366 protein-coding genes, 2 tRNA genes and 1 riboswitch (1 of these 369 running past the window's edge) are annotated in these 394,366 nt (G+C 58.1%); of the genes, 141 read left to right on the top strand and 227 right to left on the bottom strand.

The window, feature by feature from the left end; genetic code table 11:
* Window positions 1–174: 174 nt before the first annotated feature.
* The 6 genes from AAC599_RS06925 to AAC599_RS06900 form a co-directional block, all read right to left on the bottom strand.
* The gene (locus AAC599_RS06925; RefSeq protein ID WP_340149682.1) at window positions 175–1,329 is read right to left on the bottom strand and encodes an acyl-CoA dehydrogenase family protein; all 1,155 of its coding nucleotides are present in this window, start codon (window positions 1,327–1,329) and stop codon (window positions 175–177) included.
* A 13-nt stretch (window positions 1,330–1,342) separates the two neighbouring features.
* Window positions 1,343–2,011, bottom strand: coding sequence for a nitroreductase (locus AAC599_RS06920; RefSeq protein WP_340149681.1), 669 nt, complete (start codon window positions 2,009–2,011; stop codon window positions 1,343–1,345).
* Between the two features lie 77 nt (window positions 2,012–2,088).
* The gene (locus AAC599_RS06915; RefSeq protein ID WP_340149680.1) at window positions 2,089–2,763 is read right to left on the bottom strand and encodes a nitroreductase; all 675 of its coding nucleotides are present in this window, start codon (window positions 2,761–2,763) and stop codon (window positions 2,089–2,091) included.
* A 105-nt stretch (window positions 2,764–2,868) separates the two neighbouring features.
* Entirely contained in the window at window positions 2,869–3,726 is an 858-nt protein-coding gene (locus tag AAC599_RS06910; RefSeq protein ID WP_340149679.1) for a MaoC/PaaZ C-terminal domain-containing protein, read from the bottom strand.
* 11 nt (window positions 3,727–3,737) lie between these two features.
* Window positions 3,738–4,658: an SDR family oxidoreductase gene (locus AAC599_RS06905; protein WP_340149678.1), complete on the bottom strand. Its 921-nt coding sequence runs from the start codon at window positions 4,656–4,658 to the stop codon at window positions 3,738–3,740.
* A 150-nt stretch (window positions 4,659–4,808) separates the two neighbouring features.
* Window positions 4,809–6,119 (bottom strand): malonyl-CoA decarboxylase, encoded by a 1,311-nt coding sequence (locus tag AAC599_RS06900; RefSeq protein ID WP_340149677.1) that lies wholly within the window; start codon window positions 6,117–6,119, stop codon window positions 4,809–4,811.
* Between the two features lie 433 nt (window positions 6,120–6,552).
* Between AAC599_RS06900 and AAC599_RS06895 the strand changes: the two genes are divergently transcribed.
* A complete protein-coding gene (locus AAC599_RS06895; RefSeq protein WP_340149676.1) occupies window positions 6,553–8,070 on the top strand; it encodes a malonyl-CoA synthase in 1,518 nt (505 codons plus the stop codon).
* A gap of 3 nt (window positions 8,071–8,073) precedes the next feature.
* Here AAC599_RS06895 and AAC599_RS06890 read toward each other — a convergent pair whose 3' ends face one another.
* Together AAC599_RS06890 and AAC599_RS06885 are read right to left on the bottom strand one after the other, a co-directional pair.
* Window positions 8,074–8,709 carry a CGNR zinc finger domain-containing protein gene (locus AAC599_RS06890; RefSeq protein ID WP_340149675.1) on the bottom strand — a complete coding sequence of 212 codons (636 nt, stop codon included), beginning with the start codon at window positions 8,707–8,709 and terminating at the stop codon, window positions 8,074–8,076.
* 299 nt (window positions 8,710–9,008) lie between these two features.
* Window positions 9,009–10,016: a glutathione S-transferase gene (locus tag AAC599_RS06885; RefSeq protein ID WP_340149674.1), complete on the bottom strand. Its 1,008-nt coding sequence runs from the start codon at window positions 10,014–10,016 to the stop codon at window positions 9,009–9,011.
* A gap of 100 nt (window positions 10,017–10,116) precedes the next feature.
* On the opposite strand from AAC599_RS06885, the gene AAC599_RS06880 reads away from it, so the two are divergent.
* The gene (locus AAC599_RS06880) at window positions 10,117–11,202 is read left to right on the top strand and encodes a M14 family metallopeptidase (RefSeq protein ID WP_340149673.1); all 1,086 of its coding nucleotides are present in this window, start codon (window positions 10,117–10,119) and stop codon (window positions 11,200–11,202) included.
* Window positions 11,199–11,666, top strand: a complete 468-nt coding sequence (locus AAC599_RS06875; protein ID WP_340149672.1) for a GNAT family N-acetyltransferase — start codon at window positions 11,199–11,201, stop codon at window positions 11,664–11,666. The genes AAC599_RS06880 and AAC599_RS06875 overlap by 4 nt, the downstream gene beginning before the upstream one ends.
* Here AAC599_RS06875 and AAC599_RS06870 read toward each other — a convergent pair whose 3' ends face one another.
* The 10 genes from AAC599_RS06870 to tdh all read right to left on the bottom strand — a co-directional run bounded on the left by AAC599_RS06870 (window position 11,667) and on the right by tdh (window position 24,911).
* Complete coding sequence (locus AAC599_RS06870; protein WP_340149671.1) at window positions 11,667–13,394, bottom strand: ABC transporter ATP-binding protein; 1,728 nt, start codon at window positions 13,392–13,394, stop codon at window positions 11,667–11,669.
* 9 nt (window positions 13,395–13,403) lie between these two features.
* A complete protein-coding gene (locus AAC599_RS06865) occupies window positions 13,404–14,333 on the bottom strand; it encodes an ABC transporter permease (protein ID WP_340149670.1) in 930 nt (309 codons plus the stop codon).
* 12 nt (window positions 14,334–14,345) lie between these two features.
* Entirely contained in the window at window positions 14,346–15,317 is a 972-nt protein-coding gene (locus AAC599_RS06860) for an ABC transporter permease (protein WP_340149669.1), read from the bottom strand.
* Between the two features lie 68 nt (window positions 15,318–15,385).
* The gene (locus AAC599_RS06855; RefSeq protein ID WP_340149668.1) at window positions 15,386–16,978 is read right to left on the bottom strand and encodes an ABC transporter substrate-binding protein; all 1,593 of its coding nucleotides are present in this window, start codon (window positions 16,976–16,978) and stop codon (window positions 15,386–15,388) included.
* A gap of 142 nt (window positions 16,979–17,120) precedes the next feature.
* On the bottom strand, window positions 17,121–18,281 hold the full coding sequence (argE, locus tag AAC599_RS06850) for an acetylornithine deacetylase (RefSeq protein WP_340149667.1): 1,161 nt from the start codon (window positions 18,279–18,281) through the stop codon (window positions 17,121–17,123).
* Between the two features lie 118 nt (window positions 18,282–18,399).
* Complete coding sequence (locus AAC599_RS06845; protein ID WP_340149666.1) at window positions 18,400–19,302, bottom strand: EamA family transporter; 903 nt, start codon at window positions 19,300–19,302, stop codon at window positions 18,400–18,402.
* An 88-nt stretch (window positions 19,303–19,390) separates the two neighbouring features.
* Window positions 19,391–20,857, bottom strand: coding sequence for a betaine-aldehyde dehydrogenase (betB, locus tag AAC599_RS06840; protein ID WP_340149665.1), 1,467 nt, complete (start codon window positions 20,855–20,857; stop codon window positions 19,391–19,393).
* A 31-nt stretch (window positions 20,858–20,888) separates the two neighbouring features.
* On the bottom strand, window positions 20,889–22,556 hold the full coding sequence (betA, locus tag AAC599_RS06835) for a choline dehydrogenase (protein ID WP_340149664.1): 1,668 nt from the start codon (window positions 22,554–22,556) through the stop codon (window positions 20,889–20,891).
* Window positions 22,557–22,662: 106 nt separating this feature from the next.
* Window positions 22,663–23,856 carry a glycine C-acetyltransferase gene (locus tag AAC599_RS06830; RefSeq protein ID WP_340149663.1) on the bottom strand — a complete coding sequence of 398 codons (1,194 nt, stop codon included), beginning with the start codon at window positions 23,854–23,856 and terminating at the stop codon, window positions 22,663–22,665.
* A complete protein-coding gene (gene tdh, locus AAC599_RS06825) occupies window positions 23,853–24,911 on the bottom strand; it encodes an L-threonine 3-dehydrogenase (protein ID WP_340149662.1) in 1,059 nt (352 codons plus the stop codon). Before tdh ends, AAC599_RS06830 begins: the two co-directional genes overlap by 4 nt.
* An 88-nt stretch (window positions 24,912–24,999) precedes the next feature.
* Between tdh and AAC599_RS06820 the strand changes: the two genes are divergently transcribed.
* On the top strand, window positions 25,000–25,575 hold the full coding sequence (locus AAC599_RS06820) for an XRE family transcriptional regulator (RefSeq protein WP_340149661.1): 576 nt from the start codon (window positions 25,000–25,002) through the stop codon (window positions 25,573–25,575).
* Window positions 25,576–26,025: 450 nt separating this feature from the next.
* A complete protein-coding gene (locus AAC599_RS06815; protein WP_340149660.1) occupies window positions 26,026–26,454 on the top strand; it encodes a hypothetical protein in 429 nt (142 codons plus the stop codon).
* Between the two features lie 68 nt (window positions 26,455–26,522).
* Here the strand turns inward: AAC599_RS06815 and AAC599_RS06810 are convergent, their stop codons facing one another.
* The 3 genes from AAC599_RS06810 to AAC599_RS06800 all read right to left on the bottom strand — a co-directional run bounded on the left by AAC599_RS06810 (window position 26,523) and on the right by AAC599_RS06800 (window position 30,345).
* Complete coding sequence (locus AAC599_RS06810) at window positions 26,523–27,797, bottom strand: glycerate kinase (RefSeq protein WP_340149659.1); 1,275 nt, start codon at window positions 27,795–27,797, stop codon at window positions 26,523–26,525.
* Between the two features lie 65 nt (window positions 27,798–27,862).
* Window positions 27,863–28,303 carry a GFA family protein gene (locus tag AAC599_RS06805; protein WP_340149658.1) on the bottom strand — a complete coding sequence of 147 codons (441 nt, stop codon included), beginning with the start codon at window positions 28,301–28,303 and terminating at the stop codon, window positions 27,863–27,865.
* A gap of 14 nt (window positions 28,304–28,317) precedes the next feature.
* The gene (locus AAC599_RS06800) at window positions 28,318–30,345 is read right to left on the bottom strand and encodes a molybdopterin-dependent oxidoreductase (protein ID WP_340149657.1); all 2,028 of its coding nucleotides are present in this window, start codon (window positions 30,343–30,345) and stop codon (window positions 28,318–28,320) included.
* 181 nt (window positions 30,346–30,526) lie between these two features.
* Here AAC599_RS06800 and AAC599_RS06795 point away from each other — a divergent pair, with 181 nt between their 5' ends.
* Window positions 30,527–31,357, top strand: a complete 831-nt coding sequence (locus tag AAC599_RS06795) for an NAD(P)-dependent oxidoreductase (protein WP_340149656.1) — start codon at window positions 30,527–30,529, stop codon at window positions 31,355–31,357.
* Window positions 31,358–31,439: 82 nt separating this feature from the next.
* A complete protein-coding gene (locus tag AAC599_RS06790; protein WP_340149655.1) occupies window positions 31,440–31,880 on the top strand; it encodes an ion channel in 441 nt (146 codons plus the stop codon).
* Window positions 31,881–31,938: 58 nt separating this feature from the next.
* On the opposite strand, the gene AAC599_RS06785 is transcribed toward AAC599_RS06790, so the two are convergent.
* Window positions 31,939–32,754, bottom strand: coding sequence for a mechanosensitive ion channel domain-containing protein (locus AAC599_RS06785; protein ID WP_340149654.1), 816 nt, complete (start codon window positions 32,752–32,754; stop codon window positions 31,939–31,941).
* Window positions 32,755–33,169: 415 nt separating this feature from the next.
* On the opposite strand from AAC599_RS06785, the gene AAC599_RS06780 reads away from it, so the two are divergent.
* Window positions 33,170–34,549, top strand: a complete 1,380-nt coding sequence (locus AAC599_RS06780) for a DEAD/DEAH box helicase (RefSeq protein ID WP_340149653.1) — start codon at window positions 33,170–33,172, stop codon at window positions 34,547–34,549.
* Window positions 34,550–34,613: 64 nt separating this feature from the next.
* Here the strand turns inward: AAC599_RS06780 and AAC599_RS06775 are convergent, their stop codons facing one another.
* The 4 genes from AAC599_RS06775 to AAC599_RS06760 form a co-directional block, all read right to left on the bottom strand.
* A complete protein-coding gene (locus AAC599_RS06775; protein WP_340149652.1) occupies window positions 34,614–35,564 on the bottom strand; it encodes a DmsC/YnfH family molybdoenzyme membrane anchor subunit in 951 nt (316 codons plus the stop codon).
* A gap of 11 nt (window positions 35,565–35,575) precedes the next feature.
* A complete protein-coding gene (locus tag AAC599_RS06770) occupies window positions 35,576–36,322 on the bottom strand; it encodes a 4Fe-4S dicluster domain-containing protein (RefSeq protein WP_340149651.1) in 747 nt (248 codons plus the stop codon).
* Entirely contained in the window at window positions 36,319–39,315 is a 2,997-nt protein-coding gene (locus AAC599_RS06765; RefSeq protein ID WP_340149650.1) for a molybdopterin oxidoreductase family protein, read from the bottom strand. Before AAC599_RS06765 ends, AAC599_RS06770 begins: the two co-directional genes overlap by 4 nt.
* A 119-nt stretch (window positions 39,316–39,434) precedes the next feature.
* Window positions 39,435–39,995, bottom strand: a complete 561-nt coding sequence (locus tag AAC599_RS06760; RefSeq protein WP_340149649.1) for a sigma-70 family RNA polymerase sigma factor — start codon at window positions 39,993–39,995, stop codon at window positions 39,435–39,437.
* Window positions 39,996–40,444: 449 nt separating this feature from the next.
* Between AAC599_RS06760 and AAC599_RS06755 the strand changes: the two genes are divergently transcribed.
* The 14 genes from AAC599_RS06755 to AAC599_RS06690 all read left to right on the top strand — a co-directional run bounded on the left by AAC599_RS06755 (window position 40,445) and on the right by AAC599_RS06690 (window position 52,349).
* Window positions 40,445–40,918 (top strand): RebB family R body protein, encoded by a 474-nt coding sequence (locus tag AAC599_RS06755; protein WP_340149648.1) that lies wholly within the window; start codon window positions 40,445–40,447, stop codon window positions 40,916–40,918.
* A gap of 59 nt (window positions 40,919–40,977) precedes the next feature.
* Window positions 40,978–41,430, top strand: a complete 453-nt coding sequence (locus AAC599_RS06750) for a hypothetical protein (protein WP_340149647.1) — start codon at window positions 40,978–40,980, stop codon at window positions 41,428–41,430.
* 397 nt (window positions 41,431–41,827) lie between these two features.
* Complete coding sequence (locus AAC599_RS06745) at window positions 41,828–42,181, top strand: RebB family R body protein (protein ID WP_340149646.1); 354 nt, start codon at window positions 41,828–41,830, stop codon at window positions 42,179–42,181.
* A gap of 48 nt (window positions 42,182–42,229) precedes the next feature.
* Complete coding sequence (locus AAC599_RS06740) at window positions 42,230–42,550, top strand: RebB family R body protein (protein WP_340149645.1); 321 nt, start codon at window positions 42,230–42,232, stop codon at window positions 42,548–42,550.
* 41 nt (window positions 42,551–42,591) lie between these two features.
* Window positions 42,592–42,948 (top strand): RebB family R body protein, encoded by a 357-nt coding sequence (locus AAC599_RS06735; RefSeq protein WP_340149644.1) that lies wholly within the window; start codon window positions 42,592–42,594, stop codon window positions 42,946–42,948.
* 122 nt (window positions 42,949–43,070) lie between these two features.
* On the top strand, window positions 43,071–43,475 hold the full coding sequence (locus AAC599_RS06730; RefSeq protein WP_340149643.1) for a RebB family R body protein: 405 nt from the start codon (window positions 43,071–43,073) through the stop codon (window positions 43,473–43,475).
* A 56-nt stretch (window positions 43,476–43,531) separates the two neighbouring features.
* On the top strand, window positions 43,532–43,861 hold the full coding sequence (locus tag AAC599_RS06725) for a RebB family R body protein (protein WP_340149642.1): 330 nt from the start codon (window positions 43,532–43,534) through the stop codon (window positions 43,859–43,861).
* A gap of 100 nt (window positions 43,862–43,961) precedes the next feature.
* Window positions 43,962–44,228, top strand: coding sequence for a transposase (locus AAC599_RS06720; RefSeq protein ID WP_340149641.1), 267 nt, complete (start codon window positions 43,962–43,964; stop codon window positions 44,226–44,228).
* Between the two features lie 84 nt (window positions 44,229–44,312).
* The gene (gene recQ, locus AAC599_RS06715) at window positions 44,313–46,118 is read left to right on the top strand and encodes a DNA helicase RecQ (protein WP_340149640.1); all 1,806 of its coding nucleotides are present in this window, start codon (window positions 44,313–44,315) and stop codon (window positions 46,116–46,118) included.
* 24 nt (window positions 46,119–46,142) lie between these two features.
* On the top strand, window positions 46,143–46,691 hold the full coding sequence (locus AAC599_RS06710; protein ID WP_340149639.1) for a (2Fe-2S)-binding protein: 549 nt from the start codon (window positions 46,143–46,145) through the stop codon (window positions 46,689–46,691).
* Window positions 46,688–48,952, top strand: coding sequence for a xanthine dehydrogenase family protein molybdopterin-binding subunit (locus AAC599_RS06705; RefSeq protein ID WP_340149638.1), 2,265 nt, complete (start codon window positions 46,688–46,690; stop codon window positions 48,950–48,952). Before AAC599_RS06710 ends, AAC599_RS06705 begins: the two co-directional genes overlap by 4 nt.
* A gap of 51 nt (window positions 48,953–49,003) precedes the next feature.
* A complete protein-coding gene (locus AAC599_RS06700) occupies window positions 49,004–49,672 on the top strand; it encodes a DNA-3-methyladenine glycosylase I (RefSeq protein ID WP_340149637.1) in 669 nt (222 codons plus the stop codon).
* Between the two features lie 72 nt (window positions 49,673–49,744).
* Window positions 49,745–50,872 (top strand): CaiB/BaiF CoA-transferase family protein, encoded by a 1,128-nt coding sequence (locus AAC599_RS06695; RefSeq protein WP_340149636.1) that lies wholly within the window; start codon window positions 49,745–49,747, stop codon window positions 50,870–50,872.
* Window position 50,873: 1 nt separating this feature from the next.
* Window positions 50,874–52,349, top strand: coding sequence for a DHA2 family efflux MFS transporter permease subunit (locus AAC599_RS06690; RefSeq protein ID WP_340149635.1), 1,476 nt, complete (start codon window positions 50,874–50,876; stop codon window positions 52,347–52,349).
* 27 nt (window positions 52,350–52,376) lie between these two features.
* Here AAC599_RS06690 and AAC599_RS06685 read toward each other — a convergent pair whose 3' ends face one another.
* The 3 genes from AAC599_RS06685 to AAC599_RS06675 are packed head-to-tail and all read right to left on the bottom strand — an operon-like array spanning window position 52,377 to window position 57,412.
* Complete coding sequence (locus AAC599_RS06685; protein WP_340149634.1) at window positions 52,377–54,461, bottom strand: 3-hydroxyacyl-CoA dehydrogenase NAD-binding domain-containing protein; 2,085 nt, start codon at window positions 54,459–54,461, stop codon at window positions 52,377–52,379.
* Between the two features lie 43 nt (window positions 54,462–54,504).
* Window positions 54,505–55,536 (bottom strand): NADP-dependent oxidoreductase, encoded by a 1,032-nt coding sequence (locus AAC599_RS06680; RefSeq protein ID WP_340149633.1) that lies wholly within the window; start codon window positions 55,534–55,536, stop codon window positions 54,505–54,507.
* Window positions 55,505–57,412, bottom strand: a complete 1,908-nt coding sequence (locus tag AAC599_RS06675) for an AMP-binding protein (RefSeq protein ID WP_340149632.1) — start codon at window positions 57,410–57,412, stop codon at window positions 55,505–55,507. The genes AAC599_RS06680 and AAC599_RS06675 overlap by 32 nt, the downstream gene beginning before the upstream one ends.
* A gap of 136 nt (window positions 57,413–57,548) precedes the next feature.
* Between AAC599_RS06675 and AAC599_RS06670 the strand changes: the two genes are divergently transcribed.
* Complete coding sequence (locus tag AAC599_RS06670) at window positions 57,549–58,178, top strand: TetR/AcrR family transcriptional regulator (RefSeq protein WP_340149631.1); 630 nt, start codon at window positions 57,549–57,551, stop codon at window positions 58,176–58,178.
* Here AAC599_RS06670 and htpX read toward each other — a convergent pair whose 3' ends face one another.
* Together htpX and alaS are read right to left on the bottom strand one after the other, a co-directional pair.
* Entirely contained in the window at window positions 58,179–59,144 is a 966-nt protein-coding gene (gene htpX, locus AAC599_RS06665; protein ID WP_340149630.1) for a zinc metalloprotease HtpX, read from the bottom strand.
* Between the two features lie 245 nt (window positions 59,145–59,389).
* The gene (alaS, locus tag AAC599_RS06660; RefSeq protein WP_340149629.1) at window positions 59,390–62,062 is read right to left on the bottom strand and encodes an alanine--tRNA ligase; all 2,673 of its coding nucleotides are present in this window, start codon (window positions 62,060–62,062) and stop codon (window positions 59,390–59,392) included.
* Between the two features lie 183 nt (window positions 62,063–62,245).
* Here alaS and AAC599_RS06655 point away from each other — a divergent pair, with 183 nt between their 5' ends.
* From AAC599_RS06655 to AAC599_RS06640, 4 genes are read left to right on the top strand one after another with little or no spacing between them, the layout of a single operon-like run.
* Window positions 62,246–63,193, top strand: a complete 948-nt coding sequence (locus AAC599_RS06655) for a MoxR family ATPase (protein WP_340149628.1) — start codon at window positions 62,246–62,248, stop codon at window positions 63,191–63,193.
* Window positions 63,193–64,626: a VWA domain-containing protein gene (locus AAC599_RS06650; RefSeq protein WP_340149627.1), complete on the top strand. Its 1,434-nt coding sequence runs from the start codon at window positions 63,193–63,195 to the stop codon at window positions 64,624–64,626. Before AAC599_RS06655 ends, AAC599_RS06650 begins: the two co-directional genes overlap by 1 nt.
* Complete coding sequence (locus AAC599_RS06645; protein WP_340149626.1) at window positions 64,623–65,459, top strand: sulfite exporter TauE/SafE family protein; 837 nt, start codon at window positions 64,623–64,625, stop codon at window positions 65,457–65,459. Before AAC599_RS06650 ends, AAC599_RS06645 begins: the two co-directional genes overlap by 4 nt.
* Window positions 65,456–66,370 carry a DUF1853 family protein gene (locus AAC599_RS06640; RefSeq protein ID WP_340149625.1) on the top strand — a complete coding sequence of 305 codons (915 nt, stop codon included), beginning with the start codon at window positions 65,456–65,458 and terminating at the stop codon, window positions 66,368–66,370. Before AAC599_RS06645 ends, AAC599_RS06640 begins: the two co-directional genes overlap by 4 nt.
* On the opposite strand, the gene AAC599_RS06635 is transcribed toward AAC599_RS06640, so the two are convergent.
* From AAC599_RS06635 to AAC599_RS06575, 13 genes are all read right to left on the bottom strand, one after another.
* Window positions 66,329–67,648: a TadE/TadG family type IV pilus assembly protein gene (locus AAC599_RS06635; RefSeq protein WP_340149624.1), complete on the bottom strand. Its 1,320-nt coding sequence runs from the start codon at window positions 67,646–67,648 to the stop codon at window positions 66,329–66,331. The two genes, AAC599_RS06640 and AAC599_RS06635, sit on opposite strands and share 42 nt — an antisense overlap.
* Window positions 67,648–68,205 carry a hypothetical protein gene (locus AAC599_RS06630; RefSeq protein ID WP_340149623.1) on the bottom strand — a complete coding sequence of 186 codons (558 nt, stop codon included), beginning with the start codon at window positions 68,203–68,205 and terminating at the stop codon, window positions 67,648–67,650. The genes AAC599_RS06635 and AAC599_RS06630 overlap by 1 nt, the downstream gene beginning before the upstream one ends.
* The gene (locus AAC599_RS06625) at window positions 68,195–68,689 is read right to left on the bottom strand and encodes a TadE/TadG family type IV pilus assembly protein (protein WP_340149622.1); all 495 of its coding nucleotides are present in this window, start codon (window positions 68,687–68,689) and stop codon (window positions 68,195–68,197) included. The genes AAC599_RS06630 and AAC599_RS06625 overlap by 11 nt, the downstream gene beginning before the upstream one ends.
* Window positions 68,686–69,507, bottom strand: coding sequence for a tetratricopeptide repeat protein (locus AAC599_RS06620; RefSeq protein WP_340149621.1), 822 nt, complete (start codon window positions 69,505–69,507; stop codon window positions 68,686–68,688). The genes AAC599_RS06625 and AAC599_RS06620 overlap by 4 nt, the downstream gene beginning before the upstream one ends.
* 1 nt (window position 69,508) lies before the next feature.
* Complete coding sequence (locus tag AAC599_RS06615; protein ID WP_340149620.1) at window positions 69,509–70,477, bottom strand: type II secretion system F family protein; 969 nt, start codon at window positions 70,475–70,477, stop codon at window positions 69,509–69,511.
* Window positions 70,477–71,433, bottom strand: coding sequence for a type II secretion system F family protein (locus tag AAC599_RS06610; RefSeq protein ID WP_340149619.1), 957 nt, complete (start codon window positions 71,431–71,433; stop codon window positions 70,477–70,479). The genes AAC599_RS06615 and AAC599_RS06610 overlap by 1 nt, the downstream gene beginning before the upstream one ends.
* Window positions 71,430–72,785, bottom strand: coding sequence for a CpaF family protein (locus AAC599_RS06605; protein WP_340149618.1), 1,356 nt, complete (start codon window positions 72,783–72,785; stop codon window positions 71,430–71,432). Before AAC599_RS06605 ends, AAC599_RS06610 begins: the two co-directional genes overlap by 4 nt.
* Before the next feature lies 1 nt (window position 72,786).
* Window positions 72,787–74,007, bottom strand: coding sequence for an AAA family ATPase (locus AAC599_RS06600; protein ID WP_340149617.1), 1,221 nt, complete (start codon window positions 74,005–74,007; stop codon window positions 72,787–72,789).
* 12 nt (window positions 74,008–74,019) lie between these two features.
* Window positions 74,020–74,643, bottom strand: a complete 624-nt coding sequence (locus tag AAC599_RS06595; RefSeq protein WP_340149616.1) for a hypothetical protein — start codon at window positions 74,641–74,643, stop codon at window positions 74,020–74,022.
* A 17-nt stretch (window positions 74,644–74,660) separates the two neighbouring features.
* Window positions 74,661–76,064, bottom strand: coding sequence for a type II and III secretion system protein family protein (locus AAC599_RS06590; RefSeq protein WP_340149615.1), 1,404 nt, complete (start codon window positions 76,062–76,064; stop codon window positions 74,661–74,663).
* A gap of 8 nt (window positions 76,065–76,072) precedes the next feature.
* Window positions 76,073–76,897 (bottom strand): Flp pilus assembly protein CpaB, encoded by an 825-nt coding sequence (gene cpaB, locus AAC599_RS06585; RefSeq protein WP_340149614.1) that lies wholly within the window; start codon window positions 76,895–76,897, stop codon window positions 76,073–76,075.
* A 9-nt stretch (window positions 76,898–76,906) separates the two neighbouring features.
* On the bottom strand, window positions 76,907–77,404 hold the full coding sequence (locus AAC599_RS06580) for a prepilin peptidase (protein ID WP_340149613.1): 498 nt from the start codon (window positions 77,402–77,404) through the stop codon (window positions 76,907–76,909).
* Window positions 77,405–77,468: 64 nt separating this feature from the next.
* Window positions 77,469–77,654: a Flp family type IVb pilin gene (locus AAC599_RS06575; RefSeq protein ID WP_340149612.1), complete on the bottom strand. Its 186-nt coding sequence runs from the start codon at window positions 77,652–77,654 to the stop codon at window positions 77,469–77,471.
* Between the two features lie 668 nt (window positions 77,655–78,322).
* Here AAC599_RS06575 and AAC599_RS06570 point away from each other — a divergent pair.
* Window positions 78,323–79,555 carry a glycosyltransferase gene (locus tag AAC599_RS06570; RefSeq protein WP_340149611.1) on the top strand — a complete coding sequence of 411 codons (1,233 nt, stop codon included), beginning with the start codon at window positions 78,323–78,325 and terminating at the stop codon, window positions 79,553–79,555.
* Window positions 79,556–79,565: 10 nt separating this feature from the next.
* Here AAC599_RS06570 and AAC599_RS06565 read toward each other — a convergent pair whose 3' ends face one another.
* Window positions 79,566–80,471, bottom strand: a complete 906-nt coding sequence (locus AAC599_RS06565; RefSeq protein ID WP_340149610.1) for a glucosaminidase domain-containing protein — start codon at window positions 80,469–80,471, stop codon at window positions 79,566–79,568.
* Between the two features lie 325 nt (window positions 80,472–80,796).
* Here AAC599_RS06565 and AAC599_RS06560 point away from each other — a divergent pair, with 325 nt between their 5' ends.
* The 4 genes from AAC599_RS06560 (at window position 80,797) to AAC599_RS06545 (ending at window position 86,545) form a co-directional block, all read left to right on the top strand.
* Window positions 80,797–82,101: an FAD-dependent oxidoreductase gene (locus AAC599_RS06560; protein ID WP_340149609.1), complete on the top strand. Its 1,305-nt coding sequence runs from the start codon at window positions 80,797–80,799 to the stop codon at window positions 82,099–82,101.
* A gap of 30 nt (window positions 82,102–82,131) precedes the next feature.
* Complete coding sequence (locus tag AAC599_RS06555; protein WP_340149608.1) at window positions 82,132–84,549, top strand: FAD-dependent oxidoreductase; 2,418 nt, start codon at window positions 82,132–82,134, stop codon at window positions 84,547–84,549.
* 25 nt (window positions 84,550–84,574) lie between these two features.
* Window positions 84,575–86,122, top strand: coding sequence for a trimethylamine methyltransferase family protein (locus tag AAC599_RS06550; RefSeq protein ID WP_340149607.1), 1,548 nt, complete (start codon window positions 84,575–84,577; stop codon window positions 86,120–86,122).
* A gap of 87 nt (window positions 86,123–86,209) precedes the next feature.
* The gene (locus tag AAC599_RS06545) at window positions 86,210–86,545 is read left to right on the top strand and encodes a hypothetical protein (RefSeq protein WP_340149606.1); all 336 of its coding nucleotides are present in this window, start codon (window positions 86,210–86,212) and stop codon (window positions 86,543–86,545) included.
* A 3-nt stretch (window positions 86,546–86,548) separates the two neighbouring features.
* Here AAC599_RS06545 and paaE read toward each other — a convergent pair whose 3' ends face one another.
* From paaE to paaA, 5 genes are read right to left on the bottom strand one after another with little or no spacing between them, the layout of a single operon-like run.
* A complete protein-coding gene (gene paaE, locus AAC599_RS06540) occupies window positions 86,549–87,619 on the bottom strand; it encodes a 1,2-phenylacetyl-CoA epoxidase subunit PaaE (RefSeq protein ID WP_340149605.1) in 1,071 nt (356 codons plus the stop codon).
* A gap of 9 nt (window positions 87,620–87,628) precedes the next feature.
* Window positions 87,629–88,114 (bottom strand): 1,2-phenylacetyl-CoA epoxidase subunit PaaD, encoded by a 486-nt coding sequence (gene paaD / locus AAC599_RS06535; RefSeq protein ID WP_340149604.1) that lies wholly within the window; start codon window positions 88,112–88,114, stop codon window positions 87,629–87,631.
* A complete protein-coding gene (paaC, locus tag AAC599_RS06530) occupies window positions 88,108–88,866 on the bottom strand; it encodes a 1,2-phenylacetyl-CoA epoxidase subunit PaaC (RefSeq protein WP_340149603.1) in 759 nt (252 codons plus the stop codon). Before paaC ends, paaD begins: the two co-directional genes overlap by 7 nt.
* Window positions 88,867–88,872: 6 nt before the next feature.
* Window positions 88,873–89,169 (bottom strand): 1,2-phenylacetyl-CoA epoxidase subunit PaaB, encoded by a 297-nt coding sequence (gene paaB, locus AAC599_RS06525; protein ID WP_340149602.1) that lies wholly within the window; start codon window positions 89,167–89,169, stop codon window positions 88,873–88,875.
* A 13-nt stretch (window positions 89,170–89,182) separates the two neighbouring features.
* Entirely contained in the window at window positions 89,183–90,142 is a 960-nt protein-coding gene (gene paaA / locus AAC599_RS06520) for a 1,2-phenylacetyl-CoA epoxidase subunit PaaA (protein ID WP_340149601.1), read from the bottom strand.
* A gap of 177 nt (window positions 90,143–90,319) precedes the next feature.
* On the opposite strand from paaA, the gene AAC599_RS06515 reads away from it, so the two are divergent.
* Window positions 90,320–91,375, top strand: a complete 1,056-nt coding sequence (locus AAC599_RS06515; RefSeq protein ID WP_340149600.1) for a hypothetical protein — start codon at window positions 90,320–90,322, stop codon at window positions 91,373–91,375.
* On the top strand, window positions 91,372–92,373 hold the full coding sequence (gene denD, locus AAC599_RS06510) for a D-erythronate dehydrogenase (RefSeq protein ID WP_340149599.1): 1,002 nt from the start codon (window positions 91,372–91,374) through the stop codon (window positions 92,371–92,373). The genes AAC599_RS06515 and denD overlap by 4 nt, the downstream gene beginning before the upstream one ends.
* On the opposite strand, the gene mtnA is transcribed toward denD, so the two are convergent.
* Window positions 92,355–93,449 (bottom strand): S-methyl-5-thioribose-1-phosphate isomerase, encoded by a 1,095-nt coding sequence (gene mtnA, locus AAC599_RS06505; RefSeq protein ID WP_340149598.1) that lies wholly within the window; start codon window positions 93,447–93,449, stop codon window positions 92,355–92,357. The genes denD and mtnA overlap by 19 nt on opposite strands.
* A gap of 113 nt (window positions 93,450–93,562) precedes the next feature.
* Here mtnA and AAC599_RS06500 point away from each other — a divergent pair, with 113 nt between their 5' ends.
* Window positions 93,563–94,672, top strand: a complete 1,110-nt coding sequence (locus AAC599_RS06500; RefSeq protein ID WP_340149597.1) for an S-(hydroxymethyl)glutathione dehydrogenase/class III alcohol dehydrogenase — start codon at window positions 93,563–93,565, stop codon at window positions 94,670–94,672.
* Between the two features lie 8 nt (window positions 94,673–94,680).
* Window positions 94,681–95,520: an S-formylglutathione hydrolase gene (gene fghA / locus AAC599_RS06495; protein WP_340149596.1), complete on the top strand. Its 840-nt coding sequence runs from the start codon at window positions 94,681–94,683 to the stop codon at window positions 95,518–95,520.
* On the opposite strand, the gene AAC599_RS06490 is transcribed toward fghA, so the two are convergent.
* From AAC599_RS06490 to AAC599_RS06480, 3 genes are read right to left on the bottom strand one after another with little or no spacing between them, the layout of a single operon-like run.
* Window positions 95,517–96,308 (bottom strand): alpha/beta fold hydrolase, encoded by a 792-nt coding sequence (locus AAC599_RS06490; RefSeq protein WP_340149595.1) that lies wholly within the window; start codon window positions 96,306–96,308, stop codon window positions 95,517–95,519. The two genes, fghA and AAC599_RS06490, sit on opposite strands and share 4 nt — an antisense overlap.
* Window positions 96,309–96,343: 35 nt before the next feature.
* The gene (locus AAC599_RS06485) at window positions 96,344–97,081 is read right to left on the bottom strand and encodes an isochorismatase family protein (RefSeq protein ID WP_340149594.1); all 738 of its coding nucleotides are present in this window, start codon (window positions 97,079–97,081) and stop codon (window positions 96,344–96,346) included.
* Between the two features lie 13 nt (window positions 97,082–97,094).
* Window positions 97,095–98,264: a substrate-binding protein gene (locus AAC599_RS06480; protein WP_340149593.1), complete on the bottom strand. Its 1,170-nt coding sequence runs from the start codon at window positions 98,262–98,264 to the stop codon at window positions 97,095–97,097.
* A gap of 254 nt (window positions 98,265–98,518) precedes the next feature.
* On the opposite strand from AAC599_RS06480, the gene AAC599_RS06475 reads away from it, so the two are divergent.
* The 6 genes from AAC599_RS06475 (at window position 98,519) to AAC599_RS06450 (ending at window position 103,350) form a co-directional block, all read left to right on the top strand.
* Window positions 98,519–99,238, top strand: coding sequence for an ABC transporter ATP-binding protein (locus tag AAC599_RS06475; RefSeq protein WP_340149592.1), 720 nt, complete (start codon window positions 98,519–98,521; stop codon window positions 99,236–99,238).
* A complete protein-coding gene (locus AAC599_RS06470; protein WP_340149591.1) occupies window positions 99,231–99,932 on the top strand; it encodes an ABC transporter ATP-binding protein in 702 nt (233 codons plus the stop codon). Before AAC599_RS06475 ends, AAC599_RS06470 begins: the two co-directional genes overlap by 8 nt.
* An 11-nt stretch (window positions 99,933–99,943) precedes the next feature.
* Entirely contained in the window at window positions 99,944–100,804 is an 861-nt protein-coding gene (locus AAC599_RS06465; RefSeq protein ID WP_340149590.1) for a hypothetical protein, read from the top strand.
* Window positions 100,794–101,762: a hypothetical protein gene (locus AAC599_RS06460; RefSeq protein ID WP_340149589.1), complete on the top strand. Its 969-nt coding sequence runs from the start codon at window positions 100,794–100,796 to the stop codon at window positions 101,760–101,762. Before AAC599_RS06465 ends, AAC599_RS06460 begins: the two co-directional genes overlap by 11 nt.
* 134 nt (window positions 101,763–101,896) lie before the next feature.
* The gene (gene ung / locus AAC599_RS06455; RefSeq protein ID WP_340149588.1) at window positions 101,897–102,598 is read left to right on the top strand and encodes a uracil-DNA glycosylase; all 702 of its coding nucleotides are present in this window, start codon (window positions 101,897–101,899) and stop codon (window positions 102,596–102,598) included.
* Window positions 102,595–103,350 (top strand): glycerophosphoryl diester phosphodiesterase, encoded by a 756-nt coding sequence (locus tag AAC599_RS06450; RefSeq protein ID WP_340149587.1) that lies wholly within the window; start codon window positions 102,595–102,597, stop codon window positions 103,348–103,350. Before ung ends, AAC599_RS06450 begins: the two co-directional genes overlap by 4 nt.
* Before the next feature lie 4 nt (window positions 103,351–103,354).
* Here the strand turns inward: AAC599_RS06450 and AAC599_RS06445 are convergent, their stop codons facing one another.
* The 3 genes from AAC599_RS06445 to AAC599_RS06435 all read right to left on the bottom strand — a co-directional run bounded on the left by AAC599_RS06445 (window position 103,355) and on the right by AAC599_RS06435 (window position 107,697).
* Window positions 103,355–104,980: a Na/Pi cotransporter family protein gene (locus AAC599_RS06445; RefSeq protein WP_340149586.1), complete on the bottom strand. Its 1,626-nt coding sequence runs from the start codon at window positions 104,978–104,980 to the stop codon at window positions 103,355–103,357.
* A gap of 134 nt (window positions 104,981–105,114) precedes the next feature.
* Window positions 105,115–106,296: an iron-containing alcohol dehydrogenase gene (locus AAC599_RS06440; RefSeq protein WP_340149585.1), complete on the bottom strand. Its 1,182-nt coding sequence runs from the start codon at window positions 106,294–106,296 to the stop codon at window positions 105,115–105,117.
* A gap of 9 nt (window positions 106,297–106,305) precedes the next feature.
* Complete coding sequence (locus AAC599_RS06435; protein ID WP_340149584.1) at window positions 106,306–107,697, bottom strand: aldehyde dehydrogenase family protein; 1,392 nt, start codon at window positions 107,695–107,697, stop codon at window positions 106,306–106,308.
* A 211-nt stretch (window positions 107,698–107,908) separates the two neighbouring features.
* On the opposite strand from AAC599_RS06435, the gene AAC599_RS06430 reads away from it, so the two are divergent.
* Entirely contained in the window at window positions 107,909–108,661 is a 753-nt protein-coding gene (locus AAC599_RS06430; RefSeq protein ID WP_340149583.1) for a DeoR/GlpR family DNA-binding transcription regulator, read from the top strand.
* A gap of 19 nt (window positions 108,662–108,680) precedes the next feature.
* Here AAC599_RS06430 and AAC599_RS06425 read toward each other — a convergent pair whose 3' ends face one another.
* The 3 genes from AAC599_RS06425 to AAC599_RS06415 all read right to left on the bottom strand — a co-directional run bounded on the left by AAC599_RS06425 (window position 108,681) and on the right by AAC599_RS06415 (window position 111,976).
* On the bottom strand, window positions 108,681–109,541 hold the full coding sequence (locus tag AAC599_RS06425) for a type 1 glutamine amidotransferase (protein WP_340149582.1): 861 nt from the start codon (window positions 109,539–109,541) through the stop codon (window positions 108,681–108,683).
* A gap of 14 nt (window positions 109,542–109,555) precedes the next feature.
* Window positions 109,556–110,410, bottom strand: a complete 855-nt coding sequence (locus AAC599_RS06420) for a TauD/TfdA family dioxygenase (protein WP_340149581.1) — start codon at window positions 110,408–110,410, stop codon at window positions 109,556–109,558.
* A 111-nt stretch (window positions 110,411–110,521) separates the two neighbouring features.
* Window positions 110,522–111,976 carry a PLP-dependent aminotransferase family protein gene (locus AAC599_RS06415; RefSeq protein ID WP_340149580.1) on the bottom strand — a complete coding sequence of 485 codons (1,455 nt, stop codon included), beginning with the start codon at window positions 111,974–111,976 and terminating at the stop codon, window positions 110,522–110,524.
* Between the two features lie 63 nt (window positions 111,977–112,039).
* On the opposite strand from AAC599_RS06415, the gene AAC599_RS06410 reads away from it, so the two are divergent.
* The gene (locus AAC599_RS06410; protein ID WP_340149579.1) at window positions 112,040–112,519 is read left to right on the top strand and encodes a GNAT family N-acetyltransferase; all 480 of its coding nucleotides are present in this window, start codon (window positions 112,040–112,042) and stop codon (window positions 112,517–112,519) included.
* Here the strand turns inward: AAC599_RS06410 and AAC599_RS06405 are convergent.
* From AAC599_RS06405 to AAC599_RS06380, 6 genes are all read right to left on the bottom strand, one after another.
* On the bottom strand, window positions 112,512–113,879 hold the full coding sequence (locus tag AAC599_RS06405; RefSeq protein WP_340149578.1) for a hypothetical protein: 1,368 nt from the start codon (window positions 113,877–113,879) through the stop codon (window positions 112,512–112,514). The two genes, AAC599_RS06410 and AAC599_RS06405, sit on opposite strands and share 8 nt — an antisense overlap.
* Window positions 113,880–113,918: 39 nt before the next feature.
* Window positions 113,919–114,725, bottom strand: coding sequence for a histidinol-phosphatase (hisN, locus tag AAC599_RS06400; RefSeq protein WP_340149577.1), 807 nt, complete (start codon window positions 114,723–114,725; stop codon window positions 113,919–113,921).
* 108 nt (window positions 114,726–114,833) lie between these two features.
* Complete coding sequence (locus tag AAC599_RS06395; protein ID WP_340149576.1) at window positions 114,834–115,403, bottom strand: sarcosine oxidase subunit gamma family protein; 570 nt, start codon at window positions 115,401–115,403, stop codon at window positions 114,834–114,836.
* Window positions 115,396–118,413, bottom strand: a complete 3,018-nt coding sequence (locus AAC599_RS06390; protein WP_340149575.1) for a sarcosine oxidase subunit alpha — start codon at window positions 118,411–118,413, stop codon at window positions 115,396–115,398. The genes AAC599_RS06395 and AAC599_RS06390 overlap by 8 nt, the downstream gene beginning before the upstream one ends.
* Window positions 118,410–118,700 carry a sarcosine oxidase subunit delta gene (locus tag AAC599_RS06385; protein ID WP_340149574.1) on the bottom strand — a complete coding sequence of 97 codons (291 nt, stop codon included), beginning with the start codon at window positions 118,698–118,700 and terminating at the stop codon, window positions 118,410–118,412. Before AAC599_RS06385 ends, AAC599_RS06390 begins: the two co-directional genes overlap by 4 nt.
* 11 nt (window positions 118,701–118,711) lie before the next feature.
* Window positions 118,712–119,962, bottom strand: coding sequence for a sarcosine oxidase subunit beta family protein (locus AAC599_RS06380; RefSeq protein ID WP_340149573.1), 1,251 nt, complete (start codon window positions 119,960–119,962; stop codon window positions 118,712–118,714).
* A 236-nt stretch (window positions 119,963–120,198) separates the two neighbouring features.
* Here AAC599_RS06380 and AAC599_RS06375 point away from each other — a divergent pair, with 236 nt between their 5' ends.
* Both AAC599_RS06375 and AAC599_RS06370 read left to right on the top strand, forming a co-directional pair.
* Window positions 120,199–121,893: a formate--tetrahydrofolate ligase gene (locus AAC599_RS06375; protein WP_340149572.1), complete on the top strand. Its 1,695-nt coding sequence runs from the start codon at window positions 120,199–120,201 to the stop codon at window positions 121,891–121,893.
* A 118-nt stretch (window positions 121,894–122,011) separates the two neighbouring features.
* Entirely contained in the window at window positions 122,012–122,983 is a 972-nt protein-coding gene (locus tag AAC599_RS06370) for a GlxA family transcriptional regulator (protein WP_340149571.1), read from the top strand.
* Between the two features lie 2 nt (window positions 122,984–122,985).
* Here the strand turns inward: AAC599_RS06370 and AAC599_RS06365 are convergent, their stop codons facing one another.
* The 8 genes from AAC599_RS06365 to AAC599_RS06330 all read right to left on the bottom strand — a co-directional run bounded on the left by AAC599_RS06365 (window position 122,986) and on the right by AAC599_RS06330 (window position 131,825).
* A complete protein-coding gene (locus tag AAC599_RS06365; protein ID WP_340149570.1) occupies window positions 122,986–125,013 on the bottom strand; it encodes an ASKHA domain-containing protein in 2,028 nt (675 codons plus the stop codon).
* Window positions 125,006–125,908: a methyltetrahydrofolate cobalamin methyltransferase gene (locus tag AAC599_RS06360; RefSeq protein ID WP_340149569.1), complete on the bottom strand. Its 903-nt coding sequence runs from the start codon at window positions 125,906–125,908 to the stop codon at window positions 125,006–125,008. Before AAC599_RS06360 ends, AAC599_RS06365 begins: the two co-directional genes overlap by 8 nt.
* 90 nt (window positions 125,909–125,998) lie before the next feature.
* Window positions 125,999–127,090: a methylenetetrahydrofolate reductase gene (locus tag AAC599_RS06355; protein WP_340149568.1), complete on the bottom strand. Its 1,092-nt coding sequence runs from the start codon at window positions 127,088–127,090 to the stop codon at window positions 125,999–126,001.
* A complete protein-coding gene (locus AAC599_RS06350; RefSeq protein WP_340149567.1) occupies window positions 127,087–127,623 on the bottom strand; it encodes a methylenetetrahydrofolate reductase C-terminal domain-containing protein in 537 nt (178 codons plus the stop codon). The genes AAC599_RS06355 and AAC599_RS06350 overlap by 4 nt, the downstream gene beginning before the upstream one ends.
* Window positions 127,624–127,926 carry a virulence factor gene (locus AAC599_RS06345; RefSeq protein WP_340149566.1) on the bottom strand — a complete coding sequence of 101 codons (303 nt, stop codon included), beginning with the start codon at window positions 127,924–127,926 and terminating at the stop codon, window positions 127,624–127,626.
* Between the two features lie 8 nt (window positions 127,927–127,934).
* Window positions 127,935–128,534, bottom strand: coding sequence for a DUF1638 domain-containing protein (locus AAC599_RS06340; RefSeq protein ID WP_340149565.1), 600 nt, complete (start codon window positions 128,532–128,534; stop codon window positions 127,935–127,937).
* A gap of 23 nt (window positions 128,535–128,557) precedes the next feature.
* Window positions 128,558–129,244: a B12-binding domain-containing protein gene (locus AAC599_RS06335; RefSeq protein WP_340149564.1), complete on the bottom strand. Its 687-nt coding sequence runs from the start codon at window positions 129,242–129,244 to the stop codon at window positions 128,558–128,560.
* Window positions 129,245–129,386: 142 nt separating this feature from the next.
* Window positions 129,387–131,825, bottom strand: a complete 2,439-nt coding sequence (locus AAC599_RS06330; RefSeq protein ID WP_340149563.1) for an FAD-dependent oxidoreductase — start codon at window positions 131,823–131,825, stop codon at window positions 129,387–129,389.
* A 275-nt stretch (window positions 131,826–132,100) separates the two neighbouring features.
* Here AAC599_RS06330 and AAC599_RS06325 point away from each other — a divergent pair, with 275 nt between their 5' ends.
* Window positions 132,101–133,639 carry a trimethylamine methyltransferase family protein gene (locus AAC599_RS06325; RefSeq protein WP_340149562.1) on the top strand — a complete coding sequence of 513 codons (1,539 nt, stop codon included), beginning with the start codon at window positions 132,101–132,103 and terminating at the stop codon, window positions 133,637–133,639.
* Window positions 133,640–133,648: 9 nt separating this feature from the next.
* Here AAC599_RS06325 and hutC read toward each other — a convergent pair whose 3' ends face one another.
* Window positions 133,649–134,383 (bottom strand): histidine utilization repressor, encoded by a 735-nt coding sequence (gene hutC, locus AAC599_RS06320; protein WP_340149561.1) that lies wholly within the window; start codon window positions 134,381–134,383, stop codon window positions 133,649–133,651.
* Window positions 134,384–134,542: 159 nt separating this feature from the next.
* On the opposite strand from hutC, the gene hutI reads away from it, so the two are divergent.
* Genes hutI through hutU form a run of 4 tightly spaced genes read left to right on the top strand, consistent with a single transcriptional unit; the run spans window position 134,543 to window position 139,798 of the window.
* Entirely contained in the window at window positions 134,543–135,757 is a 1,215-nt protein-coding gene (hutI, locus tag AAC599_RS06315; protein WP_340149560.1) for an imidazolonepropionase, read from the top strand.
* Complete coding sequence (gene hutH / locus AAC599_RS06310) at window positions 135,754–137,301, top strand: histidine ammonia-lyase (protein ID WP_340149559.1); 1,548 nt, start codon at window positions 135,754–135,756, stop codon at window positions 137,299–137,301. The genes hutI and hutH overlap by 4 nt, the downstream gene beginning before the upstream one ends.
* Window position 137,302: 1 nt before the next feature.
* A complete protein-coding gene (hutG, locus tag AAC599_RS06305; protein ID WP_340149558.1) occupies window positions 137,303–138,112 on the top strand; it encodes an N-formylglutamate deformylase in 810 nt (269 codons plus the stop codon).
* A 12-nt stretch (window positions 138,113–138,124) separates the two neighbouring features.
* Window positions 138,125–139,798: a urocanate hydratase gene (hutU, locus tag AAC599_RS06300; RefSeq protein ID WP_340149557.1), complete on the top strand. Its 1,674-nt coding sequence runs from the start codon at window positions 138,125–138,127 to the stop codon at window positions 139,796–139,798.
* Window positions 139,799–139,809: 11 nt separating this feature from the next.
* On the opposite strand, the gene AAC599_RS06295 is transcribed toward hutU, so the two are convergent.
* From AAC599_RS06295 to AAC599_RS06260, 8 genes are all read right to left on the bottom strand, one after another.
* Window positions 139,810–140,727 carry an SDR family NAD(P)-dependent oxidoreductase gene (locus tag AAC599_RS06295; RefSeq protein ID WP_293960256.1) on the bottom strand — a complete coding sequence of 306 codons (918 nt, stop codon included), beginning with the start codon at window positions 140,725–140,727 and terminating at the stop codon, window positions 139,810–139,812.
* Window positions 140,728–140,759: 32 nt separating this feature from the next.
* Window positions 140,760–141,227: a MaoC family dehydratase gene (locus tag AAC599_RS06290; RefSeq protein WP_340149556.1), complete on the bottom strand. Its 468-nt coding sequence runs from the start codon at window positions 141,225–141,227 to the stop codon at window positions 140,760–140,762.
* A gap of 103 nt (window positions 141,228–141,330) precedes the next feature.
* Window positions 141,331–141,981: a class II aldolase/adducin family protein gene (locus AAC599_RS06285; protein WP_340149555.1), complete on the bottom strand. Its 651-nt coding sequence runs from the start codon at window positions 141,979–141,981 to the stop codon at window positions 141,331–141,333.
* Complete coding sequence (locus tag AAC599_RS06280; protein ID WP_340149554.1) at window positions 141,978–143,525, bottom strand: alkaline phosphatase family protein; 1,548 nt, start codon at window positions 143,523–143,525, stop codon at window positions 141,978–141,980. Before AAC599_RS06280 ends, AAC599_RS06285 begins: the two co-directional genes overlap by 4 nt.
* Window positions 143,522–144,160 carry a PqiC family protein gene (locus tag AAC599_RS06275; RefSeq protein ID WP_340149553.1) on the bottom strand — a complete coding sequence of 213 codons (639 nt, stop codon included), beginning with the start codon at window positions 144,158–144,160 and terminating at the stop codon, window positions 143,522–143,524. Before AAC599_RS06275 ends, AAC599_RS06280 begins: the two co-directional genes overlap by 4 nt.
* Before the next feature lie 4 nt (window positions 144,161–144,164).
* The gene (locus AAC599_RS06270) at window positions 144,165–145,880 is read right to left on the bottom strand and encodes an MlaD family protein (RefSeq protein WP_340149552.1); all 1,716 of its coding nucleotides are present in this window, start codon (window positions 145,878–145,880) and stop codon (window positions 144,165–144,167) included.
* Window positions 145,867–146,505, bottom strand: coding sequence for a paraquat-inducible protein A (locus AAC599_RS06265; RefSeq protein ID WP_340149551.1), 639 nt, complete (start codon window positions 146,503–146,505; stop codon window positions 145,867–145,869). The genes AAC599_RS06270 and AAC599_RS06265 overlap by 14 nt, the downstream gene beginning before the upstream one ends.
* The gene (locus AAC599_RS06260; RefSeq protein ID WP_340149550.1) at window positions 146,502–147,134 is read right to left on the bottom strand and encodes a paraquat-inducible protein A; all 633 of its coding nucleotides are present in this window, start codon (window positions 147,132–147,134) and stop codon (window positions 146,502–146,504) included. The genes AAC599_RS06265 and AAC599_RS06260 overlap by 4 nt, the downstream gene beginning before the upstream one ends.
* A 185-nt stretch (window positions 147,135–147,319) precedes the next feature.
* Here AAC599_RS06260 and cysD point away from each other — a divergent pair, with 185 nt between their 5' ends.
* Together cysD and cysN are read left to right on the top strand one after the other, a co-directional pair.
* Window positions 147,320–148,354 (top strand): sulfate adenylyltransferase subunit CysD, encoded by a 1,035-nt coding sequence (gene cysD / locus AAC599_RS06255; RefSeq protein WP_340149549.1) that lies wholly within the window; start codon window positions 147,320–147,322, stop codon window positions 148,352–148,354.
* Entirely contained in the window at window positions 148,354–150,252 is a 1,899-nt protein-coding gene (gene cysN / locus AAC599_RS06250) for a sulfate adenylyltransferase subunit CysN (RefSeq protein WP_340149548.1), read from the top strand. The genes cysD and cysN overlap by 1 nt, the downstream gene beginning before the upstream one ends.
* A 3-nt stretch (window positions 150,253–150,255) precedes the next feature.
* Here the strand turns inward: cysN and rfbA are convergent, their stop codons facing one another.
* Both rfbA and AAC599_RS06240 read right to left on the bottom strand, forming a co-directional pair.
* Complete coding sequence (rfbA, locus tag AAC599_RS06245; protein WP_340149547.1) at window positions 150,256–151,125, bottom strand: glucose-1-phosphate thymidylyltransferase RfbA; 870 nt, start codon at window positions 151,123–151,125, stop codon at window positions 150,256–150,258.
* Window positions 151,126–151,228: 103 nt separating this feature from the next.
* Window positions 151,229–152,809 carry an SAM-dependent methyltransferase gene (locus tag AAC599_RS06240; protein ID WP_340149546.1) on the bottom strand — a complete coding sequence of 527 codons (1,581 nt, stop codon included), beginning with the start codon at window positions 152,807–152,809 and terminating at the stop codon, window positions 151,229–151,231.
* A 164-nt stretch (window positions 152,810–152,973) separates the two neighbouring features.
* On the opposite strand from AAC599_RS06240, the gene AAC599_RS06235 reads away from it, so the two are divergent.
* Window positions 152,974–156,594 carry a hydantoinase B/oxoprolinase family protein gene (locus tag AAC599_RS06235; protein ID WP_340149545.1) on the top strand — a complete coding sequence of 1,207 codons (3,621 nt, stop codon included), beginning with the start codon at window positions 152,974–152,976 and terminating at the stop codon, window positions 156,592–156,594.
* Window positions 156,595–156,606: 12 nt separating this feature from the next.
* Here the strand turns inward: AAC599_RS06235 and AAC599_RS06230 are convergent, their stop codons facing one another.
* The 5 genes from AAC599_RS06230 to AAC599_RS06210 all read right to left on the bottom strand — a co-directional run bounded on the left by AAC599_RS06230 (window position 156,607) and on the right by AAC599_RS06210 (window position 164,264).
* A complete protein-coding gene (locus AAC599_RS06230) occupies window positions 156,607–158,013 on the bottom strand; it encodes a multicopper oxidase family protein (protein WP_340149544.1) in 1,407 nt (468 codons plus the stop codon).
* A gap of 99 nt (window positions 158,014–158,112) precedes the next feature.
* A complete protein-coding gene (locus tag AAC599_RS06225) occupies window positions 158,113–158,568 on the bottom strand; it encodes a YHS domain-containing (seleno)protein (RefSeq protein ID WP_340149543.1) in 456 nt (151 codons plus the stop codon).
* A 70-nt stretch (window positions 158,569–158,638) separates the two neighbouring features.
* A complete protein-coding gene (metH, locus tag AAC599_RS06220; protein WP_340149542.1) occupies window positions 158,639–162,346 on the bottom strand; it encodes a methionine synthase in 3,708 nt (1,235 codons plus the stop codon).
* A 32-nt stretch (window positions 162,347–162,378) separates the two neighbouring features.
* Window positions 162,379–163,308, bottom strand: coding sequence for a methylenetetrahydrofolate reductase [NAD(P)H] (gene metF, locus AAC599_RS06215; protein WP_340149541.1), 930 nt, complete (start codon window positions 163,306–163,308; stop codon window positions 162,379–162,381).
* Window positions 163,305–164,264 carry a metalloregulator ArsR/SmtB family transcription factor gene (locus tag AAC599_RS06210; protein WP_340149540.1) on the bottom strand — a complete coding sequence of 320 codons (960 nt, stop codon included), beginning with the start codon at window positions 164,262–164,264 and terminating at the stop codon, window positions 163,305–163,307. Before AAC599_RS06210 ends, metF begins: the two co-directional genes overlap by 4 nt.
* Window positions 164,265–164,578: 314 nt before the next feature.
* On the opposite strand from AAC599_RS06210, the gene AAC599_RS06205 reads away from it, so the two are divergent.
* Both AAC599_RS06205 and AAC599_RS06200 read left to right on the top strand, forming a co-directional pair.
* The gene (locus tag AAC599_RS06205; protein WP_340149539.1) at window positions 164,579–165,379 is read left to right on the top strand and encodes a VacJ family lipoprotein; all 801 of its coding nucleotides are present in this window, start codon (window positions 164,579–164,581) and stop codon (window positions 165,377–165,379) included.
* A 71-nt stretch (window positions 165,380–165,450) separates the two neighbouring features.
* Window positions 165,451–166,077 carry an ABC transporter substrate-binding protein gene (locus AAC599_RS06200; protein ID WP_340149538.1) on the top strand — a complete coding sequence of 209 codons (627 nt, stop codon included), beginning with the start codon at window positions 165,451–165,453 and terminating at the stop codon, window positions 166,075–166,077.
* A 58-nt stretch (window positions 166,078–166,135) separates the two neighbouring features.
* Here the strand turns inward: AAC599_RS06200 and phoB are convergent, their stop codons facing one another.
* From phoB to AAC599_RS06160, 8 genes are all read right to left on the bottom strand, one after another.
* Window positions 166,136–166,816, bottom strand: a complete 681-nt coding sequence (gene phoB / locus AAC599_RS06195) for a phosphate regulon transcriptional regulator PhoB (RefSeq protein ID WP_340149537.1) — start codon at window positions 166,814–166,816, stop codon at window positions 166,136–166,138.
* 8 nt (window positions 166,817–166,824) lie between these two features.
* Window positions 166,825–167,550, bottom strand: coding sequence for a phosphate signaling complex protein PhoU (phoU, locus tag AAC599_RS06190; RefSeq protein WP_340149536.1), 726 nt, complete (start codon window positions 167,548–167,550; stop codon window positions 166,825–166,827).
* A gap of 30 nt (window positions 167,551–167,580) precedes the next feature.
* Window positions 167,581–168,390, bottom strand: a complete 810-nt coding sequence (gene pstB / locus AAC599_RS06185; RefSeq protein ID WP_340149535.1) for a phosphate ABC transporter ATP-binding protein PstB — start codon at window positions 168,388–168,390, stop codon at window positions 167,581–167,583.
* A 12-nt stretch (window positions 168,391–168,402) separates the two neighbouring features.
* Window positions 168,403–169,710 (bottom strand): phosphate ABC transporter permease PstA, encoded by a 1,308-nt coding sequence (gene pstA / locus AAC599_RS06180; protein WP_340149534.1) that lies wholly within the window; start codon window positions 169,708–169,710, stop codon window positions 168,403–168,405.
* A complete protein-coding gene (pstC, locus tag AAC599_RS06175) occupies window positions 169,703–170,944 on the bottom strand; it encodes a phosphate ABC transporter permease subunit PstC (protein WP_340149533.1) in 1,242 nt (413 codons plus the stop codon). The genes pstA and pstC overlap by 8 nt, the downstream gene beginning before the upstream one ends.
* An 85-nt stretch (window positions 170,945–171,029) precedes the next feature.
* A complete protein-coding gene (locus AAC599_RS06170) occupies window positions 171,030–172,070 on the bottom strand; it encodes a PstS family phosphate ABC transporter substrate-binding protein (protein ID WP_340149532.1) in 1,041 nt (346 codons plus the stop codon).
* A 130-nt stretch (window positions 172,071–172,200) separates the two neighbouring features.
* The gene (locus tag AAC599_RS06165; RefSeq protein ID WP_340149531.1) at window positions 172,201–173,577 is read right to left on the bottom strand and encodes an ATP-binding protein; all 1,377 of its coding nucleotides are present in this window, start codon (window positions 173,575–173,577) and stop codon (window positions 172,201–172,203) included.
* 67 nt (window positions 173,578–173,644) lie between these two features.
* Entirely contained in the window at window positions 173,645–174,391 is a 747-nt protein-coding gene (locus tag AAC599_RS06160) for a Sir2 family NAD-dependent protein deacetylase (protein WP_340149530.1), read from the bottom strand.
* Between the two features lie 159 nt (window positions 174,392–174,550).
* Between AAC599_RS06160 and AAC599_RS06155 the strand changes: the two genes are divergently transcribed.
* Together AAC599_RS06155 and AAC599_RS06150 are read left to right on the top strand one after the other, a co-directional pair.
* Window positions 174,551–174,922 (top strand): hypothetical protein, encoded by a 372-nt coding sequence (locus AAC599_RS06155; protein WP_340149529.1) that lies wholly within the window; start codon window positions 174,551–174,553, stop codon window positions 174,920–174,922.
* A 144-nt stretch (window positions 174,923–175,066) separates the two neighbouring features.
* Window positions 175,067–176,971, top strand: coding sequence for a tetratricopeptide repeat protein (locus tag AAC599_RS06150; protein WP_340149528.1), 1,905 nt, complete (start codon window positions 175,067–175,069; stop codon window positions 176,969–176,971).
* Window positions 176,972–177,354: 383 nt separating this feature from the next.
* Here the strand turns inward: AAC599_RS06150 and AAC599_RS06145 are convergent, their stop codons facing one another.
* The 9 genes from AAC599_RS06145 to AAC599_RS06105 all read right to left on the bottom strand — a co-directional run bounded on the left by AAC599_RS06145 (window position 177,355) and on the right by AAC599_RS06105 (window position 186,354).
* Window positions 177,355–178,338 carry a type II secretion system F family protein gene (locus tag AAC599_RS06145; RefSeq protein ID WP_340149527.1) on the bottom strand — a complete coding sequence of 328 codons (984 nt, stop codon included), beginning with the start codon at window positions 178,336–178,338 and terminating at the stop codon, window positions 177,355–177,357.
* Window positions 178,339–178,347: 9 nt separating this feature from the next.
* A complete protein-coding gene (locus AAC599_RS06140; RefSeq protein WP_340149526.1) occupies window positions 178,348–179,358 on the bottom strand; it encodes a type II secretion system F family protein in 1,011 nt (336 codons plus the stop codon).
* On the bottom strand, window positions 179,355–181,262 hold the full coding sequence (locus AAC599_RS06135) for a CpaF family protein (RefSeq protein ID WP_340149525.1): 1,908 nt from the start codon (window positions 181,260–181,262) through the stop codon (window positions 179,355–179,357). Before AAC599_RS06135 ends, AAC599_RS06140 begins: the two co-directional genes overlap by 4 nt.
* The gene (locus tag AAC599_RS06130; protein ID WP_340149524.1) at window positions 181,259–182,500 is read right to left on the bottom strand and encodes an AAA family ATPase; all 1,242 of its coding nucleotides are present in this window, start codon (window positions 182,498–182,500) and stop codon (window positions 181,259–181,261) included. The genes AAC599_RS06135 and AAC599_RS06130 overlap by 4 nt, the downstream gene beginning before the upstream one ends.
* A 14-nt stretch (window positions 182,501–182,514) precedes the next feature.
* A complete protein-coding gene (locus AAC599_RS06125; RefSeq protein WP_340149523.1) occupies window positions 182,515–183,204 on the bottom strand; it encodes a CpaD family pilus assembly lipoprotein in 690 nt (229 codons plus the stop codon).
* A 5-nt stretch (window positions 183,205–183,209) separates the two neighbouring features.
* Entirely contained in the window at window positions 183,210–184,634 is a 1,425-nt protein-coding gene (locus AAC599_RS06120) for a type II and III secretion system protein family protein (protein ID WP_340149522.1), read from the bottom strand.
* 12 nt (window positions 184,635–184,646) lie between these two features.
* Window positions 184,647–185,546 carry a Flp pilus assembly protein CpaB gene (cpaB, locus tag AAC599_RS06115; protein WP_340149521.1) on the bottom strand — a complete coding sequence of 300 codons (900 nt, stop codon included), beginning with the start codon at window positions 185,544–185,546 and terminating at the stop codon, window positions 184,647–184,649.
* 248 nt (window positions 185,547–185,794) lie between these two features.
* Window positions 185,795–186,010 carry a Flp family type IVb pilin gene (locus AAC599_RS06110; protein ID WP_340149520.1) on the bottom strand — a complete coding sequence of 72 codons (216 nt, stop codon included), beginning with the start codon at window positions 186,008–186,010 and terminating at the stop codon, window positions 185,795–185,797.
* 113 nt (window positions 186,011–186,123) lie between these two features.
* The gene (locus AAC599_RS06105; protein ID WP_340149519.1) at window positions 186,124–186,354 is read right to left on the bottom strand and encodes a Flp family type IVb pilin; all 231 of its coding nucleotides are present in this window, start codon (window positions 186,352–186,354) and stop codon (window positions 186,124–186,126) included.
* A 500-nt stretch (window positions 186,355–186,854) separates the two neighbouring features.
* Here AAC599_RS06105 and AAC599_RS06100 point away from each other — a divergent pair, with 500 nt between their 5' ends.
* Window positions 186,855–188,519, top strand: a complete 1,665-nt coding sequence (locus AAC599_RS06100) for a TadE/TadG family type IV pilus assembly protein (RefSeq protein ID WP_340149518.1) — start codon at window positions 186,855–186,857, stop codon at window positions 188,517–188,519.
* Between the two features lie 443 nt (window positions 188,520–188,962).
* Here the strand turns inward: AAC599_RS06100 and AAC599_RS06095 are convergent, their stop codons facing one another.
* The 4 genes from AAC599_RS06095 to AAC599_RS06080 form a co-directional block, all read right to left on the bottom strand.
* Complete coding sequence (locus AAC599_RS06095; protein ID WP_340149517.1) at window positions 188,963–189,547, bottom strand: TadE/TadG family type IV pilus assembly protein; 585 nt, start codon at window positions 189,545–189,547, stop codon at window positions 188,963–188,965.
* Window positions 189,548–189,643: 96 nt separating this feature from the next.
* The gene (locus AAC599_RS06090; RefSeq protein ID WP_340149516.1) at window positions 189,644–190,261 is read right to left on the bottom strand and encodes a TadE/TadG family type IV pilus assembly protein; all 618 of its coding nucleotides are present in this window, start codon (window positions 190,259–190,261) and stop codon (window positions 189,644–189,646) included.
* Window positions 190,262–190,385: 124 nt separating this feature from the next.
* Window positions 190,386–192,077 (bottom strand): methionine--tRNA ligase, encoded by a 1,692-nt coding sequence (metG, locus tag AAC599_RS06085; protein WP_340149515.1) that lies wholly within the window; start codon window positions 192,075–192,077, stop codon window positions 190,386–190,388.
* A gap of 198 nt (window positions 192,078–192,275) precedes the next feature.
* A complete protein-coding gene (locus AAC599_RS06080; RefSeq protein ID WP_340149514.1) occupies window positions 192,276–192,617 on the bottom strand; it encodes a phasin family protein in 342 nt (113 codons plus the stop codon).
* Window positions 192,618–192,940: 323 nt separating this feature from the next.
* Here AAC599_RS06080 and AAC599_RS06075 point away from each other — a divergent pair, with 323 nt between their 5' ends.
* The 5 genes from AAC599_RS06075 to dusA all read left to right on the top strand — a co-directional run bounded on the left by AAC599_RS06075 (window position 192,941) and on the right by dusA (window position 198,962).
* A complete protein-coding gene (locus tag AAC599_RS06075) occupies window positions 192,941–195,010 on the top strand; it encodes a PAS domain-containing methyl-accepting chemotaxis protein (protein WP_340149513.1) in 2,070 nt (689 codons plus the stop codon).
* A gap of 416 nt (window positions 195,011–195,426) precedes the next feature.
* Window positions 195,427–196,446 carry a methyltransferase gene (locus AAC599_RS06070; protein WP_340149512.1) on the top strand — a complete coding sequence of 340 codons (1,020 nt, stop codon included), beginning with the start codon at window positions 195,427–195,429 and terminating at the stop codon, window positions 196,444–196,446.
* 210 nt (window positions 196,447–196,656) lie between these two features.
* Window positions 196,657–197,055 (top strand): hypothetical protein, encoded by a 399-nt coding sequence (locus AAC599_RS06065; protein ID WP_340149511.1) that lies wholly within the window; start codon window positions 196,657–196,659, stop codon window positions 197,053–197,055.
* Window positions 197,056–197,202: 147 nt separating this feature from the next.
* Window positions 197,203–197,892, top strand: a complete 690-nt coding sequence (locus AAC599_RS06060; protein ID WP_340149510.1) for a DUF6869 domain-containing protein — start codon at window positions 197,203–197,205, stop codon at window positions 197,890–197,892.
* A 101-nt stretch (window positions 197,893–197,993) separates the two neighbouring features.
* Complete coding sequence (gene dusA, locus AAC599_RS06055; protein WP_340149509.1) at window positions 197,994–198,962, top strand: tRNA dihydrouridine(20/20a) synthase DusA; 969 nt, start codon at window positions 197,994–197,996, stop codon at window positions 198,960–198,962.
* A 23-nt stretch (window positions 198,963–198,985) separates the two neighbouring features.
* On the opposite strand, the gene AAC599_RS06050 is transcribed toward dusA, so the two are convergent.
* Together AAC599_RS06050 and AAC599_RS06045 are read right to left on the bottom strand one after the other, a co-directional pair.
* Window positions 198,986–199,333 carry a hypothetical protein gene (locus tag AAC599_RS06050; RefSeq protein ID WP_340149508.1) on the bottom strand — a complete coding sequence of 116 codons (348 nt, stop codon included), beginning with the start codon at window positions 199,331–199,333 and terminating at the stop codon, window positions 198,986–198,988.
* 123 nt (window positions 199,334–199,456) lie between these two features.
* A complete protein-coding gene (locus AAC599_RS06045) occupies window positions 199,457–199,846 on the bottom strand; it encodes a DoxX family protein (RefSeq protein WP_340149507.1) in 390 nt (129 codons plus the stop codon).
* Between the two features lie 106 nt (window positions 199,847–199,952).
* Between AAC599_RS06045 and AAC599_RS06040 the strand changes: the two genes are divergently transcribed.
* The gene (locus AAC599_RS06040) at window positions 199,953–200,861 is read left to right on the top strand and encodes a LysR family transcriptional regulator (RefSeq protein ID WP_340149506.1); all 909 of its coding nucleotides are present in this window, start codon (window positions 199,953–199,955) and stop codon (window positions 200,859–200,861) included.
* On the opposite strand, the gene AAC599_RS06035 is transcribed toward AAC599_RS06040, so the two are convergent.
* The 6 genes from AAC599_RS06035 to AAC599_RS06010 all read right to left on the bottom strand — a co-directional run bounded on the left by AAC599_RS06035 (window position 200,843) and on the right by AAC599_RS06010 (window position 206,424).
* Window positions 200,843–201,421, bottom strand: coding sequence for a peroxidase-related enzyme (locus AAC599_RS06035; protein ID WP_340149505.1), 579 nt, complete (start codon window positions 201,419–201,421; stop codon window positions 200,843–200,845). The two genes, AAC599_RS06040 and AAC599_RS06035, sit on opposite strands and share 19 nt — an antisense overlap.
* A gap of 37 nt (window positions 201,422–201,458) precedes the next feature.
* Entirely contained in the window at window positions 201,459–202,532 is a 1,074-nt protein-coding gene (gene aroC / locus AAC599_RS06030) for a chorismate synthase (RefSeq protein ID WP_340149504.1), read from the bottom strand.
* A 40-nt stretch (window positions 202,533–202,572) separates the two neighbouring features.
* The gene (gene fabI / locus AAC599_RS06025; RefSeq protein WP_340149503.1) at window positions 202,573–203,382 is read right to left on the bottom strand and encodes an enoyl-ACP reductase FabI; all 810 of its coding nucleotides are present in this window, start codon (window positions 203,380–203,382) and stop codon (window positions 202,573–202,575) included.
* A 90-nt stretch (window positions 203,383–203,472) separates the two neighbouring features.
* Entirely contained in the window at window positions 203,473–204,363 is an 891-nt protein-coding gene (locus tag AAC599_RS06020) for a J domain-containing protein (RefSeq protein WP_340149502.1), read from the bottom strand.
* Window positions 204,364–204,449: 86 nt separating this feature from the next.
* On the bottom strand, window positions 204,450–205,877 hold the full coding sequence (locus AAC599_RS06015) for a hypothetical protein (RefSeq protein ID WP_340149501.1): 1,428 nt from the start codon (window positions 205,875–205,877) through the stop codon (window positions 204,450–204,452).
* Window positions 205,878–205,944: 67 nt separating this feature from the next.
* Entirely contained in the window at window positions 205,945–206,424 is a 480-nt protein-coding gene (locus AAC599_RS06010) for an RT0821/Lpp0805 family surface protein (RefSeq protein ID WP_340149500.1), read from the bottom strand.
* Between the two features lie 235 nt (window positions 206,425–206,659).
* On the opposite strand from AAC599_RS06010, the gene pdxH reads away from it, so the two are divergent.
* The 4 genes from pdxH to hemA all read left to right on the top strand — a co-directional run bounded on the left by pdxH (window position 206,660) and on the right by hemA (window position 210,530).
* Window positions 206,660–207,250: a pyridoxamine 5'-phosphate oxidase gene (gene pdxH / locus AAC599_RS06005; RefSeq protein ID WP_340149499.1), complete on the top strand. Its 591-nt coding sequence runs from the start codon at window positions 206,660–206,662 to the stop codon at window positions 207,248–207,250.
* A gap of 13 nt (window positions 207,251–207,263) precedes the next feature.
* On the top strand, window positions 207,264–208,205 hold the full coding sequence (locus AAC599_RS06000; RefSeq protein ID WP_340149498.1) for a cation diffusion facilitator family transporter: 942 nt from the start codon (window positions 207,264–207,266) through the stop codon (window positions 208,203–208,205).
* Between the two features lie 71 nt (window positions 208,206–208,276).
* Window positions 208,277–209,161: a universal stress protein gene (locus AAC599_RS05995; protein ID WP_340149497.1), complete on the top strand. Its 885-nt coding sequence runs from the start codon at window positions 208,277–208,279 to the stop codon at window positions 209,159–209,161.
* Between the two features lie 154 nt (window positions 209,162–209,315).
* Window positions 209,316–210,530 (top strand): 5-aminolevulinate synthase, encoded by a 1,215-nt coding sequence (gene hemA, locus AAC599_RS05990; RefSeq protein WP_340149496.1) that lies wholly within the window; start codon window positions 209,316–209,318, stop codon window positions 210,528–210,530.
* Here hemA and AAC599_RS05985 read toward each other — a convergent pair whose 3' ends face one another.
* The 4 genes from AAC599_RS05985 to AAC599_RS05970 form a co-directional block, all read right to left on the bottom strand.
* On the bottom strand, window positions 210,531–211,355 hold the full coding sequence (locus AAC599_RS05985; protein WP_340149495.1) for an NAD(P)-dependent oxidoreductase: 825 nt from the start codon (window positions 211,353–211,355) through the stop codon (window positions 210,531–210,533).
* Window positions 211,356–211,390: 35 nt separating this feature from the next.
* Window positions 211,391–212,188: an enoyl-CoA hydratase gene (locus tag AAC599_RS05980; protein WP_340149494.1), complete on the bottom strand. Its 798-nt coding sequence runs from the start codon at window positions 212,186–212,188 to the stop codon at window positions 211,391–211,393.
* A 47-nt stretch (window positions 212,189–212,235) separates the two neighbouring features.
* On the bottom strand, window positions 212,236–213,294 hold the full coding sequence (locus AAC599_RS05975; RefSeq protein WP_340149493.1) for an MBL fold metallo-hydrolase: 1,059 nt from the start codon (window positions 213,292–213,294) through the stop codon (window positions 212,236–212,238).
* A 94-nt stretch (window positions 213,295–213,388) separates the two neighbouring features.
* Complete coding sequence (locus AAC599_RS05970) at window positions 213,389–215,188, bottom strand: acyl-CoA dehydrogenase (RefSeq protein ID WP_340149492.1); 1,800 nt, start codon at window positions 215,186–215,188, stop codon at window positions 213,389–213,391.
* 153 nt (window positions 215,189–215,341) lie between these two features.
* On the opposite strand from AAC599_RS05970, the gene AAC599_RS05965 reads away from it, so the two are divergent.
* Together AAC599_RS05965 and AAC599_RS05960 are read left to right on the top strand one after the other, a co-directional pair.
* A complete protein-coding gene (locus tag AAC599_RS05965) occupies window positions 215,342–216,307 on the top strand; it encodes an L-threonylcarbamoyladenylate synthase (RefSeq protein WP_340149491.1) in 966 nt (321 codons plus the stop codon).
* Window positions 216,308–216,381: 74 nt separating this feature from the next.
* Entirely contained in the window at window positions 216,382–217,707 is a 1,326-nt protein-coding gene (locus tag AAC599_RS05960; protein WP_340149490.1) for an FAD-binding oxidoreductase, read from the top strand.
* On the opposite strand, the gene AAC599_RS05955 is transcribed toward AAC599_RS05960, so the two are convergent.
* On the bottom strand, window positions 217,699–219,960 hold the full coding sequence (locus AAC599_RS05955) for an EAL domain-containing protein (protein WP_340149489.1): 2,262 nt from the start codon (window positions 219,958–219,960) through the stop codon (window positions 217,699–217,701). The genes AAC599_RS05960 and AAC599_RS05955 overlap by 9 nt on opposite strands.
* A 275-nt stretch (window positions 219,961–220,235) precedes the next feature.
* Here AAC599_RS05955 and AAC599_RS05950 point away from each other — a divergent pair, with 275 nt between their 5' ends.
* On the top strand, window positions 220,236–221,543 hold the full coding sequence (locus AAC599_RS05950) for a DUF3422 domain-containing protein (RefSeq protein ID WP_340149488.1): 1,308 nt from the start codon (window positions 220,236–220,238) through the stop codon (window positions 221,541–221,543).
* On the opposite strand, the gene AAC599_RS05945 is transcribed toward AAC599_RS05950, so the two are convergent.
* The 4 genes from AAC599_RS05945 to AAC599_RS05930 all read right to left on the bottom strand — a co-directional run bounded on the left by AAC599_RS05945 (window position 221,536) and on the right by AAC599_RS05930 (window position 225,924).
* Window positions 221,536–222,909, bottom strand: a complete 1,374-nt coding sequence (locus tag AAC599_RS05945) for a TRAP transporter large permease (RefSeq protein WP_340149487.1) — start codon at window positions 222,907–222,909, stop codon at window positions 221,536–221,538. The genes AAC599_RS05950 and AAC599_RS05945 overlap by 8 nt on opposite strands.
* 3 nt (window positions 222,910–222,912) lie before the next feature.
* Complete coding sequence (locus tag AAC599_RS05940; RefSeq protein WP_340149486.1) at window positions 222,913–223,593, bottom strand: TRAP transporter small permease; 681 nt, start codon at window positions 223,591–223,593, stop codon at window positions 222,913–222,915.
* Window positions 223,594–223,662: 69 nt separating this feature from the next.
* Window positions 223,663–224,667 (bottom strand): TRAP transporter substrate-binding protein, encoded by a 1,005-nt coding sequence (locus AAC599_RS05935; RefSeq protein ID WP_340149485.1) that lies wholly within the window; start codon window positions 224,665–224,667, stop codon window positions 223,663–223,665.
* 189 nt (window positions 224,668–224,856) lie between these two features.
* Complete coding sequence (locus AAC599_RS05930) at window positions 224,857–225,924, bottom strand: FAD-dependent oxidoreductase (protein ID WP_340149484.1); 1,068 nt, start codon at window positions 225,922–225,924, stop codon at window positions 224,857–224,859.
* A gap of 174 nt (window positions 225,925–226,098) precedes the next feature.
* On the opposite strand from AAC599_RS05930, the gene AAC599_RS05925 reads away from it, so the two are divergent.
* The 6 genes from AAC599_RS05925 to AAC599_RS05900 all read left to right on the top strand — a co-directional run bounded on the left by AAC599_RS05925 (window position 226,099) and on the right by AAC599_RS05900 (window position 231,090).
* Window positions 226,099–227,253 carry an acyl-CoA dehydrogenase family protein gene (locus AAC599_RS05925; RefSeq protein ID WP_340149483.1) on the top strand — a complete coding sequence of 385 codons (1,155 nt, stop codon included), beginning with the start codon at window positions 226,099–226,101 and terminating at the stop codon, window positions 227,251–227,253.
* 3 nt (window positions 227,254–227,256) lie between these two features.
* Entirely contained in the window at window positions 227,257–227,730 is a 474-nt protein-coding gene (locus tag AAC599_RS05920; RefSeq protein ID WP_340149482.1) for a GNAT family N-acetyltransferase, read from the top strand.
* Between the two features lie 15 nt (window positions 227,731–227,745).
* Complete coding sequence (locus tag AAC599_RS05915; protein WP_340149481.1) at window positions 227,746–228,198, top strand: SRPBCC family protein; 453 nt, start codon at window positions 227,746–227,748, stop codon at window positions 228,196–228,198.
* 149 nt (window positions 228,199–228,347) lie between these two features.
* Window positions 228,348–229,166: a sulfurtransferase/chromate resistance protein gene (locus tag AAC599_RS05910; RefSeq protein WP_340149480.1), complete on the top strand. Its 819-nt coding sequence runs from the start codon at window positions 228,348–228,350 to the stop codon at window positions 229,164–229,166.
* Window positions 229,167–229,170: 4 nt separating this feature from the next.
* Entirely contained in the window at window positions 229,171–230,475 is a 1,305-nt protein-coding gene (chrA, locus tag AAC599_RS05905; protein WP_340149479.1) for a chromate efflux transporter, read from the top strand.
* An 18-nt stretch (window positions 230,476–230,493) separates the two neighbouring features.
* Window positions 230,494–231,090: a LysE family transporter gene (locus AAC599_RS05900; protein ID WP_340149478.1), complete on the top strand. Its 597-nt coding sequence runs from the start codon at window positions 230,494–230,496 to the stop codon at window positions 231,088–231,090.
* Here the strand turns inward: AAC599_RS05900 and AAC599_RS05895 are convergent.
* Both AAC599_RS05895 and AAC599_RS05890 read right to left on the bottom strand, forming a co-directional pair.
* Window positions 231,087–231,971 carry an ABC transporter substrate-binding protein gene (locus AAC599_RS05895; protein WP_340149477.1) on the bottom strand — a complete coding sequence of 295 codons (885 nt, stop codon included), beginning with the start codon at window positions 231,969–231,971 and terminating at the stop codon, window positions 231,087–231,089. The two genes, AAC599_RS05900 and AAC599_RS05895, sit on opposite strands and share 4 nt — an antisense overlap.
* 51 nt (window positions 231,972–232,022) lie before the next feature.
* Window positions 232,023–232,385 carry a helix-turn-helix domain-containing protein gene (locus AAC599_RS05890; RefSeq protein ID WP_340149476.1) on the bottom strand — a complete coding sequence of 121 codons (363 nt, stop codon included), beginning with the start codon at window positions 232,383–232,385 and terminating at the stop codon, window positions 232,023–232,025.
* A 137-nt stretch (window positions 232,386–232,522) separates the two neighbouring features.
* Between AAC599_RS05890 and AAC599_RS05885 the strand changes: the two genes are divergently transcribed.
* Entirely contained in the window at window positions 232,523–233,095 is a 573-nt protein-coding gene (locus AAC599_RS05885; RefSeq protein WP_340149475.1) for a flavodoxin family protein, read from the top strand.
* A gap of 111 nt (window positions 233,096–233,206) precedes the next feature.
* A complete protein-coding gene (locus AAC599_RS05880; RefSeq protein WP_340149474.1) occupies window positions 233,207–233,950 on the top strand; it encodes an NYN domain-containing protein in 744 nt (247 codons plus the stop codon).
* Between the two features lie 29 nt (window positions 233,951–233,979).
* On the opposite strand, the gene AAC599_RS05875 is transcribed toward AAC599_RS05880, so the two are convergent.
* Window positions 233,980–235,167, bottom strand: a complete 1,188-nt coding sequence (locus tag AAC599_RS05875) for a calcium-binding protein (protein WP_340149473.1) — start codon at window positions 235,165–235,167, stop codon at window positions 233,980–233,982.
* 229 nt (window positions 235,168–235,396) lie between these two features.
* Here AAC599_RS05875 and AAC599_RS05870 point away from each other — a divergent pair, with 229 nt between their 5' ends.
* The 3 genes from AAC599_RS05870 to AAC599_RS05860 are packed head-to-tail and all read left to right on the top strand — an operon-like array spanning window position 235,397 to window position 236,491.
* A complete protein-coding gene (locus AAC599_RS05870) occupies window positions 235,397–235,726 on the top strand; it encodes a metalloregulator ArsR/SmtB family transcription factor (protein WP_340149472.1) in 330 nt (109 codons plus the stop codon).
* Window positions 235,723–236,154, top strand: coding sequence for an SRPBCC domain-containing protein (locus tag AAC599_RS05865; protein WP_340149471.1), 432 nt, complete (start codon window positions 235,723–235,725; stop codon window positions 236,152–236,154). Before AAC599_RS05870 ends, AAC599_RS05865 begins: the two co-directional genes overlap by 4 nt.
* A gap of 25 nt (window positions 236,155–236,179) precedes the next feature.
* A complete protein-coding gene (locus tag AAC599_RS05860) occupies window positions 236,180–236,491 on the top strand; it encodes a YciI family protein (RefSeq protein ID WP_293962562.1) in 312 nt (103 codons plus the stop codon).
* Window positions 236,492–236,552: 61 nt separating this feature from the next.
* On the opposite strand, the gene AAC599_RS05855 is transcribed toward AAC599_RS05860, so the two are convergent.
* A complete protein-coding gene (locus AAC599_RS05855; RefSeq protein ID WP_340149470.1) occupies window positions 236,553–237,665 on the bottom strand; it encodes a VPLPA-CTERM sorting domain-containing protein in 1,113 nt (370 codons plus the stop codon).
* A gap of 121 nt (window positions 237,666–237,786) precedes the next feature.
* Window positions 237,787–238,119: a YegP family protein gene (locus AAC599_RS05850; RefSeq protein ID WP_340149469.1), complete on the bottom strand. Its 333-nt coding sequence runs from the start codon at window positions 238,117–238,119 to the stop codon at window positions 237,787–237,789.
* Between the two features lie 201 nt (window positions 238,120–238,320).
* Between AAC599_RS05850 and AAC599_RS05845 the strand changes: the two genes are divergently transcribed.
* The 3 genes from AAC599_RS05845 (at window position 238,321) to AAC599_RS05835 (ending at window position 240,838) form a co-directional block, all read left to right on the top strand.
* Window positions 238,321–239,823 carry an NAD(P)/FAD-dependent oxidoreductase gene (locus AAC599_RS05845; RefSeq protein ID WP_340149468.1) on the top strand — a complete coding sequence of 501 codons (1,503 nt, stop codon included), beginning with the start codon at window positions 238,321–238,323 and terminating at the stop codon, window positions 239,821–239,823.
* A gap of 125 nt (window positions 239,824–239,948) precedes the next feature.
* On the top strand, window positions 239,949–240,134 hold the full coding sequence (locus AAC599_RS05840; protein WP_340149467.1) for a hypothetical protein: 186 nt from the start codon (window positions 239,949–239,951) through the stop codon (window positions 240,132–240,134).
* A gap of 230 nt (window positions 240,135–240,364) precedes the next feature.
* Complete coding sequence (locus AAC599_RS05835; RefSeq protein ID WP_340149466.1) at window positions 240,365–240,838, top strand: helix-hairpin-helix domain-containing protein; 474 nt, start codon at window positions 240,365–240,367, stop codon at window positions 240,836–240,838.
* Between the two features lie 9 nt (window positions 240,839–240,847).
* On the opposite strand, the gene AAC599_RS05830 is transcribed toward AAC599_RS05835, so the two are convergent.
* Window positions 240,848–241,477: a LysE family translocator gene (locus AAC599_RS05830; protein ID WP_340149465.1), complete on the bottom strand. Its 630-nt coding sequence runs from the start codon at window positions 241,475–241,477 to the stop codon at window positions 240,848–240,850.
* A 324-nt stretch (window positions 241,478–241,801) separates the two neighbouring features.
* Here AAC599_RS05830 and AAC599_RS05825 point away from each other — a divergent pair, with 324 nt between their 5' ends.
* The 4 genes from AAC599_RS05825 to AAC599_RS05810 all read left to right on the top strand — a co-directional run bounded on the left by AAC599_RS05825 (window position 241,802) and on the right by AAC599_RS05810 (window position 246,596).
* Window positions 241,802–243,220, top strand: coding sequence for a hypothetical protein (locus AAC599_RS05825; RefSeq protein WP_340149464.1), 1,419 nt, complete (start codon window positions 241,802–241,804; stop codon window positions 243,218–243,220).
* Window positions 243,221–243,508: 288 nt separating this feature from the next.
* Entirely contained in the window at window positions 243,509–244,693 is a 1,185-nt protein-coding gene (locus AAC599_RS05820; protein ID WP_340149463.1) for a Bcr/CflA family efflux MFS transporter, read from the top strand.
* A 191-nt stretch (window positions 244,694–244,884) separates the two neighbouring features.
* Entirely contained in the window at window positions 244,885–246,186 is a 1,302-nt protein-coding gene (locus tag AAC599_RS05815; protein WP_340149462.1) for an adenylate/guanylate cyclase domain-containing protein, read from the top strand.
* Window positions 246,187–246,461: 275 nt separating this feature from the next.
* Window positions 246,462–246,596 (top strand): hypothetical protein, encoded by a 135-nt coding sequence (locus AAC599_RS05810; protein ID WP_340149461.1) that lies wholly within the window; start codon window positions 246,462–246,464, stop codon window positions 246,594–246,596.
* A gap of 36 nt (window positions 246,597–246,632) precedes the next feature.
* Here AAC599_RS05810 and ppk2 read toward each other — a convergent pair whose 3' ends face one another.
* Window positions 246,633–247,391, bottom strand: coding sequence for a polyphosphate kinase 2 (ppk2, locus tag AAC599_RS05805; RefSeq protein WP_340149460.1), 759 nt, complete (start codon window positions 247,389–247,391; stop codon window positions 246,633–246,635).
* A 157-nt stretch (window positions 247,392–247,548) separates the two neighbouring features.
* On the opposite strand from ppk2, the gene AAC599_RS05800 reads away from it, so the two are divergent.
* A complete protein-coding gene (locus AAC599_RS05800) occupies window positions 247,549–248,943 on the top strand; it encodes an alpha/beta fold hydrolase (protein WP_340149459.1) in 1,395 nt (464 codons plus the stop codon).
* A 13-nt stretch (window positions 248,944–248,956) separates the two neighbouring features.
* Window positions 248,957–249,322 (top strand): hypothetical protein, encoded by a 366-nt coding sequence (locus AAC599_RS05795; protein ID WP_340149458.1) that lies wholly within the window; start codon window positions 248,957–248,959, stop codon window positions 249,320–249,322.
* An 18-nt stretch (window positions 249,323–249,340) separates the two neighbouring features.
* On the opposite strand, the gene AAC599_RS05790 is transcribed toward AAC599_RS05795, so the two are convergent.
* Window positions 249,341–250,456: an MBL fold metallo-hydrolase gene (locus AAC599_RS05790; protein WP_340149457.1), complete on the bottom strand. Its 1,116-nt coding sequence runs from the start codon at window positions 250,454–250,456 to the stop codon at window positions 249,341–249,343.
* Between the two features lie 347 nt (window positions 250,457–250,803).
* Between AAC599_RS05790 and AAC599_RS05785 the strand changes: the two genes are divergently transcribed.
* The gene (locus AAC599_RS05785) at window positions 250,804–251,448 is read left to right on the top strand and encodes a DUF2971 domain-containing protein (RefSeq protein WP_340149456.1); all 645 of its coding nucleotides are present in this window, start codon (window positions 250,804–250,806) and stop codon (window positions 251,446–251,448) included.
* 18 nt (window positions 251,449–251,466) lie between these two features.
* On the opposite strand, the gene AAC599_RS05780 is transcribed toward AAC599_RS05785, so the two are convergent.
* Together AAC599_RS05780 and AAC599_RS05775 are read right to left on the bottom strand one after the other, a co-directional pair.
* Window positions 251,467–252,141, bottom strand: coding sequence for a hypothetical protein (locus tag AAC599_RS05780; RefSeq protein WP_340149455.1), 675 nt, complete (start codon window positions 252,139–252,141; stop codon window positions 251,467–251,469).
* Between the two features lie 9 nt (window positions 252,142–252,150).
* A complete protein-coding gene (locus tag AAC599_RS05775) occupies window positions 252,151–253,110 on the bottom strand; it encodes a ribonucleotide-diphosphate reductase subunit beta (protein WP_340149454.1) in 960 nt (319 codons plus the stop codon).
* On the opposite strand from AAC599_RS05775, the gene AAC599_RS05770 reads away from it, so the two are divergent.
* Entirely contained in the window at window positions 253,109–253,237 is a 129-nt protein-coding gene (locus AAC599_RS05770) for a hypothetical protein (RefSeq protein ID WP_340149453.1), read from the top strand. The genes AAC599_RS05775 and AAC599_RS05770 overlap by 2 nt on opposite strands.
* A gap of 123 nt (window positions 253,238–253,360) precedes the next feature.
* A complete protein-coding gene (locus AAC599_RS05765) occupies window positions 253,361–255,556 on the top strand; it encodes a hypothetical protein (RefSeq protein WP_340149452.1) in 2,196 nt (731 codons plus the stop codon).
* 39 nt (window positions 255,557–255,595) lie between these two features.
* On the opposite strand, the gene AAC599_RS05760 is transcribed toward AAC599_RS05765, so the two are convergent.
* Window positions 255,596–257,473: a ribonucleoside-diphosphate reductase subunit alpha gene (locus AAC599_RS05760; RefSeq protein ID WP_340149451.1), complete on the bottom strand. Its 1,878-nt coding sequence runs from the start codon at window positions 257,471–257,473 to the stop codon at window positions 255,596–255,598.
* Between the two features lie 511 nt (window positions 257,474–257,984).
* Complete coding sequence (locus AAC599_RS05755) at window positions 257,985–258,167, bottom strand: DUF465 domain-containing protein (protein ID WP_293961392.1); 183 nt, start codon at window positions 258,165–258,167, stop codon at window positions 257,985–257,987.
* 133 nt (window positions 258,168–258,300) lie between these two features.
* Between AAC599_RS05755 and AAC599_RS05750 the strand changes: the two genes are divergently transcribed.
* A complete protein-coding gene (locus AAC599_RS05750) occupies window positions 258,301–258,882 on the top strand; it encodes a UbiX family flavin prenyltransferase (RefSeq protein ID WP_340149450.1) in 582 nt (193 codons plus the stop codon).
* A gap of 9 nt (window positions 258,883–258,891) precedes the next feature.
* On the opposite strand, the gene AAC599_RS05745 is transcribed toward AAC599_RS05750, so the two are convergent.
* Both AAC599_RS05745 and AAC599_RS05740 read right to left on the bottom strand, forming a co-directional pair.
* A complete protein-coding gene (locus AAC599_RS05745) occupies window positions 258,892–259,401 on the bottom strand; it encodes a hypothetical protein (protein ID WP_340149449.1) in 510 nt (169 codons plus the stop codon).
* A gap of 30 nt (window positions 259,402–259,431) precedes the next feature.
* The gene (locus tag AAC599_RS05740) at window positions 259,432–260,004 is read right to left on the bottom strand and encodes a TIGR02444 family protein (protein WP_340149448.1); all 573 of its coding nucleotides are present in this window, start codon (window positions 260,002–260,004) and stop codon (window positions 259,432–259,434) included.
* A 150-nt stretch (window positions 260,005–260,154) separates the two neighbouring features.
* Between AAC599_RS05740 and AAC599_RS05735 the strand changes: the two genes are divergently transcribed.
* Window positions 260,155–260,364 carry a DUF465 domain-containing protein gene (locus tag AAC599_RS05735; protein WP_340149447.1) on the top strand — a complete coding sequence of 70 codons (210 nt, stop codon included), beginning with the start codon at window positions 260,155–260,157 and terminating at the stop codon, window positions 260,362–260,364.
* Window positions 260,365–260,402: 38 nt separating this feature from the next.
* On the opposite strand, the gene AAC599_RS05730 is transcribed toward AAC599_RS05735, so the two are convergent.
* Window positions 260,403–261,140: a GGDEF domain-containing protein gene (locus AAC599_RS05730; protein WP_340149446.1), complete on the bottom strand. Its 738-nt coding sequence runs from the start codon at window positions 261,138–261,140 to the stop codon at window positions 260,403–260,405.
* Window positions 261,141–261,335: 195 nt separating this feature from the next.
* Here AAC599_RS05730 and purE point away from each other — a divergent pair, with 195 nt between their 5' ends.
* Both purE and AAC599_RS05720 read left to right on the top strand, forming a co-directional pair.
* Window positions 261,336–261,824, top strand: a complete 489-nt coding sequence (purE, locus tag AAC599_RS05725) for a 5-(carboxyamino)imidazole ribonucleotide mutase (protein ID WP_340149445.1) — start codon at window positions 261,336–261,338, stop codon at window positions 261,822–261,824.
* Between the two features lie 11 nt (window positions 261,825–261,835).
* Window positions 261,836–262,924, top strand: coding sequence for a 5-(carboxyamino)imidazole ribonucleotide synthase (locus AAC599_RS05720; protein ID WP_340149444.1), 1,089 nt, complete (start codon window positions 261,836–261,838; stop codon window positions 262,922–262,924).
* A gap of 3 nt (window positions 262,925–262,927) precedes the next feature.
* On the opposite strand, the gene AAC599_RS05715 is transcribed toward AAC599_RS05720, so the two are convergent.
* The 4 genes from AAC599_RS05715 to AAC599_RS05700 form a co-directional block, all read right to left on the bottom strand.
* Window positions 262,928–263,662: an SDR family oxidoreductase gene (locus AAC599_RS05715; RefSeq protein WP_340149443.1), complete on the bottom strand. Its 735-nt coding sequence runs from the start codon at window positions 263,660–263,662 to the stop codon at window positions 262,928–262,930.
* A gap of 86 nt (window positions 263,663–263,748) precedes the next feature.
* Complete coding sequence (locus AAC599_RS05710) at window positions 263,749–265,371, bottom strand: SulP family inorganic anion transporter (RefSeq protein WP_340149442.1); 1,623 nt, start codon at window positions 265,369–265,371, stop codon at window positions 263,749–263,751.
* Window positions 265,372–265,479: 108 nt separating this feature from the next.
* Window positions 265,480–267,207: an adenylate/guanylate cyclase domain-containing protein gene (locus AAC599_RS05705; RefSeq protein WP_340149441.1), complete on the bottom strand. Its 1,728-nt coding sequence runs from the start codon at window positions 267,205–267,207 to the stop codon at window positions 265,480–265,482.
* An 80-nt stretch (window positions 267,208–267,287) separates the two neighbouring features.
* A complete protein-coding gene (locus AAC599_RS05700; RefSeq protein ID WP_340149440.1) occupies window positions 267,288–269,099 on the bottom strand; it encodes a methyltransferase domain-containing protein in 1,812 nt (603 codons plus the stop codon).
* A gap of 238 nt (window positions 269,100–269,337) precedes the next feature.
* On the opposite strand from AAC599_RS05700, the gene AAC599_RS05695 reads away from it, so the two are divergent.
* Both AAC599_RS05695 and AAC599_RS05690 read left to right on the top strand, forming a co-directional pair.
* Window positions 269,338–270,066: a TorF family putative porin gene (locus tag AAC599_RS05695; RefSeq protein WP_340149439.1), complete on the top strand. Its 729-nt coding sequence runs from the start codon at window positions 269,338–269,340 to the stop codon at window positions 270,064–270,066.
* Between the two features lie 205 nt (window positions 270,067–270,271).
* On the top strand, window positions 270,272–271,279 hold the full coding sequence (locus AAC599_RS05690; RefSeq protein WP_340149438.1) for a hypothetical protein: 1,008 nt from the start codon (window positions 270,272–270,274) through the stop codon (window positions 271,277–271,279).
* A 96-nt stretch (window positions 271,280–271,375) separates the two neighbouring features.
* On the opposite strand, the gene AAC599_RS05685 is transcribed toward AAC599_RS05690, so the two are convergent.
* Window positions 271,376–271,822 carry a MaoC/PaaZ C-terminal domain-containing protein gene (locus AAC599_RS05685; protein ID WP_340149437.1) on the bottom strand — a complete coding sequence of 149 codons (447 nt, stop codon included), beginning with the start codon at window positions 271,820–271,822 and terminating at the stop codon, window positions 271,376–271,378.
* Between the two features lie 149 nt (window positions 271,823–271,971).
* Between AAC599_RS05685 and AAC599_RS05680 the strand changes: the two genes are divergently transcribed.
* The 3 genes from AAC599_RS05680 (at window position 271,972) to AAC599_RS05670 (ending at window position 274,791) form a co-directional block, all read left to right on the top strand.
* Window positions 271,972–272,268, top strand: coding sequence for a hypothetical protein (locus AAC599_RS05680; protein WP_340149436.1), 297 nt, complete (start codon window positions 271,972–271,974; stop codon window positions 272,266–272,268).
* A gap of 70 nt (window positions 272,269–272,338) precedes the next feature.
* Window positions 272,339–273,034 carry a glutathione S-transferase family protein gene (locus tag AAC599_RS05675; protein ID WP_340149435.1) on the top strand — a complete coding sequence of 232 codons (696 nt, stop codon included), beginning with the start codon at window positions 272,339–272,341 and terminating at the stop codon, window positions 273,032–273,034.
* A gap of 170 nt (window positions 273,035–273,204) precedes the next feature.
* On the top strand, window positions 273,205–274,791 hold the full coding sequence (locus AAC599_RS05670) for a BCCT family transporter (RefSeq protein WP_340149434.1): 1,587 nt from the start codon (window positions 273,205–273,207) through the stop codon (window positions 274,789–274,791).
* 101 nt (window positions 274,792–274,892) lie between these two features.
* Here AAC599_RS05670 and AAC599_RS05665 read toward each other — a convergent pair whose 3' ends face one another.
* Window positions 274,893–275,783 (bottom strand): hypothetical protein, encoded by an 891-nt coding sequence (locus AAC599_RS05665; RefSeq protein WP_340149433.1) that lies wholly within the window; start codon window positions 275,781–275,783, stop codon window positions 274,893–274,895.
* 92 nt (window positions 275,784–275,875) lie between these two features.
* On the opposite strand from AAC599_RS05665, the gene AAC599_RS05660 reads away from it, so the two are divergent.
* A complete protein-coding gene (locus AAC599_RS05660; RefSeq protein WP_340149432.1) occupies window positions 275,876–276,289 on the top strand; it encodes a deaminase in 414 nt (137 codons plus the stop codon).
* Between the two features lie 12 nt (window positions 276,290–276,301).
* Here the strand turns inward: AAC599_RS05660 and AAC599_RS05655 are convergent, their stop codons facing one another.
* Window positions 276,302–276,979 (bottom strand): COQ9 family protein, encoded by a 678-nt coding sequence (locus tag AAC599_RS05655; RefSeq protein WP_340149431.1) that lies wholly within the window; start codon window positions 276,977–276,979, stop codon window positions 276,302–276,304.
* A 9-nt stretch (window positions 276,980–276,988) separates the two neighbouring features.
* Window positions 276,989–277,546, bottom strand: a complete 558-nt coding sequence (gene def, locus AAC599_RS05650; RefSeq protein WP_340149430.1) for a peptide deformylase — start codon at window positions 277,544–277,546, stop codon at window positions 276,989–276,991.
* Window positions 277,547–277,709: 163 nt separating this feature from the next.
* Between def and rpsU the strand changes: the two genes are divergently transcribed.
* A complete protein-coding gene (gene rpsU / locus AAC599_RS05645; RefSeq protein ID WP_161316574.1) occupies window positions 277,710–277,910 on the top strand; it encodes a 30S ribosomal protein S21 in 201 nt (66 codons plus the stop codon).
* A gap of 111 nt (window positions 277,911–278,021) precedes the next feature.
* On the opposite strand, the gene AAC599_RS05640 is transcribed toward rpsU, so the two are convergent.
* Window positions 278,022–278,843 carry a helix-turn-helix transcriptional regulator gene (locus tag AAC599_RS05640; RefSeq protein WP_340149429.1) on the bottom strand — a complete coding sequence of 274 codons (822 nt, stop codon included), beginning with the start codon at window positions 278,841–278,843 and terminating at the stop codon, window positions 278,022–278,024.
* Window positions 278,844–278,990: 147 nt separating this feature from the next.
* Here AAC599_RS05640 and AAC599_RS05635 point away from each other — a divergent pair, with 147 nt between their 5' ends.
* The 3 genes from AAC599_RS05635 to AAC599_RS05625 all read left to right on the top strand — a co-directional run bounded on the left by AAC599_RS05635 (window position 278,991) and on the right by AAC599_RS05625 (window position 281,198).
* Window positions 278,991–279,395 carry a hypothetical protein gene (locus tag AAC599_RS05635; RefSeq protein ID WP_340149428.1) on the top strand — a complete coding sequence of 135 codons (405 nt, stop codon included), beginning with the start codon at window positions 278,991–278,993 and terminating at the stop codon, window positions 279,393–279,395.
* Between the two features lie 331 nt (window positions 279,396–279,726).
* Window positions 279,727–280,179 carry a hypothetical protein gene (locus tag AAC599_RS05630; protein ID WP_340149427.1) on the top strand — a complete coding sequence of 151 codons (453 nt, stop codon included), beginning with the start codon at window positions 279,727–279,729 and terminating at the stop codon, window positions 280,177–280,179.
* Window positions 280,176–281,198 carry a serine/threonine-protein kinase gene (locus tag AAC599_RS05625; RefSeq protein ID WP_340149426.1) on the top strand — a complete coding sequence of 341 codons (1,023 nt, stop codon included), beginning with the start codon at window positions 280,176–280,178 and terminating at the stop codon, window positions 281,196–281,198. The genes AAC599_RS05630 and AAC599_RS05625 overlap by 4 nt, the downstream gene beginning before the upstream one ends.
* A 69-nt stretch (window positions 281,199–281,267) precedes the next feature.
* Here AAC599_RS05625 and AAC599_RS05620 read toward each other — a convergent pair whose 3' ends face one another.
* A complete protein-coding gene (locus tag AAC599_RS05620; protein ID WP_340149425.1) occupies window positions 281,268–281,915 on the bottom strand; it encodes a hypothetical protein in 648 nt (215 codons plus the stop codon).
* A gap of 205 nt (window positions 281,916–282,120) precedes the next feature.
* On the opposite strand from AAC599_RS05620, the gene AAC599_RS05615 reads away from it, so the two are divergent.
* On the top strand, window positions 282,121–284,115 hold the full coding sequence (locus AAC599_RS05615) for an ATP-binding protein (RefSeq protein WP_340149424.1): 1,995 nt from the start codon (window positions 282,121–282,123) through the stop codon (window positions 284,113–284,115).
* Between the two features lie 21 nt (window positions 284,116–284,136).
* Here the strand turns inward: AAC599_RS05615 and AAC599_RS05610 are convergent, their stop codons facing one another.
* Complete coding sequence (locus tag AAC599_RS05610; RefSeq protein ID WP_340149423.1) at window positions 284,137–284,727, bottom strand: cytochrome b/b6 domain-containing protein; 591 nt, start codon at window positions 284,725–284,727, stop codon at window positions 284,137–284,139.
* Window positions 284,728–284,870: 143 nt separating this feature from the next.
* Between AAC599_RS05610 and AAC599_RS05605 the strand changes: the two genes are divergently transcribed.
* A complete protein-coding gene (locus tag AAC599_RS05605; protein WP_340149422.1) occupies window positions 284,871–285,488 on the top strand; it encodes a pyridoxamine 5'-phosphate oxidase family protein in 618 nt (205 codons plus the stop codon).
* 259 nt (window positions 285,489–285,747) lie between these two features.
* Here the strand turns inward: AAC599_RS05605 and AAC599_RS05600 are convergent, their stop codons facing one another.
* The 8 genes from AAC599_RS05600 to AAC599_RS05565 form a co-directional block, all read right to left on the bottom strand.
* A complete protein-coding gene (locus AAC599_RS05600; protein ID WP_340149421.1) occupies window positions 285,748–287,136 on the bottom strand; it encodes an NAD(P)(+) transhydrogenase (Re/Si-specific) subunit beta in 1,389 nt (462 codons plus the stop codon).
* A 12-nt stretch (window positions 287,137–287,148) separates the two neighbouring features.
* Window positions 287,149–287,436, bottom strand: coding sequence for an NAD(P) transhydrogenase subunit alpha (locus AAC599_RS05595; RefSeq protein ID WP_340149685.1), 288 nt, complete (start codon window positions 287,434–287,436; stop codon window positions 287,149–287,151).
* 8 nt (window positions 287,437–287,444) lie between these two features.
* Window positions 287,445–288,596: a Re/Si-specific NAD(P)(+) transhydrogenase subunit alpha gene (locus AAC599_RS05590; protein WP_340149420.1), complete on the bottom strand. Its 1,152-nt coding sequence runs from the start codon at window positions 288,594–288,596 to the stop codon at window positions 287,445–287,447.
* Window positions 288,597–288,690: 94 nt separating this feature from the next.
* A complete protein-coding gene (locus AAC599_RS05585) occupies window positions 288,691–288,819 on the bottom strand; it encodes an aa3-type cytochrome c oxidase subunit IV (protein WP_340149419.1) in 129 nt (42 codons plus the stop codon).
* A gap of 107 nt (window positions 288,820–288,926) precedes the next feature.
* Entirely contained in the window at window positions 288,927–290,699 is a 1,773-nt protein-coding gene (locus AAC599_RS05580) for a M3 family oligoendopeptidase (protein WP_340149418.1), read from the bottom strand.
* Between the two features lie 54 nt (window positions 290,700–290,753).
* Window positions 290,754–291,203, bottom strand: a complete 450-nt coding sequence (locus tag AAC599_RS05575) for a PaaI family thioesterase (RefSeq protein WP_340149417.1) — start codon at window positions 291,201–291,203, stop codon at window positions 290,754–290,756.
* On the bottom strand, window positions 291,200–291,676 hold the full coding sequence (locus AAC599_RS05570; RefSeq protein WP_340149416.1) for a PaaI family thioesterase: 477 nt from the start codon (window positions 291,674–291,676) through the stop codon (window positions 291,200–291,202). Before AAC599_RS05570 ends, AAC599_RS05575 begins: the two co-directional genes overlap by 4 nt.
* 8 nt (window positions 291,677–291,684) lie before the next feature.
* On the bottom strand, window positions 291,685–292,665 hold the full coding sequence (locus tag AAC599_RS05565; RefSeq protein WP_340149415.1) for an NAD-dependent epimerase/dehydratase family protein: 981 nt from the start codon (window positions 292,663–292,665) through the stop codon (window positions 291,685–291,687).
* A gap of 197 nt (window positions 292,666–292,862) precedes the next feature.
* On the opposite strand from AAC599_RS05565, the gene AAC599_RS05560 reads away from it, so the two are divergent.
* Together AAC599_RS05560 and AAC599_RS05555 are read left to right on the top strand one after the other, a co-directional pair.
* Window positions 292,863–296,333, top strand: a complete 3,471-nt coding sequence (locus tag AAC599_RS05560; RefSeq protein ID WP_340149414.1) for an indolepyruvate ferredoxin oxidoreductase family protein — start codon at window positions 292,863–292,865, stop codon at window positions 296,331–296,333.
* Window positions 296,334–296,416: 83 nt separating this feature from the next.
* The gene (locus AAC599_RS05555; RefSeq protein ID WP_340149413.1) at window positions 296,417–296,647 is read left to right on the top strand and encodes a DUF1272 domain-containing protein; all 231 of its coding nucleotides are present in this window, start codon (window positions 296,417–296,419) and stop codon (window positions 296,645–296,647) included.
* Window positions 296,648–296,649: 2 nt separating this feature from the next.
* Here AAC599_RS05555 and AAC599_RS05550 read toward each other — a convergent pair whose 3' ends face one another.
* Entirely contained in the window at window positions 296,650–296,970 is a 321-nt protein-coding gene (locus tag AAC599_RS05550; RefSeq protein ID WP_340149412.1) for a hypothetical protein, read from the bottom strand.
* Window positions 296,971–297,139: 169 nt separating this feature from the next.
* On the opposite strand from AAC599_RS05550, the gene AAC599_RS05545 reads away from it, so the two are divergent.
* Window positions 297,140–297,769, top strand: a complete 630-nt coding sequence (locus AAC599_RS05545; protein WP_340149411.1) for a HupE/UreJ family protein — start codon at window positions 297,140–297,142, stop codon at window positions 297,767–297,769.
* 76 nt (window positions 297,770–297,845) lie between these two features.
* Here the strand turns inward: AAC599_RS05545 and AAC599_RS05540 are convergent, their stop codons facing one another.
* From AAC599_RS05540 to AAC599_RS05525, 4 genes are all read right to left on the bottom strand, one after another.
* Window positions 297,846–298,148 (bottom strand): DUF2312 domain-containing protein, encoded by a 303-nt coding sequence (locus tag AAC599_RS05540; protein WP_340149410.1) that lies wholly within the window; start codon window positions 298,146–298,148, stop codon window positions 297,846–297,848.
* A gap of 124 nt (window positions 298,149–298,272) precedes the next feature.
* Window positions 298,273–298,566, bottom strand: coding sequence for a DUF1244 domain-containing protein (locus AAC599_RS05535; protein ID WP_340149409.1), 294 nt, complete (start codon window positions 298,564–298,566; stop codon window positions 298,273–298,275).
* 29 nt (window positions 298,567–298,595) lie between these two features.
* Window positions 298,596–299,738 carry a carboxylate-amine ligase gene (locus tag AAC599_RS05530; protein ID WP_340149408.1) on the bottom strand — a complete coding sequence of 381 codons (1,143 nt, stop codon included), beginning with the start codon at window positions 299,736–299,738 and terminating at the stop codon, window positions 298,596–298,598.
* Window positions 299,735–300,511 carry an N-formylglutamate amidohydrolase gene (locus AAC599_RS05525; protein WP_340149407.1) on the bottom strand — a complete coding sequence of 259 codons (777 nt, stop codon included), beginning with the start codon at window positions 300,509–300,511 and terminating at the stop codon, window positions 299,735–299,737. The genes AAC599_RS05530 and AAC599_RS05525 overlap by 4 nt, the downstream gene beginning before the upstream one ends.
* Window positions 300,512–300,769: 258 nt before the next feature.
* On the opposite strand from AAC599_RS05525, the gene pyk reads away from it, so the two are divergent.
* Window positions 300,770–302,191: a pyruvate kinase gene (pyk, locus tag AAC599_RS05520; RefSeq protein ID WP_340149406.1), complete on the top strand. Its 1,422-nt coding sequence runs from the start codon at window positions 300,770–300,772 to the stop codon at window positions 302,189–302,191.
* A gap of 53 nt (window positions 302,192–302,244) precedes the next feature.
* Here the strand turns inward: pyk and AAC599_RS05515 are convergent, their stop codons facing one another.
* From AAC599_RS05515 to AAC599_RS05485, 7 genes are all read right to left on the bottom strand, one after another.
* Window positions 302,245–302,802, bottom strand: coding sequence for a tetratricopeptide repeat protein (locus tag AAC599_RS05515; protein ID WP_340149405.1), 558 nt, complete (start codon window positions 302,800–302,802; stop codon window positions 302,245–302,247).
* 80 nt (window positions 302,803–302,882) lie between these two features.
* A complete protein-coding gene (glcF, locus tag AAC599_RS05510) occupies window positions 302,883–304,175 on the bottom strand; it encodes a glycolate oxidase subunit GlcF (protein WP_340149404.1) in 1,293 nt (430 codons plus the stop codon).
* Between the two features lies 1 nt (window position 304,176).
* Window positions 304,177–305,415: an FAD-binding protein gene (locus AAC599_RS05505; protein ID WP_340149403.1), complete on the bottom strand. Its 1,239-nt coding sequence runs from the start codon at window positions 305,413–305,415 to the stop codon at window positions 304,177–304,179.
* A 6-nt stretch (window positions 305,416–305,421) separates the two neighbouring features.
* Window positions 305,422–306,912, bottom strand: coding sequence for an FAD-linked oxidase C-terminal domain-containing protein (locus tag AAC599_RS05500; RefSeq protein WP_340149402.1), 1,491 nt, complete (start codon window positions 306,910–306,912; stop codon window positions 305,422–305,424).
* A 136-nt stretch (window positions 306,913–307,048) separates the two neighbouring features.
* A complete protein-coding gene (gene ykgO / locus AAC599_RS05495; RefSeq protein ID WP_161316603.1) occupies window positions 307,049–307,174 on the bottom strand; it encodes a type B 50S ribosomal protein L36 in 126 nt (41 codons plus the stop codon).
* Window positions 307,175–307,297: 123 nt separating this feature from the next.
* Entirely contained in the window at window positions 307,298–308,242 is a 945-nt protein-coding gene (locus tag AAC599_RS05490; RefSeq protein WP_340149401.1) for a methyltransferase domain-containing protein, read from the bottom strand.
* Between the two features lie 123 nt (window positions 308,243–308,365).
* Window positions 308,366–309,946, bottom strand: a complete 1,581-nt coding sequence (locus tag AAC599_RS05485; RefSeq protein WP_340149400.1) for a class I adenylate-forming enzyme family protein — start codon at window positions 309,944–309,946, stop codon at window positions 308,366–308,368.
* 178 nt (window positions 309,947–310,124) lie between these two features.
* Here AAC599_RS05485 and AAC599_RS05480 point away from each other — a divergent pair, with 178 nt between their 5' ends.
* The gene (locus AAC599_RS05480; protein WP_340149399.1) at window positions 310,125–310,532 is read left to right on the top strand and encodes an HIT domain-containing protein; all 408 of its coding nucleotides are present in this window, start codon (window positions 310,125–310,127) and stop codon (window positions 310,530–310,532) included.
* On the opposite strand, the gene AAC599_RS05475 is transcribed toward AAC599_RS05480, so the two are convergent.
* Window positions 310,527–311,111 (bottom strand): hypothetical protein, encoded by a 585-nt coding sequence (locus tag AAC599_RS05475; protein WP_340149398.1) that lies wholly within the window; start codon window positions 311,109–311,111, stop codon window positions 310,527–310,529. The two genes, AAC599_RS05480 and AAC599_RS05475, sit on opposite strands and share 6 nt — an antisense overlap.
* A complete protein-coding gene (locus AAC599_RS05470; RefSeq protein ID WP_340149397.1) occupies window positions 311,104–313,533 on the bottom strand; it encodes a 2Fe-2S iron-sulfur cluster-binding protein in 2,430 nt (809 codons plus the stop codon). The genes AAC599_RS05475 and AAC599_RS05470 overlap by 8 nt, the downstream gene beginning before the upstream one ends.
* A gap of 165 nt (window positions 313,534–313,698) precedes the next feature.
* On the opposite strand from AAC599_RS05470, the gene AAC599_RS05465 reads away from it, so the two are divergent.
* Entirely contained in the window at window positions 313,699–314,433 is a 735-nt protein-coding gene (locus tag AAC599_RS05465) for an SDR family oxidoreductase (RefSeq protein ID WP_340149396.1), read from the top strand.
* Between the two features lie 17 nt (window positions 314,434–314,450).
* Here the strand turns inward: AAC599_RS05465 and AAC599_RS05460 are convergent, their stop codons facing one another.
* Complete coding sequence (locus AAC599_RS05460; protein WP_340149395.1) at window positions 314,451–315,515, bottom strand: DUF2332 family protein; 1,065 nt, start codon at window positions 315,513–315,515, stop codon at window positions 314,451–314,453.
* Window positions 315,515–316,717, bottom strand: coding sequence for an MFS transporter (locus AAC599_RS05455; RefSeq protein WP_340149394.1), 1,203 nt, complete (start codon window positions 316,715–316,717; stop codon window positions 315,515–315,517). The genes AAC599_RS05460 and AAC599_RS05455 overlap by 1 nt, the downstream gene beginning before the upstream one ends.
* A gap of 770 nt (window positions 316,718–317,487) precedes the next feature.
* On the opposite strand from AAC599_RS05455, the gene AAC599_RS05450 reads away from it, so the two are divergent.
* Window positions 317,488–318,054, top strand: coding sequence for a hypothetical protein (locus tag AAC599_RS05450; RefSeq protein WP_340149393.1), 567 nt, complete (start codon window positions 317,488–317,490; stop codon window positions 318,052–318,054).
* Here the strand turns inward: AAC599_RS05450 and AAC599_RS05445 are convergent.
* On the bottom strand, window positions 317,952–318,746 hold the full coding sequence (locus AAC599_RS05445) for an N-acyl homoserine lactonase family protein (protein WP_340149392.1): 795 nt from the start codon (window positions 318,744–318,746) through the stop codon (window positions 317,952–317,954). The two genes, AAC599_RS05450 and AAC599_RS05445, sit on opposite strands and share 103 nt — an antisense overlap.
* A gap of 193 nt (window positions 318,747–318,939) precedes the next feature.
* Between AAC599_RS05445 and AAC599_RS05440 the strand changes: the two genes are divergently transcribed.
* The 3 genes from AAC599_RS05440 to AAC599_RS05430 all read left to right on the top strand — a co-directional run bounded on the left by AAC599_RS05440 (window position 318,940) and on the right by AAC599_RS05430 (window position 320,847).
* Window positions 318,940–319,884 carry a cyclase family protein gene (locus AAC599_RS05440; protein WP_340149391.1) on the top strand — a complete coding sequence of 315 codons (945 nt, stop codon included), beginning with the start codon at window positions 318,940–318,942 and terminating at the stop codon, window positions 319,882–319,884.
* Between the two features lie 131 nt (window positions 319,885–320,015).
* The gene (locus AAC599_RS05435) at window positions 320,016–320,324 is read left to right on the top strand and encodes a metalloregulator ArsR/SmtB family transcription factor (protein ID WP_340149390.1); all 309 of its coding nucleotides are present in this window, start codon (window positions 320,016–320,018) and stop codon (window positions 320,322–320,324) included.
* Between the two features lies 1 nt (window position 320,325).
* On the top strand, window positions 320,326–320,847 hold the full coding sequence (locus AAC599_RS05430) for an SRPBCC domain-containing protein (protein ID WP_340149389.1): 522 nt from the start codon (window positions 320,326–320,328) through the stop codon (window positions 320,845–320,847).
* Window positions 320,848–320,850: 3 nt separating this feature from the next.
* On the opposite strand, the gene AAC599_RS05425 is transcribed toward AAC599_RS05430, so the two are convergent.
* The 3 genes from AAC599_RS05425 to AAC599_RS05415 form a co-directional block, all read right to left on the bottom strand.
* A complete protein-coding gene (locus AAC599_RS05425; protein ID WP_340149388.1) occupies window positions 320,851–321,765 on the bottom strand; it encodes a 2-dehydropantoate 2-reductase in 915 nt (304 codons plus the stop codon).
* Window positions 321,766–321,836: 71 nt separating this feature from the next.
* Window positions 321,837–322,859: a mechanosensitive ion channel family protein gene (locus AAC599_RS05420; protein ID WP_340149387.1), complete on the bottom strand. Its 1,023-nt coding sequence runs from the start codon at window positions 322,857–322,859 to the stop codon at window positions 321,837–321,839.
* On the bottom strand, window positions 322,852–324,156 hold the full coding sequence (locus AAC599_RS05415; protein WP_340149386.1) for a DUF2254 domain-containing protein: 1,305 nt from the start codon (window positions 324,154–324,156) through the stop codon (window positions 322,852–322,854). The genes AAC599_RS05420 and AAC599_RS05415 overlap by 8 nt, the downstream gene beginning before the upstream one ends.
* 285 nt (window positions 324,157–324,441) lie before the next feature.
* Here AAC599_RS05415 and AAC599_RS05410 point away from each other — a divergent pair, with 285 nt between their 5' ends.
* Window positions 324,442–324,840: a hypothetical protein gene (locus AAC599_RS05410; protein ID WP_340149385.1), complete on the top strand. Its 399-nt coding sequence runs from the start codon at window positions 324,442–324,444 to the stop codon at window positions 324,838–324,840.
* On the opposite strand, the gene AAC599_RS05405 is transcribed toward AAC599_RS05410, so the two are convergent.
* From AAC599_RS05405 to AAC599_RS05395, 3 genes are all read right to left on the bottom strand, one after another.
* Complete coding sequence (locus AAC599_RS05405; RefSeq protein ID WP_340149384.1) at window positions 324,837–325,730, bottom strand: ChaN family lipoprotein; 894 nt, start codon at window positions 325,728–325,730, stop codon at window positions 324,837–324,839. The genes AAC599_RS05410 and AAC599_RS05405 overlap by 4 nt on opposite strands.
* Window positions 325,731–325,735: 5 nt before the next feature.
* A complete protein-coding gene (locus tag AAC599_RS05400) occupies window positions 325,736–327,466 on the bottom strand; it encodes an ABC transporter ATP-binding protein/permease (RefSeq protein ID WP_340149383.1) in 1,731 nt (576 codons plus the stop codon).
* Window positions 327,467–327,548: 82 nt separating this feature from the next.
* On the bottom strand, window positions 327,549–329,909 hold the full coding sequence (locus AAC599_RS05395) for a TonB-dependent hemoglobin/transferrin/lactoferrin family receptor (RefSeq protein ID WP_340149382.1): 2,361 nt from the start codon (window positions 329,907–329,909) through the stop codon (window positions 327,549–327,551).
* 570 nt (window positions 329,910–330,479) lie between these two features.
* On the opposite strand from AAC599_RS05395, the gene AAC599_RS05390 reads away from it, so the two are divergent.
* Window positions 330,480–332,792, top strand: a complete 2,313-nt coding sequence (locus AAC599_RS05390) for a hypothetical protein (protein WP_340149381.1) — start codon at window positions 330,480–330,482, stop codon at window positions 332,790–332,792.
* A 169-nt stretch (window positions 332,793–332,961) separates the two neighbouring features.
* Here AAC599_RS05390 and AAC599_RS05385 read toward each other — a convergent pair whose 3' ends face one another.
* The 5 genes from AAC599_RS05385 to AAC599_RS05365 all read right to left on the bottom strand — a co-directional run bounded on the left by AAC599_RS05385 (window position 332,962) and on the right by AAC599_RS05365 (window position 338,782).
* The gene (locus AAC599_RS05385) at window positions 332,962–333,777 is read right to left on the bottom strand and encodes an ABC transporter ATP-binding protein (protein ID WP_340149380.1); all 816 of its coding nucleotides are present in this window, start codon (window positions 333,775–333,777) and stop codon (window positions 332,962–332,964) included.
* Entirely contained in the window at window positions 333,774–334,784 is a 1,011-nt protein-coding gene (locus AAC599_RS05380) for an iron ABC transporter permease (protein ID WP_340149379.1), read from the bottom strand. Before AAC599_RS05380 ends, AAC599_RS05385 begins: the two co-directional genes overlap by 4 nt.
* A gap of 10 nt (window positions 334,785–334,794) precedes the next feature.
* Window positions 334,795–335,661, bottom strand: a complete 867-nt coding sequence (locus AAC599_RS05375; protein ID WP_340149378.1) for an ABC transporter substrate-binding protein — start codon at window positions 335,659–335,661, stop codon at window positions 334,795–334,797.
* 2 nt (window positions 335,662–335,663) lie between these two features.
* Window positions 335,664–337,622 carry a TonB-dependent receptor gene (locus tag AAC599_RS05370; protein ID WP_340149377.1) on the bottom strand — a complete coding sequence of 653 codons (1,959 nt, stop codon included), beginning with the start codon at window positions 337,620–337,622 and terminating at the stop codon, window positions 335,664–335,666.
* A 231-nt stretch (window positions 337,623–337,853) separates the two neighbouring features.
* Window positions 337,854–338,058: riboswitch (cobalamin riboswitch) on the bottom strand.
* Between the two features lie 648 nt (window positions 338,059–338,706).
* Window positions 338,707–338,782 (bottom strand) — tRNA-Lys (locus tag AAC599_RS05365).
* A 236-nt stretch (window positions 338,783–339,018) separates the two neighbouring features.
* On the opposite strand from AAC599_RS05365, the gene AAC599_RS05360 reads away from it, so the two are divergent.
* Complete coding sequence (locus AAC599_RS05360) at window positions 339,019–339,390, top strand: group 1 truncated hemoglobin (RefSeq protein ID WP_340149376.1); 372 nt, start codon at window positions 339,019–339,021, stop codon at window positions 339,388–339,390.
* Window positions 339,368–340,423: an adenylate/guanylate cyclase domain-containing protein gene (locus AAC599_RS05355; protein WP_340149375.1), complete on the top strand. Its 1,056-nt coding sequence runs from the start codon at window positions 339,368–339,370 to the stop codon at window positions 340,421–340,423. The genes AAC599_RS05360 and AAC599_RS05355 overlap by 23 nt, the downstream gene beginning before the upstream one ends.
* On the opposite strand, the gene rodA is transcribed toward AAC599_RS05355, so the two are convergent.
* From rodA to miaA, 9 genes are all read right to left on the bottom strand, one after another.
* Entirely contained in the window at window positions 340,420–341,556 is a 1,137-nt protein-coding gene (rodA, locus tag AAC599_RS05350; RefSeq protein ID WP_340149374.1) for a rod shape-determining protein RodA, read from the bottom strand. The two genes, AAC599_RS05355 and rodA, sit on opposite strands and share 4 nt — an antisense overlap.
* The gene (gene mrdA, locus AAC599_RS05345; RefSeq protein ID WP_340149373.1) at window positions 341,549–343,462 is read right to left on the bottom strand and encodes a penicillin-binding protein 2; all 1,914 of its coding nucleotides are present in this window, start codon (window positions 343,460–343,462) and stop codon (window positions 341,549–341,551) included. The genes rodA and mrdA overlap by 8 nt, the downstream gene beginning before the upstream one ends.
* Window positions 343,462–343,977: a rod shape-determining protein MreD gene (mreD, locus tag AAC599_RS05340; protein ID WP_340149372.1), complete on the bottom strand. Its 516-nt coding sequence runs from the start codon at window positions 343,975–343,977 to the stop codon at window positions 343,462–343,464. The genes mrdA and mreD overlap by 1 nt, the downstream gene beginning before the upstream one ends.
* The gene (gene mreC, locus AAC599_RS05335; RefSeq protein WP_340149371.1) at window positions 343,974–344,867 is read right to left on the bottom strand and encodes a rod shape-determining protein MreC; all 894 of its coding nucleotides are present in this window, start codon (window positions 344,865–344,867) and stop codon (window positions 343,974–343,976) included. Before mreC ends, mreD begins: the two co-directional genes overlap by 4 nt.
* 40 nt (window positions 344,868–344,907) lie before the next feature.
* Complete coding sequence (locus AAC599_RS05330; RefSeq protein WP_340149370.1) at window positions 344,908–345,948, bottom strand: rod shape-determining protein; 1,041 nt, start codon at window positions 345,946–345,948, stop codon at window positions 344,908–344,910.
* 423 nt (window positions 345,949–346,371) lie between these two features.
* Window positions 346,372–347,391, bottom strand: a complete 1,020-nt coding sequence (gene ilvC, locus AAC599_RS05325; RefSeq protein WP_340149369.1) for a ketol-acid reductoisomerase — start codon at window positions 347,389–347,391, stop codon at window positions 346,372–346,374.
* Window positions 347,392–347,453: 62 nt separating this feature from the next.
* A complete protein-coding gene (gene ilvN, locus AAC599_RS05320) occupies window positions 347,454–347,966 on the bottom strand; it encodes an acetolactate synthase small subunit (protein ID WP_340149368.1) in 513 nt (170 codons plus the stop codon).
* Window positions 347,967–348,053: 87 nt separating this feature from the next.
* Entirely contained in the window at window positions 348,054–349,817 is a 1,764-nt protein-coding gene (locus AAC599_RS05315) for an acetolactate synthase 3 large subunit (RefSeq protein WP_340149367.1), read from the bottom strand.
* A gap of 150 nt (window positions 349,818–349,967) precedes the next feature.
* Window positions 349,968–350,942, bottom strand: a complete 975-nt coding sequence (gene miaA, locus AAC599_RS05310) for a tRNA (adenosine(37)-N6)-dimethylallyltransferase MiaA (RefSeq protein ID WP_340149366.1) — start codon at window positions 350,940–350,942, stop codon at window positions 349,968–349,970.
* 23 nt (window positions 350,943–350,965) lie between these two features.
* Between miaA and serB the strand changes: the two genes are divergently transcribed.
* Complete coding sequence (serB, locus tag AAC599_RS05305) at window positions 350,966–351,874, top strand: phosphoserine phosphatase SerB (RefSeq protein ID WP_340149365.1); 909 nt, start codon at window positions 350,966–350,968, stop codon at window positions 351,872–351,874.
* A gap of 53 nt (window positions 351,875–351,927) precedes the next feature.
* On the opposite strand, the gene AAC599_RS05300 is transcribed toward serB, so the two are convergent.
* The 4 genes from AAC599_RS05300 to hflK form a co-directional block, all read right to left on the bottom strand.
* The gene (locus tag AAC599_RS05300; protein ID WP_340149364.1) at window positions 351,928–353,454 is read right to left on the bottom strand and encodes a DegQ family serine endoprotease; all 1,527 of its coding nucleotides are present in this window, start codon (window positions 353,452–353,454) and stop codon (window positions 351,928–351,930) included.
* A 227-nt stretch (window positions 353,455–353,681) separates the two neighbouring features.
* Window positions 353,682–353,870, bottom strand: coding sequence for a DUF2065 domain-containing protein (locus tag AAC599_RS05295; protein ID WP_293963723.1), 189 nt, complete (start codon window positions 353,868–353,870; stop codon window positions 353,682–353,684).
* Between the two features lie 62 nt (window positions 353,871–353,932).
* On the bottom strand, window positions 353,933–354,817 hold the full coding sequence (locus AAC599_RS05290; protein ID WP_340149363.1) for a protease modulator HflC: 885 nt from the start codon (window positions 354,815–354,817) through the stop codon (window positions 353,933–353,935).
* The gene (gene hflK, locus AAC599_RS05285) at window positions 354,814–355,908 is read right to left on the bottom strand and encodes an FtsH protease activity modulator HflK (protein WP_340149362.1); all 1,095 of its coding nucleotides are present in this window, start codon (window positions 355,906–355,908) and stop codon (window positions 354,814–354,816) included. The genes AAC599_RS05290 and hflK overlap by 4 nt, the downstream gene beginning before the upstream one ends.
* A gap of 193 nt (window positions 355,909–356,101) precedes the next feature.
* Between hflK and apbC the strand changes: the two genes are divergently transcribed.
* Window positions 356,102–357,217 carry an iron-sulfur cluster carrier protein ApbC gene (gene apbC / locus AAC599_RS05280; RefSeq protein ID WP_340149361.1) on the top strand — a complete coding sequence of 372 codons (1,116 nt, stop codon included), beginning with the start codon at window positions 356,102–356,104 and terminating at the stop codon, window positions 357,215–357,217.
* Between the two features lie 53 nt (window positions 357,218–357,270).
* Here the strand turns inward: apbC and AAC599_RS05275 are convergent, their stop codons facing one another.
* The 8 genes from AAC599_RS05275 to AAC599_RS05240 all read right to left on the bottom strand — a co-directional run bounded on the left by AAC599_RS05275 (window position 357,271) and on the right by AAC599_RS05240 (window position 366,409).
* Window positions 357,271–358,317 carry a DUF4062 domain-containing protein gene (locus AAC599_RS05275; protein ID WP_340149360.1) on the bottom strand — a complete coding sequence of 349 codons (1,047 nt, stop codon included), beginning with the start codon at window positions 358,315–358,317 and terminating at the stop codon, window positions 357,271–357,273.
* A gap of 136 nt (window positions 358,318–358,453) precedes the next feature.
* The gene (gene ppdK, locus AAC599_RS05270) at window positions 358,454–361,132 is read right to left on the bottom strand and encodes a pyruvate, phosphate dikinase (RefSeq protein WP_340149359.1); all 2,679 of its coding nucleotides are present in this window, start codon (window positions 361,130–361,132) and stop codon (window positions 358,454–358,456) included.
* Window positions 361,133–361,190: 58 nt separating this feature from the next.
* The gene (glyS, locus tag AAC599_RS05265; RefSeq protein WP_340149358.1) at window positions 361,191–363,248 is read right to left on the bottom strand and encodes a glycine--tRNA ligase subunit beta; all 2,058 of its coding nucleotides are present in this window, start codon (window positions 363,246–363,248) and stop codon (window positions 361,191–361,193) included.
* A complete protein-coding gene (locus AAC599_RS05260) occupies window positions 363,249–364,142 on the bottom strand; it encodes a glycine--tRNA ligase subunit alpha (protein WP_340149357.1) in 894 nt (297 codons plus the stop codon). It lies immediately after the preceding gene.
* 84 nt (window positions 364,143–364,226) lie between these two features.
* The gene (locus AAC599_RS05255; RefSeq protein WP_340149356.1) at window positions 364,227–364,448 is read right to left on the bottom strand and encodes a hypothetical protein; all 222 of its coding nucleotides are present in this window, start codon (window positions 364,446–364,448) and stop codon (window positions 364,227–364,229) included.
* A gap of 32 nt (window positions 364,449–364,480) precedes the next feature.
* A complete protein-coding gene (locus AAC599_RS05250; protein WP_340149355.1) occupies window positions 364,481–365,338 on the bottom strand; it encodes a S49 family peptidase in 858 nt (285 codons plus the stop codon).
* A gap of 44 nt (window positions 365,339–365,382) precedes the next feature.
* Entirely contained in the window at window positions 365,383–366,192 is an 810-nt protein-coding gene (locus tag AAC599_RS05245) for a methyltransferase (RefSeq protein ID WP_340149354.1), read from the bottom strand.
* A gap of 1 nt (window position 366,193) precedes the next feature.
* Window positions 366,194–366,409 (bottom strand): DUF2007 domain-containing protein, encoded by a 216-nt coding sequence (locus AAC599_RS05240; RefSeq protein WP_340149353.1) that lies wholly within the window; start codon window positions 366,407–366,409, stop codon window positions 366,194–366,196.
* 124 nt (window positions 366,410–366,533) lie between these two features.
* Between AAC599_RS05240 and AAC599_RS05235 the strand changes: the two genes are divergently transcribed.
* The 5 genes from AAC599_RS05235 (at window position 366,534) to AAC599_RS05215 (ending at window position 370,683) form a co-directional block, all read left to right on the top strand.
* On the top strand, window positions 366,534–367,556 hold the full coding sequence (locus tag AAC599_RS05235) for a polyprenyl synthetase family protein (RefSeq protein WP_340149352.1): 1,023 nt from the start codon (window positions 366,534–366,536) through the stop codon (window positions 367,554–367,556).
* 113 nt (window positions 367,557–367,669) lie between these two features.
* Window positions 367,670–367,746: transfer RNA gene (locus AAC599_RS05230), tRNA-Pro, on the top strand.
* Window positions 367,747–367,869: 123 nt separating this feature from the next.
* A complete protein-coding gene (locus AAC599_RS05225; protein WP_340149351.1) occupies window positions 367,870–368,589 on the top strand; it encodes a phosphatase PAP2 family protein in 720 nt (239 codons plus the stop codon).
* A gap of 154 nt (window positions 368,590–368,743) precedes the next feature.
* Complete coding sequence (locus AAC599_RS05220; RefSeq protein WP_340149350.1) at window positions 368,744–370,219, top strand: alkaline phosphatase D family protein; 1,476 nt, start codon at window positions 368,744–368,746, stop codon at window positions 370,217–370,219.
* A 23-nt stretch (window positions 370,220–370,242) separates the two neighbouring features.
* Window positions 370,243–370,683 (top strand): VOC family protein, encoded by a 441-nt coding sequence (locus AAC599_RS05215; RefSeq protein ID WP_340149349.1) that lies wholly within the window; start codon window positions 370,243–370,245, stop codon window positions 370,681–370,683.
* 39 nt (window positions 370,684–370,722) lie between these two features.
* Here AAC599_RS05215 and AAC599_RS05210 read toward each other — a convergent pair whose 3' ends face one another.
* The 8 genes from AAC599_RS05210 to AAC599_RS05175 form a co-directional block, all read right to left on the bottom strand.
* The gene (locus AAC599_RS05210) at window positions 370,723–371,196 is read right to left on the bottom strand and encodes a hypothetical protein (protein WP_340149348.1); all 474 of its coding nucleotides are present in this window, start codon (window positions 371,194–371,196) and stop codon (window positions 370,723–370,725) included.
* Between the two features lie 310 nt (window positions 371,197–371,506).
* Complete coding sequence (locus tag AAC599_RS05205) at window positions 371,507–371,698, bottom strand: hypothetical protein (protein WP_340149347.1); 192 nt, start codon at window positions 371,696–371,698, stop codon at window positions 371,507–371,509.
* Between the two features lie 88 nt (window positions 371,699–371,786).
* Window positions 371,787–372,212 carry a hypothetical protein gene (locus AAC599_RS05200; RefSeq protein WP_340149346.1) on the bottom strand — a complete coding sequence of 142 codons (426 nt, stop codon included), beginning with the start codon at window positions 372,210–372,212 and terminating at the stop codon, window positions 371,787–371,789.
* A gap of 48 nt (window positions 372,213–372,260) precedes the next feature.
* The gene (locus tag AAC599_RS05195; protein ID WP_340149345.1) at window positions 372,261–372,680 is read right to left on the bottom strand and encodes an ester cyclase; all 420 of its coding nucleotides are present in this window, start codon (window positions 372,678–372,680) and stop codon (window positions 372,261–372,263) included.
* A 34-nt stretch (window positions 372,681–372,714) separates the two neighbouring features.
* A complete protein-coding gene (locus tag AAC599_RS05190; protein WP_340149684.1) occupies window positions 372,715–373,758 on the bottom strand; it encodes an adenylate/guanylate cyclase domain-containing protein in 1,044 nt (347 codons plus the stop codon).
* Window positions 373,758–374,135, bottom strand: coding sequence for a response regulator (locus AAC599_RS05185; RefSeq protein ID WP_340149344.1), 378 nt, complete (start codon window positions 374,133–374,135; stop codon window positions 373,758–373,760). The genes AAC599_RS05190 and AAC599_RS05185 overlap by 1 nt, the downstream gene beginning before the upstream one ends.
* Window positions 374,132–376,882 carry a response regulator gene (locus AAC599_RS05180; RefSeq protein ID WP_340149343.1) on the bottom strand — a complete coding sequence of 917 codons (2,751 nt, stop codon included), beginning with the start codon at window positions 376,880–376,882 and terminating at the stop codon, window positions 374,132–374,134. Before AAC599_RS05180 ends, AAC599_RS05185 begins: the two co-directional genes overlap by 4 nt.
* A gap of 27 nt (window positions 376,883–376,909) precedes the next feature.
* Window positions 376,910–377,671, bottom strand: coding sequence for a DUF3365 domain-containing protein (locus AAC599_RS05175; RefSeq protein WP_340149342.1), 762 nt, complete (start codon window positions 377,669–377,671; stop codon window positions 376,910–376,912).
* A 234-nt stretch (window positions 377,672–377,905) separates the two neighbouring features.
* On the opposite strand from AAC599_RS05175, the gene AAC599_RS05170 reads away from it, so the two are divergent.
* From AAC599_RS05170 to AAC599_RS05135, 8 genes are all read left to right on the top strand, one after another.
* The gene (locus AAC599_RS05170; protein WP_340149341.1) at window positions 377,906–378,343 is read left to right on the top strand and encodes a hypothetical protein; all 438 of its coding nucleotides are present in this window, start codon (window positions 377,906–377,908) and stop codon (window positions 378,341–378,343) included.
* 111 nt (window positions 378,344–378,454) lie between these two features.
* Window positions 378,455–378,904, top strand: coding sequence for a hypothetical protein (locus tag AAC599_RS05165; RefSeq protein ID WP_340149340.1), 450 nt, complete (start codon window positions 378,455–378,457; stop codon window positions 378,902–378,904).
* A gap of 123 nt (window positions 378,905–379,027) precedes the next feature.
* Window positions 379,028–379,579, top strand: a complete 552-nt coding sequence (locus AAC599_RS05160) for a hypothetical protein (protein WP_340149339.1) — start codon at window positions 379,028–379,030, stop codon at window positions 379,577–379,579.
* Between the two features lie 295 nt (window positions 379,580–379,874).
* On the top strand, window positions 379,875–381,257 hold the full coding sequence (locus tag AAC599_RS05155) for a hypothetical protein (protein WP_340149338.1): 1,383 nt from the start codon (window positions 379,875–379,877) through the stop codon (window positions 381,255–381,257).
* 207 nt (window positions 381,258–381,464) lie between these two features.
* Window positions 381,465–382,361 carry an MBL fold metallo-hydrolase gene (locus AAC599_RS05150; RefSeq protein WP_340149337.1) on the top strand — a complete coding sequence of 299 codons (897 nt, stop codon included), beginning with the start codon at window positions 381,465–381,467 and terminating at the stop codon, window positions 382,359–382,361.
* A gap of 139 nt (window positions 382,362–382,500) precedes the next feature.
* Window positions 382,501–383,607: a hypothetical protein gene (locus tag AAC599_RS05145; protein ID WP_340149336.1), complete on the top strand. Its 1,107-nt coding sequence runs from the start codon at window positions 382,501–382,503 to the stop codon at window positions 383,605–383,607.
* 108 nt (window positions 383,608–383,715) lie between these two features.
* The gene (locus AAC599_RS05140) at window positions 383,716–384,807 is read left to right on the top strand and encodes a hypothetical protein (RefSeq protein WP_340149335.1); all 1,092 of its coding nucleotides are present in this window, start codon (window positions 383,716–383,718) and stop codon (window positions 384,805–384,807) included.
* 68 nt (window positions 384,808–384,875) lie between these two features.
* On the top strand, window positions 384,876–385,382 hold the full coding sequence (locus tag AAC599_RS05135; RefSeq protein WP_340149334.1) for a histidine phosphatase family protein: 507 nt from the start codon (window positions 384,876–384,878) through the stop codon (window positions 385,380–385,382).
* A gap of 6 nt (window positions 385,383–385,388) precedes the next feature.
* Here the strand turns inward: AAC599_RS05135 and AAC599_RS05130 are convergent, their stop codons facing one another.
* The 4 genes from AAC599_RS05130 to AAC599_RS05115 form a co-directional block, all read right to left on the bottom strand.
* Window positions 385,389–385,874: a YajQ family cyclic di-GMP-binding protein gene (locus AAC599_RS05130; protein ID WP_340149333.1), complete on the bottom strand. Its 486-nt coding sequence runs from the start codon at window positions 385,872–385,874 to the stop codon at window positions 385,389–385,391.
* 16 nt (window positions 385,875–385,890) lie between these two features.
* A complete protein-coding gene (locus AAC599_RS05125; protein ID WP_340149332.1) occupies window positions 385,891–387,480 on the bottom strand; it encodes a peptide chain release factor 3 in 1,590 nt (529 codons plus the stop codon).
* Between the two features lie 115 nt (window positions 387,481–387,595).
* Window positions 387,596–388,831, bottom strand: coding sequence for a potassium/proton antiporter (locus AAC599_RS05120; protein WP_340149331.1), 1,236 nt, complete (start codon window positions 388,829–388,831; stop codon window positions 387,596–387,598).
* Between the two features lie 105 nt (window positions 388,832–388,936).
* Complete coding sequence (locus tag AAC599_RS05115; protein ID WP_340149330.1) at window positions 388,937–389,947, bottom strand: NADP-dependent oxidoreductase; 1,011 nt, start codon at window positions 389,945–389,947, stop codon at window positions 388,937–388,939.
* 185 nt (window positions 389,948–390,132) lie between these two features.
* Between AAC599_RS05115 and AAC599_RS05110 the strand changes: the two genes are divergently transcribed.
* The gene (locus AAC599_RS05110) at window positions 390,133–391,263 is read left to right on the top strand and encodes a hypothetical protein (RefSeq protein ID WP_340149329.1); all 1,131 of its coding nucleotides are present in this window, start codon (window positions 390,133–390,135) and stop codon (window positions 391,261–391,263) included.
* Between the two features lie 68 nt (window positions 391,264–391,331).
* Here AAC599_RS05110 and AAC599_RS05105 read toward each other — a convergent pair whose 3' ends face one another.
* The 4 genes from AAC599_RS05105 to AAC599_RS05090 all read right to left on the bottom strand — a co-directional run.
* Window positions 391,332–391,907 (bottom strand): hypothetical protein, encoded by a 576-nt coding sequence (locus tag AAC599_RS05105; RefSeq protein WP_340149328.1) that lies wholly within the window; start codon window positions 391,905–391,907, stop codon window positions 391,332–391,334.
* Window positions 391,904–393,070 carry a M48 family metalloprotease gene (locus AAC599_RS05100; protein WP_340149327.1) on the bottom strand — a complete coding sequence of 389 codons (1,167 nt, stop codon included), beginning with the start codon at window positions 393,068–393,070 and terminating at the stop codon, window positions 391,904–391,906. The genes AAC599_RS05105 and AAC599_RS05100 overlap by 4 nt, the downstream gene beginning before the upstream one ends.
* A complete protein-coding gene (locus tag AAC599_RS05095) occupies window positions 393,067–394,131 on the bottom strand; it encodes a hypothetical protein (RefSeq protein ID WP_340149326.1) in 1,065 nt (354 codons plus the stop codon). The genes AAC599_RS05100 and AAC599_RS05095 overlap by 4 nt, the downstream gene beginning before the upstream one ends.
* A 148-nt stretch (window positions 394,132–394,279) precedes the next feature.
* Window positions 394,280–394,366, bottom strand: the end of a protein-coding gene (locus tag AAC599_RS05090; RefSeq protein ID WP_340149325.1) for a 3-(methylthio)propionyl-CoA ligase. It continues 1,542 nt past the right edge of the window; the window shows 87 of its 1,629 coding nt (coding positions 1,543–1,629); its start codon lies off the right edge, out of view — the gene reads right to left on this strand; it ends in the stop codon at window positions 394,280–394,282.

Here is a 394,366-nt window from a genome sequence, read left to right as displayed (position 1 = left end):
ACGCGGGTTATAAATCCACCAACCATCAACGTCAACTACTTAATATAGGTTTTTTGACGATTTCTATATCTGGTATTTTTCTCCCTCCGCACCGCCAAAGAATGACGCAGGGTCAGCCTCGGTTTCCGACAAAATCCGGTGACATGATTTTTTTCGCCGCCCCGCCAGAATCAGTCAGTAGGAACGCGGCAGCTCCAGCTCATGCTCGGCGATGAAGGAGAGAATGAGGTTGGTCGAGATCGGCGCGATCTGATAGAGCCGGGTTTCGCGGAACTTGCGCTCGACATCATACTCCTCGGCAAAGCCGAAGCCGCCATGGGTCTGGATGCAGGCTTCCCCCGCCGCCCAGGAGGCTTCCGATGCCAGCATCTTCGACATATTCGCCTCCGCGCCGCAGGGCTCTCCCGCGTCATAAAGGCGGCAGGCTTCCTGCACCATCAGCTTCGCCGCCTTTGTCTCCGCATAGGCCCGGGCGATCGGGAACTGGACGCCCTGATTCTGCCCGATGGAGCGGCCGAAGACCTTGCGGTCGCGCGCATAGTCGGACGCGGTCCTGATGAACCAGTCGGCATCGCCCAGGCATTCGGAGGCAATCAGGATCCGCTCCGCATTCATGCCGGTCAGGATATAGCGAAACCCCTTCCCTTCTTCTCCAATCAGGGCGGAGGCCGGAATGCGCATGTTATCGAAGAAGACTTCCGTCGTTGCATGGTTGATCATGGTGCGGATCGGACGGATGGTCATGCCGTTGCCGACCACCTCGCGCATATCGACGACGAAGACGGAGAGGCCGTCGGCGCGCTTGGCGACCTTGTCCTTCGGCGTGGTCCGCGCGAGCAGGATCATGAGGTCGGAATGCTCGGCGCGGCTGGTCCAGACTTTCTGGCCATTGACCACATACTCATCGCCATCCCTGACCGCCGTCGTCGAAATGCTGGTGGTGTCCGTGCCCGCCGTCGGCTCGGTCACGCCGAAGGCCTGCAGGCGCAGCTCCCCGCTTGCGATACCGGGAAGATATGTCTGCCGCTGTTCCTCCGATCCGTGGCGGAGCAAGGTGCCCATGGTATACATCTGCGCATGGCAGGCCGCGCCGTTGCAACCGTTCGTATGAATTTCCTCGAGGATCGCGGAGGCGACGCTGAGCGGCAGACCGGCGCCGCCATATTCTTCGGGGATGAGGGAGGATAACAGCCCCGCCTCGGTCAGGGCTTTCACGAATTCCGTGGGGTACGCGCGGTCCCGATCCTTCTCTCGCCAGTATTTTCCGGGATATTCCGCGCAGAGCTGGCGGACGGTCTGGCGAATCTGTGTAATGATATCGGAATCCATGGTCTCTCTCGTTTCAGAACCCGTGCAGGGTGACAAAATTCTCGAAGCTTTCCCGCTCGGATACGAGCTCGTTGATCACGGCCTTCTCATCGCGGTAGCCAAGCGCCATGCCGCAGAAGAGAATCTCGTCATCGGACAGCGAGAGATGGCTCTTCAGGGTCTGCGGCCAGCGGGCCCAGGCTTCCTGCGGGCAGGTATCGAGGCCGTATTCACGGGCCAGCAGCATGATATTCTCCATGAACATACCGACATCCGCATACTGGCCGATCTCCATCTGCCGGTGCAGGACGAAGAACAGCCCGACCGGCGCATCGAAGAAACGGAAATTGCGAGCGAGCTGCCTGAGCTTGCCGGGCGTATCCGAGCGCGGCACGCCGATCAGGTCATAAAGCTGCTGCCCGACAATCCGACGACGGGTCCGGTAGGGTTCGATCAGATCCGGCGGATAGACATTATATTCAGGCTCCTCCGTGTGGCCGGATTTCATTTTCTCCTCGACATCCCGGATAAGGGATTTCAGCGCCTCGCCGGTGATCGCATGGACGGTCCAGGGTTGCAGGTTGCCGCCCGACGGCGCGCGTTTTGAAATTTCCAGTATCTCACGGAGGGTCTCCAGCGGGACCGGCTTGTCCAGAAACTGCCGCACGGTCATGCGTGACTTGATGGCGTCGGAAACGTTCACGGTATACTCCTGTTCTGATCCGGGGCCGAGGCTGCCCGCCCATTTAGCAGAGCAAGCCGCAGACCCGTTGTCAAATCCTAATCGAAACCGATGTAATGGGTCACATTGGCGACATCCTCACGATCGCTGACGAGCGTATTCTCGATCGCCGAGGTGTCTTCATAGCCCATGGCCATGCCGGAGACGAGCACCTGGTCATCCGGAATGCCGAGATGCCGGAAGATCGGGTCCTGGAAGGTGATCCAGGCGGCCTGCGGACAGGTATGCAACCCCTCCCCGCGGGCGGCCAGCATGACCGTCTGCATATAGAGACCGGCATCGAACCAGCTTCCCCGCATCAGGTAGGAATCGACGGTGAAGAACAGCCCGACCGGCGCATCGAAGAAGGTGAAGTTCCGCTTGGACTGCTTGGCGGTTCGCTCCCGGTCGCCCTTTTCAATGCCGAGCAGGCCGTAGAGGCTCCAGCCGACGCCGCGGCGGCGGTCACGATGGATATCCTTCCATTCCGCCGGGTAATAGTCATATTCCTCATATTTGCGGGCGGCATTCTGCTCCACCAGCTTCAGCACATCGCGGGAGATGGCGTCCTTGACCTCGCCGGTGCAGACGTAGGTATGCCAGGGCTGGGTGTTGGTGCCGCTCGGCGCGCGTTGGGAAAGCTCGAGGATTTTTTCGATTTTCTCGCGCGGGACCTCCTGGTCCGTGAAGGCCCGGATTGACCGGCGGGACCGGATTGCTTCTTCAACATGCATTCTTGCTTTTCCTTTTGTTGATTCGGTCGGTTGCGCCCCGACGGAAACAGGAAACGGCAGAATTCAGTTTAAATCCTGCCGTTCCTGATAATGTGCCGCGGGCGGTCAGCCGATTTCGGCATAGCCGTTATTGAGGACGACCAGGTCCCGCTCCTTCACCTTGCAGCGGAAGGAGGTGACATTGCCGTCATGCCACATCTCGGTGACAATCGTCTCCCCGGGATAGACCGGCGAGGTGAAGCGCAGGTTGAACGCCTTGAGCTTCGACGGATCATAACCGCAGGCCTGCTTCAGGAGCGCGTGACCGGCAACACCGAGTGTGCAGAGGCCATGCAGGATCGGCGCCTTGAACCCGGCCGCCGTTGCAACGCGCGGGTCCGCATGCAGCGGATTGAAATCCCCGCTCAGGCGATAGATAAGCGCCGCCTGATCGAGCGTGGCCAGTTCCACCACGCTGTCGGGATCGCGCTCCGGCAGGGTATGCGGTTTCGGCGCCTCGATCTTCGGGCCGCCAAATCCGCCGTCGCCCCGGCAGAAGGTCGTCGAACTCAGGGTCGCCAGAAGATCGCCGCTCGCCTTGTCGTGAATCTCCCGGGTTGAGTACATGAGCGCACCCTTGCCCTCGCCCTTGTCGATGATCTCGGTGATCTTCGTCGTGCCGATCACCGTGCCTTCGGCGGGCAGTGTCTTGTGGATCTTTATCCCCTGCTCGCCATGCAGGACCTTCACCCAGTCCACACCGAATTCCGGTTGTTTCAGGAAGAAGCCGGGATAAGCCAGCACCACGGACATAGTCGGCAGGGCCAGCAGATCCTCCTCATAGGTGAAGCGGAGCTGGTCCATGTCGAGGGGGTCCATGGAGACCCCGACGCCAAGCGCATAGAGAATGCTGTCCTTATAGGTATAGGTCTGTTCGATCTCGTCGAACTTCCAGTTGGTCAGCTTGTCATAATCGATCGCCATGCCGTCTCTCCCTAGACCGGATCCCAGGAGAAGACGTCACCGGAGCGTTCCAGCGGCACGAGGGAGGACTTCACCGCCGGGCCGACGCGGGCGGCAACGGTTTCCGGTGTCCAGCCTTCGGAGGTCTGCAGGTTGCGGATCGGGCGCGGCTGGCTCATCAGGCAGATTTCATTGTTGCGGACAACAAAGATCTGGCCGGTGATGTCCGATGCCTGATCGGAGAGAAGATAGACCGCGAGCGGGGCAATTTTCTCCGGCGTCATCTGCTGGATTTTTGCGACGCGTTCACGCTCCGCATCCGTGCCTTGCGGAATGGTGCCGATGAGGCGCGACCAGGCAAAGGGAGAGATACAGTTGGAGCGGACGCCAAAGCGGGACATATCGAGCGCGATGGAGCGCGACAGCCCGACGATCCCGAGCTTCGCGGCGGCGTAGTTCGCCTGCCCGAAGTTGCCGATCAGGCCGGAGGTCGAGGTCATATGCACGAAGGAGCCGCTCTGCTGTTCGCGGAAATACGGCGCCGCGGCGCGGCTGACGTTGAAGCTGCCTTTCAGATGCACGGCGATCACCGCATCCCATTCCGCTTCGCTCATCTTATGGAAGATCACGTCACGCAGGATACCGGCGTTGTTGACGATGCAGTCGATGCCGCCGAATTCCTTGCGGGCATCCTCGACCATCTTGCCGGCGTCATCGGACTTGGCGACATTGCCGAAGTTGGCGATGGCTTCGCCGCCGGCATCGGTGATGGTCTTGACGACTTCAAGCGCCGGAACCTGGTCCGCGCCTTCGCCCTGCTCGGTTCCGCCGAGGTCATTGACGACAACCTTGGCACCCTCAGCGGCGCACATGATGGCGATGCCCCGGCCGACACCGCGACCGGCGCCCGTGACGACTACGACTTTATCTTTAAGCATATTATGATCTGACATTTGCGTCCCTTTTCTTATTTTTATGGCTCTGCCTTTCGGGAAGGCAGGATGATGCGGCGAGTTTATAGGCTTTGGCCCCGCCCCGTCGACAAAAAATTGTAACCGGACGGTGGAAAATCCGGCAAGCCACAGGATGCGGGGCTTCCGACCCTATTTCGCGAGCGACTGGATCGCCGAGGAAGCGACGACTTTACGCTCATTCGCATAGGCCTCGTGATTCTTTTCGATATCCCGGAGGCTGTAGTAATAATTCACCAGCAACCCGGCGGACTGCTTCATGCCGTTCTCGGAGTCATCGCCGAGCCAGTTGAGCTGTTCCAGCCGCGCGCCGTTACCCAGATGGAACCGCGTCACCGGGTCGAGCGGCCGCTCGCCGCTCTTCTCATTAACGAGGTAATGGGCGCAGAGATGCTCGAGCGGGCCCTTGACCTTCTCGACAATCTCCGGGTTCTGCTGCCAGCCCTTCTCGCTGATCAGGTCGCGGATTTCGCGCAGCTCCTTGAAATGCATGCCCGCGACAGCGCCCTGGACCCCGTTCAGCCATCTCATGAAGCCGGGAATCGGCGACAGGGTCGCGAAATGCTTAAGGTTGGGAAGCTCCGCCGAGAGTTCCGCCACCACCTGCTTGATCAGGAAGTTGCCGAAACTGATTCCCTTGAGGCCATCCTGACAGTTGCTGATGGAATAGAAAATCGCCGTATCGGCCCTCGTGGGATCGCCTCGCTCCGCTTCCTGCGAAAGCAGCGGCGGAATGGCGGCGGCCAGCCCCTTCACGAGCGCCACCTCGACGAAGATCAGCGGCTCATCGGGGAGCGCCGGATGGAAGAAGGCGAAGCAGCGCCGGTCCTTATCCAGACGGCGGCGCAGATCGTCCCATCCATCGATCTCATGCACCGCCTCATATTCGATCAGCTTTTCCAGCACCACGGCGGGCGTGCGCCAGTCGATCCGCTCCAGCGTAAGGAAGCCCCGGTTGAACCAGGAACTCAACAGATGTTGCAGATCGCTGTCGACAGCCTTCAGTTCCGGATTGGTGCGCAAGTGACCGACAAGAAACTTGCGCATTGCGACAATGGCGGCGGTGCCGCCCGGCGCGAAATTCAGGCGCCGCATCAACTCCTGGCGCGGGGCCTCGATCGCAGTGGTCAGCGCCTTGTAGTTTTTCGCATCCGCCTGCTTGTGATAGGCGGCGACGGCCTTTTCAATCTCCACCTGATCGGGCGCCATCTCCTCATTCAGGAAATAGAGGAAATCGAGCTTTTCCTCCTCCGTGAGCGTGTTCCAGGCGGCCACCGCATCGCGGGCGAGCGCCATGCCCGACGCCTCGCCCTTCTGGGTCAGCAGGTCCCGGCACAGCCCCTTGATACTGTTGTTCCGTTTCTTGTCGCCCCTGAGATCGAGCAGTTCCCGTCCGGTGTCGGCGATGGAGTTAAACAGTTGAGTGACAAATGTCGGCGCCATATTTCTAATCTATCCCATTCATATTTTTTCCGGCGGCCTCTGGTGGGTTCCGGTAAAGAAGCACAGCGGAATTAAACCGGTTCATCTGCCCCGCAGAAACCGTGACATATCCCTTATTACCGACGGGAACGGTCCGGTGCAATTCCATTTCAAAAATACAGGGTCAAACCCGTCGGCTTTGTGATCCGCCTCACCTCATATGTATGATGCGGACCGTCCTCTACCAACGGGAAATCATCCCGTCTTTAAAATAGTAAGTGCCAATCTTGGCGCAGTCATGACAAGGACGGCAAAAGATATAAAAAATTCGGATCGGGCGACGGGCTCAGAGCAAGGAAGAACAATCTTGTCTTTAACAACAAGGTCCTGTTGCTTTATAGATGGGATACACCATTGACCAAAGGCTCCGGCCCATAAAAAAGAACGAAAAACGATGACAGACAATAATCTCTATACCCTGTTTGAAAGCCGGTTTCCGGCGGACCTCACCCAAACCGCCTTTGAGGGACCGGAGGTGCCGACAGTCAGCTTCGGCGATCTTCGGGAGAAATCCGCGCAAATGGCGAACCTGCTCACCGCGCTCGGTGCGGTCGCGGGAGACCGGGTCGCGGTGCAGACGGGCAAGTCGGTGGAGGCGGTCATTCTTTATCTCGCCTGCCTGCGCGCGGGCCTCGTCTATCTGCCGCTCAACACGGCCTACAAGGCGGCGGAGATCGAATATTTCCTGGGCGATGCAACCCCGGCCATCGTCGTCTGCGATCCGGCCTCACTAACGGAGATTGAGGCCATCGCCGGGAAATGCGGCGTCAAAGAAGTGCTCACCCTCGATGCGGCGGGCCGCGGCAGCCTGACAGAGCGCGCCGATCAGCAGGACAGCGATTTCAAGACCGTGGCACGCACTGGCGATGACCTCGCCGCCATTCTCTACACGTCGGGCACCACCGGGCGGTCCAAGGGCGCAATGCTGACCCATGACAACCTCGCCTCCAACGCCCGGACGCTCCATAAACACTGGGGCTTTACCGAGGGAGATGTACTGCTGCATGCCCTGCCGATTTTCCATGTGCATGGCCTGTTCGTTGCGCTGCATTGCGCGCTCCTGAACGGCAGCAAGGTGATTTTCCTGACGAAATTCGATCCGGCGGTGATCATTGCGAATCTGCCGAAAGCGACGGTTTTCATGGGTGTGCCGACCTTCTACGTCCGCCTGCTCGCCGAGACGGCCTTCACGAAGGATGTCTGCCGCAACATGCGACTCTTTACGGCGGGATCCGCGCCGTTGCTCGAAGAAACCTTCAATGCCTTCGAAGAGCGGACGGGCCATGTCATCCTGGAACGCTACGGCATGACGGAGGCGGGCATGATCACCTCCAATCCCTATGACGGGGAACGCAAGGCAGGCACTGTTGGCTTCCCGCTCGATAACGAGGTACGGATCGCCGATGAAGAGGGCAATGTGCTTGCCGACGGGGAGATCGGCATTCTCGAGATCAAGGGGCCGAATGTCTTCAAGGGATACTGGCAGATGCCGGAGAAAACCGCATCGGAGTTCCGTCCCGACGGCTTTTTCATTACCGGCGACATGACCCGCAAGGGCGAGGATGGCTATTACCGCATCGTCGGTCGTTCGAAAGACCTGATCATCTCCGGCGGCTATAATGTCTATCCGAAGGAGATCGAGAGTTTTATCGACGAAATGCCGGGGATTGAGGAAAGCGCCATTGTGGGCCGCCCGCATCCCGATTTTGGCGAGGCGGTCGTCGCCTTCGTCGTACCGGATGGCAGCGTGCCGGGCCTCAAAGAAGAAGACGTGATCGCCTTCATCAAGGAGAAGCTCGCGAATTTCAAGGTGCCGAAGCAGGTCTATATCGTCGGGGATCTGCCGCGCAATACCATGGGGAAAGTGCAGAAAAACCAGCTGCGCGACCGCGCCACCGCCGATCAGGGCTGAGGTTCAGGCTTCCTGACGCTTCAGATAGGCATTGACCTTGGCGCGGTTGCCGCAGGTCGACATGGAACACCAGCGGCGGCGGCCATTGCGGGACTGGTTGACGAAATAAAGGTCGCAGTCGTCATTGGCGCAGGGGCGGGTCTTCTCCACATGATCGGAGGTGAGAAACTCTGCAATATCACGGACAATCGGGAAGATCAGTTTTTCGGGCCCGTTCTCCTCGATGACGGTTTTGAGCTCCATCCCCTCTTCCGCCGGTTCGATCTTGTGGTAGCTCTTGAAGCTGGCGAGGCGGTCATTAATATGGCTGAAAAATTCCGGATTGACGGGCCAGCCTTGCGAAATGTCGGTGAGGACAGCGCGAAAGCTGTTACGCAGTTCAACAAGACTGTCGACCACCGCCTGGCAGCGGCCCGGATTCTGGAACAGGAACATATGCAAATCCGAGGCCTCATCTTCATGCAGCAGATGATGGGACTTCATGAAGGTCAGTAAATCCTCGAAATTACCGATGCCTTCCTTCTCGCGGCCGATGCGTTTGTAACTATTGGCAAAATCGATCGCCAGACGTCCGCCAAGCGTATAAAAACCTTCGGTATTCACAACCCCAGATTTTACAAGAGCGTCTATCCTCGCCACAAGATATTCCTCGTTTTTCCCACTACTCTGTCACAAAACCATAATATACCAATATTTTTTATTATACTAGTTTGTTTATGGTCAACAGTTATGTTTTTAAACATATGTCTTCATAAAGTGAATTAAAAAAACAATATATTTTATTATTTTTATTTATATTTTACGGAATTTAAAGAAAAGGCATACTATAATTTGCAATTATAAAATCACCGATTCTTCCCGAAAAACCTGAATATATCCACCGCCGGAAACCCTAAAGGGGAAATTCGGCGGAAATATGGTTTCTACTGTCAGCAGCTTCAGTTTTTGGATACCAAAGGTTGCAAACAGTCGCAATCGCGCAATATCCTCTCAAGCGACTGACGGTCCTTGACCTCCGCCAGCCGGGACCGCAGAACCTGCAATGATTTCGCGGCATATTTGACCGTCTGCTGGCTGAACGCCTGCCTCATCAGGGGAAGCGAGAAATCATCCTTGCGTTTCAGCACGGCAGCCTCATTGGCGAGGCTCCAGGGCAGATAGAGGGCGCCGATCTCGCTCTTCAGGATCGGCTCAAGGGTCGGGGCAAGGCTGCTCCAGTCTTCCCAGTCGCCATGGATTTCCGGATCGAGCATCTGGTCGATCCAGTGGGTGATCTCGGGGTGGTTCTGGCGGATGATCTTTTCCGTCGTCGGCTGCTGCAAACAGCAATAAATCTGCCCGAACAGTCCAAAATCGGCGAGCGCCGGGCGTCCGCCGAAGAGATAGTTCCGCCCCCTCAGATGCGTGTTCAGCAGCGTCAGCAGGTTATCGAGGGACGCTTCGATCACCGGCTTGGTCCCCTCGTTCGAGCCGACGAAGCTGAGGCGCGGCACCATGCGCTTGCGCACCGTCGCCGCCAGTTCCTCAATCGCCTCCCTATCGCCGTTCGGCATGTTCGCGCGGGCGAGCGCGACGCTCACCGCCTCCTGATCCTCGGCCCGCCACCAGTGATAGTGAAACATCGGCTTGTTGACCCATTCGTCGGCATAATCCTCGATCAGGCAGGAGAGATAGGCGAGCATTTCCGAGGGTGGCTGCAGGGCGGGATCGGGGAACGCCTCCTCGAATGTTTCGATAATCGGGGTCGAATCCTGCTGTACCGTGCCGTCCGGCGACAGCACCAGCGGAATCAGCGGCAGCTTGGCGAGCGCCTGAAATTCGGCCAGATTGTCGCGGTTGCGCGGCCGCCATTCATGAGGAATGTCCTTATAGCGGAAATAGGACCGGACCTTGACTGAAAATGGCGAATATTCCGATCCAAAAATGACATACTGCGGGTCTGGCATCTGCCCTCTCTCCAATCTCCTGCGAGGGTCTCAAAAAATGTCGCAGGTTTTCCGATCTCTGTTATAAACGCACAAAGGATATAAAGGAAAGTACACAGACATGGATATACCAGGATTTTTTTCCGCCACCTATGCGGAGGCCCGCACGAAATTTCTGAAGGCCTGCATGGACCGCGGCCTCACGGTCGAGAACCACCTGAATGACCGGGCCAAGGGCGCGGACGGCGAAGATCTCTATATGGATGTCGCGCGCATCGGCCCGGAGGAGGCGTCTAAGGTGCTGATTATTTCCTCCGCCACCCATGGCGGGGAAGGCTTTTGCGGTTCCGGCGTGCAGACCGGGATGCTGAAGAACGGCATGTTCAAGGAATTGCCGGCGGATACCGCCGTCGTCCTCATTCATGCGATCAACCCCTATGGTTTCTCCCATATCCGGCGGGTGAACGAGGACAATATCGACCTCAACCGCAACTTTCTCGACTTCTCGAAAGGACTTCCGGACAATCCGGACTATGCGGAGGTGCATGAGGATCTCGTGCCAGATGACTGGGACGGCCCGGCCCGCGCCGAGGCCGATGCCGCGATCCAGAAATATATCGAGGAAAAGACCATCGGCGCCTATCAGGCGGCGGTTACCGGTGGCCAGCATATCCATGCGGACGGGCTGTTCTTCGGCGGGTTCGAACCGTCCTGGACCAACAAGACGCTGCGCTCCGTGGTGAGCAAACATGCAGGCAAGGCCAAACATCTCGCCCTGCTCGACTTCCATACCGGCCTCGGCCCCTATGGCCATGGGGAACTGATCTATGTAGGCAATCCCGAGGGGCTGCCGCGGGCGAAACACTGGTATGGCGAGGATGTCACCTCACCGGAGGCCGGCACCTCCGCCTCCGCCGTGGTCCGGGGCACCATCGATGTTGGCGTGACGGAGAGCGCGCCGAACGCCAGCCATACCTGCGTCGCCATTGAGTATGGCACCATCCCGGTGCTGGAAGTGCTGAACGCGCTTCGGGCCGATAACTGGCTGTACCTTAAAGGCGATCTTGACTCCGAACAGGGCAAGGCGATCAAGAAGCAGGTCCGCGATGCCTTCTATTGCGACGCCGATGACTGGAAGGAAATGATCTGGGAGCGTGGCACCTCGGTCGTCAACATGGCCCTGAAAGGCCTCGATGGCGCCGCATGACGGCGGCATTGGATATCCGGCTTGATGATGCCCGGGGTGAGGATGTGATTGCACTGCTGGCGGCGCATCTCACTCTGATGCGCTCCCTCTCCCCGCCCGAAAGCACTCATGCACTCGATCTCGACGGGTTGCGGGCGGACAATATCACTTTCTGGCGGGCGGAACAGGATGGGGAGCTGGTCGGCTGCGCCGCGCTCAAGGAACTCGACAGCGTGACCGGCGAGATCAAATCCATGCATACGGCGGCGGCGCATCGCGGCAAGGGCATTGCGGCTTCGCTCCTGGAGCATCTGCTCAAGACGGCGCGGGAACGTGGCTATCGCGATCTCTATCTGGAGACAGGCTCACAGCCGGGATTTCAGCCCGCCCGCGCCCTCTACGCGGGATATGGCTTTACGGAGTGTCCGCCCTTCGGGGGCTATATCCTCGATCCGAACAGCGTCTTTATGACGCTGCGGCTCTGATCAGGTTTTTTCGACTTCCAGCCCTTCGAGCGACAGTTTGTCCAGGCGCGGCATCAAATCCAGAAGTTCCCGCGTATAGGCGGCCTGCGGGTTCTCAAACAGGTCCTCCGTCGCCGAAACCTCCACCAGCTTGCCCGTTTTCATCACTCCGACGCGGTCGCACATCTGGCGGATCACCGGCAGGTCATGGCTGATGAACAGCATGGTCAGGCCAAGTTCTTCCTGCAAATCCTTCAGAAGGTTGAGAATCTGCGCCTGGATCGACACATCGAGCGCCGAGGTCGGCTCATCGCAGATCAGGAAGCGCGGCCGGGTCGCAAGCGCCCGGGCGATCGAGATACGCTGACGCTGCCCGCCTGAAAACTCATGCGGGAAGCGGACGGCTGCCTGGGCGCCGAGGCCGACATGATCGAGAAGGTCGGTGACGATCTGCTCCACCTCCCGGTTGGACCCGGCGAGCTTGTGAAAGCGGATCGGCTCGGCGATGATGTCCATCACCCGCATCCGCCCGTTGAGCGAGGAGAACGGGTCCTGGAAAATCATCTGCATCTGGCGGCGGTAATAGTCGCGTTCCTTCTCTGACTTTATCTTTGTCAGGTCGGTACCAAGGAAATTGATCTCTCCGGCGGCAGGCCGGTAGAGACTGCAGATCATCCGGGCGACGGTCGACTTCCCGCTGCCGCTCTCGCCGACGAGGCCGAACACCTCTCCCTCATTGATATCGAAGGAGACGTCATCCACCGCATTGAAGGTGACCCGGTTATGCTTCAGCAGCGCGGGCTTGGTGACAAAGGTCATGACCATGTTCTTGAGGCTGATGAACGGTCCTTCGACCGCCGTATAGTCGCGCGCCTTGCCGAGCCAGTGGGTCGAGAGATCGAGCAGCTTTTTCCGCTCGCCTTCTGCCTCGATATAATTGACCATGGGGAAGCGTTTGAGCCGGACATCGGGGCGCGGCACGGCGCTGATCAGGCTCTGGGTATAGGGATGATCGGGATTGCCGAGAATTTTCGCCGTCGTCCCCTCTTCCACCAGCTTGCCGCGATACATCACGGCGACCCGGTCGGTAATGTCGGCAATGACGCCCATGTCATGGGTTATGATCAGCATGCCGACCTGCTTGTCCTTGCAGAGTCGGCGCATGAGTTCGAGGATCTGCGCCTGGATCGAGACATCGAGTGCGGTTGTCGGTTCGTCCGCAATGATCACTTCCGGCTCGGCGCAGAGCGCGAGCGCGATGACGACCCGCTGGCGCATGCCGCCCGAAAACTGGTGCGGATAGTTCTTGATGCGGGTTTCCGGATTCGGGATGCCGACCTGACGGAGCAAGTCTATGGCGCGGGCGCGGGATTTTTTCTCGCCGAGCTTCAGATGCAGATTGATGGTCTCGACAAGCTGCTGCTCGATCGTTTGCAGCGGATCAAGGGAGGTAAGCGGGTCCTGAAAGATCATGCCGATCTTGCGGCCACGGATTTTGCGTTTGGCTTCCGGCGACAGCGTGTCAATCCCCTGCTCTTTCAGGAAAACATGTCCGCCGGTCATTTCGCCGGGCGGCTCCAAAAGACCTATCACGGCGTTGCCGATGGTCGATTTCCCGGCGCCGGATTCCCCGACCACGCCCAGAACCTCTCCCGGCTGGACCGTCAGGGTGACATCATCGACGGCCACCACGGTGCCATGTCGGCTCGGGAATTCAATGCGCAGATTATTGATATTGAGCAAGTCCATAATCAGCCCCTAGCGCAGTTTCGGGTTGAGGGCGTCGCGCATCCAGTCGCCCAGCAGATTGACCGCCAGCACCAGCACGACAAGGGTGATGCCGGGGAAAATGGTGATCCACCAGTCGCCGGAGAAGAGATATTCGTTCCCGATCCGGATCAAGGTGCCGAGGGATGGCGTCGTCGGCGGCACACCCACGCCAAGGAAGGAGAGCGTCGCCTCGGTGATGATGGCGATGGCGAGATGAATGGTCGCGATGACCATTACCGGACCCATGACATTGGGCAGGATATGCCGACGCAGGATGGTAAAGGGGCGAATGCCGATGACGCGGGCGGCCTGCACATATTCCTTGTTCTTCTCGACCAGGGTGGAGCCGCGCACCGTCCGCGCATACTGCACCCAGCCGGAAATGCCGATGGCGAAGATGAGGACATAGATGGAGATATCCGTATGCATGTCCGACGGGATCACGCCGCGCGCCACACCATCGACCAGCAGGGCAATGAGGATGGCCGGAAAGGACAGCTGGATATCGGCAATGCGCATGATGATCGCATCGGTCCGTCCGCCGACATAGCCGCTGACGAGGCCGAGGGCAATGCCGACCACCATCGAGAAAATGACCGAGGAGAAGCCGACGAGCAACGAGATGCGGGCGCCATAGAGAATGGTCGAGAGCACACCCCGCCCCTGATCATCGGTGCCGAGCAGGAAGTTCGTATCGCCGCCCGCACTCCAGGCCGGCGGCAGGTTGCCGTCCATGATGCTGATGGAGGCAAGGTCGAACGGATTATGCGGGGCCAGCCAGGGCGCGAAAACCGCTGCGAAGATCAGCCCGAGCGTGACAAGGGCCGAGATAATGGCGGTCGGATTATGAGTGAAGCTATACCAGATATCGCTGCCGAAAATTCGCTGCAACCTGGTTTTTTCAAGCGACTGTTCCATTATTCAGCCCCTTCACGCGTTATCGACGCGCAGGCGCGGATCGACAGCATAATACAGGATATCAACAATCATATTGATAACGACAAAGAAGAAAGCGATGAGCACCAGATAGGCGGCCATGATCGGGATATCCACATCGGCAACCGCCTGAATGAAGAGAAGTCCCATCCCTGGCCACTGGAACACGCTTTCGGTAATAATGGCGAAGGCGATGAGCGAGCCGAGCTGCAGCCCGGTAATGGTGATCACCGGCACCAGTGTGTTTTTCAGTGCATGCCGGAAATGCACCGAGCGATCGGGCAGGCCGCGGGCGCGGGCGAACTTGATGAAGTCAGTCCGCATGACCTCCAGCATCTCGGCGCGGACCAGCCGCATGATCAGGGTCATCTGGAACAGCGCGAGAGTGATCGACGGCAGGATCAGGGATTTAAGGCCCGACGCCGTCAGGAAGCCGGTTGTCCACCAGCCAAGCGCGACCACATCGCCGCGACCAAAGGTCGGCAGCCATCGCAAAACCACCCCGAACAGCAGGATAAGCAATATACCGATCAGGAAGGTCGGCAGGGAGACCCCGACAAGGGACAGGGTCATGATCCCCTTGGAGAGCAACCCCTTGCTTTTAAGGGCCGTATAGACGCCCGCCGGTATGCCGATGGCCAGCGTCAGGACGGCGGCAACAAAGGAAAGCTCCAATGTTGCGGCCAATCGCTCCAATATCAGCCTGCTGACCGGCTGGCGGTATTTATAGGAGAAACCGAAATCCCCTTCCGCGGCATTCAGGGCGAACCGTCCGAACTGGACAATGAAAGGATCGTTCAGGCCCAGAGATTCGGCAAGGGCCTCGCGGTCGGCCTGACTCGTATCCTGACCCACCATGTTGTTGATCGGGTCACCGACGAAACGAAACATGGCGAAAGCAATCAGGGCAACGGTCAGCATGACGATCACCGATTGCACCAGCCGCTTAAAAATAAAAGAAATCATATGGTATCACATAAGGCGCATAAAAAAGCGGGGCCGCACTTTCGCAAGGCGGCCCCGTTCGGCGTTTATTACTTGACCGTCACGTAGCGGTAGTCGAGGCCGTTGTCGGCACGCTGGTTGACTTCGGCACCATCGCTCACGCCCCAGGAAAGAGGCTGCTGATGGATCGGCATGTAGCCGACTTCATCCTTCACGATCTTGAAGGCTTCCGCGATCATGGCGTTACGCTTTTCCTGATCGGTTTCGCTACCGATGGCGGCGGTCAGTTCATCGACCTTGGCGTTACAGTAGTTGCCGAGGTTGAACATACCCTTCTTGTTGTCCGGATCCTGACACACGATCAGGGAGGAGAGAACATTCTCCACGTCCATGGAACCCGGAGTCCAGCCCAGCAGGTAGAAGCTGGTGTCATAGCCGCTGGTGGCGAGAACCTTGCCGAAATATTTCGACTTCGGCTGTGCCAGCAGATCGACCTTCACACCGACTTTCGCGAGCATGGAGGTTACCGCCTGACAGATTTTCTCGTCATTGACATAGCGGTTGTTCGGGCAGTCGAGCGTGACTTCAAACCCGTCCGGATACCCGGCCTCGGCGAGCAGTGCCTTGGCTTTTTCCGGATCATACGCATAAGGCGAGTTCAGAGATTCAACAAAGCCGTTGATCTGCGGTGCGGCCAGCAGGCCGGTCGGTGTCGCGGCACCCCGCATGATCTTTTCCTTGATGGCTTCAAGGTCGACCGCATGCACGAAGGCGGCGCGGACGCGCTGATCCTTGAACGGGTTCTTGCCCTTGATGTTGGAATAGAGCAATTCATCCCGGCCCTGATCGAAGCCGATGAAGATTGTCCGGGCTTCCGGGCCGGTCAGGGCCTTTACACCCTCAGCCTTGTCCAGACGTTCCCAGTCCTGAACCGGAACCGGATACACCATATGCAGCTCGCCCGAGATCAGCGCGGCAACCCGTGTCGGGGCTTCCTTGATCGGGGTGAACTCGACTTCGGTGACGTTGCCATCGATGTCTTTCCAGTAGTCTTCGTTCTTCTTGAAGACGGTTTTCACGTCCGCCTTATGGCTTTCAACCATGAACGGGCCGGTGCCGTTGGCATTCAGGTTGGCATAGTTGCCGGTGTTATCGCCGGCGGCACTGGTGGCATTCGTCGCCCCGTTTTCTTCCGACCATTCCTTGTCCATGATCAGCAGATAGGGAAGATCCTGAACCAGAATGGGATTCGGAGCCGGTGTTTCAACGACGATGGTATGGTCATCGACCTTGGTGATGTTCTTGATCTGGCCGCCGCGGACCTTCTGGTCGGAACCTTCAGAGAGCGTGCGCTGCCAGGAGAAAATCACGTCATCCGCCGTGAAATCCTGACCGCCGTGGAATTTCACGCCCTGGCGGAGCTTGAACTCCCAGGTTGTCGGCGTCAGCAGTTTCCATTCTTCCGCCAGACCCGGCATGATTTCCAGGTTCGGGCCATAGAGAACGAGACCTTCATACACGTTGCCAAGTGTGGCGAGCAGGAAGGATTCATTCAGTGAATGCGGATCGAGGGAGCTCAGATCTCCCTGAAAGGCATATTTAAAGGTTTTAGCCTGTGCCGGCGCGGCCACTGCAATAGCGGCTGCCATGGTGGCGGCTAATAGTCCTGTCCTTAGTTTCATGATAACTCCCTTTATTTGTTACCTAGTTATTCGTTAGTGCCCATACGGGGCAAATTCGCCGTGTATTTATTGGTTTTATTCACGGATGCTGTGTTCGAGATTAACGAATAGTGCAATCTCTGTCCATTGCATTCGATTGTCGTCATTTTCGTAGCATATCAATGAGACCGGAGATAAATTTCTCCGCGGCTGCAACCTGTGCAATATCAATATATTCATTGGGCTGATGGGCGACCCCGATGGAGCCCGGCCCGCAGATTACCGTTGAAAATCCGGCCTGCTGGAACTGTCCCGCCTCGGCGGCGTAGGAAACTGCGCCGGTCGTGTTCTTGCCGGTGATGGCGCGGCAGATCCGCTCGGCCTCCCCGTCATCCTCCGGTCCGAGCGCGGGCACGTTGGAGGAAATCTCGGTCACGATGCTGGCCTCCTTCGCAACGGCCTGCATGCGCGGCAGCACTTCCGTCTCGCAATGCGCCTTGAATCTTTCCACGAAACTCAAGGGGTCGTCCCCGGGGATATGACGGATATCCCAGAGAAACTCACATTTGCGGGCGATGATATTGGGGGCCGTCCCGCCATGGACAACACCGCAGGTCAAGGTGGTATAGGGCGGGCTGAACCTGCTTTCGGCGGACGCGCGGGCCTTGTTTTCCGCCATCATGCCCGTAATAAAGCTGATCAGCTCCGCCCCAACCATTACCGCGCTTACACCGTCCTCAACGAGACTGGAATGCGCCTCCCGTCCGGTAATGGTCGTCTTTAATGTGACGATCCCCTTATGCGCGGAGACGATATCCATCATCGTCGGCTCCCCCACAATCACGGCGCGGGGCCTGGGTAGGGTATTGGCGATCTCCTCGATCATGGACGGCGCACCGATGCAGCCGATTTCCTCATCATAGGAGAGCGCAAAATGGATCGGGACCGATAGTCCCTTCTCGATCATTTCCGGCACCTTGGCGAGCGCAATAGCGGAAAAGCTTTTCATGTCGGAGGTGCCGCGCCCGTAGAGCCGCCCGTCCTTCTCGACTACCGTGAAGGGATCCGTATCCCAGGGTTGCCCCTCTACCGGGACGACATCCGTATGGCCGGAAAGGACAACACCGCCCTCCCGAGCCGGACCGACGGTGGCATAAAGATTTGCCTTGGTCTTGTCGTCATTGAAAACACGGACGGCCTCAACGCCATGGCCCGCGAGATAGTCGGCAACGAAATTGATCAGGTCGAGGTTGGAATTGCGGGAAACCGTATCGAAGCCGATAAGCCTGTCGATCATTTCACGGCTTGAATAATGCGTTCCCAACGATCACCTCATAATTGTTTGATATCCACGTATTTGCGAACCATAACGCAGGAGATTTCAAAACAAAAGGCCGGAAATGCGGTCAATTGTAAAAAAATCGTCATATTTTCGCAAAATTTCAGTCGAGAAGCAGTAGCAGGATACCAACGACGATAAGGAGAATGCCCGCCGCCTCGATCCTGTTGGTTCTCTCCTTGAAGAAGAAATAGGAGGCAATGAAGGTAAAAACGAGCTCGACCTGGCCAAGGGCGCGGACATAGGCGGCGTTCTGCAATGTCATCGCGGTGAACCAGCCGACGGAGCCCAGCATGCCGGTGAGGCCGACCCAGATGGCAACGCGCCAGTTGATGAGCACCTTGGTGATCTGGCCCGGTTCACGCAAGGGGAGATAGACACTCATCACCGCGGTCTGAAAGAAAAGGACGCAGACAAGGGTGAAGGCCGCCTGCATCAGCGCCCCCTCCCCGCCAAGCGACAGCGCCGCGCCGCGATACGCCACGGCGGAGACACCGAACAATGCGCCCGAGAGCAGGCCGAGGCCCGCCGCCTTGCTGGTCCAGCCCGAGAGGAAATCGCGCATCGTGAAGGCGCTTGACGACATGGAGATCAGCAGGATGCCGACAAAGCTGACGATAATGGCGAAAGTGGCGCCCATGCCCACATGCTCACCGAGGATGACAATCCCGAAAATGGCCGCCTGCACAGTCTCGGTTTTCGAATAGGTGGTGCCGACGGCAAAATTCTTCAGGCTGAACAGCGCAACCAACATGGCCGTCGCCAGTATCTGAGCAAGCCCGCCGATAACCGCGAAAGTCGCAAATTCCATATTCGGGTCCGGCACCACCAGATCGGTGAATTCCGCAATCCCGAGCACATAGAGCAGCGCAAACGGCGCGCCATAGAGGAAACGCACATAGGTCGCCCCGCCGGTGCTCAACCGGCTTTTCAGCGATTTTTGCAGGGCTGTGCGGACATTCTGAAAGAAGGCCGCGAAGATGGTGATCGGTATCCAGGCTTCCATTCGGGAACTACTCGACTAGCGGACGGGAGTTCCTTTTTTACCCGGAAGGCCCGGCCTGTCAATTCACCTTCGGCGAATGGCAGCCATGCTAATATCCGCAGTCGACGTCACCGAGTTCAACATAGACCGATTTCAGCTGCGTGAAATGATCAAGGGCGACGGCCGCGTTTTCTCGTCCGATGCCCGATTGCTTGTATCCGCCGAAAGGCACCCCGACCGGTGTCAGGTTATAGTTGTTGATCCAGCAGGTCCCGGCGCGGAGCTTTGCCACGACCCGGTGCGCGCGGGAAAGATTCTGGGTGAAAACCCCGGCGGCGAGGCCGAATTCCGTATCGTTGGCACGATTGATCACTTCCTCCTCATCACGGAAGGACATTACCGACATGACGGGACCGAAAATCTCCTCCCGGCAGATGCGCATGTCATCCTGGCAGGCCGTGAAAATCGCAGGCGAAATGAAGTTCCCTCTCTCGCATCCCTTGACGGTGACCTTCTCACCACCGCTCACCAGATAGGCCCCTTCCTCGATGCCGAGGCGGACATATTCCATCACCTTCTCGAAATGATCGGCGCTGATCAGGGAACCGACATGAGTGTCCGGATCCATCGGATCGCCGACGACCATGGCCTCGGTCCGGCTTTTCAGGATCGCGATAAAGGCATCATGGATATCCTCATGCACATAGACCCGCGTGCCGTTGGAACAGATTTCGCCCTGGGTGTAGAAATTGGCGTTCATCGCCGCCGACACCGCATTATGGATCTGGCTGTCGTCAAAGACGATCAGCGGCGACTTGCCGCCCAGCTCCATGGTGACATGCTTGACCGAGCCGGCCGCATCGGCCAGCACCTGGCGGCCCGTCGGCACGGACCCGGTGAAGGAAATCTTGTCGATCTCCGGATGGGAGGCGATGTAATGCCCCGTCTCCGCGCCGCCCTGAAGGACATTGAACACCCCTTTCGGCAATCCGGCTTCGGTCAGGATTTCCGCAAGCCGCACCGCATTCGTCGGGGTCAGTTCGGAGGGTTTGAAAATCATTGAATTTCCGGCCGCGAGCGCCGGGGCCGTCTTCCAGCAGGCAATCTGCAGCGGATAGTTCCACGCCCCGATCCCCGCACAGATACCGAGCGGTTCCCGGCGTGTGTAGGCAAAGGCTGTCTCGCCAAGATCATGATGGCCGCCCTTGATATCGGCGGCGAGCCCGCCAAAGAACTCAAACGCATCAGCGCCGCTGTCGACATCGGCCTCCGGCGCTTCCGCAATCGGTTTGCCGGTGTCCCTGACTTCAATCTCGGCGAGTGCCATCCGCCGCTCCCTGAGGATTGTGGCAGCCTTGCGGAGGATGCGCCCGCGTTCCTTGCCTGTCATCGCGGACCATTCGCGGAATCCGGCGCGGGCGGCAACAACGGTTTTCTCCACATCGCGCCGTCCGGCCTGCTCCACCTCGGACAGCTTCGCCCCCGTCGCCGGGTTGAAATTGGTGAAGCTTTTCCCGGAGATGGCCTTTGCGGCCTTGCCGTCGATATAAAGCGATACTTTTTTCGGTCTGCTCATTCTTGTTCCTCAAACTGGGCGAGTTTCGTTTTTACCGCTGGCTCGTCTGCCAATTCTCCGCCCGATATACAGGGGCGCTGCTTTTGGGAAGCGGCGCGACGCCCTTGATTAAATCCGCAATTTTCTCCGCCATCATGATGGTTGGCGCATTCAGGTTTCCGCTGACGATGTTCGGCATGATGGAACTGTCGACCACGCGGAGGTTTTCCACCCCGTGCACCCGGCCCGCATCATCCACCACCGCCAGGGCATCTGTGCCCATCTTGCAGGTGCAGCTCGGGTGATAGGCGGTCTCCACCGTCTCCCGCACGAAGGCGTCGATCTCGGCGTCGGTCTTCACCTCGGGTCCCGGCGCAAGTTCCACCCCGCGATAGGGATCGAACCCGCTTTGCGCAAAAATCTCCCGTGTGAGCTTCACCCCGTCGCGAAGCTCCCGCCGATCCTGCTCGGTTTCGCAATAGTTGGGTTGTAACATCGGCGCGTCGTCGATATTCCCGCTTTTCAGCGACATATACCCCCGACTGGTCGATCGCATCGGCCCGACATGCGCCTGATAGCCGTGGCGGTCCGTCGGGTTGCCGCCGTCATAGCGCACCGCCATGGGCAGGAAGTGATATTGCAGGTTCGGATGCTCGATGCCCGGCTCGCTCCGGATAAAGCCGCCAGCCTCGAAATGATTGCTGGCGCCGAGGCCTTTCTTGAACAGCATCCAGTCGAGCCCGACCTTCAGTTTCGCGAGCGGCGACATGACCTTATAGAGCGTGATCGGCTGCGTGCATTCCTGCTGCACATAAAGTTCCAGATGATCCTGAAGATTCTGCCCGACGCCCGGCAGGTCCGCCACGATCGGAATATCAAGCTGCCTCAAACTGTCCGCCGGGCCAATCCCGGAAATCATCAGTAGATGCGGGGAGTTGATGGCCCCGGCCGCCGAGATCACCTCCCGCGTGGCGAGAGCGGTCTGTTTCTGTCCATTGAGGACATATTCAACACCGGTGGCACGCGCCCCCTCGAAGGTGAGGCGCCGTGTCTTCGCGCCCGTCAGGATGGTGAGGTTGCCGCGCCCGCGCGCCGGATCGAGATAGGCAAGCGACGTGCTCCATCTGAGGCCCCGGTGCACGGTCATATCCATCCGGGCGACGCCTTCCTGCTGGTACCCGTTCATATCGTCCGACAAGGGATAGCCGGCCTGCTGCCCCGCCTCCATCCAGGCGTGATAAAGCGGATTATCGCACGGGCCGACGGAGACATGGAGCGGGCCGTTCCCGCCACGATAGTCATCGGTCCCGCGATCATATGTTTCCGCCTTTTTGAAATAGGGCAGGCAATCTGCGTAGGACCAGTTCTCCAGCCCCGGCAGCGCCGCCCAGCCGTCATAGTCGAACGCATGACCGCGCACATAGCACATCCCGTTGATCGCCGAGGAACCGCCAAGCGCCTTGCCCCGCGGCCAGTATATCTTGCGCCCGTTCAGATGTTCCTGCGGTTCGGTATAATACTGCCAGGCGAGGCTGGCCGAATGCATGGGGTAGCTCAAGGCCGAGGGCATGTGAATGCGCCAGTCCCACCACGGGGTCCGCGCCCCGGCTTCGAGCAGCAGGACGGACACCTCCCGCGCCTCGCTCAGGCGATTTGCCAGCACGGCCCCCGCCGATCCCGCGCCAATAATCACATAGTCATAGGCCTGTTTCGCCGTCATCCGTCTGTTCGGGTCCAGTCAGTGAATTAAAACGGGAGTATACAGCCTCCCCCTCGCCTTCCTGTTTAGAGGGCGACACCGACTAAAACAAGCTCGCCATCGGATTTTATGCGGAACCGGGGCTTTGCAGGCAATCTTTGAGGGCAACGACCGCCTCGTCCAGCTCGGCCTCCGTATGAGCAAAGGAGAGCTGAAAACGAAGCCGCGCCTCTCCCTCCGGCACAACGGGAAAGCCGAAACCCGTGACGAAGATGCCACGGTTGAGGAGTTCGCCTGCCAGCCGGATGGCAGTTGCGGTTTCCCCGACGATCACCGGCACAACGGCGCTGTCGCCGGGCAGCGGCTTGAGGTCGAGGTTATTGAGAAGAGCGCGGAATTTCACCGCCTTTTCCTGTAGCGCCGTGACGCGGTCCGGGTGTTTCTCCAGCAACTCAAGAGATTTCCGCCCCGCCGCCGCGACGCTGGCAGGCAGCGCATTGGAGAAGAGATGCGGCCGCGACTTCTGGATCAATGTTTCCGTGACTGCCTTTGGACCGGCAACGAAGCCGCCCGTGCCTGCGCCAAGCGCCTTGCCGAGGGTGCCGGTGAAAATATCAATCTTGTCCATAACGCCGAAATGTTCCGCCGTGCCATGGCCGGTCTTGCCCATGACGCCGAGACCGTGACTGTCATCCAGCACGATCAGCGCGTCGTATTTTTTTGCGAGCGCAACGATCTGATCGAGCGGGGCGATATCCCCTTCCATGGAGAAGACCCCATCCGTCACTATAAGACGGGACGGCGCGTCGGCATGGGCTTTCAGCTTCGCCTCCAGGTCGGACATATCGCTGTGTTTATAGACATCGCGGACGACATTTTTCGCCGTCGCGCGGATGCCGTCGATCAGGCTCGCATGATTAAGCTCGTCGGAGAGGATGACGTCACCGGCCCCGCATATTGCCGCAAACAACCCCGTATTCGCCGCCCAGCAGGAGGAATAGGTGAGCGCCGCCTCGGTTCCGTGAAAGCGCGCGAGATCGGCCTCCAGCGACTGATGCACATCCTGCGTCCCGCAGATAAAGCGCACCGACGCGGTGCTCGCCCCGTATTTGAGGAGAGCGTCCCGCGCCGCCTCGACGATCTCCGGGTGGTTGGCGAAACCGAGATAATCGTTGGAGGAAAGGAGAGTCACTTCCCCCTTCTCTGCCAGTTGGATGCGGTCGCCGATGGGCCCTTCGATGGTTTTCAGGCGCTTGTAGGTGCCCGCCTGATCGGCGGCGAAAAGCTCATCCGTCAGCCGTGAAAGAAGTGTATTGGTCATATGGGTAACCTTTGGTCTAACGTCTGAAAATCAAGGACAATCTTGCCGCAGGCGCCTTCATCCATCAACTCAAAGCCATGGGCGAAGTCCGTCGCCGGCAGGACATGGGTGATCACCTTGTCCATCAGGTCCGGGTTTTTCAGCATGAAGGCCTCGACCTGATACCAGGTCTCGTACATGCGCCGTCCGGTGATGCCGATCAGGCTGACCCCCTTCATCACCACCTTGGCGCCAAGGTCAAGCTCGACCAGTCCGGCGGGAATGCCAAGAAGCGCAACGACGGCCCCCGGCGCAGCGATATCGAGCGACGCATTGAGCGCCTTGCCGTTGCCGCTCACTTCCAGGATGACTTCCGGGCCATGGCCGCCGGTGAGCGCGAGAATCTCCTCGGACGCGCCGGGATCGCGCGGATTGATCACAAGATCAAGATCGAGGCTCCGGGCGATGGCGGCGCGGGCCTGGTTCGGCTCCTGCAGCGCCACGGTGCGGGCGCCATGGGCCTTGGCAATCGCCGCCGCGAAAAGCCCGATGGGGCCACCGCCGACAATCAGCACATTCTTCGCCGTTACTTTCGCGGTCGCGACCATATGCATGGCATTGCCAACCGGATCGAACACGGCGGCATGTTTGTCGGGGATAGCGTCCGGCACCCGCCAGAGATTGCTCGCCGGGACTTCCACCTGTTCGGCGAAGGCGCCGGGGCGGTCGACGCCGATAATGCTCGTCTTCTCGCAGATATGGGCGTTGCCCGTGCGGCAGAAATGGCATTCCCCGCAGGCGATATGACATTCGGCGGAGACCCGGTCGCCGATGCTATAGCCGGTGACGCCCTCGCCGATGGCGGAGATTCGCCCGACGAATTCATGTCCGATGGTCATCGGCGTCTTGATGCGCCCGGCGGACCAGGCATCCCAGCTATAGATATGATAGTCGGTCCCGCAGATCCCGGCAGCGATCACGTCCACCATGACCATGCCGCGCGCCGGTTCGCTTAAGGTTTCTTTGAACGCGGACCAGATGCCGCGGGCGGCTTCGGTTTTGGCTATTGTGAACATGGGACACCTATGTGTTGTGCGTTGGAATAAAATCCGTTATATTGTATTTCGTAAAATATATTGGATTTAATTCCTGTCAATCGGAAAAATGTCGGATCGCCTGAATAATCCCCCCGCCGTGGGGCAAACCATAAACCGCCTCCGCAAGGAGAAACATCTCACGCTCGATCAGCTGGCGGCTGTCTGTGGCGTGTCGAAGTCCATGCTGTCCCAGATAGAGCGTAATGAGACAAACCCAACCCTTGCCACTGTCTGGCGGCTGGCGGAGGCGCTGGGCGAGACCATCGATGATATCGTGCGCGGAGAGGAACCCGGCCACAGCCTGACCGTGGTCAGCGGTGCCTCCGTCCCGGTCCTGAATGACACCAAGGGGCAATACAGCCTCAAAGTCCTGGGGCCGGCCAGTCTCGTCAATGATATGGAATGGTATGAGCTGACCATGAAGCCCGGCGGCAAGATGACCTCAAATCCGCATACCTCCCGGACGACCGAGCATCTGACGGTTTTTGCCGGGGAACTGACGGTCCAGGCGGGAATCGAGACGGAAATGGTGCGGCCCGGCGAGACGGCCCGCTACGCCGCCGATCAACCGCATGAGATCAGGAACGCGACGGACGCCGAAGCCCGCGCCCTGCTCGTCGTGCTGATGGGCAAGCAGATCTAGACGGCGCCCGCGCCCTCATCTTCATGCTGGCCGACGTCGCGGTGGCGGGCACCATGCTGCATACCATTATTGTTGCAATTCTCTGTTTGCGGGCACCACCGTCATACAGGCAACCAAAATCCGGCCCCAACTCAAACGATGACGGCGCGACCGCTCTGCCAGCGACGCGGAAAACCGGCAGTGCCGGATCAGGATGGTTCAGATTTGAGCTCCAAACCGCCGGTATTTATGCGTTAAAGAGACCGCTGATGAAACCGGGAGAGCAAAATACTTGATCGGCTAATAAAATCCGTCTAGCTTGAGCTCGCTCTGCAGGCCACTTGTGGAATGCTGGTAGATTCCGACATTGTGAGCCTTTTGGGGCGTCATGAGGTTATCTCTAGCAGGAGGCTACCTCAACCGTAAGTTACTCCAATTCTGTTGTTCAATTTAGACGAGGAGACCTTGATCATGCGCCTGTACCCCCGCTTGGCCGCGCTCGCCATCACCGCCGCCCTGATCCTGCCGGTCCCACCGCTCGCGGCGCAGGAGGCGTTCCCCGATCTTCGCGGCGCCTGGTCGGGCACCGGCTGGGGTGCGGTGTCGGGCCAGCTCCAGCATGTCAACCCGACGGCCGGCCCGGAGATTCGGAATCCGACCGTTCTATGGACGCTGACCATCACGAAACAGGACGGCGGCGGGCTGATCGGCACATGGAGCTCGCCCTCACGCAGCGAGACCCTCATCGGCGCCGTCAGGGCCAACCGGGAAAGCGTCGTGTTCGTCGACGAGGACAGCTATTTCAGTGGGACGCTCCTGTCGGATACCGAGATGGAGCTCTGCCTGCAGGAGACCGGCAAATCGATGGTGGCCGTCTGTTTCGTCCTGCGCCGGCAGTAGAGCGCGGCGGGCTTCGGCGCGGGTTACTATTAAGCCCGGACAGAATCACTCGGCTGTTTCATGATATCTTACAGAATCAGGATGGCGCGGAAGTCATTGACATTGGTGCGGGTCGGTCCCGTCTTGATCAGATCACCAATGGCATCGAACAGGCTGTAGCTGTCATGCCGCACGAGATAGCCCTTGGCGTCCAGACCCGCCCCGGCGGCGCGTTTCAGCGTGTCCGGCGTGATAATCGCGCCCGCATTATCCTCGGTTCCGTCGATACCGTCGGTGTCGCAGGCAAGCGCATAGACATCCGCCAGGCCGTCCAGATGCACCGCGAGGGCGAGCAGGAATTCCGCATTGCGCCCGCCGCGCCCGGTTTCGCCGCCCCCGCTCCTGACCGTCACGGTCGTCTCTCCGCCCGAGATCAGGACACAGGGCTTCGCCGCAGGCTGATCATGGAATTTCACCTGCCGGGCAATGGCCGCCATGACAGCGGCGACATCCTTCGCCTCCCCTTCGATTGTGTCGCCGAGGATGACCGGCGTGATGCTGTTCGACGCGGCAATATCGGCGGCGGCGGCGAGCGACATCTGCGGCGTTGCGATCATCCTGCTGACGGCGGCGGCGAACACCGGATGCGACGGTGAGGGCGATTCCGAGGCGTCGCTGTCAAGATACGCGTCGATGGAGGGCGGGATTTCGATCCCATATTTCTCCAGCACCGCGCGGGCATCGCGGGAGGTTGTCGCATCGGGCACGGTCGGTCCCGACGCAATCACCGCCGGATCATCGCCCGGCACGTCGGAGATCATGAGGGTGACGACTCTTGCCGGATGGGCGGCAACGGCCAGCCGCCCGCCCTTGATGGCGGAGAGATGCTTTCTAAGAGTATTCATCTCGGTGATGTTGGCACCGGAGGCCAGCAGGGCCTTGGTGATCGCCTTTTTCTCATCCAGCGTAATGCCCTCTCCGGGCTTTGCGAGCAGCGAGGAGCCTCCGCCGGAAATCAGGCAGAGCACCAGATCATCCTCTGAGAGACCGTTCAGCAGCGCGAGGATATCATCGGCGGCCTTCGCGCCTTCCGCATCGGGCACCGGATGCCCCGCCTCGACCACTCTGATCTTATCCAGAGGCAGGCCATGTTCATAGCGGGTGATGACGAGCCCCTCAAGCGGTCCGTCCCAGTGATCCTCGACCGCCTTTGCCATGGCCGCCGCGGCCTTGCCTGCGCCGATGACGATGGTCCGGCCCTTGGGCGGGGGCGGCAGGAAACCCGCCAGCGTCGACAGCGGATCGGCGGCACCGACCGCCGCCTTGAACAGGTTGTCCAGAAAATCCTTGGGCTCTTGTCGCAACTCATTCTCCCCGAAAAAACAGCTTCCTGTTTAACGGAAAGTCGGCGCGGGCCCCAAGCAAAATCTCAGCCCGGCTCGAGAATGTCGTCGGGATGGCGCTGCCCAAGGCGCTGCGGCAATCCATCGGTAATCTCGTAATAATCACCGGCAAATTCCGTGAAAATATGCATGGCCGTCGTCAGCTTCGTCGGCTCGTCCAGCGATCCCGGCGCGATCCCCATATTGCCGCCGGACTTGTAGGTCCAGAAGATGCTGGAGCCGCATTTGTTGCAGAAGCCGCGCTTCGCCTCGTCCGAACTTTCATACCAGGTCAGCGTGTCATCCGCCGTAAACTCGAGATTCTCCGGCAGGCTCACGGTAAAGCCATTGAGATAACCCGCCGTCTGCCGGCATTGCTTGCAATGGCAGACGACCACAGGGCGCAACCGCTGATATATCTTGAACCTGATTCCGCCGCACAGACAGCCGCCCTCGGCTTCGGGCGTCTCATTCTCCCGGTTACTCATCTTTCCTCCTCGGATCAGGCGGCAACCACCTCGACCCGGCAATCATTGAAACAGGCGCCCTCGGACAGGTCCGCCTTGGTGGTGGGCGCAAGCGCCGAGACTGTCTGGTTGTTCGTTGTTGTCTTGAACCAGGAGCCCTTGGGCGAATATAGCACACCGGGGCGCACATTTTCAGTGATTTTAAGCGGCAGGAAAACCTCGCCGAGATCGTTATAGATGCGGACCCGTACCCCGTCCTCAAGGCCGCGCGCGGCGGCATCCACGGGGTGCATTTCAAGATCGGGCACATCGTCATTCGCCTTCACCCCGCCAAAGGTGGAGGTGATCATCTTGTTCGAGGACGGCGTGACGAGGGAAAGCGGCAGACTGTCCGCAACCGGATGATATGTTGGCACCTCCTGCCCGAACTTGTCCCGAAGATAGGCGGATTTAAGCTCGATCCTGCCCGACGGGGTTGCCGGTGTCGCGTTCAGGAACAGGATGGTATCCTCCCCGCCCCGCTCCATGGAGAGCGCCGTTCCGATCGGAATTTCGCTGGCCCGGTGGCCCTTGAGGCGCGGATCGCTGCCATCGATGGCATCGTCCATCAGATCCTTGTCACTGGCCTTGAAAATATCCTCGTTAAAGCCGAAACGGGCGGCAAGACGGCGGAAAATCTCCGTATTGGGCAGCGATTCGCCGACCGGCGCGATCACCGGCTCCGCCCGCTGCAGATAGGGCTGGCCATAGGCGCAGAAGATATCGTCATGCTCGAAATGGGTGGCGGCGGGCAGGATGATATCGCAATATTTCATGCTGTCCGTCATCGCGACATCGCAGCCGACGGTGAAGATATCCTTCCGCTCAAGCCCCTGGCGCGTCACATTCTGATCCGGCGAGACAACGATCGGGTTGTGGTTATAGATAAACAGGCCCTTCAGCGGGATATCGAGATCATCCTCTACCAGATGCCGCCCGATATCGACGATATTGAGGGTCCGGGTGCCCTCCGGCACGAGGTCCGGCCGCTGCAGCTTGGCCGGAGTTTTCGGGAACAGGTTCCCGGCGCCGCCGACGATGCCGCCGCCCGCCACGCCGAACTTCCCGGCTAGGGCGGGGAGAGCGAAAATGGCCCGGATACCGTTGCCGCCGTTCTGATTGCGTTCAAGCCCGTTGCCGACGGAAATCGCCGCCGGGCTGGTGTCCTTGTAAAGCCTTGCAAAGGCGCGAATATCCGCAACCGATACCCCGCAAAGATCGGAAGATTCCTCGATAGTGAACTTCCGGGCTTCCGCCAAGAATTCTTCCGCCCCCTCGACATGCGCATCGATGAAGGCCGGATCGAACCCGCCGATCTTCTCCAGCTCAACCGCGATGGCCCAGGCGAGGATCAGGTCCATGCCCGGCTTGACGGGAAGATACATATCCGCCTGCTCGGCTATCTTGATGCGTTTCGGATCGACAACGACGAGCTTTGCGCCCTCCGCCTTTGCCTTCTTGATGATCGGTGCGAGATGGAGGTTGCAATAGGTGACATTGTTGCCCCAGACGACGATCAGCTTGGAATTGGCGCATTGTTCGGGCTGCATTGCGCCCGCGGCGCCGAAGGTGCCCATAAAGGCCTCCGATTTCACGCCGCCGCACATCGCCCGCCGGAACAGGAGTGTTGCGCCCAGCCGGTGGAAGAACCTAAGGTCCATCGACCCCATCGCCAGCAGGCCATGCGGCCCGGCATAGTTATAGGGCATGATCGCCTGCGGCCCATGTTCCTCGATAATTGCCGAGAAGCGTTCATGGATGGTATCGAGCGCCTCGTCCCAGGAAATCCGCGCGAACTCCTCCCCGCCTTTCGGCCCGACGCGCTTCATCGGATGGCGCAGGCGGTTCTTGCCATGGACGAAGTCGGGGTAATACCGCGCGACCTTGTTGCAGACAACGCCATTGGTCAGCGGATTGGCCGTGGAGCCGCGCACTTTTGAAACCTGGCCATCCTCCACCGTAACGGTAAGGCTGCAGGTATCGGGGCAGTCGAGCGGGCAGACGCTGGCAAGTTCAACAGACATGACATTATCCTCTTATAAAAAGGGCGAAATAATCTGAGTATATATTCATGCAAAATTGGTTTGTTTAAAAGGGCCGGTTTTATCTAATTATAGGGTCCAATTAGCCCATTTCCCCGTCAAACTGAAAGATGACGCCGCGCGCGAAAATGAGGTATAGTTAATAAAACAGAGGGAGGGTGGCATGACATTACCGGCAATCGGTGTGGCAGGTTGCGGCTCAATGGGCCTGCCGATGGCGCAGCAGTTACAGGGCGCCGGATTTGAAGTATTCGGATATGACGTCCGGCCAGCGGAGGATTTCGGCTCTTTCGCAGGAAAAATGCAGGAGAGCGCCGCCGCCCTCGCCGCCCGCTGCCCCATCATTATTTCCGTGGTGCGAGACTGGCACCAGACGGAGGAACTCTGTCTCGGCGAGAATGGTCTTTTCACAGGCAAGGCAAATCCGGAAATTCTCATCATCTCCTCCACCCTGTCGCCGAAGCAGATTAACCGCCTGCGGGAAATGATCCCTGAGGAAACGATCCTGATCGATGCGCCCATGTCCGGCGCGCCCTATGGCGCCGAGACGGGCACCCTCACCTTCATGGTCGGCGGGGATGCTGAGGCGGTGCAGAAGCTGATGCCCGCCTTCAGGGTCATGGGCAATGAAATCAATCATCTCGGCGCTCTTGGCGCGGGCATGACCTGCAAGGTGCTCAACAACATGCTGGCCGCAACCTCCGTCATTGCCGTGCGGGAGGTGGTGAAGGCGGCCAAAGCCCTCGATTTCCCGCCCGACAAACTGCTGGAGGTTGCCAGCAGCAGCTCCGGCGCCACCTGGTTCGGCGATAATATGGAGAAAATCTCCTGGGCGAAGGAAGGCTACTCCATCATCAATACCATCGGCATTCTGGAAAAGGACGTGAATTCCCTGCTCGATGCGACGGGGGATTTCCCCGAACTCCGGGTCAATGAACTCGGCCGCGCGGTCATCGGGGAGCTTCGCAACCTGACACCGGTCACGGACGACTGAGCCCTTCATCCATCCCTTTTATTCGCCGTCTCCCGTGCTATTCTGGAGACCGCAAACGCATATCTGCCAGAGGAGAATACATATGCTCATCCAGCTGCTGGTTGGAACGGGACTCATCATCGCCTGCGTGATCAATCACGCGGTCTGCCTGGAGTTGCTGCTCCGTCGCCTGAAGGCGATCGGGCCACGGTGGGACCGGCGGCTGCCGACCTACGGGCATATCGTCATCATGATCATCGTCGTGCTCGGCCTGTTCGCAGCGCATACGATCGAGGCCTGGCTCTGGGCGCTGTTTTATTGGGGGAGCGGCGAGCTTTCGGGCCTGCCCCAAGCGCTCTATTTCTCCACCGTGACCTTCACGACGCTGGGCTACGGCGATGTCATCCTGTCGGAGAAATGGAGTCTTACGGCCTCGTTGCAGGCGGTGAGCGGCATTATCCTGTTCGGCTGGAGCACGGCATTCCTGATCAACATCCGCGCCTTCTTCTGGAATAAATACGGCATCGATCATTATCAGGGATAACGGAATGCGGGGAATCGGGATGCCGCGCCGACCATAAAGACCGGCGCGCGCGAATTTATCAGTCTTCGGTGAGCATATGCACCGTGCGCTGCGGATAGGGAATGGAGATTCCTTCCTTGTCGAACGTCTGCTTGATCGCCTTGGTCAGTGCGAATTTCAGCGGGAAGTAATTACCGTTGTCGCACCAGACGCGGACCGTGAAATTCACGGAACTGTCGGCAAGCTCGATCACCTCGATCACATGGGCCGGTTCCTTGTGGGACCGCTCGTCCGCCTTGATCAGGCGATCAATGATGTCACGCGCCTTGTCGATATCATCCTCATAGGCAATGCCGATCACCAGATCCATGCGCCGTGTCGGATGGAAGCTGTAATTGCGGATGGCGCTGCCCCAGACCTGACCATTGGGGATAAGCACCTGGATGTTATCGACCGTCGCCAACTCCGTGGTGAAGAGGGTGATATTCTTGACCGTGCCGCCATGGCCACCCGCCTCGACATAGTTGCCGACCCGCATCGGGCGGAAGATCAGCAGCATCACGCCGCCTGCGACATTGCTGAGCGTGCCCTGCAGGGCGAGACCGATGGCAAGGCCCGCGGCACCGAGAACGGCAATCAGGCTGGCGGTCTGTACGCCGAACTGCGCCAGCACCAGCAGCAGGGTGATCGCGAGAATGGCAAAACGGGCGAAGTTACTAAGAAACTGGCTGACCGTCGGATCAATGCCCCGCTTGTCCATGACTTTCTGAAGAACCTTCGGCACCTGCTTGGAGATGATGTTGCCGATGATCAGAATGATGATCGCGCCGATCACATCAAGACCATATTCGGTGGCGATCAGGACGATCTCGTCCGCGACTGTTTCTATATCCATATTACCCTCTTTGCCGCTGAAAACTCATCTGCGGCGTAAAAAAACTGGTTAACCGGCCCCTATACTAGGAAACCGGGGGCGGCTTGAAAAGGAGGAAAAGCAAAGACTTTTCCGGGCACGGCTTGTTAACCAATATTCGCATATTCCCTTGACATTGACGCCATTGGCGCGCATATGTGCGCTGCACAATACCTGTATGGTATTTGCATTCGGTGCCAGCGGCATGACGCTGCTGAAACCAACATCGGGTATATGAACAGTATTTCCACAGCGCTTCGGCGCTGCTGACAGCCGGTCCCTCGCAAGTGCCCCGGCGTTAAGGTCAAGGAGACGCGGTTCTCACCTTATTTGGCCTTAACTGTTGCCCCGCACCAGGCGGCGACATTGTATTTGTTTTGTGAGGACTATTAGAAGAATGACCGAATTTACAGAGCTCAACCTGGTTGGGCCGCTCCTGCGTGCGATCGAAAAACAGGGCTTTTCCGAGCCGACGCAAATCCAGTCCCGGGCGATCCCGGCGCTGATGGACGGTGCCGATCTGATGGGCGTAGCCGAAACCGGCGGCGGCAAGACCGCGGCCTTCGTGCTGCCGCTGCTGCAGCGGCTTCAGCATGAACGGCGCAAGCCGAAACCGAACAAGCCGACCGCCGTCATCCTCGCGCCAACGCGCGAGCTGGCGATGCAGATCGGCCTTTGTATCCGTGTATTCACGCGCGGCATGAAGCTGTTCCACACGGTTGTCTATGGCGGCGCGCCCTATGGCCCGCAGCTGCAGCAGCTCTCGCGCGGGGTCGATATTCTTGTGGCAACGCCCGGCCGCCTGCTCGATCATATGAAGCGGGGCACGGTCCAGCTCGACAATGTGGAAACCATCATTCTCGATGAGGCCGACCGCATGCTCGACATGGGCTTTATCGAGGATGTCACCTTTATTACCGACAAGCTCCCGGAAGAGCATCAGACCGTCATGTTCTCCGCGACCATGAGTCCGGCGATCCGTAAGTTGTCAGAGAAACTGCTGACAAACCCGGAATTTGTCGAGATCGCGCGCAAGACGGCCGTTGCCGAAGGCGTCGATCATTCCGTCCTGATGGTGCGCGGGCATGACAAGAAAGACCTGCTCATGCATCTGCTGGCGGATCAGGAGAAAGAGCGCGTCATCGTTTTCGTGCGCACGAAAGCCACCGCCGATACGCTTGCCAGCGAGATCGAAACGGCGGTCGAGGGCATCAAGGCCTCCGCCATTCATGGCGACCTCAACCAGCGGGCCCGGGAACGGACGCTCCGTTCTTTCAAGAATGGCCGCTTTTCCGTGCTGGTCGCCACCGACGTCGCCGCCCGCGGCATCGATGTGAACGGCATTACCCATGTCATCAACTACGACCTGCCGATGGAAGCAGAAAACTACATCCATCGCGTCGGCCGTACCGGGCGCGCCGGGGCCACCGGCATCGCCATCTCGATTTGTGAACCGCGCGAACGTAATTTGCTTCGGAACATAGAACAGATCATCAAGCAAAAGGTCCGTATAGATGAAGATCACCCCTTCCCCGCTCCTGCGTCCAAGCCAGAACAGAAGAAGCATCGTCCGGGACGAAAGGGACGTCCGGCTCGCACTCAGGATGACAAAAGACCAGCGGCTGATGTTAAACCATTTCGCAAACGTCCGAAGAATACCGTCAGTAAGAATAAAGGTAAGCCGGGATTTAAGTCTCGCAAGTCCGCGAACCCGGCTGCAAATGCGCAGAATAAACGTCCAGATGCTCGCAAGCAGAAATTTAAGCGGGCTGGCTGATTACCCCTTTCAGTAACGGGTATTAAGAACCAGAGGGAGGCCGACGCAAGTCCGCCTCCCTTTTTTATGCGTGGGAAGCGCCGTAATAGAGGCCGACCGTATGGCGGGCCTCCGCAAAGAAGAGCCAGCGCTCGGTCACGATCCCGATTGCCATTGCGATCACCGCAAGAAGCGAGGCGGCAATCAGACCGATGCCGCCGACATAAAGCCCGATGATAATCAGCACGATCGGCAGGATGAAGCCCGCGCCAAGCGCGATCTTCCGAAGCACCGACGCATGCTTGCGCGCGATCCGGAATCCCATTTCCTTCATCAGATAATTGGCCTCCGTATGCGGCGCCTCGAACAGCTTGACGCTGCCGAACTCGCCAAGGCCCGTCGCGCTTTCCGGCGTGGAAATACTTTTGGTGGTGTCGAGAAAACGCCAGTAGGCGATCTTCCAGATCAGGGCCGCCACAAGCGCCACGACCGCCAGCAGCACGATGAGGGTCGCCGCATAACCAAAGGCGGCGAGCAAACCGTTCAGCAGGACCGAGCCGGTCATCAGGGCGAGCAGAAGATAGCCCATCGGCACATAGCCGTTAGCCCAGGCGTGAACCGGTTTCAGGCTGGCATAGATCATGGCCGTGCAATAGACGGTGGCGATACAGGCAAGAATGCCGATCCCCCCGACAAGCGCCATCACCCCCGGCAGGAGATCCGGAAAGAACAAGTGATGCAGCCCGTAAAGCCCGGTCGGCAGGAAGGTGAAAATGGCCATCACCCCTTCGCGGCTGAGCCAGGACGAGCGCCACTGGGTGAGCGCGCGCCAAGCCCGCTCCGGATGACCAAGGTGAAAGGTCGAAGACAGCAGCCCGGCCGTGATCAGGACATAGCTGAGGGCATAACCGGCGAAGGCCAGCCAGAAATCCGCCGGGAACAGGCCGCCAATGGTCGCGGCGATAAGAAGGGCGAGCAGGCCGTATCCGGCGCCCGAGGCGGTGGTGAAAAATATAACGGATTTCGCTGGATGCATTGCTCTTTAACTCACGCGGAAAGAAATCTGTCGACCCAGCGGGCAATCACCCCGGCGGAGCTGTCGGAAACGGGTATCAGTTCCGGGGCCGCCTGTCCCTCCCCGCCCTGCTTTTTCGGACGCGGCGGCAGGTACTTGTTGGTCGGACGGCATTCCTGCTCCGGCATCAGGTCATAACCGCCCCGGCTTGCGACGAGGCGGCTGACGTCCGAGCCCGGATCGCCAAGATCGCCAAAGGAGCGCGCGCCGACCGGACAGGTGGAGACACAGGCCGGAACCCGGCTTTCCTCGGGCAGGTTCGGGTTATAGATCTTGTCCACGCAGAGGGTGCATTTTTTCATCACGCCCGCATCCTCGTCATATTCCCGCGCGCCATAGGGGCAGGCCCAGGAACAGAGCTTGCAGCCGATGCAGTGATCCGCATTGACGAGCACGATGCCGTCCTCCTCCCGCTTGTAGGAGGCGCCGGTCGGGCAGACAGTGACACAAGGCGCATCATCGCAATGCAGACAGCTTTTCGGGAAATTGACCATGCGGCCACCGGTCTCCTCATTCTCCACCTCGAAACTGTGGATGCGGTTGAACCACACGCCGGTTGGATCGGCGCCATAGGGGTCCGTATCGGTCATCGGAGCGGAATGACCGCCGCTGTTCCATTCCTTGCAGTTGACGGCGCAGGCGTGACAGCCGACACAGATATCGAGATCGATAACAAGGCCGAGCTTTTTCTTCGGGGGTTCCTTGGGGAGCGACGTCATTCTTTTTCCTTCTTGTGTCGTTCGGTGGTCTGGTTGCCATGGCCGGGCTTGATGCCGGTGGTCTGCGCCGCATTTTCCGCACGGTTGCCGATCCAGTCTTTCATGGCGACCGGCTCAAGAGAACTTTCCTTGCCCTTCAAGTCCGCTCCATAGCGCAGCATGTCCGGCGGAGCGTCAAGGTCGACGGGGCCTTGCGCATCGTACATCGGCTCCGTTTCGCCGAATTCGGCCACGGCGCATTTCTCGATATTGACGCGAAGGTCGTACCAGGCGGCCTGCCCCGTCACCGGATCGGAGTTGGAATAGCGATAGCCATCCTCACGCGGGGGCAGCAGTTCGGAAATGATATGGTTGAGGAGGAAGCCTTTTGTTGCTTCCGGCGCGTCTTCTTTCAGGTTCCAGGCCCCCTTGCGCTTTCCAATGGCGTTCCAGGTCCAGATGGTGTTGCGGTTGACCCCGCGCATCAGCTTCGCCTGCGCCTTCACCCGGCCATGGGGCGAGTTGATCCACACCCAGTCACCATCGGCGATGTCCTTTTCCCGCGCCATATCCGCATGCAGGAAGATCGGGTTGCGGGCCGTAATCTGGCGGAGCCAGGCGTTCTGACTGCCCCAGCTATGGTACATATGCATCGGCCGTTGCGTCACCGCATGCAGCGGATAACCCGGCCCCTTGTCGATATCCGCATCGGCAAAGGGCGCATACCAGAGCGGCAGCGGATCGAAGAAATCAGCGACGCGCCCGCGCAAGTGATCGGGCGGTTGCCGGCGGCCATGCCCTTCGGCGGCGAGACGGAATTTCTGCATCGTTTCGGAGTAAATTTCCATCACCACCGGTCCCGGCATGGCGAGCCAGCCCATATGGACGGCCTCCTCCAGATAGGATTTGTTGGCGAACTTGTAATAGGACTGCTCGGGCGTGAATTTCTTCTCCCAGAAACAGCCATTCGCGATATAGGCATCGAGCTGCGCCTCATTCGCCGCGCCGCGCCCCTGCCCCGATCCGTCCTCACCGCGCCAGCCGCCCAGCGGGCCGATGTCCGGCGTGCGTTCATGATGGACGATATAGTCGGAATAGCCGCCCGGATAGAGCGCCGATCCATCCTCCGTGACGAAGCCCGGTAGTGACAGCCGCACTCCGAGGTCGAGCATCACATCCTGGAACGGGCGGACATCGCGGCCCGGCGCCAGAATGGGCTGACGAATGGCATCCGCCGCGCCATGGGCGGAGGAAATCGGCCGGTCCAGCAACGAAATGCAATCCCAGCGTTCCAGATAGGTGGTGTCCGGCAGCACCAGATCGGCAAAGGCCACGGTCTCGGAATGATAGGCGTCGGAATAGATGAATTTCGGAATTTTATAGCTGCCGTCCGGCTTCCTGTCCGTCAGATAGCGGATGGTGTCCGGCACATTCATCGAGCTGTTCCAGCCCATATTCGCCATATACATGAACAGAACGTCGATTTCCTGCGGCTCCCCCGCCCAGGCGTTATGGATGACGCTGTGCATGAGCCCGTGGGCCGACAGCGGATATTCCCAGCTATAGGCCTTGTCGATGCGTTTCGGGTTTCCGGCCTCATCAACCAGCAGATCCTCCGGTCCCTTCGGAAAACCGAGCGGCATGCCATCCAAGGGCGTATTCGCCCGCGTCTCCTGCCCCGCAGGGAGCGGTCCGGGCGGACAGGGTTTCGGATAGGGCGGCTTGTGCCGGAACCCGCCCGGCACATCGATGCTGCCGATCAGCATCTGCAGAAGATGAATGGCGCGGCAGGTGTGAAAGCCGTTGGAATGAGCGGAAATGCCGCGCATGGCATGCATGGAGACCGGACGGCCGATCATTTTCTGCTGCGGCCGGCCGGCCCAGTCCGTCCAGGGAATATCGAGGGTGATTTCCTTCTCGAACGCGGCCTCGGCGATCTCGGCGGCGATCCGGCGGATCGTCTTCGCCTCGATCCCGACCCGCGCGGCCACTGTATCCGGATTATATTCCTCGGAAAGATATCGTTCGGCCATCAGTTGAAAGGCCGGAACCGCTCTCTGTCCCGACGGCAGGGTATAGCTGCCGACAAGCACAGGGTCCGCCTTGCGATCGCTGAGCGGCAGCAGTTTTCCATCCGGCGTCGCGACAAGAGAGATCCCCGTCGCGTTGCGGGCAAACAGCCCGTGCTCCGCCTCACCTTCCGCCTGAACCACCAGCCAGGAGGCGTTGGTATAGCGCTTCAAATACTCCCAGTCGATCTTCTCGGCACGCAGCAGCTCGTGAATGATCGCCATCACGAACAGGCCGTCCGTGCCCGGCGTAATGCCGAGCCATTCATCGGCAATGGAGGAATAGCCGCTGCGCACGGGATTGACGGAGACGAATTTGGCATCGCCCCGGGTTTTCAGCTTGCCAAGACCCATCTTGATGGGGTTGGAATCATGATCTTCCGCCACACCGAACATGAGGAAATATTTCGTCAGGTCCCAGTCCGGCTCGCCGAATTCCCAGAACGACCCGCCAATGCTGTAAAGGCCCGCCGCCGCCATATTGACCGAGCAGAAACCGCCATGGGCAGCGAAATTGCGGGTGCCGAACTGCTTGGCCCACCAGCCGGTGAAGCTCTGGGACTGATCGCGGCCGGTGAAAAAGGCAAGTTTGGCGGGATCGTCGCCCCGCACCTCCTGAAGCCAGCCGGTCGCCAGCTCAAGTGCCTCATCCCATTCTATTTCCCTGAATTTTCCCTCGCCCCGCTCACCAACGCGCAGGAGAGGTTTCTTGAGTTTTGCCGGAGAATTCTGCTGCATGATCCCGGCGGATCCCTTGGCGCAGAGGACGCCCCGGTTCACCGGATGATCGGGGTTCCCCTCGATATAACGGACCTTGTTATCTTTCAGATGAACCTTTATCCCGCATCGGCAGGCGCACATATAGCAGGTTGTGAATTTCACTTCGTCGGATACAACGGGCGAAGTGTCCGCGCGTGGATCACGCGCAGCAATGCCGTCTTTCATATGTAATAGCTCCCCAGCTACTTGATCCGGCTTTCACCGGAAGTACTAACGAATATCGTTACCCGATTTCGCGGGGGGATGTCGATAGGGAAATCAAAATATAGTGCAATCAGGAGGATTTAACCGCGAAATATCTCCAGATTCTCGCGGAGCAGTGCCCGACCCTGCTGCACCCTTTTGCGGACATTGTCATTGGAGATTCCGAGTTTGTGCGCGATTGTCTCATACTCTTCCCCCTGCACCAGCCGGAGGACGACCGGACCGCGCAACCGGTCGGGCAGTCCCTCTATCGCCTCGCGCAGACGCAGTCCGAGTTCGGAATTCAGCAGGTTGCCCTCCGGTGTCAGCTGTCGCGTCTCATAGGCGGAGAGATCGATGGTGCTGATTTCCTTGACCTTCTCATAGAGATTTTTCAGCCGCTTGTTGGCCCGGTGCTTGTCGATGCAGATGTTATGCAGCAATCGCGCGAACCAGGCCCGCTCGTTACTGATCTGGGCGGCATGATCTGCATATTTCTCATAGGCGCGGATGGTGGCATCGCTGAAGGCATCTTCGGCATCCGCCGCACTGATATTCATCCAGATCATGCTGAGACGAATTAAATACTCCTTATGGGAGTGCCATGCTTTCCAGAATTCATCGGCGCTTGGCGCCTCTTCCTCCGATGATACAGATTTCACGGGGACATCTTCAGACTCAAGGTCTGTGTCCATGATTTTAAAATTTAAAGGATATACCGGTGAAATTTCCGGAAAAGAAAGACGGCGCTCCGGGCCGAATTTATAGGTTTGAAAATCGGGTTTAGGTTGTGTTTCTTGCCTGAGCGGATTCACGTTATCCCCCTAGTAAATTTTAATTTCAGGAATACAAAACTGGCTAAAAGGGCCGTGCCGTTTGGTTGTGCTGCCCGTCGATGATTTCTATTTGGGCAGCTTTATGCACTTTTAAAGTGTCTTTTTCATTTTTTATATTTTTAATACGGGCGTATGTTTATGATAATACTGACTCAGAATTCCATTAATAAAACAAATATAATTAGTAAATATAAATTCGATATTGCAATATTTTTATAAATATATATTTATTGTTTTATTGTTATTTAAAATATTTAAAAAATGGAATTATAATAATGGCAAATTCACAATCAGATGATCAAATACAAAACTCCGTACTTGCTACAAGCGAGATACTTTTAGGAAGTTCTACTGCAAAATCCATGGCAACCATGTATCTTAATCTTGCCCAGGCGGCCGGCATGGCGTCCCAGAATGCGGTCACCAATCAGCAGCATCTCAATATTCTCGGAGCTGCCGCCGTCGCCGCGGGAACGAGCGGGCTGCTCCGGAACGGATTTGCCGACCAGATTGAAAAGCTGACCCCGACAGAGCGTCTCGACTATCTCCAGAAACTGATGACCCTTGCTACCAATCCGTCTGCTGCTCCGGCCGCAACCGACAGCTCGGACGGCTCAAGCACAGCGTCCACTACCGACAGCAAGACGACGTCGGATAGCACCGACAAACCGGCATCGGACACAAGTACGGAGACAAAATCTTCGGACGACAGCAAGTCCGAGACACCGTCGTCTTCCACAACCCCATAACTGACTTTGACAACTTTAAGTAATCATTCTTCTGGCATATTTTTTTATGGATCAATCTCATGGCAACAACTTCATCCGGGGGCGATGGCGCATCCTCCCCCGCTCCTGCTAAAATCGAGGACTCGGCGACCTTCGCAATGGGCCTCCTCTATCAGTTCGCCGCCCATTCCTCGGGCCTCGCGCTCGAAAATGCGACGGCAAATTCGAACATGATGAACAGCGTCACCAACGCCGGTGCCGCCGCCCTCACCGCCCTCAAGAACGCCGAGGCCGTCTCGATCAGCGCGCAGAAGGCAACGATCGGCGAATCCTACAATGCTCAGACGGCCGCCATTACCCAGGCCCTGAACGCACAGACCCAGGCGGCCACCACCAGCCTGAACGCGGTCACAAGCGCTGGCGGCACCGCGCTCGCCGCGCAGACAAGTCAGGAAATTGCGGGCATCACCGCCGATGCCGTTGCGGCCACCGCAGCCGCCATGAACAAGATCGTCCAGCAGATGGGCGGATAACGACGATCCGCAAGGAGGAGTTCGCTTCGCCTTGCGCCTCTCTCACGCCCTGCTTGCCGATACAGGTCTAGTCCGAGATTTCCCGGTTTTCGACCCCTTCAGCACCTTTAAACTCAAAAAAGATGACACTCTTTTTTCTGTAAATCCGGATATCCAACGCGATGAAGACTGTACGGCCTTATTCGCAGAATTCCGCCAGTTTCACCCCTGCCCCGGCAGGGAGTCGCATACGGGATCATTCCGCTCAGTCTCAAGACGGTTGAGAGTTTTCGCAACGGCCGCAAGAAAATCTCACCGTTGCGTCACATAATCTCACGCCCCGGCGTCTTCTGCATATTGAAAGAGGATTAATTGCCTCTCTCGATCAACGCTGACAGGAATGAAAGAGGATTAGTCCATGGCAAACGACACACCCGTCAATAGCCAAATAACCGATGCCGTTACCCAGTCCAACATGATAGTGATCGGTGGTGCGCCGGCGCAATCCATGGGGACGGTCTATCAGATGATGGCCCAGGCCGTCGGTGTGTCCATGCAGAATGCGGTCGCCAACCAGCACAGCATGAACACCATTGACAACGCCATCGTCAGCCAGGGGGTTGCCATGCTTTACAGCCTGGATACCTCGCTCGATGCGAAGGCATCACAGGAAATCCTGTCCGGAAATGTAAACGCAGAAATAGTCTCCGCGCTTCAGGCTATCATCGTTGAATTGAAGAAAGCGCAAACAGCACAGAAGTCACAAACCTAATTTCATTAACAGGAAAGAGTTCCTGAGACTATTAAAGGAGAATGACCCATGCCAGGGGATACACCAGTCAATGCCCAGATAACCGATTCCGTTACCCAAGCCAATGTCAGCATTCTGGGAGATGCGCCCGCCATTGCCATGGCCAATGCCTATCAGGTTTTTGCCCAGGTCGTCGGCGCGAGCATGCAGAATGCCATTTCGAACCAGCAGGGAGCCAACTCGGTTGACCTCGCGGTGACAACGCAGGGAACGAATGTTCTCTACGCCATGTCAACGGCCACCGATTCCAAGGCAACCTCCGAGATTCTCGGCGGCAACCCGGTTGCGGAAGCCCTCACCTCACTACAGGCCGCCGCGAGAGCATTCTAAGCGGCTTTTACCAAGGACATGAAAGATAAAGGAGTTAGATAATGGCGGATAATACTTGGATGAACAGCCAGATCACCGATTCAGTCACCCAGACAAACGTCAAGGTGCTGGGCGATGCCCCGGCGGAATCAATGGGCATGCTGTACCAGATGCTCGCACAGTCCACAGGTATGTCGATGCAGAATATGGTCGCCAACCAGCAGCATAAGAATTCCATCGATTCTGCTGTGGTTACCGGGGCGGTCAGCCTGCTGTATACCCTGGATGTCGCAGCGGAAGGCAAGTCTACTCAGGAAATCCTGAGCGGCAACCCGGTCGCCGAAACCATGGCGGCGTTGAAAGGCGTCCTGTCGAGCTTTCGCCAGGAGAACCCGAACGCCCCAAAATTCAACACATAACCCCGCTGCCTGAGAACAGCTTTATTCTCACCGGTATATCGAATATTGCGCCTTTGTCGCCCGGGGTGGCAGAAGCGTAGTATTCGACCCGGCGGCCGCATCGATCGCAACAGGATAAGCCCATGACCGCAACCAAGACATCGGAACAGACAAAGTCGGTGAACAGCCAGATCACCGATGCCATCACCCAGACGAATGTGATGAATATCGGCCTTGCGCCGGCCCAATCACTGGGCACCCTTTACCAGACCACGGCGCAGGCCGTGGGCACCTCCATGCAGAATGCAGTGGCAAACCAGCAGAACAACTACAGCCTCAGCCTGGCGTCAACGGCGCAGAACCTGCAATCGCTGCTGGCGCTCTCTTCGGCGACAGCCGGACGCAGCACGGCGGGCGTACTAAACCAATCGCGCTATCCGCTGGCCACCCACCATTTCCACCATAACAGCCATGCGCTGCAACCGGCCGCCCGCCCGACGGCGGCAACGCCGCCCCACGCCCCGCCGCAGACACCGCTGAAGCCTTAGCGTCCCGATAAAATCGTATCACCCGGACAACCCAGAAGGACAACAGGAGAGCGGCAATGCCATCAGAGTCATTTGTAAACAGCCAGATAACGGGCGCCATCGCGCAGACGAATTTAAGCGTCCTGGGGGATGCCCCATCCGAGGCAATGGCCATTCTGTATCAGCAGATGGCCCACTCAGTCGGGCTCGCGCTTCAGAACGTCATCGCGCAACAGCAACATAGCTATTCGATACATAACGCCATTACCATCGCAGCATCCAAGCAGTTGCTGAGTTCCGATCCGGCCGCGGCGGCGAAGGCCTCGCAGGATCTGATCGCCGGCAGCGCCATACCGGAAAATCTCGCCGCCCTCCAGGCGGTGGTCAATGAACTCGGGAAGAAGTAGGACAGCCCTCTCGCTGGCGACGGCAACGGATATGAAACGACAACGGAAAGCTGAGGCATGATGGCACGGTAAAAACATTCAATCGAGGACGTTCAGTCTCATGGAACGCAAAAGTTATACTCAGCAGGAGATCAACATGATCCTTCAGGAACTGGCCGGCGGCCGGACGATGGAAGAGACAGCAAAGGCCCATGATGTTTCCCGGGCGACACTCTACCGCTGGAAAAAACGGGCCGAGCAGAGCGGCGCCCAGGAAATAAGCCGCCTTAAAAAAGTTGACGAGGAAAACCAGCGTCTGAAATCACTCCTCGCCGAAGCCGCCCTCGAAATACAGGCGCTCAAGGAACAGCTGAAGCAGCGCGGCTGACCTCACCAACCGGCGAAGGCGAATAACCCGCCTCCGTCCGCCAATCCCCCATTGATCGGCGACAGGATGACTGTATAAAGGGGTATGTTGCGTAACCCTGTCCAGATTCTCACCTCCGTTTTCGGCTATCCCGCGTTCCGGGGGGACCAGGCCGACATTATCGATCATATCATTGCCAAGCGAGACGCCCTCGTCCTCATGCCGACGGGTGGCGGCAAGTCGCTCTGCTACCAGATCCCGGCGCTCTGCATGGAGGGAACGGCCATCGTCATTTCGCCGTTGATCGCCCTGATGCAGAACCAGGTGGAAGCCCTGCAACAGCTCGGCATCGCGGCGGCGGCGCTTAATTCCGCCCATAGCCTGGAGGAACAGGAAAGGGTCCGGACCGCCTTCCTGAACGGCGAGCTCAAACTCCTCTATATTGCGCCGGAACGGCTGTTTGCGGGCGGTTTTCTTGATCTTGTCTCACGCTCTGAGATTTCTCTCTTCGCGATTGACGAGGCGCATTGTGTCTCGCAATGGGGCCATGATTTCCGCCCCGAGTATCTCCGCCTTGCTGTCCTGCACGAGAAGTTCCCGAATGTGCCGCGCCTCGCCCTTACCGCCACGGCGGATGAGCCGACGGAGAAGGATATCGTCGAGCGGCTTGGCCTTTCTTATGGGGAAATTTATCGCGCCGGATTCGACCGGCCGAATATCTGTTACCGCCTGACAACCAAGACCAATGGCACGGCGCAGCTGCTCGATTTCATCAAGACCGAACATAACGAGGATGCGGGTATTGTCTATTGCATGTCCCGCAAGAAGGTGGAGCAGGTCGCCGCGAAGATTGCCGCGACGGGACGCATTGCGCTCCCTTATCACGCCGGGCTGGAAGCGGAGACACGGCAGGCGACGCAGGCACGCTTCCTGAAGGAGGATGCGGTGATCATCGTCGCGACCATCGCCTTCGGCATGGGGATCGACAAGCCGGATGTGCGCTTCGTCGCCCATCTGGACCTGCCGAAGAATATGGAGAGCTATTATCAGGAGACAGGCCGCGCCGGGCGCGACGGCTTGCCCGCCGATGCCTGGCTTGCCTATGGCCTTCAGGATGTGGCGAAACTCAAGTTCCTGATGCAGAACCCGGACAAGACGCTCGCCCAGCAGCAGCTGGACCGCACGAAGCTCGAATCGCTTTTGCAGTTCTGCGAAAGCGCGCTCTGCCGACGTTACCTGATCCTGAAATATTTCGGGGAGGATCCGCCCGAAACCTGCGGCAACTGCGACAACTGTCTGGAACCGGCCGATCTTTTCGATGCCACGGAAGCGGCGCAGATGGCCCTCTCCTGTATATACAGGAGCGGCGAGATGTTCGGCGCCGGTCATATCATCGATATCCTCTTTGGCGCGGAAACCGAGAAAATCCGCAAATTCGGCCATGACCGCCTCAGCACCTATGGCATGGGCAAGGGGATCAGCCGCCCGGACTGGCAATCGATCTTCCGCCAGCTGCTCGCCCATGGGCTGCTCAATGTCGATATGGAGGGGTATGGCGGCCTGTCGCTGGACGAGAGCTGCCGCCCGGTTCTCAAAGGGGACGTAACGCTGGAGCTGAAAAAGAGCCCGGCGCGGCCGAAGGGCGAGAAGTCGACGGCGAAACCATCCCGCAATTTTTCTAACGCCCATGAGGAGGCACTGTTCAACCTTCTGAAATCCGTCCGCCTTACCCTCGCAAAAGAACAGAATGTCCCGCCCTATGTTATTTTCCATGACCGGACATTGATCGAGATGGCGGCGCTCAAGCCCCAGTCGCTTACGGCCTTCGGGGAATTGCAGGGCGTCGGCCGCAGCAAGCTGGAGAAATACGGCTCGACCTTCCTGAAGGCGATCGAGGACGGCGCGGCCTAATCCCGCTGGTGGCCAGCCACAAATATGACACCTTCACGGGTTGTCATGGAGAATTCCGGCAACATATTCTATTATTCATGCCTGTTTTCCGGAAGTGACGGACGGAGCCCGATGATCAAGCTCGACATAAATGGGACGATGCACGAACTGGAGGTGGAGGAGGATACTCCGCTTCTCTGGGCCCTGCGCGATACCGCGAAGCTGACCGGCACCAAATATGGCTGCGGGATTTCCGCCTGCGGCGCCTGCACCGTTCATGTGGATGGCGAGGCGGTGCGCTCCTGCGGTTATCTCGCCGTGGATGCAGTGGGCGCAAAAATCACGACAATCGAGGGCATGGCAACCGACAAGCTTCATCCGGTGCAGCAGGCATGGATCGACGAGCAGGTGCCGCAATGCGGATATTGCCAGTCCGGCCTGATCATGGCGGTCTCCGCCTTTCTGCGCGATAACCCGAACCCCAGCGATGCCGAGATTGCGGAGAACATCACCAATATTTGCCGCTGCGGCACCTATCCGCGTATCCGAAAAGCCATCCGCCGCGCGATTGAACTGCAAGGCGGGACCCAATGAGCAATTTCACGCTTACGCGGCGCAATTTCATGGTGGCGGGCGCTCTCGTCGGCGGCGGCCTTGCCGTCGGTTGCAGCTTCGATGGCAATCATCGCGACAGCGCTGCCCTTCGCGCCACCACCGATGAAGGCGAAATCGCCCTCAATGCCTGGGTCAAGGTCGATCAGGACGGCAAGGTCACCGTCGCCATTCCCCGCTCGGAAATGGGACAGGGCGTCTATACCGCGCTTGCCATGCTGGTCGCCGAGGAAATGGATGTCTATTTCGCCGATGTCACCGCCGAGCAGTCGCCGGTCGATGATGTCTATGCGAATATCACCCTGATACAGGACTCGCTGCCCTTCAATGACGGCTATCACAAGGGCGAGGATACCGTCGGCGCCTGGGCCATGGAGAAAGTCGGTCGCCTGCTCGGGGTTCAGGTCACCGGCGGCAGCACCTCGGTCCGCGATGCCTGGGCGCCCATGCGGCAGGCCGGGGCGATGGCGAAGGCCATGCTGGTCAGCGCCGCCGCGAAAAGCTGGGGCGTGCCCGCCAGCGAATGCGAGGTCAGGAACGGCATTATCAGCCACCGCGAGGAAGGCCGCGAAGGCAGCTATGGCGAGTTCGTTGCTGCCGCCGCCGAAGAGGCCGTCTCCATCGAGCCGAAGCTGAAGGACGCCAGCGAGTTCAAGCTGATCGGCACGCCGCAAAAGCGCCTTGATATTCCCGCCAAGGTCGACGGCAGCGCCGTTTTCGGTACCGACATCATGCTTGATGGCATGGTCCATGCCGCTGTCCGCCTGGCCCCGACCCTGGATGGAACCCTTGAAAGCCATGATCCCGCCCCGGCGATGGAAATGCCCGGCGTGCTCAAAGTCGTCCCGCTCGAAAATGCCGTCGCTGTTGTCGCCGACAGCTTCTGGCGCGCGAAATCGGCGGTGGAGGCGCTTGATCCCGTCTTTACGGAAGGGCCAGCAAAAGAGTATTCATCTGCCAGCATCATGGCGCGGCTGGAAGAAAAACTGCAAGACGGCGATGCCCGCGACTATGCCGAAGCGGGCGATGTCAAAACCGCGTTTGAGGAATCGCCGCCGACGATCGAGGCGATTTACAAGGTTCCCTATCTCGCCCATGCCTGCATGGAACCGATGAACTGCACGGCCCTGCTGACCGACGAGACGCTGGATATCTGGATGCCCAATCAGGCGCCGACCCTGATGAAATGGTATGCTGGCGATCTCGTGGATATCGATTCCGAGAATATCAGGATCCACACGCCCTATCTCGGCGGGGGTTTCGGGCGGCGGGCCGAAATCGACCTCGCGGTCATGGCGGTCGCCATCGCCAGGGAAATGAAAGGCCGTCCGGTCAAGCTGCAATGGACGCGCGAGGATGACATGCAGCATGACATGTACCGCCCGGCCGCCCTCTCCCGCTTTCGCGGCAGTCTTGATAGCGGCGGCAAGATGGCGGGCTGGGACAACCGGATCGTCAGCCAATCGGTCGGCGGGTCCTTCACTGCCCGTCTCCTGCCCTGGATGACGATGGACAGATCGGACAACACCACCGCCGAGGGTGCGGCGGACCTGCCTTATGAATTTCCGAACCTGCGGGTCGATCATGTGCCGGTGGAACTACTGGTGCCGGTGGGCTTCTGGCGGAGCGTCGGCCATTCCTACAACGCCTTTTTCACCGAATCCTTCATGGATGAGATGGCCCATGCCGCCGGGCAGGACCCGGTCGCCTTCCGCTTTGCCCATCTGACGACACATCCGGATTTTTCCACGGTATTGAAGAAACTGGTGCAGGTGAGCGCCTGGGATGCTCCGCTCGCGGCGGGACGCGGACGCGGCGTGGCCCTGCATGAATCCTATGGCTCGATCGTCGGGCAGGTTGTCGAGGTGACGGTCGGCGCGGACAAGGCCCTCACCGTAGATAAGGTATTCTGCGTGGTGGATTGCGGCACGGTCGTCAATCCCGACACGGTAACGGCGCAGATGGAAGGCGGGATCATCTTCGGCCTGACGGCAGCGCTCTATGGCGAGATTGAGATCGAGAACGGCGTGGTCATTAATGGCAATTTCCCCGATTACGAGATGGTCCGCCTCGCGAACTGTCCGGACATCGAGGTGCATCTCGCGCCGAGCAGACGCCGCATGGGCGGGATCGGCGAGCCCGGTACTCCGCCCATCGCCCCGGCCCTTGCCAACGCCATCTTCGCCGCCACCGGGGAGCGCGTCCGGGAACTGCCCTTGTCCAAAGCCGGATTTACGGCGTAGCGGTGCGCACAAGTTCGGGCTATTCTGTCGCCATCGATCAAGGAGGGCCCGATGATATCATTTGACAAGATCCGTAAAGAAGCGGAACAGGCGGCCGGTGGCGCGGACGAGCTCGCCGCCCGGATGCCCGCGCTTAAAACAGAGGCCGAGCTGCGCGCCATTCCCGCCGCCGAGTATTTTTCCGCCATGAGCTTTCGCATCTTCTCGACCGGGCTGAACCAGACCATGGTCCGGAACAAATGGCCCGCGTTTGAGGAGGCATTTCACGGCTTCGAACCCTCCCGCGTTGCCTTCATGACCGAGGATGACATTGCGGGCCTTATGGAGAATACGGCGATTATCCGCCATCTCGGCAAGATCCACGCCACCCACCATAATGCCCTCGCCCTTGTCGAGATTGCGAAACAACACGGTTCCATCGGCGACTATATCGCCGACTGGCCGGTCGAGAATATCATTGCGCTCTGGGATGAACTCAAGATCCGGTTCAAGCAGCTCGGCGGTAATTCCGGTCCCTATTTCCTCCGGATGATGGGAAAGGACGGCTTTATCCTGACGGCGGATGTGGTCGAGGCACTCAACCGGCTGAAGGTTGCAAGCGGCAAGCTGACCTCAAAGACGGATCGCGCCACCGTGCAGGCGGCCTTCAATGACTGGCACGAAGAAACGGGCCTGCCGCACGCTCATCTCAGCCGCATTCTGTCCATATGGAAAGGGTAACGGCCTATTGATTCTTTTCCCGTCGCGGGGCATAGATAGGGTCCCTTAGAAAAATCAAAAAAGAAGCCGATCATGCCCGGACCCCTTGACGGAATCCTTGTCGTCTCCCTTGAACAGGCGGTTGCCGCCCCCTATCTTTCCTGCCGCCTCGCCGATGCCGGGGCGCGGGTGATCAAGGTCGAGCGGCCCGAAGGCGATTTCGCCCGAAACTATGATACGGTCGTTCATGGGATGAGCGCCTATTTCGTCTGGCTCAACCGGGGAAAGGAGTCAATCCAGCTTGACATAAAAGTCGCTGAAGACCTTGATTTTCTGAAGAAAATTATTTCCGGAGCCGATGTTTTTATCCAGAATCTCGCGCCCGGCACGGCGGCACGCTACGGCCTTGGGAGTGACGCGCTGCAGGCCGAAAATCCGCGCCTGATCACCGTCGATATCTCCGGTTATGGAGAAGAAGGGCCCTATTCGAAAATGAAGGCCTATGACATGCTGGTCCAGAGCGAGACGGGCCTTGCCATGGTCACCGGATCACCGGAAGGACCGGGCCGCGTCGGCGTGTCCGTCTGCGATATCGCCGCCGGGATGCATGGCCTTGTCGGCGTGCTGGAGGCCCTCTATGAACGGGAACGGACGGGCAAGGGGCGCGCCATCAAATCAACGCTCTTTGCCGGCATGGCGGACTGGATGACGGTCCCGCTGCTGCATCAGGAATATGGCGGCAAGGCTCCGGGGCGCGGCGGCCTTTCCCATCCGTCCATCGCACCTTACGAAGCCTATGAGACGAAGGAAGGCGGACCCGTCGTCATCTCGATCCAGAACCAGACCGAATGGCGCAATCTCTGTGAACATGCCCTCAAGAATGCCGCCCTTGCCGATGATCCGCGCTTTTGTACGAACGAACTCAGGGTCAGCAACCGCCCTGCCCTCAATGCGGAAATCGACAAGGTGTTCGGCAGTCTGCCGCGATCCGAGGTGATCGAGCGGCTGCAGGCAGGACGCATCGCCTTCGGCGCGCTCAACAGTGTCGCCGACCTGTCGAAGCATCCGCAGCTTGAACGCAACGTCGTCGACAGCCCTTCGGGCCCGGTCAATCTGCTCGCCTCCCCCATTCATCTGACGGGAGAGGACAAGAAGTACGGAGCCATCCCAGGTCTCGGAGAGCATAACAAGGCGGTCCGGGAGGAGTTTTCCGGCTCGTAAAATGACCACACCCCGAAACCGATATCTGGAGAGGAAATACGGCGCCAGCTATAAATGGATTGCCGTCCTCGCGGTTATTATCGGGCTGCTGTCCAGTATCTTTTCCTCGACCATGGTCAATGTCGCACTGACCAATATCATGGCGGACTACGATATCACGCAGGCGTCGGCACAGTGGATGTCGACGGCCTATTTGAGCGCCTCGACCATCTGCATGCTGTCCTCCGCCTGGCTGATGTATAACTTCGGGGTCCGGCCCGCCTTCATGCTGGCGACCGCCCTCTTCTTCAGCGGCAGCATGCTCGGTCAGTTCGCACCGGAATATGGCCTGCTGGTATTGGCGCGGGTGCTGCAGGGCTCCGGCGCGGGCATTCTGCAGCCGCTGACCATGGCACTTGTCTTTCTGCTGTTTCCGCATGAAAAGCGGGGCACGGCCCTTGGCACCTTCAGCATGGTGATCGTCCTCGGTCCGGCCATCGGCCCGACGCTTGGCGGCATTATCACCGACAGCCTGGACTGGCATTATACCTTTACGGCGGCGCTGCCCCTCTCCTTTATCGGGGGATTTCTGGGCTGGAAATTCCTCCCCGACACCCGCGATGAGAAGTCCTTCAGCCGCTTCAACTATATCAGCTTCCTGCTGATCGCCATTACGGTTGCCAGCTTCCTGAACGGCCTGTCGGAAAGCCAGTTTCACGGCTTCACCGATCCGAAGGTGATTGTCTTCCTCTCTATCGCCCTTACCGGCCTGACCCTCTTTATCCTGAGGGAGCGCAAGAGCCGGGCACCGCTGCTCCGTCTCGATATGTTCCGCAACCTCTATTTCACCTCGACCGTTTTGATTGCCGCGATCGTCAGCGCCGGTATGTTTTCCAGCATCTATATGCTGCCGCTCTATGCGCGAACGGTGTTGGAGGCAAACGCGACAAATGCCGGCCTTATGCTGCTGCCAGGCGGACTGACCCTCGCCCTCATCTCTCCGCTTGCCGGGCGGATGGTGGACAAGATGCCGCCGCACCGCCTGCTGCTGACCGGTGTGCTGCTGTTTATCGGATCCTCCTACGCGATCAGCTATGCGGACCAGTTTAGCAGTTTCTGGTTTGTCGCCGGCTGGCTGATGGTAAGCCGTGGTGCGCTCGGGCTGATCATGCCCTCCAACAACACCCTGTCGCTGTCCTGCATGCGCCCGGAACAGGTGCCACAGGCTTCCGGCGCGCTCAATTTCTGCCGGATGCTGGGCGGCAGTACGGGGGTCAATGTCATCGCCGTGCTGATCACCGCCCGCACGGCCCATTACCAGGCGGACATGATGACGGCGGCACATACGTCGCATTTGAGCAAGGCCGAGACACTGGACGCTCTCGCCCGCACCTTTCAGGACTGCTTCCTGATCGCCTGCCTGTTTTTCTCTCTCGCGCTAATTCCCGTCGGCTATGTGATCTACCGGGAGCATAAAGCAAAAAACCCCGCCACATAGGCGGGGTTTCCCGTGCAGAAGGACGGCCTAGAGATCCTTGAACCCCTTGCCTTCCTTGGCCAGCTTCTCAAGGAGCGGCGCCGGGGTCCATTCGTCCCCATGCTCTTCCCTGAATTTCAGCAGGTCGTTATAGATGTTTTCAAGGCCGATATGATCGGCGTAGCGCATCGGCCCACCGCGATAGATCGGCCAGCCATAACCATAGACCCAGATGACATCGATATCGCTCGCGCGGGTGGCGATGCCCTCTTCGAGGATTTTCGCCGCCTCGTTGATCATCGGATAGATGCAACGCTTGAGGATTTCCTCATCCGACACCTGCCGCCGGTTGATCCCGGCATCGCGGGCCGCCTTGACGATGATATCCTCGACAATCGGGTCCGGCTGCGGCGTGCGGCTGCCCTTTTCATAGTGGTAGTAGCCATCGCCCGTTTTCTGTCCGAACCGGCCAAGCTCGCAGATCGCATCGGCGACCGGGCTGGTGACGCCCCGGCCCTGACGGATACGCCAGCCGACATCGTTACCCGCAAGATCGGACATGGCAAACGGACCCATCGGGAAGCCGAAATCATAGAGCACGCGGTCGACATCCTCGACCTTCGCGCCTTCAAGGATGAGCTGTGCCGCCTGATCGCCGCGCTTGGCGAGCATACGGTTGCCGACGAAGCCGTCGCAGACGCCGACCATGGCCGGCACCTTGCCGATCCGTTTCGCAAGCGCCATGCAGGTGGCCATGACCGTGGCGCTCGTCTTTTTCGTCCGCACTTCCTCCAGCAGGCGCATGACATTCGCTGGGCTGAAGAAATGCAGGCCGATGACATATTCGGGGCGTGAGGTTGCCTCGCCGATCTCATCGATATTGAGGGTCGAGGTGTTCGTCGCCAAAATCGCGCCCTGCTTGCAGATCTTGTCGAGCTTGCCGAAAACCTCTTTCTTGACGTCCATATTCTCGAAAATCGCCTCAATGACGATATCGACGTCCTTAAGGTCCTCAAGATTGGTGCTGCCGGTCAGGAGCGACATGTATTTGTCCATTGCTTCCTGTGTGAGCCGGCCCTTGGAGACGGTGGCGGCATAGTTCGACTTGATGACGCTGATGCCCTTGTCGAGCGCCTCCTGCGTGGTTTCGACAATCGTCACCGGGATACCGGCCTGCAGAAAGTTCATGGCGATGCCGCCGCCCATTGTGCCCGCGCCGACGATGCCCGCCGTGTTGATATCGATCAGCGGGGTGTCTTTCGGCACATCCGGGATCTTGTTGGCGAGCCGTTCGGAGAAGAAGAAATACTGCTGCGCCTTCGCCTGTTCGCCACCCATCAGTTCCATGAACAGCTCGCGCTCCCGCTTGAGGCCGTCCGGGAACGGCAGATCGACCGATGCCTGCACCGCCTTGATGCAGTTTTCCGGCGCCTCGAACCCACGGAACTTGCGGGCATTCTTTTTGCGGAACTCATCAAAGATGGCCGGGTTTTTCTTTGCCTCCGCCAGCTTGTCGTTCTGTTCGCTGATCTTGACGAGCGGACGGCCCTCCGCCGCGACCTTTTTCGCAAAGGCAATCGCCCCCTCGGTCAAATCACCCTCGACGACCTCATCGACAAGCCCGACTTCCAAAGCCTTCTTGGCCCCGATGGGGTTGCCCGAGGTAATCATCTCAAGTGCCATCGGCACGCCGACAACCCGCGGCAGGCGCTGTGTTCCGCCCGCGCCGGGAAGAATGCCGAGCTTGACTTCCGGAAGGCCGACCTTGGCGGTGGGGTTTGCCACCCGGTAATGACAGCCAAGCGCTGTCTCCAGCCCGCCGCCAAGCGCCGTGCCGTGAACGGCGGCGACAACCGGCTTGGTCGAGCTTTCCATGGTGGCGATCACGTCATTGAGCCCCGGTTCCTGCGGTGGCTTGCCGAACTCGGTGATGTCCGCACCGGCGATAAAGGTCCGACCGGCGCAGGCCAGTACAATGGCCGTGACCGAATCATCGGCAACCGCCATTTCAATTCCGCCCTTGATTCCGGCGCGCACCTTCTGGCTCAGGGCATTGACCGGCGGGCTGTCGATGGTGATGACCCCGACCGTTCCCTTCGCCTCGTAGCTGACAAAATCAGTGATGGCAGTCATATTCTTGTTTCCTTCCGTTTGGGTTTCTTTTTCTGACTGTTTACTAGCGTGTCGGATCGTCGGCAACCTGCACCAGCAGTTTCCCGAAATTCTTGCCCTTCAGCAGGCCCATGAAGGCCTCGGGCGCATTCTCGATCCCCTTCACGATATCTTCGCGGTATTTCAGTTTTCCTTCCTTGATCCAGCCGCTGACATCCTTGAGGAAGGCTGGCAGATGGTGGAAATGATAGGAAATGATGAAGCCCTGTATCAGGATACGATGGGTCAGAACCGAGCGCATCAGCGCGGGGAGCATATTCGTGCCCTCGGGCAGTTCCGTCATATTGTACTGCGAGATCAGGCCGCAGACCGGCATGCGGGAATCATCATTCAAAAGCGGCAGGACCGCCTCGAACACCTTGCCGCCGACATTCTCGAAATAGACGTCAACACCATCAGGACAGGCCCGGGCGAGTTCCTCGGGGAATTCCGCGGATTTGTAGTTGAGGCAGGCATCGAAGCCGAGCTCATCGACGACAAAGGCGCATTTATCCGCCGATCCGGCAATCCCGATGGCGCGGCAACCCTTGATCTTGGCGATCTGCCCGACCACGCCGCCAACCGCGCCGGAGGCCGCGGCAACCACCACCGTTTCCCCGGGCTGCGGCTTGCCGATTTCCAGCAGGCCGTAGTAGGCGGTCAGACCCGGCATGCCGAGAACACCGACACCCGTCGAAATGGGCGCCCTTGCAGGGTCAAGCTTCATGGCGCCGGTCCCGTCGGACAGGCAATAGCTCTGCCAGCCGGTCGCGCACATGACATAGTCACCGGGCTTGAACTGGTCGTTATTCGATTCCTCGACCACGCCGACGCCGCCGCCGACCATGGTCTCCCCGACCTCCGCATTGGCGGCATAAGTCTTTTCTGCCCCCATGCGACCCCGCATATACGGGTCGAGAGACATATAGATCACCTTGACGCGAAACTGGCCTTGGCCCGGTGTCGGGACCGGCGTTTCCACCAGCTCGAAATTCTCCGCTGTCGGCTCTCCCACAGGCCGTGATTTAAGCAGTATCCGCTTGTTCATTCCTGACATCGATATCGCCTTTCGTTAATTTGTTATTGTCCGGTTTTACTACGCCGTCCGTTCCGTCACTGCTAAACAGCAACGCCACGAGGTCGGCTCGGTTGGAAAGGACGGCTCCCTGATTGATATATTGTTTGTCCGTTATCTCGTTCTTATCCACCGACAGCGGTTCCGCCAGGATCAGCGCCCGACCCACCCGCCGGCTCGGTGAGGCATTGTCCTGATTATAACGGCTGAGTTTCTCCTGAACAGACTCAATCAGCGGCGGCGCGACAATCCGTTTGCCATCGGAGGACAAAGCCGCCGTCTGTTCGGCATATTTTTTCTGCATGGCCTCGGTCAGCAGGATCAGGATGCCGATTTCGTCCCGGTCATGCCCGGCGATGACCACATCGCGCGCCAGCGGATCGAGGGCGTCGATGAGCGAGAGCCTCAAGGAGCCCGTGCTGACCCAGGTTCCGTTCGCGAGCTTGAAATCCTCGGCGACGCGGCCATCGAAGATCATGCCCTTCTCCGGATGGTCGGGGTCAACCCATTTGACTGCATCGCCGATGCAGTAGAACCCGTCCTCATCGAAATATTGTTCGGTCAGGTCCGGGCGTTTGTAATATCCCGTATGGACATTCGGCCCCTTGATCCGGATTTCGAGCTTTTCTCCGGCGGGCAGTATTTTCACCGTGATTCCCGGTGTCGGGACGCCGATCAGGCCGACACGATCGCTGTTCCAATGGACGGCGGTGCCGGTGCCGGTCGTCTCGGTCGCGCCCCAGCCCGTGCCGAAGGGAATGCGCATGCCGGTATATTTGATCGCGAGATGCTGCATCCGCTCGAACATTTCCTGCGACAGCGCCGCGCCGCCATACTGACAAATCCTGAGATTTTTGAAGAAGGCATGGCCCAGCTCCTCATCCGCCTCCATCTGGTCGGCGAGATAGCTGTAGGCGGCGGGCACGGTGCTGAACCGCGACGGGGAGATGACCTTCAGATTCTCGATCGTCCGGCTGAACAGCCCCGGCGTTGGTTTTCCATCATCCATGAACAATGTACCGCAAACCCTTGCAATCGCGAAGAAATTGACATTACCGCCATAGGTATGATGCCACGGGAGCCAGTCGAGTACCCGGGTCGGATCATTGACCGGGTCCGGGGCTTCGGCGATGAGTTCCAGCGTTTTCTGCGCCGAGCACAGCATCCGCTGGGTGTTGGGCACCGCCTTCGGCATCCCGGTCGAGCCAGAGGTGAACAGGATTTTGGCGAGATGATCGCCGGTCACCGCATTGAAGGCCGCCTCCACCGCCGCGCTGTCCAGATTCTCCAGCAACGCGCCAAACCTTACTCCGCCGTGATCCCGCCCTGTAACGGTAACAATGTCCTTGCCCGTCAGATCGAGGGCATCGAGTGCCGCGCCGTAAACATCGCCATCCTCGGCAAAGATCAGGCCCGGCTCGGTCAATTCCACGGCATATTTGAGTTTCGCAAAGTCATTTCCAACCAGGGAGTATGACGGTGAAAGCTGCGTCACCGTTATGCCCGCCTGCACTGCCCCCATCATCAAGGTTGCATGGGCGAAGCTGTTGGCGGAGAGGATCATGACGGACTTTTCCGGCCCGTAACCTCTTGAAAGTAAATAACTGCTGATCCGGTCGGCCTGCTCTCTCGCCGTGCGATAACTGAGCTCTGGCCAGGTATCGCCCTGGGAGCATTCGACGAGAAACGCACGGTCGGGAAACCGCTCCGCCGCCGCCCGCCAATAGGCGCCTATATTCGCCTCATAATTGCCAAGATCGGTATTGCTTCGGATAATCCAGCTGCCATCGGGATCGCGGCTGGCGGAAATATCCGGCGAGGGCCGGCTAAATGGCCGAAAAGGTATGGTTGAGGACATTTGGGCAACAAGCTCCGGTTATTTTTTTGTTCTATTTATCGCGGCAGACTGCTATTGTAAGGATATTGACAAATAGTTGTCACAATTGCCAGCAGCAGACACGAAAAAAATAAAAATTCTAACAGGTGAAGCGCGCATGGTTGAGTCTCCACAATTAACACTAGCAACCGACCGGGCCAGCAAAAGAAAAGAAGAGAAGCGCAAACGGCTGCTCGCCGCCGCCCGCAAACTCTTTGTAAGCAAGGGATACCACGAAACCCGGCCCCAGGATATCGCCAAGGAAGCCGATGTCGCGCATGGCACGTTTTACAGCCATTACATGGACAAGCGTGAAATTTTCATGGAATTTGCAAGTGCCGCGCAGGAGGATCTGCATTCCTATGTCCAGGCCCGTATTCCGGATGTCGACAGTTTCGAGGAATATATCCGTAACAGCCTGACCGCCATTCAGGAATTCGCCGAACAAAACCCGGGGTTGTTGCGATCGGCACTGGTCGACACCAAGGTTTTCGATCCCACCGATTCCAGCTCGAAAGAACTCCGCAGCCGCTTCGCCGCCGGTTTTATCTCTCGGCTGAAGGACGCCCGCCTCAATGGGGAACTGTATGAGGATATCGACCCGGACCTGATCGGCCATGCCATGATGGGCCTGATCCAGTTCTCCGCGCCGATGGCCTATCGCAAGGGGCAAAGCCGCCAGGAATATGTCGATCACTTGAGCCGCTTCCTGACGCGGGCGCTCGTCAAGTCCCCGAAAACCGTCTGATCAGCCCCACGGACCCTTTGGGGAATTGTCGGACCCGGCGGGACCGTCCGTGTAGGGCGTTGTGCCCTGACGCGCCCTCGGCAGGCCCCTCTCCCGCGTCTTCCTGACACTGCGGCCCTTGCCGGGCATAAGTGATTGGGCCAGCTCTTTCAGCTTCCGAACCCGGTTCGTCGTGGCGGGATGGGTTGAAAACAGGTTATCGGCTCGCTGTCCATGCAGGGGATTGATGATAAACAGGCTGGCGGAGGCCGGGTTCTTCTCTGCGGGCACATTCTCGATCCCGCGGGCGGCTTTATCCAACTTCTGAAGCGCGCTCGCCAGCCAGTCCGGATTACCGCAGATTTCACTGCCGGTATGATCCGCGGAATATTCCCGTGTCCGGCTGATCGCCATCTGCACCAGCATCGCACCGAGGGGCGCGAGGATCATGATCGCCAGCATGCCGATGATCCCGCCCCGGCTATCCCGGTTGCCGCCGAAGAAAAGCGCAAAGTTGGCGAGCATGCTGATCGCACCCGCCAGTGTTGCCGTGACCGTCATGGTCAGGGTATCGCGGTTCCTGATATGCGCGAGTTCATGAGCGATCACACCGGCCAGTTCTTCCTGTGTCAGGATTTTCATCAGACCGCTGGTGACGGCCACCGCCGCATTTTCAGGGTTGCGCCCCGTCGCAAAGGCATTGGGCTGCGGATTATCCATGATGAAGACTTTCGGCATCGGCAACTCGGCCCGCACGGCCAGCTCCGCTACCAGGCGCACGAGAGCGGGCGCCTCATTCTCCGTCACCCGACGCGCGCCATACATCTTGAGCACCATCTTGTCGGAATTCCAGTAGGCGAAACCGTTCATGCCGATAGCAATGACAAGGGCGATAATCATTCCCGTCGTGCCGCCGATCAGAAAGCCAACGGCAAGAAAAAGCGCGGTGATCGCGGCAATCAGTAATCCGGTCTTGAAATTGTTCATGGCGTATTCCTAAACATACCCTCGCAGGCGTGCTTCATATGTATTGGAAAATCGCACCATATCAAGCGCCAGGCAAAAATATGCCCGCCCCGAAATCACCTTGAAATTGCCCATTTTCGGACACAGCCAACCGCCATTTGCCGTTTTACCGGTTAGCTGGTCAATGGCTGGCAACCGGATCGTCGAAGGGAGGCGTGCTGCCCCTTTCCGGTTCTACCCCGATTGGATCGGGGCAGCATTGCTGCCTAAGGCGCCGCGGCAACCTCACCTTCGGCAATCAGCTTGCGAATGGCATCGACGGCATCGGCCCCCTTGGCCCCGTCGGGACCGCCGGCCTGCGCCATGTCGGGACGGCCACCGCCACCCTTGCCACCAAGTGCCTCGGAGCCCGCGCGGACAAGATCGACCGCACTGATGCCGCCGGTCAGGTCATCGGTAACACTGACAACGATAGACGCCTTGCCATCGTTATTGGCGATCAGCACGATCACACCGCTTTTCAACTTCTTCTTGATCTCATCCGCCATCGGTTTCAGGTCTTTGGGCGGCACATCGCTGAGCAACCGGGTCATCAGGGAGATGTTCCCGACCTTCTCCGCCTCTTCCGCCGGACCACTGCCGCCGCTGACCAGTTTTTTACGGGTATCGGCGAGCTCGCGTTCCAGCTTTTTGCGCTCTTCCAGCAGCCCCTGAATACGCGCACCAAGCTCGCTCGGCGCGATTTTCAGGCTCGATGCCGCCTCGGCCAGCAGTTTTTCGCGGGCATTGACATAGTCAAGCGCGGCTTCCCCGGCGACCGCCTCGATCCGGCGGATACCGGCCGCGAGGCCGCCCTCGCTCACGATCTTGAGGAAACCGATATCGCCGGTGCGCGCGACATGGGTACCGCCGCACAGCTCGGTCGAATAATCCCGGCCCGCGCCCTTGCCTTCGTCGAGCCCGCCCATGGAGACAACCCGGACCTCATCGCCGTATTTCTCGCCAAACAGCGCCATGGCCCCGGCCTCAATTGCGGCTTCCGGCGTCGTCAGGTGAACGGCGACATCGGCGTTGATGCGAATCCGGTCGTTGACCATCCGCTCAACGGCGGCAAGTTCCGGCTCGCTCATCGGTTTCTGATGCGAGAAGTCGAAGCGCAGACGGTCTTCCGCCACGAGCGAACCTTTCTGCGTCACATGATCGCCGAGTGTCTGACGCAGCGCCTCATGCAGGAGATGGGTCGCCGAGTGATGCGCCCGGAGCTTCGCCCGCCGCCGCCCATCGACATGGGTCTCCACGACGTCCCCGGTCGAAAGGGAACCCTTCGTGATTTTCCCGATATGGATGACCAGATCCTGTTTCTTCTGGGTGTCGGTCACTTTCATCTCGAACCTGGCAGGCGTTTTCAGGACACCATGATCGCCCTGCTGGCCGCCGCTTTCGCCATAGAAGGAGGTCTGGTTGAGCACAACCATCACCGCATCGCCCTCGGATGCCTTTTCGACTTCCTTGCCGTCCTTGATCACGACCTGTGTCTTGCCCTCAGCCGTTTCCGTCTGGTAGCCAAGGAATTCCGTCGCGCCGAGCTTTTCATGCAGATCGAACCAGAGCTGGTCCGTTGCCGCCTCACCGGACCCGGTCCAGGCGGCGCGGGCCGCCTCCTTCTGCTTTTTCATGGCGGCATCGAACCCGGCCTCGTCCAGCCCCCGGTTCTGGCCGCGCAGGATATCCTTCGTCAGGTCCAGCGGGAAACCGTAGGTGTCATAAAGCTTGAAAGCGACATCGCCGGGAAGCGCCTCGGTGCTGCCGAGTTTTTCCGTCGCATCGCCGAGCAGCTTGAGACCGCGGTCCAGCGTCTGCTTGAACTGGTTCTCCTCGACTTTGAGGGTCTCGGTGATCAGTGATTGCGCCCGGTGCAGTTCGGGGAAGGCATCGCCCATCTCATCGATAAGGGTCGGCACCAGCTTGTAGACCATCGGGTCCTTCGCGCCCAGAATATGCGCATGGCGCATGGCGCGTCGCATGATCCGGCGGAGCACATATCCCCGCCCCTCGTTCGATGGCGTCACCCCGTCTGCGACCAGAAAGGCGGAGGAGCGCAAATGATCGGCGATCACCCGATGGGAAGCCTGAAACTCCCCATCCGGCGCAACGCCGGACACCTCGGCCGAAGCCTCGATAATATGGCGCATCAGGTCGATATCATAATTGGTGTGCACGCCCTGCAGGACAGCCGTCAGCCGTTCCAGCCCCATGCCGGTATCAATGGACGGACGCGGCAGGCTCTCGCGCTTGCCGTCCGCAAACTGCTCGAACTGCATGAAGACGAGGTTCCAGATTTCGATGAAGCGGTCGCCATCCTCATCCGGGCTGCCGGGCGGTCCGCCGGGAATCTCTTCCCCGTGATCATAGAAAATCTCCGAACAGGGACCGCAGGGACCGGTATCGCCCATCGACCAGAAATTATCGGAGGTTGCGATGCGGATAATCTTCTCGTCAGGAAGTCCGGCAATTTTCTTCCAGTGGCCGGCCGCCTCGTCATCATCATGATAGACGGTGACAAGCAGCTTTTCCTTCGGCAGGCCATATTCATTGGTCAGCAAATTCCAGGCGAGCTCGATCGCGCGTTCCTTGAAATAGTCACCGAAGGAGAAATTCCCCAGCATCTCGAAAAAGGTCAGATGGCGCGCGGTATAGCCGACATTCTCAAGGTCGTTATGCTTGCCGCCTGCGCGCACGCATTTCTGCGTCGTCACCGCGCGGTTATAGGGGCGCTTCTCCTGGCCGGTGAATACATTCTTGAACTGCACCATGCCCGCGTTGGTGAACAGCAGGGTCGGATCGTTCCGCGGTACCAGCGGAGAGCTATCCACCTTTTCATGACCATTCCTTGCGAAATAGTCGAGAAAGGTGCTGCGTATTTCTTTTGTCGTACTCATTTTTGCCAATTCCGTTCACCTAAGCCGTAAAATGCGGCATATTCGGCCGCATTGTTGCCGCTTTTTACCGCGCCCGACCTTGCCTGTCCAGTTGGATAGCACTGGCAAAGCGCGGGCGGGCCTGATATTGAATAGATATGCGCTTATATTGACTGAACAATAATAATAACATGGAACCGATACGTGACACTTATTGATAAAGACCCAGCAACTGCAATTGACCTGATCAAGGCCGGATTTGAGGCCGCGGGTTATATCTGCGATCGCCATATCGCCACTTCTATCTATTTATCGCAGAAGCTGGATAAACCAATCCTTGTGGAAGGGCCTCCGGGCGTCGGCAAGACGGAACTCGCCAAGGCGGCTTCCGAGATACTGGAGGCGCCGCTGATCCGGCTACAATGCTATGAGGGGCTCGACGAATCGAAGGCGCTCTATGAGTGGAAATATGGCAAACAGCTTCTCTATACCCAGATCCTGAAGGAAAAACTTGGGGACCTGTTGGAGGATGCGGTCGGGCTGGAGGCTTCAATGGAGAAGCTCCACCAGTTCGGCGACAGCTTCTATTCCGAAAAATTCCTGGAGGCGCGCCCGCTGTTGCAGGCCCTGAAATCCGAGGTCAAAGCCGTCCTGCTGATCGACGAGATCGACAAGTCCGATCATGAGTTCGAAGCATATTTGCTCGAAATCCTCTCGGACTACCAGATTTCCGTACCGGAAATCGGTACGATCAAGGCAAGAACAAAACCGCTTGTCTTCCTCACCAGCAACAATACCCGGGAAATGAGCGATGCGCTGAAGCGCCGTTGCCTGCATCTTTATATCCCCTTCCCCGATGCGTCGCTGGAACGGCGGATTATCCAGACTCGGGTGCCGGACCTTGAGGAGAACCTCCGTAACCAGCTTGTCTCCTTCGTGCAGCAGCTCCGGACGCAGGACCTCAAGAAACTTCCGGCGGTCAGCGAGACCATCGACTGGGCCCGAACGCTGCTCTTGCTCCATGCCGACAAGCTGGAAGTGGACCTCGTACGCAACACGCTCAACATGCTGCTCAAATTCGAGGAAGATATCGACAACATGCACAGCGAAGTGCCAAAATTCATTGCTGTGGCGCAAAAAGAAACCCGCTGATGGATAAGCCGCTCGCCGATTTTGTGGAAATGCTGCGCTATTCGGATGTTCCCGTATCGATTTCCGAAAGCGTCGATGCCGCCGAAACCGTGCGGATTTTCGGCTATGAGGATCGCGGGCTGCTGAAAACGGCATTGGCGCAGGTTATGGCGAAAACGGTGGAGGAGCATGAAAATTTCGATCGCTGTTTCGATGAATTTTTCAGCTACAACATCAACCCGGATCTGGCGCCAGAGGTTGAGGAAGAAGACCCGTCCTCAGACGAGACGCCATCCGGTCCGCCCGAAACCGACCAGGCCAATGATAACGAGGTTGCGCCCGGCCCGGCCTCCGGCGGCGGCGAAGGCGGCGGCGGCATGTCGGGAGAGCAATCGAGCGGACCCGCGACCTCCCTCCTTGAGCTGCTTGAGCAAAACGACCGGACCGAGCTTGCCATGGCGATGACAGCGGCGGCGAATGCCGCCAACCTTCGCAACATCGTCCTGATGACGCAACGCGGCCTCTATACCCGCCGGATCATGGAGGGAATGGGCCTCGATCAGGTCAACAAGGAAATTTCAAAGAGGAACAAGGAGGGCGATACCGAGGGGGCGGAGCGGCTCGAGGAGCGGCTGGAGCTCCTGTTCGATTCGGTCCGCGACATGGTGGAGCGGCAACTTGCCCTCACCAGCAGCGGCAAGGCCAAGCAGTTCCGGCAGGATATCCTAAAAAATGTCCGCCTCTCCAATATCGAGCAGCGCGATTTCAAGCATATGCGCGATCTCGTCCGGCGCATGGCGAAGCGGCTGACGGATATGAACTCCCGGGTGCGCAAGGTCAAGAATCGCGGCCATCTCGATATCCGCAAGACCATGCGCCGCAATGTCGCCTATGACGGAATCCTGTTCGAAACCCACTGGAAGCAAAAGCACAAGGATCGGCCGAAGGTCATCGCGGTCTGTGATGTCTCCGGCTCCGTCGCTGCGGTGGCAAGGTTTCTCCTCCTGTTTCTCTACAGCCTCAATGAAGTACTGCCGAAAGTCCGATCCTTCGCCTTTTCCGGCACCCTTGGCGAGGTTACCGAGCTGTTCGATCGCTATGGCCCGGAGGAGGCTGTGCCCATGGCCATCGATGAATTTGGTGGCCGGTCAACGGACTACGGGCAGGCCATGATCGATCTGAAGGAACTTGTCTTTGACGAGATCGATAACAAGACGACCGTGATTTTCCTGGGAGACGGCCGCTCCAATGGCTCCGATCCGCGGGCTGATATCCTGAAAGAGATCAAACAGCGGGCGAAGCGGGTCATCTGGCTCAACCCGGAGCGGAAATCGATCTGGGGGTCGGGGGATTCGGAAATGCCACGCATCGCCCCCAACTGCACCACCGCCGAGACCTGCAACTCGCTCAACAAGCTCGAACTGATCATCCGCGATCTTCTGAAAAGCTCATGACTATCTTTGCCGATATTTCCCTGCCGCTGCTCATCGGCCTGATTGCGGGAATGGCGGCAACAGGGATTATCGGCGGCATCCTCGCCGGACTGCTGGGCGTTGGCGGCGGGATCGTGATTGTGCCGGTGCTCTACAACATCCTGCCCTTCTTTGGCGTCGATGACGACATCCGTATTCATGTCGCCATCGGCACTTCGCTTGCCGTGATCATCCCGACCTCCATCTCCTCCGCCCGGTCGCATTACAAGAAGGGTTCGATCGATACGGCGCTGCTCAAGAGCTGGGGGCCGGTGATCTTCATCGGCGTCATCATCGGTACGATCGTCGCCAGCTTTTCGGATGCCGGCATGCTCACCCTCGTCTTTGCCGTGCTGGCGCTTGTCGTGGCCGCGAATATGGCGTTTCGCCCGGAAAACAAGTCTCTTTCCGCCGGACTTCCCAAATCGCCCTTCAAGGAGATGCTCGCCCTTTTTATCGGCGGATTTTCGGCGATGATGGGGATTGGCGGCGGCACCTTCACCGTCCCGATCCTCACCCTTTGCAGCTATCCCATCCGCAGGGCCGTCGGCACCGCCGCCGCCGTCGGGCTGATCATCGCCATACCGGGCACCATCGGTTTCCTGATCTCGGGCCTTGAGGTTCAGAACCTGCCGCCCGGCAATATCGGCTATGTCAATATTCTGGGCTTTCTGGTGATCTTTCCCATGGCCACCCTGTTCGCGCCGGTCGGCGCCCGTATCGCCCACAGGATCAACGCGGGGCTTCTCAAGAAGACCTTCGCCTTCTTCCTGTTCGTCACCTCCCTTCGCATGTTCTACAGCCTGTACGGATGATGCCGGACGGTACGCCCGCCATACCGCCCTTTTCCTTACGTGATCTTCAATGGGTGATCACCTCGCCCTTCCTGCTCAAACATCGCGCAGAACCGGAACTTGCCCATCATCCGGAAACCGCCCTGCTTCTGGAGCGGCTGGCGACGGATCCCGCGCCCCTGCTCAGCCACCTTGCCGCGACGCCGCGCCTCAATCTCGGGCGCTATTTCGAGCAGCTGGTGATTTTCTGGCTGAACAATCTTCCCTCAGTCGAGGTCATCGGCAGCAATATCCGGATCTACCGGGACAGGCGCAGCCTCGGCGAGCTTGATCTGGTCTTCACCCAGAACGGCAAGGCCTATCACTGGGAGCTGGCCGTCAAATTCTATCTCAATATCGGGAGCGGGCAGGAAGAGGCCGATTTCGTCGGCCCCATGCAGAAAGACACTCTCGCCCACAAGTTCCACCGGATGTATGACCATCAGCTTGCCCTGCCGGCACGACCTGAGACGCGGGAGAAGCTGGAAGCGCTCGGCATTGGAGAGATTACCTCCCACCCCTGGGTCAAGGGATGCCTGTTCCATCCGCTCGGCGCCACTCAAAGGCTTCTGCCATCGCGGATTGCGGATGACAGCCTGAGCGGAGGCTGGCTGACGATCAGAGAGTTGCAGAGCCCCCGCTTTAAGACGGTCGTTCGCTTCCTGCCGCTGGCGAAGAAACGCTGGATCACACCGGAATTTCACGCGGGCGAAACAATGGAAGGCGGCGCCGACGATCTGGCCAACTATCTCACCCGGCAGTTTGAATCGAGACCGGCGCCGCAACTTGTCGCCCTGAAAAATGGCAACAAAACCGAGCGCTGTTTCATTGTCCCTGAGGGCTGGCCCGAGCTATCCCGGAAAACGGACGATGGTCAGGAAGCGGGCGATTGACTGAAAAGCCTGGTTCAGCCCCGCCGCATCCGTCACCCTGAAATAATGCCCGGCGGTGCTGGCACAGCCTTGCAGGAGAGTGGAGGTCGCCGCCGGGGCGAAATAATCGATGGTATAGAGATGGATGCCGTTGCCTTTCATCCGCGCGCAGGTATCCGCAAGGCGCGTATTCTCCGATATGTCGCTGGCGACGGAACTTGCGAGCAGCAGCGCCACCTTCTCGATTATCGTATCATCATAGGCCGCCGGGATGGTGCTATCGCCGGTCCAGACCCCCTGCCATTGCGGCGATAGCAGCCGTTCCGCCCACAGCATCCCCCGGCCATAGGCGGCATCGCCATTACCGCCAAGACTGCTGAGGGCGCCGAGCAGCGTCGCCCCGTCACCGAGCGGCAAGATCCGCTCCTCCCGGCAGTCCGCCGTTGTTACATTGGTAAAATGCGGAAGGCCGAGAGGCGGTGTCGACATTGAAGACAGGCTGAGGACAAGCGGAAACCGCGCAAGACCCGGCGGCGTATCATTCTCCCCCACCGGTCCGCTCCGCGGGGAGACGCACCATCGATCTTCGGCGAGCAGGCCCATCCATCCCGTGGTTCCCGGAATGACCGGCGGCAGGCTCAGGGGCCAGCTTCCACTCTCGATCCAGTCCGAATGCGGCGCGACATTGACCATGGCATTGCCGAAGGGAACAAAGCCCCATTTCACACCTGCGCCTTGCGGCACCTCCGCCTCCATAGCCGAGATAAAGGCACTCGCGGCGGTCCTGACCTCCGCCAGCCGGCCGGAGTTTTCCATCGCATCGGACGCCTCCAGAACGAGGGCGACCTCCGCCTCCGGCCTTTCCTGACGGGCGGTGATGCGCGCCGAAACCGTGACATCATCCATGAAGTTCAGCGCCCGCAAGAGGGTTGTCGGGACCGTCGCGCTGCTCTCGACCGTCACCTCGCCCGTCTCCAGATCAGGGGTCAGGGTAACGGCGGGAGGCACAGCGGTCGCACTCGCATAGTTGAGCAGGCTGGCGCCCGCGAAATTGGCGCGGACCATATCCACCGCGAGCTGCTCCACCGCCGGGATATCCAGAAAACGCAGGTTCTTTGCGGCGGCGACGGCGGCCATCTCCGTCGCCAGGGCAAGACGTGATTTCGCGGCAAAAAACCGCGAGGCATCGATGGCAAAGGCGATCCCGCCGAGGACAATGAACAATGTCAGCGTAAAAATAAGCAGCGCCGCGCCGTCCTCGGACTGGCTGAAGCGGCGGAGCACGGCGCGGGCCCTCATCAACCCAGGCTGCGGACAGCCGCCTTCCGCCCGACGGCAAGCGCCCGGCCATGCAGCGTGAAACCGGTCACGTTGAGAAAGCTGGAGAGGAAGAAGCCCTCCGCCGGGGTAACGCAGAGATCGACCAGAATGAACTGAAGCGTGGCCCCGTCACCGGGCGCGGGCAAGGCCGGTGACGCCGGGGCGCAGGCAAGCCCGCCATTTGACCGGCTCCGGCTCCAGAGAATAATCGCGCTGCCGTCCTCGGAGAGCTCCAGTGCCGACAAATCAACCCGGATCGCCGCCGGGAACCCGCTTTCACCAATCACGCCCGCCGCTGCCGCCAGAACCGTATCGAAATCCGCCTCGATCAACCCGGATTTAAGCGACAGATCATCCGCCATCAGGGCGGCCACCCGGTCCGTCGTCCGGGTCAGTTGCACAATATGCGCAAGGGTCACACCCGCGAGCAGCAGGAACATGATCGCCGGGACGATCAGCGCCACCTCAACCGCCAGGCTGCCCCGCTGATCCCGGAGAATGCTTTTTTGATTATTTTTCAGCGTGTTATCGGCCATTGTTGATAACCATGATCGACGACTGGACAAGTTCGCCTGTCTCATAGAAGAAATTCGCAAAGGGCGTCGTCAGCGGCACCGCATAGTCAAGACGGATGGCGGTCACCGCTTCGGGCAGGCCGATCAGGGCGCCGCCCGCTGTCTCGCTCACAAACGCCGGAAGGTCGTCATAGGAAAGGACGGACAGGCTGAGCCGGGATGTATCGATCAATCCACCGCCGAGGTTCGAGGACAGCGACGATAACTGCCCCTGAAGCGCTGCTTCCGTCAGCAGGGCGCGTGCCGCCGGAGTTGTTTCATATTTCAGGCTGCCCGCAAGCTCGACGCCGAGCTGATCGACAAGGCCGCGGGCGAGTAGAACCCGGCTGATGTCGATCGCGGCGAAGACAATGGCAAAGACAATCGGCAGCAGGATGGCAAGCTCAACGGCGAGCGAGCCCCGCTCCTCCCGCAATCGCGCGTATGTCTGGAGCGGCAGCGTCACGAGTGGGTTTCCTCCACCATGCGCGGACCGACAAGCAATCGCCGGAGCAGGCTCGTATCCTCCATCCGCCGGACTTGCCGATAGAATCGGAGGTTATTCTCCACCGTCGGATGGTCGAGGTCGAGCCGGGCAATCCGCGCCGCCGACGCCTCATCCCCGGCAAGGCCGTAGGCCATGGCGAGATTCTGGCGGATCACCGCCGTCGATTTCGGGGTGAAGGCAAGCGGCGCGAGGGCCTTGATGGCCGCGTCATATTCCCCCGCCATCAGATAGGAAAGCGCGAGGTTGTTGCGGATGCCCATATCGTCCGGCGCGATCATCAGGGCACGGCTATAATTCTCCCGCGCCTGTTGATGAGCACCGGCCATATCGAGCGCAATGCCGCGCCCGCTCAGCGCCTCTATATTCTCGCCGTCAATCTCGGTGCATTTGGCAAAATACAGATCAGCCGTTTCCGGCCGGTAAAGAGAGAGGTTGGCGCGGCCGAGCCCGAGACAGGGGCGGACATCCTCCGGCGTCAAGGCTTCCAGATTTTCAAAGACGGTGACGGCCTCCTGCGGCGCTCCGGCCTTGAGATAGGTTTCCCCCAACCGATAGAGAACCGGCTCGTCAAAGCGGTTCTTGGTCAGGATTTTCTGATATATATCAATGGCCGCCGGGAAATTACCGGACTCGACCGATATATCCGCGATTTTGAGGGCCCGCTCCCGCGCGGCCTTATCCTCGAACAGGGTTTGCGCATCCAGATCACCCTCCGGCATGGCGCAGCCGGAGAAGATTGCGGCAATCAGGGCCAGAAGCAATAGTCGGCACAGCATATTATCCTCCAATCGTTCGCATCATCAACGCAAAGCCGGGCCCGGCGGAAATGGCCACGACCGGTGGCAAGATAAAAAGAATGAGGGGGACGCTCAGCAGCGCGGGCATCCGGGACGCGTTATTCTCCAGCTCCAGTATGGCCATTTTCCTGTTCTCCATCGCCACCGCCTTCAGCGCCCCGGTGATCGAGGTGCCATAGCGTTCCGCCTGACGCAGCGACAGCACGAGATATTTCAGGCTTTTCGACGCCGTGCGATCGGCAAGATTGGTGAGCGCCATGGATTTATCGGGCAGGATCCGAAGCTCGCTTAAGGTAATCTTCATCTCGGCGGCAACCTCCGGCGCGAAGGGCTCCAACCCCTCGATGGTGCGGACAAGCGCGGTCTCGAGGGTCAGCCCCGCCTCGACACAGAGGATAAGCAGATCGATCATATCGGGCATCGCCCGTTCGATCCGCCTGCGCCGCTGCCGGATGCGAAATTTCAGCAGCATGTTGGGCAAGAAACTCCCGCTGATCCCGGCGGCGAGAACAAGGGCGGCGGTGATCAGAGGTCCGAACTGATCCGCCAATGCCGCATCGAACAGGAGTGCCGCCAGAAACGCCTCCAGGCAGAAACAGAGGATTCGCGCGATATAAAAAGGGCGGCGGTATTTTCCGGGATCATAGCCCGCCCGGATGAGCCGCCGGTTGAGACCCCGGCTTCCGATCAGGCCGGAGAGGACGGACGCCGTTGTCTTGCCCGCGCGCACCTCCGGCTCCTTCTCTTTTTCAAGATCGATCCGGAGTGGCACGTCGCGCTTTCTTGCAGGTACTGGCTTATCCAGCAGAACCCCGCCGAGCCGACGATCGACAAGTTCCGTCTTTTTTGCCCGGACGGCGGCAATGAACAGGAGACCCGCCAGCAGAAAGCAGAGCGCCATCATCGCCAGCAGCACAACCTCCTCCCCTGTATCGATCCGGATGTCCATTATTTCAATGTCCCCAGCAGGCGGGAGATGATGAAAAACCCGAAGAGGATGCTGATGGCGGAATAGATCAGCAGGTTCTGGCCCAGCGGGTCCACGAAAAGGAATTCCAGCTGCGCCCGGTTGGTGATCGACATGATGAGCAGTATTACCCCCGTCACGCCGGTCACGATGCGCGCCGACATGCGCGCTTCCGATGTCAGCGCCCGCGCTTTCAAGGCCTGCGCCCGCCGGTCACGCAGCACCTGCGCCAGATTTTCGAGCACCTCCGCATACTGCCCGCCGGTGCGCCGTTGCAGGATCAGGGTCGTCGCCATGAATTGCAGTTCTTTCACCCCGATAGAGCGAACGGTCGCGTCAAGCGCGGTTTCAAGGTCGATACCGATCGCGAGCTTCTCGGCGAGAATGCGAAAAGTGCTGCCCACCGGGTCCGGCATCTCCCGCGCGATGACCTGAAAATTCTCCTGCAGGGACATGCCGACGCGGGCGCCACGGATAATGATGTCGATAGCCTCCGGCAACTGCTCGACAAACCGCTGCTGGCGGGCCCTGCGCCGGTATATCCGAAAGGAGATCACGGCGGCGGTAAGGAGGACACCGCCGAGAAGGAGGGAACCTGTAATGAGAGGGAAACCAACAAAACCCGCAATCAGAAGCGCGCCAACAAGGCCGGACGCGAGCAGCAGCATGCCGAGGCGCGAGGTAATCTTTTCGCGCCAGTTTCGCGCTGGAATCTCCGCAGTATAGAGCGTCGTCATCTCCGGCAGCGGCGTGAGCGGCACCGGCGTCGCTTCGCGCATCCCCTGCAACCCGGTAAGCCGCGCGGTCAATATCCGGCTCCGCCTGCCGATCTGACGATGGGCAAACAGCAAGAGAATAATCCCGCTCAGCAGGAAAACGGCGAAGGCCGTTAGCGGCAGCCATTCTGAGACGGGCAGCATGTTGAGTTCCGGCATCATGGCAAAAGCACCTCCTGCAGCTCCGGGAGAAGACCGAATTTCGCGACCTTTTCCTCGAAATGCGGACGGGCACCGGTGTAGTGAAAGCCCGCCCCAGTGGCCTGACCGCCACCCTCCCCCGCGCCTCTATAGTCAAACAAGGTCTGACTGGTAATGACATCCCCTTCCAGGGCGACAATTTCCGAGATATTACGGATAAAGCGGCGGCCGTCCGGCCCGCGCTCCACATGGATGACAAGGTCGAGGGCGCTCGCAATCTGCTGCCGCGCACCCCGGCTCTGATAATTGGCGAGACTTGAGAGCATCAGGTTCTCAAGGCGCAGCAAGGCATCGCGCGCACTGTTGGCATGGATGGTGGACATGGACCCGTCATGCCCCGTGTTCATGGCCTGCAACATGTCATAGACTTCCGCGCCGCGAACCTCGCCGATAATGATACGGTCAGGGCGCATGCGCAGGCTGTTGCGAAGCAGATCACGCTGCGAGACTTCGCCGCTCCCCTCGCTGTTGCGCTGGCGTGTCTCGAGGCTGACCACATGCGGGCGCTGCAGGGCGATTTCCGCCGCATCCTCGATGGTGACAATCCGCTCATTCTCATCGATCAGGCCGGAGAGCGCGTTCAGCAGCGTCGTCTTGCCCGACCCGGTCCCGCCGGAGACAAGGATGTTAAGGCGGCAGCGCGCCGCGATCTTGAGGAACCGGTTCATTGCCGGGGAAAAGGCGCGGCCCGCGCACAGCTCATCCAGCCCCATGACGTCTTTCGAGAATTTCCGGATCGAGATGATCGTGCCATAGACGGAGAGCGGCGGCGCAATCACATTGACGCGGCTGCCGTCTTTCAAGCGGGCATCGACCATGGGGTTTGCCTCATCCACCCGACGCCCGACGGAGGCCGCAATCCGCCGCGCAACCTCCAGTACATGATTGTCATCGCGGAACTTGTAGGCCGTCAGTTCCAGACGGCCCGCCCGCTCGACATAGACGGTGTCCGGCCCGTTCACCAGAATATCCGTCACCTCCGGATCGCCAAGCAGGGTCTCGATCGGGCCGATACCGACGATATCGTCGAACAGCTCCCGCGCGATGGCGCCCTGCTCCTTGCCGTTGAGCTGAAGCCTGCCTTCATCGACAATTTTCGAGACAGCCTCGGTAATCCGTAAAGAAAGCTGTTCCGGCGCCATGCTGGAGGCGGCGGTCGGGTCGATCCGGTTATAGAACTGCTGGCGGACCCTTTCGACCAGTTCCGCCGGGACGCGGGCGGTGCGGTCCGTCGCGGTCGGCGCCCCGATGAACGCATCTTCCGTCTCGGCCAGCCCTGCCATCTCACCCATATCGGATTTCCGGCCGAACATCTCAGCCTCCCATCAGGCCGGCGAGCCAGCCATGGCGGCGCTTCGCATCCCCCTGCCCGACCAGCTCCGCGGCCAGCCGCTGATAGGCATCGGTTATCGGCGACTTCCGGCGGGCGACCGGCTCCCCGTTGAGGCTGGCGAGCGCGAGCTTCTTCCTGTCGAAGGGAATGACCAGATCGACCGGATGATCGATAAATTCGGTGATCTTATCGAGCGGCACATCGGCCCGCCCGCCCGGCCGCACCCGGTTGAGAATGACCAGTGTTTTTTGGGCCTCGGCCCCTTTCTCAAGTAATTTGAGAATACGGGCGGCATCGCGCACGGCAGCGAGCGACGGATCCATCACCAGCAACCGGACATCGGCGGCCTGAAGGACCTCCATGGCGACGGCGGGCCGTCCCCGGTCAACATCCTGAATAATGAAGTGGAAGCGATTGCGTAAATGCTGCATCAGGGCGGCAACGGCGGCGGCGTCATAATCCTGATTTGTCTCAAACGCAGCCTCGGAAGCGAGGAGCTTCAGCCTCTCTTCCACCTCCAGCAGGGCGCGGTCGACAAAGACGTTATCGATACGGTCCGGCCCCGTCAGCAGTTCCGCAAGCCCCGAGGACGACTCCATCCCCAATTCAAGGGCCAGCGTCCCGCCGGAGAGATCGAAATCGGCCAACACCACATGGCGGTTATGGATATTGGCAAGCAGCCACCCGGTATTGACCACGGTCGTGGTGGCCCCAACACCCCCGCGCACCCCATGGACGGCGATGGTCTTGCCGGTCCTCTGGTCGGCGCGGCGGGTGGTGCCCTGCCCGCTGGCCCGGGCAACTGCCTTATAAAGGAGGTCGGACGGCACCGGCTTGACCAGATAATCCGTCACCCCGATGTCGATGAGATCGCGATAGAGCCCGACATTATCCCGCGTGCCCAGCACCACCACATTGACCTGCGGCGGGCTGATATCCGCAAGGGCCTGCAACTCCGACAGCGGCAAAGGAGTGTCGGAGATATCGACAATCAATATCTCCGGCATGGCTGTCGTTTCATACGCCTGGATGGCATCTGCAATGGAGCCCCGGACGATACGGGCCTTGCCATAGCCCCATTTGGGGAGCAATTCATTGAGTTGCTTTTCCGTCTCCCGGTCGGCAATGAAGGCGGCGGCGGTCACCGACGGCGCGTCGCTTGCCGGAAAGGTCACGATTTCGGGTGTCTGTCGCTTAGCCATTTTGTCCGTCCCCTATTTCGTGCGCTCTGGAAAGGGTCTCGGCGCAGCGTTCTGCCATGTTGTCACCGCCTTGACATCCGGCCCTGCAAGAGCGGGGGCAAGCGACCGGCCCTGCCGCCAGTCGTCGGGACGCGCGAGGCTGAGCATCCGGTTCCGCTCGACCGCACAACCGAAGCCCGGCGATGTCATGGCGATGTGATCGAGCTTGCGGAAGGAAAGATCGGTGCCGCAATCGGCCAGCCGGTAGTAGTAATAGGTCACCCTGACGGTCAGCGCCGCCGCCGTGGGGCTTTCGGGCGCCGGGTTTATCTCGATATCGCTGGAACGCGCAAGGCCGGATTGTTGCAGCCTCTCCATCAGCAACGCCTCATCCATACGGCTGTTATTCAGGCGAAAATGGGCATATCCTGGCGGATCGCGGACGAGATCATTCAGAAAATCCGAAAAGGAGAGCCCGTCATGCGCCCGGAGGTCGCCATCAGTCCCTTGCGGCGAGAAGGAAATGAGATAGCTTTTACTCTCGGCCCCGTTCTTGCCCTGACTGACCGGCAGCGTCGTGGGGTTTTGCGGCGCGGTGCAGGCGCCAAGCGCGGGAAACGCAAGCAGAAGAAGCACGGCGGCTGTGAATATTTTCATGCTATCCCCCATCCAGCTTAATAAATATACCCAACCGGGCCTTTGAGGGTCAGTCCGCCTTGCCCCGACCCACCCGGAATTTCGGGTGCGAGGGCTGGCCGGGCCAGTGTCCCCTCGGTCATTTTCTCGACAATGCCGGTCGGGCGGTAGCCGTCCGTCGGGGTGGCGAGGGCGACATTCTCGCGCGGCTTCACGATATTGGCCGTGGCGATGATCACCAGCTCGGTCTCCATATTCTGATAGCGGGTGGAGCGGAACAGCGGCCCCAGGATCGCGAGATCGGCGAGCCAGGGCACTTCATTGACAATATTCCGGGTCTGGTTCTGCAACAGTCCGGCAACGGCGAAGCTCTGACCGCTCGCAAGCTCGATGGTCGCCTCCGTCCGGCGCACGGCAATGCCGGGAATCTGGAAATTACTGATGACAACCGAGCCGACCTCGGAAATCTCGCTCACTTCCGGCCGGATATGGATACTGATCCGCTGATCGGAGAGGACCGTCGGCGTGATATCGAGGATGACGCCGAATTTCTTGAACTCGATTGTCACCTGTTCGTCGTTGGCGGACACGGGAATGGGAAACTCCCCGCCCGCAAAAAAACTAGCGGTCTCACCGGAGCGGGATGTCAGATTGGGTTCCGCCAGAACCGTCAGCAGATTTTCCTCCGCCAGGGCGTCAATCACGACGGACGCAGAGCCGCTGCTCCCCTGATATCCCAGAAAGCCGCTGCCCCCGACACGGCTGTTGAAGGAATTTGGAATGAACAGATTACCAACGGTGGTCGGCCAGCGGTTGGTGATCAGCCCGATCGCCAGCGATCCCGGATTCAGCAGCACATCCCAGTTGATCCCGAGATTTTTTGTCGCCTCCCGGTTCATCTCGACAATACGCACACGGATATTCACCTGCGACGGGGCCAGCATCTCCAGGCGGTTGACGATTTCCTCCCCTTCCGAGAGAAACCCTCTTACAACAGAAACGATCTGTTCCGCCTGAACCGGTGTCTGCGCCAGCCCCGAGAGCAGAATACGGCCGGGCGTCGACTGGACTGCCAGCTTATTTCCCGGGAACTGTTCCTTCAGCAGTACCGACAGTGTCTCAAGATCGCGGGTTATCGTGACCGACTGATCGAAGATTGCCCGCCCGTCCGCGCCAAGCGCCATGATATGGGTCCGCCCCGGGGCCTTGCCGAAGATGAACAGGCCGTTGGCGGCAGTCACCTGGACATCGGCGATGGCCGGATTGGTCACCAGAACTTCCGTCACCGGCGTTTTCAGGGGAAAGAGCCGCCCCTGATTGACCTCAAGCGACAGGCTCTCCTGACCCTCCGTCTCCGTCGCCTGACCCCGGGGCGGCGAAAACAGCAGAAGCACGCCCAGCATCAGCACCAGCAGTCCGATTTTTCTGACAGGATGGTTCATGGCGTGCCTTATTGACCTCCGCCTGTGAGGGTGAGGACCTTCGTCTCGCCGCCGCGGAATATCCGGACTTCCCTTGCCGTATTTTGTACAACAGGACGGGGCGATGATTTCAGCTCCGGAAAGAGATCGCTTGCAGAGAAGGCAGCGACATCCGCTGTGCTTCGGGGTGCGTCACCATTAGTTTCCCCGCGCAGGGAAACCTTAAGGCGGCCGATTGTCTCCGCGACCGATACCAGCTCAACATCCGCGGGAGAGAGCGCCAGCGTGAGGGAGCCTGAAGCACCTGTTCCTGTTCCGACAACGCGCACGCTCTCTAGTATGGTTTTGACGACCGTCTCCCCGTCCCCGACACTGCCCGCAGGCGCCTTGTAGGTCAGGATGAGATCAATATGGTCCCCGGCGCGAAGATCGCCGAACTCCCCGGCATTGTCGATGGCCACGGGGCGCGCACGCATCCCTTCCGTCAGCAGCGCCTTCATATACTCGGGGTCCGTCGGCAGAACGAGGCGCGCTTTTTCAAGAAAGGCGCCTTTAGGCAAGTCCCGGGTGAGAACGGCACCCGACCAGTCTGCCAGTTCAGCCTCTCCTTTCAGCAACAGCCTTCCCGCTGGGATATCCTCCGGTACGGGACGCCACATCAGCATGTCTTTTTCCAGAATGTTGCCGTTTTTCACGGGTCGCGTCAGGCTCAGCGCATATTGCTCCGGCGCCTTCGTAGGCGCCAGCAGGGAAACGGGCGGCTGCGCCCCGTCCTCGAAAAGAAACATATTCCCGAGATAGGCGGCGGAACCGAGAAACAGGGCGGACAGGAGAATGAAGATAAAGCTTTTCATGCCTCCCTCCTAACCACCGCTTATGTATGAGGCGTAGAGCGCGGCGGTGCCACCGGTCGCAATCGCGACCCCATAGGGAACCGACGCCGCATCGGCGGGCTCCGGCGAGGCCAGATGTTTCGTTATCGGCGCGAAGGCCCATTCGGAGAGCAGGCGCAGCTGCGGCAACAGCATGACAATCGCGAGACCTCCGCCGGTCAGCGCCGTGACAACCAAGAAAACCGGCCCCATTTCCGGTCCCGCCCAAAGCATGGTGACCGTCGCGAGCTTGACATCGCCCCCGCCGACCTTGCCAAAGCAGAAGCCGATGAACATGACGGCAAACAGTCCCGCCGCCCAAAGCATATGCCCCGCGACATCAAGCGGCTGCGCCGTAAAAAAGGCGAACAGTACAAACAGCAACAGCAGGGCGATGGAGATCCAGTTGCGGATAAGGCGCCGCGTGAGATCGGTCCAGGCCGCCAGCCAGAGCAGGAGTATGGCAAATATCGGATAATATTCTGTCATGAGTTTGGGCCCTCCCGCGCGGACAAATATTCCGCGCGGAAGGTACTGTCCTGAAATGACTTGCTCAGTTCGGCGGCGTTGCGCTGCCGGACCCCGAAAGATCAATGGCATTGAACGCCGTTTGCAGCTTGGTATAGAAAGCGGTTCCGGCAACGCCCACGACTGCCGCCGCGGCGGCGGCCATCAAGGCATATTCAACCGCCGTCACGCCGGTTTCATCATTCCATAAATCCGTCAGTATTTTTCTCATATCATAACCCCCAAAGTTAGACTTGGCTTATAAATTCAGGTAAAGACAACAAGCCAAAATACACTATTAAATTGTTATATACCCCTTCAGGAGGCGAATTCACTGGATCATAAAAAGCAACAAATACGAGATCAGTGGAAAATATATCGCCTCTATATCTGTAACAAAAACCGGATACGCGACTAAAACGAAAACTAATTCTACAAAAAAATCAACAAACTCAATAACTAGTTATTTTTGTTGACTTATTTCCGTCAAGATGTTTTCAACTATAAAATTGATTTATGAAAGAGTCACATTAAATTTTATTTAATTATAGTTAATTCTATGATTTTTTATGGTTAATTCGCCCTAAATTAACTTATATGATTTTTATATTAATTATTTTTCTATCAAAAATTGCTTTTCATTTTAAAAAATTTCCTCGCATTGATAGATTTTACTAAATCGAATCGCTGAATATTCTATTTTCTTCTATTCAACTATTTCGCTAATTATTGAATTATAATATTTTTATGAGAAAAATATCGGATTGCAATTAAATTGGAGAGAAATTCAGTATATTTTTTATTGACGAATCAGAGTGCATTTCTAATCGATCCCGGATATAAAGTTGATCTATAGGACATAACCCCGTATATGCGTGACGACAGACGCGGAGGTGAACCATGAACGAGATCGAAAATGCGAGACGCATCCTGATCTACAGTCACGACTCGTTTGGCCTCGGTCATCTGCGTCGCTGCATGGTCATGGCGAATTCGCTTGTCGAGCAGAACCAGAACCTGTCGGTCCTCATTCTCTCCGGCTCCCCCATCATCGGCAGTTTTGATTTCAAGGCCCGGGTCGACTTCGTCCGTATCCCCGGCATCATCAAGTTGCGCAACGGTGAATATACATCCCTCAGCCTGCATATCGATACCGAGCAGACGCTCGCCATGCGCGCCTCCATTATCCAGCATACGGCCGAGACCTTCGATCCGGACATCTTCATTGTCGACAAGGAGCCCTATGGCCTGAAAGGGGAGGTCACCGGAACGCTAGAAATGCTGAAGGCGGCGGGAACCCATCTTGTCCTCGGACTGCGCGATGTCCTTGATGATCCGTCGCTGCTCGGTCCGGAATGGCAGCGCAAGAACGTCCTGCCCGCCCTTGAGGAGCTCTATGACGATATCTGGATCTTCGGCGTCAAGCAGATATATAACCCCCTCGCCGGCATCGATATCCCCGCGAATGTGAAACGCAAGATCACCTATACAGGCTATCTGCCGCGCTCCGTCTCCGCGGTTTCGGAGCCGGCAATCCTGAGCGAGATGACAGCGCCTTACGTGCTGGTCACCGTCGGCGGCGGCGGCGATGGCGATGTGCTGACCGACTGGGTGCTGCGCGCCTATGAGGGAAACCGTGAGCCGCCGCTGGATGCACTCTTCGTGCTCGGGCCCTTCATGCCGCCGGAAACCCGCGCCAGTTTCCGTGACCGCATTCAGAAACTGCCCCGCGTCCGCGCCGTTACCTTCGATAGCCATCTGGAGAGCCTGATGCAGGAAGCCTCCGCCGTTGTCGCCATGGGCGGCTATAATACCTTCTGCGAGGTTCTCTCCATGAACAAGCGGGCGCTGATCATTCCGCGCACGGTCCCGCGGCTGGAGCAATATATCCGTGCAACCCGCGCCGCCGATGCCGGGCTGATCGGGGCATTGATCGATGATGGCGAACGCGAAAGCGATACCATGCTGACGGCACTCCGTCATCTTGCCCAGCAGAAAAAACCGTCGGAAGTTGTTATTCCCGGCCTTCTCGACGGTCTGACCAACCTCAACCGGCTGGTGAGATTGCGCTTCAGGGAAGTCGACAGGCGGAGAAGAGCTCTCTCCACCACGCGCCGGGCCGCCCTGGACTGACAAAAATCCTCTATTCCAGCTGCAGATATGTCAACTTGCCGGAGGCCAGCCGCACATGATCGAGCGGCGGCAGGCTGTTGTGCTCCATTATCTCCTCGATAATCTTTACATAGGCTTCCCGCCGTTCCGAATATTCGATTAACGTACCAACAAGGTCGGGCCCGGTGACCGGCTGACCCTTTGCCCGCAACGCCGCCCGGCGTTTCCTGAAATCGGCATAGGATGTATGGGAGTTGAGGTTGAGCATATAGGCGCGCACGGAATCGAGCGGCGTCTTGAACGCCTCGATACGGTAATCGCCCTTGTTCTCGCGCTGTTCCTCGGGCTTGATGCCGCCGTCATAGCTCCACTGCCCGAACAGCGCATTGCCCTCTGCCGCGAAGCGTGAGGTACCCCAGCCGCTTTCCTCCACCATCTGCGCCACGATCAGGGAGGGCGGGATCGTGTCCATCCGTTCATTGAACGTCGCCCAGAATTTATCATTCAGACCATCTTCTTCGAGTGCATAGGCCGTGGCCTGCTGCTTCAGCCAGGCGACATCTCTCTCGCTGAGCGATTTGCCTGCGCGATGCTCCTTCTCGAGGCTGCGCAGCCGTTCCTGATCCCGGCTTATGCCATGATTGGCAACGAAAGCCAGCGGGATGGCGAGACGAAAGAAGGTCCGCTTCTTCTCATCCACCGGCATTTCGGGCGCAATTCTCTTGCGCCATTCCTCCGGTATATCAAGGATGACATATGGCGGCACATCCTGCTTGCCCTCCTTCCATTTGCGGATGGAATAGCCTTTCTTCTCGAAATAGCTGGCGAAATCATCGAAGCTCCGGATCTTTATGGTTTCCGTTTCCGCCTGCGCCATCTGCGCCGTCATCAGACCCGCCGCAAGAAGACCTCCCCCCAGTATTTTCAGTATCGACATCCGCATCATGTTCTTCGGTTCCGCTGCCCTGTTTCCCACATAACAAAGTATGCCATGAAAGCAGCATCAGGGGGAACGTTAAAACGGTTGTCTTTGCCGCGACTCTCCCGCGGATTTTCAAATCACCTGCTGGAGAAGGCAAGTTTCCGCCTTTTTACCGATTTTGAATTTACATCCTTCCGACCCGCTTTTTCATCAGAACGACACGGGTCCGTGTTTTTCCCGCTCCTGTCGCCGGTTTGGTCAGTTTCTGCTTGCCACCACTCCAAAGCCGGTGAAATAGTTTAGACCGCATCCGCGCATATCGGTCAGGGAGAAGCCGCCAATGAGCGAAAAATATGACGCCATTATCATCGGCGCCGGGGTCATCGGGGCCTGTATCGCATTTGAACTATCCAAGGCGGGGCGCAAGACGCTCTCGATCGACCGCCTGCCTGCCTCAGGGTATGGTTCGACCGCCGCCTCCTGCGCCATTATCCGCACCTATTATTCCGCGCTGGACACCTGCGCCCTTGCCTATGAGGGCTGGTTCTACTGGAAGAATTGGAGGGATTATGTCGGTGTCGAGGATGAGAAAGGCCTGATCAAGTATCACGATACCGGCGCGCTGATCGTGAAAACACCGCATAACGACTATATGCGGAAAATCTGCAAGCTGATGGACCAGATCGGCTGTCCCTATGAGGATCTGACGCCTGCCCAGATGCGCGAAAAACTGCCGATCATCGATACCCATCAATTCGCCCCGGTAAAACGTCCGGAAGACCCCGCCTTCGGGGAACCGACAGGCGACAGCGTGCCCGGTGGGGTCTTTTTCCCGCGTGGCGGCTATGTCAGTGATCCGCAGCTCGCTGCCCATAATGCCCAACGCGCCGCCGAGGCCCATGGCGCAACCTTCAGGTTCAATGCCGAAGTCACCAAGATCCGTCAGGAAAACGGATATGTAACCGGCGTGACCCTGAAGGACGGCACCGAGATTGACGCCCCCGTCGTCGTCAACGTCGCCGGACCGCATTCCGCGAAGATCAACAAAATGGCGGGTGTGTTGGAGGAGATGAAGATGGATACCCGCGCCCTCCGTCATGAGGTCGCGCATGTCCCCTCGCCCTCCGGGTTCAACTATGAGACGGATGGCATGATCCTCTCCGACAGCGATGCCGGTATCTACTGCCGTCCGGAGCTTGGCAACCATATCCTGATCGGATCGGAAGACCCCAAATGCGACACGCAGGAATGGGTCGATCCCGACAATTTCAACGAGGATTTTACGGAGCAGTGGAACGCGCAGGTTCTTCGTCTTGCGCAGCGCTTTCCCGACATGGGCGTGCCGCGCCAGACCAAGGGCGTTGTCGCGCTCTATGATGTGACCCGCGACTGGGTACCGATCTATGATAAATCGAGCCTGGGCGGATTTTACCTCGCCATCGGCACCAGCGGGAATCAGTTCAAGAACGCGCCGGTCGCCGGGCGGATGATGGAAAAACTGATCCGCGAGAGCGAGGCGGGCCGCGATCATGATGTCGATCCGGTGCATTTCCATCTCGTAAATATCGATTACGATCTGTCGATGGGCACTTTTTCGCGTAACCGGGAGATCAGCCAGGACAGCAGTTTTACCGTGCTTGGATAAAGGGCACGAACGAGAGAAAGGGGAGAGGTTATGAAATCCCATGTCAAGGTCGCCGTGATCGGCGGGGGTGTCGTCGGATGTTCCGTTCTGTATCATCTGGCCAAGCTGGGCTGGACCGATATAGCACTGATCGAACGATCTGAGCTAACCTCCGGTTCCACCTGGCACGCCGCGGGCGGATTTCATACCATCAACTCCGATACCAATATCTCTGCCCTGCAGGGCTACACCATCAAGCTCTATAAGGAACTGGAGGAGCTGTCGGGCCAGTCCTGCGGCCTGCATCATGTCGGCGGCATCACCCTTGCGGGCACGCCGGATCGCATGGATTACCTCAAGTCCGAGCGGGCGAAGCATCGCTATATGGGGCTCGATACCCATATCATCGGACCGGAGGAGATAAAGGAACTCTCGCCCATCACCAATGTCGAGGGCGTGATCGGCGGACTTTATGATCCGCTCGACGGTCATCTCGATCCGTCCGGCACCACCCATGCCTATGCCATGTGCGCCCGCAAGCTCGGCGCGGAGATTTATCTTCGCAACCCGGTACTGGAACTCAACCCGCAGACCGACGGAAGCTGGCAGGTCGTTACAAAGGACGGCACGATCAACGCGGAATATGTGGTCAATGCCGGCGGTCTGTGGGCGCGGGAGCTGGGCGAGATGGTCGGCATCTTCCTCCCCCTCCATCCGATGGAGCATCAGTATCTGGTGACCGAGGATATCCCGGAAATCTATGAATTGGGCCGTGAGCATCCTCATGTCATGGACCCGGAAGGGGAAAGCTATCTCCGTCAGGAAGGGCGCGGCCTCGTCATCGGCTTTTACGAGCAGGATGCCGATCCCTGGGCGGTCAACGGCACACCGCTCGATTTCGGCCATGAGCTGCTGCCCGACAATCTTGACCGCATCAGCGACAGCATGGAGTTCGCCTTCAATCGCTTCCCGGTGCTGGAGAAAGCCGGGATCAAGAATGTGATCAACGGCCCCTTCACCTTCGCGCCGGACGGCAACCCGCTGGTCGGGCCGGTGCCGGGGCTCAGGAACTACTGGTCGGCCTGTGCCGTGATGGCGGGCTTCAGCCAGGGCGGCGGCGTCGGCCTCACCCTCGCCGAATGGATGATCGAGGGCGAACCGACCCGCGATGTCTTCGCGATGGATGTGGCGCGCTACGGCGACTATTGCTCCCGTCCCTATGCGCGCAAGAAAGTGACTGAGAATTATCAGCGACGCTTCAGCATCTCCTACCCCAATGAGGAACTGCCCGCCGCACGGCCCTTCCAGACGACGCCCGCCTATCCGCTCTGGAAAATACAGCGTGCCGTGTTCGGCCAGGCCTACGGGATGGAAGCGGTCAACTACTTCGCACCCGAGGGCGAGCCGCTCCTTGAGACGCCGTCCTTCCGCCGGTCCAACGCCTTTGACGCGGTGGGCGCCGAATGCCGGGCCGTGCGCGAAAAAGTCGGCATCACCGAAATCCACAACTTCGGGAAATACAAAGTGACCGGCCCCAAGGCGGCGGACTGGATCGACTGGATCATGGCAGGGCGCGTGCCGAAGGTCGGCCGCATGAGCCTGAGCCCGATGCTGAGCCCGAAAGGACGGCTGATCGGCGATTTCACCATTGCGCGGCTGGCGGAAGAGGAGTTCCAGCTCACCGCCTCCTTCGGGGCGCAGGGCTATCACCTTCGCTGGTTCTGGGATCATCTGCCCGAGGAAGGCGTCGAGATCGAGAATGTCTCCCTGAAACGCATCGGTTTCCAGATTGCCGGACCAAGGGCGCGCGACCTGCTTGCGAAAGTGACTTACGAAGATGTCTCGACCGAGGCCTTTCCCTTCATGGCCGTGAAGCGCATGGGGGTCGGGCTTTCCGATGCCATCGTCCAGCGAGTGACCTATACCGGCGATCTCGGCTACGAAATCTATGTGCCCGCCGATGAGCAGGTTGCCCTCTATGAGGTCCTCGCCGAGGCGGGAGAGGAATTCGGCCTCACCCCGTTTGGCATGCGGGCCATGATGAGCCTCCGGCTTGAAAAATCATTCGGTTCCTGGATGCGGGAGTTCAAGCCAGACTACACACCGGAGGAAACCGGCCTTGACCGCTTCGTTGCCTATAACAAGCCCGCCGACTTCATCGGCAAGGCCGCTGTGCTGAAGGAAAAGGCGGCGGGCGTGACGCGCAAGCTTTCGACCTTTGTCGTCGATGCACTGGATGCCGATGTCCATGGGGATGAGCCGATCTGGAAAAACGGCAAGGTGATCGGGTTCGTCACTTCCGGCGGCTATGCCCATTATGTCGGAAAATCCGTCGCGCTTGGCTTCACTCCGCCCGAAATGATCGAGGACGGCGGGCAGTTTGAAATCGAGATCTTGGGTGAAATGCGGCCCGCGCGAATGGTGCTGGACCCACTGCTCGATCCGATGGCGGAACGGATGCGGGGATAAGCTGAACCTTTGAAAGGAACTGAGCATGTCGAGACGAAATGAACGGTCCTCCGGGCGGCGATCACGACGCGGAAGCCGCGTCAAGGCCAGCTTCACCCAACTACCAAGACAGAAAGTCATTAATACATTCAAGCCGGTAGAGCTTCTTTCTGAGGACCAGATTGAGGATATTCACAATGCCACCATGGATATCCTGGAGAATATCGGGATCATGGTCCGCCTGCCGCGCGCACGGGAAATACTCAAAAACGCCGGGCAAAAGGTCGATGAGGACAAGCAGATCGTCTATTTCGATCGCGGCTTCGTCATGGAGGCGCTCTCCCATGCCCCGTCCGAATTTGTCCTGCATGCCCCGAACCCGGAGTGCAACCTCGATATCGGCGGGAAGAACCTCGTTTTCTCCATGGTGGCCAGTACGCCGAACGCCACCGATCTCGATGGCGGGCGGCGGACCGGTAACCAGAAAGATTACCGCAATTTCCTGAAGCTGACCCAGAGTCTCAATATCCTCGGAACCAGCGGCGGCTATCCGGTGGAGCCGGTCGATATTCACGCCTCCATCCGGCATCTGGAATGTGGGCGGGATTTTGCGACGCTGACCGAGAAGGTGCCCTACATCTACTCCCTCGGCCGCGACCGCAATCTTGACGGCATCGAGATGGCGCGGATCATGCGCGGCATCAGCCATGAGGAAATGCTGAAGCAGCCGAGCCTCTTTACCATTATCAACTCCAACTCGCCCCTGATGCTGGATCAGCCGATGCTGGAGGGGATTATCGAGATGGCGGCCCATGGGCAGGTGGTTGCCCTCACCCCCTTCACCCTCTCGGGCGCGATGGCACCGGTCACCCTCGCTGGAGCCCTGACCCAGCAGAATGCCGAGGCGCTCGCCGGACTGAGCCTCGCCCAGACGGTTCGCCCCGGCGCGCCGGTCATTTATGGCGGCTTTACCTCCAATGTGGATATGAAGTCGGGCGCACCCGCCTTCGGGACGCCGGAATATGCGAAGGCGACCATCGCCAGCGGCCAACTGATCCGCCGCTATAACCTGCCGTACCGGTCGTCAAACGTGAATGCGTCGAACGCCGCCGATGCGCAGGCCGCCTATGAATCCGAGATGTCGCTCTGGTCGCTCGTCCTCGGCGGGGCCAATTTCGTCAAGCATGCGGCAGGCTGGCTGGAAGGCGGCCTCAGCGCCAGCTTCGAGAAGGTCATCATGGATGTCGAGATGATCCAGATGATGATCGAAATGATGAAACCCATTGATACATCGGAAGAATCCTTAGGGTTAGATGCCATGCGCGAAGCCGGGCACGGCGGCCATTTCTTCGGCACCCAGCATACGCAGGCGCGCTATCAGACCGCTTTTTACGAGCCCATTCTCTCCGACTGGCGGAATTTCGAAAGCTGGACCGAGGCCGGATCGCCCGACGCCCTGAAACGGGCCAATACGATCTACAAGTCGATCCTGGCGGAGTATGAACCGCCCGCCCATGATCCGGCGCGGCTTGAGGAACTGAACGAGTTCATCGACAAGCGCATCGCCGAAGGCGGCGTGAAGACGGATTTCTGACGCCGACACGAAAATATTACCGCCGCCATGTTGTCTCCTGCTAAATTCGGCATAGCTTTAGGGAAAGAGCTTATCCGGAGTGTAACCATGAGACGTTCCCTCGCTTTGCTGACCATCGCCTGTCTTTCCTCCCTCGCCTTTACGACGATAGCCTCCGCCGATCTTGTCAGCGGTCGCTGCCAGAAGGTGATCGAGGATGAAATTGCGGGCCTCACGATCCCCAAGGACCGGATCAAGGATGTGTCGATCCTCAATATCTATGACGGCAATGGCGAAGGGGGCGGCCGCATCGACCATATCGAGGGATGGGTCTCCTTCAGCGACTGCAAGGGCAACCTCGTCATCAGCGTCAGCAATGCCTGCCTGCCGATGGAGACCTACACCACCTATCAATGCCGGGTGCCGGGCGTCGCGAATTACTGATCCTCAGACATCGAAATCGACGATGACATCATCGGTCAGCGGATGCGACTGGCAGGTCAGCACATAGCCCTCCGCCACCTCATCGTCTTCAAGCGCGTAATTGATATCCATCTCGACCTCTCCCTGCAGCACCTTGGCGCGGCAGGTAGAGCAGACCCCGCCCTTGCAGGCGTAGGGAAGGTCAAGCCCTTCCTGCAAGGCCCGATCGAGGATGGAGACGCCGTCCTCCGCCACCTCGATATCCGTCTTGCGCCCTCCGAGAATGATTTTCACATGGCGTTTCGGGCCGCTATCTGCGACCGGCGCGGGCCGGTTACCCGCGGCAATCGCCGCATCGGTGATGAAAAGCTCGAAATGGATATGATCGCTCGTAAGTCCTTTCCTCAGCAGAAAGTCCCGCACATCCATGATCATCTGCTCGGGGCCGCAGAGAAAGGCATCATCCACCGTCGTGATATCGAGCGCCCCGGCGGCAAGTTCCTCGCATTTCGCCGCGCTGATACGGCCATTGAAAATCGCCGCGTCCTGATGTTCCCGGCTCAGGATATGCATCAGGTTGAAACGGTCGGGAAAGATGTTCTTCAGATCCTCAAGCGCTTCCAGGAAAAGAATGCCCGATACCCTCCGGTTCCCGTAGATGAGGGTCACGCGGGAGAAGGGTTCCGTCTTCAGGATCGTCTTGATGATGGAGAGGATCGGCGTGATCCCGCTACCCGCCGCGACGGCGAAGTAATGTTTTCTGTTGTTGGCATCGAGCGGGGTGAAAAAGCGGCCCTGCGGCTCCATCACCTCGATCATCGCGCCGGGTTTGAGGTTCTGGTTTGCATGGCTCGAAAATTTCCCGCCATCGAGCCGCTTGATGGCGACGCGTAATTCCGGATCACCCACCGCGCTGCAAATGGAATAGGAGCGGCGCAACACCTCTCCGTCCAATAATTCTTTCAGCGTCAGATGCTGTCCTTGCGTGAAACGATAGGCATCTTTCAGGGCCTCCGGGACCTCGAAGGAGATTGAGACCGCATCCTTCGTCTCGCGCACCACATCCTTGATTTTCAGGGAATGGAAAACCGTCATGTCACCGTCCTACACGCATTTGAAATAATCGAAGGGTTCCAGGCAGTCCCGACATTTATAAAGCGCCTTGCAGGCGGTCGAGCCGAACTCGCTGACCAGATCGGTATTGGAGGAATCGCATTGCGGACAGGCCACCGCCTCCTGCCCCATAAGCGCGGCCTTGCCCCTGTTTGCGGGCGGCGCGATGCCATAATCCCGGAGCTTTTGCCGCCCCGCCTCGGTGATCCAGTCCGTTGTCCAGGCGGGGGAAATCTCGGTTTCCACATCGAAATCATTCAGGCCGTGCAGCGTCAGCATCGTCGCGATATCTCGCTCGATCACCTCCATCGCCGGACAGCCGCTATAGGTGGGGGTGATCACGATTTTAAGGCGGTCTTCCGCTTCCTCAACCCGGCGGATGATCCCCATATCCCGGACGCTCACCGCCGGTATCTCCGGATCCTTCACCAGATCCAGGATATCAAGAATCTCATCGGCGGCGGGTACGGTCACCATTTTGCATCAGGATAGGCGCGTTGCAAAAACTGCATCTCGGCAAGGATATAGCCCAGATGCTCGGAATGCTTGCCTTCCCGGCTCCCGCGAACGGACCAGCTATCCTTGGGCCGTGCGAGCGTGGCTTCCACCAGCACATCATTCACCGCCGCATCCCACGCGGCGCGCAGGCGGGCAACATCGATGCCGATTCCGGCGACGAGCAAGGCGTCGTCGGTTGCGTCCATCTCGAACATTTCCGGCACGAAGCCCCAGAGTTCGTCAATGGCGGTCTGCATTCTCTCATGGCTTTCCGCTGTGCCATCGCCAAGGCGGAGAATCCAGTCGGTGCTATGACGGCGGTGATAGGCGATTTCCTTCAGGGATTTGGCCGCAATTCCTGCCAGCCTCTCTTCACTGGACGTGCTAAGCGCCTCGAACTGAAGATACTGGAACTGATCGAAAAAGAACTGCCGCGCCATGGTTTTCGCGAAATCGCCGTTCGGCTGTTCCAGCAGCAGAAGATTGCGCCATTCCGCCGTGTCGCGGTGAAAGGCGAGCCGGTCTTCATCGCGCCCCTTCCCCTCCACCTCGCCCGCATAGGTGAGCAGCATTCGCGCCTGACCGATCAGGTCGAGCCCGACATTGGTCAGCGCCAGATCCTCTTCCAGCATCGGGGTATGGCCGGTCCATTCGGCAAGCCGCTGCCCAAGGATCAGGCTGTTATCCCCAAGGCGCAAGAGATAGTCGAAAAGCATGTCCCTGTCGGTCATGACGCCTCACATATGGCCGACTTCGTCGGGCAGGTCATAGAAAGTCGGATGGCGATAGAGCTTGTCGTCGCTCGGCTCGTAGAAGCTGCCCCGGTCCTCCGGGGAGGAGGCGACGATATCTGTCGACTTCACCACCCAGATGCTGACCCCCTCGCCGCGGCGGGTATAGACATCGCGGGCATTGGTCAGCGCCATCTCGGCATCGGAGGCATGCAGGCTGCCGACATGTTTGTGGTCAAGGCCGTTCTTGCTGCGGATAAAAACCTCATAGAGCGGGAGTTCGTCCCGGCTGTCCTGTGTCATCTGACCTCTCCCTTCACGCGGCTTCGGCCTTGCGGGCCGCTTTCTTCGCGGCATAGGCAAGCGCGGCATCGCGCACCCATTTTCCGCCGTCATGCGCATCAATGCGGGCTTTCAGCCGCTCCCGGTTGCAGAGCCCGTTGCCGCTGACGACCGCCTTGAATTCTTCCCAGTCGATCTCGCCGAAGTCATAGGCGCCGCGTTCTTCATTCCATTTCAGCTCATCGTCGGGGATCGTCAGGCCGAGATATTCCGCCTGCGGTACCGTCGCATCGATAAATTTCTGGCGCAGCTCGTCATTGCTCTGTCGCTTGATCTTCCATTTCATCGATTGCGCGGAATTGGCGGAGTTGGAATCATTAGGACCGAACATCATCAGGGTCGGCCACCACCAGCGGTTCAGCGCATCCTGCGCCATCTCCTTCTGTTCCTTTGTCCCTTGCGCCATGGTCATCATGATCTCGTAGCCCTGCCGCTGATGGAAGCTTTCCTCCTTGCAGATGCGGATCATCGCCCGCGCATAGGGACCGTAGGAACAGCGGCAGAGCGCAATCTGGTTGGTAATCGCCGCGCCATCTACCAGCCAGCCGATCGCGCCCACATCCGCCCAGGTCAGCGTCGGGTAATTGAAAATCGTGGAATATTTCGCCTTGCCCGTATGGAGCTGGTCAAACATCTCGTCGCGGGAAATACCGAGGGTTTCGGTGGCGCTGTAAAGATACAGCCCGTGGCCGCCCTCATCCTGGATTTTCGCCATCAGGATGGCTTTGCGCTTCAGGCTCGGCGCCCGGGTCAGCCAGTTGCCTTCCGGCAGCATTCCGACAACTTCCGAATGCGCATGCTGCGACATCTGGCGGATCAGGGTCCGGCGGTATCTGTCCGGCATCCAGTCTTTCGGCTCGATACGCTGTTCCGCATCCACTTTTGCCTGGAACTCCGCGTCCAGCCTGTCGAGATCGTCCGTTCTTGCCTCCATAATCGCACCCTGCTCCCGAGTTGGATCGTGATTTCCTAATATGATACATATTTATAAAATTTACAACATTATTTGTATCAATTCGTATGTCGACTGAGGGCTGGCGAAACCGGCATTCCAATGCTACTTTTCAAAATCAAGAACAATAAAAACAACGACCGGATCGGGATAAAGCTCATGCTGGATACATCAACGAAACAGGACAGATACGCGGCCGTTGCGGCCCTTTACCATGCTTACTTCACAGGACTGCTGCTCACCCTTGCGCTCCGCAAGAGCCATGCGGCGGCCGGTGACCTCTCCTTCCATGTGTTCCGCCGTCAGCATCATGAGAAATTCCTGTCGAGTTTCGAGAAACTCGGCCTTTCGGACCTGCCGGATGCGGTCGCCTGCGCACAATATCATTATCTCTCCAACGGCGTTGGCGGCGTGCCCGTCGAATATATGTATGAGAGCGATGAGAAAGCCTGGGTGCATTTCTGCCATCCCCGCTGGATTTACGACGGCGCCGCCATCTGCGGCGTGCCGCTCGAGGTCAATCACGGCTATCTCAGGGGCTGGTATGCGCAGAACGGGGTGAGCCTCAAAAACCCGCGGCTCGGCTTCGTCTGCACCTCGCAGGATATGGACGGGCAATATGGCATGGCCGGCTATTTCAAGGTCTTCGATCACGACCTCGCACCGGAGGAAAGATTGCAGTTCGCGCCCGGCGAGATTGCCCCGCCCTTCGATCCCTCCGCTGCACCGACGCTGGATACTTCCACCTGGCCGGAGGAACGGCTGCAAAAGGCCAACCGTAATTATTCCATGGAATATGCTAAAAATTCCCTGATCATTCTTGCCGAGATATTCGGACCGATGGACGCCAATGTCTTCGGCGGCATCACCGCGCAACTGATCGGCAAGCAGTTCTATCGCCAGACCGCCGACAGCCTCGGCATTACCGGAGACGGCATAGAAGCCTTCGCCCGCTATCTCGCCGGGATGATCGATGGTCATGACGACGAAGTGGAGATGGAGAAAAGCGGCAATGTCTATCTTATCCGCCAGAAAGGGTGGCGGCTGATGCGCGGCGCCGGCCCGCACCCGACTTCAGTCTTCGAGACCTGGAATCAGCTCTGGCAGGGCGCTCTTGCCGTGCATAACCGCTTTCTCGTACTGGAAGTTTTACTACGGCAGGACTATGGCGACGACTGTTTTGAATGGCGCATCCGGCAGAGGAAATCCGCATGAAAATTATCATCACGGGCGGCGCGGGCTTTATCGGCAAACGGCTTGCGAAGGCCCTGCTCGCGCGCGGGTATGCGGTCGGCGCGGATGGGAAAAAGGCGGAGATATCAGAACTCGTCCTTTTCGATATCGCGCCGGATATTGATATCTTTGATGACCGCCTCCGCTATGTCTCCGGCGACATTTCCGATGCTGCCACGGTCGCACAGCTGATCGATGAGCAAACGGCGAGCATTTTTCATCTCGCTGCCGTGGTGAGCGCCCATGCGGAAGCGGATTTCGATCTCGGCTACCGCATCAATCTCGACGGCACCCGCCATGTGCTGGAGGCGGCGCGCGCCCTGTCCCATGCACCGAAACTTCTGTTCACGAGCTCGATCGCGACCTATGGCGGAACACTCCCCGATGTGGTGACGGACGAGACGGCGCAAGTCCCGCAAACCTCCTACGGGACGGCGAAAGTCATGGGGGAATTGCTGGTCCAGGACTACAGCCGCAAAGGCTTTATCGACGGGCGCTCACTCCGCCTGCCGACGATTTCCGTGCGCACCGGCCTTCCCAACAAGGCTGCCTCGACCTGGGCGAGTTCCATCATCCGCGAACCGCTCTGCGGCCGCGATGCAATCTGCCCTGTGAGCGAGGCAACGCCCATGGCCTGCATGTCGCCCGCGAAGATCATCGCGGCTCTGATCCATGCCCATGACCTCCCGGCGGACGCCTTTGGCATGAGCCGGTCGCTGCTGTTGACGGGCATTTCCGTCAGCGCCGGGGAAATGGCGGCGGCGGTGGAGCGGCAGCGGGGCAACCGGAGCATCGGAAAAATTCTTTGGGAAGCCGATCCGGCCATTCAGAAGATCGTCAATGGTTGGCCGAAGGCAACCCGCTCCGCCCGCGCCGATGCCCTCGGTTTTGCGAAAGACGAAAGCCTCGATGAGATGGTGCTCGGCTTTATCCGGGACGACCTTGATACCCAGCTCAGGCTTTATGATGCGGACGCATAAAGCCCGGCCAGCCCCTCTTTCGAGGCAGCGCAGACGCCGCGTTCGGTGATTAGCCCCGTTACAAGCCGCGCCGGGGTCACATCGAAGGCATAGTTGGCGGAGGGGCTGTCTTCGGGCAGGATGCGCACCTCGCCCACCTCACCGCTCCGGTCCAGCCCCTGAATATAATCGACCTCATGGCTGTCGCGAATTTCAATCGGGATATCCTTCACGCCATCGTCGATTTCCCAGTCGATGGTCGGCCCGGGCAGCGCGACATAAAACGGCACATCGTTATCCTTCGCCGCGAGCGCCTTCAGGTACGTGCCGATCTTGTTGCAGACATCCCCCGATGCCGTCGTCCGGTCCGTGCCCGTGATACAGAGATCGACAAGACCGTGCTGCATCAGATGCCCGCCGGCATTATCGACGACAAGAGTATGCGGCACGCCATGCTTGCCAAGTTCCCAGCAAGTGAGATGGGCGCCCTGATTGCGGGGCCGCGTCTCATCGACCCAGACATGCACCGGGATGCCCGCATCATGCGCCTTGTAGATGGGCGAGAGCGCCGTGCCCCAATCCACCGTCGCCAGCCAGCCCGCATTGCAATGGGTGAGGATATTGAGTTTTCCCTCCTGTCCCTTCGCTCTCCAGACCTGCCGGAAAACCTCCAGTCCGTGATCGCCGATGGCGCCGTTGATCGCGACATCCTCATCGCAAATCTGCGCCGCCTTCTCGTAGGCCGCGGACACGCGCTCGCCCTCCGGCAACGGGAGGAGCAGCTCCTGCATGGCGCGGATGGCCCACCGCAGGTTGACCGCCGTCGGCCGGGTCGCGATCAATGTCTCGCACATATTCCGCAGGGCGCTGTCGCTGGCATCCGTCCTGAGACCGAGACAGACGCCATAGGCCGCCGTCGCCCCGATCAGCGGCGCACCGCGCACCAGCATCGCCTTAATCGCATGGGCCGCCTGATCCAGCGTTTCAAGTTTCACCACGCGGAATTCATGGGGTAGCCGCGTCTGATCGATAATATCAACAGACCATCCATCCTCCGCCAGCCAGATGCTGCGATAGGGCTTTCCATCCACTTTCATGCGCCTCTCCTGCGTTTCAGAAACGGCCTCACTTTATCGGGAAATATCTTGCGTCAACAGCCCTAAATCTGCAAACTCGCCCCTGATTAAAATACTAACCGAGGATGTGAAATATGGAAGTCAAAGCCGCTGTTGCCCACAAGGCCGGAGCCCCGCTCACGATCGAAACAGTCACACTGGATGGTCCGCGCGAGGGCGAGGTTCTCGTCGAGATCAAGGCCAGCGGCCTGTGCCATACAGACGCTTTCACCCTCTCGGGGGAGGATCCGGAGGGGATTTTCCCGGCCATTCTCGGTCATGAGGGCGCAGGCATCGTCGTCGATGTGGGACCGGGCGTCACCTCCCTCAAAAAGGGCGATCATGTCATTCCGCTCTACACCCCGGAATGCCGCCAGTGCGACTATTGCACGAGCGGCAAGACCAACCTCTGTCAGGCGATCCGGGTGACCCAGGGTCAGGGCCTGATGCCGGACGGGTCCAGCCGCTTCAAGATCAACGGCGAGAAAGTCTTCCATTACATGGGCTGCTCCACCTTCGCGAACTATACGGTCGTGCCGGAAATCGCGCTTGCCAAAATCCGCGAGGATGCGCCGTTCGACAAGGTCTGCTATATCGGCTGCGGCGTCACCACCGGTATCGGCGCGGTCATCAATACGGCGAAAGTCAAGCCCGGCGATAATGTCGTCGTCTTCGGCCTTGGCGGCATCGGCCTCAACGTCATTCAGGGAGCAAAGCTCGCAGGTGCCGACATGATCGTCGGCGTCGATCTCAATCCGGCCCGCAAGGCGCTCGGCGAAAAATTCGGCATGACCCATTTCGTCAACCCTAAGGAAGTCGAGGGGGACATCGTTCCCTATCTGGTCGACCTCACCAAGGGCGGTGCGGATTACTCCTTTGAATGCATCGGCAATGTGAATGTGATGCGTCAGGCGCTTGAATGCTGCCACAAGGGCTGGGGCGAGAGCATCATCATCGGTGTTGCGGGCGCGGGTCAGGAAATCTCCACCCGGCCGTTCCAGCTGGTCACGGGGCGCGTCTGGAAAGGCACAGCCTTCGGCGGCGCGAAAGGCCGTACGGATGTTCCGAAAATCGTTGACTGGTATATGGACGGCAAAATCAATATCGACGACCTGATCACCCATGTCATGCCGATCGAGAAGATCAATGACGGTTTCGATCTGATGCATGAAGGCAAATCCATCCGCAGCGTCGTCACATTCTGAGCGAGATTATGAACATTATTTCCGAACAGGCCTGCTTCGACGGGACACAGGGCTTCTATAAGCATATTTCCAGCGAGACCGGATCGGAGATGCGGTTCGCAGTATACCAGCCGCCGCAGACGAAAGCGGGCAAGGTGCCCGTGCTTTATTACCTTGCGGGCCTCACCTGCACCGAGGAAACGGCGACGATCAAGGCGGGCGCGCAGAAATACGCGGTGGAGCACGGGCTCATGCTCGTCATGCCGGACACCAGCCCGCGCGATGTCGGCCTGCCCGGAGAGGATGAAGACTGGGATTTCGGCACTGGCGCCGGGTTTTACCTCGATGCGGTGAAGGAGCCCTGGGCCGGAAGCTACCGGATGTACAGCTATGTGACCGATGAGTTGCGACTGCTGATCGACGGGGAATTCAATGTCGATGTCCACCGGGTCGGCATTTTCGGGCATTCCATGGGCGGTCACGGGGCGCTGACCATTGCGCTTAAAAACCCGGAAATCTACAAATCCGTTTCCGCCTTTGCGCCGATTTCCTCCCCCATGCAATGCCCCTGGGGAGAGAAAGCGTTTCTGGGGTATCTCGGGACCGACAAGGCCAGCTGGACGGAATATGACGCGACAGAGCTTGTCAAACATGGCAAGCGCACGTCCCATATCCTGATCGATCAGGGCCGCGCCGATCAGTTTCTGAGCGAACAGCTAAAGCCGGAAATCTTCGAGAGCGTCTGCAAGGAAGAAGGGCAGCCCCTCACCCTCCGGATGCAGGATGGCTATGATCACAGCTATTATTTCATCCAGACCTTCATGGAAGATCATATCCGCCACCATGCCGCCATTCTGGCAGAAGGCTAAGCGACTTCGGCCAGATGCTTGCGGACTTCGGCGTTGAAGATGTCCGGCTTGTCCATGGCAAGCTGATGGGCGGCGTTATCGACGACGACCAGCCGTGAGCCTTCAATCTGCCGGTGGATGAGTTCCGATGAGCTGAGCGGTGTGCCCATATCCTCCCGTCCGACAATGACGAGGGTTTTATTCTTGATCGCCGGAATGCGGTCCTTGAGGTCGATACCGGCAATCGCGTGGCAACAGCCGATATATCCCTCAACGGAGGTGTCAACGATCATCTTGCGGACCCGCGCGTCAAGCTCGGGCCGGTTATCGAGGGAGCCCTCAACGAACCAGCGGGACATGGTCGGCTCGACCGTCGCCGCCAGACCCTGCTCCGCCGCGAGGCGGATGCGTTCCGGCCAGAGCGCCGCCGCCCCGTCGGGCAATGCACAGAGGGAGCTGGAAATCACCAGCCTGTCGACCCGATCCGGATAGCGCAACGCAAATTCCTGCGCGATCATACCGCCGATGGAGAGGCCGACGAAATGGCTTTTCGTCACGCCATAGACATTCTGGATCGACGCCACATCGGCCGCCAGCATGCCGAAATCATAGGGTCCGGGAGTGGGCGCGCTCTTGCCATGGCCGCGCAAGGAATAGCGAAGCACGCGATGATCTTTCTTGAGGTCTTCGGCCAGTTCGTCCCAGGCGGTGAGATCGCAGCAGAGCGAATGGCTCATCGTGACGACAGGCGCGTCCTCCGGCCCTTCAAAGCTGGTTTCAAACTCTATTCCATTTGCAGTGATTGTCATGATCTCTCCCTTTTTATTTTTGACGGGCGGGATCATTATGCGGGAAGCAGCACCTTGTTGACAAGCTGCGCGCCGCGGCTCGCCATGAAATAAAGCCCCATATAATGGGTCACGTCCTGTGGATGGGCGGCGGTGGCGCCATAGCCGATCTCCTCGGCAACGCTCCGCGGTAGATCATAGGTCGAGCAACCCTTGTCATAGACATGGATATCCTTCAATCCCGGCATCATGTCGTGATTGCGGGCGCTCAAGGAGGTCAGGACGAAATCCATCACACAGATATCGGTGCAGATACCGACAACCAGAAGGTCGGTGATCCCGTTCGCCTTAACCCAGTCGGCCACGGCATTGCTGCCATCGGCGCGCGTGGCCCCGATAAAGCCATTGATGCAGTCCTTGCGGACAAGCGTCGTATTGGCATCCTGTTCCAGCCATTTAAGCTCCGGCACCAACTCCTCCTCGCCTGTGCCCGCCTCGCAATGCGGCGGATAGGGCGGTTCGGGCTTGCCGGGGATATGGGTATCCTGAAAGGCGAGGATCGGCCAGCCTTGCGCGGTAAAATGCCGGGCGAGAATAACCGTTTCCGATACCATCGTTGAAACCTGTTCATTGGGCGCGGGCGGCGCGAGCGCACCCGCCCCGACGGTGGCAAACCCGTTGACCTCATCGACGATCACGAGACCGGCCCGGCGGTCTGCTGCCGCCGGGTCGAAATCGGTAAAGGCAAGCGGCATGGCCGCTTCCAGATCAACTGTGAGATCACGGGTTGTCATGTTAACTCCTTACTTAGGCACATTGCGGCGCAGGTTCAATAATACCGAGTTCCTTTGCCACATTCAGGGTGCCGTTTTCAGTCTTGGCGATATACATGTTCATCGCAGTGTGATGGTCGTCCTTGGTGATCGAGGCCGCGCCGGTCGGAATCTCGAAGGACAGACCTTCCATGCCGTCGATCAGGGCTTCTCTATCGACCTTGCCGGCTTTTTCGAGCCCGCCCTTGAGCGCGATCAGCGAGTTGTAATGGGTCATGACATAGAAGGAAACGACCGCATCCTCGCCCGCGTTCTTGCGGATTTTCGAAACAAACTCCTGAACACCCGGCTCCGGTGAGCTGGCAACGAACGATACGCCCGCATACATCCCCTCGCCCTTGCCCGGACCGAAGGCCCCGAGATAGGTTTCCGCAAAGCCGAGGAAGGCAATCTTCACCGTCTTGGTCAGGCCGAACTCCTCCGCCTGCTTGATAAAGGTGATGCCGTCTGCGCCGGGCAGCGCGAACAACAGGATCTGGGCGCCGGAATCGGCAATTTTACGAATGATGGAGGAGAAATCCTTGACGCCGAACGGGGTATATTCCTCGCCGACCGTGGAGCCGCCAATCTCGTTGATAATGTTCTTTGCGGTCTTGAACATGTTGCGCGGCCAGACATAGTCGGCGCCGAACATGTAATAGCTGTCGCCGATCCCTTCATCTTTGAGGTAAGGGATAAGCGGCGCCGTATCCTGGTTCGGCACGGTGTTGAAGGAGAAAAGATAGCGGTTGCAGATCCCGCCTTCATAGTTGGTCGCGTATAGAAGCGGCGTCTTGCCCCGCTCCATCGTCGCGGCCATGGCATCGCGACCGGCGGATGTAATGGGTCCGGAAATCGCCAGCACCTCGTCGCGCTCGATCAGCTTTTTTGCCCGCTCGACCGATGTTTTGGGATCGGTCTTGTTGTCTTCATACAGGATTTCGACCTGATGGCCGAGAATGCCGCCACCCGCATTGATCTCGGACACGGCAAGGTCGAGACCCATTTTCGCCTGATTGCCGAACAGCTCAAGGCCGCCGGAGAATGGCTGGACCGCGCCAATTTTGATGGTTTTATCCGCGGCAATGGCTGGCATGCCAAAGGCGGAAACGGCCGCAGTGGCCCCAACGGCACCCACAAATTGTCGTCTGGAAATATCGATCATCACGTTATCCTCTATATCAATTAAGCTGTCAATGTCCTGCCGAACAAAACAGTTGTTTGGCGAAATCTTTCGTGCATGGTTATGCCAGCAACCGTAGAAGAATCAATTAATTACCGCTATAGTTTAGAAAAATGGGCATATTTTGACGTTTTCGCCCGAATATTCGACGGTACACATATTAATTATAAGTTTATCGCAAACATTATTCATAGGTATGCATACAAAAATTGCCTGAATCACCGGATAAAGCAACCATGTCGCTTCTTCAGCTTTTAGATTTGACGAAAAACTTTGACGGCCTGCGTGCCGTCGACGGTTTTTCCCTCGATATTCCGGAAGGCAGCCTGAACGCACTTGTCGGGCCGAACGGCTGTGGCAAGTCGACCCTGTTCAACCTGATCACGGGGGTTCTCAAACCGGACGCGGGACAGGTGATCTTCCGGGGCCGGGAAATTACCGGCTGGCCGCCGCACCGGATTGCCCGCCTTGGCATCGGCCGGAAATTTCAGGTTCCCGCCATCTTCGAGGAAATGACAGTCCGGGAAAATCTGACGGTGGCGGCAAAACGCTCCGGCGCCCGCGCCCCGATCGATCATATCCTGGAACGGATCAAGCTTGCCGATCGGCAGGACATCTCCGGCGGGGAACTGGCCCATGGACAGAAGCAATGGCTTGAGATCGGATTGCTGCTCGCGCAGGCCCCGTCGCTGATCCTGCTGGACGAGCCGACCGCCGGGATGACCGGCGCGGAGACAAAAGCAACCGCGGACCTGATCCGCACCATCAATCAGGATCAGGGCATTACCGTTCTGGTCATCGAGCATGACATGGGCTTTATCGAATATCTGGGCTGCCCGCTAAATGTCATGTCGAAAGGCAAAATCCTGAAATCCGGCAATTTCACCGATATCAGAAACGACGCGGAGGTAAAGGCCCTTTATTTCGGAAATACGGCGGTCCCTGCCGATGCTTGAGCTCAGGAACCTCTCGTCGGGCTATGGCGATGCCCTCGTGCTCCGGGATTTCAGCTGCCGCTTCGAAAATGGTCGAGTGACCGCCCTGATGGGCCGGAACGGCATGGGAAAGACCACATTGCTCAAAACGATTATGGGGCTGATAAAGCCGAAAAGCGGCTCCGTCCTGTTCGACGGGCAGGCGCTCGAAGCCTGGCCGACGCATATGATTTCCCGCGCCGGGATCGGCTATGTGCCGCAGGGCCGCGAAATATTCGAGGATTTCTCGGTCGAGGAGAACCTGCAACTGGGCCTGCTGGGACGAGACCCCGCCGGCGCGCTCCCCTTTTCGCAAATTTATGACTGGTTTCCCCTTCTGAAAGAGCGCGCCGATCAACGGGCCGGAACATTCTCCGGCGGACAGCAGCAAATTCTCGCCATCGCGCGCGCGCTTATCGGCGGGCCGAAAATGCTGCTGCTGGACGAACCCACGGAAGGCATCCAGCCCAGCATTGTCCATGATATCGGGCTGCAACTTGCGAGAATAGCGAAGGAGACCGGCCTCGGCATTTTGATTGTCGAACAGAATGTCGATATGGTGCGAACCCTTGCCGATCAGGTTCTGTTCATGGAAAATGGCGAAATCCGCGAAAGCTGCGATATCGCGGTGGTAAAGCAGGATGATACGCTGCTGCACCGGTATCTGTCTGTATAGATGTTAAAGTCATGAATGAACTTGTTCCCATAATCCTTGATGCCAGTTCCTATATCCTGATACTGGTCCTGGTCGCGCTCGGCCTGATGATTGTTTTCGGCATGATGGGTGTGATCAATATGGCCCATGGCGAGTTGTTCATGATCGGCGCCTATGTCATGGTATTGGCGCAGGATATGGGCCTGCCGTTCCTTGTCGGGATCGTACTCGCGCCGCTTGTCGTCGCCTTTTTCGGCCTGCTGATCGAGACCGCCCTGATCCGCCATATATATCACCGGCCGCTCGATACCATTCTGGCGACATGGGGGCTGTCGATCGCACTCAAGCAGCTTGTTGTCCTCCTGTTCGGACCCGAATCCCAAAGCGTTCCCCTCCCCGTCGACGGCAGCCTCGACGTCGGCGCCTTCAGCTATCCGGTCTATCGCCTGATTCTCATGCTCGCCTCCGTCCTGCTGATCGGCGGTACGTTATGGCTGTTCCTCGGTACGAAATTCGGCCTGATGGCCCGGGCGGTCATTGCCCGGCCCGCCACGGCGGCAGCGCTCGGTATCGATACCCGGCGGATGTATCGCTGGAGCTTTGTTATCGGCACCGCGCTGGCGGGACTGGCGGGGGCTCTGGTCGCCCCCATCATCAGTGTCGATCCGCAGATGGGGCTTGGCTATCTGGTGCCGGGCTTTCTCTCCATCCTTGTCGGCGGCGCCGGGCCGCTGGCGGGCGTCCTCGCGGGCGGCGCGGTCATCGGCGGCGTCAACAACCTGCTCGCCGTCTGGATATCGCCAGTTGCGGCGCTGATCACCGTCTATGTTATTGCCATTCTTATCATCCGGCTGAAACCGGAAGGCCTGTTGGGAGGGCGCCGTGCGAAATAGCCTGATCGGACTTCTCGTCTTTATCGCCCTCGCCGTTACCCCGCTGTTCGTCGGTCAGTACTGGACAGGCCAGCTCACCACGTACCTTGTCTATGGATTGCTGGCAATTTCCCTGTCGCTGGTCTGGGGCTATGGCGGCATTCTCTGTTTCGGACAGGCAATGTTCTTTGGCATCGGCGGCTATATCATGGCCGTCTTCACCAAGGGCATGATCTATCCCGACCTGACCAGCAGCTATCTCGGCCTGCTGGCGGCGATGGCGGGCGCGGCGATGTTCGCCCTCGCCCTCGGCTATTTCCTGTTCGCCGGGCGCGGGATTAGCGGCGCCTATCTTGCCATCATCACCCTTGCCATCGCGCTCGTGCTGGAAAGGCTGATGAACAACTGGTACGCCCTTGGCGGCTACAACGGCCTGCTCAACGTCCCGCCGCTCAAGCTCATCGCCTTCGGTATGAGCTACGAACTATGGGACCGGCTGCCGACTTTCTATATCATCCTCGGCATTGTCGCGGTGGTGTATTTCGGGGTGAGCTTCCTTGTGAAATCTCCATACGGGCTGTTGCTGACCGCCACCCGCACCCATCCCGACCGGCTTTCCTCCCTCGGGTACAGCGTGCTCAATCTCCGGCTTTCCGTCTTTTCCCTAAGCGCCGCCATTGCTGGGCTTGCGGGCGCGCTGTTCGTTACCCTCGACGGCTTTGTCTCGCCGACACTGATCGGCTTCACTCTCTCGACCGAAGCGCTGATCTGGGTCGCCATCGGCGGCAAGGAAATGCTGCTCGCCGCCTTTCTCGGGGCGATTTTCACACGCACGGCGGAGAGCTGGCTCTCCGAGATTTTCGGCGATTACTGGATCCTGATCCTTGGGGTGGTATTCATGATCAGCGTCGTGTTGTTGCCCCGCGGCCTGCTGGCGACACCGATCGAGAAGCTGACCGGGAAACGAAAGCGAAAATAATGCGAACCGGCCCCGTTCATAATTATTTTGCAATGAAACAGAATCATAATAAAACTGCATAAGAGACAACAAGGGACACCGCCAGAAAGCGATACTGGCCAATCGCCCGATCCGGAGAAGACTGAGGGGATGTTTTGAACGACGTACCGGGTTCTGACCCTAAGCTGGAAAAAAGCTGGCTTGACCAGTTACACCCGGAATTCGACGCGCCCTATATGCGCGAGCTCAAGCAATTCCTGCTGCGCGAGAAGGCCGTCGGAAAAACCATCTATCCCGCCGGCAGCCATATCTTTGCCGCCCTCAACCGGACGCCTTTTGACGCCGTCAAGGTAGTGATCCTCGGGCAAGACCCCTACCACGGCCCCGGTCAGGCCCATGGTCTCAGCTTTTCCGTGCCACCGGGCGTCCGAATTCCCCCGTCGCTTCTGAATATCTACAAGGAGCTGGAGCGTGACCTGAACCTCCCGATGCCCCACCATGGCAATCTCGATCATTGGGCAGATCAAGGGGTCTTGCTGCTCAATGCCGTGCTTACCGTGCAAAAGGCGATGGCCGGGTCGCATCAGGGCAAGGGATGGGAACGCTTCACCGACGCCATCATTTCCGCCCTTAATTCCGGCCGCGACAACCTCGTCTTCCTGCTTTGGGGCAGCTATGCGCAGAAAAAGGGCGCGGTTATCGATCGCAAACGCCATCTCGTGCTGCAAAGCCCGCACCCGTCGCCGCTGTCCGCCCATCGCGGCTTCATCGGCAATGGTCATTTTTCGAAGGCAAATGACTATCTGCGCCAGACACATCAAACCCCCATCGACTGGACAGTTGGAGAACCGGCATGATCACAGAAGAGGACTTTTTCAGCCGGATGCCGAAAATCATCGGTCATCGGGGTGCTTGCGGTCTGGCCCCGGAAAACACGCTGGCCTCCTTGCGCAAGGCCGCCGAGATCGGCACCAGCTTTGTCGAGATCGATGTTACCGTTACGCAGGACTCGGTTGCAGTGATCCAGCATGACAACGATGTCCGCCGCTGCAGTAACGGCAGCGGTCCCATTCTTCTGAAAACCCTTGAAGAAGTTCAGCAGCTTGATGCGGGAAGCTGGTTTTCCGATGATTTCAAGGGTGAGAAAATCCCGACCCTCAAGCAGGCAACGGATACCCTTGCCGACCTAGGACTTGGCCTCAATCTTGAAATCAAGCCCTGCAGCGGCTGGCAGATCCCGACCACGGAACAGGTCGCGAAGGAACTGCTGGACTACTGGCCGGAAGACCTGCCGCTGCTGATTTCCTCCTTCAATGTGGATTCCCTTTATGAGATGGGCCGCCTTATACCGGATATCCCGCGCGGCTATCTCACCTCGGCCATTCCGCCGGACTGGGAAGAGCGGCTGACGGACAGCGCCTGCGCCTCGCTGCATTGCGAGCGTTATTACGTGACCGAGGATCAGGTAAAGGCAATCAAGAAAGCCGGTTTCCGCCTCCTCGTCTATACGGTCAATGACCCCAAGGAGGCGGAGAAGTTTCTCGGCTGGGGCGTCGATGCCGTGATTACGGATTTTCCCGACAGGATGTTCGGCGCACTCGATCTGTAAGCACTTATTTCTCCGTCTGACCGGCGACCAGATAGGCTCCTGCTGACAGCAAGGAATTGATCCGCCGCATGTCGCTCAGCAGGCTGAGATGAATGGCGCTCGCCTCCTGATCCAGCATCTGGTCGTTTCTCAGGCGCTGCAAATGCTCGTTTACCGCCTTGCGCTCGGCGACACGGAAGGTCTGCTTGCGCTCGATAAGCCGTGCCGCGGTGGCCGCATCCCCGGTCATCAGGACGCTGAAGGACATGCGCAAATTGACGAGCACCATATCGAGAAGCCGGAATTCATCCTCAACATCCTCATCCGAAATGGCGACCTGGTTCTTCTGCGCGGTTTCCACAAGTTCGACCATATTCATCACCACGATATTGCTGATATGGTCGATCGCCGTGGTGAAGTTGAGGATTTCGGTGCAGCGATACTCATCCTGCTCATCGAGGGATTCCCGGCCGAGCTTGGTGAGATACGCCTTGATCGCGCGGTCAAAATCCTTGATGACATTGTGATTGTCGCGGACCTGCCGGAAGTTCTGGCCATTCGCCCCGTCCAGTATCTGCCGGAGGCAACGGCACATCTTTTCCAGCACATCCCCCATTCGCAAAGTCTCACGCACGGCGTTCGCCATGGCGAGCTGCGGGCTTTCAAGCGCAGCCTTGTCGAGATAGAGCGGCTGGGGTGCGTTCTCATCCACCTCGTCATCCTCCGGCAGCAACCGTTCCGTCAGCCGGCCAAGCGGCCCGACAAATGGCAGGAAGACAAGGGCGCAGGTCAGATTGACGAGCGTGTGCAGATTGACAATCTGCCGGGCCGGAGAGGGTTCGAACATCGCCAGTTGCGGCTCGATCACGGCTATAAAGGGAATGGTCGCCACGACAATGATCAGGCGGCAGATCAGATTGGCGAGCGGTGCCCGCCGCGCCGCCTTTTCTGCCTTCAGCGTCGCCATGATCGGCGGCACCGCCCCGCCGATGTTCGCGCCCAGCACCATGGCATAGGCGACATCAATCGGGAAATGACCGGTCAGGGATAATGAGAGTGCAAACAGCACCGTCGCGAGGGACGAATGGGCAATGATCGTGATTACCGCCGCCAGCAGGACCACCAGCACCGGCTCCCCGGATAGGGAAGTCAGAACATATTGGGAGACGGAAGAATCCCGGATCGGCTCCGACGCCGTGGCCAGCATGGCAAGCGCGCTCAGCATCATGCCGAGGCCCAAGAGAATTCGCCCGAAATTCTTGGCCCGGGTGGAGTTGGCGGTGGCGTGGCGGACAAAGCCCAGGAACAGAAAGACCGGCGCGAGGAAGGAGAGATCGAAGCTGAGAATCTGGGCGACAAGCGTCGTCCCAACATCGGCACCGAGGATGATGGCAATCCCCGCCGTCGCGGGTAGCAACCCTCTTCCTGCGAAGGATGCCGTCAGGAGCGCCGTCGCCGTGCTGCTCTGCAGAAGCATTGTGACCGTCAGGCCGCCGAAGAACGACTGGAACCGGTTGCGCAGGCAGAATTTCAGGAAGACGCCAAGCTCACGCCCGAAGGCGCGCATGACCCCCGTGCTGACCATGCGCAAGCCCCACAGAAGCAGGGCCACGCCGCCGAGTAGATTGATAAGAACGAGTGTGCCGTCCAAAACGCCTGTACCTTTACCTGAAGTGCCTCATCGACCGCCGCATTATAGGTGCATTCAAGACAATTGCATGTATAAACCCACGAAAATCAACAATTATATCGCAAATTTCCACAGACGGCCCAAGAACGCCGCCGTCACGCGTCGAGATTACCGGTCACGGCCTTCTCGAAAAGACGGCTGTATTCCTCGTTTGTGAGTGCAATCGGATTGCCGCCTGAGGACGGATCCTCCACCGCCATCTTGCCGACAAGCTCCGCCTTCGACGTATCGATCCCGAGGCCTGAGAGGTCATTCGGGATTTCCAGCTCCTGACGCAGCGCCAGAACCCAGCTCAGGAAGGAATCGAAGGACGGGTTGGCAAGGCCGAGATAGGCGGAAAGCCGTGTGAGCCGGTCTGCGATGACATCGCGGTTGCGGATCAGGACATAGGGCATCAGGATCGCGTTCAGCATGCCGTGATGGGCATCATAGAGCGCGCCCAGCGGATGGGCGAGCGCATGCATCCCGCCGAGGCCGCGCTGAAACGCCGTCGCCCCCATGGAGGAGGCGATCATCATCTGGCTGCGGGCAACGAGATCGCTTCCGTCCGCCGTCGCGGTCGGCAGGAATTCCTTCACCAGCCGGATGCCTTCAATCGCGATACCTTCCGCCATCGGATGGAAATGGGGTGCACAGAAGGCTTCCAGATTATGGGACAGGGCATCCATGCCGGTCGCCGCCGTTATTTTCTTCGGCAGGCCAACGGTGAGCGCCGGGTCCGCGATCACATAGGCGGGCATCATTTTCGGATTGAAAACGATCTTCTTCACATGATTTGCATCATCCGTAATGACGGAGGCCCGCCCTACTTCCGATCCCGTGCCGGAGGTTGTCGGAATGGCGATAATCGGCGGAATTTCACTTGCCGGGATCTCCTCCCAGTCCTTGCCGCCTTCGAGATAACCGAACAGGCTTTGCGTCTGCGCCGCCATGACCGCAACCGCCTTCGCCGCATCGATGCCGGAGCCGCCGCCAAAGGCGATAATTCCGTCATGGCCGCCCGCCTTGTATACGGCGACGCCATCATCGACATTCTTGCCGACAGGGTTGGGTTTGACGTCGTGAAACAGGCCGCAGCCGATCCCGGCGGCCTTGCAGCTTTCCATCGCCTCGCCAATCATGGGAAGCGCGGCGAGCCCAGGATCCGTGACCAGCAACGGGTTCTTCATCCCCGCTTCCTTGCAGGTCGCGCCAAGCTCGCGCAGACGGCCGATCCCGAAGCGCATTGCCGTCGGGTAGTTCCAGTTCCCCATAAGGGTGTTCGCATCCATTGCCATTCAGTTCCCCTAGATAGCCGTTCGCAGATGATAGGATTTGGGCCGGGTCAGGCTCTCATAGCCGACCACCGACAAGGTACAGCCGCGCCCGGAATTCTTGACGCCCGTCCAGGCGAGCGCCGGATCGAGATAATCGCAGCGGTTCATGAACCAGGTGCCCGTCTCGACCTGATCCCCGATCCGGACCGCCGCCGCCTCATCCATTGTCCAGACGGAAGCGGTCAGTCCGAACTCGCTGTCGTTCATGAGGCGGATTGCCTCCTCATCGGAAGTGACCTTCATGATGCCGACGACGGGGCCGAAGCTTTCCTCCGTCATGATCCGCATGCTGTGATCGACATCGACAACAACGTTCGGGGCAAGATAGGCCGTGCCTGCCTTGTCCGCCGGAAAGAGTTTCGGATCGATAAGCGCTTTCGCGCCCGCCTTCACCGCATCCGCGACCTGTCCGCGCACGAAATCCGCCGCCGCCGCATTGACGAGCGGACCAAGGGTGGTTTCCGGATCTGTCGGATTGCCGAGTTTGTACCCATTCACCACCTCAACGAATTTCTCGATGAAGGCATCATAGACATCCTCATGCACGTAAATCCGTTCGATCCCGCAGCAGGACTGGCCGGAATTGAACATCGCCCCATCGACCAGATTTTCCGCGGCATAGGCCACATCCGCGTCACTTCGCACATAGGCCGGATCCTTGCCGCCAAGCTCCAGCCCGACGCCGATAAAATGCCCGACGGCAGCCGTTTCGATCGCCTTGCCAGCCGGAACGGAGCCGGTGAAGCAGACATAATCGATCTTGTCCGATCCGATGATATCCGCGGCGAGCTGATGGCTGGCGACGACAATCTGAAACAGCGCTTCGGGCAGGCCCGCTTCGACAAAGCACTCGACCATCCGCTCCCCGCAGAGATGGGTCTGCGCCGCATGTTTGAGGATCACCGCATTGCCCGCCATCAAGGCTGGCACGATCGAATTGACGGCGGTCATGAAGGGAAAATTCCAGGGCGCAATGGTGAAGACAACACCGACAGGTTCGCGCTTGATATAGCGGGTAAAGCCTGCTTTTTCCGGGATCGCGATATCGGCAAGCGTTTCCTCGGCGACGGAAATCATATAGCGGGCCCGTTCCTCGAACCCGCCAACCTCACCGGCGCCATAACGGATCGGACGACCCATCTGCCAGGCCAGTTCCTCCGCGATAAGCTCCTTTTTCGCGACAAAATTATCAACACCCTTTTCAAGAATGGCCGCCCGTTCCGCGACGGATTTCTGTCGCCACTCCTGCTGCGCGGCGCGCGCGGCGGAGAGCATTTCCTCAACCTTTTCAGGGGATGTATAGGCCCGCTCCACATACAGGCTGCCATCGACAGGGCTGATCGTTTTCAAACTTTCCGACATTGATCCAATCCTATTTTAAACTTCGGTTTTTCTAGCATTTTTCCGCCGATCCCCACCAATGATTTTTCAGTCCAAATTCAGGAGCAAATACAGAGCTGACTAGTTATCTACGCCAAAATGTGGATTCCCACATAATCGTTTAGGTTTCTCCACAAATATGCTATTGAGAGACTGGAAAGAGCCTAAAATAAGGGTTCTGGACGGGAGGACCATGAAACAGACCAAACGACAGCTGGCCATCATGAATATGCTTCAGGTGGAAAAATCCTGCGGCATAACCGATCTGGCGAACAAACTGGATGTGTCGGACGAAACGATTCGCCGCGACATCAAGGAAATGGCGAAATATGGCGCGGTGGAAAAAATCCACGGCGGGGTCATGTTGCCGAATTCGGCGCTGGAGGCGCCCTTTCTTCGGCGGCTGGAAGCGCAGCGGCGCGAAAAGCAGAAAATCGCCAAGCTGGCGGCTTCCCTTATCGTCGATGGGGAAACCCTGATGATCGATAACGGCAGCACCTCCTGCTATGTCGCCAAGGCCCTGAGCCTGCATCGCGACCTCACCATCGTCACCAACTCGACGGAAGTCGCCCGCGATCTCTGCGCCCGCAACAGCAACAAGGTCTTCATGGCGGGCGGGGAAATCCGCGCCGATGACTGCGCAAGCTATGGACCCACGGCGGTCAATTTCGCCAGGCAGTTCGCGACGGAACGCGCCATCCTCTCGATCGCCGCGATCAGTGCAGATCAGGGATTCCTCGATTGCGATCTCAGCGAAGCGGAGTTCAAGCGGGCGGTCCTGCCCCAGGCGGCCAGCGTCATCGTCGTCGCCGATCACACCAAGTTCAATCGCCCAGGAGTAGTCAAGGTCTGTGATTTCAGCGCCGTTGATCTGCTGCTGACCGACCAGATGCCGCCGATGAGCATCGTCGACAAGATCGGCCGCGACCGGATCATTATCGCCTGAGCGGGAGGCCATCACCCCGTCAGCCGTTGAGCCGGGGGATGATTTTCACCTCAATCCAGTTGCGGACTTCCTGCTGCTTGATGCCGTCATCGAGCACGTCATTATCCACGCCAAGCTGCCAGCGAAGATGAGAGGATGCCGGATCTTCATAGAGGGCCTGCATTTTCCCGATAAACTGGTCCGCATCGTCTAGCGAGGCAAAATTCCCCTGCTTCGTCAGCGCTTCCCGTCGCCAGCGACAGAGGCTTGCCACCTCGTTGAAGTCATATTCCGGATGATACTGCACGGCCCAGAAACTGCCGCCCTTGTGGGAGACATCGACGGCCTGCACGCGGGAAAAGTCGTTGCTCGCCAGCAGGGTAGCGCCTTCGGGCAGTTCCGCGACTTCATCCTCATGGCTCGTAAAGCCGTCAAAGACCGGCTTCTTGCCCCGGAACATCGGATGCACCAGCCCCGCCGCATTCACAGCGATCTTCCGGGCCAGGCCAAATTCCCGTCCTTTCGGATTTTTCGCGCATTTGCCGCCCGCCGCCGTCACCGCCATCTGCGCGGCCCAGCAGCTGCCGAACATCGGAACAGCCGCTTCATAACCGGCCTTGGCAAATTCTATCTGGCGGGTGACCCGATCATCGGTTTCATCATGGATGGTCAGGCTCGATCCGGTCCAGCAAATCCCGTCATAGCCCTGCAGCCCCTGCCCCGACGGCAGGACGCAATCCGCATCCGCCGGGAACAGGATATCGACATGACATCCCGGCATGCAGGAGTGCAGCATCCTGAGGTAAAGATCGCCCGCCAATGTGCCGCCGTTCGCGGCAAGCGGACCGCGATGCTCCGCCGGATATCCGTCGAGAACGAGAAAGCGGGCGCTTGCTGTCATCTAGCTCCTCCGCCTTAAACGGGGCGCGTGTCGCCACCGATGGTGACGCGGCGCATCAGGCGGCGATACTGGACATAGTCGTTCATCGCATAATGCTGCGTGCAGCGGTTATCCCAGATCGCCACCGACTTCGGCTGCCAGCGGAAGCGGCAGACAAATTCCGGCTTGGTCGAGAAGTCATAGAGATATTTAAGGAGCGGCGCACTTTCCGCATCCGTCATGCCCTTGATCCGGAGGGTGAACATCGGATTGACGAAAATGCCCTTGCGGCCCGAGACTTCATGGGTCCGGATCAGGGGATGCTCGACCTCGACTTCCACCGCCGCAGAATATTTGTATTTCAGGCTGTGCTTGCCTTCGTATTTTTCACGCGTTGTCCGCGGATCATAGGCGATGCTGGCGGAATGAACCGCGACAAGTCCGTCCAGAAGCTGCTTCATCCCGTCGGACAGCGCATCATAGGCCGCCTCCATGCTGGCCCAGAGCGTATCGCCGCCCACCGGCGGAATATCAATACCATAGAGCATGGTGACCATGGTCGGTTTTTCAAAGAAGGTGTTATCTGTATGCCAGCCGGTGCCGAAGGACGCGCCCTCCCCTGTCGGTTTCAAAACCTCTATCAGTTCGGGATGCGCGTTTGATCCTTCGACGATGGGGTGAATTTCCGGTGTGCCGAAACGCTTGGCGAATTCCAGCTGCCCCTCGGGCGTGATTTCCTGATCGCGGAAGAAGACAACATGATTGTCCACGAGGGCGTCATGCACATCCTGGAACTGCTCATCCGAGAGGGTTTTCGATAAATCCACACCCGCGATCTCCGCGCCGATGCAGGAGGTAAGCGGCTGAACTTCAATTGTGCTGTATCCCATGGCAATCCCCATCAATGGACCGGATAAAATATCTGCCTGTTTTAGGTAAGGTATTCCAATGAAGAGAGATAGTACCAGTTTCCTTCATTCATATCTACCAGTTCGCCTCTCTCAACCTGTAAGCAGCGTTGAGAGCCGTTTCAAGCCATCGTCGATCCGCTCGGTCGCGATAGAGGAGAAGCCGAGACGGAAGTAGCGCTCTCCCCTCTCCGGTGCCATGAAATGCACCGCTCCGGGCTCAAGCACGATCCCCTCCTTCAGCGCACGGGCCGCGAGGGTGTCGCAATCGGTGCCCTCAGGTCCCTTCACCCAGAAACTGGTGCCACCGAAACTCGGCGCCGTCGCCATGCCGGGCAGGTATTTCTCAAGCCCCGCCGCCATTTTCCGCCACCGCTCCCCATAGGCCTTGTGAAGCTTGGCGATATAGGCGAGATGATAGCCCTGCGCGATGAAAAGCGCGGTGGTCCGCTGGTTGTTGCTGGGCGCATGGCGTAGCATCAGGCGGCGCAAAGCCCGCATTTCCCGGATCAGGGGCTTAGGCGCGACGATATAGCCGAGGCGCAGACCGGGAAACATCGACTTCGACAGGCTGCCTGTATAGAGGACGCGCCCGTCCCGGTCCTCCGATTTGAGCGCCGGCACCGGCTGGCCGGTGTAATTCGTATCGCTCTCGAAGTCGTCCTCGATGATCAGCTGATCATTTTGCGAGGCCGCCGCGAGCAGGGCTTTTCGCCGCGCCGGGCTGAGCGTCACCGTTGTCGGATACTGATGGCTTGGCGTTACAAAGAGGATCTGCGCCTGATTGGGGATTTCCGAAACCATAACGCCGCCTTCATCAACCGGCAGGGGATGCAGAGTCGCGCCGCAATGCTCAAAAATATTGCGGGCGTCGGGATAGCCCGGATCTTCAATCCCGACATGAACCCCCGGCCGCATCAGCGCCGCCGCGATCAGGTAAAGCCCGTTCTGTGCGCCCAGGGTAATGAGTATTTCCTCCTCCGACGCATAGATGCCGCGCCTCGGAAGCAGCTTGCTGCGGATTTGCAGGACAAGCTCCGGATCGTCCGCCGTCACCGCATCATTCGCCCAGTCCCTCATGGCGTGGCGGCTCATCGCCTGACGCGAACATTCCCGCCACGCCGGCAGCGGAAAGAGGCTGGCATCGGGCTGGCCATAGACGAAGGGATAGGGATATTCCTGCCAGTCGGCGGGCTTGACGATGTTTCGCTGGGAAGCAATCCGGGTATCGATCAGCCTGTCCCACGCCACCGGAAAGGCCGCCGACCTCTCATTATGGGACGCGGGAGGCTTAGGGCCAGACGTCGCGGCAACATCGCCGACCCGGTAGCCGGAGCGCGGAACGGAGATGAGAAAATCGCCTTCCACCAGCTTGTCATAGACAATCATCACGGTCGCCCGCGATATCCCGAGGTCATCGGCCAGTTTCCGGCTGGAGGGCATTTTTGTGCCCGGGGTCAGTTGCCCGTTCAGGATGCCTGCGATAATCTGTTCGCGAAGCTGGTTCTGAACCGGATGTGGTAGATGTCGGTCGATAGTAAACAGCAATTATTCCGATCCCGGAGAAGAGGATAAGGAGACTGTCCCCATGATAGGAGCATTTTAAGGTATATGTCACCGCCGAAGATCAGAGCCGCGATTGAGACCGATTGTCCGACCCTTACCGAGCTCGCCCTCACCTCCAAGGCTTTCTGGGGATATTCCGATGAGTTCATGCGGGGCTGCGAAGCCGTGCTGACCGTCACCCCGCGGATGATCGCCGAATGGGAAAGCGGCGTGATCGAGGAGAATGGGGCACCGGCTGCTTTCGCCTTTACTTCCTTCGAGCCGGACGAGGCGGAGCTTCAGCTTCTCTATGTCTCTCCGCTGCATATGGGCAAAGGCTATGGCCGGGCCCTGATCCGGGCTGTGGCCGAGCGGGCGGCGCTTCTTGGTTATGACAAACTCCGGATTGAGGCCGACCCCAATGCCCTTGACTTCTATCGCCGCATGGGCGCACGGCAGACAGGCTGGTGCCGCTCGGAGGTTGAGGAAACCCGCGAACTACCGCTTCTGATGCTGCCGCTGAAATCCGGATCAGGACCTAGATAATCTCGAAATACCGCTGTAATTCCCAGTCGGTGATCGCCTTGCGGAACTCCCGTTCCTCCCATTCGCGTGTCACAACATAATGATCGACAAAGGCGTCGCCGAACAACTCTCTCGCCGGTTTTGATTTTTTGAGCGCCTGCGCCGCCTCCCAGAGGGTTTTCGGCAGTGCCAGCTTTTTCGGGAAATCCTGCGTATAGGCATTGCCCTTGACGCCCGCGGTCGGCTCGATCTTATTCTCGATCCCCCAGAGGCCTGAGCCGAGCGCCGCCGCAATGGCGATATGCGGATTGATATCCGCCGCCGCGATCCGGTATTCGACCCGCTGGGAATGTTCCGAACCCGGAATCGCCCGAAGCGCACAGGTCCGGTTCTCGACGCCCCAGCTTGCTTCCGTCGGGGCCCAGAAACCCGGGATCATCCGCGTGTAGCTGTTCACGGTCGGCGCGATCATCGCCAGCAGTTCCGGCATCAGCTTCTGCTGACCGCCGATGAAATAGCGCATGGTATCGCTGATATTGTCTTCCTTGCCCGCATCGAAAAAGAGGCCCTTGCCGTCCTTGTCCTTCAGGGAGAGATGGATATGCCCGCTCTGGCCCGGGACATCCCTGGACCATTTCGCCATGAAAGTCGCCATCACGTCATTCTGCTGGGCAAGGATCTTGGTGTAGGTCTTGAACAGCGCGCCCTTGTCCGCCGCGCTCAGGGCATCGTCATAGCCGATCGCCGCCTCCAGCACGCCGGGGCCGGTCTCCGTATGCAGCCCCTCGATCCCGATGTCCATCTCTTCGCACATGGCGAGAAGCTGTTCATAGAAACTGTGCTCGACCGATGCGCGCAGCATGGAATAACCAAAATTTCCGGGGGTAAAGGGCACGAGGTCCCGGTAGTTCTTGTCGCGGATGGACTGCGGTGTTTCATTGAAGAGGAAAAACTCGAACTCGCAGGCCGCCGTCGCCTTGATGCCCATGTCGGCCGCCCGCTTGATCACCCGTTTCAGGGTCTGTCGCGGACAGACACCGGCCGCCCGGTCGCCGAATTCAAGCTGGAAAAACAGCATGTTATCTTCGAGCGGGAGCTCCCGGCAGCTGTCAATGATGGGAACGACCTTGGCGTCCGCATAGCCGTTGGACCAGCCGGTATAGCTGTCGGTGTCATAGAGCTGGTCTTCCACATCCCAGCCGAGCACGACATCGCAAAAGCCGAAGCCGGTCTCCAGAATGTTGAAAAACTTGTCCTTGCTGAGATATTTTCCGCGCAGCACCCCGTCAATGTCGAAGACACCGACCTTCACGAAAGAAAGGTCTCTTTCCTCAATGATACTGCGGGCATCCACCACAGTCTTTACCGAACGCGCATCCATGCCTTTCCCCCTTGCGATAATGTCGGAAACCAGCCTAGCCTAACTATTCAGAATCTCAAGTGCCTGCTGATGGAGTTCTTGTGTCGCTGCCGCCACGATTGTCCCGTCCGAGTCAAAATCCGGACGCTTGCCCGACCAGTCGGTGATGACGCCGCCGGCCTGTTCGACCACCGGGACCAGCGCCATATAATCATAGGTCTGCAATCCGGTTTCCACGGCGAGGTCGGCAAAGCCGGACGCCACCATGGCGTATATGTAACAATCGCCACCATAGCGGCGGATACGGGATTTTTCACGAAGCACCGCAAATTTCTCGCGGTTGCCCGGCGAAAAATACTCAAGCGCCGTGGTCATCAGGATCGCATTCTCAAGCGACCGGCATTCGCTCACCCGGCAGGGCGCGCCGTTGAAAAAGCATCCCTGCCCCTCAATCCCGATCCAGAATTCCTCAAGCTCCGGCATGGAGATCGCGCCGATGCGCACACCCCCGTCCTTCACATAGGCAAGCAGGGTTCCGTAAAGCGGCAGGCCGGAGATGAAGCTCTTGGTGCCGTCAATGGGATCGATCACCCAGATTTCCGACTGCTCCGCTCCGTCGAAGCCATGCTCCTCCCCGAGAATGCCGTGATCCGGAAAACGCTCCGTGATCAGGCTGCGAATGCGCGTCTCGCACTCGCGGTCGGCAATCGTAACCGGGGAATTATCGAGCTTCTGGATGATATCAATGGGCTTGCGGAAATAGGGCCGGGTTACGGACGCCGCCGCCTCGGCAAGAGAACAGGTGAATTGCGTCAGGTCGGCGAGGTCCCCTGTGACAGGGGCCGGCGTCTGAAAGGCTTTGGACATGGGTTTCCGATTTGCGTGATGTCAGGAAGGCCCTACATAGCAGCAGTCCCGGCCCGACTCCACATTTTTCCGCAAAATTTCCGGGCAAATCAACAAAACACGTCACACTCAGGTGCGAACGGTATATTCCTCAAGGGCGCCCGCCAGCCAGCCGCCGACATAACGGCTGAAGGAGGCGCGCACATAGATATGGAATGTCTCCGGCGCCACCTGCTCGACAATGGCCTGGGATTTCGCAATCAGAGTCTGGACACAGTCGCCGGGCGCAAAGACGCGGGGATGAAAATCGACCTCCGAACTTTTCATGAGCACCTGATGGCTGTGCAGCCCTTCAAGCGCGAAAATCGTGCGATTCGCACTCACATCGTTGATGGCGACATACAGCCCGGAAAGCGCCTCCTCAAGCGCCGCTACCAGCTCGCCGGTGTCCCTGTTGCCAACGATCAGCCATTCATCCGGTGCCAACCAGAGGGCTTTGCAGTCCTTCCCCGTGGCCACCCTGTTCGGTTCCGTCGGCGGATCAAGACCGAGGACGGACTTGACCCCGGCGGTGAAGGCCGCCTCGCCCGGCTTGCCGCGAAGATTGACCTGTCCCGTTGGCGCCAGTTCCCGCAAACCATCCGGAAAGCTGCCGGAAATCGCGGCGGCGGGGGTTACCCAAAAAGCATTGTCAGCCATTCAACCGCTCCCCTTCCTTATCGTAAAATACCGGATCGACAATTTCCGCCGTCACGGTCTTGTCCTCAAGCGGCGCGAAAATCTTCTCCCCCTTGCGGTTATGACCGCCCTTGACGAGCGCAAGCGCAATCGACCGGCCAAGGGTGGCGCTGTGATAGCTCGATGTCACATGACCGACCATGGGCATCGGCTTGGCCGCATTCGGATCAAATACCAGCTGCGCCCCTTCGGGCAGGATGTCATCGGGTTTATCGGTCAGCAGTCCGACAAGCTGTTTGCGGTCTGGTCGCGCCGTGTCGCTCCGGGTGAAGGAGCGGTTGCCGACAAAATCGGGCTTCTTCTTGGAGACGATCCAGTCCATGCCGAGATCCTGCGGCGTGGTGGTGCCGTCCGTCTCCTGCCCGACGATAATGAAACCCTTTTCGGCGCGGAGGATATGCATCGTTTCGGTGCCGTAGGGCGTGATCCCGAATTCCTCCCCCGCCGCCATCACCGCCTTCCAGAGCGCGAGGCCGCAGGTCCAGGGCACGTTGATCTCATAGGTGAGTTCGCCCGTGAAGCTGATCCGGAAGACGCGTGCATCAATCCCGGCCACAACTCCTTCCTTGAAGGAGAGGAACGGGAAATTCTCGTGAGATAAGTCCATTTGCGGGGCGATCTTGGCGAGCAAGGCGCCCGCTTTAGGCCCGGTAATGGAGACAGTCGCCCATTGCTCGGTGACGGAGGTGCAATAGACCTCAAGCTCCGGCCATTCCGTCTGCAGATATTCTTCCAACCAGTCGAGAACCCCGGCGGCACCGCCGGTGGTGGTCGTCATCAGGAAGCGGTCATCGCTAAGCCGCGCCGTCGTGCCGTCATCGAAGACCATGCCGTCTTCATGGCACATCAGGCCATAGCGCACCCGTCCGATACCGAGCTTTACCCAGGCATTCGTATAGATACGATTGAGGAATTCGGCCGCATCTTTTCCGCGAATGTCGATTTTCCCCAATGTCGATGCATCCAGCACCCCGACACCGTTCCGTACCGCACGGCACTCCCGATTGAGGGCGTCCTGCATCGTTTCCCCTGCTTTCGGGAAGTACCAGGGGCGTTTCCACTGGCCGACATTCTCAAACAGTGCGCCATTCTCCACATGCCAGTCATGAATGCTGGTCACGCGCACCGGATCGGACCAGTCGCCGAGGTTGCGTCCGGCAAGCGCGCCGTAGGAAACGGGCGTGTAGGGCGGGCGGAAGGTGGTCGTGCCGACTTTCGGGATCGGCTTGTCCAAGATACCCGACAGGATCGCAAGTGCATTGATATTGGATGTTTTCCCCTGGTCAGTGCCGAAGCCCGTCAGCGTATAGCGCTTGATATGTTCGACCGATTCAAATCCTTCGCGCACCGCGAGCTCTATATCCGCCGCGGTGGTGTCATTCTGCAGATCCACAAAATGCTTGGCCATCCCCTCGCCGACCGGACGCGCGCCCGGCACAATCCAGTACGGCTCTATCGCCAGTGCCTCGGGCTCGTCTATTTCCGGCGCGGCCGGTTTGCGTTTCGGCGTAAAGCCGGTCGCCCGCGCCGCATCGGCCCCGGCCTTGTATCCCCCCGCCAGACAGTCTTTTAAGGTAAACTGACCGGCAAGCGCCCCGGCAACCTCCAGTTTCTGCAGTGCTTTGCCGGGCAGGAAGCAGGCTTTTTCATCGTCATACTCCAGCTTGCCCTGCGACTGACTGAACAGATGCACGACCGGGCTCCAGCCGCCGGACATGGCGACGAGATCGCACTCTATCTCCCGCGCGGCAGAGGTATAGACTTTTGCGCCCTTCTGGATGGACCGGACTTCCACCGCGCGCACCCGCTTGCCGCCTTTCGTGCCAGTAATGGCATGACCTTCCAGAATCTCGATCCCCTGCTCGCGCGCCTGCTCCACAAGAGCGCCGCTAACACCGGTCCGGTAATCGATAATCGCCACCACCTCACCGCCTGCTGCTTTCAGGTCGAGCGCGGCGGCATAGGCGCTGTCGTTATTGGTGAACAGCACCATTTTCCGCCCCGGCAAGACGCCATAGCGGTTCACATAGGTGCCGATCGCCCCGGCGAGCATGATGCCCGGCCGGTCATTATCGGCGAAGACCAGCGGCCGTTCATGGGCGCCAGTCGCCAGCACCACATGGCCCGCGCGGACATGCCAGACGCGCTGGCGCACCTTGCCCTTGCGCTCAGATGCCGGCAAATGGTCGGTTTTCTGTTCCAGCACGCAGAGATAGTTGTGATCGTAATAGCCGAATGTCGTCGACCGCGACAGCAGGGTGACGTCCGGCATGGCGTTCAGTTCCTCAATCGCCGCCGCGATCCAGTCCGCCCCGTCCTTGGCGGCGATTTGGATATTCTGCGACAGCAGGCTGCCGCCGAACTCGCTCTGTTCATCCACCAGCAGGACCCGCGCCCCGGCCCGCCCGGCCGCCAAGGCCGCCATGAGGCCCGCAGGTCCGCCGCCGACGATCATCACATCCGTATGCAGATGCATATGATCATAGATATCCGGATCGCCCGACGTCGGCGCCTTGCCCCAGCCTGCCGCGCGGCGGATCACCGGCTCATAGAGTTTCATCCACATGGAGCGCGGCCACATGAAGGTCTTGTTATAGAACCCCGCCGTCATGATCTTGGCAAACAGGCCGTTGACCGCGCTGATATCGAAATTGACGCTCGGCCAGACATTCACGCTGCTCGCAGCCAGCCCGTCATAGAGCGATATCTGCGTTGCCCGGATATTCGGCTCGGTCGTCGCGCCCTCTCCAAGCTGGACCATGGAATTGGGCTCTTCCGCGCCCGTCGCGACAATGCCGCGGGGCCGGTGGTACTTGAAGCTGCGGCCGAGCAGGTGAACGCCATTGGCGAGCAAGGCGGAGGCCAGCGTATCGCCGTCAAATCCCGTATAGCTTACTCCGTTGAAGGTGAAACGAAGCGCCTTGCTCCGGTCGATACGACCGCCGGAGGCGGTGCGGAAACGGCCCGTCATGATTTGTCGCCCGCCGGGCTCGGCGCTGTGCCGCCCATCTCGTAGGACCCGACGATTTCATGGGTGACCGTATTGCGGATGACGTTGAACCAGCGGCGGCAGCCATGGGTGTGCAGCCAGCGTTCCGCAAAGTATCCCTTCGTGTTTTTCCGCATAAAGAGAAACTCCGCCCATGCCGTATCATCGAGGCTGTAGGAATCTTTCGGCCGCACGATATGCGCCTCTCCGCCGTAGCGGAATTCCGTTTCATGTCGCTTGCCGCACCAGGGGCATTCGATATTCAGCATTTCTTCCCCTCCTAATGTGCAACGCCGGCGGCGCCATGTTCATCGATGAGCGCCCCGCTCTCGAAGCGGGACAGGCTGAACGGCATGTTGAGGACATGTGGCGCGTCCTTTGCGAGCGTATGGGCGAAACACCAGCCCGACCCCGGCGTCGCCTTGAACCCGCCTGTGCCCCAGCCGCAATTGAAGTAAAGCCCTTCCACAGAGGTGCCGGAGAGGATCGGAGACGCGTCCGGGCAGGTATCGACAATACCGCCCCAGCTCCGCATCATGCGCACCCGGCTGAAAATCGGAAACAATTCCAGACAGGCGCCGAGCTGATGCTCGATCACATGGAAGCTGCCGCGCTGGGCGTAGGAATTGAAGCTGTCGATTCCGGCGCCCATCACCAGTTCGCCCTTGTCCGACTGGCTGACATATACATGCACCGCGCCCGACATGACAACGCAGTCGATGACCGGCTTGATCGGTTCAGAGACAAGCGCCTGGAGCGGATGGCTGGTAACCGGCAGGCGGATGCCCGCCATCTCTGCAATGACCGAGCTGTGCCCCGCCGCGACCACGCCGATTTTCTTCGTCGCGATGTCGCCCCGCGTGGTCTCCACACCGGTGACCTTGCCGCCTTCGCGCTTGATACCGGTCACCTCGCAATTCTGGATAATGTCGACGCCGAGCGCATCCGCCGCCCGCGCATAGCCCCAGGCGACGCTGTCATGCCGGGCAACGCCACCGCGCCGCTGCAAGGTTGCGCCCAGGACCGGGTGGCGCGCTTCCTTGGAGATATTGATGATCGGACAGAACGCCTTCACCCCGTCCGCATCCAGCCATTCCGCATCGACGCCGTTCAGGCGGTTCGCATTGACCCGGCGCACCCCTTCGCGGACATCGCCAAGACTATGGGCAAGGTTCATGACGCCGCGCTGGCTCAGCATGACGTTGTAGTTGATCTCCTGCGACAGCCCTTCCCAGAGCTGGAGGGATTTTTCGTAAATCGCGGCGCTTTCATCCCACAGGTAATTGGAGCGGACAATCGTCGTATTGCGCGCCGTGTTGCCGCCGCCGAGCCAGCCTTTTTCCAGCACGGCGATATTGCGCACCCCATGCTCTTTTGCAAGATAGTAAGCCGTTGCGAGCCCATGGCCGCCACCGCCGATAATGATCACCTCATATTCCGGCTTCGGCTCCGGGCTGCGCCATTGCTGCGGCCAGTTCTTATGGCTGCTCAACGCATTGCGCGCAATCGTGAAGATCGAATATTTCACCATCAAACTTCCTTGCTCGGTCCTGACTTTCGGGACCATGACAGTTTAACGACAGATATATCCGTCGCAAACGGTCATTTAGTAGAATATTCGCGACATTCCCCATAACCCGGCCGCAGTCCGCATGTTGGAGATTTTGTGTCGCATTATGAATAGCCCCAAAAAGGCCTGACAGCCACTGTGAGGGCTGGCGCTGAACAATAAATGGCAGCGGCCTTTCAGGGGGAGCACGGAGTAAAATGACAGACCAGCATACTAATCCCAAAAGCGATATTGAAATTGCACAGGCCGCCACGATGAAGCGGATTGCAGATGTTGCCAGCAACAGCCTCGGTATCGACAGCGATAACCTTGAGCCCTATGGTCATTACAAGGCTAAACTTTCCCTGGAATACATCAAGACCCTGAAGGACAGGCCGGACGGCAAGCTGATCCTTGTCACCGCCATGACCCCGACCCCGGCCGGCGAAGGCAAGACAACAACGACCGTTGGGCTGGGTGACGGGCTGAACCGCATCGGTAAGAAAACCATCATCTGTTTGCGTGAACCCTCTCTCGGTCCCTGTTTCGGGATGAAGGGCGGGGCTGCGGGTGGCGGCTATGCGCAAGTCGTGCCGATGACCGACATCAACCTGCATTTCACCGGGGACTTCCACGCCATCGGCGTTGCCAACAACCTGCTGGCAGCGATGGTGGACAACCATATCTACTGGGGCAATGAGCTTGGTCTGGATGAGCGGCGCATCATCTGGCGGCGCGTGATGGATATGAATGACCGGGCGCTGCGCAATATCGTCAACAGTCTGGGCGGCATCGCCGACGGCTTCCCGCGGGAGGATCATTTCGATATTACGGTGGCATCGGAAGTCATGGCGATCTTCTGCCTCGCCACCGATCTTGACGACCTCAAGCGCCGTCTTGGCAATATCATTGTCGGCTATACGCGGGAGAAGAAGCCGGTCTATGCCAAGGATCTGAATGCCCATGGGGCGATGACCGTGCTGCTGAAGGACGCGTTCCAGCCCAATCTTGTGCAGACGCTTGAGAACAATCCCGCCTTTATCCATGGCGGGCCGTTCGCCAATATCGCCCATGGCTGCAACTCCGTGCTGGCGACGAAAACGGCGCTGAAGCTGGCCGATTATGTGGTAACCGAAGCCGGGTTCGGTGCAGACCTTGGCGCCGAGAAGTTCCTCGATATCAAATGCCGCAAGGCCGGGCTGAAGCCGGAGATCGCCGTAGTGGTCGCCACCATCCGCGCCCTCAAGATGCATGGCGGCGTCGCGAAGGAGGATCTCAAGGCGGAGAATGTCAAGGCGGTCACGAAAGGCGGCGAGAATCTCGCCCGCCATGTCGAGAATCTGAAGAAATTCGGACTTCCCGTTGTCGTTGCCATCAATAAATTTTCCGCCGATACCCGGGCGGAAGTCGATCAGGTCCGGCAAATCTGCGCCGAACTCGGCGTCGATGCGATTGAATCGGATCACTGGGGCAATGGCGGCGCCGGTGCGGAAGAACTGGCCGAGGCTGTTGTTGCAAAGCTCGATCAGAATGGCGGCAACTATGCCCCGCTCTATGAAGACGAGATGCCACTCTGGGACAAGGTCCGGACCGTCGCCCAGAATCTCTACGGGGCGCAGGGCATTATCGCCGACAAAAAAGTCCGCGACCAGTTCAAGGAACTTCAGGACAGCGGTTTCGGCCATTATCCGGTCTGCATCGCCAAGACGCAGTACAGCTTCTCCACCGATCCCAACCTGAAAGGCGCGCCCAGCAACCATGTGGTGCCCATCCGGGAAATCCGGATCGCGAGCGGCGCGGAGTTTGTGGTCGCAGTCTGCGGCAATATTATGACGATGCCGGGCCTGCCGAGAGTCCCGGCGGCCAACGCCATCGATGTAAACGAAGAAGGCGATATCGTCGGGCTTTTCTAGCTTCCCGCTTAGTGCTTGAATGCAGCATTTTTGTGCGGACCGCCGCAAAAAAATGTTTGTCTTTTTTGCCATGTGAAGTAGCGTCACGCATTCAGGGATTTTTGCTGGAAGTCACAATTTGAACAGTAAAACGGATACCGGGGCAGCAAAATTCAGAATTGGCTTCTGTCTGCTGCCCGAATTCTCATCGCTTGCCTTTATTTCTGCCGTAGAACCGCTGCGACTGGCGAATCGCCTCAGCGGTGAGACGCTGTACAGCTGGGAATGCTTTTCGATTGACGGCAAACCGGCAGTCAGCTCGGCCGGAATCGAGTTTTCCGTGCAGGGCGCCATTACCGACATGCCCGCACTGCCGACGGTTTTCACCTGCGGCGGCATCAATATCCAGAACCATACCAGCCCACAGATACTATCCAACCTGCGGCGGTTGTCGTCTCACGGATCCAGCCTCGGCGCCATTTGCACCGGGTCCCATGTTCTGGCGAAGGCCGGGCTGCTGAAGGGCTACCGCTGCACCATTCACTGGGAGAATCTCTCCGGCTTCATCGAGGATTTCCCTGATCTCGACATCACCTCCGAGCTGTTCGAGATTGACCGCAACCGCTACACCTGCGCGGGCGGAACCGCCGCCCTTGACATGATGCTGAGCCTGATCGCCAAGCAGACGACGCAGGAACTGGCCCTCGCCGTCGCCGACCAGCTTATCTATCACCGTATTCGCGAGGGCACGGAACGTCAGCGCATGGAGCTTCGCGCCCGCCTCGGTATTTCGCACCCCAAACTGCTGGCGGCCATTGCCTGTATGGAAGATAACCTTGAGGAACCCCTAAGCTGCAGCGATCTTGCGACCAATGTCGGGCTGTCGACCCGGCAATTGGAACGGCTTTTCCAGAAATACCTCGACCACTCGCCGACGCGCTATTATCTCGGTCTCCGGCTCGATCGCGCGCGCTACCTTCTGACCCAGACCAGCCTGCCGATTATCGAGGTGGCGCTTGCCTGCGGGTTTGTCTCGGCGTCGCATTTCTCGAAATGCCATCGGGAGCATTTTGGCCGCACCCCGAGTGACGAGCGGCGCATCCGTCACTGATCTTATGCGCGGCGCCTCCGGCGGCGGCCGCCCTCCCCGCCGCCATCCGACAGAACCTTGGGCGCCGGCAGCTTGACCGCTTTTGCCAGATTGGGATAACCCGCCGTCTTGTGCGGTATGGCCATGGCTTCGACGAAATACTGCTGGAACTTCGGCTCCACCGCCGTTTCGACCTTCTCGACCGTTTTTACCAGCTCCTCGATCTCGTCACGGGCCGCATTGTTGAGAAGCGCAATCCGCGCGCCGACGCCCGCCGCATTGCCAACGGCCTGAACATCCTCCAGGGCGCAATCGGGAATCATGCCGAGAATCATCGCATATTTGGTGTCGATATGGCTGCCGAAGGCGCCGGTAAGCTGGATACGGTCTACCGCTTCCAGCCCAAGCCGGTCCATCAGCAGTTTCGCCCCGGCATAGAGTGCGGCCTTGGCCAGCTGGATCGCCCGGACATCTGTCTGGTAAATCTTGATCTCGCTCTCACCGTCGCGAATAACGTAAGAGTAGGTCCGGCCATCGGCGACAATCCGCGAGCTTTTTGCCGCCATCGCGCCGTCAATCACCCCATCGGAACTCAAAATGCCCGCAAGATACATCTCGGCGATCACCTCGATGATACCGGAGCCGCAGATGCCGGTAATGCCGGATTTCTTCGTTGCCGCCTCAAACCCCTCTTCGTCGGACCAGAGGTCGGAGCCGATCACCTTGTAGCGCGGCTCCAGCGTCTCGGGATCAATCCGAACCCGCTCGATCGCGCCCGCCGCCGCCCGCTGACCGCAGGAAATCTGCGCGCCCTCAAATGCCGGACCTGTCGGGGACGAGGCCGCGAGCAGCCGCTCGTTATTGCCAAGAACAATTTCCGCATTGGTGCCGACATCAATGATCAGGGTCATCTGTTCCTGCAAGTGCGGTGCTTCGGACAGGATAACCGCCGCCGTATCCGCCCCGACATGTCCGGCGATGCAGGGCAGGAAATAGGCGCGGCAATCGGGGTTGGAGATCATGCCGACCTCGCTCGCCCAGACAATCATCCCTGAATTGGTTGTCAGCGCGAAGGGCGCACCGCCGAGCTCCGTCGGATCGATCCCGAGCAGCAGATGATGCATGATCGGATTACCGACGAATACCGCGTTCAGGATATCATCCGGATCGACCTCCGCCTTTGCCGTCACTTCCCCGATCAGGTCATTGATGCCACCGCGCACCGCCTCGGTCAGCAGCAACTCTCCGCCCGGATTCATCATCACATAGGACACCCGGCTCATCAGATCCTCGCCGTAACGGATCTGCGGGTTCATCATGCCCGACGACGCAATGACCGCGCCGGTCGACAGATCGCACAGATGCATGGCGATGGTCGTTGAACCGACATCAACCGCAATGCCATAGGCCTGGTTATTGAAACCGGGCCAGATTTTCGTGATCCGGGTGCCGCGATGCACCGCCACGGTAACATTCCAGTTGCCAGCCCTCAGCGTCTTTTGCAATGCCTGCAAAGTGCGAAGGTCGCATTCGAGATTATCAAGGCCCCATTGCTGTTTCAGCGCATAGCAGAGCCGCTCGAAATCGCCGGTGGGATTATGCATGTCCGGTTCCAGCACCTGCACGAAATGCAGGCGGATCGCCGGGTCCATCTCGATCTTGCGGTCATCCGCCTGCTTGACGACGACCTGCTTGTGAACCTGGCTGGTCGCGGGCACATCGATCACGACATCGCCGTGCAGCAGCGATTGACAGCTGAGCCGGCGGCCGTCCTTCAGCGGGCGGCGGTCCTTGTATTTCTGCTCGACCTCGTTAAACGGTGACAGCGACCCTTCCTCGCTGACCACCCCGTGTTTGGAGAATTTGCCAACGGTGACATCCACCTGGCAGCGCCCGCAGATACCGCGCCCGCCACACACGCTGTCAATATCGACACCCAGAACACGAGCCGCCTCCAGCACCGGCGTGCCATCCGGAAAGCGTCCCCGTTTACCGGACGGCATGAAGGCGACCAGATGCGCCTTTTCCTGTTTCAGAAAACGATCAGGCATTGCGTCTGCGGCGGCGGCTGGCACGGCGCGCCTCATCGCTGCCCTCGGCGGCCGGTTCACGGAAGGTCTTGATCCAGTTGACACAGTTCGGATCATGGCCCATGACCACATTGGCGCCCTTGACGGCGGCCATTTCGGGTTCATGCAGCGGGTTGGTAATGGCAGAGGTCATACCGGCTCCGATCGCCATGGAGAGAAAGGCCGCATTCATACCATGACGGTTGGGAAGGCCGAAGCTGAAGTTAGAGGCACCGCAGGTGGTGTTGACCTTCAACTCCTCGCGCAGGCGGCGCACCAGGGTCATCACCTGCCGCCCTGCGTCATTGAGTGCGCCAACCGGCATGACCAGCGGGTCGACCACGACATCGGCCGGTGAAATGCCGTAATCCTGCGCCCGTTCGACAATCTTCTTCGCCACCTCGAACCGGACGTTCGGGTCTTCGGAAATACCGCTTTCGTCGTTGGAAATGGCGACAACGGCCGCCCCGTGCTTCTTGACCAGCGGCAGCACGGTTTCCAGCCGGTCTTCCTCACCGGTCACGGAGTTGACGAGGGCCTTGCCCTGATAGACGGAAAGCCCGGATTCAAGGGCTGCGACGATGGAACTGTCGATGGAGAGCGGCACATCTGTCAGGCTCTGGACCAGCTTGACAGTCTCGGCGAGGATGCGCGGCTCATCGGCGAGCGGGATACCGGCATTCACGTCCAGCATATGGGCGCCCGCCGCCACCTGCGCGAGAGCATCGGATTCGACCCGGCTGTAATCGCCGTTCTTCATCTCCTCGGCCAGCAGTTTCCGCCCCGTCGGGTTGATCCGCTCCCCGATAATTACGAAAGGTCGATCGAACCCGATGATAACTTCCTTGGTCGCGGAGGAAATGAGGGTGTCAGTCATATTGCCATACCTTGAATACGGGGCTTTCGCCGGTTGTTACTTCAATTTTATTAAACGGTCCAGAGGCCTTTTCTCTTGCTCAGGACCGACTTACTGTTCCTCAGAAACGGCAGCGACCACTTCTGCCGGATCGATGGGCGTATTGATCTGTTCGCGGACGGTTTCAACGGCATCGGTGACCGCCTCGAAATCGGGGTTGCTCTCGCGCTTCCAGGGCTTGCGGTCCTTGAGAACGCCGGACTCATAGACAATCTCCGCCACCAGCTCCTCCTGCCGGTAGGCCATTACATGGGCGCCAGAAACCCCTTTCATTTCATGCACCTGCTGAAGCATCTCGATGCAGATTTTCTTGCCTTCGAGCTTCTGGTCCTCGGCGCTTTCCAGACGGTCGATGATGGCGTCGGGAATATGAATGCCGGGTACATTGCTGCGGATCCATTTCGCCGCACGGGCAGAGGCCAGCGGACCGACGCCGATCATGATGAAGCATTTTTCATCCAGCCCCATGTCGCGCACCTGCTCCATATACCGTTCCAGCATCGGGATATCGAAACAATATTGCGACTGCACGAACTGCGCCCCGGCATCGATTTTCTTGGCAAGGCGATAGGGCCGGAAATCATAGGGCGGCGCGAAGGGATTGATGGCCGCGCCCAGAAATACCTGCGGCGGAAAGGTGATCTTGCGGCCCGACAGGAACCGCCCCTCATCGCGCATCTGGCGGATCGTCCGGAGCAAGGACATGCAATCGAGATCGAACACCGGCTTGGCGCCCGGCTGATCCCCTGCCTGCACCCCGTCGCCGGTGAGGCAGAGGATATTGTTCACCCCCATGGCGGCGGCGCCGAGCACATTCCCCTGAATGGCGATGCGGTTATGATCGCGGCAGGAAATCTGCATGATCGGCGAATAGCCGACCCGGGTCAGCAAGGCACAGATACTAACCGACGACATATGGCAGTTGGCGCCCGATCCGTCGGTCGCGTTGATACCGTCGACCCAGCCATCGAAAATGGCGCCGCGCTCGAACACCTCGTTCGGATCGGCGCTGTCCGGCGGGTTAAGCTCGGCGGTGACGGCGAATTCCCCGGCACGCAGGACCCGCTCCAGCCGCCCGCGGGAGGTATGGCCCGGCAACGGCGGCAGCGGGGCGCTGATATCTTCGGACGCGCTGGCGGTCATAAGCCGGCTCCTTCCTTGAGGGCTGCCTGTTCCTCTGCAGATTTGGCGGTAGCCCGGAGCCAGGCGGAGGAACCGCGCCAGGAATGATCCACCGGCGGCTGAACCTGCAGGATATTATCTCCTGCCTGCATGTTCCGGCTGCCTTTCCAGGCCTGCACCCAGACACAGGGCATATCCGGTTCCACCTCGCAATTGCCGTTCGCCCGCACACCACCGCAGGGGCCGTTGCGCAGGGATTTGGGGCAGTTCATCGGGCAGGACATACCGGTATCGCTGAGCACGCATTGCCCGCACATCCGGCAATCAAACAGGAAGCTTTTGACCGTCTTCTCGACGACAACAACCGGCTTTTCAACCCGGCGATAGCCGATAGCCTTCCAGACGGGATGCAATTTGAGGAACACCGCCGCCAGCATCTGGTAGATGCGCTCCAGTCCGCGCGAATGGCGGACCGACCATTGCCGCACCGTGTAAAAGGCGCTTGTCCGGGTGATGGGGTTCGTATCAGACGCCTGATAGGCGGATTTTGCCATCTATACCCCCTCCCGTCCGCCGCTGACGACGAGACTGCGCAGCCGCGTCGCATCATAGGCGGTTTCAATCTCGAAGGCCCGCGCCGCCGCGACGGCCTCGATGTCGCCCTCCACGGTCTCGGCCTCGCCGCGCCGCCAGCCGTCGAGATAGGCATCGCTCTCATGCGCCTTGTCGCGCATCGCGGCAACGTCGATGGCCTCCTGAAACCGGTCGGAGAGCATGATTTTCGCATTGCTCCGGCCCTGCTTGACGACAATCTGCGAGGGAATGTCCCGCCAGTATAGAATGCTGAGCTGTGCCAAGATGTCTCCTAACCTGCTTTGCGCGTGAGAAAGTCCTGAAGACCCGTGAGGCCGGTAAAGCGGTATTCGTAGGCAAGCGACAGCCGTTCCGCCGCCGCCTTCGCCTTTTCCTGCAATGCCGGGTCTTCCTGTTGCGATATGTACACAAGCCGTGTGTAGTTGCCGAAATAGAGCGGCAGAAGTTCCGGGTGCCTGTCGATACCGAGCCCCTCGATCGTCAGCTTCTCGAAATGCCGGGCGAGGAAATCGGTGAGATAGAAGGTGCCGACCTCTGCCTCCTGCAGGGCATCGAAAACCGCCGTGCCGGTGAAGAATTCATAGCAATGGGCGCCCGCGATCCGCTCGACCCCCTCTTCCGTCAGCACTTTGTCGAGCTGACCACCGGTCCCGCAGTCGCCATAAAGCGCGAGGATGGTTTCAAAACGGTCGCGGTTGTCCCGGATCTTGCGGCGCATCTCCTCCGGGATCAACGCGGGCCGGTTGTGCAGCTTGGCGGGCAGGCAAGTCACCTCGATATGGTCCCAGCCGTTGGCACGGATCACAGCGAGCGTTTCCTCGGCCAGCGCACCGCAGGCAATCAGAAGCGTTTTTTCCAGCGCAATTGTCATATCACGCTCCCCGCTGTGACCGGTCAGGCCGCGCGTCGTTCCGCGACCATTTTCTGGGCGATCTCCACTGTCATCGCGGCATCCCGCCCGTAGGCATCGGCACCGACGCTGTCGGCGAACTCCTCATTGAGCGGCGCGCCGCCGACCATTACGATGTAATCGTCGCGGATGCCCTTTTCCTTCATGGTGTCGATAACGACCTTCATGTAGGGCATGGTGGTGGTGAGCAGCGCCGACATGCCGATGATATCCGGCTTATGTTCTTCCAGCGCCTCGAGATATTTTTCGACCGGGTTGTTGATACCGAGGTCGATCACCTCGAACCCGGCGCCCTCCATCATCATGATGACGAGGTTCTTGCCGATGTCGTGAATATCGCCCTTTACGGTGCCGATGACCATCTTGCCGGCCTTCGGTGCGTCCGTCTCCGCGAGCAGCGGCTTCAGGATCGCCATGCCCGCCTTCATCGAGTTTGCCGCCAGCAGAACTTCCGGCACGAACAGGATGCCATCGCGGAAATCGATCCCGACAATGCGCATGCCCTCGACCAGCGCATCGGTCAAAACCCTGTAGGGCTCCCATCCGCGTTCCAGCAGGATATTCACCCCTTCGCAAATTTCGTCCGCCAGTCCGTCGTATAGATCATCATGCATCTGTTCGACGAGTTCGCCGTCATCCAGGGCCGAGAGATCAATATCTTCTTCTTCCATCGAATGCTCCACTGACTAATAAAATAAACGAAGCTATGTCGTAAAAGTGTCATATAGGCGGGGCCTGAAAACTATCCCCGTCCAGACATCGAATAATTTTCCTGCGACACTTTTGACGAATTTAAAACAGGGTCCGGTAATTTCAGGCTCTCAACCGTTCATTTTCGGGATCGAAAATCGATTCTTCGATGACGGTTGCGGGATAGCGCGTCCCCAGGATTTCAATCTCCAGCTTGGTGCCGATCGCCTCATTTCCGGCCTTGATATAGCCCTGTGCAAGGCTCTTTTCGACGAAGTGGCCATAGGCCCCCGCGGTCGCGCGGCCCACCATATTACCCGTCATGTCATAGAGCGGTTCATTGCCCAGCGGGTCGGCATCCTTGATGTCATGCACTTCCAGACAGACAAAGGATTGCGGCACGCCCTCCTCCTTCTGTTTGATCAGCGCCTCCCGGCCGATGAAATCGCCTTTGTCGAGATGAACGAAGCGTTCCAGCCCGGCCTCGAACACCGTATATTCACGGGTCAGGTCCTGCCCCCACATGCGGTAGTTCTTCTCCATGCGCAGGCTGTCCATGGCGCGCATGCCGCACATCCCAAGGCCGAATTCCTCCCCCGCCTTGACGATCGCGTCATAGATATGGTTCTGGTATTCGATCGGGTGATGCAGCTCCCAGCCGAGATCACCGACAAAATTCACGCGAAGCGCCCGGCAGGGCGCCAGGCCGACCGTGATATGCTGGCCCGTCAGCCATTTGAAGCCGTTGTTGGAAAGGTCCGCATCGGTAATCTTGCGCAGGATATCCCGCGATTTCGGACCCGCCAGCACCAGCACGCCATGCGCCGTGGTGACATTGTCCAGCCTGACGGAGCCATCACCCGGCAGGTTCTTCAGCAGATAATCATGGTCGAAGCGTTCCGCCGCGCCGGAACTGACGAGATAGAACTGCTCCGGCCCGTCGCGCATGATGGTAAATTCGGAGCGGATCCCGCCCCGCTTGTTGAGCACATGGGAGAGGTTGATGCGGCCGATCCCCTTCGGCAGCTTGCGACAGACGAGTCGGTCGAGATAGGCTTCGGCCCCCGGTCCCGACACCTCGAATTTCGAGAAGCTGGTGATATCGATCAGCCCGGCATTTTCGCGCATGTTCTTCACTTCATTGCCGACATGCTCGAAATAGTTGGACCGGCGGAAGCTCCACTGATCCTTCGGCTCCACCCCTTCCGGCGCGAACCAGTTGGGCCGCTCCCATCCATATCTCTGGCCGAAGACAGCGCCGCGGGCGGCCATCCGGTCGTGACAGGGGGACATCTTCAGGGGACGGCCCGCCGGGCGTTCCTCATCCGGGTAATGGATGACGAAGACATGCTCATAGCATTCTTCATTCTTGATCTTCGTATAGGGCTTGGTGGCATAGGCACCGAACCGGCGCGGATCGACGTCCATCATATCGATGCCGGGCTCGCCCTCGGTGATCCATTCAGCGAGCTGCCAGCCGGAACCGCCGGCCGCCGTCACGCCAAAGCTGTGCCCTTCATTCATCCAGAAATTCTTGAGACCCCATGCCGGGCCGATCATCGGGCTGCCGTCCGGCGTATAGGCAATGGGCCCGTTGACGATATCCTTGATGCCCGCATCGGCGAAGGTCGGCACGCGCGCAATGGCCGCTTCCACATGCGGCATCAGGCGCTCCAGGTCGCCGGGGAACAGGTCCTGCCCGAAAGTCTCCGGGACGCCATCGACAAAGCAGGCGGGCGCGCCTTTCTCATAGGGGCCGAGGATATAGCCCTGCCGTTCTTCCCGGAGGTAATAGGAGGCGTCGCTCTCGCGCAGCACCGCCATTTCGGGCAGGCCCGCCTTCTTGCGCGCGACCAGTTCCGGGACTTCGTCTGTAACGATATATTGATGCTCCACCGGGATCACCGGAATATCGAGGCCTACCATGGACAGCGTCTGCCGCGCATAGTTACCGGTGCAGCTCACCACATGCTCGGCGGTGATGTCGCCCTTGTTGGTGCGGATCAGCCATTCGCCGTTCTTCTGTTGCTCTATCGAGAGGACTTCCGTGTGGCGGTTGATCTCCGCGCCGCCGTTCCGTGCCCCGATGGCCATGGCGTTGGTCACGTCCACCGGCGCGATATGGCCGTCATCCGGATGGTAGAGCGCGCCGACCAGCCCGTCGACATCGGCAAGGGGCCAGAGTTCCTTGACCTCTTTCGGGGTGATGATCTCATAGGGCACACCGATGGTATTCGCCGTCCCACAATATTTTAGATATTCATCCATGCGTTCCTTGTTAGTCGCCAGACGGAGGTTGCCGGTCACATGGAAGCTGACATTCTGGCCGGTCTCGGCCTCCAGCCTTTTGTAGAGATCAACACTGTATTTATGGATCTGTCCGACGGCATAGCTCATGTTGAAGAGCGGAAGCAGGCCCGCCGCATGCCAGGTCGATCCGGCCGTCAGCTCCGTCCGTTCCAGCAGGACCACATCGGACCAGCCCTTCTTGGTCAGATGGTAAAGCGTGCTGACTCCGACGACGCCACCGCCAATGACTACTACCCGCGCATGTGATTTCATTCTACCATCCCCTTTGCCCTGTGCCCTGACACCAGGCGTCAATGCTTCGATGGATTACCGTGGCGATTACGACCGGGAATCGCTAACCGATCTCCGACGCTCGCTGTCCCTTTCCCGCCATGGAAATCTTTGCCTTCGGATGACATGAAAAAATGTTCTGAATTCGTCAGAGAACGCCGCAAAAAGACGCGCCTTGGCTAGTCCCCCATGCAATTTTGGATTTAATGAAATCGAAAGACGCGCTTTCGTCTGGTGAGTGAAGCTGGAGGGTTATCATGAGTGCAACAACATCCCGGAGCGGCCGCAGGGGGCGCGATGCCCGCCGCGAAGCAAGAGCAAGCAACGCCAGCCGCCATATCCCCTATATCAGCCGCAATATTCCCGTCACCAATCTGGTCAGTGACGAGGCGCTTGAGATCATCGAGGCCAACGCCGAAACCATACTTGAGGAAATCGGCCTTGATTTCCGCGACGATCCTGAATCGCTTGAGCTCTGGAAGTCGGTTGGCGCCGATGTGCAGGGAGAACGGGTGCATTTCCCGAAAGGCCTCTGCCGCCAGCTGCTCGCGACCGCCCCGGCCGAGTTCACCCAATATGCGCGCAATTCGGCGAACAATGTCCAGATTGGCGGAAATAATACGGTATTCGCGCCGGTCTATGGCCCGCCCTTCGTGCATGACCTCGACAAGGGCCGCCGTTATGGCACGCTCAAGGATTTCGAGAATTTCGTGAAGCTCGCCTATATGGCGCCCGCCATGCATCATTCCGGCGGCACCGTCTGCGAGCCGGTCGACCTGCCCGTCAACAAGCGGCATTTCGACATGGTCTACAGCCACATCAAATACTCCGACAAGCCTTTCATGGGCTCGGTCACCGCGCCGGAACGGGCCCAGGACAGCGTCGATATGGCCTCCCTCGTCTTCGGGGAAGAGTTCGTGCAGAATAACTGCGTGATGCTGAACCTGATCAACGCCAATTCCCCCATGACCTTCGATGCGACCATGCTGGGAGCGCTCAAGACCTATGCGGCGAACAATCAGGCCTGCGTCGTCTCTCCCTTTATCCTCTCCGGCGCGATGAGCCCGGTTTCGGGCGCCGGCACCCTGTCGCAGCTTTTGGCCGAGGCGATGGCGGGCTGTGCGCTGACGCAGATCATCAAGCCGGGTACACCGGTGATTTTCGGCACCTTCGTCAGTTCCATCTCCATGCAGTCCGGCGCGCCGACCTTTGGCACCCCGGAAAGCAGCCTCGTCTTGAACGGCGCGGCGGAGCTTTCGCGGCGGTTGAACCTGCCGTTCCGCTCCGGCGGCTCCTTCACGGCCTCGAAACTGCCGGATGCGCAGGCCGCCTATGAAAGTGCGCAGACCCTGCTGATGACGCTTCTGTCCGGGGTCAACTTCTCGCTCCATGCGGCGGGTTGGCTGGAGGGCGGGCTCTGTTCTTCTTACGAAAAATTCGTGATGGACGCCGATCAATGCGCGATGATGGAAGTGCTGGCCCGTGGCATCGATGTTTCCGAGAACGGTCAGGCCATGGACGCCGTGCGCGAGGTCGGCCCGGGCGGCCATTTCCTCGGCTGCGCCCATACCCAGGCCAATTTCGAGGATGCCTTCTACCGCTCCCGCGTTGCCGATAATAATTCGGTCGAGCAATGGCAGGCGGACGGCGGCAAGGACACCGCAACGCGCGCCAACGCCATCTGGAAGCAGATGCTGCGGGATTATCAGGCCCCGGCCCTTGATGAAGGGATTGACGAGGCGCTTAAGGATTTCATGGCGAAGCGGAAAAGCTCCTTCCCTGATTCCAACACCTGAGGCAGCACGCTAGCGGTCGGCGGTAAAGGTTCCCCCGAAAGCGAAACGGCTGCCTGGGTGGAACAGCCGGACTGTCGTGATCATATCCTCACCGATGAAGGTATGCCGCTCCAGCGTCAGCACGGCCTCCCCCTCCTGCAGGCGCAGGAGCCGCCGTTGCTCCGCTGTCGGCATATCAGCGCTGATGCGATGATCGGCGCGGCTGTAGGGGGTGGTCCGGATCAGAAACCCGCTCGGCGTCTCGATTGAAAAATCATGCCGGATGAACTCCGGCACGAGCGCCGGGCTGACATAGCGATCCTCAAGCTGAAGCGGCACCCCATTCTCCGAATGCAGCATCAGGCAGTGAAAGAGGCTCACTTCCTTGTGCGCCATCAGCCTTGCGACATGGCTCGGGACCGGCACCTCCTCAAGGCGGAGCAGCTCGGCGCTATGGCTGTTTCCCCGGCTGGCGATATCATCGGCGATATTACGGATTTCTAGAAGACCCGATTCCAGCTTGCGCGGCCCGACGAAGGTGCCCGACCCCTGCCGCCGGACAAGCACACCTTCCTGCGTCAGTTCCCGAAGCGCGCGGTTGATCGTCATGCGGGAGGCATCGAGTTCGGCCACCAGGGCATGCTCCGTCGGGACCCGGTCGCCCGCCTGCCAGTCCCCGTTTTGTATCCGCTGCAAAATCAATTCCTTGATCTGCTGATAGAGCGGCGCGGCGCGGTTCATCTTCAAATCACTGATATTGTTCATGTAACTGCCTGGCCCTGACTTTTACTCATTACGTTCCGCGCTTTTCCGGAGACGGCCCCGCCCCACGCCACAAAAAGGTCAGAAAAAAATGCTTGATCATAGGGGCGAGTCTATCATAATAATTTGTATATACAAATTTAAAATGAAGGGCAGGCAAAGATGGCGACGAGAACATGCGATACGCTTTTCATCAACGCCCGGCTGGCGACCATGACGCCGGGAGGCGAGCCATACGGGGTGGCGGATGCCGACGCCCTCGCCCTGACCGGAGACAAGATCAGCGCCATCGGACAGGCCGGAGAATTCTCAGGCGATGCCGCGTCTGTCATCGACCTCGAAGGCCGCTGGATCACTCCCGGCCTGATCGATTGCCATACCCATCTGGTCCATGCGGGCAACCGCGCGCAGGAATTCGAAATGGGGCTGAACGGCGCGACCTATGAGGAGATTGCGACGAAGGGAGGCGGCATCCTGTCCACAGTCCGCGCCACCCGGGAGGCGAGCGAGAGCGACCTCGCCGCCGAGAGCCAGCCGCGCCTGCAGGCGATGATGGATGCGGGTGTCACCACGGTGGAGATTAAATCCGGCTATGGCCTCGATCTGGAGTCGGAAATGAAGATGCTGGAGGTGGCAAGGCAGCTCGGCGAGATCAATCCGGTCCGTGTCCTCAAAACCTTCCTCGGTGCCCATGCCCTTCCTGAAGAGTTCTCCGGCGACAGCGACGGTTATATGCTGAAGGTAATCAAGGAGATGCTGCCGACAATTCATGCGTTGGGTCTGGTCGATGCGGTCGATGCCTTTTGCGAGAAGATCGCCTTCTCGGAAGAACAGGTGCGGCAGCTTTTTAAAGTGGCTGACCGGCTGGGGGTGCCGATAAAACTTCACGCCGAGCAGCTCAGCAACCAGCATGGCGCCGAACTCGCCGCGCATTTCAAGGCGCTGTCCGCCGATCATCTGGAGTATATCGACGAACAGGGCGTGAAGGAGATGGCGAAAGCGGGCACCGTCGCCGTCATCCTGCCGGGCGCGTTCTATTATCTCCGCGAGACGCAAAAACCACCGATCCAGCTGTTCCGCGACCATGGCGTACCGATGGCACTCGCCACCGACTGCAACCCCGGCTCCTCGCCGACAACGAACCCGCAGCTGATGATGAACATGGCTGCCGTTCTGTTCCGCATGACACCGGAAGAGGCGCTGGCGGGCTTTACCCGGAATGCTGCGGCAGCGCTCGGTCTTGACAAGAAGGTCGGCACGCTGGAGGTCGGCAAGCAAGCGGATCTCGCCATCTGGGAGATCGATCATCCTTCAGAACTTACACAAGCTATCGGCTCTAACCCGCTCTATTCACGATATTTTGGAGGTCATTCATGACTATCGAGCCGAAAAATCTCGTCCTCTCCCCTGGTCATCTCACCTTGGATGAACTGCGCCTGATTTATCAGGGGGAACGCCACCTGACCCTCGATCCGGCCTGCCGCGATACGGTAGCGGAAGGGGCTGCGGCCGTTCAGAAAATCGTCGATGAGAACCGCACGGTCTATGGCATCAATACCGGCTTCGGCCGGCTCGCGCAGGAGGTGATCCCAAAAGACAAGCTGGAAGCGCTGCAGAAGAACCTCGTCCTCTCCCATTCCACCGGGACAGGCCCGCTGCTGAAGGATGACATCGTCCGGCTCCTCATGGCGATGAAGGCAGCTAGCCTCGCGCGCGGCTTTTCCGGCGTGCGCATGGCCGTGATCGATGCCCTGATGGCCTTTCTGGAGCATAAAATCTATCCCTGTATCCCGGCGAAAGGCTCCGTCGGCGCCTCCGGTGATCTTGCGCCCCTCGCCCATATGACCGCCGCGCTGATGGGCATCGGCAATGTCCGTTTCGATGGCGAGATCGTCCCCGCCGAGGCGACACTGAAGGCGCTCAAGATCACGCCGCTCACCCTCGGCCCCAAGGAAGGACTCGCGCTGCTCAACGGCACGCAGGTCTCGACCGCGCTGGCCCTTGCCGGCCTGTTCGAGGCGGAAAAATTGCTGGCCGCCGCGACGCTCGCTGGCAGCCTGTCCCTCGATGCCGCGAAAGGCACCGACGCCCCCTTCGATACCCGCATTCATGCGGCGCGCGGCCAGATCGGCCAAATGGAAATGGCAGCAAGTTACCGTGCGCTGATCGAGGGAAGCGAAATCCGCAAGTCCCATGAGGACTGCGAGAAGGTGCAGGACCCATACTGCCTGCGCTGTCAGCCGCAGGTGATGGGTGCCTGCCTCGACCAGATGCGTCATGCGGCGAAGGTCCTGATCATCGAGGCGAACTCTGTCTCCGATAATCCGCTGGTCTTTGTCGAAACCGGCGAGGTTATCTCCGGCGGCAATTTCCATGCCGAGCCGGTGGCCCTTGTCGCCGATAATCTCGCGCTCGCCATTGCCGAAATCGGCTCCATGTCGGAACGGCGCATCGCCATGCTGGTTGATACCTCCATCAGCGGCCTGCCCGCCTTCCTGGTGACAAGCGCCGGGATCAATTCCGGCTTCATGATCGCCCATGTGACGGCGGCCGCACTTGCGAGCGAGAACAAGCAGCAGGCCTATCCCGCCTCCGTCGACAGCATCCCGACCTCCGCCAATCAGGAGGATCATGTCAGCATGGCGACCCATGGCGCGCGGCGGCTCCTCCGCATGGCGGAGAATACGGCGGCCATTGTCGGGATCGAACTGCTCGCATCCACGCAGGGAATCGAGCTGCGGGCGCCGCTTCAGACCTCGGCTCCGCTCGAAAGGCTGCATGCGGAAATTCGAAAGATCGCCGAACCTTATAAGGAAGACCGCTTCTTCGCGCCGGATATCGAGGCGGCGAAAAAGCTGGTGATGAGCGGCGCATTGGCAGCGCAGTTCGCGGACTTTCTACCCGATACTTTGGAGAGTTAGAATGCAAGGCGAAGTTTTTACTTTAAGCAGGGGGTCATCCCCCCTCCTCCTCAGCCAGCCGCATGTCGGGCTGGAAATCCCGGCCTCTATCGAGCGCCGCCTGACGGACGCCGCAAAGGCCCGCCCCGATACGGATTGGCATATCGACCGGCTTTACCGGGACATCGCGGAGGAGCTGGGCGCAACCGTGGTCACCGCGAAATATTCCCGCTATGTGATCGACCTCAACCGCGATCCGGACGGGGCCTCCCTCTATCCGGGCCAGAGCGTCACGGAACTCTGCCCGACGACGTTATTTGATGATCAGAAGCTGTACCTCGACGGGCTGGAACCGGATGAGGAGGAAGTCGAGACGCGGCGCGGCGTCTTCTGGCAGCCCTATCATGATGTGCTGGCGGAGGAGATCGAGCGGATCAAGGCACAGCATGGCTATGTGCTACTCTATGACTGCCATTCCATCCGCTCCGTCCTGCCGCGCTTTTTTGAGGGCCGCCTGCCAACACTCAACCTTGGCACCGGCGATGGCCGTTCCCTCGATCCGGCGCTTGAAAGGACGGTCGAAGAAATCGCCGCCGCCTCCCCCTACAGCCATGCGCTCAATGGCCGGTTCAAGGGCGGCTACATCACCCGCCATTACGGCGATCCGGCGAATAATGTCCATGCGCTGCAGATGGAACTCGCACAGGATGATTACATGCTGGAGGAAGCGCCCTTCTCTTACCTGCCGGAGAAGGCCGCCGCGCTTCAGCCGACCCTCAAACAGATACTGGATGCCATGCTCGACTTCGGGCGGCGGAACATCGTTGCATAAAGGAACGCCACAATGATGAACAGACGAGACAACAGCCGCGTAATCAAGGCCCCGACAGGCTCGGAACTTTCCTGCAAGAGCTGGCTGACCGAAGCGCCGCTCCGGATGCTGATGAACAATCTCGATCCGGATGTGGCGGAGAACCCGGCGGAGTTGGTCGTCTATGGCGGCATCGGCCGGGCGGCGCGCAACTGGGACTGCTTTGATCAGATCCAGCGGTCCTTACGTGATCTCAACGCGGACGAAACCCTGCTTGTCCAGTCCGGCAAGGCCGTCGGCATCTTCAAGACCCATGAGAACGCGCCGCGGGTGCTCATCGCCAACTCCAACCTGGTGCCGCATTGGGCCAACTGGGATCATTTTAACGAGCTCGATAAGAAGGGCCTGATGATGTATGGCCAGATGACGGCGGGTTCCTGGATCTATATCGGCAGTCAGGGCATTGTGCAGGGCACCTATGAGACCTTCGCTGAAGCCGGACGCCAGCATTTCGGCGGCGATTATTCCGGCAAATGGATATTGACCGGCGGACTTGGCGGCATGGGCGGGGCGCAGCCGCTCGCGGCCACCATGGCCGGCGCCTCCATACTGGCCGTGGAATGCCGGCCGAGTAGCATCGATTTCCGCCTGCGCTCGGGCTATCTCGATGAGAAGGCGGAAAGCCTGCCCGAAGCCCTCGCCATCATCCGCGATGCCTGCGAGCGGAACAAGCCCGTCTCTGTCGGTCTGCTCGGCAATGCCGCCGATATTTTCCCCGAAATTCTGGAGGGTGAGATGCTCCCCGATCTCGTGACCGACCAGACCTCCGCCCATGATCCGGTGAACGGCTATCTGCCGCAGGGCTGGACGCTGGATCAATGGGAGCAGATGCGCGAGAATGATCCGAAATCCGTTGAGATCGCGGCGCGGAAATCCATGGCGGTGCAGGTGCAGGCCATGCTCGATTTCCAGGCGCGCGGCATCCCGACCGTCGATTACGGCAACAACATCCGTCAGGTCGCGCTGGAAGAAGGGGTCGACAGCGCCTTCAACTTCCCGGGCTTCGTGCCCGCCTATATCCGCCCCCTCTTCTGCCGGGGCATCGGGCCGTTCCGCTGGGCGGCACTCTCGGGCGATCCGGAAGACATCTTCAAGACGGATGCGAAGGTGAAGGAGCTTATCCCCGATGATGCGCATCTTCACAACTGGCTCGATATGGCGAGGGAGCGGATCAAGTTTCAGGGGTTGCCGTCGCGCATCTGCTGGGTGGGCCTGGGTCAGCGCCATCGCCTCGGCCTTGCCTTTAATGAAATGGTGCGCACCGGCGAGCTGTCCGCCCCCGTTGTGATCGGCCGCGATCATCTGGATTCAGGATCGGTCGCCAGCCCGAACCGGGAGACGGAGGGGATGAAGGACGGATCGGATGCCATCTCCGACTGGCCGCTCCTCAATGCACTGCTCAATACCGCGAGCGGGGCGACCTGGGTCAGCTTGCATCATGGTGGCGGGGTCGGCATGGGATTCTCGCAACATGCCGGAATGGTGATTGTCTGTGACGGTACGAAAGAGGCAGACGAGCGGATCGCCCGCGTTCTCTTCAATGATCCGGCGACGGGCGTGATGCGCCACGCCGACGCCGGATATGAGGAGGCCATTCAGTGTGCGAAGGAGAATGACCTCAATCTCCCGTTTCTGAAAGACGCTTAGGGTCAGGGCCCCTAAATCTTGATACCGAGGCCGTTCGCGGCCTTGGTCAGCATATTGGTCGTCTGGTCATTGCCGCTCGTATATTCAAGCTGCGTGGCCGGATCGGCAATCTCGCCCCAATGCTCGGCGATCTTCTCCGGTGTCCGCTCGCCTTCGGCCAGCCATTTCCCGCCGGTCTCATAGACGATGGTGCGCGCATAGGTGCCCGCACCCGCCGTGATGATCGTGCGATTGGGGCTGTCCTCTGACACGATATAGAGAAGCGCCGGGGTGACCGATTCCGGGGTCAACAGCTCCAGCAGGTTTTCCGGGATAATATCCTCGGTCATGCGGGTCGCGGCGCAGGGTGACAAGGCGTTAACCTTGATGCCGTATTTCGCGCCTTCGATCACCAGCGTGTTCATCAGTCCGATGACGCCCATCTTCGCCGCGCCATAGTTGGTCTGGCCGAAATTGCCGTAAAGCCCGCTTGAGGAGGTGGTCATGGCGATGCGGCCATATCCCTGCTCCCGCATGACGTTCCACACCGCCTTGGAGCAGTTGACCGAGCCCATCAGATGCACATCCAGCACGAATGCAAAATCCTTCATCTCGACATTGGAGAATGACTTGTCCCGCAGCACCCCGGCGTTGTTCACCAGAATATCGATCCGGCCCCATTTCGCCATGGCCTCATCGACCATCCGGGTGACCTCGGCCATATCCGTGACATTGGCACCATTGGCAATGGCTTCACCGCCTGCCGCCTCGATCTCGGCGACCACGGCCTTTGCTGCCTCGGAAGACCCGCCACTGCCATCGACGGAACCGCCAAGGTCATTGACCACCACTTTCGCACCGCGTGCCGCGAGGCCGAGCGCATGGCTGCGCCCAAGTCCATTTCCGGCGCCGGTGACAATCGCCACCTTGCCATCAAAGCGAATACTCATATTCTCTCCTTAAATATTTGATTTTGTTATTTTTATTCACCTAGGAACGTCATGCCAAGCCATTCGACAATCAGGGCCGGTTTGTCCTCACCCTTGATCTCGACCGTGACTTCCGTTTTGGTGAGATACTGTCCGGGGCGTTTCTCATCGAGACTGATGACCTTGGCGGTCACGCGGATTTCACTGTCCACCTTGACCGGCTGCAGGAAGCGCAGCTTGTCGATGCCGTAATTGATTCCCATCTGGGTATTCTCGACATTCGGGCGGATTTTCGGAACCAGCCCGGCGAGCAGCGACAGCGTCAGGAAGCCATGGGCGATGGTGGTACCAAAGGGTGTCTCCTTGGCGGCGCGTTCCGGATCCACATGGATGAACTGAAAATCGTCCGTTGCCTCGGCAAATTTGTTGATGCGGTCCTGATCGACCTTGAACCACTCCCCCGGTCCATAAACCGTGCCGACAGAATTCAGGAATTCGGCTTTGGATATTGTCTTTGTCATTATTGTTTCCTCCAAATCAATTTAAGGGTTTTTTCTAGCGAATTTTCGTCCCTTGCGATAGTCCCTATCAGGCGGTTGCCCCGATTACAGCCGGGCTTCCCGATCAGTCTTCCTCCGGCGGCATGCCATAGCCCTTGCGGAACTGCGCCTTCACCTCGTCCATTTCCGCCTCGCTCAGCAGGACCGGTTTACCGATCTGGAGAATGCGCCAGTAGGTATCGCAGAGCGTCTCCACCTCGACGGCAAGCGAAAGCGCCCGCGCGAGGCTCACTTCCCCCACCAGCAGGCCATGATTGGCAAGCAGGCAGGCCTTGCGCCCGTCCATCGCCTTCAGGGCATGATCGGATAGTTCCTGCGTGCCGAAGGTCGCATAGTCGGCGCAGCGGATCGTGTTCCCGCCCGCCACCGCAATCATGTAATGAAAGGGCGGCAGTTCCAGGCGCTGACAGGCGAGCGTCATGGCCGCTTTCCCGTGGGTATGCAGGATGGCCCCAAAATCGGGACGGTTTTCCAGAAGATCATGATGAAAGCGCCATTCGCTGGACGGGTTGCGGCGGCCGGACACCTCCCCGTCGAAAGACATCTCAACAATATCCTCGGGCACAAGGTCTTCATAGGCCATGCCCGACGGCGTGATCAGATAGCCGTCGTCGATCCGGATACTGGCATTGCCGGAACTGCCCTGATTAATACCGCGGGCGTTCATCTCCCGCACGGTCGCGATCAGTTCCTCCCGCTCGGCCCGCCAGTTCATCTGCTCATCCGGTGGCCGACCAGGCCCTTATCCGAAGCGCTCAAATTCACCAGTTCCCCATATTCATAGCGCATCCGCCAGGAGAGAAGCTCCTGCACGCAATCGAGGACCACGCCCTGATAATCCGGATCTTCGGCGAGGTTGCGCGTCTCGTCCGGGTCATTCTTCATATCGAACAGGAGCGGCGGTAAGGCCGCGAAATGCACATATTTGAATTCCGCATCCCGATGGACGAGCAGATTACATTCCGACGACTTTATATTGAGGACCGTCTCCGGCATCTGCGCCACGGGATCGCGGAAATCATAGAGCCAGTGGACCGCCCGCCGCCAGTCCGCCGGTATCTCTCCCTTCAGGAAAGGCATCAGGGAATGGCCATCGCACTGCCGCGGCACGGGGAGGTTCAGGCCATCCAGGATCGTCGGCATGAGATCGACGGATTCGGTGAATTCGCTGATCTCGCGGCCGGTTGTGACATTCCAGCTTTTCGGCGGCTTGATGATCAGCGGGATATGAAAACTTTCGTCGTAAAAGCCGATCTTGCCCCAGAGATAATGATCGCCCAGCTGCTCCCCATGGTCCGAGGTCACAACAATCAGCGTCTCGTCATACTGCCCCTGCTCTTTCAGGGTGGCGATGACGCGGCCGAGATTGTGATCCGCCTCCGTTATCAGGGATTTGTAAGTCGCGCGAAGCTGCGCCACCGCCTCTTCCTCAAGATCGACGGCACGCCCCTCGCCCTCCATGAAGAAGGCATCCTGCGGAATGGCCTGATACATCAGGGCCAGCGACGGATGCTTTTCCCGCATCTCATCGCGCGATCCGTCCCGGACCGGCGGCGGCATCTCCGCCGGATCGTAAAGGTCATGATATTCCGGCGGCGAGATAAAGGGCGGGTGCGGCCGCAGGAAGGTCAGGTGATGAAAGAACGGATCGGACGGCTTCGATTTCAGGTTCCTGATCAGCTGATCCGCGAGCCAGTGGGTTTCGCTGTCCTCCGCCTTGAACCGGCTTGGCGCAAAAAGCGGATGGCGGCCCGGCGGCAGTTTATAGTCCGGGTCCGGGAAATAGATGGCATATCCGGTCCCCGGAATGTCGTATCCCTTCCCCGTCAGATAGTCGAGCCAGGGAATGCTGTTCTCCGCGAGCTGCTGACCCACGGTGAAGCCCGGCATCACCCCTTCATAAGTGAGGAACGCCTCATGATCCTCCCCCAGCACGCGGGGGTCTGGCGTCGTGTCCGTATAACCCCAGAGGGTCGGATCATAGCCGCCGCGGCGGGCCTCAAGCGCGAGGTTCGTCAGGCTGTGATTGAGCGGCGTACCATTGCGGATGGAGCGGTGATTGCTGGGATACATGCCCGTCAGGAACGTTGTGCGCGACGGGCCGCAGGGTGCTATACAGGTAAAATGATTGCAAAAGGCGATCCCGTCGGCACAGAGGGCGTCCATGGTCGGAGTGCGGATGGTCTTGTTCCCCGTCGCCGCAAGATGATCCGCCCGCCACTGATCTAGGGTGACAAAAAGGACGTTGGTTTTCGTCATGAGGACAGGTTCACCCCGTCGAGAGAGGCGGCGATATCGCGCGACAACTCGCCAAGGAGGCTGCTCAGCGCATTCGCATAGCTGTTGTAATCGCCGGAGGTCGCGGGCATTTCATAGATTTTCGCGTGCCGCGCGAGCACCGTATTGTCATAGAGCCCTTTCAGATGCCAGCGAACCGAAAGCCGAGCCACCCCGGCGCCTGTCTCGGTAATATCAATGATATCAACAGCAACCTGAACGGAATCGCGGTTGGGCCGGAAATCGGCCGGATACGCGAAGACTTTCTCCTCCCCGATCAGGGAGGCAACATTGCTGCTGACCACCCGCTTGATGGCATCGCCGAGCGGTTCCGCCCAGTGGTCGAAGTCCGATACGTTGATTTCCGAACCGCTGTCAAAGGTGACGATCTGCGGTCGGTCCGCATAGCCCGGAATCTGCACCGGTCCGATCCCGATGGTCATGGCCTCCGGCAGGTCATAGGACGCCTCTCCCGGCTTGATATCCGCCGCCGTCTTCAGGATGTAAAAACGTGTCGGCGCGGAGCCCGGCAAGCCGGCACAGGCCGCGACGGCGAACAGCATCAGGACAAGGACGGCATATCTCGAAACAGGGCGGATCATGTTGACTTGAGGCATTTTGCTATCTCTTTCCGCTGATCAGGGAACTGGGGTTCCGTTCCAGGAAATCGGCAAGGCTGCGAACGGACCGGCTGGCCGCCGCCAGTTCCTGCAGCATGTTCGTCAGATCATATTTGAAGGGGGACCCATCGGCAATCATTCCGTTGACGGCGCCGAACATGCTCTGGGCCGACGCCAGGGTCTGATCGATCTTCTGGACCGCCTCGCGAGTGCTTTCCAGCGTTGCGTCGATGGACGGCAGGGTCTTCTTGTCGAAATTCTGTGCTACGACCCGGACGGAGGCCGCCAGTTCGCGATATTGCGCAATGGTGCTCTGCAACTCGCCGGAATTGATGAATTTATCCAGCCCTTCAACAGTGTTGGTCAGGCTGTTCCCGAGCCGCTCTATCGGGATATTGTCGAGCTTCGTCATCAACTGCGAGATGGAGGTGGTAATGGCTTCAAGGTCCGCCTCAACCGTCGGAATCTCCGGGTATTCCCCGTTCGTTGCGACATAGAGGCCCTTCTTGTCCGGCACCAGGTCAAGATCGACGATGAGCTGGCCGGTCAGGAAGCTGGCGCTTTTGAGCTTCGCCTTCAGGCCCCGCTCGATCAGGTTCTTGATGACCTTGTGGCGGAGTTCCCGGGTTTCCAGAACCGAACGGATCTTCTTGCCGTCATCGGTCAGGCTGATTCGCTGCGGCTCGATTTCGATCAGGACAGGAATATAGTATTTCTGGTTCTCCTCATCGATTTCCAGGCTGATATCCCGGACACTACCGACCTTGATGCCCTTGAATTCGACATTTGCCCCGACATTGAGGCCGCTGACCGAACCGTCGAAATACAGCACATACACGATTTTCTCGGTATAGCGTGCGTCATCCTTCGCCTGTTCATCGTCATAGAGCTTGAACACGTTCCGCGCCTCCGCCGGGAAGGTATTGCGGTAAAGGTCCGCCGTACCGAACTCGATCGCACCGGCAATCAGGCTTTGCAGGGAGTTCGCGCCAAGTTCCACACCGGAGGTCGAGACAGAGACATTGATGCCACCCGCATTCCAGAAATTCGTACCCTCCAGCACCAGATCATCGTAGGGCGCCTCGACAAAGGCATAAACATCAATGGCCTGCTTGTCCTCCGCCAGCCGGTAGCCAAGCACGCTCCCGACGACGAGGCCCTTGTACATCACCGGTGTCCCGCGGTTGATATTGCGCAGCTTGCTGGTAGAGAGGATATATTCCGTCCCCTTGTCATTGGAAGTGATGACCGGCGGCGTTTTCAGACCGGTGAATTTGGTTTTCTTCTCGCCCTTGCCCTCGCCGGGGTCAATCTCGATGAAAGAGCCGGAGAGCAGGGTCTGCAGTCCCGTAATCCCCTGAAATCCGATGGCGGGGGCAACAATCCAGAAGCGCGCATCCTCGGTCAGGTATTTCTCCGCCGACTTATCGACATCGACGATGAGGGAAACCCCTTCATCATTATCGAGGATGTCAATCCGGCTCAGCTGGCCGATATTGACGTCCTTGTATTTGAGCTGCGTCTTGCCGGGTACCATGCCCTCGGCATCGTCAAAAATGATGGAAACTTCCGTGCCGCGACCGGCGATCGCCTGGAAAATCAGATAGGCGGCAACGCCAAGGGCGATCACCGGCACGATCCAGATGCTCATCAGGCTACCGTATCCGCGGCGCACCCGCGCCTCCGGCACCTTCTGTTCGCTATCATCCGTCATCATTTTCCCCCTCTTCATCCCAAATCAAACGCGGATCAAAGGTCATGGCCGCAAACATCGTGATAATTACCACCGCCGCGAAGGCGATCGCGCCGGGGCCCGCCGTGACGGTCGCCAGCGCCTGCAGCTTTACCAGGGCAATCAGGATCGATATCATGAAGATGTCAATCATGGACCAGCGGCCGATAAATTCCGTGAAGCGATAGAGCAATGCCCGCTCCCGCCGTCGCGCCTTCATACCAAATTGCACCGAAATGACCAGAAAAAGCAATGCGGCGATCTTGAAAATGGGCACAAAGACGCTGGCGACGAAGACGATAATCGCGATCACGAGCTGTCCCGATCCGACAAGCTCGATCACCCCGCCCATGATCGTGTTCGTCGTGGACTGGCCGAAGGACACCAGCGTCAGAACCGGATAGACATTGGCCGGGATGTAGAGAACCGCCGCCGCAATCAGAAGCGCCCAGGTGCGCGTCATGCTGTTGATTTTCCGGCTGTGCAGGGCGGCCGCGCAGCGCGGGCATTCGTCGGTGTGTTCACGGATATAGCTGTTCGAGACCAGCATCCCGCAGACATGGCAGGAGATGGCGTCCAGGGATTTCGCCGTTACCGGCGCGGCGCTCATGCCTCGATCTCCCGAAGGCGCGACCATAGTGCATCTTCATCCAGCGTCAGATAGGCCATAACCGTCGCCGCCACCATCAGCACAAAGGCGAACAGCGACAGACCGACGCTGACATCGGCGAAATCCTGAAGCTTCACGAAGGCAACGATAATGCCGAGAACGAAAATCTCCGACATGGCCCAGGGCCGCAAATGGTTGAGCGTGCGGATCTGGAGCTGCGGGCTCGGCGGCACGCGGTTCAGCCGCATCGGCAGCAACAGCGTGATCAGAACCAGCAGCACCATCAGCGGGGCAACGACGCTGGAGACGAAGACGACGATGCCAAGTTCCCAATAACCCGCATTCCAGAAGGCGATGGCGCCGTCTATCAGGCGGTTCGACTGGGACACGCCCTCCATCTCGAAGGTGAGCAGCGGAAACATATTGGCAAGGATGAAGAACATAAGGCCGGTCAGCGCAAAGGCCAACGCCCGGTCCAGGCTGTTTTTATGGCGGACATAGAGCAACGCCCCGCATCGGGTACAGCGTCCCTGCTCCCCTTCCCGGATCGACGGCACCGCATGCACAAGGTCACATTCCGGACAGGCGAGAAACGCGTCGGTATAGGTAAAATCCTGATCGATTGCCATGCCGCCCTTTCCTCAATCGATTTGCGTTTTGACAATAAAGCGCATATGCGGCGCATTCAATTGATTTTCATCATGAATTTTCCCGTATGGGTTTTCGCCTGCCATTGCGGAAATCGCAAACCGGCCCATTGCAACCTTCCGTGCGGGTGCCTATTTGACATTTTACACGGTAAATTTATGCAAAAATGAATATTTCACATTTTTTTACCGTATATTTGGGTTGTTTCTTCTTGTCGCAACCCTCGATATTATGTAAGCCCGTGCACAACAGGCCCGTCGGCGCCCCGGTATTTGAACAGAGACATGACATCATGAGCACATCGCATATGACCCACCTGCGTCAGCTGGAAGCGGAAAGCATCCATATCTTCCGGGAGGTTGTCGCGGAGTTCGAGCGGCCGGTCATGCTCTATTCCATCGGCAAGGATTCGGCGGTGTTGCTGCATCTTGCGCGAAAAGCCTTCCACCCGTCTCCCGTGCCCTTCCCGCTTCTGCATGTGGATACCACCTGGAAGTTCCGCGACATGATCCATTTCCGCGATACCATCGTGAAGGATTACGGCCTCGAACTGCTGGTCCATATCAATGCCGAGGGCGTCAAACAGGGCGTCGGCCCCTTCACCCATGGCTCGGCGCTGCATACGGACATCATGAAGACCGAGTCCCTAAAGCAGGCGCTCGATCATTACAAGTTCGATGCCGCCTTTGGCGGCGCCCGCCGCGACGAGGAAGCGAGCCGCGCGAAAGAGCGGGTCTTCTCCTTCCGTAACGAGGCGCATCGCTGGGATCCGAAAACCCAGCGGCCCGAACTCTGGAACCTCTATAACGGGCGGGTCCGCAAAGGTGAAAGCATCCGCGCTTTCCCCCTCTCCAACTGGACGGAACTCGATATCTGGCAATATATCTATATGGAGGATATCCCCATCGTGCCGCTCTATTTTGCCGCGAAACGGCCCGTGGTCGAGCGGGAGGGCATGCTGATCATGGTCGATGATGAGCGGATGCCGCTGAATGAAGGGGAAACACCGATGATGAAGTCGGTCCGCTTCCGCACCCTCGGCTGCTATCCGCTCACCGGCGCGATTGAATCGACCGCCGCCACCCTGCCCGAGATCATTCAGGAAATGCTCGTCGCCCGTACGTCCGAGCGGCAGGGCCGTCTCATCGACAAGGATCAGGCCGGATCGATGGAGAAGAAAAAGCAGGAAGGATATTTCTGATGAACGACCTGTCCAACGCCGCCACTGCAGAAATCGACGCCTATCTCAAGACGCAGGAACAGAAGAACCTTCTCCGCTTCATCACCTGCGGCAGCGTCGATGACGGCAAGAGCACCTTTATCGGCCGCCTCTTGTGGGATTCAAAGCTGTTGTTCGAGGATCAGCTCGCCGCACTGACCGCCGAAAGCAAGCGCGCGGGCACCCAGAATGGCGACATCGACTACGCCCTTCTCCTTGATGGTTTACAGGCCGAGCGTGAACAGGGCATCACCATCGATGTGGCCTATCGATTCTTCGCGACCGACAAGCGCAAGTTCATCGTCGCCGACACTCCGGGGCATGAGCAATATACCCGCAATATGGTGACCGGCGCCTCCACCGCCGACCTCGCGGTCATCCTGATCGATGCGCGAAAAGGTGTGCTGATCCAGACCATGCGGCACAGCTATCTCGTCTCGCTGCTTGGCATCAAAAAGGTCGTGCTCGCCGTCAACAAGATGGATCTGGTGGACTATGACGAAGCGGTCTTCACCAAAATCCTCGACGAGTATACGAAATTCGCGGAACAGCTCAATTTCGAGGAGATCACCCCGATCCCGGTCTCGGCCCTCAAGGGCGATAATATGATCGGCGCGAGCGACGCCATGCCCTGGTATGACGGACCGAGCGTGCTGGAACATCTGGAGACTGTCCATGTCAGTCAGGGCGATGACAACCGTCCGTTCCGCTTTCCCGTGCAATGGGTCAACCGCCCGAATCTCGATTTCCGGGGTTTTTCGGGCACTGTCGCGAGCGGTAGCATCCGCATCGGCGATCCGATCGTCGAGCCGGCGTCGGGCCAGAGCAGCAAGGTCGCGCGCATCGTCACTTTCGATGGCGACCTCAAGGAAGCATCCAAGGGGCAAGCCATCACCCTCACCCTTGAGGATGAAATCGATATCAGCCGCGGTGACATTCTCTGCGCGACGAAGGACCGCCCGGCGACTGCTGATCAGTTCGAAGCGAAAATCGTCTGGATGAATGCCGAGCCGATGCTGCCGAGCCGGACTTACCTCCTGAAACTCGGTACCGGGACCACCGCCGCCCGGATCAGCAGCCTGAAATACAAGGTCAATGTCAACACGATGGAGCATACCGCGACCAAGACGCTGGAGCTGAACGAGATCGGCGTCTGCAACCTCTCCCTCGACAAGGCGATTTCCTTCGATCCCTATGCCGATATCCCAGAGACGGGCTCCTTCATCCTGATTGACCGCTTCACCAATGCGACGGTCGCCGCAGGCATGATCGATTTCGCGCTCCGCCGCGCCGACAATATTCACTGGCAGTCGGTAGACATCCATAAGGAAGCGCGGGCTGAGCAGAAAGGACAAAAAGCCTCTGTCCTCTGGTTTACCGGCCTCTCCGGTTCCGGCAAATCGACCATCGCCAACCTGGTCGAGAAGAAGCTGCATTCCCTTGGCAAGCACACTTACCTGCTGGATGGCGATAACGTCCGTCACGGGCTTAACAAGGACCTCGGCTTTACCGATGCGGACCGGGTGGAGAATATCCGCCGTGTTGGCGAGACGGCCAAGCTGATGGTCGATGCGGGTCTGATCACGCTCGTTTCCTTCATCTCCCCCTTCCGGAGCGAGCGGCAGATGGCCCGTGGCCTGCTGGAAGAGGGTGAGTTCCTGGAAGTCTTCGTCGATACCCCGCTTGAAATATGCGAGGCCCGCGATATCAAGGGCCTCTACAAGAAGGCGCGCGCCGGTGAGATCAAGAACTTCACCGGCATTTCCTCCGACTATGAACGGCCGGAGAATGCGGAGATTATCATCGACGGCGGCAAAACCAGCCCGGAAGATGCCGCCGACCAGATTATCGCCACGCTGGAGATGCGCGGCTTTATTTAGAAGCTATTTGATGAGATCGAGCAAATACTCGCCATAGCCGCTCTTGCGGAGCGGTTCGGCGAGGGCTGCAAGTTCGTCCGCCGAGATGAATTTCTTCTGATAGGCGATTTCCTCGGGGCAGGCGATTTTAAGCCCTTGCCGTTTCTCGATCGTCTGCACGAAATGGGACGCCTCCAGCAGATTGTCATGGGTTCCCGTATCGAGCCAGGCACTGCCCCGGCCAAGAAATTCCATGCCGAGCTCCCCCTGATCGAGATAGAGGCGGTTGAGGTCGGTAATTTCCAGCTCCCCGCGCGCGCTCGGTTTCAGATGTTTCGCGAAGTCCACCACCTGATTGTCATAGAAATAGAGCCCGGTAATGGCGAAATTGGATTTCGGCTGTTTCGGTTTTTCCTCCACCCCGATGACTTTACCTGTCTCGTCAAATTCAGCGACGCCATAGGCCGTCGGGTCCGAGACATGGTAACCGAAAATGGTCGCGCCTTGCTGGCGGGCTTTGGCGCTCTTGAGCAGTTCGCTGAACCGGCTGGCGTAGAAGATATTGTCGCCAAGGATCAGCGCCGAATGATCGTCACCGATATGATCAGCGCCAATGATAAAGGCCTGCGCAAGGCCGTCCGGCGATGGCTGCGCCTCATAGGAAATATTCATCCCCCATTGCGACCCGTCCTTCAGGAGATGGCGGAAGACAGCCTGTTCCTGCGGGGTCGTAATGATCAGAACATCCCGGATTTCCGCCAGCATCAGGGTCGTCAGCGGATAATAGATCATTGGCTTGTCATAGATCGGCATCAGCTGCTTGCTGACGGCAAGTGTGAGCGGGTGTAGCCGGCTGCCTGTTCCGCCCGCGAGAATAATACCTTTATGTGCCATGTGATCCTGTCTCAATACCGTTTCAGATTGCGTCAATTATGCATAACATAGCATTAACGGCATTGAGTTTAAATTTTCTTACCTCTTTTTTTAAATCAGGAACTTAGGCGGATTTTTCGCACATCCTCCCGCCCGTCAGGCGCGCCATCAAGTCTTTTGCCTGCCGATGACCGGGCTCCCGCACCAACAACCTTTCAAGCACCGGCACGGCTTCCTCCGCGCGGCCAAGCCGGTGTAGGGTATCGGCGACAGCCAGAGCGCCGTCCGCTGTCTGCTCCAGGAATACCCGGTTTCGCGTGAGCACATAACGGGCTTCCTTCTTCGCATCCAGGCCGAGCAGAATCTGCAGAATCAGGATGGCCGGGTCCGCCGTCCGGTCGCAGCGGAAGAAAATATCATCAACCTTTATCAGCTCGGCGATCACGGACTCTTTCTCAAAACTGTTTGCGCCCGGAAGCGCCTTCAGCAAGGCGGCACTGCATCCGCGGAATATCTTGATATCGCCATAGCTTAGCCGGAGGAGCGCCAGAATCCTTGGCAGGCTGTGGGAATCGAAATTCTCCTCCGCCAATTTTTTCAGCATGAAGAACTCATCCGGTCCCGCATCGCGGATATGTTGATTGAATTGATGGGCAAGGTGCCGGGTCTGCCGCCGGCCCGGATTCATCAGAATGCCGGCCATCTCCAGCGAGGATTTCGCATGGCCGGGGGTGAAGAACCGGCCCTTCCGGCTGGCGACATAGTCCGAGATGGCATTGAAATTGACATGCAGCGAATAGGTGCCATTGCGGGCAATTTTGCGCGGCGGCATATCCTGAAGCACCGACAAGGCCGTCGCCCCGAAATCCCCGGCAAGGCAGAACATCGGCCCGGTGGTGAGCGCAGCGAGCCGGTCCAGCGCCGCCATCGCACCCACGGGGAAGGAGAAATTCATACCATCTTTGACTTTCCGGTATTTCTCGAGAATCTGGTTCCAGTCCTCATTCTCATAGATATCTGTCCCGCAAAGCTCCTCGTGATAAACGAAGCTCGTATCCTGGACAATCTCGTCGATTTCCGTGCTGTCTGTCTCGATCCGGTGGCAGACATGCCGCGCCATCAGCTTGCCGTTCACGGCGGTGTAAAGATCATGGGGGATGCTGTCGAACACATAGTTGGCAATAACGGCAAGCGGGTTGGACAGCTTGCCCGGCTCTATCCTTTTCTTCGAGACCAGTAAATCGACAGGATGATCCTTCAGGGCATCCAGATAGGCGAAGTCGAGCACACCCATATTAATAAAGGGTTTGAGCTGCGGATGCCGGCGCCAGTATTTGATCGTCGCCTCGCTGATATCGGTCATCACATAGACCACATCGCGCTTCCGGCGAACCTCCATCTGCTCCTTGGAGAAGAAGAACTTCAAAAAGCCATAGGCAAATCTTCCTGATCCAGCTCCGAGTTCAATGATATAATGCGGCTCGCGCGCATCACCGCTTTTGCGGGCGGGTGCAAAATCCTCAAGAAACCCTTCGATCACCCGGGCGTAGCTTTGCGCGATGAAAGGGTTTGTGGTGACATAGTTCGGTACCATGTTCGGCTGCCAGGCATTGACGCCGAGACGGGAATAATAGCTCCGCTGCAACTCCCAGATCGGCGAGCGGGAGAGAGGCACAAAATTTTCAAGGGTCTCGTCTGTTGTCATGGCGGGTGCTTTCCTGAATTCTATCCGTCCTTTAGAACGCACGACGCCACTATTTCGTGAATACGGGATCGGAGAAATGCCGTTACGGCTTTACGATCGCCTGCGCTGGATGATATGGAAAAGGAAGCACCTCTGCGGCTTAACATCATCAACCGAGACAGCGAATGACAAAATCCACGGATGACATGACAACCGGCGACTGGCAATTCTGGGTCGATCGCGGCGGCACCTTCACCGATCTTGTCGCCCGCACACCGGGTGGCACCATTGTCACCCACAAGCTGCTCAGCGAAAATCCGGAGCAATATGAGGATGCCGCGCTGCAGGGTATCCGTGACCTCCTGGGCCTCGATAAATCGGACGATATTCCGGCCGCCCGGATCGATGCGGTGAAGATGGGCACGACGGTCGCCACCAATGCCCTCCTTGAGCGAAAGGGCGAACCCCTCGTGCTGGTGACGACGGAAGGGTTCCGCGACAGTCTCCGCATCGGATACCAGACACGGCCGAAGCTCTTCGCGCTCAATATCGAACTGCCCGAGATGCTCTATGAGCGCGTGATCGAAGTGCCCGAGCGGCTGGGCGCGACCGGTGAAGTCATCCATGCCCTTGATGCCGAGGTCGCCCGGAAAAGCCTGCAGGCCGCCTATGATGAGGGCTTGCGCGCCTGCGCCGTTGTCTTCATGCATGGTTACCGTTATCCCGATCATGAAAAGAAGGTGGCAGAAATTGCGGCAGAGATCGGCTTTACGCAGGTCTCCACCAGCCACGGGACCAGCCCGCTGATGAAGCTGGTCAGCCGCGGCGACACCACGGTCGTCGATGCCTATCTCTCCCCCATCCTCCGGCGCTATGTCGACCGGGTGGCGTCCGAGCTTGGCGATACCCGCCTGATGTTCATGCAGTCGAACGGCGGGCTGACGGACGCGCATTTTTTCCAGGGAAAAGACGCCATTCTCTCCGGTCCCGCAGGTGGCGTGGTCGGTATGGTCCAGACATCGGCCATGGCCGGGTTCGATAAGGTGATCGGCTTCGACATGGGCGGCACCTCCACCGATGTGTCCCATTACGGCGGCGAGTATGAGCGCACCTTCGAGACCGAGGTCGCCGGAGTGCGCATGCGCGCGCCGATGATGCTGATCAACACGGTGGCGGCGGGCGGCGGCTCGATCCTCGAATTCGACGGCGCCCGATACAAGGTCGGCCCGGACAGCGCCGGGGCCAACCCCGGTCCGGCCTGTTACCGCAAGGGCGGTCCGCTGACGGTCACCGACTGCAATGTCATGCTCGGCAAGCTCGCACCCGAATATTTCCCCAAGGTGTTCGGCTCCGATGCGGACGAAGCGCTGGATGTGGAAACCGTCCGCAAGAAATTCAACGCCCTCGCCGAGGAGATCAGCGCCGCCACCGGCGATACCCGGACGGCGGAAGAGGTCGCGAAAGGCTTCCTTTTCATCGCCGTCGAGAATATGGCCAATGCCATCAAGAAAATCTCCGTCCAGCGGGGCTATGATGTCTCCGAATATGTGCTGACCTCCTTCGGCGGCGCGGGCGGACAGCATGCCTGCCTCGTCGCCGACAGCCTTGGCATGAAGAAGATCATGCTGCACCCGTACGCGGGCGTTCTTTCCGCCTTCGGCATGGGGCTTGCCGATCTCAGGGTGCTGAAGGAAAAGGCGATGGAAGTCACGCTCGCGAAAAGCGCCCTTTCCGACATTGCCGCAACGCTGGATGCCCTCGCCGAGGAAGGCTACGCCGAAATGCAGGCACAAGGCGCGGAAGAATCCCGCATCCGTGTCGATCGGAAACTCCATATCAAATATCAGGGCTCCGATACGACCATGATTGTCGATGACGGACCGCTGGAAGAGGTGACCAAGGCCTTCGAGGCGGCGCATCGTCAGCGCTTCGGCTTCACCACGCCGGAAAAAGCCCTGATTGTCGAGGCCGCCGCCGTCGAAGTGGTCGGCGTTGGCGACAAGATCGAGGATCCTGCCCTACCGGAAGCAGAAGGCGAGGCCGACATCACCCCCCTCTCCCGCCAGCAGATCTTTATGGGCGACACATGGCAGGACTGCCCGTTCTATGACCGCGATGCCCTGCCTTCCGGCGCGCGCATTGACGGCCCCGCCGTCATCGTCGAGAAAACCGGCACCAATGTCATCGAACCCGGTTGGCAGGCGGAAATGAACCGCCATGGCCACCTCATCCTGACACGGGTGGCGGAACTCACCCGGGAAATGGCGATCGGGACCGAGGTCGATCCGGTCATGCTGGAGATTTTCAATAACCTCTTCATGAATGTGGCCGAGCAGATGGGCACGGTGCTGGAGAAAACCGCCTATTCCGTGAATATCAAGGAACGGCTTGATTTCTCCTGCGCGGTCTTTGATCTGAACGGCGACCTGATCGCCAATGCCCCGCATATGCCCGTACATCTCGGCTCCATGTCGGAGAGCATCAAGGCGGTCATCCGCAAGCACAAGGCGACCATGAAGGCGGGCGATGTCTTCGTGCTGAACGCCCCCTATAACGGCGGAACCCATCTGCCGGACGTCACCGTGATTACCCCGGTCTTCGATCTGGAGGGGAGCGAGGTGCTCTTCTATGTCGCGAGCCGCGGCCATCATGCGGATATCGGCGGAATCACGCCGGGCTCCATGCCACCCGACAGCCGCACGGTCGAGGAGGAAGGCGTCATCCTCGATAACGTCCGGCTGGTCGATGGCGGCCGGCTGTGCGAGACGGAGATCGTCGATATCCTGAAGTCCGGAAAATACCCTTCCCGAAATACCGACCAGAACATGGCTGATCTGAAAGCCCAGATCGCAGCCTGCGAGAAAGGCATTCAGGAGCTCCGCAAGATGGTCGATCACTTCAGCCTTGAAGTGGTTCATGCCTATATGGGCCATGTGCAGGACAATGCGGAAGAATCCGTGCGCCGGGTGCTGGATGTGCTGAAAGATGGCAGCTTTACCTACGCCCTTGATGACGGCTATGAGATCAAGGTCAATATCTCGATTAACAAGGAGGCACGCACCGCCACCGTCGATTTCACCGGTACCAGCGGACAGCATCCGACGAACTATAACGCGCCGCGCGCCGTGACCACGGCGGCAGTGCTCTATGTCTTCCGCTGCCTCGTCGAGAGCGATATTCCGCTCAATGCGGGCTGTCTCAAGCCGCTCGAGATAATCGTGCCGGAAAAATCCATGCTGTCACCGGAATATCCGGCGGCGGTGGTGGCGGGCAATGTCGAAACCTCGCAATGCATTACCGACTGCCTGTTCGGCGCGCTCGGTGTGATGGCCGCGGCGCAGGGAACGATGAACAACTTCACCTTCGGCAATGAAAAATATCAGTATTACGAAACGATCTGCGGCGGCTCCGGCGCCGGACCGGATTTCGACGGCACCAGTGCGGTCCATACCCATATGACCAATTCCCGCCTCACCGATCCGGAGGTGCTGGAATGGCGCTTTCCGGTAACGCTGGAGAGTTTTGAAATCCGGCGGGGTTCCGGCGGCAAGGGCGCGCATAAGGGCGGAGATGGAACCCTCCGCAAGCTCCGCTTTCATGAAGCCATGTCGGCGGCGCTGCTGTCCAGCCACCGCAAGGTCCCGCCCTTCGGCCTTATGGGCGGCAAGGACGGTGAAGTCGGCAAGCAATGGGTAATCCGGAAGGACGGCGAGACCGAGGAACTGGAGGGCCGCGACAAGACCGAAATGGCGGCGGGCGATATCTTCGTTATCCAGACACCGAGCGGCGGCGGCTTCGGGGCCTAGGGAGTTTCGCCGCTAAGTGCTTTTCGGGATCTGCCGGTAGGCCATGGTCGAGAACATTCCTGCCGCCAGATGATAGAGGTTATGGCAGTGAAAAGCCCAGAGGCCCGGGTTCGTGGTATCGAGCGCCACCGTCACCTGCGCCTTGGGCGGCATCATGATCGTGTCGCGCATGGCGCCGCTGATCTTCGTGCCGTTAATCTCGACCACCTGAAAGCTGTGGCCATGCAGATGCATCGGATGCGACATCGGCGTCTCGTTGGTCATAGTGATCTCGACGCGCTGCTGCTCGGAGACCACGGCGGGCATGCCGCCCTGCCCCTCGATCGGCATGTTCCAGATATAACTCGACATCGAACCGGTGAGATGCACCGGGATACGCCGCTGAGTTTTTTTGGCCGCAAGCGGCGCAGCGGCACGGAGCTGCAGTTCCTGTGCGAGCCCGATCTCCGGCCCTTCACTATCCGTCATTGTCGCAATTTTCGCGACCGTGGCCCCCTTCGGCGCCAGTATGATGCCAGAGCGCATCTTGCGCCCCTCGCAATGCGCCAGCACCGCGGCAGCCGATCCGTCGGAGGGCAAGGTCACCATGATATCCGCCCGCTGGGCAATGGCGAGCGGGAAGGTCTTTCCGCTTAAGGGTTCAATCGGATTGCCGTCAACGGCAATGAGGGTTCCTTCCAGAGCGCCAAGATCGATCGTGTAGTTGGAGGAGGCGGACGCATTGATAATGCGGAGGCGCACCCTGCCGCCCTTCTCCACCGCGACAACTTCGGGATCGTCGAGCGTGCGGTCGTTCGCAAGAAACGCATCGAACTCAACATCATTGAGGTCCGGCCCGACCTCCTTGTCGCTGCTCGATCCCATGCTCATCATCTTTTTGGGCTTGCGAAGATTCGCGAATATCTCCTCGGGGCTCGTCCAGGAGAAGTCCTCAAGCAGCAGGACAACCTCCTGCGCGTCCTCCTGCATCGCCGCCTTGTCCCGGATGATCAGCGGCGCCGCCAGCAGGTTCTGTTCCTGCAAACCGAAATGCGAATGCATCCACCGGGTGCCGCTCGGCTTCGGATCATAAAGATAATCCGCGCTCTCTCCGGGGGCGATGGGAAAGGCGGAAAGATACGGCACCCCGTCCTGCTGCCAGGGTTCGTCCATGCCGTGCCAGTGGACAAGGGTGCTGTCGGCAAGTTCGTTCACAAGCCGGACGTTGAACTGCTCTCCGGGGTTGAGGAAAAGGCCGAAGGTGCCGTCCGCCTGCTCAACGCCATAGCGCGTCGCCGCCTTGCCGTCGACCTCGATCTGCCGGGTACGGGCATGGAGCACTGTCTTCGTGCTGGCCTCGGCCACCGGCATCTTCGCGAATGTCGCGCCCGCGGCGATGCCTGCGGCCGTTAAGAATCCCCTGCGTGAAATATCCATCATCTCCGACTCCCTGTGTGGTCGCGCGTCCCACCGCCAGCTACTGGCCCGTCAGCGCTGTACCGATTGTCGAAATACCAAGGGTATATTATCTATTGTTTTCTATTTTTTAGCGAGGAATTTCCGCCAGTTTTCGTCCGCATCCCGGATCCGCTCGGCGATACCCGTCTGTTGCCAGCGGCTGCGCCCGGCGTCATGGCCAAATAGATAGAGCTTGCCTTCATAAATCAGCCAGACACCAGGGTCGATATCGGCAAGGTTGCCCTGGCTCATCTGGTTGGAGCAATAACCGCCATATTGCGGGGCGTAAGCCTCCGGTGCGGCGGCAAAGAGGTCCCGGCTTGCCGCATCCGCAAACCGCCAGGTCGCGCCTTTATAGTCAACGATATAGTCCTCCGCCCCTTCCGCCGGGGTGTTCATCCGGAAATAGGCGGTGCTGTCATAGCCATCGACGGCCAGACCGCCCAGAAAGGACTTGTTGATCTCGTCAAAGGCCGATGCGTTCGCAATTCCCAGAAAAAAGACGGCAAAGCCGACAAGCGCAAGGCGGTTAAACATGGCGATCCTCCCGTTAGAGCGCCACCATTATCCGCGCGCCCATCATCACCTGAAAATCAAATTTGCGTCATCAGCTCGCACGACGCGTCCGCTCATAGGCGAGGTTGGACGCCAGCAGACGTTCCGCCGCATCCGGGGAAATGTCCTTGCGCTTTGCATAATCCTCCACCTGGTCGCGGCCGATATTGCCAACCCCGAAATACCGCGCCTCGGGATGGGAGAAGTAGATGCCCGATACCGATGAAGCGGGCAGCATCGCAAAACTTTCCGTCAGTTCAATACCAGCCCGCTGTTCCGCGTTCAGGAGATTAAACAGGCCGCGCTTTTCCGAATGCTCCGGGCAGGCCGGATAGCCAGGGGCCGGACGGATGCCGCGATAGTTTTCCTTGATCAGCTCCGCACTGCTGAGTTGCTCGTCCTTTGCATAGCCCCAAAGCTCTTTCCGGGTCTTCTCATGCATATATTCGGCAAGCGCCTCGGCCAGCCGGTCGGCAAGGGCTTTCAGCATAATACTGCTGTAATCATCATGGGTTCTCTTGAATTCTTCGAGCTTTTTCTCAATACCGAGCCCGGTTGTCACTGCGAAGCCGCCGATATAATCGGGAATGCCGCTGTCGACGGAGGCAATGAAATCCGCCAGGCAATGGTTCGCCCGGCCGTTCTTCCTGCTCATTTGCTGACGCAGGAAGTGAAAGCGATGTTTCTCCTCGCGCCGGCTTTCGTCCGCATAGACAATCACGTCATCGCCGTCGCGTGCCGCCGGAAACAGCCCGACAACCGCCCGGGAGCTCATCCATTTTTCCGCAATCACCTTGTCCAGCATGGCGCGCGCATCGTTATACAGCTCCGTCGCCGTTGCGCCCACAACCTCATCCTCAAGAATTTTGGGGAAATGCCCGGCCAGTTCCCAGGTCCGGAAAAAGGGCGACCAGTCGATATAGTCGACCAGGGCCGCGAGATCGATGTCATTGAATTCATTGAGGCCGGGATGCAACGGGACCGGCGGCTGATAGCCTTCCCAGTCGATGGCCACCGCATTGGCCCGCGCTTCCGCCAACGTCGATTGCTGATCGGGCCGCGATTTTTTCAGGTAATTCTCCCTGACTTGCTCATATTCAACCTTAATACTGTCCACTAACTCCTTATTATTCTCGTTACTGGTCAACTTTGTTGCAATACCGACCGCGCGGGAGGCGTCGGTCACATAGATGGTGGTGCCATCATACTGCGGCGCGATTTTAAGGGCGGTATGCACCTTCGATGTTGTCGCCCCGCCGATCAGTAGGGGCAGATGGAAGTCCTGCCGCTGCATCTCCGCCGCAACTGTCGCCATTTCCTCCAGCGACGGCGTGATCAGGCCGGACAGTCCGATAATATCGACTTTCTCCGCAATCGCCGTTTCCAGTATCTTGGTATAGGGCACCATCACGCCGAGATCAATCACCTCGAAGTTATTGCATTGCAGGACCACGCCAACGATGTTCTTTCCGATATCATGGACATCGCCCTTGACCGTCGCCATCAGGATCTTGCCCTTGGTCTGGGATTCGCCGCTTTTGTCCTTTTCCGCTTCAATATAGGGGAGAAGATGAGCGACGGCCTGCTTCATCACGCGGGCGCTTTTCACCACCTGCGGCAGGAACATCTTGCCGGATCCGAACAGGTCGCCAACCACATTCATGCCGTCCATGAGCGGCCCTTCGATCACCTGGATAGGGCGCGGGAACTGCAGGCGCGCTTCTTCCGTATCCTCGATGATATAGTCGGTGATGCCCTTGACCAGGGAATGGGTCAGGCGTTCACCCACCGTCCCCTCTCTCCAGGACAAGTCTATGACATTGCTGCGTTTCTGTCCGATGGCCTGTTCCGCTACTTCCAGCAGGCGCTCGGTCGCCTCCTCGCTTCTGTTGAAGACGACATCCTCGATCCGGTTGCGAATATCCTCCGGGATGTCAGAATAAACCGCGAGCTGTCCCGCATTGACAATCCCCATATCCATGCCGGCCTTGATGGCATGAAAGAGGAAGACGGAATGCATGGCCTCGCGCATCGGGTTATTGCCGCGGAGCGAAAAGGACATGTTGCTCACCCCGCCGCTGATCTGGATATGCGGGAGCGTTTCCTTCAGGACTCTTGTCGCCTCAATATAATCGCGTGAGAAATTCCGATGCTCGTCAATGCCGGTCGCGATCGGGAAGATGTTCGGATCGAAAATGATATCTTCCGGAGGAAAATCAACAACTTCCGTCAATATCTTGTAGCAGCGGGTGCAAATCTCGATCATCCGCTCCTTGCTGTCGGCCTGTCCGTCCTCGTCGAAGGCCATGACGACAGCGGCAGCGCCATAGCGGCGCAGCTCCCGCGCATGGGTGATGAACTCCTCTTCCCCCTCCTTCAGGGAGATTGAATTGACGACACCTTTGCCCTGCACGGTCTTGAGCCCGGCTTCCAGCACTTCCCATTTGGAGCTGTCGATCATCAGCGGTACGCGGCTGATATCCGGTTCCGACGCAATCAGGTTGAGGAAGGTTACCATGGCGGACTTCGCGTCCAGCATGGCGTCATCCATGTTCACATCAACAATCTGCGCGCCGTTCAGCACCTGTTCGCGGGCGATATCAAGGGCGGTGTCATAATCGCCTTCCATCACCAGCCGCTTGAACTTGGCGGACCCGGCAACATTCGTCCGCTCCCCGACATTCACGAAACCGGCGACATCGTCCATATAGAGCGGCTCCAGACCGCTCAGGCGGCAGACCGGTTCAAGCTCTGGCAGGCGACGCGGCGCGAATTCTGCAACTGCTTCCGAAATGGCGGCAATATGCTCGGGCCGGGTGCCGCAGCAGCCGCCGACAATATTCACAAGCCCGCTTTTCGCGAACTCCGCCAACTGTTCCGCCATATAGTCCGGCGTATCGTCATAGTCGCCGAGTTCATTGGGCAGGCCGGCATTCGGATGGACGCTGACATGCGCCGTTGCAACATTCGATACGGCCTGAACATGCGGTCGCAAGTCCTTGGCACCTAACGCACAATTGAACCCGATACTGACCGGCTTTACATGCGCCATGGAGGCCCAGAAGGCTTCCGCCGTCTGGCCGGAGAGGGTGCGGCCGGAAGCATCGGTAATCGTGCCCGACACCATGACCGGATGACGGATACCCGTCTCGTCGAAATAGCGCAGCACCGCATAGATAGCGGCCTTGCAGTTAAGGCTGTCGAACACCGTCTCGATCAGGATGATCTGCGCCCCGCCGTCCATCAGGCCACGCAATGCCTCGTCATAGGCCGCGACCAGCTCGTCAAAGGTCACATTCCGATAACCCGGATCATTCACATCCGGCGAGATCGAGGCCGTGCGATTGGTCGGCCCCAGGACACCGGCAACAAATCGGGGCTTCTCTGGCGTCTTCTCGCTCCAGCGGTCGGCGACCTTGCGGGCGAGCGCCGCGCCCTGCTTGTTCAGCTCATAAACCGCACTTTCCAGCTTGTAGTCAGCCTGCGCGATAGAGGTGGAGTTGAAGGTGTTCGTCTCCAGAATATCCGCCCCGGCGGCGAGGAAATCATCATGTATTTTCTCGATTACCTCCGGCTTGGTCAAGGTCAGAAGATCGTTATTCCCTTTGAGGTCATTGGCGACATCCGCATAGGCCGTGCCGCGGTAATCCTCCTCCGTCAGGCTGTAGCCCTGGATCATGGTGCCCATGGCCCCGTCCAGAACCATGATGCGCTTGGCGAGGATCGCTTCAATTTCGATGAAGGCGGATGACTTTTTCATAAAACGGCCTGTTCGTCGGAATTTCAATAATATTAATCGGTTATGTTATCTTTTTGAGGTCTCAGACCAAGCGTGTGACAGACGGAATAGACAAGATCCGCCCGGTTCAGCGTGTAGAAATGAAAATCCCTCACCCCGGCACGCTGCAACTGCAGACACTGCTCGGACGCGACCATTGCCGCGACCAGGTTCCGCGTTGCCGGATCATCGTCCAGTTCCTCAAACAGATGGGTCAGCCAGGCCGGAACCTGCGTGCCGCATTGCTTGCTGAACTGATGGATTTTCGAATAGCTGGTGACGGGCAGGATTCCCGGCACGATCGGAATGGTGATGCCATGGGCCCGCGCCCGGTCAACAAAGCGGAGATAAACTTCCGGGTCAAAGAAAAACTGGGTGATCGCCCGCGTCGCACCGGCATCCATTTTCCGTTTCAGATAGTCGATATCCGCAAGGCTGGAGCGGGCATCGGGATGGATTTCCGGATAGCAGCCCACGGACACCTCGAAATCATGCTTCTTTTTCAGAAACTCGATCAGTTCGACGGAGCCAGAGAAACCGCCCGGATGCGGGGCGAAAGACTGATAACCCTCAGGCGGATCACCGCGGAGCGCCACCAGATGCTTGATGCCGCTGTCCCAATACTGCCCGATAATCTCCTCGATCTCCTCCCGGGTCGCACCGACGCAGGTGAGGTGTGCCGCTGGTTCCAGCGTGGTTTCCCGCCTGATCTTGCTGACCAGAGCATGGGTTCTCTCCCGGGTCGAGCCCCCCGCCCCATAGGTGACGGAGACAAACTTCGGTCCAAGCGGCGCTAACCGTTCCAGGGCCTGCCAGTGTTTCTCGGCGAGCGCATCGGAGGTTGGCGGAAAGAACTCAAAGGAGACATCCACGCGGCTGGAGGGGTTCGCGACCAGCAGGCCGCTGCTTTCCGTTCCCTCGACCGGGATTCCAGACATGATCATGATGCAAACGCTCCTTTGGATTGGGACGCCGCCGCCGGGGCCGCCGTCCAGATATTCACCGTGAGGGGATCACCCTCGAGTTTTCTGAAATCGCCTGGGACAAGCCCCGCCTGCTCGCAGCAGTGCCAGATCTCGGTCTCGGAAAAACCCATATGACGGTGCGCATGGTCCATGCGCAGACTTTCAAGGTCATGCGGCGCGAAATCGACGATTGCCAGAATGCCGCCGCCTTTCAGAAGACGGGCCGCCTCACTGACGGCAGTCGCGGGATTCTCGGCATAATGCAGCACCTGATGAAACAGGATTGCGTCTTGGGTGTGGCTGCTGAAGGGCAGATTATACATATCCGCAAGGCGGACCTGGCAATTGCGAAGGCCTGCCTCCTCGATGGCGGAGCGGGCAAAAGACAGCATCTCGCGGCTGGTATCAACGCCGATCGCATGCTCAACCCGCGGACCGAACAGTTCCAGCATCCGACCCGTTCCCGTGCCAATATCGAGGAAGTCGGCAATTTCATATTCCGCCGTCATCTCAAGGAGGGCCGCCTCGACAGCCTCCTCCGGCACATGAAGGGAGCGGATTTCCCGCCAGTGAGCAGCGTTTTCGCGGAAATATTCTTCGGCGGCAATATTGCGGGCCTTCTTGACCGCCTCCAGACGCTCAAGGTCGCGGGAGACGACCGGGTCAGACTCCGGCACCAGATCCACAAGGGTCCGGGCGAGCAGCGAGGCGCTGCTCTTGGCGGAGAGCCGGTAGTAGACCCAGCTTCCCTCCTGATAACGATCCAGCAGCCCGGCATCGCACAGCAGTTTCAGATGACGGGAGACCCGCGGCTGACTCTGGCCGAGAATCTGCGTAAGCTCACTCACCGTCAGTTCGGAATGAGCACAGAGTACGAGCAGTCTGAGCCGGGTCTCCTCCCCGGCGGCACGCAATCCCTGAAGCAAATTTTCCACGGCAACCTCAATAAAACCAAAAAGTTACATGATATAAACATATCCTTATATCTTTGTACAGTAGAAAAAATGTATAAACAGCGACTTTTTCGCCACAGTGAAACAGGATTCTAAATAGCTGAAAAGACGGCGACTCGCGTTGGTATGGACCTTGTGTTACGAACTAAAGCCAATGTATTTCTGTCTAAGGCTATTGTTTTATTGTCGAAAACAGTTAAACAGGGTTGATAAACAAGGTTAAAGACTTTCGTAACCGTTCCCGGATACAGTGTTCAGCTTATCCGGTCCTTGGTACAGAGTTGGAAAAGAATAATATGGGTTTGCGTTCGACATCATCCTCCTTAAAATTCGGCCTTGCAGCCTCTGCTTTGCTTGTTCTCGTCAGCGGGTGTGCAACACCGCCGCAGACAGAAGGCAAAGCGGTCGCCGTCATGAATGACGAGGTTTATGATCCGCTGGAGCCCATGAACCGCTACTTCTTCGATGTAAACTATGCGCTCGACGCCCTGTTCCTGAAACCGGTGGCGGAGATGTATGTCGGCGTTGTTCCGACGCCGGTCCGCGACAGCGTGACCAACTTCCTGACCAACCTGTCGCAGCCGATCTATCTGATCAACAACGTGCTGCAGGGCGAACTAAACCGCGCCGGCGACAATATGGGCGCCTTCTTCACCAATACCTTCCTCGGGGTTGGCGGGCTGTTCGATGTCGCGCAGCTGAATACCCAGGAAGAGGACCTCGGTCAGACCTTCGCCGTCTGGGGCATCAGCGAAGGCCCCTATCTTGTGGTGCCGGTTCTGGGCCCGAGAACGACGCGCGCCGCCGTTGGCGGGGTGGGTGATTACTTCCTCGACCCGGTCAATTACGCCGCCCGTGAGAATGACATGGACAATTTCCCGATAGTCCGTGCCGCCGTCCATGGCCTCGACCAACGCTCCCGCTCGCTTGGCGCCCTCGACGAGATCGAAAGGACGTCCATCGACTTTTATGCGGCCGTCAGAAGCCTATATCGCCAGAACCGGAATAATTTAATCCTGAATGGCGCCAGCAATTCGACACAATTGCCAAGTATGAACTTCGATGATGACGACGACAACATGGCCAAGAAGAACTAGGCCATAGCTGGTTCAAATATTTTCAAACTTTAGTTTCTTTCAAACGGGCTTTTCCGTTGGGGATGTTGTAAATGTTGATGAATAGAAGGTTCTTTAGCGGAATCGTGATGTCTGCCATGGCATTGGCCATCGCCCTCCCCTCCCCGGCGCTTGCCGCCGACGCAAAAGAGCAGGCTGCGCTGACACTGGTCAAGAATATAGGCGATGAGGCTGTCCAGACATTGTCCGATTCCTCCCTGAGCGAGGCGCAGAAACGCGACAAATTCGAAAAATTCCTGGATGACAGCTTCGACATGCAGCGCATCGGCCGCTTTGTCCTGGGGCAATCCTGGCGGAACGCCACGGATGCACAGCGCGAAGAATTCCTGAAGGTTTTCCGCGACTTCATGGTCGCGAGCTACAGCGACAAAATTGGTTCCTATTCGGGCGAAGACCTGCAAATCAAGGATGCGACCTCACTGAATGACAAGGAATCGCTCGTTCATTCAACGATTATCCGTCCCGACGGGCCGCCCATCAAGCTTGACTGGCGCGTCCGCAAGACCGATAGCGGCGAGAAAATCGTCGATGTAATCATCGAAGGGATCAGTATGGCGCAAACGCACCGGTCCGAATTTGCCTCCGTCGTCAGCCAGTCCGGTGTCGACGGCCTTATCAACAAACTGAAAGACCAGATCAAGACCGCCTCCGCCAGCTAGGCCGTTTACGCTTTCAAAACCATCCTGAACGCCGTCCCCGGGATACCGCGGGCGGCGTTTATGCTTTTTCGAAGCAGTAACCGACGGCGCGCACTGTCCGGATCAGGTCCGTCTCGCCCTTCTCGTTGAGGGCCTTGCGCAGGCGGCGGATATGAACATCAACCGTCCGGTCCTCGACATAGACATTCTGGCCCCAGACCCCGTCGAGCAGCTGCTCCCGCGTCAGGACCCGCCCTGCCCTCTCCATGAAATAGCGGAGCAGCTTGAATTCCGTCGGACCAAGGCGCAATTCCCGGCTTCCCCGACGGACCTTGTAGGCGACCAGATCAACGACCACGTCGGCGACATTCAGCTTCTCGCTTCCCACTTCAGGGTTACGGCGGCGGAGAACCGCGCGGATGCGGGCCATCAGTTCGGCCGGTGAAAAGGGTTTCGCCACATAGTCATCCGCCCCGACATCGAGGCCCCGCACCCGGTCCGCCTCCTCACCACGCGCGGTGATCATGATGACCGGCATGTTGCCATGGCGCTGGTCACGGCGCAGGCGTCGGCAGATTTCAATCCCGGAAACTTTCGGCAGCATCCAGTCGAGAAGCAGCATGTCCGGTTGTTCCTCTTCCAGGGCGAGCAGTGCCTCGTCCCCGTCATGGGCCGTCGCCACATCAAATCCCTCGCTTTCGAGGTTATACCGCAGGAGCTCGACCATTGCGGGCTCGTCTTCAACTATTAATATCTTCATCTTCCTACTCAAGCGCTTTCAGGGCCGTCATTCTCAATCATGGTAACGCTGGTCTTGTCGCCCTTCGGCCGCGGTTCGCGCGGCATTTCGCCGTTCACCTGATAGATAATAATTTCGGCGATATTGGTCATGTGATCGCCCATCCGCTCGATATTCTTCGCCATGAATATTAGATGGGTACAGCTTGTAATGCTACGCGGATCTTCCATCATGAAGGTCAGCAGTTCACGAAACATGCTGTTATAGAGCTGGTCAACTTCCTGATCGCGGACCCAGACGTCATAGGCGAGTTCCGCATCGCCATTGGAATAGGCCGTCAGCACGTCATCGATCATCCGCCGGACCATCGTCCCCATGCGCGGGATGGTCGAGGTCGCGTTGATTGTCGGCCCCTGATTGAGGGCGATGACCCGCTTTGCGATATTCGTCGCGTAATCCGCGACCCGTTCCAGCACCGATGCGATCTTGAGGGCGGAGATCACCAGACGAAGATCATCGGCGACCGGGCTTCTGAGCGCCAGCATCCGGATCGCCATGTTATCGATGGAGTGCTCCAGTTCATCCACTGCCTTGTCGGCCTCGATGGTCTTGAGGGCCAGCTCGGAATTCCGCTCGGTCAGGGAACGAACCGCCGCTTCCAATTGCGATTCAGCGAGCCCGCCCATCTCGACAATGATATTGCGCACCGCTTCAAGTTCTTCGTCATAGGATTTGACGATATGGCCGCTACTCATAATAGGATTCTCCTGTAACTGACTGTTTTATCACCCGAATCGGCCAGTGATATAGCCCTGAGTCCGCTCGTCGGAAGGGCTGGTGAACAATTTTTCCGTATCCCCGGCCTCGACAATCTCGCCGAGATGGAAGAAGGCCGTTTTCTGGGAAATACGCGCTGCCTGCTGCATGGAATGGGTCACGATGATGATCGTGTAATTTTCCTTCAGCTCGTCGATCAGTTCCTCGACCTTGGCGGTCGCAATCGGATCGAGCGCCGAACAGGGCTCGTCCATCAGGATGATATCAGGCCGCACTGCCAGCGCCCGCGCGATGCAGAGCCGCTGCTGCTGGCCGCCAGAAAGTCCGGTACCGGAGGAATGCAGACGGTCCTGCACTTCCTTGATCAGCCCCGCCTTTTCAAGGCTGGTGAGCACGATCTCGTCGAGCTCGTCCTTGTTGGCGGCAAGGCCGTGAATGCGGGGTCCGTAGGCGATATTGTCGTAGATCGACTTCGGAAACGGGTTGGGCTTCTGGAACACCATGCCGACCCGCGCCCGGAGCAGAACCTCATCCACTTGCGGCCCATAGATATCGACACCATCCAGCAGGATTTCTCCCTCCACGCGGCAACCGTCGACCGTATCGTTCATCCGGTTGATGCAGCGCAAATAGGTCGATTTGCCACAGCCGGACGGGCCGATCAGCGAGGTGATCTGATGCTTCGGGATGTTCAGCGAGACATGTTTCAGCGCCTGATTATCCCCATAGAAGACATCGACATCCCGCGTTCTGATGATCATTTCTGCGGCGTCGCCCTGACGGGCGGCCTTCTGTTCGTCTATCTGTTGGATCTGCACATTCATATCCTTCTACCAGCGGCGTTCGAACTTCTTGCGAAGCAGGACCGCCAAAGCGTTCATCGTGATCAGGAAGGCGAGCAATACCATGATCGCCCCGGAGGTTTTTTCGACAAAGGCACGCTCCGGGCTGTCCGCCCAGAGGAAGATCTGCACCGGCATCACGGTTGCCGGATCGTTGATCCCGCCGGGAATGTCGGCGATAAAGGCCACCATGCCGATCATCAGGAGCGGCGCGGTCTCACCGAGCGCCTGCGCAAGACCGATGATCGCTCCGGTCAGGATGCCCGGCATCGAGAGCGGCAGCACATGATGGAACGCCGCCTGCTGTTTCGAGGCACCGAGACCGAGCGCGGCCTGACGGATGCTATCCGGCACGGCGCGGATGGCGGCGCGCGCGGCGATAATGATCGTCGGCAGGGTCATCAGCGCCAGGGTCAGGCCACCGACGATCGGCGCCGATCTCGGCAGATGCGCAACATTGAGGAAGATCGCGAGACCCAGCAGACCGAAGACGATGGAGGGCACCGCCGCGAGGTTGTTGATATTCACCTCGATCAGGTCGTTGAACTTGCTGGGCGGGGCGAATTCCTCAAGGTAAATGGCGGTCATTACCCCCAGGGGGAAAGCGATCGCCATCGTAATGACAAGCGTATAGAACGAGCCGACCATCGCGCCTGCAATACCTGCCTTCTCCGGCTCCCGACTATCGCCCTGGGTGAAGAAGTTGGTATTGAAATGCAGTGATAGATCGCCCTCTTCCTCCAATATGTCCAGCCATCGGAGTTCCTGATCCTTGACGCGGCGGTTCTCCTCGGCAAGGTTCCGGTCGATATAGCCCTTATTGACCATATCCACGTCATCACCCGCGAGCAGCGGCATTTCGACCGTCTTGCCGATCAGGCCGGGATCCTGCGCCACCATGTCGCGCAGGGTATCGCTAGCATTGTTGCTGACCAGCGAAAACAGGGTGCGAAGATTGCGCCGTCCCTCCACTTCCGGAAATTTCGCCCGCAGCGCATCCTGCACCAGCCTGGCGTAGTTGGCATTGCGAAGAGCCTCCGGATCGCGGGTTCCGTCCCTGTCGATCACGGATTCGGAAAAGGTGATATCCAGCGTGATATAGGTCTGCACGAAGGCGGTGTAGCCCTTGCTGAAAATGCTGAACAGCAAGATCGCAAGCAGGGTCAGCGCCGTCAGGATGGCCGCGAGACCGATCAGGCGGAAGCGCCGCTCTGATCTTTTACGCTTCGCCAGATTCGCGATGAATTTATCGGAATTCCAGCTGCTGCCGACAGGCGTGTCATTCGTATCAGTCATATTTTTCCCGATATTTGCGAACCACGATCAGGGCGATCACGTTCAGGCATAAGGTTACGATAAACAGCACCAGCGCGAGGGCAAAGGCGGCCAGCGTCTTGGCGCTGTCGAATTCCTGGTCGCCGACCAGCAGGCCGACAATCTGCACGGTCACCGTCGTCACCGCTTCGAGCGGATTTGCGGTCAGGTTGGCAGCGAAGCCCGCGGCCATTACCACGATCATGGTCTCGCCGATAGCCCGGCTGACGGCCAGCAGGACCGCGCCGACAATTCCCGGCAGCGCCGCCGGCAGGATGACCTTGCGGACGGTTTCCGATTTCGTCGCGCCAAGGCCGTACGAGCCGTCGCGTAAAGATTGCGGCACCGCCATGATAATGTCATCACTCAACGAGGAGACGAAGGGGATGATCATCATTCCCATAACGACACCGGCGGCAAGCGCGCTTTCCGAAACGATATCGATGCCGATGGAATCGCCGACATCGCGAAAGAACACACCGACGGTCAGGGCGGCGAAGAAGCCATAGACCACCGTCGGGATACCGGCGAGGATTTCCAGCAGCGGTTTGACTACCGCGCGGAACTTGCTGGAGGCATATTCCGTCATATAGACCGCGCTCAACAGCCCGAGCGGCACCGCGACACACATGGCAATGAAGGTGATCAGCAGGGTACCGGTAAAGAGCGGGATGGAGCCGAAGGAACCGGAGGAGCCAACCTGATCCGCGCGCAGAGCAGTCTGCGGGCTCCAGTTCAGGCCGAAAAAGAATTCCGTCATCGGCACCTTCTGGAAGAACTGGATCGTCTCGAACAGGAGCGAGAGGACAATGCCGACCGTCGTCAGGATGGAGACGATTGAGGCCAGGATCAGGATGATATAGACCAGCCCCTCAATCGTCTTGCGCACCCGTAGGTCCGGATTGATCCGCAGGATCGAAATGTAGAGCCCGCCGCCAGCGGCCAGAAGAACGAGGACCGGAAAGAAGATGCGGTCAATCTGCTGCGCCGTGCCCGTCTCCATCTGAAGCGGCGTCATTTGCAGCATGACCCACAGCGCACCGAGAAGAACCGGGGGCACCAAGGCCCAGATAACCACATAAAGGCCGAACTGATGCGGCCGGGGGGTAATAAAACTGGAAGATTTGCGAACCGCGCCAAGCGCCTTTTTCGAACCGAACCAATATCCGACAGCGGACATCAGCAGAAGAACGATAAGAAGAGGATAGAAGCTCATGTCAGTTTCTTTTCACAGCTGCTTATGACACGGAAGAAAATAGAAAAGAGCGGACGGCAGTCGCCATCCGCTTCTGTATTGCTGATTACATCAGTTTCAGAGGGGCGAGCGCCAGGGCGTCGGAGCGCACTTTTTCACGCTCCGCTTCCGTCAGCGGGATCAGGCCCTTTTCCGTCAGGTAACCGAACTCGCCGAAAGCCTTCTCGCTTGTGAACTCGGCGATATATTCCTTGATACCCGGAACTTCACCGACATGCGCATCCTTCACATAGAAGTAGAGGGAGCGGGAAATGCCGTAGTCGCCTTCCGCGATATTTTCAAACGTCGGCTCAACACCGCCTACCGTCGCGCCCTGAAGCTTGTCGGCATTCTGGTCGAGGAAGCTGAAGCCGAAGATGCCGACGGCATCCGGGTTGGCTTCGAGTTTCTGAACGATCAGGTTGTCATTCTCGCCTGTTTCGATGAAGGCGCCGTCTTCACGAATGGTATGTGCGGCTGCCTTGAAACCTTTCTTGTCGGATTTGCTCATCTCTGCCAGCATGTCGAATTCCTTCGCGCCGCCTTCCATGGCAAGCTCGACGAAGGCATCACGGGTGCCGCTGGTCGGAGGCGGCCCGAGAACCTCGATTTTTGTATCCGGCAGTGACGGATCAATATCCTTCCAGGTCATGTAGGGATTGTCGACCAGCTTGCCGTCCATCGGCACCTGCTTGGCGAGGGCCATGAAAATCTGCTGCTTGGTCAGGCTCAGCGGTGCATTCACCTTGGAGTTTGCAATCACGATCCCGTCGTAGCCGACTTTTACTTCCGTAATATCGGTTACGCCTGCTTCGGCGCATTTCTCAACTTCTGAACTCTTGATACGACGCGACGCATTTGTGATATCCGGCGTATCAATGCCGACACCGGCACAGAACAGCTTGAGACCACCACCTGAACCGGTGCTTTCAACAACGGGAGTCTTGAATTTGCCGTTGCTACCGAAGGCTTCTGCGACTGCTGTTGAAAATGGGAATACCGTCGAAGACCCAACGATCCTGATCTGATCGCGAGCCAGGGCCTGTCCTGAAAAGGCAACAGTGGCGACCGTTGCGGCGATTGCCAGACCGAAAGTTTTGTTTAGCACGTTTCATTCTCCGTTAATTCATCTCGACAGCGTCTCTGTCGATGGCGGGACAGTGCGCTTCAATGACGACAGAATTACTACAGTTTCATGACAGTAATGTTACAACGGAAAAGCCGCAGAAAACTGCGACTTATTCGGCAGAAAGAGGCAGCCTGACCGTAAATCGGGAGCCTTTTCCGACAACTGAGTCAATCTCCAGATGGCCGCGATGGCGACTCACGATATGCTTGACGATGGCGAGTCCGAGGCCGGTGCCGCCGAGCTTGCGACTGCGGTCGCTGTCAACGCGGTAAAATCGCTCCGTCAGTCGGGAAAGATGCTCTTCCGCGATCCCTTCCCCCTCGTCGATGACCGCGACCCGGGCCTCCCGGCCGCTCGGGCGCACTTCAACCCGTACCTCGCTCTTCTCGAAGCTGTATTTCAGGGCATTGTCCACCAGGTTGGTAAAGACCTGGGTTAATTGATCAAAATCACCTGTCACGAAAACCGGTTCCTCCGGCAGATCGAGCATGAGCGACTTGTCGAGATTGACCGCCTTCGCCTTGATCAGGCTGCTGACCCCGCACAGAACCTTACCCAGATCCACCCGGTCAGAGGGGCGGCTGTGTTCGTTAATCTCGATCTGGGAGAGGGAGAGAAGATCATCAATCAATTGTGACATCCGGAGGGATTGCGCCTGCATCATGGTAAAGAATCGCTTATGCGCCTCCAGATCGTTGCGCGCCGGCCCCATCAGGGTTTCAAGGGCGCCGATCAGGATCGCGAGCGGAGTTCTGAGCTCATGGCTCGCATTGGCGACGAAATCGACGCGCATCTGCTGCATCCGTCGGGAGGCGGTCAGGTCATGCAATGTCACGATGAGACGCAGGCCCTCGCTGCTTTCATCCTTCAGATTCACGATGTAGGCCGCGACATGGCGCGGCACCACATCGGAGATGGTAAACTCGATCCGGCTGTCCGGCTCCTTGCCCTCGTAGGCCGTGTCTACGGCCTTCAGAAGCGCCGGATGGCGGATGAAGCGGGTCAGGTCCCCCTCCACCTCCTCGACACTGAAAAACTGATTCGCCGCGACGTTTGAGCGGCGGATGCGCCGCTTGTTTCCGAGCACCAAAACCGGGTCGGGCAGCATGTCGAACAGCAGCGACGCCTCATCCTGGCGCGCCTGCGCCTCCCGCAACATATGCTGCAGCACCCGGCGGTACTGCTCCATGGTCAGCAATACGTTATCCAGTGGCAGCAAACCTTCACGCAGAGTGCTGCGATCATCCCCTTCAAGGGGCGACATGATCGCCGCCCGCTCCATCCGGAACGCAACTGCCTGCATCTCCCGCACCAGCTTGGCAAACAACAGAAAGGCGGGCAGCACCGCCGCCCCGATCAGCAGCGCCACATGGCCGATCCGGATATAGTCATGGCTCAGTAACCAAAATGAAACAATGGCAACGGGCACTGTCGCCACCGTTATAAACAGCAGCATTTTCCATAAGTAACCATTACTATTGTACATTCAGAGTTCTCTTGCCCAAGTGGTAGCGCCGCGGACAGCGCAGCCGTCTCTATATGATACCCTTGTTTTACAGTTTTGTGACAGAAGCAAGTGTTTCCCCGATCTCCCGGTGCAGAACCAGATCGGCATAGCCGTCGAGCGGCGTCGGCTCGCGGTTAAGAATGACTAGCGGCGCGCCCGCCTGTTTCGCCGTCAGCGGGATCTCCGCCGCCGGGTACACAACGAGGGAAGAACCGATCGCCACGAACAGATCGCAGCTGAGCGCCGCTTCCGCCGCCCGGCGCATTTCCTCCACCGGCATCGCCTGGCCAAAAGAGATGGTGGCAGTCTTGATCAGTCCGCCGCATTTCTCGCAGCTCGGCAAAGTTTCATCCACGGCGAATATCTCCTTCACCCGCTCCAACTCCATCCGCGTCGCGCAATCGAGGCATTTGGCATAGGTGGTATTGCCATGCACCTCGATCACATCCGCATCGCTGACGCCTGAGGCCTGATGCAGGCCATCGATATTCTGGGTAATGACGGCACAGATCTTTCCTTGCTCATAAAGTGAGGAAATGGCCATATGCCCTTTATTAGGCTCGGCTTTTGATAAAACCGACTCCATGGCGAACTTGCGCCGCCAGCTTTCGCGGCGCGCTTCCTCCGACTGCAGGAATTCGGAAAAATCGATGGGACGGTTCTTCTCCCACAGCCCGCCGGGGCTGCGAAAATCGGGAATTCCCGATTCGGTGCTGATCCCGGCACCGGTAAAGATTGCGATAGAGCGACTTTTTCTGACCAGATCCGCAAATTCCTCAAGCTCGGCTGACATTCCAATCTCCTGCATTTTTCATCCTATTATAGGGGTAAATGCCGCAACACGCCATTTTCAAAGATTTCACGTCCTGCCGTCACAAATCAATCCGGCAGACGTTATCTGTACATGTCAACCGGCGCCGCCCGGCGCGGCGTCAACCGCAAGGAGCCACAGATGAACAGGGACACCATGAACAATATCGTCGCAAAGGAATTTTCAGACGCTCTCGCACGCTGTAACGAGCAGGGAATCGACCCCGGAACCGTGCGGACGGGCCTGCTGACCATCGCCATCGCCAATTTCGTCAATGGTATCGGGCTGGAAAGCACCATTGCCCTGTTCGAAGTGATGCCCGACCAGATTCGCTCCGGCATGTTCAACCGCTTTGTCGATCCGTCGCGCCCCGCCGTGGTCAATCCCGCCCCGCCCTATCGCGAGCCGGTCAGCGTCACGCAGCAGCAACCCATCGATGTCAACCGCCACAGCAGATCTCCGGAAAGCCAGCCCGCCCCGCCAACGCCGGGCATAAAACGCCGACGGCTATAGCCTCCAAGGCGCAAAAAACCGCTTCTCAGTCGCAGATGGTGAATTTTAGGATAATTTTCCCTTTACATTAACCGTTTTTAAGGAAGATGCCCGTAATTTGTAGCGTAGATTTTTGTTAATTCTCAAATAGAGAGGCCAAAAGCTGTGCCGCAACATAACCCTTTTGCTGCCCGTCTTCGGACAGTTCTCCTCGCGACAACCGGACTGGTGGTTGCGGGATGTAACACCGTCTCTGATCACTCTGCCTCCGCCGATTCGGCGGAAGACAGGCCTGTCGCTGTCAGCAGCACCCCTCACCCGAAAGCCGGCGATGGCATGACCATCGAATCGATGATGCGTGTGGGGGACCGGGCCTGGGCCAAAAAGGATTCGGCGACAGCGCTAAGGTTTTACGCCATGGCCGCCAAGGAGCAGCCGACCAACCCGGATGCCTATCTGAAGATTGGCGAAATCCTGCGCAAGACCGGTCGTCCGGCAGACGCCATTGCGGTGTATGAGCGTGTTCACACCTTCGATGCAGCGAACATCCCGGCCTATCACGGCATCGGCTACAGCCAGTTGCAGATGGAAAAGCCCTATCTTGCCTCCCGGACCTTTGCGGAAGCCCTGGAATTTGACGGCAGCAACGCCAAGTCCCTCGGCGGTATCGCCATTGCCCTCGATAAGGCGGGCGATCACCGCAAGGCACAGGAATATTACAAGCTGGCCATCAAGGCCGATCCGGACAATCTGAATTACAAAAGCAATCTGGGCCTCTCCCACGCCCTCTCCGGCGAGACGGAGCAGGCAATCGCCATCCTCTCCGTTGTAACGGAAGACCCGAAGGCGACGGCGGAACATCGTCAGACGCTGGCCCTCGCCTACGGCATGGCCGGTAAATCCGGCGAAGCGCTCAAATATTCGCGCATGGATCTGTCCGAGAAGGATGCCCGCAACAACAGCCTCTATTTCGAGGCGCTGAACAGCAAACCGAACGAGCAGGTTCTCGCCCTTGATGACCAGATCAAGCTGATGAAGGCATCGAAGGACGAGGTCGTGACCGAAGTTCTGACAGCCCCGATGCCGCAGGAGCCGAAAAATCCGGATGTTCTGATGGCGCGTGCTGAAAAAGAGGATCTGTCCCTCGATGCCAGCGCCAAAAAAGACCGGGCTGTAGTCGCCAAAACGCCGAAGCCCCTGGTTCCGGCTCCTGATTCCCCGATGATGATGGCCCGCGCCGAGCCTCCGGCCACCAAGACAGCCCCGATCAAGGATGTCGCCCCTGTGGTTGTCGCGAAAAAAGCGGCTCCGGAAGCCGAAGTGATGGAAAAACCCATGGCCATCGCCAGCGCTGAACCGGCCAAACCCGCCGAGATGCCCGCAACCTCCGTCAAGAAGGACGCAGAACCGGTCGAAGAAAAACCGGTGACCTTCGTGAAGAAGAGCGAGCCGATCGTTCAAAAACCGACGGCCGTCGTGAAGAAGGAAGAACCGGCCGCTCCGGCCCGTGAATGGACGCTGGAGAAGAAACCGGCACCGGTTCCCGAGAAAAAGACCCCGATGATCGCGGAAACGCCGATAGGCGAGATGCCTCAGGCTACAACAATCGCAATGCGCTCGGACGATCAGCCCGTAACCGGTCCTGCCGCGATTTACAAGCCGGATGGCGGCAGCTACTTCCTCCAGATCGGATCCTATAAGGAAAAACCGCTCGCGGAGAAAGGCTGGACGATCGTGCAGACCCAGAATGTTGACCTGCTTGGCGATATCGAGCCGGTCATCCAGGAAATCGACCTCGGTGAAGAAAAGGGCGGCCTCTATTACCGCCTGAAGATCGGCGGTTTCTCCGACAAGACAAAAACCATGCAGCTCTGCGGCAGCCTGCGCGATCGCAGCTTCGATTGCTTCATGGCAAGCGCGCCGGAAGCCAAGACACCGGTCAAGAAGGACGGTCTGCCGACCCTCGCCCCGAACCAGAGAATGGCTGAGGACGACAAGGGCAAAAGCCCGGCCTCCGGCGACAACGTCATTGCGGATTTCGAGAAGGACGGCTTCGACGGTGCCCTCTGACCTCACCGCTCCCAGATCCAACAGAAACGGGTCCCATTGTGGGCCCGTTTTTTGTGGCACCCCGACGCCCTATGAGCGTCATAGTTCGGCGCCCTCTCTCCTTCTTTAACAAGGTTGTACCTATTGAGCGCAAGACGGTACGAGCGACTGTCCAGCCCTACCTGTTATGCCATTCCCTTGCGGTACCGGAGGGGATGCCGCCTGTCTATGACCGACGGTATAGGGGAGCGAAGGCTGCTGATAGGCGGCCAGTACGTCGGTAAGCGAGGTTATATTACCCATAAAAAAGCCTGTGCTGGGAAACCAGACACAGGCAGAATGGATGCGGTAAGTATGGAAAGCAAGATGGCGGGAGCGAGGGCTCCCTGCCCCGGCCAGCAGACTTAACCCCCGCCGGCGAAGGCGTCGATGGCTTTCAGGACCGCCGGACCAATCAGGACGATGAACAGGGCTGGCAGGATGAAGATAATCATCGGGACAGTCATGATGGCCGGAAGGCGCGCGGCCTTCTCTTCGGCCTTCATCATGCGTTCGTCTCGCATTTCGGCGGCCAGGACACGGAGCGCGACGGCCAGCGGTGTACCGTATTTCTCCGTCTGGACCAGCGTGTTGGCTAGCGTTTGCATCGCCTGGAAATCAACGCGGCTTGCAAGGTTGGCGAGCGCCATCTTACGATCCGGCAGGAAGCCGATCTCGATGGAGGTCAGGCCAAGTTCATCCGACAACTCCGGCGCCGAGTTAGCCATTTCGCGGCAGACCCGATCCAGCCCGCTGTCAAGATTCAGTCCAGCCTCCGTACAGATCACCAGAAGGTCGAGCCCGTCCGGCAAAGACTTGCGAATCGCCGTATAGCGCTTTGAAATCCGGTTCTTGACCAGCATATCGGGCAGAATGAACCCGATTAGACCGGCTGCGGCACAGACGAGAAGCTTCACCGCGAAGCCCCAGTCGACGATACCGGTACCAAACAAGTAGGTACCTGTCAGGATGGCAAACAGGGCCGGCAGGGAGATCCGGGCAAACAGATAGGCGACAAGCGCGTCTTTCGACCGCCAGCCGCCCTTTGCCAGTTTTGCCGCAATCAGTTTCGCGCGCTCACCGCGCATCAGCTGCAGCTTCTTGACCACCCGGTGCATGATATTCTCGCGCACGATCAGCTTGCTGCGCTGCTTGGTCTGGTTGGCGATATCGGTTTTCAGCTTGGTGCGGCGCTTTTCAAGATTCTTGATGCGGCCCGGCAGGGCATCTTTTACCAGAAAGGCATTCCACATCATCAGGGCCACCGCGAGGGAAGCCGCCCCGGCAATCAGGGCCAGCATATTCTCGTCACGCAACCAGTCGGGCAGCAGGGTGGCTAGATCAACCATTTTTGTCTCCTAAATCTCGAAGCGGACCATTTTGGCCATCACACCCACGCCGGAGGCGATCATCGTCAAACCGGCGCCGATCATATAGATACCGCGCGGATCCTCGATGAGCTTCATGACATAGCTGTCATTCGCCAGCCACAACAGGAAGAACATGATGAACGGCAGCGAGCCGATGATCCAGGCACTCGCCCGGGCTTCGGATGACATGGCCTTGATTTTGAGCTTCAACTGACGGCGCTTGCGCAGGGTATTGGCGAGGCCGCCCAGCGTTTCGGCAAGGTTACCGCCGGTTTCGCGCTGAATGGAGATGGCGATAATCAGGAATTTGAAATCCGGCGGATCAATCCGACGGGCAACATCCCACAAGCCTTGCTCCAGGCTCTGGCCGACCCGCATCGCATCAGCGACGCCGCGAAATTCCTTGCCCACAGGATCGGGCGCGTCATGACCCACGGTCACGATGGCCTCGCTGATCGGCAGACCCGCACGCAGGCCCCTCACCAGAAGCTCGATCGCCTCGGGAAAGTTCTTCATGAATTTGTTGATCCGGCGCTTGCCAAGATAGCCAACCGTGACATGCGGGATGAACAGCCCGGACGCCAGCCCGACCGGAACCGCCAGGAACCAGTTCAGACCATACAGATAATGGGAATAGCCGATGATCAGGACGATCACCATGCCGGTGACCGTCGCGTATTTCGACACCGTCATTTTGAAGCCGGTCTTTTCCAGCCTGATCTTCAACTGATCTGGTTTCGGGATGAGGGCCCGCACAATGCCGTCGATAATCTTGATGCCGCTGGTATCCTGTGCCCGGCGGGCTGAACTGCGCGCCTGGCTCTTGCCGGTCGGCTTCTGCCCCATGCTGATTTCTTCCAGCCGACGCCTGGATTCGCGGGAATGGCCGTCACCGCCCGCAAAGGCGAGCAACAGCAGCAGGGAAATCAGAAGCGTCGCCCCGCCCACAACAAGCATGATTGTTAACTGACTACCAGCTCCTCCAGCGTCAAACATCATATTGCTCCCAACAACATTTTCTCAAGGCCGAAATAGGCGGCGCGCGGTGCGAAATGCGGGCGCAGACCGGTCGACTTGAACTCGCCCAGCAGGCGGCCACCCTTGTCTTCGCCCTGGAATTCGTACCAAAACAGGTCCTGCATGGTGATGACGTCTTCTTCCATGCCGACCACTTCGGAAATATAGGTGACGCGGCGCACGCCGTCGCGCATACGGCTGATCTGAACAATCAGGTCGATGGCCGAGGCAATCTGCGTCCGCACGGCCTTGGCCGGCAGGTTGATGCTGGACATACCGACCATGTTTTCAAGCCGGGTCAGTGCCTCACGCGGGCGGTTGGCATGGATTGTCGAGAGCGAGCCGTCATGGCCGGTATTCATGGCCTGAAGCATGTCAATCGCCTCACTGCCACGAATTTCGCCGAGGATAATCCGGTCCGGGCGCATACGCAGGGCGTTCTTCAGAAGGTCGCGCATCGAGATCTCGCCGCCGCCTTCAAGGTTGGCGCTGCGGGTTTCAAGACGGACAACATGTGGCTGCTGCAACTGAAGTTCCGCTGCGTCCTCAATGGTGACGATACGCTCGCCCGGATCGATCAGCTGCGAAATGGCGTTCAGCATGGTCGTCTTACCCGAACCCGTACCACCGGAAATCAGGATGTTGAGGCGGCTGCGGCCGGCAACCTTGAGAACAGTGGCCGCGGCGGACGACAGGTTCTGCTGCCGTTCCATCACATCAAGAGTGATCTTCTGCTTGGCAAACTTACGAATAGAGATGGACGGGCCGTCAATGGCCAGCGGCGGAATGATGATATTCACACGGCTGCCGTCGGCAAGACGCGCATCCACCAGCGGGTTTGATTCGTCGACACGACGGCCGACATGGCTCACGATCCGGCCGGCCACCTGCATCACATGGGCATTGTCGCGGAACTGACAGTCGGACAGCACCAGCTTGCCCTTCTGCTCGATGAAGACCTGCTTGGGACCATTGACCATGATATCGGTAATTGATTCGTCGGCAAGCAGCGGCTCCAGTGGACCCAGCCCCAGCATGTCATGCATCAGGCTTTCGGTCAGTTCGCGCTGTTCACGCTGGTTGAGCTGGATACGCTCCTCAATCAGGATATCGGTGATGATATCGGAAATATCGCGGGCAAGGTCCAGCCGATCCATGGTGACGGCCGCGCTAATATCGATGCGCTCCATCAACAACGGCTGAATGACGTTCTTCACGCTTTCCAGATGCGCGTTGATCTTGACCCCGGTTGTCTCCGGCGCCATGGAAATGTTGAACAGGGAAGCGGATTTATCGTTCGCGTCCGGCTCTTCTTCCTTTTCCAGCGTTTTCGCGACAGGAACGATCGGAGCCATATCCTCTTCATCGTCATCGTTGTCGTCATAGGACTCGGCCTGAATTGTCTCGGCCGGACGGTCAAACTGCGCCCGCACTTCGACCGGAGCATCGGGATCGGCACCAAAGACGGTCACGCCTTCTTCGACGATCTGGGTATAGCTGGCGCTGTCGCCCGAGCCGTTCAGATAGGGCTCAGGCTGATCGCTGCTGCCCTGAACCGGGACATTGGGTTGGGACGCTGCCGGAAGACCGGATTTCTTTTTTGAAAGCTCCGCCCAGAGACCCTGGGTCAGATCGTTGACAAGCGTGCGTTGTTCAAGGACGTTCAGTTCAATCTTTTCACGCTTCATTGCGTCGCGCAGATATGTCTTCACCATCTGCGCAACCGCAGAACGGTTCTCATTGACATCAATGTCAGGCAGCAGCTTTTCCGTCATCTCCGGCATATATTTTGCCAGAAGGTCGGCCGCCTGCGGTCCGGCAACGCTCGGGGCTACCGGCGCTGCCTTCCCTTTACTGTCCGATGAAGATGAACGCCACAAACTCACGTTTTATGTCCCACTTCTTTCTTTTTCTTGCCGCCCGGAACCAGCGTGAACAAGCCCTTCTTCTGCGGCTTTTCATATCCGGATACAGCCGCCGACAATTCGCGCAATACTTTCGCGATGGCCGTCTTTCCCGCGACCTCGCTGATCGCCTTGCCGGCGTTGGCACAGATCGTCAGCGATTTCGCATCTTCCGGGATGACATAATCCACCGCCTCGTTCAGGCCCCGCTCGAAGTCCGCCTTGGACACCTGCGCGGCGCGGTCCGATCCAACACGGCTCACGACCTTCAGGATGCGTCCCTTGGTCTGGAGCGTCGTCATCGCCTGGGTAATCCGGTTGATGTCGCGGATACCGGCAAGCGACTGATCGGACACGAGAATAACCGTATCTGCTGAAGCCAAAAGCGCGCCCTGCGTCGGCAGGAGATGCCGCGGCAGATCAACGATGACCTGGTTATAGTCCTGGCTGATCTCCCCGATCAGGGCGTCGATGGATTCTTCGGTGATATCCACGAGCTCGTCGATCGGCTCCTCCGTTCCCAGAACCGCGAGGCGATCGCCATCCTTGACGATGGCACTGTCGAGGAACAGCTTGTCGAGCCGGTGCGGATTTTCGAGGGCTTCGCGGAAGCCGCCGCCCGTTTCGATATCCAGCGACAGCGTCGTCGTACCGAAATGCAGGTCCATATCGAGGAGTGCCGTCGGCAGCTTTTCTTCATTGGCCATGATCCAGGCGAGGTTCGTGGCAATTGTCGTTGCCCCGACACCACCGCGTACGCCGACGAGGACGGTCAGCTTGCCGCTTTGTGCGGCCTGCAGCGCCTGTGACTGGCGATCGACATTTTCAACCGCGTCCTTCAGGATCTCCACCGTCAGCGGCTTGACTAGATAGTCCTTGGCGCCGAGTGCGATCATCTTGCGGAACTCGCCGACATCGTTGGAAGAACCAAGAATAATCAACGTGTTCTCATGGCCCATCTTGCGGACAAGCCGGGTGATATCGCTTTCGGGATCGATGCTTTTCGTAATGTCCGCGAGAACCACCTTGGGCGAATGGCCCGGCTCAATGCGGTTCAGCGCCGCCGTTATGCCGCCATCCTGGGTGGCATCGGAGGAAAAATCGAGGGCATCACAGACTTCCCGGCTGACCCCGAGGGATTTCTCATCCTCGATGAAGGCCATGAAATCTTCACAAACCGCATTACCGAAAAGCGTGCTTAAAGATGATGATTTAGCCATTTCCTGAGACTCCCTTACTGCCCGCTGCCAGCGGCAACAGGTGCCGCACCCGATCCTGCGCCCTGACGGTAAACTTCAACAGGACGCGCCGCGCGCTCACCAATCATCGGATCGGAATTCGCCGGAGCGACCAGATCTCTCGGGTTCGCCACCATACCGGCGAGAGCGTCCGCATTGGCGCAACCCATGAAAGGAAGCGGCAGGTTTTCGTATGAAATACCTTCGGGTTTGTACCAGCCCTTCTGGCAGTTTGGATCAACCGTCGCGACATATTGCACGAAATACACGCGCAGCGAATCAGGGGCATTTTCACGGGTCACCCGGGGGGCAACATTGAAGCCGCGATCCGTGAGGAACTCGGCCACCTCCGCAAAACGCTGTTCGTTCAGGCCGTTGCTGCCTGAAAACGTTGGCAGTTCGACTTCCACCGCTTCGCCAAAATTCAGGCGCTGGGCGTCGATAAAGCCGAGCAGCTTGCCTTTTTCCATGTCGGCAAGAGCGGAACGGCCCGATTCGAATTCAACGATTACCGTCGACGTCAGTTCGCTTACGGTAATCTTCTTCTCCAGCTTTGCCTTCTCCGGGCTTGCCGTTTCATCGATGGCTCCGAACAGGCCTTCCGGCGATGTGCAGCCAGCCACCATCAGGAGCAGGCCCATCAGACCGGCCAACGTCGCCGATTTCTTAAGATATGTCCGTTTCATAAGATCTACTCCAGGATAAAGCCGGCGGGGCCAACAAGTTTGACATCGTCCGTTTGCGCTGTTTTGGCAACATCACGGCCGTCTCTTTCCGGCGCAGCATCGCCCAGGGTCGGACGGAAATTACGCGCGCCGATATACAGATCCTTGTCGTTCGGCGGAATATAGCCGTCCGTCGGTTCTGCTATGCGCGAGTTGCTGGGTTTCACCAGATATGGCGTCACGATAATCAGCAGCTCAGTCTCGTTCCGCTGGAAGGAAGACGAGCGGAAAAGCGCGCCGAGGATCGGGATATCCCCGAGGAACGGTGTCTTCGAGATATTGTTGTCGCCGTCATTGCTGAGCAAGCCGCCAATGGCAAAGCTCTGGCCGCTGGCAAGTTCAACCGTGGTTTCCGCCCGGCGGGTCAGAAGCGACTGGATAAAGGAGCCGCCCACATTAATCGCTGAGTTCGATGAAAGCTGACTGACTTCCGGCCGTACCTGCAGATTGATCAGGTTATCGTCAACAATGGTCGGCTTGAACGATAGAGAAACACCAAATGGTTTATATTCAACCGTAATAGCTCCGTCTTCCTGCGGGACCGGAATAGGAAATTCGCCGCCAGCCAGGAATTGAGCCGTTTCTCCAGATAAAGCTGTCAGATTGGGCTCCGCCAGGATCGTCAGTAACCCTTCTTCATCCAGAGCGTCAATGACATTCAGGATGTTGACATTACTGTCGCTATAACCTGATACATAGTTGGTGCCTGCACCCAAACGGTTAATCGTCCCGGTGGCAGTGTCGGTTACAATATCTGTTGGCGTCGCAAGACCAAGGAATCCATCGCCAATCTGGCCGAAGACTTCCCAGTTCACGCCAAACTGCTTGGTGACCGAGCGGGAAACTTCCGCAACACGCACCCGAAGGTTCACCTGCATGGCGCCCGCAACCTCAATCCGGTTGAAGACGGTGCCGCCATTAAGATAAAGCTCCGCCATGCGGCGTGCATCCTCCGCCTTCGCGGCCGATTTCACCCGTCCCGTCAGCATGATACCGGTCGGGGTCGAACGTGCTTTCAAGCCGCCGTACGGACTTAACTCCTGCAACGAATCATTCAGGGAGGTTACGTCATGGGTAATGGAGACCGGGGAATTCAACAGTACTCTGCCCTGACTATCAAGCGCGAACAGGTTGGTGCTGCCGGTCCCCTTACCGAAGACATAGATAATTGTCGGCGACTGGATCTGCACGTCGGCAAGCTCCGGATTTCCGACGAAAACCGACGTAGCCGGCTGATCGAGCTGCACCAGCTTGCCTGAATTCAGCGTCAGGGCGAGAATATCACCCTTGGAATTGATCACCTGTGCGGCCTGGACTGATCCCGATGCACCGATGGCCAACAGGAATCCCAGCCCCAATGCGGCCAATGGTTTGAAAAGTCTTGTCAACATCGAAACTACTCCTTAGTCGAACAACTGCTGCTTGGCTTCGCCCGCCCGCACGACATTGATGACTGTTGTGGGAATGCCCGTACGCGGTGTGCCCCCGGTAATCAGGCGGCTTGCTTCACTATCCCAGGTGTGGCCCCGGCCGCGCTCGGCCTTGAAAGCCACGGTTCCATCCTTGCTCTTCTCCGCATCCTCAACGCGCGCAATGCTGCGCAGCGACAGGGTCAGGCGGCCAAGCTCGGTCGCAACCGCAACGATTTCCGCACCCTTTGGCGAGACTTCCAGCGTTGCAACACGGCGGATAGAGGCTTCCTGAAGCTGATCGTTGGTCGACTGGTCCATGGCAACCACACGCACGTCGGTCAGGATCGTCTCACTCGCTCTGCGAGCGGAACTTGTGTCTTCTACCAGTTCTGATTCTTTAATGGAGTGTACCAAGATCACATCCACCCGGTCTCCCGGAAAGATGAATCCGGCGATCCCGGAGGTCATGTCAATCGGTATGGAAACGGCGCGTTTTCCGGGATTGAGAACCGCCGCGAGAAATCCGCTCTGTCCGGGCTTAACCATTCGGGCGTCCGTAATCGGCTCTCCCGTCACGATCCCCTGACGAACAACCGTTCCGATAAAATCTTCAAGCGGACGAGCGTTTTCGACGATATAGATGTCCTCGATTTTATTGTCGTCGTCTTCCGGCCAGGACTGCCAGGCCAGATGCTGTTCCTGTACCAGCGTACCGGCGGGCAAATCAGTGGCAGCAACCAGGATTTTGACGTTGGATTCCACCCGCTTCACTTCGACCTCGGCGGTCTCGGTGACGGGTGCCTGCTGCTGGCCCGCCCAGTTCCGGACAAACCAGACCGTGGATCCGGTAATCAGGAGAGCAAAAACGATCAGAATAATTTTTCGCGCCATGGTGCTAATTCCATTATGTTGCAATATGTGAAGAGCCTACCCTCGAAGACCTTAATTTCAGGTTAAATTTGTCGGGCTTTACGGGCTAAATTTTGAGGAATTTAAAGGGTTTTACACTAAAATGACGCTGGAAAAATGCCCCTAAAAAACGCCGAAAATTTGCGCTAATTTTCGAAGGCGGACAGCATCCAGGAAATGCCATGAATGACAGCCTAAAATCGAATTAGAAAGAAGAGGAAAGACGCTGCTCAGGTGCAGCTGTCGGCGCCGTCCGCGGTCAGGTTAAATGTGCCCCCGATGGCGACGCAGAAATCTTCAGAGATATCCGTGAAAGCGACTAGAACCGTGTCTCCCAGCGCCGTGAAGGCGATGATGCCCACGATTGAAACAAGAGAGGCAATAAGTCCGTATTCAATAGCTGTTGCCCCTGACTCATCGGCGAAAAACATACCAACCTTAATCATAGCAACCTCCATATTCACTTATCGCTTTTTGGAAACTGAAATACTTACTTTTAGAGAATGGAGGTAACATTATTCGGAAATAACGTTACCTCCAATTTCAGACAGCCACACTATTAGATAGCACAGCTACCTGATGTACCCGCTGCAGAGTCAGATGGAGTGTAAACACCACCTGCGCCATCACACAACTGAAATGCAATTTCATCAAAGGCTTCGAAAATCGTATCACCAACAGCGGTGAACGCAACGACACCAACGAGAGCGACGAGGGCGGCAATCAGGCCATATTCAATAGCCGTAGCACCAGACTCGTCTGTTACAAAAGAACGGATTACTTTAATCATTTTGAGTCTCCTAATATTCAGGATTTCATCCTGACACTAAACAAAACTTGGTTTTCAATCCGCCGGGTTTTCAAGACCCATTGGTATTCAGACTTTTTAGCCCGCGTTTACCCCGCAACCTGAAAAGCCCCTTAAGTTTAAAGCGCTTCCCAAGTTCGTCTTGCCTCGCGCCTTGATCCGTATTTAATCCCCAAATCATTAATCAATAGTTAAAGTCATTATTTTTTTTAATGTCCAAAAATAGTATAAAATCCGTAAATTTTTATTAAAAACAGTATTCATATTTTTAACTTTACTTAAACATGGATAATTTATTATTTATATACTCCATTTTATTTCTATAAATAGATATAATGCGTACACACGCCGAATTATTACGTATAATATTTACTTAATTAGTATAATTTTACAGAAATGGATTTTTGTTTTTAATGAATTGTTAAAAAATTTATCTGATGCTGTGCTTAGTAAAATTTAATTTTGAATTGCATGGTGTCAGCATGAACAAGAAAACTATTTTTGCGTCACTACGCCGGATTGCCCCAGGTTTCATCAAAGATAGCCGCGGCGTGTCCGCCGTTATCATCGCATTCCTGGCGATTCCCATCTTTGGTGCGGTCGGCCTGTCCATTGATCTGGGGCGCGCCTATGTCCTTAAATCAAAGCTTTCCACAGCGCTGGATGCGGCGGGTCTGGCTGTCGGGCGTAATATCTTCGCGCCAACGGACGCCGAGATCTATGCCGATGCACAGAAATATTTCGACGCGAACTTCCCGTCTGGCTTTATGGGCACCGATCCGATCACGATGGATGCCACTACGGTCACCTGGGACTCCACGCGCGAGAATATAACGCTGAATGTCAATGCGGATATGCATACGACCTTCATGAATGTGCTCGGACAGCCGTCCCTCTCCCTCGGCGCGGCAACCGAAATCAAGCGGCAGAACCGCGGTATGGAACTTGTTCTCGTTCTCGATAACACCGGTTCCATGAGTAGTTCGCTCGGCGGCAGTGACCGTCTCGGCGTTCTGCAAACTTCCGCGAAGGGCCTGATAGACACATTATATGGCAATGACGAAACTCGGGATAAACTCTGGGTCGGCATCGTTCCCTATACAATGGCCGTGAATGTCGGCCCGCAGAATATCGAGTGGCTCAAAAACTATTACATCACCAATTTGACGAGCAACGCCAACAGCATCTTTACGCAGGATTCTTCCAACACGACCCTTGGCCGGGACGTCACCGGCGACGGCATAAATGACACGGTCTATGGCTGGGAAGGCTGTGTCGAGATGCGGGACAATCTTCTTGGCGGTACCGTCGATATATCCGATGATCCGCCATCAAACGACTTCGTTCCCTATTTCTGGAACGACTATTATCGCGATTCGGACAATGATTTTAACGGCGACAACAGCGGCGGCGATAATGTCATGCGGAATGACTGGCGGAAAGAAAACGGCAGTGTATCCATCAGCTCCGGTCTGGGCGGACAAGGTCCCAACAAATATTGCCCCACATCAAAGGTTTTGCCGCTGACGGCCGAGAAAAGCACTATCAAGACCCATATCGACAGCATGGATCATGATGGCGGTACGGCGGTTAATATCGGCATGACTTGGGGGTGGCGCGTGATTTCTCCCCGCTGGAGAGGGTTCTGGCATGGATCGTCGACGCTAAATCTGCCGACGAACACGAAAGTTACGCCCAACGCGCCCTATACGGCTCTTCCTCTTGAGTATGACGAGATGCATATGGACAAGGTCGTCATCCTGATGACGGACGGTCTGAATACACTCGGCACCGACAGTAGTTCCTACGACATCTATCATGCTTTCGCCCGGGCGGAACTTTTCGATCAGACCCCGAACTCGATCTATTATGACTACCGGGGATTCCTGGATCAGGATGCGTTGGACAGCAGTACCTATTCAAACTATCCCGACATCCTGGACGACAAGGTATTGGCGACCTGTACGGCCATGAAGTCCGCCGGCATCATTGTCTATACCGTTCTGCTCGTCGACGGCAACTCGACCATGATGCGCAATTGCGCGACATCGCCCAAGCATGCCTTCGTGGCCACCTCGGCGGCCGAGCTGCAGGACAACTTCAACACCATCGGCGAAGAGCTGAGTAACCTGCGTATCTCGAAATAGCCGGGATACAAGCAACCACACCAAACAAAAGCGGCGCCTCAGGGGGGCGCCGCTTTTTTGGCTCCGACCAGCCGCAATTGATGTCTTTCCCTTATAGCCCCCTCACCCACGCCTCTTATCCAGGCTCCGGCTGCAGCCGCAGAACACTCTTTAGGGTGTGAGTGAGGATAGCATTCCCTTGGCGTCGTCACCCAGTGCGGCTATTCATCCATTCCCATCGCCGCCATAAACATTCAGGCCGGCAAGAGCGCTGTAGAATGACGGGGGTATCGGCGGACAGCCTGATACCAAGGAGGTAACGCTGCTGCCATTCCATACGGTGCCAATTGCCAAGGCAATCCGCGTAAGGAGTGAAGCGAAGAAGAACGGGCCCGGGCCGCTTGCCCTCGCGATTTATGCAAAGGCTTGGCAGCGCTCAGGTTTTTAGGGAGAAAAATTCGGGCTTAAGGAGAGGCCGGAAAGGTAATGGTGTCGGTGAAACGAGGCCGAAAATAGGCCCGGGCCCGCAGCGCCATGTCACCGAAAAATCCAAGCTTGCCGGTAAGGTACGGGCTGTAGTCATAGACAATTTCCGCGATGATCAGGGTTTCCCCGTCAGATAAGGTCTCGCCGGACCCGGCATCGGGAAAGGCGGCTGGCAAGGTCGCATCATCCCCGACCGTGCTCCCAATAAAGCTGTTATATCCTGTGAGGTTGCCGGAGGTCCGCTGGCTGAGAATTTCCGGCGCCTGCCCGGCACGGCCCTGAACGGAGGTCAGGAAAATAACGCTGCCATCGCTGATATCGAAGGGCTGCGCCATAAAGAGCGCGGAATCAATGATATTCGCGATTTCGGTCTCCGTAATCGCTTCATTGCCCGAGCGGGCAATCAGATCCGACAGGGTCGCCGTGATCCGGTCCAGCTTCTGCGTCATCAGCGCATAGCGGGCGACTTCGAAGCTTCCCGCTGTCAGCAGCATCAGAAGCGGCAACAACATGGCGAATTCGACCATGGCAACGCCACGATGGTTGCGGAGAAAGGCCTGCAAGCGGCAAGCTATCCTGTGGGATAATGAAGAAATTAAATGGCTCATTTCAACCTCAAATCGGGGATTTTCCCCGCCTCTCATAAAACAAGCGACATTTTAATAGGGTTCGTTACGGACAACGATCGACGCCCGCATCGGAATGATACCTTCCAGAATCGGGATCACCTGCCCGCTCAGGAAGTTCCAGTTATATTCAACGGTATAGAGCACGATATCGCCCTGTGCGCCCATGCCGGCGACACCGAAATCCTCGTCATAGACGCCATTGCCGTTTACCTCGACCCAGGGCTCTCCGTCAGGATAGACCGTGCCGTCTGAATGCGTATAAGGCCCGGGAGTCCAGCTGCCATTACCGTCCAGGTCCGTATATTCCTCGCCCTGGCCGACATAGGCAAAATTCTCATAGACCAGGATCGAGACATCGTCCGTAGTCAGATTCAACAGCCCAAGAGAGGCATCGTTGAGCATATCGACAAGCGCCTGCGTATTGCTGGAGCCCTGCTGGATCTGGCCTGTCAGCCCGAGCCGGGAGGCATCCTTAAGACTGCCTTCGACAACCGTGTTGATGAACATCGCCAGGCTGAGCTCGATAATACCCACCAAAACAGTAATCAAAACCGGTGCCACCATGGCCAGTTCCACGGCGGTCGTCCCGGCTTTGTCCCGCGCGAAGGCTCTTACGACCTTGCGTTTTAGAAGCTTGCGTATGGTCATCGCTTTGCGATCCTTCTGCAAAAATATGCAAAAGCCTACCAGCAAGCCCTTAAAGCCCGGTTAAAGATTAGAGTGAAATTGGATAAAATTTCGCGGAAACAGGCACGCGCGACACCCTGCCCAACTAGGCCGATCCGCCAAACCGCTCTTCCCAGCCCGCGACCTCATCGTCGGAAATCTTGCGGAACAGGACTTCGGGAATCTCGAAACCGTGGCCGGCCTCAAGTCTCTGTAATTCCTCCAGAATATCGCCGTCCACCCAATCGGTAGCTGTCAGCTCGATCCCAAGCGTCGCGGCCATGCGCGCCGCCGCGTTCGGGATGACCGGTGCGCTCAGAATCGCGAAAATCCGGATCAGGTTGATTGCCGTGCGAAGACTTGCCGCCGCGGCGTCCGGGTCGGTCTTGAACACCGTCCATGGGGCCACCTCGGTCAGATATTCATTGCCGAGCGCCCAGATCGCCCGCAACTCCTGCATCGATTTCCGGATCTGCATATCCTGCATATGGGTATTGTAGGCCGTCAGGCGCTGTTGCAGCGCCTCGGCAAGCGCCTTTTCCGCCGCACCGATGTTGCCGCCTTCTGGAAGCTGTTCACCGAATTTGGAGGAACAGAACTTCAGTGTCCGGTTGACGAAATTGCCGAGGATATCGGCAAGGTCCTTGTTCACCGTTCCGGCGAAACCGTCCCAGGTAAAGCTCGCATCCGAGGTTTCCGGCGCATTCGCCAGCAGGTAATAACGCCAGTAGTCGGAAGGCAGCAGCTCGATCGCGTCAGACATGAAAATCCCGCGCTTCTGGCTGGTCGAGAATTTCCCGCCGTAATAATTCAGCCAGTTGAACCCCTTGATGTAATCGACCATCTTCCAGGGCTCGCGGCTGCCGAGGATCGTGCCCGGGAACGTCACCGTATGGAAGGGCACGTTATCCTTCGCCATCACCTGCACATAGCGCACGTCATCGGCCTCATACCACCAGCTTTTCCAGTCACGATTGTCCGGGTCCTCATCCGACCATTCCTTGGTCGCCGCGATATATTCAATCGGTGCATCGAACCAGACATAATAGACCTTGCCTTCCATGCCCTGCAGATCGACGGGTACGCCCCAGCTGAGATCACGGGTGATCCCGCGGTCATGCAGCCCTTCATCCAGCCATTTGAGGGCGATGGAGGACACCAGCACCGGCCAGTCCTGATGGCGGTTGACCCAGACGCGGATTTCATCGGCGAGCTTCGATTGCAGCAGGAAAAGATGGCGGCTTTCGCGCACTTCCAGATTGGTGCTGCCGGAGACCGCCGAGCGCGGGTTCAGCAAATCCGTCGGGTCCAGCAGGCGCGTACAGTTTTCACACTGATCGCCGCGTGCCCGGTCATAATCGCAATGCGGACAGGTCCCCTCGACATAACGGTCCGGCAGGAAGCGCTCATCATCAATCGAATAGACCTGACGGGTTACCCTGGGTTCGATAAAGCCGTTATCGAGCAGCTTGTGGCCAAAATGCTGGGTGAGTTCCTTGTTCTGAGGCGAGGAGGAGCGGCCGAAATAATCAAAAGACAGATCGAAAGCCGCCCCGAGATCCGCCTGAACCTGATGCTGCTCGGCACAGAATTCTGCCACATCCTGCCCTTTCTCGCGGGCGGCAAGCTCCGCTGGTGTGCCATGCTCATCCGTCGCGCAGATAAACAGCACCTCTTCCCCGCGGGCGCGCAAATACCGGGCATAAAGATCGGACGGCAGCATGGAGCCGATCAGATTTCCCAAATGCTTGACGCCATTGATATAGGGTAAGGCAGAAGTAATCAGGTGACGGGTCATGGGCGGCGCTGCTTCCTCGGGTGCATCTTCAGATTAATATTTGCGCTTCTTTTACAGGAAGATGCAGAGCGGGGCAAAGTAAACAATGAATATGGTTACTTTATTGCCCAAAAATAAGGCGCACAGTAATCGCCGCCCTCCCCCGCAGCGCCGGGGCAAGGTCACGTCCTGTCCGAATACAAACCCATCAGGTGATTATTACTCCGCGGCCTGTTTCACATCCTCTGCTTGGGCTGCCGCCAACTCCGAACAGATTTTCGTCAGGTTGCCCGCTTCATGGGTATATTGCTTCACCGCCTCCTGATAAAAACTGACATAGACGCCCATCACATCCTGCGGGCTTTTGCAGTTGGCCAGCTTCTGCGGGATATCAAGGTCTTCCTTGAGGCGGGCGCGGCCGAAACTCATCAGCTCGTCATTACAGGCCATCATCGTCTTGTAGATCTTCTGGTTCATTCCGAATAATGTTTCCATGTCCATGGGAACGACCAGCCCCGACAAATCCATGTCATTTGAGGGGGTTTCCGTCTTCTCCGTCATCTTCCTCTCCTGATTAATCAGCTCAGCACGAACGACATTATGCGACCCTGCGGCCACGGCATTGATTTAGGTCAATGAAAAGACAAGTCAAAAAATCGTGCAGGTTATATCTCAACGCCCTGCCCCCGACGGATACCGCCAAATTTCCGGGAATTTTCCGCATAAATCCTCAAAATATAACTATTCACTTTTATTCTAAATATTTACACCAATAATACACCGAATATTTATACAATATAGAGTTAAGTAATATTTAAGGATATTGGTCAATAATCGCAAATATAGAAGAGGTTCCCACACTAAACTCAGAAAAGGCGCTTGCCATGCTGTTTAAGAAAGAGACTTCAAATCCACTGCTGGACGCACTCGACCGATCCCAGGCCGTCATCGAATTCGACAAGGACGGTATCATCCTCAACGCGAATGCCAATTTCCTCTCGGCGATGGGATATTCGCTTGAAGAGATCAAGGGCAAGCATCACAAGATGTTCGTCGATCCGGACTTCGCCGCCGCCAGTGAATATGAAGCCTTCTGGGCCACCCTCCGGAGCGGAGAGTTCCTGTCCGAGGAGTTCCAGCGTTTCGGCAAGGGCGGCAAAGAAATCTGGATCCAGGCAAGCTATAACCCGATCATGGGTAGCGACGGCACGGTTTCCAAGGTCGTGAAATTCGCCACCGACATCACCACGCGGAAAAAGCAGAACGCCGATTACCGTGGCCAGATCGACGCCATCAGCAAGTCCCAGGCCGTGATCGAGTTCAACATGGACGGCACGATCCGTCATGCCAACGCCAATTTCCTGAATGCGGTCGGATACAGCCTCGATGAAGTCAAGGGACAGCATCACAGGATGTTCGTCGAGGCCGGCTATGGCAAAAGCGCGGAATATGCCGCCTTCTGGCAGAAACTGAACGAGGGCGAGTATTTTTCCGATGAATTCCTGCGCTTCGGCAAGGGGGGCAAGGAAATCTGGATCCAGGCCAGCTACAACCCGATCTTCAATACCAACGGCAAGCCTGTCAAGGTCGTCAAATTCGCAACCGACATCACGCGCCAGAAACAGCAGAATGCCAACTTCCGCGGGCAGATCGAAGCCATCGGAAAATCGCAGGCCGTCATCGAGTTCGAGATGGACGGCACGATCATCTCCGCCAACGAGAATTTCCTGAGCACCATGGGCTACAGCCTGTCCGAGGTTGAGGGCAAGCATCACAGCATGTTCGTCGATGCGGCCTATGCGCAAAGCGCCAAATATCAGGATTTCTGGAAAAAGCTGGGGAATGGCGAATTCATCGCCAATGATTTCCGCCGCTTTGGTAAGGGCGGCAAGGAAGTCTGGATACAGGCCAGCTACAACGCCATTCTCGATGCCAAGGGCAAGCCGTTCAAGGTCGTGAAATATGCCTCCGACATTACCGAGCGGCGTATGCAGAACGCCGATTTCCGCGGCCAGATTGCGGCCATCGGAAAATCCCAGGCGGTCATCGAATTCAATCTTGATGGTACCATCATCTCCGCCAACGAGAATTTCCTGAGCGCCATGGGCTACAGACTCGAGGAAATCGAAGGCAAGCACCACAGCATGTTCGTCGATCCGACCTACGCCACCTCAAAGGACTACACGGCGTTCTGGGAAAAGTTGGGACAGGGCGAGTTCTTCTCTGACGAGTTCCAGCGTCTCGGCAAGGGCGGCAAGGAAGTCTGGATTCAGGCCAGTTACAACCCGATCCTTGATCTTAACGGAAAGCCGTTCAAGGTCGTCAAATATGCGACCGACATCACCAACCAGATGCAGGCGCGCATTCAGGCGGCCGACCTCTCCCGCGACTCCCAGGAGAAAATCCAGAGCGTCGCCGGGGCCACCCAGGAAATGCAGGCCTCCATTCAGGAGATCAGCCAGAACATGAACAAATCGCAGCATGCGGTCACGGATATCGTCTCCAAGACCGACCATGCGAAGCTGCTGACGACGCGCCTTCAGGAAACCTCCAAATCCATGGAAAGCGTTGTCGAGATCATTCGGGAGATTGCCGGAAAGGTCAATCTGCTGGCGCTGAACGCCACGATTGAGGCGGCCCGCGCCGGAGAGGCCGGCAAGGGCTTCGCGGTCGTCGCCGGGGAGGTCAAATCCCTCGCCACCCAGACATCGAAGGCCACCGACGACATCTATCAGGAGATTAACGCCATGCAGGCCGCGGCCAACGACGTGGTCGACAGCACGGAGGTCATCTCCACCTCGACTTCCTCGGTCAATGAATATGTCGCCGCCGTTGCCTCCGCCATCGAGGAACAGACGGTCGTCACCAACGAGATTTCCCAGAGCATGGAGTTCTTCTCCTCCGGCATTAACGATCTCAACGACTGCGTGAAACGCCTCTCCAAGGCGGGCTAGATTAACTGGCGTACGGATACGTCCTTGGATAGGCCGGCGGCGGATCGAAAGTTCCGCCGCCCGTTTTTTGCCCCTTCCCCTGCCATTTGACAAATCGGACCGGCTCTATAGGATAATGCGGTCTTGAAACATTCAATTACTGTCGATTTCAACTTCGACATCCTTTAGGGCGGGTCCCTGGCTATATCGCCGGGGGCTTAAATCCCCAAGCCCGCCGTCAATGACTTGACATAACCCGATGAATGTTTGGGTGAATTTAAAATCCGTTTCGCCAAGCCTGAGGGGGCTGTCGGGAAGGATCCGGTGCGGCCATCCATTCTGCTCAGCGCTTTGAAGCGCACTCGACAGGGTAATGAGCCCACAGGCGTCGGGGAGATGTCGCACGCAATAAAAACCAGCAGGAGAAAGTAGTCTAAATGTCTGTAAAACCAGTGAAAACCGCGGAAGAAGTCTCTAGCATCGCCTTTGGATTCATGGCCTCCAAGGCGATGTTCGCCGGATTGCATCTTGATGTTTTTACAAATCTCGCCGACGGGCCCAAATCATGCGAAAAGCTGTCGGAGGTGATCGGCGTGCCGCTCAACCGCATTGTCACGCTGATGACCGCGCTGAACGGTGTCGGGTTGGTAGAAAGGGAAGACGACCTCTATGCGAATTCCCCGGGCGCGGAGGCTTTTCTCTCCCGTACGTCAAAATACGACTTCGGGGATTATCTCCGCTATCAGATCGATCAGCAGATGTACCCCTTTCTCGGGCAACTCAATGACGTTCTCGATGGCTCGCTGAACTCGGATGCCGTCGATTCCTATCAGCACTGGATGTCGGACCCGGAACAGGCCGCCCTCTATAGCAACGCGCAGCATGCGGGATCGCTCGGGCCGGGGCTTACCATTGCCCGCACCGTGGATCTCTCCGGCGCCACGTCCCTACTCGATGTCGGCGGCGGCACCGGCGCCATGACCATTCGCCTGCTGGAGGCCAACCCGGAGCTGACCTCGACCATCATCGATTTTCCGAATGTCAGCGAGATCGGCTGGCGCTTCATCACCGATGCCGACATGACCAACCGCGTCCGCTACATCCCCTCCAACGCGCTGACCGTGGAATGGCCGACCGAGCAGGACGCCATCCTGATGTCCTATCTGTTCAGCGGCATTCCGGGCGGCGAAGTTCCGCGGCTGGTGAAATATGCCTATGACTGCCTGGCGCCGGGCGGCCGGATCATGGTTCATGATTTCATGGTCGAGGATGACCGGACCGGCCCTGTCATGGCCGCGCTCTGGCAGCTCCAGCATATGGCCTTCACCCCGGAGGCCCGCTCCGTCACGGCCGGCTGGCTGAAAGCGGAAATGAAGAAGGTCGGCTTCGTCGATATCCAGGACGAACAGACAATCCCCGGCATGACCCACCTCGTCCACGCCCGCAAACCCGACTAGGGAGCATCCGGGACGGGCGGGTTTACCCAGAATACTAGAGGCCAGTCATTTAAGTAACTATGGGCCTTTCCTCTTCAGCAGGTAAATTCAAACCCGGCTACATACATGGGAAAAAGCGTGGGTTTTTAATTTGATAGAATTATATTGATGGTAAAATCAACAAATGGTTTAATTTACGCAGCATTCTGGTGGCATGGATACGGTTGAAAAATGAGCCAATATAGGAACGAGTTGCTGCGAAACGCAGAGAAAATTACCCGGCTCCACCAGCGCATTAAAGAAACTTTCCCGTTTCGCGGCGAGAATAACGAGAAGTTAAAAGAATGGCAGGAAGCATGCAGAACCTTTCATCAGGAATATGACAAGCTTGCATTCCCGAGTGGTCTCGAAGGGGCATATGAGCGCATCCTTGATGGAGATACATATGCAATGGAAGCAGCGATTTGCTTTCTGGAATGCCGCCCCTATTTCTTCCGGTCCGGCTATATGTTCAAGGATATCCTGCGAATAGCAAACCGCGCTCCGCTAACTCCAGACCAGAGAACGAGATACCAAAAACTGCGCACGGCCTTTGAAGCGTATAAGGCGTCGCGAACCACAACCGAATAAAGAATTCGCTATATTTCGTTCATCAGAACAAAATTTTTAGAACGGATCAACGACACTATAGTGGCAGACAATATAGGCTTTTTTACGTGTATTAATTTGTTTTCTAAATTCTTATAGTAGAATTTGTGCAATGTTAAAGGGTACAGCATGGCATCTTATATGGATCACTTCTCACACATTGTCGAGGTGGATGAGAAACGGAAATGTATTGTCGTCCATCGACAATTCGATGATGGCAAACAGGAGCTCTTGTATGAATTTTATCTCCCCTTGAAAACGGCCCGTGAGGAGAAAAAATGGTTCGACGAGTTGGTCGACAATTTTGGTTTGTCCATGCTTTGCGACATGCATTTTGTCCGTGAATATATGGATTTAGCATCTTTGGGTGACGATTCAGAATCAGACAGCGAAGAGAACGTCAAAAGTGATCTGGAGATACTGGAAGAAAATGAAGCCGATTTTCTTGCCGTGCATAAGCTGATCGGCAATTGGATGGCATATATCACCTCCGAAGAAGACTCCCCTGCCAGAAAAAAATGTTCCTGGGCCCATGAAGAACTGATGCGTCTGTGCAAAGATGATCCGTATGAAGGCCTCAGGATCGTCAGAGTAATGTGTACCCTGTTCGAAAAAGATGAAGCGCTGGTGAAAATTGCGACAGGCCCTTTCGAGGATCTGCTAGTCCGGCATGGGCGTGACATCATCGATGGCTTGCGAAAATGGGCTCGGTACGAATACAAATACATAAAAATCCTCGCCACCGTCAGAAACAGCGGCATGGACGATGAGGTATGGGGCATTTTAAAGCGTATTACCAACGGTATTGGTAGTTTATAGAGAGGGCATAGTCGGCCATCACGCTCGCACAGGCACCATTTTTTCTTTTATCGTCCGGCCGTTTTCCTTATATGGGTGCTCAGGACTTAACCGAGGAACATGTGACAAAACTGAACCGCACCATAAGCATTGCGCCGATGATGGACTGGACGGACCGGCATGACCGGTATTTCCTGCGCCTTATCTCCGCGCGCGCGCTGCTCTATACGGAGATGGTGACGACGGGGGCGATCATCCATGGCGACGCCAACCGGTTCCTGCGCTTTGATCCGGCGGAGCAGCCGCTGGCCCTTCAGCTCGGCGGGAGCGATCCCGAAGCGCTCGCCCGCTGTTCGGAAATCGCGGAGGGCTATGGCTACCGGGAGATCAACCTCAATGTCGGCTGCCCGTCCGACCGGGTGCAGACCGGCCGCTTCGGGGCCTGCCTGATGGCGGAGCCGGAGACGGTCGCGGCCTGCATGACGGCGATGAAGGCGGCCACCTCCCTCCCCGTCACCGTGAAGACGCGGATCGGCATCGACGATCTCGATAGCTATGACTATTTCAAATCCTTTATCGAGCGAGTGGCCGAGACGGGGGTCGAGACCTTCATCATCCATGCGCGCAAGGCCTGGCTGACCGGCCTCAGCCCCAAGGAGAACCGCACCATCCCGCCGCTCAACTATGACCGGGTCTATCAGCTTAAAAATGACTTCCCGGAGCTGGAGATCATTCTGAACGGCGGCATCACCACCTGCGAAGAGATCGACGCGCATCTTGAACAGGTCGATGGCGTGATGATCGGGCGGGAGGCCTATCAGAACCCTTATTTCCTTGCCGAGATCGACCGCCGCTACTACGGCGTTGAGGACAGCGCGCCGGAGCGGCGCGAAGTCGTCGAGGACATGCTCCCCTATATCGAGCGGGAAATGGCGAGAGGCGTTCCGCTCAAATCCATCACCCGCCATATGCTCGGCCTGTTTCAGGGCCGCCCCGGCGCGCGCGCCTGGCGCCGCCATATCTCGGAAAATGCCCATCTGAAAGGCGCCGAGATTGATATCCTCACCGAAGCTGCCGCGAAGACGCGCTGACCGTCACAGCCGGATTTCAGACCTCAACCGCCGCTGCCCTTTTTCTTCATTCCCATTCCAGACCCCATGCCTTTGCCAGAGCCCATCCCCTTACCCATGGGCGGATTTTCGGGAAGGGTGACACCGCGTTCTTTTGCGCGGGCCTGCATCTCGGTGTGGTGCTCCATACGGATCTGCTCGCGCTCCTGTTCGGTCTTGGCATTCATCATCTGATTTCGGTATTCCATCCGCTCTTGCTCAGTCATCATCTGACTGCCGTAAATTTGCTCACCCGTCTGCTGAGCCTCTACCATACCTGCAGAACCGACCAGCATTCCGAGCGAAAGAGCGAGGGCGCTAGCGAAAGCAGTAATATTTTTAGAAACGATCATAGTCGCACTCCTTTCTTGCCATGTTGAAAGTTTAAGCCTCCGATTAGCGGCGCGCCATGATCCTAATCAAGAAAAGCGGCGGGATATTGCTACCCCGCCGCCTTTAGAAAACATGATTATCGATCAGCTTTTCTGACGCCAGCGGTCGATGCTGAGCGCCCCGGCCCCATTGGCGACAAGGAACAGCAATCCGCCCGCGATGGCGATATTCTTCATGAACAGGATCATCTGCATCTGGTCTGCGGGCTGGAAGTGGAACAACAGCGCTGAAACGAGGCAGAAACCGGCAAGCAGAAAGGCGACGATGCGCGTCTGCCAGCCGAGAAGAATGGCGATGCCGCCACCAAGTTCCACGATGATCACAAGCGGCAACAGGATTCCCGGCACGCCGACCGATTCCATATAACCCTGCGTTCCCGCATAGCCGGAAATTTTGCCGGCACCGGCGGGGATGAATAAAAGCGCCATAAATATGCGCCCGGCGAGATCAAATAAAGGGTTCAGTTTTTCCATGACACTAGACTCCGCATACAGGGTTAATGGTGTATTTCCGGAATATATGTTGGTCGAATAGAAAATAAATTGAATTTTTTCGCGTATTATTGTCTATTTATTCGACATGAATAAAGCAACACTTACCCAATGGCGTATCTTTAATGCCGTCATTGACCACGGCGGCTATCTGCCCGCGGCGGAGAAGCTCAACCGCAGCCATTCCTCCCTGCACCATGCAATCCAGAAACTGCAGGAACAGCTCGGGGTTAAGCTTCTCACGGTCAGTGGCAAGCAGGTTCGACTCACCCCGGTCGGCGAAATGGTGCGGCGGCGCTCGCGCCAATTGCTGGCGGATGCAAAGGATCTGGAAACCCTGACCAAGATTGCCCAGATGGGCTGGGAAACCGAGGTGACGCTGGCGGTCGAGGGGTTATATCCCCGCGCCATCCTGACGGACATCCTCAAGGAATTTCATGCGCGCGGGGAAAATACCCGCCTCAAGATCGACAGCGTCATCCTGAACGGCGCGGTGGAGGCGATCACCGCCGCCAAGGCCGATCTTGTCGTCACCCCGGTCATTCCCCACGGTTTTTTCGGCACGCCGCTGCTGACCATCCCGATGCGCCCCTATGCCCACCGGGACAACCCTCTTGTCACCTCCCGTACGCCGATCGAGGATCGGGAATTGCAGCGCGCCCTGCAGATTGTCATCAGCGACGGCACGACGACGCCCGTTCCGGCGACTATCGGCTGGCTGAAATCGGAGCAGCGCTGGACCGTCAGCGTGTTTTATCAGGCACGGGATATCCTGATGTCCGGCATGGGATTCTGCTGGCTGGCGCCGCATATGTTTGAAGAGGATATCAGAAGCGGCCTCTTGCAGCCTGTCAACAGCCGCGACCGGCTGGAAATGCGGATACCGCTCAGCCTCGTCATCCCGGCGGCTGATCTTGCCGGACCAGCGACGACGCTGCTGGCGGACCTGTTCCGCAAGAATACGAAACTGGACGGGCCCTACCGCGCCTGGGAGTGATATTCCGGGTTCGGCATCATGTCGATGGCGGAGGCCATGCGGTTGGTCATGTTATAGAAGGAAGCCGTCGCCGAAATATCCCAGATATCGCGGTCGGTCCAGCCCGCATCGCGGAGCGCCTGACGGTCGCTTTCCTCCATCTCGTTCGGGGTCTTGGTCAGCTTGTAGGCGAAATCGAGCATGGCCCGCTGTTTCGCCGAAATCTCCGCCGCGCGGTAGTTCATGACCATCAGCTCCCCGAGGACAGGATCACCGGACAGCTCCCGCACCGCCGCGCCATGGGCGGTCAGGCAGTAAAAGCAGTTGTTCACCGAGGAGACGGCAACCGCGATCATTTCCCGCTCCAGCTTGGAGAGGCCCGATTCCCCCAACATCAGTTCCCCATACATGTCCGAAAAGGGGCGCAGCTTGGCGGCATCGAAGCTATAGGCGGCCAGCACGTTCGGCACCATGCCAAGCTTCTCGTCGCAGAGTTCGAAATATTTCCGTGTCCCCTCGTCCAGATCCTTACGGGCGGGCACCTCGATATCAAGGGCGTGAACATATTTGGGCTGGGACATGGGGCTCTCCTCTCGCTGGATGTTATTGCTTTTCAGTTTAACCGTTCTGGCCGCGATGACGCAAAAGATGATCGGCAAGGACGCAGGCCATCATCGCCTCGCCCACCGGGACAGCCCGGATGCCAACGCAGGGATCATGGCGGCCCTTGGTCTGGATTTCCGTCTCGTTGCCCTCAATATCAACAGTATCGCGCGGCTTCAGGATGGAGGAGGTTGGTTTCACGGCGAACCGAACGACAATATCCTGCCCCGATGAAATCCCGCCGAGGATGCCGCCCGCATGATTGCTCAAGAAGCGTGGGAATCCCTCATTCCCGGCCCGCATCTCATCCGCATTGCTCTCGCCGGTCAGCGACGCGGCAGAAAAGCCATCACCAATTTCGACCCCCTTCACCGCATTGATCGTCATCATCGCCATGGCAAGATCGGAATCGAGCTTGCCGTATATGGGCGCGCCAAGTCCGGCCGGAACACCGGAGGCCACAACCTCGATCACTGCGCCGACGGAGGATCCCGCTTTGCGGATCGCATCAAGATAGACCGTCCAGTCCTCGACGATGCCCGGATCAGGCGACCAGAAGGGATTATTGTCAATCTCGGAAAAATCCGCGCGGGCGCGGTCGATCACCCGGTCGCCGATCTGGGTGAGATAGCCCTTGATCCTGATGTCCTCGCCCAGCACCTTTCGCGCGATACCGCCCGCCGCCACCCGCGCCGCCGTTTCCCGCGCGCTGGACCGGCCACCGCCGCGATAGTCGCGGATGCCGTATTTCGTATAATAGGTGTAATCCGCATGGCCAGGGCGGAACTTGTCCTTGATATCGCCATAGTCCTTGGACCGCTGATCCACATTCTCGATCATCAGGCTGATCGGCGTGCCCGTCGTCTTCCCCTCGAATACGCCCGAGAGGATGCGGACGGCATCGGGTTCCTTGCGCTGGGTTGTGAAGCGCGACTGGCCGGGCTTACGCCGGTCCATCCAGTGCTGGAGTTCCGCCTCGCTCACCTCGATGAGCGGCGGGCATCCGTCAATGACGCAGCCGAGCGCGGGGCCATGGCTTTCCCCCCAGGTCGTCACCCGGAACAGGTGACCGAAACTATTGTGAGACATAAGGTCTTCCGTTTAAAAATACTGTGCCGGAGATGCCGGCCTATTTGGTGATGTCCGGCGCGTCTTCCGCCTTCATCCCGACAACATGATAGCCCGCATCCACATGATGGGTTTCCCCCGACACCCCGGCGCCAAGATCGCTCAGCAGATAGAGCGCCGATCCGCCGACATCATCAATGGTGACATTGCGCTTGAGCGGTGCGTTATATTCATTCCATTTCAGGATATAGCGGAAGTCACCGATACCTGACGCCGCAAGCGTCTTGATCGGTCCGGCGGACAGCGCATTGACGCGGATATTCTTCCGTCCCATTTCAACGGCAAGATAACGCGTCGCCGCCTCTAGCCCCGCTTTGGCGACACCCATCACATTATAATGGGGAACAACCCGCTCCGCCCCGTAATAGGTCAGTGTCACCATGCTGCCGCCATTCTCCATCAGCTCCGAGGCGCGCTTGGCAAGGGCGATAAAGGAAAAGCAGGAAATATCCATGGTCATGGCGAAATTCTCGCGGGTCGTATCGGAGAAGTTACCGCGCAGCTGTGTCTTGTCGGAAAAGCCGATGGCATGGACGAAATAGTCGATTTTGCCCCATTTCTCCTTAAGGGCCGCGAACACCGCGTCCATGGAGGCATCGTCGGTGACGTCGCATTCCAGGACCGTGTCCGACCCCACGCTTTCGGCCAGCGGCACCACACGCTTGCCGAGCGCTTCCCCCTGATATGTAAAGGCGATTTCCGCGCCATGTTCATGCAGTGTCTTGGCAATTCCCCAGGCCAGGGAATGATTATTGGCGACCCCCATAATCAGGCCCTTCTTACCGGCCATAAGCCCTTGCTGCTGCGTCATACTGATCCCCTCGCTACTGTTCTCGTATTTAGGGTTTGACCCTAAACTGTCACAGTCTTTTTATCCCTCTTGTGAAAGGCAGTCAAAAGACTAATTCGCTTTCAGCTTGGATCGCGCGTCATAATCATGCTTTTCCGACCATTTCGCCACAAGGTCCTGAAGCTCACTGTCCTGCTTCTCGGGCAACACAACTTTCAGCTTCACCAGCTGGTCCCCGCGGTCAGTCTTGCCGATACCCTTGCCCTTGAGACGAAGGGTCGTTCCGGTATTCGATCCCGCCGGCACCTTGAGATTGACGGTCCCATCCACGGTCGGCACCTTGACGGTGGCACCCAACACCGCTTCGGGCAGGCTGATGGGCAGTTCGACAAGAATGTTCTTGCCATCACGGCGGAAGAAATTATGCGGCCGGACGGTGACATTGATCAGGATATCACCGGACGGACCGCCCGCAATACCTTCCTCGCCCTGCCCTTTCAGGCGGATCTGCTGCCCGTCGGTGACCCCGGCGGGAATGGAGACATCGAGCGTCCGTCCGCCATCGCCCATGGTCAGCCGCCGCTTGCCGCCAAGCGCCGCCTCGGCAAAGTCTATCTCGATCGCGAATTTACGGTCCCGACCCTTTTCCGGCACCCGGCCGCGAAAGCCGCCGCCGCGAAAATTGCCGAAAATCTCGGAGAAGATATCCTCGGCCGCGCCGCCGCCGCTGCCGCCGCTGGCAGAGCGCCAGTACCCCTGCTGGAACCCGCCCATTTTTTCCTGACCATGCTCGTCGATTTCACCGCGGTCATAACGGGCGCGCTGTTTCTCGTCTCCCAGAATATGGTAGGCAGCAGAGATTTCCTTGAATTTTTCCTCGACCTTGGTATCCCCCGGGTTGGCATCCGGATGATGCTTCTTCGCAAGCTTGCGATAGGCGGATTTGATATCCTGCTGGCTCGCAGACTTCGAAACACCAAGTATACTGTATAAGTTCTTCATTCGTTGCTATGTCAGACGCAAACGCGTCGCCTCAGTCAATACTAACGTCCTTCATAGTATATATGACTTTATTCCTTAGGTTTTAACTAATTCACACGATCTATTTGTCTTTTTTCAAGATGCGTCAAGGTCTGTTCCAGCGTGCCGATGGCCGAGGCAGCGGCGGTGGAGCCATTGCTTCTTGCCTTGTCCCACCAGTAATAGGCCCGGACGCGGTCCACCGGGACCCCCTGCCCGCTGTTAAAGAGGACTCCCAGGCGGTATTGCGCCATCGCATTGCCCTCGGCGGCGAGCGGGGCCCAGATGCCGAGGGATTGCTGATATTGCTGCAATGAATAGGCGAGATCGGCCATTTCCATCTTTTCCGCGAGGCTGAGGCCCGATCCGGGTGCGGCGGGCGCCGACGTTGTGGGTGCGGGTGCCGGGGCCGGTTCCGCCGCCGCGGGGGCCGGATTTGAGGCAACCGTCATAGTTTCTTTTGGTGCTTCGGCGACCGCCGGTTTGTCCGCAGGCTCAGGCGCCGGCTTCACTGCCGGGGTCGGCGGTTCCTCCGCACGGGTAACCGCACCGGAGGTGGCGGGCTCTATGGCATCCGAGGTGGCCTTATCCGTCGGTGTTGCCGTGGCGACCGTCGGGGACGGTTCCGCCGGGGCGGCCGGTTGCGGCGCACTTGCTTCAGGCGTATCCTTCGTTACCAGAGAGCGCAGGGCCTCATAGAAGCCTTTCTTCTGCACCCCTTGTCCCGATGACGCGGCTGTCGTCTCCGCGGCGGGCGCTGCCGCGACAGTTTCCGATTGCGCCGGGGTTGCCGTTGCTTCGGTTTTTGGAGTTTCCGTTTCCGCAGGTGCAGCCGTTTCCGCCCCGGCCTTTGCGTCTTCAGCCGCGGATTGCGTGCTGACGTCCGTTTCCGCGTCGTCAGCCGTGGCGGTCACTGCCACCGGTTCCGACGACATATCAGCGGTGATGGGATCGCGGGTCTTGAATTCGGCGGTCAGTTCCGCCGCTCTTTTCGCGGCTCCGGGATGCCCGGCCTTGGCCGCCAGTTCGAACCAGCCGAGCGCCATGCGCTCATCCTTCCTGACACCGAGGCCGTTTTCCAGCAGCAGCGCCAGGTTATATTGCGAGATGACATGCCCCTGCTGCGCCGCGCGGGCGAACCAGTTGGCCGCCTGGGAGTAATTCTGTTTAACCCCTTCCCCGGCGAGATACATGCCCGCGACATTGGCCTGCGCCCGGTCGAAACCGATGGTCGCCGCGCGCTTGTACCAGGTCATGGCCTTGGCGAAATCCTGCGGCACGCCTAGGCCACGGCGGTACATATGTCCAATATTACGCATCGCCGCCGGATCATTTTTCTGGGCCAGCGGCAGCCATTCCTCGAAGGCGGCCATATAGTCCTTGGCCTCATAGGCCTCGACCCCTTCCTGAAACCCGGCGCGGGAGAGAGGGGCAAGCGCTGACGACACCAGAAGCGCCGCCGTCAGCGCCGCCATGAAAAGCTCAATCCGTTTCATATATACTGCTGATCGACCCTTCCCCTGCCATATTGCCAGAACAGCGGGCCGCCCCTTCTCCTGTCATTTAACTCATGATCTGCCAGGAACCGTCCGGCTGGCGACAGGCCGTACCGTATCCCTTTTCAAGCTTACCGCCGATTTCAACGGTCTGCTGGAATTCGCGGCAATAGCGGCCATCCACATGGTTGCCATCCCGTACCGGTGTGATCGATCCGGAATTTCCGCTGTCGGGGTTATTCCAGGTGATCGTCTGCCCCATCGGCGCGGTCGTCGCCTGTTTCTCGGCGCGGTCGATTGCGGCGCGGTCAGCCTCATCAAGGGTCTTGCCGACCGAGCTGCCGATCATCGCACCGGCCAGCGTACCGACACCGACGGCAACAAGCCGCCCCGTTCCCTTGCCAAAGGCGGAACCGAGGAGCGCGCCGCCGATACCGCCAATAATGGCGCCACCGGTTGTTTTAGGGTTGTTCTGGGCACCCGCACATCCGGAAAGGGCAAGCGCCGCGGCCAGAGCCGATACGACCCATAAATTCGATTTTTTCATCCTTCAATCCTTGTCATCGTAAAAATTTACCCCTGACAATTAATCAGGCAATGTCCTTCCCCCATACTATATAGGGCCAACATAAGTTTTTGTAGCAAAAGACCCATCACAAATAATTTCAAAAACTTACGGGAAAGGCTATCTTACGTTAAACGACATGGATCGACAAATCCGTCGGTGCGCGCTAGGTTGGCCGGAATCCGCGGATAACCGGCTTGATAACGGGTAGGTAGGCATGACTGTGAAGAATATTTCCGAGCTTCTGGCGGAATTTCAGGACTGGATGGCGGAGGCCGAGAAAAGCGAGCCGAACGACCCCACCGCCATGTCACTGGCGACCGCCGATGCGGACGGGCAGCCGTCGGTGCGCATGGTGTTGCTGAAAGGCGTGGATGAGCGCGGATTTGTTTTCTACACCAATTTCGAAAGCCAGAAGGGCATGGAATTGCGGACCAACCCCCGCGCCGCGCTCGGCTTTCACTGGAAAACCCTCCGGCGCAGCATCCGCATTCAGGGCACGGTCGAGGTTGTCAGCGATGCCGAAGCCGACGCCTATTTCGACAGCCGCCCGCGCGATAGCCGCATCGGCGCCTGGGCAAGCCAGCAGTCGCGCGCCATGCCGGGCCGCTTCACGCTGGAGACGGAAGTCGCAAAATATGCCGCGAAATACGCCATCGGAGCGATTCCCCGCCCCGAATACTGGTCTGGCTTCCGAGTGATCCCGGCAAGAATCGAGTTCTGGCGCGACCGCCCCTTTCGTCTGCATGAGCGCCGCCGCTATGAAAAAGGCGCGGAAGGCTGGACGGAAAACATCCTGTTCCCGTAAGGAAAACCGTATCGTGACAGAAGAACAGGACAAGGTATTCACCCAGGAAACGAACGAAGAGCACAGCCACCTGATGCGATCGGCGACCTATGCGGCGGTGGGCGTCGCGCTAACCCTGATCGCCATCAAGCTGTTCGCCTATTTCGCCACCAATTCGGTCGCCATGCTCTCGACACTGGTCGATTCCCTGCTCGATCTCGTGGCCTCGGCCATCAATCTGTTCGCCGTGCGCCAGTCGCTGGTCCCGGCGGACCGGGATCACCGGTTCGGCCATGGCAAGGCGGAAGCACTGGCTGGGCTGTTCCAGTCCGCGATTATCATGGGCTCGGCCGTCTTTCTTCTGTTTCAGGCCGGGGAGAGGCTGCTGCACCCCAAGCCCATCCAGGCGGAGACTGTCGGGATCATCGTCATGGTAGTCTCCATCCTGCTGACCCTTGGTCTTGTCTTGTATCAGCGCTATGTCATCCGCAGGACGCGCTCGGTGGCGATTTCCGCCGATTCGCTGCATTACGTCGGCGACCTGCTGATCAACGGCAGCGTGATCCTGGCGCTGGTCCTCGAAATGGTCTTTTTGTGGCATTATGCGGACGGCCTGTTTGCAATCCTCATCGCCGGCGTCCTGCTCTACAGCGCCATTGCCATCGTCCGCACGTCTTTCGCCGACCTGATGGACGAAGAACTGGGCGAAGAGGAACGGGAGAATATCAAGACGATCGTCCTCGGCCAGCCCGGTGTGCTGGGCCTGCATGACCTCAGGACCCGCCGCTCCGGCCAGCAGGTCTTCATGCAGATGCATATCGACATGGACGGCAGCATCAGCCTGCATGACGCCCATCTCATCGCCGATACGGTCGAAGTCCGGCTGATGGCGGAATATCCGGAGGCCGAAGCCATCGTCCATCAGGACCCGGTGACTGTCGAGGCGGACAGCAAAAGCAGTCACAATGCGGAATGAGCCATAAAAACCTTTAAGATGTAGGGTCTTAGTGTTACATTTAAAAGAAACTTCACAGGCTGAGGTGTCCTATGCATTTTAAGAATATTCTTGTCCCCATGTCCGGTGCGGCCAATAACAGTGACGCCCAGGCGTTGGAGAGCGCATTTAACATGGCCATTCGCTTCGGCGCCCATGTAAACGCCCTGCATATCAAGATCGACCCGCGCTCGGCCGCTGCCTTCGTCGGCGAGGGCATGACCTCGACCATGATCGAGAGTGTGATCGAGATGGCGGAAAAGGACGGAGAGGAGCGCCGCCTGCGTGCCGCCGCCCTGTTCAAGGAAATCACCTCGCGCATGGAAATCCCGATCATCACCAATATTGCCGACCGCCCGACCGCCGACGGCCCGTCCTGCCGGTTTGTCGAAAAGCAGGGTAACAGCGAAGACACCATCCACAGCTACGGCCGCCTGTTTGATCTGATCATGATCTGCAAACAGGACGGAGAGGAGCAGATCAACAACTCCCTGCTGATCAACACGGCGCTTCGGGAAACCGGGCATCCGGTCCTGCTGATGGACAAGGTCATCCCGATGGACATCGGCAAGCGCGTTGCCTTTGCCTGGAACGGCTCGGTAGAATCAAGCCGCGCCCTCTCCTACTCGCTGCCCTTCCTGCAAAGTGCGGAAAAGGTCATGCTGATTTCTGCCATTGATGACCTTGATGAGGATATCCATCCCGAGGCCGTGCAGCGCTATCTCGCCATGTACGGCGTGACGGCGGACCGTTGCGAGATTACCGGATCGAATGGCCGCTCAACCGCCGAATCGCTGCTGGAGCAGGCCGACAAATGCAATGCGGACCTGCTGGTCATGGGCGCCTACACCCGGAGCCGCCTGCGCCGTCTGTTCTTCGGCGCGGTGACGGAAGAAGTGCTGAATAACTGCCCGATCCCGGTGTTTATGGCCCATTAGGGAATTCTCATGGATCTACCCCGGCCCTCGGGGGAGGATCACATTATGGCGATCAGGCGACGGTTGCGACCATTTGTCCCTTGTCAAGGAAAGGGCGAATTCGGTATCTAACAAGGACAGTCGATGGTCATGGACACAGAGTTAAGGGCAGGCGATGGATTATAACAGCATGTTTGAGCAGGCGATCGCTGCTCTGAAACAGGAGAAGCGCTACCGCGTCTTCACCGAACTGCGCCGCCACGCCGGGGATTTCCCCCGCGCCACCCGCTACCTTGAAGACGGCACCGAGCAGGATGTGACCATCTGGTGTTCCAACGACTATCTTGGCATGGGCCAGCATCCCGACGTGCTGAAAGCCATCAAGGACGCCGCCGATACCTATGGCGCCGGCGCCGGTGGCACGCGGAATATTTCCGGCAATACCCGGATGGTTTGCGAACTGGAGCGCGAGCTAGCCGATCTGCATGGCAAGGAAAGTGCGCTTGTCTTCACCTCCGGCTTTGTCTCCAACGACGCGACCCTCTCCACCCTCGGCAAGCTGCTGCCCGGCTGCGTGATCCTTTCCGATGAGCTGAACCACGCCTCGATGATCGACGGCGTGCGCCACTCGGGCTGCGAGAAGATCATCTTCCGCCATAACGATGCCCGCGATCTCGAGGACAAGCTGAAACGGATCGACCCGTCGCGGCCCAAGGTAATCGCATTCGAATCCGTCTATTCCATGGATGGCGACATCTCGCCGATCCGCGAGTTCTGCGATCTCGCCGACAAATACAACGCCATGACCTATCTGGATGAAGTGCATGCGGTCGGCCTCTATGGCCCGCGCGGCGGCGGCGTGGCGGAGCGTGAGGGGCTGATGCACCGCATTGATATTATCGAAGGGACCCTCGGCAAGGCGTTCGGCGTGATCGGTGGCTTCATCACGGCCAGCGAGAATATCGTCGATGCCATCCGCTCCTATGCGACCGGATTTATCTTCACCACCACCCTCTCGCCGGTGATGTCCGCAGGCGCGCTCACCAGCGTCCGCCATCTCAAGCAAAGCAATGTCGAGCGCGAGCGCCATCAGGAACGCGCCGCCACGCTGAAACGGCTGATATCGGAGGCGGGCCTGCCGCTTCTCCCCTCGGTCACCCATATCGTACCGGTCATGGTCTATGATGCGGAGCTGTGCAAGCAGGCGAGCGACACGCTGCTCGACGATTACGGAATTTATATCCAGCCGATCAACTACCCGACCGTCTCACGCGGATCGGAACGTCTGCGCATTACGCCGACGCCGTTCCACGACGATGCGATGATGGCCGATCTCGTCGGCGCGCTGAAAGATGTCTGGCTCCGCCTCGGCCTGCGTCAGGCAGCCTGATCAGACAAAGAAATCGGGGAGAAGATCCTTCTCCTCCACCCCCTCAAAGCGGTATTTAGAGAGGTCTATCACCCCGACAGAGGCCAGCGTCTCGTCATCGACACAGAAATTGCCGGTGAACTCCCGGGACGGCTTGGTCAGGATGACATGCGCCGCATCGGCCATGATCTCCACCTTGCGGCAGTTTTTCTGCACATCCGGCCCGCCGATCAGGTCCATGGCCGCCGTCGCGATCGCCGTGCGCGGCCAGAGCGCGTTAAAGGCGATGCCGTCCTTTTTGAATTCCTCCGTCATGCCGAGCACACAGAGGCTCATGCCGTATTTCGCCATGCTGTAGGCGACATGCGGGGAAAACCAGTGCGCCTCGAAATTGAGCGGCGGCGACAGGTTGAGCACATGCGGGTTATCCGCCTCCTTGAGATAGGGAATGGCCTTCTGCGAACAAAGATAGGTGCCGCGCACATTGATCTGATGCATCAGATCATAGCGCTTCATCGGCGTCTGCAGCGTGCCGGTCAGGCTGATGGCGGAGGCGTTGTTGACGAGAATATCGATACCACCGAAGGTGCCGGCCGCCTTGGCCATGGCATCCTCGACCAGCCCCTCCTCACGCACATCGACGATCAGCGGCAGGGCTTTGCCACCCGCCGCCTCGATTTCCTCCGCCGCGGTGTAGATGGTGCCGGGCAGCTTGGCATGGGGCTCGGCGGTCTTGGCCGCGATCACGACATTGGCGCCGTCAGCGGCGGCCCGCTTGCCGATGGCAAGGCCGATCCCCCGGCTTGCGCCCGTGATAAAGAGTGTCTTTCCCTTCAGATCCGCCATAACCGTCTCCCTTATGTGTTTGGAAGCGGTACCCGTCAGTTGCCTTTATACTCGGGCTTGCGCTTCTCCTTAAAGGCCTGCACCCCCTCGGCCCAGTCATTGCTGGCGGCGCAGAAGGCGAACCCTTGCGCTTCGAGGGAGAGCTGCGTTTCCAGACTATTATTGAGCGAGGCATTAAGCAACTGCTTCGTCCGGCCAAGCGCGACCGTCGGGCCATTTGCCAGACGCTTCGCGAGCTTCGCGGTCTCCGCCTCCAGTTCCCCGGTCGGGACGACGAAATTGATCAGGCCGAGGTCCTTGGCCTCCGCCGCCTTGATCCGGTCGCCGAGCATAGCAATCTCCATCGCCTTCTTGAGACCGACAATGCGCGGCAGGGTATATGTGCCCGATCCGTCCGGCGTCGTGCCAATACCGATATAGGCGAGCGTGACGAACGCATCCTCCGAGGCGATTACCATATCGCAGGCCATCATCAGCGACAGGCCGAAGCCTGCCGCCCCGCCGCGCACGCTCGCGATGATCGGTTTGGGCATCCGCTGCATGGCGAAGATGGTCGGATGCAGGCCATGGATGCGCCGCTCGAATGTCTGTTCGCGCTCCTTCGGGCTCAGCTTGACGAACTCGTTAAAGGATTTGACATCGCCTCCCGCCTGAAAATGCTCGCCCGCACCGCGCACGACGACGCAGCGGATCGACTCATCGCTTTCCGCATCGATAACGGACTGGAACAGCTGCTCTCGCATATCGACGGACAGAGCGTTGCGCGCCTCCGGTCGGTTGAGAGTTATGGTTGCAATTGCGCCGTTCTTTTCATACAGAAGATCGTCTGCCATCTCTTTGTTTCCCTTATTCTTTTTTATTTCAGTGATATGTCAGAAAATCAGGCAACCGCGAGATGCGCCGCCCCGCGCCGCCGGAACTTCCAGATGCCGTCCGTATCCTTCAGTCGTTCCAGCCGGCCTTCGCCGATCAGGTAATGACAATGGGCCAGCCCCTCGGCCACGCCCATACTGCGGTCGCCCTCGTCCAGTTCCCGGTCAAACAGGACCGGCAGCAGATCGAGCGCCGACTGTGGCGAATCACAGGCGCCAAGTAACCGGTTAAGTCGATCTTCATGGTGTGTTTTATAGTAGTCGAGCTGGTTATGCAGCCCGGTAAAAACGTCATTATGGGCCGGGAGGACCAACGTGTCCTGCGGCAATTTCACTAATTTATCAATGGATTGGATGAACTTCTTGAGAGGATTAGCGAGCGGCTCCGCCGGATAAATGCCGATATGCGGCGTAATCCGCGGCAATACCTGATCACCGGAGATCAGGATGCCATCCGCCTTTGAATAGAGGCAGGCATGCTCCGGTGAATGCCCCTTGCCGACCATCACCTGCCAGTTTCGGCGGCCGATGGTCAGGATATCCCCGTTCGAGATACGGTCGAAGCCCATGGGCACCGTCGACATCGCCTGGCGGAAATGGTTGAAGCCGCGATCTCGCACTCGCTCCATCATCACTTCGTCAAACCCGACGGAGGCGTAGAAATCGATCACGAAATCCGGCGTCTCCTCCTGCGCTTCCAGATACAGCATCCGCCCGAAAGTCCATTCGCCGAAGGTCATGGTCAGCGGAATATTCCAGCGTTTCGTTATCCAGCCCGCCTGCCCCATATGATCGGGGTGAAAATGCGTGCAGATCAAACGAATTACCGGCTTTCCTTTAAGATGCGCCGCAAAGATACTTTCCCACAGTTCGCGAATTTTCGGAGTGTTGAGGCCGGAATCGACCATCGTCCAGCCGTCGTCATCCTCCAGCAGATAGAGGTTGATATAATCCAGCCCGGGGATCGGAATCGGCATCCGCACCCAGAGGACGCCTTCTGCCACTTCCAGGACTTCCCCGTCACCGGGACGCGTACTCAGCGGGTATTCTATTTCTTGATTTTTCATTATGAACCCTATTATCGGTTTGCCGGAACGGGGGAATTCCGCTCCGGCAAATTCGTCTTTAACGTTTACGTTAACGTTAATACCTGTCTCTGTTCTATGCCGAAAGCTGGGCATCGTCAATGGCGAACAGGGTCTCGGCCCCTCCCGTCACCGGCCCAAGCAGGGCGGTTGCCATCGGCAGGATCTGCGCCATGAAGAAGCGCGCGGTGACGATTTTGGCATCGAGGAAGGCCGTGTCCGGATCACCGTTTGCCCGCATCTCGCGCGCCTTCAGGGCCGATTTCGCAAGCAAATATCCGCCCACGGTCGTTGCGAACATCCGAAGATACGGCGTCGCCCCCGCCGGGGCTGCATGGGGATCGTTGGGCGCGTTGCTATAGAGCCAGTCCGTCGCATCTTTCAGCGCACTGACGGCGAGATTGAGCTGGAGTGACATGGCGGCCATCTCGTCCCCTGTATCGGCAAGCGCCTTCACGGTCGCGTCCATTTCCCCGAACAGCGCCTTCACCGGCGCGCCGCCCTGCAAGGAGAGCTTGCGCCCCACCAGATCGAGCGCCTGAATGCCGTTCGTTCCCTCGTAGATGGGGAGGATACGGGCATCGCGGTAATATTGCCCGACGCCGGTTTCCTCGATAAAGCCCATGCCGCCATGCACCTGCACCGCCGTTGACGCCAGCTCGACACCGAGGTCCGTGCACCAGCCTTTGGACATCGGCGTCAGCAGTTCGGCAAGGCCCATGGCCTTTTCCCGCGCCGCCTCGTCGGCCCCGTGATGGGCCTCGTCAAGGGCCGCACCGTTCAGATAGATGAGGCAGCGCATGGCTTCGATATTCGCGCGCATGGTCATCAGCATCCGCCGCACATCGGCATGATTGATGATCGGCGTCATTTCACCCTTGGGCATGCCGGGCGCCTGCCCCTGCCGGCGATCCTTCGCATAGTCGACCGCCTGCTGATAGGCGCGCTCGGCAACAGCAAGACCCTGCACACCGACATTGAGCCGGGCGCTGTTCATCATCGTAAACATGCAGGCCATGCCCTTGTTCTCCGCGCCGAGGAGATAACCGACGCAGTCGCCATTATCGCCATAGGACATCACCGCCGTCGGGCTCGCGTGAATACCGATCTTCTCTTCCAGCGAGACACATTTAAGATCATTCCGCTCCCCAAGCGTCCCGTCATCCTTCACCAGGTATTTCGGCACGATAAAGAGGGAGATGCCGCGGGTGCCCGCAGGCGCGCCGGGTGTGCGGGCCAGCACCAGATGGATGATGTTCTCGCTCATCTCATGCTCCCCGTAAGTGATGAATATCTTCTGGCCGGAGATGCGCCATGTGCCATCCTCCGCCGGTTCCGCCTTGGTCCGGAGTGCGCCGACATCCGATCCGGCTTGGCTTTCCGTGAGGTTCATGGTCGCCGCCCATTCGCCGCTTACCAGCTTCTTGAGGTACTTCTGCTGCTGCTCTTCGGTGCCGTGGGCGAGGATGCTCTCGATCGCGCCCTGGGTCAGGAGCGGACAGAGCGAAAAGCCGAGGTTCGCCGCGTTCCACATTTCCACCGTCGCTAAAGCTACCGCGCTTGGCAGGCCGCCGCCGTCATAGGCCTCCGGCGCGGAAATCCCGTTCCAGCCGCCTTCGACGAACCCAGCATAGGCCTCAACCCAGCCATCGGGCGTGGTTACAACGCCGTCCTTCACATGGGAACCCTGCAGATCACCGGGCTTGTTCAGCGGCGAGAGCACATTGGCCGCGAACTTCCCGGCCTCCTCCAATACCGCCTCAACCACATCCGCTTCCGCATGTTCATATCCCTCCAGCTTGGCAAGGGACGGAAGGTCCGCAATATTGTTGAGAACAAAGCTCATGTCTTTCAGCGGGGCACTATATTCTGCCATGGAGACGCCTTTCCCGAATTTGTTTTCTCATTCTCGGGATGTTATGGCATATCCCGCACAGAGAAAAAAGACTTTCGCGCACTGCCACGGCGCTTGACCGGACGGTGTTTTCGGGTAAAGGCTCGCACAAGGATAACAGCGGATCGACCAGAGATGAAGATATTCAAACCCGGCCCGGCCGGATATGACGCCGCCGCCGCGGAAATACAGGCGGGCAGGCTTGTCGCCTTCGCGACCGAAACCGTCTATGGCCTTGGCGGCAATGCCGAGGATGACCGGGCCGTCGCCGCCATCTATGACGCCAAGGGACGGCCGAGTTTCAATCCGCTGATCATCCATGTACCGACCCTTGAGATCACGCGCCGCTATGTCAGTTTCAGCCCGCTTGCCGAGCGGCTGGCGGCGACCTTCTGGCCGGGCGCCCTCACCCTCGTGCTGCCGCGCATCGAAGACTGCCCCGTCTCCCGGCTGGCGAGCGCAGGACTCGAGACACTGGCCATCCGCATTCCCGGCCATCGGCAGGCGCTCGAATTCCTGAAGGCCTGCGACCGCCCCCTCGCCGCGCCGAGCGCCAATCCCTCGGGCGGGATCAGCCCGACCACGGCACAGCATGTGATCGACGGACTCGGCGGAAAGATTGCAGGGGTGCTTGACGGCGGGGCCTGCGCCGTCGGGGTGGAGAGCACGGTTGTCGGTTTTGCCGGTGAGAAACCCGTTCTTTTGCGGCCAGGCGGCATCACCCGCGAAGCGATCGAGGCGGTTGCCGGTCCCCTGCTCCGCCCGGACGCAGAGGGCGCGCCATCGAGCCCCGGGATGCTCAAAAGCCATTACGCACCCAGGGCCGATGTCCGGCTGAATGCCACCGACAAGCGCGAAGGCGAGGCCTATCTTGGCTTTGGCCGGGAATATGATACTCTGGCCGATATCAACCTGAGCGAGGCAGGCGACCTGACCGAGGCGACAGCGCGGCTCTTCTCCGCCCTGCATCTGCTCGATGAGATGAATTTCAAGCGCATCGCCGTCGGCCCGATCCCGGAGGTCGGTCTCGGCGTTGCGATCAATGACCGTCTCCGCCGCGCCGCCGCGCCGAAGTCGGAAAAGGAAGAGGTCGGCCCATGAATATCATCGAGGAGCTGGGAAATATCGTCGGCAAGACCCATGTCATCACGGACGAGGCCGACATGCAGGGCTTCGTGGTCGAATGGCGAGACAAGTTCGTCGGCCGCGCCCGCGCCGTGGTACAGCCGAAAACAACCGAGGAAGTCGCCGCCGTCGTCCGGCTCTGCGCCGAGACGAAAACCGCGCTGGTGCCGCAGGGCGGCAATACCAGCCTCGTCGGCGGCTCCATCCCGTTTACCGGCGGCGAAGAAGTCATCCTCTCCACCAACCGCATGAATAGCGTGCGGGAGATTGACCGGCTGAACGGCACGCTCACGGTCGATGCGGGCTGCATCCTCGCCAATCTGCAACAGGTCGCCGAGGAGAACGGCTTTATCTTCCCGCTCCGTATCGGCTCGGAAGGAAGCTGCCAGATCGGCGGCAATATCTCCACCAACGCGGGCGGCGTGCAGGTGCTGCATTACGGCAATACCCGCGAGCAGGTGTTGGGTCTCGAGGTCGTGCTGCCGGACGGGCGCATCTGGGACGGGCTCACGGGCCTACGCAAGGATAACACCGGCTATGACCTCAAGCAGCTTTTCATCGGCGCCGAGGGCACGCTCGGTATCGTTACCGGCGCGGTGGTGAAGATGTATCCGAAACCGAAATACCAGCAGGTGGCGCTCGCCGCCGTTCCCTCTGTCGAGGCGGCGATCGAGTTCCTGAGCCTCGCCCGCGCCATGAGCGGCGACCAGGTAACCGCGATCGAGCTCATTTCCCGCTACTGCATCGACATGGTGGTGCGCCATGTACCGGATTTCACCGACCCGATGCCCGCCCGCTATGACTGGCAGGTGCTGGTCGAGTTATCCTCAAGCGCGACGCCGGATTTGAAGGGACTGATGGAAAGCATCCTTGCGGAGGGTTTCGAGAAGGAGATCGTCCTCGATGCGGTCGTGCCCGCGAGCGAGGCGCAGCAGCAGCATCTCTGGCGCCTGCGCGAGGAAATCTCCGCCGCCCAGAAGCCCGAGGGCGGCAGCATCAAGCATGATATTTCCGTCCCCGTCTCGCGCTATGCCGATTTCATCCGCGAGGCCGATATCGCGGTCGGGAAAATCATCCCCACCTTCCGCTCCGTCGTGTTCGGACATATCGGCGATGGCAACGTCCATTACAACCCGATGCAGCCCGCGGATATGGACCGGGCGGAATATCTCTCCCACTGGGAGGAAGTCAGCCGCGTCGTCCATGATATCGCCGTGAAGATGCGCGGCTCCATCAGCGCCGAGCATGGCATCGGCCGCCTCAAGGCGGACGATCTGGTGCATTACAAGCCGGACGTCGAGATCGATCTCATGCGGCGGATCAAGAAAGCCCTCGATCCGGATGGCATCATGAATCCGGGAAAGCTCTTAAAATAGCGATTTCTGGGTGAAGGTGGTAAAGCCGGGATTGCGGATGAAGGGCAGAATTTCCTCCGCTGCCGCCGGACGCGAGAACAGGAAGCCCTGCGCCTGATGGCATTTGGCGGACCACAGGAATTCCACCTGGTCCGTTGTCTCCACCCCTTCGGCCAGCACCTTCATGCCAAGGCTGCGGCCGAGCGAGATCACCGTCTGGGCAATTGCGGCATCATCGCCATTCTCGGTCAAACCATCGATGAAGGTCTTGTCGATCTTGAGCGCCGAGACCGGCAACTGCCGAAGGTAGCTCAAAGAAGAATAGCCGGTGCCGAAATCATCGATGGCGAAACTGACGCCGAGGTCACGCAGCTCGCGGAAATTCCGAAGCGTCTGCTCGGGGTTTTCCATGATCACGCTTTCCGTCACCTCCAGCTCCAGAAGCCAGGGCGGGCAGCCTGTAACCTTCAGGGTCTTGCGGATCAGGTCGACAAAATCGTCATTCTGGAAGATCGACAGCGACAGATTGACCGCCACGCGGAAATCATCGGCGCCCTCGTCCAGCCAGAGGCGGCGCTGACGGCAGGCTTCCTGAAGCACCCATTCGCTGATCGGCGCGATCAGGCCGGAGCTTTCGGCAACCGGAATGAACTCGTTCGGCGCGACAAACTTGCCCGCCTCCCGTTGCCAGCGGATCAGCGCCTCGACCCCGATAATGGCGCCGGTCTCCAGATCGACCTGTGGCTGGTATTTGAGCGATAGGTCCTTGCGGCCGATGCCGGTACGCAGCGCATTGTTCATCTCGACGCGTGCATTGATGTCATTGGCGATGGCGCTGTTGTAGAAACAGAAATAAGAGCCGTTCCGCACCTTAAGATTGGCGAGCGCGATATTGGTGTTGCGCCACAGCGTGGTTGCGTTATCCGCATCCGCCGGATAGATGGCAAGGCCGATGCGCGGCACGATATGCGGCAGATTTTCGCGCGTTGACGGCCCATGCTCGAACAGGCTGTGGATGGTTTTCGGGATCTGTTTGAGCTCCTGCGTCGTTGTATAAGGCAGGCAAAGGCCGAAACCGTTCCCGGAGGTGCGGGCCAGCGAAATGGCGTCCGGAAACATCTGCGTCAGCTGCTCCGAGACGAACTGCAACAGTTCATCGCCCGCGTCATGGCCGAGGGCAATGTTCAGCTCCGGCAGATGTTCCAGCGTGAACTGCACGACGGCAACCTTCTTCTTCTCCGGCCGTGCCACCGTCTCGATATACTGCTGCACATCGGAGCGGAACTTGGCCCGGCTGTCGAGGCCGGTCAGGCTGTCATTGAAGGCGAGGCGCTTGATCTCCTCGAACATGTCCGCATTTTCAAGGCCGAGTGTGATGTTGGCGCAGATCAGTTCCATCTGGCGGGTTTCAAGGAAGGTGAGCGGCGCGCCGTTTTCCAGCACGACCACGCCCTTCAGTTTGTCATCGCGGCAGATACAGAGAATGCTCACCACGTCGGTGAAGATATTTTCGCGGCTGACCGTCGCACCGAGGATCATGCCGAACAGCTCCTCATCGACGACCTCCTTCACCCGCTGCTTGTTAGCGGTGACATAGCCGCCCTTGCCCGCGGTGACGGACAGCTCGCCCGTATGTTCGTTCGGGATGGCGAAGAAGCAATCCTCGACATTCTTGCAGATGACCTGAAGCTGGGTCAGGATCGTCAGGCAGAAATCCTCCACTGAGCGGACGCCGTAAAGCTCCCGCGTGATATCAAGAATGGTCTGCAGGGACTGCTTGTTGTCCTCCTCGGTGACCAGCCGCTCATAGGATTGCAGGGCGATGGTCAGGCTAGTAAACAGCTTGGGCAGGTTGATCTCGGAAATATCGCGGTAATCGCTGACATCGTAATTGAGGAAGCGGTTCTGCGTCTCTCCGGGCGCCGTCGCCTCGCCCAGCAGCACGATACGGATCGTCCGGTTGTCGAGTTCGGTCCGGAGCTTGCGTACCAGGGCAAGGCCGCTCTCCCCCTTCTCGCCTGACACATCGACGATCACAACGGCGATATCCGGATGCGCCTCCAGCATGTTCGCCGCCGCATCCGCATTCTCCGCGATCAGGAAAACAACGGGTACATGGCCGAACACAAAGGTATCGAGTGACCCGTAGGGATCATTATTCTTCGGAATATTGATGGAAACCAGCAGGATCTTACGCTGCGGCGCCGGGCTGAACGGGCGCTGTTTCCGTGAAGCCGACAGTGTCGGCATCTGGCCGTCAACTGAGCGAATCATGATATTTACGCATACTGTTACTACCCCCAACTAAGGCCATGATGAGTCAATTGGAAAAATTACGCAAATATTTTCGACAAATTTGGCAAAAAAGGCCCATAACCCCCTATATTTAGGTTGATTTAAGGGTTATCCACACAAAAAATCACAGCAACCCGGCATAGTTTCATGTATCAGCGCTCGTTAATTGACATTGATTTTAAGAACGTCTAGTCCTTGCGATCCCGAATTACGGGTGTTGGAAATCGCGCAGCTTGGAGAAGGTTAAAAACGACATGGACACGCCGAGAGATTGTGCCGGACTCAAGCCGCATCCCTTACGTTTTGATATCAATAACGAGATCCACGCTCGTCCCTTCGAGCAGATTGTCGCCCCGCTCACCGCGACCCACTATGCCATGTTCATCGAAGAGCATCAGGAGGAACAGGAGTATCGCCATATCTGCGATCTGTGCCGCCGTTATGGCCTGCATCCGCCGATGGAAAATGCCAACCATTTTTCAGGGGATTTCGGTACTTTCCGGCTGCGCTGGGAACGGCATGCGGAATTCACGACCTACACCTTTCTCCGCCGTAACAAGGGGGATGAGCCCTTTGCGAAGACGGCCTGCTCGGAAGTACCGGAAAAATGGCTGCGGGAGCTGCCGGGCCTCCTGCTGACGGCGATAAAGGCCGAAATCCTGGACAAGGGTCAGCCCCGCCCCAATGAAACCGAGCTCAATAAATACTTCGTGTCCGAAAGCCTCGTCAGCAGCATGATCGGCAGCAACGGCGCGCAGCGCTGGACCGACATGCGGATCGACAAGGACGGCTATATTCGCTCGCTTATTTATGATCATGACATGTCCCCGCGAAAAGCAGGGCGGGTGCTGCTCAGGATTTTCGAGATCGCGGTCTATCGTAATATGTCCCTGCTGGCGCTGCCGCTCGCCCGGGAAGTCAGCGTCAAGATTGCCTTGATCAACAGTGAGCTGGCGGCCCTGACGGAGGAGTTAAGCCGGGCGACCAGTGCGGACAAGGAGAAAGACCTGCTGCGTGACCTCACGCGTGTCTCGGCCGAGATCGAAACGCTGTCGTCAAAAACCGCCTATCGCTTCAGCGCCACCCGCGCCTATTACCAGATCGTGCTGTCCCGAATTGCCGAGCTGAAGGAAACGCCGGTTGATCCCTATCAGACGATTTCGGAATTCCTCGATCGCCGTCTCGCGCCCGCGGTCAGGACCTGCAACTCCGTTGCCGACCGGCTCGCCGACCTCTCACGGCGGGCCACCCGCTCCGCCAACCTGTTGCGGACGAAGACGGATTTCGCCCTCGCCGAGCAGAGCCAGGCCCAGCTTGCCGCCATGAACCAGCGCGCGCAACGCCAGCTCCGCCTGCAGGAAACGGTCGAGGGTCTTTCCATCGCCGCCATCAGCTATTATCTGGTCAGCCTTGTCGGTTATGCCGCCGAGATGGCCCATCCGCTGGGGCTCGCGCTCAATGTCGAAATCGTCAAGGGCGCATCGATCCCGATAATCCTGCTCGCTGTATGGTTCATGCTCAGGCGTTTCAAGAAACGCCTGTTGCGGGATCATCCTATTTGATGACGATTTCCGGCCCCATGAAGGTCGTCGGTAACCAGGTCGACAACGTCGGGACATAAGTTACCAGGATCAGGAAGATGAACAGGATGCCAAGCCATGGCAGGGCGGCCTTCACCACCCGCATGATCGGCATCCCCGCTATGCCTGAGGTGACGAACAGATTGAGCCCGACCGGCGGCGTTATCATTCCGATCTCCATATTCACCACCATGATGATGCCGAGATGGATCGGATCAATGCCGAGTTCCATGGCAATCGGGAAGACCAGCGGCGCGACAATCACGATCAGGCCCGACGGCTCCATGAACTGCCCGCCGATCAGCAGGATGACGTTGACGACGATCAGGAACACCCACCAGTTAAAGCCGGCATCCAGCATCGCGCCCGCAATCTGCTGCGGGATCTGCTCGTCGGTCAGCACATGCTTCAGGATCAGCGCGTTGGCGATGATGAACATCAGCGTGACGGTGAGCTTGCCCGCCTCGAACAGGGTATCGCGGGTGTCTTTATGGAAGAACACGGTGATCAGCGCCTGCGGTTTGCGCCAGATCGGGATCGGCGTATCGCCCGGCCGGTGCAGCGGCCCCATGTCGCAATAGATGAAATTGGCGATCAGGAAGGCATAGACCGAGGCCACCGCCGCCGCCTCCGTCGGTGTGAAGACACCGCCGTAGATACCGCCGAGGATGATGACGATCAGGAACAGGCCCCAGCCCGCATCCCGCGCCGCATTAAACCCCTCGCCCCAGCCCAGCCAGTCGCCTTTCGGCAGGCCCTTCCATTTTGCGGCGATATAGATGCCGACCATCAGCATGAACCCGGCAAGCAGGCCCGGGATCACCCCGGCAAGAAACATGCGCCCGACCGAGACGTCTGTGGCCGCCGCGTAGACGACCATGACGATGGAGGGCGGGATCAGGATGCCGAGCGTTCCGGCGTTACAGATAATCCCGGCGGCGAAATCCTTCTTGTAGCCGACCTGGGTCATCCCGGCGATGACGATGGAGCCGATGGCGACCACCGTTGCCGGGCTCGAGCCCGAGAGCGCCGCGAACATCATGCAGGCAAACACCCCGGCAATCGCAAGGCCGCCGCTGAAATGCCCGACCACGGCGATCGAGAAACGGATGATGCGCCGCGCGACGCCGCCGGTCGACATGAAGCTCGACGCAAGGATGAAGAAGGGAATGGCGAGCAGCGTATAATGCCCGGCCATCGCCTCGTAAAAGGTCTGGGCGACGGAGGCGAGCGAGCTGTCCGAGGCCGAGAGCAGGAAGAAGATGGAGGTCAGGCCGAGCGCGACGGCAATCGGTACGCCGAGCAGCAGCAGCGCAATGACAACGGCAAACAGAATGGCTATTTCCATCGTCTATTCCTCCCGTGCGGCTTTTGCGGCGGCTTCTTCAACCGCGTCTTCGGCTTCGTGGCTGACGATGATCAGCATCTGCTTGCCGGTGTAAACGGCCCAGGCGGCCTGAAGGAACCGATAGAGAAGCAGCGCCATGCCGAAGGGCAGCATGACATAGGGGATCAGGCGCGGGATCTTCTCATAGCGCTCCCCGTCGTTGAACCAGTCGGCGATGAACTGGAACATCTCCGGCATGAAGACATCGTTGGTTTCATACCAGCCCTTGGCGAGGAACTTGTCCTGGAACCCGGTCGGGAACCAGCGCCCCGTCGTCGCCGGCAGATTGGCGAAATTCGCCCAAAAATCCCAGCCGCCCTTCAGCAGCAGGAAGGCATAGACGATACAGCAGGCGACCGCGAGCAGCGTGCAGATCTTGCGCACGGGCGGCGAGAGCAGGCTGACGATGGCATCGACACCGAGATGCGCCGTTTTCTTGACGCAGTAGCTGACGCCGAAGATGACGAGCCAGGCGAAGAGGATCGATGTGACCTCAAGCCCCCAGAGAATGTTGGAATTGAAAACATAGCGCGCCATGACATTGGCAAAGGTGACCAGCGTCATCAGGCCGAGCATGACGGCGATCATCGTCTCCTCGAGCGAGTCAATGAATGATCGCGGTGACTGTGGATTATGCCCCGACATGGCCTCCCCCCTTGCCCGGTACGCGAAAAGATGCTGGCGCGGTGTTGGCCGCGCCAGCGGTTCAAACGCCTAGTTGGTCATATTGAACTTCTGTGCCTCGGCGATATTGTCGGCACCGACATCCGCCTCGAACTGTGCCCAGACCGGCTTCATGGCATCAACCCACATCTGCCGCTCTTCCGGGGACAGCTGACGGACGACGCCGCCGGCATCGATGATCGCCTGTTTCGCTTCCGCGTTCACCTTGGATGATTCGGCGTTCCGGGCTTCCGTTACTTCCGTGATGATGGTGTCCAGCTGGGTGCGGACATCATCCGGCAGGCCATCCCAGAATTCCGTCGAGGTGACGAGAAGATAGTCGATCACGCCGTGGTTGGTTTCAGTCGTGCCGTCCTGAACCTCGAAGAATTTCTGGCCATAGATGTTTGACCAGGTGTTTTCCTGTCCATCGACGGTTTTCTGCTGCAGAGCGCCATAGACTTCAGAGAAAGCCATTTTCTGCGGGTTGGCGCCAAGAGCGTCCATCTGGGCGACCAGCACGTCAGACGACTGCACACGGAATTTCAGCCCTTCCGCATCGCCGGGGGTGACCAGCGGCTTGTTGGCCGAGAACTGCTTCATGCCGTTGTGCCAGAAGGCAAGGCCCAGAAGACCGCGCTTGGTCATGCTTTCCTTCATGGCCTGGCCGGTGTCGGAGTTCTGGAAGGCATCCACAGCCTCGATATCCTTGAACATGAACGGCAGGTCGAAGATGCGGAACTGCTTGGTGAACTGCTCAAACTTGGAGAGCGACGGCGCAGCAAGCTGGACATCGCCGTTCAGCAGCGCTTCCAGCACCTTGTCATCATTGTAAAGCGTGGAGTTCGGATAGACTTCCATGCAGGCCTTGCCCTGCATCTCGCTGTTCACCCGCTCCTGCAGCAGGCTCGCGGCAATGCCCTTCGGGTGCTTGTCGGTGTTCGTCACATGGCTGAACTTGATAACAATTTCGCCCGGGTCGCAATTCGCGTAGGCGACAGAGCCCGACGCCATTAATACGGCGGTGGCCGCCGCAACCATTAATGCTTTACGCATAGTCTTAAATCCTCCCGATATGTATCACTGAAAATATGGTGCGCCCTTTGGAGCGTCTTGGATGCCTCAAAGGGCCTCAGACACTATTGTTCACGAATTTTTCTCTTTTGCAATAAAATCTTGGCGGGTAGTTTTCATGCTGCGGCGCAACATGAAATGTTCCTGATTAGCGCCCTCGCCGCCGCGGTCTCATCCATAGAGAAGCACATCGATGATCTTGCGCCGGAGCGGCGGCAGATGCGCAGCCGCCACGAGCGCCAGGCGAAACAGTTTGCGGATCATCGGTCTTGTCGAGGTGACGAATTTCCGCACCCGCTCGCTGCCGGCGATGATCTTCGCCCCTTCCCGATGGCGCGCGGCGCTATAACTGTCCAGCGTGCCGTCCTCAAGCCGTCTTGCAAATTCCGCCGCATCGGCAATGCCGAGGTTCATGCCCCGCCCGCCGACCGGGGAATGGCAATGGGCGGCGTCCCCGGCGAGATAGACCCGCCCCCGGTTATAGAAGGACACCTGACGGACGGAGATGGTAAACGCCCCTTCCCGGCGGACATTGGTCACATCCATCTCCAGCGGCAGCTGACGGAGCGCCTCGGGCCGGTTCGAGATAACGCGATACCGATCCTTCGCGAGCGGCACCGCCACCATCACCCCGCCCCGCGACAGCTGGCACAGGGTCAGGGTTTCGGGATGCGGCCAGTTCCTGGCATCGACATCGGCAATCGACCAGGTTTCGGGGAGGTCATGGCCGGGGAACGGAATGTCCAGCAGCTTGCGGGTGGTGCTGTGCACCCCGTCGGCGCCAAGCACATAGTCAAAACGCTCGCTCGCCCCGTCCGCCAAGGTCGCCAGCACGCCGTCCTTTTCCTCCATGAGGCCGGTGAGTTCCGTCGAGAAGCGGACGGTTACCCCCTCCGCCTCCAATGCCTCCCGGAGCAGGGCTTCCGTCCGATCCTGCGGCAGGCCGAGGATAAAATCATAGCCGTATTTCGGCGGCGTTGCGTGGATCTGCAGGACCAGGGCGAGCGTCGCCCGGCGATAGAGGCGGGCCTCGCGAAAACGGATGCCCTCCGCCAGCAGTTTGTCCGCAACCCCGGACGGATACAGCAGGCAGAGGCTCATCGGCGTAATGCCGACGGCGCGCGACAGGCCGGAGCCTTCCGTCTGCTTCTCGATGATCTCCACCTCCATCCCGCGCCGTTTCAATTCTACCGCCGCCGTCAGGCCTGTCGGTCCGGCCCCCACCACCAGCACTCGCATCCTCTTTTTCCTTTCCGGGCGTCATAAAGCCTTGCTAGGGTTACAACCAGATCCCCCATTTTCTCACAAGCCGGGTGTCCCTGCAAATGAACAAATCGCTGCGAGGAAAAGCCGCTTTCGTGAGGCGATGCCCTCGGCTATAGTCAGGGAAAACAACAAGAACAGGGAGCTTTCATGGAACTGCCACTCACCGATGCGGAAGCGGCGATGCTGGATCATGCCATCGATTTTGCGAAAACCGAGGTCGCGCCGAACGCGCAAAAATGGGAGGAAGAACGCCGCCAGCCGATCGAGGCGCTGAAGGCCGCATCCCTCGCCGGGCTCGCGGGACTAGAAGTGCCGGAAAGTCTTGGCGGCAGCGCCCTGCGCTTTCGCCTGAAGGCCCGGGTCGCCGAGGAAATTGCCCGCCATTGCTTTGCCTTTTCCTTTTCCATGATCAATCATATGGGCCTCGCCGGGAAGATCGCCCGCGACGCCCCCGCCGACATCCAGAAGCGCTATCTTCCTGAAATGCTGGCGGGGGAGGCCATCGGCTGCACGGCCCTCAGCGAGCCGCAGGCGGGCAGCGATTTCGCCGCCATCACCACCTCGGCAAAAAAGGTGAACGGCGGCTGGATCCTGAACGGCGAGAAGGCCTGGATCACCAATGCCGCCCATGCGGATCTGATGTTCCTATATGCCCAGACCGACCCCGCCGCCGGATGGCGCGGGGTAGCGGGCTTCCTCATCGATGCGCGTGAGGAGGGTGTGACCCGCGTGCCGCCCTTTCAGATCATGGGCGGCCATGCCATCGGCGTCGGTGGGTTCAGGCTGACGGATCATTTCGTGCCCGACATCCGCCAGATGAGCGAACCCGGCGACGGTTTCAAGGCCGCCATGGCCGGGGTCAATGCCGCGCGGAGCTATGTCGCCACCATGTGCTGCGGCATGACCGAGGCGGCGATCGCCCTCGCCGCGCGCTATGCGAATGAGCGGGCCGCCTTCGGCGGGCATATCGCGGATTTTCAGGGGCTGCGCTGGCAGCTCGCCGACGCCCAGACGGATATCGAGGCCGCGCGCCTGCTCGCCTACCGCGCCGTGCTGGCGGTGGAGGATGGCACGGCGGCCGAACTGCCCGCAGCCCATGCCAAGAAATTCGCTGCCCGCATGGCCGACACCCATCTTGCCCGCGCCATGCAGGTGATGGGCGCCGCCGGGCTCCGGCGGGAGTATCCGATCGGACGCCAGATCGCCTGCGCCCGCATTGCCAACTATGTGGACGGCACAACTGAAATCCAGAATGAGCGCATCGCCCGCGCCCTCTTCAAACAGGCCCGCGACGGGAGTTGAATCGTGTTGACCCGGCTGGCAGTGAAGACGGATATCGAGGCGCTGCTGCCGCTGATTGAGGGATACTGGCATTTCGAGGGATTTGACGATTTCGATGCGGCGCGCATCCGGCGTAATCTCGACTGGCTCTTCGCCCATCCGACGGCGGGCCAGATCCATCTCGCGATAGGGGAAGATCGTCCGGCTGGCTATCTTCTACTCGTCTATAATTTCAGCCTGGAACATGACGGGCTGATGGCGGATATTGATGAGTTCTTTATTGAAGAGGCGCACCGGGGACAAGGCCTCGGCGCCCGTCTTCTCGCCGCCGCCGAGGCCAGCGCGCAAGACGCCGGATGTAAGAGCCTGATGCTGCAGGTCGCCGGAGATAATGCCGCCGCCCGCGCCTTTTATCTGGATCACGGGTTTTTCGCCCGCACAGGCTTTGAGTTGCTCGAAAAGGATCTTCCGGGCATCATGACGGACACGCTTGAATAAAAAGGGAGAATAAGAATGAGCGAAACCCATGCTTTTGAACGCAGCCACGATATCCTGATCACCGCACCCGCCGCGACGGTGCTCGATTATGTCTGCAATCCCAACAGCTGGCCCGAATGGCTGGCCGCTTCGCACAAGATCGACAGCCCGGACCGCCCCTTGCGCAAAGGCGATACCTTCCGCGAGAACTGGCATACCCGGAGCGGTCCCGCCGTGCTCGACTGGCTGGTCACGGACTGCGAGCCGCCGCATCTCTGGATCGGGGAGACAAGCACGGATTTTATCGGCACGATCATCGTTCGCTATGATGTCGAGGACGCAGGAAACGGCGAGGTCCGCTTCACCCGCACCATGATCAACCCGGCGCGCCCGAAACCTCCGACGGAAGATCAGATCGCCCGCATGGATGCGGAGGCCGAGGTCGCGCTCGCCAACATCAAGAAGAATGTCGAGGCCCGCGCGGGCTAGTTCCGCCCGTCGCCAAACTGTCATAATTTTCCGATTGACAAAATCGGCTGACGCTTCACATAAATAGTTATGGGGTTTGCGGATACCCCGTGAGGCGTCAGCCCAAATTTCGCGTCCGAATCACCTTTTACAAAGAAAGGGAGGACGCTATGACGTCTCCAACTCAGATTTCCGTTTCCCAGCTTTCCCGGTTGATCGGCATGCCCGATGCCCCCATTCTTGTCGACGTCTGTATCGATGAGGACTTCAATGATGACCCGCGTCTCCTGCCGACATCATTTCGCCATCCGTTTCAGGATATTGAGGCCCTCGCCCCCAGATTGAAGGGCGAACGCGTCATCGTGATTTGTCAGAAGGGTCTGAAGCTAAGCCAGGGTGCCGCGGCCATTCTCCGTGATCAGGGTATTGCCGCCGAGAGCCTGGAAGGAGGTACAATCGCCTGGCGAGATGCCGGAGAACCCCTTATTCCGGCGGTGAAAATCCCAACGCGCAATCAGGGGGGGAGCACCGTCTGGGTTACCCGTCATCGTCCTAAGATTGACCGTATCGCCTGTCCCTGGCTTATCCGCCGCTTCATCGACCGAACCGCCCGGTTTTTATTTGTCGAGCCTGCTGAAGTTCTGAATGTGGCCGAGAAGTTCAACGCCATTCCGTTCGATATAGAAGATGTTTTCTGGAGCCATCAGGGCGAACAATGTACCTTTGATACCATGATCCGGGAGTTCGCCCTTGAAACAGAACCGATGACCCATCTGGCCACAATTATCCGGGGTGCCGATACCAACCGGCATGACCTTGCGCCGGAAGCGGCGGGGCTGATGGCGGCTTCCCTCGGTTTATCGCGCATGTATCGCGATGATCTGGCACAGCTTGACGCAGGCATCAGGCTCTATGACGCCTTTTACCGATGGGCGCGCGACGCCCGGGATGAAGGGCATGACTGGCCCGCCCCCAAGGCAGGAGGCTGAGACGATGACAACGGAAACCGGAACCGATAACTTGACATCTCGGAGCAGCCCCAGTGTGCCTGAAGTTTTTTCGGCCTTTGGCCGGATCGGCCTGCTCTCCTTTGGCGGCCCGGCGGCGCAGATCGCACTCATGCATCGCGTGCTGGTCGAGGAAAAGGGCTGGCTCAGCGAGCGGCAATATCTGAACGCGCTCAGCTTCTGCATGCTGCTGCCGGGACCGGAGGCGATGCAGCTCGCGACCTATGCGGGCTGGCGTCTTCATGGGGTCATCGGCGGGCTGATTGCGGGATTGCTGTTCGTCCTGCCGGGCGCGGCGGTCATCCTCGCCTTGGCAAGCATCTATGCGTTTTATGGCTCGGTTCCGCTCGTCAGCATGCTGTTCCTCGGCATCAAGGCCGCCGTGGTCATCATCGTGATCGAGGCGCTTTTGAAAGTCGCGAAAAGGGCGCTCAAAGGCACAACGCCCTGGATCATCGCCGCCCTCGCCTTTATCGGCATCTTCTTTCTGGAGCTGCCCTTCCCGCTCATCGTCCTCCTCGCCGCCCTCTACGGTTTTTTCCGAAAGGGCGGAGAGGCGGAGAGCGCGCAAGAGCCGCTGCCTCAAAGCCGTTCGCTCCTTAAAACCACGCTCTGGATTGTCTTCTGGCTTATCCTCTGGTGGGTGCCGGTGCTGCTGGTCGGGCCACTCTCCGGCGCGCCGATCCTGACCGATATCGCACTCTTCTTCTCCAAGCTCGCGGTGGTCACCTTCGGCGGCGCCTATGCGGTGCTCGCCTATATGGCGCAGGATGTGGTCAACCAGTTCGGCTGGCTCGGCGCGGGCGAGATGATGGACGGCCTCGGCCTTGCCGAGACGACGCCCGGCCCGCTCATTCTGGTGACGGAGTTCGTCGGCTTCCTCGCCGCCTTTTATGAGGGCGGGTTCCTGATGGGGATCGCGGGTGCACTGCTCACCCTCTGGGTGACCTTCGTGCCCTGCTTTCTCTGGATCTTCACCGGCGCGCCTTATATCGACTGGATCTCCCATCAGCCGCGGCTGGAACGGGCGCTGAACGGCATCACCGCCGCCGTGGTCGGCGTCATCCTCAACCTCTCCATCTGGTTCGCGCTGCATGTCTTCTTTGCGGACGTCACGAAGCAGCAGGTTGGCCCGATCACAATCTGGCAGCCGACGCTCGCCAGCTTCGATATCAAGGTGCTGATCCTTGCACTCGTTGCCGCTTTCCTGTTGCTCTACCGGAAATGGTCGATCACGCCGGTATTACTGGTTTGTGCCGTCGGCGGACTTGGCTTAAGTTACCTGCTCTAGGACCTTGCCGGAGAGAACATGACGGGGGATTTGATATTACTGGTGCTGGCGGCGCTGCCGCTGATGGGAAGCCCGGGACCGGCAACCTTGAGCCTTGCCGCCATGGGCGCCGCCTTCGGTGCGGGCACGTCCGCCAACTATCTTTTCGGGATCATCCTCGGGACGGCCGGCGTGCTCCTGCTGATTGCCGTCGGGGTTACGGGTCTCATTCTCGCCGAACCGGCGCTGACCACGGTCATCGGCCTGCTCGCCGCCGCCTATATCCTCTATCTCGCCTACCGGATCGCCACCGCGCCGGTCATCGGCAGCGGCATTACCGCCAGCAAGCCTCCCTCCTTCGCGGGCGGGTTCCTGCTCGCCATCGCCAATCCGAAGGCCTATGTCGCCATCGGGGCGGTCTATTCGGGGAATATCCTGCTGCCCGATAACCTGCTGCTCGATACCATTGTCAAGATTGCCGCGCTCAGCCTTGTGATCGTGCTCGTGAATTCGATCTGGCTGTTCTTCGGATCGCTGCTGGCGCGCGTCCTGCGCAACCCGACCATCGGCCGGATCGTCAATATCCTGTTCGCGGTGATGCTGGTGGCGTCGGTCGCGCTCAGCCTGATCCCTTAGGCGGGCGGCAGGCTGCAGATGCGGCCATAGGGATAGCGGTCCTTCAACAGGCCGTTATAGGCGAAGATATCCATGGTCGCCTCATAGGCGCTCTCCGTAATCTCCGGATGCCGGGGCCAGCAGCCGAGCTTCTGATAGGTCGCAATGCAGTTGGCGAGCGCCGCTTCATCGATATCCGGGAAATAGGGTTTCTCGGCCTTCGCGATGTCCGCCGCCGGGGTATCATTCATATAGTCCCGCGTCTTGCGATAGGCGCGCATGAAGGCCGCCGCCATGTCCGTTTCCAGCCACGTCTTGGTGGCGGCAAGGCTTGAAAAGCCGCAGGCACCGATCTGCTTGCCGACCTGAGCGACGATATGGCCGACCCTGTCCGCCTCAAGCTGCTGCGGGAACGGGCCCTGCTGCTGCACATACTGCCCCTGCCCGTCGCGGAACGCCTTGTCCATGGCCGCCGCGCCGCCGACATTGATCGCCTTGATCTTGTCGAAATCGATGCCCGCCTTGTGGCAGGCATATTTGAACATGACAAGCGGCTGGCCACCACCGAAGAGGACGACTTCCGCCCCTTCCAGCTTTTTCCAGGTGAAATCGGGGTCTGCCTCGCGCGCGGTGAGGAAAAAGCCGTCCATCTCATTGATTTGCGCAAAATGGGAAACTTCCATCGTCTCGCCGCGGGCCAGCGCGCCGAACCCCTGGCTGAGCGCCGACTGCACCACATGGGCGCTGCCGTCTTTCAGCGCATCGATCGCGCTTTTCCCGGGCACCGAGACGGACCAGTCCGGCTCAAGCCCTTCCTCTTTCAGAAAGCCGCCGGACATGGCCGAAATCAGCGGCGAGTAAAAGGCGGAGAAAAGCGTGAACTGGATATTGATTTTTTCCATGGTGCGGCGCTCCCGTTTTATCGTTGTTATGGGGTCAGGCTAACACGCCCCTTATTCCGCGGCAATTTCCGACTTGCCTTCTTTTTCCTTGTCTTCCTCGTCCCAGCGGACCGCCACCTCGTTCAGACCCTGCAACACGCTGTGCAGTTCCGCTCCCCGCTCGGTCAGGGAATAACTGACCGTCGGCGGCACCGTCGGCTTGTAGTCGCGATGGATCAGGCCCGACGCCTCCAGCTTGCGCAGGCGGTCCGTCAGCACCTTGGCCGAGATGCCGGGTATCCGCGCCGTAATCTCTCCGAATCGCAAGGAATTCTCATTCGAGAGCAGCCACAGGATATAGGGCGTCCAAGGGCCCATGATCTGGCCGAGGATGCTCTCCATCGGGCATTGTGTGTGATCTTCTTTCGCAGCCATGACCATAATCTCCAATAAAATTGAAATTATCTCATTACTTACCTTTAGGTAACTACTTGCAAAAAGAAAGTAAAGGGCTTACCTGCCTTTTGTCTTGAAAAATTATACGCTTCTTCAGAAGCCTTAGGAGTAAGAAAATGACGAAAGTTGCGATTATCTATTTCAGCGGCTACGGCCACACCGTAAAGCAGGCGGAAGCCGTCGAGAAAGGCGCGGCCTCTGTCAGCGGCGTCTCTGTCACCACACTCAAGATCCCCGAAGACGGCACGATCGCGGACAGCGTCTGGGAAACCCTCGCTGATGCCGATGCCATCATCTTCGGCAGCCCGACCTACATGGGCGGCCCGGCCTGGCAGTTCAAGAAATTCGCCGATGAAAGCTCGAAGCAGTATGCAACCCTTAACTGGAAGGACAAGGTCGCGGGCGGCTTCACCACATCGGCCTCGGTCAATGGCGACAAGTTCAACACCATCCTGTATTTCTTCACCCTGTCGCAGCAGCATGGTCAGATGTGGGTCGGCACCGGACTTCAGGCCTCCAACAAGCTTGAGCATGGTCCGGGGGATGTAAACTGGACGGCGGGCTACTCCGGCGCCCTCGCCATCGCGCCTGCCGATTCCTCCCCAGAGGAAGGATCGAGCGCAGGCGATCAGGAAACCGCCCGGCTCTATGGCGAACGGGTTGCCACCTTCGCCGCCAAAATGGCCTGATCCCTCCTGTTTGAACAGGTCAGCGCCGCGGTTCAACAATCATGGTTGTAAATCCGCGGCACATGCGACATTGTCGGGCCGAGCCCTATACCCTGCCAGAGAGGCCCGACAATGTCCGAACCCCGCTCCCCCCGCCTCGCCGTCCTCATCGATGCCGACAACGCCTCGGCCAGAATAGCCGACGGCCTGTTTGAGGAAATCGCCAAGATCGGAGAGGCCAGCGTGCGGCGGATCTACGGGGATTTCTCGCATTCACGCTCGAAAAGCTGGGCCGATGTGCTCCAGAAACATGCGATCATGCCGCATCAGCAGTTCGCCTATACCTCGGGCAAGAACGCGTCCGATATCACGCTGGTGATCGATGCCATGGACCTCCTGCACAGCGGGCGGTTCGACGGTTTCTGCCTTGTGTCCTCCGACAGCGATTTCACCCGCCTTGCCGCCCGCATCCGCGAGGAAGGCGTTGATGTCTTCGGCTTTGGCGAGCGCAAGACGCCGGAAAGTTTCCGCCAAGCCTGCCGCCGCTTCATCTATACGGAAAACCTGCATGGCGGCAGCGAGGATGCCAGTGATCAGCGCTCCCCCGCCAAAAGCAACCAGCAACCGCCGAGCAAGGCCACCCCGCTGATCAAGAAGGCCATCGGCGAGCTGGAGGGGGACGATGGCTGGTTCTCCCTCGGTGTGGTCGGCAACCAGCTGATCAAGCTCTATTCCGACTTCGATTCCCGTAACTACGGCATCGCCAAGCTCAGCGATCTCGTGCGCCAGACCAAGGCCTTCGATATCGAAACTCCGAAACAGGGCGGCACCGTCCGTATCCGCCTGAAATCCTCCACCCGGAACAAGCAGGGCTGACAGATCGCCAGCCCTGTGTGCAGCAAATTCTAGCTCACGTCACTGACTGCAATCCCGAGCCCCTGAAGCTCCGCATCCGTCAGCCCGCCTTCGGTATTTCCAAGGCTGGCATTAGCGAGAGTGACGGAAAAATCCTGCTGATCCGCAATCGAAAGAATGGTATTGTTCCCCTCTTCCTCAAGATTGACCATGTTAGCGCGATCCGCCGATGCGGTGATACCAAGCGCATCAAAAATACCATCAAGATCAATCACATCGCCCTCGGATGCATCGAAGTCATTGATACGGTCATGACCCTCGGTGATTGCGAGGACGCCGCCCGCATCCGGCGCAACACCGGAATAGACGAAGCTGTCGGCTCCGTTGCCGCCGAAAAGCCGGTCATCTCCTTCATCGCCGTGCAATTCATCATCATCGCGACCACCGCGCAGGACATCATCCCCGCCATTGCCATGCAACTCGTCATTGCCCTGCCCACCACGCAGGGTATCGTCGCCGCCGGTCACGACTCCCGAACCCGTGTTCACGGCGACATCTCCGTATAGGATATCGTCACCGGCATTTCCATCGAGACGGTCATTACCTCCTTCGACATTGGCGGCGCCCCATACGCTGTAGGCATCACCGCTGATGACGTCATTCCCGGAGGCCCCTTCGAGCACATCATCACCACCGGTAAGGATGGCATAGCCGGAGACAAAGCGGGCATCCCCATAAATATCATCATTTCCGGCACCGCCGCTGATATCGTCAGCCGCGCCCGCCAATGTCGCATAATCCTGCACCCAATTGGCATCGCCATGCAGTTCGTCGTCGTCGTTACCGCCATCGATCGTATCGCTGCCGCCGGTCACCGATGCATTGTCATCGGCGATATAGATGTCGCCAACAATATAGTCATTGCCGTTACCGCCAATGAGAAGGTCCGCGCCGCCAGTGACGATGCTGTGATTATAGGCCGTGCGAAGATCGCCATACAGCCGGTCATCGCCATCTGCGCCATCCAGTAGATCATCGCCGCCAATGAGGCTGATATAGTTGGTGGTGTTATACATATTAAAAGCGTCGCCATAGAGCCCGTTTGACTGGCTGTCGCCATAAAGGCTGTCGTCGCCACCAGCATAATCGCCACTTACAATATCATGTTCATCACCATAAAGATCCGGCGTTCCCGTCGCCGCGTAGAGGGTATCATCAGTTCCATAAATTATTGCCATGTTAAATTCCCAATAAAAATAATTAAACAAACAGAGAATGTTTTATTTATTAAATTACTATAATATTTCCAGTTATATTTTATTTATTTAAATATTATTTTATTTTTACTTAAATATCGTCTGAAGAAATACTTCAGCACATTTCCTCCCTTTGACCATTTAATCCGGTTGACTCTTTTTATTTTCGTATTATGTTAATTAACATATTAGTTAATATAAAGGGGCTTCCATGTTCAACGAACTCTCAGACACCTTTGCCGCCCTTGGTGAGCCGACGCGCTTCGCCATTGTCGAGCGGCTCCTCAAGGAAGGGGAACTTTCCGCCGGGGATCTGCACGATGTTGCCGACCTTTCCCCGCCCGCCATTTCACGGCATTTGAGAATCCTGCGCCAGGCCGGCGTGGTCGACCAGCGCATCGATGCCCAGCGCCGCCTCTATTCCGTCCATCCCGAAACCATGAAAGCCATCAGCAACTGGACCATGACCTATCGCGAGTTCTGGGAAGGCAGCCTCGACCGGCTGGCCATGGCCCTTGACAAGGAGAAGAGGAACACATGAGCGAGCTGACCTTGGAGCGGACTTTTTCCGCCGATCCGAAAACCGTCTATGCCTTCATCACGGAGGAGGCAAAGCTACTGCAATGGTGGGGACCGGAGGGCATGACCGTGCCGGAATACAGCCTCGATCTCACCCGCCCTGGCTCCTGGTCCTCGGTCATGGTCAATGCGGAGGGAGAGCGATACAAGGTCACCGGCGAGGTTGTCGCCGTCGATCCGCCCCGTTCCGTGGAACTTACCTGGGCCTGGCATGACGAGAACGATGCACGCGGCCATGAAAGCCGGGTCCGCTTCGAGGTGTCGCCGGACGGACAGGGCGGCACGCGCTTTCGCCTGATCCATACCGGGCTGTCGGACGACGAGGCCGCCGCCGGACATACCGAGGGCTGGACCTCGGCGCTCAGAAAACTCGAACGTATCGCCAATTGAGGCTATTTTAACAGGAGGAAAACTGATGCCTAAATTCGTCTTCGCCTATCACGGCGGCAAGCAACCGGAAACCGAGGAAGCAATGCAGAAGGCCATGGCCGCCTGGGGCGCCTGGATGACGAAGCATGAAAAGGACTTTATCGATCCGGGCAATCCCGTCGGCAAATCCAAGACCGTCACCGCCGATGGCGTCCTCGATCATGGCGGCAGCAATCCGCTTTCGGGCTACAGCCTGATCGACGCACCGGATATGGACGCCGCGCTCGAGATCGCAAAGGGCTGCCCGATGATGGATGACGGCGGCACTGTCGAGGTGATCCAGGCCATCGATATGTAGAATATATGCCGGAGGCTCCGCTTCGGGGTCTCCGGCGTTTCTTTACCGGCCGCGCGACAGATCAGCCTTGCTGCTTTTTCCGCCGGCGGGCGATGTATCCCAGCCCGCCGAGCGCCGCGCCGAAAACCCAGACCGCCGCCGGCAGCGGCACCGCCGAAATCTGGTAAGCCTGCAGATTCCCGTCCACCAGCGCCTGACCGACAATATGCCGCCCGTCCGGGCTGATCCCGTAGGCATATTGAAGCTGCACGACATCTTTCAGGGGATCATAGGGGCTGATCAGACTGTTGAGGTCGATCATCCCGCCCTGCTCGTCCCAGTAAAAGGCCAGATCCTGACCCGTCGCATCGCTGCTGTAGCCGACGATCTGGTTCGTGCTGCTGATCCCCTCCCCGTTGCTATAGCTGCCGCCGAGCGTTCCAATATCGATCATCGCATCGCCGTTATAGAGAAAGGCATGAATGTCGCCGCTCTCCGTCAGGCTGTAGCCGGTGACCCAGCCCTTGTCATTGATCTCTCGTGATTCGCTTATACGCCCGCCGAGCGTGCCGATATCCTTGCTCACGCCCTTCTCATTCACAAAGGCATGATAGTCGCCTGCGGCAGTGTCGGCATCTCCGGCGATCTGTCCCTTGTTGTTGATACTCTCGCCATTGCCATATTCACCGCCGAGCGTGCCGATATTGGTCATGACCCCGTCCTTATAGAGGAAGGTGACCGACGGGCCGTCCGGCGTAACGGTGCTGTTGCCGACGATGGCGCCATCGTTATTGATGCCCCAGCCTGCGCTGAACCCGCCACCGAGCGTGCCGATATTCGTCATCTTCCCGTCACTATAGAGGAAGGCGCGGGTTTGACCGTCCGCCGTCAGGCTGTTCCCGGTGAGCTGACCCTTTTCATTGATGCTGTAGGCGGCGCTGGACTCCCCGCCGAGCGTCCCGAGGTCTTTTAGCTCGCCGTCATAGACAAAGGCGTGGTTGTTGCCCTCGGCGGTTTCGCCATATCCCGCGACCTGTCCGGCATTATTCGCCGTGATCGCCGAGCTGGTATCCCCACCGAATGTCCCGAGCAGGGTAATCTTGTAGAGCGATGCAGCGAGAGCCGACATCGGAGTGAGGATACTGACGCCGAGAAAAGCGGCGGCGCATAAAAGGTGAGTATTTTTTTGTTGCATGACGGGCTCCTTCTTTCCCGTCAAGACGCTGCTGGCGTCCGGGTCGTGAACAGAGCCCACTCATGCGTATTTTATCCTCGGAAGAAGGCCCCGGCCCTCTCCCGTAAAAGGATAGGTAATATCAGGTCTGGTCGTCGGTCTTGGCGCCATCGGTTGCGCGGGCGACGGCTCCCGTCCCCTCCTTCGCGCCGCTCTCGCTCGCATAACCCTGGCTGGAGAGGATGACCTGACCGTTAGAGGCCTTCAGGTTGAAATACCATTTACCGTTCTTGCCTTCCTTGAACTCGTACCGGCCATCATCGGAGGCATTCTTCTTCACTGATTCAATACCGTTTTCCGCACTAGCCTTGGCCTTGTACCCTTCAGAGGTACCGACAATCTCTCCATTGCCCGCTTTCAGGCGAAACCGGAATTCACCGCCATTGTCCTTGTACAGTTCAAACTTTCCTGCCATGTCGCTCTCCCGTTCGTAAGTCGGTTTATGGTTGGTTCCGTATTATTGTGTGGAAACAATTTATTTTGCAACTGTTAGGGACCGTGTGGGCGCCGTAAAATTTCAGAGGCCCGATGCGCAATCTACTATTGCGCGTTGCCCGAAGATGGCTATGCTCTATTTAAGAACAATAACGCCAAAGGCGATCAGGAGGACGAACCCATGGATGTGGCGGTCGACAACACCCCGGATACGGCAACGGAAACCCTGTATTTTGACGTGCTGATCATCGGCGCGGGGATTTCGGGCATCGATGCCGCCTATCATCTGCAAAAGCTCTGCCCGAACAAGAGCTTCACGATCCTTGAGACGCAGGATACCTTCGGCGGCACCTGGGCGACCCATAAATATCCGGGCATCCGCTCCGACAGCGATCTCTTCACCTTCGGGTTCAAATGGAAGCCCTGGAAAGACGACCCGATCGCCACGGCGGACAAGATTCTCCGCTATCTCGATGAAAGCCTCGATGAGAATGACCTGCGCCGCCATATCCGCTTCTCCCATCAGGTCGAGAGCGCCCGCTGGTCGAGCGAGGAGAAACAATGGACATTGAGCGTCCGCAACAAGGACACCGGCGCGCTTGAAACCTATGCCTGCAACTTCCTCTGGATGTGCCAGGGGTATTACCGCCATAGCGAGGGCTATATGCCCGACTATCCGGGCATGGAGGATTTCAAGGGCGAGATCGTCCATCCGCAGACATGGCCCGAGGATCTCGATTACACGGGTAAGGAGGTTGTCGTTATCGGCTCCGGCGCAACGGCGGCAACCCTGATCCCGGCGATGGCGGGCACGGCCGGTCATATCACCATGCTGCAACGCTCCCCCACCTATTTCTCCGCCCGCGCCAATCGCGACGAGCTGGCCGAGACATTACGCGAGCTCGACGTGCCCGACGAATGGGTGCATGAGATTGCGCGGCGCAAGGTCCTCTTTGACCAGAAGGAGATTACCCGCCGCTCATTCGAGGAGCCGGAGGGCCTGCGCGAGGAACTAATCAAAGGCGCCAGGATGTATCTTGGTGACAGCGTGCCGGTCGATCCGCATTTCACCCCAACCTACCGCCCGTGGCGGCAGCGTCTCGCCTTCGTACCCGACGGGGATTTGTTTCAGGCGATCCGCAAGGGCGATGCCTCGGTCATCACCGACCAGATCGATCATTTCACGGAAACCGGCATCCTGCTCAAATCCGGCAAGGAGCTGAAAGCCGACATCATCGTCTCGGCCACCGGCTTCAATATGAGCGCGCTCGGCGATATCGACTTCACCATCGACGGCAAGCCGCTCAATTTCGGCGACTGTTGGTCGCATCGGGCGATCATGTTCTCCGGCATTCCGAACATGGCCTGGGTCTTCGGCTACCTGCGCACAAGCTGGACCATGCGTTCGGACATGGTGGCGGAATTTGTCTGCCGCCTGATGAAGCATATGGCGCAGAAAGGCGCGAAAATGGTGGTGCCGGAACTCCGGGAGGAAGACCGCGATATGCCCGAAAAACCCTTTGTTGACCCTGAGAACTTCAATGCGGGCTATATCACCCGGGCCCTCGCGATCATGCCCAAACAGGGCGACAAGGACCCCTGGGTGCATACGCAGGACTATTATGCCGACAAGGAAACGCTGGGCACCGCCGATCTTGATGACGGCACGCTGATCTACAAATAGCCGCCGCCCGTCACGCGGTATCGTTGAATTACCTTGCCCCAACTGTCACAAAACTGTAACATAAAATGTATATACATGTGATATGCATTTTGTATAGTCGGAAGATGCAGTGGAGTTGTGACGCAATGGCGGCAGAGAAGAAGCAGAAGAAAAAGGAACGGAAAGACAGCCAGTTGATCATTCGCATAAAGGGCAAGGAACGGGACCGCTTCGTCGAGCTATGTGACGAGTTGGATACCAGCGCCGCCCGCGAGGTCCGCCGGTTCATCCGCGACTTTCTTCAGCAGCACGCCCGCCAGGAAAATGCCTGACGCTCCCGCATAAACCGATTATGACAATGAAGGAGGCATATTCATGGCCAAGAAAGCAAAACTCAAGGACCTGAAGAAGGAAGTCAAACTCCGCAAAGCAAAAGTCGCCAAGCAGGAAGGCAAGCTGAAAAAAGCGAAGAAGGCGCTCAAGAAAGCGGCCTGATCGCCCACGCAATTGACAAGGCTGGCACCGCGCCAGCCTTTTTCACTCCGGTTCAAGGATAGCTGACATGCTGACGATATTTGATGTGAAGGGGATCGGCCCGACCACGGGCACCGGTCTTACCGAAAAGGGCATTACCACCGCCGAGCAGCTCGCGAAGGCCGAGATTGCGGTGCTTCTCACCGTCTCCGGTATCGGCGAGGCCCGCGCTGAACAATTGATCCAGGCGGCAAAGGCGGCCCTCGTCCCGGCCCCTGTCTCCGACATTGCCGCGGCGCCGGTCAAGGCACCGGTTCCGGCCGCAGCCGCCCCGGAAGCTCCCGATGCAACGATAAAAGCCGACAAGAAAAAGGCCGAGAAGGCAAAGAAAGACAAGAAAAAGAACGCCAAGCCCGCCAAGGCGAAAAAGGCTGAAAAATCCAAGAAGGCCGACAAGGACAAGAAGTCCAAGAAATCAAAGAAGGACGCCAAAAAGGATGTGAAGGCGAAGAAGGACGCTAAACCTTCCAAGAAAGCCAAGGCCAAGAAAAAGAAGAAATAGGGCCGCGTGCTATCCGCCGAGCCGGGCGGTGAGGATCTTGAACCCGGCAAAGGCGAAGACCACCGCAAAAACCCCTTCGAACCAGCGGCGCAGGCGGGTGTAGGCCGCGACCATCGGCGCGCTTGAGAAGATCAGCGCATAGCCGAAGAAGATAACGGCGCCGAGCAGGGCCACGGAGCCGATGATCACCAGCAACGCCGCAGGCGGCACCTGGGCCGGAACGCCCACGGAATAGAGCGAGCCGAAAAACAGCACCGCCTTCGGATTGGTCAGATGCAATGTGAGCCCGCGCCGGTAGGCGGCGCCATAGCTGGTGACCGTCAGGCGGCTTTGCGCCATTGGCGCCCGCGACAATGCCGCGCGCGCCGACTTGACCGCAAGATAGAGGAGATAACCGGCGCCGATATAGCGGATCACCTCGAACGCCCAGGCATTGGCGAGCATGATCGCGCCGAGGCCGAATGCCGCCGCCGAGGACCAGAACAGCGAGCCCGTCATCACCCCTGCCGCCACCGCGAGGCCATGTCCGCGCCCGGCATTCATCGAGGTGCCGGCAATGGCCAGCGTCGCCGGTCCCGGGCTTGCAATCGCAACAAACGCGGCAATCAGGATCAGGGGAAGATGCAATTCGCTTATCATGGTCGCTATCCTTGAAAATGTCCGGGCAGCTTATCCGCCTCCGTTGCGCCCTGCAATCCCCCAGTTGCGCCGCCATGGTTTTCTGGCTATGAGACCGGTATTCCTGATCATGTGAGGAGAGATCGGTGCTAAGTGGTATTTCGGGAAGCTTCGTGAAGATCGTCTTCGCAGGCGATGCGGATATCTTTCTCGCGCGGGGGCTTGCCACGCGCCCGCCAGAGCAGGCGTAGCCGTTGCACTAAGGTTCAGGAAAACTCGTCCGTTCACAAGCCCGGCAAGCGCGCGTCTTAGCTGATAACCTTCAATCAGAATGACGGAGCCCCCATGTCGGATCAGAAAAACCAGCACACCCCGGTCCAGGAAACAAAGGAATTTCAGGAAAAGGTTGTCGACTTCATACTCGATAACGATATCCGTGTTATATTTTACGGCGAATCCCATCTCGAAACTGACAGGGATACACAATTACCTGTTTCGCTGATTCAGGCCCTCTGCGACAGTGAAAAGATAAATTTGAAAGGCGTCTATTTCGAATGCGTCAACAAAGTCCCCGACATGAATGATGTAGTCGAGAGCACACAGTACCGGAACAAAATAATTCAAGAATACAAAACGACCGCCTCCGATAACGACAAGCCGAAAACTCCTCAGCATTTGTACGAGTATGAAGATATCGAGGCATATCTGTACTTTACCAATAACTCTGACAAGATATTTGCATTTGGCCGGGACCATCATGAGTTCACCAGGAAAACCCTCAACGCCGCGATTGCGACAGTAGAACCCAAAGAAGTCATTGTAATATCGATAGGATCCGCGCATTTATTCGAGATGACGGATGACGAAAACAAATATGCCATGTGCCTGGTTTCCGAGGGCGATAATCCAAGGCATAGAAGCGGGGAATACAGAGCCGCAGACAGCACAGAAACCGCAACATTTACGAAGGTTATGGAAGATAAAGAATTGGGTATGGTTGTTATACCGACTGATTCCAAAGGCCTTGTCGATTATTTTGCCAAGAAGTATCCCACATTTGGAATTCTGGCGATTAACGGATTTTGGCAATCGGCTTTCTCGCAGCAAGCTCCAAAATTTTCATTCGACACGGACAAATTCGAGATTATCGTGTGCAACCGGTCGGTCCGTGACCTCGCAAAGCGGCATCTAACAAATCCTAAAGTCATTATTACAAAATCCTATAAAAATTGGGACGAGGCTGATTTAGATCTGATGACATCTCTGATGAAGCAAGATTCAGATATTAAAAGCAACGAAGACGATAACGATAACGATAACGATGCAAAATATGACAAAAATAAAGATGCAAAACCAAATTACCTGAACAAGCATTTACTTGAAAAATTCTCTGCATTTGACACATATTTTCTCGATAAAATCTTTATCGATTACATTGTGGCCGATAAATCGCTCAAAAATTTTGAAAATATATTTAAAGAAGAAAATGGCCTTAATTTCGGAAAATTGATTGAAAGAATGAATTTATATTTTAAAATGAATGATATTAAAGATATTTCACCATATTTATATTTTACGTCTATTACAGGAAACCAGAAAAACAGGAATGATCCGACTGACAGTTTTCTCAGAGCGCTGGCAGATCGGATTAACTCCCAGAAAGACTCGCAGGAAGAGGAAGACTCGCATGGCTCCATGCAGCCCGATAATGAAAATAACATAGATACGGGTATGGATTACTTTGACTTGAGCGACGACGGTTAAAACGGTAAAACGGCGGGAACGATTCCGGCGGGGCCGCATAGGGGGTGGCAAAGGAAAGCACGCCCGACGAGGAAGCGCCTTCTCGCGCAACTTTGCCGCTGCTGCTTTTCGGTTGACTAGGCGTCACGCCGAACCTAGCCTATCGCCATGATCAAAAGTTTTCAGAAAAAGCCATTGGTAATTGTGATGGGACACGCGCGGGGGGGCCGGTAACGGACGCCGAAACGGACCCCCATGCGCCTCCGATCCTTCGGGGGCTTTTTTTTGCAGTAAAATAACGAGAACGACATGCCCCTTGCCGCCACCACCCCGCCCCGGATGATCACGCTGGTTATCTTTACGGCGCTCTCCACCCTGTCGCTGAACATGTTCCTGCCGTCCCTTGCCAATATGGCGCAGGATTTCGAGGCGGAATACGCCCTGCTGACGCTAGCGATTGCGGGGTATCTCGGGGTCACGGCGGTGCTGATGATGATCCTCGGGCCGCTCTCTGACCGCTTCGGGCGGCGGCCCGTCATGCTCGTGGCCCTGTCGATGTTCGTCGTCGCCTCGCTTGTCTGCGCGCTGGCGGCGAATGTCTGGGTGTTCCTGATCTTCCGGGTACTGCAGGGGGTGGTCATCGCCGGTTGGGCCATTGCCCTTGCCGTGGTCCGCGACACCTCCGAGCCGAAAGAGGCGGCGCGGCGCATCAGCCTCATTACCATGGCGATGTCGGTCGCGCCGCTGCTCGGGCCGATGCTCGGCGGCCTGCTGGACGAGCTGTTCGGCTGGCGCGCCAACTTTATCACCTACACCCTGTTCGGCACCTTCGCGCTGGTGCTGTGCTGGATTGATCTCGGCGAGACCAACAAGACCCGCAGCGAAAGTTTCCGCCAGCAGTTCAGCGGCTATCCCGATCTTCTGAAATCCGCCCGCTACTGGGGCTTTACGGTCTGCATGGCCTTCTCCAACAGCGGTTTTTACATCTTTACCGCCGGGGTGCCGTTAATCGCGGTGGTAATGCTCGGCCTGTCCCCGGCCCTCCTCGGCGTTTGCATGGGGACGATCACCATCGGCTTTAGCTGCAGCGCCTTTGCCTCCAGCCGCCTCGCCCATCGCGTGTCGCTGACCAGCCTGATCCTCGCCGGACGTTTTTCCTCGGTCATCGGGGCGAGCGCCAGCCTTATCTTCTTCCTCGCCGGAATGGGCAATGCCTATACCCTGTTCGGGCCGCTAATGCTGATCGGCGTCGGCAACGGCCTAACCATGCCGAACGCGAATGCAGGAGCGATGTCGATCCGGCCGGACCTCGCCGGGTCCGCCGTCGGGCTCATGGGGGCGCTGGCGGTGGGCGCCGGCGGGGCGCTGACGGCACTGACCGGCGTGCTGGTGACCGAAACATCGGGCGCCGTCCCTTTTCTCACCCTGATCCTCGTGGTCTCCATCATCTCCCTCATCGCCGTGCTTCATCTCAAATGGCAGGAGCGGAATTGATCCGTCGGATCGCTTTACCATTGTGTCCGGGTCTTTCCGCTCCCGCTTAAAACTAATGTTAGCCAGCAGGACGAGAAAGAAGTAGTCTTCATCCACAACGGCATGAAAAACGATGTGACCATGCAATGAGGGCGATTGGCGCTACGGGGCTCATTTTTTAAGGGGATCCCGAATTAAAGGAGGCGTTGATATTGACCTACCCGACCCCAGAAAACGAAGCGGAACGCAATGAGGCCCTGCGCACCTACCGTGTAATGGATACACCGGTAGAAACGGCCTTTGAGGAAATCAGCCAGCTTGCCGCACAGATATGCGACTGCCCTGTTTCCTATGTCAGCTTTATCGAGGACGACCGTTTCTGGTTCAAGTCGAAATACGGTCTGCCTGAGGAATTCGAAGGTTGCCCGCGCGAGATCGCCTTCTGTTCTGTGACCGTCTGCGGCTCCGAGTTGGTGCTCGTCCCCGATCTGAAACAGGACGACTATTACAAGGATTTCCCCTTTGTCGTTGGCGATCCCTTCCTCGGGTTTTATTGCGCCATGCCGCTGGTGACGCCGGACGGATTTGCCATCGGCACCATTTGCGTCATGGATTACAAGCCTCGCGAACTTTCCTTCGAATGCCAGGAAGCGATCCGCCGCCTCGCGCATCAGACCATGGCGCAGCTGGAATACCGCCGCCGGATCATCGAGCTTGACGAGACAATGCGCGAACTCGATTCCGCCCATTCGGCGCTCGCGTCGGAAAAGGCGCGGGCCGATAATCTGCTGTCGACAATACTGCCAGAATCAATTGCCCGCGAACTGATGGAAAATGACAAGGTCGCACCGCGGTTTTTCAATGATGCGACCATTCTCTTCGCCGATGTCGTCGGATTTACCGCCTTCGCGGAAAAAGCCGAGCCGGCCATGCTCATCGGCATGCTCAATAGTTATTTCGCGGCATTCGACGAGGTGATGGCGCAATTTGACCTTGAAAAAATCAAAACCATCGGCGATGCCTATATGGCCGTTGCAGGCGTGCCGGCCACTGACCGTCTCCATACATTGAAAGCCTGCCTCGCCGCCCTGGCCCTGCAAAATGCGGTGGCAAAACTGAAAGCCGAAAGACAGAAGTTGCGGCTGCCCTTTTTTGAATTCCGCATCGGTATCCACAGCGGACCGGTCATTGCGGGCATGGTCGGCCGCAAGCGGTTTACCTATGATATCTGGGGCGATGTCGTCAATTTGGCGGCGCGGCTGGAGTCGAACAGTGAGCCGGGAAAAATCAACGTCTCGGACCGCGTCTTCAACCAAACCTCACCGTTTTTTGATTACACATTGCGGGGCACGATCGAAGTCAGGAACAAGGCACCCCAGAAAATGTATTTCCTTGACCGCCTGCAAGAAATCTATTCCGAGGATCCGGCCGGTCGGAAAGGAAATGAAAAGCTCTGGACGATGAGCGATCCGAAAAAAGTTCAGTTCAAAAAAATTGCGTCGCCGATTCCGTGAGGCGGGCAAACGCGAAATAACGGATGTATTTTGTAAAACTGTGGTATAATCACTGCGTGAAACTGGCCACCCGCCCGGAATACCCGGCGAACCGCCGCCTTGAGCGGAGGGACCTGCCCTGAGTTCAGGGCCCGCGACCATCATCTCACCCGAATTCATTGCCCCGCCCGGATTGAGGCAACGAAGCGCCGCACAGGACGCGACAGCAAGCGCCCGACGTCGGCAGGATTTTATCCGTGTATATAGCGACCAACTTCTCTTGAAAGGGAAATCAGATGTCCAAAGGTAACAACAAGCGCGGAAACAAGGAAATCAAGAAACCGAAACAGGTAAAGGCCAAGGTTCTGGCGACCAACGATTCCAACGCCGGGAAGGTAACGCTGAATATCGCGCGCAAAGGCACCAAATAAACCCGGACCTTTTCCGGCGGGCACACGCCTTCCGGATTAGGATGCCATCGTCCCGTCCGTAAGAAGTTTCTTGTCAAACTCGAAGACAATCTCCGGGTTCGGGTGGGTATGGCTCAGGTCTTTTTCCGGGCAGTCAACATGGGCCATCAAATGGCGAATGACATTCAGCCGTGCCTCTTTCTTATTGTCCGTCCGCACGATATGCCAGGGGCTGACCGCCGTATGCGTTCGCCTCAGCATGTCGTTGCGCGCGGCGCTGTAATCGTCCCAATGCTCCAGTGCAACGGCATCAATGGGGCTGATCTTCCAGGTTTTGAGCGGATCAACACGCCGGTCCTCCAGCCGCGCCGCCTGTTCGTCCTTGCTGATATCGAGGTAATATTTGTGAAGCTGGATTCCGTTTGCGATGAGAAGCTGTTCGAACGACGGGACCGTGGTCATGAAATTCTCATATTCCGCATCGGTACAAAAGCCCATCACCCGTTCGACGCCGGCGCGGTTGTACCAGCTGCGATTGAAGAGCGCCATTTCCCCCTCGGCCGGCAGATGGGTGTTATAGCGCTGGAAATACCAGCTCGCCTGCTCCCGGTTTGACGGCTTGCCGAGCGCGACAACCCGCGTTTCCCGCGGGGAGAGATGCTGCGTGATCCGCTTGATCACGCCGTCCTTGCCCGCCGCGTCCCGGCCTTCAAACAGGATCAGCACCTGCAGGTTGCTGGCAATGATATGCCGCTGCAGCTTGACCAGCTCGATCTGCAGGGACTTGAGCTCTCTCTTGTATTCTTTCTTGTCCATATCCACCTCGTGCGCGCTATTCTCCACGCCCCAAGCCTAGACGGATTACCGACAAATAACCACCGGCAAGCAGCTTTCTACGGTGGCTGCTAGGCAGGCTCCCGAAAAAATGCTAGGTCCTTTATTGTCATTCACAGAGACAGGCCGGACAAATACGATGCGTCAACAACGCCTTGCGGCGATACTCTCTCTCGATGTCGTCGGCTTCAGCCGGATGATGCAATCGGATTCGCCCGGCCTGCTGAAAACGCTCAACATCGTCTTTCGCAAGATCGTCACCCCCGCCGTCACCGCGCATAACGGCCGGGTGGTCAAGCTGCTCGGCGACGGGGCGCTGATCGAGTTTTCCGCGGCGATCGAGGCGCTCGACTGTGCCGTCGCCATCCAGAGGGCGCTCCGCTCCCCGGACCTGCCCTTCTCTCACGCCGAACCGATCCGCCTCCGCGCCGGGATCCATGTCGGCGATGTGGTCGTCGAGGCGGAGGATGTCTTTGGCGATGCGGTGAATATCGCGGCACGCCTTCAGGCGGCGGCGGAACCGGGCGGCATTCTTATCTCGCGCATTGTCCGCGACCTTGCGGGCAGCTATATCACCGCCCGCCTCCGCCGGGAGGGGATGCATAGCTACAAGGGGATCGAGCAGCCGATCGAGGTGCTGTCGGTCGATCTGTCCGATCTCGGCACCCAGGAGAAACGCCGCCGCATTTCCGAGGCGCAGGAGATCAAGTTTTGCACCACGAAGGACAAGGTCCGCCTCGCCTGGACGACGAATGGCGACGGTCCGCCCATCGTCAAGGCCCCCAACTGGATCAGCCATCTGCAGCTCGACTGGCGCAGCCCCGGTTTCGCGCCGATGACCACATCGATTGCGAATAGATACAGCCTCATCCGCTTCGATGCGCGTGGCAACGGCCTCTCGGACTGGGAGGTGGCGGAAATCTCCGCTGACCGCTTCGTCGATGATCTGGAAGCCGTCTTCGATGCCGCCGGGATCGACCGTGCGCCTATCATCTCCTTCTCGCAAGGGGCCGCCATCGCCGCCGCCTTCGCCGCCCGTCAGCCGGAACGGGTTTCCGCCATCGTCATGATCGGCGGCTATGCCAAGGGCCGGGCGAAACGCGGCAATGAGCATGACGCGAGGCTCGCCGAAGCCTTTCGCGCGATGATGCGGGCGGGCTGGGACGATGACTACCCGTCGCTCCGTGACCTGCTCGCGCAGACCATCGTGCCCGGCGCGAGCGAGGAAGACCGCCGCCGCTTCGCCGAGGATATGCGCGAGATGATCTCGCCGGAGAATCTCGGGCGCTACCGAGAAGTCCTCGACAATATGGACATCATGGAACTGCTCGGCGAGGTGCGCGCGCCCTGCCTCGTCGCCCATTGCCGCCATGACAGGATGCAGCCGCTGAAGGAGGGGCAGCGCCTTGCCGCCGCCCTGCCCAACGCCCGCTTTGTGAGCTATGACAGCCCGAACCATCTGGTGCCGGAAAACGATCCCGCCTGGCCCCTGCTGGAGCGCAACGTGCAGAATTTTCTCGCCGAGCACAGCTGAAAGGAGGAAACCGATGGCCATCGCCCCGCATTCCCTCGTCGGTAAAAGCCTTGAATGGACGGGGGTGCATCATTCCCTCAAAGGCGATTTCACCGACCTCACGACCCATACGGTCACCTACGAGACCGAGACCAGCTGCTATGTCACGGCGAACGGCGTTCTTGTCGGGGAGGCGACTTACAGCTACCAAAGGCTGGATGACGAGATGGGCATCTGTATCTATCGCCCGACGGAATATCAGGGCCGCGATGACGTGGTGCTGAACGCCATGTTTGATTTCAGGAATATGAAGGACCGCGCCGTGCTGACGGCAGGCGGAGAGCCTTTCGCGGTGGCCGACGGGGACATGAAAGAAGTGGAGACCCCGCCCCGGCCCTGACGCCCGCGGCCTGCCCCGCTATTTACCGACCGCCTCCCACCAGCGGGTGCTCTGGAACGGGGCGGTCATCTCGACGGTTTCGCCAAGATGCGGGGTGATGAGCTCGACGTCCTTTTCCGCCGCCGCCTTGATCGTGCGATGGATCGGTTCATCCCAGGCATGAATGCCGAGGTTGAAGGTCGCCCAATGCACCGGCAGCATCGGCCCGCCGCCAAGATCGCGCGCGACCTCAACCGCATCCTCCGGTGTCATATGGATATCCTCCCACGACTGGCCGGGCCCGTAGGAGCCGATCTTGATCAGGTTGAGATCAAAGGGGCCGAACCGATCTCCCACCTCCGCGAACAGCTTCGAATAGCCGCTATCGCCGCTAAAGAACACGCGCGCGTCGGGCCCGAGGATCGACCAGGAGGACCAGAAGGTCGCCTTGTAGTCGAACAGCCCGCGCCCCGAATAATGCCGCGTTGGCGTCGCGACGAGGGCAAGTTCGCCGAAGGGCCGCGTCTCCCACCAGTCAAGCTCGATAATCTGAGCTGCGGGCACCTCCCATGCCTCCAGATGCGCGCCCGCGCCGAGGGGGAGGAAGAACACCGTGCCCTGCGCCGCCAGATGGCGCACCGTCGCCTCATCCATATGATCGTAATGATTGTGGGAGATCACCACCGCGTCGATATTTTTCAGCGCCGCAAGCGGCAGCGGCGACGGATGGAAGCGCTCCGGCCCGGCGAACTGCACCGGCGACGCCCGCCCGGAAAGCACCGGATCGGTCAGCAGCCGCAGCCCCGCCATCTCGATCAGGACGCTGGAATGGCCGAGCCAGGTTGCGCGCAACGCCTCGGGCGCGGGCCCGTTCAGATAGTCGGTCGGCAGCATCATCACCGGCAGCGGCGCCGGCGGCACGCGCTGCTGCTCGCCGAAGAACTGCTCCCGCAGATAGTCCCATGTCAGTTCGTAAGGGGCCTGGCGTTCCGGATTGACGAAGCCGCCCTCATGATAATGCGGCGAGGCCTGGACGCGCGCGAGCCGCTCCCCGGCGATATGGGCGCTTAAGTAATAGCCGACGACAACGACGCCAAGGACCAGCAGCAGCACCCCGGAACTCACGCCGATACTCACCTTCTTCCAGAGCCTCATCCCCACCTCCTCCTGCCCGCACACTCGCGCATCATAAACGGCGGGGGAGGTTTAAGCCTATATATATTTATTGGAACTATTTTAGATTGATTGAGAGCATACATACACTAGACTTTTGGCTACAATTGCACTTCATAATTTCAACGTTGTATTTGGATAACATTTCCATGGATTTAAGCGATCACGTATATCACTACACAGATGCTCATGCACTACTAAGCATAATATCCAACCGGACAATATGGGCGACCGACATCAACTTCTTGAATGACAAGAGAGAAGGAAATGTCTCGAGAAATTACATTCGCCAATTTCTGAGAAGAAAGAGGAAATCGCCAGATTTCGAAATGACCGATGCGATCGCAGAAGCAATAGAAAGTTTCCTAGGTGCTCGGAAACATGCTTACGTCACCTCATTTGTGAATAGATATGATAGTTTAACTATGTATCGAACATATGGTCCTCCAGAAGGAGGATATTGCATTGGATTCAAGCGAGAATATTTGCGTACCGTCCCCAATACACGCCTAGTAGATATGGAGTACACTAAAGAAGTTCAGCAAAAAGAGACATATGATTTCTTGAAGCAATTAGTTGAGGATCTAGTTGAAAAAGGCGATCCGAAACTTAGTCCGCAAGAAGCTTCTAACCAAATCCTTAAAAAAGGCCGTTTTTTCGGACAGCTGCATAATCTTTCAGTACGCCACAAATCCTCTGAATTCCACACGGAAGATGAAGTAAGGCTCGTTACTTCGGTGGGGTGGAACGAAAGGAAGCTACGCATTTCTAATAAAGGCAATGTATTCATACCTTACATTGAGCATGAGTTGCCGAACACTGAGACAGATGTTTTAATTGCACTAGGACCAAATACAGCGCAAGAATTGGCAAATTCTGGCCTCAATCATCTACACCATATTGCCCAAAAAAATGGAACAAAGTGGAATATTACATTACTTGGTCGAGAGTTATCAGGTTATCGGTACCTTTAATAAATTCTTTTGGAAGTCTCAGAGATTAACAAATACATTTTGACGTCGAAATGTCTTCGTTTTTTCGTAGTGTTCGTAGTCCTTTAGAAGCTCTTCAATTTCTGGTGTCATATGCGCTTTAAGTTCTATAAAAGCCCGAATTTCTGCTGATGAAGGAACGTTCCAAGAACGATCAGGATTTAGTTTCTCTTTAACATCATCTAAAACAACCCTATGTTCAGATTCTGAAGCATAGCTTTTCTTGTCTTCACGTAGGCATTTTTTTATGCCTCGAAAAAAAATCATACCTACTCCACGATGCCATCTTTCACTAGTTTTATTTATATCAGCATCCGAAATTCCTATTTCTTTCAAGCTATTAATCAGTTGATCCTGAATCTTGATTTTAGTTTCCAAATTTGTTCCGCCCAAAAAACTGCTAGACATCAGAGTTGTTAAAGCTGCCTCTACCGATGTCAATGCAACTGTTCGCAATTGTTTGACAGTCGCGTTTGCTTCGTCGACAGCTTTCTTCATTTCGGCTTCAAAACCAGCACCCTTAAATCTTTGAATTTTATCGAGGTTTAGGAACGACAAGGCAATAGCGCATGCAACAAGGGAAATGCCCATTTCCGTAGGTTTCTCCATAAACCCAAAGATACTTGGCAATACAACAGTAATCACTGCTCCTGTAATATTGGTCTTATTTCCCAAATAACCCCCTCAAGCAAACGCCTCTTCCCACGTCCCCTTCGTTGCCGCCTTTGAGTATTCGGTGGCGCGGTTTTCGAAGAAGTTGGTGTGCTCGACGGCGTTGAGGATGGCGTCGAGCCAGGGGAGCGGGTTTTTCTCGATATGGTAGATTTCATCGAGGCCGAGCTGCACCAGGCGGCGGTCGGCGATATAGCGGATATAGGCCTTGATCTCGTCCGCCGTCAGCCCCTCGATATCGCCGGCGCCGAAGGCGAGGTCGATAAAGGCGTCCTCATGGGTGACGATCTCGCGGCAGGTCGCATAAAGCTCCTGACAGAATTCCTTCGTCCAGATCTCCGGGTTTTCCGAAATGAAGGTCTTGAACAGCTTGATGATGGAGTTGCAATGCAGGCTCTCGTCGCGGACGGACCAGGTGACGATCTGCCCCATCCCCTTCATCTTGCCGGTGCGCGGGAAGTTGAGCAGGATGGCGAAACTGGCGAACAGCTGTAGCCCCTCGGTGAAGGCGCCGAAGACGGCGAGGGTCTTCGCCACCTCCGATTTGTTGTCGACATTGAACTGCTGCATATAGTCGTATTTGTCCTTCATCTCCTTGTAATGGAGGAAGGCGGAATATTCCGTCTCGGGCATGCCGATGGTATCCAAGAGATGCGAATAGGCGGCGATATGCACCGTCTCCATGTTCGAGAAGGCGGCGAGCATCATCTGCACCTCGGTCGGCTTGAACACCCGGCTGTAATGGCGCATGTAGCAGTTGTTCACCTCGATATCCGACTGGGTGAAGAAGCGGAAAATCTGCGTCAGCAGATGCCGCTCCGACTCCGAGAGGGTGTTGTGCCAGTCCTTCACGTCATCGGCGAGCGGCACCTCCTCCGGCAGCCAGTGAATCTGCTGCTGTTTCAGCCAGGCATCATAGCACCAGGGGTAGGAAAAGGGCTTGTAGACGGGCTTGGCATCGAGCAGGGACATGGCGGATATCTATTCTTTCAGATTGGATTTCATCGCGTATTTGCCCCGCCATCATATGGCAGGTGCGGTCGTCAATCAACGCTTCTATGGCGCATTTGAATTGGTAAGCGCCGCTGCGCGGGGCTGAAGATTTCGATCATTTTAATATAAAAAACGCCATTTAAAAATATAAATACAATAAACTAATAATAAATCACAATTACACAAAATATGCGTCTGTATTCATATTTTATTATTCAAGGAATATGATATGTTTGCGCTTATGAAGCCTAAAAAAGAACAAGAAAATATCTATACAATTAAAGTAATTGGCCCAAGGACAGGTATAATTCCCTACAACAAAGAATTAAGTGAACAGAACAAAAATAAAGTAGCCGAAATCATCACAAATTACAGCATAAGAAATTCAGACTATGAAGGGAAACTCAAAAACAACAATCTGACGCTACATAATGATGTCATCACACCCGCAATGAACCTGATAGCCGATTACTATCCGGAGGAGAGCCTTGAATTTGCGGCACAGCTTTACGCCTATTACAAAACAATTCCGCAAAAGAAAAAGGATCCGCTGGAGAGATTTATCAGGGCATACTGTAAGAAATACTTCTACACAGAGGCCTTCGCCAGTTCAGTCGCAGAATATATAAATGACATCTGTTTTTCGTGTCCGACGAGGTATCTCGATATCTTCGTCAAAATGGCATGCATGCAAGTTTCCGCTGAAATTGCATTTGTGAAAGACATCAATGAAAAGAACGAAATCTGGCGGTCATTTTTCAATAAGCCAGGCGTGCCCGAGCAATTACAACAAGAGTTAAAAGTTCGACAAAAATCAATGCTATACAAAATCACGCCATGTTTCAAAGAAACCTTTCTTAAAACGGGGAAAACCGTCAACGACGAGCAATACAAGAAAGCCTGCCTGGATATCGCAAATATTATGGGAATTGTTGTTATTTTGCCAAAGCAACAAGAGCAAAAACTCGCGCAACTGATTGGAGAAAATTATGACATTCTTTCCAGAATCAAAAAATTTTATGACGAAAAATATAGTATTGAGACCATGCATTCACCGGAAAGGAAAATAGAGTGCGGCGGCAAACTCCTCACCCAGTATTTGGAGAAGAAGGGCAACATTGGGCTTGACGAGTTAAATTCGCAAATCGAAAGAGAATACGACGACACACTGTCCATACAGATAAACGAAATGCTTTTCCCCTCTGTCATCCGGCTCATACGGACAGATATTTTTGATGGCGAAGAGGTCAGGGAGACCCGCAAATGCTTTAAGGGTTTGATGCAGACGCAGGGTGTTGAAGATGAAAGTGAACTGTCCACCAGCCTGGAAATTGTCCGCAACAACGGGCTTACGGCAGAAGAACTGTACGACAGCACCAAGAAACTCACAAGCGAGAAAGAGCTGAAAAGCGACGGTATAAATAAAAGCACCTATAACGAGCAAGATCAAGATCTTATGAGGGTATCCGGCGAATGTGATTCACTGCTTCAGGAAATTCTTGAGGACGCTGCCGCAGAGCAGAAGCCTCTCGCACCTGCAGACGACGAAGAAAAGAAAAATGACGAGCAGGACCAGAAGCCGGTACGAAAGAGGAAGGCAAAGAAGCGGAAGTTTGATCTGACCAAAACCTATGTATCGCCTAAAAAAAAGAAAAAGAAGAAAATGACCATGGCGCCGATAAAAGACACTGCGGAACAACCCGCTCCGCAACCAGACAGCGAGGACATCCTGATTTCCGTCGGCGTCCTGCGCGGGATAGATTTCCGGCTCGACGAGATCACCAGTCTCGTCAAGAGGCTGACAAAGGTCAAAACCAACGACGACCATGTCAATACTCAACTTTCTGAACTGAAGAAACAAGCACTTGCGCAACAACAAAGCCTGAGCATTATCGCGGAAGCCGAAGAATGGACACTCTCCGAGGTAAATCAGCAACTTCTAGCGTGCGACGAGGTCATCGGCAATGGCAACAAGCTCTTGCAGCACCTGGAAAAAGAAAAGGGAACCCTTAACAATTTCGACGCAGCGCTGTGGAAACTTGTCGAGAAGGAAAGTCTGGTGAGCGGCAAGGGCTGGGGCGGAACAATAGATAAGAAACTCGGAGGCAAATTCGAAAAAATAGAGGCTCTCTACCATGGCCGCCGCTTCAATCCAAAAAAGCAGGTGACGATCGATGGTAAAAAAAGAAACCTGAAAATGAATGAAACCCTGGTGTTTTATGTAACCGAGCACAGCACAACCGATGCCATTAAATATTGCATGTCGATCAAGCTTTGGAACTCACGTGATCCTGAAGACCCCGCACCACAGCGGCGAAATGCCAGAATTTATTCCATCGGCAATCTTGTCAAGTCGGCCGACCGGATTGACGTCGATAACTGGAAATGCACCGGCAAGAACATGGCCGTGCTGCATGTACAATAAGAGGATAAAGAGCAGTGGCAGGCGCCACCGCTCTCCGCCCTACTGGCAGGCGAGGCATTCTTCGTAATCGACGGTCTCGCCGGCGTTCTCGACCGCGCGTGCGACGGCGGGCGCAAGGCTCGCGGCGAGTTCACGGAGTTCCTCGGGCAGTTCCTCCTTCATCGCGACGACTTCCGCGCGCTGCATGGATTTGGAGCGGCAGTAGTAAAGGCTCTTCACGCCCTGCTTCCAGGCCATGAAATGGATCTGGTGCAGATCACGCTTATGCACATCGGCGGGCAGGAAGATGTTGACGGACTGCGACTGGTCGATCATCGGCGTGCGGTCGGCGGCAAGCTCGATGATCCAGCGCTGATCCAGCTCGAACGCGGTCTTGAACACATCCTTCTCGTGATCGTCGAGGAAGTCGAGATGCTGCACCGAGCCTTCCTTGACGGTGATGGAACTCCAGATTTCCTCCGTGTCCTGTCCCTTCTCCGCGAGCAGCCGCTTCAGATGCGGGTTGCGCACATTGAAGCTGCCCGAGAGCGTCTTGTGGGTGTAGCTGTTGGCGGCGGCGGGCTCGATCCCCGGGCTCGCCCCACCGCAGATGATGGAGATGGAAGCCGTCGGCGCGATCGCCGTCTTGTTCGAAAACCGCTCGTTGAAGCCGTAATCCGCCGCGTCCGGGCAGGCACCGCGCAATTCCGCGAGGGATTTCGACGCGGCATCGACACCCTTCTGGATATGGGTGAAAATCTTGCGGTTCCAGACCTTCGCCATGACCGATTCCATGGGCACGCGCTTCGCCTGCAAAAAGGAATGGAAGCCCATGACGCCAAGGCCGACGCTGCGCTCGCGGAAGGCGGCGTATTTCGCGCGCTCCATCTCGTCCGGCGCGCGGTCGATGAAATCCTGCAGCACATTGTCGAGAAACAGCATGACATCCTCGATAAAGCCGTCCTGCCCTTCCCATTCGTCATATTTCTCCAAGTTCAGCGAGGACAGGCAGCAGACCGCCGTCCGCTCCTTGCCGAGATGGTCGATGCCCGTCGGCAGGGTGATCTCCGCGCAGAGGTTGGAGGTTTTCACTTCCAGCCCGGCGAGCTTGTGATGCTCCGGCATCAGGGAGTTCACCCGGTCGTTGAAGATAATATAGGGCTCGCCGGTCTCGACCCGCGCCGTGAGAATACGGATCCACAGGCTGCGCGCGCTCACCGTACGGACAACGGCGTGATCATGCGGACTGGTCAGCGCCCATTCCGCATCTTCCTCCACCGCGCGCATGAAGGCGTCGGACACCAGGATGCCGTGATGCAGGTTTGGCGTCTTGCGGTTGGGGTCGCCCCCGGTCGGGCGGCGAATCTCGATGAATTCCTCGATCTCCGGATGGGAGATGGGCAGGTACACGGCCGCCGAACCGCGGCGCAAAGACCCCTGGCTGATGGCGAGGGTGAGGCTGTCCATGACGCGGATGAAGGGCACCACGCCGGAGGTCTTGCCAACCGCGCCGACACCTTCGCCGATGGAGCGCAGATTGCCCCAGTAGCTGCCGATGCCGCCGCCCTTGGACGCCAGCCAGACATTTTCCGTCCAGAGATTGACGATTCCCTTCAGGCTGTCGTTCGACTCATTGAGGAAGCAGGAAATCGGCAAACCGCGCGACGACCCGCCATTGCTGAGCACCGGCGTCGAAGGCATGAACCAGAGCTTGCTGATATACTCATAGATGCGCTGCGCATGGGCGTCGTCCTCGCCATAGGCGCTGGCCACCCGGCCGAACAGATCCTGGAAGCTTTCCTCGGGCAGGAGATAGCGGTCTTTCAATACCGCCATGCCGAATTCCGTCAGATACTTGTCGCGACCATGGTCAATATGGACCCGCGCGCCATCCTTTACCTGAACGATATCCGTTAGCATCTCAACTGTATCCAGCATTTTTCTTACCCCTTCCAGATCTCAACTAATACTGCGGAATCGATTGGGCTCGATTCCAATAATAATATTTCGTACCACTTGCCATATTTTTGTAATAATTTCCCGGTATGCTGGTTGTCTATTCCGGTAATTACAAGAATACGCCGTTTTTGGTGTCGTTAGCGGAACTCAATATCTACTCAAACACGACATTAACCACTACATATTGTATAAAGGCTGACAAGCCGTCAACTGGTTGTGGAAAAATATTGAAAATTATTACGCTTGACGAATCGGTAAAAGGAATTTACGCGGGAATTCGACAAATTCTACTGTTATGAGCAAGCCGTGATCCTACCGCAACCGGACGCCCTTTGATACCCTTCACACCGTCTTTTTTGGAAAAAATTTTATTCCCTTTTGCCACTTGGATCGAAGTGCAAAGCCGGACCATAAAAAAAGGCGCCGAAACTGATTTCGGCGCCAGGATGCTCCCGTGACGGGAGGTTAAATACGGTGGATAAGTCCCTCTTTAATGAGTGACTTTACCCTCCGCCGAGAGCATAGTTATCTTTTCCTTTATCCTGAGTTTTTCGCGCTTGAGTTCACTGATATGCACATGATCTGCGGACGGGCTGGCCATTTCATTTTCGATTTTTTCTTCGATGCGGTGGTGTTTTTCGGTCAGCTGTGCAACATGATCTGCTGTGCTCATAGTGTATCTCCTTTGTTAAAAAACGGCAGGACGCTGGCAGGCCAGCGATAGACAACTTTATATTACAGAATTATGAATAAACTGACTATGATTCAATGCCTGAAGGGCATAATTTTTGAAAGAAAATTATAATATGGCGCAAAATCAACGACTTGTCATCGGGATCAGCGGCGCCTCCGGCGCGGTGCTCGGCATCCGCCTGCTCGAGGCCTGCCGGAAGCTCGATCTGGAGACCCATCTGGTCATCTCAAAAGCGGGCGAAATCACCATCGCGCAGGAAACGAACAGAAGCGTTTCCGAGGTCAGGGCCCTCGCCTCCCATACCCATAAATCCGCCGATATCGGCGCCGCCATCGCCTCGGGCTCTTATCCGACCATGGGCATGGCGGTCGTGCCCTGCTCTATCCGCACGATGTCGGAAATCGCGACCGGCGTCACGTCCAGCCTGCTGACCCGCGCCGCAGACGTGACTTTAAAAGAACGCCGTAAGTTATTGCTGGCCGTGCGGGAAACGCCCTTTCATACAGGCCATCTTCGCACCCTGACCCAGCTCTCCGAGATGGGCGCGATCATCGCGCCGCCGGTCCCTGCCTTCTATACAAAGCCCGAAACGACCGGCGAGATCGTCGATCAGTTCACCGGCCATCTGCTCAACCTGCTGGGGCTGGAGAATACCCTTGCCAGGGAATGGGCCGGGCTGAAGGGCGGCGCCTGATCCCTTCCCCTATTTGCCGAGTTTCTGGAAGATTGCATAATAGAGATTCTCGCATGTGAGGACGATGCCCTCCCGCTGGCGTTCTGGATAATTGGGATCACTCACCCGACTACTACTGCAAGTGCCAATGCAGGCGTCGAGCGGGCGGCCTATCTTTATCGTGGTCTTCACTGCCTTTTTCGCCTTGCAATAGGCAACCTTGTCCGGCATCAGGGCGATGCGCTGAGCAAGCGTCATGCTTTTTTCCGGGCGCGGCGGAGGTGGCGGATTGGCGGCAAGCACCCGCTGATGCTCAGCGTTGCATTGCTGCACGGCGGTCGCATCTTCCGCATTCTTGGTGGCCGTCGCGCAGGCCTGGGCGCAGCTCTTGTCCTTATGGATGGCGCAGAATCGTGCCTGATCCCGCATGACAAGAGCCAGTTCCTTCGGCTGCTGTTGACCGACTGACTGGCTGCTCGCCGGGATCGCCAGCAGGGACAGAACGCTTGTTATCAAAAGGAATGTCTTACGCTGTCTCATGAACTCTTCTTCTTTTCTTCTTGTTGGGGACTAGATATGGGGGCCGAACAGGCCGGTCAGCCGCGGCTCGGCATCGGGGAAGGCCTGCCGCCAGATCAGCAGCAGGTCCGACAGATCGTCGGTATCAAGGGAATCGGTGACCCGGCCGAGATAGGCCGCGAGATTATCGGCCGCTGCCTCTCCGCGCTCACTCGCGCCGAAGGAGCCGGTCGCGGGTCGCGTCAGCAGATCATTGAGGAATATTAGCTCCATATGCTCGGCGAACAGCTCGCCATCCGCAATGCCGCGCCGGAGCTCGTTGCCAAGACGGGCATCGGCGGGGGCAATCGGTCCCTTGAGATAGCGGCGGACATGACGCAGCGGCGCCACCACCTCGGCCTGCCAGCGCGCGGCGGCTGCGATCCCGGCATCAAGCTCGTCCTCCGCGAGACGGCCCCGCCCGCTCGCCGCCGTCCAGATACAGAACATCAGGAGATTGACATCGAGGCTGCGCCGCTCCTGCAATCTGAGGCAGGCCTCGGCGACGGGCGCGTCGCTATAGAGCCGGATGGCATAGTCCCAAAGCTGACTGGGCGGAAAAACCGCTGAGGAAAAAATCGCCATTTGCCACAGCGCCCCTTCTTCAAGTAATATGACCTATGCTAGGATTGTCCCGGGAAAAGCGGTAAAATACTGATAATCCTGATGCAATACCCTTTATAGGGTAGCATAGCTGTCGCTTCATTGGAAAAAAGTTGTCGGAGTGCCTTTCATATGGCGGAAATTGATGAGCAGGAAATGCTCAGGGCGAAACTGGAACAGCTGAAAACCGAACATGGAGACCTTGACCGGGCGATCGATGCCCTGATTGAGAGCGGCAATTACAACTCGCTGCAGCTTCAGCGGTTGAAAAAACGCAAACTTATCCTGAAGGACCAGATTTACCGCGCGCGAAATACCCTGCTGCCCGATATCATCGCCTGATCTTTAACTTCCGCCGTCCCCAAACAGGTAACCCGCGCTTACGCGCCGCGGCGGTCCTCGCTGCCGTGCTTTTCCTTGTACATTGCGCTATCCGCGGCGCTTAAGGTCTGCTCCGGGTTTTCCCCGGCACTGATCGGGACAATGCCGGACGAGAGGCTGGTCGGCAGCGCCGCGCCTTTCCAGATGATCGGCTTTTCGGCAAACAGCTTGGGCAGGCGGTCGATCAGATGCCGGGCGTCCTGCGGTTTCGTCCGCGCGAGGATCAGGCCGAATTCATCGCCGCCGAGGCGCCCGACGATATCGGTGTCGCGCACGCTCTCTTTGAGCCGCATCGCCACCTGCGAGAGCACATAATCTCCCGCCTCATGACCGAGGCTGTCATTGACTGACTTGAACTGGTTGAGGTCGATATAGACAAGGCTGGCTTCGGTCTGGTACCGCTCCACCGAGGCTTTCACCCGCGACAGTTCCCGCACGAAGGCGCGGCGATTATAGATCGGCAGCAACGGGTCCTGATCGGCCACCAGCTCGGCATCATTGAGCCGCCGGGTCAGGTCCCTGATTGACTGACGCAGGTTTTCCACCTCCGTCATCAGGGTGGTGATCGCCTCCTGTACGCGGGGCGTGAGTTCGTTGTCCGGGATGCCAAGGACGGAGGCGCTGTCGTTGATGTCCCGCGCCGGAGCGGTAAAGCTGGCGCTTGTCTTTGTGGATGATTTCCGGCTGTCCCCGGCTGCACGCGTCGGCCTGCTCTGTCCGCCTGGCTCGATTTTCATAGATCCCCCGATCCCCTGATCCCAATAATTTTACCAAACTTTAGAGTAAATTAACTGAAAATTCAAAGAATTCTCGTTATAAAAGGCGCTTTTCCGGCACCTGGCAACGCAGGGTCAACCTTCCCTTGCGTCTTTGAACCGCTTGCCTATAATCGCGGGCTTCAAACCGCCAGGGGTCAAAACAGGGAACATCGAATGACCAAACGGGACGCTGAAATCGGGATCATCATGGGCAGCCAGTCCGACTGGGAAACCATGAAGAATGCCGCCGATATACTGGACAGGCTGGACATTCCCTATGAGACGAAAATCGTCTCCGCCCATCGCACGCCGGACCGGCTTTATGAATATGCGACCCATGCGGCGGCGCGCGGGCTGAAGGTGATTATCGCCGGCGCCGGTGGCGCGGCGCATCTGCCGGGCATGACCGCCGCGATGACGCCGCTCCCCGTCCTTGGCGTGCCCATTGAGAGCAAGGCGCTGAAAGGCATGGACAGCCTGCTCTCCATCGCGCAGATGCCGGGCGGTGTTCCCGTCGGCACCCTCGCCATCGGCAAGGCGGGCGCAATCAATGCTGGCCTCCTCGCCGCCCAGATTCTCGCGCTCAATAACGAAACCTACGCCAAGGCCGTCGAGGACTGGCGGGCGCAGCAGACCGACAGCGTCGCCACAGACCCACAATAAGGTATCCGGAAATGACAGTAATCGCGCCCGGCGGACATATCGGAATTCTCGGTGACGGCCAGCTTGGCCGGATGATGGCCATTGCGGCCGCGGAAATGGGCTATTTCGTCCATGTCTATGGGCCTGAGGAAGACAGCCCCGCCGCCCAGGTCAGCCACCGCTCCACCGTTGCGCCCTATGGCGACAAGGCGGCGCTTGAAAAATTCGCCAAAAGCGTCGATGTGGTGACGCTGGAATTCGAGAATATCCCGACCGACACGCTGGAATTCCTGAACACGCTGGTGCCCGTGCGCCCCAATGCGAAGGTGCTGGAGATCACGCAGGACCGATTGTTCGAAAAAAGCTTCATCAACAATCTCGGCATCGGCACGGCGGTCTTTGCCAATGTCGAATCCATCGACGAGCTGGTCCTCGCGATCAAGCAGGTCAAGCTGCCCGCCATCCTGAAGACCCGGCGGCTCGGCTATGACGGCAAGGGCCAGGTCAAGATCACCGGCAGCAGCGACCTTGACGAGGTCTGGAAGGAAATGAAAGATGCGCCCTCCATCCTTGAAGGGTTCGTCAATTTCAAGATGGAGATTTCGGTGATCGTCGCCCGCAGCACGCAAGGCGAGATTGCCTGTTACTGCCCGGTCGAGAACCGCCACAAGAACCATATCCTCGATATCACGCTGGCGCCCGCCGACATTCCGAAGCGGCTCGTGGACAAGGCCGTCGAGATTGCCGGGAAGATCGCCGCCAAGATCGACCTTGTCGGGATGATCGCGGTCGAGATGTTCGTGACCAAGGACAACCAGATCCTCGTCAACGAGCTGGCCCCGCGCCCGCATAACTCCGGCCACTGGACGATCGAGGGTTGCGCCACCAGCCAGTTCCGCCAGATCATCCGCGCCGTCTGCGGCCTGCCGCTGGGACAGCCTGAGCGCCATTCAAACGCGGTGATGAGAAACCTGATCGGCGATGATGTCGAGACATGGGGCGCCCTTCTGGAGGATGCGGAGAACAGCCTGCATCTCTATGGCAAGGCCGAGGCCCGTGAGGGCCGCAAGATGGGCCATGTCACCAAGCTATTCCCCTTGAGTCAGAAACCGAAAGCCTGATCCTCAGATCGCCCAGCCGCCCGAGAAATAGAGCACCTGACCGGTGATATAGTTCGACTTGTCGGAGGCGAGGAAGAGAAGATAGTCGCCCGCCTCCTCCTGCGTGCCGAGACGGCCAAGCGGGATCTGCGAGGTGATTTTCTTGAATGCCGCCTCGTTTTCCAGCAGTTCCTTCGGAAAATAGTCCGGGCTCTCGATGAAGTTGGGCGCCAGCGCATTCACCTGGATATTATGGCGCGCGAGCTCCTTGGCGAGCGTCTGGGCGAGCGCATTGGCCCCGCCGCGCGCCGCCACATACATCGAATAGTTCGGGATGCCGTTTTTCGGCGCAGCGGAGGAAATGAACAGGATCTTGCCCCGCCCCGCCGCCTTCATATGTTTTGAGGCCGCCTTCGCGAAATGAAAGCCGCGCACCATCAGCCCTTCCAAGGTGCGGCGGAACTCCTCGACATCCGCCTCGTCAATCGCCGACTTGATCGCCGGATAGGCGTCATTATTGATCATCACATCGATCCGCCCCTCGGCGGCAACGACCTTCTCGACCAGTTCCGTCGGGTCCTGCTCAGCGAGCGGATGGACGCCGGGGATTTCGGTCTCGAAGGCGTCCCGCGCCGCGGCATCGCCAAAGGCCTCGTCGTGGGCATAGACCGTGGCCCCCTCGCCGATCATCACGCGGCAGCCGGTTTTGCCCAGGAAATGCAGGGCATCTGTGATCAGGATGACTTTGTTTTTCAGCATTGTTGTTATGTCCCGATTGTGGTGTTTTTTATGGAAAGCCAACAATAGGACCTGCCCCGGCAAAGGCAAGAGCGAACTTGGGCCGTCTAGTGACCGCCGCCCATTATGCCGGTCTTGACGGAATAATCCACGGCAAGGCCATAGACCGGGTCATCGTCGGAATCGACCATCAACTGTCCGGCGCGATTGAGGAGGCGGTGGCAGTCGCGCGACAGATGGCGCAGCTGCACCTCCTTGCCGAGCGCCTGATATTTCGAGGCCAGCACCTCGATCGCCTGCAGGGCCGACTGATCGACGACACGGCTGTTCATAAAATCGACGATGACAATGGCCGGATCGCCCTTGATGTCGAAAATCTCGGCAAAGCCGTCGGTGGAGCCGAAAAAGAGCGGCCCCTCGATCTTGTAGACCTTCTCCCCGCCCGGCAGGATTTCCGTCCCCGCATGGATGCGGCGCGCATTGTTCCAGGCATAAACGAGCGCTGAAACGATGACCCCGACGACCACGGCCACCGCAAGATCGGAGAGCACCGTTACCGCCGTTACCAGAATGATCACTAGCGTATCGGCAAGCGGAATGATCCGCATGATGCGCAGGCTCTGCCACGCGAAAGTGCCGATCACCACCATGAACATGACGCCAACCAGCGCCGCGAGCGGGATCTGCTCGATCAGCGGCGAGGCAAAGAGGATGAAGACAAGCAGAAAGAGCGCCGCGGAAATGCCGGAAAGCCGCGTCCGCCCACCCGATTTCATATTGATCATCGACTGGCCGATCATGGCGCAGCCGCCCATGCCGCCGAAGAACCCGGTGACGGTATTGGCGAGGCCCTGCGCCATGCATTCCTGCGATGCGCCGCCGCTTTGTTCCGTGATCTCGCCGACAAGGTTGAGCGTCAGCAGACTCTCGATCAGGCCGATGGCCGCGAGGATCAGGGCAAAAGGAAAGATAATCTCCAGTGTCTCAAGCGTGATCGGCACCATGGGGATGTGAAAGTCCGGCAGGCCGCCCTTGATGGAGGCCAGATCACCGACCCGCGGTACATCGATGCCAAAGGCAATGACGATCGCGGCGATAATGGCAATGCCCGCGAGCGGCGCCGGAATGGCTTTCGTCACCTTCGGCATCCCCCAGATAATCACCATGGTCGCCGCCACAAGGCCGAGCATGGTCACAAGCGGCGTGCCGCTCATCCAGACAACCTCGCCGTAGGTGTCGACGGACTTGAACTGGGTGAGCTGCGCCATGAAGATGACGATGGCAAGGCCGTTGACGAAGCCGAGCATCACCGGATGCGGCACCAGCCGGATAAACTTCCCAAGGCGAAAAGCCCCCGCCAGCAACTGCAATATCCCCATCAGCACAACGGTCGCAAAGAGATACTCCACCCCGTGCAGCGCGACCAGCGAGACCATCACGACAGCAAGCGCCCCGGTCGCGCCGGAGATCATCCCCGGCCGACCACCGATCAGCGCGGTGACCAGCCCGACGATAAAGGCCGCATAGAGCCCGACCAGCGGATGTACCCCGGCGACAAAGGCGAAGGCAACCGCCTCCGGCACCAGCGCGAGGGCAACGGTCAGGCCGGAGAGAAGCTCCGTCTTGAGGCGGTCCGGGGTAAAGCGGACGGGGGCCGCGTTATTACGTCCGCCGGAAAACAGGCCGGTGACGGCGGCAAGCGTTGGCTTGATCACGTGATAGGCTTCCATGTCTGGGAAATGTCAAATTCGCGCCGACCATAGGGGAAGCGGCCCCTCAAGAAAAGGCTTTTTATTGCAGCGCAGCAATTGACCGGAAACACAGCGGGCGCCAACAGACTATTTCGGCAGGCCCGCCGCGATCAGATCCTTGCGCAGCTTGTGGCGGATAAGGGGATCGCGCCAGCATTCCTTCTTGATGAATTCGGCGGCCGTCAGTTCCTTATTTACAGCCAGCGCCTTCTGCATCACGATTTCCGCCTCATCCTGCCGTCCGAGTTCAATCAGCGCCGCACAGCTATAGAGCCTGCTCCGCGACGTTTGCGAAGGAAGTTCCGTCAGGGCCTGCACGGCCTGATCAAACCGTCCGGCGCTAAAATGCGCGATCCCGCGTTCCTCGATACACCAGACCGGCAGCAGCCCGTCCAGCTCCTCAGCCTTTTTAAGAAGTTCCAGTGCCTTATCCGGCTCGCCGATGAAACTATAGAAGGCCGCCGACCGGGCGAGGATATATGCATCTGACGGACTCAGTGCCATCGCCCGCTCATGATGATATTTCGCCGCCTCGAAATTGCCCTCCAGCATCTGGATTGACCCCATGATGCGCTGAGCCTCCGGGTTGTTGGCATCCAGTTCAAGTGCCTTCTCGATGAAGCTTTTCTCTTTCGTCAACTCGAATTCCGGCAGCCAGGACGCCGCGCAGATCCGCCAGGCATAAGCGGGCCCATAGCTTGGATCTTCCTCAATCGCCTTGTCGAACCAGCGGACGGCCTGACGCGAGTTATCATAGGTAATACCGCCGATACGATGCAGATCTAACCCCCGTAGCATGAAGTCATAACCATTCATATTCTCCGGCGGTTTGCGCCGGGCGGCCTCGATCGCGTCCGCCTCCACCCGGCCAAGAATTGTCGCGGCGATCTGGGTCGTCATGGTGTCGAGCAATTCGAACAGATCGGCGAACTGACGTGTAATCCGGTCTGTCCAGACGGCGATACCGGTCTCGCCATTGGTCAGCTCAAGCGAAAGCCGGACCTTGTCACCGAGCCGCCGCACCTGCCCTTCCAGCACATAGGTCACGCCGAGATCATGGGCGACCTCGGAAGGACTGGCCTTTGTCTCCAGATAGGCGAAACTGGCGCTGCGAGAGGCGACATGCAGCTTCTTGAACCGGGCAAGCTCCAGTATGATTTCCTCGGTCAGCCCCTCCGCAAGATAATGCTGGTCCTCGTCCCCTCCCGCCGAGATAAAGGGCAAGACGGCAAGAGAATTGGGGTGGATGGTTTTGGCTGAAGCCGTCCTCTGGCTTGGCGCCGACAGGAAGACATGGGCGCCGAGATGCCCTTTCAGCCGATAGACGCGGATCGGATCGGAAATATTCTTGAAGCGCTGCTCGCCCAGATCATCAAAGGAATAGGGCGAGTTGCGCTTGATCTGATCGAACAGGACCTGCGAGAGATGGATTGTATCTGGATCGGCCCCTTGCTGTATGCGGGCGGCGAGATTGACGCCGTCGCCAAGCAGGTCATCGCCCGACACCATGACATCCGCCAGATGCAAGCCGAAGCGCATCTTCATCTTGCTGGCGATTTCCGGCGCCAGCCCGGCAAGGCCTTCCCGGATTCCGACCGCCGCTTTCACCGCGTTAATGGGGCTTGGAAATTCCGCGAGCGCGGCATCGCCTGCGCGATTGAAAATACGTCCCCCGCCTGCGTCTACGGCCTCTGTGATCAGCTTCTGGCAAATGTCGAGATGCGCCGCCGTCTCTTCCTCGGCCATCTCCATCATACGGCTGTAGCCGACAACATCGGCGACCATGATTGTTGCGAGGCGTCGCGGAAGCGTCATTATTCGACTATCCAATTGCTGTCAGAACATCCCGACTAGTTAATTTAATATTGTCACACAGCCATGGCAATTGCGAGAGTTTACTTCTTAACCCGGCACCAGAACTGGTACATGCCGCGGAACAGCGTCGGGTTTTCCGCCTCGATCTCGGCCCAGTTGGCAAGGTCCCGTCCGCCGGGATCATCGCCATAGCGGGCGCGGTAGGCCGCCATCACCCGGCTTTCCGTAAATTCGAAGCCGAGGAAGTCCAGCCCCAGCTCCTCGATGGCCGCCTGCAGGCGCGGAATGTCGAAGCGCTGCTCATGACGGTGGAACAGGAGGTCGCGGCAGCCGCTCAAGGAGTAGAAATCAAGCTCCCGCGTGACGCCCTTCGCCGGATGATCCTCCGGCAGGGCCTGGATTTTCCGGCGCAACGTCCGCATGTCGTCGAGATCAAGGGTCTCGATCCCCTCGCCCACCATCTCGCGGACCGCAACCACATCCTGCCGTGCGCTCTCGCTGTAGAGCGCGACCTTCATCACACCGTTGGGGTCCAGCAGGTCGAGCAACCCGCGCCAGGCCGCCTCCGGATCGGCCATATGATGCAGCACGCCGCAGGCCTCGATCAGGTCGAACGGCCCGAGGCTGTCCGGCAGGTCGAGGATATCCGCCTCGGCAAAGCTGACGTTATCGATATCGAGCGCCTCCGCCTGCCGCGCACCGTAACTTAAGGACCGGCGGGAGAGGTCAATGGCGGTCACCCTGCTGTCCTTAATCCGCCGCGCCGTCCGGAGCGCATGGCGCCCGGTGCCGCAACCCGCCACCAGCACAGCCGGGGTCGCGCTTACCGGCAACGGCGGCAGCGCGGGAAAGAGCGTGCGCAGCAGCGCTGGCAACGCCGTCTCCCCGCCTGCCCGAAGGCCGCGCCAGCGCGGATAGGGGCTTTCCTCATATTGCGCGCGCACGGCGCGGGAGACGGTATCGCCGGTCGTCGAGAGCGACGGCAACGTTCCCTTCAAGATCCATTCGCGCATCTTTTCCGGCCCCATGCGCACCATCAGCTGGCCGCACCAGGGCAGCGCCGTCAGGGTCACCTCCCCCTTCTCCAGGATTTCGTCCGCCATCTCCGGCTGCAACGGAGCGTAGAGCGCCGCCAGCAGCGCACTCTCAAGGCCGGTGACCAGTGGCGGCTCTCCCGGCGGCGGTGCAATCGCATATTCACAGAGGGAGAGCTGCAGCGCGAGCAAGGCAATCACCTCCGGCTCCGCCGTCACCTCGCCGCCGAGGATAAGACGGCGCGCGGATACGACCAGCGCCTCCATATCCTCCGCAGGCAGAATGAGGTTGGCGAAGGCCGCCGCGACCACCGGCTCGGTAAGGCCTGAGTTAAAGGCCGGCCAGTCGTCCTTGCTTTCTGGCGGATGTTGCAGGCCCGGTTGCCGCCGAATGCGCGCCAGCAGCGCAACGATCATACGGTCGCTCTCGACCCCGTCGCGGCCGAGACAGCGCAGCATCGCCTCATCCCCCGGCGCGCCGAGGTCCGCCGTTCCCGCACCCGCCATCAGATCGGCCAGTTCCTGCACCGCCGCATCGGTATGTTTTTCAAGCGCCGCCGCCTTCAGCCCGGCGCGAACGGCCTCGCGATGCTTGCCCCGCTGGCCGAGGAAACGGGCATAACCGCGCCAGCCAAGGACATAACCCTTGTCCGCTGTCACCGCTGCGCGGAAGGATTTTTCCGCCGCCTGCGCCTTGCCCTGATCCTTCAGCAACAGCGCGAGATTGTAATGAGCCGGGGCAAGGTCGCGATGCTGCTTGAGAATCTGCCGATAGAGTGCCGCCGCCGCGTCCGTCTCGCCGCGCCGCTGCAACGCCGTCGCCCGGCCCATCGCCTGTTCTATTTCCGCTGCCCGCATAAAATCCCTCCAGTTTGAACGGCCAATCTAGGGGAAATTCGGCGCGACCGCCAGACGCAAGCAGAGGAAATCTGCTTAAAAATGGTGCAGCGCAGCATAATCTGATTAAATTCTGAGCCATTTACGACCCTCCCCCACCAGTAAATCAGTCTAATATATTGATTTTATTAAGTTTTAAAAACTGGCACGCCCCTTGCTGTTATTAGGATCATCAACGTGAGTAAAGGAATTGCTTTAAATGAAATATTCTAGGTTGCTTTCAACGACGGTTCTCGCACTTGGTCTCACCTCGATGGCTCAGGCAGCCCCGTTGGTGGAAGAGAGTGATGTGCCCGGTGAATTTTCCGCCAATGTCGGTTTCACTACTGATTACACCTTCCGTGGTATTTCACAGACAGATAACGAACCGGCCATTCAGGGCGGGTTCGATTATACCTACGACTTCGGCCCGGTTGCCGTCAGCGGCGGCGTCTGGGGATCCAACGTCAAATTCACGGACGCGACGGTCGAGATTGACTATTACGTTGGCGTCGGCGGCTCGGTCGACGCCTTCAACTGGGATGTCTCGGCGATTTATTACAGCTATCCCGGCGCGTCCAGCAGCCTCAACTATGATTTCTTCGAAATCGCGCCGTCCGTCGGCTATGACTTCGGCTTCGCCGCTGTCAGCGCCGGCATCAACTATTCACCCGATTATTTCGGCAGCAGCGGCGATGCCTTCTACTACAGCGGCGGCATCGATATCCCGCTCGGTGAGTATTTCACATTAAGCGGCACCGTCGGCTATCAGACGATTGACGACAATGCCGCCTGGGGCACTGACGATTATCTCGATTACGGGGTCAGCATCTCGACCGAGATTGCCGGTTTCGGCGTCAGCGCAGGCTGGACCGATACGGACCTGCCCAGCAGCCAGTGCAGCGATCTGTGCGGTATCTTCGCCCTTTCGGTGTCGCGTTCCTTCTAAGTTATTCCCGCTGGACCATGTAGAGGTCTCCCCTTCCATGGTCCTGTAACTTGGCCGTCTGACGATCCCTACTCCCGTCGGACGGCCTTTTTTTTATTCCCCGCACACAAAATATACGCCCGACCGTCATTGCGGCAGTCCCGATCAGGATTTTATCCGCCGGGGACATTTCTTTTTTTCATTAGCCTAAAAGGAAATTACCGCAATGAGGGTTAAGACCGCAGTTCAATCCGGCATTCCGATGCTGTATATCAACAACAATCATATAAAGAAAGTTACCCATCCATTCTACAAGCAACCGACCAAAGGGCTATTGCTAATACAAGATCCGAACGAAATCATGGACGAGTTGGAAAGCCACGACATTTCGCGGGTTCTCAAAAATTTGATTGCAGCAATCAAACAGCAATTCGCGAACGACTGGCCCGTCTTTATAAACGGGACACTGGATGCCGAAAACCCTTATCTCGACGAAGATAAAACCACGGACGACAAAAAAGAAGACGATGACGAAGATATTGATTTAGACGGCAACAATGAGGAGAAGGTAGATAAAAACAGCGAAAACGCTTTCCCTTCCAAAGCAACAAAGGAAGACTGGCAGCTCTGGGAAGAATTCTTCGATCTACTCATAGATAATCAGTATGCCCATCTTGTAACAAGCTGTGACACCCCCCCAAAGAACCATGCATACAAGAAACTGATCATGCCCACGATCCTCAAACATAAGTGCAATTATGTTTGGATTGGGGGTGTTAACGAAACGGCATGCTGCTATGCCGTCGGACGTATGCTCGCGCGCTATCTTTGGGCAACTGTCATTACTGAGGATGTATTCCCGGGAACGATGCCTGATTCCGCGCGATACATGGAAGATGTTGATTTGATAGCCATCGTCGATCCTGCGATCACAGCAGATGTGTTATCCGAAGTAGAAAGATATCGTGACTTACAGACAGAAAAGCCCGCGTGGGTATGTTTTCAAGGGAAATGCGACTCGAATTTTCAGGATGCCCCTGACGACGGCCTGTGTGATGTGGAAGAACTCATGGAACAGCTGAATGCACTGCAGACCGGCGCGAAGCGGGATAATAAGGGCAATTGGTATGCGGAGGCATGGCTTAACATCGACTATATCTCGGGTCCGCTCAAACCGCACGACAGTGATCAGGATGAAAAGCTATTGGATGACTTCTTGAATGACGAAGATTAAAACGGCAGACGCGGCCAGATAAAGGACGGATATATGCGGGCCATGTAACAAGAGCTTCCGCCAAGCGTGATGTGCCGGAAGCTCGGGCCTGCGCCGTCATTCCGGCCGCTCCAGCAGCAGGAAATGCGCTTTCGTGGTGAAGGCGAGCTTGCCTTCCTGCGTGGTGCAGCGAAGCACGGTATCCAGCCAGCCGCGTCCGGGTTTGGAACTCGGCCGGGTCTCCAGTATTTCCATTTCCGTGGTCAGCACATCGCCCGCATGCAGGGGCGCGAGAAAATTCAGCTCCACCCCGAGGCCGGAGGGCAGGAAATGCCATTGCTGCCAGATATGGGTCGTCGCCTTGGAGGAGAGCGCGAAGGTATAGGCGCCGCAGGCCACCACATCGGGAAAGCCCATGGCGCGGGCAGCCTCGGCATCATAGTGCATGGGCTGGTCATCGAAGCGCCGTCCGAAATCCAGCATCTCCTCACGCTCCACCGTCACCGTGGCGCCGGCGAACCGGTCGCCCTTGGCAATATCGTTGAAATAGAGTTTCCGACCCATAGTTCGCCCTCGTCTGTTTTTGTGTGAGAATAAGCCGGATTGCCCGCCGCGCAAACGGCTATTTTGACATCCTTGCGGTGTCATCTGTCACAGAGCTGCACCTTTTTCCGTCCTCATTGCCAGGAAGCAGAAACAAGATGGAGAAAGTTATGGCCCAGGTTACATTCGACCTCTCGGGCAGCAAGGTCGCGGACGTGAAGAAGATTGTCCTCTTTTCCAAGGACAAATCGAAGGAGCTGGTCACCGTCGAGGTGAAAGACGGGAAGATCGATGCCGCCCATGCCTATTCGGTCAATGCAACGGAGATTTACGTGGTGGTCATCTACAAGGGCCTGCTCGAAAATCTTGAAAAGAAGCATTACTACGATGTAAAGATCATCGGCAACGGCACCCTCGTCATCGGCGCCGACGGTCATGGCAACAGCCGGGTAAACTTCCGCCGCTGACGCTTGTCCTTGCGGTTGCGCGCCGGGGGTCTATAATCGAACTCCGCTTTACTGGGTCAGGAGGCCTCCCATGCGCGCGCTTCGCTATACGCTCGGCTCCCCCTTTGCGCGGGGAGTCCGGATTTTGCTTCATGAACTTGACCTGGAATATGAGCATCAGGCGGAGCTGACCACCCCGTCCGTGGAGGAGCGGGCGTCCGCCTCCCCCACCCTTCAGGTGCCAACGCTCTGGGACGACGGCCGGACGCTGTGGGAAAGCGGCCTCATCGCCGATTACCTGCTGACGACCTATACCCCGGCAACAGAAGGGATCGGTCTGCTCGCACCAACCATCGCCCGGCCCGGCCAGGAATGGGAGGACAAGCTGACCCTCGCCACCATCCAGACGCTCGGCACCGCCGCGACGACGATCAGCCAGATGAAATGGTCCGGCGTCCGCTGGCAGGAGAATGACTATCTCACCCGCGGGCAGGAACGGCTCCCGCATCTGCTGGGCTGGCTGGAGAGACGGCTGCCCGATGCGGACAGCGGATTTTTTGGCGACAGCGTCTCCGTTCAGGACATTTTCCTTACCTGCCATCTCAGCTTTGTCGCCAACCGGCCGCTGGAACTCGCATTGCGCGAACAGGACCATCCGCGCATTGCGGCCCTCGGCAAACGGATGGAGGCCCGCCCCTCTTTCATCGACAATCCGATCCTGTGGTGGGATCCGGATGTGATCGGGTACGGTCCCGACGGCCGGACGCCCCTGTACGCCAAAAACTGACTCATTGCGCGCCCCGCAGAATCCCCCCGTTCGCGCCCGAAAACCCGGGCCGGTTGGACATGAAGGGTCGGATTTGGTAAAGTTCGCCGCCGCCTGCGCATGTATCATGAGTATCCCGGGAAAGAATAATTTTAACGCGCCGGCTCCGGGAGGCAGAATATGGGGGAACTATGAGCGAAGACTTATATGAAACAGATTTCGAGGTTGGACAGAGCAACCTCCAGAAGTGGGGGATGGATGTTCATCACCCGGTTTTCTGGGTGTCGTCCGGTCTGGTAATTCTCTTCGTGCTCGGCGTCCTGTTGTCGCCGGAAGCCGCGAAAGGCGCCCTTGACGGCGCGAAATGGTGGTCCATTGCCGCCTTTGACTGGCTGTTCATGCTGGCAGGGAATATCTTTGTGATCTTCTGCCTTGTGCTGATCTTCCTGCCGGTCGGAAAAATCCGTTTGGGCGGGCAGGATGCCAAGCCTGAATTCAGCCGCATGTCTTGGTTCGCGATGCTGTTCGCCGCCGGCATGGGCATTGGCCTGATGTTCTGGTCCGTGGCCGAGCCCACGGCCTATTACACCGGCTGGTACGAGACGCCGCTCGGCGTCGAGGCGAGAACGCCCGAAGCGGCGAGCCTCGCCATGAGTGCGACCATGTTCCATTGGGGCCTTCACCCCTGGGCGATCTACGCGGTTGTGGCGCTGTCCCTCGCGTTCTTCTCCTATAACAAGGGGCTGCCGCTGACCATCCGCTCGGCCTTCTATCCGCTGATCGGCGATCACAGCTGGGGCTTCTTCGGCCATGTGATCGACACGGTGGCGGTGCTGGCGACGCTGTTCGGTCTGGCCACCTCGCTTGGGTTCGGGGCGCAGCAGGCCTCCGCCGGTCTTGCCTATCTGTTCGGCTTCGATGCGGGGATCAACACCCAGATCGCGGTGATCATCGTGGTCACGGCGCTGGCGCTGTTCTCGGTGATCCGCGGGCTTGACGGCGGGGTGAAGCTGCTCTCCAACATCAACATGGGCATTGCCGCCGTCCTGCTGCTGTTCGTCTTTATCGTCGGTCCGACGGCGGTCATCATCGCGACCATGGGCGACACGCTGATCGGCTATCTCGGCCAGATCGTCGCCTACAGCAACTTCGTCGGCCGCGAGGATGAGGCCTGGATGCAGGGCTGGACGGTGTTCTACTGGGCCTGGTGGATCAGCTGGTCCCCGTTCGTCGGCATGTTTATCGCCCGCGTCTCCAAGGGCCGGACGGTGCGCGAGTTCATCATCGCCGTGCTGATCATCCCGACCGTGGTTACCCTCGTCTGGATGAGCGTCTTCGGCGGCTCCGCCCTGGACCAGATCCAGAACGGTGTCGGCACGCTGGCGGGCGGCCTCGACTCGGTCGAGCTCGCGATGTTCCACATGCTGGAGAACCTGCCGCTGGCGACCCTCACCTCGGCCATCGGCATCGTGCTGGTGCTGGTCTTCTTCATCACCTCATCGGACAGCGGCTCCCTCGTGATCGACGCGATCACGGCGGGCGGCAAGGTCGATGCGCCGGTGGTGCAGCGGATCTTCTGGGTCGTCATCGAGGGTGTCGTCGCGGCGGCGCTGCTGTTTGGCGGCGGGGCCGATGCCCTGACCGCGCTGCAGGCGGCAGCGATCACGGTCGGCCTGCCCTTCACGGTGGTTCTCCTCGCCATGTGCGTCTGCCTCTATATGGGGCTCCGCCACGAGAAGATCTACGTCGTCGACGAAGCCGGCGCCCCGGTCTCGTAACCGGCAACATCCGGACAAAAGCAAGGGCCAGCGGTCGATCCGCTGGCCTTTTTTTTGCGGGTGCAAATACAGTTAGAAAATTATTGGAATTTTACCTTAAATCAATTGGCAGAGTTTTTTACGTCGTTCTTCAACTCAATTAGCTGCTGATTGCTTTTCTCAAGTTCAAGATATAATTCATTGATCTGTGCCTTAAAAGACGAGGTCAGCGCTTCGTTCGTTTCATGAACACTTTTCATTTCAGCGTCATATTGAGTTCGAAATTGTCGCAAAGCTGCACCCATTTCCGAGTTAATCTTGCGAGCTCTTTCGACTTCAGAACGATATTCGCCAGACAATTCTATTCTGTTAATTGTGAAAATCTGCTCATAACCCCAAATAAGAAAAGGTGAAGCGGCGAGGACCAACGCAATCCAAGTTAAAAAAGTTCGCGTCCTTTTACCAAATATTTGCCCTATTTCTTCTCGCGCTTTAGCCAATATCGTATCCATACCAAAAAAGTATTCACCAAATACATGATGAATTTTTTGTTTTTTATTCAGAATATATTTTTTCCTTTCCACAGATTTTTCTTCATATTTGCTGCTTACTTCGTGTTCAAAGAAGGCTAAGCGTAAAAATTCTTCTCCGAAATCTATAGTGACTTCATCGCGGCCCGATAGATTAAGTATTGTACTAGAAATCGGCCCAGACCAGCCCGGATCAATTATTCCTACATTCATAGAAAATTTGCCCATATCCACCAATGTCGTCTTTAAATGTGCAAATACAGAAATGTTAGATGGTAGAGAAATGGTTTCCGCAGAAATTACTTCGGCAATTCCGCCGGGTGGCAATCGAAAGGGTTTTCCAATTTCCCTACTATGTTCTTCACCCTTGTGGTTTAGAATTGTACCGACTGTAAGATCATATGAGGTTGATTTGTATGAATTATCCTCAGCATCAGCAATCAAACCAAGTTGGATAATTTCCTCTGATCGCAATAAAGTCATGGCATAATCCCTCCCGTTTTAACTATAGTACTTATTCAATCAGTTTAAGTCTATTAAGGATTGTATTATTGAGCAATTTATGGCCGAAAAGGATGTACGATCTGGCGCTCCATGTTTCAGGTTGGAGCAAAGATCCAAAAAGACAGGTTGGTGCAATAATTTTTAAGGACAAGCAGAACATTGTTGCTATCGGCTACAATGGGATTCCGGCACTTTTAGAAGATAAAGCTGGAAGGTTGGAAGGCGAAGCACGTTACCAATGGATTGAGCACGCGGAGAGAAACGCAATATACCAAGCGACCAAATCAGGCACCACAATAGTTGATTGCAGTATGGCTGTTACCTTGTTTCCCTGCATTGATTGTGTGCGGGCAATTCTTCAATGTGGTCTGACGCATCTGATTACCACCAGACCTGACTTCTCTGACATAAGATGGGGTGAACAGTATCGAATTTCAGTAGAAATGCTTGAAGAAGCCGGTACTAAAATTACCTATATTGATTAATTTCCTCCCCCCTCACCTATCCGTAAAATTCCGCCAGAATCTTTTCGGGCTCGGGAAGTGGGAAAAGTCGGGTTTTTCCTTGAGACGTTCGCGGCATTTGTATTTGGCCGTCTCGACCTGCATGACATTCTCGATGCGGCGGTCGAGGAATTCCCAGGTTTTCTCATGGCCCGGCGACTTGTCGGAGAGCCAGTAGAGCAAGGTTGCGCCATAGACGCCGGCGAGCGTCACGCGCTTGGTGTACCAGTTGAAATCGCTTGAGGTATCGCCCGTCGCCCACCACATGCGGCTGACCGTATTGGCCGTCAGCTTGAGGCTGAGCGGGACATTCTGCGGCAGGCTGAGGATATTGACGGCGCGGCGCACGGCCTCCTTATGCATCGCGTAAAGCTCCAGCCGGACACGGATGGCGAGCGTGATGCGCTCGCGGATTTTAAGGGAGAGCACATCGCGCTTTTCAAGCTCCGCCTCCATCGCGTCGTCCGCATTCTCGACGAACAGGCGGATCATATCCACCGCCCCGTTCGGGAAGGCGAGATCGAAGGTGGCGACATCTTCCTTGAGGTCGGCAGCGGCGGCCTTCACGGCCTTCGGGCCCCAGCCGTCGAACAGCACATGGGGCAGCACCGCCTCCATCAGGCGGGTCTGATGCTCCCGCTCGATCGTCGCATTGTCGTCGCTCTTGCTCATGACGCGCTCCTATTCGGCTGCGGATTTGCGAAGCCCCTCCATGAAGGCCTCGACTTCACTTTCATACACCAGATAGCGCATGTCTGTCATCCGCTCGGGGTATAAAATGCCGAAAAGATGGTCGCATTCATGCTGCACGACGCGGGCGTGGAAGCCGCGCGCCTCGACATCGATCGCGCTGCCGTCGAGGGCGAGGCCGCGATAGCGGATATGGGTGTGCCGCGGGACGAGGCCGCGCAGGCCCGGGACCGAGAGGCAGCCTTCCCAGCCGAGTTCCATCTCATCCGAGAGCGGCTCGATTTTCGGGTTGATCAGGACGGTGGAGGGCACGCCCTCGGCCATTTCCCCGTCCTCGCGCTGTACGCGGTCATCCGGCACCTCGAAGATGACGAGGGATTTCGAGACCCCGATCTGCGGCGCAGCGAGGCCGACCCCGCCGACCGCCTCCAGGCTCGCGCGCATATCCTCGACAAGCTGATATATATCATCGCCAAAGGGCGGAGTGAGGGGCGCCGCCACCTCGCGCAGCAGCGGATTTCCCATTTTCAGGATGTCGCGTATTGCCATAAGCCCTTCCTTTTTCGTCTCTTTTATGTTATGTACTCTTTTCTTTAAGGAATTCACCTTAAAAATGTGGTTTTCCCCTTCACAGGGGAAATGAAGCGTGCTACACCCGCGGCCACTCCGTAATCGGTTAACTTTTAGGATTTAGATAGGAGCACGATTAACTGTGCAAGTCTCTGTTCGTGACAACAATGTAGACCAGGCGCTCCGGGCGCTGAAAAAGAAAATGCAGCGCGAAGGCATTTTCCGGGAACTGAAACTCCGCGGCGCTTATGAAAAGCCGTCGGAAAAGCGCGCCCGCCAGAAGGCGGAAGCCATTCGCCGCGCCCGCAAGCTCGCCCGCAAACGGATGCAGCGCGAAGGCTGAGCAGCCTCCCCCGGTTCGCCGGGACTTACCAGCATGAAAAGCCGCACCGGCGATCCGGGTTGCGGCTTTTGGCGTTTCTGGCCGGATGTTTCCTGGAGCGCGACGCCCCGCCTACGCCTGATTTTGCGCGCGAACGGCGGCCTCGGTTTCGGCATTGGCGGGAAAGAAACTCTCGATCATGATTTCCTCCGCCGTCACATCCTGCGGGGTTCCGAAACTCGCGACCGTCGTGATCCAGGACAGGGTAACGCCGCCGATGACGAATTCCAGCGGCAGAACGGGCAGCGCGTCATGGGACGGGTTTTCGGCCGCGAAACTTTCGGGCACGCCCGGATAGTCCAGCACCTCGGCCAGCAGTTGACGAAGCGGGTCATTCTCCTCCGCGCCCTTGAGCTGCCGATGCGCGCGCTCGACAATATGCCGCGCCGCCGGTTCCCAGTCTTTCAGCACACGCCGGAGCCCGTCCGGGTGCAGCGTCAGCCGCAGCACATTCGGCGGCCCCTCCGCCCCCGCATCGCCAAGGCCGAGCAGCGCGATCAGCTTCGCTCCCGCCGCGTTAATCATCAGGATATCGAAGCACCGGTTCATCACGATCGCGGGAAAAGGCTCCTGCTGCTTCAATATGTGATCGAGGGCATTGCGCACGGTTTCAAGATGCGCATCCCCGAGGGGGCGCGCACTGTAGGCCGCCGTATAGCCCGCCGCGTTCAAGAGGCGGTTGCGTTCACGCAAGGGCAACTCCAGCGCGTCGCCAAGGCGCAGCACCATCTCCCGGCTCGCGCTTGAGCGGCCGGTCTCGATAAAGCTCAAGTGCCGTGCCGAGCTTCCCGCCTCCAGGGCGAGATCGAGCTGGCTGAGCCCCTGAACCTGCCGCCAGTGCTTGAGGAGCCTGCCAAGCTCGGGCACCGGGGTTTGCATGGCTGACGCGGTCATCGTCTCTCCTTTTCTTGTTTCCGGCATCCACAATAACCCGAAAACAAAATCAGGAACATTACCCGTGAGGTAATTGAGAAGATAACCTGTCCCCGCCATCCTGCTTTGAGTGAACGTCATGAGTCATTCAACTGAAAGGAGATCAAGATGACGGACAAGTCGAACCTGCTTCGAAACACCCTGCTGATCAATGCGGGGTCCTCGCTTCTCTTCGGAGGGGCGGCGCTCGCCTTCGCGGACCCCTTGGCACAGTGGACGGGGATCGCCTCATGGATCCTCTATGTGCTTGGGGTGGGCTTGGTGCTCTTCGCTGCCGATGTTGCCGTGACAGCCACGCGGAAACCTATTAATCCGCTGTTTGCCAAGCTCATCATTGCTGCCGACGTTGCCTGGGTGGTGGGAAGTGGCCTTTCCCTCCTGTTGTTCTCAGGCAGCCTGACGGTGCCGGGACAGTGGACGATCGAGCTTATTGCCATCGCCGTGGCTGTCCTTGCAGTCCTTCAGACCGTCGGCCTCAGGCGCCTGGGGGATCACCATCCCCGGACGGCCTGATATCCTCCGGATGACGCAGAAAGCCGCGGGGGAGACCTCGCGGCTTTCTCACACCTGATCGTTGACTTGACTACTGTAGTTTGTCACGATTAGGGAAGGCGTATATACTAGTATAGATTTTGCAAAAAGTCAAGAAATATAGGAGGGAAATTGCAAATTTGAATTGGTCTGCAAATTTTCACACAACTTAAAGTTAATCGATAAAGTTTCAATGAAGTATATATATACGTGCTTTCATAATTATTTTTTCTATTTAAAATTATATAATAGTGTAATAGGCTGTTATAATCTGCATAGTTTACACATAATAAGCTTTGAGGGGGGCTTGAAAATGACAAAAGTATTGGGATTACATTTAATTAAAGGGCAGCTTAGATATGCTGTTCTTGATGGAACAAAAAGTTCACCTAATCTGATCAAAAAAGATAGACTTTTAACTACCAGTCCATCAAATGTGCCTGCTCTGATGGACTGGTTTGACAGTCAATTTAGACAGATACTCATGCAAGATAATCCAGATAAAATTTCTTATAGGCTTACATTAGCTCCTAAGAAAGATCAGCTTTTTAGTTCCGAATTTCCACTAGGAATATTGAATCTTCTTGCCCATCAAAATAGCATAAGTATTTCTTGCTATACACCTCAAGCGTTTGTCGCATCAAAATTGAATTTACCAAAAGGAACTAATCTCTATAATTATTGCGATAGCGTATTTGGAACACATCCACCTTATTGGGATATTAATCTCAAAAATGCGATACTTGCAGCATGGTTCGAACTATGAGCCAGCTAAAATCAAAAGAAAAAGTTTACAAGTATCAAATTTCAAAGCCGTTAGGTAGTGGCAATTTTTCGGATGTATATCATGCTTTTGATAGAGCGTTAAAGGCTGAAAAAGCTATTAAAATACTAAAAAGTTCTAATCCTGACGAATTCTTAACTTGCTTACAAGAAGCACAGATACTTAATAAATGTGTAAACAAACACATCGTTGCCATTAATGAAGCGAACATTATAAAAGTTGCTGGCGTTCGCAGAGTCGTTTTGGATTTGGAATATATTCCTGAAGGGTCTCTAGAATTAGCATTGGAACAACGTTGGGTATCAATTAATGAAAGCGTAGAATATCTTCGGAACGCTTTAGTAGGGCTAGAACACGCTCATTCTGAAAACATACTCCATCGAGACATCAAGCCCGGCAACATTCTGCTCTCTCCAGGCGCCGCGAAGTTGTCAGATTTTGGATTAGCTACTGAAGTAAATATGGGAGCGACTGGGTCAGGCCAAGGATATACTACCCATTTACCCCCTGAATTTTTTGTCACAGAAACAACTAATGTACAAAGCGACATATACGCAGCGGGAATAACGTTATTTAGATCAATTAACAATATTTCGAATTGGAATGAAATCGTTGTTAACTTACCAAATTTTAATGACGTAATTGAACAGGGAAAATTGATTAAAAAAATCGGTTTCTTAGATAGCACACCAGACAAAATTAAGAGGATAGTTAGACGTGCTTGCCACGCCAACGCTCAAAAAAGATATTCTAGCGCACAAGAATTTAGACAAGACCTTGACCGGCTAAGGTTTGGTATCGATTGGGTGAAAGTCACAGAACACCAATGGCAAGCTAACGGTGAAAATGAATTTGATGTTTATGTAAATCCATCAAATAATACACTAACAGTAAAGAAGAATGGTCGAAGAATTTCAAGCCTTTGTGGGAAATTTCCGTCACTTATGGATGCTGTTAGTGCAATGAATAAGCACGTTGCAGACACGACGTTATTAATATGAACATTCCTTCTTTGCTTAAAAAAATCCTAAGAATGCCAACGGCTCCCTCGCCGCCTCCCCACATTAAACTCAATCCGCCGCGAAGCAGTAGAAGTAGCCGTTGCCGCCGGTGCTTTTGAGGGCGTCGGGGCTGCAGCCGCCGCGGCTGTCGTGGGCGGCGTTCCAGGAGGTATTCCCGCCGCCATGGCGGTCATGATGGCCGACGGTGGCGCTCCCTTCGGTTGAACTGGTCCAGTTGCGGCAGGTCTTGTCCTCGGTCACGCTTGGGAAATAGGCGGTGCCGTCGGCCATGGTGCCGGTCAGGATGTCATGCTCGTTGGGGCTGTCCCCGCGCCCCTTGATGCGGTTGCCGTTTTCATCAAGCGCCGTGCGGGCGATGATATTGGGGTTGAGATGCAGCTCGTCGAGATCGCTCGCGATCAGCTCGCCCAGCGCATTGTACCAGGGGCCGGTGCCGATCCGCTCGCGTGCCGAGATGCCGCGCTTGCCCTCTTCCTGCGTGGAGAGATAGGCGCGCCATGTCCGCGCCGGGGCGCCGGCGTCCATCGCCAGCTTGGTGCACCAGGCATCCGCCCCCTCCAGTCCGCCAAGGTCGCCGCCATTGCCCGGCCCGACGCTGGTGACGAAGAAGCCCATGGGCGGATCCTCCGCGCTGGTGGCGGGAAAGGCGGCCAGGACAAGCAGGGAAGCGACGGCTAGCGGTTTCAGCAAAGACATGGTCAAATCCTTTCAATTCGGACGCGGTGCGCGGTGATCGGGACGGCGATCCATCCCTGTAAATTAGATTTTATTGATGCAAAAAATGCAACGGGAAAGCGGCGCCCTCACAGAGTTGTGACCGGACCCGGAAAAGCTGAAAAAAGGTAAAAACTTGGGAAAGTTGTTTAGGATTTATTAAAGGTTTGTTTACTAGAATTCAGTGATGACAATGAACTCGGTGATGGATAATCTGCGGCGCGGTCTTCGGCGGCTCCCGCGTCGGACGACGCTGGTGCCGTCCGTCATTGGCGTGTTCATGGTCCTGGTGGTTGTCGCCGCCTGGGCGCTGACCCCGACATCGGAGACCGAAGGTCATGTGACCGAGGCACGGAATGATCTCGCCAATTTCGCGGCGCGGCTGGAATCCCATATCGCGACCCGGCTCGCCATCGGTGCGCAGCTCCGAGACGGGCTGGCGGAGGGGAAGATCGCCAACCGCGAGGAATTCCTCAAGCAAACCGCCTATATCCACGACCTCTTTACCGATTTCCAGGCGATCAACTGGATCGACTCCAAGGGGGTGATCCGCTGGGTCTCCCCGCTTGCGGGAAATGAAGCGGCGCAGAACCTGGATGTGCATACCGTGCCGCCTGCCGCCCTCGCCCTTACGGAGGCAGAGAAGACCGGCCGCCTGCAGGTGACCCGCCCGATCGAGCTGACCCAGGGAGGCATCGGCTTTGTCGCCTATCTTCCGATCATCAAGATGGAACGGCTGACCGGCTTCGTGAACATCGTCTTCCGAACCGAGCCGCTGATGCAGGCGGCGATGCCGGAATCCCTGCTGAGCAAGCATGAAGTCGTCCTTATGGACAAGGATCGGCGCATCTACGGCACGATCGACACCATGGCCGGGCGGGATGAGGTGTTCAGCAAATGGATCCTCATCGGCAACCGGGTCTGGACCATCAACCTGCTGCCAAAGGAAGAGACGATTGCGGCCTACGAAACGATGGTCGACGAGATCGTCCTGTTCACGCTGATCCTGCTTTGTATCGCCGTCGCCTGGTTGGCCCATCTGGCGATGGTGCGCCAGCTGAAGGTGAAGGCGAGCGACAAGCTGTTCCGGACCTTCATCGAGCATACCCCCTCTGCCATCATCATCAAGGATGCCAAGGGAAACTATATCCATGGCAATTCCCGCTGGCATGAGCTGTTCAATCCGGAGAATATCGACATCGCAGGACGGACGGCGGCGGATTTCTTCCCCAATGCCTACAGCAAGGAAGTGCAGGAACAGGAACGGCGCACCCTCGAGAGCAAGGAAATGACGGAATATGAGTATCTCAGCCCGGTCGCCGACGGCGGGATCATGCCGACGCTCGGCCATATGTTCCCGATCATCGACGATCACGGCTCCGTCACGGCCATCGGCTGCACCCTGACCGACATCAGCAGCAACAAGAAGACCGAGCAGGCGCTGCGCGATGCGCTGTTGAAGGCCGAGGAGGCAAACCAGTCGAAGTCGAAATTCCTGGCGACCATGAGCCACGAACTCCGGACCCCGCTCAACGCCATCATCGGCTTCAGCGAGATACTGACCGGTCAGTATCTCGGCCCGGTCGGCAACCATAAATATATCGAATACGCCAAAGACATCAATCACAGCGGCCGCCATCTACTGGCGCTGATCGATGAGGTGCTTGATATCTCGGCGATCGAGCTCGGCAAGCGCCAGATGGTGATGGAACCGGTCGCTCTTCTCGATCTCCTGTCGAGTTGCGTGAAATCGGTCCGTCAGCGCGCCCGCAGCCAGGGGGTCATGCTGACGTTGGTCGCGGATGCGAGCCTGCCTGTCATCTCCGCCGATGAAACCGCGATCCGCCAGATCTTTCTCAATCTCCTGACCAATGCGATCAAGTTCTCCCATTCAGGGGACAAGATCACCCTGTCCGCCGAAGCCGACGACGACAAGGTCGTGATCGTCGTGGCCGATACCGGCGACGGCATCCGGAAGGAACAGCTTCCCAAGATCACCGACCCCTTCGTCAAGGGCCATTCGAACTCCCTCATCACCCATGAGGGGGCGGGCCTCGGCCTCTCCATCGTTCAGTCCTTCGTCGCCGCCCATGAGGGCACGCTGAATATCGAAAGTGAGTTCGGCTACGGCACGCGGGTCACCGTCTCCCTGCCGCGCGACCGCAGTCGTCAGGTCGCCTGATATCCCGCGCTTTCGATTGCCTTAACTGTCCGGCCTTTTTTTGCGAAAGCTGAACATCTGAAAGAGGATGCGCTGTCCGAAAATCTCGTGCAGGAGTGCCGCGCCGACATGCAGCGCCAGATAAGTCCACATCAGCACGCCGAAGGCTTCGTGGATATCCTCAACCTCATGAAGCGCGCCGCGGAGCTCCCCCGTCTCCGGCGCAAAGAAGAAAATCACCGAGCCGGACGCCGCCATCCCCGTGGCGACCAGCAGCCCGAGACCCTGGATCGCCCCGGCAAGCGGGCTCGGCTCTTTCGTGCCCGGCAGGGTCACGGTCAGGATCGCGGATATATAGCGGCGGATATCCTCGATCAGCGCCCGCCGCCCGGCCGCGCTCAGCCACGGGAACAGATGCCCGAGCCTGAGCGGCCCCCGGCGCAGCAGCGACCAGAGCCAGTAGATCACCAGCAGCGCCAGAATGCTGACGCCGATCCGCTCATGTATCTCGTAAAAGAAATCGCCGGGATAGCCGTCATCCGGCTCCTCCATCACATTGCTGACCAGCAGCTGCGCCGTGATGCCGACGGCAAAGAGAAGATGCAGCAGACGGCTGAAACGGTCATAAAACATGGGCAGGCCCCCCATTGAGACAGAATATGCCCTGACTATACCCAATTCCGTTATCGCCGCAATTGATCCTGCTCAAACACTTCTGTACAAAGAGAGGGCCTCGGGCGATCGTATCCTTGGAACAGAATAGCGGGAGCAAAACAATGAGTGAGCACAGCATCACCACCGTTGACGAGCTGTACAGCGTCTACAAACCCCCGGCGGAGCGCGCCGTGCAGAAGGAACTTCCCCGGCTCGACAAGCATTGCCGCCACTTCATCGCGCTCTCCCCCTTCCTCGTGATCAGCACCGATGGCGGCGACGGCACCGCCGATGCCTCGCCGCGCGGCGATGCGCCGGGCTTCGTGACCGTGCTGGATGATAACACGCTCGCCCTTCCCGACCGACCGGGCAACAACCGCCTCGACAGCCTGATCAATATCCTGCGCAATCCCGCCGTCGGCATGATCTTTCTGGTACCGGGCATTAACGAGACCCTGCGCATCAACGGCACGGCCACGATCAGCACCGACCCCGATCTGATGAAGGCCCACGCCGTCGATGGCAAGCTGCCGCGCTCGGTGCTTCTGATAAAGGTCACCTCGGCCTATATGCATTGCGCGAAGGCGCTGATCCGCTCAAAGCTCTGGGCGGAGGAGAGCAAGGTTGAGCGCAACGTCTTCCCAACGCTCGGACAGGTGCTCGCCGACCAGATCGCCGGGATGGACGCCGAACAGTCCGACGCCTATCTCGAAGTTGCCTATAAGGAAAATCTTTACTGAGCGCGAGCCGGCACCCTTAGGGGTGCTGGTTATTGCCCCAGGTGCAGCACATCAAATCCGGGTCCTGCTCCGCCGTCGTCGTCTGACAGGCCGCCAGCAGGAACAGCGCCGCCCCGATCAGTAAAATGCGCATCGCCTCACTCCCTCATAAAACCCACTTCAGGGAAATGAGCTTTTCCACGGAAGGATCAAGTGCGCCGGATCACAAAAAAGCCGCTGGCTCTCACCAGCGGCTTTTGTTTTGGGTATGAGCTCTGGGCTACAGCGCCTTGATGATATCCTCGACCATTTTCTTGGCGTCGGCGAGGAGCATCATGGTGTTGTCCTTGTAGAACAGGTCGTTGTCGATACCGGCGTAGCCCGACGACATCGAGCGTTTCACGAACAGCACCGTGCGCGCCTTGTCCACATCGAGGATCGGCATGCCGAAGATCGGGCTGGAGGGATCGTCGCGCGCCGCCGGGTTGGTCACGTCGTTCGCGCCCACCACCAACGCCACATCGGCGCCGGAGAAGTCGGAGTTGATTTCCTCCAGCTCGAACACCTCGTCATAGGGGACCTGCGCCTCGGCCAGCAGCACATTCATATGGCCGGGCATGCGGCCCGCCACCGGATGAATGGCATAGACAACCTCAACGCCTTCTTCCTTCAGGGCATCGACCATCTCGCGGAGCGCATGCTGGGCCTGCGCCACGGCGAGACCGTAACCCGGCACGATGATGACCTTGCCCGCGTTCTTCATGATGAAGGCCGCATCATCGGCGGAGCCCGCCTTGAACGGACGGTCGCCCTTGTCGGGACCGGCCGCGGCCGTATCGCCGCCGAAGCCGCCGAGGATGACGCTGAAGAAGGAGCGGTTCATCGCCTTGCACATGATGTAGGAGAGGATCGCGCCCGAGGAACCGACCAGCGCGCCGACGATGATCAGCGCCGTGTTCTCCAGCGTGAAGCCGATGCCCGCCGCCGCCCAGCCGGAATAGCTGTTCAGCATCGAGACCACCACCGGCATATCGGCGCCGCCGATCGGGATGATGATCAGGAAGCCGATGAGGAAGGCAAGCGCCGTCATGGCCCAGAAGATTGTCGGGTCGAGATCGAGGCAGAACCAGACAATCAGCGCGACGATCAAAAGGCCGATCGCGAGATTGAGCAGATGCTGCCCCGGGAAAATCACCGGATTGCCGGAGACGAGCCCCTGCAGCTTGGTGAAGGCGATGATCGAGCCGGAGAAGGTGATCGCGCCAACCACAATGCCGATCGACATCTCGATCCGCGAGAGCACCGTCAGTTCGCCCCCTGCGCCCAAGATGCCATAGGCGTCCGGGTTGTAGAAGGCGGCCGCGGCGACCAGCACGGCGGCAAGGCCGACGAGGCTGTGGAAAGCCGCGACAAGCTGCGGCATGGCGGTCATGGCGATGCGCTGGGCAATCACCGCGCCGATGGCGCCGCCGACGACAATCCCGCCGATGATCCACTCATAGGAGAGAACGTCCGGCCGGAGGATGGTGACAATGATGGCAATGGCCATACCGGCCATGCCCATGATATTCCCGCGCCGGGAACTGTCCGGAGAGGACAGGCCACGAAGCGCGAGAACGAAAAGAATGGCGGAAACCAGATAGGCAAGCGCCGTAAAGTTTGCAGACACGGTGCGTCCCCCTTATTTCTGTTTTTTCTTGTACATGGACAGCATCCGCTGGGTCACGAGGAAGCCCCCGAAGATATTGACCGAGGCGAGCACGATGGCGACGAAGCCGAAGACTTTCGCCAGTGTCATGTCCGCCGGTCCGGCGGCGATCAGGGCACCGACGATAATCACCGAGGAAATCGCGTTGGTGACCGCCATCAGCGGTGTATGCAGGGCGGGCGTCACGCTCCAGACCACGTAATAGCCAACAAAAATGGCGAGCACAAAAATGGCCAGCCGGAAAACAGTTGGATCTACCATATCCATAATCAGTTCCCTCCCTCAGTCAGTTGCGGGTGGATCACGCTGCCGTCGCGGGTGAGCGCGGCGCCGAGGACAACCTCGTCCTCCCAGTTCAGGTTCAAGTTCCCCGTTTCCTTGTCGATCATCGGGGTCAGGAAATTGAATAAATTCTTCGCGAACAGGGCCGAGGCGTCACTGGCAAGACGGCTCGGCACATTGCGATGGCCGATAATCTTGACGCCGTTCTCGGTGACGACAATCTCGCCCGGTTTCGACTGGGTGACGTTACCGCCCGCCTCGACCGCGAGGTCAACAACGACGGACCCCTTCTTCATCACCGCAAGCATCTCGTCGGTAATCAGGATCGGCGCGGTCCGGCCCGGAATAAGCGCCGTGGTGATCACCATGTCCTGCTTCTTGATATGTTCGAACACAAGCTCCGCCTGGCGTTTCTTGTAGTCGTCGCTCATCTCCTTGGCGTAACCGCCTTCGGTCTCGCCGGTCTCATCCGTCTCAACCATGATGAACTTCGCCCCGAGGCTTTCGACCTGTTCCTTCGTCGCGGCGCGCACGTCGGTGGCGGTCACAATGGCGCCGAGGCGGCGGGCGGTGGCAATGGCCTGAAGACCGGCAACGCCGACGCCCATGACAAAGCATTTGGCCGGGGCAATGGTGCCGGCGGCAGTCATCATCATCGGCATGGCGCGGCCATATTCGGCGGCGGCATCGAGCACGGCCTTGTAGCCCGAGAGGTTCGACTGGCTGGAGAGCACGTCCATGGACTGGGCGCGGCTGATGCGCGGCAACAATTCCAGCGCGAGTGCCGTAATGCCCGCTTTGGCGTAGTCGGCGACCTGCTCGCGGTTCTGCATGGCGGAGAGATGGCCGACCAGTACGGCGCCCTTCTTCATCAGCGCCAGTTCATCCGTCCCCTCTTCTTTCGTCAGCGGATGCTGGATTTTGAGGACCACATCGGCGTCTTTCAGCGCCGCGGCCTCATCGGCGGCGATGGTCGCGCCTGCCTCTTCAAAGTCTGAATCCTTGAAGGAGCTTGTCTCTCCCGCGCCGGCCTCAACGATGACCTCGGCGCCCAGAGCGACAAATTTCTTCACGGTATCCGGGGAGGCGGCGACCCGCTTCTCGTTTTCCCGGCGCTCCCTTGGGATGGCGATTTTCATAATCGATCCTTTTATTGTTGTGAATTTCGGTGATGTGGCGGCTGCCCCCGCCGCTGACTGCGCTAATCAAAGTCGGGTGGCGCCCGCGCCTACGTCAGAGCAGGAAGATCGCCATCAGGATCAGAAGAATGATAATCGCGATCGTGCCGTATTTGAACAGCTTCACAAAGGCATCGAAGGAATCCTTCTGCGCATCGATGTTCATATTTCCCTGCTCGCTCATGATGATATACCTTTCATTTCTCACGCGTCGTTATATTACGTTGCGATGCAATATACCGAAATCTGCCCGTCGAGCAACAGAATGTCGTATGAGATGGCTGAAAAAGGTTAAAGCGCTTCCAGCTCGTCGATGAAGCCCTCGATCACATCAAGGCCGCGGGACCAGAAGGCCGGGTCCGACGCGTCCAGGTTGAAGGGCGCCAGCAGTTCCTTGTGCCGGAGCGTGCCGCCCGCCTTCAGCATGTCGAAATATTTATCCTGAAAGCCGCTGTCCGCCTCCTGATAGATGGCATAGAGCGCATTCACCAGACAGTCGCCGAACGCATAGGCATAGACATAGAAGGGTGAGTGGATGAAATGCGGGATATAGGACCAGAAATACTGATACTCGTCATGCAGCCGGATCGCCGGGCCGAGGCTCTCGCGCTGGACATCCATCCAGATTTCGCCGATCTGGTCGGGGGACAGCTCCTCCTCCTTCCGGGCCGCATGCAGGCGCCGCTCGAACTCATAGAAAGCGATCTGTCGCACCACGGTGTTCAGCATATCCTCGACCTTGCCCGCCAGCATGATCTTGCGCTTGGCCGGATCGCTCTCTTTCTCCAGAAGCGCGCGGAAGGTGAGCTGCTCACCAAAGACGCTCGCGGTTTCGGCCAAAGTCAGCGGCGTATCGGCGAGCAGGCCGCCCTGCGGCGCCGCCAGAAGCTGATGCACCCCGTGGCCAAGCTCATGGGCGAGCGTCATCACATCGCGGATATTGCCCTGATAATTCAGCAACAGATAGGGATGCACGCTCGGCACTGTCGGATGGGCGAAGGCCCCCGGGGATTTGCCGGGACGCACGCCCGCGTCGATCCAGGGCTTTTCGAAAAACTGCTGGCCCAGCGCCGAGAGATCGGGCGAGAAGCGGCCATAGGCCTCCAGCACGGTGTCGCGGGCCTCGTTCCAGGGGATGATCCGGTCATCGGAATCGGGCAGCGGCGCGTTGCGGTCCCAATAGTCAATCTTCTCTTTCCCCATCCATTTCGCCTTGATTGCGTAATAGCGATGGGACAGGCGCGGATAGGCGCTCTGCACGGCCTCGGACAGCGCATCGACGACCTCGGCCTCCACCTGGTTGGAGAGATGGCGCATGGCGGCGGGTTCCGGCGCACCGCGCCAGTCATCCTCGATCGCCTTGTCCTTGGCCAGCGTGTTGGTAATCAGCGAGAACAGCCGGACATTCTGCCCGAACACCTTGCCGAGATTTTTCGCTGCCTTCTTGCGCAGCTCCGCATTCGGGCTGGAAAGCAGGTGCAGCACCTGCTGCGAGGCCATTTCCTCGCCATCCACCTCGAATTTGAGGCCCGCCATGGTCTCATCGAACAGCCGCACCCAGGCGCTCCGTCCGGCGATGTCCTTCTCATGCAGCAGTTTCTCGATCTCGTCGGAGAGCTGATAGGGTTTCAGCGCCCGCACGTTATCAAGCCAGGGCTTGTATTTCTTCAGGCTGCTGCCCTCATACATCGCCTCAAGCCGGTCATCCTCTATCGCGTTCAGCTCCAGCGTGAAGAACAGAAGGTCGGTGCCGATGGCGCTGATCTTCTCCTGCATGGTCTGGAAGAACTTACCGATATCCGGGTCCGACATATTGCCCGCATAGACGAGATAGGCATAGGACATGATCCGGCCCTCGATCTCGCCGATCTCCTCGAACTTGGCGATGGCGAGATAGAGCCCCTGCCCGTCCAGCTCGGTCAGCTTGCCCTTGTATTGCGCGGCGAAGGCCTTGGCATCCTGCGCCGCTGTTTCCAGATCCTCGCGCAGCTCGGGCGAGGTCCGGGACGGGTACAGATCGCTCAGGTCCCATTCAGGCAGATTGGCAAGGGCGGCATCAGTCATGTAAAGCAAACTCCAGCGGCAATAAATTGTTCCTGTACATTTAGGACTTTCCCGTCAACTGACAAGGAAATTGGCATGGGCGGCGGCAATTGGCCGGTCCCGGTCCTTCTGCCAGGCCTCGATCCGCATGTTGGCGACCCGGCGGCCGGGCTTGGTCACCACCGCCTCGGCATAGGTTTCGATCGGCTTGCCGGAGCGGAGATATTCCACCGTGATATTGATGATCTTGGGCAGGCGCGTCACCTCCTGCGTCGCGAACAGATGCACGAGCGCCGTACTCTCCAGAAACGCGCCGATGACCCCGCCATGCAGCGCCGGCAGGGTCGGGTTGCCGATGAATTTCTTATCCTCGGGCAGGATGCAGGTGAGCCGTCCGTCGGTCTTTTCCAGCCGCAGCCCGAGATAAGTGAAATAGGGAATCATCGCGAACACGGGGCGCCAGTCGTTACTTTGCTTCGCCTGCTCGATCCGGGCGACGAAATCTTCGGAGGTCATGGTCGTCATGATTTCGTCCTCTTCTCGTCCGCGGCTTCATTCAACGTCTTGCCCGTACTCGATTTCAGCATGAAGGTGCCGACGGCATTGGCGATCGGGTCCTCGGGGGCGCTGTGATAGGCGATGGCGCGGACGAAGGCGATCTGCTTCGTCGTCCGGTAACAGGTCGCATGGGTATAGACATCCTCCCCCGGGGTGGCCGGTTTCAGATAGTCGATGCGCAAATCCAGCGTCGCAAGCGGCATGTATTTCTGCAGCCGTGCGTAGATGCACATGCCCGCCGCCGTATCGATCAGCGTGGTGATGATGCCGCCATGGAGCACGCCGTTGACCGGGTTTCCGGCGAAGCGGTCCTGATACGGCAGGCTGAAGGTCACCCCGTCGGCATTCATGTCATGGACCCGCACGCCGATGTCCGCGCAATGGGGAATGCCATGATCAATAATATTCTGTATCTGCGAAATATCGAACGCGTCCGACATGAGTAACTCTAACCCTTATTGTATTCCTGGTACCATTTGACGAATTTCGGCAGGCCTTCTTCAAGGCTGGTGGTGGGTTCATATCCCACATCCCGGTGGATCGGGTCAATATCGGCGTAGGTTTCCTTGATATCGCCCGGCTGCATGGGCATAAACTCGCGCTTGGCCCCGACGCCAAGGGTTTTCTCGATAATCTCAACGAAATCGAGGAGCTTCTCCGCCCGGTTGTTGCCGATGTTATAGACCCGGTGCGGCACATGGCCTTCCTTGATTTCCGGCGGGTTTACCAGCACCTCCAGAATGCCTTTCACGACATCGTCGATATAGGTGAAGTCGCGCTTCATATCGCCATGGTTATAGATATGGACCGGCTTGCCCTTCATGATCTGCTCGGTAAAGCGCCAGTAGGCCATGTCCGGCCGCCCCCAGGGTCCGTAAACGGTGAAGAAGCGCAGGCCCGTCATCGGAATATCATAGAGATGCGCATAACTATGGGCCATCAGCTCATTGGCCTTCTTCGTCGCCGCATAGAGCGAGAGCGGGCTGTCCGTCGTCTGGCTTACCGAGAAGGGCATTTTCGTATTGGCGCCATAGACGGAACTGGAACTCGCATAGACCACATGCTTGAGATTCTCAAGCTGGCGGCAGAGTTCCAGTATGGTCAGGAAGCCGGTGATATTCGCCGCCGTATAGTCAAACGGGCGGGTCAGGCTGTGACGGACCCCGGCCTGCGCCGCCAGATGGACGATGAGGCTGATCTTTGAATGATCGCCGAGCGCCTTGTAGAGCGCGGCGCGGTCCGAAATATCAAGCTCATAGAAAGTGAAGTTGCTGTATAAATCGAGGCGGTTCAGCCGGTCCTTCTTCAGCTTCACGTCATAATAGGGATTGAGGTTGTCGATCCCGATCACCTTTCTGCCGCCGGCCAACAGGGTTTCGGCCACATGCATTCCGATAAATCCTGCTACGCCCGTCACCAGTATGGTCATGCTTACCCCTTACAAAAAAGTCTACCCGTCCCTTATCCAAAAGCACTTTTGCCCCGGAAAAGTCAAAAAAAATCGGACGGCAATTTCATGAAAAGATATATATGTCAGTATTATTGACCTTTTTTGCCTTTCATGATAATATCCTTATATCTAACGCTGAATATGTCTTTTTTTCGAATGGGAGTGAGGGTTAAGAGATGCAGTTGGCAAATGTGACGCTGGACGACAAATATACGCTTGAAGAAGGGCGTATTTTCCTGACCGGCATTCAGGCGCTGGTGCGCCTGCCGCTGATGCAGAAGGAACGCGACCGCGCCGCCGGGCTGAACACGGCGGGCTTTATCTCCGGATATCGCGGCTCACCGCTGGCGGGCTATGACCAGTCGCTCTGGAAGGCGTCCAAAATCCTGAAAGAGAATGACATCCATTTCGAGCCGGGCGTCAATGAAGACCTCGCCGCCACCGCCGTCTGGGGCAGCCAGCAGCTCAATATGTTCAAGGGTGCGCGCTATGACGGCGTGTTCGGCCTGTGGTACGGCAAGGGACCCGGCGTCGATCGCTCCGGCGACGTCTTCCGCCATGCCAACAGCGCGGGCAGCTCGAAATATGGCGGGGTGCTGGCGCTCGCCGGCGACGATCACGGCATCGTCTCCTCCTCCATCGCACATCAGAGCGAGCATAGCTTCGCCGGCTGGATGATGCCCGTGCTGCATCCCGCCAATGTGCAGGAGATTCTCGACTACGGCCTGCTCGGGATCGAGATGTCGCGCTTCTCCGGCCTGTGGATCGGTTTCAAATGCATTTCCGAGACGGTGGAGGGCGGGGCCTCCGTCTATGTCGCGCCGGATCGCGGCAATTTCATCCGCCCGAATATCGAAATGCCCGAAGGCGGCCTCAATATCCAGCCCCATGACAACCGCTTCGATCAGGAAGTGCGCCTCAACAAGCACAAGATCTATGCCGCCCGCGCCTTCGCCCGCGCCAACAATATCGACCGGGTGACCATGGACAGCCCGAAGCGCCGTTTCGGCATCGTGACTGTCGGCAAGTCCTATTACGATGTGCGCCAGTCGCTCCGCGACCTTGGCATCGACGATGACCTCGCGGCGGAAATCGGCCTGACCGTCTATAAGGTCGGCATGCCCTGGCCGCTGGAGCCCGACGGCATCCGCCAGTTCGCCGAAGGACTGGAGGAAGTGCTGGTGATCGAGGAGAAACGCGCCGTGATCGAAAACCAGATGAAGGAGCAGCTCTATAACTGGGACACCGGTGTGCGCCCGCGCATCATCGGCAAGTTCGATGAGGACAAGCATGCGATCATGCCATCGACCGGGGAAATGACCCCGGCCATGGTGGCGCGCGTCATCGCCGCCCGCATCCGCCGTTTCTATACTTCCGAATCGATCGAGAACCGCCTCGCCTTCCTTGACCGCAAGGAAAAGCAGCTGGAAGCGGAACCGGCGAAGCTGGTCCGCACGCCCTTCTACTGCTCGGGCTGCCCGCATAACACCTCCACCGTCGTGCCGGAAGGAAGCCGCGCCGTCGCCGGGATCGGCTGTCATTTCATGGTCACCTGGATGAACCGCAACACCGACACCTTTACCCAGATGGGCGGCGAAGGCGTGCCCTGGGTCGGCCAGCAGCATTTCACGGACGAGCAACATATCTTCGCCAACCTGGGCGACGGCACCTATTACCATTCCGGCATCCTCGCCATCCGTCAGGCGGTCGCGGCAAAGGCCAACATGACCTACAAGATCCTCTATAACGACGCCGTTGCCATGACCGGCGGACAGCCGACAGAGGGGAATATCACCCCCTGGCAGATCGCCCAGCAGCTCGAAGGCGAAGGCGTCTCAATGATCCGCGTGGTGACGGATGAGCCCGACAAATATGCGGAAGGCACACCCTGGCCTGAGGGCACGACGATCCATCACCGCGACGATCTCGACAAGATCCAGCGGCATCTCAGGGAGGAAAAGGGCGTCTCCATCCTCATCTATGACCAGACCTGCGCCGCCGAGAAACGCCGCCGCCGCAAGCGCGGCACCTTCCCCGATCCGGCCAAGCGCGTGATCATCAACGATCTCGTCTGCGAAGGCTGCGGCGATTGTTCGGTCAAGTCGAACTGCCTGTCGGTCGAGCCATTGGAGACCGAGTTCGGCCGCAAGCGGACCATCAACCAGTCCACCTGCAACAAGGACTATTCCTGCCTCAACGGCTTCTGCCCGAGTTTCGTCACTGTCGAGGGCGGCGAGCTGCGTAAAGGCGAGACCCATTCGGCGGAGAACCCGGCCGTGGGCCTGCCCGCCCCCGCCCCGCGCGAGCTGACGGGCCCCTACCGTATCCTGATCACCGGCATCGGCGGCACCGGCGTCGTCACCATCGGCGCCATTGTCGGCATGGCCGCGCATCTGGAGGAAAAGGGCATTTCCGTCCTTGATCAGGCTGGCCTCGCCCAGAAGGGCGGCGCCGTCACCAGCCATGTGCATATCGCCCCGAAACCGGAGGATATCAACGCCGTCCGCATCCCGGCGGGACGCGCCGACCTCTTGATCGGCTGTGACATGGTGGTCTCGGGCTCCTATGACTCCCTGGCGAAATTCGATGTCGGCGTTGCCCATGCGGTGATCAACGCCCATCCCTCGCCGACCATGGATTTCACCCTCGATCCCGATGCCCCCTTCCCGGTCCAGGACACGCTCGATCATATCCGCGATGCGGTCGGCGCCGATGCCTGCGACCTGATCGAGGCGAGCGAGATCGCGACGACGCTGATGGGTGATTCCATCGCGACGAACCTGTTCATGCTCGGTTTTGCCTATCAGAAAGGTCTGATCCCGCTCAGCGAGGAAGCCTTGCTCCGCGCGGTCGAGCTCAACGGCGTCGCCGTGCCCTTCAACAAGAAGGCCTTCGGCTGGGGCCGCGTCATGGCCCATGATCCCGACAAGGTGATGAAGGAAGTGAACGAGCTCAAGGGCCCGACGCTCATTCAGGAACCGACGAACGACCTCGACGAGATGATCTCCCGCCGGGTCGAGTTTCTCACCGGATACCAGAGCGCCCGCTATGCCCGCCGCTACAGCGACCTTGTCGCCAAGGTCCGGCTCAGCGAGAGCGACATCAAACCCGGCGATACCTCCCTCTCCGAAGCGGTGGCCCGCGCCTACTTCAAGCTGCTCGCCTATAAAGACGAGTATGAAGTCGCCCGGCTCTATGCGGACCCGGTCTTCATGCAAAAGGTGGAGCATATGATGGAGGGCGACTATTCGCTCAAGTTCCATCTCGCACCGCCGCTCTTCTCGAAGCGCGATCCGGACACCGGGCATCTCAAGAAGAAGGAATACGGGCAATATATGATGAAGGCCTACCGCTTCCTCGCGAAGTTCAAACGGTTACGCGGGACCCCGCTCGATATTTTCGGCTATCAGGAGGACCGCAAGATGGAGCGGGCGCTGATCAAGGAATATGAGGCGACCCTGACCGAGGTTCTGGCCGGATTGACGGCGGAAAATCACGCAACCGCTGTCGCCATCGCCGAACTGCCGATGGAAATCCGCGGCTATGGCCATGTGAAAGAGAAGGCGATCAAGCTCTATCACGGTGATCTCGAAAACCTGCTTGCCACCTTCAAGAACCCTGAGCCGCAGAAGCAAGCGGCGGAGTAAGGACAAGTGGCTCCCCGGGCAGCGTTCTATTGGACCTGTCCGGGCGGTCGCATCTCGGTTATAGAGAGGCAAAGGAGAGAACCATGCTGGAACTCAGACCCAACTGCGAAACATGCGATGTGGACCTGCCGAATGGCGAGGTCGATGCCTATATCTGCACCTTTGAATGCACCTTCTGTGAAAGCTGCGCGAAAGGTGTCCATAGCGACGTCTGCCCGAACTGCGGCGGCAACTTCACCCTCCGTCCGGTGCGCCCTGCCGCGCTGATGGCAAAATACCCGCAGAGCACGAAGCGCATCGTCGCAAAAACATAACGTCACTCGGGAAAGCGCACCCAGGTCGGGCGCGGCGTCGCCGGTTTTTTCTCCGGCGCGGGCTTTTCTGCCTTTGCCTGCGGTCTGGATAACAGCGGCTCCAGTCCCGATGTCATGGCCCGGATGAGTTCCGCCGACTGCCGGTTGAGGGCGATCTTCTCCTCCTCGCCATGGGCGGCAGAGGCATGGCGGTCCGCCGCCGTCGCCAGAAGCCGCCGCGCCTCCTCCGCCGTGAACAGGCCGTTGATCACGCATTGCTGCAGGATCAGCTCGCTGATGGTGAGGGCCGCGAAGCCTGCGGCGTCTGTGGAAAATTCCGTCATATCCCCAAACCGGCATTAGGGTTCCTAGCTACCTGCGGATTAATAACAGGTATCTTCTGCACTTAATTATTGCAATTCCGAATACAAGGGGCATGACACGAACGCGCATTGTCAGGCTTGCAAGCGGGCGAGCCCTGCGGTACCGTAAAACGGGATCCCCGCCCACAAGATGACAATCAAAGAGAATCCGAACATGCGAGATATGATGTCCAAACCCCTTACAACGGCGAGTATTCTGGCCGCCTCCTCCCTGCTGCTGGCGAGCCCGGCCCTCGCCCATACCGGCACCGGCATCGCCGGCGGTTTCAGCAGCGGTTTCGCCCATCCGGTGCTGGGCTGGGATCACCTTGTGGCAATGGTCGCCGTAGGCCTCTGGGGGGCGTCCCTCGGCACGCGCGGGATCTGGCTGCTGCCGATCGTGTTTCCGGTTGTCATGGCCATCGGCGCCGGTCTCGGCATCGCCGGAATGCCCGTTCCCGCGGTCGAGGCCGGGATCGCCGCCTCGGCGGTTGTGCTGGGACTGCTGATCGTCTTCATGGTGCGCCCGCCGATGTGGGTCGCGGGGGTTATCGTCGGCTTCTTCGCCCTGTTCCACGGCCATGCCCATGGCACGGAGCTGCCCGCAGCGGCCAGCGCCCTTGCCTATGGCGCCGGGTTCGTGCTGGCGACGGGCCTTCTGCATCTTTGCGGGATCGGGATCGGTTCACTCGGCAATTCGCGCATCGGCAATATTGCCATTCGCGCGGGCGGCGGTGCCATCTCTCTCGTTGGCGCGGCCTTCCTCGTCGGCGCGGTCTGAGAGGACATAAAAAAGCTGATGCGCGCGGCCTGCACGGCCCGGCATCAGCCTTTCTCATAAGGGACGGATTTCCGCTCTAGAAACTTGCGGCTTCGCTCTCGTTCTCCGCGCCCTCTTCGGGCATATTCTCATCAGCCGCCATGCCAAGCGCATGCTTGTACAGGTCGATCATATATTCCTGCTCCTGCAGGTCGGCCTTGTCCATCTTGCGAAGGCGCAGCACGGCGCGCATGGCCTTGACATCGAAGCCCGTGCCCTTGGCCTCGGCGAAGATTTCCTTGATATCGTCGGCAATGCCCTTCTTCTCTTCTTCCAGGCGCTCAATTCTCTCGATATAGGATCGCAGATGATCTGCGGCCACTCCGCCGACGTCAGCCATAATGTCTCTTCTCCGTGAATATGATCATGCAATGGGCCGGATTTTTTCCGGGTGGGATTTCTAGCATTTCTCCGCCGGAGAAATCTATGCCCTTGGCAAAAAAATTTGACCCTGCCTGAATGCCTTAGTGATCCTTGTGGCTTTCCTTGAAGGCAGCCTTCTGTTCGGCGCTCGCCTCGGTCTGGTATTTCGCCTTCCATTCATCGAACGGCATGCCATAGACGATCTCGCGCGCCTGCATCTTGTCCATCTCGATGCCCTTCTCGTTCGCCGCCTCCATATACCAGTTGGAGAGGCAGTTGCGGCAGAAACCGCCAAGGTTCATCAGATCGATATTCTGCACATCGGTGCGGGTCCTGAGGTGATCGCGCAGGCGCCGATAAGCCGCCGCTTCAAGTTCGAGTGTTTGCTGATCCATACTATTCCCTTTCCGTGGGGTGTTTCCTATTACTGTAGGCCGCTGACCGTTTCTTTCAAGACCTGATCGACAACTTTGACCAGCGCCTCCTCCTTGCTGGCACCGCTCTCGATCGCCTTGTGATAGGCGGCGATCTGCCTATCGGCGGAGGTGCCGCGCCGGGCGATCTCGCGCGCATGGGCGACTTCCTTCTCGCAGCCGAGAAACGCCGCATCCTCGGCGGTGAGGCCGATAATCTCCTCGACCAGGTCGGCGGCGGGCACCGGCGCCGGTATCCCGAAATCGATCAGCTTGCCCTCGACCCCGAAACGCTGCGCGATCCAGCGGTTCTCGGCCACCAGCGTCTGCGGATAGATGCGCCAGCGCTGGTTATTGCGCCGGAGCCGGTACAGCATCCTGAGGATACAGGAATAAAGCGCGGCAATGGCGAGGCTGTCCTCGACCAGCGGGCAGACATCGCAGAGCCGCATTTCCAGCGTCGGGAATTTCGACGACGGGCGCATGTCCCACCAGAGCTTCGATCCGTCCTCCAGCGTCCCCGCCTCGACCAGCGTATCGATAAGCCGGGAAAACTCGCCGTAACTCTCGAAGCGGTCGGGGATGCCGGTCCGGGGCAGTGCATCGAACACCGTCATGCGGTAGGATTTAAGGCCGCTCTCCTCCCCCCGCCAGAAGGGCGAGGAGGTGCTGAGCGCCAGCAGATGCGGCAGGAAATAGCTCGCCTGGTTCATCAGATCGATGCGCAGTTCCGGATCCTCAATCGCGCAATGCACATGCATGCCGCAGATCATCAGCCGCCGCACCGTCGCCTGCATGTCGCGCGCGATCACGTCATAGCGTTCCTTGGGCGTATGCTTGAGCTGGTGCCAGTCAGCAAAAGGGTGGACGGAGGCCGCCATCACGCCAAGGCCGTGCTTGCCTGCGACCTCGGCCACGGTCCGGCGCAGCTCGGTCAGGGCGGCCCGCGCCTCGGTGATATTGCGGCACACGCGGGTGCCGACTTCAAGCTGGGAGCGGAGGAATTCCGGCGTCACCAGATGATCGGGCAGCCTTCTCTCGCATTCGGCAAGGATATCCTCGCTCGGCTCGATGGCGAGCGCGCGGGTTTCCAGATCGACGAGAAGATACTCTTCCTCGATACCGATGGTGAAGCTTGGTTCGGCAATGCTCATGCGTCGGCCTCCTTTGCCCATCCCGTCACGGGGTCCAGCCGCAGCAGCGCATCCGCCATGATCGAGGCCCATTTCTCGGCCCCCTGATGGGTGTCGATCAGGTCCTGGCGGATTTCGATGGCGACATTGGGAAGACCCCGTTTCATGCCATGTTCGTTCATCGTGTAACCGAGGGGATCACGCGCCGAGTAGGGCTCGTTATCGCCGACGACGAGGGAATGGTTCTGCCGCAGTATTTTCAGGAGCGGCAGCGCGAGCCGCGGGTCTGCATCCCAGAGCACGCCGATATGCCAGGGCCGCTCGAACTCGTTCATCACCGGGGTGAAGCTGTGCATGGAGACGAGCAGCGGCGCCGCGTGATGTTCAAGCTTGCGGTCGATCAGGCCGGTTATCGCCCCCTGATAGGGCGTGAACCAGCTGTCCACCCGCCGTTTCCTCTCCGCCTCCGGCATGTCGCGGTTGGCGGGAATTTCCACCCCATCGCTGATCACCGGCGTACTCGCCGGATCGTCGGGATAGCGGTTCGCATCCAGCAGCAGGCGGGAGAAGCGCGCATAGATTGCCGTCGCCCCGATCTTCTCGGACAGGCGCCGGGTCACATCCTCGATACCGATGTCCCAGGCGATATGCCGGTGCAGCACCGCCGGATCGGCAAGGCCGAGATTGTCATATTCGGGCGGGATATGGCGGCTGGCATGATCGACCAAAAGCAGCAGCGGGCTGTCGCTCTCCGGGTTCTGAATGTCAAAGGCGGAAGTAGTACTGTCGGTCATGGTCCCAAGAGCAAAGTGAAAGAATGACGGGAGTGTATCCCGATTTACCGCCAGCTTACAATGACAGCGGGCCAGGGCGCACGCAGATTCTCGCCCTCCCCGCCCGCGAAAAGAGAAACAATACGGCCCCGGCAGTGAAGCGGAGCTCCTGCCTACTATTTGAAAAAAGTCAATATTACCACTCACCTAACTGTCATAAAACCGTTAGTATGGGCGTGAGAGTATCGTCCCCCGGTTTTATCGACAGGCAAGATTTTTATGCGACGACTGAGAAAAACGAAGATCATTGCAACCCTTGGACCGTCGAGCAGCAGCGCCAGCATGATCGAGGCCCTGCATCTCGCGGGCGCGGATGTGTTCCGGTTGAATTTCAGCCATGGCAGCCATGCCGACCATGAGGAACGGGTCAACACGATCCGCGCGCTGGAGAAGAACAGCGGACGGCCCATCGGCATCCTCGCCGATCTGCAGGGGCCGAAAATCCGCCTCGGCACCTTCAGGGACGGGCCGGTCATGCTCGAAAATGACGCATCCTTCCGCCTCGATCTGGACGAGACCCCGGGCGACAAGACGCGCGTTTCGCTGCCGCATCCGGCTGTCCTTGAAAGCCTGGAGGAAGGCAGCATCCTGCTCCTCGATGATGGCAAGCTCAAGCTGACGGTGATGAAGGCGGGCAAGGATTTCGCCGACTGCGAGGTGACCGTCGGCGGCAAGATTTCCGACCGCAAGGGTGTCAACATCCCGAACGCCCTGGTCCGCATGAGCCCGCTGACCGACAAGGACCGCAAGGACCTCGATTTCGCGCTGTCGCTCGGAGTCGACTGGGTCGCCCTCTCCTTCGTCCAACGGCCCGATGATATCGCCGAGGTGAAGAAGATCGTGGCCGGGCGCGCCGCCGTCATGGCGAAGATCGAGAAACCCGCCGCCGTCGAGGCGCTCGACGGCATCATCGATCTTGCCGATGCGATCATGGTTGCCCGCGGCGACCTGGGCGTCGAAATGCCGATACAGGAGGTCCCGGCGATCCAGAAGAAAATCATCGCCCGGGCGCGCGAGGCCGGCAAGCCGGTCGTCGTCGCAACGCAGATGCTGGAAAGCATGATCGCCGCGCCGGTGCCGACCCGCGCCGAGGTGACGGATGTCGCCAACGCCATTTATGACGGCACCGATACGGTCATGCTCTCGGCGGAGAGCGCGGCGGGAGAATACCCGCTGGAGGCTGTCTCGATGATGAATGATATCGCCGAGGTGACGGAAAAGGACCCGATGTATCAGGGCATTATCGATTCCAAGCATGGCACGCTGGAAGCGACCACCGCCGATGCGATCAGCGCCGCCGCCACCCAGGTGGCGAGCACCATCGGCGCGGCCAGCGTCGTGACCTACACCACGTCGGGCTCGACCGCGCTCCGCGCCGCACGCGAACGCGGCAAGACGCCGGTGCTGGTGCTGACGCCGAAGCTAAAGACGGCGCGCACCCTCGCCCTCGTCTGGGGGCTGCATTGCGTGCATACGTCGGATGCGAAGAATTTCGCGGAGATGGTGGACAAGGCCTGCAAGATTTCCTTCGCCGAGGGCTTCACGCGGCCGGGCGACCGGGTCGTGATCATGGCCGGGGTTCCCTTCGGCACACCGGGCTCCACCAATATCCTCAGGATTGCCTGGGTCGGCGAACAGTAAGCTGTTTCAAGAGTATTCGGGAAGGGTCGTTCAGGGAAAGGCCGGACGGCGGATCAGATGTTCTTCTTGTCCCGCTCGATCTGGAGCCGCTCCAGACGGGCCTTGACGCCCTTCATATGCGGGTTGATATCGACGGCCTTCTCATAGGCGGAAAGGGCACCCGCCTCGCTCTCACGGATATCGTATATCTGGCCGAGGCCGGAGAGCGCGCCGAAATGCCGGGGCTCCAACTCCAGCGTGCGGCCGATATCCTCAATCGAGCTTTCATACTCGCCGATCATGAACAGGACCGTCGCCCGCTTGTTCCAGCCTTCCGAAAATTCCGGATCGACCTTGATCACCGTGGAGAAAATGGACAGCGCCTTGGCGAATTCCCCGCGGCTCATATAGCTGATCCCCTGAAGCATCAGGAAATCGACCGTATCACTGCCGGAGGTCAGCCAGATCTTCCAGATGCTGCCCTCGATCATCTTGGCCTTGGTGGCATCTTCGGTCTTGGCAAGTTCTGAGAAGAGATCGTCCAGTTTGGGATCATCCTGCCGCGCGAACGCGGGGGCGGCCCAGCCGAGGAGGCCAATGATGACTAATATGCTGAGTAGTCGTCGTCCCATGCCTTGAATATAGTCGATTTTTCAAAAATTGGTAGCAGGACATTCAAACACAAAATTGTGAGCGGTCGTTTTTTGGGCGCTTAAGGCAGCGCCGCCGGTTTCGGCCCGCCCGTCGCCCAGTCAAGCAGTTCCACCGTATGGACCACGGGCAGCTTCATGCCGGAAGCGATCTGGGCAATGCAGCCGATATTCCCCGCGGCGACAAGATCGGGATCGGTTTTCGCGATATTGCTGATTTTTCGCGCCTTCAGCTTCGCCGACAGCTCCGGCTGCAACAGGTTGTAGGTTCCCGCCGAACCACAGCAGATATGGGATTCGGGAATATCCGTCACTTCGAATCCGGCGCGCCGCAACAGGGCTTTCGGCTCCTCCCGGATTTGCTGTCCATGCTGGAGCGAGCAGGCGGAATGATAAGCGACCTTGAGTGCCTGTTTCACCTTCGGTGGCTCCATCTCGATCCCGCTCAGGAATTCCGTGATGTCGCAGGCAAGATCCGCGACCTGTTCGGCCTGTTCGGCGAGGCGCTTGTCGGACTGATGGGCGAACAGCTCCCCATAATCCTTGACCGTCGTGCCGCAACCCGAGGTGTTGATGATGATGGCGTCCAGCCCCTCGCCGTCCATCTCCTGTGCCCAGGCGCGGATATTGGCGCGAGCGAAGCCCTGCGCGTCCTTTTCCTTGCCCATATGCAGCGGCAGCGCGCCGCAGCAGCCGGTAGCTTTCGGGATAACCACCTCGACCCCGTGGCGGTTCAAAAGACGGATGGTCGCGTCATTGATTTCGGGCGCCAACACCTTCTGCGCGCAGCCGGTCATCAGCACGACCCGCTTCTTCCGGTGCCCACCTGCCGGATGCAGCCGCTTGCCATCGAGGCGGGATGCGGGCGGCAAGCTTGCGGGCGCCATGTCCAGCATTGCCTTTAGGGGGCCGGAGAAGGCGTCTTTGAACGGCCGGGCAAGACGCGCGCCGAACAGGGAGGCGCGAAAGAGCAAAGGGCGCGGCAGCACGATGCCGAGCACGGCCCGCAGCATCCGCTCGAACAGCGGGCGCTTGTAGGTTTCCTCGATATAATCGCGGCCATGCTCCACCAGATGCATGTAATCGACGCCGGAGGGGCAGGTCGTCATGCAGGACAGGCAGGAGAGACAGCGATCAAGATGCTGCACGGTCGAGGCCGGGGCCGGTTCCCCGCTTTGGAGCATCTGCTGCATCAGATAGATGCGCCCGCGCGGGCTGTCACGCTCATCACCCAGCTCCAGATAGGTCGGGCAGGTCGCCGTGCAGAAGCCGCAATGGACGCAGGCCCTGAGGATATCGTTGGAGCGGGCGATCTTCGGGTCGGCAAGCTGGAGAATGGAGAATTCCGTTTTCATATCAAGCTGTTGCCTTCATGTCTTCATCCGCATACATACGCCCGGGATTGAGGATATTCTCAGGGTCGAACCCGTCCTTGATGCGGGCATTGATCTTGCGGATAGCGTCTGGCTGCGGCTGGAACGGCGCGATCTTCGCCCGGAGTGCCTCGGGCCCGCGGATCAGCGTCGCATGCCCTGCGCCACCCAGCGCGCCGCGCACACCCCCCTCGCCACCGTCGGCACTCTTCTCCGGCATTTCGATCCAGAGAAGGCTGCCGCCCCAGTCAAGGAAATAGCGCATCTCCGGCGCTTTCTCCTGAAGCGCGGTGATCACTGTCGTCGCATTGGCGGGCGGGAGGGAGAGTTTCCAGATCACCCCCGTGGTTCCGACAAAGGGTGAAACATTGCTGACAAACTCCCAGAAAGTCTCGGAATTCTGACCGTGAAGTTCTTCCGATGTGCCCTCGCCCGCCAGCATCTCCCGCACGGCGTTGCAGCGGAACTCGGCGGAGGGGCCCGGCCCCTCGATCCTGAGCGCCAGTACCGATTTTTCCGGATCGCGGATATAGCCAAGCGGCGAGAGGAGCGCGATATCGGCCGGCAGATACGCCGCGGCGGCAATATCATGCACGGAAGACAAACCGCTATTCATGATCGGCTGCGCCTGTTCCAGCGGCACGTCATAGAGAAGGACTGTGCGGGTTTTCTCCGGCCGTGGCAAGACCTTGAAGGTGAGCGTGGTGGCAATCGCAAGCGTGCCGTAACTGCCTGCGACCAGCTTGCAGAGATCATAGCCGGTGACATTCTTCATCACCCGGCTGCCGGTCCGGAAGGCCTGCGCCCGGCCGGTGAAGCCCGTAACGCCGAGAAGATGATCGCGGGCGCTGCCCGCCTTGATACGCGCCGGGCCGGAGAGATTGCAGGAAAACAGGCCGCCGAGCGTCCCCTCGCCTGCGCCGGTGCCGAGCAGCGGGCCGTAATCGGGCGGATCGAAGGCGAGGCGCTGCGCGCTCTGGCGCAAAACCGACTGCACCTCGCTCACCTTCGTGCCCGCTCTTGCCTGCATCACCAGCTCCGCCGGCTCATACATCTCGACGCCCGTGAGGCCGGAAAGATCGAGCGCATGCTCCGTCATAGCGGAGCGGCCGATCCCGGCCTTGCTGCCTGCGCCCTGAACGGTCAGGCCGTGCTTGCCCGCAAGCGCCCAGTCGAGCATGTCCTTGATCTGCTGTTCTTCTGTTATCTTTGTGATTTGCATATCGGCCTAGAATCTCGGGATATCCGGGAACGGCAATTCGCCGTTATGGACATGCATCTTGCCAAGCTCGGCGCAGCGGTGCAGCACCGGGAAGACCTTCCCAGGGTTGAGCCGCCCGTCCGGATCGAACGCGCATTTGAGCCGCTGCTGCTGCTTCAAGTCGTCTTCGGAGAACATCTCGCCCATGAGATCGCGTTTCTCGATGCCGACGCCATGCTCCCCGGTGAGCACGCCGCCCACCTCGACGCAGAGTTTCAGGATATCGGCGCCGAACGCCTCGCATTTCTCAAGCTCGCCGGGGTTATTCGCATCGAACATGATGAGCGGATGCAGATTGCCATCCCCTGCATGGAAGACATTGGCGACCCGGAGGCCATAGTGCTTGGAGAGTTCATTCATGCGGGCCAGCACCAGCGGCAGTTTCCCCCGCGGGATCGTTCCGTCCATGCACATATAGTCCGGCGACAGCCGCCCGATCGCCGGGAAGGCCGCCTTGCGTCCGGCCCAGAAGGTCATGCGTTCGGCTTCGCTCTCGCTGGTCCGGCTGACCGTGGCGCCGCAGTCCTTCGCGATTCTGTCGATCTGTTCCTGATAATGGGCGATCTCTACTTCCGGCCCGTCCAGCTCAACAATCAGCAACGCCTCGACATCCAGCGGATAGCCCGCGTGGCAGAATTCCTCCGCCGCCTGAATGGCGTAGCGGTCCATCATTTCCATGCCCGCCGGGATGATGCCCGCACCGATGATCTTGCCGACGCAATCCCCCGCCTGCTCGCTGGAGGGAAACCCGATAAGCTGCGCCGAGATATGCTCAGGGCTGCGGAGGATGCGCACCGTCACCTCGGTGATAACGCCGAGAAGCCCTTCCGAGCCGGTCATGACACCGAGAAGGTCATAGCCTTCCGCATCGAGATGCTTGCCCCCGAGGCGGATAATCTCCCCGTCCATGGTCACCATCTCGATCCCGAGGACATTATGGGTGGTGAGGCCGTATTTCAGGCAATGCACGCCGCCGGAATTCTCGGCCACATTACCACCGATGGAGCAGGCGATCTGGCTGGAAGGGTCCGGCGCGTAATAGAAGCCGTCCGCCTTCACCGCGTCGGTGATGGCGAGATTGGTGACGCCGGGCTGGGCGACGACGCAGCGGTTGTCATAGTCGACTTCAAGAATTTTGTTGAATTTGCCAAGGCCGAGAAGTACGCCATCGGCGAGCGGCAAGGCTCCGCCCGAGAGCGAGGTGCCCGCCCCGCGCGGCACCACATTGACCCCTTCGGCCTTGCAGTATTTGAGGATTTCGGCAATTTCGGAGACAGTGGAGGGCAGCACCGCGATCATCGGCAGCTGGCGATAGGCGCTGAGGCCATCGCATTCGAAGGCGCGGAGATCGTTCTTGTCGTCGATCACGCCTTCCGGATCGGAAATGATGCGCCGGAGACCCGCCACCAGCGTGTCGCGCTTGGCGAGCACATCGGCATTCGGCTTCGGCATTAACATCGCGGCTCCCCTTCAGGTTTGTTCCCTGCTCCCCTGACATAGGGCGGAAAGCCGTCTTTTGGCAAACAAAAAAACCGTCAATGCCGGAGCATTACGGTTTTTTCCACATTACAGAACCAGTGGCGCCAGCGGCAGATCAGCCCTGACGCGCCTTGAAACGGCGGTTGGTTTTGTTGATAACATATACGCGTCCTTTGCGGCGCACCACGCGACAATCGCGATGACGCTTCTTCGCGGACTTGAGCGAGTTCAAGACTTTCATTGTCCAGATCCTAACAACTTGGTGAATTCGAAGGCCGGAACATACTGGCCCCGTCCCGCCCTGTCAATCCAGAAAAGGGCCCTTTTTCGGAAGAAATTGGCGCCGGTTACAAAGCACCAGCAATCATTTGATTTCCGCGCCCTTGCGCGCATAAATGCGGAAAACCCTGAGATAGCCCGCGTCGATCATCTTGATCCGCCGCATCCAGAGTTCCCCTTCCTTCAGGATCCACTCATGCAGATGGCCACTCTTCTCGCCATTGCTGGTGCGGGTCGCATAATCGGCGAAGGCCCGGAGCACATTCGACTTATACTCAAGCGTGACATTCTCGGCGATACTCACCTCGAACCCGGCGTCGGTCAGCAGCTTGCGGGTTTTCTGTACATCGATGAGATGCGGCGTCAGCGGTTCCGCCGCCATCCAGTCCTTGACGCCCGCCGTCTCCTCGCCTGCATCTTCCAGCATATAATCGGACATCATGAACTGCCCGTTGGGTTTCAGCATGTTGTAGATGGCTGCAAAGCACTGCGCCTTGTTCTTCACCGGAAACAGCGCCTCGGACGCATAGACCACATCGGCGGAGCGCGGCTTGGGGCCGAAATTCTCGAAATCGCAATGGAAGAAATTGATCTTGCGGTTGAGCCCGGCCATTGTCGTCATCTCGATGGCGGCGTCCTGCAGGATCTGGTCCTGGTCATAGCCGGTGACATAGGCGTCATATTCGTTTGAGACCCAATGGGCAAAACCGCCGAGGCCCGCGCCGAGTTCGGCCACGCTCAGCTTTCTGTTAATGCCAAGCGGCTTGGTCAGCTTCATTTTCGTATCATCGGGAATGCAGCGGGTTATCCCTTCCCCGAACAGGGTCACGACCGAGCGTTGACGGCTGATACTCCAGCCCTTGACCGTCGGCGGTCCGTCCTCGGCAACCGCCGCCCGCTCCGCCTCTTCCGTTGCGGGTTCTACGGTGCTGTCCTGCGCCTCAATCTCATAGCCGTTCCACCATGCTTTCAGCCTGCTTTTGAAAGTCGGTTTTCCTCCCGTTTCGGGATCATCCATTCCGGCGTTCATACAATATCCAGGGTTCCTTACGCAGTTAAGAGGCCTATAATAAAACCTAAGACTGAATTATCATAGTTGATATTTTTTTAATAGAAAAAGCTTTGCGCGGAACCGGTACCCGGATATGGCGGATCAGGACGGGGCGTCCTTCCAGTAGGACTCCCGTAATTCGCGTTTCATGATCTTGCCGATGGTGCTGCGCGGGAGTTCATCGCGGAATTCGACGCCGCTGATCCGCTGGGTTTTGCCAAGGCGATCATTGACCCATTTTGTCAATCCGACCTCGGTGATGCCCGCGCCGGGCTTCACCACCACAAGCGCAAGCGGGGTTTCGCCCCATTCCTCGCTGGGCACGCCGATCACCGCAACATCGGCCACCTCCGGATGGTTTGAGAGTTCTGCCTCGATATCCGCGGCATAGATATTGAACCCGCCGGAAATGATCATGTCCTTCTTGCGATCCAGGAGATAGAGGAAGCCATCCTCGTCGAGGCGTCCCATATCGCCGCTCTTGAAGAAGACCTCGCCTTCGGGGGAGCGCCAGATGATCGCCTCGGTCAGGTCCGGGCGGCCGTTATAGCCGGTCATCATCGCGCCGGAGCGGCCGACGATCTCGCCGATTTCCCCCTGCGGCAGTTCCTCCCCGGCGTCATTGATGATGCGCAGATCGACGCCGAGGCCCGCCTGCCCGACGGAGGCCAGCTTGTCCGGGAAATCGTGACAGGCGAGGATGGTGCCGAGCCCGCCCTCGGTCAGGCCATAATTTTCGAACATCTTGCCGGGCCAGCGGTCGAGGATGTCCCGCTTCACCCCCTCGCGCAGCGGCGCACTGGTGGAGAGCTTCACCTCATAGGCGCTGAGGTCGTATTTATCGAAATCCGGATGGGCGAGAATGCGCTGATACTGCACCGGTACCAGCATCGCATGGGTGACTTTCTCCTGCTCGGAGAGTTCAAGGAAGCGGACCACGTCGAACTTCGGCATCAGCACGATCCGCCCGCCGATCGCCAGCGTCGGCAGCATCAGCACCAGCGTCGTGTTCGAATAGAGTGCCGTCGAGACGATGGTGACCGCCTTGTCATGCAGGCCGAGCTTCACGAACCGCTCGATATGGTTGCTGCGCATTCTCTGGCTCTGCTCGATGCCCTTGGGAACGCCGGTCGTGCCCGATGAATAGATCAGGTTGAAACCGTCCTCGGGCTGGACATCGACATAGAGCGGATCGGCGGAGGCGTCCCTGATCAGATCCTCATAGGCCGTCCAGCCGTCGCCCTCGAAATCGAAGGCGACATAGCCATCCGCCAGGACCCCGTCGATCTTGCCGCGGAACGGCTCGATCAGGTCGCGCGTCGATTGGGACGCAAACACAAGGCGCGAGCCGCTGTCGCGGATCATGACTTCCAGCTGTTCCGACGACGCCATGCCCGAGAGCGGCACGATGCAGAGACCGGCCTGCAGCGCGCCCAGGAATACCTCCAGATACTCGACGCTGCTGCGCGCCAGCACCGCGACCATATCCCCGCGCCCGAGCCCGCGTGCGTGCAGCATGTTGGCGACCTTGTTGGTGCGCGGCAGAAACTCGGCCCAGGTCCGGACCTCGCCTTCGCATTTGATCACCTCCAGCGACGGGTTGGCGGCGGCCACCTCGCGAATGCGCGCTGCATAATGAAGGAAGTTCCCGCTGCGGCCGGGGGCCGGGATCGTCTGGCTCATGGTCTCTCCGATGCTTGTCTTTTGGCCGCCAAAGCGCGCCATGGATGGTTTTGCCGCAATTTAACGACAGAGCGCCACCAAGGCAAAGCGAAAGATTGCGAAAACCGCTGGTCTTTTCGCGTAAAGCCCCTACCCTGAGCGCAGACCGCCCGATGGGCGATAACAGGAAAGAAAGACAATGTTCGACCTTGATCCCCGGCTTGCCAGTGATACGTTTGATGTCTGCGCGCTGCCGCTCTCGCGCGTGTTGCTGATGAACGACGCGCGCTATCCCTGGATCATCCTCGTGCCCGCCCGGCCCGGCCTTGTCGAGCTGCATGATCTGACGGACGATGACTATGCGGTCCTGAGCGGCGAAATACGGAATGCCAGCGCCCGGATGGCGACGCTTTTCAGGGCACACAAGATGAATGTCGCCGCGCTCGGCAATATGGTGCCGCAGCTCCATGTCCATGTGATCGCCCGCCAGCCCGAGGATGCCGCCTGGCCCGCGCCGGTCTGGGGCAAGGGCGACGCGGTGCCCTATGAGGCCGCTCAGGCAGAAGAACGCCTTCGTCAGATCCGCGACGCGCTTGACGGGTTATAACACCTGATAGCCGAACTGCGCCGCCCGCCGGGTCAGCCAGCGCCAGAGTTCCACTGCCTGGCTGCGCGGAATGAGCAGATCGAAATGACCGCCATCGCGCCGGAGCAGCAGAAGACCGATCCCGCCGATATCCGCCCTTGCCACATGATGGACAGGAAAGGTCCGGTCCCGGAGGTCCAGCCGGATGCCCCGGCGCAGCAGGTTGACAGCCTTTGGTCCGCCGAGGCGCAGGCAGCAATAGCCATGGCCGAGCGAGACCACGCTGCCTTCCTCCGGTGCGATGGCGGCGGCGAGAATGTCCGCCGGGCCCGCCTCCCCGAGATAACCGAGATGCCCGGCCTTGAGGCTGAACAGCCGACCACCGGGAAGCGGTGAGGATTGTTCCGGTGCGGGCAGAGACTGGATCGCCAGCAGTTCCGCGAGCTTGGAGCGCAGGCTCGCCGCTTCGCTCTCCCACAGCGTGATATCGAGATAGGAAAATTCCCTTATTTCCTCGATTGTTACGCCGGGATGTTCAGACGGCTTGCCAAACCGTCCATGGATGCGCTGGCCCTTGAGGGCGGAGTTGCGTTCAAGCATCGGCGCGCTCCTTTTGAAGGTCCAGATGCCGTGGCGGCCCGACCTTCACATCGATAACGGGTTTGCCGCCCTCGCCGACCGCGCGGATCAGGGTGCCCGTCCGCGCCCGTCCCTCCGTCAGCAGGGCGAGCGCGATATCATGGCCAAGCGTCGGGCTGTGGCAGGCGGAGGTGACCGTCCCGATGCCGGGCCCGCCGGGCGGAGTGCCGTCGCCCTCATAGAGCGTCATGCCAGCGTTGAGGCGCGCGATATCCTTACCCTCTTCCGCGCCGGAAACCGGTTTCAGGCCAACGAGTTGCTTCTCTTTCTTGTGATCCGGGCTTGAGGTACTGCCGATGCCTAGCCCCGCCGCCGTCGCCCCGGCGATCATCTCCGCCGGGCCGATATGCCCGGCCTCGATCCTTAGGATATTTCGCGCCCGCGTGCCCACCGGGATCAGGCCCCGGGATTTCCCCTTTTCCCGCAGCAGGTTCCAGAGAATGTCCGTATAGCCCGCCGGGGTCATGATTTCATATCCCGCCCCGCCGGAGAGGGAGAGCCGCGCGAGGCGGAGAGGGAGCTCGTCCTGCTCGAAGGTGACAAAGCCCATGGCCGGAAGCGAGCTTTCCTGCGCCAGTGCCGGGAAACTCCCGGCCAGGATCGCCGGGGCGGCAGGCCCTTCCAGCGCGACGGCACCCCAGCCGTCGGTGATATCGGTGACGGCAATCCTCTCCTCCTCCGATGCGCCTTCTTGAAGTCGCGAGAGCACGACGGCCTGCGATGGTGCTGCCGTGGTGAGGCAATAGTGATGCGGCGCCAGCCGCCAGCCGAGAACACCCGCGAGCGCCTGCCCCTCCTCCCGGCTGAGGATCCCGTGACGGAGCCTGCCCACAGGCAGTTCCGCCCAGCCCTCCCCGAACAGGCGGGCAAGGAACGCAGCGGCATCGGGGCCCTGCACATCGATCTTGCCGAGAAGGCTGATATCGCCAAGACCGGCACCCGAGCGCACGGCAAGGGCCTCACGCTCTGCGGCGGCGCCCTCCTCCTCATCCGCTGCGGGAAAGGCGGTCGCGAGGTGCCAGTCGCCTTGTGTTCGGAAAACCGCTCCGGCGCGTTCCTGCGCGCTTTTGATCGATCCGATGCGGAGCGCGGGCAGTTTTTCCGCCGGAACAATCACCTCGCCATCGAGCGGATGCGGCCGCCCCAGCAGGCTGTAGGCCGGGCTGTCCGGCGACCAGAGGGTTTCCTTCTCAGGGTCAGCGAAGCATTTGCCGCGCCCCTTGGCGGGCACCGGCGGCTGTTCCTCGATGATCGTGGCGGACTGGATCAGGGCGTCGCAATCAAGATGGATATCCCGCTGCAGCGGATCATCGCCGGTCTTGCGCAGGATAAGACGGCTGAGGTAATGCCTCCCGCGCGCCGCGACGATGCAATGGCCGGGATAAAGCGGGATACCGGCGGAGCGCGCAAGCTGGTGACAGCGGGCCGGCACCATCGGGCGCGGATCGACAATCGCCGTGATCGGCACCCCCGCCTCGATCAGCGAAGGCACGAGGGCGTAGATAATCTCGTCATTGCCATAAAGCACGATCCGCTCCCCCGGCTGCACGGCGTAGCGCCGCACCAGCGAGAGCGCCGTTTTGAGATCAAAAATACCGGGTAAATCATTATTCTGAAAGACGAACCCAATTTCCTCCTGTCCCGTCGCCAGCTCCGTCTTTGCCGTCCGGATATAGCGGAGACGGCGGACGGGCAGCGCCGGATCGATCTCCGGCAGATGGTCCTGCACCCGCTCTTCCAGCAGCACGGAGGCCCTGCCGTCCTCGGCAATCGCCGTCGTGCGCGGGTAAAGGCGGACATTCGGCTGCGCCTTCAGATGCGTGATCATCTGCGCGCGCCAATCGGCGGCCTCAAGCCCGGAATAGCTTCCCGCCTCATATAACAGGCGGCCGCCGGGCTCGAAATCCCGCTCGATCAGCATGACATCCGCCCTGCTTTCCGCCGCCAGAACGGCGCGGCGCAGACCTTTCGGACCGCTGCCAATAATCAGGACATCCGTATGGTCATGAACATGCTCGACCTCGCCGGGGTCCGCGACCGCCGTTTTGATCCAGGGAAAAATCGAGACGGCGCGCCGCGCCACCAGCCCGTCATACAGCTCCTGCTCGTTCGCCCGCACGGACGTGACCTTGCCATCCCGCTCGATCAGGACGGTCGCATCGAGGCCGCGCGGACGGCGGTACACCGCGCTCCGCCCGAGGGTCAGATGGCCATTCGCCAGCAATGCGGAGGCCAGCGTATCCCCGGCATAGCCATGCAGTAGCTCCCCATTAAAGCGAAACGCAAGGGGGCGCTCCCGGTCGATCATACCGCCGCCGATCCGCTGTCCGGCGGCCCGGCGGCCGGTAATATGTCGCAATGTAAACGGCCAGATACGCGCCATCCGTACTCCCCCTTGTCACTCCTTTACTAGCAGAAGGGACAGGCTTATTTCTACACAGGATTATGTTTCTTTTTTGTCCCCCCATGCCAAATGACGCCGATTGACTTTGGCCGTCCGCGGTCCTAGCCTTTTTGATGCGCAGAATTGTTGGAAAAGGATAACAGAATGAGCAAACAATCCTGTCTTGTCATCGGTGCGGGAGATGCCACCGGCGGCGCCATCGCCAGACGCTTTGCAAAAGAAGGCTTCGAGACCTGCATCGTCCGGCGGGAGCGGCATATCGACGATCTCAACGCCCTTGCCGGGGACATCAGAAAGAACGGCGGCAGTGCCCATGCCTTCGGTGTCGATGCCCGCGATGAAGACCAGATGGTCGATCTGTTCGCGAAGATCGAAAAAGATATCGCCCCGCTCGGCGTTGTCGTCTTCAATATCGGCGGCAATGTCAATTTCCCGATTACCGAGATGACGAGCCGGGTCTATCGCAAGGTCTGGGAGATGAGCTGTTTCGCCGGTTTCCTCACCGGACGGGAGGCGGCGAAGGTGATGTTGCCGCGCGGGAACGGCACAATCCTCTTTACCGGAGCGACGGCGTCATTGCGCGGCGGGGCCGGTTTTTCCGCCTTTGCCGGGGCCAAGCACGGCCTTCGCGCCCTCGCCCAGAGCATGGCGCGGGAACTCGGCCCGCAAGGCATCCATGTTGCCCATGTGATTATCGACGGCGCGATCGATACCGCCTTTATCAAGGAACGATTCCCCGAGCGCTATGCCCTCAAGGGACAGGACGGCATCCTGCAGCCCGACGATATCGCCGAGAATTACTGGCATCTGCATATCCAGAACCGGAGCGCCTGGACCCATGAGATGGACTTAAGGCCCTGGATCGAAAAAATGGCCTAAGGAGCTGACTTAAAATCCTATTCAGGCCAGCCGTGCCAGTCGACCCAGCGACCATGGAAATCGGCACGGCCAACCAGATGTTCCTTCCCCGACGGCCAGAGGATGAGGGTGAGGCCGGTGCCGGGTGTCTTGCCGTCAATCTCCATCCGGGCCCAGGCGAGCGGTGCGTCTTGAGTTGCGCGGGCTCCGGCGGCGCGGATAATCTCCTCCCCTTTTGCGCGGGCGCTTTCCGGAATATATTGCCAGGCGATGGTGCTGTAGATGACATGGGCGGCGCCGTTAATCGGCTCGGCCGTGCGGCGGGCCAGCCAGTCGATGGCATCGGCCTTCTCCACCCGGACATCGCTTGCCGCGGCGATATCGAGCGCGGCACGGGTCCGGCTCAGCCGGTCGGCCTGGTCCGCCCAGATAAAGGAGAGCATGCGGTCGCGATCGGCGGGATTGCCAGGATCGATCGGCAAGAGATCGCAGCCCGCCCGTCCTGCAATCGAAAGCGGCACATCCGGCGCCGCCCGTCCCGGCCATTTCGGCGCGAGATGCACCTTTGAGCTTTCCGGCCCCCGGCTCAGCCCGCCAAGATCGACATGATAGTGATCCGGATGCAGGTTGAGACCGGCGCTCGCCCCGACTTCCGAGAGGACCAGCGGCAGGCCGGTCTGGCGCGTCACTTCGAGAAACATCGGCAGGGTGGCGCCGACACGGCGCACCTCGTTCGTCTGCGGCGGGCCCGTCAGGCGATCCAGGATAAAGGCCTCATGCTCTTTGAGCGCCGCAGCGACGGCACCCCAAAGATCCTCATCGGAAATATCCGCGTGATGCGGTGGATAAAGCGCGGCCAGTGCCTCGCTTTTCCCGGCCATGACCAGCGCATGCAGCGCGCCGCAGAGCCGAAGCGGCACGGAATCGCCGAGCGCGGAAGCATCCCCCTGCCATCCCAGAATGGCATCGGCCACGGCCCCGCCGGGATGCAGGCGCTGTCCCGCGAGGCGGCAAAGACGGGCGGTAAAGGGGGAGCCCAACTTCTCGCAGGCCTCATATTGCCGATGGAACGCAGCGCGCACCGGGTCTGATTTTCCTGTCATTATGCACCTCCTTGCGACGAATGGTTGCCGGTCCGCATCCCGAGGACGGACAGGCAGAAGATCAGGGCACAGCATGCCAGCACAGCCAGCGAGACCAGCGGCAACACATCATAGTCCCAGCGCACCGAGACAAAATTCGAAATCCACGAGCCGACGGAGATGCCAAGATACAGCGCCGCCGCATTCAGCGCCAGCAGCAGGCTGCGCCGCTCGGGATCGATATTGGCCATGCGTTGCTGCTGCGGGGAATGGAACATCATGCCGAAGGCCGCCAGCATGACAATGGCGACAAAGGCAAGCCACAGATCCTTGGGCCCGATGCCCCAGAGCAGCAGTAGCCCCGCGCCAAGCCCGAGCAGGCTCCCGAAGATCACCCTGTTGGGGCTGAAGCGATCGCTCATCCGTCCGGCGATCACATTGCCGAGGACGCCATTAAGCCCATAGACCAGCAGCACCACCGCGATCAGGTTTTCCGCGAGGCTGAATTTGTGGAACATGAAGGGCGCGATCAGCGCATAGGTGCAGAAAATCGCGGTCATCTGCAAAAAGGTGGTCAGCACCGCAAAGGAGGAACGGATGCGGGTCAGAGCTTCGAACATATGGGCGAAGGAGATCGGCGCGCCGACCTGCCGGTCCTTCACGAGATAGAGGATCGATCCCATCGAGCTCAAGGCCACCAGCGCCATCAAGAGGAACACCAGACGCCAGCTCATCAGCGTGCCGAGATAGGCGGAAATCGGCGTCCCGAGCACAGAAGCGAAGGTCAGCCCGGCAAAGACGATGCCCATGGCGCGGCCCTGCTGCTCCGGCGGGACCATACCGGCGCCAATGGCCGAGCACATCGGGCTGATCGCCGCCGCGCTCAGTCCCATCAAACCGCGCGAGATGAACAGCATCTCGTAGCTGGTCGACGCCGCGCCGAGGATCAGTGCAAGCGCCAGCAGCCCCAGCCCCGTACAGAGGATTTTGATGCGGGCGAAGCCGCTGAAAAACACCTGGGTGAGCGGCGCGGCAATGGCAAAGGCGAGCGCAAACACCGTCACCAGAAAGGCGATGTCGGCGGGCGGCACCTCAAGGCCGTCCGATATCTGCCATGTCAGCGCAATGACCGACAGGCTGGACGTCCCTACCATGAAATAGGCGGAGCTGAGCGAGACAAGCGCCCAGCGCGGAAAGGGTTGTTTTATTATTGTTTTTTCCATTTGCAGGGACTTTAGCAAAAGTCCCCCCACCGACCTAGCGCGAATTGCACCCGAAATAGCAGGCAATCCCCGGAAACTATTTTTCACGCCAATCAATGTCGGCCGTCATCATGTTCTCTCAGAATTCAGTTTTACATTTTTCCGATTAAAGGATGATTTTTATGCTTGATAGAATTATTAGCAATATTCTTAAAGAAATTACAGAAAAGGAGGACTATGTATTATATCCCGAATTTTCAGAATTTCGGATAAGCCTGTCGGCTGAGGCTGCAGATTACTTCGTTAATACAATTTTTACGCAAGATCAGGCCCAGCGAATAAACGAAGGGCTGAACACCGCATATAAAAATTACTGTACTACATTTGGCGACAAGAAACGCAGCAATGCTGAACAGGAAGAGATAAAAACCGCTTTCATCAATGAAATTTCACGTCAGTGCATTATCAGGATTAACAAATATGTTGATATGGATCATTTTAATTTTGGCATCACTCAAAATGCAAATGATGCAAATCTTGTGGGCAATATCAGTCAATATAAAACTTTGAACTGGCGAAAGAGTTTTAAATACGGGTGCAGCAGCAAGTCCCTGGCGCTTTTCGCTCTCCTTACTATCATTATTGTCCTTGCCCTCGTTTATCTGTCCAAGGATCTTCCTATTCTCGCTACCTTGATCATAATTTTCAGTATTATATGCTGCGGATGCGTTTGTGTTTCAGGCGTTGTGAGCTCGACTAATCGCTGGACCAGGGATATTCTGGAAAACCAAATGCGCCAGGTCCTGAAAGACAACATCTATGGACAGGGTTACTCGAACCTTAACGCACGGCTTCAGGCAGTCCCCGACGAAGAAGATGAACTGGACCTGACCGCATTGGCCCGGATCAGGGAGGTTGTCAACTTACCGGGCATTGCAAATTTCCTTATTACACTGGATCGGGAATTTTCACGGGACCTTGTGCTTCTGACAGCCACGTTTGTCTATCCGCCCGATTTGATGCCTATTTTCGCGGCTTCCGTTGGCGCCCAATATAATCCCCGGTCGGCTGGCCATGAGATTACCTTTTCATCCGATGACGACAAGCATGACCCGGAGGAAAAGCAGGAAGAGGCGCCAGAGACCGCTGGGAATACGGACGATCCGTCCTTGCCGGGCTTCAATACAGCCGGAATGCAGCTCGATATCATCGAGTCCGACAGCGATACGGACGCGAAGCAGAGCGGCGGCGTTTCCTACCCAGTCGGGTCGGCGTGCAGCTGGACGATATTCTCCGATCCGCCATCGATGACGGGATACCAGGCGCGGGTCAAAGGATCATGCCCTGGAATGATATGATCGTCGCTGTCGGCGAGCGCCCGGAGCGTATCGTAGCCCTTCAGCGTCGCCTCCATGTCGACAACAATAGGGAACGGCTTGCCGGTGCGATAATTCTCATAGAAATGGCTGCTGTCGGAGGCCAGCACCACCCATCCCCGCCGGGTCCGCACCCGGACGCATTGCTGGCCGCGCGTATGGCCGCCGATCAGATGCACCTCGACCCCCGGCGCGATCTCCCTCGATCCTTCACAGAAAACCACATTCCCCATATAAAGCGAACGCACCATCTCGATTACATGCTCCCCGGTGAAGGGATGCCGCAATACGCCATGGCACATGCAGGGGCCGGTGACATATTCCATCTCCGCCGGTTGTACATAGAGCTTTGAGCCGCGGAATTCATGGAGCGAGCCCGCATGATCGTAATGCATATGGGTCACGATCACCTTGTCGATGCTAGCGGGCGGCAGGCCGAAGTCCGTCAGCATGTCCGCCGGTGTCTGCATGATGGGCCGGTCGCGCAGCTTCCCCTCCTCCGCATCGAAGCCGGTATCGACGAGGATCGTCTCCGAGCCGTTCTTCAACACCCAGACATAGAAATCGATGGGATGCGGCGCATGGTGATCATCGGCGAACAGGAAGGATTCCCGCCGCGTGCGGTTTTCCTTCGCGGCATAGCGCAGTGCATAGATTTCCCAGGTATCGCTCATTTCCTCCCCCTCCGGCTTAGCCGTTTTTGATTATTATCCGTTGAGAATACGACCTTCGGGCGATGATGCAACAGGCGATTTCATCCACCCTGTCCTCCGCATGCAGGCGATGCACGAATTTGGCCGCTTGCGAATCCCGCAAAGTCTTCATATTATAAACTCCTTAACTATAAGAATATCTGGGAGGATACTCATGACAATCTGGAAAACCCTCACCGCGACCGCGGTGGGAATGACGTTTCTTGCGGGCACAGCGCTGGCGCAGGAATGCCAGCCCTCGAAATGGGGCGCGGATGATGAAATCGGCTCCGCCAACCTCGTGACACCGGAGCGCACACTGGAAGCGAGCAAACTGATCAAGCAGGGCAAGAGCGTTCCGCTCGGGATCGTGATCGATTCCACGACCCCCGCCTTCCCGCCGCGCGGCCTCAGCCTGCAGGTCGTGCAGCCGAACCAGCAGGGCGGCCAGAAGCTGTTTGCCTTCAACGGCAACTATAACGATGACCTGATGCAGCTCTGGCTCGGCATCGGCTCGCAGATCGACGGGCTCGGCCATCTCGGGGAGAATGGCCTCTACTACAACTGTCTGGACGAGAAGGAAATCTCGCAGATCACCGGCCTGACCAAGCTCGGCACCCATAACATCCCGCCGCTGGTCGGTCGTGGTGTGGTCATCGACATGACGAAGCATTTCGGTGTCGAGGCACTGGAGGCCGGACAGTATTTCACCGCCAAGGACATCCAGGACGCGTCAAAGGCACAGGGCGTTGAAATCCGCGAGGGCGACATCGTGCTGTTCTATACCGGCTGGACCGATGCCAAGCTGGAAAGCGATCCTATGGCCTGGGCGAGCGGCGAGCCCGGCACCTCGGAAGATGCGGCGGAATGGCTCGCCTCACAGAATGTGATGGCGGTCGGCGCGGACACCTGGGGCGTCGATGTGGTGCCACCGGAGAAGGAGGGCCGTCCCTTCTATGGCCATGTGGTTCTTCTGAAGAACCACGGGATCTATATCCTTGAGACCATGAATACCGGCCCGCTGGTAAGGGATGGGGTGACGGAGTTCATGTTCGTCCTCGGCCAGGCCCGCGTGCGCGGCACGGTGCAGATGATCATCAACCCGGTCGCGCTCTACTAGGCGAAACACGGCACCAGAGAAAGGGGACCGGGAAAGCCCGGCCCCTTTTTTTCATGCCTTCTCCCACTTGAAATGCGTCGCCATTAAATTTAATTATTGACTTAATTAAGTGAATAGTTAATATCCTGTGCATGGATAAATTTGCCGCCCTTTCTGACCCCAACCGTCGCCGCATTATCGAGATGATCTCGGCTCAAGGTGAACTCACGGCCGGGGAAATCAGCGAGAAGTTCACTGTCAGCGCCCCTGCCATCTCTCAGCATCTGAAGGTGCTGCGAGAGGCGGAGATTCTGAATATGGAAAAACGCGCCCAGCAGCGCATCTATTCCATCAATCCGGCGGGCGTGGACGAGATGTGGGAATGGCTCGGCAAAATGCGCAGTTTCTGGAACACACGTTTCGACGCTCTGGAACAATTTCTTAAAGACGGAGGAAAATAAGATGCAAAATGCACGATCTGACAATCTCAATACCTTTGAGTTTGTTATTTCCCGCAACTTCGATGCGTCGATTGAGCGGATGTGGCAGGCCTGGACCGATGTCGATCAGTTCAGCCAGTGGTTCGGCCCGAAAGGCTGCACCCTCTCCCACTGCACCGTCGATATGACTGTCGGCGGCGGCTATCACTGCTTGATTGCCTTCGAGGGGATGGAAGTGTGGGGCAAATGGACATTTCTGGAAATTGTCCCGCCGACAAAGCTCGTCTCCATCGTCTCCTTCTCCGACGAGACGGGCGAAGCGCTTGTCGAGCATCCGGGCATGCCGAACTGGCCACTCAAGATCCTGAGCACGATCACCTTCGAGGAGCAAGGCGAGAAAACCCGGATCACCGTCCGCTGGACCGCCTATGAAGCCACGGATATCGAAAGCGAAGCCTTCGAAAACGGTGCGTCCGATATGACTCAGGGCTGGACCGGTACCTTCGATACGCTGGAAGAGTTCCTGGCGAAAAATTCGGCGTAAAACCTAACTCCCCTGCCCTGCCGCCACGGCCAGATGGGTATAGGCGATTTTGAGGAGGGGGCAGTCGACATTTCCGGGCGCGCCCTTCGCAATCAGCGCGCCGAGGACATGTTCATGCTCGGTCTTGAGGCCGCCGGTGAGGTCGCGCATCATCGAGGCGGTGAAGATCGAGCCTTCCTTCGTCAGCATGGTGCTCTGTCCCGACTGGACCTTTTCGGCGATGGGATGGTCGTTGGCGGCGGCGATGGCGCAGGCCTCGCCATACATGCCGCGGGACATTTCCGCGCCATAGGGCGTCGCGACAATCTCGCCGATCGAGCCAAGGCAGAGCGTCGTCATGCCCGCAAGGGTCGCCAGCATCACCCATTTGTCCCAGAGCGCCTGCTCGATATCCGCAGCGTTGGTGAAATTGAAGTCGGCCTTCTCGCAATAGTCGGCGAAAGTGCGGGCGATCTCCGCATGGGCCGGGCTGCGCGCGCCCGAGATCAGCCCCGCCATGTCGCCCATGCGTTTCACCGCGCCGCTCTCGGTGATCGTCGCGGCAATCTGGGCAACGCCGCCCATCACCCGGTCCCGGCCAAATTTTTTGTCCAGCGTCTGGATATGATCGAAACCGTTGAGGAACGGCAGGAAGACGCCGCGCGCGCTCGCCTTTTCAAGGGACGCCAGCGAATCCGCAAGGTCATAGGCCTTCGGCGCGAGGATGATCAGGTCATATTCCGGGGTCAGCTGTTCGGCGTCAACGGTTCGCGGCTGGACCGTGCTGCTGCCCTCCGCCGTTTCGATGGTGAGGCCGTTCTCCTCGATCAACGCGCGGCGCTTCTCGCGCAGCAGGAAGGTGATGTCCGCCCCCGCCGCCATCAGTTTTGCGCCAAAATACCCGCCGACGCCGCCGGCCCCTACGATCAGAATTTTCATGGAACTCGCCTCACGTCTTCCGTCTGTAATTACGTTGATTTTTCCTGCGTTCTTCTATGGGGCTTTTCCGGCTATTTATCAACCAGCAAAGTCCCGGCTTTCGACGCGTCTTCCAGCGTTTCCGTCTCCGGGTCGTCGCGGCTGATGGTCAGTTTCGGCGGCGGCGGACCGGCGACAACCTCTTCGGTCTCCGCCGGGGTGGCCTGTGCGGCGCGATTTTCGGCGGGCAGAAGCGGCGCACCGTCGGTGCTCTGGTAATAGATCAGCTGCGGATCGGTCGGGTCGATGTCATTGGCCTCGAACGCCTCCTTGATGGCCCGGACCGCGCGGGAGCGGGTCACCACCTCGGCGGCGCGTTCGGAATTGATCCACCAGCGGACCTTCATCCCGAGGGAGGTCGCCCCGAGTTCCCAGCAGAGGATCTGCGGTGGCGGGTCGGTCAGGATTTCCTCCACCTGCTTCAGGGAATTCTCGATGATGGCGGTCATCTTGCCGATGTCATAGACATAGCCGACGGTGAGGTCGATCTCGATCCGGCGCACCTTCTGGGAGGTATTGACGATGACCGTGCCGGTATAGATGGTCGTGTTGGGAATGACGATATCGCGGCCGTCATAGGTGCGGATGATCGTCGCCCGCGGCTCTACCCGGAGCACGGCGCCCTCCGCCTCGCCGATCTTGATCTGGTCGCCGCGCCGGAACGGCATGCGCAGCAGGATCAGCAGCCCGGCCAGCCAGTTCTGCAATATATCCTTGAAGGCGAACCCGATGGCGAGCGACCCGATCCCGAGGCTCGCCAGCATGTCCGCCGGCTGGACCGAGGGAAAGACGATGGTCGTCGATAACAGCAGGCCGAACAAGGTCATCCCCCAGAAGCCGAAACTGGAGAGGATCAACCCGAGATCGGCCCGGTCCATGCGCCGGAAATAGGCCGCCACCAGCCGCTTCACCGCATAGGCCAGCAGCACGAACAGGACCATGGCCAGCAGGCCGACGACCAGGTTCGGGATCATCGCATAAAAGGAATTCCCCCAGTCCTCGATTGTTTGCTGCGCAAGGGCGACGCCGGTGGAGAGGGGTTCGCTGTCACTCATCCTTCGCGTCCTTCCTGCGTTCCCGGTTGGCCTTGCGAAAAGCCGGCGGCAGCACGTCAATCACGCTCACGATATCCTCGGGCAGATGGCCACCCTTCTCGATCTCCCGGATGAGCAGAAGCGCATGATCCTTCAGGATGTCCTGCACCTCCTTGCCGCAGGTCGCACAGAGGCGCGCATAGGCGCGGGCGATGCAGATCGCCATCAGGATATTCCCGCCCGACGCCTGGCGCAGCGGATGGAAAGCCTGGTTGATCAGGTTGCCGATGGACAGCTGTGGCACCATCAGACGGATATGGCCCTCCTCATCCTTGTGGATGGAGGCCGTGGCCGCTTCCTGCGTTTCCGCCTGCGACAAGGCATCGGAAATACCGTCCACCGTCGCAATCGCCGTGAAGGTATCGTTCACTCCGGGCGACAGGGCGCGGAGCGCAATCTCCAGAAGCAGGTTGACGGAAAACTCGATCGGGCTGTCCTCAGAACGGGAGGGCTGGATAAAGATATGCTTCTGGATGGAATCGACGGTTTCCTCATCCAGCTCCTTCGTTGCCTTGACCATCACTTCCTCGCCAAGCGTATAGGCACCGCGCGGTTTCTGGATTTCGAGCGTCACCTCGGCCTTCGTTGCGATCTCCGTCAGCTTGTCCTCGTTAAGAGTGCCGAGATAGCCCGGCTTGCCGGCGGTGATGTCGAAGACGAAGTCATCGACCTTCTCCACCGCTTTTTTCCGCTCTTTCCTCTCTTCCTTCCCCCGGCTCTTGTTCCGGTCGTCGAGCGCGGTCTTCAGATTCCTGGTGATACCGGCGATTTCATCATCAATTGCAACGCTTTCCGAGACATTGCGGACAAAATAGATGAGCTGCATCACGCAGAGCGTGGCCAGCACCTCCGCTCCGAGGATCGTGAGATTCGGTACGAAATCTGGCTCGACAAAGGTGATCGCCAGAATGGCATAGAGAAAGGTACCCCCGAAGATGCCCGCAGTCACCTGATTGACGATATCGGAAGTAAAGCGCTTGAGCATGCGCGGCGCCAGGTTTCCCGCCGCCAGCGCGAAGACCACGAGAACGATGGAATAGGTCAGCGTCAGGGCCGACATCGCCCCGCCCGCGATGACCGAGAGGATCGTCCGCGCCGTCTCGGGCGCGAGCAGCTGCAGAAAGGGGTCGATGCTGTCGGTGCCGAAATAGGTCTCCCCATAGGCGACAATCAGCGACAGCGCGCCGATGGCCAGCGCGATCCCCGCCGGCACGGTCTGCAGCATCACGAACGGATGTCGAAGAAATCTGAAATTCATCCTAGCTTACGCATTGTTATGGCCTCTCGGGCGTCATTGAACTGACTTGCGGCGCCGGATTTAACTCGCCCGTCACCAATCTGCTGTTTTAAGCATACCCATCATAGCTGTCCCGTTCCAACTGATTATTCAAGGGTTGTGTTACGACCATTCCTTTTTCAGCCAAGGCATTGCTATTAAAAGAAATCGGGGTAATATTACAAAAAAATGAAATGCTAATATAGCGGATTGACGGGGATGGAGCGGGAATATCAAACCACGTCTGAAACAACATTCAGAAACTGCGTGCTGACAAGCTATGATTATGGCAGCGAGCAGCTGCATATTCTCCGCACGACCGGGCCGTTGGGCCGGCGGGAACGGATCCCCATCTTTGAGCATATTCTGAAAATCAATAGCTCCGGGAAGCTGTTCTATACTCTCGACAACCGCGGCGGCCATGAGATTGAACTGAGCCCGGAAGATATGGATGTCCTCAACAATCTGCTGATGACCGGCGGTATAAATTATGTGCGCGGTGCCGTCATCACCAGCGACGACGCCTACAGCATTCTTGTCTCCATGGCCAACGCGAAGGCGAAGGCCCACAATTTCGAGGTTGAGCTGATTTCGACCACCAACCATGACGAAGCGGAAACCTTCGTTGTGTCAAAATTGCGGGAATGCCTCAGGGCTGAGCCCTAGCTCCTGATCCGGTCCTCACGAACGAAGCGATCGGTTGCGGTCGCATGGTTTGCTGGCGTCCCATGCACTTTCGGCAGGCGGAAACAGGCGCGCGCGATGCCGGGCTGCTGCTCACGGGCACCGGATTCTCCGCCCGACGGCAAGAGGACGGACACTTTTTCGATACCGAGATCGTCAAGCTGATAAGGCGTGCCATGGCCGAATTCCAGATGCCCGCGGCCGATAATGCCGATCACCAGCGGCGGATTGTCGCCGGTCTGCGTCTTCGCGATGTTGCAGGCAAAGGCGCGATCCCAGGTCTGCTGGGCGCGGGTAAAGTGATCTTTTCGGGCCTTGGCCTCCTCCGTCTGCTGCTGGAAAATCCCGTCCGGGCCGGAGACCAGCGAAAAGAGATAATCGCGATAGGCGTCTGTCGCGGGCTTGGCGGGGGTCAGTTCATCCCTGTCCTCTTCCGGGATGGCGTCCCATCCCTCTTTCCCGACCCGGGTGACCAGCGCGCGATAGCAGTTGAGCGCGATCATGTGGACGCCCATCTCGCGGCAGAAACGGAAAATTGGCAAATACATTTCGGGCGGAAAGCCCCAGACCGTCTTCCAGTCGACCTTTTCCAAGAATGCTTCCTCCGAAAGGTCGCCCGCTGCCCATTCATCGAGGATCGGCTGGGTGCTCCGCGGGAACATCTCGAACCCCACCACCATGTTCGGGTTCCGGCCATGAAGCGCCGCCATGACATGCAGCTGCCAGCGATGGACATCATACTGGTCATGGGTCTCCCCCAGCAGCACGACGCGGTTCTGCGCCATCTCGGCCATCAGTTCGTCATGCGGGATCAGGGCGCCGGTATCGGGATCGAGCCAGCTTGAAACGGGGTGCGGGTAAGGTGCGGTCATCCGGGTTATTTTCCTTCTGTTGGGGGACTAATAAAGGGTGTTTCCGGGTCCGGAAACAGGGGAACATGGCGCAGAGACTCAAAACCACCGGGCGGGCGGTGCGCCACCAGAACAAAGGTGGTCTCCGGCAACAGGGCGCGCAGCCGCGTGAAGATTTCCGCCTCGCTCTCGCTGTCGATGGCGCTGCTGGCCTCGTCGAGGAAGGCCCAGTCCGGTTTTTCGATGAGCAGGCGGATAAGCGCCAGACGTTGCAGTTCACCACCGGAGAAGCCCGTGATATCCGGATTGCCCCCCTCCTGCAACGCCTGGGCCTGATCCGGCAGTCCAACGGCCGCCAGATACTCTGAAATCGTTTCGGGATCGATGCTGCCCGCATCCCGCGGATAGATGGCGCCTTCCGCAAGCCGGGTGCCATTGATCGTGCTCCGCTGCGGAATAAAGGCGCAGGACTTGTCCGCGGGGATATGAATCTCCCCATGGCCGTAGGGCCAGATATCTGCAAGTGTCTTGAGAAAGGTGCTCTTGCCGAGGCCGGACGGGCCGGAAATCCAGACATGCTCCCCGGGTTTGAACTCCCAGTCCGCCGGGATCTGCAGCGGCTTGCCGGTCGGGCTTTCAAGGACAAGGTCCCGCACCTCGATCGTCCCTTTCGCGTGGTTGGTCACTGAAATCTCGCTCGGCGGGGCGTTCTTGCATTTCCGGATTGCATCCAGCAAATCACCAAGGCGGCTGGTGGTCGCCGCAAGTTCCGCGAGCCGGTTATAGGCAAAGATGAACCAGGACAGCGTCGTCACCACCCGCTGAAAGGCGGAGGCAAGCTGCATCAGCCCGCCGAAGGTGACATGGCCTGCGAAATAGGCGGGCAGCGCCAGCAACAGCGGAATACGCAGGATGGTCCGGAAATAGGGCACCTTGAAACAGCCGAGATAGAATTCCCGCAGGATCAGCCGCTTCCAGTTGGCGACGATGGCGTCGAACTTGCCATCGAGCCGCCGCCGCTCCGCCCCCTCGAAACCCGAAACAGCAACGGGATCGGCATTCTCGCGAAGGCGGACCAGATCGAAACGGAAATCCGCTTCCTTCCGCTGCTGATTGAAGGTCAGCCCTTTTAACGGATAGCCGAGCCAGTGAGTAAGCGCGCTGGAGAGGAAGACATAGAGAAACGCCGCCCAGACCATATAGCGCGGGATCGCTACTTCCCAGCCCAGCATCGTAAATTCCAGCGGGAAGTTGGAGAGCGACCAGAGCACGGCGATATAGGTGAACAGCCCGGTGACCGAGGTGATCAGATCAAGCGTTTCTTCAACAAAACTCTTCACGAACAGGCGGCAATCCTCGGCGATCCGCTGATCGGGATTGTCGATTTTCTCGATCCCGTAGCCGTTCTGCAGCCGCCAGTAGGTCTTGTCCGACAGCCAGTCCGTCAGGACGGAGGCCGTCAGGTCCTGCCGCCAGCGCATGACCAGGAACTTGCGCAGATAGTCACTCGCCAAAGCCAGACCGGAAATCGCGGCGATCAGCAGCGCATAGACCCCGACCTGGCGTGCCGCCTCCGGCCCGTCGAACTGCTCAAGCGCGCTGTAGAAATCATTCGTCCACTGGATCAGGCGGACGGAAACCGGGATGTTCGCCAGTTCAAAAAGCAAAACCACAATGTACAGAAAGACATTGCGGCTGCTTTGCAGGTTGAAAAAGCTGATGCGCAGGATCATCCAGAGCTGTCGCGCAAGTTCCATTATTCACAAACTTTCCGGACGGAGCGCGCCTGCGCCCCGTCCGATGCCATCGGGTTAAGGAAAAGGGTGGAATTCACCTAGTTCAGAATTTGTAGCTGAGACCGACCTTGAGGCTGCGCCCCGGTGCAGTCTGAAGCTCGATCGGGTTGGTTCTCTTGACCGCGTCCGATCCGTTGATCGGGAAGCCGCGCGTCTCCGGACCGAAGTAGCGGGTATCGAAGATGTTGGTCAGACCCGCCCGGAAAGTGAGGTTTTCCGACGCCTGCCAACCGGCGAGAATGTCGAACACCGCATATCCGGCCGGTGAGAACTCGGTGGCGGGATCATCCACCTCGGCGGAACCATCCTGGAAGGTGCCGACCAGCTCGATATCGATGCCGGTGCTCGGATGCACATATCTGAGACCCGTCACAAGCTGTAGCGGCAGCGCGCCGTTATAGACCCTCTCAACGCCGCCATCCTCGATCTCCCCCTTCTGGTAGGAAAGCGCAACCCGGGTCGAAAAATTATCGGAGAGCTGCATGGCGGCAGTCGCCTCGATCCCGTACATCAGCAGGGAATCCGCATTGTCATATGTCAGGGTCATCGTCCCCGGCGGCAGACCGTACTGCGTCGGGTCGGCATCAACGAAATTCTCGATGAAGTTCTTGTATTTCGCAACGAAGCCGTTGATCGAGAAATAGCCCTTGTTGCCATAGTCTCCGCGGAAGCCGAGCTCATAGCTATCGACCGATTCCGGCTCAAGATTGGGGTTCGGTACCAGCGCAAAGGCAGGCAGGCTGTCGAGGGACTGGTAAAGCTGCTGCGCGGTCGGCATCTTGAAGCCTTGCGCAAACTGGCCGTAGATCGAATAGGTATCGGTCAGTTCGTAAATCGTGCCGAGCTTGAACTGCAAATCGGACGCCGTGACTTTTTTCGGCTCCGCCCCCGGCACCAGCTGATAGTCGCTGTCGGTTTTCGGATTGATGGAATAATTGGTGTAGCGCACGCCCGGCGTGATCTTCAGCCGACCGTCATAGAGGGAAATCTCGTCCTGCAGATAACCATCAAGGCGGGTCGTCGACGCATCGGCGAAGTTGAAACCACCGGCGCGGGCCACGGTCGTCGTGTCCGTCGTGTAGTTATAGGTGATGTCCTCCCGCTGATAATCGGTTGTCGTATAATCACCGTCGATGCCGTAGGTCAGGGTATGCAGGCTATCGCCCCAGTTGAAGGAGGATTCGAGCTGGAAGTCCCCTTCATAGAAGGTTTCCTCATAATACTGGCTGATGTCGCGCCGCTCCTCATCGCCGCTGGCGATCACCGTGCGGTAACGCTCGTTGAAGCGGTTGACCTTCTGCGGGGAGTAGGTCACCTGCCACTTCACCCGGTCCAACCAGTCCTGTTGCTGCACCAGCCAGTCCTGATCAAGGGACAGGCGGTAGCGCTCAATCTCCTGATCATGGTGATAGAGATGGATGTCGGACGTGCCGTCAGACCCCAGCACCGAATTCTGATCGACAGAGGTGTCGCGATTGAAATATTCACCGGTCAGGCGGAATTGGTTGGTATCGGACGGATGCCATACCAGCTTGGAAAGCAGGTTGTTCGACTGGCTGATCGTCGGGTCGAACTCGTTACAGGGCGTCGCCTCGGGGTTGCGCGGGCAGTCCTGAATGGCGTAGGGGCCGATCCGGGCGTTATCAAGATCGGTCTCGCGCCCGTCCCGCCGGGTATAGCTCAGCAGGGCTTCGAACTTGCGGCTGAACCGGGCCGCGCCGGTAACGGATTCGGTAAAGGCCTCATCCACCGTGCCATAGCTAAAATCGGCGGAGCCGCCGACCGTCTTGCCGCCGGTCAGATAGTCCGACGGGTCCTTGGTCACGAAATTGACCGTCCCGCCGAGCGCATCACTCCCCCACAGCACCGAGCCGGGCCCGCGGATGATTTCTACCGCCTTGACGTTGGAGGATTCGACGATATCGCGGGTTGAATCCGTGATCCGCTCGATCGTCCGGTTGCCATCGACCAGCACCTGGGTCCGGTTGCCGCCGACACCACGAATGCGGATCCCGCCGGAGCTCGAGAACGGATCGGTGCCCGTCGTCTGCTTCGGCACCTCGATCCCGGGTTCATATTTGAACACCTCTTCGATCACGTTATCCATGCGCCGGTCGAGATCCTCGCGCGTCACCGTGGACACGTTCGCCGGGGTTTCCATCAGGGTCTTCTGCTTGCGGTCCGCCGTCACCGTCACCGGCGGCATCGTCAACATGTTGGGCGCCTGTGCGGGTGCCGAGGATGAGTCTTGCGATTCGTCCCCTTCCTGATCCGGTTCGGCCGTGCCTGAGGATTGCGCCACGTCCAATGCCTGCTTCGGCTCGGCCGATTGCGCGTAAGGCGCTGTTATCAATGCAAAATAACAACAGGTCGTCAGGGCGACCGTTCGAACAGATCTGGACATTTAACTCACTCCGGTTTTGGTTCTTGCCTTGGAATGATTCATTTTGCAATTAAGAATCATTCTCATTAACTGGCCGTAGTTAATAATGATTATCAATAGCATTACAAGAGATTTTATGAAAATCAGGGCGAAATTATGCCCATTTTCCCCGCGCAAAACGGGAAGAGGGAAGGCCTGACAAGGCGGCGGAATATTGTTCAGAAATATTCTAATCTCGCCTTTTCCGCGACGGGAATGCGCGCCTTTGCGGGCAGTGCTCCCCGTCCCCGCCGGAGAAATACCGCGCTAAAATCGCCGGGAGATTGTGTCAGAAATGTGGCGAAATGGCCGGAGAAAGAAGCAGAATTATTTTGAAAATTTTTCCCGAGACGGATTTATTACCGCTCATTTGAGGGGGCGGCCCTGCCCTCCCGCGCGCCTGGTCAGGCGGATCGGGACCAGAGTAGCGGGTATCGAAGATGCTGGCCAGGCTCGGCCTGTATCTTCAAATATGCCCTTTCTGCACAAAAGCCCTTGTCACAATCCGGTAAACCGCAGCGTCTCTATGAATCAATATATGGAGGAAAAGAAATGATACCGGTAATGAGTTTGCGCCCAAATAACAAGATAGATATTGAATTTATTAAGCCAAGACTGAGTCCGGAGGACTGGTTTGCCGCCGAAATACCAAAAAGCCAGCAAATAATTAATATGTTACAACAGAAAAATTTAGCGGAATTCGATAAAAAGCACGGTACAAACTGTGTCAGTAAGCTGGACAATTTTAACGAAGAATACCGGCATTACTTCGACAAAAAAATTTTGATTTACGCAACGCAAATGTACTTTTTTTACACTGAGCCCAGTCTCAAAAAGAAATACGGGCATCTACTACGGTTAAACGAACGAAATGCTATAATTGATCGCGTTGTACGGGTTGTCGGAGATGAAGCAACACGCAACAATTTTGCAAATTTCTTTAAAAAATACTATTTCGTTACCCCTACCGATTTTCTTGAAATCCGGGCGACCCAGGCAATCGAAACAGTTACCGACAAGGTTCAAGAAGCCATTTCAGGATCATTTATGCAAGTAAATGATAAGGACATCAATACCATCAAATCCCTGGATGTTGATATAGACAAAATTGGCATGCCGGAAATAATACCGCTGGAAACCGGTAAAAATTTTAGCCAGGAAGCCTATACCGCTTATACAGCCTTCTCTAAATATGAACTGCTTGGAACTTCGGTAAACTCAAAGGCGTCTAACAAAACACAAAAGATATTTTCAGGCCTACTGCCCTCACAGCTCAACACAGCATTTAAAGTTACCGATGATGCTTATAAGGATAATTTTGTCGAGGCCTTTAATCTGCTTGAGCAGTTAGAAGTTCAACTTAGAGAGCGTGGGCAATTTTTTACCAAGTTTGACTTATTGCAATTCCTCGGCGATCTAATACGAAATCCGCGCTCCACCCTCCTTGTTCAGCTATATTATCTCGATAAAATATGCCAGAGAAACACTATCCTCTACAGAAGAGCCTTTGACGTGGCGGAGTATGCAGCAAAAAAGAAACTGTATTTTGGTGGGCAGGCTAAAATAGGGCAGGATTTATTTGATAAACTGAAGGAAAACAGTTCAGCCAGGGTCGGCAAAGTCTTTGAAAAATCACAAAAATTTTTAACCGCCGGTAACTTTCAGGCCCGTTATGACGCGCTTGAAAACAATACAATTGCAGACGAAAAAACGGACGCCCCCTCGAGTTCGAAAAAACCGGGCAAAAGAAGCGGCAAGCGTTCTAAGCCACCTAAAAAACCGAATAAATCTTCGGGCGGTGTGTCTAATTTCAGGGCCTTTAAAGTTTATACCGGGGCAAAGCTCAGAACCCTGGCAATAAAATCCCTCGAAGAGTCCGCCCCGGATCTGAATGACAATGATGATCAGACGCCTTCAAAAACGCCTGTTATCAAGAAAAAGCAGGATAAGCCTACAATTTCCGAGCCGGAAATCTATGCGTTCAAAACCTATATCCTGGGTGCGTTAAATGACATGGAGGAAAAATGTACGCTTTTTCTAAAAAACACTTACCTCGATACGAACAGCAGCGCGGAAATAAATAATTTTTCGGCGGAAATAACATCGCTTCGTGCCGGGATCGAAAAAACGAATGAAAAGAACATCGCCGAGCTCTCAGATGCTTTCGACGGGTTAAACGACCGCGTCTACAAAAAATGCGCCCAAATCGTCAACACGCACAGGCAACAAGTCCGATCCGTTCAGCAACAGCAGCAGCAAATAGAATCTGAAAATCTGCGTGCCCGTCAGCTTCAGTCCTTTTTTGACAGAGTCATAAGCCAGGCCAGGAAGGAGAGGCTGTCGGAGGGTCGGAACCAGGGCGGTCGGGTCAAGGTTGAGCCCATTGATGACCTTTGGGGAGAATGCATCGACTATTTCCATAATCGGTCATTCATATATGACCAGGAAATACAATTTCTCGACTGTTCCCGGGTACTGCTGCCCAATGAATGCCTTGCCTATTATGTGACGCAAACAAGCAGAAATACGGAAGGAGCGCTTTTTTGCATCTCTATCCATCGCTGGAAAAAACGCAAGGATATCGACCTTGTCCCGGCGCCGCAGAATGACAATGATGATAATGATGATCCGGACGAAGAGTCGTTAAAGAAAGACTATGAAATTGAGGATGCAGACGTAATACCATATGTCAGCATACCGCTCTATGCGCCACAGCCGGACGATAATTTGAACGATAAAAACATCGACAAAAATACGGGATACCTGTTCCGTCCCGAGGCAGTGATGGATGAAGCGATTTGGGAAGACCAGGACAAGAAAATGGGGACATCCTTCGCCGTGATCCACGTCATGCCACAAACGTAACTGGCGGTAATGATTACAAAGTTATAGAGCTGCACGGCTTTGCGGGCGGCGTCCTTCTTCCTCACCGGAGAAGGGCGCCGATCAAAACGCCGTCAAATTGGGTCAGCGTGTTATGAAACGACCGGGGTAAACTGCGAAATTATTTTGAAAATTTTCCCCTGAAACGGAGTTATTGCCCTTCATTTGAGGGTTCGGCACTGTTCTCCGCGCGTCTGGTTCGACGGATCGGGACGATAACGGCGCCCCCCTCCGCCATGCCGCGAAAGGCTTTCACGCCATAGCAGCGGGCGAGATTCTCCTCGGTCAGCACAGTCTCCGAGGGGCCGTCGGCGGCAATCTGTGTCTCATGCAGCAGCACCAGCCGGTCGCAATAACGCGCCGCCAGCGTCAGGTCATGGATCACCACAATGACGCTCTTGCCCGAATGCGCGAGACGGCCGAGCCGGTCCATGACATCGATGGCATGACCGGGATCGAGGCCGCTGATCGGCTCGTCTGCGAGCAGGATATCCGGCTCCCCCGCCATGGCCCGCGCCAGCAGGACACGGGAACGTTCACCGCCGGACAGCTCCGTCACCAGCCGGTCGCGGAAGGAGGCAATATCGCATGCCTCCATCGCCCGTGTCACGGCCTCCCGGTCGGTCTCGGTGAGGGCGCGCCAGCGGCCCTGATGCGGCAGCCGGCCGAGCGCGACCAGCACTTCCACGGTCACGTCCCAGTTCACCTCTCCCGACTGCGGAAGATAGGAAAGCTGGCGGGCGAGCAGGCCGGGATCGATCCTGTCGCGCAACTCGTCCTTGATCCGGATGTCCCCCGCCTCCGGCGTCAGAAGACCGGCGATACAGCGCAGCAGGGTCGACTTGCCCGAGCCGTTGGGCCCGATCAGGCCGATCATCTCTCCGGCCCTGACGTCCAGGCTTATATTCTCCAGCACCCGGCGATTTCCGAAGGATTTCGAGAGGGCGGACACAGAAAGCTGGATCACAGCAGCCGCCTCCTCTGTTGCAGGACGAGATAGAGGAAGAAGGGGGCGCCGATCAGGGCCGTCAGCACCCCGATTTTCAGCTCCCGCCCCGGCGACAGCAGGCGCACGGCGATATCCGCCATCAGCAGCAGCGCCGCACCGCCCAGCATACTCGCGGGCAGCAGCAGGCTGGGCCGGTTACCGGTCAGGCGGCGCAGCAGATGCGGTACGATCAAGCCGACAAAGCCGATCGCCCCCGCGACCGAGGTTGCCGCCCCGACGGAGAGCGCGGTGCCGAAGACGAGCCGCCGCCGCACGGCGCCCATATCGAAGCCCATGGTCTGCGCCGCCTCCTCCCCCAGCGTCAGGGCATCGAGGGGGCGGGCGACCGTCATCAGGATCAGGCAGCCGAGCAGGATGAAGGGCGCGGACAGCCAGACATGCTCGAAACTCCGGTCGGCGAGCGATCCGAGCAGCCAGAACATGATCTCGAGCGCCGCAAACGGATTTTCCGCCATATTGAGGGCGAGCGAGGTCAGGGCGGCGGCAAAACTGGTCACCGCAACCCCGGCCAGGATAAAGGTGAGCGGACTGTTCGACCGACCGGCCAGAAGCTGGACCACCAGCACGCCAAGCGCCGCGCCCAGCATCCCGCCGAACGGCAGCGCGAGCGCGAACAGACTGGCAAGGCCGAAATAAAAAGCCAGCACCGCGCCAAGCGAAGCAGCCGCAGACACGCCGATGATACCGGGTTCCGCCAGCGGATTGCGCAGGAATCCCTGAAGCGCGGCGCCGCTCAGGCCGAGGGTCGCACCGATCATCAGCCCGAGAATGGCGCGCGGCAGCCGGATTTCATAAAAGATCAGGGTCGTGCTCCCCTCCTCCCCCGCGAGGACGGCGGCCAGCAACTCGCCGATGTCAATCTCGGCGGGGCCGACGAGCAGCGAACCCACGAAGGCCGCCACCACGGCAAGCCCCAGCAGCGAGAACAGGAGGGGCAAAGGGACAGGATAGTTCTTGTTGCGCATCACGTCCGCTTCATTCGGCATTGGCGAGCGTGGAGGAGATGATCGCAGCACGGGTTTCATGAAGCGCCGCAACGGCATCGGCGATATCGGGCGTGCCGCAGACCCAGAGGTTCGGCGGCAGGATCAGCCGTTCCTGATCCAGAAACGCGGTTTGCAGTGCCGGATGGCGGAACTTCTGCGTCGCCATAGCGGGCGCCTCCACCGGCTCGTTCACGATGAGGATATCCGGCCGCGCCGAGATCAGCGTTTCCAGCGGCACCTGACCGATCCCCCGCACGCCGATTTCCGTGCCGAGATTGCGAAAGCCCGCCGCCTCGACCACCGCACTCGCCAATGTGCCGACGCCCGAGGTAAAGCCGTTCGCCCAGTAAAGCGCCGCCAAAGGCCGGTAGCCGCTCTCTTCCGGCTCCGGCAGCTTGTTATTGAACGCCGCGATCATCGCCTCGCCGCGTTCTGGCTCTCCCACGGCCCCGGCGACAGTACGGATATTCGCGCGAATATCATCCAGACTGTGGGCGACGGGAAGGTCGATCACCTCAAAGCCGAGTTTCCGGAGCAGATGGACGGTCGGCCGGGCGGTATACTCCCCGGCCAGGATGAGATCCGGCTCCAGCGGCAGGATCTCCTCCGACCGGCCGTGATTCTGGGGCAGGCCCGCCGCCTCTTCCGTCATCATCGACGTCGAGATATCCGTCGCGAGGAAACTTAATGAGGCGATCTGCTCCCGATCCGCCAGCAGCAGGAGAAGCTGGTCGGCGCAGACATTCATGGAGACGATGCGCGCGGGCTTTGCCATTCCGATGCCGGGCAGAAACCCGGCAATCAGGAGGACAAGCGCCGCCCGCAAACACCATCTATGAAGGCCCTGCGCCGCCACGGTCAGTACGGCCCGAACTTGATCTGAAGACCGGCGAAGAAGGAAATCCCCGGCGATCCATAGCCATAGACATCCTGATAATCCTCATTCAGGAGGTTTTCACCGCGCATATAGAACTTCGCGCCCTCCGCGAACTCATAGGAGCCCGCCAGATTGACGAGGGTATAGCTGCCCAGCTCCACCGTCCGCGTCGCCACGGGGAAGAAGCTGTCAAAGACGGTATCCGTCTGCTTGCCGTTATACTGGATGCTCAGATTGACGTTCGCCGGACGCTCCATCACGTCGAAGTCGTAATTGCCGACAAGGCTGGCGATATGCTTCGGGCGGCGGGTGAGCTGTACCCCGTTTGAATCCTCAGCGTTCGTGTAGGTATAGGCGGCGTCCAGACGGACATTCTCGAACGGCTCGGTCGAGGCCGTGAACTCGATCCCGTCGATCCGGCTGGTGCCCGGGGTATTGACGGCGGTGGTGCCGCTGCCCTGAATCAGGTTCTCGATGCGGTTGTTGAAATAGGTCACATCGAGGATCAGCCGGTCATCGAGGAAGGACTGCTCGACACCCGCGTCCCAACCGAAGCCTTTCTCCGGCTCCAGATTGGGATTGCCTGTATAGCTGGGCGTGGAGCCATACAGCTCGAACAGGGTCGGGTTCTTCACCGCGCGACCGAAGCTGCCGTGCAGGCGCGTCGCCGTTTCCTGAAACAGGTAGGCGGCGGTGCCGCGATAGGTGGTCTGGTTGTCAAACAGATCGTCATTGTCGTCATAGCGCACGGCACCGGAGAGGAACAGGCTGTCCCACAGGCTCACCCGATATTCCGACGTATAGCCGTAATTCACGATACTGACCGTATTCGGCCCCGAAAAGCCGCTGTTGGTATATTGCTCTTCCTTCTTGCGCTCCGCCGCCAGCGTCACCGTATGCTCCGCCGCGGCGACATCCGGGGTTGAGAAATAGAAGTCCGACTGATAGCCATAGGTGATGCTTTTCCCCTCGGTCGTGAAGGTTGTCGCGCCTGTTGCGTCCAGAAAGTCCGTATGATCATCCATATAGCTCGCCTTCAGAAGCTGGTCCCAGGCCCCGTCGGCGAGGCTGAGCTTGCCGCTCACAAGGCCGTATCTTTGCAGCGACTGCGAGGTATCCAGACTGTCGACGGCATTGACGACCACCGCCGAGCCATCGGCATCGAGATCGCTGTCGATGATCATTCCGACGGCCTTTAGCTCAAGGTTTTCAACGGGTTTGACGCCGATCTTGATGCGGCCTGTGGTATTGTCATAGCCGTCCTTTTCCGTATTGCCATCGTCTTCATCGGCCGCGGAGATGCCATCGGTGATGAAGCGCTCGACCGTTGCGGACACCGTAAATTTGTCACTGCCATAGCCGAGGCCGACCTGCCCGTCCCGGGTGGAGAAGGAGCCCAGCTCGCCACGGGTGGTGACGGTGAAGCCCGGCTCTGGATCCTTGGTGATAATGTTGATCACGCCGCCGATGGCGTCGCTGCCATAGATCGCGCTCTGCGGCCCGCGCAACACCTCGATCCGGGCAATCCCGGCATTCAGCAGATTGGCGAAGTTGAATTCCGACTGGGCGGCAGGGTTGTTCACCTCGATCCCGTCGATCATGACGAGGGTCTGGTTGCCCTCGGTTCCGCGGATACGCACCTGGGTCAACTGGCCGACCGATCCGGCCCGGTTCACGGCGACGCCCGGCACATCCCGAAGCACATCCGAGACCACCCGCACCTGCCGCTGTTCCAGCTCTTCCGCCGTGATGACGGTGACGGAACTGCCGATTTCCTTCGATGGCAAAGGCGTATGGCTTGCCGAGATAACAAGCTCCGGCTCACTCCGGACTGCGTCATCCGCCTGCGCCACAGCCGGTGCCGTCAGGCCGAGCGCGAGCAGCCCGCCGGTGGCAAGATGAAGGGAGGTCGTTTTTTTCTTTCCTAAATAATCAAACATTGCTGATCCTTCTTGTTTCAATAAAGACAAGTAAGGCCAAACAGCGATCCGGCCGCTTGCGCCTGACGACGAAGAAACGGCTGCGATCAGATAAAAGCACAAAGCCCGGTACCCGGGATTTATCGCCTTCAATGGATGAGGAAAAAACTTCAGCCCGACCCCTGACAGCAACGCATTTCCGCGCGCCACCACAAACGGCATTCCGTCCCACGAGCACACCCCGTACAGTGGTCGAGCAGCGCTTGCGACGGCAGGTTTCCTGGCTCACAGGTCATTGCACCTCCCGGCCTTCCCAGTTTCCCAGTGGCTTTTACGGGGGCGCTCTCTGTTCACAGTTGCGGGGGCAGCCAGGGCTTTGAAAATCCCGAAATTTAGGGCTTTTCAGCTCCTGTTCCCTTTTTCATCCATAACTGGAACCATCGCTGTGGCTGAAATTGCATCAGGCTTTTTTATAAGTCAAGCAGCAACCGGACCGGACGCCAAACTTTTGCCATAAATTTGAAGGATCGCGCGGGGGGCAATTAAAAAAACCCTCGAAAGCCGTCCTTGTAAAATTAAAAACAAAATTCGAACAAAAACGGAACAAAGGCATTTGACTCAACATACAGGAGTATAATATTTTACTGATGTGAGGCCTCGATATGATGATGCACTGAAAAGGGCGGTGTAATTCAGCATCGAGGGCGACAGGCCCAACCTGTCTTTCTAAGCTAAAGGAAATTCTGATGGCTAAAGGAACTCGCAAGATCGGGCGGAGTGCCAAAACTGGTCGCTTCACCACGGTCAAAAAGGCTCAAAAATATGCAAATACGCATGTCGTTGAGACGATTAAAAAACCTAAATAATAAATAGGTTTCAGAGCGGTCTTTTCTTAGCGGGGAGGTCGCTCTGTTTTTTTGACTATGCAAAAATGTGCATTTATTCGCAAGAATAAAGTTACCATTTTGGTATATTTCGGAGTCTTAAGAGGGCAGGTTCACATAAAATATGCCCCAAATTGTCCCACGAATGCTTGCTCAGAATTCCAAGTATTACATATCAAATTAAAAAACCCTCGAAAGCCGTCCGGTTTCAAGGGTTTAAATGGTAGGCGCTACAGGGTTCGAACCTGTGACCCGCTGATTAAGAGTCAGCTGCTCTACCAACTGAGCTAAGCGCCCACAATAAGCATTCATTATCGCGGTTTATCGAAGGGCGCGCGGCCTCTCGAAAGGTATTCCCGAGCCCGAAAACCGCATGGTTCCGCGCCGGGAGCGACTGTGTAGCACAGGAATTCCCGCCCGACAAGAGGCGAGAGAGGCACTAATCGCTCGACAACCCATTTTCGCGGCTTTATCATAGATACACCAACGACTTGTGCCTTACCTCACATACCTATCACATTGGGAATTCGAAAATGGCCAAGCAGACCCTTTTTGAAAAATATGGCGGTTTCTCCGCCGTCAGTAAAATTGTGCTCGATTTCTACGATGTCCTGCTCGACAGCGATGAAGTCGGACCGTTTTTCGATGATGTCGACATGCCCCGGCTGATCGACCACCAGACGAAATTCATTGCCTCCCTGCTGGGCGGACCGGCGTCCTATACGGATGAACAGTTGAAACGGCTTCATGAACGGCTGGAACTCAAAAACAGCCATTTCGACGAGGTTCTGGATACCCTCGGCGATACGCTGAAACGGCACGGCTTCAGCGCCGGTGATCTCGCCCTCGTCAACGAGGCGCTTGAACGGAGGAGATCAGTCATTGTCTGTCGCGATGTCGATTGAGGCCATCAATGAGCAGCTGCTGCGCGCCATTGGTGTGGGCGTTGCCGTCCTCGCGGCGGAGGACCTGCGGTTCGTTTTTCGCAACGAAACCTTCCATGAATGGTTCGATGAGGAGGCGCCACAGACCAATCTTGGCGGCCTGTTTCCCGATCTCGACATAGCGGACCTGATGACACAGCTGCAGGAGAGCGGCCGCCTTACCATCGAGATCAAGCGCAAGGCCCGGCGGCGGGAGAAGATCTACGCCGCGGATTTCACCCTGTCGGAGGAAAATGGCGGCGGCATGATCATCCTGGTCTGCCAGAACATTTCCCGCATCCGCGAGCTGGAATCGATGATCGACAGCTATTCCCAGATGGTCGAGCGCAACACCCGCGAGATCAAGCGCGAGAAGGAGCAGGTGGAAAAGCTCCTGCTCAACATGATGCCGCGCTCGGTTTACGAGGAATTCAAGACCTTCGGCGTGGTCATCCCGAAGCTCTATGATCCGGTGTCCGTGCTGATGCTCGATTTCGTGGGCTTCACCCAGATGGCCGCCTCTGCCGATCCGGCGGTGACGGTAAGCGAGCTCAATGACATCTACAGCGCCTTCGACCGTATCGGCGAGCAATATGGCTGCGAGCGGATCAAGACCATGGGCGATGCCTATATCACGGTCGCCGGCCTGCCCGATCCGACGCCGGACCATGCCCGCGCCGTCGCCAATGCCGCCATCCGCTTCATCCGTTATCTGGAACGGCGGAATGAAGGCCATCCGAACCAATGGCGCTGCCGCATCGGAATTACCAGCGGACCCGTCGTCGGCTCGGTCGTCGGCATCCAGAAATATGTCTATGATATCTTCGGTCCCGCCGTGAACCTCGCCTCCCGCCTGCAGGACCTGTCGGAAGCGATGGAGATCACGACGAATGGTCCGGTCTATGACGTGCTCCGGGACTCTTTCCGCTTTGAATACCGGGGCAAGCAGCAGGTCCGCGGCTTCGACGAACAGGATATCTTCCAGCTCATGGACAGCCGCGAACCCATCCGCTAGCGTTTGCCGGGAATATCGATGTCGCGGTGGATATAGACGCTCATCACCAGGCCGAAGCTGATCATCAGGGTCAGCATCGCCGTCCCGCCGTAGGAGATCAGCGGCAGCGGCACGCCGACGACCGGCACCATTCCCATGACCATGGCGACATTGATGAAGATATAAAGGAAGAAAATGCCGGTCATGCCGATGGCCAGCAGCTTGCCGAAATGATTGCGCGACCGGTAGGCGATGGCATAGCCATAGGCGATCAGCAGGATATAGAGTGCGAACAGCAGGAGCCCGCCGACCATGCCGAACTCCTCCGCCAGCATGCTGAAGATGAAGTCGGTCCGCATCTCGGGCAGGTAATTGAGATGGCTTTGCGTGCCATTGAGCAGCCCCTTGCCGAACACCCCGCCCGAGCCGAGCGCGATCTTCGACTGCATGATGTGATAGCCCGCGCCGAGCGGGTCATTCTCCGGATTGAGGAAGGTCAGCACGCGTTTCTTCTGATAGTCATGCAGGAACTGGAAAGCGAAGAAGCCCGCCGGGATCGCCGTGCCGACGACCAGCGCAAATTTCCACAGCCGCACCCCGGCGACGAAAAAGATGATCCCCGCCCCCGCGATCAGCATCAGCGCTGTCCCGAGATCCGGCTGACGCAGGACCAGTGCCGCTGGTAGCAGCACCATGAGAAGCGGCGGCAGAAGCCAGCGGATGCGCCGGACATCTTCCAGACCGATATTATGGAAATATCGGGCAAGGGCCAGGATCAGGGCGATTTTCATCACCTCGGAGGGTTGCAGCTGGAACGGCCCGAGGTCAATCCAGCGACGCGCGCCCATGCCGATCACACCCATCACCTCGACCGCGCCCAGCAGTATGAGGGCGACGGCATACAGGGGATAGGCAAGATTGAGCCAGATACGGATGTCGACCAGTGCCACCATGAACATCAGAGCAAGACCCGCGCCAAAGCGTATCATCTGGCGCGAGGCCCAGGGCTCCAGATTACCGTTGGCGGCGGAATAGAGCATCAGGAAGCCGACCGACGCGGTCGCGCAGATCAGCAGGACAAAGCCCCAGTTGATATCCCAAAGTTTGCGGGTCAGCGGAATAGTGACATTTTTCTGCCCCAGCTCCCTATACATCCCCGCCTCCTGCCGGACGGCGGATGGCGATGTCATAGCTGGGCCGGCGCAAGGGATCGAGGCGCAGCGTTTCCTGTAACAAGTCGCGGGCAATCGGCGCGGCGGTACTGGAGCCGGAACCGCCATGCTCGACAATGACCGAAACCGCATAGCGCGGATCGTTATAGGGCGCATAGCCGACGAAGAGGGCGTGGTCCCGCTCCTCCCACGGCTTTTCATCCGATTTGCGCACACCTTCAATACGTTCCTTACGGGAGATGCGGCGCACCTGCGCGGTGCCGGTCTTGCCCGCCATTTCCCAGCCCTCGACCTCGATTTTCGCGGCCCGGGCCGTACCACGCGGGCCGTTCATCACCTTGTTCATGCCACTCAGGACGGTTCTGAGAGCACTCTGGCTGATACCGATGTCCCGGTTGGCGGCCTCTTCCTCCGCCCGCGGCAGGACGGCGCCTTCCAGCGTCTCCCCCGTGACCGAGCGGATCAGCCGCGGGTTCACCTTCTTGCCGCCATTGGCAAGGCGTGCTGTCATCACGGCAAGTTGCAACGGCGTCGTCAGCACATAGCCCTGCCCGATCCCGGTGTTGTAGGTTTCGCCAAGCTGCCAGGACACGCCCTGAACCGCCTGTTTCCAGGCCCGCGTCGGGATCAGGCCCGCCCGTTCGCCCAGTATGTCGATGCCGAGTTTTTCCCCGAGGCCGAAGCGATGCGCCATGTCGGCGATCTTGTCGACGCCGACCTTGCGGGCGATATCGTAAAAATAGATGTCGCAGGACTGGGAGATCGCATCTTCCATGTCGAGCTTGCCATGCCCGCCCCGCTTCCAGCAGTGAAAGCGATGCTTGCCAAGCTGTGTATGGCCACCGCAGAACACCTGATGCCGGGCGGTGATCACCCCTGACTCCAGCGCCGCAAGGGCGACAATCATCTTGAAGGTCGACCCGGGCGGATACTGTCCGGCAATCGCCTTGTTGCCGAGCGGTCGTTTCGGGTTTTCCACCAGCTCCTTCCAGTCGGCGGAGCTGATCCCGCTCGCAAAATCATTGGGATCGAAGGACGGCACCGACACCATCGAGAGAATATCGCCCGAGTGAATGTCCATGACAACGGCAGCGGCGCTCTCCTCGCCCATGCGGCGGACGGCGAATTCCTGAAGCTGCTTGTCGATGGTCAGTACCGCATCGTTACCGGGGATGCCTTCCTCGCGGTTGAGCTCGCGGATGACGCGGCCATAGGCATTGGCCTCCAACCGGCTGAGTCCCGCCTTGCCGCGGAGTGTCCGGTCGTAATATTTTTCGACCCCGCTTTTACCGATGCGGAATTCCGGCAATTCCAGAAGCGGATCATACTCCTGATCCTGCAGATCCTTTTCCGATACCGCGCCGACATAGCCGACGATATGGGCGAACAGCTTGCCGTAGGGGTAATCGCGGGTGGAGCCGACATCCATCTGGATGCCTGGCAGATCCGGCGCATTGACATTGATCCGAGCGAACTGGTCCCACGTCAGGTTATCGACGACGGGAATGGGAACGAAGCTGCGCTTGCGCGCGGCGTCTTTCAGTACCCGCTCCCGATCAATCGATTCTGCCGGCACAAAACGGGTCAGCGCATCCAGTGTCGCCTCGATACTGCCCGTCTGTTCGGGGATCAGGATGACGCGGTAGTTATGGCGGTTGCTGGCAATCTCGGTGCCGAAGCGGTCGACGATCCGGCCCCGGAGCGGCGGCAACAGCCGGAGGTTCATCCGGTTTTCATCGGCCATCATTGAATATTCGTCGGAATGAATGACCTGAAGATAGTAAAGCCGTCCGGCCAGCGCCGACATCAGCATCGCCTGCCCGCCCGCCATCAACAGCGCCCGGCGGGAGAAGACCTTGCCTTTTTCCTTATGCTGGTCCTTCGCCATCAGGTCAGCCTCAACAGGTTGTTCTGGAGCATGCCGAACAGCCAGGCAAAGAACGGAAACACCAGAAGCGACAGGCCATATTGCGCGAGGATGGGCGCGATCGGCACATAGGCCAGCGAATAGAGACAGGCGATAACCCAGCTCAGCATCGCGATGATGAAGCCGATCAGCAGATAGCCGAACCAGGTGAGAAAAAAGGATTTACCGATAAAAATCCGCCGCTGCGACAGCGCAATGCCATGGGTCAGCAGCAACAGCAGCGACGACAGGCCAAGCGGCGTTCCCGTCAGGCAGTCGGAAATGACGCCAAGCAGGAAACAGAGCGGCGCGTTCATCAGATAGGGCCGGTGAATGCTCCAATAGAAGACGGAAATCGCAACGAAGGCCGGGGTGACATTGGCATAGCCGCTGATCCCGATCGGCACGACACTCATCATCGCCAGCAGCACCGTCAGGGCGAACGGTACGCTGCCTCTCAGGAAACGGTTAAACTGATAGGCGAGTGTCGGGCTCACTTTGCATCCAATCTGCTTTCGCCAAGATCACCCGGGTTTTCATCCGGGTTGCTCATCCCCGGCAGATCATAGCGCAGCACGCTGACATATTCCAGACGGGTCCAGTCGGCGAATGCCTTCACCCGGATGCTCCTCTCTGAAACCGAGGAGACGATACCGATGGGCCGTCCGGCCGGGAGCATGCCGCCATCGCCGGAGGTCACGATCCGGTCGCCCGCCGATACAGTTGCGTTCGTCGGCAGGAAGTCAAGGATCGGCGATGTCGAGTTATCGCCCACCAGAATGCCCTTGTGGCGGGATTTCTCCATCACCACGGGAATGCGGGAGTTAAGGTCGGTCAGCAACAGCACGCGGGCCGAGCGTTCCCCAACCTCGGCAATACGGCCGACAAGGCCGAGCGGCGCAACCACCGCCTGCCCAATGCGGACACCATCGCGGCGACCGGCGTTGAGCAAGAGCGTGCGGACGAAGGGTCCGCCGTTATCGCCAACCACCCGCGCCGTAATCGGCAGCACCAGCGGATCGGACAGGGCGTTCAGGAGCTGACGGAAATTCTCGTTCTCCTGCTCCAGCGTGCGGCCGACGGCCTGCCATTTCAAAAGCCGGGCATTTTCTTCGCGCAGCCGCTCGTTCTCCTCGATCAGGCTGGTCAGCTTTTGCACCCGGCCAACGGCCTTGTGGAAGGCGTCGACGGGCTGGGAGATGGTGGCAAGGATCGGGGCGACCACATCGGTCGTCGCCGTCCGCATCCGTTCGACCACGCCGATATTCGCCTTGCCGAGAAACAGCAGGGCAACGGCCAGTGAAATAAGCAAAAGAAAGGCAGAACGCTGAAGAATTGTCTTCAGCGGCCAGGTCAGTTTGAATACCGAGCTCTGCCTTGGAGCCATCTAGCTACACTCCGGTTTCACCAACACTCATCTGTCGGGCTCAGTTCTCACCGCTCAGAACATGGCGCAATGTCTTGATCTCCTCAAGCGCGCGGCCTGTTCCGATGGCGACGCAGGACAGCGGCTCCTCGGCGATGGAGACCGGCAGACCCGTGGCCTGCCTGAGGACATGATCGAAATTCCCGAGCAGCGATCCGCCGCCGGTCAGGATGATCCCCTTGTCAACGATATCCGCCGCCAGTTCCGGCGCCGTATGTTCGAGGGCCACTTTCACCGCCTCGATAATCGCGCCCACCGGCTCGGCGAGGCTCTCGGCGATCTGCCGCTGGCTGATCACCAGCTCCTTCGGCACGCCGTTCATCAGGTCGCGGCCGCGGATTTCCATGGTCTCGCCCTCGCCGTCCTCCGGCGCGCAGGCCGATCCGATCAGCTTTTTGATCCGCTCGGCCGAGCTTTCGCCGACCAGCAGGTTATGGTTGCGGCGGATATAAGCGATGATCGCCTCGTCCATCTTGTCGCCGCCGACGCGGACGCTCTTTGAATAGACAATACCGCCAAGCGACAGAACCGCGACTTCCGTCGTACCGCCACCGATATCAACGACCATGGAACCGGTCGGCTCGGTCACCGGAAGGCCAGCGCCGATTGCGGCGGCCATCGGCTCGTCAATCAGGATCGCCTGACGGGCGCCTGCATTTTCGGCGGCCTCCTTGATCGCCTTGCGCTCAACGGCGGTGGAACCGGACGGAACGCAGATAATAATAAGGGGACGGGCGAAACTGCGGCGATGGTGAACTTTATGGATAAAATGCCGGATCATTTCCTCGGCAATTTCGAAATCGGCGATAACGCCGTCTCTCAAGGGGCGAATGGCTTCGATATTGCCGGGGGTCCGGCCCAACATCATTTTTGCTTCATCACCAACGGCCAGAACCTGCTTCTTGCCCTTGTTATGAAGGATCGCCACAACCGATGGCTCATTCAGTACGATACCGCGGCCCTTCACATAAACCAGCGTGTTCGCGGTTCCAAGGTCGATGGCCATATCGGCTGACATCCAGCCGAGTAATCCGTTTAACATTAAGCTGCCTCACATACCCAAAATGGGACCCGGCCCCGGGCCCCGCAATTACGTTAGAACGCGCATCTGACATCCTGTTTCCGCTGCAGACCGGTTCAAAATTAACCCTCGCCTACCCACGCCAACATCCGCGTATTTGTGCCGCCGGAGACATTTGTCGAGACATGCCTGAGCAGCATTTAGCAGTTATTGCAGAAGATAGTTAATATTTTCCCACCATCAGTTGATAAATACGATCTTTCCCCGCCTGCAGGCAATTGATTTGTAAAGCAGATGCGAAAAATACGCAAACGTCATTAACCATAAATTACGGGAAGCAATCGAATATTTTTCTCTAATATATAAGAGAGCCGCAACAGCCCGGCATAAAAAAAGCCGGCGCAGTGGCCGGCTTTTTATCACACTTGCGTGCGAGGGCAAGCCCTAGTTCTTGGATTTGTCGACAAGACGGCCCGCGGCGATCCAGGGCATCATGGCACGCAGGCGCTCGCCGACTTCCTCGATCTGGTGGGCGTCGTTACGGGACCGGGTGGCCTTGAAGCTCGTCTGACGGGCCTTGTTTTCCAGCATCCAGTCGCGGGTGAACTTACCGCTCTGGATGTCGTCCAGAACCCGCTTCATTTCCGCCTTGGTTTCCGGCGTCACGATCCGCGGCCCGGTGACATATTCACCGTATTCCGCTGTGTTGGAGATAGAGTAGTTCATGTTCGCGATGCCGCCTTCATAGATCAGGTCGACGATCAGCTTCACTTCATGCAGACATTCGAAATAGGCCATTTCCGGCGCGTAACCGGCCTCGACCAATGTCTCGAAACCAGCACGGATTAACTCCACGAGACCACCGCAGAGAACCGCCTGCTCGCCGAAGAGATCGGTTTCGCATTCTTCCTTGAAGCTGGTTTCGATGATACCGGCGCGGCCGCCGCCGATGGCGGAAGCGTAGGAGAGCCCGATGTCGAGCGCGTTGCCGGAGGCATCCTGATGCACGGCAACAAGGCAGGGCACCCCGCCGCCGCGCTGATATTCGGAGCGAACCGTGTGGCCCGGGCCTTTCGGCGCGATCATGAACACATCCATGTCGGAGCGCGGAACGATGAGGTTGAAATGTACATTCAGGCCGTGGGCAAAGACAAGCGCCGCGCCGTCCTTCATGTTGGGGGCGAAGTCTTCTTCATAGATTTCCGCCTGCAGCTCATCCGGGGTCAGCATCATGATCACGTCGCCCCATTTCGCGGCATCCGCCGGGGTCATGACCTTGAGGCCTGCGCCTTCCGCCTTGGCGGCGGAGCTTGAGCCTTCGCGCAGCGCGACGGCCACGTCCTTGACACCGGAATCCTTCAGGTTGTTGGCATGGGCATGGCCCTGGCTGCCATAGCCGACGATGACAACTTTCTTGCCCTTGATCAGATTAACATCGGCATCGCTGTCGTAGTATACGCGCATCCTATCGTTCCTTCTCGATTAAAACTTCTCGTCCATTCAAATACAATAATTACGTGTTTGTCTCAGATCACGTCCGTGCCGCGATGTACGGCCACGAGACCCGTCCGGCAGACCTCCGCCTTGCCCAGCGGTTCCATCAGCCCGATGAAGGCCTTCACCTTGTCGGGCACCCCGGTCACCTCGAAGACAAAGGAGTCTTCCGTGGTATCGACAGCGCGGGCGCGGAAAATATCGGCCATGCGAAGGGCCTCCACCCGCTTCTCCCCCTTGCTGATCACTTTTACCAGCGCCATCTCCCGCTCGACGCTCGGGCCGTCGATGGTCAGGTCGGCAATCTTGTGAACCGGAACCAGCCGGTTGAGCTGCGCCTTGATCTGCTCGATCACCATGGCCGTGCCGGTGGTCACAATGGTGATCCGCGAGAGGTTCTCGGTTTCGTCAACCTTGGCCACCGTCAGGCTTTCGATGTTATATCCGCGCCCGGAAAAGAGCCCGATGACGCGCGCCAGCACACCAAACTCGTTATCGACGAGAACGGAAATGGTATGGCGGAAAATTTCGGTGTTTTCAGTCATGGTCCAGACATATCCTTTGCAAGCGCGGTCTCTTTTAAACCAGCATTAGCGTTTAATCCATAGCTTTTCGAAGGAAATCAGGGGTGATTATACCAGCGACAGCCCGTCCGAGGTGACTTTCGGCCCGGAATCGTCCGTCTCGTCCCCCAGCAGCATCTCGTTATGCGCGGCACCCGAGGGCACCATCGGGAAGACATTCTCCGCCTTGTCGACAATCATATCGACGACGACCGGTCCCTTGGTGGCCAGCATTTCCTTGATGCAGTCATCGACCTTGTCCGGATCGGTGCAGCGCAAGCCGGTGGAACCGAACGCCTCCGCCAGCTTCACGAAATCAGGCAGGCTCTCCATATAGCTTTCCGAATAGCGCCCGCCGTGCAAGAGTTCCTGCCACTGGCGGACCATGCCCATATATTCGTTATTGAGGATGAACACCTTCACCGGCAAACGGTATTGCAGGATCGTCGAGAGTTCCTGGATATTCATCATGGTCGAGGCTTCGCCCGCAACGTCGACGACCAGTCCGTCCGGATGGCCGATCTGCACACCCATGGCCGCTGGCAGGCCATAGCCCATGGTGCCGAGCCCGCCCGAGGTCATCCAGCGGTTCGGCTCCTCGAACTGCAGATACTGTGCCGCCCACATCTGATGCTGCCCCACTTCCGTGGTGAAATATCGGTCCATGCCCTTCGTCAGCTCGTTCAGCCGTTGCAGCGCATATTGCGGCTTGATCGCCTTGCCCTTCTGCTCGAACTTCAGGCAGTCCCTGGCGCGCCAGTCTTCGATCTGTGCCCACCATTTCTTCTGCGCCGCCGCGTCAGGCTTGTGCACTTCCGATTTCCAGACCTTGATCATGTCTTCCAGGATATGGGCGACATCGCCGACAATCGGGATATCAACGGCCACGTTCTTGTTGATTGAGGACGGGTCGATATCGACATGGATTTTCTTCGATTTCGGCGAGAAGGCATCGAGCCGCCCCGTGATCCGGTCATCAAAGCGCGCGCCGATACAGACCATGACATCGCAGTCATGCATGGCGTGGTTCGCCTCATAGGTGCCGTGCATCCCCAGCATGCCGAGGAACTGCTTGTCACTCGCCGGAAAGGCGCCGAGGCCCATCAGGGTATTGGTGATCGGATGGCCGGTCAGCCGCACGAACTGCGTCAGCAGCTTCGAGGCCTTGGGTCCGGAATTGATGACACCGCCGCCGGTATAGAAAACCGGACGTTTCGCATTCGAGATCAGCTTGACCGCTGCCTTGATGGCCTTGAGGTCGCCCTTGATCTGCGGCTTGTAGCTCTTGTGCTTGACCATGGACGGCGGCGTATAGGGACCCGTCGCCAGCTGCACATCCTTCGGCAGGTCGACGACGATCGGGCCCGGACGACCGTTGGTCGCCACATAAAAGGCCTCATGCATGACGCGCGCGAGATCGTTCACGTCCTTCACCAGATAGTTATGCTTGGTGACGGGGCGGGTGATACCGACTGTGTCCGCCTCCTGAAAGGCGTCGTTGCCGATCATATGGGTGGCGACCTGCCCGGTCAGGCAGATGATCGGAATGCTGTCCATCAGCGCATCGGCAAGGCCGGTCACCGCATTGGTCGCGCCGGGGCCGGAGGTGACGAGAACGACGCCCGGCTTGCCGGTGGAGCGCGCATAGCCCTCCGCCGCATGCACCGCGCCGCCTTCCTGACGGACGAGGATATGGCGAATGCTGTTCTGCTTGAACAATTCGTCATAGAGCGGAAGCACAGCGCCCCCAGGATACCCGAAAATCACCTCGACGCCCTGATCCTTCAGCGCCTTGATTACTATTCCCGCTCCTGTCAATTCCTGGTTCGCCATCTCACTATCCCAATTCTGCGTTCGGCTCGTTATGATCAAAGATCAATCGGTGTTTAAAGAGTAATAGAAAAAAGACGCCCGGCACGATACCGGGCGGTCAAAAACAGGCTTCCCTCGCGGAAAGCCGCCAATTTGGGTGAACCTAGACCTTCATTTCGCCTCCGTCAACAAAAATCGACGAATAAATGGAAAGAATTCGCCCTTTAAACTTTCCAAATCTTGCGCAGAAGAGCGATTTGCTTCGCACATCTTATTCCGAACCCAGGTCATTTGCCGTTTCGCATAGCGCCGGGTGAGCATCTTTGCCCGCTCCCTTGCCGCCGCTTCCATCATCTCACCGCTGAGCACCGCCGCCAGTTCCGGCACACCGAGCGCCTTCATCGCCGGGAGAGCCGGATCGAGGTCGCGTTTCAGGAATTCCGCCACTTCCTCAAGCGCACCACCTTCATCGATCATCCAGTCGAACCGCCGGTCGCAGCGCTCATAGAGCCAGTTGCGGTCCGGCGTCAGCGCCAGCCACAGGCGCGGCCCTTCCAGAATATCGCCGGTCGGCGCCCGTTTCTGCCATTCGCCGAGGGGGACGCCGGTTTCCTCCACCACCTCCAGCGCCCTGAGAAGCCTCTGGCTGTCACCTTCATTGAGCTTTTCCGCCATCTCCGGATCCTTCTCGCGGAGGCGCGCATGGATGACCGCATTCCCCTCGCGTTTGTGAAGCGCGCGCAGGCTGCCCCTCACCTTGTCCGAGATATCGGGGACTTCCGCGATGCCTTTGGTCAGGATATCGAAGTAAAGGCCGGTGCCACCGACGAGGATCGGCAGTTTGCCTGAGCTTCGCACATCCTCGATCTCTTTCAGCGCCATATCGCGCCAACGCGCTGCATTGCAGTAGTCCGCCGGATCGAGCACGCCATAGAGACGGTGCGGGGCACTCGCTTCCTCTTCCGCGCTCGGCCGGGCAGTCAGGACACGCAGACCGTCATAAACCTGCATGCTGTCCGCATTGATGATGACACCGTCAAATTCCTCTGCTATGGCAATGGCCAACGCGGATTTGCCGCTGGCGGTCGGCCCTGCAAGCAGGAGGCAGCCGTTCTGGCGGCGGCTATCTGGCTGGTCCTTATCCATTTCGGGAATGTCTGTCGATTATCATGGCTGAAACTTCTGTCCTTACACTTGTTGCTGATCATACAGCGGGCGCGTCAATTCGCAATATCATGGACGCCGCGGTGCGGGAACTGACCGACGCGGGCGCAACCTGCGCCGAACCGGACTGGCTGTCGGAGGGCCGCGCGGTCGATATCGCCTTCTCCGGCCCGTGGCGCGAGGAGGCCGAGGCCCGCCTCTCCGCCTCCGGCCTGCTGGACAAGATAGATTATTGCCTGCAACCCACCCTGCACCGGAAAAAGAAGCTATTCCTCGCCGATATGGACAGCACCATGATCACCGTCGAATGCATTGACGAGCTCGCGGATTTCGCGGGCTTCCGCGAGGAGGTATCCGCCATTACCGAGCGGGCGATGAACGGGGAGCTTGATTTCAACGATGCCTTCCGCGCCCGCGTCGCCATGCTGAAAGGCCTGCCGGAACCCGTCCTGCAGCAGGTGTTTGACGAGCGGGTCCGGCTCACCCGGGGCGCCCGGACGCTGGTGCAGACCATGCGCGCGGGCGGCGTTTATACCGCGCTTGTCTCCGGCGGCTTCACTTTCTTCACCAGCCGGGTGCGGGATCAGGCGGGCTTTCATATGGATATGAGCAACAAGCTGCTGTTCGAGAATGGCGCGCTCACCGGCATCGCGGCAGAACCGATCCTGAATTCCGGCGCGAAGCTTGCGACGCTGGAACGGCTGATGACGGAGAAGAAGATCGAGCGCGCCGAGACGCTGGCCATCGGCGACGGGGCAAATGATATCCCGATGATCGAGGCGGCAGGTCTTGGCGTTGCCTATCACGCCAAGCAGGCGGCCGTGGCGGCGGCGGATGCGGCGATCCGCTTCGGCGACCTGACCACCCTGCTCTATTATCAGGGTTACCGCGACAGCGATTTCGTCAGTGCATAAAAAATGGCGCCGCCTCCGGGGAGGGGCGCCATCTTCTCAAAGTCCACTAAGCCTTAGCTTTCCTTGTTCAGCTTCAGGGCAATGAAGCGGGAGTTGTCGCCGCGTTTCAGGAGCAGCAGGACAGATTTCTTGTCCGTCTCCTGGATTTCGGCAATCCGCTCCTTCATCTGCTCCGGTGTGGTGACCGGCTCAAGCTGCGCTTCCGCCACGACATCACCGGCGCGAATGCCCTTCTCGGCTGCTTCCGAATTCGGGTCCACATTGGTCACGACGACGCCCTCGACATCCTCGGCAATGCTGAACTGCTCACGGGCCGCATCATTGATGCTGGAAAGTTCCATGCCGAGCAGATCAACGCTCTTGTCGCTGCCGGGCTCTGCGGGGGACGATCCGTTCATAGCGGTTTCGGCCTTTTCAAGCTCGCCGAGGACAACTTCCACATTCATGGTCTTGCCACTCCGCCACAGCTCGACATTGACCTTGGAGCCAACTTTCGATTCCGCCACCAGACGCGAGAGTTCCCGAGGCTCGGTGACTTCTTCGCCATTGAATTTCAGGATCACGTCCCCGGCCTTGATGCCGGACTTGAAGGCGGGTCCGTCTTCCGGAACACCGGCAACCAGCACACCGTCTGTATCGCTGAGGTCAAGTCCTTCGGCAATTTCCTCGGTCACCGGCTGGATCACCACGCCGAGCCAGCCACGGCTGGTCTTGCCGAACTCGATCAGCTGCGCGACCACGGGCATGGCAAGTTCCGAGGGAACCGCGAAGCCGATACCGATGCTGCCGCCGGACTGCGAGAAGATCGCCGTGTTGATGCCGATCACCTCGCCGTCCATGTTGAACAACGGACCGCCGGAGTTGCCCTTGTTGATGGAGGCGTCCGTCTGGATATAGTCATCATAGGGACCGGAGCGGATATCGCGGCCGCGGGCCGAGACGATACCGGCGGTGACCGTGCCGCCAAGGCCGTAGGGGTTACCGATGGCCAGAACCCAGTCGCCAACGCGGGACTTGTCGCTGTCGCCCCAGTCCACATCAACGAGCGGGCGTGCCGTCGGGTCGATTTTCAGAACCGCAAGGTCGGTTTTCGGGTCCGTGCCGACCAGCGTTGCCGGAAGATCCTCGCCATCCTTGAAGATGACCTTGATCTCGTCCGCGCCGTCGATCACATGGTTGTTGGTAATGACATAGCCGCCATCAGCGTCAATGACAAAGCCGGAGCCGAGCGATGTCGCCTTGCGTTCGCGCTCCTGCCCGTTATCGCGATTACCAAATTCCTTGAAGAAATCCTCGAACGGATGGCCTTTCGGCAATTGCGGAAGCTCTCCACTTGGGGCCTTGACGGTCTGGGTGGTTGAAATATTGACAACGGCGGGGGACAGTTTTTCCACAAGATCGGCGAAGCTGTCGGGCGCAGGCCGGGCATTGGCGTTGACCGCCATGAGCGCCATTAAGGTAAACACCGTCAGGGTTGAAACAACGAGAACGCCATATCTGCGCGCTCGATTTGCGTTTGCGGGCACGGAGTAAGCGCCAATCTCTGCCGATTTCGGCCGTGCTGAGTATCGGTTATACAAGTCTATCTTCCTTCTATAATTCGATTCCCTGCCTCATCCTGAAGATCACGGGCAGAGAATCAACTGACAATATTAACCCCTCTGGTTCATCCGCCGGACCCCTCGCCCGTCGCATGTCGCCGTATGTACCTAGAAATCAAATAAGGCAGAAATGTGCAATTGAAACCCGTTTTTTGATTTTTGTTGGTTAATTGCAAAACCTCTTCAATTTCAAGGATCAAGACACACTACCCCCGGAGAAGCCAGACAAAAAAGACGCCGAGCACAGACACGACCAGACCGAATATGCGCAAAGTGTGGCTGGGCGTGTCCAGCACCGATATCATCATCCGTTTCATCCCGTCGGGGAACAGGGCATACAGCGTGCCCTCGATAAACAACACCAGCGCCAGCGCCAGCAGGAAATCCGTTACCACAACAAATTCGCCCTTTAAGCAAAACGGCCCGCATGTGTCATACGGGCCGTTTCATTTCAACTTTACTGACCGGTTGCAGGTTCGACATTCTGCTGGTCAAAGAACCGGAAGAACTCCGATGTCGGAGACAGGACCATGGTCGTGTCATTATCCGAGATCGATTCCCGATAGGCCTGCATGGAGCGGTAGAAGGAGAAAAAGCCTTCATCCTTGCCAAACGCCTCCGCGAAGATACGGTTCTTTTCCCCATCCCCTTCACCCCGGAGAATCTCGGAATCCTTGCGCGCGTTGGCGATCAGGACCGTACGTTCCTTGTCTGCATTGGCGGTGATCCGCTGGGCGATTTCCGCCCCTGTTGCACGGATTTCCTTGGCTTCCTGTTCACGCTGCGACCGCATGCGGTCGAAAACCTTCTCGCTGTTTTCCTTCGGCAGGTCGGCGCGGACGATCCGCACGTCGATCACATCGATACCGGAGGCTTCCGCTTCCTTGTTCACCTGCTCGCGGATCTGCAGCATCAGGTTCGACCGTTCCCCCGACACAATATTGTTCAGGATCTGGCGACCAAGGTTCTGCCGGAGCTGCGAGTTGAGAATCGTCTCAAGCCGCTGATAGGCGATATTCAGATTGCCATAGGACTGGTAATACAGCAGCGGGTTGGCGATACGGAACCGCGCGAAGCTGTCCACCATCAGGCGCTTCTGGTCGCGTGTCACGATCTCTTCACGCTGCGTGCTGACAGACAGGACACGCTTGTCCACATAAACCACGTCCTGCACGAAGGGGAGCTTGAAATGAAGCCCCGGTTCCTGAATAACCCGCTCCGGATTACCAAACTGCATAACGATGGCCTGTTGCGTCTGATGAACGGTAAAGAGGGCACTCGATGCCACGATACCGGCGGCCACCAGAAGAACAACGATGACCGTTACAATTGCCTTACTCATTTGTTGGCCGTCCCTTTCTGTAGTTCATTAAGCGGCAGGTAGGGGACGACCCCTTGCGATCCGTTCTTCCCACTATCAATGATCATTTTCTGCTTGCCGGTGAAGACTTCCTGCAGCGTTTCCAAATAGATACGCTGACGGGTCACATAGGGCGCCTTGGCATATTCATCATAAATGGAAATAAAACGAGCAGCTTCACCCTCGGCTTCGGCAATCACGCGCTGCTTGTAACCTTCAGCTTCCTGACGGATCATTTCTGCCTGGCCGCGGGCGCGGGGAATAATGTCGTTAGCGTAAGCCAAAGCTTCATTCTGGGCGCGCTCCTTGTCGGCTTCCGCCGCCTGCACATCCCGGAACGCCGCAATAACCTGGGCTGGTGGCTCTGCATTCTTCAACTGCACCTGCAATACCTGCACGCCTGCGCCGTAATCATTCAGGACCTGCTGGAGACGTTCCAGAACCTCGGTCTCGACCAACAGACGGCCTTCGGTGATCGCCGCGGTCAGGTCGGTGCGGCCGATAACCTCGCGCATGGCGCTTTCCGCCGCCGCCTTGATGGTCAGGTCCGGTTGATCAACATTGAAGAGATACTCACCCGCATCATTGATCCGCCATAGCACCGTGAAACTGACTTCAACGATATTTTCGTCCCCGGTCAGCATCAGGCTTTCTTCCTCGACCCGGGTGGAACCGCCACCGCGCGTCGGGCGGAACCCGATCTCGACACTGTTGACCTTCGTCACCTCAGGCGTCAGAACCGTTTCAATCGGATAGGGCAGATGATAGTTGAGGCCCGGCTGGGTCGTTTTGATCCAGTCGCCGAAGCGCAACACGACACCTTGCTGGGTGGTTTCGACTTTATAAAAGCCGCTGACCAGCCAGGCGACCAGAAGGACCAGCAGCAATATCAGAATACCGATCTTGCCGCCGCTGCCGCCAGGCATGATGTCTTTCAGCCGGTCCTGGCCCTTCTTGATGATGTCTTCCAGATTCGGGGGTTGCTGGCCGCTGGGTCCAGACCCCCAAGGTCCGCGATTACCACCGCCGCCTTGCCAGCCTCCGTCATTGCCACCCTGATTGTTCCAAGGCATATGTTCGCCTCTCCTTATGTTCCTGCGCCGACTTTGCGCGTTTGCTAACTTTGCGTAGTCGCGTTATATGACACCCTGTAACTTTCTGCAACGTAACACGCGCCGGAAACCGTTATTTTCTGCCGTCGTGCGCGTTTGTCGAAATTATTAGTCTATGCCTACCATTTTGTGTCCGAAGCGGGAGTTTTCAAGCATGTCTGCGATAAATGAGCAAACCATCCTCAATTGCCTCGAAAAAATAATCGATCCGAAGACAGGCAAGAGTGTGGTCGCGCTCGGCCTGATCGCCGGACTGTTGGTAAAAGACGGCAATGTCGGCTTCGCGCTGGAGATCGACCCGAAGGATGCGGGCGAGATGGAACCGCTCCGCAAGAAATGCGAGGACGCGGTCTTCTCCCTGCCCGGCGTCAAATCGGTGAGCGCCGTGCTGACGGCGGAACAGGCCGCCGAAGCTCCGCCGCAAAGCCCGTCCCGCGCCCAGCCGCAACAGCAGCAGCCTGCCCAGAAACCCGAGGTGCCGGGTGTTGCCGCCATCGTCGCCGTCGCCTCCGGCAAGGGCGGCGTCGGCAAATCCACCTGCGCCGTCAATCTCGCGCTCGGACTCGAAGCACTCGGCCTCAAGGTCGGGATGCTGGATGCGGATGTCTACGGCCCGTCGCTGCCGCGCATGCTCGGCCTCAAGGGTAAGCCGCAGTCGAAGGATGGCAAGAAGCTGATCCCGATGGAGAAATGGGGCCTCAAGGTCATGTCCATGGGCTTCCTTGTCGAGGAAGACACGCCGATGATCTGGCGTGGCCCAATGATCATGAGTGCGCTGCAGCAGATGGTTTTCGATGTCGAGTGGGGCGAGCTTGATGTGCTCGTTGTCGATATGCCGCCCGGCACCGGTGATGCGCAGCTCACCCTCGCCCAGCGGGTCCCGCTCAGCGGCGCGGTGATCATCTCCACCCCGCAAGATATTGCCTTAATAGATGCCCGCAAGGGTTTGAATATGTTCCGGAAAGTCGATGTGCCGGTCTTCGGTATCGTCGAGAATATGAGCTATTTCCTCTGCCCGTCCTGCGGCGAGAAGTCCGATATCTTCGGCCATGGCGGCGCGCGGGAAACGGCGAAGGAACTCGGCGTCGATTTCCTCGGCGAAGTGCCGCTGCATATGGATATCCGCACCACGTCGGACGCCGGCACGCCGATCACGGCGACCGAACCCGACAGCGCCCATGCCAAAATCTACCGCGATCTCGCCGCCAGGGTGCAGGAGAAGATCGAGGCGGGCCTCGGTGCCAGCGGCCCCAAAATCGTGATCGAGTAATACTCAAATAACCCAATCGAGGAGCTCTCAATCAAATTATACATTAATCGAGGTTATCGAAGTTGGGTTTTTAGTATAGTTAGCTGACGCTCTCCATGTTGTGTCAACGTTATGCCTCTATATGTACCGCCATCGTCTGCTGTTTGCTCTACATACTCCAATAGACCAAGTTCCTTGAACTGAAATACACAGGTATCTACTTGAGGTTCTAATAAATACATCTTACGTCGGCCGACTTTTTCTGAAATTCTGGTGCGTAGCATTGCTTCAATATCACGACGAAAAGAATAACAAGGGACCTCATTATAATGACCATGTTTTCTAAGTATGAATCCGTACATAGAAGGGCCAATTGTTCTAAATATTTCATTCCAAGAGACCTTTACGCTCTCAGAGACAAATTCATTATCCTTACTCTGAAAGGAAACTGAAAACTCAAATAAATCCTCTCCTTGAGCCAATTTATCTCTCGGAATTTCGTCGTCTAAGATAGTTTTATCGCGAATTTCTCTTTCTAACTTCCGTATCGTATCGTTCGCATCGGCTAAATCGTCCACCAACCTATTCTCTCTTTGGATATCTTCATTCAATCTAGCTCTGTCCGCTCTTATCCACCCTACTCTTGGGTTAAGTCTAGCTTCCTGAATCAAACTCTGCATTACATGCCTACCGAGTTCAGAAGCATCGTTGTATTTTCTGCAATGCCGAGCCATAACTTTATCTCGAAATGCTTGAAGTTTTTCTTTACCTTCTTCAGTATTTTCTAAAAATTTTCCTGGAATTTCATCCGGATTTCCTCTTACAAATCCGAGGATTGGTATGCCTTGCGAAACCGCATAGTCATATTCCATTTCAGTATAACTTTTACCTTCTGGACCAATGCTTCCGTATCTACCCCCAAGTATTAGTAGGTAATAATCACATTCTGAAATTACTCTCTTAATTAATTCCCACTGACTATTATCAGAAGCAGGAAAAAGCTCCATTCCAGAAGGAAACCATCCAGTATCTAGAATTGCTTGTGTCGCCTGCTGACGTTCTTCCCGCAAATCATCATATGTAGATGAAACAAATACTTGATACCTAACGTCCGTTGTCATTTTCTTCCCAATTAGAAATTTGCACTTATACATTCTACTCTATTGGAAGATAAAAAAGGAAGGCTCGATATTTGCGCTAAATGAAGCGACCTTCAAAAACCAAAAAAAAGCCCGGAGTGATCCGGGCTTTTTATTTTTACGCTTCAGAGACGCGCTGCAACCCGAGGGCGGCCTGCGCGGCGGCGAGCCTTGCAATCGGCACGCGATACGGCGAGCAGGACACATAGTCGAGGCCGACCCGTTCGCAGAAATCGATACTGGACGGATCGCCGCCATGTTCGCCGCAGATGCCAAGCTTAATATTCTCGCGCGTCGCGCGCCCACGCTCGGCGGCAATCTGCACCAGCTCGCCCACCCCGTCCTGATCGAGAGAGACGAAGGGATCGGTCTCGTAAATTCCCTGCGAGACATAGTCTTCAAGGAAGGAGCCGCTATCGTCCCGGCTGATGCCATAGGTCGTCTGGGTCAGGTCGTTGGTGCCGAAGGAGAAGAACTCCGCATCCCGGGCAATATCACCGGCCCTGAGCGCTGCGCGCGGCAGTTCGATCATGGTGCCGATCAGATATTCGATATCCTTGCCGGTCTCGCCATAGATGGCGCGGGCGACTGCCTTGATCTTGCCTTTGAGGATTTCCAGCTCCCGCCCCGTGGCGACCAGCGGGATCATGATTTCCGGGATCACGGTATCGCCGAGCTCCTTGCTGACTTCCGCTGCGGCCTCCAGAATGGCGCGGGCCTGCATCTCATAAATCTCCGGATAGGAAATGCCGAGACGGCAGCCACGGTGGCCGAGCATCGGGTTGAATTCATGGAGTTGCATAGCCCGGTGACGGAGCTTGCCCGGATCGGCGCCGAGGGCCTCCGCCAGTTCCGCAATCTCCTCATCGGTTTTCGGCAGGAATTCATGCAGCGGCGGGTCGAGCAACCGGATGGTGACCGGCAGGCCCGCCATGATCCGGAACAGATCGACAAAATCGCCGCGCTGATATGGCAGCAGTTTCGCGAGCGCCTCGCGCCGTTCCTCGGTGGTTTCCGCGAGGATCATCTGGCGCACAGAGACAATCCGTTCTGCATCGAAGAACATATGCTCGGTCCGGCAGAGGCCGACGCCTTCCGCGCCGAATTTCCGGGCGGTTTCCGCATCCAGCGGCGTTTCCGCATTGGCGCGCACTTTCATGCGGCGGATTTCATCGGCCCAGGACATCAGCTCGCCGAACTCGCCGGACAGCTCCGGCATGATCATGTCGACTGCGCCCAGCATCACCTCACCGCTGCCGCCATCGATGGTGACGATCTCGCCCTTCTTGTAGGTTTCACCCAGGACGCTCAACGTCTCGTTCTTGTAATCGATATTGAGCGATCCAGCACCGGAGACACAGGCCCGGCCCATGCCACGGGCAACCACCGCCGCGTGGCTGGTCATGCCGCCGCGGCTGGTCAGAATGCCTTTTGCCGCATGCATGCCGTGGATATCCTCAGGGCTGGTTTCGACGCGCACCAGGATGACGGCTGTCCCCTCGCCCGCGAGCTTTTCCGCCTCGTCACTGTTGAAGACGATCTGGCCGGAGGCGGCGCCGGGACTTGCCGGCAGGCCGCGGGCAATGACGTTCCGATCCGCGTCGGGATCGAGCGTCGGGTGCAGAAGCTGGTCGAGAGAGGCCGGATCAATGCGCTTCACCGCCTCGTTCTTGTCAATCAGCCCCTCATTCACCATATCAATGGCGATTTTGAGCGCGGCCTTCGCCGTGCGCTTGCCCGAACGTGTCTGAAGCATCCAGAGCTTGCCCTGCTGCACCGTAAACTCGATATCCTGCATGTCATGATAATGGGCTTCGAGCTTCTTGTAGACATCGACAAGCTGCGCGAACACCTCGGGGAAGACTTCCTCCATCGACGGTGCCTCGGCCCCGGCGTCAATACGGGACTGCTTGGTCAGGTTCTGCGGCGTACGGATACCGGCGACCACATCCTCGCCCTGCGCATTCACCAGGAATTCGCCGTAGAAGATTTTCTGTCCGGTCGACGGATCACGGGTGAAGGCAACGCCGGTCGCGCTGTCATCACCCATGTTGCCGAACACCATGGCCTGCACATTCACCGCCGTGCCCCAGCTTGCCGGGATATCATGCAGGCGGCGATAGGTAATGGCCCGCTGGTTCGTCCAGGAACCGAAGACCGCACCGATGGCGCCCCAGAGCTGATCCTGTACATTTTGCGGGAACGGACGGCCGAGTTCCTCCTCGACTTTCGCCTTGTACTGCCCGACAAGCCCTTCCCAGTCATCAGCGGTCAGATCGGTATCGAGCAGATAGCCGTTCTCTTCCTTCATGATTTCAAGAAGTTCCTCGAAATGGTAATGCTCCACCCCGAGGACGACATCGGAATACATCTGGATAAAGCGGCGGTAGCTGTCATAGGCGAAACGCTTGTCGCCGCTCTGGGCTTCCAGCCCCTGCACGGTCTCGTCATTGAGGCCGAGGTTGAGGACGGTGTCCATCATGCCGGGCATCGAGGCGCGGGCACCGGAGCGTACCGAAACGAGCAGCGGCTCTGCCGCATCGCCGAAACCACCACCGACGGATTTCTCGATCGCGTCAATGGCCGCGTCGACCTGCTCGGCGAGCGTGTCGGGATAGGTCTTGTCATTTTCAAGATAGGCTGTGCAGACTTCCGTCGTGATGGTAAATCCCGAAGGCACCGGCAGTCCGAGATTGCTCATTTCCGCCAGGTTGGCCCCTTTACCGCCCAGCAGATTGCGCATGTCTGCCGTGCCATCCGCCGTGCCATCGCCGAAAGAATATACCCACTTCGTCATCGTCAAATCGTCCTTCTTAATATTTGTCTCAACTCTTTGTACGCGCCAAAAGTAAAAATTAGCCTTCTATTTTCGATAAATCCGCAAGTTGATCCAATAAATTGCGGATGGTGGAGAGCAGCCGGAGCCGGTTCTCGCGAAGCTTCGCATCGTCGGCATTGACCGTGACCTTGTCGAAGAAGGCATCGACAGGTTTACGCAGCGCCGCCGCCGCCGTGCCCGCCGCCTCGAACTCGTCATGGGAGATGGCCCCGGAAACAAGTTTCGAGACTTCCCCGATCCGCTCCTGCAGCGCTTTTTCCGCGCCATCCTCCAGCAGGGTTTCATCGACCGGCTGGTCATAGGAAACGCCGTCCTTCTTTTCCTCGATCCGGAGGATATTGGCGGCGCGGCGATAGGCGATCAGCAAATTCGCGCCGTCATCGGAGGTGAGGAAATCGGAAAGCGCCGCAACCCGGGCCATCAGACGGACGAGATCATCCTCCCCGCCGTCACCAAATGCCGCGCTGATATAGTCATGTCGGACATTCTGTTCTTTCAGATGCACCTTCAGCCGGTCGGCGAAGAAGGAGAGCAGTTCCTCCGCATCCAGTTTCTCTTCTACCGAATGCAGGGCGCCGGATTTTTCAAAGATTTCCAGAAGCGGCAGGCGAAGGTCATTCTCCAGCACCAGCCGGATGACGCCGAGCGCCGCGCGGCGCAGGGCATAGGGGTCCTTCGATCCGGTCGGTTTTTCGTCAATGGCGAAGAAACCGGTCAGCGTATCGATCTTGTCGGCCAGCGCGACAATGACGCTGGTCGGCTCCGACGGGCAGCTGTCATTCGGCCCGAGCGGCGAATAATGCTCTTGAATGGCCGTGGCGATGGCGTCGTTCTCTCCGTCATGGAGAGCGTAATAGCGGCCCATCAACCCCTGCAGATCGGCGAACTCACCCACCATCTCGGTCGTCAGGTCGGCCTTCGAAAGCAGCGCCGCCCGGTCCGCAAGCTCGACATCCGAGTTTGGCACATAGGGAGCAATTTCGGCGGCGAGCGTCTTGATCCGCGCGACCTTCTCCCGCACCGTACCAAGCTTCGCATGGAAGATGATCTTCTCAAGAGCGGGTACGCGGCTTTCAAGGCTCGTCTCGCGGTCCTTGTCCCAGAAAAACTTGGCATCCGAGAGCCGGGCGCTCAACACCCGTTCGTTCCCCTCGGTGATCATCCGCCCGCCATCCTCGGCACGCAGGTTCGCCACCACGATAAAGCGCGGCGCCATCTTGCCGTCCGGCCCTTGAAGCGAGAAATATTTCTGGTGGCTGCGCATGGCGGAGATCAGCGCCTCCTCCGGCACCTCAAGGAAGCTGGTGTCAATCGACCCGATCAGGCTCTCCGGCCATTCAACAAGACCGGCCACTTCCGTGAGTAGCGCCGGATCGTCAATGAGCGAGAGCCCCTCGACTTCCGCGAGACGGGTCGCGTCCGCCTTGATCATCCGTGCCCGGTCCGCCGCATCGAGGACCACATAGGCATTCTTGAGCCGCGCCTGATAATCGGCGAAGTCCTTGACCGTGATCGCCTCTGGCGCCATGAAACGATGGCCGAAGGTCTGGTCATTGGCGCTGAGATGTTCCCATTTGAGCGGCACAACAGCTCCGTCGAACAGGCAGAGTATATTATGCAGCGGTCGCACCCAGCGCGCGGAATACGGACCCCATTTCATCGGCTTCGGCCAGGGCAGCGCCGAAATCGCGTTATTCAGAAGATCGGGCAGCACCTCGATGGTCGCGCGTCCCTTGGATTCGATCACCGCGTAATAGAAGGCGCCCTTCTCCGTCTCCCGCTCCTCCAGCTGATCGCGGGTGAGCCCGGCGGATTTCATGAAACCCTCGATCGCCTTGTCCGGTGAGCCGACACGGGGACCGCGCTTTTCCTCAAACGTATCCAGCTGTTCCGCCGGCAGGCCCTCGACCGCGACGGCAAGCCGCCGGGCGCTGACATAGCCGCGCGCCGACTCGAATTCGAGCCCGGCATCCTTCAGACCGGCGCTTACCAAGCGCGCCAGATCCTCAGCCGCCTTGTTCTGCATGCGCGCAGGAATTTCCTCGGAGAATAGCTCCAGCAGCAGTTCCGCCATTTACGCCTCCTCCTTGAGGTGACCACGGGATTTCAGCCACTGGCCGCAGCAAGCCCGCGCCAGCGCCCGCACCCGCCCGATATAGGCCGCGCGCTCGGTCACGCTGATCACGCCGCGCGCATCCAGCAGGTTGAAGATATGGCTCGCCTTCATGCACTGGTCATAGGCCGGCAGCGCCAAGCCTGCGTCCAAAATTTCCCGGCACTGGATTTCCGCATCCTCGAAATGACGGAGCAGGATATCGACATTCGAATGCTCGAAATTATAGGCGGAGAATTCCTGTTCGTTCTGCAGGAAGATATCGCGGAAGGTAACCCCGTCGTTATTCCACTTGAGATCGAAGAAGCTGTCCACGCCCTGCACATAGAGCGCCAGCCTTTCGATGCCGTAGGTCAACTCACCAGATACCGGGCTGCATTCAAAACCGCCGACCTGCTGAAAGAAGGTGAACTGGCTCACCTCCATGCCGTCGCACCAGACTTCCCAGCCGAGGCCCCAGGCGCCCAGGGTCGGGCTTTCCCAGTCATCCTCGACAAAGCGGATGTCATGGTTCTTGGGGTCGATGCCGAGCGCGTAGATGCTCTCGAGATACAGTTCCTGAATATTGTCGGGGGACGGCTTCAGCAGCACCTGAAACTGGTAGTAATGCTGTGTGCGGTTCGGGTTTTCGCCATAGCGGCCATCGGTCGGGCGGCGGCAGGGCTGCACATAGGCAGTCTTCCACGGCTCGGGGCCGAGAGAACGCAGGGTCGTGGCCGGATGAAAGGTACCCGCCCCCACTTCCATATCGTAGGGCTGCAGGATCACGCAGCCTTTGGAGGACCAGAAATGTTGTAATGTCAGGATAAGATCCTGAAGGGAATTGGACGGCGCGGACGCCACATTATCCGCCATGCTACTACTGACCTTGTAAGAAGAGTTGCGCCGCAACATAAAGCGCAGAAGTTGACGGGTCAACCGGCCACAGGCGGCTTTCGGCTATTTATCCTTACAGGAATGTTCACCGAGGTCGGCAACGAAGGAACCGCAGCGCGGGCATTCCTCCAGATCGAGCATCTTGTCGGCGGAACTGCCCTTGAATTCCTTGTTCTTCCTCGATTTTTCAAGATTCGGGGCAATCGAATTGCGGTAAATGCGATGGGCAAGGAAGACGGCGCCGATCACCAGCAGGATCAGGATGATTTTCATTGGTGAGAACATTTGCCGCTTCCCCCTCTACTAAAGCCCGCGAATCACAGGCCGAACCGGCCCCAGGCCCCCTGATTGCGGATCGCCTCGGTCAGGGCCTCGACCGCATCCGCGCCGATGGTCTGCTTCTCAAGGCCAAGCTTCCTTGCCAGGAAGCCGCGCCGGCCGCCGAGTTTCTTGAAACGCACCTTGTCGCCGTATTTTTCCCGGCAGAAGGATCGCATATCGGCAATGCCATCGACAAGGCCGAGATCGACCGCCTTCTCGCCAACCCAGATATCACCGGAAAACAGCTCCTTGTCTTTGCGCTTTTTCAGCCGCTCGCCGCGGCGGGTTTTCACCAGATCCTTGAAGTTGTCATGAATTTCGCCCTGGATTTTCTTCAGCCAGAGGATATCGTCCTCCTTCTCCGGGCTGAACGGGTCCAACTTGACCTTGTTTTCTCCCGCCGAATAGAGCCGCCGGTCGACGCCGAGTTTTTCCAGCAGTCCCGGAAAACCGAACCCGGCGGAGACAACGCCGATGGAGCCGATGACCGAGTTCTTGTTGATGTAAATCTCATCCGCGCAAAGGCCGAGCCAGTATCCGCCCGACGCCATTACATCCTCGGCGAAGGCATAGACCGGGACTTCCTTCTCGTCCGCGAACTGCCGGATGCGATCGAAAATCAGCGAGGATTGCACCGGCGAGCCGCCCGGCGAATTGATCAGCAACGCCACCGCCGACACGCCCTTCATCTCGAACGCCGTCTCGATCTGCTCTTCCAGGCTTGCCAGATTGAGATTTTCCCCGCGCAGCTTGCTGCCGCCGGAAGCAATCACGCCGTGCAGCGGCAACACGGCCACCAGCGGCGATTTGTCGAAAAACCGCTTGAGCGGCGTCTTCTTGATCAGTTCTTTCATTTTCATGGCGTTAAGTTAAGGATTTAACCGCTCTGTACAAGTCTTTATTGCGACAGGACATCCGTAAAAGTTGCGCCGAAGCGCGATATGCGTTCCGCCGCCTCGGTCGGCTTGCCGCCGCTTTCATGCAGGACAAGCCCCGCCGTCAGCTCCAGCGGCCCCTTGTCGCCCTTTATTCCCTGCACGATGACGCGCTTGGCTGCCGCGCCCGCCTCCGGCCAGAGCGGAATGACCTTGAGACTGCCGCAACCGCTTGAGAGCAGCGAGAGTATCTCCTGCAACCGTTCTGCCCGGTGGATCACCGTGACCGTGCCCTTCGGCTTTGTCCGTGCGACGCAGAATTGGAGCCAGTCCTGCAGCGGCACGCTCCCCTCTATCCGCGCGAGGGTCCGCCCCGCCGTCTTGGCATCGCGCCCCCGGCCCTTGCCGTAAAAGGGCGGATTGGTGAACACATGGTCGAACCCGGCCTCAAGGAAGGATTTGCCGCCGGGGCCCGCTTGCTCAGCGAATGACTTGCGCGCGCCGATATCCGCCTCGATGATGCGCATTTGACCTGAAAAGCCGTTCTCCGCCGCATTTTGGACAGCAAGAGCAGCCAGTTCCGATTGCACTTCAATTCCCCAGAGCGCACAGTCCCCGAGACGATGCAGCGCACAGAGACCCGCCGTGCCGACCCCCGCGCCGACATCGAGAAGCGTCTCGCCGGGCTTCGCCTCGACCGCCGCCGCCAGCAGCACCGCATCGGAACCGGCACGAAAGCCGTCGCGTGGCTGCATCACCGAAAGGGCGCCGCCCAGAAACCGGTCCGTCGTCAGGGTTTCCCCTATTTCCGGCTGAACCATTAGCTTGTCCATATCATCCGGCGGGCCCCTCCCCGATATCCACCAGTATCTGCTTGGCCCGGGCCAGATCCTCGGCCAGCACCATCACCCGCCGCTGGATCGCGCCGATGCTCCCCTCCAGAACGGAGGTATGCTCGTCGAGCAGGATCGCCTCGATATTCTCCTCTTCCAGCACGCTCATCAGATAGGACAGCAGCACCGGATCATTACTTCGTATCAGTTCCTTCACTTGCCCCTCAAATCCTCACAATTTCCTTGACCGGCGAATATATCGCGCTTACTTGACCCTTCGCAATCTTAAGCTATGCTCTTAATTAAACAAGTTTCTTGGCGATCCGACGAATGAGGGAAAATTGGCCATTATCGTAAATCTCGACAGACAGAAAGACCGCGGGACAAAGGCGTCGATCACGCGGCTGATGAAAATTGTCGAAAAGGATCTTGCCGACACCAATGACATCATTCTCGATCGCATGCATAGCGAGGTGGAGCTGATCCCCACCCTTGCGCGGCATCTGATCGCGGCGGGCGGCAAGCGCCTGCGCCCTGTTCTCACCCTCGGCTCGGCGAAGCTCTGCGGCTATGAGGGTGATCGCGCGAAGAAACTCGCGGCCTGCGTCGAGTTTATTCATACCGCTACACTTCTTCACGATGATGTCGTTGATGAGAGCGATCTTCGACGTGGCAACGAGACGGCGAACGTTCTCTGGGGCAACCAGGCGAGCGTGCTGGTCGGCGACTTCCTGTTCAGCCGCTCCTTCCAGTTGATGGTTGAGGATGGCTCGCTGGAAGTCCTCTCGATCCTCTCCAACGCCTCCGCCGTGATCGCCGAGGGCGAGGTGATGCAGCTCATGAATGTCGGCGATACCAACACGACGGAAGACAGCTATCTTCAGGTCATCTCCTCCAAGACCGCCGCGCTTTTCGCCGCCGCCTGCGAGGTCGGTGCCGTGGTCGCCGAGCGCCCGAAAGCGGAAGCGCAGGCCCTGCAAAGCTTCGGCCGCAATCTCGGCATTGCTTTCCAGCTTGTCGATGACGCGCTTGACTATTCCGCCGAGCAAGAAGCCCTCGGCAAGACCATCGGCGATGACTTCCGCGAGGGGAAAGTCACCCTGCCCATCCTGCTCGCCTTCCGCCGCGGCAATGCGGAGGAGCGCGCCTTCTGGAAACGGGTGGTCGAAGACGGCAAGCAGGAGGAAGGCGACCTTGAACAGGCGCTCGAGATCATCAAAAAACATGCCGCCCTCGACGATACGATCGAGCGGGCGCGCCACTACGGCGCCATGGCCAAGGACGCCCTCGGCATTTTTGAGGAGAGCGAGACGAAAGAGGCCCTTTTGGAGGCTGTCGATTTCTCCATCGAGCGGGCCTTCTAGAAATTTGCGGGAAAATGGGCGGCGAGGTCATTTCGCCCTTGCAGAAGCCGCCCAAACCCGATTATAACCCACTTGCTCTCGCCGGACCCAACTTTCCACGGGCACGGCACGGTCGGGGTGTGGCGCAGCCTGGTAGCGCACGTCGTTCGGGACGACGGGGTCGGAGGTTCGAATCCTCTCACCCCGACCATTTTTTCTTCTAAATCAGCCTCCCTTCACATGCCGGTGGACAGTTCCGCCACGCGGGCCTACTGTTCCCAGACATAAGGATGTACCGCCCGGCAAGGCCGGGTAGCCTGAAAAAGAGGGCGATATGATGGCGTGCGATGCGCAAAACCCCGGTGGCCGTTTCAGGGCCGGACGCCAGTTAGCGATCTCGGCACTGCTCCTCGCGCTCGTGATGTTTCTGTTCGAATATACCGGGCTCGACTTTCAGATTTCCGATAATTTTTATGATGGCACAGCATGGATTGTCGATGCAGATCAGCCGGTTACACGGTTTTTCTTCTATGATCTGCCAAGATGGCTGCTGATCGCCTATGGGAGCAGCCTCTGCATCCTGTTCCTGCTCTCTTTTGTCCTGAAACCCTGTGAGAAGTTCCGGACCCGCAGGATTCTTTTTATCATTCTTTGCGCCATTCTCATCCCGCTGACCGTCGGCACCGGCAAGAAGATCTCCAACGTCTATTGCCCCTATCAGCTGACGGAATATGGCGGCACCAAACCGCATCTCTGGCCGTTTCAAGAGAGGGTTTCGGGCGATAGCGGCAAATGTTTCCCCGCCGGCCACGCGTCCGCCGGATTTGCGCTGCTGCTCTTCATCCCCCTCGCCCGGACGAGAAAGGGAATGATCACGGCCACGGTGGGAGCAATGGCAGCCGGATGGATCATGGGCGGCTACCAGATGCTGAATGGCAGACACTTCCTCTCCCATACTCTCGTCACAATGCTGCTCAGCTGGATAATTGTCTGCCTGCTGTATTTTCTGGTGATGGAAAGCCGCCTCTTAAAAGGGAACTGGCTCAAGAGTTGATAGAGCTTATTTTCCTATAACCTATTTTCAACTTTCCCTAAAATTTGAATAAGTTAAGGCATAAATGCCGGATTTTTGCGGCCTTGCGGCTCGCGTCATCTATGCCTAAACTTCCTCTCAACATTTGTATCGCGTAAAATCAGGAGGGTTCCCGATGGCAAATCTGAAGGTTGGGCCGGTTCTGGGGGTGGAGGCGGAGACGGCTTATACGGTTGTCTTTTCTACCGCGACGGACATACAGGCGGCGGAATGGGTGGTTGGCGGCACGGCCAAACCCTGCAAGATCGTCGGAAGCACCCCAGGCTCCACCGTCTGGCGGGGAGAGCAAACGGTAGCTGCGCCCACCGGCGAGAGCGGCAAAGAGGTTTCCTACCAGATCAAGCTTGATGGCGCGGTGGCAAGCTGTGGCAATGGCCGCACCCAATGGACCTTCTATGTGCCCGGCAAAGGGGAGCAGCCGACATTCGCCTATGGCTCCTGCAACGGCTTTTCCGATCTCGCCCTCATGCACAAGACGGAAAACCCCTATTGCCTTTGGCAGAAGATGGAAACGGATCACGTGAAAGCGCCCTTCTCCCTCCTCCTCATGGGCGGGGATCAGCTCTATGCAGATAGCATCTGGACCTCGGTGCCGGAGTTGCAGGACTGGAACGCGCTGCCCCAGGACGACAAGCTCGCCCGCGTGGCCAATATCAAAATGCGCCCGCAGATCGACAAATTCTATGAAAAGCTCTACCAGACCCGCTGGACCGACCCGTCCATGAGCCTGATGCTGGCCAGCATCCCCTCGGTCATGATGTGGGACGATCATGACATCTTCGATGGCTGGGGCAGCTTTCCCGATGAGCTGCTGGAGAACGATGTCTTTCAGTATATCTTTCAAACCGCGAAGAAATATTTCGAGATGTTCCAGATCCGCTCGCGCTTCAATGCGAGCCTGCTGGACAAGACGGCAGATCATTATGCGTTCGGCTTTTCCTTCCGTGGATACAATATCCTCGCGCTCGATAACCGGGCGGAACGCACCCTGCAGCAGGTCATGAGCAGCGACCAGTGGGCGGCGCTGATTGCCCATCTCGATACGGTGACGACGGGGCATCTGCTCGTCCTCTCCGCCGTGCCGGTGGTGTATCGCGATTTCTCCTTCACCGAGAGCCTGTTCGACGCGACCCCGTGGGAAGAGGAACTGACCGATGACCTCAAGGATCACTGGCGCTCGAAAAACCATCAGGGGGAGCGCGCGCGGCTGATCCACCGGCTGCTTCAGAATGCGGCCAGACGCAAGCCGGAAGAGAAAACCGTCATCCTCTCGGGCGATGTGCATATCGGCTGTATCGGCGTCATCCATGATCAGGCGCGGAGTGTTAAAGTCCATCAGGTGGTCTCGTCGGGCATCGTCCATCCCTCCCCCAGCCGTCTGCAGTGGCTCGGCATCATGGCAGCGACCAACGACCGCACGGAGTATCTGGATGAGGCGCAGGACATCCGCATTTCCATGCTCACCCCCTTTGCCTCGGACCAGTATATCCGGGCGCGGAATTTCGTGACGCTGGAACTTGGCACGGACGACAAGCTCTGGATCAACTGGCAGAGCGAAGGCAAGGACGAACCCAGCTATCCCATCGAATAACCGGTATCAAAGAAAGGCGGCGAATGATGATTACCCATTTTGACCATGTCACGGTCGCCGTACGCGACCTTCAGGCGGCCATCGATTTTTTCGCCCTGCTCGGCTTTGAGGAGGATAAGAGGGTTGTCATCAAGGGTGAACCGTTCAGCGGCTATATGGGCGTTGACGAGATCGAGGCGGATCATATCACTCTTGCCGTTCCGGGGCTAAGTCCCCGCTTCGAAGTGCAGATCCTGCATTACCGCAATCCGGAGGCGGCGGCGATGACCGCGAACGATCCGCGCCTCGACAAGCTCGGCTTCAATCACATCTGTTTCGCGGTGAAGGATGCGGAGGCGATGGTCCGTCATCTCAAGTCCCATGGCGTCGAGGTGAAGAGCGAGCTTAAAGCCTTTCACAGCCGCCAGTTGTTCTTCCTCACCGGAACGGAAGGCATCACTGTCGAGCTGGCGGAGTGGCAGTAAGAAACACTGGTCCTCGCCACCCCTCCGCCTAGTCTCTCGTTATGGACGGCACTGGAAGGTAACCGTCCGCGAGCCATCGTTGTTATTGACGATGCTGGCGATGACCTGATTGTTGCCGGTGCTCGCACAATAGGCCTGCGCACTCCGAGAGGCATTCACCAGTTCCTGATCGGTCCGATAGGTATAGATCAAATTGGAGTTCTGGATCGGCGTTGCGGTGCTGGTGACCATCGGCACGCATTCAAAGACGACGGATTTGGTGCCGTCCGAATTCGTCGAGAAGGTATCGGGCCGCGATGCGAAATTATATTGGCGGCAATAGGTCTCAGCGCGCTGATTAACCTCGATCAGCTCGTCATCGCTGTGATATTTATAAGTCACTGTCGGGTTGCTCGCGTCCACCTGCTTCGGCGGCGGATTCTGCGCGGCACAGGCCGCCATTGCCGCACTGGCTGCGAGAAGGACTATCATTCTGGTTGGTACTTTCTGAAATCCTGATCCGTATTTTCTCATCACTCTCACCTCGATAAGACCCCGCAAGGGCCGGCTAAGTTTGCGCCGCGAGAAGGAACCGTAAGCGGCTGTTATTTTGGACAAATCAGCGCAATGGCGATATCGGGAGCGGGACCGATTGCACGGCGGATTTGCGCTTCACCAACCAACGGATCGGGATAAAGTTCCCTCGTCTCCTTCACCTGCTTCGATATACGGGGTGCAGGCGCTGTTATGGACCGTAGATGAGCGGGTTTTTAAATGTATGACCGGATACCGGCGCGGAGGGAGGCCGCCGCCATGATGGCGGCGATCTTCCGGCTTTACGGTATCAGTGACAATGAACGATGCCGGTTTTCTTTTCCATATGGCAGCATTGACCGGGCGGTGAGCTTTTCCGGCATCCGCCGCCGTGATGGATGATCTGGTTCTGTATGCCGGGTGAAACCGGGCTGTTTGCCAGAACCGTACCCGTTGCAAGGCTTAACCCCGCCGACAGGATCGCCGCAAGAATTACGCGCACAGGCCTCTCCTTCCCGTAAAAGGAAATTTATAGCAGCTGGCCGAATTTTTCGCAACAAATGCGGGAATTGTTAAATATCAATCCTCTTTTAAAGCGCCAGTGTGTTCAGCCAGGCGTCATGCTTGTTGCAGAGGGAGACCACATAGAGGCGGTTTTTCAGGCCGGAAATATCATGCTTCGTGATCGGGGCGTCGGTCTCCGGGTTGAACAATGTCTCCTCGACGAATTCGAGATTCTCGTCGAGCAGGATATGCTTGACGATATAATGGACATAGCCATCCATTTCATGGCCGGTCGTCACCTCGATCGTATTGCCGCTGCGTTCGATCGACGGGGTGTGGGTAGCCTCCTTCCCCTGCCAGCGGCCGGGCGTGTCCATGGTGTAATAGAGCGAACCCGCGAGGTTCGATCCCATCGGGTCGAGCATGCCGCCCGCAAACGCAGGCTTCGGCATCGCCACGGAAGAGGCAATGCCGATCAGCCCCAACCCTTTCAGAAAAAACCGCCTGTGCATTCCGTTCTCCTTTAATGTCAAAATCGCCCATGTTGCCCTGCCGGGCTTCTAGCTCTCACTCAAAAGCCCGACCTGCCGCAAAAAATCGAGGCGGTCAAGCACGCTCCAATGCTCTTTAATTTCATTGTCTTCAACCAGAATTATATCGATCACTTCATAACTTGCCGTCCTGCCCGTCGGTGCGGCCCCATGAAATTGACCGGTATGGGTTCCGGAAAATTTTTTACGCGTCCAGACCTTCCTGCCGTCCGATATCTGGTCCAGAATCTCGATGCGCCCGTCGGTGAAGGCGTCCCGCATGCCCGAAAACAGCTGTCGCATCCCGTCCCGCCCCTGCGGCATGTCCGGCCGGGCCGAATGATTGACAAAATCCGCGGCGAACAGCTCATCGACGAGCGCGATATTCCCCCGGTTCTGAATTTCCTCAATCATGCGATTGACAACTTCCGTTGCGTGATCGGACGGCATATTCCTGTTTCCACCAATTCCTTGCGTGCTTCGGTCAGCGAAGGGCAATCGCCTCGACGATGTCCAGCTGTCCCTTGCCCTTGATATCGATAACGCCCAGCGCCCGGGCATCGCATTCTTCCTTGATTTCCTCCCAGGCCGCCGCGGTCATGGCCACGGCACCGGGCGTGCCATGCTCGACCAGCCGCGCGGCGATATTCACCGTGTCGCCCCAGACATCGAACAGGAACTGCTGCTTGCCGACGATCCCGGCGACCACGGGCCCGAAATGCAGACCGATCCGGACTTCCCAGTTCGGCTCCATGGTGCCGGCAATGCGCGACATCTCAAGGCCGCAGCGCACCGCCGTCAGCAGCGGCGCCTCCACCGGGCGCAGCAGTCCGCTGGTCGCCATGAAGGCATCGCCGATGGTCTTGATCTTCTCCATCTGGTGATCCTCGACGATTCCCTCGAACGCCTCGATCAGGGCCTGCAGATGGGAGACAACGGTTTCCGGCAAATTGCGGTCGCAATAGGCGGTAAAACCGACGATGTCGCAGAAGAGGATCCCCACCGCCTCGTAATGGCGGGGCCGGACAATGCCCGTCTCCTTCAACTCCTGCACCGCCGTCGCCGGAATGATCGCATGCAACAGCTCATCGGTGCGCTTCTGCTCGGCCAATATCTGGGCGCGGTAGGCTTCCTCCTGATCGCGCAGGCGTTTCTTCTCGAGCGATGCCGAAACCCGGGCCCGCAGCAGGGTCGCGTTGAAGGGCTTGGGCAGGAAATCCTCGGCCCCGAGTTCAATGCATCTCACGACGCTCTCAAGTTCATCCGCCGCCGAAATCATGATAATTGGAATATGGCGAAGAGTCGTGTCTTGCTTGACGGTTTCCAGAACCTCATAACCGTCCATTTCCGGCATCATGATATCCAGCAGCACAAGATCGAAAGGTTCCGATCTTATCTTTTCCAGTGCCTCAATGCCGTTGACCGCCGTTTCCAGCTGCCGGCAGCCGCTTTTCTTGAGGCGCCGGGACAGGGTAAAGCGGTTGTCCTCGTTATCATCGACCACCAGAATGCGGGCGTCCTCATTCATCACGCGCCCTCTCCCCCGCCGAGATACTGCTGTATCTTGCCCATCAGCCGCGCAAAATCGACCGGCTTGGTATCGAAGTCATCACACCCCGCCGAGAGCGCCTTCTCCCGCTCCCCTTCCAGCGCATGGGCCGAGAGCGCAATAACCGGAATGGCCTTTGTCTCGTTGCTCGATTTAAGCTGGCGCGTGGCTTCCCAGCCGTCCATCTTCGGCAGACTGAGGTCCATCAGGATCAATGCCGGCTTCTCGCGTTTCGCCGCCTCGATCCCGGCAGCGCCGTCACCGGCGGTCAGCACCTCGAACCCTTTGCGTTTCAGGCGCCGGGACAACATGTAGATATTGTCCTCATTGTCTTCGACATAGAGGATTTTGGTCATTGTTCTTCTCCAGTCCGGGAGGATTTCGCGGCGAAGTGACGGCCGATATGACGGCGCACTTCGTCCAGGAACGACGGCGTTCCATCCGGGGATTTTCGGATAATCTGCTCAACCCCGCCATTGAGCCGCCGCCGGTCCTCCTCCGAGATATCGGCCCCGGTGATCACCACCACGGGAACACCGCGCGCCTCGGGGATGGATTTGATCGCTTCGACAAATTCAAAGCCGTCCATCTCCGGCATGATCAGGTCGAGAAGGATCAGATCCGGAATGGCGTTGTGCACCAGTTCAAGGCCGGTCCGGCCGTTGACCGCCTCGCGCACGCGCCAGCCTTCACTTACGAATATCCGCCGCATGAGCTGACGGGTGGGGCCGTCATCCTCGACAATCAGCACATTGCCGCCGCTGCCGTTCAGCTTGTAGCGCTCCAGCAGGGTCAGCAGCCGTTTTCGGTCAACCGGCTTGGTCATATAATCGGCAACGCCCAGCGAAAACCCCTTATGCTTGTCATCGACGATGGAGACCATCAGCACGGGGATATCCTTCAGCTCCGGCTCCTCCTTCAGTTCCTGAAGCAGGGTCCAGCCATCCTTGCCCGGCATCACCACATCAAGGGTGATTAGCGCCGGGCGGATTTTCTGCGCCTGTTCCAGTCCTTCATGACCGTTGCTGGCGGTCGCGACCTCATAGCCTTCGGTCTCAAGGAAGCGGCGCAGGATATCGCGGGCGACCGGGTCGTCATCCACGACCAGCACAATGTTCGATCCGGGATCGCTGTTAAACGGCAGGGCGGACTGTATTTCCCCATCCGTGGTAGCGGCATCCACCCCCGTCGATATCTCGAGGGGCAGACGGACACGGAAGATCGAACCGGTGCCGGGCGTGCTCTCCACCGTCACATCGCCGCCCATCATCCGGCAGAAGCGCTGCGAAATCGCTAGGCCGAGGCCGGTACCGCCATATTTGCGGGTGGTCGATGAATCGGCCTGGGAGAAATCACTGAACAGCCGTTCCAACTGCTCGGGCGTCATGCCGATGCCGGTGTCGGAGACGGAAATCTCGACGCTGTTATCCGCCTCCTGCCGCACGGTAATGCCGACCGTTCCGTTCTCGGTGAATTTGCAGGCATTGCTGATCAGGTTGAAAACCACCTGCCGCACCCGCGTCACATCGGAGGTCATCTCGGGCAGGCTATCGGGCAGCTCCACGTCGATCTTGTTGTTGTTCGGTGTCGCCAGCGGCGTTGCCATATCCACGCAGTCGCGGATGACGGAGGCGAGATCGAAGCTTTCCACATGCAGCTCCATCTTACCCGCCTCGATCTTGGAGAGGTCGAGGATGTCGTTGATCAGCTTCAGAAGATGCTTGCCGGCGCGGCTGATCCGCTGCAACGGCTCGATCAGGTCCTCGTCGCCATCGTCGATTGCGTCTTCCTCCAGCATTTCGGTAATGCCAATCACCGCATTCAGCGGCGTGCGGAGTTCATGGCTCATATTGGCAAGAAACTGGCTCTTGGTCTTGGTCGCCTTCATCGCAACATCCCGCGCCTCGGCCAGCCGGTCCACCATCTCACCAAGTTCCGTCTCGCGCGCCTTGGCCTCGGTGATATCCGTGAAGACCCCGACGATGCCGCCATCGGCCGTTTTCTGCTCGTTGATCCTGAGCCACTGGCCGTCAGCCCGGAGATGCTCGTAAGGACCCGTCGGGTTGCGATGCCGCTGGATCCGCTCCTTCAGCCATTGCTCCTCATTTTCCTGCGCCGCGACAATCATCTTTTTCGCGACGGCGGCCGAGATGATTTCCTCATAGCTGATGCCCTTGTCGATCGACAGGCCGAGGTAGTTATACATCTCGCGATATTTGCGGTTGCTGACGATCAGCCTGTCATCCGCGTCATAAAGCGCGAAGGCATCGGTCACGGCCTCGATCGCCTCCAGCAGCTTTTCCTGCGCATAGCGCGCCTCGGCCTGCGCTTCCTCGCGTTCCTCGGCGAGGCGGTCACGCTGGATCAGGCTGTCGCGGAACAGGGTCAGCGTGCGGGTCATCTCGCCAATTTCATCGCGCCCGGCGGGAGGAATCTTCTCCTCAAGATTGCCATTCGTAATCGACCGCATGGAGGTCACCAGCCGCAGAAGCGGCGTCCGGATGGAGCGGAGCACGAGGAAGGTGAGCAGCAGGCCGACAAGCGCAGCCGCGGCGATGATATAGAGGGACAGATTGACCGTTTCCCGCGCGGCGCTGAGCCCGGCGCTGCTCTGGGCCAGCGATTCCTTCTCCAGTCGGCTGACGATCTCGGAGAGATGGTTGTCAATCGTCTGGATATGGACCCGCGCCTTGGCCATCAGGGAATTTCCGATCACCCGGCGGTCATCCGTATAGGCATCGACCGCCAGCAACGCCTCCTTCATCAGCAGGTCAAGCTCCTCGTTGATCAGCGCGACCCGCTCCGGATCATAGGCCTCGATCTGCGACAGGCTCGACGTCAGGGAAATGCGCGCCGCCTCGGCATTGCGTTCCGACAGGGTGAGCAGGCTGACGGCGAGGTCAGCAAGCCAGAATTTGAGATCGCCGAAGGACTTGCTGGCCGCATTGGCCGTGGTCATCCGGCTGACGACCTCCGCCTCGGCGGCGATGGTTTCCGCATTGTGGGTCAGGCGGTTGCTGAGGAACAGGTTGGAGCCGACAAGGATCGCCAGAAGCGCCACGCTCAGGATTGAAAGCCGTGTGAGAATGGAGAAATTGCTCATCTGGTTATCGCCTTTGGCAGGGCAGCGTTATTTTTGATAGAGAGTCACACTGATGACACCACCGAGATCGCCGACCTTGCCTCCCTCTTTGGGGTAACCGGTCACATCCAGCTCGCCCTTAGGCGAGCCATGGCAGGAGAGACACCCCTCCCCGTAATATTCCGGCACCAGAACGCGGAACGCCGGACGACCGTCCTTCTCCGCCTCGGCCGAGAAGACCGCGCCCTTTTCCCAGCCCGGGGCCGAGAGATCATTGCGGATCGCCTTGACTTCCCAGTCGTCAGGGCGCGCCTTGCGGTTGCGGATCAACTCCGGCGGGGCCGTGACCTTGACCTCGGCCTCCTCTCCCATATTGCGCTGGAATTCCTCATTCACGAGACGGGCGAAAACCGCGGGCACAAAACCCTTGAAGCCGATATCGGGCTGATTGATGGTATCCTGATTCTCTTCCACCACCTGATGGATGGCCTCTACCTGCGCCCGGAGCAGCCGGCTTTTGAGGGTATCGGACGAGAGGTCCGGCGCCTCTCCGCCTTTCGCCTTCGTAAATTTCTCGATCGCGCGCGCCTGGACGACAGCCCCGGTGAGCCCCTTGTCGCCAATGGCGGGATCATTGATCAGCTCCTGATTTTCCCCGATGACCGAACGGGCGGATTGCAGCATGGTGGCGAGATCGATCGCAATATCGTAATCGCTGTCTTGCTCAGCTGCCTGCGCGGGAAAGGACGCAAACAGGACAAAACTGCATAGCAGGACCAGCAGGATCCGTATCCTCCGCGTGATAGACATTCCATCCCTCCGATCCACGATGTTAACAACCCCCGGCGCCCGAAAAGACGCGACAAACAGCCTATCAAGTCACGCCCGATCCGTAAAGCGCCCCGTTGGCACGGGCGGCGGTCAACGGAGCAGTTTTTTTGGTTAATACTTGAACTCATACATTATAAATATTACAGTTTGGAAATATACATACCGCCCTTCACTCTCGGGAATCCGGTATTATCAAGCGCAACGAGGTTTTTTATGAAGTGGCGTAAGGTAGCGTCGGGTTCATTTACAAATATAAAATATGAAACGAAAGAATCCGGCGGCGAATATTTACATTTAGTCACTCCCGGCAGCCTGCTGGATCGGGATGACCGTGCTCCGGTGTATGAGGCGACCCTCAATCTGACGAAATCTGAAAATTATTTCTGTATTCTGGATAACCGGCTGGGCAAGGAGAATCTTCTCTCCATGGCCGACATGTCCTATTTCGGCGATACCCTTGTCGAACGGGGGATCAAGCGGTTTTTCTATGCGGTTGTGACCCACGATCCGTCCTATGACAATATGATCAAGCTGATCAAGGCCATCGCGGCAACGAAGAATATCGAAGTCGATGCCATGTCCACCCCGGATTTCGAGGCAGCGGAGGAGTTTATCCTGAGCCGGATGAAAAATTTCGTCAAATATGACTGAAATTTTAGCGGAAATACAAACCGGATGCGTCGCTAGAAGCAAATTCATAAAAAGCTAATTAAAGTTTGTCTCCCTCGAAATATTCTGGTTTATTGATAAAGAAAAGTAAGTTTGTTAATTTTGCGGAACGATCGTTTGAACGGATGTATCGTCTCATCCGGGACCACCCCCAATATTGACTGGGAAACCAGCGGGTTTTCCGGCCAGTTTCTTCATCGAATCAAAATAACAGGACCGATTGGCCTGGAAGAACGACTGCCGGTCTACCGGGCGACACTGGATATCAGCAAGTCGAAGGATTATTTTGCCCTTGTCGATAACCGGGACGGCCATGAGGATACGATGTCCTATCCGGTCATGCTGCGCTTGTGCGAACTGTTTCTCGAGGCCGGGGTCAAGAACATCTGCACCGCCATCGTCACCAGCAACGAGCGCTACAAGGACATCACCAAACTCAGCAGCGCCGTCGCCACCCTCAAGAACCTCCGATTTGAAAACACGACGACCGCCGACTTTGCAGAGGCGGAAAAATTTATCCTGTCCCGGTTGCGGGAGGCGTAAAAGTTCCCTTTCGCGCCGAAAATCAGCAGATAATAGTTGTTTATTTTTGAACTATTAATTGCTATAGATGCAAAGCATTTAGACTATGATTGTACCCATCTCATTGCTATCGAGTATCCAGTGATGACCTATCATTTCCGCAAAACCTCCTCCGTCTCTCTTTTCCTGACAGTCAGTCTCCTGCTCACCCTGATTTTGCTTGCCCAGCCACGGTCCGCGGCGGCCGCCAATCTTTTGGAGCCCAGCGACCTTGTCGGGACTATCTGGCTGGCCTCTGACGCCCATGACAGAACGACAATCGATCGCCACGGCAAGACCAGTGTCAAGACGGGCAAGAATATCTATATTGAGTTTCTTGGCGACAACACGGGCGTGTTCACCGTCAAAATCCATTGGTGGAATGTCGACGCGAAAATAAATGTCGTCGAATATGCGGTCATGGTGCATGAGGCCGAAAATTTCTATCACTATGTGGAAGAGGATCATCCGAATGACAGCAGCTTCCCCGGCATCGCCGCCAGCGGCACCTTCCGTCTCATCAGCGAGTCAGAAGCAGAACTGACGCAGATCGGCCGCCTTCTGGATGGATCCGCCAGTGCCTTCGTCACCCGCCTGCAGCTGGTGGAGCGCGCACCTGAAGTACCGCTCAAGCAAAGCTATCCGCCGTCAGAATAAAAGCTGACCGAAGACGGTAAATAACATCCCTGTTTCCAAAACGGCCTGCTCGATCCGGCGCCTGACCGGAGGATTGCTCGCGACCGCACGAAGAAGAGCCATAAACAAGAAAAACAACTGTTCACAAAAGCAGTTGAGCCGCCGTCAAATTTTCGAGCGTGCCAGAGAACCAGCATCTCATATTACCCATTCTCTCCGCTGAAAACCTGTATATCGCAATTTATCTGACGATACATATTGCGGGAATTCAGGAACGGCATGCTCTGATTTATTATTCAATTTATTGGAGAAAACCATGTCCCTATTTGACGACATAATGGCCGAAGTCCTGACCTTGCTTTACGATAACTCGGAAGACACCCGAATTCTAGATGAGAACGGCAACTTCATCGAACGCGCTGCGTTGATGCGATCGAGCAGGAAAATCACCAAATATTATATCACCCGATTTGTCAGCCGTGCCGGCAGGGCTTTCGTTGACGCCCGACTTGAAGAAAGCTATCGGCGTTATCGGGAAAACTTCAGTGCCGGGAACCGGCAAATCCGCGAGACCGCGATCAGGGAAAGATTTGTCCATGAACATGCCGTCGCCCTTGCCGACTATCTGGCTCCACGTTTGATGTCATATATCCTGAACGTCCCCGCCCGCACCCTTATAGAGATCGGCGGTAATCTCGACGACGCTATCACCGCAGCCACAGGATACGAATCAAGACGACTTACAATCGACTTGATGATTTTCTTTTTCCTTTTCGTCATTCCCGGATTCTTCTTACTAACCGGTTCGAATTTTTTTATACACGCGGACGAATTAACTCCGTTCATGATTACCTATCTAGCAACAACGGTAATCGGAATGCTTGGTTTTGCTCTTCTTGAGTCCATACTCCGCCACACATCTCTGAAAACCTCTTCCATTGGCGGAAAAATTATTGTCCGCGGACTTGCCGGAACTGTCAAAATGGATAAACATCAAGACAAGTTTCTACGAAGCTTTGCTTTTCCGGATGCACCGAATTTGTCGGGCGCAGACGCCGAAAAAGTATGGCAAGATCTTATTGATCAGGTCGCGCCGCGGTCAGCGAACGTTAGTTTAACGATAGAACTCCTAAACACCAACCCGGCGCAATTTTTTGCAGTTGCCTTAAACATCCGGGAGCTTGCCGATCTAATTCTGCAAAATTCACCTTTGCATGAAGAACTGATCCGGATACTGATCCAATTTATCGTACCGGATCATTTCTGGTCCACCATCAATACATTGCTTCCGGTACACCACAACGAAACTGACTCCGAATACGAAATAAGTATCGATATCCGCAGACTCACCGGGGACAGCGATAGCAGCGAAGAAAACGAGGATGATGAAAAGTCTGGTTATAACAGCGATGGTAAAGAGGATGATAAGGCCGATCACAATGATGATGACGACAATGATGATGGCAAGGACGACGAAAAGGCGGAATTCGAACCTCCAACGCCGGGCCAGGGACAGGCAACAGGCAGCAGAATCGACCCAGCAGGCTTGCGTCGTCGATTAACTCCGGCGGAAATTCACGATAGACGCCGGTTTGCCCAGAAATCCATTCGCGACATGGAAGATGCACAAGGTAAGACCGATAATGATGATGAGCAGGACGATGACGGCCCTGATTCAAAAGGTAAGAAGAATAAGTAAAATCGTCAGAAGAAGCGGAGTCATTTCTCTATAAACGAAATACTCCGCTTTTCGCGTTACCTGCGGTAATTTCCTGCTCCGGAATTGCCGCAGGGAAGTTTTGATCGATGTTTTCCGGCAAATCCGGTGCGATAGGTCCATAAATAACATTCCTGTTGCCGCTCCGGTTCTATTCGTTACAATTGCCAAAAACCGGAAAGCAGGATCATGGCAGTAAAAGTCCCGTTTAAAAGAGACTTGGAATTTGAATATGGCGTATCGGAGGAGCTGAGCCCGATGGTCCGCCGGGTGATCGCCCAGAACCCGAGCGCCTTTACCTTTCACGGCACCGGCACCTATATCATCGGCAAGGGGGAAGTTGCGGTCATCGACCCGGGCCCGCTCGACGGGGCACATGTCGGGGCGCTGATGGCGGCGCTGAAAGGCGAGATGGTCACCCATATCCTGATCACCCATACCCATCGCGATCACTCCCCCGCGGCCGAGCCACTGAAGCAGCTGACCGGCGCGAAAACATATGGCTTCGGCCCGCATGGCGGTGGCAAGATGGGCACCGGGCTGGAAGAAGGCGGCGATATAGATTTCGTCCCCGATGTCGCGCTGGAGGATAACGATGTCATCCTCGGCAATGGCTGGACCGTCGATGTCATCCATACGCCGGGGCATCTCTCCAACCATGTCTGCTTCGGCTTGCGGGAGGAAAACACCCTTTTCACCGGCGATCATGTCATGGGCTGGTCGACGACGGTCGTCTCGCCGCCCGACGGCGATATGAGCAGCTATATGAAGAGCCTGGAGAAGTTACTTCATTTTGATTATGAGACCTACTGGCCGACCCACGGCCCGGCAATCACCGAAACAAAGCCCTTTGTCGAGGCCCTGATCGCCCATCGCCATGACCGCATGGACCAGATCCGCGACTGCCTCAAATCCGGCCCCATGCATATTCCCGAGATGGTCAAGAAAATGTACACCGATGTGCCGGCAAACCTGCATCCGGCGGCGGCACGGTCCGTTTTCGCGCATATCCTGCATATGGTCACGACAGGGGAAGTCGGCGCCGATGGCCCGGCAAATGAAAAAAGCCTGTACAGCCTGAAATAAAAACCTCCAAGGCTATACGCCAAAATCTTTCCGCGGGGACATGGCCCGCTCGGGATCTCCCTGTCTTTGCGCACGCGCCTGTCACAAAGCCCATCTGCCGACGTTATTGAGTATCAACTCAAAAATGTCGGAGATACCCATGTCAGACAACCCGAATGATTCCAGCAACCAGAACGATCCAAATGACGAAGAGAAAAAGGATGATTATTCAGACATCGCTGGTCCCAAAAAAGACAAGAATGACCCAGCACCGAATTTCTTTGAGAATAGCCGTCCTCTTGAATCCGTACATTTTCTGCGCAACTCCGAGCTGATATTTGGCTATGTTGATGAAATATATAAATCAAACAAAACCGATTTTGCCTCAGATAATTTTGACTTTTATACTTTTTTTCTTAATTCATTCCATCCGGGAAAAGCTCTACCGAACCAGGCGTCTGTTAAACAGCAAATCCAGAAAGCCATTTCAAAAATTCTGCTTTTACAACAAAATCCCGACAACCAGGCTACGCTATGGAATAACTTAGAAAACAAGAAAGTATCGGGATTTTTACATGTAGGAATTCAGCTCCCGACCGCCAGCAGTAACTTTTTAGGCGTGAAAGAATTCAACAAACATATGGATATTGAAGGAAGTTATTCAGATCTTGAAAATGCGAACATCTGCTTTTCCATCACCACGCCGCGCAGCTTGGAAGAATATAAGAGTATCACTGAAACGTCCCGTATCGTCATCCATCTTTCCATATCGCCGGAAACATTCTGGCAATCGGAAATGGCGCTCAACCTGGTCAAAGAATTGCAAAAATTTCCCTTCATATTCCAATTCAAGGTCCGCGATACGAAAAATTTCAACAAGGCCGACAGCATTGTTATATATTCGGCAATTGACTATGAAGAAACCTGGAAGCAGATCGGGAAAATCGTCACTAAAATTATCCCGGCGAATTGCCGGACGGACTACACCTTGCCCTTCGCAACATCTCTCGAAAAAGGAATAGTTGCGAACATACCGATTGATTTATTTGTGCCCAATATCAGCGCAGTTAAAATATGCTCCTTTACAGAAGGACTGGGGATAATGAGCCGGTGGGCTTACATGATGGCCATGAATACGGCCCCCCATTATCTTGATGACAGGCTCTCCATATTTCAGGGCATACTCGCGGCAATATTCAACAAAAACAAATTGATTGTTACGAAAGACGGCATGCTCAGCCAACCGGAGCGACTTGGCAAGAAATAAATACGGCGGCGGGAGTCATTCTTCACTGGCATCGGTTAGAACCGCCGCCTATCACAAACTACATCTTCCGGCGTCATGGGGTATCAACCAAAAACGCCGGAGATACCCATGTCGGACAACCCGAACGATTCCAACAATGAGCCGAACGACGATAAAAAAGAAGATGTTGTCGTCATTGCCAATCGGCAAATAAAACAAGACGCCTATATTCCATTCCACGACTCAGAAAAATTTCTGGCGGATGCCGAAAAAATATTTGGCTATCTGGATCAGATTTACCGCCGCAAACCCGATGACTTTCGGGAAAGTGGATACAAAATATACCCTGATTTCTACCCGCTCTTCCAGCCGGGGAAGATCGCTCACAGCGATATAGAATCAGCAGAAATTATCCGCCAGGCTGTCGCCAAAATAGTTTCGAAATACGGAAACGATGAAACCGCCAAAATCCAGAAAAACAAACTATACGATACAGAAATAAGCGGATTACTTTATGCGGACATTCAATATCACGACGACGTTTTCAAAATATACAATAAAGCGGCCTTCGCGGAACTGGTAAAAAAAGACACCTTCTCGACTTTGGAATTTTCATACGGAAATATATATTTTTCCATTTCCTCGCCCCGCACCTACCGCGAACGGCTGCTAACTAGGAAGGTCGGGCGGATTGTCGTTCATCTCTCGATGCTACCAAAAGAATTCTGGCAATCCGATATTGCCTCAGAACTCGTAGGATCGTTGATGAACACGCCCTCGATACTGGCAATCAAGATCCGGAAAACAGATATTTTCGACCGCGGCGACAGTATCCTCCTCTACACGGCAATTGCGCCGGAGGAAGCTTGGCACGACGTCAGACACATCATCACAAAAATTATTCCGGAGGATTGCAGAAGCGAATACAGAATTCCGTTTTCCACACCTCTCGATCTCGGAATAAATGCAAATATAGAAATCAGTTATTTCGATCCGAATGACAGCGCCAAAGTCGTAAATGAGAGTTTTACTGACGGAATAGGAGTATTGGGTCGACAGGCTTACTTAATGCTTTTAGATAACGATATTTCGAAGCTTGATAGTCAAATTCAAATATTCTCTGGCTTTCTCGGAGGGCTTTTCGAATTCAATAATCTCAAAATCACCAAAGAAGGCGTCCTTAGTCAACCTGTTCTCCCATCGCCACCAAACATTGAATGAAGACTATTTGCCAAGGGGCGGTGAAATTGGCTAGGCTTGCCAGGGAACAGTTTCGGCAGGAGGACGAGATGGATTGGAGGGGGAAAATCCGCGGCATGATCGCGGCTTTCACAGGCATTTTTCTATTGGCGGCCTGCACGGTGGTGCATTCCCCGCCCGGCACGACAACGACGGTCATTCTGCTCCGTCATGCCGATCGTGCGCCGTTCCAGAGTGACCTCAACGAGAAGGGCGTCGCCCGTGCGAAGGCGTTGCCTGCCGCCGTCGCCGATCTCGATATCAACGTCATCTACAGCCCCGACAAGAAGCGCAACCTCGATACCGTCGCGCCGCTGATTGCGGAGCGCGGCATCGAGCTTCGGGTGATCGAGGTGAGCGACGTCGCCAAACGGCTGGTCGAGGAAAACCCCGGCAAAACGGTGATTTGGGTCGGCAATACGGACAACCTGCAGACGGTCTACGGCCTGCTCGGCGGGCGCGGACATCCGCCCAACAACTACGGCGATCTGTTCGTCATGCAAATCGGCGAGAATGGCCCGCCGAAGATCGAGATGCGGCATTTCGGCCCGGAGTAAAGCCCGCTAGTCGCGGAAATTCACATATTGCAGCGGCAGCTCCTGTTTCAGGCCCTTGCAGAAGGCAATGGTCTCCTGAAGGTCGTCGCGTTTTTTTCCGGTCACGCGAAGCTCATCGCCCTGAATGGCGACCTGCACCTTGATCTTCGAGCCCTTGATCTCCTTCACCAGCTTTTTCGCGAGCTCCTTGTCAATCCCCTGGCGGACGACCACCACCTGCCGCACGCTTTGCCCGGCTGATTTTTCCGGCGTCTGGTAGTCAAGCACCCCGGCATCGATCTTGCGCCGCGTCAGGTGGGTTGCCAGCAGCTCATGCATCTGCTTGAGCTTCAGATCGTCATCGGCATGGATGGTAATCGCCTGCTCGGCGCGGTCCAGCTTGCAGTTGCTGCCCTTGAAATCATAGCGGGTTTCGATCTCGCGGCGGATGTTGTTCAGCGCGTTGTCGACTTCCGCCATATCGGTTTTCGAGACAATATCGAATGAAGGCATGGGGTTCCTCCTCTTCCTAGGATGATTGTTCTTTTGTTTTCAGGAATTTGATCTTCGGCCAGTCCTTCTCCGCCCGTTCCAGATGCCAGCTGTTGCGCGCGAGGAAGACCGGCGCATCATCATGATCTTCGGCGAGCGAGGCCTGATTGGCGTCGGTGAATTTTTTCAGCTCCCGCGTATCCTCGCATTCCACCCAGCGCGCCGTGTAAAGCTCCGTCTGCTGGAAATTGACGGGAATGTCGTATTCCGTGCGGATACGATCGGCCAGCACCTCGAACTGGAGGCCGCCGACGACGCCGACAACCCAGTCCGACCCCATGCGGGTCTTGAAGGTTCTCGCGGCCCCCTCCTCAGCGAGCTGAATCAGCGCACGTCCCAGATGCTTGGCCCGCATCGGATCGACGGGCCGCACTTTTTGAAGGAGTTCCGGCGCAAAGCTCGGAATGCCGGTGAAGCGGATTTCTTCTCCCTCCGTCAGGGCGTCGCCGATGCGCAGGTTGCCATGGTTGGGAATGCCGATAATATCGCCGGGCCAGGCCTCTTCCGCCAGTTCCCGGTCCTGCGCGAGGAACAGCACCGGATTATGGATATTCAGGATCTTGTCACTGCGCACATGTTTCAACTTGGCGCCGCGCTTGAAATGACCGGACACCAGCCGCATGAAGGCGATACGGTCGCGATGCTTGGGGTCCATATTCGCCTGGATCTTGAAGATAAACCCGCTCACCTTCCCTTCCAGCGGCGAGATATCGCGCGCAGCTGACGGGGCAAAGCGCGGGCTCGGCGCCATTTCGGTCAGCCCGTTCAGCAGCGTCTCGACACCGAAGTTATTGATCGCGCTGCCGAAATAGACCGGGGTCATGGTCCCTTCCAGAAACGCCTTCACATCGAACTCGGGACAGAGGCCGCGCACCATCTCGATATCCTCGCGGAGCTTCGCAACCTCGGCGGCGGGCAGCAGTTCATCGAGCTTCGGATCATCGAGCCCGTTGCAGGTCACGCCCTCATCGAGGTGATTTTCCTTGCCTTTCGAGACGAGCACCAGCCGGTCATTGAACAGGTCGTAGCAGCCGAGGAAGTTGCGGCCCATACCGATCGGCCAGCTCGCAGGCACCACATCCAGCGCCAGCGTCTGCTCGATATCGTCCAGCAAATCGAACGGATCCAGCGCCTCGCGGTCGAACTTGTTGATAAAGGTGGTAATCGGCATATCGCGCAGGCGGCAGACCTCGAACAATTTCCGGGTCTGGCTCTCGATACCCTTGGCGCCATCCAGCACCATGACGGCGCTGTCGACCGCGGTCAGCGTGCGGTAGGTATCCTCGCTGAAATCCTCATGGCCCGGCGTGTCGAGCAGGTTGAACGTCTTCTCGCGGTAATCGAAGGTCATGACCGAGGAGGCAACGGAAATGCCGCGCTCGCGCTCCACCTTCATCCAGTCGGAGCGGGCGCGCCGCTGTTCCCCGCGCGTCTTGACGGCACCGGCAAGCTGAATGGCGCCGCCGAACAGCAGCAGCTTCTCGGTCAGCGTCGTCTTGCCCGCGTCCGGATGGGCGATAATCGCGAAGGTCCGCCGGTTGGCAACCCGTTCTTCCAGCATCGTCATTGATATATCCTGATCCCCGCACGGGCGTCCCGCTGCGAAGTTTGAAAATTGTTGCCCGCGGGCAGATATCCTGCGCGACGGGCACGGGCCTAAATAGGGGCTTTTTCGTGAAAAATCAATCCTTGGCTTTCTCGAAGGGAAGCTCCGCCCCGCCCTCCGGCTCGGCGATGAGCCCGAGCCACCGGGCGACCAGCGAGATCGTCCAGCCCTGCAAGATGAGCGAGACGATCACGACGACGAAGACCACATCGAAAAAGCCGGAACTGAGCGGCCCCGGACTGATCACCGGTATGATGGCGAGAAAGATCGGCACCGCCCCGCGCAAACCCACCCAGCCGATGAACGCCTGCTGCCGCCAGCCGATCCGGAACGGCGCGAGGGAGAGGCTTGCCGCCACCGGGCGGGCGATGAAGATCAGCACCGCGGCGATGCCGAGACCGAGCGGAATCTGCGCCACCAGTTCCTTCGGCGTCACCAAGAGCCCGAGGATCAAGAACAGCACGATCTGGCTGATCCAGGAAATACCATCATGGAACTGGCGCACCCGCTCCGTCTGATGGGTCATGCGGTCACGCAACAGCGCCCCGGCGATGAACACCGCCAGAAACCCGCTGCCGCCCATGATCGAGGTCAGGTTGAAGAGCAGGAGCGCCGAAGCCATGGCGAAAGGCGCGAACAGGCTGACCGGCATCCGTACCCGGTTGATGAGAAAGGCCGTCAGGAAGCCGCCAATAATGCCCGCAACCAGCCCGAAGCCGAGCTGTCGTCCCAGCTCCGGCAGAAAGGAGATGAAGGTCGCCATATCAAGCGGCAGTTCGTTATCGACAATCGCCACCATGGTAATGGTCAGGAAGATGGCCATGGGGTCATTGATCCCCGCCTCCACCATCAGGGTCTCGCCCAGATCGTCTTTGAGCTGGATATTGCGCTGACGCAGCAGCAGGAAGGTCGCCGCCGCATCGGTGGAGCCGACCACCGCCCCCAGCAGCAGACACACCTCCAGCGGAAGATCGAACAGCAGATAGATAAGACCGCCGACAATCCCGGCCGTCGCCAACACGCCAAAAATCGCCAGCACGATGGCCGGTGCGGCCGCCTTTCGAAAGGTTTCGCGGGTCGTATCCAATCCGCCGGAGAAGAGCACCAGCGCCAGCGCGATGGAACCGACTTCGTAAGCGAGGGAAAAATCATCGAACTTGACCCCGCCAATCCCGTTTTCGCCCATCAACATGCCGACAAACAGAAAGAGAAGGAGAAACGGAGCGCCGAGACGCTCGGCAACGGGGGTCAGGAGACAGCCTAAGAGAAAGAGAAAAGAGACAAAAATCAACAATATCTCAAGCGACTCCATGAACGCCTTTTCCCTTCTTTTGCGGTGAAGTCTATAGAGTACAGAGAAAAGGCGCCGCCGTAAATTGGCGACGCCCCGCATTTCAGGGAAAATTTGCGTTTGAGATCAGTCTTCAATCACCTTCAGGACCAGTTTTCCTGTATTCGCGCCTGAAAAGAGCTTGAGCAGCACGTCGGGGAAATTCTCGATACCCGTCTCGACCTGGGTGCGGAATTTGAGCTTGCCCTGGCTGTACCATGTCGCCAGTTCCTTCACCCCTTCGCCATAGCGCGAAAGATAGTCGAAAACGACGAAGCCTTCCATCCGCGCGTGATGAACCAGCAGGTTGATATAGTTCTGCGGCCCGCGCATGGCCGTGGTGTTGTTATATTGCGAGATCGCGCCGCAGATGACGATGCGGGCATGGCGGTTGATGCGGGCAAGCGCGATATCCAGGATTTCCCCGCCGACATTGTCGAAATAGACATCGACACCGGTTTTCAGCGGCTCCTTCAGATCCTGAAGGAAGCTCTCCGATTTGTAGTCAAGGCAGGCATCGAAGCCGAGTTCATCAACGACATAGGCGCATTTATCCGCACCGCCCGCGATGCCGACGGCCCGCGCGCCCTTGATCTTGGCGATCTGCCCCACGAGGGAGCCGACGGCCCCGGCCGCGCCGGAAACCAGCACCGTATCGCCCTCCTTCACCGCGCCGACATCCAAGAGGCCGAAATAGGCCGTCAGACCCGGCATACCGAGACCACCGAGATAGGTCTCGATCGGGGCAAGTTCAGGATCGACTTTTGTCAGGTCCTTCGTCTTCGCCTTTGCATATTGCTGGATGCCGAGGGTGCCGCTCACGAAATCACCGACCTTCAGGCTGTCGCTGTTGGAGGCAATGACCTCCCCCACCGTCCCGGCGCGCATCACCTCGCCGATCTTCACCGGCGGAATGTAGGAGCGGCCTTCGTTCATCCAGCCCCGCATCGCCGGATCGAGGGAGCAGTAATGGATTTTTACCAGCACCTCATCCTCGCCAATCTCCGGCAGCGGTTCCGTGGTGAAATCCCAGTCGCTGTCCTTCGGCACGCCAACGGGCCGCGCTTTGAGGCGATATTGCTTGTTCAGTGTCGACATGATGTGCTCCCTGTCCTGTTTTCTTCTAGCCACAGTTATTGTTTTTGCCGGTCAATACAATGGCTTTATCTCCCGAACACAAAAAAGCCGGACGCGATCACGCTTTTACTCTCGTGAATCCCCTCACAAAAGGACGCCCTCGGCCGTCCCATTCCGGATATGCGTATTGGAAGGGAACCCAGACAATGTCAGACAAGCATAACGAAAATGACGAAAACGAAGAGGAATATAAGGAAAATACATTCGCAAGCTCTTCAGATTTCACGAAGTACAGCTCATTTCAGGAAAACGCCGCCAGAATTTATGACATTATTTTTGAAATCTATACACAAAACAAAGCCGAAATTTTTACCACAGATTTCGATCTTTACGGTTCGTTTCTGGAGCTTTTTCAGCCAAGCGTCGACTATGACATAGAAATAAAAAATAAGAAAATTATAACAAATGATAGCTCAGAATATTCGGTGGATTTGATAAAAAGAGAAGTAATAAATGTATATGAAAAATATAAATGCAAATCATACCCTCTGATAAAAAATGAAAATAGCACCTACTTTGGCAGAGACGATTTGAATGTCTACGGCATATTATATTTTGCCCTGCAAAACAAAATTTCAGTTTATAATGATGTTGCCATTTATGATAAAAAAGCCTTTTCTCCAATCAGTGGTCAGGATTTTATTGACGGCAATGCCTATTTTAGGATTTCGTCACCACGTCCATACAAAAAGGCCCGCGGACAGCCGACACTTGGCAGGATTGCAATTCACCTTAAGCAATCTCCAATTGATTTTTGGGTGAGCCCTACACTTAAGAATATGATGGATTTGCTCATAAACCAGAAATTTGTGAAAGCGTTGAAGGTCAGACAGGCATGCGATTTCGGACGCGGCGACTCCCTCCTAATCTATTGCAATATTCCCGCTACCGAGGCCTGGAAAATGGTGGGTCAGAGCATTATTGATGTTATTCCTGCAGAGGTGCGGGAGAAATACCGGATGCCATTTGCCACATCTCTTGATGTCGGCATCAATGCAAATATACCGATATTCTGTGGAACCGGCGACAATTTGGAAAAGACAAGCTTCACAATGGGGTTGGCACATATTGCCCGACAGGCCTTGGGAGAGTCACTCAAAGATAACCAGTTTCATATGCATGGCATTTATGATGTTAAAATGAAGACGCAGGAAATTCGTAAAGCCAATATTGATGTCTTCCAGAAATATCTCGCCAATGGATTTATGCTCAGCGGCCTTGCTGTGGACAAGAAAGGGGCGCTGTATCAGGAATTGGAGATCGCACCAGTTAAATAGCCAGGTTTCCCTTCGTACGAAAAAAGCCGGACTTACGCCCGGCTTTCAGAAAACGATACTACCTTGGCCTAAGCAGCACCTGGCAGTTTTATGGAGTTTACAACCCTGTCAAAATAGGGCCGCCGCGTTTCATAATAATGAGTTTCCCGGGCGACAAAAAACACCGTCATCAACTTTCCACCGACTGTCGCAAACAGCAGATTTCCCATAAAATCGGACCCATCTTTGGCAGAAAGGTTCACATCGATCAGATATCCCGGCGCCCCGCCGAAGGACATCGGTTGAAGGTTACCGATGAAAGTGGGGGTCGAAGCCGTCAGAGAGAAACCGTTGCGGACCAGTTCAACAACTTCCTCCGGTGTCATGTCCGAACGGAACGTGCCTGCGCGCTCCTCACTGCCAGGGGTAAAGATAAGGGGCAGCTTTTCACCATCCGGCACCGGAGCCCAGAATTCAACACGCTCCAGAATAGGTCCGTCCTGCGTCCACATCACCGCCTTGTCGTTCTTCAGTTCATTGATATCTTCCGATGTCGCCACCGAATAGCTGTTCCACATGGAGCTTTGGCCGGTCTGCTTCAACTGGAAAGTCGGGGCACAGCTGGCGACCAACAGGGCCGACATCATAATAATAAAAAATCTCATGATTCCCTCAATTGCTTGATGTAGGACTCGACCAGAAAACGATCCGACGCTTGCGGATAGCGGGCGAGGTAAATTTCAAAATATTCAATGGCTTTGCCATCTTCTTTCTGGCGCTTGGCGACAAGACCCAGATTCTTGTATGTTTTGGCAGTCGCCTCCTCGGAGGCCGCAGCCTTGAGATAGGCAACCTTCGCTTTATCCAGATCCCCTTCATCGCTTCTGCGCCGATAGACATCTCCGCGATAGAAGGCGAGCACCGCAGGATCGAAGTTACGCTCTTCAAGACCATTAATAACAAATAACGTCTCTTCATAGGAACCAGTGTCGATGAGGTCTTTAACCCAGCCCTGCCATCGGGTATCTACCACGGCACGAAATCTCTCATTGTCGTCGCGGCGCATTTGCAGGGGCCGCTCCGGGTAGTCCTCAGCACGGGCTTCGAGATTCCTGACCCTGTCTTCCGCCGGTGGGTGCGAGGCGAAAAAGATAGCCGTTGTCTCACGATCCCCGGCATCGGCTTCGCCCTTTATCTTCTTCCAGAGCCTCGCGGCCTCCGCCGGATCATAACCTGCGTCATTCAGGTAGTCCTGACCGATTTCATCGGCCTCGGTTTCCAGATCTCGAGAATATGCCTGTATCGATCCGGCGGCCCCCAATCCGGCAGCGAGGCCGACAACTCCATAGCCAAGCCCCCCTGTCACAATAGAGAAAAAGGCGAGAAAATCGCCTGTATTTCGCGCGGAATTCCACTTTTTAACGGCATGGCGTTTTTTGTAGTGAGCCAGTTCATGAGCGAGAACCGTTGCCAGCTGCGCCTCGTTTTCGATACGCAGCATCAGCCCCGTCCAGACCTGCATGACACCATTCGGTGCCATGGAGGCGTTGAAATAAGGAATTTTAACAATGTACAGCCGGATATCCGGGCAGACTTCCTCAGCCAGACGGCAAACCATATCTTCAAGATAACCCTGCAATTCGAGATCCTTGATGATCAAGGCGCTGGCCGCAAAGCTTCGTTCGGCCTCATCCATCTTCATCCGGAGGCCTGCCTCCACGGAATTCAGCTTAGGCTCTTCCCCGGGCTTGATGTCACCAATTTGGCCGCTGCTTGCACAAGCTGAAACCAGTAAGCTCAACCCGACCGCGGCTTTCTTCAATCTCATAAAGGAATGTCTTCCAGCAGATTATCCGTTGCATTGAAGGCAGGCTCGAGCGTGCGTAAATCACCGCCTCCTGAAAACAGGCGGTTAAACCAGAGTATATTTCCGGTATCGAGATCAACCAGAGAAATGAACCCGACCTGTTGACCACCCTGAATGCCGACGCCCAGAATGGCCGCGGCCAAAATCTGGGCGGCCACGCGTGAGCCGCTGGAATAGGAATCACGCAAATAGACAAAGACGCCCAGATCCGCCCCATATGCCTTTTTCAGGTCTTTCGTGGTTCTTCCCAACTGCCAGTTAAAGCTGCCATCCTTTTTTGTCGGCAGCTGAAAGAAGGTTTCGTACTGATACAGGAAGATGGATTTTCCGACCGCTTCATGCAGATCGACAAGATCCTGCGCTGTTTCCGTCGGTACGAGCTGTGCGTCATCAGAGTGAACCGCCACACCATATCCCAGATCCGTGAAATACTGCGCCATAAATTCGGTGACATAGCCCTTCGCGGCGGAGGTCCAAAGGGCATTTGGCTCCGTAAGACCGCCAGCCGTAAGAACGCTCAGTTCAACATCCGGCGTCATGATCAGGATTTTCTTCCCTTCTGTACCGCCCTCAATCTTTTTGCCGACCTGCTTGAGTGTTTCATCGCTGAGATCAACATCCGCAATGACGTTAATGACCCTCTTGTTCGATCCATTGTCCGGGTTATGCAATGACGCGTTCTCTGGCGTTGCTGACATCACCGTCACCGCCTCACAGCTATTCGATCCGTCGCATAAGTATGGTTGAGCGCCGTATCCGGGCAACATTTTGATCCGAATTTCATTGCCGGCGCCAAAGTCCCCCTCGGTCACGGTTTTTGCAGACTGTTGTTCCTCTGACAACGTTTCATTCCGGTCCCGCATGTCGGAAAGGGACGGTGTTTCCTCTCCAGAGGTAGCCGCGATCTTTACCGCGCCAGCACTACTTGACGTCTTACTTTCGGTGAAGGTCGGCGCGCAGGCGGATAGAAAAACAAGAAAAGAGGAAACGACAAAAAGAGGACAAACCCGAAAAAGTGACATAAGAAAGCATCCTAAACTATTTTTTCGGGATACTAGTATGCGCCACAAAAACAATCAATACGATTTAGTTCAAATATTTTTTCATCCTTGAATCGTACGAAAAAGCCGGACTTTCGCCCGGCTTTTCGCTTTGCAACAGTCGGCGGGGTTACGCCGTTGGCAGTTTGTAGTCCTTGAAATCCTCGCGGAGCTTGGTTTTGAGGAGCTTGCCGGTCGCCGTATGCGGCAGTTCATC

Origin of the sequence: uncultured Sneathiella sp., from assembly GCF_963976355.1 — a bacterium.
Lineage (GTDB): Bacteria > Pseudomonadota > Alphaproteobacteria > Sneathiellales > Sneathiellaceae > Sneathiella.
This window is presented reverse-complemented; position numbering and strand designations above follow the sequence as displayed.

Coding starts and splice junctions, on each gene's coding strand:
- cysD (WP_340149549.1), top strand. CDS start 147,320: ATGAATATTTCACATTTTTTTACCGTATATTTGGGTTGTTTCTTCTTG.
- AAC599_RS05390 (WP_340149381.1), top strand. CDS start 330,480: ATGATACCGGTAATGAGTTTGCGCCCAAATAACAAGATAGATATTGAA.
- AAC599_RS05290 (WP_340149363.1), bottom strand. CDS start 354,817: ATGAGTAAGGCAATTGTAACGGTCATCGTTGTTCTTCTGGTGGCCGCC.
- AAC599_RS06265 (WP_340149551.1), bottom strand. CDS start 146,505: ATGAGCGCCGCGCCGGTAACGGCGAAATCCCTGGACGCCATCTCCTGC.
- AAC599_RS05750 (WP_340149450.1), top strand. CDS start 258,301: ATGGCGCAAAATCAACGACTTGTCATCGGGATCAGCGGCGCCTCCGGC.
- AAC599_RS06120 (WP_340149522.1), bottom strand. CDS start 184,634: ATGTTGACAAGACTTTTCAAACCATTGGCCGCATTGGGGCTGGGATTC.
- AAC599_RS06875 (WP_340149672.1), top strand. CDS start 11,199: ATGACGGCGGCATTGGATATCCGGCTTGATGATGCCCGGGGTGAGGAT.
- phoB (WP_340149537.1), bottom strand. CDS start 166,816: ATGAAGATATTAATAGTTGAAGACGAGCCCGCAATGGTCGAGCTCCTG.
- AAC599_RS05580 (WP_340149418.1), bottom strand. CDS start 290,699: ATGACTGATGCCGCCCTTGCCAATCTGCCTGAATGGGACCTGAGCGAT.
- AAC599_RS05110 (WP_340149329.1), top strand. CDS start 390,133: ATGTCAGACAAGCATAACGAAAATGACGAAAACGAAGAGGAATATAAG.
- aroC (WP_340149504.1), bottom strand. CDS start 202,532: ATGTCTCACAATAGTTTCGGTCACCTGTTCCGGGTGACGACCTGGGGG.
- AAC599_RS06685 (WP_340149634.1), bottom strand. CDS start 54,461: ATGACTGCCATCACTGATTTTGTCAGCTACGAGGCGAAGGGAACGGTC.
- AAC599_RS05950 (WP_340149488.1), top strand. CDS start 220,236: ATGGACACGCCGAGAGATTGTGCCGGACTCAAGCCGCATCCCTTACGT.
- AAC599_RS05425 (WP_340149388.1), bottom strand. CDS start 321,765: ATGAAAATTCTGATCGTAGGGGCCGGCGGCGTCGGCGGGTATTTTGGC.
- AAC599_RS06915 (WP_340149680.1), bottom strand. CDS start 2,763: ATGCATGTTGAAGAAGCAATCCGGTCCCGCCGGTCAATCCGGGCCTTC.
- AAC599_RS06880 (WP_340149673.1), top strand. CDS start 10,117: ATGGATATACCAGGATTTTTTTCCGCCACCTATGCGGAGGCCCGCACG.
- AAC599_RS05825 (WP_340149464.1), top strand. CDS start 241,802: ATGTCGGATCAGAAAAACCAGCACACCCCGGTCCAGGAAACAAAGGAA.
- cysN (WP_340149548.1), top strand. CDS start 148,354: ATGAACGACCTGTCCAACGCCGCCACTGCAGAAATCGACGCCTATCTC.
- AAC599_RS06895 (WP_340149676.1), top strand. CDS start 6,553: ATGACAGACAATAATCTCTATACCCTGTTTGAAAGCCGGTTTCCGGCG.
- AAC599_RS05140 (WP_340149335.1), top strand. CDS start 383,716: ATGTCGGACAACCCGAACGATTCCAACAATGAGCCGAACGACGATAAA.
- hutC (WP_340149561.1), bottom strand. CDS start 134,383: ATGAACAATATCAGTGATTTGAAGATGAACCGCGCCGCGCCGCTCTAT.
- AAC599_RS06815 (WP_340149660.1), top strand. CDS start 26,026: ATGCGCCTGTACCCCCGCTTGGCCGCGCTCGCCATCACCGCCGCCCTG.
- AAC599_RS06270 (WP_340149552.1), bottom strand. CDS start 145,880: ATGATGACGGATGATAGCGAACAGAAGGTGCCGGAGGCGCGGGTGCGC.
- AAC599_RS05120 (WP_340149331.1), bottom strand. CDS start 388,831: ATGGAGTCGCTTGAGATATTGTTGATTTTTGTCTCTTTTCTCTTTCTC.
- AAC599_RS06720 (WP_340149641.1), top strand. CDS start 43,962: ATGGAACGCAAAAGTTATACTCAGCAGGAGATCAACATGATCCTTCAG.
- AAC599_RS06595 (WP_340149616.1), bottom strand. CDS start 74,643: ATGAAAATATTCACAGCCGCCGTGCTTCTTCTGCTTGCGTTTCCCGCG.
- AAC599_RS05400 (WP_340149383.1), bottom strand. CDS start 327,466: ATGGAACTTGCGCGACAGCTCTGGATGATCCTGCGCATCAGCTTTTTC.
- AAC599_RS06010 (WP_340149500.1), bottom strand. CDS start 206,424: ATGAAAAAATCGAATTTATGGGTCGTATCGGCTCTGGCCGCGGCGCTT.
- AAC599_RS06475 (WP_340149592.1), top strand. CDS start 98,519: ATGTCGCTTCTTCAGCTTTTAGATTTGACGAAAAACTTTGACGGCCTG.
- AAC599_RS06700 (WP_340149637.1), top strand. CDS start 49,004: ATGATATCATTTGACAAGATCCGTAAAGAAGCGGAACAGGCGGCCGGT.
- AAC599_RS05125 (WP_340149332.1), bottom strand. CDS start 387,480: ATGACGATGCTGGAAGAACGGGTTGCCAACCGGCGGACCTTCGCGATT.
- AAC599_RS06290 (WP_340149556.1), bottom strand. CDS start 141,227: ATGACAAAGACAATATCCAAAGCCGAATTCCTGAATTCTGTCGGCACG.
- AAC599_RS05930 (WP_340149484.1), bottom strand. CDS start 225,924: ATGCGAGTGCTGGTGGTGGGGGCCGGACCGACAGGCCTGACGGCGGCG.
- AAC599_RS05330 (WP_340149370.1), bottom strand. CDS start 345,948: ATGTTAAACGGATTACTCGGCTGGATGTCAGCCGATATGGCCATCGAC.
- AAC599_RS06515 (WP_340149600.1), top strand. CDS start 90,320: ATGCTGGATACATCAACGAAACAGGACAGATACGCGGCCGTTGCGGCC.
- AAC599_RS06470 (WP_340149591.1), top strand. CDS start 99,231: ATGCTTGAGCTCAGGAACCTCTCGTCGGGCTATGGCGATGCCCTCGTG.
- AAC599_RS06735 (WP_340149644.1), top strand. CDS start 42,592: ATGGCGGATAATACTTGGATGAACAGCCAGATCACCGATTCAGTCACC.
- AAC599_RS05245 (WP_340149354.1), bottom strand. CDS start 366,192: ATGGACAAGCTAATGGTTCAGCCGGAAATAGGGGAAACCCTGACGACG.
- hutU (WP_340149557.1), top strand. CDS start 138,125: ATGATGAACAGACGAGACAACAGCCGCGTAATCAAGGCCCCGACAGGC.
- AAC599_RS06425 (WP_340149582.1), bottom strand. CDS start 109,541: ATGACAGCAAGCGCCCGCTTTCTCGTTCTCGACGGATATCCGGCGGAG.
- hutH (WP_340149559.1), top strand. CDS start 135,754: ATGACTATCGAGCCGAAAAATCTCGTCCTCTCCCCTGGTCATCTCACC.
- AAC599_RS06680 (WP_340149633.1), bottom strand. CDS start 55,536: ATGTCAGGAATGAACAAGCGGATACTGCTTAAATCACGGCCTGTGGGA.
- purE (WP_340149445.1), top strand. CDS start 261,336: ATGACCAAACGGGACGCTGAAATCGGGATCATCATGGGCAGCCAGTCC.
- ppdK (WP_340149359.1), bottom strand. CDS start 361,132: ATGACGAAGTGGGTATATTCTTTCGGCGATGGCACGGCGGATGGCACG.
- AAC599_RS06690 (WP_340149635.1), top strand. CDS start 50,874: ATGACCACACCCCGAAACCGATATCTGGAGAGGAAATACGGCGCCAGC.
- AAC599_RS05610 (WP_340149423.1), bottom strand. CDS start 284,727: ATGTTTTATGACCGTTTCAGCCGTCTGCTGCATCTTCTCTTTGCCGTC.
- AAC599_RS05890 (WP_340149476.1), bottom strand. CDS start 232,385: ATGGCTGCGAAAGAAGATCACACACAATGCCCGATGGAGAGCATCCTC.
- AAC599_RS05170 (WP_340149341.1), top strand. CDS start 377,906: ATGAAGTGGCGTAAGGTAGCGTCGGGTTCATTTACAAATATAAAATAT.
- AAC599_RS06555 (WP_340149608.1), top strand. CDS start 82,132: ATGAAATCCCATGTCAAGGTCGCCGTGATCGGCGGGGGTGTCGTCGGA.
- pstA (WP_340149534.1), bottom strand. CDS start 169,710: ATGACTGATACGAATGACACGCCTGTCGGCAGCAGCTGGAATTCCGAT.
- AAC599_RS05485 (WP_340149400.1), bottom strand. CDS start 309,946: ATGAGCCAGACGATCCCGGCCCCCGGCCGCAGCGGGAACTTCCTTCAT.
- alaS (WP_340149629.1), bottom strand. CDS start 62,062: ATGAGTACGACAAAAGAAATACGCAGCACCTTTCTCGACTATTTCGCA.
- AAC599_RS06465 (WP_340149590.1), top strand. CDS start 99,944: ATGAATGAACTTGTTCCCATAATCCTTGATGCCAGTTCCTATATCCTG.
- AAC599_RS06390 (WP_340149575.1), bottom strand. CDS start 118,413: ATGACGGGCCGTTTCCGCACCGCCTCCGGCGGTCGTATCGACCGGAGC.
- AAC599_RS05660 (WP_340149432.1), top strand. CDS start 275,876: ATGTACGATCTGGCGCTCCATGTTTCAGGTTGGAGCAAAGATCCAAAA.
- AAC599_RS06730 (WP_340149643.1), top strand. CDS start 43,071: ATGACCGCAACCAAGACATCGGAACAGACAAAGTCGGTGAACAGCCAG.
- AAC599_RS05670 (WP_340149434.1), top strand. CDS start 273,205: ATGAGCGAAGACTTATATGAAACAGATTTCGAGGTTGGACAGAGCAAC.
- AAC599_RS05720 (WP_340149444.1), top strand. CDS start 261,836: ATGACAGTAATCGCGCCCGGCGGACATATCGGAATTCTCGGTGACGGC.
- AAC599_RS06240 (WP_340149546.1), bottom strand. CDS start 152,809: ATGACAACAGACGAGACCCTTGAAAATTTTGTGCCTCTCTCCCGCTCG.
- AAC599_RS06130 (WP_340149524.1), bottom strand. CDS start 182,500: ATGGCTAAATCATCATCTTTAAGCACGCTTTTCGGTAATGCGGTTTGT.
- AAC599_RS05710 (WP_340149442.1), bottom strand. CDS start 265,371: ATGGAAGCCTATCACGTGATCAAGCCAACGCTTGCCGCCGTCACCGGC.
- AAC599_RS05530 (WP_340149408.1), bottom strand. CDS start 299,738: ATGAGCATTGCCGAACCAAGCTTCACCATCGGTATCGAGGAAGAGTAT.
- AAC599_RS05500 (WP_340149402.1), bottom strand. CDS start 306,912: ATGTTAATGCCGAAGCCGAATGCCGATGTGCTCGCCAAGCGCGACACG.
- AAC599_RS06620 (WP_340149621.1), bottom strand. CDS start 69,507: ATGCTGTGCCGACTATTGCTTCTGGCCCTGATTGCCGCAATCTTCTCC.
- AAC599_RS05215 (WP_340149349.1), top strand. CDS start 370,243: ATGATGATTACCCATTTTGACCATGTCACGGTCGCCGTACGCGACCTT.
- AAC599_RS06845 (WP_340149666.1), bottom strand. CDS start 19,302: ATGGAAGCCTGGATACCGATCACCATCTTCGCGGCCTTCTTTCAGAAT.
- ilvC (WP_340149369.1), bottom strand. CDS start 347,391: ATGCGCGTATACTACGACAGCGATGCCGATGTTAATCTGATCAAGGGC.
- AAC599_RS05980 (WP_340149494.1), bottom strand. CDS start 212,188: ATGGCAGACGATCTTCTGTATGAAAAGAACGGCGCAATTGCAACCATA.
- AAC599_RS05545 (WP_340149411.1), top strand. CDS start 297,140: ATGACAATCAAAGAGAATCCGAACATGCGAGATATGATGTCCAAACCC.
- AAC599_RS06355 (WP_340149568.1), bottom strand. CDS start 127,090: ATGACCGCCAGCGCGTCCGAAGATATCAGCGCCCCGCTGCCGCCGTTG.
- AAC599_RS06295 (WP_293960256.1), bottom strand. CDS start 140,727: ATGAGTATTCGCTTTGATGGCAAGGTGGCGATTGTCACCGGCGCCGGA.
- AAC599_RS05450 (WP_340149393.1), top strand. CDS start 317,488: ATGCGCCAGGTCCTGAAAGACAACATCTATGGACAGGGTTACTCGAAC.
- AAC599_RS05690 (WP_340149438.1), top strand. CDS start 270,272: ATGAGGGTTAAGACCGCAGTTCAATCCGGCATTCCGATGCTGTATATC.
- AAC599_RS06050 (WP_340149508.1), bottom strand. CDS start 199,333: ATGATCGTTTCTAAAAATATTACTGCTTTCGCTAGCGCCCTCGCTCTT.
- hemA (WP_340149496.1), top strand. CDS start 209,316: ATGGATTATAACAGCATGTTTGAGCAGGCGATCGCTGCTCTGAAACAG.
- AAC599_RS06780 (WP_340149653.1), top strand. CDS start 33,170: ATGACCGAATTTACAGAGCTCAACCTGGTTGGGCCGCTCCTGCGTGCG.
- AAC599_RS05615 (WP_340149424.1), top strand. CDS start 282,121: ATGACAATGAACTCGGTGATGGATAATCTGCGGCGCGGTCTTCGGCGG.
- AAC599_RS05475 (WP_340149398.1), bottom strand. CDS start 311,111: ATGCTTGAACGCAACTCCGCCCTCAAGGGCCAGCGCATCCATGGACGG.
- tdh (WP_340149662.1), bottom strand. CDS start 24,911: ATGTTCACAATAGCCAAAACCGAAGCCGCCCGCGGCATCTGGTCCGCG.
- AAC599_RS05200 (WP_340149346.1), bottom strand. CDS start 372,212: ATGCACAGGCGGTTTTTTCTGAAAGGGTTGGGGCTGATCGGCATTGCC.
- AAC599_RS06580 (WP_340149613.1), bottom strand. CDS start 77,404: ATGACAGAATATTATCCGATATTTGCCATACTCCTGCTCTGGCTGGCG.
- paaE (WP_340149605.1), bottom strand. CDS start 87,619: ATGACGGTTTTCCATTCCCTGAAAATCAAGGATGTGGTGCGCGAGACG.
- AAC599_RS06790 (WP_340149655.1), top strand. CDS start 31,440: ATGCTCATCCAGCTGCTGGTTGGAACGGGACTCATCATCGCCTGCGTG.
- phoU (WP_340149536.1), bottom strand. CDS start 167,550: ATGAGTAGCGGCCATATCGTCAAATCCTATGACGAAGAACTTGAAGCG.
- AAC599_RS05800 (WP_340149459.1), top strand. CDS start 247,549: ATGCGTCAACAACGCCTTGCGGCGATACTCTCTCTCGATGTCGTCGGC.
- AAC599_RS05795 (WP_340149458.1), top strand. CDS start 248,957: ATGGCCATCGCCCCGCATTCCCTCGTCGGTAAAAGCCTTGAATGGACG.
- AAC599_RS05785 (WP_340149456.1), top strand. CDS start 250,804: ATGACCGATGCGATCGCAGAAGCAATAGAAAGTTTCCTAGGTGCTCGG.
- mreC (WP_340149371.1), bottom strand. CDS start 344,867: ATGGCTCCAAGGCAGAGCTCGGTATTCAAACTGACCTGGCCGCTGAAG.
- AAC599_RS06060 (WP_340149510.1), top strand. CDS start 197,203: ATGGCATCTTATATGGATCACTTCTCACACATTGTCGAGGTGGATGAG.
- AAC599_RS06550 (WP_340149607.1), top strand. CDS start 84,575: ATGTCGAGACGAAATGAACGGTCCTCCGGGCGGCGATCACGACGCGGA.
- AAC599_RS05195 (WP_340149345.1), bottom strand. CDS start 372,680: ATGCCGTCCGATCACGCAACGGAAGTTGTCAATCGCATGATTGAGGAA.
- AAC599_RS06770 (WP_340149651.1), bottom strand. CDS start 36,322: ATGACGTCGCTCCCCAAGGAACCCCCGAAGAAAAAGCTCGGCCTTGTT.
- AAC599_RS06645 (WP_340149626.1), top strand. CDS start 64,623: ATGACTATCTTTGCCGATATTTCCCTGCCGCTGCTCATCGGCCTGATT.
- AAC599_RS05770 (WP_340149453.1), top strand. CDS start 253,109: ATGGCGGATATCTATTCTTTCAGATTGGATTTCATCGCGTATTTGCCC.
- AAC599_RS05190 (WP_340149684.1), bottom strand. CDS start 373,758: ATGAATGAGGACGCCCGCATTCTGGTGGTCGATGATAACGAGGACAAC.
- AAC599_RS05685 (WP_340149437.1), bottom strand. CDS start 271,822: ATGGGTCGGAAACTCTATTTCAACGATATTGCCAAGGGCGACCGGTTC.
- AAC599_RS06165 (WP_340149531.1), bottom strand. CDS start 173,577: ATGTACAATAGTAATGGTTACTTATGGAAAATGCTGCTGTTTATAACG.
- AAC599_RS06865 (WP_340149670.1), bottom strand. CDS start 14,333: ATGGAACAGTCGCTTGAAAAAACCAGGTTGCAGCGAATTTTCGGCAGC.
- AAC599_RS06800 (WP_340149657.1), bottom strand. CDS start 30,345: ATGTCTGTTGAACTTGCCAGCGTCTGCCCGCTCGACTGCCCCGATACC.
- AAC599_RS05995 (WP_340149497.1), top strand. CDS start 208,277: ATGCATTTTAAGAATATTCTTGTCCCCATGTCCGGTGCGGCCAATAAC.
- AAC599_RS05095 (WP_340149326.1), bottom strand. CDS start 394,131: ATGTCACTTTTTCGGGTTTGTCCTCTTTTTGTCGTTTCCTCTTTTCTT.
- AAC599_RS06565 (WP_340149610.1), bottom strand. CDS start 80,471: ATGTCGATACTGAAAATACTGGGGGGAGGTCTTCTTGCGGCGGGTCTG.
- AAC599_RS05160 (WP_340149339.1), top strand. CDS start 379,028: ATGACCTATCATTTCCGCAAAACCTCCTCCGTCTCTCTTTTCCTGACA.
- AAC599_RS06040 (WP_340149506.1), top strand. CDS start 199,953: ATGAATAAAGCAACACTTACCCAATGGCGTATCTTTAATGCCGTCATT.
- AAC599_RS05705 (WP_340149441.1), bottom strand. CDS start 267,207: ATGACGCTTCCGCGACGCCTCGCAACAATCATGGTCGCCGATGTTGTC.
- AAC599_RS06155 (WP_340149529.1), top strand. CDS start 174,551: ATGAACAGGGACACCATGAACAATATCGTCGCAAAGGAATTTTCAGAC.
- AAC599_RS05455 (WP_340149394.1), bottom strand. CDS start 316,717: ATGGAAAAAACAATAATAAAACAACCCTTTCCGCGCTGGGCGCTTGTC.
- AAC599_RS05180 (WP_340149343.1), bottom strand. CDS start 376,882: ATGAGCAATTTCTCCATTCTCACACGGCTTTCAATCCTGAGCGTGGCG.
- AAC599_RS05940 (WP_340149486.1), bottom strand. CDS start 223,593: ATGTCGGGGCATAATCCACAGTCACCGCGATCATTCATTGACTCGCTC.
- paaD (WP_340149604.1), bottom strand. CDS start 88,114: ATGGTGACCGTACCCGCCGCCGATGAGATTCTTGATATCCTGGATCTG.
- AAC599_RS06075 (WP_340149513.1), top strand. CDS start 192,941: ATGCTGTTTAAGAAAGAGACTTCAAATCCACTGCTGGACGCACTCGAC.
- AAC599_RS06020 (WP_340149502.1), bottom strand. CDS start 204,363: ATGAAGAACTTATACAGTATACTTGGTGTTTCGAAGTCTGCGAGCCAG.
- AAC599_RS06260 (WP_340149550.1), bottom strand. CDS start 147,134: ATGGCAATCGATCAGGATTTTACCTATACCGACGCGTTTCTCGCCTGT.
- AAC599_RS05420 (WP_340149387.1), bottom strand. CDS start 322,859: ATGAGTGACAGCGAACCCCTCTCCACCGGCGTCGCCCTTGCGCAGCAA.
- AAC599_RS06640 (WP_340149625.1), top strand. CDS start 65,456: ATGATGCCGGACGGTACGCCCGCCATACCGCCCTTTTCCTTACGTGAT.
- AAC599_RS05810 (WP_340149461.1), top strand. CDS start 246,462: ATGTCCAAAGGTAACAACAAGCGCGGAAACAAGGAAATCAAGAAACCG.
- AAC599_RS05155 (WP_340149338.1), top strand. CDS start 379,875: ATGTCCCTATTTGACGACATAATGGCCGAAGTCCTGACCTTGCTTTAC.
- AAC599_RS06440 (WP_340149585.1), bottom strand. CDS start 106,296: ATGGCAATGGATGCGAACACCCTTATGGGGAACTGGAACTACCCGACG.
- AAC599_RS05605 (WP_340149422.1), top strand. CDS start 284,871: ATGAGTGAGCACAGCATCACCACCGTTGACGAGCTGTACAGCGTCTAC.
- AAC599_RS06500 (WP_340149597.1), top strand. CDS start 93,563: ATGGAAGTCAAAGCCGCTGTTGCCCACAAGGCCGGAGCCCCGCTCACG.
- AAC599_RS06125 (WP_340149523.1), bottom strand. CDS start 183,204: ATGAAACGGACATATCTTAAGAAATCGGCGACGTTGGCCGGTCTGATG.
- AAC599_RS06430 (WP_340149583.1), top strand. CDS start 107,909: ATGAAACAGACCAAACGACAGCTGGCCATCATGAATATGCTTCAGGTG.
- AAC599_RS05550 (WP_340149412.1), bottom strand. CDS start 296,970: ATGACGGAATTTTCCACAGACGCCGCAGGCTTCGCGGCCCTCACCATC.
- AAC599_RS05680 (WP_340149436.1), top strand. CDS start 271,972: ATGGCCCAGGTTACATTCGACCTCTCGGGCAGCAAGGTCGCGGACGTG.
- AAC599_RS05515 (WP_340149405.1), bottom strand. CDS start 302,802: ATGGGACGACGACTACTCAGCATATTAGTCATCATTGGCCTCCTCGGC.
- AAC599_RS06380 (WP_340149573.1), bottom strand. CDS start 119,962: ATGGTGAAATATTCGATCTTCACGATTGCGCGCAATGCGTTGAGCAGC.
- AAC599_RS06205 (WP_340149539.1), top strand. CDS start 164,579: ATGGGTTTGCGTTCGACATCATCCTCCTTAAAATTCGGCCTTGCAGCC.
- hutI (WP_340149560.1), top strand. CDS start 134,543: ATGGCGACGAGAACATGCGATACGCTTTTCATCAACGCCCGGCTGGCG.
- AAC599_RS06635 (WP_340149624.1), bottom strand. CDS start 67,648: ATGAGGGCCCGCGCCGTGCTCCGCCGCTTCAGCCAGTCCGAGGACGGC.
- metF (WP_340149541.1), bottom strand. CDS start 163,308: ATGATCATGTCTGGAATCCCGGTCGAGGGAACGGAAAGCAGCGGCCTG.
- AAC599_RS05570 (WP_340149416.1), bottom strand. CDS start 291,676: ATGTCGGACGCGTTCGATATTTCGCAGATACAGAATATTATTGATCAT.
- AAC599_RS06870 (WP_340149671.1), bottom strand. CDS start 13,394: ATGGACTTGCTCAATATCAATAATCTGCGCATTGAATTCCCGAGCCGA.
- AAC599_RS06570 (WP_340149611.1), top strand. CDS start 78,323: ATGAACGAGATCGAAAATGCGAGACGCATCCTGATCTACAGTCACGAC.
- AAC599_RS06100 (WP_340149518.1), top strand. CDS start 186,855: ATGAACAAGAAAACTATTTTTGCGTCACTACGCCGGATTGCCCCAGGT.
- AAC599_RS06740 (WP_340149645.1), top strand. CDS start 42,230: ATGCCAGGGGATACACCAGTCAATGCCCAGATAACCGATTCCGTTACC.
- AAC599_RS06485 (WP_340149594.1), bottom strand. CDS start 97,081: ATGACAACCCGTGATCTCACAGTTGATCTGGAAGCGGCCATGCCGCTT.
- AAC599_RS06375 (WP_340149572.1), top strand. CDS start 120,199: ATGACAGACCAGCATACTAATCCCAAAAGCGATATTGAAATTGCACAG.
- AAC599_RS05360 (WP_340149376.1), top strand. CDS start 339,019: ATGGCCAAGCAGACCCTTTTTGAAAAATATGGCGGTTTCTCCGCCGTC.
- AAC599_RS06785 (WP_340149654.1), bottom strand. CDS start 32,754: ATGGATATAGAAACAGTCGCGGACGAGATCGTCCTGATCGCCACCGAA.
- AAC599_RS06805 (WP_340149658.1), bottom strand. CDS start 28,303: ATGAGTAACCGGGAGAATGAGACGCCCGAAGCCGAGGGCGGCTGTCTG.
- AAC599_RS05895 (WP_340149477.1), bottom strand. CDS start 231,971: ATGGAAAAAATCAATATCCAGTTCACGCTTTTCTCCGCCTTTTACTCG.
- glyS (WP_340149358.1), bottom strand. CDS start 363,248: ATGGCGGAACTGCTGCTGGAGCTATTCTCCGAGGAAATTCCTGCGCGC.
- AAC599_RS05875 (WP_340149473.1), bottom strand. CDS start 235,167: ATGGCAATAATTTATGGAACTGATGATACCCTCTACGCGGCGACGGGA.
- AAC599_RS05740 (WP_340149448.1), bottom strand. CDS start 260,004: ATGGCGATTTTTTCCTCAGCGGTTTTTCCGCCCAGTCAGCTTTGGGAC.
- AAC599_RS05470 (WP_340149397.1), bottom strand. CDS start 313,533: ATGGCGCGTATCTGGCCGTTTACATTGCGACATATTACCGGCCGCCGG.
- AAC599_RS06925 (WP_340149682.1), bottom strand. CDS start 1,329: ATGGATTCCGATATCATTACACAGATTCGCCAGACCGTCCGCCAGCTC.
- AAC599_RS05540 (WP_340149410.1), bottom strand. CDS start 298,148: ATGGCTGACGTCGGCGGAGTGGCCGCAGATCATCTGCGATCCTATATC.
- AAC599_RS06340 (WP_340149565.1), bottom strand. CDS start 128,534: ATGACAATTGCGCTGGAAAAAACGCTTCTGATTGCCTGCGGTGCGCTG.
- apbC (WP_340149361.1), top strand. CDS start 356,102: ATGTCTGCGATAAATGAGCAAACCATCCTCAATTGCCTCGAAAAAATA.
- AAC599_RS05955 (WP_340149489.1), bottom strand. CDS start 219,960: ATGATTCGCTCAGTTGACGGCCAGATGCCGACACTGTCGGCTTCACGG.
- AAC599_RS06820 (WP_340149661.1), top strand. CDS start 25,000: ATGTCGGATCGCCTGAATAATCCCCCCGCCGTGGGGCAAACCATAAAC.
- AAC599_RS05370 (WP_340149377.1), bottom strand. CDS start 337,622: ATGTTTGATTATTTAGGAAAGAAAAAAACGACCTCCCTTCATCTTGCC.
- AAC599_RS06705 (WP_340149638.1), top strand. CDS start 46,688: ATGAGCAATTTCACGCTTACGCGGCGCAATTTCATGGTGGCGGGCGCT.
- AAC599_RS06225 (WP_340149543.1), bottom strand. CDS start 158,568: ATGTTTAACCGCCTTGCGCTTGTCGGCTTTGCCGTCTTTTTTCTGGGA.
- AAC599_RS06230 (WP_340149544.1), bottom strand. CDS start 158,013: ATGATGGATATTTCACGCAGGGGATTCTTAACGGCCGCAGGCATCGCC.
- AAC599_RS05460 (WP_340149395.1), bottom strand. CDS start 315,515: ATGACAGGAAAATCAGACCCGGTGCGCGCTGCGTTCCATCGGCAATAT.
- AAC599_RS06600 (WP_340149617.1), bottom strand. CDS start 74,007: ATGGCTAAGCGACAGACACCCGAAATCGTGACCTTTCCGGCAAGCGAC.
- AAC599_RS06420 (WP_340149581.1), bottom strand. CDS start 110,410: ATGGGATACAGCACAATTGAAGTTCAGCCGCTTACCTCCTGCATCGGC.
- paaB (WP_340149602.1), bottom strand. CDS start 89,169: ATGACACAGGACAGCCGGGACGAACTCCCGCTCTATGAGGTTTTTATC.
- htpX (WP_340149630.1), bottom strand. CDS start 59,144: ATGAACAATTTCAAGACCGGATTACTGATTGCCGCGATCACCGCGCTT.
- AAC599_RS05900 (WP_340149478.1), top strand. CDS start 230,494: ATGACGGGGGATTTGATATTACTGGTGCTGGCGGCGCTGCCGCTGATG.
- AAC599_RS05210 (WP_340149348.1), bottom strand. CDS start 371,196: ATGAGAAAATACGGATCAGGATTTCAGAAAGTACCAACCAGAATGATA.
- AAC599_RS05715 (WP_340149443.1), bottom strand. CDS start 263,662: ATGCTGAAAAACAAAGTCATCCTGATCACAGATGCCCTGCATTTCCTG.
- AAC599_RS05275 (WP_340149360.1), bottom strand. CDS start 358,317: ATGACAACGGACGTTAGGTATCAAGTATTTGTTTCATCTACATATGAT.
- AAC599_RS05255 (WP_340149356.1), bottom strand. CDS start 364,448: ATGTTCTCACCAATGAAAATCATCCTGATCCTGCTGGTGATCGGCGCC.
- AAC599_RS05885 (WP_340149475.1), top strand. CDS start 232,523: ATGACGAAAGTTGCGATTATCTATTTCAGCGGCTACGGCCACACCGTA.
- AAC599_RS06855 (WP_340149668.1), bottom strand. CDS start 16,978: ATGAAACTAAGGACAGGACTATTAGCCGCCACCATGGCAGCCGCTATT.
- AAC599_RS05675 (WP_340149435.1), top strand. CDS start 272,339: ATGCGCGCGCTTCGCTATACGCTCGGCTCCCCCTTTGCGCGGGGAGTC.
- AAC599_RS06750 (WP_340149647.1), top strand. CDS start 40,978: ATGGCAACAACTTCATCCGGGGGCGATGGCGCATCCTCCCCCGCTCCT.
- ilvN (WP_340149368.1), bottom strand. CDS start 347,966: ATGACTGAAAACACCGAAATTTTCCGCCATACCATTTCCGTTCTCGTC.
- AAC599_RS05975 (WP_340149493.1), bottom strand. CDS start 213,294: ATGAAAAATCAAGAAATAGAATACCCGCTGAGTACGCGTCCCGGTGAC.
- AAC599_RS05565 (WP_340149415.1), bottom strand. CDS start 292,665: ATGACCATACTGGTGACGGGCGTAGCAGGATTTATCGGAATGCATGTG.
- AAC599_RS05100 (WP_340149327.1), bottom strand. CDS start 393,070: ATGAGATTGAAGAAAGCCGCGGTCGGGTTGAGCTTACTGGTTTCAGCT.
- AAC599_RS05630 (WP_340149427.1), top strand. CDS start 279,727: ATGACAAAAGTATTGGGATTACATTTAATTAAAGGGCAGCTTAGATAT.
- AAC599_RS05220 (WP_340149350.1), top strand. CDS start 368,744: ATGGCAAATCTGAAGGTTGGGCCGGTTCTGGGGGTGGAGGCGGAGACG.
- AAC599_RS06610 (WP_340149619.1), bottom strand. CDS start 71,433: ATGATGCCGGAACTCAACATGCTGCCCGTCTCAGAATGGCTGCCGCTA.
- fghA (WP_340149596.1), top strand. CDS start 94,681: ATGAACATTATTTCCGAACAGGCCTGCTTCGACGGGACACAGGGCTTC.
- AAC599_RS05135 (WP_340149334.1), top strand. CDS start 384,876: ATGGATTGGAGGGGGAAAATCCGCGGCATGATCGCGGCTTTCACAGGC.
- AAC599_RS05745 (WP_340149449.1), bottom strand. CDS start 259,401: ATGAGACAGCGTAAGACATTCCTTTTGATAACAAGCGTTCTGTCCCTG.
- AAC599_RS06325 (WP_340149562.1), top strand. CDS start 132,101: ATGAGTGCAACAACATCCCGGAGCGGCCGCAGGGGGCGCGATGCCCGC.
- AAC599_RS05535 (WP_340149409.1), bottom strand. CDS start 298,566: ATGGATCAGCAAACACTCGAACTTGAAGCGGCGGCTTATCGGCGCCTG.
- AAC599_RS05765 (WP_340149452.1), top strand. CDS start 253,361: ATGTTTGCGCTTATGAAGCCTAAAAAAGAACAAGAAAATATCTATACA.
- AAC599_RS05760 (WP_340149451.1), bottom strand. CDS start 257,473: ATGCTGGATACAGTTGAGATGCTAACGGATATCGTTCAGGTAAAGGAT.
- AAC599_RS05625 (WP_340149426.1), top strand. CDS start 280,176: ATGAGCCAGCTAAAATCAAAAGAAAAAGTTTACAAGTATCAAATTTCA.
- AAC599_RS06070 (WP_340149512.1), top strand. CDS start 195,427: ATGTCTGTAAAACCAGTGAAAACCGCGGAAGAAGTCTCTAGCATCGCC.
- AAC599_RS05185 (WP_340149344.1), bottom strand. CDS start 374,135: ATGACCAAAATCCTCTATGTCGAAGACAATGAGGACAATATCTACATG.
- hutG (WP_340149558.1), top strand. CDS start 137,303: ATGCAAGGCGAAGTTTTTACTTTAAGCAGGGGGTCATCCCCCCTCCTC.
- AAC599_RS05665 (WP_340149433.1), bottom strand. CDS start 275,783: ATGACTTTATTGCGATCAGAGGAAATTATCCAACTTGGTTTGATTGCT.
- AAC599_RS06490 (WP_340149595.1), bottom strand. CDS start 96,308: ATGACAATCACTGCAAATGGAATAGAGTTTGAAACCAGCTTTGAAGGG.
- AAC599_RS06650 (WP_340149627.1), top strand. CDS start 63,193: ATGGATAAGCCGCTCGCCGATTTTGTGGAAATGCTGCGCTATTCGGAT.
- AAC599_RS05865 (WP_340149471.1), top strand. CDS start 235,723: ATGAGCGAGCTGACCTTGGAGCGGACTTTTTCCGCCGATCCGAAAACC.
- glcF (WP_340149404.1), bottom strand. CDS start 304,175: ATGAAAACGGAATTCTCCATTCTCCAGCTTGCCGACCCGAAGATCGCC.
- paaA (WP_340149601.1), bottom strand. CDS start 90,142: ATGGAGGCAAGAACGGACGATCTCGACAGGCTGGACGCGGAGTTCCAG.
- AAC599_RS06575 (WP_340149612.1), bottom strand. CDS start 77,654: ATGAGAAAAATACTGACGGATTTATGGAATGATGAAACCGGCGTGACG.
- AAC599_RS06285 (WP_340149555.1), bottom strand. CDS start 141,981: ATGAACTGGCGGGCCGAGCGGGAGGAACTGATCGCGACCGTGCGGGAG.
- pyk (WP_340149406.1), top strand. CDS start 300,770: ATGCGACGACTGAGAAAAACGAAGATCATTGCAACCCTTGGACCGTCG.
- AAC599_RS06900 (WP_340149677.1), bottom strand. CDS start 6,119: ATGGCGCCGACATTTGTCACTCAACTGTTTAACTCCATCGCCGACACC.
- AAC599_RS06035 (WP_340149505.1), bottom strand. CDS start 201,421: ATGTCCCAGCCCAAATATGTTCACGCCCTTGATATCGAGGTGCCCGCC.
- AAC599_RS06090 (WP_340149516.1), bottom strand. CDS start 190,261: ATGACCATACGCAAGCTTCTAAAACGCAAGGTCGTAAGAGCCTTCGCG.
- AAC599_RS06065 (WP_340149511.1), top strand. CDS start 196,657: ATGAGCCAATATAGGAACGAGTTGCTGCGAAACGCAGAGAAAATTACC.
- AAC599_RS06330 (WP_340149563.1), bottom strand. CDS start 131,825: ATGAAATCACATGCGCGGGTAGTAGTCATTGGCGGTGGCGTCGTCGGA.
- AAC599_RS06795 (WP_340149656.1), top strand. CDS start 30,527: ATGACATTACCGGCAATCGGTGTGGCAGGTTGCGGCTCAATGGGCCTG.
- AAC599_RS06765 (WP_340149650.1), bottom strand. CDS start 39,315: ATGAAAGACGGCATTGCTGCGCGTGATCCACGCGCGGACACTTCGCCC.
- AAC599_RS06675 (WP_340149632.1), bottom strand. CDS start 57,412: ATGTCCTCAACCATACCTTTTCGGCCATTTAGCCGGCCCTCGCCGGAT.
- AAC599_RS05435 (WP_340149390.1), top strand. CDS start 320,016: ATGGATAAATTTGCCGCCCTTTCTGACCCCAACCGTCGCCGCATTATC.
- AAC599_RS05595 (WP_340149685.1), bottom strand. CDS start 287,436: ATGGTAGATCCAACTGTTTTCCGGCTGGCCATTTTTGTGCTCGCCATT.
- AAC599_RS06695 (WP_340149636.1), top strand. CDS start 49,745: ATGCCCGGACCCCTTGACGGAATCCTTGTCGTCTCCCTTGAACAGGCG.
- rodA (WP_340149374.1), bottom strand. CDS start 341,556: ATGTATAGGGAGCTGGGGCAGAAAAATGTCACTATTCCGCTGACCCGC.
- fabI (WP_340149503.1), bottom strand. CDS start 203,382: ATGACGCAGCAGCAAGGGCTTATGGCCGGTAAGAAGGGCCTGATTATG.
- AAC599_RS06275 (WP_340149553.1), bottom strand. CDS start 144,160: ATGCCTCAAGTCAACATGATCCGCCCTGTTTCGAGATATGCCGTCCTT.
- AAC599_RS06755 (WP_340149648.1), top strand. CDS start 40,445: ATGGCAAATTCACAATCAGATGATCAAATACAAAACTCCGTACTTGCT.
- AAC599_RS05525 (WP_340149407.1), bottom strand. CDS start 300,511: ATGACCGACAGTACTACTTCCGCCTTTGACATTCAGAACCCGGAGAGC.
- pdxH (WP_340149499.1), top strand. CDS start 206,660: ATGACTGTGAAGAATATTTCCGAGCTTCTGGCGGAATTTCAGGACTGG.
- AAC599_RS05260 (WP_340149357.1), bottom strand. CDS start 364,142: ATGGCGGATAATGTGGCGTCCGCGCCGTCCAATTCCCTTCAGGATCTT.
- AAC599_RS06745 (WP_340149646.1), top strand. CDS start 41,828: ATGGCAAACGACACACCCGTCAATAGCCAAATAACCGATGCCGTTACC.
- AAC599_RS06160 (WP_340149530.1), bottom strand. CDS start 174,391: ATGTCAGCCGAGCTTGAGGAATTTGCGGATCTGGTCAGAAAAAGTCGC.
- pstC (WP_340149533.1), bottom strand. CDS start 170,944: ATGAGCTTCTATCCTCTTCTTATCGTTCTTCTGCTGATGTCCGCTGTC.
- AAC599_RS06235 (WP_340149545.1), top strand. CDS start 152,974: ATGACAAAATCCACGGATGACATGACAACCGGCGACTGGCAATTCTGG.
- AAC599_RS05465 (WP_340149396.1), top strand. CDS start 313,699: ATGAGCAAACAATCCTGTCTTGTCATCGGTGCGGGAGATGCCACCGGC.
- AAC599_RS06725 (WP_340149642.1), top strand. CDS start 43,532: ATGCCATCAGAGTCATTTGTAAACAGCCAGATAACGGGCGCCATCGCG.
- chrA (WP_340149479.1), top strand. CDS start 229,171: ATGACAACGGAAACCGGAACCGATAACTTGACATCTCGGAGCAGCCCC.
- AAC599_RS05835 (WP_340149466.1), top strand. CDS start 240,365: ATGCTGACGATATTTGATGTGAAGGGGATCGGCCCGACCACGGGCACC.
- metH (WP_340149542.1), bottom strand. CDS start 162,346: ATGAAAAAGTCATCCGCCTTCATCGAAATTGAAGCGATCCTCGCCAAG.
- AAC599_RS05145 (WP_340149336.1), top strand. CDS start 382,501: ATGTCAGACAACCCGAATGATTCCAGCAACCAGAACGATCCAAATGAC.
- AAC599_RS05860 (WP_293962562.1), top strand. CDS start 236,180: ATGCCTAAATTCGTCTTCGCCTATCACGGCGGCAAGCAACCGGAAACC.
- AAC599_RS05440 (WP_340149391.1), top strand. CDS start 318,940: ATGACAATCTGGAAAACCCTCACCGCGACCGCGGTGGGAATGACGTTT.
- AAC599_RS05555 (WP_340149413.1), top strand. CDS start 296,417: ATGCTGGAACTCAGACCCAACTGCGAAACATGCGATGTGGACCTGCCG.
- AAC599_RS05965 (WP_340149491.1), top strand. CDS start 215,342: ATGAAGATATTCAAACCCGGCCCGGCCGGATATGACGCCGCCGCCGCG.
- AAC599_RS05870 (WP_340149472.1), top strand. CDS start 235,397: ATGTTCAACGAACTCTCAGACACCTTTGCCGCCCTTGGTGAGCCGACG.
- AAC599_RS05700 (WP_340149440.1), bottom strand. CDS start 269,099: ATGCGGGCAGCGGAAATAGAACAGGCGATGGGCCGGGCGACGGCGTTG.
- hflK (WP_340149362.1), bottom strand. CDS start 355,908: ATGCCTTGGAACAATCAGGGTGGCAATGACGGAGGCTGGCAAGGCGGC.
- AAC599_RS06385 (WP_340149574.1), bottom strand. CDS start 118,700: ATGCTGAATATCGAATGCCCCTGGTGCGGCAAGCGACATGAAACGGAA.
- AAC599_RS06830 (WP_340149663.1), bottom strand. CDS start 23,856: ATGACCAATACACTTCTTTCACGGCTGACGGATGAGCTTTTCGCCGCC.
- AAC599_RS05915 (WP_340149481.1), top strand. CDS start 227,746: ATGAGCGAAACCCATGCTTTTGAACGCAGCCACGATATCCTGATCACC.
- AAC599_RS06105 (WP_340149519.1), bottom strand. CDS start 186,354: ATGATTAAAGTAATCCGTTCTTTTGTAACAGACGAGTCTGGTGCTACG.
- AAC599_RS06140 (WP_340149526.1), bottom strand. CDS start 179,358: ATGATGTTTGACGCTGGAGGAGCTGGTAGTCAGTTAACAATCATGCTT.
- AAC599_RS06545 (WP_340149606.1), top strand. CDS start 86,210: ATGAGACGTTCCCTCGCTTTGCTGACCATCGCCTGTCTTTCCTCCCTC.
- AAC599_RS05840 (WP_340149467.1), top strand. CDS start 239,949: ATGGCGGCAGAGAAGAAGCAGAAGAAAAAGGAACGGAAAGACAGCCAG.
- AAC599_RS05635 (WP_340149428.1), top strand. CDS start 278,991: ATGACGGACAAGTCGAACCTGCTTCGAAACACCCTGCTGATCAATGCG.
- AAC599_RS05490 (WP_340149401.1), bottom strand. CDS start 308,242: ATGAACGCCGGAATGGATGATCCCGAAACGGGAGGAAAACCGACTTTC.
- AAC599_RS06450 (WP_340149587.1), top strand. CDS start 102,595: ATGATCACAGAAGAGGACTTTTTCAGCCGGATGCCGAAAATCATCGGT.
- AAC599_RS05315 (WP_340149367.1), bottom strand. CDS start 349,817: ATGGCGAACCAGGAATTGACAGGAGCGGGAATAGTAATCAAGGCGCTG.
- AAC599_RS06590 (WP_340149615.1), bottom strand. CDS start 76,064: ATGAACCATCCTGTCAGAAAAATCGGACTGCTGGTGCTGATGCTGGGC.
- denD (WP_340149599.1), top strand. CDS start 91,372: ATGAAAATTATCATCACGGGCGGCGCGGGCTTTATCGGCAAACGGCTT.
- AAC599_RS05755 (WP_293961392.1), bottom strand. CDS start 258,167: ATGAGCACAGCAGATCATGTTGCACAGCTGACCGAAAAACACCACCGC.
- AAC599_RS06405 (WP_340149578.1), bottom strand. CDS start 113,879: ATGGATGCGCGTTCGGTAAAGACTGTGGTGGATGCCCGCAGTATCATT.
- AAC599_RS05380 (WP_340149379.1), bottom strand. CDS start 334,784: ATGCGCAACAAGAACTATCCTGTCCCTTTGCCCCTCCTGTTCTCGCTG.
- AAC599_RS05505 (WP_340149403.1), bottom strand. CDS start 305,415: ATGCAAATCACAAAGATAACAGAAGAACAGCAGATCAAGGACATGCTC.
- AAC599_RS06435 (WP_340149584.1), bottom strand. CDS start 107,697: ATGTCGGAAAGTTTGAAAACGATCAGCCCTGTCGATGGCAGCCTGTAT.
- mtnA (WP_340149598.1), bottom strand. CDS start 93,449: ATGAAAGTGGATGGAAAGCCCTATCGCAGCATCTGGCTGGCGGAGGAT.
- AAC599_RS05640 (WP_340149429.1), bottom strand. CDS start 278,843: ATGACCGCGTCAGCCATGCAAACCCCGGTGCCCGAGCTTGGCAGGCTC.
- AAC599_RS05790 (WP_340149457.1), bottom strand. CDS start 250,456: ATGAGGCTCTGGAAGAAGGTGAGTATCGGCGTGAGTTCCGGGGTGCTG.
- AAC599_RS06860 (WP_340149669.1), bottom strand. CDS start 15,317: ATGATTTCTTTTATTTTTAAGCGGCTGGTGCAATCGGTGATCGTCATG.
- AAC599_RS05945 (WP_340149487.1), bottom strand. CDS start 222,909: ATGGAAATAGCCATTCTGTTTGCCGTTGTCATTGCGCTGCTGCTGCTC.
- AAC599_RS06605 (WP_340149618.1), bottom strand. CDS start 72,785: ATGTTCGGCCGGAAATCCGATATGGGTGAGATGGCAGGGCTGGCCGAG.
- AAC599_RS05935 (WP_340149485.1), bottom strand. CDS start 224,667: ATGCGTAAAGCATTAATGGTTGCGGCGGCCACCGCCGTATTAATGGCG.
- AAC599_RS06615 (WP_340149620.1), bottom strand. CDS start 70,477: ATGGACATCCGGATCGATACAGGGGAGGAGGTTGTGCTGCTGGCGATG.
- AAC599_RS05880 (WP_340149474.1), top strand. CDS start 233,207: ATGTCCGAACCCCGCTCCCCCCGCCTCGCCGTCCTCATCGATGCCGAC.
- AAC599_RS06885 (WP_340149674.1), bottom strand. CDS start 10,016: ATGCCAGACCCGCAGTATGTCATTTTTGGATCGGAATATTCGCCATTT.
- AAC599_RS05985 (WP_340149495.1), bottom strand. CDS start 211,355: ATGGCGGATCTGAAGGGAAAGACACTCTTTATCACGGGCGCAAGCCGG.
- AAC599_RS05820 (WP_340149463.1), top strand. CDS start 243,509: ATGCCCCTTGCCGCCACCACCCCGCCCCGGATGATCACGCTGGTTATC.
- AAC599_RS06630 (WP_340149623.1), bottom strand. CDS start 68,205: ATGGCCGATAACACGCTGAAAAATAATCAAAAAAGCATTCTCCGGGAT.
- AAC599_RS05655 (WP_340149431.1), bottom strand. CDS start 276,979: ATGAGCAAGAGCGACGACAATGCGACGATCGAGCGGGAGCATCAGACC.
- AAC599_RS05730 (WP_340149446.1), bottom strand. CDS start 261,140: ATGAAAATCGAGCCAGGCGGACAGAGCAGGCCGACGCGTGCAGCCGGG.
- ppk2 (WP_340149460.1), bottom strand. CDS start 247,391: ATGGACAAGAAAGAATACAAGAGAGAGCTCAAGTCCCTGCAGATCGAG.
- AAC599_RS05225 (WP_340149351.1), top strand. CDS start 367,870: ATGATGGCGTGCGATGCGCAAAACCCCGGTGGCCGTTTCAGGGCCGGA.
- AAC599_RS06410 (WP_340149579.1), top strand. CDS start 112,040: ATGTCACCGCCGAAGATCAGAGCCGCGATTGAGACCGATTGTCCGACC.
- AAC599_RS05970 (WP_340149492.1), bottom strand. CDS start 215,188: ATGGCAGAATATAGTGCCCCGCTGAAAGACATGAGCTTTGTTCTCAAC.
- AAC599_RS05775 (WP_340149454.1), bottom strand. CDS start 253,110: ATGTCCCTGCTCGATGCCAAGCCCGTCTACAAGCCCTTTTCCTACCCC.
- AAC599_RS06395 (WP_340149576.1), bottom strand. CDS start 115,403: ATGGCTGACAATGCTTTTTGGGTAACCCCCGCCGCCGCGATTTCCGGC.
- AAC599_RS05910 (WP_340149480.1), top strand. CDS start 228,348: ATGACGTCTCCAACTCAGATTTCCGTTTCCCAGCTTTCCCGGTTGATC.
- AAC599_RS05130 (WP_340149333.1), bottom strand. CDS start 385,874: ATGCCTTCATTCGATATTGTCTCGAAAACCGATATGGCGGAAGTCGAC.
- AAC599_RS06350 (WP_340149567.1), bottom strand. CDS start 127,623: ATGGCAAAATCCGCCTATCAGGCGTCTGATACGAACCCCATCACCCGG.
- AAC599_RS05925 (WP_340149483.1), top strand. CDS start 226,099: ATGGAACTGCCACTCACCGATGCGGAAGCGGCGATGCTGGATCATGCC.
- AAC599_RS06080 (WP_340149514.1), bottom strand. CDS start 192,617: ATGACGGAGAAGACGGAAACCCCCTCAAATGACATGGATTTGTCGGGG.
- AAC599_RS05620 (WP_340149425.1), bottom strand. CDS start 281,915: ATGTCTTTGCTGAAACCGCTAGCCGTCGCTTCCCTGCTTGTCCTGGCC.
- AAC599_RS06045 (WP_340149507.1), bottom strand. CDS start 199,846: ATGGAAAAACTGAACCCTTTATTTGATCTCGCCGGGCGCATATTTATG.
- cpaB (WP_340149614.1), bottom strand. CDS start 76,897: ATGAAAAGCTTTATCTTCATTCTCCTGTCCGCCCTGTTTCTCGGTTCC.
- AAC599_RS06280 (WP_340149554.1), bottom strand. CDS start 143,525: ATGACGAAAACCAACGTCCTTTTTGTCACCCTAGATCAGTGGCGGGCG.
- AAC599_RS06710 (WP_340149639.1), top strand. CDS start 46,143: ATGACACCTTCACGGGTTGTCATGGAGAATTCCGGCAACATATTCTAT.
- AAC599_RS05735 (WP_340149447.1), top strand. CDS start 260,155: ATGGCGGAAATTGATGAGCAGGAAATGCTCAGGGCGAAACTGGAACAG.
- AAC599_RS06560 (WP_340149609.1), top strand. CDS start 80,797: ATGAGCGAAAAATATGACGCCATTATCATCGGCGCCGGGGTCATCGGG.
- AAC599_RS05830 (WP_340149465.1), bottom strand. CDS start 241,477: ATGATAAGCGAATTGCATCTTCCCCTGATCCTGATTGCCGCGTTTGTT.
- ykgO (WP_161316603.1), bottom strand. CDS start 307,174: ATGAAAGTCTTGAACTCGCTCAAGTCCGCGAAGAAGCGTCATCGCGAT.
- AAC599_RS05560 (WP_340149414.1), top strand. CDS start 292,863: ATGCAGTTGGCAAATGTGACGCTGGACGACAAATATACGCTTGAAGAA.
- betA (WP_340149664.1), bottom strand. CDS start 22,556: ATGACGGCGAAACAGGCCTATGACTATGTGATTATTGGCGCGGGATCG.
- miaA (WP_340149366.1), bottom strand. CDS start 350,942: ATGGATAAGGACCAGCCAGATAGCCGCCGCCAGAACGGCTGCCTCCTG.
- AAC599_RS06360 (WP_340149569.1), bottom strand. CDS start 125,908: ATGACTGACACCCTCATTTCCTCCGCGACCAAGGAAGTTATCATCGGG.
- AAC599_RS05105 (WP_340149328.1), bottom strand. CDS start 391,907: ATGAGATTTTTTATTATTATGATGTCGGCCCTGTTGGTCGCCAGCTGT.
- def (WP_340149430.1), bottom strand. CDS start 277,546: ATGGCAATACGCGACATCCTGAAAATGGGAAATCCGCTGCTGCGCGAG.
- betB (WP_340149665.1), bottom strand. CDS start 20,857: ATGAGCAGACCGAAAAAAGTATCGCTTTATATCGACGGCAAGGCCGCA.
- AAC599_RS05405 (WP_340149384.1), bottom strand. CDS start 325,730: ATGACCGCACCTTACCCGCACCCCGTTTCAAGCTGGCTCGATCCCGAT.
- AAC599_RS05695 (WP_340149439.1), top strand. CDS start 269,338: ATGAAATATTCTAGGTTGCTTTCAACGACGGTTCTCGCACTTGGTCTC.
- AAC599_RS05590 (WP_340149420.1), bottom strand. CDS start 288,596: ATGAAAATCGCCATCCCAAGGGAGCGCCGGGAAAACGAGAAGCGGGTC.
- AAC599_RS06335 (WP_340149564.1), bottom strand. CDS start 129,244: ATGGAAGAAGAAGATATTGATCTCTCGGCCCTGGATGACGGCGAACTC.
- cpaB (WP_340149521.1), bottom strand. CDS start 185,546: ATGGCGCGAAAAATTATTCTGATCGTTTTTGCTCTCCTGATTACCGGA.
- AAC599_RS06365 (WP_340149570.1), bottom strand. CDS start 125,013: ATGCCTGATCGTTTTCTGAAACAGGAAAAGGCGCATCTGGTCGCCTTC.
- AAC599_RS06910 (WP_340149679.1), bottom strand. CDS start 3,726: ATGGCGATCGATTATGACAAGCTGACCAACTGGAAGTTCGACGAGATC.
- AAC599_RS06905 (WP_340149678.1), bottom strand. CDS start 4,658: ATGTCAGATCATAATATGCTTAAAGATAAAGTCGTAGTCGTCACGGGC.
- AAC599_RS06670 (WP_340149631.1), top strand. CDS start 57,549: ATGGTTGAGTCTCCACAATTAACACTAGCAACCGACCGGGCCAGCAAA.
- AAC599_RS06775 (WP_340149652.1), bottom strand. CDS start 35,564: ATGCATCCAGCGAAATCCGTTATATTTTTCACCACCGCCTCGGGCGCC.
- AAC599_RS06110 (WP_340149520.1), bottom strand. CDS start 186,010: ATGATTAAGGTTGGTATGTTTTTCGCCGATGAGTCAGGGGCAACAGCT.
- AAC599_RS05115 (WP_340149330.1), bottom strand. CDS start 389,947: ATGTCGACACTGAACAAGCAATATCGCCTCAAAGCGCGGCCCGTTGGC.
- mrdA (WP_340149373.1), bottom strand. CDS start 343,462: ATGGCGAAGGACCAGCATAAGGAAAAAGGCAAGGTCTTCTCCCGCCGG.
- AAC599_RS06015 (WP_340149501.1), bottom strand. CDS start 205,877: ATGAAACGGATTGAGCTTTTCATGGCGGCGCTGACGGCGGCGCTTCTG.
- AAC599_RS05250 (WP_340149355.1), bottom strand. CDS start 365,338: ATGAAAGAACTGATCAAGAAGACGCCGCTCAAGCGGTTTTTCGACAAA.
- AAC599_RS05585 (WP_340149419.1), bottom strand. CDS start 288,819: ATGAGCGAGCAGGGAAATATGAACATCGATGCGCAGAAGGATTCCTTC.
- AAC599_RS05850 (WP_340149469.1), bottom strand. CDS start 238,119: ATGGCAGGAAAGTTTGAACTGTACAAGGACAATGGCGGTGAATTCCGG.
- AAC599_RS05575 (WP_340149417.1), bottom strand. CDS start 291,203: ATGACGACCATGACCTCCGAAGATTTCGTCGCCCGGATCGAGCAGGCG.
- AAC599_RS05445 (WP_340149392.1), bottom strand. CDS start 318,746: ATGAGCGATACCTGGGAAATCTATGCACTGCGCTATGCCGCGAAGGAA.
- AAC599_RS05415 (WP_340149386.1), bottom strand. CDS start 324,156: ATGAATTTCAGATTTCTTCGACATCCGTTCGTGATGCTGCAGACCGTG.
- AAC599_RS05480 (WP_340149399.1), top strand. CDS start 310,125: ATGTTCGACCTTGATCCCCGGCTTGCCAGTGATACGTTTGATGTCTGC.
- AAC599_RS06200 (WP_340149538.1), top strand. CDS start 165,451: ATGTTGATGAATAGAAGGTTCTTTAGCGGAATCGTGATGTCTGCCATG.
- paaC (WP_340149603.1), bottom strand. CDS start 88,866: ATGACCGACAGGGACATGCTTTTCGACTATCTCTTGCGCCTTGGGGAT.
- AAC599_RS05175 (WP_340149342.1), bottom strand. CDS start 377,671: ATGTCTATCACGCGGAGGATACGGATCCTGCTGGTCCTGCTATGCAGT.
- AAC599_RS05430 (WP_340149389.1), top strand. CDS start 320,326: ATGCAAAATGCACGATCTGACAATCTCAATACCTTTGAGTTTGTTATT.
- AAC599_RS05150 (WP_340149337.1), top strand. CDS start 381,465: ATGGCAGTAAAAGTCCCGTTTAAAAGAGACTTGGAATTTGAATATGGC.
- AAC599_RS05395 (WP_340149382.1), bottom strand. CDS start 329,909: ATGTCCAGATCTGTTCGAACGGTCGCCCTGACGACCTGTTGTTATTTT.
- metG (WP_340149515.1), bottom strand. CDS start 192,077: ATGACCCGTCACCTGATTACTTCTGCCTTACCCTATATCAATGGCGTC.
- AAC599_RS05845 (WP_340149468.1), top strand. CDS start 238,321: ATGGATGTGGCGGTCGACAACACCCCGGATACGGCAACGGAAACCCTG.
- recQ (WP_340149640.1), top strand. CDS start 44,313: ATGTTGCGTAACCCTGTCCAGATTCTCACCTCCGTTTTCGGCTATCCC.
- rfbA (WP_340149547.1), bottom strand. CDS start 151,125: ATGGCACATAAAGGTATTATTCTCGCGGGCGGAACAGGCAGCCGGCTA.
- AAC599_RS06145 (WP_340149527.1), bottom strand. CDS start 178,338: ATGGTTGATCTAGCCACCCTGCTGCCCGACTGGTTGCGTGACGAGAAT.
- AAC599_RS05855 (WP_340149470.1), bottom strand. CDS start 237,665: ATGCAACAAAAAAATACTCACCTTTTATGCGCCGCCGCTTTTCTCGGC.
- AAC599_RS06480 (WP_340149593.1), bottom strand. CDS start 98,264: ATGATCGATATTTCCAGACGACAATTTGTGGGTGCCGTTGGGGCCACT.
- serB (WP_340149365.1), top strand. CDS start 350,966: ATGGCTGAAACTTCTGTCCTTACACTTGTTGCTGATCATACAGCGGGC.
- hisN (WP_340149577.1), bottom strand. CDS start 114,725: ATGTCCAAAGCCTTTCAGACGCCGGCCCCTGTCACAGGGGACCTCGCC.